This window comes from Mesorhizobium sp. NZP2077, assembly GCF_013170805.1.
GTDB lineage: Bacteria > Pseudomonadota > Alphaproteobacteria > Rhizobiales > Rhizobiaceae > Mesorhizobium.
In genome coordinates this window covers 1-457,068 of record NZ_CP051293.1, presented here as the reverse complement: position 1 = coordinate 457,068, position 457,068 = coordinate 1, and the positions used below count along the sequence as shown (strand labels likewise).

Annotated in this window: 406 protein-coding genes, 2 tRNA genes, 1 other RNA gene, 4 pseudogenes and 1 riboswitch (1 of these 414 only partly in view); of the genes and pseudogenes, 185 read left to right on the top strand and 228 right to left on the bottom strand. The window is 63.2% G+C overall.

Features of this window, described 5'->3' with window-relative positions:
- A protein-coding gene (locus tag HGP13_RS02050) for a M48 family metallopeptidase (RefSeq protein WP_172220810.1) crosses the window boundary here: on the top strand, nt 1-664 show its 3' portion. 95 nt of this gene lie to the left of the window's left edge; only the last 664 of its 759 coding nucleotides appear in the window; the start codon falls outside the window, past its left edge; the stop codon is at nt 662-664.
- Here the strand turns inward: HGP13_RS02050 and HGP13_RS02045 are convergent, their stop codons facing one another.
- Nucleotides 665-883: a hypothetical protein gene (locus tag HGP13_RS02045; protein ID WP_172220807.1), complete on the bottom strand. Its 219-nt coding sequence runs from the start codon at nt 881-883 to the stop codon at nt 665-667.
- A 112-nt stretch (nt 884-995) separates the two neighbouring features.
- On the opposite strand from HGP13_RS02045, the gene HGP13_RS02040 reads away from it, so the two are divergent.
- The 4 genes from HGP13_RS02040 (at nt 996) to accD (ending at nt 4,811) form a co-directional block, all read left to right on the top strand.
- On the top strand, nt 996-1,655 hold the full coding sequence (locus HGP13_RS02040) for a phosphoribosylanthranilate isomerase (protein WP_172220804.1): 660 nt from the start codon (nt 996-998) through the stop codon (nt 1,653-1,655).
- 29 nt (nt 1,656-1,684) lie between these two features.
- Nucleotides 1,685-2,935: a tryptophan synthase subunit beta gene (gene trpB, locus HGP13_RS02035; protein ID WP_172220801.1), complete on the top strand. Its 1,251-nt coding sequence runs from the start codon at nt 1,685-1,687 to the stop codon at nt 2,933-2,935.
- Between the two features lie 61 nt (nt 2,936-2,996).
- The gene (gene trpA, locus HGP13_RS02030) at nt 2,997-3,836 is read left to right on the top strand and encodes a tryptophan synthase subunit alpha (RefSeq protein WP_172220798.1); all 840 of its coding nucleotides are present in this window, start codon (nt 2,997-2,999) and stop codon (nt 3,834-3,836) included.
- 48 nt (nt 3,837-3,884) lie between these two features.
- Complete coding sequence (gene accD / locus HGP13_RS02025; RefSeq protein WP_172220795.1) at nt 3,885-4,811, top strand: acetyl-CoA carboxylase, carboxyltransferase subunit beta; 927 nt, start codon at nt 3,885-3,887, stop codon at nt 4,809-4,811.
- Nucleotides 4,812-4,843: 32 nt separating this feature from the next.
- Here accD and HGP13_RS02020 read toward each other — a convergent pair whose 3' ends face one another.
- Nucleotides 4,844-5,005, bottom strand: a complete 162-nt coding sequence (locus HGP13_RS02020; RefSeq protein WP_172220792.1) for a hypothetical protein — start codon at nt 5,003-5,005, stop codon at nt 4,844-4,846.
- Nucleotides 5,006-5,021: 16 nt separating this feature from the next.
- Here HGP13_RS02020 and HGP13_RS02015 point away from each other — a divergent pair, with 16 nt between their 5' ends.
- Nucleotides 5,022-6,347: a folylpolyglutamate synthase/dihydrofolate synthase family protein gene (locus HGP13_RS02015; protein WP_172220789.1), complete on the top strand. Its 1,326-nt coding sequence runs from the start codon at nt 5,022-5,024 to the stop codon at nt 6,345-6,347.
- A 28-nt stretch (nt 6,348-6,375) separates the two neighbouring features.
- On the top strand, nt 6,376-6,795 hold the full coding sequence (locus HGP13_RS02010) for a VOC family protein (protein ID WP_172220786.1): 420 nt from the start codon (nt 6,376-6,378) through the stop codon (nt 6,793-6,795).
- An 11-nt stretch (nt 6,796-6,806) separates the two neighbouring features.
- On the opposite strand, the gene HGP13_RS02005 is transcribed toward HGP13_RS02010, so the two are convergent.
- From HGP13_RS02005 to HGP13_RS01935, 15 genes are all read right to left on the bottom strand, one after another.
- Complete coding sequence (locus tag HGP13_RS02005; RefSeq protein ID WP_172220783.1) at nt 6,807-7,220, bottom strand: type II toxin-antitoxin system VapC family toxin; 414 nt, start codon at nt 7,218-7,220, stop codon at nt 6,807-6,809.
- Nucleotides 7,217-7,465, bottom strand: coding sequence for a type II toxin-antitoxin system VapB family antitoxin (locus HGP13_RS02000; RefSeq protein ID WP_172220780.1), 249 nt, complete (start codon nt 7,463-7,465; stop codon nt 7,217-7,219). The genes HGP13_RS02005 and HGP13_RS02000 overlap by 4 nt, the downstream gene beginning before the upstream one ends.
- 125 nt (nt 7,466-7,590) lie before the next feature.
- Complete coding sequence (locus tag HGP13_RS01995; protein WP_027032576.1) at nt 7,591-7,872, bottom strand: cupin domain-containing protein; 282 nt, start codon at nt 7,870-7,872, stop codon at nt 7,591-7,593.
- Nucleotides 7,873-8,007: 135 nt separating this feature from the next.
- Entirely contained in the window at nt 8,008-8,334 is a 327-nt protein-coding gene (trxA, locus tag HGP13_RS01990) for a thioredoxin (RefSeq protein WP_172220777.1), read from the bottom strand.
- 75 nt (nt 8,335-8,409) lie between these two features.
- Entirely contained in the window at nt 8,410-11,922 is a 3,513-nt protein-coding gene (gene addA / locus HGP13_RS01985; RefSeq protein WP_172220774.1) for a double-strand break repair helicase AddA, read from the bottom strand.
- Nucleotides 11,919-15,053 carry a double-strand break repair protein AddB gene (addB, locus tag HGP13_RS01980; protein ID WP_172220771.1) on the bottom strand — a complete coding sequence of 1,045 codons (3,135 nt, stop codon included), beginning with the start codon at nt 15,051-15,053 and terminating at the stop codon, nt 11,919-11,921. The genes addA and addB overlap by 4 nt, the downstream gene beginning before the upstream one ends.
- Nucleotides 15,050-15,778 (bottom strand): nucleotidyltransferase family protein, encoded by a 729-nt coding sequence (locus HGP13_RS01975; protein WP_172220768.1) that lies wholly within the window; start codon nt 15,776-15,778, stop codon nt 15,050-15,052. The genes addB and HGP13_RS01975 overlap by 4 nt, the downstream gene beginning before the upstream one ends.
- Nucleotides 15,775-17,286, bottom strand: a complete 1,512-nt coding sequence (gene tsaE, locus HGP13_RS01970; RefSeq protein WP_172220765.1) for a tRNA (adenosine(37)-N6)-threonylcarbamoyltransferase complex ATPase subunit type 1 TsaE — start codon at nt 17,284-17,286, stop codon at nt 15,775-15,777. Before tsaE ends, HGP13_RS01975 begins: the two co-directional genes overlap by 4 nt.
- Nucleotides 17,287-17,294: 8 nt before the next feature.
- Nucleotides 17,295-19,850 (bottom strand): PAS domain-containing sensor histidine kinase, encoded by a 2,556-nt coding sequence (locus HGP13_RS01965; RefSeq protein WP_172220762.1) that lies wholly within the window; start codon nt 19,848-19,850, stop codon nt 17,295-17,297.
- A 198-nt stretch (nt 19,851-20,048) separates the two neighbouring features.
- Nucleotides 20,049-21,449, bottom strand: a complete 1,401-nt coding sequence (gene ahcY, locus HGP13_RS01960; RefSeq protein ID WP_027040652.1) for an adenosylhomocysteinase — start codon at nt 21,447-21,449, stop codon at nt 20,049-20,051.
- 182 nt (nt 21,450-21,631) lie between these two features.
- Nucleotides 21,632-21,943, bottom strand: coding sequence for an HPr family phosphocarrier protein (locus tag HGP13_RS01955; protein WP_172220759.1), 312 nt, complete (start codon nt 21,941-21,943; stop codon nt 21,632-21,634).
- Nucleotides 21,940-22,341, bottom strand: a complete 402-nt coding sequence (locus tag HGP13_RS01950) for a PTS sugar transporter subunit IIA (protein ID WP_027032585.1) — start codon at nt 22,339-22,341, stop codon at nt 21,940-21,942. The genes HGP13_RS01955 and HGP13_RS01950 overlap by 4 nt, the downstream gene beginning before the upstream one ends.
- A gap of 164 nt (nt 22,342-22,505) precedes the next feature.
- Nucleotides 22,506-22,967: an HPr kinase/phosphorylase gene (locus tag HGP13_RS01945; protein ID WP_172220756.1), complete on the bottom strand. Its 462-nt coding sequence runs from the start codon at nt 22,965-22,967 to the stop codon at nt 22,506-22,508.
- Nucleotides 22,968-22,973: 6 nt separating this feature from the next.
- Complete coding sequence (locus HGP13_RS01940) at nt 22,974-24,758, bottom strand: sensor histidine kinase (protein WP_172220753.1); 1,785 nt, start codon at nt 24,756-24,758, stop codon at nt 22,974-22,976.
- 84 nt (nt 24,759-24,842) lie between these two features.
- Nucleotides 24,843-25,544, bottom strand: a complete 702-nt coding sequence (locus HGP13_RS01935; RefSeq protein ID WP_010912942.1) for a response regulator transcription factor — start codon at nt 25,542-25,544, stop codon at nt 24,843-24,845.
- Between the two features lie 343 nt (nt 25,545-25,887).
- Between HGP13_RS01935 and HGP13_RS01930 the strand changes: the two genes are divergently transcribed.
- Together HGP13_RS01930 and arfB are read left to right on the top strand one after the other, a co-directional pair.
- A complete protein-coding gene (locus HGP13_RS01930; protein ID WP_172220750.1) occupies nt 25,888-27,498 on the top strand; it encodes a phosphoenolpyruvate carboxykinase in 1,611 nt (536 codons plus the stop codon).
- An 81-nt stretch (nt 27,499-27,579) separates the two neighbouring features.
- Entirely contained in the window at nt 27,580-28,017 is a 438-nt protein-coding gene (gene arfB / locus HGP13_RS01925) for an alternative ribosome rescue aminoacyl-tRNA hydrolase ArfB (RefSeq protein WP_172220747.1), read from the top strand.
- A gap of 81 nt (nt 28,018-28,098) precedes the next feature.
- Here arfB and HGP13_RS01920 read toward each other — a convergent pair.
- A pseudogene (locus HGP13_RS01920) lies at nt 28,099-30,247 on the bottom strand (TonB-dependent siderophore receptor).
- 291 nt (nt 30,248-30,538) lie between these two features.
- Between HGP13_RS01920 and HGP13_RS01915 the strand changes: the two are divergent.
- Nucleotides 30,539-31,156, top strand: a complete 618-nt coding sequence (locus HGP13_RS01915; RefSeq protein ID WP_172220744.1) for an alpha-ketoglutarate-dependent dioxygenase AlkB — start codon at nt 30,539-30,541, stop codon at nt 31,154-31,156.
- On the opposite strand, the gene HGP13_RS01910 is transcribed toward HGP13_RS01915, so the two are convergent.
- The 10 genes from HGP13_RS01910 to HGP13_RS01865 form a co-directional block, all read right to left on the bottom strand.
- Complete coding sequence (locus HGP13_RS01910) at nt 31,119-32,681, bottom strand: hypothetical protein (RefSeq protein WP_172220741.1); 1,563 nt, start codon at nt 32,679-32,681, stop codon at nt 31,119-31,121. The two genes, HGP13_RS01915 and HGP13_RS01910, sit on opposite strands and share 38 nt — an antisense overlap.
- A gap of 486 nt (nt 32,682-33,167) precedes the next feature.
- Nucleotides 33,168-33,931, bottom strand: a protein-coding gene (locus tag HGP13_RS01905; RefSeq protein WP_172220738.1) for an IS5 family transposase whose coding sequence is annotated in 2 segments (ribosomal slippage) — nt 33,168-33,592 and nt 33,592-33,931 — 765 coding nt in all. Because the reading frame shifts where the segments join, the coding sequence is not laid out codon by codon here.
- A gap of 51 nt (nt 33,932-33,982) precedes the next feature.
- On the bottom strand, nt 33,983-35,464 hold the full coding sequence (locus tag HGP13_RS01900) for a nucleotidyltransferase family protein (RefSeq protein WP_172220733.1): 1,482 nt from the start codon (nt 35,462-35,464) through the stop codon (nt 33,983-33,985).
- Nucleotides 35,464-36,141 (bottom strand): glycosyltransferase family A protein, encoded by a 678-nt coding sequence (locus HGP13_RS01895; protein WP_172220731.1) that lies wholly within the window; start codon nt 36,139-36,141, stop codon nt 35,464-35,466. The genes HGP13_RS01900 and HGP13_RS01895 overlap by 1 nt, the downstream gene beginning before the upstream one ends.
- Nucleotides 36,141-36,893 (bottom strand): glycosyltransferase, encoded by a 753-nt coding sequence (locus HGP13_RS01890; RefSeq protein WP_172220729.1) that lies wholly within the window; start codon nt 36,891-36,893, stop codon nt 36,141-36,143. Before HGP13_RS01890 ends, HGP13_RS01895 begins: the two co-directional genes overlap by 1 nt.
- Nucleotides 36,894-36,926: 33 nt before the next feature.
- Nucleotides 36,927-37,661 (bottom strand): glycosyltransferase family A protein, encoded by a 735-nt coding sequence (locus tag HGP13_RS01885; protein ID WP_246707258.1) that lies wholly within the window; start codon nt 37,659-37,661, stop codon nt 36,927-36,929.
- Between the two features lie 14 nt (nt 37,662-37,675).
- The gene (locus tag HGP13_RS01880) at nt 37,676-38,719 is read right to left on the bottom strand and encodes a serine kinase (protein ID WP_172220725.1); all 1,044 of its coding nucleotides are present in this window, start codon (nt 38,717-38,719) and stop codon (nt 37,676-37,678) included.
- 34 nt (nt 38,720-38,753) lie between these two features.
- Nucleotides 38,754-39,233: a PqqD family protein gene (locus HGP13_RS01875; protein WP_246707257.1), complete on the bottom strand. Its 480-nt coding sequence runs from the start codon at nt 39,231-39,233 to the stop codon at nt 38,754-38,756.
- Nucleotides 39,234-39,330: 97 nt separating this feature from the next.
- Nucleotides 39,331-40,431 carry a hybrid-cluster NAD(P)-dependent oxidoreductase gene (locus HGP13_RS01870; RefSeq protein WP_172220723.1) on the bottom strand — a complete coding sequence of 367 codons (1,101 nt, stop codon included), beginning with the start codon at nt 40,429-40,431 and terminating at the stop codon, nt 39,331-39,333.
- 20 nt (nt 40,432-40,451) lie between these two features.
- Nucleotides 40,452-41,699 carry an aromatic ring-hydroxylating dioxygenase subunit alpha gene (locus HGP13_RS01865; protein ID WP_172220721.1) on the bottom strand — a complete coding sequence of 416 codons (1,248 nt, stop codon included), beginning with the start codon at nt 41,697-41,699 and terminating at the stop codon, nt 40,452-40,454.
- Between the two features lie 207 nt (nt 41,700-41,906).
- Nucleotides 41,907-42,108: riboswitch (cobalamin riboswitch) on the bottom strand.
- A 98-nt stretch (nt 42,109-42,206) separates the two neighbouring features.
- On the opposite strand from HGP13_RS01865, the pseudogene HGP13_RS01860 reads away from it, so the two are divergent.
- Nucleotides 42,207-42,444, top strand: a pseudogene (locus HGP13_RS01860) (DUF680 domain-containing protein).
- Nucleotides 42,445-42,531: 87 nt separating this feature from the next.
- On the opposite strand, the gene ugpC reads toward HGP13_RS01860, so the two are convergent.
- The 5 genes from ugpC to HGP13_RS01835 all read right to left on the bottom strand — a co-directional run bounded on the left by ugpC (nt 42,532) and on the right by HGP13_RS01835 (nt 49,100).
- Nucleotides 42,532-43,644, bottom strand: a complete 1,113-nt coding sequence (ugpC, locus tag HGP13_RS01855; RefSeq protein WP_172220719.1) for a sn-glycerol-3-phosphate ABC transporter ATP-binding protein UgpC — start codon at nt 43,642-43,644, stop codon at nt 42,532-42,534.
- Nucleotides 43,645-43,675: 31 nt separating this feature from the next.
- Nucleotides 43,676-45,340, bottom strand: a complete 1,665-nt coding sequence (locus tag HGP13_RS01850; protein ID WP_172220716.1) for an alpha-glucosidase family protein — start codon at nt 45,338-45,340, stop codon at nt 43,676-43,678.
- A gap of 4 nt (nt 45,341-45,344) precedes the next feature.
- The gene (locus HGP13_RS01845) at nt 45,345-46,499 is read right to left on the bottom strand and encodes a carbohydrate ABC transporter permease (protein WP_172220713.1); all 1,155 of its coding nucleotides are present in this window, start codon (nt 46,497-46,499) and stop codon (nt 45,345-45,347) included.
- A 1-nt stretch (nt 46,500) separates the two neighbouring features.
- Nucleotides 46,501-47,514: a sugar ABC transporter permease gene (locus tag HGP13_RS01840; RefSeq protein ID WP_172220708.1), complete on the bottom strand. Its 1,014-nt coding sequence runs from the start codon at nt 47,512-47,514 to the stop codon at nt 46,501-46,503.
- 230 nt (nt 47,515-47,744) lie between these two features.
- Nucleotides 47,745-49,100: an ABC transporter substrate-binding protein gene (locus HGP13_RS01835; RefSeq protein ID WP_172220704.1), complete on the bottom strand. Its 1,356-nt coding sequence runs from the start codon at nt 49,098-49,100 to the stop codon at nt 47,745-47,747.
- A gap of 365 nt (nt 49,101-49,465) precedes the next feature.
- On the opposite strand from HGP13_RS01835, the gene HGP13_RS01830 reads away from it, so the two are divergent.
- Nucleotides 49,466-50,488, top strand: a complete 1,023-nt coding sequence (locus HGP13_RS01830) for a substrate-binding domain-containing protein (RefSeq protein WP_172220701.1) — start codon at nt 49,466-49,468, stop codon at nt 50,486-50,488.
- Between the two features lie 108 nt (nt 50,489-50,596).
- Nucleotides 50,597-51,247, top strand: a complete 651-nt coding sequence (locus HGP13_RS01825; RefSeq protein ID WP_172220698.1) for a hypothetical protein — start codon at nt 50,597-50,599, stop codon at nt 51,245-51,247.
- A gap of 5 nt (nt 51,248-51,252) precedes the next feature.
- Here the strand turns inward: HGP13_RS01825 and HGP13_RS01820 are convergent, their stop codons facing one another.
- From HGP13_RS01820 to puuE, 14 genes are all read right to left on the bottom strand, one after another.
- Nucleotides 51,253-52,698, bottom strand: coding sequence for a S8 family serine peptidase (locus tag HGP13_RS01820; RefSeq protein ID WP_172220695.1), 1,446 nt, complete (start codon nt 52,696-52,698; stop codon nt 51,253-51,255).
- Entirely contained in the window at nt 52,688-53,356 is a 669-nt protein-coding gene (locus tag HGP13_RS01815; RefSeq protein WP_172234587.1) for an anti-sigma factor, read from the bottom strand. Before HGP13_RS01815 ends, HGP13_RS01820 begins: the two co-directional genes overlap by 11 nt.
- Before the next feature lie 14 nt (nt 53,357-53,370).
- Nucleotides 53,371-53,937, bottom strand: a complete 567-nt coding sequence (locus HGP13_RS01810; protein ID WP_172220692.1) for a sigma-70 family RNA polymerase sigma factor — start codon at nt 53,935-53,937, stop codon at nt 53,371-53,373.
- Between the two features lie 121 nt (nt 53,938-54,058).
- Entirely contained in the window at nt 54,059-54,898 is an 840-nt protein-coding gene (locus tag HGP13_RS01805) for an alkaline phosphatase family protein (protein WP_172220689.1), read from the bottom strand.
- Between the two features lie 97 nt (nt 54,899-54,995).
- A complete protein-coding gene (locus HGP13_RS01800) occupies nt 54,996-56,585 on the bottom strand; it encodes an ABC transporter substrate-binding protein (protein WP_172220686.1) in 1,590 nt (529 codons plus the stop codon).
- A 110-nt stretch (nt 56,586-56,695) separates the two neighbouring features.
- The gene (locus HGP13_RS01795; RefSeq protein ID WP_172220683.1) at nt 56,696-58,351 is read right to left on the bottom strand and encodes an ABC transporter ATP-binding protein; all 1,656 of its coding nucleotides are present in this window, start codon (nt 58,349-58,351) and stop codon (nt 56,696-56,698) included.
- Nucleotides 58,351-59,175, bottom strand: a complete 825-nt coding sequence (locus HGP13_RS01790; protein WP_172220680.1) for an ABC transporter permease — start codon at nt 59,173-59,175, stop codon at nt 58,351-58,353. Before HGP13_RS01790 ends, HGP13_RS01795 begins: the two co-directional genes overlap by 1 nt.
- Before the next feature lie 9 nt (nt 59,176-59,184).
- A complete protein-coding gene (locus tag HGP13_RS01785; RefSeq protein ID WP_172220677.1) occupies nt 59,185-60,144 on the bottom strand; it encodes an ABC transporter permease in 960 nt (319 codons plus the stop codon).
- Between the two features lie 15 nt (nt 60,145-60,159).
- Entirely contained in the window at nt 60,160-61,746 is a 1,587-nt protein-coding gene (locus tag HGP13_RS01780) for an ABC transporter substrate-binding protein (RefSeq protein ID WP_172220674.1), read from the bottom strand.
- A 152-nt stretch (nt 61,747-61,898) separates the two neighbouring features.
- Entirely contained in the window at nt 61,899-63,884 is a 1,986-nt protein-coding gene (locus HGP13_RS01775) for a CocE/NonD family hydrolase (RefSeq protein WP_172220671.1), read from the bottom strand.
- A 97-nt stretch (nt 63,885-63,981) separates the two neighbouring features.
- On the bottom strand, nt 63,982-64,575 hold the full coding sequence (locus tag HGP13_RS01770; protein ID WP_172220668.1) for a nucleoside deaminase: 594 nt from the start codon (nt 64,573-64,575) through the stop codon (nt 63,982-63,984).
- Nucleotides 64,572-65,078 carry an ureidoglycolate lyase gene (locus HGP13_RS01765; RefSeq protein WP_172220665.1) on the bottom strand — a complete coding sequence of 169 codons (507 nt, stop codon included), beginning with the start codon at nt 65,076-65,078 and terminating at the stop codon, nt 64,572-64,574. Before HGP13_RS01765 ends, HGP13_RS01770 begins: the two co-directional genes overlap by 4 nt.
- On the bottom strand, nt 65,075-65,938 hold the full coding sequence (locus HGP13_RS01760) for a bifunctional allantoicase/(S)-ureidoglycine aminohydrolase (protein ID WP_172220663.1): 864 nt from the start codon (nt 65,936-65,938) through the stop codon (nt 65,075-65,077). The genes HGP13_RS01765 and HGP13_RS01760 overlap by 4 nt, the downstream gene beginning before the upstream one ends.
- Before the next feature lie 10 nt (nt 65,939-65,948).
- Nucleotides 65,949-67,367, bottom strand: coding sequence for an allantoinase PuuE (gene puuE, locus HGP13_RS01755; protein WP_172220660.1), 1,419 nt, complete (start codon nt 67,365-67,367; stop codon nt 65,949-65,951).
- 201 nt (nt 67,368-67,568) lie between these two features.
- Between puuE and uraH the strand changes: the two genes are divergently transcribed.
- From uraH to HGP13_RS01730, 5 genes are all read left to right on the top strand, one after another.
- Entirely contained in the window at nt 67,569-67,943 is a 375-nt protein-coding gene (uraH, locus tag HGP13_RS01750; RefSeq protein ID WP_172220657.1) for a hydroxyisourate hydrolase, read from the top strand.
- Between the two features lie 3 nt (nt 67,944-67,946).
- Complete coding sequence (xdhA, locus tag HGP13_RS01745; RefSeq protein ID WP_172220654.1) at nt 67,947-69,428, top strand: xanthine dehydrogenase small subunit; 1,482 nt, start codon at nt 67,947-67,949, stop codon at nt 69,426-69,428.
- Complete coding sequence (xdhB, locus tag HGP13_RS01740; RefSeq protein WP_172234586.1) at nt 69,428-71,791, top strand: xanthine dehydrogenase molybdopterin binding subunit; 2,364 nt, start codon at nt 69,428-69,430, stop codon at nt 71,789-71,791. The genes xdhA and xdhB overlap by 1 nt, the downstream gene beginning before the upstream one ends.
- Before the next feature lie 61 nt (nt 71,792-71,852).
- Nucleotides 71,853-72,944, top strand: coding sequence for a xanthine dehydrogenase accessory protein XdhC (gene xdhC, locus HGP13_RS01735; protein WP_172220651.1), 1,092 nt, complete (start codon nt 71,853-71,855; stop codon nt 72,942-72,944).
- 92 nt (nt 72,945-73,036) lie between these two features.
- Nucleotides 73,037-73,873 (top strand): PhzF family phenazine biosynthesis protein, encoded by an 837-nt coding sequence (locus tag HGP13_RS01730; RefSeq protein ID WP_172220648.1) that lies wholly within the window; start codon nt 73,037-73,039, stop codon nt 73,871-73,873.
- A gap of 12 nt (nt 73,874-73,885) precedes the next feature.
- On the opposite strand, the gene HGP13_RS01725 is transcribed toward HGP13_RS01730, so the two are convergent.
- The 3 genes from HGP13_RS01725 to HGP13_RS01715 form a co-directional block, all read right to left on the bottom strand.
- Complete coding sequence (locus HGP13_RS01725) at nt 73,886-75,133, bottom strand: LLM class flavin-dependent oxidoreductase (RefSeq protein WP_172220645.1); 1,248 nt, start codon at nt 75,131-75,133, stop codon at nt 73,886-73,888.
- Nucleotides 75,130-76,140 (bottom strand): LLM class flavin-dependent oxidoreductase, encoded by a 1,011-nt coding sequence (locus tag HGP13_RS01720; protein ID WP_172220642.1) that lies wholly within the window; start codon nt 76,138-76,140, stop codon nt 75,130-75,132. The genes HGP13_RS01725 and HGP13_RS01720 overlap by 4 nt, the downstream gene beginning before the upstream one ends.
- Nucleotides 76,141-76,258: 118 nt before the next feature.
- On the bottom strand, nt 76,259-77,179 hold the full coding sequence (locus tag HGP13_RS01715; RefSeq protein WP_172220639.1) for a LysR family transcriptional regulator: 921 nt from the start codon (nt 77,177-77,179) through the stop codon (nt 76,259-76,261).
- Between the two features lie 162 nt (nt 77,180-77,341).
- Here HGP13_RS01715 and HGP13_RS01710 point away from each other — a divergent pair, with 162 nt between their 5' ends.
- The 4 genes from HGP13_RS01710 to HGP13_RS01695 all read left to right on the top strand — a co-directional run bounded on the left by HGP13_RS01710 (nt 77,342) and on the right by HGP13_RS01695 (nt 81,717).
- Nucleotides 77,342-78,559, top strand: coding sequence for a urate hydroxylase PuuD (locus tag HGP13_RS01710; RefSeq protein ID WP_172220636.1), 1,218 nt, complete (start codon nt 77,342-77,344; stop codon nt 78,557-78,559).
- 1 nt (nt 78,560) lies between these two features.
- The gene (gene guaD, locus HGP13_RS01705) at nt 78,561-79,874 is read left to right on the top strand and encodes a guanine deaminase (protein WP_172220634.1); all 1,314 of its coding nucleotides are present in this window, start codon (nt 78,561-78,563) and stop codon (nt 79,872-79,874) included.
- Nucleotides 79,875-79,951: 77 nt separating this feature from the next.
- A complete protein-coding gene (locus HGP13_RS01700; protein WP_172220631.1) occupies nt 79,952-80,455 on the top strand; it encodes a heme-degrading domain-containing protein in 504 nt (167 codons plus the stop codon).
- Nucleotides 80,452-81,717 (top strand): glycerate kinase, encoded by a 1,266-nt coding sequence (locus HGP13_RS01695; RefSeq protein WP_172220628.1) that lies wholly within the window; start codon nt 80,452-80,454, stop codon nt 81,715-81,717. Before HGP13_RS01700 ends, HGP13_RS01695 begins: the two co-directional genes overlap by 4 nt.
- Nucleotides 81,718-81,768: 51 nt before the next feature.
- Here the strand turns inward: HGP13_RS01695 and HGP13_RS01690 are convergent, their stop codons facing one another.
- From HGP13_RS01690 to HGP13_RS01675, 4 genes are all read right to left on the bottom strand, one after another.
- On the bottom strand, nt 81,769-83,235 hold the full coding sequence (locus HGP13_RS01690; protein WP_172220625.1) for a UdgX family uracil-DNA binding protein: 1,467 nt from the start codon (nt 83,233-83,235) through the stop codon (nt 81,769-81,771).
- A gap of 2 nt (nt 83,236-83,237) precedes the next feature.
- Nucleotides 83,238-84,473 carry a putative DNA modification/repair radical SAM protein gene (locus HGP13_RS01685; RefSeq protein ID WP_172220622.1) on the bottom strand — a complete coding sequence of 412 codons (1,236 nt, stop codon included), beginning with the start codon at nt 84,471-84,473 and terminating at the stop codon, nt 83,238-83,240.
- Between the two features lie 86 nt (nt 84,474-84,559).
- Nucleotides 84,560-85,960, bottom strand: a complete 1,401-nt coding sequence (locus HGP13_RS01680; RefSeq protein ID WP_172220619.1) for a glutamine synthetase family protein — start codon at nt 85,958-85,960, stop codon at nt 84,560-84,562.
- A gap of 11 nt (nt 85,961-85,971) precedes the next feature.
- Entirely contained in the window at nt 85,972-87,351 is a 1,380-nt protein-coding gene (locus HGP13_RS01675) for an aspartate aminotransferase family protein (RefSeq protein WP_172220616.1), read from the bottom strand.
- 157 nt (nt 87,352-87,508) lie between these two features.
- On the opposite strand from HGP13_RS01675, the gene HGP13_RS01670 reads away from it, so the two are divergent.
- On the top strand, nt 87,509-87,961 hold the full coding sequence (locus HGP13_RS01670) for a hypothetical protein (protein ID WP_172220613.1): 453 nt from the start codon (nt 87,509-87,511) through the stop codon (nt 87,959-87,961).
- A gap of 35 nt (nt 87,962-87,996) precedes the next feature.
- On the opposite strand, the gene HGP13_RS01665 is transcribed toward HGP13_RS01670, so the two are convergent.
- The 4 genes from HGP13_RS01665 to HGP13_RS01650 all read right to left on the bottom strand — a co-directional run bounded on the left by HGP13_RS01665 (nt 87,997) and on the right by HGP13_RS01650 (nt 91,317).
- The gene (locus HGP13_RS01665; RefSeq protein ID WP_172220611.1) at nt 87,997-88,815 is read right to left on the bottom strand and encodes a hypothetical protein; all 819 of its coding nucleotides are present in this window, start codon (nt 88,813-88,815) and stop codon (nt 87,997-87,999) included.
- Nucleotides 88,816-88,940: 125 nt separating this feature from the next.
- Nucleotides 88,941-89,915, bottom strand: a complete 975-nt coding sequence (locus HGP13_RS01660) for a WD40 repeat domain-containing protein (RefSeq protein ID WP_172220609.1) — start codon at nt 89,913-89,915, stop codon at nt 88,941-88,943.
- On the bottom strand, nt 89,893-90,267 hold the full coding sequence (gene imm45 / locus HGP13_RS01655; protein WP_172220607.1) for an Imm45 family immunity protein: 375 nt from the start codon (nt 90,265-90,267) through the stop codon (nt 89,893-89,895). Before imm45 ends, HGP13_RS01660 begins: the two co-directional genes overlap by 23 nt.
- 9 nt (nt 90,268-90,276) lie before the next feature.
- Nucleotides 90,277-91,317, bottom strand: a complete 1,041-nt coding sequence (locus HGP13_RS01650) for a GTP-binding protein (protein WP_172220605.1) — start codon at nt 91,315-91,317, stop codon at nt 90,277-90,279.
- A 423-nt stretch (nt 91,318-91,740) separates the two neighbouring features.
- On the opposite strand from HGP13_RS01650, the gene HGP13_RS01645 reads away from it, so the two are divergent.
- The gene (locus HGP13_RS01645) at nt 91,741-92,211 is read left to right on the top strand and encodes a MarR family winged helix-turn-helix transcriptional regulator (protein WP_032925820.1); all 471 of its coding nucleotides are present in this window, start codon (nt 91,741-91,743) and stop codon (nt 92,209-92,211) included.
- A gap of 9 nt (nt 92,212-92,220) precedes the next feature.
- Here HGP13_RS01645 and HGP13_RS01640 read toward each other — a convergent pair whose 3' ends face one another.
- Nucleotides 92,221-93,093 (bottom strand): AraC family transcriptional regulator, encoded by an 873-nt coding sequence (locus HGP13_RS01640; protein WP_172220603.1) that lies wholly within the window; start codon nt 93,091-93,093, stop codon nt 92,221-92,223.
- 52 nt (nt 93,094-93,145) lie between these two features.
- Here HGP13_RS01640 and HGP13_RS01635 point away from each other — a divergent pair, with 52 nt between their 5' ends.
- On the top strand, nt 93,146-93,553 hold the full coding sequence (locus HGP13_RS01635) for a DUF2000 family protein (protein WP_172234585.1): 408 nt from the start codon (nt 93,146-93,148) through the stop codon (nt 93,551-93,553).
- A gap of 3 nt (nt 93,554-93,556) precedes the next feature.
- Here HGP13_RS01635 and HGP13_RS01630 read toward each other — a convergent pair whose 3' ends face one another.
- Nucleotides 93,557-94,795, bottom strand: a complete 1,239-nt coding sequence (locus HGP13_RS01630; protein WP_172220601.1) for a multidrug effflux MFS transporter — start codon at nt 94,793-94,795, stop codon at nt 93,557-93,559.
- 493 nt (nt 94,796-95,288) lie between these two features.
- Between HGP13_RS01630 and HGP13_RS01625 the strand changes: the two genes are divergently transcribed.
- The 4 genes from HGP13_RS01625 to HGP13_RS01610 all read left to right on the top strand — a co-directional run bounded on the left by HGP13_RS01625 (nt 95,289) and on the right by HGP13_RS01610 (nt 98,728).
- Nucleotides 95,289-96,173 (top strand): DMT family transporter, encoded by an 885-nt coding sequence (locus tag HGP13_RS01625; RefSeq protein ID WP_172220599.1) that lies wholly within the window; start codon nt 95,289-95,291, stop codon nt 96,171-96,173.
- Between the two features lie 78 nt (nt 96,174-96,251).
- Nucleotides 96,252-97,274 (top strand): LacI family DNA-binding transcriptional regulator, encoded by a 1,023-nt coding sequence (locus tag HGP13_RS01620; protein WP_081850252.1) that lies wholly within the window; start codon nt 96,252-96,254, stop codon nt 97,272-97,274.
- Complete coding sequence (locus HGP13_RS01615; protein WP_172220596.1) at nt 97,271-98,254, top strand: 2-hydroxyacid dehydrogenase; 984 nt, start codon at nt 97,271-97,273, stop codon at nt 98,252-98,254. Before HGP13_RS01620 ends, HGP13_RS01615 begins: the two co-directional genes overlap by 4 nt.
- An 84-nt stretch (nt 98,255-98,338) precedes the next feature.
- Nucleotides 98,339-98,728: a hypothetical protein gene (locus HGP13_RS01610; RefSeq protein ID WP_172220593.1), complete on the top strand. Its 390-nt coding sequence runs from the start codon at nt 98,339-98,341 to the stop codon at nt 98,726-98,728.
- Between the two features lie 7 nt (nt 98,729-98,735).
- Here the strand turns inward: HGP13_RS01610 and HGP13_RS01605 are convergent, their stop codons facing one another.
- A complete protein-coding gene (locus HGP13_RS01605; protein WP_172220590.1) occupies nt 98,736-99,509 on the bottom strand; it encodes a gamma-glutamyl-gamma-aminobutyrate hydrolase family protein in 774 nt (257 codons plus the stop codon).
- Between the two features lie 264 nt (nt 99,510-99,773).
- Between HGP13_RS01605 and HGP13_RS01600 the strand changes: the two genes are divergently transcribed.
- Nucleotides 99,774-100,883 carry a TRAP transporter substrate-binding protein gene (locus tag HGP13_RS01600; protein WP_172220587.1) on the top strand — a complete coding sequence of 370 codons (1,110 nt, stop codon included), beginning with the start codon at nt 99,774-99,776 and terminating at the stop codon, nt 100,881-100,883.
- 106 nt (nt 100,884-100,989) lie between these two features.
- On the opposite strand, the gene HGP13_RS01595 is transcribed toward HGP13_RS01600, so the two are convergent.
- The 4 genes from HGP13_RS01595 to HGP13_RS01580 form a co-directional block, all read right to left on the bottom strand.
- Nucleotides 100,990-102,018, bottom strand: a complete 1,029-nt coding sequence (locus HGP13_RS01595; protein ID WP_172220584.1) for a zinc-dependent alcohol dehydrogenase family protein — start codon at nt 102,016-102,018, stop codon at nt 100,990-100,992.
- Between the two features lie 13 nt (nt 102,019-102,031).
- Nucleotides 102,032-103,825: a TRAP transporter large permease subunit gene (locus tag HGP13_RS01590; RefSeq protein WP_172220581.1), complete on the bottom strand. Its 1,794-nt coding sequence runs from the start codon at nt 103,823-103,825 to the stop codon at nt 102,032-102,034.
- Nucleotides 103,822-104,406 (bottom strand): TRAP transporter small permease subunit, encoded by a 585-nt coding sequence (locus HGP13_RS01585; RefSeq protein ID WP_172220578.1) that lies wholly within the window; start codon nt 104,404-104,406, stop codon nt 103,822-103,824. The genes HGP13_RS01590 and HGP13_RS01585 overlap by 4 nt, the downstream gene beginning before the upstream one ends.
- A 183-nt stretch (nt 104,407-104,589) precedes the next feature.
- Complete coding sequence (locus tag HGP13_RS01580; protein WP_172220575.1) at nt 104,590-105,495, bottom strand: branched-chain amino acid ABC transporter permease; 906 nt, start codon at nt 105,493-105,495, stop codon at nt 104,590-104,592.
- A gap of 151 nt (nt 105,496-105,646) precedes the next feature.
- On the opposite strand from HGP13_RS01580, the gene HGP13_RS01575 reads away from it, so the two are divergent.
- From HGP13_RS01575 to HGP13_RS01550, 6 genes are all read left to right on the top strand, one after another.
- Nucleotides 105,647-106,258 (top strand): CGNR zinc finger domain-containing protein, encoded by a 612-nt coding sequence (locus HGP13_RS01575; RefSeq protein ID WP_172220572.1) that lies wholly within the window; start codon nt 105,647-105,649, stop codon nt 106,256-106,258.
- A complete protein-coding gene (locus HGP13_RS01570; protein WP_172220569.1) occupies nt 106,251-106,790 on the top strand; it encodes a hypothetical protein in 540 nt (179 codons plus the stop codon). Before HGP13_RS01575 ends, HGP13_RS01570 begins: the two co-directional genes overlap by 8 nt.
- 209 nt (nt 106,791-106,999) lie before the next feature.
- Nucleotides 107,000-110,479, top strand: coding sequence for an indolepyruvate ferredoxin oxidoreductase family protein (locus HGP13_RS01565; protein WP_172220565.1), 3,480 nt, complete (start codon nt 107,000-107,002; stop codon nt 110,477-110,479).
- A 136-nt stretch (nt 110,480-110,615) separates the two neighbouring features.
- A complete protein-coding gene (locus HGP13_RS01560) occupies nt 110,616-112,931 on the top strand; it encodes an EAL domain-containing protein (protein ID WP_172220562.1) in 2,316 nt (771 codons plus the stop codon).
- A 326-nt stretch (nt 112,932-113,257) separates the two neighbouring features.
- Entirely contained in the window at nt 113,258-114,025 is a 768-nt protein-coding gene (locus HGP13_RS01555; RefSeq protein WP_246707256.1) for an acyl-homoserine-lactone synthase, read from the top strand.
- Nucleotides 114,026-114,139: 114 nt separating this feature from the next.
- Nucleotides 114,140-114,289, top strand: a complete 150-nt coding sequence (locus tag HGP13_RS01550; protein ID WP_080680904.1) for a DUF3096 domain-containing protein — start codon at nt 114,140-114,142, stop codon at nt 114,287-114,289.
- 8 nt (nt 114,290-114,297) lie between these two features.
- On the opposite strand, the gene HGP13_RS01545 is transcribed toward HGP13_RS01550, so the two are convergent.
- The gene (locus HGP13_RS01545; RefSeq protein WP_172220559.1) at nt 114,298-115,113 is read right to left on the bottom strand and encodes an alpha/beta hydrolase; all 816 of its coding nucleotides are present in this window, start codon (nt 115,111-115,113) and stop codon (nt 114,298-114,300) included.
- Between the two features lie 254 nt (nt 115,114-115,367).
- Here HGP13_RS01545 and HGP13_RS01540 point away from each other — a divergent pair, with 254 nt between their 5' ends.
- From HGP13_RS01540 to HGP13_RS01525, 4 genes are all read left to right on the top strand, one after another.
- A complete protein-coding gene (locus tag HGP13_RS01540; protein WP_172220556.1) occupies nt 115,368-115,592 on the top strand; it encodes an aa3-type cytochrome c oxidase subunit IV in 225 nt (74 codons plus the stop codon).
- Between the two features lie 86 nt (nt 115,593-115,678).
- Nucleotides 115,679-116,953, top strand: coding sequence for a Re/Si-specific NAD(P)(+) transhydrogenase subunit alpha (locus HGP13_RS01535; RefSeq protein WP_172220553.1), 1,275 nt, complete (start codon nt 115,679-115,681; stop codon nt 116,951-116,953).
- The gene (locus HGP13_RS01530) at nt 116,950-117,378 is read left to right on the top strand and encodes a proton-translocating transhydrogenase family protein (RefSeq protein WP_172220550.1); all 429 of its coding nucleotides are present in this window, start codon (nt 116,950-116,952) and stop codon (nt 117,376-117,378) included. Before HGP13_RS01535 ends, HGP13_RS01530 begins: the two co-directional genes overlap by 4 nt.
- Nucleotides 117,379-117,384: 6 nt before the next feature.
- Nucleotides 117,385-118,791 carry an NAD(P)(+) transhydrogenase (Re/Si-specific) subunit beta gene (locus HGP13_RS01525; RefSeq protein WP_172220546.1) on the top strand — a complete coding sequence of 469 codons (1,407 nt, stop codon included), beginning with the start codon at nt 117,385-117,387 and terminating at the stop codon, nt 118,789-118,791.
- An 85-nt stretch (nt 118,792-118,876) separates the two neighbouring features.
- On the opposite strand, the gene HGP13_RS01520 is transcribed toward HGP13_RS01525, so the two are convergent.
- The 5 genes from HGP13_RS01520 to HGP13_RS01500 all read right to left on the bottom strand — a co-directional run bounded on the left by HGP13_RS01520 (nt 118,877) and on the right by HGP13_RS01500 (nt 128,692).
- Nucleotides 118,877-119,794 carry a hypothetical protein gene (locus HGP13_RS01520; protein ID WP_172220543.1) on the bottom strand — a complete coding sequence of 306 codons (918 nt, stop codon included), beginning with the start codon at nt 119,792-119,794 and terminating at the stop codon, nt 118,877-118,879.
- Between the two features lie 234 nt (nt 119,795-120,028).
- Complete coding sequence (gene gyrB / locus HGP13_RS01515) at nt 120,029-122,500, bottom strand: DNA topoisomerase (ATP-hydrolyzing) subunit B (protein ID WP_172220540.1); 2,472 nt, start codon at nt 122,498-122,500, stop codon at nt 120,029-120,031.
- Between the two features lie 145 nt (nt 122,501-122,645).
- Nucleotides 122,646-125,276 (bottom strand): caspase family protein, encoded by a 2,631-nt coding sequence (locus tag HGP13_RS01510; protein ID WP_246707255.1) that lies wholly within the window; start codon nt 125,274-125,276, stop codon nt 122,646-122,648.
- A 123-nt stretch (nt 125,277-125,399) separates the two neighbouring features.
- A complete protein-coding gene (locus HGP13_RS01505) occupies nt 125,400-128,033 on the bottom strand; it encodes a caspase family protein (RefSeq protein ID WP_246707254.1) in 2,634 nt (877 codons plus the stop codon).
- An 89-nt stretch (nt 128,034-128,122) separates the two neighbouring features.
- Nucleotides 128,123-128,692, bottom strand: coding sequence for an NADPH-dependent FMN reductase (locus HGP13_RS01500; protein WP_172220537.1), 570 nt, complete (start codon nt 128,690-128,692; stop codon nt 128,123-128,125).
- A gap of 210 nt (nt 128,693-128,902) precedes the next feature.
- Between HGP13_RS01500 and HGP13_RS01495 the strand changes: the two genes are divergently transcribed.
- A complete protein-coding gene (locus tag HGP13_RS01495; protein WP_172220534.1) occupies nt 128,903-130,270 on the top strand; it encodes a cytochrome P450 in 1,368 nt (455 codons plus the stop codon).
- A gap of 55 nt (nt 130,271-130,325) precedes the next feature.
- Here HGP13_RS01495 and HGP13_RS01490 read toward each other — a convergent pair whose 3' ends face one another.
- The 3 genes and pseudogenes from HGP13_RS01490 to HGP13_RS01480 form a co-directional block, all read right to left on the bottom strand.
- Nucleotides 130,326-131,303, bottom strand: coding sequence for a complex I NDUFA9 subunit family protein (locus HGP13_RS01490; RefSeq protein ID WP_172220531.1), 978 nt, complete (start codon nt 131,301-131,303; stop codon nt 130,326-130,328).
- A 111-nt stretch (nt 131,304-131,414) separates the two neighbouring features.
- Nucleotides 131,415-131,867, bottom strand: a complete 453-nt coding sequence (locus tag HGP13_RS01485; protein ID WP_172220528.1) for a DoxX family protein — start codon at nt 131,865-131,867, stop codon at nt 131,415-131,417.
- Between the two features lie 385 nt (nt 131,868-132,252).
- Nucleotides 132,253-133,208 (bottom strand): annotated as a pseudogene (locus HGP13_RS01480) (GlxA family transcriptional regulator).
- 88 nt (nt 133,209-133,296) lie between these two features.
- Here HGP13_RS01480 and HGP13_RS01475 point away from each other — a divergent pair.
- Nucleotides 133,297-134,442: a DJ-1/PfpI family protein gene (locus HGP13_RS01475; protein WP_172220525.1), complete on the top strand. Its 1,146-nt coding sequence runs from the start codon at nt 133,297-133,299 to the stop codon at nt 134,440-134,442.
- A gap of 51 nt (nt 134,443-134,493) precedes the next feature.
- Here the strand turns inward: HGP13_RS01475 and HGP13_RS01470 are convergent, their stop codons facing one another.
- The 5 genes from HGP13_RS01470 to HGP13_RS01450 form a co-directional block, all read right to left on the bottom strand.
- On the bottom strand, nt 134,494-135,495 hold the full coding sequence (locus HGP13_RS01470; RefSeq protein ID WP_172234581.1) for an Ldh family oxidoreductase: 1,002 nt from the start codon (nt 135,493-135,495) through the stop codon (nt 134,494-134,496).
- A 168-nt stretch (nt 135,496-135,663) separates the two neighbouring features.
- On the bottom strand, nt 135,664-136,473 hold the full coding sequence (locus HGP13_RS01465; protein ID WP_172220522.1) for an ABC transporter permease: 810 nt from the start codon (nt 136,471-136,473) through the stop codon (nt 135,664-135,666).
- Nucleotides 136,473-137,186 carry an ABC transporter permease subunit gene (locus HGP13_RS01460; RefSeq protein WP_210266368.1) on the bottom strand — a complete coding sequence of 238 codons (714 nt, stop codon included), beginning with the start codon at nt 137,184-137,186 and terminating at the stop codon, nt 136,473-136,475. Before HGP13_RS01460 ends, HGP13_RS01465 begins: the two co-directional genes overlap by 1 nt.
- A 160-nt stretch (nt 137,187-137,346) precedes the next feature.
- A complete protein-coding gene (locus tag HGP13_RS01455) occupies nt 137,347-138,147 on the bottom strand; it encodes a transporter substrate-binding domain-containing protein (RefSeq protein WP_172220516.1) in 801 nt (266 codons plus the stop codon).
- A gap of 55 nt (nt 138,148-138,202) precedes the next feature.
- Entirely contained in the window at nt 138,203-139,015 is an 813-nt protein-coding gene (locus tag HGP13_RS01450) for an ABC transporter ATP-binding protein (RefSeq protein ID WP_172234580.1), read from the bottom strand.
- Nucleotides 139,016-139,234: 219 nt separating this feature from the next.
- On the opposite strand from HGP13_RS01450, the gene HGP13_RS01445 reads away from it, so the two are divergent.
- The 3 genes from HGP13_RS01445 to HGP13_RS01435 all read left to right on the top strand — a co-directional run bounded on the left by HGP13_RS01445 (nt 139,235) and on the right by HGP13_RS01435 (nt 142,642).
- Nucleotides 139,235-140,083 (top strand): arginine deiminase family protein, encoded by an 849-nt coding sequence (locus tag HGP13_RS01445; protein WP_172220513.1) that lies wholly within the window; start codon nt 139,235-139,237, stop codon nt 140,081-140,083.
- Nucleotides 140,080-141,696 (top strand): 5-guanidino-2-oxopentanoate decarboxylase, encoded by a 1,617-nt coding sequence (locus HGP13_RS01440; protein WP_246707253.1) that lies wholly within the window; start codon nt 140,080-140,082, stop codon nt 141,694-141,696. Before HGP13_RS01445 ends, HGP13_RS01440 begins: the two co-directional genes overlap by 4 nt.
- Before the next feature lie 238 nt (nt 141,697-141,934).
- Nucleotides 141,935-142,642, top strand: a complete 708-nt coding sequence (locus HGP13_RS01435) for an SDR family NAD(P)-dependent oxidoreductase (RefSeq protein WP_172220510.1) — start codon at nt 141,935-141,937, stop codon at nt 142,640-142,642.
- A 94-nt stretch (nt 142,643-142,736) separates the two neighbouring features.
- Here HGP13_RS01435 and rpsA read toward each other — a convergent pair whose 3' ends face one another.
- The 4 genes from rpsA to aroA form a co-directional block, all read right to left on the bottom strand.
- On the bottom strand, nt 142,737-144,434 hold the full coding sequence (rpsA, locus tag HGP13_RS01430; RefSeq protein ID WP_027040545.1) for a 30S ribosomal protein S1: 1,698 nt from the start codon (nt 144,432-144,434) through the stop codon (nt 142,737-142,739).
- Between the two features lie 206 nt (nt 144,435-144,640).
- The gene (gene cmk, locus HGP13_RS01425) at nt 144,641-145,291 is read right to left on the bottom strand and encodes a (d)CMP kinase (protein WP_172220507.1); all 651 of its coding nucleotides are present in this window, start codon (nt 145,289-145,291) and stop codon (nt 144,641-144,643) included.
- A gap of 65 nt (nt 145,292-145,356) precedes the next feature.
- On the bottom strand, nt 145,357-145,719 hold the full coding sequence (locus tag HGP13_RS01420; protein ID WP_172220504.1) for a hypothetical protein: 363 nt from the start codon (nt 145,717-145,719) through the stop codon (nt 145,357-145,359).
- An 86-nt stretch (nt 145,720-145,805) separates the two neighbouring features.
- Entirely contained in the window at nt 145,806-147,164 is a 1,359-nt protein-coding gene (gene aroA, locus HGP13_RS01415) for a 3-phosphoshikimate 1-carboxyvinyltransferase (RefSeq protein ID WP_172220501.1), read from the bottom strand.
- 207 nt (nt 147,165-147,371) lie between these two features.
- Between aroA and HGP13_RS01410 the strand changes: the two genes are divergently transcribed.
- Together HGP13_RS01410 and HGP13_RS01405 are read left to right on the top strand one after the other, a co-directional pair.
- Complete coding sequence (locus HGP13_RS01410; protein WP_172220498.1) at nt 147,372-147,758, top strand: TIGR02300 family protein; 387 nt, start codon at nt 147,372-147,374, stop codon at nt 147,756-147,758.
- A gap of 172 nt (nt 147,759-147,930) precedes the next feature.
- Nucleotides 147,931-148,006 (top strand) — tRNA-Ala (locus tag HGP13_RS01405).
- Nucleotides 148,007-148,100: 94 nt separating this feature from the next.
- Here HGP13_RS01405 and HGP13_RS01400 read toward each other — a convergent pair.
- Nucleotides 148,101-148,862, bottom strand: a complete 762-nt coding sequence (locus HGP13_RS01400) for an SDR family oxidoreductase (protein WP_172220495.1) — start codon at nt 148,860-148,862, stop codon at nt 148,101-148,103.
- Nucleotides 148,863-148,963: 101 nt separating this feature from the next.
- Here HGP13_RS01400 and HGP13_RS01395 point away from each other — a divergent pair, with 101 nt between their 5' ends.
- Together HGP13_RS01395 and HGP13_RS01390 are read left to right on the top strand one after the other, a co-directional pair.
- On the top strand, nt 148,964-150,247 hold the full coding sequence (locus HGP13_RS01395; protein WP_172220492.1) for an aspartate aminotransferase family protein: 1,284 nt from the start codon (nt 148,964-148,966) through the stop codon (nt 150,245-150,247).
- 117 nt (nt 150,248-150,364) lie between these two features.
- A complete protein-coding gene (locus HGP13_RS01390) occupies nt 150,365-151,375 on the top strand; it encodes a phosphotransferase enzyme family protein (RefSeq protein ID WP_172220489.1) in 1,011 nt (336 codons plus the stop codon).
- 37 nt (nt 151,376-151,412) lie between these two features.
- On the opposite strand, the gene fabG is transcribed toward HGP13_RS01390, so the two are convergent.
- From fabG to HGP13_RS01360, 6 genes are all read right to left on the bottom strand, one after another.
- Nucleotides 151,413-152,177 (bottom strand): 3-oxoacyl-ACP reductase FabG, encoded by a 765-nt coding sequence (gene fabG, locus HGP13_RS01385; RefSeq protein ID WP_172220486.1) that lies wholly within the window; start codon nt 152,175-152,177, stop codon nt 151,413-151,415.
- A gap of 82 nt (nt 152,178-152,259) precedes the next feature.
- On the bottom strand, nt 152,260-153,786 hold the full coding sequence (locus HGP13_RS01380) for an APC family permease (protein WP_172220483.1): 1,527 nt from the start codon (nt 153,784-153,786) through the stop codon (nt 152,260-152,262).
- Nucleotides 153,787-153,883: 97 nt separating this feature from the next.
- Nucleotides 153,884-154,582 (bottom strand): cysteine hydrolase family protein, encoded by a 699-nt coding sequence (locus HGP13_RS01375; protein ID WP_172220481.1) that lies wholly within the window; start codon nt 154,580-154,582, stop codon nt 153,884-153,886.
- A gap of 9 nt (nt 154,583-154,591) precedes the next feature.
- On the bottom strand, nt 154,592-155,011 hold the full coding sequence (locus HGP13_RS01370) for a diol dehydratase small subunit (RefSeq protein WP_172220479.1): 420 nt from the start codon (nt 155,009-155,011) through the stop codon (nt 154,592-154,594).
- Nucleotides 155,008-157,278, bottom strand: a complete 2,271-nt coding sequence (locus HGP13_RS01365; RefSeq protein WP_172220477.1) for a propanediol/glycerol family dehydratase large subunit — start codon at nt 157,276-157,278, stop codon at nt 155,008-155,010. Before HGP13_RS01365 ends, HGP13_RS01370 begins: the two co-directional genes overlap by 4 nt.
- 173 nt (nt 157,279-157,451) lie before the next feature.
- Nucleotides 157,452-158,126, bottom strand: coding sequence for a GntR family transcriptional regulator (locus HGP13_RS01360; protein WP_172220475.1), 675 nt, complete (start codon nt 158,124-158,126; stop codon nt 157,452-157,454).
- A 328-nt stretch (nt 158,127-158,454) separates the two neighbouring features.
- Between HGP13_RS01360 and ssuD the strand changes: the two genes are divergently transcribed.
- The 11 genes from ssuD to HGP13_RS01305 all read left to right on the top strand — a co-directional run bounded on the left by ssuD (nt 158,455) and on the right by HGP13_RS01305 (nt 170,123).
- Nucleotides 158,455-159,627, top strand: coding sequence for an FMNH2-dependent alkanesulfonate monooxygenase (gene ssuD, locus HGP13_RS01355; protein WP_172220473.1), 1,173 nt, complete (start codon nt 158,455-158,457; stop codon nt 159,625-159,627).
- On the top strand, nt 159,624-161,054 hold the full coding sequence (locus tag HGP13_RS01350; RefSeq protein WP_172220471.1) for an FAD/NAD(P)-binding protein: 1,431 nt from the start codon (nt 159,624-159,626) through the stop codon (nt 161,052-161,054). Before ssuD ends, HGP13_RS01350 begins: the two co-directional genes overlap by 4 nt.
- A 166-nt stretch (nt 161,055-161,220) precedes the next feature.
- On the top strand, nt 161,221-162,321 hold the full coding sequence (sfnG, locus tag HGP13_RS01345) for a dimethylsulfone monooxygenase SfnG (protein WP_172220469.1): 1,101 nt from the start codon (nt 161,221-161,223) through the stop codon (nt 162,319-162,321).
- A 122-nt stretch (nt 162,322-162,443) separates the two neighbouring features.
- The gene (locus tag HGP13_RS01340) at nt 162,444-163,394 is read left to right on the top strand and encodes an ABC transporter ATP-binding protein (protein ID WP_172220467.1); all 951 of its coding nucleotides are present in this window, start codon (nt 162,444-162,446) and stop codon (nt 163,392-163,394) included.
- A complete protein-coding gene (locus HGP13_RS01335; RefSeq protein WP_172220465.1) occupies nt 163,391-164,290 on the top strand; it encodes a branched-chain amino acid ABC transporter permease in 900 nt (299 codons plus the stop codon). Before HGP13_RS01340 ends, HGP13_RS01335 begins: the two co-directional genes overlap by 4 nt.
- A 3-nt stretch (nt 164,291-164,293) precedes the next feature.
- The gene (locus tag HGP13_RS01330; protein ID WP_172220463.1) at nt 164,294-165,334 is read left to right on the top strand and encodes a branched-chain amino acid ABC transporter permease; all 1,041 of its coding nucleotides are present in this window, start codon (nt 164,294-164,296) and stop codon (nt 165,332-165,334) included.
- Between the two features lie 70 nt (nt 165,335-165,404).
- Nucleotides 165,405-166,742: an ABC transporter substrate-binding protein gene (locus HGP13_RS01325; protein ID WP_172220460.1), complete on the top strand. Its 1,338-nt coding sequence runs from the start codon at nt 165,405-165,407 to the stop codon at nt 166,740-166,742.
- Between the two features lie 78 nt (nt 166,743-166,820).
- On the top strand, nt 166,821-167,627 hold the full coding sequence (locus tag HGP13_RS01320; RefSeq protein WP_172220457.1) for an ABC transporter ATP-binding protein: 807 nt from the start codon (nt 166,821-166,823) through the stop codon (nt 167,625-167,627).
- Nucleotides 167,628-167,651: 24 nt separating this feature from the next.
- Nucleotides 167,652-168,899 carry an SfnB family sulfur acquisition oxidoreductase gene (locus HGP13_RS01315; protein ID WP_172220454.1) on the top strand — a complete coding sequence of 416 codons (1,248 nt, stop codon included), beginning with the start codon at nt 167,652-167,654 and terminating at the stop codon, nt 168,897-168,899.
- 61 nt (nt 168,900-168,960) lie between these two features.
- Nucleotides 168,961-169,521 (top strand): FMN reductase, encoded by a 561-nt coding sequence (gene msuE / locus HGP13_RS01310; protein WP_172220451.1) that lies wholly within the window; start codon nt 168,961-168,963, stop codon nt 169,519-169,521.
- Between the two features lie 116 nt (nt 169,522-169,637).
- A complete protein-coding gene (locus HGP13_RS01305) occupies nt 169,638-170,123 on the top strand; it encodes a hypothetical protein (protein ID WP_172220448.1) in 486 nt (161 codons plus the stop codon).
- A 231-nt stretch (nt 170,124-170,354) separates the two neighbouring features.
- Here HGP13_RS01305 and HGP13_RS01300 read toward each other — a convergent pair whose 3' ends face one another.
- Nucleotides 170,355-171,014 carry a TetR/AcrR family transcriptional regulator gene (locus tag HGP13_RS01300; protein WP_172234578.1) on the bottom strand — a complete coding sequence of 220 codons (660 nt, stop codon included), beginning with the start codon at nt 171,012-171,014 and terminating at the stop codon, nt 170,355-170,357.
- Nucleotides 171,015-171,288: 274 nt separating this feature from the next.
- Here HGP13_RS01300 and HGP13_RS01295 point away from each other — a divergent pair, with 274 nt between their 5' ends.
- The gene (locus HGP13_RS01295) at nt 171,289-172,728 is read left to right on the top strand and encodes an aldehyde dehydrogenase family protein (protein WP_172220445.1); all 1,440 of its coding nucleotides are present in this window, start codon (nt 171,289-171,291) and stop codon (nt 172,726-172,728) included.
- A 54-nt stretch (nt 172,729-172,782) separates the two neighbouring features.
- Nucleotides 172,783-173,358, top strand: a complete 576-nt coding sequence (locus HGP13_RS01290; RefSeq protein ID WP_172220442.1) for a DUF1349 domain-containing protein — start codon at nt 172,783-172,785, stop codon at nt 173,356-173,358.
- A 69-nt stretch (nt 173,359-173,427) separates the two neighbouring features.
- On the opposite strand, the gene HGP13_RS01285 is transcribed toward HGP13_RS01290, so the two are convergent.
- The 6 genes from HGP13_RS01285 to HGP13_RS01260 form a co-directional block, all read right to left on the bottom strand.
- Nucleotides 173,428-175,002 (bottom strand): glycosyltransferase, encoded by a 1,575-nt coding sequence (locus tag HGP13_RS01285; RefSeq protein ID WP_172220439.1) that lies wholly within the window; start codon nt 175,000-175,002, stop codon nt 173,428-173,430.
- The gene (locus HGP13_RS01280) at nt 174,999-176,189 is read right to left on the bottom strand and encodes a glycosyltransferase family 4 protein (RefSeq protein WP_246707252.1); all 1,191 of its coding nucleotides are present in this window, start codon (nt 176,187-176,189) and stop codon (nt 174,999-175,001) included. The genes HGP13_RS01285 and HGP13_RS01280 overlap by 4 nt, the downstream gene beginning before the upstream one ends.
- Before the next feature lie 160 nt (nt 176,190-176,349).
- Nucleotides 176,350-177,873: a mercuric reductase gene (locus HGP13_RS01275; protein ID WP_172220433.1), complete on the bottom strand. Its 1,524-nt coding sequence runs from the start codon at nt 177,871-177,873 to the stop codon at nt 176,350-176,352.
- Nucleotides 177,863-179,212: a glucoamylase family protein gene (locus HGP13_RS01270; RefSeq protein WP_172220430.1), complete on the bottom strand. Its 1,350-nt coding sequence runs from the start codon at nt 179,210-179,212 to the stop codon at nt 177,863-177,865. The genes HGP13_RS01275 and HGP13_RS01270 overlap by 11 nt, the downstream gene beginning before the upstream one ends.
- 236 nt (nt 179,213-179,448) lie before the next feature.
- On the bottom strand, nt 179,449-180,198 hold the full coding sequence (locus tag HGP13_RS01265; RefSeq protein ID WP_172220427.1) for an SDR family NAD(P)-dependent oxidoreductase: 750 nt from the start codon (nt 180,196-180,198) through the stop codon (nt 179,449-179,451).
- Nucleotides 180,199-180,304: 106 nt separating this feature from the next.
- Nucleotides 180,305-181,075, bottom strand: a complete 771-nt coding sequence (locus HGP13_RS01260) for a LuxR C-terminal-related transcriptional regulator (RefSeq protein WP_172220424.1) — start codon at nt 181,073-181,075, stop codon at nt 180,305-180,307.
- A gap of 142 nt (nt 181,076-181,217) precedes the next feature.
- On the opposite strand from HGP13_RS01260, the gene HGP13_RS01255 reads away from it, so the two are divergent.
- The 5 genes from HGP13_RS01255 (at nt 181,218) to HGP13_RS01235 (ending at nt 188,607) form a co-directional block, all read left to right on the top strand.
- Complete coding sequence (locus HGP13_RS01255; protein WP_172234577.1) at nt 181,218-183,347, top strand: hydantoinase/oxoprolinase family protein; 2,130 nt, start codon at nt 181,218-181,220, stop codon at nt 183,345-183,347.
- Nucleotides 183,348-183,360: 13 nt separating this feature from the next.
- Nucleotides 183,361-185,565, top strand: a complete 2,205-nt coding sequence (locus HGP13_RS01250; RefSeq protein ID WP_172220421.1) for a hydantoinase B/oxoprolinase family protein — start codon at nt 183,361-183,363, stop codon at nt 185,563-185,565.
- Complete coding sequence (locus tag HGP13_RS01245; RefSeq protein ID WP_172220418.1) at nt 185,562-186,047, top strand: acetone carboxylase subunit gamma; 486 nt, start codon at nt 185,562-185,564, stop codon at nt 186,045-186,047. Before HGP13_RS01250 ends, HGP13_RS01245 begins: the two co-directional genes overlap by 4 nt.
- 98 nt (nt 186,048-186,145) lie before the next feature.
- Nucleotides 186,146-186,973 (top strand): SDR family NAD(P)-dependent oxidoreductase, encoded by an 828-nt coding sequence (locus HGP13_RS01240; RefSeq protein ID WP_172220414.1) that lies wholly within the window; start codon nt 186,146-186,148, stop codon nt 186,971-186,973.
- Between the two features lie 326 nt (nt 186,974-187,299).
- Entirely contained in the window at nt 187,300-188,607 is a 1,308-nt protein-coding gene (locus HGP13_RS01235; RefSeq protein WP_172220410.1) for an O-antigen ligase, read from the top strand.
- A gap of 10 nt (nt 188,608-188,617) precedes the next feature.
- On the opposite strand, the gene HGP13_RS01230 is transcribed toward HGP13_RS01235, so the two are convergent.
- The 3 genes from HGP13_RS01230 to HGP13_RS01220 form a co-directional block, all read right to left on the bottom strand.
- Nucleotides 188,618-189,175 (bottom strand): acyltransferase, encoded by a 558-nt coding sequence (locus HGP13_RS01230; RefSeq protein ID WP_172220407.1) that lies wholly within the window; start codon nt 189,173-189,175, stop codon nt 188,618-188,620.
- A 153-nt stretch (nt 189,176-189,328) separates the two neighbouring features.
- Complete coding sequence (locus HGP13_RS01225; protein WP_172220404.1) at nt 189,329-190,588, bottom strand: polysaccharide biosynthesis/export family protein; 1,260 nt, start codon at nt 190,586-190,588, stop codon at nt 189,329-189,331.
- Nucleotides 190,589-190,665: 77 nt separating this feature from the next.
- Nucleotides 190,666-191,343 carry a sugar transferase gene (locus tag HGP13_RS01220; RefSeq protein WP_172220400.1) on the bottom strand — a complete coding sequence of 226 codons (678 nt, stop codon included), beginning with the start codon at nt 191,341-191,343 and terminating at the stop codon, nt 190,666-190,668.
- A 599-nt stretch (nt 191,344-191,942) separates the two neighbouring features.
- Here HGP13_RS01220 and HGP13_RS01215 point away from each other — a divergent pair.
- Nucleotides 191,943-192,218: an exopolysaccharide production repressor exox gene (locus tag HGP13_RS01215; protein WP_172220395.1), complete on the top strand. Its 276-nt coding sequence runs from the start codon at nt 191,943-191,945 to the stop codon at nt 192,216-192,218.
- Nucleotides 192,219-192,243: 25 nt separating this feature from the next.
- Here HGP13_RS01215 and HGP13_RS01210 read toward each other — a convergent pair whose 3' ends face one another.
- The 6 genes from HGP13_RS01210 to HGP13_RS01185 form a co-directional block, all read right to left on the bottom strand.
- Nucleotides 192,244-194,088, bottom strand: coding sequence for an ABC transporter ATP-binding protein (locus tag HGP13_RS01210; protein ID WP_172220392.1), 1,845 nt, complete (start codon nt 194,086-194,088; stop codon nt 192,244-192,246).
- Nucleotides 194,089-194,191: 103 nt separating this feature from the next.
- Nucleotides 194,192-195,094, bottom strand: a complete 903-nt coding sequence (locus HGP13_RS01205; RefSeq protein ID WP_246707251.1) for a serine kinase — start codon at nt 195,092-195,094, stop codon at nt 194,192-194,194.
- An 80-nt stretch (nt 195,095-195,174) separates the two neighbouring features.
- A complete protein-coding gene (locus tag HGP13_RS01200; RefSeq protein WP_172220389.1) occupies nt 195,175-197,100 on the bottom strand; it encodes a lasso peptide isopeptide bond-forming cyclase in 1,926 nt (641 codons plus the stop codon).
- Complete coding sequence (locus HGP13_RS01195) at nt 197,097-197,471, bottom strand: lasso peptide biosynthesis B2 protein (protein WP_246707250.1); 375 nt, start codon at nt 197,469-197,471, stop codon at nt 197,097-197,099. The genes HGP13_RS01200 and HGP13_RS01195 overlap by 4 nt, the downstream gene beginning before the upstream one ends.
- Nucleotides 197,472-197,598: 127 nt before the next feature.
- A complete protein-coding gene (locus tag HGP13_RS01190) occupies nt 197,599-197,898 on the bottom strand; it encodes a PqqD family protein (protein WP_172220383.1) in 300 nt (99 codons plus the stop codon).
- A gap of 130 nt (nt 197,899-198,028) precedes the next feature.
- On the bottom strand, nt 198,029-198,181 hold the full coding sequence (locus HGP13_RS01185; RefSeq protein WP_172220380.1) for a lasso peptide: 153 nt from the start codon (nt 198,179-198,181) through the stop codon (nt 198,029-198,031).
- A gap of 517 nt (nt 198,182-198,698) precedes the next feature.
- Here HGP13_RS01185 and HGP13_RS01180 point away from each other — a divergent pair.
- The 5 genes from HGP13_RS01180 (at nt 198,699) to HGP13_RS01160 (ending at nt 204,008) form a co-directional block, all read left to right on the top strand.
- Nucleotides 198,699-199,829: a nucleotidyltransferase family protein gene (locus HGP13_RS01180; protein WP_172220377.1), complete on the top strand. Its 1,131-nt coding sequence runs from the start codon at nt 198,699-198,701 to the stop codon at nt 199,827-199,829.
- Nucleotides 199,830-199,894: 65 nt separating this feature from the next.
- A complete protein-coding gene (locus tag HGP13_RS01175; protein WP_172220374.1) occupies nt 199,895-200,917 on the top strand; it encodes a glycosyltransferase family 2 protein in 1,023 nt (340 codons plus the stop codon).
- Nucleotides 200,918-201,204: 287 nt separating this feature from the next.
- Entirely contained in the window at nt 201,205-201,606 is a 402-nt protein-coding gene (locus HGP13_RS01170; RefSeq protein WP_172220371.1) for a hypothetical protein, read from the top strand.
- A 139-nt stretch (nt 201,607-201,745) separates the two neighbouring features.
- A complete protein-coding gene (locus HGP13_RS01165) occupies nt 201,746-202,627 on the top strand; it encodes a family 16 glycosylhydrolase (protein WP_172220368.1) in 882 nt (293 codons plus the stop codon).
- Between the two features lie 49 nt (nt 202,628-202,676).
- Entirely contained in the window at nt 202,677-204,008 is a 1,332-nt protein-coding gene (locus tag HGP13_RS01160) for a UDP-glucose/GDP-mannose dehydrogenase family protein (RefSeq protein ID WP_172220365.1), read from the top strand.
- Between the two features lie 85 nt (nt 204,009-204,093).
- Here the strand turns inward: HGP13_RS01160 and HGP13_RS01155 are convergent, their stop codons facing one another.
- Genes HGP13_RS01155 through HGP13_RS01140 form a run of 4 tightly spaced genes read right to left on the bottom strand, consistent with a single transcriptional unit; the run spans nt 204,094 to nt 208,377 of the window.
- On the bottom strand, nt 204,094-204,915 hold the full coding sequence (locus HGP13_RS01155) for a galactosyl transferase (RefSeq protein ID WP_172220362.1): 822 nt from the start codon (nt 204,913-204,915) through the stop codon (nt 204,094-204,096).
- A gap of 34 nt (nt 204,916-204,949) precedes the next feature.
- Nucleotides 204,950-205,978 (bottom strand): glycosyltransferase family 2 protein, encoded by a 1,029-nt coding sequence (locus tag HGP13_RS01150; protein ID WP_172220359.1) that lies wholly within the window; start codon nt 205,976-205,978, stop codon nt 204,950-204,952.
- Nucleotides 205,979-205,994: 16 nt separating this feature from the next.
- Nucleotides 205,995-206,888 carry a polysaccharide pyruvyl transferase family protein gene (locus HGP13_RS01145; protein ID WP_172220356.1) on the bottom strand — a complete coding sequence of 298 codons (894 nt, stop codon included), beginning with the start codon at nt 206,886-206,888 and terminating at the stop codon, nt 205,995-205,997.
- Nucleotides 206,889-206,892: 4 nt separating this feature from the next.
- Nucleotides 206,893-208,377 carry a lipopolysaccharide biosynthesis protein gene (locus HGP13_RS01140; RefSeq protein WP_210266339.1) on the bottom strand — a complete coding sequence of 495 codons (1,485 nt, stop codon included), beginning with the start codon at nt 208,375-208,377 and terminating at the stop codon, nt 206,893-206,895.
- A 393-nt stretch (nt 208,378-208,770) separates the two neighbouring features.
- Here HGP13_RS01140 and HGP13_RS01135 point away from each other — a divergent pair, with 393 nt between their 5' ends.
- From HGP13_RS01135 to HGP13_RS01110, 6 genes are all read left to right on the top strand, one after another.
- Nucleotides 208,771-209,943 (top strand): glycosyl transferase family 1, encoded by a 1,173-nt coding sequence (locus HGP13_RS01135; protein WP_172220353.1) that lies wholly within the window; start codon nt 208,771-208,773, stop codon nt 209,941-209,943.
- 15 nt (nt 209,944-209,958) lie between these two features.
- Nucleotides 209,959-210,948, top strand: a complete 990-nt coding sequence (locus tag HGP13_RS01130) for a glycosyltransferase family 2 protein (protein WP_172220350.1) — start codon at nt 209,959-209,961, stop codon at nt 210,946-210,948.
- On the top strand, nt 210,948-211,898 hold the full coding sequence (locus HGP13_RS01125; protein ID WP_172220347.1) for a glycosyltransferase family 2 protein: 951 nt from the start codon (nt 210,948-210,950) through the stop codon (nt 211,896-211,898). Before HGP13_RS01130 ends, HGP13_RS01125 begins: the two co-directional genes overlap by 1 nt.
- Nucleotides 211,888-212,856, top strand: a complete 969-nt coding sequence (locus HGP13_RS01120; RefSeq protein WP_172220344.1) for a glycosyltransferase family 2 protein — start codon at nt 211,888-211,890, stop codon at nt 212,854-212,856. Before HGP13_RS01125 ends, HGP13_RS01120 begins: the two co-directional genes overlap by 11 nt.
- A gap of 74 nt (nt 212,857-212,930) precedes the next feature.
- On the top strand, nt 212,931-213,827 hold the full coding sequence (locus HGP13_RS01115; protein ID WP_172220341.1) for a UTP--glucose-1-phosphate uridylyltransferase: 897 nt from the start codon (nt 212,931-212,933) through the stop codon (nt 213,825-213,827).
- A 137-nt stretch (nt 213,828-213,964) separates the two neighbouring features.
- Nucleotides 213,965-216,352 (top strand): polysaccharide biosynthesis tyrosine autokinase, encoded by a 2,388-nt coding sequence (locus tag HGP13_RS01110; protein WP_172220338.1) that lies wholly within the window; start codon nt 213,965-213,967, stop codon nt 216,350-216,352.
- A 58-nt stretch (nt 216,353-216,410) separates the two neighbouring features.
- Here HGP13_RS01110 and HGP13_RS37715 read toward each other — a convergent pair whose 3' ends face one another.
- The 4 genes from HGP13_RS37715 to HGP13_RS01100 form a co-directional block, all read right to left on the bottom strand.
- The gene (locus HGP13_RS37715) at nt 216,411-216,620 is read right to left on the bottom strand and encodes a hypothetical protein (RefSeq protein WP_246707249.1); all 210 of its coding nucleotides are present in this window, start codon (nt 216,618-216,620) and stop codon (nt 216,411-216,413) included.
- On the bottom strand, nt 216,617-217,132 hold the full coding sequence (locus HGP13_RS37710; RefSeq protein ID WP_246707248.1) for a hypothetical protein: 516 nt from the start codon (nt 217,130-217,132) through the stop codon (nt 216,617-216,619). The genes HGP13_RS37715 and HGP13_RS37710 overlap by 4 nt, the downstream gene beginning before the upstream one ends.
- A 116-nt stretch (nt 217,133-217,248) precedes the next feature.
- Entirely contained in the window at nt 217,249-217,497 is a 249-nt protein-coding gene (locus HGP13_RS37705) for an acyltransferase family protein (RefSeq protein WP_246707247.1), read from the bottom strand.
- Nucleotides 217,498-217,621: 124 nt separating this feature from the next.
- Entirely contained in the window at nt 217,622-219,529 is a 1,908-nt protein-coding gene (locus HGP13_RS01100) for a propionyl-CoA synthetase (RefSeq protein ID WP_172220335.1), read from the bottom strand.
- A gap of 31 nt (nt 219,530-219,560) precedes the next feature.
- Here HGP13_RS01100 and HGP13_RS01095 point away from each other — a divergent pair, with 31 nt between their 5' ends.
- The 4 genes from HGP13_RS01095 to HGP13_RS01080 all read left to right on the top strand — a co-directional run bounded on the left by HGP13_RS01095 (nt 219,561) and on the right by HGP13_RS01080 (nt 222,189).
- Nucleotides 219,561-220,013: a DUF2259 domain-containing protein gene (locus tag HGP13_RS01095; RefSeq protein ID WP_246707246.1), complete on the top strand. Its 453-nt coding sequence runs from the start codon at nt 219,561-219,563 to the stop codon at nt 220,011-220,013.
- A 457-nt stretch (nt 220,014-220,470) separates the two neighbouring features.
- The gene (locus HGP13_RS01090) at nt 220,471-220,755 is read left to right on the top strand and encodes a PqqD family protein (RefSeq protein ID WP_172220332.1); all 285 of its coding nucleotides are present in this window, start codon (nt 220,471-220,473) and stop codon (nt 220,753-220,755) included.
- Nucleotides 220,756-220,774: 19 nt separating this feature from the next.
- Nucleotides 220,775-221,209 carry a lasso peptide biosynthesis B2 protein gene (locus HGP13_RS01085; protein ID WP_172220329.1) on the top strand — a complete coding sequence of 145 codons (435 nt, stop codon included), beginning with the start codon at nt 220,775-220,777 and terminating at the stop codon, nt 221,207-221,209.
- The gene (locus HGP13_RS01080) at nt 221,206-222,189 is read left to right on the top strand and encodes a serine kinase (protein WP_172220326.1); all 984 of its coding nucleotides are present in this window, start codon (nt 221,206-221,208) and stop codon (nt 222,187-222,189) included. Before HGP13_RS01085 ends, HGP13_RS01080 begins: the two co-directional genes overlap by 4 nt.
- An 84-nt stretch (nt 222,190-222,273) precedes the next feature.
- Here the strand turns inward: HGP13_RS01080 and HGP13_RS01075 are convergent, their stop codons facing one another.
- The 15 genes from HGP13_RS01075 to HGP13_RS01005 form a co-directional block, all read right to left on the bottom strand.
- Nucleotides 222,274-223,302: a nucleotidyltransferase family protein gene (locus tag HGP13_RS01075; RefSeq protein WP_172220323.1), complete on the bottom strand. Its 1,029-nt coding sequence runs from the start codon at nt 223,300-223,302 to the stop codon at nt 222,274-222,276.
- Nucleotides 223,303-223,419: 117 nt separating this feature from the next.
- Nucleotides 223,420-224,406 (bottom strand): dihydroxyacetone kinase subunit DhaK, encoded by a 987-nt coding sequence (gene dhaK / locus HGP13_RS01070; RefSeq protein ID WP_172220320.1) that lies wholly within the window; start codon nt 224,404-224,406, stop codon nt 223,420-223,422.
- Between the two features lie 32 nt (nt 224,407-224,438).
- On the bottom strand, nt 224,439-224,864 hold the full coding sequence (locus tag HGP13_RS01065; protein WP_172220318.1) for a hypothetical protein: 426 nt from the start codon (nt 224,862-224,864) through the stop codon (nt 224,439-224,441).
- Nucleotides 224,865-224,871: 7 nt separating this feature from the next.
- Nucleotides 224,872-226,446 (bottom strand): phosphoenolpyruvate--protein phosphotransferase, encoded by a 1,575-nt coding sequence (gene ptsP, locus HGP13_RS01060; RefSeq protein ID WP_172220316.1) that lies wholly within the window; start codon nt 226,444-226,446, stop codon nt 224,872-224,874.
- A gap of 41 nt (nt 226,447-226,487) precedes the next feature.
- A complete protein-coding gene (locus tag HGP13_RS01055; RefSeq protein ID WP_172220314.1) occupies nt 226,488-226,790 on the bottom strand; it encodes an HPr family phosphocarrier protein in 303 nt (100 codons plus the stop codon).
- 18 nt (nt 226,791-226,808) lie between these two features.
- Nucleotides 226,809-227,198: a dihydroxyacetone kinase phosphoryl donor subunit DhaM gene (dhaM, locus tag HGP13_RS01050; RefSeq protein ID WP_172220312.1), complete on the bottom strand. Its 390-nt coding sequence runs from the start codon at nt 227,196-227,198 to the stop codon at nt 226,809-226,811.
- Entirely contained in the window at nt 227,195-227,797 is a 603-nt protein-coding gene (dhaL, locus tag HGP13_RS01045; protein WP_172234575.1) for a dihydroxyacetone kinase subunit DhaL, read from the bottom strand. Before dhaL ends, dhaM begins: the two co-directional genes overlap by 4 nt.
- A gap of 72 nt (nt 227,798-227,869) precedes the next feature.
- Entirely contained in the window at nt 227,870-229,513 is a 1,644-nt protein-coding gene (locus HGP13_RS01040; protein ID WP_172220310.1) for a dihydroxyacetone kinase subunit DhaK, read from the bottom strand.
- A gap of 72 nt (nt 229,514-229,585) precedes the next feature.
- Entirely contained in the window at nt 229,586-230,599 is a 1,014-nt protein-coding gene (locus HGP13_RS01035; RefSeq protein ID WP_172220308.1) for an ABC transporter ATP-binding protein, read from the bottom strand.
- Nucleotides 230,592-231,704, bottom strand: coding sequence for an ABC transporter ATP-binding protein (locus HGP13_RS01030; RefSeq protein WP_172220306.1), 1,113 nt, complete (start codon nt 231,702-231,704; stop codon nt 230,592-230,594). The genes HGP13_RS01035 and HGP13_RS01030 overlap by 8 nt, the downstream gene beginning before the upstream one ends.
- 2 nt (nt 231,705-231,706) lie before the next feature.
- Nucleotides 231,707-231,913 carry a hypothetical protein gene (locus HGP13_RS01025; RefSeq protein WP_172220303.1) on the bottom strand — a complete coding sequence of 69 codons (207 nt, stop codon included), beginning with the start codon at nt 231,911-231,913 and terminating at the stop codon, nt 231,707-231,709.
- Nucleotides 231,910-232,860: a carbohydrate ABC transporter permease gene (locus tag HGP13_RS01020; RefSeq protein WP_096453068.1), complete on the bottom strand. Its 951-nt coding sequence runs from the start codon at nt 232,858-232,860 to the stop codon at nt 231,910-231,912. The genes HGP13_RS01025 and HGP13_RS01020 overlap by 4 nt, the downstream gene beginning before the upstream one ends.
- The gene (locus tag HGP13_RS01015; protein WP_172234574.1) at nt 232,857-233,804 is read right to left on the bottom strand and encodes a sugar ABC transporter permease; all 948 of its coding nucleotides are present in this window, start codon (nt 233,802-233,804) and stop codon (nt 232,857-232,859) included. Before HGP13_RS01015 ends, HGP13_RS01020 begins: the two co-directional genes overlap by 4 nt.
- Before the next feature lie 127 nt (nt 233,805-233,931).
- Nucleotides 233,932-235,263: an ABC transporter substrate-binding protein gene (locus HGP13_RS01010; RefSeq protein ID WP_172220300.1), complete on the bottom strand. Its 1,332-nt coding sequence runs from the start codon at nt 235,261-235,263 to the stop codon at nt 233,932-233,934.
- Nucleotides 235,264-235,496: 233 nt separating this feature from the next.
- On the bottom strand, nt 235,497-236,195 hold the full coding sequence (locus HGP13_RS01005; protein ID WP_172220297.1) for a PIG-L deacetylase family protein: 699 nt from the start codon (nt 236,193-236,195) through the stop codon (nt 235,497-235,499).
- 24 nt (nt 236,196-236,219) lie between these two features.
- Here HGP13_RS01005 and HGP13_RS01000 point away from each other — a divergent pair, with 24 nt between their 5' ends.
- The 5 genes from HGP13_RS01000 (at nt 236,220) to nhaA (ending at nt 242,823) form a co-directional block, all read left to right on the top strand.
- A complete protein-coding gene (locus tag HGP13_RS01000) occupies nt 236,220-237,110 on the top strand; it encodes a DMT family transporter (RefSeq protein ID WP_172220294.1) in 891 nt (296 codons plus the stop codon).
- 47 nt (nt 237,111-237,157) lie between these two features.
- Nucleotides 237,158-239,620 (top strand): ATP-dependent helicase HrpB, encoded by a 2,463-nt coding sequence (hrpB, locus tag HGP13_RS00995; RefSeq protein ID WP_172220291.1) that lies wholly within the window; start codon nt 237,158-237,160, stop codon nt 239,618-239,620.
- 26 nt (nt 239,621-239,646) lie between these two features.
- Nucleotides 239,647-240,978 (top strand): ActS/PrrB/RegB family redox-sensitive histidine kinase, encoded by a 1,332-nt coding sequence (locus HGP13_RS00990; protein ID WP_172220288.1) that lies wholly within the window; start codon nt 239,647-239,649, stop codon nt 240,976-240,978.
- Nucleotides 240,979-241,042: 64 nt separating this feature from the next.
- The gene (locus tag HGP13_RS00985) at nt 241,043-241,606 is read left to right on the top strand and encodes an ActR/PrrA/RegA family redox response regulator transcription factor (RefSeq protein WP_010913121.1); all 564 of its coding nucleotides are present in this window, start codon (nt 241,043-241,045) and stop codon (nt 241,604-241,606) included.
- Nucleotides 241,607-241,626: 20 nt separating this feature from the next.
- A complete protein-coding gene (gene nhaA, locus HGP13_RS00980; protein ID WP_172220285.1) occupies nt 241,627-242,823 on the top strand; it encodes a Na+/H+ antiporter NhaA in 1,197 nt (398 codons plus the stop codon).
- Between the two features lie 24 nt (nt 242,824-242,847).
- Here the strand turns inward: nhaA and HGP13_RS00975 are convergent, their stop codons facing one another.
- The gene (locus HGP13_RS00975) at nt 242,848-243,348 is read right to left on the bottom strand and encodes an MmcB family DNA repair protein (RefSeq protein ID WP_172220282.1); all 501 of its coding nucleotides are present in this window, start codon (nt 243,346-243,348) and stop codon (nt 242,848-242,850) included.
- A 998-nt stretch (nt 243,349-244,346) separates the two neighbouring features.
- Nucleotides 244,347-244,760, bottom strand: a complete 414-nt coding sequence (gene cueR, locus HGP13_RS00970; protein WP_172220279.1) for a Cu(I)-responsive transcriptional regulator — start codon at nt 244,758-244,760, stop codon at nt 244,347-244,349.
- A gap of 226 nt (nt 244,761-244,986) precedes the next feature.
- Between cueR and HGP13_RS00965 the strand changes: the two genes are divergently transcribed.
- Nucleotides 244,987-245,604, top strand: a complete 618-nt coding sequence (locus HGP13_RS00965; RefSeq protein WP_172220276.1) for a L,D-transpeptidase — start codon at nt 244,987-244,989, stop codon at nt 245,602-245,604.
- A gap of 176 nt (nt 245,605-245,780) precedes the next feature.
- On the opposite strand, the gene HGP13_RS00960 is transcribed toward HGP13_RS00965, so the two are convergent.
- The 7 genes from HGP13_RS00960 to HGP13_RS00930 form a co-directional block, all read right to left on the bottom strand.
- The gene (locus tag HGP13_RS00960) at nt 245,781-246,350 is read right to left on the bottom strand and encodes a NifU family protein (protein ID WP_172220273.1); all 570 of its coding nucleotides are present in this window, start codon (nt 246,348-246,350) and stop codon (nt 245,781-245,783) included.
- 146 nt (nt 246,351-246,496) lie between these two features.
- Nucleotides 246,497-246,988: a universal stress protein gene (locus tag HGP13_RS00955; protein WP_010913128.1), complete on the bottom strand. Its 492-nt coding sequence runs from the start codon at nt 246,986-246,988 to the stop codon at nt 246,497-246,499.
- Between the two features lie 104 nt (nt 246,989-247,092).
- The gene (gene trpS / locus HGP13_RS00950) at nt 247,093-248,160 is read right to left on the bottom strand and encodes a tryptophan--tRNA ligase (protein WP_172220271.1); all 1,068 of its coding nucleotides are present in this window, start codon (nt 248,158-248,160) and stop codon (nt 247,093-247,095) included.
- A 170-nt stretch (nt 248,161-248,330) separates the two neighbouring features.
- Nucleotides 248,331-249,929 carry a murein biosynthesis integral membrane protein MurJ gene (gene murJ / locus HGP13_RS00945; protein ID WP_172220269.1) on the bottom strand — a complete coding sequence of 533 codons (1,599 nt, stop codon included), beginning with the start codon at nt 249,927-249,929 and terminating at the stop codon, nt 248,331-248,333.
- Between the two features lie 148 nt (nt 249,930-250,077).
- Nucleotides 250,078-252,879 (bottom strand): [protein-PII] uridylyltransferase, encoded by a 2,802-nt coding sequence (locus tag HGP13_RS00940; RefSeq protein ID WP_172220267.1) that lies wholly within the window; start codon nt 252,877-252,879, stop codon nt 250,078-250,080.
- A gap of 90 nt (nt 252,880-252,969) precedes the next feature.
- On the bottom strand, nt 252,970-253,767 hold the full coding sequence (locus tag HGP13_RS00935; protein ID WP_172220265.1) for a glycosyltransferase family 25 protein: 798 nt from the start codon (nt 253,765-253,767) through the stop codon (nt 252,970-252,972).
- 394 nt (nt 253,768-254,161) lie between these two features.
- Complete coding sequence (locus HGP13_RS00930) at nt 254,162-254,965, bottom strand: glycosyltransferase family 25 protein (protein WP_172220263.1); 804 nt, start codon at nt 254,963-254,965, stop codon at nt 254,162-254,164.
- A gap of 188 nt (nt 254,966-255,153) precedes the next feature.
- On the opposite strand from HGP13_RS00930, the gene HGP13_RS00925 reads away from it, so the two are divergent.
- The 3 genes from HGP13_RS00925 (at nt 255,154) to HGP13_RS00915 (ending at nt 259,049) form a co-directional block, all read left to right on the top strand.
- Entirely contained in the window at nt 255,154-257,667 is a 2,514-nt protein-coding gene (locus HGP13_RS00925) for a heavy metal translocating P-type ATPase (protein WP_172220261.1), read from the top strand.
- Between the two features lie 59 nt (nt 257,668-257,726).
- Nucleotides 257,727-258,116: a DUF305 domain-containing protein gene (locus HGP13_RS00920; RefSeq protein ID WP_172220259.1), complete on the top strand. Its 390-nt coding sequence runs from the start codon at nt 257,727-257,729 to the stop codon at nt 258,114-258,116.
- Nucleotides 258,117-258,203: 87 nt separating this feature from the next.
- Complete coding sequence (locus tag HGP13_RS00915) at nt 258,204-259,049, top strand: aldo/keto reductase (RefSeq protein ID WP_172220256.1); 846 nt, start codon at nt 258,204-258,206, stop codon at nt 259,047-259,049.
- Here the strand turns inward: HGP13_RS00915 and mutS are convergent, their stop codons facing one another.
- Nucleotides 259,050-261,737, bottom strand: coding sequence for a DNA mismatch repair protein MutS (mutS, locus tag HGP13_RS00910; RefSeq protein WP_246707420.1), 2,688 nt, complete (start codon nt 261,735-261,737; stop codon nt 259,050-259,052).
- Nucleotides 261,738-261,933: 196 nt separating this feature from the next.
- Between mutS and HGP13_RS00905 the strand changes: the two genes are divergently transcribed.
- The 3 genes from HGP13_RS00905 (at nt 261,934) to HGP13_RS00895 (ending at nt 266,801) form a co-directional block, all read left to right on the top strand.
- Nucleotides 261,934-263,121, top strand: coding sequence for a glycosyltransferase (locus tag HGP13_RS00905; protein ID WP_172220250.1), 1,188 nt, complete (start codon nt 261,934-261,936; stop codon nt 263,119-263,121).
- Nucleotides 263,122-263,258: 137 nt separating this feature from the next.
- Entirely contained in the window at nt 263,259-265,538 is a 2,280-nt protein-coding gene (locus tag HGP13_RS00900) for an NADP-dependent malic enzyme (protein ID WP_172220247.1), read from the top strand.
- A gap of 177 nt (nt 265,539-265,715) precedes the next feature.
- Entirely contained in the window at nt 265,716-266,801 is a 1,086-nt protein-coding gene (locus HGP13_RS00895; RefSeq protein WP_172220243.1) for a sensor domain-containing diguanylate cyclase, read from the top strand.
- A 47-nt stretch (nt 266,802-266,848) separates the two neighbouring features.
- On the opposite strand, the pseudogene HGP13_RS00890 reads toward HGP13_RS00895, so the two are convergent.
- Nucleotides 266,849-267,101 (bottom strand): annotated as a pseudogene (locus HGP13_RS00890) (hypothetical protein); the annotation flags it as partial.
- Between the two features lie 161 nt (nt 267,102-267,262).
- Nucleotides 267,263-268,255, bottom strand: a complete 993-nt coding sequence (locus HGP13_RS00885; RefSeq protein ID WP_172220240.1) for an adenosine kinase — start codon at nt 268,253-268,255, stop codon at nt 267,263-267,265.
- 264 nt (nt 268,256-268,519) lie between these two features.
- On the opposite strand from HGP13_RS00885, the gene HGP13_RS00880 reads away from it, so the two are divergent.
- On the top strand, nt 268,520-269,428 hold the full coding sequence (locus tag HGP13_RS00880; RefSeq protein WP_172220237.1) for an EamA family transporter: 909 nt from the start codon (nt 268,520-268,522) through the stop codon (nt 269,426-269,428).
- Between the two features lie 84 nt (nt 269,429-269,512).
- A complete protein-coding gene (locus HGP13_RS00875) occupies nt 269,513-270,211 on the top strand; it encodes a sulfate transporter family protein (protein ID WP_172220234.1) in 699 nt (232 codons plus the stop codon).
- Between the two features lie 80 nt (nt 270,212-270,291).
- Here HGP13_RS00875 and HGP13_RS00870 read toward each other — a convergent pair whose 3' ends face one another.
- The 5 genes from HGP13_RS00870 to HGP13_RS00850 form a co-directional block, all read right to left on the bottom strand.
- Nucleotides 270,292-271,095, bottom strand: coding sequence for an oxaloacetate decarboxylase (locus HGP13_RS00870; protein ID WP_172220231.1), 804 nt, complete (start codon nt 271,093-271,095; stop codon nt 270,292-270,294).
- 74 nt (nt 271,096-271,169) lie between these two features.
- Nucleotides 271,170-272,021, bottom strand: a complete 852-nt coding sequence (locus tag HGP13_RS00865; RefSeq protein WP_172220228.1) for a hypothetical protein — start codon at nt 272,019-272,021, stop codon at nt 271,170-271,172.
- Nucleotides 272,022-272,104: 83 nt separating this feature from the next.
- On the bottom strand, nt 272,105-272,764 hold the full coding sequence (locus tag HGP13_RS00860) for an HAD family phosphatase (protein WP_172220225.1): 660 nt from the start codon (nt 272,762-272,764) through the stop codon (nt 272,105-272,107).
- On the bottom strand, nt 272,764-273,249 hold the full coding sequence (gene dut / locus HGP13_RS00855; RefSeq protein WP_123168781.1) for a dUTP diphosphatase: 486 nt from the start codon (nt 273,247-273,249) through the stop codon (nt 272,764-272,766). Before dut ends, HGP13_RS00860 begins: the two co-directional genes overlap by 1 nt.
- 78 nt (nt 273,250-273,327) lie before the next feature.
- Nucleotides 273,328-273,798, bottom strand: a complete 471-nt coding sequence (locus HGP13_RS00850; RefSeq protein ID WP_172220222.1) for an Lrp/AsnC family transcriptional regulator — start codon at nt 273,796-273,798, stop codon at nt 273,328-273,330.
- Between the two features lie 113 nt (nt 273,799-273,911).
- Between HGP13_RS00850 and HGP13_RS00845 the strand changes: the two genes are divergently transcribed.
- The 3 genes from HGP13_RS00845 to HGP13_RS00835 all read left to right on the top strand — a co-directional run bounded on the left by HGP13_RS00845 (nt 273,912) and on the right by HGP13_RS00835 (nt 276,510).
- On the top strand, nt 273,912-274,160 hold the full coding sequence (locus tag HGP13_RS00845) for a DUF6356 family protein (protein ID WP_172220219.1): 249 nt from the start codon (nt 273,912-273,914) through the stop codon (nt 274,158-274,160).
- Nucleotides 274,161-274,175: 15 nt separating this feature from the next.
- Nucleotides 274,176-274,976, top strand: coding sequence for a class II glutamine amidotransferase (locus tag HGP13_RS00840; RefSeq protein WP_172220216.1), 801 nt, complete (start codon nt 274,176-274,178; stop codon nt 274,974-274,976).
- Between the two features lie 160 nt (nt 274,977-275,136).
- Complete coding sequence (locus HGP13_RS00835) at nt 275,137-276,510, top strand: amidase (protein ID WP_172220213.1); 1,374 nt, start codon at nt 275,137-275,139, stop codon at nt 276,508-276,510.
- On the opposite strand, the gene HGP13_RS00830 is transcribed toward HGP13_RS00835, so the two are convergent.
- Complete coding sequence (locus HGP13_RS00830) at nt 276,504-277,577, bottom strand: FAD-binding oxidoreductase (RefSeq protein WP_172220210.1); 1,074 nt, start codon at nt 277,575-277,577, stop codon at nt 276,504-276,506. The two genes, HGP13_RS00835 and HGP13_RS00830, sit on opposite strands and share 7 nt — an antisense overlap.
- A 195-nt stretch (nt 277,578-277,772) precedes the next feature.
- Between HGP13_RS00830 and HGP13_RS00825 the strand changes: the two genes are divergently transcribed.
- Nucleotides 277,773-279,365, top strand: coding sequence for a peptide chain release factor 3 (locus tag HGP13_RS00825; protein ID WP_172220207.1), 1,593 nt, complete (start codon nt 277,773-277,775; stop codon nt 279,363-279,365).
- Between the two features lie 323 nt (nt 279,366-279,688).
- On the opposite strand, the gene HGP13_RS00820 is transcribed toward HGP13_RS00825, so the two are convergent.
- On the bottom strand, nt 279,689-280,159 hold the full coding sequence (locus HGP13_RS00820; RefSeq protein WP_172220204.1) for a VOC family protein: 471 nt from the start codon (nt 280,157-280,159) through the stop codon (nt 279,689-279,691).
- Nucleotides 280,160-280,432: 273 nt separating this feature from the next.
- Here HGP13_RS00820 and ilvD point away from each other — a divergent pair, with 273 nt between their 5' ends.
- On the top strand, nt 280,433-282,277 hold the full coding sequence (gene ilvD / locus HGP13_RS00815; protein WP_172220201.1) for a dihydroxy-acid dehydratase: 1,845 nt from the start codon (nt 280,433-280,435) through the stop codon (nt 282,275-282,277).
- A gap of 115 nt (nt 282,278-282,392) precedes the next feature.
- Here ilvD and HGP13_RS00810 read toward each other — a convergent pair whose 3' ends face one another.
- A complete protein-coding gene (locus HGP13_RS00810; protein WP_172234573.1) occupies nt 282,393-284,147 on the bottom strand; it encodes an ABC transporter ATP-binding protein in 1,755 nt (584 codons plus the stop codon).
- Nucleotides 284,148-284,352: 205 nt separating this feature from the next.
- On the opposite strand from HGP13_RS00810, the gene HGP13_RS00805 reads away from it, so the two are divergent.
- Nucleotides 284,353-285,633, top strand: a complete 1,281-nt coding sequence (locus HGP13_RS00805) for an amidohydrolase family protein (protein WP_172220198.1) — start codon at nt 284,353-284,355, stop codon at nt 285,631-285,633.
- Between the two features lie 158 nt (nt 285,634-285,791).
- Complete coding sequence (locus HGP13_RS00800) at nt 285,792-286,715, top strand: DMT family transporter (RefSeq protein ID WP_172220195.1); 924 nt, start codon at nt 285,792-285,794, stop codon at nt 286,713-286,715.
- On the opposite strand, the gene HGP13_RS00795 is transcribed toward HGP13_RS00800, so the two are convergent.
- Entirely contained in the window at nt 286,712-287,614 is a 903-nt protein-coding gene (locus HGP13_RS00795) for a phosphotransferase family protein (RefSeq protein WP_172220193.1), read from the bottom strand. The genes HGP13_RS00800 and HGP13_RS00795 overlap by 4 nt on opposite strands.
- Nucleotides 287,615-287,717: 103 nt before the next feature.
- Between HGP13_RS00795 and HGP13_RS00790 the strand changes: the two genes are divergently transcribed.
- Nucleotides 287,718-288,350, top strand: a complete 633-nt coding sequence (locus HGP13_RS00790) for a class I SAM-dependent methyltransferase (RefSeq protein ID WP_172220191.1) — start codon at nt 287,718-287,720, stop codon at nt 288,348-288,350.
- Here the strand turns inward: HGP13_RS00790 and HGP13_RS00785 are convergent.
- On the bottom strand, nt 288,347-290,800 hold the full coding sequence (locus HGP13_RS00785; protein WP_172220189.1) for an FAD-dependent oxidoreductase: 2,454 nt from the start codon (nt 290,798-290,800) through the stop codon (nt 288,347-288,349). The genes HGP13_RS00790 and HGP13_RS00785 overlap by 4 nt on opposite strands.
- Nucleotides 290,797-291,684, bottom strand: a complete 888-nt coding sequence (locus HGP13_RS00780) for a phosphotransferase family protein (RefSeq protein ID WP_172220187.1) — start codon at nt 291,682-291,684, stop codon at nt 290,797-290,799. The genes HGP13_RS00785 and HGP13_RS00780 overlap by 4 nt, the downstream gene beginning before the upstream one ends.
- A 424-nt stretch (nt 291,685-292,108) precedes the next feature.
- On the opposite strand from HGP13_RS00780, the gene HGP13_RS00775 reads away from it, so the two are divergent.
- Nucleotides 292,109-292,885: a DeoR/GlpR family DNA-binding transcription regulator gene (locus tag HGP13_RS00775; protein ID WP_172220185.1), complete on the top strand. Its 777-nt coding sequence runs from the start codon at nt 292,109-292,111 to the stop codon at nt 292,883-292,885.
- A 26-nt stretch (nt 292,886-292,911) separates the two neighbouring features.
- Here the strand turns inward: HGP13_RS00775 and HGP13_RS00770 are convergent, their stop codons facing one another.
- Nucleotides 292,912-294,273 carry a HAMP domain-containing sensor histidine kinase gene (locus HGP13_RS00770; protein WP_172220183.1) on the bottom strand — a complete coding sequence of 454 codons (1,362 nt, stop codon included), beginning with the start codon at nt 294,271-294,273 and terminating at the stop codon, nt 292,912-292,914.
- Between the two features lie 10 nt (nt 294,274-294,283).
- The gene (locus HGP13_RS00765) at nt 294,284-294,958 is read right to left on the bottom strand and encodes a response regulator transcription factor (protein ID WP_172220181.1); all 675 of its coding nucleotides are present in this window, start codon (nt 294,956-294,958) and stop codon (nt 294,284-294,286) included.
- Between the two features lie 393 nt (nt 294,959-295,351).
- Between HGP13_RS00765 and HGP13_RS00760 the strand changes: the two genes are divergently transcribed.
- The 8 genes from HGP13_RS00760 (at nt 295,352) to HGP13_RS00725 (ending at nt 303,251) form a co-directional block, all read left to right on the top strand.
- Nucleotides 295,352-295,852: a methyltransferase domain-containing protein gene (locus HGP13_RS00760; protein WP_246707245.1), complete on the top strand. Its 501-nt coding sequence runs from the start codon at nt 295,352-295,354 to the stop codon at nt 295,850-295,852.
- Nucleotides 295,849-296,466: a DedA family protein gene (locus HGP13_RS00755; RefSeq protein ID WP_172220176.1), complete on the top strand. Its 618-nt coding sequence runs from the start codon at nt 295,849-295,851 to the stop codon at nt 296,464-296,466. Before HGP13_RS00760 ends, HGP13_RS00755 begins: the two co-directional genes overlap by 4 nt.
- Before the next feature lie 75 nt (nt 296,467-296,541).
- Nucleotides 296,542-297,453 carry a LysR substrate-binding domain-containing protein gene (locus HGP13_RS00750; protein WP_172220174.1) on the top strand — a complete coding sequence of 304 codons (912 nt, stop codon included), beginning with the start codon at nt 296,542-296,544 and terminating at the stop codon, nt 297,451-297,453.
- A 218-nt stretch (nt 297,454-297,671) separates the two neighbouring features.
- Nucleotides 297,672-298,826: an ABC transporter substrate-binding protein gene (locus HGP13_RS00745; RefSeq protein WP_172234572.1), complete on the top strand. Its 1,155-nt coding sequence runs from the start codon at nt 297,672-297,674 to the stop codon at nt 298,824-298,826.
- Between the two features lie 209 nt (nt 298,827-299,035).
- Nucleotides 299,036-300,034: an ABC transporter ATP-binding protein gene (locus tag HGP13_RS00740; RefSeq protein ID WP_172220172.1), complete on the top strand. Its 999-nt coding sequence runs from the start codon at nt 299,036-299,038 to the stop codon at nt 300,032-300,034.
- Nucleotides 300,035-300,048: 14 nt separating this feature from the next.
- The gene (locus HGP13_RS00735) at nt 300,049-300,999 is read left to right on the top strand and encodes an ABC transporter permease (RefSeq protein ID WP_210266367.1); all 951 of its coding nucleotides are present in this window, start codon (nt 300,049-300,051) and stop codon (nt 300,997-300,999) included.
- Nucleotides 300,989-301,804, top strand: coding sequence for an ABC transporter permease (locus HGP13_RS00730; RefSeq protein WP_172220168.1), 816 nt, complete (start codon nt 300,989-300,991; stop codon nt 301,802-301,804). Before HGP13_RS00735 ends, HGP13_RS00730 begins: the two co-directional genes overlap by 11 nt.
- 19 nt (nt 301,805-301,823) lie before the next feature.
- Nucleotides 301,824-303,251, top strand: a complete 1,428-nt coding sequence (locus tag HGP13_RS00725) for a gamma-aminobutyraldehyde dehydrogenase (protein WP_172220166.1) — start codon at nt 301,824-301,826, stop codon at nt 303,249-303,251.
- A 164-nt stretch (nt 303,252-303,415) separates the two neighbouring features.
- Here HGP13_RS00725 and HGP13_RS00720 read toward each other — a convergent pair whose 3' ends face one another.
- The 10 genes from HGP13_RS00720 to HGP13_RS00675 form a co-directional block, all read right to left on the bottom strand.
- On the bottom strand, nt 303,416-303,730 hold the full coding sequence (locus tag HGP13_RS00720) for a hypothetical protein (RefSeq protein WP_172220164.1): 315 nt from the start codon (nt 303,728-303,730) through the stop codon (nt 303,416-303,418).
- A 38-nt stretch (nt 303,731-303,768) separates the two neighbouring features.
- Nucleotides 303,769-304,131 carry a nuclear transport factor 2 family protein gene (locus tag HGP13_RS00715; RefSeq protein ID WP_027043650.1) on the bottom strand — a complete coding sequence of 121 codons (363 nt, stop codon included), beginning with the start codon at nt 304,129-304,131 and terminating at the stop codon, nt 303,769-303,771.
- An 84-nt stretch (nt 304,132-304,215) separates the two neighbouring features.
- Nucleotides 304,216-304,695 carry a carboxymuconolactone decarboxylase family protein gene (locus HGP13_RS00710; protein WP_172220162.1) on the bottom strand — a complete coding sequence of 160 codons (480 nt, stop codon included), beginning with the start codon at nt 304,693-304,695 and terminating at the stop codon, nt 304,216-304,218.
- A gap of 110 nt (nt 304,696-304,805) precedes the next feature.
- Nucleotides 304,806-306,359 carry an alpha/beta fold hydrolase gene (locus HGP13_RS00705; RefSeq protein WP_172220160.1) on the bottom strand — a complete coding sequence of 518 codons (1,554 nt, stop codon included), beginning with the start codon at nt 306,357-306,359 and terminating at the stop codon, nt 304,806-304,808.
- A 109-nt stretch (nt 306,360-306,468) separates the two neighbouring features.
- Nucleotides 306,469-306,780, bottom strand: coding sequence for a formate dehydrogenase subunit delta (locus HGP13_RS00700; protein ID WP_172220158.1), 312 nt, complete (start codon nt 306,778-306,780; stop codon nt 306,469-306,471).
- The gene (gene fdhD, locus HGP13_RS00695) at nt 306,770-307,600 is read right to left on the bottom strand and encodes a formate dehydrogenase accessory sulfurtransferase FdhD (RefSeq protein ID WP_172220154.1); all 831 of its coding nucleotides are present in this window, start codon (nt 307,598-307,600) and stop codon (nt 306,770-306,772) included. The genes HGP13_RS00700 and fdhD overlap by 11 nt, the downstream gene beginning before the upstream one ends.
- Before the next feature lie 2 nt (nt 307,601-307,602).
- Nucleotides 307,603-310,515 carry a formate dehydrogenase subunit alpha gene (gene fdhF, locus HGP13_RS00690; RefSeq protein WP_172220151.1) on the bottom strand — a complete coding sequence of 971 codons (2,913 nt, stop codon included), beginning with the start codon at nt 310,513-310,515 and terminating at the stop codon, nt 307,603-307,605.
- Nucleotides 310,516-310,525: 10 nt separating this feature from the next.
- Nucleotides 310,526-312,082: an NADH-quinone oxidoreductase subunit NuoF gene (locus tag HGP13_RS00685; protein WP_172220148.1), complete on the bottom strand. Its 1,557-nt coding sequence runs from the start codon at nt 312,080-312,082 to the stop codon at nt 310,526-310,528.
- On the bottom strand, nt 312,079-312,558 hold the full coding sequence (locus tag HGP13_RS00680) for a formate dehydrogenase subunit gamma (RefSeq protein WP_172220145.1): 480 nt from the start codon (nt 312,556-312,558) through the stop codon (nt 312,079-312,081). Before HGP13_RS00680 ends, HGP13_RS00685 begins: the two co-directional genes overlap by 4 nt.
- A 135-nt stretch (nt 312,559-312,693) precedes the next feature.
- Entirely contained in the window at nt 312,694-313,593 is a 900-nt protein-coding gene (locus tag HGP13_RS00675; RefSeq protein WP_172220142.1) for a LysR family transcriptional regulator, read from the bottom strand.
- 172 nt (nt 313,594-313,765) lie between these two features.
- Between HGP13_RS00675 and HGP13_RS00670 the strand changes: the two genes are divergently transcribed.
- Both HGP13_RS00670 and HGP13_RS00665 read left to right on the top strand, forming a co-directional pair.
- Nucleotides 313,766-315,016 carry a sensor domain-containing diguanylate cyclase gene (locus HGP13_RS00670; RefSeq protein ID WP_172234571.1) on the top strand — a complete coding sequence of 417 codons (1,251 nt, stop codon included), beginning with the start codon at nt 313,766-313,768 and terminating at the stop codon, nt 315,014-315,016.
- A gap of 97 nt (nt 315,017-315,113) precedes the next feature.
- Nucleotides 315,114-316,289, top strand: coding sequence for an Mrp/NBP35 family ATP-binding protein (locus HGP13_RS00665; RefSeq protein WP_172220139.1), 1,176 nt, complete (start codon nt 315,114-315,116; stop codon nt 316,287-316,289).
- Between the two features lie 18 nt (nt 316,290-316,307).
- On the opposite strand, the gene HGP13_RS00660 is transcribed toward HGP13_RS00665, so the two are convergent.
- Complete coding sequence (locus HGP13_RS00660) at nt 316,308-316,757, bottom strand: carbon monoxide dehydrogenase subunit G (RefSeq protein WP_172220136.1); 450 nt, start codon at nt 316,755-316,757, stop codon at nt 316,308-316,310.
- Between the two features lie 148 nt (nt 316,758-316,905).
- On the opposite strand from HGP13_RS00660, the gene HGP13_RS00655 reads away from it, so the two are divergent.
- The 4 genes from HGP13_RS00655 (at nt 316,906) to HGP13_RS00640 (ending at nt 321,605) form a co-directional block, all read left to right on the top strand.
- Nucleotides 316,906-318,711, top strand: coding sequence for an IlvD/Edd family dehydratase (locus tag HGP13_RS00655; RefSeq protein ID WP_172220133.1), 1,806 nt, complete (start codon nt 316,906-316,908; stop codon nt 318,709-318,711).
- 222 nt (nt 318,712-318,933) lie between these two features.
- Nucleotides 318,934-319,752: a chromate resistance protein ChrB domain-containing protein gene (locus HGP13_RS00650; RefSeq protein WP_172220130.1), complete on the top strand. Its 819-nt coding sequence runs from the start codon at nt 318,934-318,936 to the stop codon at nt 319,750-319,752.
- On the top strand, nt 319,749-321,140 hold the full coding sequence (gene chrA, locus HGP13_RS00645; protein ID WP_172220127.1) for a chromate transporter: 1,392 nt from the start codon (nt 319,749-319,751) through the stop codon (nt 321,138-321,140). The genes HGP13_RS00650 and chrA overlap by 4 nt, the downstream gene beginning before the upstream one ends.
- Nucleotides 321,141-321,206: 66 nt before the next feature.
- Nucleotides 321,207-321,605, top strand: a complete 399-nt coding sequence (locus tag HGP13_RS00640) for a hypothetical protein (protein WP_172220124.1) — start codon at nt 321,207-321,209, stop codon at nt 321,603-321,605.
- A 12-nt stretch (nt 321,606-321,617) separates the two neighbouring features.
- Here the strand turns inward: HGP13_RS00640 and HGP13_RS00635 are convergent, their stop codons facing one another.
- Both HGP13_RS00635 and HGP13_RS00630 read right to left on the bottom strand, forming a co-directional pair.
- A complete protein-coding gene (locus HGP13_RS00635) occupies nt 321,618-323,207 on the bottom strand; it encodes a trimethylamine methyltransferase family protein (RefSeq protein WP_172220121.1) in 1,590 nt (529 codons plus the stop codon).
- A gap of 192 nt (nt 323,208-323,399) precedes the next feature.
- Nucleotides 323,400-324,893, bottom strand: coding sequence for a PLP-dependent aminotransferase family protein (locus HGP13_RS00630; protein WP_172220119.1), 1,494 nt, complete (start codon nt 324,891-324,893; stop codon nt 323,400-323,402).
- A 302-nt stretch (nt 324,894-325,195) separates the two neighbouring features.
- On the opposite strand from HGP13_RS00630, the gene pgi reads away from it, so the two are divergent.
- Together pgi and HGP13_RS00620 are read left to right on the top strand one after the other, a co-directional pair.
- A complete protein-coding gene (pgi, locus tag HGP13_RS00625; RefSeq protein ID WP_172220116.1) occupies nt 325,196-326,839 on the top strand; it encodes a glucose-6-phosphate isomerase in 1,644 nt (547 codons plus the stop codon).
- A gap of 5 nt (nt 326,840-326,844) precedes the next feature.
- Nucleotides 326,845-327,567: an HAD family hydrolase gene (locus tag HGP13_RS00620; protein ID WP_172220112.1), complete on the top strand. Its 723-nt coding sequence runs from the start codon at nt 326,845-326,847 to the stop codon at nt 327,565-327,567.
- Here the strand turns inward: HGP13_RS00620 and HGP13_RS00615 are convergent.
- A complete protein-coding gene (locus HGP13_RS00615; RefSeq protein WP_172234570.1) occupies nt 327,564-328,202 on the bottom strand; it encodes a methyltransferase in 639 nt (212 codons plus the stop codon). The two genes, HGP13_RS00620 and HGP13_RS00615, sit on opposite strands and share 4 nt — an antisense overlap.
- A gap of 71 nt (nt 328,203-328,273) precedes the next feature.
- Nucleotides 328,274-330,265: a long-chain fatty acid--CoA ligase gene (locus HGP13_RS00610; protein WP_172220109.1), complete on the bottom strand. Its 1,992-nt coding sequence runs from the start codon at nt 330,263-330,265 to the stop codon at nt 328,274-328,276.
- A gap of 469 nt (nt 330,266-330,734) precedes the next feature.
- On the opposite strand from HGP13_RS00610, the gene HGP13_RS00605 reads away from it, so the two are divergent.
- The 5 genes from HGP13_RS00605 to HGP13_RS00585 are packed head-to-tail and all read left to right on the top strand — an operon-like array spanning nt 330,735 to nt 335,989.
- The gene (locus tag HGP13_RS00605; protein WP_172220106.1) at nt 330,735-332,333 is read left to right on the top strand and encodes an ABC transporter substrate-binding protein; all 1,599 of its coding nucleotides are present in this window, start codon (nt 330,735-330,737) and stop codon (nt 332,331-332,333) included.
- Between the two features lie 59 nt (nt 332,334-332,392).
- Nucleotides 332,393-333,400, top strand: coding sequence for an ABC transporter permease subunit (locus HGP13_RS00600; protein ID WP_172220103.1), 1,008 nt, complete (start codon nt 332,393-332,395; stop codon nt 333,398-333,400).
- 26 nt (nt 333,401-333,426) lie between these two features.
- Nucleotides 333,427-334,311, top strand: a complete 885-nt coding sequence (locus tag HGP13_RS00595) for an ABC transporter permease subunit (protein ID WP_246707419.1) — start codon at nt 333,427-333,429, stop codon at nt 334,309-334,311.
- Nucleotides 334,311-335,162 carry an ABC transporter ATP-binding protein gene (locus tag HGP13_RS00590; protein WP_172220095.1) on the top strand — a complete coding sequence of 284 codons (852 nt, stop codon included), beginning with the start codon at nt 334,311-334,313 and terminating at the stop codon, nt 335,160-335,162. Before HGP13_RS00595 ends, HGP13_RS00590 begins: the two co-directional genes overlap by 1 nt.
- Nucleotides 335,159-335,989, top strand: a complete 831-nt coding sequence (locus HGP13_RS00585) for a dipeptide ABC transporter ATP-binding protein (protein WP_172220091.1) — start codon at nt 335,159-335,161, stop codon at nt 335,987-335,989. The genes HGP13_RS00590 and HGP13_RS00585 overlap by 4 nt, the downstream gene beginning before the upstream one ends.
- Before the next feature lie 93 nt (nt 335,990-336,082).
- On the opposite strand, the gene HGP13_RS00580 is transcribed toward HGP13_RS00585, so the two are convergent.
- The 6 genes from HGP13_RS00580 to HGP13_RS00560 form a co-directional block, all read right to left on the bottom strand.
- The gene (locus HGP13_RS00580; protein ID WP_172220088.1) at nt 336,083-336,559 is read right to left on the bottom strand and encodes a GNAT family N-acetyltransferase; all 477 of its coding nucleotides are present in this window, start codon (nt 336,557-336,559) and stop codon (nt 336,083-336,085) included.
- 1 nt (nt 336,560) lies between these two features.
- Nucleotides 336,561-337,850, bottom strand: a complete 1,290-nt coding sequence (locus tag HGP13_RS00575) for a cysteine desulfurase-like protein (RefSeq protein WP_172220085.1) — start codon at nt 337,848-337,850, stop codon at nt 336,561-336,563.
- Between the two features lie 48 nt (nt 337,851-337,898).
- Nucleotides 337,899-338,573, bottom strand: a complete 675-nt coding sequence (locus HGP13_RS00570; protein WP_172220082.1) for an amino acid ABC transporter permease — start codon at nt 338,571-338,573, stop codon at nt 337,899-337,901.
- A 169-nt stretch (nt 338,574-338,742) separates the two neighbouring features.
- A complete protein-coding gene (locus HGP13_RS00565; RefSeq protein ID WP_172220079.1) occupies nt 338,743-339,540 on the bottom strand; it encodes an ABC transporter substrate-binding protein in 798 nt (265 codons plus the stop codon).
- Nucleotides 339,541-339,630: 90 nt separating this feature from the next.
- Nucleotides 339,631-339,756, bottom strand: a complete 126-nt coding sequence (locus HGP13_RS38495; RefSeq protein WP_281410986.1) for a hypothetical protein — start codon at nt 339,754-339,756, stop codon at nt 339,631-339,633.
- A gap of 178 nt (nt 339,757-339,934) precedes the next feature.
- Nucleotides 339,935-340,696, bottom strand: a complete 762-nt coding sequence (locus HGP13_RS00560) for an HpcH/HpaI aldolase/citrate lyase family protein (protein WP_172220076.1) — start codon at nt 340,694-340,696, stop codon at nt 339,935-339,937.
- A gap of 120 nt (nt 340,697-340,816) precedes the next feature.
- On the opposite strand from HGP13_RS00560, the gene HGP13_RS00555 reads away from it, so the two are divergent.
- Entirely contained in the window at nt 340,817-341,908 is a 1,092-nt protein-coding gene (locus HGP13_RS00555) for an LLM class flavin-dependent oxidoreductase (RefSeq protein ID WP_172220073.1), read from the top strand.
- 42 nt (nt 341,909-341,950) lie between these two features.
- Here the strand turns inward: HGP13_RS00555 and HGP13_RS00550 are convergent, their stop codons facing one another.
- From HGP13_RS00550 to HGP13_RS00490, 13 genes are all read right to left on the bottom strand, one after another.
- Nucleotides 341,951-342,364 (bottom strand): RidA family protein, encoded by a 414-nt coding sequence (locus tag HGP13_RS00550; RefSeq protein ID WP_172220070.1) that lies wholly within the window; start codon nt 342,362-342,364, stop codon nt 341,951-341,953.
- 65 nt (nt 342,365-342,429) lie between these two features.
- A complete protein-coding gene (locus HGP13_RS00545; RefSeq protein ID WP_172220067.1) occupies nt 342,430-343,578 on the bottom strand; it encodes an acyl-CoA dehydrogenase family protein in 1,149 nt (382 codons plus the stop codon).
- Nucleotides 343,578-344,390: an enoyl-CoA hydratase family protein gene (locus HGP13_RS00540; RefSeq protein ID WP_172220064.1), complete on the bottom strand. Its 813-nt coding sequence runs from the start codon at nt 344,388-344,390 to the stop codon at nt 343,578-343,580. Before HGP13_RS00540 ends, HGP13_RS00545 begins: the two co-directional genes overlap by 1 nt.
- Nucleotides 344,387-344,857: a MarR family transcriptional regulator gene (locus tag HGP13_RS00535; protein ID WP_027043615.1), complete on the bottom strand. Its 471-nt coding sequence runs from the start codon at nt 344,855-344,857 to the stop codon at nt 344,387-344,389. The genes HGP13_RS00540 and HGP13_RS00535 overlap by 4 nt, the downstream gene beginning before the upstream one ends.
- On the bottom strand, nt 344,851-345,624 hold the full coding sequence (locus HGP13_RS00530) for an SDR family NAD(P)-dependent oxidoreductase (RefSeq protein WP_172220061.1): 774 nt from the start codon (nt 345,622-345,624) through the stop codon (nt 344,851-344,853). Before HGP13_RS00530 ends, HGP13_RS00535 begins: the two co-directional genes overlap by 7 nt.
- Nucleotides 345,621-347,915, bottom strand: coding sequence for a bifunctional salicylyl-CoA 5-hydroxylase/oxidoreductase (locus HGP13_RS00525; RefSeq protein WP_172220058.1), 2,295 nt, complete (start codon nt 347,913-347,915; stop codon nt 345,621-345,623). Before HGP13_RS00525 ends, HGP13_RS00530 begins: the two co-directional genes overlap by 4 nt.
- Nucleotides 347,916-348,057: 142 nt before the next feature.
- Nucleotides 348,058-348,657, bottom strand: coding sequence for a VOC family protein (locus HGP13_RS00520; RefSeq protein ID WP_172220055.1), 600 nt, complete (start codon nt 348,655-348,657; stop codon nt 348,058-348,060).
- A gap of 77 nt (nt 348,658-348,734) precedes the next feature.
- Nucleotides 348,735-349,571, bottom strand: a complete 837-nt coding sequence (locus tag HGP13_RS00515; protein WP_172220052.1) for an ATP-binding cassette domain-containing protein — start codon at nt 349,569-349,571, stop codon at nt 348,735-348,737.
- Nucleotides 349,564-350,442, bottom strand: coding sequence for an ABC transporter ATP-binding protein (locus HGP13_RS00510; protein ID WP_172220049.1), 879 nt, complete (start codon nt 350,440-350,442; stop codon nt 349,564-349,566). The genes HGP13_RS00515 and HGP13_RS00510 overlap by 8 nt, the downstream gene beginning before the upstream one ends.
- Nucleotides 350,439-351,308, bottom strand: coding sequence for an ABC transporter permease (locus tag HGP13_RS00505; protein WP_172220046.1), 870 nt, complete (start codon nt 351,306-351,308; stop codon nt 350,439-350,441). Before HGP13_RS00505 ends, HGP13_RS00510 begins: the two co-directional genes overlap by 4 nt.
- Nucleotides 351,274-352,281, bottom strand: coding sequence for an ABC transporter permease (locus HGP13_RS00500; protein ID WP_172220043.1), 1,008 nt, complete (start codon nt 352,279-352,281; stop codon nt 351,274-351,276). Before HGP13_RS00500 ends, HGP13_RS00505 begins: the two co-directional genes overlap by 35 nt.
- Nucleotides 352,282-352,371: 90 nt before the next feature.
- A complete protein-coding gene (locus HGP13_RS00495) occupies nt 352,372-353,901 on the bottom strand; it encodes an ABC transporter substrate-binding protein (RefSeq protein ID WP_172220040.1) in 1,530 nt (509 codons plus the stop codon).
- A gap of 113 nt (nt 353,902-354,014) precedes the next feature.
- Nucleotides 354,015-355,589: an NAD(P)/FAD-dependent oxidoreductase gene (locus HGP13_RS00490; protein WP_172220037.1), complete on the bottom strand. Its 1,575-nt coding sequence runs from the start codon at nt 355,587-355,589 to the stop codon at nt 354,015-354,017.
- A gap of 119 nt (nt 355,590-355,708) precedes the next feature.
- Here HGP13_RS00490 and HGP13_RS00485 point away from each other — a divergent pair, with 119 nt between their 5' ends.
- The 6 genes from HGP13_RS00485 to HGP13_RS00460 all read left to right on the top strand — a co-directional run bounded on the left by HGP13_RS00485 (nt 355,709) and on the right by HGP13_RS00460 (nt 366,086).
- Nucleotides 355,709-356,500 (top strand): cyclase family protein, encoded by a 792-nt coding sequence (locus tag HGP13_RS00485; protein ID WP_172220034.1) that lies wholly within the window; start codon nt 355,709-355,711, stop codon nt 356,498-356,500.
- Between the two features lie 62 nt (nt 356,501-356,562).
- A complete protein-coding gene (locus HGP13_RS00480; protein ID WP_172220031.1) occupies nt 356,563-358,134 on the top strand; it encodes an NAD(P)/FAD-dependent oxidoreductase in 1,572 nt (523 codons plus the stop codon).
- Nucleotides 358,134-358,616 carry a MarR family transcriptional regulator gene (locus HGP13_RS00475; protein ID WP_172220028.1) on the top strand — a complete coding sequence of 161 codons (483 nt, stop codon included), beginning with the start codon at nt 358,134-358,136 and terminating at the stop codon, nt 358,614-358,616. Before HGP13_RS00480 ends, HGP13_RS00475 begins: the two co-directional genes overlap by 1 nt.
- A gap of 60 nt (nt 358,617-358,676) precedes the next feature.
- Nucleotides 358,677-360,830 carry an indolepyruvate ferredoxin oxidoreductase subunit alpha gene (locus tag HGP13_RS00470; protein ID WP_172220025.1) on the top strand — a complete coding sequence of 718 codons (2,154 nt, stop codon included), beginning with the start codon at nt 358,677-358,679 and terminating at the stop codon, nt 360,828-360,830.
- Nucleotides 360,823-362,394 carry an indolepyruvate oxidoreductase subunit beta family protein gene (locus HGP13_RS00465; RefSeq protein WP_172220022.1) on the top strand — a complete coding sequence of 524 codons (1,572 nt, stop codon included), beginning with the start codon at nt 360,823-360,825 and terminating at the stop codon, nt 362,392-362,394. Before HGP13_RS00470 ends, HGP13_RS00465 begins: the two co-directional genes overlap by 8 nt.
- A 284-nt stretch (nt 362,395-362,678) precedes the next feature.
- Complete coding sequence (locus HGP13_RS00460) at nt 362,679-366,086, top strand: acyl-[ACP]--phospholipid O-acyltransferase (RefSeq protein ID WP_172220019.1); 3,408 nt, start codon at nt 362,679-362,681, stop codon at nt 366,084-366,086.
- A 476-nt stretch (nt 366,087-366,562) separates the two neighbouring features.
- On the opposite strand, the gene HGP13_RS00455 is transcribed toward HGP13_RS00460, so the two are convergent.
- The 10 genes from HGP13_RS00455 to HGP13_RS00410 all read right to left on the bottom strand — a co-directional run bounded on the left by HGP13_RS00455 (nt 366,563) and on the right by HGP13_RS00410 (nt 373,631).
- On the bottom strand, nt 366,563-367,795 hold the full coding sequence (locus tag HGP13_RS00455) for a DUF1501 domain-containing protein (protein WP_172220016.1): 1,233 nt from the start codon (nt 367,793-367,795) through the stop codon (nt 366,563-366,565).
- Nucleotides 367,796-367,841: 46 nt separating this feature from the next.
- Nucleotides 367,842-369,353, bottom strand: a complete 1,512-nt coding sequence (locus tag HGP13_RS00450; RefSeq protein WP_172220013.1) for a DUF1800 family protein — start codon at nt 369,351-369,353, stop codon at nt 367,842-367,844.
- Nucleotides 369,354-369,466: 113 nt separating this feature from the next.
- Nucleotides 369,467-369,745 (bottom strand): hypothetical protein, encoded by a 279-nt coding sequence (locus HGP13_RS00445; RefSeq protein WP_172220010.1) that lies wholly within the window; start codon nt 369,743-369,745, stop codon nt 369,467-369,469.
- Between the two features lie 110 nt (nt 369,746-369,855).
- The gene (locus HGP13_RS00440) at nt 369,856-370,311 is read right to left on the bottom strand and encodes a periplasmic heavy metal sensor (RefSeq protein ID WP_172220007.1); all 456 of its coding nucleotides are present in this window, start codon (nt 370,309-370,311) and stop codon (nt 369,856-369,858) included.
- Entirely contained in the window at nt 370,308-370,754 is a 447-nt protein-coding gene (locus HGP13_RS00435) for a hypothetical protein (RefSeq protein ID WP_246707244.1), read from the bottom strand. The genes HGP13_RS00440 and HGP13_RS00435 overlap by 4 nt, the downstream gene beginning before the upstream one ends.
- 113 nt (nt 370,755-370,867) lie before the next feature.
- Nucleotides 370,868-371,404 carry an RNA polymerase sigma factor gene (locus HGP13_RS00430; RefSeq protein ID WP_172220001.1) on the bottom strand — a complete coding sequence of 179 codons (537 nt, stop codon included), beginning with the start codon at nt 371,402-371,404 and terminating at the stop codon, nt 370,868-370,870.
- Between the two features lie 45 nt (nt 371,405-371,449).
- A complete protein-coding gene (locus HGP13_RS00425) occupies nt 371,450-371,893 on the bottom strand; it encodes an EF-hand domain-containing protein (protein WP_172219998.1) in 444 nt (147 codons plus the stop codon).
- 215 nt (nt 371,894-372,108) lie between these two features.
- Nucleotides 372,109-372,297, bottom strand: coding sequence for a YodC family protein (locus HGP13_RS00420; RefSeq protein WP_019863018.1), 189 nt, complete (start codon nt 372,295-372,297; stop codon nt 372,109-372,111).
- A gap of 100 nt (nt 372,298-372,397) precedes the next feature.
- On the bottom strand, nt 372,398-373,468 hold the full coding sequence (locus HGP13_RS00415) for a YihY/virulence factor BrkB family protein (RefSeq protein WP_172219995.1): 1,071 nt from the start codon (nt 373,466-373,468) through the stop codon (nt 372,398-372,400).
- 10 nt (nt 373,469-373,478) lie between these two features.
- Nucleotides 373,479-373,631 (bottom strand): hypothetical protein, encoded by a 153-nt coding sequence (locus HGP13_RS00410; protein WP_172219992.1) that lies wholly within the window; start codon nt 373,629-373,631, stop codon nt 373,479-373,481.
- Nucleotides 373,632-373,828: 197 nt separating this feature from the next.
- Here HGP13_RS00410 and HGP13_RS00405 point away from each other — a divergent pair, with 197 nt between their 5' ends.
- Nucleotides 373,829-374,149, top strand: coding sequence for a DUF768 domain-containing protein (locus HGP13_RS00405; RefSeq protein ID WP_172219989.1), 321 nt, complete (start codon nt 373,829-373,831; stop codon nt 374,147-374,149).
- Nucleotides 374,150-374,270: 121 nt separating this feature from the next.
- Here HGP13_RS00405 and HGP13_RS00400 read toward each other — a convergent pair.
- Nucleotides 374,271-374,346: transfer RNA gene (locus HGP13_RS00400), tRNA-Thr, on the bottom strand.
- 288 nt (nt 374,347-374,634) lie between these two features.
- Between HGP13_RS00400 and HGP13_RS00395 the strand changes: the two genes are divergently transcribed.
- A complete protein-coding gene (locus HGP13_RS00395; RefSeq protein WP_172219985.1) occupies nt 374,635-375,777 on the top strand; it encodes a hypothetical protein in 1,143 nt (380 codons plus the stop codon).
- Between the two features lie 16 nt (nt 375,778-375,793).
- Here HGP13_RS00395 and HGP13_RS00390 read toward each other — a convergent pair whose 3' ends face one another.
- Complete coding sequence (locus HGP13_RS00390; protein WP_172219982.1) at nt 375,794-377,395, bottom strand: cisplatin damage response ATP-dependent DNA ligase; 1,602 nt, start codon at nt 377,393-377,395, stop codon at nt 375,794-375,796.
- A gap of 4 nt (nt 377,396-377,399) precedes the next feature.
- Entirely contained in the window at nt 377,400-378,407 is a 1,008-nt protein-coding gene (locus tag HGP13_RS00385) for a ligase-associated DNA damage response exonuclease (protein WP_172219980.1), read from the bottom strand.
- A 105-nt stretch (nt 378,408-378,512) separates the two neighbouring features.
- On the opposite strand from HGP13_RS00385, the gene HGP13_RS00380 reads away from it, so the two are divergent.
- From HGP13_RS00380 to HGP13_RS00370, 3 genes are all read left to right on the top strand, one after another.
- Nucleotides 378,513-379,430: a methyltransferase domain-containing protein gene (locus HGP13_RS00380; RefSeq protein ID WP_172219977.1), complete on the top strand. Its 918-nt coding sequence runs from the start codon at nt 378,513-378,515 to the stop codon at nt 379,428-379,430.
- A 217-nt stretch (nt 379,431-379,647) separates the two neighbouring features.
- Nucleotides 379,648-379,947, top strand: coding sequence for a hypothetical protein (locus HGP13_RS00375; protein WP_246707243.1), 300 nt, complete (start codon nt 379,648-379,650; stop codon nt 379,945-379,947).
- A 69-nt stretch (nt 379,948-380,016) separates the two neighbouring features.
- On the top strand, nt 380,017-380,544 hold the full coding sequence (locus tag HGP13_RS00370; protein ID WP_172219972.1) for an AAA family ATPase: 528 nt from the start codon (nt 380,017-380,019) through the stop codon (nt 380,542-380,544).
- A gap of 13 nt (nt 380,545-380,557) precedes the next feature.
- Here HGP13_RS00370 and HGP13_RS00365 read toward each other — a convergent pair whose 3' ends face one another.
- The 7 genes from HGP13_RS00365 to HGP13_RS00335 all read right to left on the bottom strand — a co-directional run bounded on the left by HGP13_RS00365 (nt 380,558) and on the right by HGP13_RS00335 (nt 390,119).
- Nucleotides 380,558-381,499 carry a glyoxylate/hydroxypyruvate reductase A gene (locus HGP13_RS00365; RefSeq protein WP_172219969.1) on the bottom strand — a complete coding sequence of 314 codons (942 nt, stop codon included), beginning with the start codon at nt 381,497-381,499 and terminating at the stop codon, nt 380,558-380,560.
- A 126-nt stretch (nt 381,500-381,625) separates the two neighbouring features.
- Complete coding sequence (locus HGP13_RS00360; RefSeq protein ID WP_172219966.1) at nt 381,626-383,254, bottom strand: ABC transporter ATP-binding protein; 1,629 nt, start codon at nt 383,252-383,254, stop codon at nt 381,626-381,628.
- Nucleotides 383,251-384,390 carry an ABC transporter permease gene (locus HGP13_RS00355; RefSeq protein WP_172219963.1) on the bottom strand — a complete coding sequence of 380 codons (1,140 nt, stop codon included), beginning with the start codon at nt 384,388-384,390 and terminating at the stop codon, nt 383,251-383,253. The genes HGP13_RS00360 and HGP13_RS00355 overlap by 4 nt, the downstream gene beginning before the upstream one ends.
- Nucleotides 384,390-385,487, bottom strand: a complete 1,098-nt coding sequence (locus HGP13_RS00350) for a microcin C ABC transporter permease YejB (protein WP_172219960.1) — start codon at nt 385,485-385,487, stop codon at nt 384,390-384,392. Before HGP13_RS00350 ends, HGP13_RS00355 begins: the two co-directional genes overlap by 1 nt.
- A 30-nt stretch (nt 385,488-385,517) precedes the next feature.
- Nucleotides 385,518-387,395: an extracellular solute-binding protein gene (locus HGP13_RS00345; RefSeq protein WP_246707418.1), complete on the bottom strand. Its 1,878-nt coding sequence runs from the start codon at nt 387,393-387,395 to the stop codon at nt 385,518-385,520.
- Nucleotides 387,395-389,272: an extracellular solute-binding protein gene (locus HGP13_RS00340; RefSeq protein ID WP_172219957.1), complete on the bottom strand. Its 1,878-nt coding sequence runs from the start codon at nt 389,270-389,272 to the stop codon at nt 387,395-387,397. Before HGP13_RS00340 ends, HGP13_RS00345 begins: the two co-directional genes overlap by 1 nt.
- Nucleotides 389,273-389,438: 166 nt before the next feature.
- Entirely contained in the window at nt 389,439-390,119 is a 681-nt protein-coding gene (locus tag HGP13_RS00335; protein WP_172219954.1) for a cytochrome c family protein, read from the bottom strand.
- 194 nt (nt 390,120-390,313) lie between these two features.
- Here HGP13_RS00335 and HGP13_RS00330 point away from each other — a divergent pair, with 194 nt between their 5' ends.
- Together HGP13_RS00330 and HGP13_RS00325 are read left to right on the top strand one after the other, a co-directional pair.
- On the top strand, nt 390,314-391,042 hold the full coding sequence (locus tag HGP13_RS00330) for a 3-deoxy-manno-octulosonate cytidylyltransferase (protein ID WP_172219951.1): 729 nt from the start codon (nt 390,314-390,316) through the stop codon (nt 391,040-391,042).
- A gap of 35 nt (nt 391,043-391,077) precedes the next feature.
- A complete protein-coding gene (locus HGP13_RS00325; RefSeq protein WP_172219948.1) occupies nt 391,078-391,941 on the top strand; it encodes a prephenate dehydratase in 864 nt (287 codons plus the stop codon).
- 56 nt (nt 391,942-391,997) lie between these two features.
- Here HGP13_RS00325 and HGP13_RS00320 read toward each other — a convergent pair whose 3' ends face one another.
- The 3 genes from HGP13_RS00320 to HGP13_RS00310 all read right to left on the bottom strand — a co-directional run bounded on the left by HGP13_RS00320 (nt 391,998) and on the right by HGP13_RS00310 (nt 393,767).
- Nucleotides 391,998-392,303 carry a Dabb family protein gene (locus HGP13_RS00320; protein WP_172219945.1) on the bottom strand — a complete coding sequence of 102 codons (306 nt, stop codon included), beginning with the start codon at nt 392,301-392,303 and terminating at the stop codon, nt 391,998-392,000.
- 28 nt (nt 392,304-392,331) lie between these two features.
- Entirely contained in the window at nt 392,332-393,276 is a 945-nt protein-coding gene (gene nudC, locus HGP13_RS00315) for an NAD(+) diphosphatase (RefSeq protein ID WP_172219942.1), read from the bottom strand.
- A 71-nt stretch (nt 393,277-393,347) separates the two neighbouring features.
- Entirely contained in the window at nt 393,348-393,767 is a 420-nt protein-coding gene (locus HGP13_RS00310; RefSeq protein ID WP_027052531.1) for an HIT family protein, read from the bottom strand.
- Nucleotides 393,768-393,922: 155 nt separating this feature from the next.
- Between HGP13_RS00310 and ffs the strand changes: the two genes are divergently transcribed.
- From ffs to HGP13_RS00250, 12 genes are all read left to right on the top strand, one after another.
- An RNA gene (ffs, locus tag HGP13_RS00305) (signal recognition particle sRNA small type) lies at nt 393,923-394,019 on the top strand.
- 104 nt (nt 394,020-394,123) lie between these two features.
- Entirely contained in the window at nt 394,124-395,947 is a 1,824-nt protein-coding gene (locus tag HGP13_RS00300; RefSeq protein WP_172219939.1) for a DNA polymerase III subunit gamma/tau, read from the top strand.
- 42 nt (nt 395,948-395,989) lie between these two features.
- On the top strand, nt 395,990-396,313 hold the full coding sequence (locus tag HGP13_RS00295) for a YbaB/EbfC family nucleoid-associated protein (RefSeq protein ID WP_172219936.1): 324 nt from the start codon (nt 395,990-395,992) through the stop codon (nt 396,311-396,313).
- 20 nt (nt 396,314-396,333) lie between these two features.
- The gene (locus tag HGP13_RS00290) at nt 396,334-396,741 is read left to right on the top strand and encodes a hypothetical protein (protein ID WP_172219933.1); all 408 of its coding nucleotides are present in this window, start codon (nt 396,334-396,336) and stop codon (nt 396,739-396,741) included.
- Between the two features lie 229 nt (nt 396,742-396,970).
- Nucleotides 396,971-397,954: a cell wall hydrolase gene (locus HGP13_RS00285; protein WP_172219930.1), complete on the top strand. Its 984-nt coding sequence runs from the start codon at nt 396,971-396,973 to the stop codon at nt 397,952-397,954.
- 89 nt (nt 397,955-398,043) lie between these two features.
- A complete protein-coding gene (gene recR, locus HGP13_RS00280) occupies nt 398,044-398,649 on the top strand; it encodes a recombination mediator RecR (protein WP_172219927.1) in 606 nt (201 codons plus the stop codon).
- 25 nt (nt 398,650-398,674) lie between these two features.
- Entirely contained in the window at nt 398,675-399,919 is a 1,245-nt protein-coding gene (locus HGP13_RS00275; RefSeq protein ID WP_172219924.1) for a lytic murein transglycosylase, read from the top strand.
- A gap of 359 nt (nt 399,920-400,278) precedes the next feature.
- Nucleotides 400,279-401,922, top strand: a complete 1,644-nt coding sequence (locus HGP13_RS00270) for an ABC transporter substrate-binding protein (protein ID WP_172219921.1) — start codon at nt 400,279-400,281, stop codon at nt 401,920-401,922.
- 18 nt (nt 401,923-401,940) lie between these two features.
- A complete protein-coding gene (locus tag HGP13_RS00265) occupies nt 401,941-403,002 on the top strand; it encodes an ABC transporter permease (protein WP_027043565.1) in 1,062 nt (353 codons plus the stop codon).
- Nucleotides 402,999-403,919, top strand: coding sequence for a nickel transporter permease (gene nikC / locus HGP13_RS00260; RefSeq protein ID WP_172219916.1), 921 nt, complete (start codon nt 402,999-403,001; stop codon nt 403,917-403,919). Before HGP13_RS00265 ends, nikC begins: the two co-directional genes overlap by 4 nt.
- Before the next feature lie 10 nt (nt 403,920-403,929).
- Nucleotides 403,930-404,775, top strand: a complete 846-nt coding sequence (locus tag HGP13_RS00255; protein WP_172219913.1) for an ABC transporter ATP-binding protein — start codon at nt 403,930-403,932, stop codon at nt 404,773-404,775.
- Entirely contained in the window at nt 404,772-405,521 is a 750-nt protein-coding gene (locus HGP13_RS00250; protein ID WP_172219910.1) for an ABC transporter ATP-binding protein, read from the top strand. The genes HGP13_RS00255 and HGP13_RS00250 overlap by 4 nt, the downstream gene beginning before the upstream one ends.
- 6 nt (nt 405,522-405,527) lie before the next feature.
- Here HGP13_RS00250 and HGP13_RS00245 read toward each other — a convergent pair whose 3' ends face one another.
- From HGP13_RS00245 to HGP13_RS00235, 3 genes are read right to left on the bottom strand one after another with little or no spacing between them, the layout of a single operon-like run.
- Nucleotides 405,528-408,629: an efflux RND transporter permease subunit gene (locus HGP13_RS00245; RefSeq protein ID WP_172219907.1), complete on the bottom strand. Its 3,102-nt coding sequence runs from the start codon at nt 408,627-408,629 to the stop codon at nt 405,528-405,530.
- The gene (locus HGP13_RS00240; RefSeq protein ID WP_172219904.1) at nt 408,626-409,705 is read right to left on the bottom strand and encodes an efflux RND transporter periplasmic adaptor subunit; all 1,080 of its coding nucleotides are present in this window, start codon (nt 409,703-409,705) and stop codon (nt 408,626-408,628) included. The genes HGP13_RS00245 and HGP13_RS00240 overlap by 4 nt, the downstream gene beginning before the upstream one ends.
- Nucleotides 409,702-410,835: an efflux RND transporter periplasmic adaptor subunit gene (locus tag HGP13_RS00235; protein ID WP_172219900.1), complete on the bottom strand. Its 1,134-nt coding sequence runs from the start codon at nt 410,833-410,835 to the stop codon at nt 409,702-409,704. The genes HGP13_RS00240 and HGP13_RS00235 overlap by 4 nt, the downstream gene beginning before the upstream one ends.
- Before the next feature lie 232 nt (nt 410,836-411,067).
- Between HGP13_RS00235 and HGP13_RS00230 the strand changes: the two genes are divergently transcribed.
- Complete coding sequence (locus HGP13_RS00230) at nt 411,068-412,345, top strand: 4-aminobutyrate--2-oxoglutarate transaminase (protein WP_172219897.1); 1,278 nt, start codon at nt 411,068-411,070, stop codon at nt 412,343-412,345.
- Nucleotides 412,346-412,432: 87 nt separating this feature from the next.
- Here the strand turns inward: HGP13_RS00230 and HGP13_RS00225 are convergent, their stop codons facing one another.
- The 3 genes from HGP13_RS00225 to HGP13_RS00215 form a co-directional block, all read right to left on the bottom strand.
- Nucleotides 412,433-412,663, bottom strand: a complete 231-nt coding sequence (locus HGP13_RS00225) for a type II toxin-antitoxin system ParD family antitoxin (RefSeq protein ID WP_172219894.1) — start codon at nt 412,661-412,663, stop codon at nt 412,433-412,435.
- Nucleotides 412,664-412,700: 37 nt separating this feature from the next.
- On the bottom strand, nt 412,701-413,954 hold the full coding sequence (locus HGP13_RS00220) for an FAD-dependent oxidoreductase (protein ID WP_172219891.1): 1,254 nt from the start codon (nt 413,952-413,954) through the stop codon (nt 412,701-412,703).
- Between the two features lie 175 nt (nt 413,955-414,129).
- The gene (locus HGP13_RS00215) at nt 414,130-414,321 is read right to left on the bottom strand and encodes a hypothetical protein (RefSeq protein ID WP_172219888.1); all 192 of its coding nucleotides are present in this window, start codon (nt 414,319-414,321) and stop codon (nt 414,130-414,132) included.
- A gap of 67 nt (nt 414,322-414,388) precedes the next feature.
- Between HGP13_RS00215 and HGP13_RS00210 the strand changes: the two genes are divergently transcribed.
- The 18 genes from HGP13_RS00210 (at nt 414,389) to HGP13_RS00125 (ending at nt 431,597) form a co-directional block, all read left to right on the top strand.
- On the top strand, nt 414,389-415,678 hold the full coding sequence (locus HGP13_RS00210) for an imelysin family protein (protein ID WP_172219885.1): 1,290 nt from the start codon (nt 414,389-414,391) through the stop codon (nt 415,676-415,678).
- 64 nt (nt 415,679-415,742) lie between these two features.
- The gene (locus tag HGP13_RS00205) at nt 415,743-416,054 is read left to right on the top strand and encodes a (2Fe-2S)-binding protein (RefSeq protein WP_172219882.1); all 312 of its coding nucleotides are present in this window, start codon (nt 415,743-415,745) and stop codon (nt 416,052-416,054) included.
- On the top strand, nt 416,020-416,505 hold the full coding sequence (gene bfr / locus HGP13_RS00200; RefSeq protein WP_172219879.1) for a bacterioferritin: 486 nt from the start codon (nt 416,020-416,022) through the stop codon (nt 416,503-416,505). The genes HGP13_RS00205 and bfr overlap by 35 nt, the downstream gene beginning before the upstream one ends.
- Before the next feature lie 12 nt (nt 416,506-416,517).
- Nucleotides 416,518-418,119, top strand: a complete 1,602-nt coding sequence (locus HGP13_RS00195; protein WP_172219876.1) for a di-heme oxidoredictase family protein — start codon at nt 416,518-416,520, stop codon at nt 418,117-418,119.
- The gene (locus HGP13_RS00190; RefSeq protein ID WP_172219873.1) at nt 418,119-419,198 is read left to right on the top strand and encodes an imelysin family protein; all 1,080 of its coding nucleotides are present in this window, start codon (nt 418,119-418,121) and stop codon (nt 419,196-419,198) included. Before HGP13_RS00195 ends, HGP13_RS00190 begins: the two co-directional genes overlap by 1 nt.
- A 2-nt stretch (nt 419,199-419,200) precedes the next feature.
- A complete protein-coding gene (locus HGP13_RS00185) occupies nt 419,201-420,304 on the top strand; it encodes a DUF1513 domain-containing protein (protein WP_172219870.1) in 1,104 nt (367 codons plus the stop codon).
- Between the two features lie 95 nt (nt 420,305-420,399).
- Nucleotides 420,400-421,077 carry a tRNA (adenosine(37)-N6)-threonylcarbamoyltransferase complex dimerization subunit type 1 TsaB gene (tsaB, locus tag HGP13_RS00180; protein WP_172219867.1) on the top strand — a complete coding sequence of 226 codons (678 nt, stop codon included), beginning with the start codon at nt 420,400-420,402 and terminating at the stop codon, nt 421,075-421,077.
- Entirely contained in the window at nt 421,077-421,571 is a 495-nt protein-coding gene (gene rimI / locus HGP13_RS00175) for a ribosomal protein S18-alanine N-acetyltransferase (RefSeq protein ID WP_172219864.1), read from the top strand. Before tsaB ends, rimI begins: the two co-directional genes overlap by 1 nt.
- A gap of 129 nt (nt 421,572-421,700) precedes the next feature.
- On the top strand, nt 421,701-422,501 hold the full coding sequence (locus HGP13_RS00170; RefSeq protein WP_172219861.1) for a lysophospholipid acyltransferase family protein: 801 nt from the start codon (nt 421,701-421,703) through the stop codon (nt 422,499-422,501).
- Nucleotides 422,502-422,575: 74 nt separating this feature from the next.
- Entirely contained in the window at nt 422,576-423,985 is a 1,410-nt protein-coding gene (gene miaB, locus HGP13_RS00165) for a tRNA (N6-isopentenyl adenosine(37)-C2)-methylthiotransferase MiaB (RefSeq protein ID WP_172219859.1), read from the top strand.
- 83 nt (nt 423,986-424,068) lie between these two features.
- Nucleotides 424,069-425,061 carry a PhoH family protein gene (locus HGP13_RS00160; protein WP_023766987.1) on the top strand — a complete coding sequence of 331 codons (993 nt, stop codon included), beginning with the start codon at nt 424,069-424,071 and terminating at the stop codon, nt 425,059-425,061.
- 18 nt (nt 425,062-425,079) lie between these two features.
- A complete protein-coding gene (gene ybeY / locus HGP13_RS00155; RefSeq protein WP_172219853.1) occupies nt 425,080-425,580 on the top strand; it encodes an rRNA maturation RNase YbeY in 501 nt (166 codons plus the stop codon).
- A 27-nt stretch (nt 425,581-425,607) separates the two neighbouring features.
- Entirely contained in the window at nt 425,608-426,702 is a 1,095-nt protein-coding gene (locus HGP13_RS00150; protein ID WP_172219850.1) for a hemolysin family protein, read from the top strand.
- 16 nt (nt 426,703-426,718) lie between these two features.
- Nucleotides 426,719-427,189: a VOC family protein gene (locus HGP13_RS00145; RefSeq protein ID WP_172219847.1), complete on the top strand. Its 471-nt coding sequence runs from the start codon at nt 426,719-426,721 to the stop codon at nt 427,187-427,189.
- Between the two features lie 99 nt (nt 427,190-427,288).
- Entirely contained in the window at nt 427,289-428,878 is a 1,590-nt protein-coding gene (gene lnt / locus HGP13_RS00140; RefSeq protein WP_172219844.1) for an apolipoprotein N-acyltransferase, read from the top strand.
- 139 nt (nt 428,879-429,017) lie between these two features.
- The gene (locus tag HGP13_RS00135; RefSeq protein ID WP_027032979.1) at nt 429,018-429,437 is read left to right on the top strand and encodes a helix-turn-helix transcriptional regulator; all 420 of its coding nucleotides are present in this window, start codon (nt 429,018-429,020) and stop codon (nt 429,435-429,437) included.
- A 168-nt stretch (nt 429,438-429,605) separates the two neighbouring features.
- Nucleotides 429,606-430,871, top strand: a complete 1,266-nt coding sequence (gene metK / locus HGP13_RS00130; RefSeq protein WP_172219841.1) for a methionine adenosyltransferase — start codon at nt 429,606-429,608, stop codon at nt 430,869-430,871.
- A 24-nt stretch (nt 430,872-430,895) separates the two neighbouring features.
- Entirely contained in the window at nt 430,896-431,597 is a 702-nt protein-coding gene (locus HGP13_RS00125) for a tRNA (guanosine(46)-N(7))-methyltransferase TrmB (RefSeq protein WP_172219838.1), read from the top strand.
- A gap of 29 nt (nt 431,598-431,626) precedes the next feature.
- Here the strand turns inward: HGP13_RS00125 and HGP13_RS00120 are convergent, their stop codons facing one another.
- The gene (locus HGP13_RS00120) at nt 431,627-431,791 is read right to left on the bottom strand and encodes a hypothetical protein (RefSeq protein WP_172219835.1); all 165 of its coding nucleotides are present in this window, start codon (nt 431,789-431,791) and stop codon (nt 431,627-431,629) included.
- A gap of 290 nt (nt 431,792-432,081) precedes the next feature.
- Between HGP13_RS00120 and rimP the strand changes: the two genes are divergently transcribed.
- The 10 genes from rimP (at nt 432,082) to HGP13_RS00070 (ending at nt 444,454) form a co-directional block, all read left to right on the top strand.
- Complete coding sequence (gene rimP / locus HGP13_RS00115; RefSeq protein ID WP_172219832.1) at nt 432,082-432,729, top strand: ribosome maturation factor RimP; 648 nt, start codon at nt 432,082-432,084, stop codon at nt 432,727-432,729.
- Nucleotides 432,730-432,778: 49 nt separating this feature from the next.
- Nucleotides 432,779-434,374, top strand: coding sequence for a transcription termination factor NusA (gene nusA, locus HGP13_RS00110; protein ID WP_172219829.1), 1,596 nt, complete (start codon nt 432,779-432,781; stop codon nt 434,372-434,374).
- 38 nt (nt 434,375-434,412) lie between these two features.
- Nucleotides 434,413-435,063 carry an RNA-binding protein gene (locus tag HGP13_RS00105; protein WP_027043540.1) on the top strand — a complete coding sequence of 217 codons (651 nt, stop codon included), beginning with the start codon at nt 434,413-434,415 and terminating at the stop codon, nt 435,061-435,063.
- The gene (gene infB, locus HGP13_RS00100) at nt 435,060-437,639 is read left to right on the top strand and encodes a translation initiation factor IF-2 (protein WP_172219826.1); all 2,580 of its coding nucleotides are present in this window, start codon (nt 435,060-435,062) and stop codon (nt 437,637-437,639) included. The genes HGP13_RS00105 and infB overlap by 4 nt, the downstream gene beginning before the upstream one ends.
- A gap of 173 nt (nt 437,640-437,812) precedes the next feature.
- On the top strand, nt 437,813-438,250 hold the full coding sequence (gene rbfA / locus HGP13_RS00095; RefSeq protein ID WP_172219823.1) for a 30S ribosome-binding factor RbfA: 438 nt from the start codon (nt 437,813-437,815) through the stop codon (nt 438,248-438,250).
- Nucleotides 438,250-439,227: a tRNA pseudouridine(55) synthase TruB gene (truB, locus tag HGP13_RS00090; RefSeq protein ID WP_172219820.1), complete on the top strand. Its 978-nt coding sequence runs from the start codon at nt 438,250-438,252 to the stop codon at nt 439,225-439,227. The genes rbfA and truB overlap by 1 nt, the downstream gene beginning before the upstream one ends.
- 44 nt (nt 439,228-439,271) lie before the next feature.
- Nucleotides 439,272-440,366: a magnesium/cobalt transporter CorA gene (corA, locus tag HGP13_RS00085; protein ID WP_172219817.1), complete on the top strand. Its 1,095-nt coding sequence runs from the start codon at nt 439,272-439,274 to the stop codon at nt 440,364-440,366.
- A 77-nt stretch (nt 440,367-440,443) separates the two neighbouring features.
- A complete protein-coding gene (rpsO, locus tag HGP13_RS00080) occupies nt 440,444-440,818 on the top strand; it encodes a 30S ribosomal protein S15 (protein ID WP_272481095.1) in 375 nt (124 codons plus the stop codon).
- A gap of 408 nt (nt 440,819-441,226) precedes the next feature.
- Nucleotides 441,227-443,374: a polyribonucleotide nucleotidyltransferase gene (gene pnp, locus HGP13_RS00075; protein WP_172219814.1), complete on the top strand. Its 2,148-nt coding sequence runs from the start codon at nt 441,227-441,229 to the stop codon at nt 443,372-443,374.
- Between the two features lie 69 nt (nt 443,375-443,443).
- Entirely contained in the window at nt 443,444-444,454 is a 1,011-nt protein-coding gene (locus HGP13_RS00070; RefSeq protein WP_172219811.1) for a class I SAM-dependent methyltransferase, read from the top strand.
- A gap of 17 nt (nt 444,455-444,471) precedes the next feature.
- On the opposite strand, the gene HGP13_RS00065 is transcribed toward HGP13_RS00070, so the two are convergent.
- From HGP13_RS00065 to fabA, 4 genes are all read right to left on the bottom strand, one after another.
- Nucleotides 444,472-446,016 carry a bifunctional diguanylate cyclase/phosphodiesterase gene (locus HGP13_RS00065; RefSeq protein WP_172219808.1) on the bottom strand — a complete coding sequence of 515 codons (1,545 nt, stop codon included), beginning with the start codon at nt 446,014-446,016 and terminating at the stop codon, nt 444,472-444,474.
- A 164-nt stretch (nt 446,017-446,180) separates the two neighbouring features.
- Nucleotides 446,181-446,984, bottom strand: a complete 804-nt coding sequence (fabI, locus tag HGP13_RS00060; protein ID WP_172219805.1) for an enoyl-ACP reductase FabI — start codon at nt 446,982-446,984, stop codon at nt 446,181-446,183.
- A gap of 32 nt (nt 446,985-447,016) precedes the next feature.
- On the bottom strand, nt 447,017-448,237 hold the full coding sequence (gene fabB / locus HGP13_RS00055; RefSeq protein ID WP_172219802.1) for a beta-ketoacyl-ACP synthase I: 1,221 nt from the start codon (nt 448,235-448,237) through the stop codon (nt 447,017-447,019).
- Nucleotides 448,238-448,286: 49 nt separating this feature from the next.
- Entirely contained in the window at nt 448,287-448,802 is a 516-nt protein-coding gene (gene fabA / locus HGP13_RS00050) for a 3-hydroxyacyl-[acyl-carrier-protein] dehydratase FabA (RefSeq protein WP_172219799.1), read from the bottom strand.
- A 242-nt stretch (nt 448,803-449,044) separates the two neighbouring features.
- Between fabA and irrA the strand changes: the two genes are divergently transcribed.
- Nucleotides 449,045-449,494 carry an iron response transcriptional regulator IrrA gene (irrA, locus tag HGP13_RS00045; RefSeq protein ID WP_172219796.1) on the top strand — a complete coding sequence of 150 codons (450 nt, stop codon included), beginning with the start codon at nt 449,045-449,047 and terminating at the stop codon, nt 449,492-449,494.
- A 10-nt stretch (nt 449,495-449,504) separates the two neighbouring features.
- The gene (locus tag HGP13_RS00040) at nt 449,505-449,885 is read left to right on the top strand and encodes a DUF4260 domain-containing protein (protein WP_172219793.1); all 381 of its coding nucleotides are present in this window, start codon (nt 449,505-449,507) and stop codon (nt 449,883-449,885) included.
- Here the strand turns inward: HGP13_RS00040 and HGP13_RS00035 are convergent.
- The gene (locus HGP13_RS00035; protein ID WP_172219791.1) at nt 449,875-450,432 is read right to left on the bottom strand and encodes an SH3 domain-containing protein; all 558 of its coding nucleotides are present in this window, start codon (nt 450,430-450,432) and stop codon (nt 449,875-449,877) included. The two genes, HGP13_RS00040 and HGP13_RS00035, sit on opposite strands and share 11 nt — an antisense overlap.
- Nucleotides 450,433-450,580: 148 nt before the next feature.
- On the opposite strand from HGP13_RS00035, the gene HGP13_RS00030 reads away from it, so the two are divergent.
- Complete coding sequence (locus tag HGP13_RS00030) at nt 450,581-451,582, top strand: D-glycerate dehydrogenase (RefSeq protein WP_140706222.1); 1,002 nt, start codon at nt 450,581-450,583, stop codon at nt 451,580-451,582.
- 27 nt (nt 451,583-451,609) lie between these two features.
- On the opposite strand, the gene HGP13_RS00025 is transcribed toward HGP13_RS00030, so the two are convergent.
- The 5 genes from HGP13_RS00025 to dnaA form a co-directional block, all read right to left on the bottom strand.
- Nucleotides 451,610-452,086, bottom strand: a complete 477-nt coding sequence (locus HGP13_RS00025; RefSeq protein ID WP_172219790.1) for a GNAT family N-acetyltransferase — start codon at nt 452,084-452,086, stop codon at nt 451,610-451,612.
- A 14-nt stretch (nt 452,087-452,100) separates the two neighbouring features.
- Nucleotides 452,101-452,853 carry a molybdopterin-synthase adenylyltransferase MoeB gene (locus HGP13_RS00020; RefSeq protein ID WP_172219787.1) on the bottom strand — a complete coding sequence of 251 codons (753 nt, stop codon included), beginning with the start codon at nt 452,851-452,853 and terminating at the stop codon, nt 452,101-452,103.
- Between the two features lie 31 nt (nt 452,854-452,884).
- Nucleotides 452,885-454,024 carry a DNA replication/repair protein RecF gene (gene recF, locus HGP13_RS00015; RefSeq protein ID WP_172219785.1) on the bottom strand — a complete coding sequence of 380 codons (1,140 nt, stop codon included), beginning with the start codon at nt 454,022-454,024 and terminating at the stop codon, nt 452,885-452,887.
- Nucleotides 454,025-454,099: 75 nt separating this feature from the next.
- Nucleotides 454,100-455,218, bottom strand: coding sequence for a DNA polymerase III subunit beta (gene dnaN, locus HGP13_RS00010; protein WP_172219783.1), 1,119 nt, complete (start codon nt 455,216-455,218; stop codon nt 454,100-454,102).
- Nucleotides 455,219-455,523: 305 nt separating this feature from the next.
- Nucleotides 455,524-457,068: a chromosomal replication initiator protein DnaA gene (gene dnaA, locus HGP13_RS00005; protein ID WP_172219779.1), complete on the bottom strand. Its 1,545-nt coding sequence runs from the start codon at nt 457,066-457,068 to the stop codon at nt 455,524-455,526.

Below are 457,068 nucleotides of genomic sequence, written 5' to 3'. Positions count from 1 at the left end.
GATCGTCGAGAGCGCCCGGGCGCGGCGCCTGACGCTACGCATCGATTCCGGCGGCCAGGGCCTGCGCATCACCGTGCCGCCGGGCTTGCGCCGCGGCGAGGTGGACAGGTTCCTCGACCGCCACCAGGACTGGCTGGAACAACGCCTCGCCAAGGTGCCGACCCGGCCCCAGGTGCGGCCGGGCATCAAGATCCCGGTGCGCGGTGTGCCGCACCGCATCGTCCACGAACCGTCAAAGCGCGGCACCGTCACCCTTTCGCGCGACGAGCGCGGACCGCTGCTGATCGTGCATGGCGACCGGATCCATCTGCCGCGCCGCATCGCCGATTTCCTCAAGCGCGAGGCCAAGAAGGAGATCGAGAAGCTGGTGATCAAACACACCGAGGCGCTCGGCAAGCGGGCCAAGGCGATCCGCTACAAGGACACCTCCAGCCGCTGGGGCTCCTGCACCTCGGAGGGCAATCTATCCTTCTCCTGGCGCATCATGATGGCGCCTCAGCCGGTGATAAACTACCTCGTCGCGCATGAAGTGGCGCATCTCAAGGAGATGAACCACGGCCCGAAATTCTGGAAATTGTGCGAAAAACTCTGCCCCGACACCGACCGTTGCAAGGACTGGCTGAAGCGCAACGGCGGCGCGTTGCAGGCGATTGTGTTCGAGTAGTCAATCATCATTTGCCGCATTAAGCTCATCCGGCCGAAGCCCCTCATCGCCATGATACGGCCAAGGCAAAAAATTGCCGTCGAAATCATCGCTGCCGAAATAATCCAGCGCGCGGTGCGCTTCGGCGCCGTTGAAGGCGGCCTTGTCCATCAGGTGGGCGATGACCTCGCGCGCCTGGGCGATCTTCTGCTTGAGTTCGGCAATGGTTCTGTCGGCCATGATCTTTCTCCCGCCTGGCAAGCTGTCCATCCATAGGTAGCGCCTTTGGTCGTGCTGGCAAACAGCATGCTTTTTCTCGACTCTTGGCGCGTTTCATGCCAATTCCCGCGCCATGGCGCTCGATATAAAAATCTGTGGCTTGAAGACCGACCAGGCAATGGCCGCGGCACTGGCCGGCGGCGCCAGCCATGTCGGCTTTATTTTCTTTGCCAAGAGCCCACGCTTCGTCGAGCCGGTGGAAGCCGGGCGTCTGCGCGAAGCGGCGCGCGGCAAGGCCTTGGCGGTCGCCGTCACGGTCGACGCCAGCGACGCCTTCCTCGATGAGATCGTCGAAAAGATGCAGCCCGACATGCTGCAACTCCACGGCTCGGAAACGCCCGAGCGGGTGGCCGAACTGAAAGCCCGCTATGGACTGCCGGTGATGAAGGCGCTGCCGCTCAGCGAGGTCGCCGATCTCGACCGTATCAAGCCATTCATCGGCGTCGCCGACCGGCTCCTGTTCGACGCCAAGCCGCCAAAGGGCTCCGTATTGCCAGGCGGCAATGGCGTCGCCTTCGACTGGCGCATCCTTGCCGGCCTTGACGCCGGCGTCGATTACATGCTTTCCGGTGGGCTCAACGCCGCCAACATCGGCGATGCCCTTCGGCTTGCCAATCCGCCCGGAATAGACATTTCCTCGGGCGTGGAAAGAGCCCCGGGCGTCAAGGATCCGGCGCTGATCGAACAGTTTTTCCGGGCCGTCCGGGCCGCGCGCGACGACCGCGCCGCCTGAATATTTCTTTCGAAACAGGAGATCGGCGAATGAACAAGCCGGCGACACCCAATTCCTTCCGCACCGGACCCGACGAGCAGGGCATGTTCGGCATTTTTGGCGGCCGGTTCGTCGCCGAAACGCTGATGCCGTTGATCCTCGATCTCGAGCGGAACTGGAACGAGGTCAAGAACGATCCGGATTTCAGGGCTGAGCTGACCGATCTTTCGACCCACTATGCCGGTCGGCCGTCCAAGCTCTATTTCGCCGAAGGCCTGACCAAGCATCTTCGTGAGGTTTCCTCGGCGAAGGGCCTCGGCGGCGGCGCAAAAGTCTATTTCAAGCGAGAGGACCTGAATCACACCGGTTCGCACAAGATCAACAACTGCCTTGGCCAGATCCTACTCGCCAAGCGCATGGGCAAGAAGCGCATCATCGCCGAGACCGGCGCCGGCCAGCATGGCGTGGCATCCGCCACCGTCGCCGCCCGCTTCGGTTTTCCCTGCGTCGTCTATATGGGCGCCACCGACGTTGCCCGCCAAAGCCCGAACGTCTTCCGCATGAAGCTGCTCGGCGCCGAAGTGCGGCCGGTCACAGCGGGCCACGGCACGCTCAAGGATGCCATGAACGAGGCATTGCGCGACTGGGTGACCAATGTCGAGGACACCTATTATTTGATCGGCACCGCCGCCGGCCCGCACCCCTATCCGGAGCTGGTGCGCGACTTCCAGTCGGTCATCGGCACCGAGGCGCGCGCGCAGATCCTAGAACAGGAAGGCCGGCTGCCCGACACCATCATCGCCGCTGTCGGCGGCGGCTCGAATGCCATCGGCCTGTTCCACCCCTTCCTTGACGACAAGGAGGTCAAGATCATAGGCATCGAGGCCGGCGGGCGCGGTCTTGACGGCATCGAGCATTGCGCCTCGATGAACGCCGGCGCGCCGGGCGTGCTGCACGGCAACCGCACCTACCTGCTGCAGAATGCCGACGGCCAGATCATGGACGGCCATTCGATCTCGGCCGGTCTCGACTATCCCGGCGTCGGCCCGGAGCATTCCTGGCTGCGCGATTCCGGCCGCGTCGAATATGTGCCGATCCTCGACGACGAGGCGCTGGAGGCTTTCAAGCTGACGACGCGCGTCGAGGGCATCATCCCGGCGCTGGAATCCGCGCACGCCATCGCGCATGCGGTGAAGATCGTCCCTGAAATGGACAAGGACCAGATCGTCATCGTCAACCTGTCGGGTCGTGGCGACAAGGACGTGCACACGGTGGCCTCGATGCTGGGCATGGAGATCTAGGCCCTTTGGACAGTTTCGATTGGGAGTTGATTATGAGCAACATTCGTCCAAAGGGCCAGACATGACCACCCGCATCGACCGCCGCATGGCGAAGCTCAAGACCGAAGGCCGCCCGGCGCTCGTCACCTATTTCATGGGCGGCGACCCCGACTATGACACCTCGCTGTCGATCATGAAGGCGCTGCCCCCGGCCGGCGCCGACATCATCGAACTCGGCATGCCGTTCTCCGACCCGATGGCTGACGGCCCTGCGATCCAGGCCGCCGGCCTGCGCGCGTTGAAAGGCGGCCAGACGCTGGTCAAGACGCTGAAGATGGCGGCCGAATTCCGGACCAGTGACGATGAAACCCCGATCGTGCTGATGGGCTATTACAACCCGATCTACATCTACGGCGTCGACCGCTTTCTCAAGGACGCCATTGCCAGCGGCATCGATGGCCTGATCGTCGTCGACCTGCCGCCGGAAATGGACGAGGAACTCTGCATTCCGGCGCTGAAGGCCGGCATCAACTTCATTCGCCTGGCGACGCCGACCACCGACGACAAGCGACTGCCCAAGGTGCTGCAGAACACGTCGGGCTTTGTCTACTACGTGTCGATGACCGGCATCACCGGCTCGGCACTGGCTGACACCGGCAAGGTGGCGGCGGCGGTGAAGCGCATCAAGGGCCACACCGACCTGCCGGTCTGCGTCGGCTTCGGCGTCAAGACCGCCGAGCAGGCGCGTGTCATCGGCGCCAATGCCGATGGCGTCGTCGTCGGCACCGCGATCGTCAATGCGGTCGCCAATGTGCTGGGGCCGAAGGGCGAAAAGACCGCCGACCCGGCCGAGGCCGTGGCCACGCTGGTCAGTGGCCTGGCGCAAGGCGTGCGTTCGGCCCGCCTTGCTGCCGCCGAATAGTCTTCCTACGTCTTTACCCAACTCTTCGTCAGGACAGGAGCCGAAGCGATGAACTGGATCACCAATTACGTTCGCCCGAAGATCAATTCGATGCTCGGCCGGCGCACCGACATGCCCGAGAATCTCTGGATCAAGGATCCTGAGACCGGCGAGATGGTGTTCCACAAGGATCTGGAATCCAACCAGTTCGTCATCCCGTCTTCGGGCCATCACATGAAAATCTCGGCCAAGGAGCGGCTGAAATTCTTCTTCGACGACGGCAAGTACGAGCAGCTCGACAACCCCAAGGTGGTTCAGGATCCGCTGAAATTCCGCGATGAGAAGCGCTATGTCGACCGGCTGAAGGACGCCAAGGCGAAGACCGGCCTCGAAGACGCCATCATCAACGCGCTGGGCACCGTCGAGGGCCTGCCGGTGGTGGTGACGGTGCAGGATTTCGCCTTCATGGGCGGCTCGCTCGGCATGGCCGCGGGTGACGCCATCGTCCACGGTTTCGAAGTCGCCTTGCAGCGCAAGCGGCCGCTGATCCTGTTTGCCGCCTCCGGTGGCGCCCGCATGCAGGAAGGTATTTTGTCCCTCATGCAACTGCCGCGCACCACGGTCGGCGTCGACCGGCTGAAGGAAGCCGGCCTTCCCTACATCGTCGTGCTGACCAACCCGACCACCGGCGGCGTTACTGCCTCCTACGCCATGCTGGGCGACGTGCACATCGCCGAGCCCGGCGCGCTGATCGGTTTTGCCGGGCCGCGCGTCATCGAACAGACCATCCGCGAAAAGCTGCCGGACGGCTTCCAGCGCTCCGAATATCTGATGGAGCACGGCATGGTCGACATGGTGGTCTCGCGGCTTGAGCTGCGCGAAACGATCGCACGGCTGTTGAAGATGCTGCTCAAGATGCCGGTCGAGCAAAAGCCGCTGGAGCCGGAAATCCTGCCGCCGGCGGTGATCGCCGCCGAAGCCCGGCCGCAGGCCTGACGCGGCACCATGCATGTCGCCCAAAAGTGACCTCAGTTTTGGGAAAACGGCATGCATAAAACAAAGATCCAAAGCGCGTCGCATGCGACGTGCTCGTGCGCCGCGAACAGCGATTGCGCTATGTCCATGGCACGCTGTAGCTTTTTCGAATCGCCGTGGCCCTTCTTGAAACTGATTCCGGTTTTCAGGGTCATGCGTTAGGATTCCGCCATGACGACGCTCGAAGCCGACCGCGAAATAGAAGCCCTGATGGCGCTTCATCCGAAGGGTTTCGACCTTTCGCTCGACCGCATCACGCGGCTTCTGGAGCGGCTCGGCAATCCACAGGACTTGCTGCCGCCTGTCATCCACATCGCCGGCACCAATGGCAAGGGCTCCTGCGCCGCCTTTTCGCGCGCCCTGCTCGAAGCCTCCGGCCACCTTGTCCACCTGCACACCTCGCCGCATCTGGTGAACTGGCATGAGCGCTACCGGCTGGCGGCCGAGGGCGGCGGCAGGCTGGTCGACGACAAGGTGTTCGCCGAGGCCATCGCTCGCGTCGCCAAGGCCAATGGCGGTCAGAAGATCACCGTCTTCGAGATACTCACCGCGGTCACATTCATTCTGTTTTCCGAACATCCGGCCGCGGCCGCGATCATCGAGGTCGGCCTCGGTGGTCGTCTCGACGCCACCAATGTCATCGCGCGGCCTGCGGTGTCGGTGATCATGCCGGTCTCGCTCGACCACGAAGCCTATCTCGGCGACCGCGTCGAACTGATCGCCGTCGAAAAGGCCGGCATCATGAAGCGCGGCTGTCCAGTGGTGATCGGCGCCCAGGAAAGCGAGACGGCGCTGCAGGCGCTGATCGAAACCGCCGAGCGGCTGGAGTGCCCGACCTTCGTCTACGGCCAGGATTTCGTCGCCTTCGAGGAAAACGGCCGCATGGTCTACCAGGACGAGGACGGCTTGATGGACCTGCCGCCGCCGCGCCTGCCCGGACGCCACCAGTTCGCTAATGCCGCTGCGGCGATCGCCGCCGTCAAGGCTGCCGGCTTCGAGATCAGCCATCGCGCCGCCGAGAAGGCAATGACCAATGTCGCCTGGCCCGGTCGCATGCAGAAGCTGTCACAAGGCAGGCTGGTGGAGCTGGCGCCGAAGGGCGCCGACATCTGGCTCGACGGTGGCCACAACCCGGGCGCCGGCGTGGTCATTGCGGAGGCGTTGGCCGAGCAGGAGGAGAAGAACCCGCGTCCGCTGTTTCTCATCTCCGGCATGATCAACACCAAGGACCAGACCGGCTATTTCCGCGCCTTCAAGGGCCTCGCCCGGCATGTCTACACGGTGCCGGTGAGCATGAGCGAGGCCGGAGTGCCGAACGACGAACTGGCGATCCGCGCCACGGAGGCCGGGCTAACGGCCGAACCGGTGAGTTCCGTCGCCAGCGCGCTGATGCTGCTGCGCGACACCTGGGACGGTCCGCCGCCGCGCATCCTGATCAGCGGATCGCTCTATTTCGCCGGTGCGGTGCTGGCCGAGAACGGCACGCCGCCGACCTGAGGTGCGTGACGGCCAACAGGAGCCTGTGATGATCAAGGTAAGGCAGCTCGCCCATGTCTGCATTTTCGCGCATGATCTGGAAGCGACGCGAAGCTTCTACCGTCACGTGCTCGGGCTGGACACACGGTTCAATTTTCTGCGCGATGACAGGATTTTTGGCTTCTACCTCGATTGTGGCGGCCGCAGCCATGTCGAGGTGTTCCAGAAGGACGCCACCACCTACAGCGAACTCAACCAGATCAACCATTTCTGCCTGGAAGTCGAAGACATCGACGCCGCGATCGCCCATATAAAGTCAAAGGGCATCGACGTGACCGCAAAGAAGCACGCCTGCGACGACACCTTTCAGGCCTGGATCCGCGATCCCAATGGCGTGAAGATCGAGTTGTTCGAACACACCGCAAAAAGCGCGCAGTTCAGCGGCGGGGACCGGATCGCCGACTGGTGACTAGACATGCTTCAGAAATCCCATGGTGAGATTAGGTCCAGGCTGGTGGTGCCAAAGTCGTTGAGATTGCGGGTTGCCAGCCGGCCTCCATTCACGCGCGCTATCGCAGCAATCATGCCATCGGGAGCCGACATGCCGCGACCTTGGCGTGTCGCGGCCCCCATGATCTCGCCGTAAGCCAACGCGGCCTCTTCCGTCAGTCCGAAAATCCGGCCGGCAAATCGATGGCGCCATCGGGAAAGTCCCTGTTCCAGCCGATCGGCACGCTCATCAGGTCGTATCTTTTGAATACCGAAGGCGATTTCAGCGATCGTCACTGTGGGAAGGGCCAATTCGGCGTCATTACGGACAAGCCATGCCAGCACCCCCGAGTTTGGCGCCTTCTTCAAAGACTCCGAAATCACGTTGGTATCGACGAAAATCAAAGCTCAACTCCTGGATGAACCTCGCGACCTTCGCGAATAACTTTCTCCAGATCGATGTCGACGCCACTGCTTGCGGTCAGGCTGGCATAGAAGGTGGAAGCGGGTTCGCGCCCAGCTTCACGAATCTCGTAGGATTCAAGCGCGCGTTCGACCACGTCGGCTATCGAACGGTTTTCACGACGAGCAAGCCTGTGAGCCAGGTCGCGTGCCTTTGCGCTGCGGACTGAGAGCTGTGGTTCGGCCATTTCAAACTCCCCTTGTTGGAAGAAATATAGGCCGATCCGCACCTGCCATCAAGATGGCAGATGATGGCGCGCCATCAATTGCTCGCTCGATCGACGGATGGATTTCTAGAGCGATTAGCGACCGGTTACTTCAGCTCGATCTCGATAAAAGCATATTCGCCCTCATTGGCGCTGATGACGTCGTGTTCGACGCCCTCCTTGCGGAAATAGGGCGCGCCTTTCTTCATCTCGGCGAAGGTTTCGCCGTCCTTGGTCACCAGCTTCAGCTTGCCGTCCATCAGCGGCACCACGACATAGTCGTGACCATGGCGATGCCAGCCAGTGTTTTCGCCCGGCTGGAAGCGGTATTCGGTGACGATGACGCGCTCATTGTCGATGAAGACGGTGGCCTTGGCAGATCCGGTCATGTCGTTCTCCCTGTTTCTGCTTCCCAGCAGAGGACATGGCGTGCCCTGATGTGAGGGCCAGAGCGGGTTAGCCATGACGCCAACAAAAAGCCCGGCACGAGGCCGGGCTTGATATCAAGAAACTTTGGATAGGGATCAGGCGAGGCTGCCGTTGATCCAGTGCGACAGCGCGGTCTTGGGCGCAGCACCAACCTTCATGTCGGCCACTTCGCCGCCCTTGAAGATCATCAGCGTCGGGATCGAACGCACACCGAACTGGGCGGCAAGCTCGGGATTCTCGTCGATGTTGAGCTTGGCGATCTTGACCTTGGCACCGAGCTCGGTGGCAATGTCCTCAAGCGCCGGCGCGATCATCTTGCACGGGCCGCACCATTCAGCCCAGAAATCAACCACGACCGGTACGTTGGCGTTGAGCACGTCGGCCTGGAAATTGTTCTTGTCGACCTTGACGGTGGCACCCATGCGGAAATCCTTTCGAGAGTTCTTTGTTCCACCAAATGTGGTGGTTATCTAGCCCTTCTTCAAGCAGGTCTTGTGTCACGCTCCTGTGAGTCGGGCAAGGGCGTCATCCATGGCCCCGGCCGGCAGTTCGATCAGCCGTGGCGCTTCGGTGAACAGCAGGGCCGCCTTGACCTCGCGCCCGGGATAAAGCGGCTGCAAGAGGGCGCGATAGAGTGCCAGCTGCAGCAGATAGGCCGATGGAACCTCGGCCAGCGAGGCGGGCGCCGGCCGGTTGGTCTTGTAGTCGACGATCGACACCGCATCCGCTGTCACCGCCAGCCGGTCGATCTTGCCCGAAATCGAGCGTATTTTGCCCCTCACCTCCAGGCTGCCCATGATCGCCACCTCGGCGCGCGACGATGGCGCGAACAGTTGGCCGAGACGCGAGTCGGCAAGGATGGCGCTGACCGATGCGAGAGCCCTTGCCCGCTCTGACGCGGACCAATCTGCGCCGACCCGCGCCAGGTAGCGCTCAGCCGCGCCTTGGCGCCCATCCTCGGCAATGCCAGGCAACATCTGCAGCAATTTGTGCAAGGCGAGCCCGCGCAGCACTGCAAAGCCAGGCTCGGCGTCAGCGTCCAGCACCGGCGAAGCCTTGTCGACCACGGCTTCCTTGCCTTCGTCGATCAGCGCCGAGGCGCCGGAGGGCGACAGCGGCCGCGGCAGATCCTCGAAGGGCGGCAAGGGGCGGAACAGGGTCGCCGGCAACGGGCCGAAAGCGTCGGCCTGCCGCGCCTGTTCGTCGGCGCTCGGCGCGACGGGCGGCAGCTTGGTGAAGTGGAAACGATGCACCGGCTCGCCGCCGGAAGGATGCGGACGCTGTTCGCTCTCGGGCGCACCGATCAGCGCGCGGCTGACGATCGAATGCCAGGTGCCGGCATTCGGCGCCCGCTTGCCATGATAGCCGCAGACGATCAGCCGGTCCTCGGCGCGGGTCATGCCGACATAGAGCAGCCGGCGGTATTCGTCGTCGGCAAGCTCCCGTGCCCGTGCCGCCGCGGCCTTCGAAAATCCGTTGGCGACATCGCTGGCAGAACGCCAGAGATAGCCCTTGCCGTCAAAGTTCCGGCCCGAGCCGTCGAAGGGCATCAGGCGCGGCAGATGCTGGTCGCTGAATGGAGCAGAGCCGCCATCGACCAGGAACACCACCGGCGCCTCCAGCCCTTTGGCCGCGTGCACGGTCATGACGCGGACCTCGTCGCGCGTCTGGTCCATCTCGCGCTTGATCTCGGGGCCCGCATTTTCCAGCGTCGACAGAAATGCTTCCAGCCCGGGCAGGCCGGTCCGCTCCTCGGCAAGGCAGAAGCTCAGGAATTCGTCGAGAATATCGCCGGCTTCAGGCCCGAGCCGCCCGATCATTTTTCTGCGCAGGCCATCGCGTGCCAGCAGGCCGGCATAGAATTCGAACACCGGCTTAAAGGCGGCCTCATCGGCCCAGATGTCGAGTTGACCGACGATCGCCGCGAGGGCTGCGCTTTCACCGGCCTGCTGGCGCAGCGACGCGGCCAGCGACACGCCGGGTGGCCTTTGCGCTGCGAGCGTGAACAGAGCCTCCTCCGGCAAGTCGAAGATCGGGCTGCGCAGGACGGCGGCGAGCGACAGATCGTCCTGCGGCTGGATCAGGAGATGGCCGAGTGCGATCAGGTCCTTGACGGCGATGTGGCCAGGCAGGCTCAGCCGGTCGGCGCCGGCGACCGGAATGTCGCGGCGCTTGAGCGCCCGGGTCAGTGCATGGACAAAACTGTCGCGCTTTCGCACCAGCACCAGCACGTCGCCTGGCCGCAGCCGCTTGCCACGGCCTTCGATGATTTCGCCCTTGCCGATCCAGCCGGCGATGGTCGCCGCCACATTCTCGGCAACGCGCACCGCCGGTGCGTGAGCATGGTCAATGGCTTGCGTCCAGTCGTCGGGCTCGTCGACGATATCGGCGCCGATCGATGGCCACACCTCGACATAGCCCGGCGCATCGGTGCGGATCGCCTTGTGGCTCAGCGGATCGGGATCATGGCTGATGCCGCGCCGCACGATCGGATCGGCAAAGACGCGATCGACGGCGGCGAGCACGTCGTCGGTCGAGCGGAACGACCAGGTCAGCTTGAGGTCGGCGAAGGACGCCTCGGCATCCCGCACTCTGCCGGCGAACAGCAGCCGGCTGTCGGCGAAGGAATCCGGGGCCGCACCTTGGAAGGAATAGATCGACTGCTTCTCGTCGCCCACGGCAAACACCGTGCGGTGAACGCGGTCGCGTGCACCGAAGCCGGCGAAAAATTCCTCCGCAAGACGCTTCACCACCTCCCATTGATCCGGGCTGGTGTCCTGCGCCTCGTCGAGTAGGATATGATCGATGCCCTGGTCGAGCTTGTATTGCACCCAGGGGCCGGCATCGGGCCGCGCCAGAAGGTTGACCGTGCGGGTGATCAAATCGTTGAAGTCGAGAAAGCCGCGGCTGCGTTTCAGCACATCGTAGCGGGCGATCAGCCAGTCGGCGATGGTCAGTGCCGCGCGCGTGCCTTCCAGCATCCGAAACAGCGCCAGCCGGTCGACGGTCTCGATGATGGCATTGGCGGCGGAGCGGTAGCGTTCAGCCAGATCCGGCAAGCGGTCGGTCAACGCTTTCTTGAAGGCCTTTGACGGATCGTAGGGATCGCCATCGGTCTTGAGGAAGGCTCTGGCGAGCAGTTGCAGTCGGCGAACGGGATCGCCCTCGGCGAAAGCCTGGCGCGCATAAGGCAGGATGTTGTTCAGCACCGATCTGGCGTCGGTGGATTCCGCGGCCTGGGCAAAGCCGGCGAAATCGTCGGGCAGGAAGCCTGGCAGTGGCCACACCGATGCCGCCAGCCCTTCAGCGGTCTGGCCGGGGTGGAAATGGAATTCATCGAACAAAGGCTGGAAGCCATCAACCCCGACCGCATCGAGGAACTGGCGCAGCCCGTCGCGCTTGCGCACGATCTCGCCAAGCAAGGCATCGAGACCGGCCTCGCCGCCACATTCCAGCACAGTGGCGAAGGCGTCGGCCAGATCCGCGTTGCCGGCAGCCGTACCGGAGATCATCTCGCGGCGCGCGGCGGCAAACAGCGATGCCTCCATCTGGCCGTCGAGCATCTCGAAATGGGCCGGGATGTTGGCCTCCAGCGGAAACTGGTGGAGCACGGATTCGCAGAAGGCGTGGATGGTCTGGATCTTCAGCCCGCCGGGCGTTTCCAGCGCCTCGGCGAACAGGCGCCGCGCCCGGCGCATGGTGTCACGGTCGGGCCGGCGTCCCTCCAAAGCCTCCACCTTTGCCGAAAGGTCAGCGTCACCGAGCACCGTCCAGTCCGACAGCGTCGAAAACACCCTGTTCGACATGTTGGCGGCGGCGGCGCGCGTATAAGTGAGGCACAGGATTTTCGACGGGTCGGTGCCGTTGAGCAGCAGCCGGATGACGCGCTGGGCCAGCACATGGGTCTTGCCGGAACCGGCATTGGCCGACACCCAGGCGGAATTCTGAGGATCGGCGGCGCGGGCCTGGCTGTTGGCGGTATCGCTCGGGATGGGATAGGCCTTCTTCATGCCTCCCCTCCCTCGTCACCGGCGTCGCCGCCGGCGGACCATTCGAGCACGCGGGCGAGATGGTCGTAGTCGCCATCGGTCTCACCTTCGCGAAATGGCAGCGCGCGCGACAGATAGCCGGTCGCCGGATCAGCATAGTGGATTAAAAGCTTTTCCAGCCGCGCCCAGGCTTCTTCGGCAAGATCGGCGGCGGTCCTTGGCTGGCGGTTGTGTTCGAGGATGGACTCTTCGAACACTTCGCCATTCGGCTTCAACCTGATGAAGGCCAGTTGCGACGGTTCGCGCGCGCCCAAATCCTTGAAGGCACCGCGCCTCAGCAGGGCGCCTTCCAGCGCCAGTTGCGGCGCCAGCAGCGTGTGTGCCTGCGCCTTGGATGGCGAGGAGCCGGTCTTGTAGTCCAGTATGTCGGCCATCCCGCCGGCCAGCAGATCGACGCGGTCGGCATAACCGGACAGCGTGACGCCCGACTGTCCGACGACGGTCTTCCCCGCCCTCTCCTCGGCATGCCGTTGGACCACCGCATCGGCGCGCGTGCGCTCCCATTCGATGATGTTGGCGGCGAGTTTTTCGAAACGTGGCCACCACACCGCCTCGACATCGACCGGAAGGGCTGCCTCGGCAAAACAGGCGCGGCCAGCGGCAATGAGGCTGGTCAGCGCGTCCGGCGCGCGCGGGTCGGCCACGCGTGAGGAGAACAGGTGAAGAATGGCGTGGAACAGCGTGCCGCGCTCGGCGGCACCGGGATCGCGGATCACCGGATCGAGCGCCATCAGCCCAAGGATGCGTCTTGCGTAGACGGCGTAGGGATCACGGCGCAGGGTCTCGATCTCGGTGACCGAAAAATGCGTTGGGCGCACCGCCAATGGCGGCTTCGGCTGCGGCCTTGGCGCGAAATCCTGCTTTGGACCGGTATCGAGGGCGCGCGCCCAGGCGAGCAGCTCGTCGCCGCGCCGGCGCAGGATTGCCGACTGGTCGTTGCCGATGAAGGTGAGCAGGCGTTGCAGCCAGCGTGACGGCACGGCGGGTGCATCGCCGGAACGCGCCGAGCGGGCCAGCACCACATGTCTCGCGCCCATGGCCATCTGGAAATCATGCGCGGCAAGGCCGATGCGCCGCTCCGGCGGTTCGAGGTCGATGCCGGTCTTCATCAGCCGCGACATGAAGCGGTCGCTCTCCGGCTTGCGCGGCCAGACACCTTCGTTGAGGCCGCCGATGACCAGCGTGTCGACATCCTGCAGCCGCGCTTCCAGCGCACCCCAGATGGCGATGTTCCTGTCGGTGCCTTGCGCCGGCTTGACCGACTCGGGCGCGATCAGCGCGTCCATCACGTCAGGCCATTCGCTGGCCGCAAACGACAGCGAAGCAGATGCCGCGACCAGCCCGCGCAGCAGTTCGGCAAGCTTTTCGCCGGGGTCACCGGCATAGAGCTCGCCCAGGCCGCCATCGGCGGAACGGCCGAGATTTTCCAGAGTCTCTACGCTGGCTTTGACCAGCGCGGCAAGGTCAGCTTCTGCCTGGCTGCGGAAAGCCGTCAGCGGTGCCAGGGCCTGCGTCAGACGCTCGAGCAGGTTCCGAGCATCTTCGATGGCACGCACGGTCAGCCGGGAAAGCCAGAAGGGCGGCCGGCTGTCGCCGCCCAGGCCGGTCAGACGAGTTTCGAACAGTTCCGGAAGCGAAACGATGTCGGGGCGGCCGGTGCCGCCGCGCAGTGCCACCAGTTCGACCAGTCCGGCCGCGTTGCGCACAGTGGCGCGTTCGAGGCCGAGGCCGAGCAGCGGATGCTTGAGCAATGACAACAGGCCGACCGGGTCGCCCGGCCGGAACACTGCCTCGAGCGCCAAGCGGAGCAGGCTAGCTGCCGGGCTATTGGCGAGCGGCGTGCCGCCGGAATCGTCGGCAACGACGCCGAAGCGCTGGAGTTCGACGCAGACGCGCCGCGCCAGCGCGCGGTCGCCGGTAACGAGAGCCGCCCTTTGTCCGGGCTGTTCGACGGCCTGCTTCAGCGCGACGGCGATGGCGACGGCCTCATCGCGTTCGCTGGCCGCCTCGAGCAGCGTGACGTCGGCGAAGGCGCCGGCAATATCGGTCGGCGAAAACCCGTTGCGCGTCTCGGCCCACAATTCGGTGGTCTCGGCCGGCCGCAGCGCTTCGCCGACAAGAGCGGCGCGTAGCGCCAGCCGCGGTTCTGCCACGCCGATCTCCTCGACATCCGAGCGCAGCACGCCGATCTTGCCGATCAGCCTGGCCAGGCCATATTGCGGGTGGCCAAGCACCGCCGGCCGCGCGCCGGGTGCGACGAGCGCCTGGAAGGACCCTTCGTCCAGCGTCCGGTCGAGCCCGGGCAGCACGATGGCGCCGGCAGGCAAGCAGGCGATCGCGGCAAGCAGTTCAGCCGTGGCGGGGATCGAACCGGTCGATCCCGCGGCGATGACCGGTCCGGCTGGCGGGTTGCGGCGTAGTCGCGCCGCCTCGGCGCGGATCAGCGCGCTGCGATGCGCGGCCGGATTGGAGCGGTCGCTCTCTACAAGGAATTTCGGCCAGGCATCGGTGACGATACCGAGGAATTCGAGCGTCACTTGCCACCATCCGGCAAGGCTGCCGGTCACCAGGTCCTTGAGCTTCGCCCAGTCCGTGCCTTCCGTCTCGATCTCGTCCATCAGACCGGCGAGGTCGCGCGCCAGCCAGATCGCGTCGGCGGTGGAGGCGGGGATGACGATCTCTTCCGCGAAAAGCTTCACCACATGTTCCGGCAGCCGGCGTTTCCAGGCGCGCACCAGCGGCGTCAGCAGCAACAGCCGTTCGGTCGCCGAGATCGGCGGTGCAAGGTCGATTGCTGCCGCCGGTTCGGCGTCGAACAGGGCTTCGTCCTCGTCGAACTCGCCGAGCGGACGGATAACCGGCAGGATCGCCGAACCGCCGCCGCCGCGTGCTCTCAGACTGTCGACGAAGACACCGCGCAAGGCGCGCGCGGCGCGGCGCGTCGGCACATAGATGGTGACATCGGCCAGAGCGAGCGGGTCGCCGTCGAGATGAAATCCGGGAATCAGGCGGCCGGCAAGCAGCGCCTCGGCCAGCGTCGGCAGAAACGGCGCTCCGGGGGGAATGGAAAAAACGCGGCTGGAGCCGCTCATTGCGACTCGGTTAGCGCGCCGGCGACGGCTTCTTCCGCCAGCGGGATGGCATCGGGCGTACCGACGGTGATCCAGTGGCCGTGCATCGGCATGCCGAACAGCCGGCCCGCGGCAATGGCTTTATCGAAATAGGCGTTGAGCGAATGCGGTTCGGCCGGTGCGTCCTTGAACAGGCGCGGATGGATGATCGCCGCACCGGCATAGATCAGCCCAGCCGGATCGCCTTTCGATCGCCGCAAGGCGCCGTCCGGCGCCACCAGGAAATCGGTTGAGCCGCAGTGTCCGGTCGCCTGATGGAGATCAGCCAGCATCAGCAGAATATCCATTTTCGCGGCGTCCCATGCAAGGGCGAGGCGGCCGAGATTGAGCGGACCGTGGTCGATCCAGAAGGTGTCGGCGTTGAGGATATAGAAGGGCTGCTCGCCCAGTTCCGGCAGCGCCTTGACGATGCCGCCGGCGGAATCGAGCAGCCGGTCGCTCTCATCGGAAATGACGATCTTCGGTGCCCGACGCGCCGCGACATGGGCTGTTATCTGTTCAGGCAGATAGTGAACGTTCACCACGGCCTTGGCGACGCCGGCGGCGGCGAGGCTGTCGAGCCCCCAGTCAAGCAACGTCTTGCCGGCGATCCTGACCAGCGGCTTGGGAATAGTGTCGGTGATCGGCCGCATGCGCTTGCCAAGCCCGGCGGCGAGTACGATGGCAGTGTCCGGTCCTGCTATCACAGCGTTCGTTCCTCAAGCAGCCCGTGCGCATGATAGAAGTCCCGCAGGCTGGCGAGCGCCGGGTGGGACAGCGCCCGGCGCAGATAGTCGCGGATGCGCGGCAGGTGCTTCAGATAATAAGGTTTGCCGTCGCGTTTTTCGAGCCGCACGAAAATGCCGAGGATCTTGGAATTGCGCTGTGCGGCCATGATTGCATAGGATTCCAGGAAGCTCGCTTCGTCAAAGGCTCCTGCTGCATGGCGCGCCGCGACATAGGCGTCGAGCGTCCGCTTTTCGATTTCGGGCGGTAGGGTGACGCGGGCATCCATGGCGAGCGAAGCCACGTCATAGGCTGAAGGTCCGATCAGCGCATCCTGGAAGTCGACGATGCCCAGCCGGTCATGCTCAGCGCGATCCTCGCGCCAGATGATGTTGGGCGAATGGAAGTCGCGTAGCATCAGCGTGTATTCGCTGCCTTGCAGCCGGTCGAAAAGTACGTTCCATTCCCTGGCGTAGCCAGTGCGCAGATCGTCGCTGGCCGGGCTGCCCGATATCGCCGGCACATACCAGTCGACCAAAAGGTCGGCTTCGATCATCATCGCATCGCGGTCGAAGGGCGGCACCTCGTGGAAGCTGCCGGGTCCGGCTTGCAGGCGCTGCGGCCAGGTCTGGCCGTGCATCATGGCCAGCAGCTCGGCGGCCGCGGCGTAGCGCTCGGCCAGCGGTTCGCCGTCCTTGCCGAGAAACCCTTCGGAACCGAGATGTTCAAGCAGCAGGAAGCCCTGGTCCTGGTCCTCGGCGTGGATTTCGGGGACACTGACACCACCAGCCATCAAGGCCCGGTCGATGGCGACGAAGGCGGAGACCGACTGGGCGGTGTGGGCGATCACCGCATAGGGTTTGCCGTCGCGCACGGGCGGGCCGAGCACCAGCCGCGGCGAGTTCATCAGCACACGCGGCTCCTGGGCGGCGAGCGTGACGATCTCATAGGAGCGGGCCGAGGCGTCGCCGATGAAATGTCGCCGCCGCGCTTCGTCCCAGCCGGCATCTTCCAGGAAGCCGCGCATGGCCAGCGACCGCGCCGCGCGGTCGAAGGCGGCCCCTTGCCCCGACAGCCGCGCCAGCCGGCCTTCGCCATGCTGGAGAAGCTCGATCGATAGCGTTGTCTTCGGCAAATAGCCTTCGGCCCGCTCGGGCCATTCGACCAGGGCAGCCCCTTGCGTCAGCGCTTCGTCGAAGCCGAGCTCGTCGAACTCGCTTGCCGAGGACAAGCGGTAGAGATCGAAATGATGGACCGGGATGCGCGTGTCGTAGCTCTGCACCAAAGTGAAGGTCGGGCTCGGCACGTCGAGGCTGGTGTCGTCCGCCAGCGTCCTGATCAGCGCCCGTGCGAGAGTGGACTTGCCTGCGCCGAGATCGCCCTTGAGCGCCAGCACGTCGCCGGCACGCAATGCCAGCGCCAGATCTTCGCCCAATCGCGCTGTCTGTGTCTCATCGGTGAGCAACCGCTCCAGCACTAGGCCCGTCATCGAGCGCGCTACTCGGCCGCGGCGCGGATGCCCGGCATGTCGGGGAAGGTGCAGATGACGGTCGTGCCCTTGTCCTTGCCGGTTTCGATGCGAACGTGGCCGCCATGCAGTTCGACAAAGCTCTTGACGATCGACAGGCCGAGGCCGGCGCCGCGCCGGCGGCCGCCATTGGTACGCGGTTCGAAGCGACGGAACACTGAATCCAGAACATCCGGCGGCATGCCGGGACCGTCGTCATGAACCGAGAATTCCACCCCGTCCGCCAGATGGCGGCAGGCGAGACGGATGGTGCTGGCCTCCGGCGCGTAGTTGGCGGCGTTGCTGAGCAGATTGTAGAGGATCTGGCGGATGCGGATTTCGTCGCCGTGGAACGTCTTCGGCGCGGCAGCGGCATCGACCTCAAGCCGGATCGAATGCTCCTGCAGCCGATCGGCAACGAGTTCCGCAGCCGCCGCGATGGTACGGTCGACATGCACCTCGGAAATGTCGAGCTGCATAATGCCGGCGTCGACGGTCGCCAGGTCGAGTATGTCGTTGACGATGGTGAGCAGGACCGAGGACGACGAGCTGACATGCTCGACATACTCGCGCTGCTTTTGGTTCAGCGGTCCGGTCGTCGGCACGGAAAGCAGTTCGGTGAAGCCGATGATGTTGGTCAGCGGCGAGCGTAGCTCATAGGACACGTGCTGGACGAAGTCGTTCTTGAGCTGGTCTGATTTTTCCAGCGCCTCGTTCTTGTCCTTCAGCGCGCGTTCGACATTCACGCTGTCGGTGACGTCGACGAAGGTCATCATCACTTGCCCGTTGGGCAGCGGAATCACGGCGTAGCGCAGCACGATGCCGTTGTTGAGCTCGGTCTGGCCATGGCGTTCGCGGCGCTCGTCGTCGAACCCGGTGATGGCGGCAACGAAGCCAGGCCAGGGGCTGTCGACCGCCTGCCGGTCGCTAAGATCACGGATCGTCGAGACGTGCACATTGGGCTTGGCGGCGTCGCCACTCAATCCCCACAGCGTGGCAAAGGCCGGGTTCGACAGGCGGAGCCGGCCATCGGGCCCGAACACCGCCACGCCTTCGGCGAGGTTGTCGAGCGTCTCGCCCTGGACCCTCACCGCTGTGCGATAGCGGCTTTCCAGGTCCATCTTCTCGGTTAGATTCTCGAACACCCAGGTGACGCCACCCTTGGGCTGCGGGTTGGCGACGACGCGGATGGTCTTGCCGTCAGGCAGATGCCACCAATGTTCCTGCGATTCGACCGCGCGATAGGCGCCGAGCAGGCCTTCCTTCCAGCGGCGCCATTCGGGCTGCTCGGCGATCTTGCCTTCGCTGCGCAGCCGGTCGAGCAAAAGCGCGTTGTCAGGCGCGCTGTGCAGGAAGCCGATGTCCAGGCCCCACAGTTTCTGGAAGGCCTGGTTGAAGAAGCGCAGCTTCTCGTCGGTGTCGAAAATAGCGACGGCGGTGTTGAGCTGGTCGAGCGTGTCGGCGTGGCTGCGCACCGTCCGCTCATATTCGCCGCGAATGGTCTCGATGGCGCTGGTGTCGCAGGCAAGGCCGGCCGAACCGTCGGCGCTGGCGAAGTCGGTCACCGCGAACACCCGGCGGTCGCCTTCGATCACCGTGGAGAGCGACTGTTCGAAAACCGGATGCAGTTTGTGCTGAGCGCCGATCGCCTCGCGTGCCTGGCCGCCGAGGAATTCCTTGGCGTCGCGGACGGCGGCTTCGGCGCTTTCGGCTTCGACAGCGTCGGCATAGGCGCGGTTGACCCATTTCAGGCGTCCGTGCTCGTCGCGCAGCCATGCCGGCATCTTCAGCGCTTCGAGCAGGCCGATCATCGTGTCATGGTCGGCGGCCAGCCTCTGGTTGTCGATCTTCAGCCGGGCCTGGCTGCGCTGCGTTTCGGAAAGCGAGACAAACCGCACCAGTATATGCGCGGCGCTCTTGCGGCCATGCACTTCGAGCGGAGCGCCGGCCTGCGATTCGATGACCAGGTCGAAAGGCCTCGCCTTTTCGCGCAAGCCCGCGATGGCATGTTCGAGCGCTGCCGCCGAGCGCGGCATCAGCCAGCGGCCGAAGGCGAGGAACGCCGCCCGCTCCTCCGGCGCGCCGCTTTCGACCGGCAATGTGCCGATGAGTTCTGGCTTCTTGTTTTCCGAGGCCCAGACGACCACACGCTGGTCGCGCAGATTGAGCAGTGCTTCCGAACGGCGCAGCGCCGCGTTGACGTCGGCGACACGGCTTCTCAGCTCGACATTCTCAGCCGAGGTGCGGGCTCGCTCGCGGATGAGAACGATGGCCGACAGCAATGCCGCGCCGGTCACGCCGACGAACACGGCAAGCTGCATGACTTCGACCGTGTTGATCGACAGCCCTGCGGTGGTCACAGCGGCGTTCTCGGCATGCGCCACGGCGCCAGCCAAGGGAGCGGCCAGCGCGGAGCTGGCCAGGAACAAGCCCGCTCGGGCACGCCATGAAAGGCGCCCGCCCTGGGTGGCCGGGTTTACGGTCCCCGAATCGTCATGGCCGCCGGAAACGGCCGATCCCGCTCCGTGCGGGTTTTGCCCCGGCATGTCTTGGTCCTCTCCGCCGCCTGAATGCAAGACCGCCCTGATACGCGCCTCTCTGATCCCCTCTCGGGCCGGAAGCGTCGCGAATCACCTGACAATAAACCCTCGCCGAATCGCCGTGAAGGCGATTGCGCGCAAAAATAAAGCCGGGCGAAAAGTCAATCGCCCGGCGTCAATATATAGTAGTAAATGTAGCTTTGGTTAATAGCGGTAGTGTTCCGGCTTGAACGGCCCCTGCGGCGTGACGCCAATATAGGCGGCCTGCTCACCCGACAATTCGGTCAGGCGGGCGCCGAGTTTGTCGAGGTGCAGGCGCGCGACCTTCTCGTCGAGATGCTTGGGCAGGACATAGACCTGGTTCTGGTACTGCTCGCCCTTGCTGAACAGCTCGATTTGGGCCAGCACCTGGTTGGTGAAGGATGCCGACATGACGAAGCTCGGGTGGCCGGTGGCGTTGCCGAGATTGAGCAGCCGGCCTTCCGACAGCAGGATCATCCGCTTGCCGTCCGGGAAGGTGATCATGTCGACCTGCGGCTTGACGTTGGTCCATTTCAGATTGCGCAGCGACGCGACCTGGATCTCGTTGTCGAAGTGGCCGATGTTGCCGACGATCACCATGTCCTTCATCGACCGCATATGGTCGAGGGTGACGACATCCTTGTTGCCGGTGGTGGTGATGACGATGTCGGCGGTCGGAGCCGCATCTTCCAGCGTGACGACTTCAAAGCCGTCCATCGCCGCCTGCAGGGCGCAGATCGGGTCGACCTCGGTGACCTTGACGCGGGCGCCGGCGCCCTTGAGCGAAGCCGACGAGCCCTTGCCGACGTCGCCATAACCGCAGACGACCGCGACCTTGCCGGCCATCATCGTGTCGGTGCCGCGACGGATGCCGTCGACCAGCGATTCCTTGCAGCCATATTTGTTGTCGAATTTCGACTTGGTGACCGAGTCGTTGACGTTGATGGCGGGGAAGGGCAGCAGGCCCTTCTTCTGCAGCTGGTAGAGCCGGTTGACGCCGGTCGTCGTCTCTTCGGTGACGCCGCGGATGGCAGCCTTCTGCTTGGTAAAGAAGCCGGGCGAAGCCTTCAGGCGCTTCTTGACCTGGGCATAGAAATATTCCTCTTCCTCGCTCTGCGGGTTGGACAGCACGTCCTCGCCGGCCTCGGCGCGGGCGCCGATCAGGATGTACATGGTGGCGTCGCCGCCATCGTCGAGGATCATGTTGGAGAGGCCGCCATCGGTCCACTGGAAGATCCGGTCGGTGTAGTCCCAGTACTGTTCGAGGCTCTCGCCCTTGACGGCGAAGACCGGAATGCCGGCCTCGGCGATCGCCGCCGCCGCATGGTCCTGCGTCGAGAAGATGTTGCAGGAGGCCCAGCGGATATCGGCGCCGAGCGCCTTCAGCGTCTCGATCAGCACCGCCGTCTGGATGGTCATGTGCAGCGAGCCGGTGATGCGCGCGCCCTTCAGCGGCTTCTTGGCGCCGAATTCCTCGCGGCAGGCCATCAGGCCCGGCATTTCGGTTTCGGCGATATCCAGCTCCTTGCGGCCCCAGCCGGCAAGCGAGATGTCGGCGACCACATAATCCTTGCTACCCGTCATGGCAGTGCTCCCTGCGATTTTGATGTGCTTGCGAATTGGTTGCGGATGCGCCCGCGCCGGTCGGCGCGTCGAAGGGCGCGAATTGCCGGCCTGACTAGCAGATCGGCATCGAGACGACAATGGGATATAAAGAAATCTTTATCCCTGCATGTCTCTCGGGCATGCTTGGGCGGTATGCGAGATCAGCATTCCTCGCCGAAGCGGGAGGCGACAAGTTGCTCCAGCGCGTCCATGACCTCGAGCGCCTCCGGCCCGCTGGCGGTAACGCGGATCGAGTAACCCGGGCTGGCGGCAAGCATCATCAGGCCCATGATCGATGTGCCGCCGACCTTGACACCGTCCTTCTCGACATGCACCGCGGCGTCGAAGCCGCTGGCGAGCTGGACGAATTTGGCCGAGGCGCGTGCATGCAGGCCGCGCTGGTTGACGATCGGAAACTCCCGGGTGATCTGATCTTTGGCGATCTGGTCTTTTCCCGGGGATAGCGCGTTCATTTGCTGCTCAGAAGCTGGCTGGCGACATTGATGTATTTGCGGCCGGCGGCCTGCGCCTCGTCGAGCGCGGCCGCCATGTTGTCGCCCTTGCGGATCGACGACAGCTTGATCAGCATCGGCAGGTTCATGCCGGCGATCACCTCGGTGCGGCCGGATTCCATGACCGAAATGGCGAGGTTCGACGGCGTGCCGCCGAACATGTCGGTCAGCACGATGACGCCCGTTCCGGTATCAACACGGGCGACGGCGTCGACGATGTCGCGGCGACGCTGTTCCATATCGTCGTCGGCACCGATCGCCACGGTTTCGAAATTGTCTTGTGGCCCGACGACATGTTCGACGGCATGTCGGAACTCGGTGGCCAGTTGACCGTGCGTTACAAGCACGAGTCCGATCATTCTTTGGTGGCTCCCGTCATCGCCGCTTCACAGGCGCATTTTATGCTCGCCAGCCATTCCAGGCGGCGGGAGCGCTATCTTGTCGACGCACGGCCCGTTGACAAGCCCAAAATTGCGCCGGCCCATGCCATTTTGACGCATTGCAGCAAAAAACCCCGTGCGGATCATAGAAAAGGCATCATCGACAGCCGCGCCATCATGGCGGGCAGGGCCGCCTGGACATTGCGCTCGGCCAGATCGATCCGCGGCACCGCGCAGCCGAGGATCTCGTCGCTGGCGTCCTCCTGGAAGCGTGCGATTTCGCCGGCTGGCAGCAGGCGCAGATGCAGGTCGACGACGCAGGCCGGTTCGAATGGCAGCTTGCGTGGCCCGAGCCCCGGCACCTCGGCGAGACCTTGTATGGTGGCCGGTGCGCGACACACCAGCCGCCCCGCATGCGCCTCGACGAAAAGCTGATCGTCGCCAACCAGCCGCGCGAACAATCCGCGCTGGCGGCAATGGTCGATGAGCGCCAGCGCCAGCGTCGTCTTGCCCGAACCGGACGCCCCGCTGACCAGAATGCCGTGCTCACCGATCAGGACCGCTGTTGCGTGAATGTTTTCAGGCCGCACGGCCGCACCTAACATTCAAGATCATGCTTCGGCGGGCAGCGTCACGACGAAGCGCGCGCCCTTGATCTCGCCCGGTTTGGTGCCGGGGATGTTCTCGGCGGTCAGCGTGCCGCCATGGGCCTCGACGATCTGCCTGGAGATCGACAGGCCAAGGCCCGAATTCTGGCCGAACGCCTCGCCGGCCGGCCGGTCGGTGTAGAAGCGTTCGAAGATGCGGTCGATGTTGTCGGCGCGGATACCGGGACCATTGTCGTCGACGGTGAGGATGTTGAACTTGCCGGCGCGGGCGAGCGACAGGCTGATATGGCCATGGTCCTCGGGAACGAAGGAGCGCGCATTCTCGATCAAATTGGTGACGACCTGGCCGATGCGTAGGTCGTGGCCGGCGACGAAATAGCCTTTGACGCCTTGCGGCAGCTTGGCGACCTTGAGTTCGATCTCGACCGCTTTCTTGTTCCGCGTGGCTTCACGCGAAACCGCGACCAGATCGGTAATGAATTTCTTCAGGTCCACCGTCCCAGCATCCTCACGCGCGAGTTCGGCGTCGAGACGGGAGGCGTCGGAGATGTCGGTGATCAGCCGGTCGAGCCGCCGGACGTCATGCTGGATGATGTCCATCAGCCGGCTGCGCGAATTGTCGTTCTTGGCCAGCGGCAAGGTTTCCACGGCGCTGCGCAGGGACGTCAGCGGGTTCTTCAACTCATGCGACACATCGGCGGCGAAGCTTTCGATCGCCTCGATGCGCGCATAGAGCGCGTTGGTCATGTCGCGCACGGCGACCGACAGATTGCCGATCTCGTCCTGGCGGTCGGAAAAGTCAGGGATTTCCTCGCGGCTCTTGACACCGCGCCTGACCCGCACCGCCGCCGCCGACAGCCGGCGCAGCGGATTGGCGATGGTCGAGGCCAAAAGCATCGACAGGATGGCGGTGACAAGTGCCGCAATGCCGAACACGCGCAGGATCGCCTTGCGCTCGGCGGCGACGATCTTGTCGATGTCGCCGCCTTCGGTCGACAGCATCAACACGCCAAGGACGGCACGGAAGCGCTGGATCGGCACCGCCACTGAAACGATCTGCTCGCCCTGTTCCGAGACGCGCACGATGGTCGACGGGCTGCCGGTCAGCGCCTTGACCACTTCCGGGAAGGCCGCACCATTGCCGCCCGGCTGCTCGTGATAGACCGGCAGGTCCGTGTTGCGGAAGAAATCGAAGATGAATTTCTGGACGCGCTCGACAAGGTCGGGCTGTTCCTCCTCGACCGGCGGCAGGTCGTAGCGCAAGATCTGGCCGCGCGAATAGAGGTGGCGCGAATCGAGCAGCAGATTGGCGTCGCGATCATAGATGCGGGCCCGCGTCCGGGTCGGCGAGATCAGCCGCCGCAACACCGGCGCGACACGCTCGGGATTGATCGGAAAGTCGAGATTGTCGAGCTGGTCCGAGCCAGGCCCAAGGCTTTCGCCGGCCTGCAGCTCGAGCAGCTTTTCCGGGTCGATGCTGATCGAGTCGGTCTCGACCGTCGCCGATGCCGCGATCGCGCCGGCGATGATCTCGCCCTGCGTCATCAGGCTTTCGACGCGGGCATCGATCAGCCCGTCGCGGAAGGTGTTGAGGTAGAGGATACCGGTGACCAGGACAGCCAGGCCGGCAAGGTTGAGGAACAGGATGCGCCGCGTGAGGCTGGAAAAGATGTGGTGGCCGAGGAAACGGCGCATCGGCACCGTGATTTTCGACACGAAGGACGGCATGATACGCGACGGCCGCCTGGCGGCGCCCGTCGGTCTTGTTCGCTGTGCTTCCACTGCCATCGAATAGCAGCTCCCGCCTAGTCCGTGGTTTGACGCATGTCGCGGCCCCAAACTCGGGACCGCTTATGGGCGACATACATCAAATTACGCTTCGCGGAACCGATATCCGACTCCGTAAAGGGTTTCGATCATCTCGAAGTCGTCGTCGACAGCCTTGAACTTCTTGCGCAGTCGCTTGATGTGGCTGTCGATCGTGCGGTCATCGACATAGACCTGCTCATCATAAGCCGAATCCATCAGCGCATCACGGCTTTTTACGACACCGGGGCGCTGCGCCAGCGAATGCAGGATCAGGAATTCGGTGACGGTGAGCGTCACCGGTTCGCCTTTCCAGGTGCAGGTATGGCGTTCCTGGTCCATGACCAACTGGCCGCGCTCGAGCGAGCGGGCCTGCTGGCTGGGCGCCTTTGCCGCGGCCTCGCGGGCACTGGCACGGCGCAGCACGGCGCGCACCCGCTCGACCAGCAGGCGTTGTGAGAAGGGTTTGCGGATGAAATCGTCGGCGCCCATCTTGAGGCCGAACAATTCATCGATCTCGTCGTCCTTGGAAGTCAGGAAGATCACCGGCAGGTCGGACTTCTGGCGCATCCGGCGCAAGAGTTCCATGCCGTCCATGCGCGGCATCTTGATGTCGAGGATGGCAAGATTCGGCGGACGCGCCGCCAGGCCTTCCAGCGCGGACGCACCATCCGTGTAGGTCTCGACGCGATATCCCTCGGATTCGAGGGCGATCGACACCGACGTCAGAATGTTGCGGTCGTCATCGACAAGCGCGATTGTTGCCATTTCAAGCGGCTCCCTCATGAGCTGTCCCTTCTTTCGTAGAGAAGGGGCTTTTGCAGGACAAATTAGGTACAAAATGTGGCATAGGCCTTGTCCGCTGTCACGCGCGGGGTGCCGCCGGCCACAATTCAACCTCGACATGGATTGGACGAACGAACATCGCCAATCCTTTGGGCAACCGTGAAACTTTTCGCATATATAAACGATTTAAACAACTTTCAAAATATTTAAATCGATTAATGATTTGATATCATTTGGCTTTTCTGGTTTTGACCATCTCAGCCCGCGTAGCGGGCGTGCCGGAAAGACGCCGGCAAAGATGCGGAAAATCGAAGAAGGGACACCAATGTCGGAAGTCGGCAAACGCAATCCTGCTTGCCCGATCGATCGTATCGGCCTGAAAACCACCGGTATGGTGCGCTACAATTTCGGTGCGGCCGCCCTTTACGAGGACTCGATCCGGCGCGGCGAGGCCCGACTGACCGCACATGGCGCGCTGGTCGCCGAGACTGGCCAGCACACCGGCCGCTCGCCCAAGGACAAATTCGTCGTCCGCGACGCAGGCACCGAGGCTGAAGTCTGGTGGGACAACAACAAGGCGATCTCGCCGGCCCAGTTCGAAACGCTGCTTGCCGATTTCCTCGCCCACGCCGCGGACAAGGATCTCTATGTTCAGGATCTGGTCGGCGGCGCCGATGCCGAGCTGAAGCTGCCGACGCGCGTCATCACCGAATTTGCCTGGCACTCCCTGTTCATCCGCAACCTGCTCATTCGTCCGGACAAAGCCGAGCTCGAGCAATTCGTGCCTGAGATGACGATCATCGACCTGCCATCCTTCCGCGCCGATCCCGACCGCCATGGCAGCCGTACCGAAACGGTGATCGCCGTCGATCTCACCCGCAAGATCGTGCTGATCGGTGGCACCTCCTATGCCGGCGAGATGAAGAAGTCGGTGTTTACCATGCTCAACTATCTGCTGCCGCAGAAGGGCGTGATGCCGATGCATTGCTCGGCCAATGAGGGGCCGGCCGGTGACGCCGCCGTCTTCTTCGGCCTGTCGGGCACTGGCAAGACGACGCTGTCGGCCGATCCGTCGCGAACGCTGATCGGCGACGACGAGCATGGCTGGGGTCCACACGGCATCTTCAATTTCGAAGGCGGCTGCTACGCCAAGACGATCAAGCTGTCGGCCGAAGCCGAACCGGAGATCTTCGCCACCACGCAGCGTTTCGGCACGGTGCTGGAAAATGTCGTGCTCGACGCGGGCGGCGTGCCGGACTTCAATGACGGCCGCCTCACCGAAAACACCCGCTGCGCCTACCCGCTCGACTTCATCCCCAATGCCTCGAAGACCGGGCGCGCCAATCACCCGAAGAACATCATCATGCTGACCGCCGATGCCTTCGGCGTGATGCCGCCGATCGCGCGGCTGACCGCGGCGCAGGCGATGTACCATTTCCTTTCCGGCTATACCGCCAAGGTGGCCGGAACAGAGAAGGGCGTCACCGAGCCCGAGGCGACGTTCTCGACCTGTTTCGGCGCCCCGTTCATGCCGCGCCATCCGTCGGAATACGGCAATCTGCTGCGCGAACTCATCGCCAGCCATGGCGCCGATTGCTGGCTGGTCAACACCGGCTGGACCGGCGGCGCCTACGGCACCGGCAAGCGCATGCCGATCAAGGCGACGCGCGCTTTGCTAGCCGCCGCACTCGACGGCTCGCTGAAGACAGGCGAATTCCGCACCGATCCCAATTTCGGCTTCAAGGTGCCGGTGGCCGTGCCTGGCGTCGACAGCGCCATTCTCGATCCGCGCTCGACCTGGGCCGACAAGCCTGCCTATGACCGGCAAGCTGCAAGACTGGTCGGCATGTTCGCCGTCAACTTCGAGAAATTCGAGCCGCATGTCGATGCAACCGTCATGGGTGCGGCGCCCCGTATGCAGGAAGCGGCGGAGTAACCACCACGCTGCTCAGCACCATTGAAGGCCCGGTTTCGATCGGGCCTTTTCTTTTTCACGCTGCCGCGCCATGACTGCGGCATGCCGATCGACGACAACATCATCATCGCGGACGAAGCCGTGATCCACCCGGGCGACCTCCACGAGGATTTCATCCGCTCGTCGGGTCCCGGCGGCCAGAACGTCAACAAGGTGGCGACCGCCGTGCAGTTGCGTTTCGACGCGGCCAACGCGGCCGGCCTGTCGGAACGCGTGCGTGCGCGCACGATCAAGCTTGCCGGCCAGCGAGCCACCAAGGACGGCGTCATCGTCATCGAGGCCGGGCGCTTCCGCACCCAGGAGCAGAACCGGGCGGATGCCCGGGCGAGGCTCACGGCGCTGGTCGCCAAGGCCGCCGAGCCGCCACCGCCGCCGCGCAAGAAGACGCGGCCGACGAAAGGCGCGGTGGAGCGGCGGCTGAAGAGCAAGGCGGGCCGCGGGACCATCAAGAAGCTGCGCGGCCGGGTGGATAACGATTAAGCGTCACATCAGGCGCGTGCTCGACCGACCGTGTCTGAAAAGAACGTTTGCGCGTCCAGGAGACGCGCAAACACAGCAAGCCTACCAACTGCGCTTCAGCGAAGCCGTGATGTTGCGGCCCTGGCCCAAATAGCAATAGCCGCTGTTGCACACGACAGGGCGTTCATCGGCGATGTTGCGGACGGCGAAGCGGCGGAAACACCTTCATAATTCTTGTCGATGGCGCCGAAATCATAGGAGGCCGAGGCGTCGAGATAGACGGCAGCATCATTCTCAGCGGTGTTGGTGGTGTCGGTGTAGGTGGCGCTCTGCACCCTTACACCCGCGCCGACCGATAGGCCCGGAACGGCACCGCCCTCGTCGAACTTGTAGTTGACCCAGAGGCTCGCGACATGCGCGGGCGTGACGGCAGCAATCTTGCCGACCTCCGCGGCCGCGCCGTCAGTGATCTCGGCATGGTTATAATTGTAGGCCGCGATCACATCCAGCCCGTCCGTGATGGCCGCGCGCGCCTCGAGTTCAATGCCATTGCTGGTGACCTCGCCCAGTGCACGGTAGGTGCCCTCGTTGGCATTGACGACGACAGGCTTGTTCTTCTCGACGAGATGATAGCCGACCGCCGACAGCAAGATGTCGCTTCCCGGCGGCTGATATTTGACCCCCAGCTCGAACTGCTCGCCCTTTGTCGGCTGAAGGATGTCGCCTGACACGGATCGGTTCGTGACCGGCTCGAACGAGGTCGCATAGCTGGCGAAGGGCGCTACGCCATTGTCGAACAGATAGAGTGCGCCGGCCTGCACGCTGAAGGCGTTCTTGTTCAAGCCGTCGGAAACGCCGCCACCGTAGTCGCGCGTCTGCTCGACCCATGTCTGGCGGCCGCCGAGCGTGAAACGCCATTTGTCCAGTTCAGCCTGATCCAGCGCGTAGACTCTGTCTGGCGCAGATCCGCATCGGAAGTCGTGACATTGTAGTCCGGCGTCGGGCCAGAAACAGCGTAGGTCGGATTGGCGATGTCGAAATCATAGGCAGGATTGACGGGACCCGCCCCATAGCCGAAGGACGAGGTCAGGTTCGTATAGTCGAGGCCGAGAAGCAAAGTGTGGGCGAGCGCACCGGTGTCGAACTTGGCTTCGATCTGGTTGTCGACCTGGAATACGTTTATTTCGTCCCGGATCGAATTCGCATAGCGATGTGCGACCGTGCCCGTCCAACTGGCGACCGCGAGATAACGCGACCGCAGATCGAGGTGGGAATATCGAACGTTCTGGCGCACCGTGATGCCGTCGCCGAAATCGTGCTCGAATTTATAGCCGATCTGCTGCTGCCGGATCTTCTGGTCGTCGTAGTCCGGATCGCTTGAGCGCAAAGCGTGGACTTTTCCCGACGGATTGGTGATCGCGGCGACACTGGTATCCGTCTCGTCGGCCTGCGCCAGCCCGTAGATGGTGAAGGAGGTCGCGGCATCCGGATTCCAGGTCAGCGACGGCTGCAGGAAATAGCGGTCGTCGGCGATGTCGAAATTGGTGTCGCCGTTCCGCGCCAGGCCGCCGATCCGGTAGAGGAACTCGTCGCTGCCTTTGGTGACGGGGCCACCGAAATCGAAGGCCGCCTGCGCCCTGTCCTTCGTGCCGTAGAGCAATTGGACTTCGCGGATCCTGTCCTCGGTAGGCAGCTTGGGCACCTTGTTGACGATGCCGGCCGGCGTTCCCGCACCGTAAAGCACCGACACCGGTCCCTTGATCACCTCGACCCGTTCGAGCGAATAGGGGTCGGTGCGGAACGTGCCGTAGTTGATGTAGGGCTGGCGCAGGCCGTCCTTGTAGTCGCCGAGCGTGGTGGCATCATAGCCCCTGATGTAGATCTGGTCGAAGCGCGGATCGAAGCCGTACGCGCCGGTGCTGACGCCCGCCGAATGGCGCACCGCCTCGATAATGTCCTGCGCGCCGCGCTCTTCGAGTTCCTTGCGCGTCACCACCGAGACGGAGCGCGGCGTTTCGATGAGCGGCGTATCCGTCTTGGTCGCGCCGGAGCTGCGCTTGGCGGCCACTGTCTTGTCGTCATCCCTGGAATTGACCCGGCCGCCCTTGCCGCTGACGGTGATCGGCTCGAGCGTGCCATCTTGTGGCTGGGTGGCGGCTTGCTGCGCAAGTGCTGGATGAGTACCGAGCAGCGTCACAAGGCATGTCGTGGCGAGCAATCCCCGGCACCAAACCCGACCACCGCTGACCATGTTGGACCCCTCATGAAACGTCACGTCGCTATGCCTCGCTCTTTGCCATTCGCCGCCGGCGACCTCTCTCTCGCGCCGGCATCCAAATTGTTGCGTCAAACGCTCAAGTTAAAAACTTGACCATGAAATTCATGTTTGTCCGTCAACTACCGTTCGCGGTGCCGGGGCGTGAATTCACCACCCATCTCCAGATCGGCAAACCGCACTGAGATCGGCGACAGCTTTCGGGTCGCCGTTTTCCTTTGATGGTGGCATGTTGCGGGCTCGAACCATCTTGAGGTGCGCCATTCCATGCTCGTCCTGTCCAACGGCGTCCGCCACATGCCGGCCTACCTCTCCCGCTCTGTCCAGGAGGCGCTGGTCGAGGCGGTAAGGGGCATTGTCCAGCAGGCGCCGCTGTTCGTGCCGGCCATGCCGCGGACCGGCAAGGAGATGAGTGTGCGCATGACCAATTGCGGCCCGCTCGGCTGGGTCACCGACAAGGAACGAGGCTATCGCTACCAGCCAACGCATCCGCTGACGGGAGAACCATGGCCGCCGATCCCGGAGGGTCTGCTCGATTTGTGGCGGCAGGTGTCGGGCTATCCGAATCCGCCGCAGGCCTGCCTGATCAACTTCTACACGGCCGACGCGAAGATGGGCCTGCACCAGGACCGCGACGAGGGCGACTTCTCGGCACCTGTCGTCTCCGTCTCACTGGGCGACGATTGCCTGTTCAGGGTCGGCCAGACGACGCGCGAGGGCGCCACCAGGTCGTTCAGGCTGAAAAGCGGCGACGTCGTCGTGCTCGGCGGCGAGGGCCGCCTCGCCTTCCACGGCGTCGACCGTATTTACCCGTCGACCTCGGCGCTGCTGAAGAGCGGCGGCAGGATCAATCTGACGCTGCGGCGGGTGACGAAAGCTGAGTGAGCGAGCTAGAGCGCCGTGCATAGACTTCAATGTAGTCCCCGCTGGCGATTTCCTCATAGTCTTCCATCAGGGTTTGGAAATCCGCATTCCGACGCATCCACACAATCCAGATTGGCTGAAAGTCCGCCGTGAGCGACCACGCTGACTTTTTCTTGTCCATCCGGTCCATCAGGATGATATCGGGCCTGTTGTCGCGGATCAGGGAATTGACGTAGCGCGTATAATTATCGAGGTCCTGCCGCGCGATGCGCTCATCTTCGCCTTGATAGGTACCCCGCATAAGACCCCAAAGCGCGTAGGTGCCAATCCAATCATGGGCATAGGCCGACAGCCAGCGACCATTGGTCATCCTTGTCAGCGGATTGCCGACGGAAAGGTCGGAGCTGACCTGAACGATCGACGGCGAGGCGTAACGGCTCTTGATGGCGTCGACCAGGCTTTTCTCGGGCAGTTGATAGAACTGGTGGTGCGTCACCGAAAGGGCGACGACCACAGCCAGCGCGGCTGCTGCATGGAGCTTGACGCTGGCGAGTTCGGAGGCGGCCTCCGCGTTTGCGAGGCCAAGCGCCACTCGCCATCGTGATGCCACCGCCAGCAGCATCGCGAACACCAGCGTGGTCTGGAAGGGATACTGGTGATTGGGCCAGTATTTTCCAAGGTACACCATGGAGACAAACAGGCCGCCGGCGCTCACCATCGCCAGCGCGATGTCGTCTCGCCAGACAGATTTGCGCATCTGGAAAACCGCGAAAACGACAAAGATCGCAAAAGTCGGCAATGCGACGAAAATGTTTACGTTGGCTCGCAGGCTGACATAGTAGCGCATCAACACTTGCAGGAAGGTGCCGAGAAACGCGGGAAACCAAATATACACGCTGACGAGGTAGGCAGTGCAAACCGTGAAGATGACGACGTTTTCAGCCGTCAGGCACGCCATCAGCGAGCGTTTGCGCCAAGCGATAAAGAGGTACGGCAGTACGATACCGGTTGCCCAATGTGGCTTGACCAGGAGCAGCACGCTCCCAGCCAGGCCAACCGCCACGGCAAGGCCAAGCGGAACCGGCGTGCCGGCGCGGTTGTCAATCCGCCACATCATCAGGAACAGCATCGGCATGAACAACATCGTACCGATATGTTCGCGCTGGCCGAAAACATTCCCAGGCATGATCAGAAGCAAAACCGCCAGCGCCGGATAGATCCATTGCGTCTTCAGATCGGCAAAGATTCCGCCTCGCTCGATGACCACGGCCGACAGCGCGATCGAAACGAAGAAGACCAGATAGATGAAGCACTCGATTGCCGATTCCGGCGAGATGCCGAGCCTGTGGGACAGCCATACCGGCCCAATATAGAGGGCAACGGAGAAAGGCGGATTGGTTTCCAGGATGTCGACATAGAGCTTCTGACCATCAAGGACTTTTTCGCAGATAACGATGAGCCAGCTGACGTCGGTATTGTCGCCGGCCGTCCACGGCATGAAAAAGGAGAGCACCACCACGGCCGCAACAAGCCAGACCGGCGACACGCTTCCAATAGAAGACGCAAAGCCGGTCGCGGTACCGACGTTTCGTACATTTCCCATGCTCATCGGACCGCTCCAACAAAGATCACTTTTACGCAGAACGACGAAGTCATGGGCGGGAGCACGGCTGCGCCTGCCTCTGCGGCAGTGCTGACATCGATCACCGGCTGCTCCCCGAAAGCCACTTCTACTGATGTCGAAAACTAGCCGGGATTGCCTAAAGTGCAGTTAATCACGCCATTCCTGTCTGCGTGGTTCAGCGGATGCTCGTCGGCACTGCGTCAAGATCTCAGTCCGTCTTCGAAAAGATTGCGACGGGCTGGGCGATACTCGAAGCAGGGCAGCACCGCGAAGGCTCCGTTTCTTTGCAAGCGGCGTCCACCGGGGTGATGGCGATGCGCATCCCGCCGGCCATTTTCCCAAACCGGGATTTCTCCGGACAGCCACATGATGGATCGGCCCTGCTTTGGGCTTCGGCTTCAGCTAGGGTCAGGACTCATTGATCCAGAAGATGAAGGCTGCAGCGAAGGCGATCGCCGACAGGAAAGTGTGAGCACATCGGTCGTACCTGGTGTGGATGCGTCGCCAGTCTTTGAGGCGTGCGAACATGTTCTCGATCCTGTGGCGTTGTCGGTATAGGACAGGATCGTAGCTGTGCTGAATACGATGCTTGGCATGGGGCGGGATGCATGGCGTGATACCGCGCTCGACGAGCGCCTGACGGAAGGCCGCTGAACTGTAGGCCCGATCGGCCAGCAGGGCGTTGGCGGCGGGCAAATCCTCGATCACTGCCGCAGCAGTCTTGTGATCATTGGCCTGCCCTTCGCTCAGATGCAGCAGCCGCGGGCGTCCCTTGCCGTCACAGACCACTTGCAGCTTGGTGGTCAGTCCACCTCGGCTGCGTCCGATACATCGGGATAGAGCCCCTTTTTAAGGAGGCTGGCGGCAGTGCGATGCGCTTTGAGATGGGTGGCATCGATCATCAGATTGTCCGTTTCGCCGCCCTGCGCGGCCAGTTCCGCCAGGATGCGATTGAACACACCCAGCCGACTCCAGCGGATGAAGCGGTTGTAGATGGTCTTGTGCGGACCGTAGTCAGAAGGGACATCTCGCCAGCGAAGGCCATTGCGGATCACGAACAGGATGCCGCTCAGCACCCGGCGGTCATCTACACGCGGCACACCATGCGACAAAGGAAAATAGGGCTCGATCCGGCGCATCTGCTCCGGGGTCAACATCAGCAAATCACTCAAGGCGGCACCTCCTGCCACCTTGAATCACCCAACAGAAATCAATTCAACAAATTAATAGGTCCTGACCCTAATTGGCGAGAATGTCGCCGAGATCAGATGGAACGGCAGTGCGCCATAGGCGGCCACCGTCGCATCATCGTCCCATTGGCGAAATTGCCGGGAGGGTCGCGCCTCCAGCGTGACGGAATACCTTTGCCCGTCAAGCGTCACCTTGCCGCGAAAATGCAGCACCCGTTCGCCGCCGGACCGGCTGATGGCCATGGCGCGCAGGCGCGCAATATGGTCGTCGTCGGCATTGATCTCCATTTCGATGCGGCGGCGGACCGGTGGAACACTGATCCTGACCATGATGTCCAGCATCATCTCCCCCGCCGTCCGCGGACAAGGTATGGCCTGCGAGAACACGGGTGGCTGCGCCGTTTCCGACGGCGCGCTGCGGGCTCTTCTGCCACGCCAGGCCTTGGCTGCGGGTTCCTGCCGCATTCGGCCGCTCTTGCGCCTCAGCCGCAACTGCTTGGCGAGGCCGCGTGACAGCCAGACCAGCCTGCCGAAATCGGTCCGCGGCTTGGCCTGCAGCACCGCCGACCAGCGTGACAAGCCGGTACGGTCGGCCATGTCAAGCACACGCGACAGCACTCCGCTCGGCACCGCCACGCCTATTTCAAGCGCCAGGTAGGAGAGCGCCACCGCCACGGCGACGGCAAGGCCGCGCCTGGCGACAACATTGAGGAAAACATCCCAGTCGACATCGCCGCCGCGCATAGCCACCGCGCAATCGACCAGCCAGTCGCTGTGCGTGTGGGCGTCGAGCCCGCCATGAGCGATGGCAAGCGCGATGCGGTCGGCGGGCGACGGCACCAGCACGCCGACGCCGCTGAATTCGGCGGGATCAGCTCGTTGCCAGATGGCCAGGTCGTCTTCCTCGCTGCGCTGCGAACCGTCATAGCCGAGCTGGTGCAGGTCGATGTCGCCAAGATTGCCCTTGAAGAAATTCATCGAGCGCAGCGACGCCAGTCTCGTCCGCAGATATTGCGGGCTGACGCCGGAGGCGATCTGCCAGTCGCCGTCGCGCAGCACGTCGAAGGCCGTTTGCATGTCCTGCGGCCGCACCAATATGTCGATGTCGTGCGCCACCCGGCCACGCTGTGCCGAGGCGTTCAAGGCGATGCGGCTGGCGCCCTTGATCAGCATCACCTGGCATCCGGCATCGGTCATCGTCTTCAGCGCCGGTTCGGCTTCGCGCATCGCCATGCGCGATTTGGTCCACAACATCTTCTGCAGGCCGACGAGGCGCGGATAAGCCGAATGGCCGGCGAGCTTCCTGCCGAACCTGTCGGAGATCGCGGCCAGCAGCCGGTGCTCGCGGAACGAGACGTGGTCGATATCATTCTCGTCCAGCCAGCGGCCTGCGCAAGCGGCGGCGGCGTCCTCGTCGGGAAGAAGCGCGGCCTTAAGCAACCGGTCGAGCCCACCCGTCGGCCATGACCAGCCATAGTCCGGGAAGCGGCGGGTGACGCGGCGAATATCAGCCATCAGCCCGGGCCGGCCTTGTTGCGCGCCCGCCGCAGCATGGCCAGCCGCGCCACTTCGAGATAGCCGCGGTCGCGGGCCGCATCACGGCCGTAGGACAGGCTGCCTGGCCGGATGCGGCGCAGCGCCAGCACCTCGTCCAGCATGTCGAGGGCAAGGCCCGCCTCGCGCGCCCGGGCGATCCAGTCGATCATTTCGCCCCGGCCGCCCGGCGGATCGACGATGGGTCCAACCGTCCCAGCGACCTCGCGGCGGATCATCATGGTGGTCCGCGACCAGCCGGGCACGGCCTTCGCCTCGGGCGCGTCGGGCCGGTCGTTGCGGAAATTCCGCCAGCGACAGAAAACCCCAGCTGTCGCGGGACATCTGTCGAGATGCGCGAGCTGTTTCTCGATCTTGTCCGGCAGCCAAAGGTCGTCCGCATCGAGCGTCGCGATGAGCGGCGTCGACAGCGCGGCGATGCCCCTGGTCGTGGCGCTGCCAGGCCCGGCATTTGCCTGGCGCAGCAGCTGCACCGGCAGGTCCGTTCCGCCGATCGCTGAAGACAGATCGTCGGTTGAACCATCGTCGACGATCACCACCAGTTCAGGCCGCACCGTCTGCGCCGCGACCGATAGCAGCGTCTCGGCGATGGTGCCGCTGGCGTTGAAGGCCGGGATGACGACGCCGTATCCGCTCATCACATGAACTGCCAGTCTTCGAGATCCTTGAGTTCGAAGATGCCTTCGATCCGCCGCAGGGTCGGGTCTGCCTTGCGGCGGATCATCGACTTGTAAATGGCGCGCATGAATTCACGGGACTGGACGTCGGTTTGTCGGGTCATGTTGCCGGGATGGCGTCTGTAGTAGAGGGCCACGGTCTCCGGCGTGACATATCTTGGTCCGCTTTCGAAGGTGCGCAACAGGTAGTCGGTGTCCTCCGCCTGATGGAAGGCTTCATCGAATACACCGACACGCTCGACAAGCCGGCGCGTGAAGATCGCTGCCGACAAATGGATGCCGCGAACCGTGATGCTGCGGCTGTCAGCGGCGGGCTCCAGGCGCTCGTCATCGATCTTGTCGACCAGCATCATCCTTGAATAGGTGAGATCCAGATCTGGGTCGTTGCGGAAGAGCTCGATATCGGTCGCAAAGCGCCCGACCGGCGAAATGTCGTCCGAATCGAGAAAGGAGACAAGGTCGGTCTCCGGCTCGAGCAGTCCGAGCCCGGTGTTGCGCGTCCGGGTTACGCCCATATTGGGTTGTTGCACCAGGCGGATGCAGGGGCTCTGCACCATCATCGAGCGCACCGCTTCCGCCGATCCATCGGTCGAGCCATCATCGATGACGATGATGTCGAGGTCGGCGGCGTCGCGCTGCCTGAGCAGCGAACGCAGGGCCGGGCCGACAAGGGCCTCACGATTGTGGACGGGCATGATCACGCTCAGCCTCATCGGTTGCTCCACGACCGTTTCAAATCTGCGGCATCACATCTGCCAATCGTTGAGTGGGCTCTTCAGCTCGAAGATACCGGGAACCTCACGCAGCGAAGGGTCGGCCTTGCGCCGTCGCATCGACTTGTGGATTGCGCGCAGATGGTTGCGGACCCTGCCGCTGTGCTCCCGGGTGACATTCCCGGCGTGGCGCCGATAATAGATCGCGACGGTGTCCAGCAATTCGTAGTTCGGACCCGTTTCGAAAACCCGCAGCAGATAGTCGGTGTCCTCGGACTGCTCGAACTCCTCGTCGAATTGGCCCGTGCGCTCGACAAGACTCCTGCGGAACAGGGCGGTGCTCAGCGAAATTCCCCGAAGGGTCACGGTGCGGCTGTCGACCGCGGGCTCCAGTCTCTCATCGTCAATCCGGTCAGCCAATGTCATCAGCGAATAGGTTAACTCCAAGCCGGGACTCGCGCCGAAACGCGCAAGATCGGTTTTGAAGCGCCCCGCCAGTGAGATGTCGTCCGAATCCAGGAACGAAACGAATTCGGCGTCGGCGGGCAGCTGTCTCAACCCGGCATTACGTGTCCTGGCGACGCCCATATTCTCTTGCCGGAACAGGCGGATGCAGGGGCTCTCGACCATCATCGAACGCACCGCCTCCGCCGAACCGTCGGTCGAGCCGTCGTCGACGACGATGATGTCGAGATCGGCGGCATCGCGCTGCCGCAGCAGGGAGCGCAAGGCCGGAACGACATAGCGTTCGCGGTTGTAGACGGGCATGATGACGCTCAACTTCACGAAGCAACCCGTGTTAGAAAATCCGCAACAGTGCCGGCAATCTCCTCGGGATGCGTTCCCAGGGACAGACGGTAGCTTGGCAGCAGGCGGGTGAGATCGCCGAAGAAGCGGAAGCCGCTTTCACGTTCCCCCGGCATCTGCATGATGCCCGACGGTGCCAGTGCTATCATGGCGTCTCGACGCGACACCGGCACGATCGAACTCGTCTCGCCACCGCCGATATGTGGCACCACCAGCGCAATGATGTCCAGTGCTGCCGGCACCGGCCGTGGCGCGATGTCGGCAATGTGAAAAATGTGCTTGCCCTGCCAGTTCAAGGGGCTCTCGATCCTCAGCCGCTGCTTCAGGCCCAGCCGCGCGAAACCTTGCGGGTCCTGCTTCAGCGTGGAAAACAGCGGCCGCGCGGTCACGCCGCCGCCGAGATCGATCAGTACATAGTCATCGCCGACGCTGTCCAGCCCGTTGAGCAGACCGGCGGCGACGGTGCCGGATTTGCCGGCGCCGCCCGCACCGGCCAACAGCACGCCCTTGCCATTGGAACCCAGCGTGCCGGCATGGGTCAGCCGCATGCCGCGCGCTGCATAGTCCCAGTGCAGGAAGGCCCGCAGCGGAGCTGCCGGCTCCCAGGGCGGAAAGGCATCGGCCGAGGCCATCAACTGCACACCAACGCGGCGATGCGGATCATAGACCTGCCAGAAATCCAGATCGTGAAAATAGTGGCCACGCAGCCCGGCTTCGGCGAGCCGTTCGGCAAAGCCGTATTCGGTGAAATGCGCGTCGCTCCAACGCGCCGGCTCAGGGATGCCCTCGATTCCAGGGTGAGTGATGAAGATGCGGCACGCCGACGGTTCCGCATCATCATGCGCGGCCTCCACGAAGGCGTGGCCAAGCGCATCGGCAAGCACTCCGGGACCGACATGCGCGGTCAGCTCCAGGCGGGGCAGGCGGACCGTCCGCGTGGCCGGATAAAGTGTGGCTTCAGCGGCGGTGATGAGATACCGGGCGTAATCCGGCAAGGTTTCGAGCGTGACGCGCGGCATCCTGCGCCCTTCTATCCCCTACACAAGCGGCTCGTCAGGATGCCTGCCTGACCGCTGGCCAGCCGAGGGGTTCCTCGACCTCGTGGATGGGATCCACGATGATCAGGTCGGCGAGGTCGTCGTGAATGCTCACCTTGAGCGGTTCGATCGTGGCGGCAAGCTCGGCAGCCGAATCGCCTGGCAGCGGTTGCGCCGCCGCTTCCGAGCGCACCAGCAACCCTAGTTCAAGCAATTGCGAGATGAAATGTTCGAGTTCAGCCGCGCCGAGTGTCGAACCGCCGGCGGGGAGCCCGGCCAGGGCCAGGGCATCGACCCCGGAAGAGAGCGCCTGCCAGACCCTGCTGCCGGAATCGGAGAAGCCGAAATACTTGCCGTTCGCAAGGTTGAGCACCACGGCCTCGCCATCGAAGGATTCGAAGACGATGTCCCTGCTCGCAACCGCATAGGCGTTGCCATCACGCATCGTTGTTGCCCCGCTTTGCAAATCCCGCCCCCCCAGCAGGATCGCTTCCACCGACAACGCCTGTAAACGCTCGGTTCTTCGTTGGCAAGGCAAGCGTTGCCGGCAAATCGCCGGCCATTTTTGGGGAATCAGCTGGAGTGCGAACCGTTCAGGCTTCGATTTCGAGTGCCGACAACGGCTTCGAGCAACAGGCGAGGATGAACCCGTCGTCGATCTCGTGATCGAGGATGCCGCCATTGTGGCTCATCTCGACGGCGCCGGAGACTTTCTTCACTTTGCAGGTCCCGCACAGGCCGAACTCGCAGGCCGCCGGGATCCGCACGCCCGAAGAGCGCGCGGTCTGCAGCACGGTCTGGCCGGCGACGCACTCGGCGTCGACGTCCGAAAGCGCGAAGCGGATCGGTGTTTTGGCTTCGATCGGAACGGCAGCACCGTCGTCAGCCGGCAATGCGAACGGCGCCGGGATTTCCTCCACCGCGGGCGCGGCAAAGCTTTCCTGGTGGTATTTCGTCATGTCGAAGCCGGCGGCGTCCAGCATGCCGCGCACGGCGCGCATGAAGGGGTCCGGACCGCAGCAGAAGATCTCGCGTTCACGGAAATCGGGCGCCAGCAGCGGCAGCCGGATGGCGTCGATGCGGCCCATATGGCCGTACCAGCCCTCGCGGCTTGACCGCTCCTCGATCATGAAGCCGAGCGACAGGCCCGGCATATGGCCGCCGAGCAGTTCGAGCTCCTTGCGGAAGATGATCTCTTCGGCCCGCCGCGCGCAGTTGACGAAGCCGACATCGGTCCATGGCGCGCAGTCATTCAGCCAGCGCAGCATCGACATCATCGGCGTCACGCCGGAGCCGGCCGAGATGAACAGATATTTGGCCGCCGGATGGCTGTGCAGCGAAAAATCGCCATTCGGCCCATAGGCCTTGACGTGCGAGCCGGGCTTCAGGTGATCGAACATCCAGCGCGTGCCGATGCTGCCGGCCTGCGCCTTCACCGTCACCGCGATCGAGAACGGCCGCGACGGCGAGGACGACAGCGTGTAGGTGCGCATCAGCGGCCCGTCCGGTGTCGGCAGTTCCAGCGTCACGAACTGGCCCGGCTTGTAGCGGAACCAGGTCTGGTTGTCGGAGCGGAAGGTGAAGGTCTTGACGTAAGGCGCCTCGTCGCTGACGCCGATCACTTCCAGTACCTGCAGCCTGTCGTTCCAGGGCGCCATCTGGTCGAGATGGCGATAGAGGCCAAGATCAGTCATCGCGTTCATCCCTCAACCTCTCAGGCGACACTGCGCAGCGCCGGCTTGCCATCGTCGGCGAGGCGCGGACCGATGAAGCGGGCGTACCAGTCGACGAACTGGATCACGCCACCCTCATGCAGCTCCGAATAGGGGCCTGGTTCATAGGCCGGCGACAGGATGCCGAAGGCGTTTTCCTCGACGATGCGGCGATCCTGGTCGTTGGTCTCGGTCCAGACATGGGTGAGTTCGGCAAGATCGTAATCGACGCCATCGACCGCATCCTTGTGGACCAGCCATTTGGTCGTCACCGCGGTTTCGGTCGCACTGATCGGCAGCACGCGGAAGGTGACGGCATGGTCGATCAGGATATGGTTCCAAGTCGTCGGGTAGTGATAGTGCATCAAGGTGCCGATGCGGTCGGCCGAGACTGTGTCGGACAGGTTCTTCTTCACCGCCCGCTTGCCGGTCATTGTGTAGCTGACCGCCTCGCGCAGCAGCGGCGCGCGGGTGGCGCGGTATTGTCCGGCCGGGTCGATGCGGAACTTGCTCGGCAGGCCGGCCGCCTCGCACTTCGCCCAGTGCGCCAGCATCTCCGGATCGCTGTCGGCGCCTTGCACGCCGGTCACCGTCGGGGCTTCCGGGAAGGTCTTGCACAACTCCGGGTGATTGCCGGCGCAATGGTAGCACTCGCGGTTGTTTTCCCAGACGAGCTTCCAGTTGCCTTTCTCGACGATCGTGCTCTCGAAGGCGATCTTTGCTTCGCTGAGCCGGTGCGGCTTGAGGTAGGGCTCGATCATCGCCCGCATCGGTGCGAAGTCGGCGGGCTCCTTGGCCAGGCATATGAAGATGTAGCCGGCCACGCTTTCGCAGGCGACCGGCTTCAGGCCGAACTGGCTCTTGTCGAAACCGTCGGCCATCTGGCGGGCAAACAGCAGGCGTCCGTCCAGCTCATAGGTCCACTGGTGGTAAGGACAGACCAGCTTGGCGGCCATGCCCTTGTCGGTGTTGCAGACGCGGCTGCCGCGATGGCGGCAGGAATTGTGGAAGGCGTTGATCTTGCCCTGCTGATCGCGCACCAGCACGACCGGATAATCGCCGATCTGTACGGTGATGAAGCTGCCGGGCTTGGGCAGTTCGCAATCATGGCCGATGAACAGCCAGTCGCGATACCAGATCAGCTCCATGTCCAGTTTGAAGAAATCGGGATCCGTGTAGAACGGCTGCTCGAGCGAGAATCCGTCCCTGCGGCTGTTCAAGAGCTTCAGCATGTCGTCGCGCGTATCCATGTCCTGTCCTCTTCGTTCGCCGCATCGGCCCGAAATCGATCTCGGAAAGCACGATGCGCAAATTCAAAGCCTTGGAGCGCACTTGTGCGTCCAAGTGGACGCACGTCGCTCCAATGACTGATTATGGTGGTGATTGAGGAAGGACCGTACGCAGGCCGGCGAAAGCCGGCATGCGCGATCCGCCTCTTGACCGCCCACCGCGATCAGTCGAGTCTAGAAATCTCGGGCTGGTTTCCGGGCTCTGGAGTGTCCTTGCGGACGATCGCGACACCTTCCCAGGCTTTCGCCCAGTGGTCTCCCGTTGCGACTTGAACTCCACCACCGTTGCGGGGGCAGCGCCGGATTCTGACCGGCTTCCCAATTCTCCGCTCCATCGTCACGAAGCGGCACCTGAGATGACATCATCTAATCACGACAGCGCTTGCGACATCGGCATGAAAGCGACATCGCATCCATGTGGCGCGACACGCATGCGCAACGCTCGGATCAAGGTCAACGGTCACGAGAATCGTTTCGGTGACGGCTGTACCGGCGATCAAAATCGATCCGGAACGTAGAGCCTTCGCAGGCGGCGACAACTATGGCGTCAATGGCGCCAACCAGCCTACCGCGACTCCGGTTGGCAATTCGCGGCACGGCTTCGATCCGTGAAAGCGGCTCGCCGGTCTACAAGCTGCTCAATTCGTCGGGCGACGTGCAGAAGTCCGCCCCTCAGGGCAGCGGCCGGAACCTCTTCGGCCGTTAACAGCCGAAGCTGATGTTCCGAAAAAGAGAGCGGCGGGCCCGGCCCGCCGCTTTTTTGTGTCGCCTTCAGCCAGCAGGACCGGCGGCCTCAGGCTGCTTTTGCTTCCGGCTTTTGAAGCGCGAAGGAATGTCCGTCCGCATCGAAGATATGCAGGTCCTCGGCATTGGCGCTCAGCCGCAGCGTCGAGCCGCGCTTGACCTCGACATTGCCCGGCAGCTTCGTCACCAGCGGCAGGTCGGCGCGGCCGATGTCGACATAGACCAGCTGAACCTCGCCGAGCTGCTCGACATAATCGACTGTTCCCTCGAACAGATAATCCGCGCCTGTGGCGATGATTAGATCCTCCGGTCGCACGCCGAAGCTTACCGCCGCCCCCTTCGCCGAGGCAGGTGTCGTAATCGGCACCGTAGCCTTGCGCCCCCCGACATGGCTGACGACGGTCGGGTTGCCTGATTTGTCGATGGTCGCCGGCAGGATGTTCATGGCCGGTGAGCCGATGAATTGGGCGACGAACAGATTGCCCGGCTTCTTGTAGAGATCCATCGGCGTACCGACTTGCTCGATATGGCCGTCCTTCAACACCACGATGCGGTCGGCCAGCGTCATCGCCTCGACCTGGTCGTGGGTGACGTAGATCATGGTCGTGTTGGGCATCGATTCCTTGAGCTTGGCGATCTCGATACGCGTGGCGACGCGCAGCGCGGCATCAAGGTTAGACAGTGGCTCGTCGAACAGGAACACTTTCGGATTGCGCACGATGGCGCGGCCGATGGCGACGCGCTGGCGCTGCCCGCCCGACATCGCCTTGGGCAGCCGGTCGAGATATTTGGTCAGCTGCAGGATCTCCGCCGCCTGGCGCACGCGCCGGTCGATCTCGGCCTTGTTCTCCTTGCCGATCTTCATCGAGAACGCCATGTTGTCGTAGACGGTCATGTGCGGATAGAGCGCGTAGGACTGGAACACCATGGCGATGCCCCGCTTGGACGGCGGCACGTCATTGACCACTTCGCCGTCGATCTTCAACTCGCCCGACGTGATTTCCTCGAGCCCGGCGATGGAGCGCAGCAAGGTCGACTTGCCGCAGCCCGACGGACCGACGAAGACGATGAACTCGCCCGATTTGATATCGAGGTCGATGCCATGGAGAATGTTGAGATTGCCGTAGGACTTCTTCACTTGTCTCAGATTGACATCGGCCATTGGTTTCCTCCCAGTGATTTCCTCAAAGATTTCAGTCGATACGTCCGAACCAGGCGCCGTAGCCGCCAAGCTCGATCGAACCGGGGCTCGTCTGCCCGGAAAACCCGTGTCCCGGCAAAGGTTGCAGGGGTCGGCTGCCAAGGTCAACCGTGGCCGGCTTGGCGCCGAGGTTGAAGACACAGACGATCTGCTCATTGCCCGCCCGGCGCGTGAAGGCGACGGTGTCGCCCTCGCTTTCGATGAAGGTGATGTCGCCCTTGGCCAGTGCCGGATGGGCGCGGCGGAAGGTGAGGAAGCGCCGATAGTGCTCGAGCAGCGAAGCCTGGTCGCCTTGCTGGACATTGACCGCTTGCGCCAGATGCTTGGCCGGCACCGGCAACCAGGGCTTTGCCTGGGAGAAGCCGCCATTCTTGGCGCTACCATCCCACACCATGGGCGTGCGGCAGCCATCGCGGCCCTTGAATTCCGGCCAGAAACGGATGCCATACGGATCCTGCAAATCCTCGAAGCGTAATTCAGCTTCGCCGAGCCCGAGCTCTTCGCCCTGGTAGAGGCAGACAGAGCCGCGCAGCGACATAAGCAATGCCGAGATGACCTTGAGATAGGCGATCGGGTCAGCTTCGCTGGCGGCCCAGCGCGAGGCCGGGCGCATCACGTCATGGTTGGAAAAAGCCCAGCACGACCAGCCGTCGCTGGCGACCTTTCCGAAGGCTTCCAGCACCGAGCGGACCTTTTCGGCGCTGATCTTTTCCGGCGCCAGGAAGTCGAAGGAATAGCACATGTGCACGCGCTTGCCGCCAGCGGTATAGGCCGCCACGACCTCCAGCCCGCGCTGCGAATCGCCGACCTCGCCGACAGCGGCGGTCGCCGGATATTCGTCGAGCAGGGCGCGGAAGCGTTCGAGGAAGCCGACGTTTTCCGGCCGGCTCTTGTCGTAGATATGGTCCTGATAATTGTAGGGATTGACCGCTGGCGCGGTCTGGTCGTTGCGCTCTTCCGGCGGCAGCGGCGGATTGCTCTCCAGGCCCTGGCTGTGGAAGTAGAAATTGATCGTGTCGAGGCGGAAACCGTCGACGCCGCGTTCCAGCCAGAAGCGGGTGACGTCGAGCAGCGCGTCCTGGACCTCGCGGTTGTGGAAGTTGAGGTCCGGTTGCTCGGCCAGGAAATTGTGCAGATAATATTGCTGGCGGCTGGTGTCCCACTGCCAAGCCGAGCCACCGAAGATCGACAGCCAGTTGTTGGGCGGCGTGCCGTCGGGCCTTGCGTCCGCCCACACATACCAGTCTGCCTTCGGATTGATGCGGCTCGATCGGCTTTCCTTGAACCAGGGATGGCTGTCGGCGGTGTGCGACAGCACTTCGTCGATCATCACCTTGAGACCCAGCCGGTGCGCCTCCGCCGTCAGCGCGTCGAAATCGGCCAGCGTGCCGAACATCGGGTCGACGTCGCAATAGTCCGAGACGTCGTAGCCGAAATCCTTCATCGGCGACTTGAAGAACGGCGAGATCCAGATGGCATCTGCGCCAAGCGAGGCGATGTAGGGCAGCCGCCCGATGATGCCCTTGAGGTCGCCGATGCCGTCGCCGTTCGAATCCTGATAGCTGCGCGGATAGATCTGGTAGATCACCGCACCTCGCCACCAGTCGCGGTCGACGGCGAGGTCAGGCTTCGAACGGGCCTTCAAAGCGGATTGCATTGTTTCAGCCTCCTTTCACCGAGCCGGCAAGCAGCCCGCGGACGAAATAGCGTTGCAGCGAGAAGAACACGATTAGCGGCACGATGATGGTCACGAAGGCCGATGTCGTCAGGATCTCCCAATCGCCGCCGCGTGATCCAAGCAGTGCGTTGAGCTTGGCCGTGAGCACGATCTGGTCTGCTTCCGTACCAAGGAACACCATCGCCACCAAGAGATCGTTCCATACCCACAGGAACTGGAAGATGGCAAACGACGCCAGCACCGGGAATGACAGCGGCAGTACGATCTTGACGAAGATCTCGAAATCGCTGGCGCCGTCGATGCGCGCCGATTCCATGATTTCGCGTGGCAGTCCGGCGATGTAGCTCCTGAGCAGGTAGATGGCGAAGGGCAAGCCGAAGCCGGTATGGGCCAGCCAGATGCCGAGATAGGTTTTCGATGGTACGCCGAAGAAAGTGCCGACGCCGTTGTAGAGTTTCAACAGCGGGATCAGCGACATCTGCAGCGGCACCACCAGGAGGCCGATGATGACCGCGATCAGCAGCGCCCGGCCGGGAAAACGCATCCAGGCCAGTGCGTAGGCGGCAAAGGCCGCGATCAGGATCGGGATGACGGTCGCCGGAATGGTGACCGTCAGCGAGTTCATGAACGAGCGCCCGATGCCTTCCGAAAGCAGCACGGTCTTGTAGTTATCGGTGGTGAATTTCGGCGGCGCCGACGAGGCGTAGTAAACGCGCTGGCCACGATCGCCTTCGAACGCCTTGGGCGAGACCATGACGAAGCTGCCATCGGCATTGACCTGCAGGGTCACGCCGTCGCCGAGATCGGCCGGACTGCCGACCGGATACTGTGTCGGGGCCGCCGCCTTGACGCCGAAGGCGCTGATCGCACGCTTGGCACCGTCGCCGAAGATGTTGCCCTCGAGGACGAATTTGCCGTCCTTCTGGGTCTGCGCCGAGGCGGGCGGCAGGCGGCCGGCTTCCGTCTGGCTGGAACTGGAGAACGAGTTCCACCAGCCCGAGGCGATGATCTGGTCCTTGTCGCGCAGCGAGGAGACTAGGATGCCGAGCGTCGGGATGGTCCAGATCGTAACAAAGATCAGCACCGCGATGTGGACGCCGAAGCGGCTGGCGAAGGACTTTCCGGTGGCGACGGCCATCTCAATGCCCTCCCGTTTCTTTGTTCGCCTGGCGGATGTTCCAGACCATGATCGGGATGACCGCGATCATGATGATGATGGCGATGGTGGCGCCGCGGCCGAAATCACCGCCGCCACGGAACATCCAGTCGAACATTAGGTTGGCCAGCACCTGGCTGTTCCACTGGCCGTTGGTCATGGTCAGCACGATGTCGAACACTTTGAGCACCAGAATGGTGATCGTGGTCCAGACGACGGCGATGGTGCCCCAGATCTGCGGCACCATGATCTTCCAGAATATCTGGAACGGGTTGGCGCCGTCGATCACGGCGGCTTCCAGCGTCTCTTCGGGAATGCCGCGCAGCGCCGAGGACAGGATGACCATGGCAAATCCGGTCTGGATCCAGATCAGGATGACCATCAGGAAGAAATTGTTCCAGAACGGCAGCGATATCCAGACCTGCGGCTGGCCGCCGAAATGCTGGATGATGGCATTGAGGATGCCGATCTGCACCTGCCCCTCGCCGCGGTACTCGTAGATAAATTTCCAGATCACGCTGGCGCCGACAAACGAGATCGCCAGTGGCAGGAAGATCAGGCTCTTGGCGATCGTGCCCCACCAGATCTTGTCGGTGAGCACGGCAATGATCAGGCCAAGGAAGGTGCAGGCGGCGGGCACGACAGCCAGCCACAGCACATTGTTGAGGATCGAGTTGCGGAAGTCGCGATCGCCGAAGGCCCATTGATAATTGGCAAGGCCGACGAAATTGATGCCGCCGCGGTCGAGGAAGGAGAGCCGCAGCGTTTCGATCACGGGATAGATCAGATAAATCGTCAGGATGATCATCGCCGGACCGACGAACAGCCATGGCCGCACCAGGCCCTGCCGGCGCAGATTGTCGATCGCAGCAGTGCCGGAAACGCCACGCGACGGGAATATCAGGTCGACCAGCTTGTTGGCGCCCCAGAAATAGGCGACGCAGCCGCCAACACCAACGATGATGACAAATATGGCCGAGAGAATCTGAGACGCCATGCATTCCTCCCCCTGCGCACGATCCGGCAAGGTTTGTATCCTTGGGGATCAGGCGCCGATTCAGTTGTTTGAAGCGCGATCGGCCGCAAAATGTCTCGCGTACGGATTGCGCTTCATGTCGATGCGCTCATGACAAAACGGCGGCGGCGTGGGCCGCCGTCGGGTCCGGGCCGTCAAGGTCCGGATCCAGTACGAAGATAAAGCGCTCGGCGACCGAGCCGATCTATTGCTTACTTGATCCCGTCCCAGCTCTTCTGGATGTCTGTGGCGACATCCTGGGCGGACTTGCCGCCGACCAGATCGATCATCCCGGTCCAGAACGAGCCGGCGCCGATCTTGCCCGGCATCAGGTCGGAACCGTCGAAGCGCACGGTCGTCGCTCCAACCAGGATCTCGCCCTGCTTCTTCAGTGCTTCGCTGCCATAGGCGTCCTTGTTGGCTCCCTTGAAGGGGGTGACGAAGCTCTTCTGCGCCATCCACAATTCATGCGCGAGCGGCATCTGCAGGAACTTGATGAATTGGCGCGATGGCTTGGAATCCTTGGTGATCATCACCAGCGTTCCGGCCACTTCCAGCGGCGTGCCGAGTTCCGGCTTGGAGGCGTAGGCCGGGTAGGGGAAGAAGTCCGCGTCTTGCCCAAGCTTTACGCCCTCCGGAAAGAAGGAGGGAATGAACGATGCCTGATGGTGCATGTAGCACTTCGGCGGCACCGAGAAGAGGCCCTTCGGGCTGTCACGGAAGTCGGTCGCGGCCACCGCCTTGGCGCCGCCATCCACCATCTTGTCGTCGGTGGCGATCTTGCCGAAAATGTCGATGGCATTGACCACTGCCGGATCGGTGAAGGGAATCTCGTTCTTGACCCATTTGTCGTAAACCTCGGGCGGCTGCGTGCGCAGCATGATGTCTTCGACCCAGTCGGTCGCCGGCCAGCCGGTGGCGCCGCCGGAGCCAAGCCCGATGCACCAGGGCTTGCCGCCATCGGCGATGATCTTCTTTTCGAGCTCGGCAAGTTCCTCCTGGGTCTTGGGGACCTTGTAGCCGGCCTCTTCGAAATTATCGGGCGAGTACCAGACCAGCCCTTTCACGTCGATCTTGTAGGGAAGCGCATAGAATCCTGGCTTGCCGTCCTTGCCTGCGAAGGTGCCGAGCTTGGCCCAGGAGTCGCCGGCCGCGTAGTTCTCCTTGACCCATGCGGCGACGTCGTCGCCCAGCGGGGTCAGAACGCCCTTGGAAGCAAGATCCTGGATGAGCCCCGGCTGCGGCAGGATGGCGATGTTCGGCGGGCTGCCCGCCTGGGTGTCGATGACGATCTGCTGCTCGTAGTTTTCAGACGAGGAATATTTCACCTCCGCCCCGGTCGCCTCGGAGAAATAGTCGAGCACCGAACGGACAAGCGTCTCATCCTCGCCGCGCCACGGCCCGAAGATGGTCAGGGTCTCGCCCTTGAGATCGACTTTCTTGAGGTCTTCGTAATTTGCCCAGTTGAAGCGCTTGTCTTCACCCGGCTTGAACTTCAGTTCGGCATGCGCGGGCGCGTTCAGGGCGAACGTGGCAAACGCTGCACCCAGCAAAAGCATTTTCTTCATCGGTATTCCCTCCCAGTGGGTCACATACACCGGACGGAACCTCCATTCCGCCCGCCGACGCTGCAGGACTGTGACTCAGTCGCAAGGGAACCGCAACCTTTCGAAGAGTCTTCCAAAGCGCTTTGGCTTTCCAGATCACGCCATTGATTCACTCGGGAGTCAAGAGGGGACAGTGGCTAATCGGTTTAAGCGTGAGCGTTTGTAGGCAAAAAAGTGCGCCGCAATATGCTTTTATGGCGGCGCAGCAGTAATTTCTGTTTCAAACTTGCGCAAACCGCGCTTATGCTTGGTACTGGTATGACCACGCCCTTGTGGCGCTTGGGTCGATTCAATTTAAAAGCGCTTTGAGGGAATGGAGATCTTTTGTGAACCTCAAGCAGCTCGCGCATATGCTGGCGCTTTCGCAGACGACGGTAAGCCGGGCGTTGAACGGCTATCCGGAGGTCAACGAGGAAACGCGCCGGCGCGTCATCGACGCCGCCAAGCGCCATGGCTATCGCCCCAATCCGAGCGCGCGGCGGCTGGCGACCGGCAAATCCGGCATGATCGGCTATGTCCTGCCGACGGGCGCGGCCGTCGACATCGATCCGCATTTCGTCGAGTTCCTGTCCGGCCTGGGCGATTATGCCCGCTCGCACGAGCTTGACCTTGTGCTGTCCCCGGCCGATGCCGACGACCAGGAGACGACCTACCGGCGCATCGTCGCCAACCGGCAGGTCGACGCCGTCTATATCTCTTCGCCGATGCCGCAGGACAGTCGGGTGGCGCTGGTCAGCACGCTCGGCATTCCCTTCCTCGTCCATGGCCGCAGCGAAGGTCTCGGTTTCGACTATCCCTATCTCGACATCGACAATGAGGGCGCCTTCCACGAGGCGGCGCGGCTGCTGGTCCAGCTCGGCCACCGGCGGGTGGCGCTGATCAATGGCGACGACCGCGAGACCTTCGCCATCCATCGCGAGCGCGGCGTACGCCGGGCACTCGCGGCAAGCGGGCTGACCCTGGGCGAGCGCCATGTCTGCTCCGTGGTCATGACCGAGGAGAACGGCTATCGCGCCACCAGGCGTCTGCTGGAGGCTGGCGACGCGCCGACGGCGATCGCCTGCTCCAGCCTGATCATGGCGCTGGGCGTGGTGCGCGCCGTGCGCGACCTCGGCCTCACCATTCCAGGCGACGTCTCGCTGATCGCCCACGACGACGTTTTTCCCTGGCTGAAGCCGGAGAATTTTTCAGTGCCGCTGTCGACGACGCGCTCATCGATCCGTCTCGCCGGCGCCCGCGTCGCCGAACGGCTGGCGGCGCGGATATCGGGGCTGGAAGATGGTGCGCGAGGTGAGGTCTGGCCGGTGGACCTGGTGGTGCGTGGATCAGTGGCCGGCGCGCCTACGTAGGGACAACATCCAATTACGGTGAATACCGGGCTCGGTCCGAAGCGGGCTTTCCCAGCCAATCGCAGGCCCATTAACGCCACATTAGCCCGCTTGTTCGAACATGGGCCGATGAACACCAATCAGCCCGGCGCCGCTTTCGGCCGCCGCGGGCGCGATAACGCCGCGGTCAGCCTGGTTCACCGTGCCCCGAGACCGGCGCTCCCTGTTGGCCGTATCGTGTTTCTGCTTGGCTTAACGGGCCTTTTGCTGACTGCCGCCGGTGCAATCTTCTGGACGCTGCCAGGGATCGGAAAGGCAAATGCGGAAGCCGCGCGGACAGAACAGAAAGTGGTCGAAATCATCAACCAGCCGATCACCCATCTGCCCCGCTCCGGGTCATTCACGGTGTTTTCACCAGGCTGGTTCCATCCGGGCGCCACAAAACCGGACTTCCACAATGTCGACATCCGGACCACGCAGGAACTCACCTATGAGGGCTATGTCACTTCAGACTTGAACCCCACCGAAATGTTCATCGGACGCGAACTCGAATTCAACGCGATGACCAAATATTTCTACACCGACCGAACGCTGCCCAAAAAACGGTTGTCCGACACCGAAATGGTCGAGGTCAACGGTCTCTACCGCGTCATCGGCCATGATAAGCAGGCGGTGTTGATGCGATGGCTTGTTGTATCAGGGCTGGCTGTCGTCGGATTTTGTCTTGCATCCGCGTTGTTTCTGCAAATCAGCCGAACCCGGCAACTCCTGGTTGTATAAAAGACCTACTCTTTCGCCGCCTCCGCCGCCTTGAGGTCCAGCAGTCCATAGCCGAAATCATTGTCGCGCCCCTTAGGCCCCAAATCCTTCGCCGTCGCCGAAAGCGCTTTCTCGATATCGTCGGCGGTGCGGCCGGGCGAAGCATGGATGAGGTTGGCGATAGCGCCGCTGACGATCGCCGCGGCGAAAGACGTGCCGGTAACGACGTCCGAGCCGGCGCCGCTCGGTGCCACCATCTCGACGCCGGGCGCCGAGATGAAGACATAGGCGCCGCGATTGGCCTGCGGCATCAGCCCGTCCTTGGCGTCGGTGGCGGTCACCGCGATCACGCCGTCGAAGGCAGCCGGATAGCCGTAAGGCGCCTTAGGCCCGTTATTGCCGGCGGCGGCGACCAGTACGATGCCGAGCGCACGGGCATTGCGGCAGGCGGCGCCGAGCAGATCGTTCTTCGGTCCGACGAAGCTCATATTGATGATGCTGACATTCTGCTCCGCCGCCCAGTCGAGTGCCGACAGGATGACATCCATGGTCGACTTGCCGCCTTCGAAGGCGCGGGCGTGGTAGATCCTGGCGCCCGGCGCCATCCCCTCCAGTGCGCCGACGCCGGCGATCAGCCCGTCGACCGAAGTGCCATGGTCGCGCTTTTCAATCGGCACGTCGGGCATGGCGTCGAATTGCGCGGCGATGACGCCGGCCAGTGCCGGATTGCTGTCGTCGATGCCCGTATCGATGACGGCGACACGGACGTTTTCGCCGCTGGCCTGTTTGGCGTCGAGCGTTATGTGGTCGAAGGCATAGTTGACGATGCCGGCGGCCTGCTGCAGCGAATAGATATGGTTCGCTTCGCGCCGTTGCGTGCGGCCATCGGCGGCAAGCTGCGCAAGCACGATGCCGACGGGGCGGCCGTCGGGAATGCCGAAGCGCACCAAGGTGGTGCCGAGCAGGCGGGACTGGCGCTGCGAGCGCACTTCGAGGCCGAAGGAGGCGGCGATCTGCTGCACGGCGCCGGCATCGCCGTCGACGGTCACCAGCACCTCGTCGGGCACGAAATCGCCAGTCACGGCTCGCGGCGGCTGGACTGCGATGAGATCGGTCGGCGAAATGATCGGGCCGCCGGCCGGTGGGCCGGCCTGGTTGTTGCCGGGCGGCGTCGCCGGTTCCGGTCGTGGTGTCGGCGCCGGTGCTGGGGGCGCGACCGGGTTGGGAAACAGGTCGACGATCAGGGCGGGAAGAAAGACGGCGCCGGCCTGGGCAGGCCCCGCACCGCCGGCATTGTCGCCGGCGCCGTTGCCGTCCTTGGCGCAGTTGGCGCCGGCAGCGTTGGTGCCGTTGCGGCAGTCGATTTTCGTCTGGTCGCCATTGGCGGCCTTGCTCTGCGCCGACGCAGGCACGGCGATTGTCATCGCCACTGCCAGGATCGCTGCAAATCGAAGGGCCGCCTCAGCCGCCATCAACCGGTTTCCTTCCCTCGATCACAGTCTCCGCGAAAGGCTGGGCGGCAATAAGGCCGAGTTCCTTCGTATAGTCGGCCGCGTTGGTGGCGGGGATGGCAAGCCGGAAGATGCCGTCGGCGGTTGGTCCGCCGATGACCTTCAGCCCGTTGCTGCCGAGGAATGCAGAAATATCCGACATCTTCGCATCCGGCTTGAATTTGACCAGTGCGAACGGCAGTTTCGCCAGATCGTCTTCCGCTCCGGCGATCTCGAAATCCTTGCCCTTGCTGCCGGGCTGCACCAGGGACTGCACCGCAATCAGCGCCAGCAGGACCGCCGCCGCTGCCCAGGCGACGCCGACCGGCACCGCCATGAAGCGGCCCCAGGCCTGCGCCAGCCAGGATGAGCCTGCCGGCTTGCGTGCCGGTCCAGCCTCGGCGTCGAACGCCCTAGCGAAGCGGCTGAGCGCATCGGCGGGCGGGCGGACTGCTTCATTGGCGGCCGATGTGCCGGAGAATTCGGCCTCGGCCTCGCCAAGGGCTGCCATTGCCGCCGGATCGGTCGCCAGCCATTCCTCGACGGCTTCGAGATCGGAGCCTTCTAGCGAGCCGTTCAGATAGAACGGCAGCAGCGTTTCCATTTCGTCGCGGCGCGACATCTTTTCAGCGGCGCTCATATCTTCAGGATTACTCATGGCCACCCCCTGTCGTAACCGGCGGCCTTGAGGGCCTCGCCGAGTTTCTTGCGGGCGTAGAACATCCGGGTCTTGACGGTCGCGACCGGGATGCCGAGCACCTCGCCGATCTCGGTCACCGACTGTCCGTGATAATAAGCAAGGTCGATCACCGTGCGGTGCTCTTCGGGCAAGGCGTCAATGAAGCGGCGCAAGGCGGCGGCCTTGTCCTCTTTCATCGTGACGACCTCCGGCGTGTCGGCGCCGTCGGGCACCGCGGCGGCGGCCTCGTCGTCGATCCAGTCTTCCTTTTTCTTGCGCAGCAGCGACAGCGCCTTGAACCGGGCGATGCCGAGCAGCCACGTCGAGACTTCGGAGCGTCCCTCGAACCCAGGCGCCTGTCGCCACAGTTCAAGGAAAACTTCGTTCGCGATATCGTCAGCCATCATTTCCGATCCCGTCTGGCGAACCACGAAGCGGTAGACCCGCGCGTGGTGACGCATGAACAGGAGCCGAACGGCGGCACGGTCGCCCTTCGCGACCCGGTCGACAAGCGCGCGATCGGTCTCCGTCGCTGCCGTCATGGCCGGTCGAGCCGCCTGGCTCCTGTCTGCTCTGTCGCTGATCGGTCCAAAAAGGTTCATCCTCCGCCAAGGAATTTGCGGAGGCTAACCGAAGTAAGGGGCGGTTGCCAGAGCCGCCAACTCACCCCAAGAACGGCTTCGCCCTCATCGTCGCCGGCACCGGCACACCCAGCCGGCTCAACACCGTTGGCGCCAGCTGCAACTGGTCGAGCAGCGTGTCGGCCTGCGGCCCTTGGCCCTGTCCGAAATAATACAGCGCGAAATCCTGCATCTCGTCGTCGTGGCCGCCATGGTGGCCGCGGTCGGTCTGGCCGTGATCGGCGGTGACCATGACCTCGTAGCCGGCCGCGATCCAGCCCGGAAGGAAGGCAGCAAGCATGCCGTCCATCGCATAGACGGCATGGTCCATCTCGTGGCAGTCGTGGCCGAAGCGGTGGCCCATCGAGTCCAGCGTGCAGGTGTGCAGAATGCCGTAGTCGATGCCATGGCGTTTGGTCAGCATGGTCAGCGTCGCGAACAGATCGACATCGCTCGGCGTCATCTGGTTGCGCGCGTTGTAGCCGGTCATGGTGTGGAAGCGGCCATGCGTGATCGGCCCGCCAGGCTCGTCATATTCCATGTCCTCGACCAGGTCGAACGGGTAGGAGCGGAAGAATTCCGACCAGTAGGAGTGGGTGACCGCGCCAGTCTTGCCGCCCGCCTTGCTAACTTCGGAGAAGATGTCGGGCTGCCCGACGCGGAAGCGGTTCTCGTTGGAGAGGATCCCGTGTACCTGCGGCGACACGCCTGTGTGGATGGACGCATAGCAGCAGGCCGAGGTCGACGGCAGCACCGATCGCATCTTCCAGACCTTCGCCTCACCCGATTGCACCCAGCCTTCGAGATTGCCCATCAACCGGCGCCAGTTCCGATAGGGAACGCCATCGAGGATGATCAGCAGAAGTTTGGATTTGAGCGCCATGGGCTGCTCCACAAGGTTTGGCAGTTGAAACGGGAACGCCGCATGCCGTTTCGGGCACACGGCGTTCTTACACGTGAATCACACAGGCAGGAGTCGACTAAGCGTTGAGCCAGCACTCGGCCAGCGCGTAGCCATCCATCATTTCGCCGATCGGGCTCTTGGCAAAGCCGCCGATCTTGTTGGTGGCGGCTGCGTCGATGAACTGGTTGAAGAACGGCACGATCAGGCCGCCTTCGTCGCGCATCAGTACCGCCATGTCGTGGTAGACCGCCTTGCGCTTGGCCTGGTCGAGTTCGCCGCGCGCCGCAAGCAGCATCTTGTCGAATTCCGGCCGCTTGAAGCGCGTGTCGTTCCAGTCGGCGGTCGAGACGTAGCCGGTGGAATACATCTGGTCCTGCGTGGCGCGACCACCCCAGTAGGAGAGCGAGAAGGGCTTTTTGTTCCAGACTTCCGACCAGTAGCCGTCGCCCGGTTCGCGCTTGATCTCGATCTTGATGCCGGCCTTGGCGCAGGACTGCTGATAGAGCTGGGCGGCGTCGACGGCGCCGGGGAAGGCAACGTCGGAGGTGCGCAGCAGGATGGAGCCGCTGTGGCCCGACTTCTTGTAGAGAGCCGCCGCCCTGTCCGGATCGAATTTGCGCTGCTCGATGTCGGTCGAAAACAGCGGGTAGGCTTCGTTGATCGGGAAGTCGTTGCCGACCGAGCCATAGCCGCGCAGGATCTTCTCCAGCATCTCCTCGCGGTCCATGGCGAGTTTCAGCGCCATGCGCAGGTCGTTGCTGTCGAAGGGTGCCGTGTCGCAGAACATGTTGAACGGGTAATAGCCCTTGCCCGACACGTTCTCGATCGTGACGCCGGGAATGCGCTTGACCAGGTCGACCACCTTGGGCTCGACGCGGTTGATCATGTGCACCTGGCCGCCTTGAAGTGCTGCCAACCGCGCCGTCGCGTCATTGATGACGACGATCTCGATCTGGTCGGCATGGCCCATTTTGTCGCCCTGCCAGTAATTGGCGAAGCGCTCGCCGCCATGGCGCACGCCGGGCTGGTTGACGGTCACCTTGTAGGGGCCGGCGCTGATGCCGGCATTCGGATTGTCCTTGCCGCCATTCGGCTGGATGACGAGGTGGTAGTCGGCCATCAGATAGGCGAAGTCGGCGTCTGCGTCGCCGAGCGTGACCACCACTTCCTTGCCGCTCGGCTTGATCGTCTTGATGTTCTTCAGCACGCCCAGCGCACCCGACTTCGACTTCTCGTCGGCGTGGCGCTCGAGCGTGCCGGCGATATCTTCCACGGTCACGGTCTTGCCATTGTGGAATTCGATGCCGTCGCGCACCTTGATGGTCCAGGTCTTGGCATCGGCCGAGGCGCCGATCTCCTGCGCGATCAGGTTCTCGACGCCACCTTCCGGCGTCAGCCGGACGAGATATTCGCCCCACTGTTTGGCGAAGCTGTAAGTGACCTGGCTGAGGTTCAGCGCCGGATCGAGGCTGTTGGTCGATTCACCGCCCTGCAGGCCGGCCTTGATGATGCCGCCCTTGACCGGCGTCTGTGCGAAGGCTTTCCCGGCCAGCGTCGTTGCCAGCGCCGCCGACACACCCAGTGCCGCGGTGCGGCCAAGGAAGTCGCGACGCGATATCCGGCCCTGGCCGGCGAGATCAGCGAGACGGTCGAGTTCAGTCTTCATGTCCTAACCCCTTGTTGTAAACAACGTCACGAGCACCGCCCGTCCGGAAGGACGTGTGGCGCTCTAGTGTTGCATACGGATGACGATGGTCGCTCTGAGCCAGACGCTGACTAATTCCCCGCGCTGGCCATGCGCCGGCCCTTGATCGCCTTCTCCAGCCAGCCGATCTCCATCTCCGGGACCGATGACAAGAGAAGGTCGGTGTAGTCATCGAAGGGAGGCGTCAGCACCTTGCTTTTCGCGCCATAGCGCACCACCTCGCCGCGGTACATCACCGCGATCGAATCGGCGATCGATTTCACCGTCGCCAGATCGTGGGTGATGAACAGATAGGCGACATTCTCCTCCTTCTGCAGCTCAAGCAGCAGCTTCAGGATACCGTGCGCCACCAAGGGGTCGAGCGCCGAGGTCACCTCGTCGCAAATGATCAGCTTGGGTTTTGCCGCGAGCGAGCGGGCGATGCAGACGCGCTGTTTCTGGCCGCCCGAAAGCTCAGCCGGATAGCGGTCGGAAAAGCCCTTGCCCATCTCGATCTTGTCGAGCAGTTCGGCGACGCGTTTGTCGCGCTCCTTGCCGCGTATGCCGAAATAGAATTCGAGCGGCCGGCCGATGATGGTGCCGACGGTCTGGCGTGGGTTCATCGCTACGTCGGCCATCTGGTAGATCATCTGCAACTGGCGCAGGTCTTCTTTCGGCCGGTCGGCAAGCTTGTTGGCCAGTGGCCGGCCGTCAAAGGTGACTGTGCCTTGTTCCGGCGGCAGCAAACCTGTGATGGCGCGCGCCAGCGTCGACTTGCCTGAGCCGGACTCGCCGACGACGGCCAGCGTCTGACCCGGAAAAATGTCGACCGAGACGTTCTTCAGCACCTTGACGTGGCTGCGGCCATAGGCGGCGGTGACGTTCTTGACCGACAGGAACGGCGTCGTGCCGGGCTTTTGCTCGGCATGTTCGATCTCGTGCACCGACACCAGCGCGTTGGTGTACTCCTGGCGCGGTTCCTTGATGATCTGGCGGGTGCCGCCCCATTCGACCAGCCGGCCGTGGCGCAGCACCATGATCTCGTCCGAGACCTGGGCGACAACGGCAAGGTCGTGCGTGATGTAGAGCGCCGCCACATGGGTGTCGCGGATGGCGTCCTTGATCGCCGCAAGCACGTCGATCTGCGTCGTCACGTCGAGCGCCGTCGTCGGTTCGTCGAACACGATCAGGTCCGGTTCGGAGCACAGCGCCATCGCCGTCATCACGCGCTGCAGCTGGCCACCCGAGACCTGGTGCGGGAAGCGTTCGCCGATGGTCTCGGGGTTTGGCAGGCTGAGCTTCTTGAACAGCGCGACGGCGCGCTTCTCGGCCTCGGCCTGTGACGCCGTGCCGTGCAGCAACGTGGCTTCAACCACCTGATCCATCAGCCTGTGCGCCGGGTTGAAGGCGGCGGCTGCCGATTGCGCGACATAGCAGACCTCGCGGCCGCGCAGCTTGCGAAAGCCTTCCTTGCCGCCCTTGAGGATGTCGCGGCCGTTGAGGATCACTTCGCCGCCCGTGATGCGCACACCGCCGCGTCCATAACCCATCGACGACAGGCCGATGGTCGACTTGCCGGCGCCGGATTCGCCGATCAGGCCGAGGACTTTTCCCTTCTCGAGCGTCAGCGAGACGTCGTGCACCAGCACGATGTTCTTTGGCGCCTCGCCGGGCGGGTAGACGGTAGCCTCGATGCGCAGATTGCGGATGTCGAGCAGCACGCCGGGTTTCGCTTTGGTGTCAGCCATCACCCGCGCCCTCCCTTGAGGCTTGTCGTACGGTTGAGCACCCAGTCGGCGACCAGATTGACCGAAATCGCCAGCATGGCGATTGCCGCCGCCGGGATGAGTGCTGCGCCTATACCGAAGACGATGCCATCCTTGTTTTCCTTGACCATGCCGCCCCAGTCGGCATCCGGCGGCTGCACGCCAAGGCCGAGGAAGGACAGTGTCGACAGGAACAGCACCGCATAGATGAAGCGCAGGCCGAGTTCGGAAACCAGCGGCGACAGCGCGTTGGGCAGGATCTCGCGGAAGATGATCCAGGCGCTGCCTTCGCCACGCAGCTTGGCGGCTTCGACATAGTCCATGACATTGATGTCGACGGCCACCGCTCGCGACAGGCGATAGACGCGTGTCGAATCGAGAATGCCCATCACCAGGATCAGTGTCACCAAATTGGTCGGCAGCACGGACAACACGACGAGGCCCATGATCAGCGTCGGGATCGACATCAAAAGGTCGACGAGGCGCGATAGCAGCGTGTCGAACCAGCCACCGAACACCGCCGCCGAGAAGCCGAGGATGGCGCCGAGCGAGAACGACAGCGCGGTGGCGAGCACCGCGATAAACAGCGTGATACGAGCGCCAAAGATCATGCGCGACAGCAGATCGCGGCCAAGGTTGTCGGTGCCCAGCCAGTGCGCCGCCGACATCGGCTCCCAGACGTCGCCGACAATTTCGCCATTGTCGTGCGGCGCGATCCAGGGCGCGAAGATCGCCGCCAGGACGAACAGGGTGGTCAGGATGATGCCGATCAGCGCGGGGATGGGGATACGTTTGATATCGACCATATCCGCCCCCTATTTCGGGTGTCTGAGACGCGGATTGGCGATGATCGCCGCTATGTCCGCAATGATGTTCAGGCTGATATAGACGGCGGCGAAGATCAGGCCGACGGCCTGCACCACCGGCACGTCGCGCTTGGTGACGTGGTCGACGAGATATTGCCCCATGCCGGGATAGACGAAGATCACCTCGACCACGACGACGCCGACGATCAGATAGGCGAGGTTGAGCATGACGACGTTGATGATCGGCGCGATGGCATTGGGGAAGGCGTGCTTGCGGATGACGTTGAACGCCGACAGGCCTTTCAGTTCCGCCGTCTCGACATAGGCCGACTGCATGACATTGAGGATCGCCGCGCGCGTCATGCGCATCATGTGGGCGAGCACCACCAGCGTCAGCGCCGTCGCGGGTAGCGCGATCGCTTGCATGCGCTCACCGAAGGGCATGCCGTCATAGACAGTCGAGATGCCGGGAAAGATCTGCCACTTCACGGCGAAGAAATAGACCAGCACATAGCCGATGAAGAATTCCGGGAAGGAGGTCGAGGCGAGCGCCAGTCCGGAAATCAGCTTGTCGACCCAGCCATTGCGGTATCGCACCGCGATCAGGCCGAGGATGATCGCCAGCGGCACGGCGACGATCGCCGCCCAGAAGGCGAGGAACAGTGTGTTCCACAGCCGTCCCTTGATCGAGGTAGCGATATCCTGCCCACTCGACATGGCCGTGCCGAGGTCGCCGGTCAGTACACCGCCGAGCCAATGGAAATACCTGACATAGGCGGGAGCGTTCAACCCGAGCTGCTCGCGCAGATTGGCGAGCGATTCCGGTGTCGCCGACTGTCCGAGAATGGCTTGTGCGACGTCGCCGGGCAGGATCTGGGTGCCGGCGAAGATCAGGACCGAGACGGCCAGCAAGAGGACGATGCCCAGCGCGATGCGCTGGGCAATTAGCTTCAAGATGGGCGAGGACATATCCGCAAAGCCGGCTCAGGCCTGCAGCCAGCACTTTGCCAGGGCGTAGCCGTTCATCAGCTCCTGATGCGGATCGTCGACCCAGCCATCGACCTTGGCGCCGGTGGCGTCGATGAACTGGTTGAACATCGGCAGGATCAGGCCGCCTTCGTCGCGCACCATGACCGCCATGTCGTGGTACATCGCCTTGCGCTTGGCCTCGTCGAGCTCGGCGCGCGCCGCCAGCACCATCTTGTCGAAGTCGGGGCGCTTGAAGCGCGTGTCGTTCCAGTCCGCTGTCGACAGATAGGCGGTCGAATACATCTGGTCCTGCGTCGAGCGGCCGCCCCAGTAGGAGGCGCAGAAGGGCTGCTTGTTCCAGACTTCCGACCAGTAGCCGTCGCCCGGCTCGCGCTTGATCTCCAGCTTGATGCCGGCCTTGGCCGCGCTCTGCTGGTAGAGTTGCGCGGCGTCGACCGCGCCCGGGAAGGCAACATCCGACGTGCGCAGCAGTACCGTGCCGTCATGGCCAGACTTCTTGTAGTGGAACTTGGCCTTGTCCGGATCGAACTTGCGCTGCTCGATTTCGGTGAACAGCGGGTAAGATGCGTTGATCGGAAAGTCATTGCCGAGCGAGCCGTAGCCGCGCAGCACCTTGTTCAGCATCTCCTCGCGGTCGATCGACAGCTTCAGCGCCATCCTGAGGTCGTTGTTGTCGAACGGCGCCGTGTTGCAATGCATGATGAACACGTAATGGCCCGGACCGGCATGGTTGCGGATGGTGACGCCCGGCACGCGCTTGATCAGGTCGACGATCTTCGGCTCGACGCGGTTGATCATGTTGACCTGGCCGCCCTGCAGGGCCGCCGTGCGCGCCGTGGCGTCATTGATGACGATGATCTCGATCTGGTCGGCATGGCCCATCTTGTCGCCCTGCCAGTAGTTGGCAAAGCGTTCGCCGCCATGGCGCACGCCCGGCTCGTTGGTGGCGATCTTGTACGGGCCGGCGCTTATGCCCGCGTCGGGCTTGTCCTTGCCGCCATTGGGCTGGACGATCAGGTGATAGTCGCTGAGCAGGTAAGGCAGGTCGGCATTGGCTTCCTTCAGCGTCAGCACGACTTCCTTGCCGTTGACCTTGATGGTCTCGATGCCCTTCATGTAGCCGAGCGCGCCGGACTTCGACTTCTCGTCCGAATGGCGCTCGAGTGTGGCGGCGACGTCATCGGCGGTCACAGTCTTGCCGTTGTGGAACTCGACGCCGTCGCGGATCTTCAGCGTCCAGACCTTGGCATCCTTGGACGAACCGATCTCTTCGGCGATGCGGTTCTCGAGCTTGCCCTCCGGCGACAGCTCGACGATCATTTCACCCCACATCTTGCCGAAGGCGAATGGCACCTGCGTCATCATCAGCGCCGGATCGAGGCTGTTGGTGGACTCACCGCCGACCAGGCCGGCCTTTAATGTGCCGCCCTTGACCGGGCCTGCCGCCCGTGCCGCGCTTGAAAGCAGCGAGTTGGCGAAGGGTGCGGCGATGCCGAGCGCTGCCGCGCGGCCGAGAAAATCACGACGGCTCAGTTTGCCTGCTGCGACACGCCGGCTAAGGAATTCGAGTTCGTTTGACATTATGAGTTCCTCACTCTGTTGGTTCGACTCTGCGGTCGATTTCTTTGTTAATTCTCCCTGAATAATGAGGGTAAGCTAACGCGGTAAGCAAGACCGAATGCGACATGCCGTGGCGTAAATCGTACGTCGCATTTGGACCAAGGCTTCAGCGCTCAAACGAGCGCGCGTGGAATCTTTTCCTCGAAATTGCGCTCGAAGACGATTTTTTCACCCTCATAGGCTTCGATTCTGGCGCTGACGATGAAGTTTTGCGCGTCCGATCGCATCTCGGCCCACGTCTCGGTGCGCACCGACCATCCTTTTCGCGACAGTGTCTGCGTCCAGTGTGTTTTTCCCGAAGCTGACAGTGGATTGTCAGGATGGATCGTCCATGTCTCGCGAGCGATGCTGCCATTGACCAGGCCGTGGTCGAGATCGCGTACCTCGCCGAAATCATCAGATATGGAAAGCGTGACCATTCCCGTCTTTTCGTCGCGATCGACATGGCGTTCGGAATTGGCGGCACGGATCGTTTCGGTCGCCCAGGGCGCAGCGCCTTCCGGCTCGGCGAACGTCACTTCGTCGCCTGTCGCCAGCGGGCGCAGCGGCAAGGCCAGCTTCGCAGCCGACAAGGTGAGTTTCACCGGTTCCGGCGATGGCCAGATGGCAGGCCAGTAGGCGTTCGATACGGCGATGCGCAGGCGGTGGCCAGCAGGCACGCGATAGGCGCATTGGTCGAGCACGACACGTGCGGAGACGGTTTCGCCCGGCACCAAGGCTTGCGGGAATTCATGCGAGTCGCGGTGCGTCAGGTTGAGCACGCCATAGGAGATCAGCTCGGAAGCGCCGTCGGGATGCACGTCGCAGAGCCGTACCGCGATGTTGGCCTGCGGGCGATCGGAAGAGAACGTGACCTGAACGTCCGGCGCGCCGAGAATGTCGATCGCCTCGGCGAGTTCAGGCTGGTCAACACACATCGACAGCGCATCGTCGGGACGCTGGTCGCCGGGCAGTTCCGGGCCGAAGGTGAACGGGAAATACTCGCCGCCGGCAAGGCCGCAGGTCTGCGGCGAGGCGACGATTGCAAGTCTGCTCCCCTTGGGAAGCAGATCGATCGTCTGGACCGTGATGGCGGGCGACGGCCATTGTTGCTCCGCCACCCAACGGCCCGGCCGCTCCGGATGCCAACGGGCCGGGCGTACGCTGTCCATCACATAGGCGCGGTAGGCGGGATCGTCCTCGACGCCGGTCTCCGCGCCCTTCAGCCAATGGTCCCACCAGCGCAGCGCCTCCTGCAGGAAGCCGATGGCCGGTTGAGGCCCGGCATAATGCGGATATTTGTGGATCCAGGGGCCAACGATGCCCTTCACCGGCGCTTCGATGTTGGTGACGAGATGCGAGATCGTGTTGCGGTAGCCGTCATGCCAGCCGCCGATCGACAGAACGGCGGCTTTGACTGCGGAAAAATCCTCGCAGATCGAACCGCGTTTCCAGTAGGCGTCGCGGTGCTGGTTGCTGAGCCAGAGCGGCAAAAGGAAGGACTGGTTCTCCAATCGGGTCAGCCACAGATCACGCCAGCGGTTGTCGCCCGCGATCAGCGGATCCGGCGGCCGCGACGAATAGGACAGCATCGTCGAGGCCCAGCCAAAATTCTCGATCAGCAGGCAGCCGCCCTTGTAGTGGATGTCGTCGGCATAGCGGTCGACGGTCGAGCACAGGCTGATCACCGCCTTCAGCGCCGGCGGCTCTCTGGCCGCCACCTGCAGGCAATTGAAGCCGCCCCAGGAGATGCCCATCATGCCGACATTGCCATTGCACCAGGGTTGGCTGGCCGCCCAGGCAATGACGTCACAGGCGTCCTGCAATTCCTGCTCGGAATATTCGTCGTCCATCAGCCCTTCGGAATCGCCATTGCCGCGCATGTCGACGCGGATCGAGGCGTAGCCGTGCCCGGCGAAATAGGGATGGGTCAGCTGATCGCGAAAGATGGTGCCGTCGCGCTTGCGGTAGGGCAGGTGCTCCAGGATGACAGGCACCGGATCGTCGCCGGCATCTTCCGGCATCCACACCCGCGCCGACAGCCGGCAGCCATCCGGCATGACGATGCCCATATCGGGGAATTCGACGACCTTGCGGGGAAATTCGGTGACGGTTTTCATGGGTGCGCATAACGCCCGGTGGCGCCGCAACTTTCAATCGCCATTCGCGACTGGCGCAGCGAATTATGCGACCTGTGCCGCAGCCTGCTTCACACCCTCAGTTCAGCGGAATGTCGTTTTCGTCCTTGCTTGCCTGGTAGGCGCCTGACAGCTCGTCGTAACGGGCCGAGATCTTGCCGATACGCGTCTCCAGCCGCTGGCGTTCGACCTCGGGTAGCGCCCGTACCAGCCTGCGGATGGAAAAGCTTTTCCAATAGGCGTTCTCGGCATTGTAGCCGCCGGGATCGAGGGTGAAGACCTCTTTCAGGATTTTCAGATCGTGCGGGATCGCAAAACTGTCGCGCGAATCCTCATGGCTGAACAGGTAATAGAAATTGTCGAAGCCGGTCCAGGTGATCGCCGACAGGCAGAGCGAGCAGGGCTCGTGCGTGGCGATGAAGATGGCGTCCTTGGTGTCGACACGCTCGGCCCTGGGCATCTCGTAGAAACGCTTCAGGCAGTGCACTTCGCCATGCCAGAGCGGGTTTTCGATCTCGTTGTTGGTTTCGGCCAGCACCAGCGAGCGGTCGTCCTTCCTCAGGATCGCCGCCCCGAACAGTTTGTTGCCGTGGGAGACACCCTCGGCCGTCTTCGGCACAATGTCGTGCTCGATGACGTCGAGCAGGCGGTCGATCAGCGAAATGTCGGTCATGAAGGAATCCCGTCGGGAAGGTGGATCTCGTAGGCGTGCGAGAAATGGAATTCTTCGAGGTTGGAGCCGTCGCCGCCACGGTCGACGATCAGGAAATCCTGAGCCTCGCCGAGCGGCGTCAGCACGCCGTGCCAGAGATTGCGGGAATAGTTGATGCCTTGTCCGGGCGCGGTGATGAACGCATGCGGCTCGCCCGGCCCCTCCTTGCCGTCATGGCAGACGACGACCAGGAACGGCCGCGGCGACAGCGGGATGAAAGCCTGGCTGCCGAAAGGGTGGCGCTCGACCATGGTCAGCTTTAGCGGCAACTCGTAAGGTGTGCCGCGCACCATCGAGATCAGCACACGGGCGTTCGGCCCTGCGGCCTCGGCGGTGGCGAGGGAGTGGTAGCGTTCGGCGCGCCCACCATTGATCGGGTAGTGGGTGTCGCCGCCCATGTCGATCACATCGCCGAATGCGGCAAAGTTCTCGCGGGTCAGCGGCCGCGCGACGATGCGGGTCACGGCGCCCGCCTTGCAATGCCGGCACTGCCAAGCTTGGCGTGGCGGTTGACGTCCTTGTAGAGCAGATAGCGGAATTTTCCGGGACCTCCGGCATAGCAGGCCTGCGGGCAGAAGGCGCGCAGCCACATATAGTCGCCGGCCTCGACCTCGACCCAGTCCTGGTTGAGGCGATAGACCCCCTTGCCTTCCAGCACATAGAGCCCGTGTTCCATGACATGGGTTTCGGCGAAAGGAATGACGGCGCCGGGCTCGAGCGTGACGATGGTCATGTGCATGTCGTGGCGCAGATCGGCCGGATCGACGAACCGCGTTGTCGCCCAGCGGCCCTCGGTGCCGGGCATCGGCGTCGGCGCGATCTCCTGCTCGTTGGTGAAGAAGGCTTCCGGCGTGTCGAGACCGTCGACCGCCTCGTAAGCCTTGCGAATCCAATGGAAGCGGACTGCGGCCTTGCTTTCGTTGCGAACGGTCCAGCCGCTGGACGGCGGCAGAAAGGCAAAGCCGCCCGGCCGCAAGACATGCTTCTTGCCGGCGAGCAGAACTGTCAGTTCGCCCTCGACCACGAACAGGGCGCCCTCGGCGCCAGCGTCGGGCTCCGGCCGCTCGCTGCCGCCGCCGGGCGCGACCTCGACGATATATTGCGAGAATGTCTCGGCAAAACCGGACAGCGGCCGCGACAGGATCCAGACACGGGTCTTGTCCCAGAACGGCAAGGCGCTGGTGACGATGTCCTGCATCACGCCCCTGGGGATGATGGCATAGGCCTCAGTGAAGACGGCGCGGCCTGTCAGCAGCTCTGTCTGTCCGGAATGGCCGCCATGCGGGGCATAATAGGTTCGCTCGGGCATCGTGATCGTATCCATGGGTTCAAACCTATTGCGGCAGCATATCCCTGAGGCGGAGCAGCGCGATGCGCTCGACCTGTTTGCAGGCGGTATCGAGTTCGACGCCGCGACCGTTGCCGATGCGCACCTCGAACTCCGCCAGGATTTCCTCCTTGGTCTTGCCCTTCACCGCGATGATGAAGGGGAAGCCGAAGGTGGTGACGTAGGCGGCGTTGAGCTTGGAGAACAGTTCGCGTTCCTTGTCGGTCAGCGCGTCGAGGCCGGCAGAGGCCTGTTCTCGGGTGGATTCCGCCGTCAGCCGTCTGGCCTTGGCCAGCTTTCCGGCGAGGTCGGGATGGGCGTTGAGCACACCGAGCCGCTCGGTCTCGCTGGCGGCGCGGAAAATGCGGCAAAGCGCATTGTGCAGGCCGCCTGCGGTGTCGTGTGCCGGACCGAGTTCCAGCTCGTAGGCTCGCTCGGCGATCCAAGGCGAATGTTCGAACACGCCGCCAAATGTGTGGACGAAGGTCTCGAATTCCATTTTCGACGGGCGCAGCGCCGCCGGCTTGTAGGGATGGTTCTCCTGCCAATGCCTGGCGATATCGATGCGCCGTGCCAGCCAGACCTTGTCGTGCGATTTGACATAGTCAACGAACCGCTTCAGCGCCGCCACCCGGCCGGGACGACCGACAAGCCGGCAATGCAGGCCGATATTCATCATGCGCGGCCGCCCGGCCTTGCCCTCGGCATAGAGGGTGTCGAAACTGTCCTTCAGATAGGCGAAGAACTGATCGCCCGAATTGAAGCCCTGCGGCGTGGCGAAGCGCATGTCGTTGGCGTCGAGCGTGTAGGGAATGATGAGCTGCGTGCCGCCACTGTGCTCGAACCAGTAGGGCAGTTCGTCGTCATAGGTGTCCGACACGTAGTCGAAGCCGCCTTCTTCGGCGACCAGACGCACCGTGTTGACGGATGTGCGCCCCGTATACCAGCCGGTCGGGCGCTGGCCGGTCACCTCGTAATGCAGCTTGATCGCTGCTTCGAGGTCACGGCGTTCATCTTCCGGGGCATGGTCGCGGTAATCGATCCACCGCAGCCCGTGCGAGGCGATTTCCCAACCGGCGTCCTGCATGGCCGTGACCTGGTCGGGTGAACGTGCCAGTGCTGAGGCGACGCCGTAGCAGGTCACCGGCACCTCGGCCTCGGTGAACAGGCGTAGCAGCCGCCAGAAGCCGGCCCGCGCGCCATATTCGTAGATCGATTCCATGTTCCAGTGGCGCTGGCCCACCCAGGGTGCCGCGCCGACGATTTCCGAGAGAAAGGCTTCCGAAGCCTTGTCGCCATGAAGGACGCAGTTCTCGCCGCCCTCTTCGTAATTGACGACGAACTGCACGGCGACATGCGCACCGCCAGGCCATTTCGGGTCCGGCGGGTTGGCTCCATAGCCGCGCATGTCTCTGATGTAACGCATTGTCCCTCCGGCCGGGCATCGCCCGAACTATGATCAGGATATCGAAAGGGTGCTTCTCGCATTCCCCCGAAAATTTTTGAAAGTGTTTTTGTCGCACTCCGCTCGACCGGGACTTATGCATCGCCTTTAATTGGCGCACAATTCATCACTAGTGTTCGATTGTACCAGCCAGTTCGTTCATACTGGAAAGGGAGGCGGCCAATGGCAGAAACGTCGAAAGCCGATGGCGGGCGCCTGACGACCCACGTGCTGGACACGGCGACCGGCAAGCCGGCGGCTGGATTGTCGATCGCGCTTTATCACCTTGAGGGCGACGCCCGGAAACATCTGAAGACCGTTGTCACCAATGCCGACGGCCGTTGCGACGCACCACTCCTCGCCGGAGCGGAATTCCGTACCGGCGAATACGAGCTGGTGTTCGCGGCCGGCGATTATTTGCGCGGCCAGGGCACAAAACTGCCCGAGCCGGCCTTCCTCGACAGTGTGCCGATCCGCTTCGGCATGGCGGAGGCGGTGCACTATCATGTACCATTGCTGATCTCGCCCTACGGCTATTCGACCTACAGGGGGAGCTGAGGCATGGCCAAGATTTCCGTCCGCAACGAGATCCGCTTCATCCTCAATGGCAGGGATGTCGTGTTGTCGTCGGTGGCACCCGACGCGACCTTGCTCGACTGGCTGCGGCTCGACCGGTCGCTGCGCGGTACCAAGGAAGGCTGCGCCGAGGGTGATTGCGGCGCCTGCACCGTGCTGGTCGGCAAGCTATCGGCCGGCGGACTGGTCTATGAAAGCGTCAATGCCTGCATCCGCTTCGTCGGCTCGCTCGACGGCACTCATGTCGTGACGGTCGAGCATCTGCGCGGCGAGCCCGGCCAGTTGCACCCTGTGCAGCAGGCGATGGTCGATTTCCACGGCTCGCAATGCGGCTTCTGCACGCCGGGCTTCGTCATGTCGCTCTATGGCCTGTGGATGAAGTCGCCGGACCCATCGAACGCGGCGATCGAAAAGGCCTTGCAAGGCAATCTCTGCCGCTGCACCGGCTACGAGGCGATCATGCGCGCCGCGCACGCCATCTCCAGCTACGGCAAGGTGGCGAAGGATCCGCTGGCGGTGGAGCGCAAGGCGATCACGGCGAGGCTCGAAGCCTTGCGGGACGGCGCGCGGGTCGAGATCGGTTCAGCCAAGGCGCGGCTCATCGTGCCGGCCAATGTCGACGATTTCGCCACCATACTGGACAACGAACCCGGCGCCACCATCGTTGCCGGTTCGACCGACGTCGGCCTGTGGGTGACCAAGCACATGCGCGATATCTCGCCGGTGGTCTTCATCGGCAATCTCGACGGGCTGTGCACCATCTCGGAAGACAAGGGCGTCATCTCGATCGGCGCCGGCGTCACCTACACCGAAGCCTTCTCGACGCTCGCCAAGCGTATCCCGGCGCTGGGGCCGTTGTTCGACCGCATCGGCGGTGAACAGGTGCGCAACATGGGCACCATCGGCGGCAACATCGCCAATGGCTCGCCGATCGGCGACACGCCACCACCCTTGATCGCACTCGGCGCGCGCCTGACGTTGCGCAAGGGCAAGAAGCGGCGCACGATCCCGCTGGAAACCTTCTTCATCGCCTATGGCAAGCAGGACCGGCAGCCCGGCGAGTTCGTCGAGGCCGTGCACGTCACTGTCCCGGCCAAGGGCACGAAATTTGCCGTCTACAAAATTACAAAGCGCCGCGACGAGGACATCACCGCCGCCCTCGGCGCCTTCTTCCTGGCGCTGGCCAAGGACGGCACGGTCGCCGATATGCGCATCGCTTATGGCGGCATGGCGGCGACGCCGAAACGAGCGTTTTCTGTCGAAAAGGCGCTGCTCGGCAAACCCTGGACCGAAGAGACGGTCGACACGGCGATGGCCGAATACGCCAGGGATTTCACCCCGCTCACCGACATGCGGGCGTCAGCAGAATACCGGGCTCTGGCGGCGAAAAACCTGTTGCTGCGCTTCTTCGTCGAGACCACCGGCACCAGGGCGCCCTTCCAGGTGTCCCGCAACGAGGCGGCATGATGAACAAGCACGCCACATCAAATCTCAAGGCGGAGAAGATCGTCGGCGGCGTCGCCACCGATCAGCGCCACGACTCGGCCCACAAGCATGTCAGCGGCACCGCCGTCTATATCGACGACATGCCGGAACCGGCAGGCACGCTGCATGTCGGGCTCGGCCTGTCGAAGGTGGCGCATGGCACGCTGAAGAGTGTCGACCTCTCGGCCGTGCGGGCAGCTCCCGGCGTCGTTGATGTGCTGACCTATGCCGACGTGCCCGGCGAAAACGACGTCTCGCCCAGCAACATGCATGACGACCCGGTGCTGGCGGAAGGCAAGGTGCAGTTCTTCGGCCAGCCGATCTTCGCGGTGATAGGCGAGACGCGCGAGGCGGCTCGGCGGGCTGCGCGCCTGGCCAGGATCGAATATGATGAGCTTCCCGCGATCCTCGGCATCTGGCCGCTGGACCCGATCAAGGACAGGCTGGTTACCACCCCGTTGACCTTGCGGCGCGGCGACCCGGCTGCCGCGATCGCCGCGGCGCCCCGTCGGGTGAAGGGGCGGATGAAGCTCGGCGGGCAGGACCACTTCTACCTCGAGGGCCAGGTATCGTTGGCCGTGCCGGGCGAAGACGACGAGGTCACGGTCTATTGCTCGACCCAGGGGCCGAGCGAGACCCAGCATCTCGTTTCCCATGTGCTCGGCGTGCCGAGCCATGCGGTGACGGTCGAAGTCCGCCGCATGGGCGGCGGCTTCGGCGGCAAGGAAACACAGGCCAACCAGTGCGCGGCAATCGCCGCGATCGCGGCCAAGAAGCACAAACGGGCCGTGAAGGTCAGGCTCGACCGCGACGAGGATATGACCGCCACCGGCAAGCGGCACGATTTCGCCATCGATTATGAGGTCGGCTTCGACAATGAGGGCAATATCCTCGGCGTCGACTTCATGTTCGCACTCAATGCCGGCTTCTCGGCCGACCTGTCCGGTCCGGTCGGCGACCGTGCGCTGTTCCATTGCGACAACGCCTATTTCTATCCGAACGTCCACGCCAAGTCGGCGCCGCTTTACACCAACACCGTTTCCAACACGGCCTTCCGGGGCTTCGGCGGCCCCCAAGGCATGATCGGCGCCGAGCGCGTCATCGACGAGGTCGCCTTCGCCGTCGGCAAGGACCCGCTCGAAATCCGCAAGTTGAATTTCTACGACCCGATGGAGGCGATCGGCGCGCGCTGCGTCACGCCCTATCACCAGAAGGTCGAGGACAACATCATCCAGCGCATCGTCGCCGAGCTCGAGGAAAGCGCCAACTATGCGCGGCGTCGGCGTGAGATACGGGCTTTCAACGCCAACAGCCGCTTCATCAAGCGCGGCCTGGCGCTGACGCCGGTCAAGTTCGGCATTTCCTTCACCAAAACCGAGTCCAACCAGGCCGGCGCACTGGTGCATGTCTATGCCGATGGTTCCGTGCACATGAACCATGGCGGCACCGAAATGGGGCAGGGCCTGCACCTAAAGGTGGCGCAGGTCGTGGCGGAGGAATTCCAGATCGATCTCGATCGGGTGAAAATCACCGCCACCACCACCGCCAAGGTGCCGAACACGGCACCGACGGCGGCATCCTCCGGCGCTGACCTCAACGGCATGGCGGCGCAGAATGCCGCCCGCCAGATCCGCCAGCGGTTGACCGATTTCGCCGCCGAAAAATACCAGGTTCCGGTCGATCAGGTGGTGTTCCTGCCCAATCGCGTCCGCGTCGGCAACCAGGAGGTCAGCTTCAACGATCTGGTCAAGCAGGCCTATATCGGGCGCGTCCAACTTTCGGCCGCCGGTTTCTACAAGACGCCGAAAATCCATTGGGACCGCGGCAAGGGCCAGGGCCACGCCTTCTACTATTACGCCTATGGCGCGGCCTGCTCGGAAGTGTCTGTCGACACGCTAACCGGCGAATATGTCATCGAGCGCACCGATATCCTGCACGATTGCGGCCGATCGTTGAACCGCGCGATCGACATTGGTCAGGTCGAGGGCGGCTTCATACAGGGCATGGGCTGGCTGACGACGGAGGAACTGTGGTGGGACGGCAAGGGCCGGCTGCGCACCCATGCGCCGTCGACCTACAAGATCCCGCTGGCGTCCGACCGGCCGAAGATTTTCAACGTGGCGCTGACCGACTGGTCGCAGGCCTACGAGCCGACCATCCACCGCTCCAAGGCGGTCGGCGAGCCGCCGCTGCCGCACGGCATGTCGGTGCTGCACGCGCTGTCGGATGCGGTGGCCAGTGTCGCTGACCACAAGATCTGCCCGCGCCTCGATGCGCCGGCGACGCCAGAACGCGTGCTGATGGCGATCGAGAGGCTGAAGAGAGAGGTCAAGGCAGGCGCCTGAAACGCGCAGAACGTGCAATCCAGGCCGAAAAAGCCTATATTTCCCAATAGGGAAGCTAAAGATGAACTCGAAAGTGCAAAGCCTGAAAGCCTTTCTCGCCAGCGCCGGCCGGGTCTCCTTGGTCGAGGTGGCCGGCACCAAGGGCTCGACGCCTCGCGAGAAGGGCGCGCTCATGCTCGTCTCGCAAGCGGCGATCTTTGGCACGATCGGCGGCGGCCAGCTCGAGTACATGGCGATCGACAAGGCCCGGCAGATGCTTTTCTCCCCCCTCGAGGGGGGAGAGGAGCGGTCGGCCGAAGGCCGAGAAAAAGCCAACGATTTGGCTTTTTCAGCGACGAGCGCCCGTAGCCATGGCGAAGGGCAATCCGCAAAGCGGCCAGAGGGGATCCTCTCAGGAGGCACCGCAATGACGTCGAGCACTGCCGCGAGGACCCCACCCGGCGGCTTCGCCGCCACCCTCCCCCCAAGGGGGAGGGGAACCCGCATCGAGGTCGATCAAGTCTGCGCCACACTCGACGTGCCGCTCGGACCGGAGATCGGCCAATGCTGCGGCGGGCGCGTCGAAGTCTTGATCCGCTTGGTCGATGCCGCGATTGCAGCCGAACTGGTTGCCGCGGCGGCAGCTGAAGAGGCGCACCTGCCGCATGTCTATATCTTCGGCGGCGGCCATGTCGGACAGGCGCTGGCGTCAACGATTGCGCTCCTGCCGGTGCACTGCGTCGTCATAGAGACACGGGCCGAGGCACTGGAAGGCATGCCGGCAACTGTCGAGACGCGGCTGACGCCAATGCCGGAAGCCGAGATTCGCAAAGCGCCCCCCGGCACGGCTTTCGCCATCCTCACCCACGACCATGCGCTGGATTTCCTGATCGTCGCCGAAGCGCTGAAACGTGACGACGCGGCCTATGTCGGCATGATCGGCTCGAAGACCAAGAAAGCCACCTTCAGGAGCTGGTTCCTGAAATCAGGGGACGGCACGGAAACGGAATTTGCCCGTCTCGTCTCGCCGATCGGCGGCGATGCCGTCAAGGACAAGCGGCCTCCCGTCATCGCCGCACTTGCGGCCGCCGAGATTATGACGGCGTTGGTTGTTTACGCCGCTGCCTCGGGTGCCGACCATCAGGTTTCGCGTGACAAGGTTATGGTCGGTTAGCCAAAGGCGAACATCGGCTTCTTCGTTTTCCAATCGCAGGAAAGATGCATTTGCGGTACCCACCCCCGCGTTGCTGCATGAGGTGAGGAAACATGAACGTTCTGAAAATCGCGGCCTTTTCGGATGGCAACACCGGCGGCAACCCTGCCGGGGTACTGATCGGCGATGTCTTGCCCGATGCCGCCGAAATGCAGCGTTTGGCGGCGAAGGTCGGGTTCTCGGAAACCGCCTTTGCCGCACCGGATGGTGACAACTGGCGGGTGCGCTATTTCTCGCCGGAATCCGAAGTTCCTTTCTGCGGTCACGCCACCATCGCCTTGGGAGCCGCTCTTGTCCGGCAGTTCGGCGATGGAGTTTTCCCGCTGACCCTCAACCAGGCCAGCATCACCGTCGAAGGGTTCCGCGACGGTGCGACCATTGCCGCCGCCTTGCAGTCGCCGCCGACACGCAGCAGGCCGGCACCGCCGGTGCTGATCGCCGAGGCGCTGGCGCTGTTCGGCTATGCCGCGACCGATCTCGATCCAACCATTGCGCCGGCGCTGATCCATGGCGGCGCTGACCACCTTGTGCTGGCCCTGAAGTCGCGCGAAGCACTGGCCGCCATGCATTACGAGCTGAAAGCCGGGCAAGTGCTGATGCGGCGCGAAGGGCTGGTGACGATCCTGCTCGCTTATGCCGAAACGCCGCGGCTGTTCCACACGCGCAATCCCTTTGCCTCCGGCGGCGTCTATGAGGATCCGGCGACGGGGGCGTCGACGGCTGCCTTTGCCGGCTACCTCCGCGACATCGGCTGGCCGCATGGCGGCGCGATCGATGTCGTGCAAGGTGAAGACATGGGTATGCGTTCGCGCCTGCACGCCGACATTGCGCCCGAGATCGGCAGCTCGATCAGGGTCTCAGGCACAGCCCGGATGATGGAGGAAGCATAGGAGCTGCCGGCGTCAAGCCGGCCGTTTCAAGCCGAGATGATCGCGCAGCGTGCGGCCTTCATAATCGCGGCGGAAGAGCCCGCGCCGCTGCAGTTCCGGCACGACTAGCGTGGCAAAGGCGTCGAGTTCGCCGGGGAAATAGGACGGCATGACGTTGAAGCCGTCGGCCGCACCGCCTTCGAACCGTGATTGCAATTCGTCGGCGACCTGCGCCGGCGTGCCCACGATGCGCCAATGGCCGCGCGCGCCGGCGAAATGGCGGGCAAGCTGGCGGATGGAAAGGCCGTCGCGGCGCGATTGCTCGACGACCAGTGCCTGCCGGCTTTTCATGCCCTCGCTCTCCGGTAGTTCGGGCAGCGGCCCGTCGATCGGATAGCGCCAGAGATCGGAGATGCTGAGATAGCTGGACAGCAGCGCCACGCCGACATCGTCGGGGATCAGCGCCTGCAACTCCTCATGCTTCTCGCGGGCCTCAGTCTCGGTTTCCGCCACCACGGGTGAAACGCCGGGCATGATTTTGATGTCGTCAGGCTCACGTCCATAGGCGGCCAGGCGCCCTTTGAGATCGTCGTAAAAGGCCTTCGCTTCCTCAAAGGTTTGCGCCGCCGTAAAGACCACGTCTGCGGTGCGGGCGGCAAGGTCGCGGCCGACATCCGAGGCACCGGCCTGAACCATGACTGGCGCGCCTTGTGGCGATCGCGGCAGGTCGAGCGGGTCACGAACCGAAAAACTCTGGCCGTCATGGCCGGACGACTTGCCGTGCCAAAGACCGGTGACCACCTCGGCGAATTCGCGCGCCCGCTCGTAGCGGTCGGCATGGAGCTTGAGCCCGGTCGACCCGAAATTGGCGGCCTCGATCGGGCTGGCTGATGTCACCAGGTTCCAGCCGGCCCGGCCGCCGCTCAGATGGTCGAGCGACAGGAAAGTCCGCGCCAGCCCGTAAGGCTCGTTGTAACTTGTCGAGGCTGTCGAAACGAGGCCGATACGGCTGGTTTGGACCGCCAGCGCCGAAAGCAGGCTGATCGGCTCGAAGCCGATCGAGCGCGACGTCTGGCTGGCGATGCCGACATTGGCTTCGCGCAGGCCGGCCGCGTCCTCGCAGAAGATCATGTCGAACTTGGCCGCCTCCGCCGTGCGCGCCAGTTGGATGTAATGGTCGATGTCGATGCCGGCGGTCACATGCACCTTAGGGTGGCGCCAGGCGGCGATGTGATGGCCGGTCGCCCAAAGGAAGGCGCCGAGCTTCATCTGCGCGGTCATTGTTCACCTCCGCCGACAAGGCCAAGATGCGAGCGCAGCGTAGTCCCGCGATAATTCTCTCGAAACAAGCCACGCCGCCGCAGCTCCGGCACGACAAGATCGGCGAACTCGTCGATCACCGGAAGCTGTGCTGGCAGCTGGATGTTGAACCCGTCGCAGCTTTTCGCGTGGAATTGTTCTTCCAGCCTGTCGGCGGCGGCGGTCAGCCTACCATCGGCGGCAAGCGAGATGTTCGTCAGCACCTTCACGCTGTCCGGATCGCGCCCGCAGGCAGCGATGCGGCGCTTCAGATTGTCATAGCGTAAGTTCGCGCCTTCGATCGGTCCGCTCTCCAGCAAAATGACATCGGCGGCGCGAGCTGCAATGTCCAAGTCGGGTTCCGACAGACCCGATAAGACAAGCACCGGCGTGTCCTGCGGCGAGCGCGCGACGTTCAGCGGGCCGCGCACGGAAAAGAATTCGCCCTTGTGGTCGAGCAGGTGCATCTTTTCAGGGTCGTGGAAGCGGCCGCCGCTCTTGTCGAACAGCAGCGCGTCCCTATCCCAGCCCCGCCACAGGCCTTGAACGATGCCGATATACTCCTCGCTGCGGCGGCGAAAGTCGTCCGCGGAAAACCCCTCTGGTCGGCTGAAATTGGCAGCCTCGCGTGGCACCTGTGCCATCGTCGCATTCCAGCCGGCACGCCCATGGCTGATGATATCGAGCGAAGCGACACGACGTCCCAGATTGTAGGGCTGATGGGCCATGGTCGAGGCTGCGGCTACAAGGCCGATCCCGTTGGTCACCGTCGCCAGCGCGGCCAGCAGAGTCGTCGATTCAAAGGGCATGGGCTTGTTCGCGGATTCGCCACCGGACGTTGGCGCGGCATCGGCAAGCAGCACCATGTCCAATTTGGCCGCCTCGGCCCTTTGCACGAAGCTGGCCAGGCGATTGAATTCCAGCCCCGTCCCGGGTGAGGTGTCAGGAACCGGCGAGACGGCTAGATGCATTGTGGCGCCGTTGTCCATGAATGGTTCCTGCAAGACGACATGCCGAACTATGTTCGCCACATCAGGGGATGGCAACCACTGGCGCTGGGCCAACCGTCACTCACGTGCCGGCCAGCCCTCACTTTCCGGTCAGCCGTCACTTGCCGGCCAGAAGATCCTTGATCAGCCGCTGGCAGCGCTCGGCCATGAAGTCGAGCAGCAACCGCACCTTGGGGTCCTGCAGCTTCTTGTGCGGATAGACGGCGGCGAACTGCACCGGCGTCGGCGGCGTACTGGCCAGGATCACCTTGAGCCGCTGGTCGCGGATGAACGGCTCGACCTCGAAGCGCGGCTTGTTGATGATGCCGCGCCCGGACAACGCCCAGCCGGTCAGCACGTCGCCATCGTCGGTGTCGTAAGGCCCGTGCACTTCGAATTTCTGCGGCCCGGCCGGGGTCTGCAGCGTCCACACGTATTCGCGCGCGCCGGAATAGCGCAGCATCAGGCAGTCATGCTTCTTGCCGATCAGTTCCTGCGGCTCCATCGGTTCGCCGCGCGCCTCGAGATATTTCGGCGCCGCCACCAGCACGCGCTCGCATTCCATGATGCCGCGCATCCTGAGACTGGAATCCTCGATGATGCCGAGCTTGAAGGCGACGTCGATGCCTTCCTTCATGATATCGATATTGTGGTCCGAGAGCCTGAGCCTCACCTCGATGTCAGGATATTTGTCGTGGAAATCGGGAATGCCCGAAGCCACCAGCCGACGGCCGAGGCCGAGCGGTGCGGTCACTTTGATAGTGCCGCGCGGCTGACCGGATAATGCCGAGACCGCGGCTTCCGCTTCGGTGATCGCCTCCAGCACCTGCTTGGCGCCGGAGTAGAAAACTGTGCCATGTTCGGTCGGCATCAACTGTCTGGTCGTGCGATTGAACAGCCGCACACCCAGATGTTTTTCAAGTTCCTTGATGCGATTGGAGGCGACCGCCGGCGAAATGCGCATGTCGCGGCCGGCCGCCGACAGATTGCCGAGTTCGACGACGCGGACGAAGACGGCGATGTTGTCGAGATAGGCCATGCGGTTCCGTGGCTTTCCCAGGGCCGCCTTCGGGCGGCTCCCATCCTGCTGCGTGGGACCATCCTAGTATTTTCCATTTTTTTTTGAAAGTCATCGTACACCTCCCCTCTTTCCGTTTGCGCGCGACACCGTAAAGTCGCGTGATCGGCAGGGACGACTTCAATGATGGATTTCGCGATTTTCTGGGACTGGCTGAGCTTCGCCGTGCGCTGGCTGCACGTCGTCACCGGCATCGCCTGGATCGGCTCGTCCTTCTATTTCGTCGCGCTCGATCTCGGCCTGCGCCAGCGTCCCGGCATGCCGGTCGGCGCCTTCGGCGAGGAATGGCAGGTGCATGGCGGCGGCTTTTATCACATCCAGAAGTATCTGGTGGCGCCGGCTGAGATGCCCGAGCATCTGACCTGGTTCAAATGGGAATCCTACGCCACCTGGCTGTCCGGCTTCGCCATGCTGTGCGTCGTCTACTATGCCGGGGCCGACCTGTTCCTGATCGATCCCAATGTGCTGCCGATGTCGGTGCCGGTCGGCGTCCTTTTGTCGATGGCCACGATTGGCGTCGGCTGGGTGGTCTATGATCTGCTGTGCCGCTCACCGCTTGGCAAAAGCGACACCGGCCTGATGCTGGTGCTCTATGGCGTGCTGGTGTTCATCGCCTGGGGGCTGACCCATCTGTTCACCGGCCGCGCCGCCTTCCTGCATCTGGGCGCCATCACCGCCACGATCATGTCGGCCAATGTCTTCATGGTCATCATCCCCAACCAGAAGATCGTCGTTGCCGACCTCATCGCCGGCCGCAAGCCCGACCCGAAATACGGCAAGATCGCCAAGCAGCGCTCGCTTCACAACAATTATCTGACGCTGCCGGTGCTGTTCCTGATGCTGTCGAACCACTATCCACTGGCATTTGGGACAGAGTTCAACTGGGTTATCGCCTCGCTGGTGTTCATCATCGGTGTGCTGATCCGGCACTATTTCAACACCGTGCACAAGCGTGCCGGCAACCCGCACTGGACCTGGCTTGGCGCCCTAGTCCTGTTCATCATCATCATCTGGCTGTCGACCGTGCCGAAGGTGCTGACCGGCGAGCCCAAGGCGTCCGCCTCGGCGGACATCTATATCGCCTCCGCCCATTTCCCGGCCGTGCGTGACACCGTGCTCGGCCGCTGCTCGATGTGCCACACGGCAGAACCGGTCTATGAGGGCATCTACCACGCACCCAAGGGGGTGATGCTGGACAGCGACGCGGCAATAGCCAACCACGCCCGCGAGATCTATCTGCAGGCCGGCCGCAGCCACGCCATGCCGCCCGCCAATGTCAGCCAAATCACCGACAAAGAGCGGGCGCTGCTGGTGGCCTGGTTTGAAGGCGCAGGGAAATAGCATGACCTCGACACTTCTGCGCGGCCGCACGCTGTCCTTTGTGCGCTGGCCGCAAACCATCGACGACCATTCGGCCTGGCGTTACGAGGAGGATGGCGGCCTGCTGATCAGCGACGGCAGGATCGTTGCATCAGGCGCTTATAGCGATGTCGAGAAGCAGGCCGGCGAGGGGACAAAAAAGATCGATCACCGGCCGCACCTGCTGCTGCCGGGCTTCATCGACACCCATGTGCATTTCCCGCAGATGCAGATCATTGCATCCTACGGCGCCGAACTGCTCGACTGGCTGAACACCTACACCTTCCCGGAAGAGACGAAATTCTCTAATGCCCAGCATGGCCGCCGCATTGCGCGGCTGTTTCTCGACGAGATGGTCCGCCACGGCACGACGACGGTCGTCGCCTACTGCTCGGTGCACAAGGCATCGGCGGAAGCCTTCTTCGCCGAATCGCATGATCGCAACATGCTCAACATCGCCGGCAAGGTGATGATGGACCGCAATGCGCCCGAAGGCGTGCTCGACACGCCGCAATCCGGCTATGACGATACGAAGGCGCTGATCGCGGAGTGGCACGGCAAGGGCCGCCAGCACTACGCCATCACGCCGCGCTTCGCCATCACCTCGTCGCCGGAGCAGATGGAGATGGCCGGCGCTCTCTGTCGCGAACATCCCGATCTGCACATGCAGACGCATCTTTCGGAAAACCACGCCGAGATCGCCTTCACGCAACAGCTTTACCCCTGGTCGCGCGACTATACTGACGTCTACGAACATTACGGGCTGCTGGGCAAAAAGAGCCTGTTTGGGCACTGCATCCATCTCAGCGAGCGCGAGGCGGATGCACTCTCGGACAGCGGCTCGGTGGTGGTGTTCTGCCCGACCTCGAACCTGTTCCTCGGTTCCGGCCTGTTCGACTATCAGCGCTTTCGCCGCCGCGACAAGCCCCTGCGCATCGCCGCTGCCACGGACGTCGGCGGCGGCACCAACTATTCGATGCTGCGCACCATGGACGAAGGCTACAAGGTGATCGCGCTGAACGGCGAGAAACTCAACCCGTTCCAGTCCTTCTGGCAGATCACGCGCGGCAATGCCGAGGCGCTCTCGGTGGCCGACAAGATCGGCACGCTGGAGCAAGGCACCGACGCCGACATCGTCGTGCTCGACGCCAGGGCGACGCCGGCGATGCGGCTTAGGATGGAAACGGCGCAGACGCTGGCGCAGGAATTGTTTCTCCTGCAAACGCTGGGCGACGATCGCGCGGTGCGCGAGGTCTATGTCGCGGGGCGGGCCGCCAAGACGGATATGGCGAATTAGAGCGCCAGCTGCGTTCATTGCTTGACCCGGCGGCAGCCATCGGTCAAAGCGTGCGGCGAAGTTGACAGGGGAACGACATGGCCGTTGCTGACGACATCGCTCTGATCAAGAGACAGGAAGAAACTCTTGTCTTTCCCGCCTTCGATGAGGCCGTTGCCTTCAAGATCGGTTCCGCCATCCGCGATCGCGCATTGGCCGAAAACCTCCCCGTCATCGTCGACATCAGGCTGTGGGACCGGCCGCTGTTTTACGCCGCCATGCCGGGTTCGAACGCTTCCAATCCTGACTGGGCGCGGCGCAAGATCAATGTCGTCAGGCGGTTTCTCAGAAGCACCTATCGCATGGTGCTGGAACAGCAGCGCCCCGACCGCACTTTCAAGATCGGCGAAGGCCTCGACATCTCGGACTATGTGCTCGCCGGCGGCGGCTTCCCGGTGACGGTCAAAGGCGCCGGCGTCATTGGCGTGATCGCCGTTTCCGGCCTGCCGGAACGTGAGGATCATGGCGTGGTGGTCGATGCGCTCTGCGATCATCTCAGCATCGACAAGCGTGGGCTGGCGCTGTCGTCGGAAGCCGAATGACCGTGCTCGACCCGAAGGCTTTCCTCATCTCCATCTTCGACGCCGCCGTGGCCGCCGCCGATCCGCAGCGGACCATCAGCGATCATCTCCCGGCGAAGCCGAAGGGCCGCACCATCGTCATCGGTGCGGGCAAGGGCTCGGCGCAGATGGCGGCGGCGTTCGAGAAGGTCTGGGACGGTCCGATCGAAGGACTTGTTGTCACCCGCTACGGCTATGGCGCCAAATGCGAGCGCATCGAGATCATCGAGGCCGCGCACCCTGTGCCGGACTCCGCTGGTCTTGAAGCCTCGCGTCGTCTGCTCGCCAAGGTTCAGGGTCTCACCGAGGACGATCTGGTCGTGGCGCTGATCTCCGGTGGCGGCTCGGCGCTGCTGCCGTCGCCCGATCTAGGCCTGACCTTGGCCGACGAGATCGCCGTCAACGAGGCGCTGCTCGCCTCCGGCGCGCCGATCGCGGCCATGAACACCATTCGCAAGCACGTTTCCACCATCAAGGGCGGAAGGCTGGCCGCCGCCGCCTGGCCGGCCAAGGTCGTGTCGCTGGTTGTCTCCGACATTCCCGGCGACAACCCGGCCCTTGTCGCCTCCGGTCCGACGGTCCCCGATACCGGCAGCCGCGAAGACGCGCTGGCCTCCATTGCCGCGTATGGCATGAAACTGCCGGCTTCGGTGATGGCTCACATCAATTCGCCGGCCGCCGCTGCGCCAGATCCCGGCGATCAGCGCTTTTCGCGCAATGAGGTGCACCTGATCGCCTCGGCGGGCGTGTCGCTGGAAGCAGCAGCCGTCGAGGCGAAACGGCAGGGGATCGAAGCTGTCATCCTCTCCGATGCCATTGAAGGCGAAGCGCGCGAGGTTGGCGGCGTCCATGCCGCAATCGCGCGCGAAGTGGCGAACCGCAACCGACCATTTTCGAAGCCGGTGCTGATCCTGTCCGGCGGCGAAACAACCGTGACCTTGCGCGCCAAAGGCAAAGGCGGACGCAATTCGGAATTCCTGCTTGCCTTCGCCATCGGCATCAACGGCGTGGAGGGCATCCACGCGCTTGCCGCCGACACCGACGGCATCGATGGCTCGGAAAACAATGCCGGGGCCTTCGCCGATGGCTCGACCGTCTCGCGCATGCGCGCTGCCGCCATTGACGCCAAGGCGATGCTGGCGGGCAACAATGCCTGGACGGCGTTTAATGCGGTGGCCGATCTGTTCGTGCCGGGACCTACCGGCACGAATGTGAATGATCTCAGGGCGATCCTGATCCGGTAGAGCGCGCCGCATCGCCTGTCTGCACAAGCGTCGCGTCGACCTACAGCCAGATCAAGCTACCATCAGCCGCTTCACCTGGTTCATATCCTGCAAAAACCGCTCGCGTTCGGCTTCCTTGTCCGCAGGCTCATGGATGCGCAGGATAAAGGAGGGATGGATGGTGATGAAGACGCGCAGGCCGTCCTTGCGCTCGATCACCTGGCCACGCATCTTCGTCACGGCAATAGCCTTGCCCAGCAGCGACAATGCTGCCGTAGCGCCGAGCGCCACCGCAAGGTCTGGCTTGATCAACTCGAACTCCCGATCGATCCACCAGCGGCAGGCCTGGATCTCGCCGGCATTCGGCTTGGAATGGATACGGCGCTTGCCGCGCGGCTCGAACTTGAAGTGCTTGACCGCATTGGTGACGTAGACTTTTTGCCGGTCCACACCTGCGTCATCGAGGATGGCGTCGAACACTTTGCCCGCCGGGCCGACGAAAGGTTTGCCGGCGAGATCCTCCTGATCGCCCGGCTGTTCGCCGACGAAAATCACCTTGGCGTTGTCAGGCCCTTCCCCGAAAACGGTCTGCGTTGCGTCGCGCCAAAGCGGGCAGCGGCGGCAGCCTTTTGCCGCCTCGCGTAACTCGGAAATGGTGCTGGCATCACCATCCTGCGGCGTTTCGACTGGTTGCTTCGGCCAATGCCTGGCCTGGACCTTCGCATGGTGCGGCGCGGGTGTCGTCGGCATCTTCGCAATCATGGCTACAGCGGCCTTGTCCGCTCCTGCGATCAACCCTGGAATGAGCGAGGCCTCCGGAAGGTTCCGCCAATATTTCTTCGGCATCTCCTTTTGCATGACCTTCACCTTCAGCCGTGCCGGGTTGAAGATGTTCTCGAAATAGGTGCGCCACAGTGCCTCGGTGTCGTCCTGATCGGGTGCATCGCCCTTGGCGGAGCCCGGCCCGATCGCCAGCCTTTCGCCATCCCAGTCGGCGGAGGCGTAAGGCGTCAGGATGGTCCAGCGCATGCCGGTGAAGCGCCTGACGAAGAAATCGGCGTTGCGCTCGACGATGAAATGATCGGGTTCGAACCAGGCGACATAGCGCTCCTCGTCGCCGTCGCCGATCTTCCGGAAACGGACGAAGGCATGCATCTTGTGGCTGTCGCGCCGCACCGCTTTTTCCATCGCCTCGAGCCGTCTGGTATCGGGATCCGATGCGATCGCCAGCAGCTTGGGCTCGGTGCGCAATCGCCACAGCAACCGGTAGAGAAAGGCGAATCGGCTGGGGTCGGAATGGCAGAAGGCGGTTTCAGCGTGCTCGATAAAGTCGCGCGGCACCACGAGTTGCGCCCCCACAGGCACAGCTGGCAAATCGCCAGGCGGTTGGTCGGAGCCGGCCGCGACATGCCAGCTGACGTCCCCGGGCTTGATCTCGTTCAACGCCAGCCGCCGTGCCGCGTCACGCCAGCCTGAAAAGTCGGTCTCGCTTTCGAGCCGAACACTGTATCGGGCAAGATCTAGTTCAGCCGGCTGCATGGTTAAAACAATGACAGCTGTTCGCAGGAGCGCACGATCTTGTCGCGCAAGCCCTGCTTGTCGGTGAGCGCCCCCGGCGACCAACCCTCGGCGATGATGAAGGGCCTCAGCTTGGCGATCGACTGGCAAATCCGCCCGACATCTTCGAGCCGCATGCGCCGGTGGCGGCGTGTCTCGAGGATTTTCGCCACCACCTTGGTGCCGAGACCGGGCACGCGCAGCAGGGATTCGCGGTCGGCGCGGTTGATGTCGACGGGAAACTGTCCCCTGTTGCGCAGCGCCCAGGCCAGCTTGGGGTCGATGGCGAGGTCGAGCATGCCATCGCTGCTGCCGGCCAGTATTTCCGGCTGCGAAAATCCATAAAACCGCATCAACCAGTCCGCCTGATAAAGCCGGTGTTCGCGCATCAGCGGCGGCTTCTGCAGCGGCAGCGACGACGAGGAATCGGGGATCGGGCTGAAGGCCGAATAGTAGACGCGCCGCAGATGATAGCTGCCATAGAGGCGGGCGCTCGTGTGCAATATTCCGTCGTCGGAGGTCTTGTCGGCGCCGACGATCATCTGGGTCGACTGGCCGCCGGGTGCAAAGCGTTCGCGTTTTTTGGTCCTCAGCGTCGGCTCGGCCTTTTCTTCCATCGTCTGGCGCAGCCTGGCCATGGAAAGGCGGATCGTCTCCGGCTTCTTTTCCGGCGCCAGCTTCTTCACGCCCTCATCGGTCGGCAGCTCGACGTTGATCGACAGCCGGTCGGCGTAGAGACCGGCCTTCTCGACCAGTTCCGCCGAACTTTCCGGGATGGTTTTGAGATGAATATAACCGGAGAACTTTTCTTCCAGCCGCAGCCGGCGCGCCACTTCGACCATCTCGCCCATGGTCTCATCAGGCGAGCGGATGACGCCCGAGGACAGGAACAGGCCTTCGATGTAGTTGCGGCGGTAGAAATCCATGGTCAGCTTCACCACCTCGTCGACGCTGAAGCGGGCACGCTTCACATTCGAGGACGAGCGGTTGATGCAATAGCTGCAATCGTAGATGCAGAAATTGGTGAGCAGGATTTTCAGGAGCGAAATGCAGCGGCCGTCCGGAGCGTAGGAATGGCAGATGCCCATGCCTTCAGTGGAACCGATGCCGCCGGATTTCAGCGAATCCTTTTTCGCCGAGCCTGACGAGGCGCAGGAAGCGTCATATTTGGCGGCGTCGGACAGGATTGCAAGCTTTTCACGGACGGTGAGAACACTCATTTGTTCATGATATGTTCTGTACGGCTGCCGCGCTACCTCATTTGAGGCAGGCGGCGAAAAAGTGATCGCCGCCCATCACAAGGTCGTCAAACCTCGTGCAAATAGAGATGGTAATCCAGCTCGCTGACCGTGCGTGCCACGCGCAGATATTCGGACTGTTTGATCGCCACGAAGGTGCGGTGCAGGTCCTCGCCGAGTGCGCCTTTCAGGAAGCTGGATGCCTTGGCCGCCTCGATCGCCGCGCGCCAATCGGCCGGCATCGTCGTACGCGTGACGGCAGCCTCATAGCCGTTGCCGGTCGTTTCGGGGCCAGGATCGAGCCCCTCGTCGAGCCCTTTTATGATGCCGGCGAGCACCGTTGCGGCGATCAGATAGGGATTGGCGTCGACGCCGGACGGCCGATGCTCGATGCGCCGGTTCTTGGCGTCGCCGGCTGGCACGCGCAGCGCCACCGAACGGTTGTTGACGCCCCAGGTCGGCGCCACCGGCGCGTAGGATTGCGAGACGAAACGCCGCCAGGAATTGGCGTGCGGCGCAAACACCAGCATCGATTCCGCCATCGTCTGGATCAGCCCGCCGAGCCCTTGCAGCAGCGGCAGTGACCAGCTTTCGCCGCCGGCTTCGGCAAAGACGTTGCGGCCCGCTCTGTCCTGCAGCGAGACGTGGAAATGCATGCCCGAGCCGGCATATTTCTCGATCGGCTTGGCCATGAAGCAGGCAGTCACGCTGTGGCGGCGCGCCTGTGCCCGCACCAGCCGCTTCAGCATGACGAGATCGTCGGCCGCCCGCATCACATCCTTGCGGTAGTTCAGCGTCAGCTCGTACTGGCCAGGCGCATATTCTGATATCACCGTCTCGGCCGGGATACCTTGCGCCTTGGCCGCGGCGTAGATGTCGGAAAACAGCGGCTCCATGCCGTGCAGATGGTCGACGGAATAGACTTCGGTCTTGCCCGAGACACGGCCGTCAAGCACTGCGCGTGCCGGCTGCACCTTGCCCTCGGTATCGCGCTCATTGGCCAGCAGGAAAAATTCCAGTTCGAAGGCGCCGGCCGGGTAAAGTCCCTTGGCCGCGAGGATATCGACCTGCCGGGCCAGCGCCAGCCGCGGGTCCGACGACATGGGCTGGCCATCGAGATGGTACATTGCCATCAGCACCTGGCCGCGCGGCGGGCTGGTGCCGTAGAGCGGCACCAGCGTGCCGGGGATCGGCCATGCCCTGAGATCGCCGTCGCCGGTCGTCCAGATCAGCCCGGTCTCGTGCACATCCTCGCCAGTGATGTCGAGGCCGAGGATCGAGATCGGCATATGCCGGCCGCCCTCGAAAATGCTTTTCAGCTCATGCCGGCGCACGATCTTGCCACGACCGACGCCATTGGCGTCGGTCAGCACGATATCGAAGGCTTCGATCTCGGGATGGGCGTCGAGAAAGGCTTTCGCTTCGGTGGGCGAGGACCCCGAAGGTGAGGTCACGATGGCATTGTCCATGGCCGCTTGTCTCATGCCGCAAGCTTTGCCGCAACCGCGGCGAAGGCGCTGATCAGCCGGTTGACCTGGGCACCTGACGTCGCCGGCGAGATCAGCATCATATTGTGGAAGGGCGCAATCAGCACGCCGCGATTGACCAGCGCGACATGGATGGCCGCCTCCAACTCTGGCGCATGCGCGCCTTCTGCCTCTGCACCGTTGCGCAGCGGGCCGGGTGCGCAGATGAACTCGACGCGGGCGCCGACGCGGGCGACATGCCAGGGCAGGCGGTAGCGATCGATCACGCCGGTCAGCCCGGCATCCAAACGCCGCGCCAGATGGTCCATCCGGTCGTAGTTCTCCGCCGTCATCACCTCTTCCAGCGTGGCGCGCATGGTGGCGAATTGCAGCGGGTTGGCCGACAGCGTCGTGCCCATCCCGGAGTAGCCGGGCTCCTTGGTCCTGTTGTAGTCGGCATAGCGCGAGGCGACCTCATCGCTCATGCCCCACACGCTTGCCGGCACGCCGCCGGCGATCGGCTTGCCCAGCACGAAGAAGTCCGGGTCGAGCCCGTATTTCCTCGTGTAGCCACCTGGGCCGGTCGAGATCGTATGCGTCTCGTCGATCAGGAGCAGCGTGCCGGCTTCGCGGGTCAGCCGGCGCAGCGCATCATGGAAGCCCGGATCGGCCAGCACCATGCAGGAATTGGTCAGCACCGGTTCCGCGATGACGCAGGCCACATCCTTGTCCTTGAGCGCAGCCTCCAGCGCGGTCACATCGTTGAATTCGATGACCTTGGCCGTGCGGGTCAGGTCACGGAACTCGCCCGCCAGTCCCGGCCGGTTGACGGGCTTGCCGTCGATCAGCCGCACCATCGTCTCGTCGACAGAGCCGTGATAGCAGCCGTTGAAGACCAGGATTTTTTCGCGCCCGGTGACGGCGCGGGCGACGCGCAGCGCAAAGCGGTTGGCGTCGGTCGCCGTCGTCGCGATCTGCCAGAACGGCAGGCCGAAGCGCTGCTGCAGCAACGGGCCGATGGCAAGCGCGTCTTCCGAAGGCAGCATATAGGTCAGGCCGCGTCCGGCCTGGCGGCGGATCGCGCGCGCCACCGGCGGCGGCGAATGGCCGAACATCGAGCCGGTGTCGCCAAGGCAGAAATCGTCGAGCCGGTTGCCGTCGATGTCGGTGATCGCAGCACCCCTGGCGCTGTCGACCAGGATCGGAAACGGCGTCGGCCAGTCATTCATCCAGTGCATCGGCACGCCGCCGAAGAAGCCGGGCAGGCCATTGCCGACCTTGGCCTGCGATTTAGGCCGTGCTGCGCGGAAGGCCGCTCCTTCGGTCTCGCGCAATTGCGCGATGCGGTCACGGCTGATGCCGCCGATGGTCTTTGGACTGTCGCTGCTGTGCATGGAAACCCCTCTCGTGCGTACCTCTTAGCCAATCCATGTCCGCAACCGCAATTGGCCGCGCGTCCGCCCTGCATTGGCTCAGCCTTTGGCAGCGTCGCTTGACCGTGCTGCCGAAGTCGGCGCCAATATCCGCGGGAATTGAGGTGGGGAGACAAAAATGCGGACGATCATCTGCGGGACGATGCTGCTCCTGTCGGCCGGCTCGGCTGCTGCCACTGGCGGCATCTGGTGCTCCGTCGATGACGCGGCGGTGAAATTCCAGGTCGACGCCGGCGTCACCACTGGCCTTGGCAGTCCGACCTTCAACTTTCGCGGCGACGCCGAAATCAAGGCGAGGCCGGTCGACGATCAACTGCGAAAGACGACATTCGAGAATTACAACCTCACCCAGTATTGGCTCGACGCCAAGGAATTGCGCTTGAACATCTATCACGAACAGGAGGTGGCCAAGAGGTTCAGCTCAGTCGAGCTGACGATCCTGACCAAGGCCAGTGACGAAGGCGTCTATGATGGAGAGTATAAACTTGCCGTTTATGACAGCACGGCCGACAAGGATAGCGACGGCAAGACCGCCGAACTGACCGGCAAAGTGTCTTGCGGCGCCGAATAGGCCCTCGCCGAGCCACGTCTCACAATCGGTGCGAACTATTTCGAGCGGTTTCCCGAGATCACGGACGGGTCAACGAGGTTGATCTTCTCGCCGGGCGGAAAGCCGAACACCCGTTCGAAGTGCTTGGGCCCAAGCAGCAGCGCTGCCTGGTCGATCAGGTGTTGGTTGCGGGCGTTGATCGTATCGGCGCTGGGTGGCGCGAAGCCGGGGAGGCGTTGTGCCGTGAAATTCTGCACCTCGCCTTTCAATGACAAGAGCCTGGCCAGAAGTTCCGGCTCTTCGTCGGCAAGCATGGCCCTGGCGTGATCTTCAAAATCGTCGGGCAAACCCTGCATTCTGGTCACTCCACCTGCTCCGCCGGCCGCCGAGACGCTTGCTCCCGTGCAACTCAGTATCTTGCTGGCCCAGGCCGTGTGCCGCAGCCCATATGTCCCATATAGGAAGCTGCTGGCCCCATAGCCACGCGCCGTCCTGACCGTCAGCCGCGTACCCGTGGTCGCGTAGAGGACCTGATTGGCAAGCTGATGGCAAACACCATCGATGCCGTAGATCAGGATAGTCCCCTGGGCGGCGGGCACCGAAGCGGAATCCGCATTCGGCTGGACGAGGCATCGCGCCAGCGCGAGATGACCGGCTTGCTTGCCGAGAGAGCCTGCCGGGTTACCCGGAACTCCGCCGGTCGCATGATAGCTTCCCCAGCAAAACCAGTAGTCCTGGCCGGCAGCGGCGACAGCCCCGGCGTTAGCATATTGATGCAGCTGGTTGTCGTAGCTGGTGACCCAGGTGTGATCGAGCGGCGATCCGCTGACGAATGCTGGAGTTGCCCAAGCATAGAGCATCACCGTGCTTGGCAAGGTTGCCTCCCATCTCTGGAACCGTCTGCGGTCTCGAGGATGCGCCCATCAAGGGCACTGCGCAAGCGTGGAGCCGGTCAACTGGCCACCGGGGCGCTGCTGGAAAGCGGAGATCGCGCGATGCGTCAGGCGGTGATGTCGATGACGCCGCAGTCGCCGGCGGCACTGCCAAAGGCGATGCGGCGTTCTTCCTTGTCCCACATCATGGATGTGATGGCGCCTTTGCCCGGGCGCCGCAACAGCACTTCCTTGGCGTCGGAGAAACGCACAGCCATCACCATGCCGTCGTCATAGCCGACGGCGACGACATCCTGGCTCGGGTGGCACGCCACCGCTGTCACCATGGCATTGCCACGTGTGCCGAGTTCCAGCGGCGCCTTGCCCATCGGCCCGTCCTTGCCCGAAAACGGCCAGACGATCGCTGCTGGCGCGCCGGAACTGGCCAGCCATTTGCCCTTGACGCTCCACGACAGGCTTTTGACCTTGCCGGGATAGCCGGTCATGCGCATGTGCTTGCCGTCCGCGAGCTTCCAGCCATGCAAGGCGTTTTCCTGCATGGTGGTGACGAGGAAGGCGCCGTCGGGTGAGAAGGTGATGCCGGTATGGGCGCCGGCCCATTCGAGCTCCACGGGCTTGCCTTCGGCGGCCGGGAAATGCAGCGTCGCACCATTGTAGCGGGCAACGCCGAAACGCATGCCCTTGGGCGAGAACGCCAGGCCTTCGACCGAGCGCGGATGCGCAAATTCGCGGATCTTGCCGTCGGCGAAGCGCACGAAGGCGGTCTTGCCCGTGGTGTAGGCGATGGCGCCCTGCGGCCCAGCGGTAACGCTGGTGATCCATTTCTTGCCGGCTGTCGCCAGTTCCCTGGCCTCGCCGCCGGCCTTCAAGGCGAACACCTTGCCGTCATCGCCGCCAGTGATCAGCCGGTTATTGGCTACATCATGGAAGGCCGCGAGCAGCCCGTCATTGGCCTGCACCGTCTTGTGGCCATTGTCGAGCCGATGGACGGCACCGTCAGCCAGCGCGAAATGCGGCACGTCGCCGAGGAAGACGGCGGCGACGCAATGGCCTTCAAGATCAAGCGGGGCGACGGTCGGCATGGCGGGTCTCAACAGTCATTCGTTCGTTCCAGCGCAGGATGACGGTGTCCTCGATCGGAACCGGGCCGCCTTGATAGGTGAAGACGAACCATTTGTCCCAGTTTTCGATCAGCCAGGCTTTCGAAAGGCCAGGTTTTTTCTCGAACCGGCTTTCCTTGGGCAGCACCGCGAAAACCAGACCCGCCTTATAGCCAGATGTCACCATCAGACCGAGCCCGGCCTCCACTTCGCGGGGATCGAAGATCAGAAGATCGACCGGGCCGGAGGCCGGCCCGAGATCATAATTGTCGGAAAGTCGGATGACGTCGCCGATGATCAGAAAATCATCGGCGAGATCGAGCAGACGCGGCATCGATTGCGGTCAAGCCGCCTGGCAGGCGTCGAAACTCTTCTTCAGCCGCTCGGCATCCAACTCGCGGCCGATGAACACCAGCCGGCTCTCATGTTTCTCGCCATCCTTCCAGGCGCGCTGGTGGTCGCCTTCGATGATCATGTGCACGCCCTGGATGACATAGCGCTCGTCATCGCCCTTCAAGGCAATGATGCCCTTCAGCCGCAGGATGTTGGGGCCTTCCATCTGGGTGATCTTCTCGATCCACGGGAAGAATTTCTTCGGGTCCATCTCGCCGCCGCGCAGCGACACCGACTGCACCGTCACATCATGGATGTCGGAAGGATGCGCATGATGGTGATGATCATGCCCGTCATGGTCGTGATGATCGTGGTCATGATGATCGTGATCGTCATGCGCCTCGAGGAAATGCGGATCGTTTTCCAGCGCCCGCGACAGGTCGAAGGCGCCGCGGTCGAGCACTTCCGACAAGGCAACACCGGCACGCGTCGTGCGGTGGATCCTGGCCGCTGGATTGATGGCGCGGATCGTCGCCTCGACCTTGGCGAGCTCTTCTGGGGTGACGAGATCGGTCTTGTTGAGCACGACGACGTCGGCGAAGGCGATCTGGTCCTCGGCTTCCTTGGAATCCTTGAGCCTGAGCGGCAGGTGCTTGGCGTCGACCAGCGCCACAACCGCATCGAGCCTGGTCTTGGAGCGCACGTCGTCGTCCATGAAGAAGGTCTGCGCCACCGGCACCGGATCGGCGAGACCTGTGGTTTCGACCACGATGGCGTCGAAGCGGCCGGGCCGGCGCATCAGGCCTTCGACGACGCGGATCAGGTCGCCACGCACCGTGCAGCAGACGCAGCCATTGTTCATCTCGTAGATTTCCTCGTCGGATTCCACGATCAGGTCGTTGTCGATGCCGATTTCGCCGAACTCATTGACGATGACCGCGTAACGCTTGCCGTGATTCTCCGACAGGATACGGTTGAGCAGCGTCGTCTTGCCGGCGCCGAGATAGCCGGTGAGAACGGTTACGGGGATCTGCGTCTGTGCGTCGCTCATGGTTGCCTCGAAAATGACCGGGCCTTGAAAATCCAGGCCGCGAAAAGGGATTGTCGGCTCCATATAGGATGTGTGCCGGGCTTTTGCACGAGGCAAACCAATGGTCCAAAGCGGCCGGTTTGGCTTGTCTTGTGGTTATTGTCGGCGGGAAGGGTCGCCTCTTCGGCGACGAGACTATAAAGAGAGTGTGTTGTCCGGATCTGCCGATCGTCAGACCGCGCCTGCGTCGCGGCCGCTATGAATCCGGTGCTCCCGAAACTCGTTTGTCATCTAACTGAAATAAACATCTGGCATCACCACGGCGGACACCGCAATGCTTGCCGGCAAAGCTGTTTGGAACGCCGGAATCTTTTCGATCGTCGATTGCCAACCGGCCGGCTGCGTCTATGCTGCACGCACCGGTACGGCCGAAGAGGGATCACCATGGCCAAGGCGGACAAGACTGCAACAATGAGCCGGCTGCATTCGGCGGCCAGGCTGGCAAGAACCGCGCTGGCGGCCAGGCTTCTGGCGCACGGCTTCTATGCTGGCCAGGACCAGATCATGCTGGCGCTCGACCGCGAGGACGGCCAGACGCCGGGCAACCTTGCCGGTCGCCTCGGCGTGCGCCCGCCGACCATCACCAAGACCATCAATCGGCTGCAGGCGCAGGGTTTTCTGGAAAAGCGCGCCTCCGAGTCCGATGCCCGCCAGGCGCACATCTTCCTCACCGAGACCGGCCGTGACACCATCCGCGCCATCGAGAAGTCGGTGAAGAAGACCGAAAAGCAGGCGCTGAAGGGCCTCGACAAGAAAGACCAGAAGGCGCTTTTCAAGCTGCTCGCCCGCATCGAGGCCAACCTCTCCAACGAGGAACTGGCGCTGATCGACGACGACGCCGAGTCGGACGACTGATTGCAACGATCAGGCCGCTGCCGGGGCCGAGTCCCGGATCAGCGACGACCAGCGTCCCGGCGTCATGCCGAACGCCTTCTTGAATTGCCTGTTGAAATGGCTCTGGTCGGTGAAGCCCGCTTCGACCGCGATCTGCGCCAGCGGTTCGCCGGCCGTGATCATCCGCCGCGCACGCTGAAGCCGGCGCATCACCAGGAAACGATGCGGGCTGGTCGAGAACGCGGCGCGAAAATGTCGTGACAAGGCATAGCGGTCGAGCCCAGTGATGGCTTCCAGTTCGCCGGAGCGCACAGGACGCGTTGCGTTCTCTGTCAGATAGTCCCGCGCCAGCGCCGCCGCCCGCCATGCCGTCCTGGCCATCGGCTTTGCCGGCTGGCCGGCATGCTGCGTCAGGCTCTGTATCAGCTGCGCCAGGAAGTCGTCGACGAACAGTTCGTCGAGTTCATGCTGCAGCGGCCCTAGCGCTGAAAGCAGCGTGGTGCAGAAAGCGTCGTCCCTCACCACGGCATCCCTGACAAAGGGCAGCGATGCGCCGCCAAGGCAGTCCAGCATCAGCGAGGGTTCGAGATAGAGCATCCTGTAGCGCAAACCGTCCTCGGTGCCGGCGCCGCCATCATGCAATTCATCGGGATGCAGCACGATGATCTGGCCGGGCAGGCTTAGCCGCGTCGCGCCGCGATAGCGAAAGGTCTGCACGCCCTGCAGCGTCACCCCGATCGCATAGGTATCGTGGCGATGCAGATCGAAGGCGCTGCCGTGGAAGCGCGCCTCGATACGCTCCATACCCGCGGGGTCGGGAGCCGAGATGATGCAGTTTTCCGCCGCGTCTGCGCACAAACGTCCAAGACCCTCGAAGGCCTGGCTGCCTAGATAGTGCGACATCGTCTCCTTCAGCCCCGACATCGGGGCACAACCTCGAATGGTCCATTTTCTCATGTTCGATACGAAATTTGCAATCGTCCTGCGGGAAGATCTGCCCGTCTGGCAGAAGCTCAACGTCACCGCCTTCCTGACCAGCGGCATCGTCGCGCGGTTTCCCGACATCATCGGCGAGCCCTATCGCGACCGATCAGGCAATCTCTACAATCCGCTGTCGATCCAGCCGGTCATCGTACTCTCGGCCGACCAGGCGACGCTCGCCACGATCCACCGGCGCGCGCTGGAACGCGACGTGACGACTTCGCTCTATGTCGAGGAGATGTTCTCGACCGGCATCGATGCCGCCAACCGGGCCGTCTTCGCCGAGTTCGCGCCCGAAGACGCCAAGGTGGTCGGCATCGCGCTGCGCACTGACAAGAAGCTCGTCGACAAGATCACCAAGGGCGCCCGCATGCATCCATAGGGATCAATCGGCTGTATGTTGCCGGTCGAGAAAGGCGGCATACAGCGCCGCCAACAATGCCAGTGCCGCCGATATCAGCATCGTGACGAACAGCGCAGGGATCGAATCTGCCAGGAACAGGCCGGCGATGGAGGCTATGAGAGCCCCACCACCGATCCGCATTGCGGCGGACAGTCCTGCGGCCGTGCCAACCAGATCCGGTCGCACCGACAAGGCGCCGCTGTTGGCGGCAGGCATGGTCAATCCATTACCGATGCCGATGAACAGGCAAGGTCCAAAGAAGGCCAGGACGTGAGTGATGCCAAAGCTTGACAGGACCAGACCGGCCGACAGGCCGGCGCAGGTTAGGAGGCGCGCAAAAACAAGTATGGCGCCGAGCGAGGTCTTCGAGGCGTAACGCCCGGCCAGATAGCTGCCGAGAATGAAGCCGGTGGGGACCAGTCCCATGTAAAGGCCGAGCTTTGCGCTTGATCCATCGAGCGCGTCACCGACGACCAACGGGGCGCCGCCCAGAAAGACATAAAGCACGCCCATCGAGGCGGCCATGCACAGTGTGTAGGCCCAAAACCGCGCCGAACTCAGGAGCAGCCTGTAGGAGTGAGCGTAATTCCTGTGTGACCTCGACACCGGGGTTCTTTTGATCTCGCGCATCGATAGGGCGAGGGCGGCTGTACCAAGGATCGCGAAGACAACGAAGCTTGACCGCCATCCGAACAGTTCGTCCAGTGACCCGCCAAACAGAGGACCGACCATGGGCGCGAGCGCCCACCCCATGGCGAGATAGCCAAATTTGCTGGCGGTTTCGCGCTCATCCGATGTCTCCTTGATGATGACCAGAGCGACGGAATAGCAGGGGCCAATGCACGCCTGCATCGCGCGAAACACAAGGAAGATGCCGATATTGGGCGCCAAAGCGCTGCCAATGGACGCAATGATGAAGGTCGAGAGAGATATCAGGACGACCGGCCTGCGCCCAAATCGGTCCGATAGTGCGCCTCCGATGGCCTCGATGACAGCGGTGATGATCGCAAAGCCGGCAACCGACAGATTGACCAATGCGAAATCGGCTTGGAACGTTGCGGCAATGTTCGGCAGCGACGGCAAAATCATGTTCACCGGCAACACGGCAAGAGCCGAAAGCAGGATAAGGGTGATCAGTCGGGGTGGAGCAGCGGGTTCAGAGACTATCGCTCTCCGTGATATGTCTGTGCCCGGACTCCGGATGGGGGTATCGCTCGCCATGATCTCGCTCGCCTTGTCGGTGGGATTGAAGTGAGGGTTCTGACGGGGCGGCGGCACAAATTCCGGGCATAAAAAAGGCCCCGTCAGGAGCCTGCTTACCGCGCATGGGTGCTTCCGCCGGATGGTTACACCATCCTGCCCATGCGCTCCCTTACGACGATCAAAGTTTTTGCGATCATGGCGTCAGAGCTAGGCGGAAAGCCGCATGTCGTCAAGGCAGCATGCTTTCGACGTCGATCGACAACAGAGACAGTGCGTGTAGCCTGTCCCCACGCTCGGCCCGAGCGGGGGAGCGGTTTGGGCCACCACATGCTAGACGGACGGGGGCTGGCTAAGCCTGCCGACGCGTCTTGTTGTGCCAGGCGCTTTTGGCTTGCCGGCAAGCGACAATTCCCGCAAAGGTGGGGTTCAGCCCAGCTCTTCCCCCGGCCTGCAAGTGAATGCTTCCCAAAAATATCTAGAAAGCGCGACGCCGCCCGTGGCGATCTTGTGCATGCTTTCCACCTATGTCTGCTTCACCTTCCTCGACACCTCAAGCAAATATCTTGTCCTTGCCGGCGTTTCCGCGCTGATCGTCGCCTGGGTGCGCTTTGCCGTGCATGTCGTGCTCGTTGGTACGCTGCTGCGCGGCTGGCGCCAACCGATGCGATTTCGTCCGGTCAACCTGCCGGCGCATGTGCTGCGCGGCCTGTGCCTGTTCGGCTCGACCATGTGCAACATTCTGGCCCTGCGCTCCCTGCAACTGGCCGAGACGACATCGATCTATTTCTTCGGGCCGATGGTGATCACTGCGCTTGCCGGCCCGCTGCTCGGCGAATGGGCCGGTTGGCGGCGTTGGCTGGCCATTCTGGCTGCTTTCGCTGGGGTTCTGATCATCACAAGGCCAGGTGTCGGCGTTTTCGGCATCGGCCATCTCTTCGCGCTCGGCTCGATGCTGTCGAACAGCTTCTATGTCATCATGACGCGCCGCATGTCGGCGACCGAGACCTCGGAAAGCCTGATCCTGTTTTCGGCGCTGGCGCCGGCGGTGCTGCTTTTGCCCATGCTGCCGTTTTCCTTCTCGCTGCCGCATGATGGCTGGCACTGGTTCGTGCTGCTCATGCTCGGCGTCTTCGGCGGTGTCGGACACTGGCTGCTGGTCCAGGCCTACCGGCTGGCGACGACCACGGCATTGGCGCCCTATCCCTATTCGCAGATGGTGTGGATGATCATTTCCGGCTTGATCGTCTTCAACCAGTTCCCCGACCGCTGGACGCTGGTCGGCGCCGCCATCATCGTTGCCAGTGGCCTCTATATCGTCCATCGCGAGCACCGTCTTCGGCTGCAGAGCCGCGCGGCCTCCGATGTCGAGGCTGAGGCGCTGGCAAAAAAACTTTGATTTGCCCCCGATCGGTGGCATAACGCCGCCTTTAAACAGTTTAGGTCGGAATTCAGGTCGTTCGGGGAGCGCAAAGCGCTGGCACAAAAAATCAAGCTTTCGACGATCGCCGATGCACTCGGCGTGTCCACGGCCACCGTGTCGCTGGCGCTGCGCGACAGCCCGCTGGTTGCGGGCTCGACGCGCGACCGCATCAAGGAACATGCGCGCGCCATCGGCTACATCTACAACCGCCGTGCCGCCAGCCTGCGCACCTCGCGCTCGGGCATTGTCGGCGTTGTCGTCCACGACATCATGAACCCGTTCTTCGCCGAGATACTGCGTTCGATCGAGAGCGAGCTCGACCGCAGCCGTCAGACCTTCATCCTGTCCAACCACTACGATCAGCTCGAAAAGCAGCGCACCTTCATCGATACGCTGCTGCAGCTCGGCGCCGACGGCGTCATCATGTCGCCGGCCATCGGCACTCCGGCTTCCGACATCCTGATGGCCGAGGAGAACGGCCTGCCGGCAGTGCTGATCGCCCGCACCGTCGAGGGCGCCGACGTGCCGGTGTTTCGTGGCGACGATTCTTATGGAACAGGCCTTGCCACCAACCATCTGATCTCGCTTGGCCACAAGCGCATCGCCATGATCGGCGGCACCGACCAGACCTCGACCGGCCGTGACCGCTATCAGGGCTATGTCAACGCCATGGAGGCGGCCGGGCTGGAGGTCAGGCCGTCCTGGCGCATCGCCGGCCCGCGCACCAAGCAGGCGGGCTTCGAGGCCGCCGGGCAGTTCCTGGCGCTGAAGGACAAGCCGACCGCCGCCTGCTGCTGGAACGATCTCGTCGCCATCGGCCTGATGAATGGTATTGCGCGCGCCGGCCTGGTACCGGGCATCGACATCTCCGTCACCGGCTATGACGATCTCGAGGAGGCGGCGATCGCCACGCCGGCGCTGACCACCGTCTGGAACGGCCAGCGCGAGGTTGGCCGCCGCGCTGCCAGCGCGCTGCTCGACAAGCTCAACGGGCAGACGGTGCGGCCCTCGCAGGAACTGATCAAGCCGGAACTGCATGTGCGCCAGTCGACCGGCAAGCCGGTGGAGCGTGCATGACCAAGGCCGAACAGCTGCAAGCCGTCGCCATTCTGGTGCCGGCGGACTTCAGCGACCATGCCGTCAGGCGTATCGACCGGACCTTCAACCAGGTCAGGATCGAACGCGCCGATCCGGTGCTGGTCACCGACGAGATGCGCCGCACGGTGCGCGGCATTGCCTCCTTTGCCGGCATCAGCGCCGCGATGATGGATGCCTTGCCCAATCTCGAACTCATCGCCTCCTTCGGCGTCGGTTATGACTCTGTCGATGTCGGCCATGCGGCAGCGAAGAACATCATGGTCACCAACACGCCCGACGTGCTGACCGAGGAGGTCGCCGACACCGCGATCGGGCTGCTGATCAACACGATCCGTGACCTGCCACGTGCGGAAAACTGGCTGCGCGACGGCAGCTGGCTGCGCAAGGGCAACTATTCGCTGAGCCGGCTGACCTTGCGCGCGCGCCGTGTCGGGATTTTCGGCATGGGTCGTATCGGGCAAGCCATTGCCCGGCGGCTTGAGGCGTTCGGCCTGTCGGTCGCCTACCACAACCGGCGCCGTGTTGAAGGCCTTTCCTATCAATACCACCCGACGCTGAAGGGCCTTGCCGAAGCGGTCGATACGCTGATTTCGGTGGCGCCTGGTGGGGCTTCGACGCAGAAGGCGGTCAATGCCGAGATCCTGTCGGCGCTTGGCGCCAACGGCGTCTTCGTCAATATCGGCCGCGGCAGCACGGTCGATGAGGCAGCACTGGCGGCGGCGCTTGCCGACGGCACCATCGCCGCCGCGGGGCTCGATGTCTTCGCCGACGAACCGAACGTGCCCAGGGCGTTGCTCGATGCGCCCAACACGTCGCTGTTGCCGCATGTCGGCTCGGCTTCGGAGCATACACGCCGGGCCATGGCTGATCTCTGCGTCGACAATCTGGTGTCATGGTTCACAGACCGCCGACCCCTGACACCGGTGCCGGAGACGGTGCATGTGAAAGCGCCCGGCTGAGTGGCATGTTGCCACATTTATTAACGTCAGCTTAACCCTTTGAAATCATTCTTCATCCTGCCCCGCTTGCATGGATGAAGAACGATGAAAGTGCTTTCCGCATTGGTCACCGCCGCCGCCCTGTTTGGCGGCGTTCAGCTGTTTCATGACGGCAATGGGGAAAGCGTCGCCAATGAAGCCGCGCCGTCCAACACCTACAGGCTGGTCGCCAATGGCGATGAGGCAGCCTGCGCGGTCAGCCGCGGGGCCGAAATTTCGGATGGCTTATCCCAGCTTACCGTCGCTCCGACATGCCGTCGTCTGCTGGCTGGCATAGAACGGGCAAAGTTTTGGCGTGAACAGAATGACGGCACCGTCGCCTTCAGCGCCAACGGCGTCGATCCGATTGTCACCTTCAGCGTTGCCGACGGAGATGGCTACGAGTCTTACGCCCCGGCCACACCCTTGCTGTCATTGGCGAGCGATCAGGACTGACGACTGACTATTCCGCGGCAGCCCGCGAGCCAGCCTTTGCCACCGCATGCAGGCGCACCGCATCGCCGAAGGCGCGGAAAATCTTGGCCGAGTTGCTGTCCGATTTGACCCAGTATTCCGGATGCCACTGGACGCCGACGGCAAAGGCGCGGGCTCCCTTGACCGAAACCGCTTCGACCGTGCCGTCAGCAGCAACGGCCTCGATCTCGAGCTTCGAGCCCAGCCGGTCGATCGCCTGGCGATGCAAGGAATTGACCTTGATGTCACCGGCGCCGAACACGCCGGCAAGGCAACTGCCCGCTTTGATCGAAATGGTCTGGTGGATGGCGAAGCGTTCGTCCTGTTTGTCGCTCACCGGTGCGCGGTGGTCCAGCGAACCCTCGCGCTCCTGAATCTCGGTGCCCAGCGTGCCGCCGAGCGCGACGTTCAGCTCCTGGATGCCACGGCAGATGGCGAGCAGCGGCACGCCGCGCTCGATCGCCCGGCGAATCAGCGGCAGCGTGGTGGCGTCACGCGCCGGGTCGTAAGGACCGTTGGCTTCGCTGGCATCACCACCATAGAGCGAGGGATGCACGTTGGATTTCGAGCCGGTGACCATGACGCCGTCGACAGAAGACAAAAGTTCGTCGAAGTCGAGCCTGTCGCCGAACGATGGCACCAAAAGCGGGAACACGCCAGCGCCGGTAATCGCTGCTTGCAGATATTGCTGCGGGGCGGCATGCCAGGTGTAGTTGTCGAACTGACGGGTGTCGGTCGATACGGCGACGAGCGGTTGGTGCATTTTGGGTCTGGTTTCCATCGGGCAAGGGATGTTCTGCCTTCAAAATAGGCGATCCGGACGTCTTTTTCCATGCCAAGTTTCAGCGTGTCGCATAGTCCACGAAATCCCTTGTTAGACTATAGTTGCAGGGTCGCATGGCTTGGTTACCAAATCTGGCCGCCGTGCTGGACTAGACCTCTTGCCCGTGTATTGTTTGGGCCAACCGATGCGGGAAGCCGAGGATTTCCCGAAAATCGGTCTGTTGATCCAAAAGGGAGGAATTGCATGGATCGTCGTTCATTCATTCGCAAGGCCGGCGTGACCGGTGTCGGTGCCGCCGCCGCAGCGGCAACGCTCGCCGCTCCGGCAATCGCCCAGTCCAACCCCAAGGTGACATGGCGGCTGGCGTCGTCCTTCCCTAAATCGCTCGACACCATCTATGGCGGCGCCGAAGTGTTCTCCAAGATGCTGTCGGAAGCCACCGACGGCAATTTCCAGGTCCAGGTCTTTGCCGCCGGCGAACTCGTGCCCGGCCTGCAGGCCGCGGACGCCACCACGGCCGGCACGGTCGAGGCCTGCCATACGGTGGCATATTATTACTGGGGCAAGGACCCGACATGGGCGCTCGGCGCGGCGGTTCCCTTTTCGCTCAACGCGCGCGGCATGAATGCCTGGCATTACCATGGCGGCGGCATTGATCTGTTCAACGAGTTTCTTGCCACACAGGGCCTTTTCGGCCTGCCGGGCGGCAACACCGGCGTGCAGATGGGCGGCTGGTTCCGCAAGGAGATCAATACGGTCGCCGATCTCTCGGGCCTCAAGATGCGCATTGGCGGCTTTGCCGGCAAGGTGGTGCAGAAGCTCGGCGTCGTGCCGCAGCAGATCGCCGGCGGCGACATCTATCCGGCGCTGGAAAAAGGCACGATCGACGCCGCCGAATGGGTTGGCCCCTATGACGACGAGAAGCTCGGCTTTTACAAGGTCGCGCCCTATTACTACTATCCCGGCTGGTGGGAAGGTGGCCCGACCGTCCATTTGATGTTCAACAAGGCGAAATACGAAGAGCTTTCGCCGGCTTACAAATCGCTGCTGCGCACCGCCGCGCAGGCTGCCGATGCCGACATGCTGCAGAAATACGATTATGTGAATCCCGCGGCGGTGAAGCGCCTGGTCGCCGGCGGCGCCAAACTGCGTCCGTTCAGCCAGGACATCATGGCCGCCTGCTTCGAGAAGGCCAACGAGGTCTATGCCGAGATGGAGGCCTCCAACGCGCCGTTCAAGAAGATCTGGGAATCGATCAAGGGCTTCCGCAAGGAGCACTATCTCTGGGCACAGGTGGCCGAGTACAATTACGACACCTTCATGATGGTGCAGCAGCGCAACGGCAAGCTGTAGAACTGGTTGAAGAGGGTTCGCGCCGGCTAACAACCGAAGTCTGCACGGCCCCTCATCCGCCTGCCGACACCTTCGAATAGTGACGGGGAGAAGGGAACTGCCATCCTCAACCCCGTCCTGGAACCACCAGCACCTTGACCTCGCCGGGCGTCGGCGGATTGGCGATGACATCAGCCGCCTCTTCGAGTGGCACCTGCCTGGAGATCAGCCGGTCGATCTCGATCGCGCCCGACGCGATAAGCTCGGCGGCGCGGCGATGCGTGTAGGGATTGAGGAACGAGCCAACCACCTTCAATTCCCTAAACAACAGGTCGAAGGGCTCGAATTCTGCCTTCACGCCTTGCGGTGTCACGCCGACGATAACGACTGTGCCGCCGGCCCTTGCCAGCTGCATCGACTGCTCGACAGTCGCGCGCACGCCGGCGCATTCGAACACCACGTCGGCGCCGCCCGGCATCAAGCCTGCCGGTCCGGCGATGGCGTCGATGACATCGGCGGCGGTGGGATCGACCGTCACGGTAGCGCCGAGCGCTTCTGCAAGCGTGCGCCGCGAAGCCTGCCTGGTCGACAGGATGATGGCGGTGGCGCCGGCCAGCCGCGCCAGCTGTACGGTGAGCAGGCCGATTACGCCGCCGCCAAGCACGACCACCGAACTGCCCGGCCTGATCTCGGCCAGATCCACGCCATGCAGGCAGCAGCCAAGCGGCTCGCAGAATGCACCATGCGTCGGCGGTAGATCGGCGGGCAGGATGAAGGCCTGCTTGTGCGGCAGAGCGACATAGTCCGCAAAACCGCCATCGCGATGGATGCCGATGGCATTGAGATTGCGGCAGAGATTGACCCGGCCGGCATGGCAATGCGGACATCGCCCGCAGGCGATGTTGGGATCGCCGGTGACACGGTCGCCGACGGCAAAGCCGGAGACGGCGTTGCCGATCGCCTCGATGATGCCCGAAAACTCATGCCCGGGCGTCACTGGCGGTCGGCAGGGGAATTCACCATGGAAAAGGTGGCGGTCGGTGCCGCAGACGCCGCAGGCCTCGATCCGGACCAGAATCTCGTCCGGGCCGGGGACAGGTTTGTCAACCTCGCGCAGCGCGATGCTGCCCACCGCCTCCAGCCGCACTGCTTTCATGGCATTGCCCCCATCAGTTGAAGCTCGGCGGCTGCGACAGGTCCGGTGTCGGTGTCGCCGGCTTGGCCGGCGGCGCATCCCCGAAACTCGGCGGTTGCGACAGGTCCGGCGTGCCGGGCGCTGCCGGTGCGGCACCGCCATTGGCAGGAGCTGTGCCACCAACCGGCGGAGTGCCGAGCGGCGACAGGCCGGGCACTTCCGGCACCTTGTAGTCGATCGTGCCCGGATCGATCACTGTGCCCTTATAGCGCATCACCATTTGCGGGAATGTGATGGTCAGTCCGATCATCACCACCTGGATCAGGACGAAAGGCACCGCGCCCCAATAGATCTGCCCGGTCGTCACAGGCGCGATCTGCTTGCCCGTAAGGCGGTCGAGATAGGGCACGCGGGCGGCGACCGAGCGCAGGTAGAACAGCGCGAAGCCGAAGGGTGGATGCATGAAGCTGGTCTGCATGTTGACGCCGAGCAGCACGCCGAACCAGATCAGGTCGATGCCGAGCTTGTCGGCCGCCGGCGCCAGCAGCGGCACGATGATGAAGGCCAGTTCGAAGAAGTCGAGGAAGAAGGCCAGGAAGAAGACGAGGATGTTGACGCCGATCAGGAAGCCGACTTCGCCGCCCGGCAGCGAGGTCAAAAGGTGCTCGACCCAGATCTGGCCGTTGACGCCGTAGAAGGTGAGCGAGAACACCCGCGCGCCGATCAGGATGAACAGCACGAAGGACGACAGCCGTGTCGTCGAGGCCAGTGCCTGCTTGATCACGTCCAGCGACAGCCGGCCCTTTGCCGCGGCCATTGCCAGTGCGCCGACCGCGCCCATGGCGCCGCCTTCCGTTGGCGTGGCGATGCCGAGGAAGATGGTGCCCAGCACCAGGAAGATCAGCGCCAGCGGCGGGATCAGCACGATCACCACCTGCTGCGCCAGCCGCGACATCATGTTGATATTCAGCCTCCTGTCGGCAATCGCGACGACATAGATCAGGATCACGCCGACGCAGGCGCCGAGAATGTCCGCATTGTCGCCATGCGCCGGTGCCAGGTAGCGGTACGCGGCATAGGAAATGGCCACCGACACCACCAGCGCCACCAGCAGCGAAATCACACCATGGCCGAGCGTGCGCGCTTCGAGCGGCAGCGCCGGCACCATTTTGGGCCGGAAGATCGAGACGATGAGAATGTAAAACGCATAGAGCCCGGTCAGGACCAGGCCGGGGATCAGCGCGCCGGCATACATGTCGCCGACCGAGCGGCCGAGCTGGTCGGCGAGCACGATCAGCACCAGCGAAGGCGGGATGATCTGGGCGAGCGTACCCGAGGCGGCGATGACGCCGGACGCCAGCCGGCGGTCATACCCATAGCGCAGCATGATCGGCAGCGAGATCAATCCCATGGCGATGACCGATGCCGCCACCACGCCGGTGGTAGCGGCCAGCAATGCGCCGACGAAGATCACGGCATAGGCGAGGCCGCCACGGATCGGCCCGAACAGCTGGCCGATCGTGTCGAGCAGGTCCTCGGCCATGCCCGATCGTTCGAGCACGATGCCCATGAAGGTGAAGAACGGAATGGCCAGCAGCGTGTCGTTCGACATCACCCGGCTGCCGTAGAAATTGTCCGGAAGCGCATAGAGCAGCGGCCATGCGAGGTTGATCGCACCGCCCGAATAGGGCGTCAAAAGCACGCCGATAAAGAAGAACATCAATCCGTTCGCGGCCAGAGAGAAGGCGACGGGATAGCCGATCAGCATGAACAGGATCAGCGAGGCGAACATGATCGGCGCCATGTTCTGGGCAATGAATTCCATCACGAGCGCACCTCGTCGGCGAGCGCCTTGGCTTCGAGTTCAGCCTGTTCGTGCACGGAAATGAAGGGGTTGGGATCGTCCATGACGCCCCGCATGATGGCGATCTTCTTGATGATCTCGGAAATGCCCTGCAGTGCCAGAAGGAAAAACCCGACCAGCAGGATGGCCTTGGCCGGCCAGACGATCAGCCCGCCGGAATTGTTGGACATCTCGCCACTGCGGATCGACAGCGACACATAGGGGACGAAATAGATGACCATCAGCGTCACGAACGGCATCAGGAACAGAATGTGGCCGAGAAGGTCGATCCAATGCTGCACGCGACGTGAAAACATACCGTAGACGATGTCGATGCGGATATGCTCGTTCTGCTTCAGCGTGTAGGCGGCCGCCAGCATGAAGGCGGCGCCGAACAGGTACCATTGCAGCTCCAGCCACGCATTCGACGAAATATCGAAGATCTTGCGGATGATGGCATTGGCGGCGCTCACCAGGATCGCCAGCAGGATCAGCCAGGATACCGATTTGCCGATGAATTCGTTGAGGCGGTCGATACCCCGCGACAGAGCGAGCGGCCCTTCCATGCAGTCCTCCCTTGTACCGGAGGCGCGCCGGCTCCCCCTGCCGTCACGCCGCTTGGTCCAACGGTATGCCGCGCGTGGACTGACGGGTCAACAAGGATGGGAGCAACAAAACAGCATCAAATAAAAGCGGAGGCCGGAGACTGGCGGTCTGCCCCGGCGTCATGCAACCAAAGTCTGAGGGGTTCAGACGACCTTGCCGGTGTCGCGGCCGGCGCCGATCAGGATCAGCATGGCCACCAGGAACAGGTACATCCAGGCATCGCGCCATTCGACCGGGAAATAGCCGGCCCACAGTGATTCGGCCATGCCGAAGGCGGCCGCGCCCAGGGCCGCCCGTGGTGGCGAGAGATAGCCGCCGACCGCCGTCACGAACAGAATCTTCAGACCGTAGACGAGGCCGGAACCAAAGCTGACATTGCCATAGTAGAGGCTGGCCATGACACCGGCCAGGGCGGCGCAGAAGCCACCGAGCAGCACGGCATGCCGGAACACGCGGCGTACATCGACGCCGCACAGCGCCGCGGCTCGAGGGTCGTCGGAGACAGCGCGCCAGGATCGGCCGAAGTTCGAGCGGGCAAACCCCCGGGTGGCGAGTGCGATTGCCGCCAGCACCACCGCGCAGTCCAGCACCTGGATCAGTGTCAGCGTCGCTTTGAAGCCGGCGCCTTCAGCGAAGACGATGGGCTGGGCAAGCATTGGCGGCAGCCACAGATCATGGGTATCGGCGGCGATGCGGCTTGATTCCGACAGGACGATCAGGATGCCCAGCGTCGTCACCACGATGGCATTGGGCGTACGGTCGGCCAACGGTTCGAAGACGCTGCGCGACAGGACGTGGCTGATCAGCGCGGCATAGAGCAATGCCGCGACGACGCCGAACAGCACCGATGCCAACAGCGTCAGCCACAGCACCTGGTAGCCGAAGGCGACGCTCAGGATCATGACCTGGCCGCAGAAGGCGAACAGCGCGCCATAGGCGAGGTTGGTGCGGTGCAGGATGCCGTTGGTCAGCACGTAGCCGAAGGCGAGCAACGCATAGAGCGCGCCCGAATGCAGCCCGTTCAGCACCTGCTGGAAGAAGTAGAGCATGCAAAACCCCAGGAGCATGTCGATCAAAACAGCGCGGCGGCTTTGGGACAACGACATGCGCAAGACAAAGGCTGCGGTGACCGCGCCCATGTGAAGGTTTGCATTGCTGAATCTAACTTGTCAAATGCGATTTATCGGTTAGATTTCTGGCATGACGGTATCCTGGATCCCACACCGCTTCACCGGCGGCATGCTTGCGCTCGACACGGCCAACACCGTCGTGCTGCGCGGCGATCCGGAGAAAACATTCGACCGCTTCGATGATCCGGCCGAGATTGCCTGCTTCGCCGATGCGGCCAGCGGCTTTCGCGCCGCCGAGCTTGGCGACAGGCGGCTGGCGGTATCCTCGCCCACGGCGATCGCGCCCGTCGTGCTGTCGATCCGCGAGACGACCGACCGGCTGTTTCGCGGCGCGGTATCGAAAGGTGCGGTCGCCACCGCTGACCTGCCTGAGTTCCTGCGCGCCTGCGCCGAGGGCCTGGCCGGCAGCCGGACCGAGATCGGTGCGGCGGGAAGGCCGTTCGGGAACCCTGCGACCCCGATCGCCTTTGAGGCGGCGCTGGCGGTTTCGGCCCTGTCGCTGCTGCGCGACGATACCGTCGCAAGGCTCAGGATCTGTCCCAACTGCACTTGGCTGTTCGTCGACAGGAGCCGCAATTCCAGCCGCCTTTGGTGCGACATGGCGGTGTGCGGCAACCGTCAGAAGGCAAGTCGTCACTATCGCCGCCGCCGCTTGGCGGCCAATGAGGTCAAAGATGCTTAAGAGGTTTTCCCGTTCGATCGTTGTCGGCGCGGCATTGATTGCTGCCGCTGCGCTCGGCGCCTGCCGCGACACCGGCAAGGAAAGCGAAGGCAGGCTGTTCGAAATCTCCGGCAAGATATTCGTCTTCAACTACCGTCTCGCCAGGGCAACCTATGTCGTGACATTGCGGCCCCTGCAGCCGATGGGCGAGGGCCAGGTCGCGGTCGCCAGCTTCCAGGATCCCGCCGGCGGCGCGCCGCTGGTGGTCGAGCAGAAGGTCTGGCCGAAGCTCGACAAGGTGACCCTGGAAAGCCCGGCGCTCACCTGCGTCGTCAAGAACAAGCCTTATGCGATCGCCATCAGCATCAAGGGCTCCGACGGTGCGGTCCTGCAGAAGATCGACACCACATTGATGTCGACGGAGGATCAGTCGGTGCTGCCCGACCGGCCGCTGGTCATCGACCAACTCTATACGGCTAACCCCGACCTGGTCGGCCATCCCGACGGCAAGCTGCCGGATGAGCCGAAGCCGGATTGCTCGAAAGCCATCTAGGCGCAGCGGCAACTGTTGAAATTTTCGTGCGTCGGGCAACGTCCGCGGGTCGGTTTCGTAGCGGTTCGGGATGGCTGCGGACTGTTCGTTTCGCGTTGCCTGGCGCCTGCGATTTTGTTTGACCTGCCTTGCAAGGGGAGAAAGGATGCGTCATCCGACTCCGAGGTTGGCTGCCTGCCCCCGCGCGGCCTCCGCAGAGGAAATGCCTGATGACGCTGCATGATGTCGCGCTCGACGACAAGTTCGACCTCGGAAAGGAGCGCATCTTCCTGTCCGGCGCGCAGGCGGTCATCCGCATGCTCCTGATGCAGCGCGAGCGCGACCGCCGTGCCGGGCTGAACACGGCCGGTTTCGTCTCCGGCTATCGCGGCTCGCCGCTCGGCGGCCTCGACATGCAGCTGTGGAAGGCGAAGAAGCAGCTCGCCGGAGCCGACATCGTCTTCCAGCCCGGCCTCAACGAGGAGCTTGCCGCCACTGCCTGCTGGGGGTCGCAGCAGACGGAACTGCTGGGCGAGGGCACCCATGACGGTGTCTTTTCGGTCTGGTACGGCAAGGGGCCGGGCGTCGATCGTTCAGGCGATGTGTTCCGCCACGCCAATCTCGCCGGCTCGTCCAAGCATGGCGGTGTGCTCGCGCTGATGGGTGACGACCATATGGCCGAATCCTCGACCAACGCACATGCCACCGAATTCCTGTTCGTCGACACCATGGTGCCGATCCTCAATCCGGCCGGCGTCCAGGAGATCATCGACTACGGCCTCTACGGCTTTGCCATGTCGCGTTTCGCCGGCACCTGGGCGGCGATCAAATGCGTCAAGGACAACATCGAATCGACGGCCTCGGTCGATGCCTCGCTCGAACGGCTCAACATCGTCGTGCCAGAGTTCGACATGCCGCCGGGCGGCCTCAACATCCGCCACGAGATCGACATGCTGGGCCAGGAGGAGCGGCTGCATGAGCACAAGCGCGCCGCAGCCTCCGCCTTCATCCATGCCAACGGGCTGAACCATATTGTCTATTCCGGCGGCCGCAGCCCGAAGCTCGGCATCATCACCCTGGGCAAGAGCTACCTCGATGTCCGCCAGGCGCTGGAGGATATCGGCATCGACGAGGCCGCCGCCAACCGCATCGGCGTGCGGCTGTTCAAGGTCGGCTGCCCCTGGCCGCTCGACCTGCATCACATCGCCGACTTTGCCCGCGGCCTCGACACCATCGTCGTCGTCGAGGAGAAACGCTCGCTGATCGAGGTGCAGTTGCGCGAAAGCCTCTACGGCACCGCCACGCAGCCGGTCATCCTCGGCAAGAAGGACGAGCGCGGCGACTGGCTATTCCCCGCCAAGGGCGCGCTCGACCCCAACGAGATCGCCATTGCCCTTGGCGAGAGGATCGTCAAAACCATCGGTCCGTCAGAGGAGATTTCGGCGCGGGTGGGCAAGCTGCGCCAGTTTCAGGCGATGCTGGCGGATGCCACCGACATCGGTTCGCGCACGCCCTTCTTCTGTTCCGGCTGCCCGCACAATTCCTCGACCAAGGTGCCGGATGGCTCGATCGCCGCCGCCGGCATCGGCTGCCATTTCATGGCGCTTTGGATGGACCGCAACACGCTGAGCTTCACCGCCATGGGCGGCGAGGGCGCGCAATGGGTCGGCCAGGCGCCGTTCTCGAAGCGCGGCCACATCTTCCAGAATCTGGGTGACGGCACCTACAACCATTCCGGTACGCTGGCGATCCGCTTCGCCCTGTCGAGCGATGCCAACATCACCTACAAGATCCTCTACAACGATGCCGTGGCGATGACCGGCGGCCAGCCGCATGAGGGCGGCCTGACGGTGGACATGATCGCCAGGCAGGTGCGCGCCGAGGGTGTGGACCGCATCGCCATCGTCACCGACGAACCGGGCAAATATGCCGGCAAGGCCGAATTCCCGTCCGGCGCCACCATCCACCACCGCGACGACCTCGATCTCGTCCAGCGCGAGCTGCGCGACGTCAAGGGCGTATCGGTCCTGCTCTACGACCAGACCTGTGCCGCCGAAAAACGCCGGCGCCGCAAGCGCGGCACCTTTCCCGATCCCGACAAGCGCGTCTTCATCAACGAACTGGTCTGCGAAGGCTGCGGCGATTGCGGCGTGCAGTCGAACTGCGTCTCCATCCAGCCGGTCGAGACCGAATTCGGCCGCAAGCGCAAGATCGACCAGTCGAGCTGCAACAAGGATTTCTCCTGCGTCAACGGCTTCTGCCCGTCCTTCGTTACCGTGCACGGCGCCAAGATCCGCAAGGCTGAACGTCTGGCCGGCAAGACCGATCCGCTCGATGGCGTGCCGACGCCTGCCGAATTCCCGCTGGGCACTGAGGGTTGGGCGGCGATCATCGACGGTGTCGGCGGCACCGGCGTCGTCACCGTCGGCGCCGTGCTCGGCATGGCGGCCCATCTCGAGGACAAGGGCTGCGGCATGATCGACATGGCCGGCCTTGCCCAGAAGGGCGGCTCAGTGTTCACCCATGTCCGCATTGCCCGCACGCCGGACGACATCCATGCCATCCGTGTTTCGGCGGGGAAGGCCGATCTCGTGCTTGGCTGCGATCTCGTCGTCTCGGGCGCCAAGAAGGTGCTGACGGCGGTGCGCGAGGGCCACACCATCTTCCTCGCCAACACCGCCGAGATCATGCCCGGCGAGTTTGCCCGCTCAGCGGATTTCTCGTTGCCGATCGAACGCCTGAAGAAAGCGATCCGCACCGCCGCCGGCGACGACAAGGCGCATTTCTTCGACGCCACCCGCACCGCCACCGCGCTGTTCGGCAATTCGCTCGGCGCCAACATGTTCATGCTCGGCTTTGCGTTCCAGCATGGCGGTCTGCCGTTGTCGGCGGAAGCCGTTGAAAAAGCTATCGAATTGAACGGCGAAGCGGTGGCGATGAACATCGCCGCCTTCCGTTGGGGCCGCCGTGCGGCGCACCAGCCGGATTTCGTGCGCGGCCTCGTCGCCCAGCCGGGCAAGGCGGGACAAACCGCCCCGGTCGCGCAGACGCTGGACGAGATCATTGCCCGCCGTGTCGCCTTCCTGACCGCCTATCAGAACGCCGCCTACGGCAAGCGCTATGCCGACAGGCTGGCGCTGCTGCGCGCCGCGGAAGCGAAGGCCGTGCCCGGCTCGACCGCCGTGACCGAGGCGGCGGCCAGGAGCCTGTTCAAGCTGATGGCGATCAAGGATGAATACGAGGTGGCGCGGCTCTACACCGACGGCTCCTTCGCCGCCGAGCTTGGAAAGCAGTTCCAGAGCTACGAGAAACTCGAATTCCATCTCGCGCCGCCGATCATGGGACGTCGCGGCAATGACGGAAGCCCGAGGAAATCGAGCTTCGGACCCTGGATGATGAAGGGTTTTCGCCTGCTGGCAGCGCTGAAAGGCCTGCGCGGCAGCGCTTTCGACCTGTTCGGCTACACCGCCGAACGGCGCATGGAACGGCAGCTTTTGGCACAATATGAAGGCGATCTTGAGCTCGTCACCCAGTCGCTGGCACCGGGTAAGGCTGATGCGGCGGTCGCGCTCGTCTCGGTCCCCGCGCTCATCCGTGGTTATGGCCATGTCCGGCAGGCCAGTGCTGAAAAGGCCGCGGGCGAGCGCTCCCGGTTGCTCCAGCGCCTCGCAAACGCACCTGCGGGATCGGCACTTCAGGCCGCCGAGTGAAGGCCTTGTTTACCTGAAGCTCGATTTCCCGGCCGGTCCTGCCTTTGCGCGCCGTCGGCAACCGAGCCGAAACCACCATTCTAAGCCTTTCTTAAGGCGGATGTGGGATGACGAGGCCTAGCGTTGGGCCGACGACATGGGCAGAACAAAGACCGAAAACATCCCGGCGGATGTTTACATCCAGTTTGTGCGGTCGTTGTTCGACAACGCCCACATGCTGGTGATTGGCGGCATCTGCTACTGGATCCTCGGATTCATGATCTACTTCCGCACGCACAATCCATTGTTCCTGGCTTTCTCTTTTTCCCTGCTGTCCATCAGCCTTTTCCGCTACTTCGGCATTCGTGACTTCCGAAAGGCCGGCGGTGTAATATCCAATGTCCAGGAGGCCCAGCGCTGGGAGCGCAATTACATCCTCAAGGGCAGCCTGCAGGGCCTCGGCTTGGGCGCGCTGTGCTTCATATCGATCTATGTCTATCCCGATCCCTTTGCCGAACTGGCCGCGACGTCGCTGGCCATCGCAACCTTGGTGACGGTTGTTGGCCGGAACTACGGGTCTCCGCTCATGGTGCGGATTTTTTCCGTGACCTTCATTGGTCCGGCGGCACTTGCACTCCTGCTGCGCATGGATCTCCCTTCGGTCGTTCTGGGCTTGATGATCATCCCGTTGACGTTCATCACCATCAACAGCGCCGACCACGTCCGCGACGTGCTTTTCTCGGCGGTCATCGGCCACAAGGAAGCGAGGAAGTTGGCGCACAGGTTCGATCGCGCCCTCAACACCATGTCGCACGGCCTTGTCATGCTCGGCCCCAACGGCCGCGTGGCGGTCGCCAATGCCGAAGCTGCCCATCTGATGTCGCTCAAGTCCGGGGATGCGCTGCTCGGGCGATCGATCCACGGTCTTTTGATGCGTGGTGTCGCCGGCGGCATGCTGGCGCCGAAGGATTGCCGCTATATCGAGGCCCAGCTGACACGCGCCCTGCGCGAGGGTCGCGACCGCAAGGTGCTGGTTTCCCTCGCCAACGGTCAGCACTATGAATTCTCGGCGCGTGAAGGCAGCCAGGAACTGGGGGTCATCACCTTCGAGGACGTGACGGCGCGTGTCGAGGCGGAAGACAAGATCCGCTTCATGGCGCGCTACGACAATCTCACCGGCCTGCCCAATCGCGCCTATTTCCACGAATTGGTCGGCGAGGCGATGGCGTCAGGAGACCGCGACCGTCTCTGCGGCCTGGCCGTGCTCGACCTCGATGATTTCAAGAGCGTCAACGACACGCTCGGGCATCCGATCGGCGACGGGTTGATCTACGCGGTTGCCGAGCGTCTTGCCGGCGTTGCGGGGCAAGGCATCACTGTCAGCCGTTTCGGCGGCGACGAATTCATGGTCTTCTTCGACCGCATCGAGGATGAAAGCCATCTGACCACGCAGATCGACGAGATATTTGCCGCATTGCAGGGCGAGGTGGACGTCGCCGGCCATGGGCTGCGCATCCAGGCCAGCGGCGGCGCCGTGCTGTCACGGGTCAGGGACAGCGATGTCGACGCCATGATCGTCAAGGCGGATCTGGCGCTTTACAAGGCCAAGGAGCTTGGCAAGAACGGCTGGCGGCTGTTCGAGGCGGCAATGGACGCGGCGTTCCGCAACCGCCAGCTGATGAAGGCGGATCTGCGCAGCGCGGTGGAAAGCAAGAGCCTGCGGGTCGTTTATCAGCCTATCGTGTCGATGAGCACCATGCGCATCGCCAGCTGCGAGGCGCTGTGCCGTTGGGATCATCCCGATCTCGGACCGATCTCACCAAGCATCTTCATTCCGCTCGCCGAGGAAATGGGCATCATTTCCGAGATCAGCACCTTCGTGTTGCAGGCAGCCTGCACCGAATGCTCAAAATGGCCGGATCAGACCAGCGTCTCGGTCAACCTCTCGGCCAAGGACTTCCGCAGCCGCGACGTCATCCAGAAGGTTCGCGATGCACTGGCGAGTTCCGGTCTTGCCGCCGGCCGGCTGGAGATCGAGGTCACTGAAACCGCGCTGCTCGACGACAAGTCGCTGACGCGGCAGTACATCGAGGAGTTGAAGCAGATTGGCGTTCGCATCGCGCTTGACGATTTCGGCACCGGTTATTCGAGCCTGAGCTACCTGCACAAGCTGCCGCTCGACAAGATCAAGATCGACCGCTCGTTCCTGATCGATGTCACCCAGAACCCCCGGTCGTTGGAACTGCTCAAGGGCATCGTCAACCTGTCGCGGCCACTGGGACTTTCCGTGACCGTCGAAGGCGTCGAGACCTTCGAGCAGCTCAAGATCCTGGCCTTGCAGGTCAAACCCGACCTCGTGCAAGGCTTCCTGTTCGGCGCCGCGCTCAGCGCGTCGGGTATCGAGACAATGTCGAATGCCACCTGGCCATTCGCCGCTGACCTGCGCCTCGCCAGCAAGCGGACAGCCACGTAGCGCCGTGAAGTTCGCCTGATTCCTGGCGTCTTCCGTCTCAAGTGCAGCCCTTGAAAGCGGACTTATGCGCATTTTAGTCAGGACATCGTCCCGCCGCGATCTTGCTTTTGCGCAATGCCGGCTCGCGCGCCGGCCTGTCGATGCAGGTGCGATGTTCCGGAGGCCATGATCCCATCCTTCTCCGGTGCATTGTTCATTAGGACATTCTCAGGTAAGCGCTCAACCGTTAAGGTTAACATAAGGTAAATCAACAACCTCTAAGTTTCTACTTGTGTCTCATTTTGACTCGAATAGCCTATCCGTAGGCGGAATTTCGAGGACAGATAATGGATGCTGCAAGGCCTGCAAGGGATGCGTCTGGCGTGGTCAGGGCAGCGGGGGATTCGGTACTCAACCGATCGATGATGCAACTGCTGGAGCATGTCGATTATCGCCTCATTACGGGGGGCGAGGATTTGGAGGCGATTTACCGGCTTCGCTACAAATCCTATCTGCGCTCAGGCATGTGCGGTCCAATCGCCAGCGGGATGTTCGAGGATCGCTGGGACAATCTACCCAATTCCTACCGGTTCGGTGTCTATTTCTACGGCGAATTGGTCAGCACGATCCGCTTCCACTACATTTCCGCAGAGCACCCGAATTCGCCCTCCGTCGATGCCTATCCGGAAATATTGCTCGAGCGGCTTGCCCGCGGCGAAACCTTTATCGACGGAACCCGGTTTGCAACCGATCCCGACAGCGCGCCGGCGCCCGGAGTGCTGCCGTTCCTGACACTCAGGCTTGCCATGGTGGCCTCGCTCTATTTTGGCCAGAACTCGGTGTTGACGCCGGTCAAGGTCGAGCACTCCAATTTTTATTCACGTTATTTCAATGCCGTGCAGAGGACCGAGGCCAAGGAATTTCCGGGCGTTCTTACCCGGATCGCCCTGTTCGAAATCCCTGCCGGCGAAAATATGCGCCGGACACTCGAACGGTTCCCGTTCTTCAGGTCGACGCCGACGGAGCAGCGGCTGATGTTCAGCAATCCGGCCATCAACCGGCTGACACCCTTGTCCATCGTGCCGACAGCGAAATATTATCGCGCCGCCGCGTAGGCGCCCCTATTTTTGCAAGGCGTCTGGAGCCTTCCGGCCGGATCCGCGTTCTGATGATTGCGGTGCGTTCGCTCCGCGTCCTCATTTCGGCGGATCTGCCAAAAGGAACCCGACATGCATATTTCCCAGCTCGCGCTGACGCCGCTTATCTCGCTGATTGCCGGTGTGCTGATCCTCGTCATGCCACGACTGCTGAACTATATCGTCGCGCTCTATCTGATCGTCGTTGGTCTGCTCGGACTTTTCCCGCATCTTGCCGGCTGAGGAAACTCTCAGCCTACGAAAAAGCGCAGCGCGGCGGCGACGATCGCCTCCGGCGCGTCTTCCTGCATCAGATGGCCGGAGCCCGGGATGAGCGTCAGGCCGCAATTCGGCAGCATGGCCACGAGCTTTTGGCCGCTTTGCGGCGGTATCCAGCGGTCTTCCTCTCCCCACAGCAGCGCGACGGGGCAGCGGAATTTGCCGTAGAGCGGTTCAACCTCGTCGGTGAAAAGCCGATCCATCTGTGCGATCTGCCGGTAGAAAGCCGGCTGGCCAACAGGCCCGGTCCATGGCGCGACATAGGGTTCCAGATCGCTGTCGGACAAAGATCTGGCCGCGGCGCCTGAAATGTAGGCTTTCAGGATTGCAACCTGTATGTAGTCCGGCATGCCGGCGAAGGCGGCCTCATGCTGACGGACATGCTGGACAAAGGGCGAGCCCCACGGCCGCACCGCCACAGGATCGATCAGCAGCAGCCTGTCATAGTCGCAACTGTCGATCAGATGCGCGCGCAATGCCGTGGCGCCGCCGAAATCATGGGCGATGATCTTGGGCCGGTCGAGTTTCCAAAAGGCCAGCATCGCCGCCAGCGCCTTGTTCTGGATGCCCAGCGAAACGTCTTGGCCTTCCCGTTTGCCGGATCGCCCATATCCGGGAAGGTCGTAGAAATACAGCGTATGGTCGCGCGCCAGTTCCGGTGCGACGCGATGCCAGACATACGAGGAGAACGGCGTACCGTGCACGAGCACGATCGGCGGGCCTGAGCCGGCGGTTCCCCACGCGATAGTCGTGCCGTTCCAGTCAAATGTCTGTGTGGGTGTGATCATGTCGCTTCACCAACCGGCTGTTCGTCTGGCGACAATAATCCCCCGCGATGTCGTCCAGAACCGCCAAATTCTGACAGCAGCTTCAACGGAACTCATGCGGGACCGCCGGTGATCGCACCGCCAACAGGCTGGAGGTCGGCGGCAGTTTCAATTTTCCCTTGAGGCAGTTGTCGGCCCAATGCGGCAATAGCGCCATTGCTCTCGGCCCGGCTTTTAGGTATGTGCCTGAAAGATGTCTTCGAAGGGGTATTCCTATGGCTGATCACTCGCCGACCGGTCCTGTCGAACTGGGCGCGAAGATGGACTATGCCGAACATGACCGCACCTATGCGGGCTTTCTCGCGCTGGCCAAATACGGATCGCTTTTCTGCGGCGCGTTGCTCATCGCGATGGCTTTCGGCTTCTTTGCGGCCGGTTTCTTCTCGGCGCTTATCCTGTTCGTCCTGATACTGGCCGTCGGCGCCTTCATTCTGCGATAGACCTTCCAAAGCCCGTTGCCATTGACGTCGCCGGATATTCCGGCCGACACTTTGCGCAAACAGGTTCCAGCCGAAAGGATCATGCGGTGGGACAGTCGGTTTTCATCCCTCGTGAGCTTGATGCGAACGAGCCGCGCGTCGCGGCCTCGCCCGATACGGTCAAGCGGCTGGCGGGGCTGGGCCTCGACGTGATTGTCGAAACCGGCGCCGGCACGAGGTCGCGTATTCCCGACGAAGAGTTTGCCAAGGCTGGCGCTGCCATCGGCAAGGCTTCCGATGTCGGCAAGGCCGATGTCGTGCTGAAGGTTCGCCGGCCAACGGAAGCCGAGTTGAAGAGCTACAAATCCGGCGCGGCGGTGATCGCCATCATGGATCCCTACGGCAACGATGTCGCAGTAGCGGCTCTGGCCAAGGCCGGTGTCACCGCCTTCTCGATGGAATTCATGCCGCGCATCACCCGCGCGCAATCCATGGATGTGCTGTCCAGCCAGGCCAACCTTGCCGGCTATCAGGCGGTGATCGACGGCGCTTCGGAATATGATCGCGCCTTGCCGATGATGATGACGGCGGCCGGCACGGTGCCGGCAGCGAAGGTCTTCATCATGGGTGTCGGCGTTGCCGGCCTCCAGGCGATCGCCACGGCGCGCCGCCTAGGCGCGGTCGTTACCGCCACCGACGTGCGCCCCGCCGCAAAGGAACAGGTCGCCTCGCTTGGCGCGAAATTCCTCGCCGTCGAGGACGACGAGTTCAAGGCCGCAGAAACCGCCGGCGGCTACGCCAAGGAAATGTCGAAGGAATACCAGGCCAAGCAGGCGGCACTGACCGCCGAGCACATCGCCAAGCAGGACATCGTCATCACCACGGCGCTGATCCCCGGCCGGCCGGCGCCCAGGCTGGTGTCGGCGGCCATGGTCGCCTCGATGAAGCCGGGCTCGGTGCTCATCGATCTGGCAGTCGAGCGCGGCGGCAATGTCGAGGGCGCGGTGCCGGGTCAGGTCGTCACCACGGCCAACAACGTCAAGATCGTCGGCCATCTCAACGTGCCCGGCCGCGTCGCCGCATCCGCCTCGCTGCTCTACGCCAGGAACCTGTTCGCTTTCCTCGAGACGCTGGTCGACAAGACGACCAAGACGCTCGCCATCAACCGCGACGACGACCTGGTCAAGGCGACGATGCTGACCGACGGCGGCAAGGTCGTTCATCCGGCCTTCGCCAAGGCCGACCAGCAGCCTCATGTCGAACCGGCCGCGATACCGGCCACGACGATGGTTGCCGACGCCTCGGTTGAACCCAAGAAAGCCGCGCCCAGGAAAACTGCCGCATCCAAGTCGTCCTCGTCCAAGCCGAAAGGGACCGCGTGATGGATCAGACCCTGCAGAAAGCCCTCGACCAGCTCGACCAGGCAAGCGCTGCCGTCAGGCTGGCGGTGCAGAATCTGGCCAATGCTCCAGGCGGTGCCGATGCGGCGGGTGATGCCGCGCACGCACTCTCCGGCGGCGCCATCGATCCCTTCGTCTTCCGCTTCGCCATCTTCATCCTGGCAATCTTCGTCGGCTACTACGTCGTCTGGTCGGTGACGCCGGCACTGCACACGCCGTTGATGGCGGTCACCAACGCCATTTCCTCGGTCATCGTCGTCGGTGCGCTGCTTGCCGTCGGCATCGCGGCTTCCGGCGTTGCCGCAGGCTTCGGCTTCGTCGCGCTGATGCTGGTCTCGGTCAACATTTTCGGCGGCTTTCTGGTCACCCAGCGCATGCTGGCGATGTACAAGAAGAAGGACAAGTAGAGCGCCATGAACGCCAACTTCGCGTCCTTCCTCTATCTGGTCTCCGGCGTCCTGTTCATCATGGCGCTGCGTGGCCTGTCGCATCCGACCACCAGCCGCCAGGGCAATATGTACGGCATGATCGGCATGGGTATCGCCATCGCTACCACGCTGGCGCTGGCGATTCCGTTTGTCCCGTCGGCCGGCCGCTACGGGCTGATCGTGCTTGGCCTCGCCATTGGCGGTAGCGTCGGCGCCGTCACCGCGCGCCGCATCGCCATGACCTCGATGCCGCAGCTGGTTGCTGCCTTCCACAGCCTCGTCGGCCTTGCCGCCGTCATGGTGGCTGCTGCGGCCATCTACGCGCCGGAAAGTTTTAGCATCGGCACGGCGGGCAACATCCATGCCCAGGCGCTGATCGAGATGAGCCTCGGCGTCGCCATCGGCGCCATCACCTTCACCGGTTCGGTCATCGCCTTCCTCAAGCTCGACGGCCGCATGTCCGGCAAGCCGATCATGATCGGCGGCCGCCACTTCATCAACGCCGCGCTTGGCGTCGCACTGATCGTGCTGATCGTGCTGCTGGTCGGCACGGAATCGAAGCTTGTTTTCTGGCTGATCGTCGCCGCCTCGCTGGTGCTCGGCATCCTCTTGATCATCCCGATCGGCGGCGCCGACATGCCGGTCGTCGTCTCGATGCTCAACTCCTATTCCGGCTGGGCGGCGGCAGCGCTCGGCTTCACGCTCGGCAATCTGGCACTGATCATCACCGGCGCGCTGGTGGGCTCGTCCGGCGCGATCCTGTCCTACATTATGTGCAAAGGCATGAACCGCAGCTTCATCTCGGTCATCCTCGGCGGCTTCGGCGGCGAGACCGCGGCTGCGGCCGACGATGGCATCGAGCGCACTGTCAAGCAGGGCTCGGCGGATGACGCCGCCTATCTGATGATGAACGCGCAAAAGGTCATCATCGTGCCGGGCTACGGCATGGCGGTCGCCCAGGCACAGCATGCGCTGCGCGAAATGGCTGACAAGCTCAAGGCCAACGGTGTCGACGTCAAATACGCCATCCACCCGGTCGCCGGCCGTATGCCGGGCCACATGAACGTGCTGCTGGCCGAAGCCAATGTGCCTTATGACGAGGTGTTCGAGCTCGAGGACATCAACTCCGAATTCGCCCAGGCCGACGTCGCCTATGTCATCGGCGCCAACGATGTCACCAACCCTTCGGCCCGCGACGACAAGTCGTCGCCGATCTATGGCATGCCGATCCTCGACGTCGACAAGGCCCGCACCTGCCTGTTCGTCAAGCGCTCGCTCGGCTCCGGCTATGCCGGCATCGACAACACGCTGTTCTACAAGGACGGCACCATGATGCTGCTCGGCGATGCCAAGAAGATGACCGAGGAAATCGTCAAGGCCATGGATCACTGATCCAGCTGATAGTCTCGATATCCGAATAGCAAAGAGCCCGGTTTCGAAGCCGGGCTCTTTCAATTCTGGGGAACTGTCTGCCCGTTTAGCGGCTGGTCAGGAAAACCGCTTCCTCTTCGTCGCGCTGCCTGCCGCCGAGAGCGGCCGCGGCACTGGCGATGAAGGCGCCGATGACCAGCGACAAGGCGCCAAGCAGGGCAAAGGTCGCACTGCCCTTCCTGGCTGTATCGGCGGCCTGCTTGGCCTTGACCTTGGCGTCCTCGACCTTGGCAACCAGGGCATCGACACGCGCCTTGGCGTCCGCCTCGGAAAGGCCGGTGCGGGCGGCAACCAGTTGCGAGAGATAGGTCTTGTCGTCGGCCGAAATCTCGCCCGCGGCGGCACTGGCGATCAAGACTCGTGAGGCCTGACCAACCGCGGCGGCGTTACCGTCCGGACCAGCCGCCCCGAGCTTGCTCGGATCGGCGGGACGGAACAGCGAATCCACCAGATAGGAGGTTGCGTTGTCGGTCGATGCGCCGCCGGCATCGGCGGACGCGCCGGCCGATGCACCCATGGCAGCGCCCGACGCTACGGTGGAGACCGCCTGCACGCCTGTACCAAGCGCTGCGGAAAGTGCTGAACCGAGGACGCCGACGACGAGCAGTGTAGCCAGCGCCCAGGCAAGGAAGCCATGAGCGGTGTCACGGAAATACACCTCGTCAGTGTGGATGCCGACCCATTTGGTGCGCAGGCGTCCGGCAAGGTAGCCGCCGACGCCGGAGGACAGCCATTGCACGATGATCAGCCAGATGGCGGTCGACACTGCGAAGGTGGTGATCGACGCGCCGGACCCCGACCACGGTGAAACCATGCTGAGCCCAAGCCCTGAGCCAAGCAGCATGAGGATAAAGGTCAAGGTCGAAGCCGCGAAGGCCCCGGCGATGATCGGCCCCCAGCTGACGGCTGTGGCGGAGGATTCTTCCGAAGCGGACAGGTCGATAGCCGACACGGTGGACTGCATCGACGCCCCCTACCGTACGAACAGCATGATGAGAATGATGATCGGAATCGGAATACCGAGCAACCAGAGCAAAATGCCACGTCCCATGAAAAGCCTCCTGTGAGAAATTGTGATCGATGTTGTCACAATGTCGTCGGAGGCCTTCCGTTCCGGCGGGGCATAAAATGATTTTATTGGCACAGAAGGAAAACTTGGCGCGCCGCGGCGCGTCAACGTCAGGGATCGATATCGAGATCAAATATCGAGATTGGCCACCGACAGCGCATTGTCCTGGATGAATTCGCGCCGCGGCTCAACCTCGTCGCCCATCAGCCGCGAGAACAGGCTGTCGGCATCGGTCGCATCGTTGACCTTGACCTGCAGCAGCGAGCGCACATTCGGGTCGAGCGTGGTTTCCCAGAGCTGTTCGGCATTCATCTCGCCGAGACCCTTGTAGCGCTGCATGGTCAGGCCCTTGCGGCCGGTCGCAAAGACGGCGTTGAGCAGCGCCAGCGGGCCCGAGACGACTTCGGACACGTCCTTGCGGCGCAGCACCGGCGGCGTCCCGTAGACCTCGCTGAGGCGCTGTGCGTAGCGGTCGAGCTGGCGGGCGTCGGCCGAATTGATCAGTCCCATGTCGAGATGGGCGTATTCCTTGACGCTGCGCACGGTGCGCTCGAAGATATAGCCGCCACTGCCGTCATTCGAGGTCGACATGCGGCCGGTCCAGCCGCGCTCGGTGTCCTCGGCGATGATGTCGAGCCGTTGCGCAATCCGCTCCGCCATGGCGTTGGCGCCGCCAAGATCGTTGAAGACGTCGGGGTTGAGCCCACCGGCGATCGCGGCTTGTTCGACCACGCCTCTGTTGTAGCGCGTGTGCAGGCCGTTGATGAGCTGGCGCACAGCCAGCGCGTCTTCGACGGCACCGCGCAGATCCTGTCCGATCCGCACTTCCCCCGAGCCCAGCGTAAGCGAGGCTTCCTCCAGCCCGGAATCGATCAGGAACTCTTCGAAGGCGCTTTCATTCTTGATGTATTGCGAGCTCTTGCCACGCGTCACTTTGTAGAGCGGCGGCTGGGCGATGTAGAGATGGCCGCGCTCGATCAGCTCCGGCATCTGCCGGAAGAAGAAGGTGAGCAGCAGGGTTCTGATGTGGGCGCCGTCGACGTCGGCGTCGGTCATCAGGATGATCTTGTGGTAGCGCAGCTTGTCTGCGTTGAACTCGTCCTTGCCGATCGAGGTGCCGAGCGCGGTGATCAGCGTGCCGATCATGTCGGAGCCGAGCATGCGGTCGAAGCGCGCCCGCTCGACATTGAGGATCTTGCCGCGCAAGGGAAGGATCGCCTGGTTCTGTCGCGAACGGCCGCCCTTGGCCGAGCCACCGGCCGAGTCGCCCTCGACGATGAAGATTTCGGATTTCGCCGGATCGCGTTCCTGGCAGTCGGCCAGCTTGCCAGGCAGGGAGGTGACGCCGAGCGAACTCTTGCGGGTGATGTCGCGCGCCTTGCGCGCCGCTTCACGCGCCGCCGCGGCCTGGATCACCTTGTCGATGACCACCTTGCCTTCGGTCGGATGCTCTTCCAGCCAGGTGCCGAGCGCCTCGTTGACCAGCCCCTCGACCACCGGACGCACTTCCGAGGAAACCAGCTTGTCCTTGGTCTGCGAGGAGAACTTCGGGTCAGGAACCTTGACCGACAGCACCGCCGTCAGCCCTTCGCGGCAATCGTCGCCGATCAGCGAGACTTTTTCCTTCTTGGTCAGGCCCGAGGACTCGCCATAGCCGGTGATCTGGCGCGTCAGCGCGCCACGGAAACCGGCCAGATGGGTGCCGCCATCGCGCTGCGGGATGTTGTTGGTGAAGGCCAGCACGTTCTCGTGGTAACTGTCGTTCCACCACATCGCCACTTCGACGGTGATGCCGTCGCGCTCCGCCTTGATGGCGATCGGTTTCTCGATCAGCGGTTTCTTGACCCGGTCGAGATATTTGACGAACTCTTCGAGGCCGCCATCATAGTGCAGCTCATGCCGCACGATGTCGGCGTGGCGGGCGTCGGTGAGAATGATGCGGACGCCGGAATTGAGGAAGGCGAGCTCGCGCAGCCGGTGCTCCAGCGTGCCGAAGTCGAACTCGACCATGGTGAAGGTCTCGGACGACGGAAAGAACGTGATCTGGCTGCCGCTGCGGCCCTCATAGGTGCCTGGCTGCTTGTCCTGTTCGTAGCTGCCCGTAGCCTTCAACGGCGCATCGGCATTGCCGTGCGTGAAGCTCATCTCGAAGATCTGGCCGTTGCGGCGGATCTTCAGCTTCAGCCATGCCGAAAGGGCGTTGACCACCGAGACGCCGACGCCATGCAGACCGCCCGACACCTTGTAGGAGTTCTGGTCGAATTTGCCGCCGGCATGCAGCTGCGTCATGATCACTTCCGCCGCCGAAATGCCTTCGCCGGTATGGATATCGGTCGGAATGCCACGGCCATTGTCGATCACCGTCACCGAACCATCGGGGTTGAGCGTCACCGTGACGAGGTCGGCGTGACCGGCCAAGGCCTCGTCGATGGCGTTGTCGACCACCTCATAGACCATGTGGTGCAGGCCCGAACCGTCGTCGGTGTCGCCGATATACATGCCGGGGCGTTTGCGGACAGCGTCCAACCCCTTCAAAACCTTGATGGAATCGGCGCCGTATTCGGCTTCTGCGCCGTTTGAGTTCTCGGTCTGGTCGCTCATGAAAACCTGTTGTCTAGATGCCGCTTTTACAACGCGAAAAATCGGCCCCGAATCGCGCGTCTGATATCGACTAGATATAGGCGCTAAAGGCGGTTTTTCCAAGGTTTACGGGCATTTCCGGCCCAAATCCCGGGCCGGCAGCCGGCTATTTTTTTTGGGCGTTGAATTTGGCGAGAAGGCCGCGCAAATATTTGATCGTGGATTTGTCTCTGGGCGCCAGCCGGCCGGTGCGGTCGAGCTCAAGCGTCAGGTTCAGCGCCTGGGTCAGCGCGGCCTTCGGATCTTTCGCCACATACGCATAGTTGATGTAGGCCTGCACCAGATCGAATTGCCAGATCGCATTGTTGGGATCGGACTGGGCCAGTTTCTGGCGGATTTCGAGGCTGGCTTCGAAAGCCTTCTTGGAGCCCTCGAAATGGCGCTGCTTGGTCTCCAGCATGCCGATTTCCGACAGAGTGATAGAGAGGTCGCGTTGCCAGTCGGAATTGCCTGGGTCGAGCTTCGCCAGACGGTCGGCAATGACAAGACTGTCCTGGTAGTTTTGCAATGCATCGCCGACATTGCCCTGGGCATCAAGCACACCGGCAACCTTTTCAAGACAGACCGACAGGTCGCGCTGCCAGTCGGTGTTGCCGGGGTCATCAGCGGCAAGGTCACGCGCGACAGTCAGCGCCTGCTGATAGGAAGCCAGTGCTGCCGGCCAGTTCTCCTGGTCGTTGAGCGCGTTGCCGGTCTTGGCGTAACTGATCGACAGGTCGCGCTTCAAGTCGGTATCGTTAGGGTCACGGCGCACCAGGTCTTCGGCGATCGCCTGGCTCTTGGTGTAGGCCCCGAGCGCACCGGCGGCGTCGCCGCGCTCGCGCAGCACGTCACCGATCCTCTCCTGGCTGACAGCGACAGCGCGCTGACGCTCGGGGGCATCGGGTCTGTCATCGGCCAGCACCAGCCGAATTCTCAGGCTCTCTTCAAAGGCCGCCTGGGCGCTGTCCAACTGGCCGGCGGTCCGGGCAAGGTCGCCGATTTCGTCATAGGTTATGGTCAGGTCGCGCAGCAGATCGGCGCTGTTCGGCTCGGCATCGGCCAACTGCTGCTTGATCGACAGGCTTTGCTGATAGGCCTTGGCCCCCGCGCCCAGATTGCCTTGCGTCGCCAGCACGTTGCCGATCTTGTCATTGGCCATGGCAAGGTCGCCGAGCCAGCCTTTCTTGTCCGGCACGCTTGCGGTCAGATCCTGCAGCATATCCCTGGCCGCCTCATAGTTTTCCAGCGAGGTCGGCAGGTCACCTTGCGCCATCTCAGTGTTGGCGAGCTTGATATGGCTGATGGCGAGATCGCGCTTGACGCTGGGATCGGTTTCCTGACGCGAACGCTGCTCGAGGTTGGCCACGAGCGCGGTAAAGGCGCGGCCGGCCGCCTCGACATTGCCCGCCGTCGTATATAGAATACCGAGTTCCTCCAGCGTGCGGCTCTGGCGGTCGGCCTGTTCCAGGTTGAGCGAGGTCTGCCCGGCCTCGCCATACAGCGCCAGCACCGATTCATAGTCACTGATGGCCGTGGCGTAGTCGAGGTCGGCGCGCGCCGCACCGCCGGAGAGGAAGCGCGTCGCGGCCTCGGACAGGGTGCGGCTGACGAAATTGACCTTCAGCGCCTGACGCGAAACATTGTCGATGTCGGCGGCCTTGGCGAGAAGGGCGCGGGCGCCATCGAAGGCGCCGAGCGAAAGCTGCTCCTCGGCCTGCCGGCGCAGCTCCGTCACCTGCGGGTCGTCGGAGGCAAGCGTCTTCATTTCGCTGCGTACCTTGACGAAGGCGTCGGCCGCCTCGCGCAGCCGGGCGTTCAGGCTGTCCGCCGACAAATGGCTGGTGTCGGTGCCGATCAGCGCGCCATAAAGGGGCGCCAGCGGCATGTCGGCATCGCTGGCGATCTGCTCGACCTCGCCGCGCATTTCCGGCGTCACATCGGCCATGGCCAGCAGCAGCCGTTCGCGCTCCGGCAGCTGTTCCTTGGCGGCAGCGGCGAAGAACAGTTTTGGCAGGCCGCTTTCGACATAAGGCAGCTGCTTGCCGCGGGAAAGGTCATAAACCTCCTGCTGCACCAAGGTCAGCACCGAGCGGATTTCCAGCCCGTCCGTGCCGAGATATTTGGTCAGCGCCGTCGTGAACGGCGAATTCTCGCCGGTTCCGTCGGCAGCCGTCTCGCCGGGTGCGGCCGAGAAAGCAAATAGGATGTTTTCCGCTCGCCCGACGCGGCCAAGGCCTGGCTTGACCTTGTCGGCGACATCCTTGGTCAGCGCGGTCACGCCGCGACCGTCGCCGCTGCTTGCCGAGAACGGGTCGCTGCGGCAGGCGTCGAGCACGATCAGCCCGACCTTGGCGGTGGCGGCCACGGCAGCGCGCACTTCCTCCAGTGGCAGGCTGGTCTTGTCCAGTTGATCAAGTGAGGAGGCGTCGGCGTCGACCGGCAGCAACCGGTTGTCGCCGGAGATTTCGACGCCATGGCCGGAGAAGTAGACCAGCGCCACATCGGCACCCTTGGCGTCGTCGCGAAAATCGTCGAGGGCGCGCCGCATGCGCCTGAGATCACGGTTGGTTTCAAGCACGACTTCGAAGCCGAGCTTCTTCAGCGCCGCTTCCATAGCCTCGCCGTCATGGATGGGATTGGCCAGTGGCCGAACCATCCGGTAGTCGTCTTCTACCATGACCAATGCCACGCGCCGCTCCGCCACCGCTGTGGCGGTAGCCGACAAGAACAGCAGCAAGGCAAACAGCAAGCGCAAGTCGAACCGCCCCCGGCTCAGTCACCTGCCGACCATTCCACCTCTTTATGGCGCGAGCAAGCCAGGCCGAAAGCCGGCTTTTTCAGGCAGCGTTACCCGCCAGGGTTTCCGGTGCCAGCTTCGTTATTTGGCTGGCGCATCCAGCAGCTTGAGCCGTCTGCGCAATTCATCTGGAATCCAGGCGTCCGTGGGCGAGAGGATGCCGGCCTGCTGCATGTCGGACGCAATCTTGAGGGCCGTCGTCAAATTGGAACGGACATCAAGGCCCATCTCGGCCATTTTGAAATGGTCGATGATCATATCGCGCAGCCACATCGAATTGTCCGGATCGATGGCAGAGAAGCGTGCGGAGATGTCGAGCGACTGCTGGAAAAATTGGGCAGCGAGATCCTTGTTGCCCGATCTTGCCAGGAGATCGCCGATCTTGCCGCAATTGATCGCCAGATCGCGTTGCCAGAGGCTGTTGCTGGCGTCGTTTCCGGTGAGGGCTAGAGATGCATTGAGTGCCGATTTGTAGGCGGACAGAGCTGCTTCCGGCTCGCCATTCGCCAGATGCGCGTCGCCCAGCTTGCTGTAGTTGATTTCGAGATCGCGCAGCCACCGCGTGTTGCTCTGGTCGGTGGCGACCAGCGTTTCCCAGATATGGTTGGCCTCGTTGAATGCGGCGAGAGCCTCTGCATTTGCCTGCAGATTGAGCTGCGCGTCGCCGATGCTGTCATGCAGGATCGCGAGATCGCGCTGGCCTTCGAGATTTTCGGGATCGGCGCTGGCAAGGGCCGAACTCACGGCCAGGCCGGCCTGATAGGAAACGATCGCCTCCTTGTATTCGCCCAATATCTGCAAACTGTCGCCGATCTTGGTGTAGGAGACGCACAGGTCGCGTTGCCAGGTAAGATTGGTGGGATCCAGCTCCGTCAACTTCCGCCATATGGCAAAGCCCGAACTGAAGGCGTCGAGCGCCCGGCTGTAGTCGCCCTCAATGATGAGCACGTCACCGATCGTATCGTGGGCCACACCGAGCCGGCGCTGCCAGACGATGTTGTCGGGTTCGAGTCCGGCAACCCGTTTGGAAATCTCCAGCGCCTTCTGGTAGTAGGGCATCGCGTCCTTGAGATTGCCTTGTGAGCGCATGACATAGCCGATCCGGTCGTAACTAAACGAGAGATCGCTCTGCCATTCGAGCTCGGCCGGAGCCGCGGCAGCCACCTTCTCGGCGATATCAGCCGATGCCTGGTAGTCGGCAAGGCCATCGCCGAGCTTGCCCTGGGCAACGGCGGTATCGCCCATCTTGTCCAGACTGAGCGAAACATCCCGCTGCCAGACAACATTCGTCGGATCGATGCCGGCACGCTTTGTCGATCTTTCGTTCCATTCCTTGTAGGCCTTGGCGGCTTCATCCAGCCTGCCCAGCGTCGTATAGACATCGCCAAGCCGGGCCAGCGTGATGAGCTGCTGCAGCCGATCGTCAGCCGGAATGTCTTCGCCATTAACCTCGCGATAGAGCGCTGTCGCCTTCTCATAGCCATCCGCGGCCAGCTGGTATCTGAGCAGGGCGCTTGCCGCGCCGCCTTCCAGCGAATGGGTTGCCGCTTCCGAAAGCGTGCGTTCCACATAATTGGCCTTGAGCCGCTGGCGCGAATCCTTGTCTATTCCCGCTGCCTCAGCGAGCTTGGCGCGAGCGGCATCGAAAGCACCGAGCGAGAGCTGCCGTTCCGCTTCCTGCCGCAGCTGCGTCACCTCCGGGTCACCCGAGGCCAGCGTGGTCATTTCCCGCTGCACCTTGACGAAGGCATCGGCGGCTTCCCTGAGCTTGGCGGAGCGCTGCTCGGGACCGAGCGAGCCAAGATCCTTCGACAGCAGCGCGCCATAGAGCGGCGCCAGCGGCATGTCGGCATCGCTGGCGATCTGCTCGACCTCGCCGCGCATTTCCGGCGTCACATCGGCCATGGCCAGCAGCAGCCGTTCGCGCTCCGGCAGCTGTTCCTTGGCGGCAGCGGCGAAGAACAGTTTTGGCAGGCCGCTTTCGACATAAGGCAGCTGCTTGCCGCGGGAAAGGTCATAAACCTCCTGCTGCACCAAGGTCAGCACCGAGCGGATTTCCAGCCCGTCCGTGCCGAGATATTTGGTCAGCGCCGTCGTGAACGGCGAATTCTCGCCGGTTCCGTCGGCAGCCGTCTCGCCGGGTGCGGCCGAGAAAGCAAATAGGATGTTTTCCGCTCGCCCGACGCGGCCAAGGCCTGGCTTGACCTTGTCGGCGACATCCTTGGTCAGCGCGGTCACGCCGCGACCGTCGCCGCTGCTTGCCGAGAACGGGTCGCTGCGGCAGGCGTCGAGCACGATCAGCCCGACCTTGGCGGTGGCGGCCACGGCAGCGCGCACTTCCTCCAGTGGCAGGCTGGTCTTGTCCAGTTGATCAAGTGAGGAGGCGTCGGCGTCGACCGGCAGCAACCGGTTGTCGCCGGAGATTTCGACGCCATGGCCGGAGAAGTAGACCAGCGCCACATCGGCACCCTTGGCGTCGTCGCGAAAATCGTCGAGGGCGCGCCGCATGCGCCTGAGATCACGGTTGGTTTCAAGCACGACTTCGAAGCCGAGCTTCTTCAGCGCCGCTTCCATAGCCTCGCCGTCATGGATGGGATTGGCCAGTGGCCGAACCATCCGGTAGTCGTCTTCTGCCATGACCAATGCCACGCGCCGCTCCGCCACCGCTGTGGCGGTAGCCGACAAGAACAGCAGCAAGGCAAACAGCAAACGCACGTCGAACCGCCCCCCGGCTCAGTCGTTTGCTGACCATTCCACCTCTTTATGGCGCGAGCAAGCCGGGGAGTCGGCTAAAACCGGCTCCCTCAGGCAGTGCGCATCGGCTTCAGCGCCTGGCTCCAGCGCAACAGTTCGTCCAGCATCGTCTTGGCGCCACCGGTCACTTGGTCGCTGGCGCTGAAGGCGCCATTCTCGTCGAGCAGTTTCTGGTACATCGGCAGTGCGACGCCTTCCGAGATCGGCATGACACCCACCGAGGTCAGCAGCGGCTTCAGCGCCTGCGCCGCGCGCAGGCCGCCGGAGACGCCGCCATAGCTGAAAATGGCGGCCGGCTTGTACTTCCATTCGCGCGCGAGGTAGTCGATCGCGTTGACGATCGCGGGTGCTACGAAATAATTATACTCCGGCGCGACGAAGACGAAGGCGTCGGCGGCATCGATCGCCTTCGACCAGGCCTTGGTATGATCGTTCTGGTAGTTGCCAAGCCTCGGATGATGCGGCTCGTCGAGCACCGGCAGGTGGAACGCGGCGATGTCGGTCAGCACCGGCTCGAATTTTCCATGCTCGCGCGCGAAAGTCGCCAGCCACTCGGCAAAAACCGGGCCGGCGCGGCCGGGCCGCGTGCTGCCGATGATGATGTTCAACTGGTGCTTCAAGGCAGGCTCCTTTGTCAGGCGGTATCTGTTGGTGACTGTCACTACGGCAGAGCATCCCGGCGGGCAAGGCGGGTCACCTGGCGGAGCGGTCACGATCGGATGAACAGACTGTCTGTCTTCGCGTCCTGCTAGCGTGGTTCGGTCTGCCGTTCGGTCACATGGACGTCCGGGGTGCCAGCCACTACATTGATGGGAGCAGCGGAGCACTTCATGGACATTCAGCCCGCCCCCTTTGTTCCCCCCGCACCGAAGCCGCGCACGACGCCGCCTTCGACGCTGGAGATGATCCGGATCGTCTACCGCAATCCGCTCGAATTGTGGGGCGAGCATACCTATAACGAGCCCTGGATTTCTGCGAATGGCGTTGGTGGCCATCTGATCGTCGCCAACGATCCCGGCCTCATCCGCCATGTGCTCGTCGACAACGCCAAGAACTACAAGATGGCGACGGTGCGCCAGAAGATCCTGCGCCCGATCCTGCGCGATGGCTTGCTGACCGCCGAGGGCGAGGTCTGGAAGCGCTCCCGCAAGGCGATGGCGCCGGTGTTCACGCCGCGCCACATCTTCGGCTTCGCCCAGCCGATGTTGAAACGCGCGAAGGAGTTCGTCACCCGCTATGAAGAGGGCGGCATATCCGACATCGCCCATGACATGACATTGCTCACCTACGACATCCTCGCCGAGACACTGTTCTCTGGCGAGATCGCTGGCGAGCCGGGCAGTTTTGCCAATGAAATCGACCGCCTGTTCGAAACCATGGGCCGTGTCGATCCGCTCGACCTGTTGCGCGCGCCCGACTGGCTGCCGCGGCTCACCCGCATCCGCGGCCGCAAGACCATGGCCTATTTCCGCAAGATCGTGACCGATACGGTCAAGATGCGCGAAGAGAGGGTCAGGCGTGACCCCGATGGTGTGCCACAGGATTTCCTGACGCTGCTGCTCAAGGCCGAGGGTCCGGAGGGGCTGACACGAGCGGAAGTCGAGGACAACATCATCACCTTCATCGGCGCCGGCCATGAGACCACCGCGCGGGCGCTGGGCTGGACGCTCTATTGCCTCGCCGAATCGCCATGGGAGCGCAACCGGGTCGAGCAAGAGATCGACCAGGTGCTGGCGCGCGAATCCGATCCGACGAAGTGGCTTGATGCCATGCCGCTGATGCGCGCCGCCTTCGACGAGGCGCTCAGGCTCTATCCGCCGGCGCCGTCGATCAACCGCGAACCGATCGAGCCGGAGATGTGGAAGGATCTCTATATCCCCAAGCACGCGGCCGTGCTGGTGATGCCCTGGGTCGTGCATCGCCACAGGAAGCTATGGGACAGGCCCGATGCCTTCCTGCCCGAGCGCTTCCACCCGGGAAATCGCGAAAAAATCGACCGCTTCCAGTATCTGCCGTTCGGTGCGGGTCCGCGCGTCTGCATCGGGGCGAGTTTCGCCATGCAGGAAGCGATCATCGCGCTCGCCATCCTGTTGTCGCGCTTCCGCTTCGACACGACCGCTGACACGAAGCCCTGGCCGGTGCAGAAACTGACCACACAGCCGCAAGGCGGGTTGCCGATGCAGGTCACGCCCCGCTAGGCGTGCCGGTATTCAGGTGATGCCGGCCTGACCTGGACCTCAACGCGCCCGGGGCTTATGCTGCGGGCTTGCGCTGCTGGAACTGGCCGGCGGCGCGGAAGCGCCAGAGGTAGCTGGGCAGGATCGTCGCGATCGATTGCGGCTGGATGCCAAGCCCGGCGAGTGTCCGGTTGGCCTTGGTGGCGGCTTCCGAGACGATGTTGTGCTCGCGCAGCTGCATCACCTGGTCCTTGGTCAGTAGCGGATTGGGCAACAGGCCGAGGATCGAGGCCTGGATGTTGGCCACCCACCACGGCACCGGAACCAGCAGGCGCTTGCGCTCGATGACAGTGAGCAGCTCTTGCATGCACTCCTTGAAGGTGAGCACGTTGGGGCCGCCAAGCTCGTAGATCTGGCCGCCACCGATCTTGCCGTCGACCGAGCGCGCCACCGCTTCGGCAACGTCGCCGACATAGACCGGCTGGAACTTGGTCTGGCCGCCGCCGATCAGCGGCAGCACAGGCGAATAGCGCGCCATGTTGGCGAAGCGGTTGAAGAAGCCGTCCTCTGGGCCGAAATTGATCGACGGCCGGAAAATCACCGCGTCGGCGATCGTCTCCAGCACGGCCTTCTCGCCAAGCGCCTTGGTGCGCGCGTAGTCCGATTCGGAGTCCGCATCGGCGCCAAGTGCTGAAATGTGGGTGAGCCCGGCACCGACCGAGCGTGCGGCCTCGGCAACGGCGCGCGAACCAAACTCGTGAACGGTGTTGAATTTCTGCCGGCCGGTCTCATGCAGGATGGCAACAAGGTTGACGACATGGTCGGCGCCTTGCACGGCACGGTCGACCGACCAGCGCACGCGCACATTGGCCTGCACCGGCTGGATCTGGCCGACATTGCCGAGCGGCTGCAAATGGCCGGCAAGATCGGGCCGCCGGCAGGCGACCCGGATGCGGTAGCCGCGCTTCGCCAGCGCACGCACGACATGGCGGCCGACAAAGCCCGACCCGCCAAAGACGACGACGAGCTTTGGGGTCTGCAGGATTTCGGTCATGGCTGGCTCCGGCGCACATTCCAGATGGCTTGGCTGAAGCCGTTTCATAGTCGGTTTTGCGCCAAAGGCAAAGGGTGACGCGTGGTCGCTGCCACCCCTCTCGAAAGCTTGTTAGAATGCCTTGCCGATGCGGGCGTCGACCGAGTGCCGGTTGCCGCCGCGAATGACGAAGAAGAGCAGGATCGCCGCCCACAAAAGCGACTTTTCGGCCCCTGAAAAACCCTGGCCCATCGTCACCCAGTGGAACCAGACCGTCACCAGCAGCACGAACAGGCCGGCAAAAGCGGCCGGGCGCGTCAAAAACCCGATGGCGATCAGGATGCCGCCGAAAAACTCAGTGCAGGCCAGAAGCAGCGACCAGAAGGCGCCGGGATAGAAGCCGAGGCCTTCGACCATCTCGGCGGCGCCGAAAGGATTGGTGATCTTCTGCGAGCCATGGACGGTGAGCAACGCGCCGGCCACGACGCGCAGCACAGTTTCGCCGGCATCGTGCAGCGACGAACACAGGCGGCCAAGCGCCGGAATGATCAGTCTGCCGCGGGAAGCGTCGGTGGTTACGGACATCGTAGCTCCTGTTGTTGTGATGACCCCTCGCAAACGCCCGATGGCTCCCATCAAGTCAAGTTAACAAAAGTTAACTATCATTATCATGTTTATTGCGTTCACAGGACGAAACGCAGAAAACCCCGCCGAAGCGGGGTTTTCCGGGTGAGGTTCATGCCGAAACCAGGGTCCAACGAGACGGCCTGACCTGAGACGGTATCAGCGTGGCGTGAGACGCCCGCCCCAGCCCTGGACGCATCCGACAGAAGACACCGACCGGGCAAACCCGACCCGGACAGATATTCGTCGTCGTGACGCGCGGGAAGGTTCACCGAGGCGCGGAAAAAATCGCACCGCTGGACCATTGGTTCTGGATGCTGGGTCGAGGTGATTGCGTTGGACGAACTCACCGGCCATCGTAGCGGAAAACGGCACCCGCGCGTCTGAGTGCCTGCGGTGGCTGGCCGAAGCTTCTCAGGAAAGCCCGGCGCATGCGCCCGGCGTCACCGAAGCCGCAGTCCTCCGCGATGCGATCTAGCGGCGCGTTGCTGGTCTCCACCGCAATCCGCGCGGTCTCCAGGCGAAGCCGTTCAACGGCCTTGGCCGGCGTGGTGCCGGTCTCTGCCAGGAAGGCGCGCGCAAAATGCCGCGGGCTCATGGCGGCGCGATCGGCAAGGCGCTCCACGGTCAATGGTTGCGCCAGCGCGGTGCGCATCCATTCGATCAGCTCGACAAAGCGGCCGGTCCGTCCGCCGAGTTCGACAAGCGCGGAGAATTGCGACTGGCCTCCCGGGCGGCGTTGATGAACGACAAGCTGCTGTGCAACCCGACGCGCTACGGTCGGACCAAGATCATCTTCGATGAGTGCCAGCGCCAGGTCGATGCCGGCCGAAATTCCAGCCGAGGTCCAAGTGCTGCCGTCCCTGATGAAGATGCGCTCCGCATAGACTTTCACCTTCGGATAGCGGCGCGCGAAGTCGTGCGTGCTCCACCAATGGGTTGTGGCTCGCCTACCATCGAGAAGTCCCGCCTCTGCCAGCAGATACGCGCCTGTGCACACGCTCGCCGTTCGCCGCACGCCCGCACGCTGGAGCCAGGTGACGATCTCCTGCGCCGCAGCCATCGAGCGAATGATTTCGCCGCCGGAGATGATTGCCGTGTCCAGCTGCTCATCCATCAACAAGGACCGGGCTGTAAGCCGCATGCCGGACGAACTCTCATCTCGCCGCCACCGGGCGCCAGCATTTCGAGCGTGTAGCTTCCGGGGCTGAAATGTTCCGCCAGCTCAAAGACCGCCGCCGGGCCAGCCGCATCCAACAATTGGAAGCCGGGGTGGATGATGATTCCGACATTACGGCTCATGGCAGTTTTTGCCCGATATACGTCATTTCAGACAAGCCTTAGTGGAGCTAGGTTGATGGTCAAGCGCCTTAATCCGGAGGACTGAGCCATGAATTTGCGTATCATGCTGTGGAGTGGTCTGGGCGTCGTGCTGATCCTCCTCGCGGTGGGTGGCGCATGGCTGCTGTCGCTGCCGGCGGGAGCCCTGGCCGCCGCTCAGCCGGCAATCGATGCCAAGGAGGCTGAGGCAACGCTCGCGGCATTGAAGCCGCCGAAGCGCCAGCGCCCCTTGATCGCGATCATCGGCATCAATGACGGCACCGAAACCACCGATTATCTCATGCCTTACGGCATCTTGCGGCGCGCCGATGTCGCCGATGTCGTAGCGCTCGCAACGCTGCCTGGACCGATGAAATTGCATCCGGCTTTGCAGATTGAGCCCGATGCGACGACGGCAGCGTTCGACGCCGGGCACCCCGACGGCGCCGACTACGTCATCGTTCCGGCCATGATGCGCGACGATGACGCCGGCGTGCTGAAATGGATCAGAGGCCAGGCGACCAAGGGCGCTACGGTGATCGGCATCTGCGCCGGTGCCAAGGTGGTCGGCGCCAGCGGGCTGCTGGACGGCAAGCGGGCGACGACACATTGGTATTCCCTCAGCGAGCTCAGCGAAGAACATCCGACGATCCGCTATGTCGCCGACCGCCGCTTCGTCGTCGATCGGGGTGTTGCAACGACCACCGGGATCACCGCCTCGATGCCGATGATGCTGACCCTGATCGAGGCTATTGCCGGCCGGGACAAGGCCGAAGCCGTCAGTCGCGATCTGGGCTTGGCACAATGGGATGCGCGACATGACAGCAGCGCCTTCAAGTTCACCCGCTCCTTCGCACTGACGGCGATCGGCAACACGCTCGCTTTCCTCGATCACGAACAGCTCGGTATCCGGCTGACACCAGGCATGGATGAAGTGTCGCTGGCACTGGTCGCCGACGCCTGGTCCCGCACCTATCGCTCCGGTGCGGTCACATTCGCGGGCAGGGAAGGCTCAGTCGTCAGCGGCGACGGGCTCCGTATCTTGCCCGATCAGATCGCCACCGACTGGCCGGCGCAGCGGCTGGTGCCGGTCATGGTCGACCCGCGGCCGGCGAAGGCGCTGGACCAGGCTCTTCAAGATATTTCAGCTCGCTATGGTACGCGCACCACCGATTTCGTGGCCATGCAGCTCGAATATCCGCGGACTGGCCGGTGAACGGCACTGTCGCAAAGGCACAGCACCGCCCGGATGTTCGTTCGCTGGATTTCAGGCGGAATAGCGCTCGGCGAATTCGGAAATACGCTGCACCACAGCCTTGGGCGCGGTGATGCCGCGTGCCTGCGCCTTCTCGGCGGCTTCCGCCCGAGCCCGGCCCGGCACATGCACGCCATAGCGGCGGCGCAAACGGTCGAGCTGGTCCTTCATCCGCTGTTCGAAATCCGGATCGAGCAGCTTGGGCTCGACGGCAAGGACAAACAGGCCGGTTCCGGGGCTCTCGGGGCCGCCGCTGAACCATGGCGCGTCGAGCGACCAGTTGGCGCCCGACAGGCCGGCCGCCAGCACTTCGACCATCAGTGCGATGTTGGCGCCGCGCTGGCCGCCAAAGGCAAGCATGGCGCCTTTCATGGCGGCGGCCGGATCGGTGGTCGGGTTGCCGCTGGCGTCCAGCGCCCAGCCCTCGGGGATTTTCTTGCCGTCCTCGGCCGCCTTGCGGATGTTGACGAAGGCGGTGGCGCTCGACGACTGATCGATGACCAGCGGCGCGCCATCGGCGGCGGGGGCCGCGAACGACATCGGGTTGGTGCAATAGACCGGCTTGACCGAGCCCGAGCCGGCAAGAACGGCCGGACCGTTGGTGGCGGCGAACGATACCAGCCCCTGTGCCGCCAGCCTTCCGGTGAAATAGCCGAGCGCGCCGCACGTATAGGCGTTCTTCTGCGAGAAGATGGCGACGCCAAACAGCTTTGCCGCCTTGGCAAGGTCGTCGATCGTCCGGTCGAAGCCGGTATGCGCCAAGCCGCCGCGTGCGTCGGATAGATAGACGGCCAGCGCCGGCCTTGTGATCACCGGATCGGCATTGCCGTCGATGCGCCTGGCCTCCAGGGCTTCGAGATAATCGATGAAATGCGACAGCCCGACGGTCGAAAGCCCTTCCGCCTCGGCTGCTATGATCGAGGCGGTCAGCGATTGCGCCGCTTCCTCATTGGCGCCGGCGCCGAGTGCCGCCATCCGGCACAGTCCTCTTGCCTGGTCGAGACTGAGTTGCATCATGGCCGTCCTGCGATTGCTGTAATTTGGTTGGTTGGGTCTAACAGCACATGAGGCGGCGTTTGTGTTGAAAATCGTCCGCGACTGCAAGAAAAACGGCGCACACGTCCGCCGTTGCAAGTCCGCGGTACGAGGCCTGGCGGCTCCTGGGTAATTCCAGGCAAAGCTCTAGCCGATCTTGTTCGGGATCCGCGCCTCGATCCTGCTGAAGGCGAAGACCAGGATACCGGTGATCGTCATGTAGATCAGCGCCAGCAGCAGCAGGGGTTCATAGGTGAGGTAGGTGTCCTGCCGCACCTTGCCCGCGACGGCGAAGATGTCGATGACGCTGATCGTCGCCACCAGCGGTGTCGATTTCAGCTGCAGCACCGTCTCGCCGGTCAGCGTCGGCAGCGCCCTGTAGAAGGCTTGCGGCAGCCATATGCGCCGGAAGATTTTCCAGCGGCTCATGCCAAAGGCGCGCGCTGCCTCCAGCTGTCCCTTTGGCACGCCGGCAAAGGCACCGCGCATCACCTCGCCCTCGTAACCGGCGAAGGACAAGGTCAATGCCAGTACACCGTAGGGCCAGGCTTGCCGCAGATACGGCCACATCCAGGATTCACGGATCCACGGATATTGCGGAAACAGCGAACCCAGGCCGTAATAGAGCAGCCATAGCTGGATCAGCAGCGGCGTGCCCCGGATAACGGTGCAGAAGACCTTGGCCGGTGCGGCGAACCAGAAGGAGCCAGTGGCCTGCGCCAGCCCGAGCGGCACGGCGAGCAGGAAACCCAGCACGCAGGTGACGGCCAGGATCCATATTGAGCGCCAGATGCCGAGGAGACCCATCTCGTAATATTGCGGCAACCAGTCCCAGCGCATGAAGAATATGGCGCCCAGAACCAGCCCCAGCGCGATCAGGATCAGCACGATCCGGTGCGGCTGCAGCCACAGCGACGTTCGCGCGACGACATTGATGATGGCCGCCTCGTTGGCCATCAGCGCGCTTCCTTGAGCGAAGGCATGCCCCGCCGCGACCATGCCTCGACGCGGCCGATAAGGAAATTGGACACCAGCGACAGCAGCAGGTAGAGAACGGCTGCTGCAAAAAAGAAGGTGAAATAGGCTTTGGTGACACCCGCGGCCTGCCGCGTTGCCAGCGCCAGTTCGTAGAACCCGACGACCGCCAGCAGGGCGGTGTCCTTGGTAGCGATGAGCCAGAGATTGGCAAGGCCCGGTATGGCAAACGGCAGCATGGCCGGCAGTGTTATGCGCCGCAGCATCAGGCCCGGCGACATTCCATAGGCGCGGGCGGCTTCGATTTGCCCTTGTGGAATAGCGAGGATCGCGCCGCGTATCACCTCGGTCGAATAGGCACCCTGGACGAAGCCGAGCACGGCGATGCCGGCGGCAAGGCCACTGATGTCGACGCGCTGATAGCCCATTGCCGCCAGCGCCTGGTTGATCAGGTCGGTTCCGGCATAATAGAGCAGCAGGATCAGCACCAGTTCGGGGACGGCGCGCACGATGGTGGTGTAGACGGCCAGCAGATCGCGCACCACCGGGCCACCATAGAGCTTGCCGTAGGCGCCGCCGGTACCGATCAGGAGACCAAGGCAGGTCGCGCCGAGCGCAATTTCGATCGAATGGAGCAGCCCGAGCAACAGCGTTCCGCCCCAGCCCGGCGGATAGGGCGAGAGAAGGTCGATGATGCCGGCCGCCGAGGCCGAAAGGAATGCGTCGATCAGCTTCGCCCCCGGATTGCTGGCGTCAGCCGCTGGCCATGTTCGTCAGCGAAAGCGTGCGTGGACAGGTTCAGGCGAAACCGCACGGCGCACGAGGCGCCGCGCGGTCACAAGCCCAGGCTTCCGATCAGTTCGACTGCGCGCCGCCGCCGCCGTAAATGTCGAAATCGAAGTATTTCTTCGAGATCTCGTCATATTTGCCGTTGGACCGGATGGCCTTGATGCCGGCGTTGATCTTTGCCTTCAGGTCGGTGTCTTCCTTGCGCACGCCGGCGCCGACACCCGGTCCAAGCACCTCGTCGTCCGGAGCCACCATGCCCTTCAGGTCGCAGCAGGCCTTGCCCTGGTCGGATTTGAGGAATTCGCCAAGCGCGATGGAGTCGGCCTGCACCGCGTCGAGGCGGCCGGCCGCAAGATCGTTGTTGGCTTCGTCCTGGGTCTGGTATTCCTTGATCTCGGAAGCGGTGGCGCCGAAGTGCTTCTTGGCGTAGACGGCGTGCACGGTCGACACCTGGACGCCGATGACCTTGCCCTTGAGGTCGTCGGGCCCGGGGCCGAATTTCTGGTCCTTCGGTCCGATGATCGCCGTCGGCGTGTTGTAATACTTATCCGAGAAGTCGATCGTCTTCTCGCGTTCGGCGGTGATCGACATCGACGAGACGATGAGGTCGATCTTCTTGGTGGTCAGCGCCGGGATGATGCCGTCCCAGGCAACAGGCGTGATGACGCAGTCGAGCTTCTCCTCGGCGCACACGGCGTCGATGAACTCGATCTCCCAGCCGACCCACTTGCCCGAAGCATCCGGCGAGGTGAAGGGCGGATAGGGTTCGGCGGCGACACCGATCTTGACCGGATCGGCCTTGGCCACGCCCATGGCGGCGACGCTGAGCAGCAGCGCTGCGGCGAATGTCTTCAGAACAGTCTTCATTTCACGACTCCCAGTTTGTTGTTGGTTCCCGGTTTTCTTCCGTCCCGGCCTGTCCCTAGCCGATGTTGCGGATGAACTGCTTCAGCCTTTCGGATTTCGGCGCGCCGAAGATTTGCTCCGGCGGGCCTTCTTCCTCAACCAGCCCGTTGTAGAGATAGACGACGTGGGTCGCGACCTCGCGGGCGAACTTCATCTCGTGGGTGACCAGCACCATGGTGCGGCCCTCGCGCGCCAGGTCGCCGATCACCTTCAGCACTTCGCCGACCAGTTCGGGGTCGAGCGCCGAGGTCGGCTCGTCGAACAGCATGACGCGCGGATTGATGGCGAGCGCGCGGGCGATCGCGGCGCGCTGTTGCTGGCCGCCCGACAGATAGGCGGGATAGACGTCGCGCTTTTCGGCAAGCCCGACGCGCACCAGCAGCTTTTCGGCCTCGCTGATCGCCACCTCGCGCTTGACGCCGAGCACATGGACGGGAACCTCGATGACGTTTTCGATCAGCGTCATGTGGCTCCAGAGATTGAAGTTCTGGAACACTATGCCGAGCTTGGAGCGGATGCGCTCGATCTGCCTGCGGTCGGCGGGAATGGTGTGGCCGTGGCTATCGGCCTTCAGTTTGATCTCTTCGCCATTGACGCGGATGATGCCGCTGGTGGGGTTTTCCAGGCAGTTGATGCAGCGCAGCAGCGTCGATTTGCCTGAGCCTGAGCCGCCGATGATGGCGATCACCTCGCCGTCGCGCGCCGACAGCGACACGCCCTTCAGCACATGCAGTTGGCCGAACTTCTTGTGCAGGTTCTCGACATGGATGGCTTCGGCGGCGCCGTCCTGCGCCGTGTGTTTGTGGACGGGTGCAGCGCCGTGCGCCATCATCCCTTCGACGCTCCGCGAAGCGGTCGCGCCCATCGCTGCTGGATTGTTTTACCCATTAACCGTCACTAGACAGAGTTCCCATTCTCAAGATGGACCGTTCCGCTTGCCTCCGTCAACCATGGTTTTTGGACCATTGATCACAGCTTGCTGTAGTGGTTAGTGGCGGCAGCGATGTTTAGGGAGAATTTAGTGGGCAAAACATACGGTTCGCAGTCCATGGCAGGACCTCTCAAGCGCGTGCTGATGCGGTCTGCGTCGAGCGCCATGCGCCATGCCAAGGCGCGGGAATGGCACTATGGTCCGGGCTTCGACTCGCAAAAAGCCGCCGTCCAGCATGAGCAGCTGACGAAGCTGGTCGCCGCTTCCGGTGCCGAGATCGAATGGCTGACCGAGGCCGATGACGGATTGGCCGATTCCGTCTTCACCCACGACCCTTCGCTGATGACCGATCATGGCGCCATCATCCTGTCCATGGGCAAGGCGTTGCGCCGGCCCGAGCCTGGCCTGCATGAGGCCGCCTACATCGGCATGGGCATTCCTGTGCTCGGCCGCATCGAGCATCCCGGCCAGGTCGAAGGCGGCGACTGCGTCTGGGTCGATGCAAACACCCTTGCTGTTGGCCGTGGCGTGCGCACCAACCAGGACGGCATCCAGCAACTCGCCAACCTGCTTTCGCCCAAGGGCATTTCGGTTTTTGGCTTCGACCTGCCGCTCTGGCATGGCGAGGAGGCCTGCCTGCACCTGATGTCGGTGATCAGCCCGCTCGCTGACGATCTGGCTTTGGTCTATTCGCCGCTGCTGCCCGCCGCCTTCTATCAGCTGCTGCGTGCGCGCGGCATCAAGCTGGTCGAGGGCGATGCCGAGGAATTCGCTGCCTCCAACGGACTGAGCCTCAACGTGCTGCCGACCGCGCCCCATCAGGTGATCGCCGTCGCAGGCTTTCCCAAGACTACGGCTGCCATGGAGGCGGCCGGCTGCAGGGTCTCCACTTTCGAGGCCGACGCATTGTGTATCGCCTGCGAGGGCGGCCCGACCTGCCTGACGCGCCCGGTGCTGCGCCAATGATGACCACTGTGACGACCCTTGGGACAACTTCTGGGCCGACCATTGGCGAAGCCCTCATCACGCTGCTCGAAGCCCATGGCGTCGACACTGTCTTCGGCATTCCGGGTGTGCACACGGTCGAGCTCTACCGTGGCCTCGCGCGCTCGAAAATCCGCCATGTCACGCCTCGCCACGAACAGGGCGCCGGCTTCATGGCCGACGGCTATGCCCGCGCCAGCGGTAGGCCCGGCGTCGCCTTCGTCATCACCGGACCGGGGCTCACCAACACCATCACTGCCATGGGCCAGGCGCGCGCCGATTCGGTGCCGATGCTGGTCATCTCGGGCGTCAACGCCATGCCGACGCTTGGCAAGGGGCTGGGCTTCCTGCATGAGCTGCCGGATCAGCGCGGCATGATGGAAAAGGTGGCGCTGTTGTCGCAGCGCGTCACCAAGGCCAGCGAATTGCCTGGCGCATTGGCACAGGCCTTCGCCCTGTTTTCATCGTCGCGGCCCGGCCCGGTGCATATCGAGATCCCGACCGATGTCATGGTCAAGCCGGCTGACGGTATCGCGGCGCTGCTGAGCAACGCGGCACCGCCAGCGCCGGACGGCGCGGCAATTGCAAGTGCTGCCAAACTCATCGCCATTGCCCGCCGGCCGCTGATCCTGGCCGGCGGCGGCGCCAAGCGCGCCGAAGCGCCCTTGCGGCGCCTGGCCGAAAAATTGGGAGCGCCGGTCGTCGAGACCACCAATGCGCGCGGCCTGCTGCACTGCCACCCGCTCTGTGTGCCGGCAAGCCCAAGCCTGAAGGCGGTTCGCGCGCTGATGGCGGACGCCGATCTGGTGATTGCCGCCGGCACCGAATTCGGCCCGACCGACTATGACGGCTATGGCGATGGCGGTTTCGTGCTGCCCTCCAATCTGATCCGCATCGACATCGGCGCCGACCAGCTCGCGCGCCGCCCGGTGACGGTTGGCATCCAGGCCGATTGCGCCGAGGCAATCGAAGCCTTGCTCGCCACCATCGGCTCCGCTCACGTGGCCGCGCCAGAGGGCGAGGCACGCGCCGCCGCGACGCGAAGCGCGGCCCTTGCCGAACTGAGCCCGGCCTATCTGGCGCAAGTGCATGCCGTGGAAATGATCCGCGACACGCTGCCGGGCGCGATCATCGTCGGCGACTCGACGCAGCCGATCTACGCCGCGAACCTCTACTATGATCACGACCGGCCGGCCGGCTGGTTCAACGCCGCCACCGGCTTTGGCGCGCTTGGCTACGGCCCGCCGGCGGCGATCGGCGCCGCCCTTGCCATGCCCGACGTGCCGGTCGTCTGCCTGACCGGCGATGGCGGCTTCCAGTTCACATTGCCGGAGCTGGGTGTCGCGCTTGATTCCGACGCGCCGGTTATTTTCGTGGTCTGGAACAACAGGGGCTATCGCGAGATCGAAACCTCGATGCTCGATGTTGGCGTCGAACCCGTCGGCGTCTCGCCGGCGCCGCCGGATTTCTGCAAGCTCGCCGAAGCCTATGGCATATCAGCCGAACGATTGGCCGATATCGGCGCCTTGCCGCAGGCGCTGAAACGCGCTCGGGCAACCGGATTGCCGTGCGTTATCGAAATCACGGTCGATTGAAGCCTTCAGGTCGGCGTTGATTCTCCAACCTGCATCGAACCTTTCGCCGGCTCGGCTGTTGTACCGCAACAGCCGGATGGCTGACGGCATTGCCGTCATATGCGTCCTGACGCATGCAAAGACGCGACGGCTGCCATGTCGAGATATCAGTTGAGTGATCGCCCGAAAGGCGCGACGCTTCGCGTCGGCGCGGCAAACAAGCGACATAATCATAAAAATACGACAGGAGCGGTCCAGGATGACGGAAACACTTCAAGGCAGGCATATCGTTGTGACCGGTGGAACCGGCGCGCTCGGCGGTGCGGTGGTTGGCCGGCTGCTGGAGCAGGGCGCGATCTGCCACGTGCCGAACGCGCATGCCGCCGCACCCCAGCATTTTCCCTTCGCTGAGCATGAGAGCGTCAAGCTGGCGCACAATGTCGACCTGTCGGACTCCGCTAAGGTTGAAGCCTTCTACGCCCAGGTTCCTGCCTTGTGGGGATCGATCCATCTCGCCGGCGGTTTCGCCATGGCGCCGGTGGAAAAGATCGAATCGGCGTCCTTCGCCGAGATGATGGACACCAATGCCCGCACCACCTTCCTGTGCAGCCGCGCGGCGATCCGCTCGATGCTGGCGTCGGCCACATCAGGCCGCATCGTCAACGTCACCGCGCGCGCCGGGCTCGACCCCAGGCGCGGCGCCGGCATGGTCGCCTACGCGGCCAGCAAGGCGGCGGTGGCGGCGATGACGGTGGCGATGGCCGAAGAACTCAAGGCCAAGGGCATCCTGGTCAATGCCGTGGCCCCGTCGACGCTCGACACGCCGGCAAACCGTGCCGACATGCCTGATGCCGATTTCACCAAATGGGTCAGCCTCGAAGCGGCGGCCGAAGCCATCGCCTATCTCGCCTCGCCAGCCAACCAGGCGATGAGCGGAACGCTGGTGCCGCTCTACGGCCGGGCCTGAGCTATAGGCACAATTCTTCAGTTTCAGAACTGAGGCCAAAGAAAAACCCCGCCGGATCGCTCCGGCGGGGTTTTGTTTAGAGCTTTGCGAGGACTTAGCTGCCCTGCTTCTTCAGCGCGGCACCCAGGATGTCGCCCAGCGAAGCGCCGGAGTCGGTCGAGCCGTACTGGGCGACCGCTTCCTTCTCTTCAGCGATTTCCAGCGCCTTGATCGAGACCTGCAGCTTGCGGGTCTTCTTGTCGAAGGCGATGACGCGGGCATCGACCTTCTGGCCGACGGTGAAGCGCTCGGGGCGCTGCTCGTCGCGGTCACGGCTGAGGTCGGAGCGCTTAATGAAGGTCTCGATCCCGCTGTCGACCAGCCGCACTTCCAGACCGCCATCCTTGACGCCGATGACTTCACAGGTGACGACGGCGTTCTTGCGCAGTTCGCCGCTGTTGGCTGCTTCGCCGACCGTATCCTTGGCCAGCTGCTTGATGCCGAGCGAGATGCGCTCCTTCTCGATGTCGACGTCGAGCACCTGCGCCTTGACCATGTCGCCGCGATTGTACTCTTCGATGACCTGCTCGCCCGGACGGGTCCAGTCGAGGTCGGAGAGGTGCACCATGCCGTCCACGTCGCCTTCCAGGCCGATGAACAGGCCGAACTCGGTCTTGTTCTTGACCTCGCCCTCGACCTGGCTGCCGACCGGATGGCTGCGCGCGAATGCTTCCCACGGGTTTTCCAGCGTCTGCTTGAGGCCGAGCGAGATGCGGCGCTTGGCCGGATCGACCTCGAGCACCACCACGTCGACTTCCTGCGTCGTCGACAGGATCTTGCCGGGATGCACGTTCTTCTTGGTCCACGACATTTCCGAAACGTGGATGAGGCCTTCGATGCCCGGCTCCAGCTCGACGAACGCGCCGTAGTCGGTGATGTTGGTGACAGTACCCTTGATCTTCTTGCCGATCGGGAACTTGGTGCCGATCTCCGACCACGGATCGCTCTCGAGCTGCTTCATGCCGAGCGAGATGCGGTGGGTTTCCTGGTTGATGCGGATGATCTGCACCTTGACCGTCTGACCGATGTTAAGGATTTCGGTCGGATGGTTGACGCGGCGCCATGCCATGTCGGTGACATGCAGCAGGCCGTCGATGCCGCCGAGGTCGACGAACGCACCGTAATCGGTGATGTTCTTGACGACGCCTTCGACAACCTGGCCTTCTTCGAGGTTCTGCACGATTTCCGAACGCTGTTCGGCGCGGCTCTCCTCGAGCACGGTGCGGCGCGAGACCACGATGTTGCCGCGGCGGCGATCCATCTTGAGGATCTCGAAGGGCTGCGGGTTGTGCATTAACGGGGAGACGTCGCGGATCGGGCGGATATCGACCTGGCTGCGCGGCAGGAAGGCCACGGCGCCGTCGAGGTCGACGGTGAAGCCGCCCTTGACCTGGTTGAAGATGACGCCTTCGACGCGCTCACCCTTGGTGAACTTCTCTTCGAGACGGACCCAGCTCTCTTCGCGGCGGGCCTTTTCACGGGAAAGCATCGCTTCGCCAAGCGCGTTTTCGATACGCTCGACATAGACTTCGACGGTGTCACCGACCTTGAGGGTGGTGTCCTTGCCCTTGACGCCGAATTCCTTCAGCGGCACGCGGCCTTCGACCTTGAGGCCGACGTCGATGATGGCCATGTCTTTTTCAATGGCGGTGATGATGCCCTTGACGACCTGGCCTTCGCCGGAATGGCCGGCGGTAAAAGATTCTTCGAGCAGGCTCGCGAAATCATCGCGAGTGGGATTTGCAGCTGACATATTTTCTCCTGGAGTGCCCCGCATCTCGAGCGGGACGGGCGCCGTGGGTTAGCGTTGCGTTGGCCTGCCGGCTTTCCGGGCTTAAAAAGCCCTGGGCCGCTTTTAAGCGGCAATTCCGGCGCATGAAGAATGCTGGCAGGCTGGTTCGTGCCCGATATGGGTATTTTCTGCGCATCCGGCAACGGAAACACGGGAGAAAACCCGGATCAGGCCTTGTTTCTCCTGGCCAGCGCGTCGTCGATGATCGCCATGGCCGCGAGAAACGCGGCTTCTATAGCCATTTCGCTGGTATCAAGCAAGTGCGCGTCGGCGGCCGGCTTCAAGGGCGAGTCGGCGCGGCCCATGTCGCGCTCGTCCCGGCGCGCGATATCGGCGAGGATTTCAGCAAAGTTGGCGGTGCCGCCGATGCTTTCGATTTCGGCCAGCCGGCGCTGCGCCCGCACTTCGGCGCTGGCCGTCACATAGAGCTTGATGTCGGCATCGGGGCACACGACAGTGCCGATGTCACGCCCGTCCAGCACGGCGCCCGGCGGTGTTTTGGCAAAATCGCGCTGCTTTTCGACGAGGATGCGCCGCACGGTCGGGTAAACCGCGACCTTTGAGGCCGCTTCGCCGATGGCATGCGCCGACAGCACCGCCCTGTCGAGCGTAGCCATATCGACCTGGCGCGCCGCGGTCTCGGCCGCCGAGACATTGTCGAGCGGCAATGCGTGCCGGATGAGAGCATAGGCGACCGCGCGGTAGGTGAGGCCAGTGTCGAGCAGGTTGAGGCGATAGTGATCTGCGAGGCGGCGGGCGAGCGTACCTTTGCCGGCACCGGCGGGGCCGTCGATGGCGATGGTGAAGGTCGAAGTCATGGACGACAAAAAGCCGAGAACCGGCCTCAATGCAATATGCCACTATGGGGTTTGACGAAGCCCCCTCAACGCGAAACTGGCCGCGCAAATGTCCTAAGCAGGTAGAATACCCAACCCAGTACATGGCCGAAGAAATATACACTGAGGATCGCATAGCCACCCATTGCGAAAAATAACGCCTTTGGTGGCATGTCGATTTTGATAAGTTCGAGCACCCAACCGAAGTGCAGGCCGTATGTGCACCCTATCGGGCCGCAAGAAGAACCCATGCTCGCAATGGTAAGCCCGACCCAAGATGCCCCGATCAAACCGAAGCGTATGAGTGAATAGTTCCGCTCGTTGATCAACTTGGCCACGGATATGGCCTTCGCGATGATCAAAACGACAGCTGCGACGACCGCAAGCAAAATCGAGGCAAGAATACTCATGGCTCTCCCCAATGTTCGTACGACCTTGAAGGGCCGACCTTAAAGAACAATTGAGTTCGTAGCCAAATTTGACGGCAATTCCAGGTTCACGAGATCTCCGCGCCCAACCCCTTCATCAGCCCCATGAACTCTGGAAAGCTCGTCGCGATCATGGCAGCGTCATCGATGGTGACAGGCTTTTCCGTCGCCAAACCCATCACCAGAAAACTCATGGCGATGCGGTGATCGAGATGGGTATGCACGGTCGTATCCATGCCGTTCGAATGGCCACCAAGGCCCTTGCCGCCGGGCTTGCCGCGTACGGCGAGCGACGCCTCGCCCTCGGTGCAGTCGACGCCGTTGAGCTTCAGCCCGTTGGCAACGGCCGACAGCCGGTCGGATTCCTTCACCCGCAGCTCTTCCAGCCCCTGCATCAGCGTCTCGCCCTCGGCAAAACTGGCGGCAACAGCCAGCACCGGATATTCGTCGATCATCGACGGCGCCCGCTCGGGCGGCACGGTGACGCCCTTCAACTCGGAATAGCGTACGCGCAGATCGGCGACATCCTCACCGCCGGCGTCGCGTGGGTTCAAAATGTCGATCTGGCCGCCCATTTCCTGCAGCGTTAGAAGCAAGCCGGTACGCGTGGGGTTCATCAGCACGTTTTCGATCACAATGTCGGAACCCGGCACGATCAGTGCGGCGACCAGCGGGAAGCCGGCCGAGGATGGGTCGCCGGGCACGGCGATCGTCTGGCCGGTGAGCTTGCCCTGGCCCTCGATGAAGATGTGGCGCACGCCGCGTTCGTCGGTCTCGACCGACAGATTGGCGCCAAATCCCTTGAGCATCTTTTCGGTGTGGTCACGCGTCATCACCGGTTCGATGACCGTGGTGATGCCCGGCGTGTTGAGGCCGGCGAGCAGCACCGCCGACTTCACCTGCGCCGAGGCCATCGGCACGCGGTAGGTGATCGGGGCGGCGTGCTTTGGTCCATGCAGCGTGATCGGCATGCGGTCGCCCGGTGTGGCTTTCAGCACCTGCACGCCCATCTGCCGCAAGGGTTCGAGCACGCGGCCCATCGGCCGGCCCGACAGCGAAGCGTCGCCGATGAAGGTGGTTTCCATGTCGTAGGTGCCGACCAGGCCCATGGTCAGCCGCGAGCCGGTGCCGGCATTGCCGAAGTCGAGCGGAGCTTCGGGTTGCAAGAGCGCGCCATTGCCGGTGCCGCGGATCACCCACTCGGCGCTGTGCTTTTCTATATGCGCGCCCATGGCCTTCATGGCGGCAGCCGTGCGCATGACGTCCTCGCCTTCGAGCAGGCCGGTGACGCGGGTTTCGCCGGAGGCGAGACCGCCGAACATCATGGAACGGTGCGAGATCGACTTGTCGCCCGGCACGCGGGCCGTTCCGGAAAGGGCGGATGATTTGCGGGCTGTGGCCGGCTTGGCAGCGGCGGCGTGAGACATGGAATTTCCCTGGACGGAATGCCGGCGTGCCGGCGCTTTTCATTTGTTGCGGCGGTCTCGTATCACGGCGGGGTGAAATGGTCATCCCCTATGGTCATCACTTGCCGCGAGGCCTTTCAGGACTTGGTTTTGTGACGCCGGCTTTTCGCTTTGACAGCGCTGCAAACTGTGGTTAAGGGGACCACTCTTTTATTGACGAGGCTTGCCGTGGCAAAAAATGAACTTGGCACAAAGCGTGTCGACCCTGAGACGGGCCGAAAATTCTACGACCTGAACAAGGACCCGATCGTCTCGCCCTACACCGGCAAGACCTATCCGCGTTCCTATTTCGAGGAAGGCAAGATCGCCGCCCTCGAAGAGGAAGAGGAAGTGGCCGAGAAGGAAGTGGACGCCGAGGAAGAGGAAGGCGTTGAGGTCGTCTCGCTCGAAGAGGCCGACGAGGACGTCAAGGGCGACGACCTGCCGGATCTCGGCGATGACGAGGACGTCGACCTCGGCGACGACGAGGATGACACTTTCCTTGCCGACGAAGAGGAAGAAGACGACGACGTTGCCGACATGATCGGCGTCGGCGACGACGACGACGAGGTCTGATCGGCCTTTCGCGAAAGGCGTTTGCCGGCTTTCGCAACGTTGGAATAAAAAGCCGGTGTTCAGGCTTGATATTGACGATAGGCGGGGTTAGAAGCCGCCTGCACTAACGGCGCGGTGTTCCAACCCGCGCTGATCTCTTCGCCGGAAACGGCGCCGGCTGACTGCCGGAAGTGGGGCCATAGCTCAGTTGGGAGAGCGCTTGAATGGCATTCAAGAGGTCGTCGGTTCGATCCCGATTGGCTCCACCAAGCAGTCCTTCGCAAACTTGATCGTTGCTGCTCGTGTTGACGAGTAACCCGGAGCGCATTTCGATAAAGTGGTTTCCGTGAAACGACGAACGCGCTAGACCACCGTCTCTCCGCCATCGACCACCAATATCTGGCCCGTCATGTACGAGGACCGGTCGGAGACCAGAAAGAGCACGGACTCGGCGATTTCCTCGACGCTTGCCCAGCGGCCGAGCGGCACCCTCTCGCGGATATAGGCTTCGATGGCTTCCCTGCCTCCCATCTGGGTGATGAAAGGGCCATTGAAGGGCGTATCCACCCAACCTGGGCAAAGCGCGTTGACGCGAATGCCGAAGCGGCCGTAGTCGCCCGCCATCTGCCTGGTCATCGCGATCACCGCGTGCTTGGTCGTCGTATAGGCGATCATCTCGCGGTCGTAGAGCACGCCGGAGCTCGATGACGTGTTGAGGATGACCCCGCGGCCTGCCTCTTTCATGAACGGCAAGACGATGCGGGCGCCGAGGAAGTGAGCCCGCACATTGAGCGTCCAGGACGTGTCGAAGCCTTTGACGCTCACACCCAGCACGTCACCCTCGACCTGTACACCGGCATGATTGTGCAGGATGTCGATCCGGCCTTGTGTGTCGATGAAATCGCGGAAACCGGCTTCAAGTGCCTGATCGTCGGTCAAGTCGAACACAAGCGCCTTTGCTCGGCCACCGGCGGCAACAATCTGGTCGACGGTCGCGTTCGCGCCGTCGGCGCTGCGGTCCGCCACGCCGACGACCGCGCCCTCGCGCGCGATGATCAACGCTGCCGCCCTGCCGATGCCCGATCCCGCCCCGGTGACGATCGCGGTCCTGTCCTTCAGGATCATGCCTCTCCACCCTTTCTCCTCGCCTCGTAATCCTGCATCATCCGGCGGGCGGCTATGCCAGCCTTGTTGCGCGCCGATCAACCTTTGGGGAAAAGACAGGCATGTACGAGTTCGGCCCCTTCAAATTCGAGTCGAAGCAGGATTTTTTCGACAAGGCAATCCGTTTCTGGAATCCCGACAAGACCAGGTTCTGGCAGAAGGCGGGGATCGATCTGGTGATCGGCAGGCGGGAGGGCTACTTCCTCTACGACATGTCGGGACGCCGCCTGATCGACCTCCATCTCAATGGCGGCACCTACAATCTCGGTCACCGTAACCCGGAGCTGGTCGAGACACTGAAGAGCGCGCTCGACTATTTCGACATCGGCAATCACTGGTTCCCTTCCGTAGCGCGAACGGCGCTGGCCGAATCCCTCGTCAATGTCTCGCCGGGAATGAAATACGCGATCTTCGCGCCGGGCGGCGCGGAGGCAGTCGACATCGCCATCAAGAGCGCCCGCTATGCCACCAAGCGGCGCAAGATCGTATCGATCATCAAGGGCTATCACGGACATTCGGGCCTCGCGGTGGCGACCGGCGACGATCGCTTCACCAAGATCTTTCTTTCCGACCAGCCGGAGACGTTCATCCAGGTTCCGTTCAACGATATCGACGCCATGGAGCAGGCGCTGAAGGGCGACGACGTCGCGGCGCTGATCATGGAGACGATCCCCGCCACTTACGGCTTCCCGATGCCGAAGGACGGTTATCTCAGCGCCTGCAAGTCGCTGTGCGAAAAACATGGCGCGATGTACATCGCCGACGAGGTCCAGACCGGCCTGATGCGGACCGGCAGCATGTGGGGCTGGCAGGCCTATGGCGTCCAGCCGGACATCATGGTGACGGCAAAGGGCCTGTCCGGCGGGCTCTATCCGATCAGCGCGACGCTGGTGAACGACAAGGCCGGCGGCTGGCTCAACGAGGACGGGGCGGCCCACATCTCGACCACTGGCGGGGCCGAACTCGGCTGCGTCGTTGCTCACAAGGTCATCGAGATGCTGCAGCGGCCTGAACTGGTGGCCAATGTCGGCACCGTGAGCGCGTTCATGACACAGGCCATGCGTGAAATGCAGGCTCGTCACGGCGATATCTTCACCGGGGTGCGGCAGAAAGGCGTGATCCTTGGCCTGGAGTTCAGCAATCATCCGGAAGGTGCCGTCTTCGTATCGCGAGCACTTTATGAGCAGGGCGTCTGGGCGATCTTCTCGTCGCTCGACAAGCGGGTGCTGCAGTGGAAGCCCGGGGTGCTTCTGGATCACGAAACCTGCCAGGAGATAATGGATCGCTTCGATGCGGCAATGCCGCGTGCGCGAGAGTTGCTGCATCAGGCAGGCAAGGCGAGTTGACATGGTGCAAACCTGGTTGAAACTGCCAGGCGTCCGGTTCGAGTTGGAGGCTGGACTTGCCAGGATCGCACCGGTTCTGGCAGGCGACAACGGCGCAAGGATTGGACAGGACTGACAGTGACGGATTTCGACGCGCTCACCCACGACCAGCAACTCGGCATCCTGCAGGAGACGGCGGAGGCGGCCATCGCCAACTACGATCTGCCGGCGGACGTTTCCGTCGCGATGATCAACCTGTCGGAGAACGCGACCTACAGGATCGCGGCTCCCGACGGCCGGCGCTGGGCGCTTCGCATCCATCGCGACGGCTACCATTCAAGGACGGCCATCCAATCTGAACTGGCCTGGCTGACCGATCTGCGCCAGACCGGGATCGTCCCCACACCGGTGCCGGTGGCGGGCAAGGATGGCGAGCAGATCCAGTGTATCGGCCATGCCAGATTGGCGCGACCGCGCAATGTCGTGTTGTCGCAATGGGAGGCCGGTGCGGAGCCGGGCATCGGCGAGGCGCTGGCCGAACCTTTCGAGGTGCTGGGCGAGGTCACCGCCCGCATGCACATCCATGCCCGGCAGTGGAAGCGCCCTTCCTGGTTCAGCCGCCATGTGTGGGATTTCGAGACGAGCCTCGGCGAGGAAAGCCCCCATTGGGGGCGCTGGCGCGACGGCATGGGCGTCGATGGCGAGAAAGCTGAACTCTTCGGCCGCACAGCGGAGCTGATCGGCCGCAGGCTCGCCGCCTTCGGCAAGGGCCATGACCGCTTCGGCCTCATCCACTGCGATCTGCGGCTCGCCAACCTTTTGATCGACGGCAAGACGGTGAAGGTCATCGACTTCGACGACTGCGGCTTCGGCTGGTTTATGTATGACGCGGCGACGCCCATCTCTTTCTACGAGCACGAGCCGCAGGCAGCCGATCTCATCCAGTCGTGGACGACCGGCTATCGCCGCGTGCTCGATCTGCCGAGGGCGGACGAGGACGAGATCCCGACCTTCGTGATGCTGCGCCGTCTGCTCCTGGTCGCGTGGATCGGCTCGCACGCGGAGACGGACCTCGCCAAGTCGATGGGCCTGCCCTACACCGAGGGAACGGTCGGACTGTGCGAGGCCTATCTGAGCAAGTTTTCCTAGTCTTGCCTGGCCGCCGCTCGAGGCCAATGCGCTATCATCACGCCAGGGCCTCCAGGCTCTCCGGCAGGATCTGGCCGCCGTCGACGATGATCGTCTGCCCCGTCACGTAGCCGGCTTCCTTCGATGCGAAGTAGAGCGCGGCGTGGCCGATGTCCTCCACGGTTCCGAGCCGCTTCAGCGGGATCGAGGCGGCCATGGTCTTCTGGTAGTCCTCGCCCAGGCCGGCAAGGCCCTCGGTGATGATGTTGCCCGGCATGACGGCGTTGACGGTGATGCCGTATTTCGCCAACTCGATACAGGCGGTGCGCATGAAGCCGAGTTGCCCGGCCTTGGTGGCGCCGTAGTGCGACCAGCCGGGAAAACCGGTGACCGGACCGGTGATCGACGACGTCAACACGATGCGGCCCTGGTCGGATGTCTTCAGATACGGCACCGCCGCCTTGACCGCGTGGAAGGTGCCCTTGAGGTTGGTGTCGACAACCTCGTCCCATTGTTGCGAGGTCATGTCCTCGAGCCGTGCCTGCGGGAAGATTCCGGCATTGGCGCACAACACGTCGATGCCACCGTTTCTCGCGGCTGCCGCCGCAAACGCAGCCTCCATACTGGGGAGCGAAGTGACGTCGCCAACCACGCCAAAGGCGCCGTGGCCAATCTCGGTGGCGGCGGCCTCGGCCTGGTCGAGATGGCGCGCGAGGACGGCGACCTTGGCGCCCGAGAGCGCGAACACCCGCGCTATGCCCTTGCCGATGCCTTTCGATCCGCCGGTAACGACGACGGACCGACCCTTCAAGGACTGGGTCATGATCTGAAGCTCCAAAATGAGACGGGGACAGAGTGATACCCCGTCCCCGTTGCCGAAAAGGATGCCAGGGTGATGTGCGCCCTTAGCCTTCGTTCACCATGTGACCGATGTTCTGGTACGCTTGGGGGTTGGCGGACTTCAACACGAAGCCCCAGATCAGGCCGACGACAAGGATCGCAAGCCCGACATAGGGGATGCTCCTGGCGAAGCCATTGGTGCCGCCAAGCGTCGCGAGATTGGCCACCAGCGTGTAGACGAGGACCAACTGGACAACCAGCGAGATCAACGGTGCGATGACCGTCGTCAGCATGCTGCCGCCGCCGTTCTTCTTGAACCACATGTAGATCGCCAGCGAGACGACGGCCTGCAGCACCAGCAGCAGTCCCGTGCCAAGCACCGCAAACAGCGTGTAGACGCCAAGCCAGGCCTGTCCCGACGGATCGTCGAAGCCGTAGGCCAGACCGTAGAGCAGCACCCAAATCGCCGCCAGCACCGACTGCAGGGCCGAGGCCTTGTGAGGGCTCTTGTGGTGGTCATGCGTCTCCGCGATCACCTGCGGCAGGACGCCCTCGCGCGCCAGCGAGTACAAATAGCGGGAAGCGGTGTTGTGGAAGGCCATGCCGCAGGCAAAGGAACTGGTCAGGATGAGCAGCGACATCAGCTGGTAGCCCCAGCCGCCGACAAAATTCTGAACCGGCGTCAGGAAGAAATTCACTCCGTCGGAGAATGCCTTGGCCACCATGTCGGCGTCGGTCGGATAGGCTGCCACCGCGCACCAACTGACGAAGGTATAGAACAGGCCAAGCCCGATCACCGAAATCAGCAGCGATTGCGGAATGATACGCTTAGGATCGCGGGATTCCTCGGCATAGTTCGGCGCCATCTCGAAGCCGACCCACGACCAGAACGCCATGAAGATGCCGACAGCCGCGGCGCCCGCGGGTATGGCCACGGTTCCGACTGTCTGCTCGGCGACAGGCGTGAACACCTTGAGCATATTCAGCGAGTCACCGGAAAAATTCGTCCCGCCATGGGCGAAGAGCACGCCCAGCGAGAAGATCACCAGCATGATCACTTCAAGGATGAGAGCTATCCCGAGCAGCCGCGCCGACAGCTTCACGTCGCGGTAGGCAAGTCCGGCGATGACCACGATCATGGCGAGCGCAAGCACGACCCACGGCACATTGATGCCCAAATGCTGGGAAATCCACAAATTGCCGAAAAATGCGAACAACCCGGTGAGCGAGGCCTCGAACAGCGAGTAGCAGGCGAGCGAGCCTATGCCCGCCGACATGCCGACCTCACGGCCGAGCCCCTGGCTGATGAAGGAGTAGAAGCCGCCGACGGACGAGACGCGCGATGCCATCGCGGCATAGCCGATCGAGAAGATGGTCAGCACGATCGTCGCCATCAGAAAGGCGGCCGGCGTATATTTGCCGATGCCGTAGCCTGCCGCGAACGGAACATTGCCCAGCATTGCCGACATAGGCGCGGCGCCGGTGACGGCCAGAAAGAGCACACCCGCCAGCCCCACGGCCTTCGAGTGCAAAAGGTTGATGCTATTACTCTTCGAGACGTCGATCGTCCCGCGTGCAGTATCTATGGCCATGAAGCCCCTCCATTCGTGACAGCTATCTGTCGTTCCCCGCACATGCGGCCGATGTGTCCCGGCCTGCGCGTGCTGCCATGACACTACGGAGGTAACGTCATTTTGCCAAGGCCATGATTTTGCATAGCTCGCCGCTCGACATGACGTGGCAATAGATCATGTTGATGATTTCGAGCTCCTTGCGATGAAGCTCGTCGGTCGCCGCCGCGCAGCAATCCTCGAGTACGATGACCGCATAGCTCTCATCCGCCAGGCTGCGCACCGTCGAGGACACGCACTGGTCCGTGAAGATGCCGCAACAGATGACATTCCTGATGCCGAGATTGTGAAGGATGAGGCGCAGATTCGTCCCAGTCAGCGCGGAATCGGTGGTCTTGGTCACCACGATCTCATCGCCGGCGGGCTGAAGTTCGGCAACGATCTGCGACGGCGCGTCGTTCTTCGGCAGCAGCAAATTGTTCCAGCCCGGCATTTTCTGGGACAGCGAGCGGTCGCGCCCATCCTTGGTGTGGCAGGCGATGCGGGCAAAAAGGCATTCGATGCCATTTTGCCGTGCCAACTCCAGCAGTCTTGCCGTGTTCGGTATGACCGTGCCGTGCATGCGCTCGTGGAACGGCGTCCACAGATCGTAACGCTGCTGTTCCTGCGGCGAAAGCGACGCGCGATCCGGTCGTTCCAGATACGTGTTCTGAACGTCGATGACCAGGACGGCGGTTTGCGCCGGCACCAGCACCGGATCATCCGGCTCGGGCGCACCGAGATAGTAGAGCGAACGGAATCCGGTTTTCCAGCTCATGCGGTCCTTTCAGAAGCGGAAGGTGAAAAGGCCGCGCGCCGCATAGGTCTCGGCGGCTTCTTCAATGAAACGGGCGATGCGTTCGGCCTGGTAGGTATCGCGCATCGTGGCGGCGGCCTCGAGCAATTCTTCCCTGGACTTGGCGCGGCCGGGACGCAGCAGTTCGTAGACCTGCATGATGAAATCCTGCGGCACCTCGACCAGCTCCGCCCCGCGCTCGAAGTTGAGCGCCAGCGTCGGCCGGCCGACATCGCGCGCCACGTCAGCCTGGGCCTGCAGCGCTTGCGGCGTGATGCGAAGGTCTTCCATCGTCACCTCGCCGGCAAGCACCGCATCCAGCGTGATCTCCGGAAGCGCCTTGCCGTGCTTGCCGGTCACGGCGCCAGGCTGGGTTTCGGCGAGCGGATAGTCGGCGCGCGTATGGGTCACGATTTCGCTCCCGTCAGGGTGATATCGACCTCTTCGGGAGCCGCACCGGCCTCGGTCAGTCCGGTTTCGATGGCGTAGATGAGGGCGACGCGGGCGTGGTAGCGGGACCCCATGGCCTCGCCGCGCTGCGGCACCACGATCGGCTCCGGCATTTCGCCCAGCGCGTAGGCCGCCGCATTGGCGCCCAGCGCACGATAGTGCTCCAGTCTGGTGATCGGCGCATTGGAAAACAGTTCGAGATTGTTGTGCGGCTGGCGGTCGCGCTGATGGATGACGGCCGTGCCCTTGGCCTGGATGCCGATGCCGATGCCGCTACCGGCAAGCCGGGCGGCGGACAGGCCGAGGAAGGAAGTATCGGCCGTATGGCGAAAGCGAACGACGCGCGCCTTGAGCCCGCGGGCGCGGATTGCATCGATCATGGCGCCGAGGACCTCGGAAAGTCGATGTCCGGCGGTCGTCCGGTAAAGCTTCAGCCCGAAGGCCGGGCTTATGCCGATGACCACATCGTCCTTCGCCGATCCGTTGGCGGCGGGCCCAAGATTGCGGTAGCGGATGTGCTTGGCCTCGTCCTTCTCGTGCAGGGCTTCCGAGCGCAGCACTTCCTTCTGATCAAGCACGTCGCGGATGTCGTTGAGTTGCAGGCGCCGTTCTTCGGAGACGCGATAGCCCGAGCCGGGGCCGAGATAGTCGTTCGGGTCGTTGACCGCACTGACGATGCGCCCGTTGCGGATCATGGCCGAGGTCTGGAGATAGTCGCCGGAAAGGCGCAGCTTCACCACGTTCAGCAGGTTCTCGGCCTCTTCGCGGAACCCGCGGTTGGCCAGCGCCTTGACCACATCGATCACGGTGATGCCGCGCTCCTTGATGGCCTCGCTGATGAAGGACACGTCGCGCGGCATCAGGCTGCGTGTATCGTCGGAACCGGAGGCATAGACCACGCTGGTCTTCATATCCTCGGTCGGCGTCGACAGGCCGAGTTCCTCGAACACGGCGGCAATCGCCTCCACCGCGCGCTCGCGCAACTCGATCGCGCGTGACTCGGGCAGTGGTGTCAGCCCGCCATCGGCCTCGAAATCGCGCTGCAGCACCAGATAGTCTTCCAGCTCCTCGCCATTGATCAGCGACGGGTTGAACGAGTTGTCGTATTTCAGGATCGATCCCATTCCGGAGCAGATCAGGTCCGAGCCTGCGATCAGGTATGGAAGGATCTTGGCGCCGACGCGAATCTCCGATTCGGTGGAGCGCGCGTCATTGCCCGATGCGCATTCGAGATCGAGCCAGACGGCGATGAGGTTCTCGGCCATCAGCTCGCGAACGCCACCGGGGATCGTGGCGGTCAAAGGCGCCCCGTCGATGCCGCCATTTTGCGTACCCTGCACACCCATGCCGCGCTGCAGGCAGAGGCAACGCGCCTCGAGGTAAAGCAGCGATTTGGCTTCATGGAAGCCCATCAGCAGCTCGGAGCCGGCGCCCGAGGTGCAGCGCATCTTGACGCCGCGCGAGGCATAGGCGGCGGCGAGAAATGCCTTGGACCACGGGGTGTCGTCGCCATCGGTGAACGATTTTTCGGTGCCGTAGACGGAAACGGTCTCGGCGTAGGAGGTGAAGCCGGCCATGGCGATGCGCAGCTCCTCGGCCTCCTCGCTGGAGCATTGGAACAGCGTTCCCCAGCGGCCGACGGCGCCGCCCACCGCGCACGCCACCGCGTTGGACCAGGCGTTGCGCGACACGCGCATCGTCGTCTCGATCTCGTCGAAGCCGAAGGCGACCGCGGTCGCGGCATCGGCGGCGAGCTGCAGCGGGTCGTCCTTGGCATTGGTGACATGCGCCTGGTTGCCCGGCGTCTTGCGGGCTCGCATCTTCGAATAGGCGAAGGCGATCTCCAGTGCGTTGAGCTGCGACACCACCTCGGCGAGTTTCGCCGGCGTCATGCCATGCGCAAGCCGCACCAGCTTTTCGCGAGGCACGTTCATGTCGACCAGCCAGCGCGCGACGGTCGCCGAGTCCAGCGCCATTGCTTCAAGCGCCACCTCCGGATCGATGTGATGGCGGGCAATGAAGCGATCGATCATGTCGTAGTCGTGTTCGAGCACCCCATCGAGGGACACGACGCGCCCGCCCTTGATGCCGATGCCGGGTTTGGGATCGGCCGGGCTGGAGAAGGCGGAGAAGCCGTTGGCAGGGTCTTCCGCCGCGAACTTGTCCAGCCGCAACGGCCGCTCGTCCCAGTCGGCGAAGCGCTTCCAGCGGTTCAGTTTCGGCGTCATGCGTGCGATCCTCGACCCGGCCGAAAGACTAGTGAATGCCCACTCGTCACACAATGGCCCGGATCGACCGTCGCCAAATGAGCCTGCAAGCATTCGATCGAAAAATCGCCCCGGCATGGCTTGCCCAACTGAAGCGCGTCGTTTCGAAGCTCCATTCTCTGCATATACTGCTGTCAGCCGAGAAGCTCGGCGGCGACTTCGAGCGTGTTGCGGAACGACGTTTCGAGATGGTGCTCCATCGCCTGCGCGGCGCCCTCGGCGTCGTTGCGCCTCAGCGCATCGAGAATGGCCCCGTGCTGCTCGATCGTTTGTTCGCCATAGCCGGGCTTCGGGATGGCGAGGGTGCGGCCCCGATCCATCTGCGCTTTGGAGATGTCGACGGCGCGCCAGATTCCCGGCAGGCCGCAGATCTCGGCGATGGTGCGGTGGAAGACGTCATCGAGCTGGATCGCGGTGGCATATCTGCCGCGCAATATGGCGAGCCGGTGCGCCGCCATGTTGTCCTCCAGACGTTCGCCGGCTGATGGCGTGAATTTGACGGCCGCGCGCCTCGCACTTTCCATCTCCAAGGCGCGGCGGATGACGTAGGCTTCTTCCAGGTCGACGCGGTTGATCGGGGCGACATAGGTGCCGGTCTGCGCCAGGATCATGACGAGGCCCTCGTCGCTGATGCGCTTGACCGCTTCGCGCACCGGTGTGCGCGAGACGCCGAGGGCTTCGGCGATGGCCAGCTCGTTGATGACTTCCCCCGGCTTCATCTGGCCGACGACAATCAGATTGCGGATCTTGTGATAGATCTGATCGCGCAGCGGCAGCGCCCGATTGAGCGTCGAAGGATCCAGGTCCATGGCAAATCCACGTCTTCGTTCACCAGAAGGGGTCAGATTATATTGGAATGCCGCGTGTTCGATAGGCCGGCTCAACGAGGCGGAAGCGCGCTTGATCTTGCGCGTTTCGGGATCCCCTAGAGTGACTGTTGGGGGGCCGCTTCGGCGATCCTGCGGAGAGAATTTCCAATTTTAGCGGTGGATTTGGAATAAACTAACTCTACAGAGTTGATAGAATAAGCAAAGTGCGCTGGCGATCTGGTTTTCCCGTACAGGACTCCGCCATGCCCGCTCGTTTGCGCCCGCTTACAACGCCGTCAGGCCGCCGCCGAATTGCGGGAGGCCAGCCATGACCAGGGACGTTCCCGACCGCATCAAGGTTCTCTGGTTCCTGCCGACGCATGGCGACAGCCGGTATCTCGGCACTACCCAAGGCGGCAGGGCTGTCGACCTGCCGTATCTGACACAGGTGGCCAAGGCCGCAGATACGCTGGGCTACTACGGTGTCCTGCTGCCGACCGGCCGCGCCTGCGAGGATTCCTGGGTGATCGCCTCCGCGCTCGCTCCGCTGACCGAGCGGCTGCGCTTCCTCGTCGCCGTGCGGCCGGGCCTGCAATCGCCGACGCTCGCCGCGCGCATGACCGCGACGCTCGACCGCATCTCCAATGGCCGCCTGCTGATCAATGTCGTCACCGGCGGCGATCCGCTGGAGAACAAGGGCGACGGCATTTTCCTGTCGCATGCCGAGCGCTACGAGGTGACACAGGAATTCCTGCAGATCTACAAGCGCGTGCTGAGCGGCGAGACGGTCGAGCACCAGGGCGAGCATTTCCACATCGAGGACGGCAGGCTGCTGTTCCCGCCGGTGCAGAGGCCGTATCCGCCGCTCTATTTCGGCGGCTCGTCCGATGTCGGATCGGTGGTGGCGGCGCAGGAGATCGACAAATACCTGACTTGGGGCGAACCGCCCGCCGACGTCGAGCGCAAGCTGGACGCCGTGCGTGAACTGGCTGAGAAGGCCGGCCGAAAACTCTCCTTCGGCATTCGCCTGCATGTCATCGCGCGCGAAACGACCGAACAGGCCTGGGCGGCCGCCGACAGTCTGATCAGCCGGCTCGATGACGCGACGATCGCCTCGGCGCAGAAAGTCTTTGCCCGCATGGATTCGGTCGGCCAGGCGCGCATGAGCGCGCTGCATGGCGGCAGCCGTGACAAGCTCGAGATCGCACCCAATCTCTGGGCCGGTGTCGGCCTGGTGCGCGGCGGCGCTGGGACGGCTCTCGTCGGCGACCCCGACACGGTCGCGGAGCGCATCGACGAATACCGCCGCCTCGGCATCGACACCTTCATCCTGTCCGGCTACCCGCATCTGGAAGAAGCCTATCGTTTCGGTGAACTGGTGCTGCCGAAACTGCCGACCGATCATCCTGTCAAAGCCGCAGGCACGTCGGTCAACACCGGACCGTTCGGCGAGACCATCGCCGGCGATCACCGGCCGAAGTCGCTCGCCAGCGCCTCGTGAACGCGCTGCCTCCGGCCCGCCGCTTGCGCGTCGCCATCATCGGCGGCGGCTTTTCCGGTGCGGCGGTGGCCTGGCATCTGGTGCAGGCGTATCAGCCGGGGCGCCTGGTGGTTTCGGTGATCGAGCCTCGCGCCGCGATTGGCGGCGGCCTGGCCTATTCCAGCGACGAGCCGTCGCACCGGGTGAATGTCCCGGCCGTCAGAATGAGCATGGCGCCCGACGACCCGCAGCATTTTGCCCGCTGGTTGGCCGGCAGCGGAGAACTCGACCATGACACGGACGCGCTCTGGAAGAACGGCGACGCCTATCCGCGCCGCCGCGTGTTCGGCCGCTATGTCGCCGAGCATCTCGCTCCTTATCTTGCTTCAGGCATGGTTCGTCATGTGAAGGGCGCCGCCACAGGTGTGATGCGCGAAGGTGATGGCCTTAGCTGGACCGTGCAGACATCCGCCGGGCCTGCCGCCGCCGACATCGTCATCCTCGCCGCGACGCATCCTGCGCCCGCAATCCCGGCAGCACTTGCCTCCTTGGCTGAAGCACCTGGTTTCATCGCTGATCCCTACGGCACCTCGGCATTAGCCGGAATCGGTCCGGACGCCTCGGTGCTGATCGTCGGCTCCGGGCTGACCTCGGCCGACATGGTGGCCGAGCTTGCTCGCCGCGGCCATCGCGGCCGCATCCTGGCGCTGTCGCGCCGCGGGCTGCGCTCGCGCGGTCATCCCGATGTCAGAGGCGAACCGTTTGGCGATTTTGCCTCGGCGCCGGCCACATCGGCGCTTGGCTTGCTGAAGAACATCCGCGCCACGCTTGCCGCGGCGCGGGCCGCCAGCGTCAACTGGCAGTCGGTTTTCGACCAACTGCGCCTGCAGGGGCCGGTGCTGTGGGCCGCCCTTGCACCGCCGGAGCGGGCAAGGCTGGTCCGCCAGCTGCGCGTGTTCTGGGATGTCCATCGCTTCAGGATCGCACCGCAAATTGCTTCCGTACTCGAACGCCGCCAGAGCGCCGGAACGTTCGACACCATTGCCGCCAGGCTTGTCGCGTCGAATGATGAGGGCGACAGCCTCGCGGTCAGCTTTCAACGGCGCGGCCAGACACGGATCGAGACGGCCCGCTTCGATGCCGTTATCAACACGACAGGACCGGCTCATGGTCAGGCACTACAGCTTAATCCGGCGCTACGCTCCCTGGCTGAAGCCGGGCTGATCAAGGTCGACGCCTACGGGCTGGGCATCGCGACCACACTTGATAGCCGTGCTATCGGCCGGGATGGCAAGGCGGTCACCAGGCTCTTCGTTGCCGGTCCGCTGGCGCGGGGCACCTTTGGCGAACTCATGGGCCTGCCGGAGGTCGCCCGCCATGCTCAGATGGTCGCGGGAGAGATTACAAGGCTGGCCGAGAGGCTCCCGTCCGCTGAGATCGCGCGCTGACAAGCCGAAGGCGGCCCGGCCGGGCAAAATTGGTATTTCCGTCCCAAGAGGGCCTCAAAAATGGAAAATCCTACTTTGTATATATAATCAGTAGACATAATAAATATTGGCGAAATCCGGCTGCGACCGGACCGATCAACGACACGGCCTGAATGGGAGACATTTCATGGCACATGCAGAGACCGACGCGGTCAAGTTCGCCTACTGGGTGCCGAATGTTTCGGGCGGCCTGGTGATTTCCAACATCGAGCAGCGCACCAACCATTCGGCCGAATACAACCGCAAGCTGGCGCAGATCGCTGAGAAGGCCGGGTTCGACTACGCGCTGAGCCAGATCCGTTTCACCGCCGGCTACGGCGCCGACGAGCAGCATGAATCGGTGGCCTTCAGCCATGATCTGCTGGCGGCCACCACGACGCTCAAGGTCATCGCGGCGATCTTGCCAGGCCCTTGGAATCCGGCGCTGGCGGCCAAGCAGCTCGCCACCATCAGCTATCTGACCAATGGCCGCGTCGCCATCAACCTCGTCTCCGGCTGGTTCCGTGGCGAGTTCCACGCCATCGGCGAGCACTGGCTCGACCATGACGAGCGTTATCGCCGTTCGGAGGAATTCATCCGTGCGCTGCGCGGAATCTGGACGGAAGAGAGCTTCACCTTCCGCGGCGATTTCTACCGATTCAACGAGTACTCTTTGAAGCCGAAGCCGCCGCAGCTGCCCGAAATCTTCCAGGGCGGTTCTTCGCGCGCCGCACGTGACATGGCATCGCGCGTTTCGGACTGGTACTTCACCAACGGCAACACGCCGGCCGAGATCGCCAAGCAGGTCGACGACCTCAAGGCCAAGGCCAAGGCCAACCACCATTCCGTCAAGGTCGGCGTCAATGCCTTCGCCATCGTTCGCGAGACCGAGGAAGAGGCCAAGGCGGTGCTCGCCGAAATCATCGGCAAGGCCAACCCCGAGGCCGTCAACGCTTTCGGCCACGAGGTCAAGAACGCCGGCAAGGCTTCGCCCGAAGGCGAGGGCAACTGGGCGAAATCCACCTTCGAGGATCTGGTCCAGTACAATGACGGGTTCCGCTCCAACCTGATCGGCACGCCAAGGCAGGTCGCCGAGCGCATCGTCGATCTGAAGCGCGCCGGCGCCGATCTCATCCTGCTCGGCTTCCTGCACTTTCAGGAAGAGGTCGAATATTTCGGCAAGCGCGTCATCCCGCTCGTTCGCGAGCTGGAGGATGCCGAACAGGCAGCTTCACTGGCAGCGGAATAGCCATCCCGCACGCTGGCCGGGAAGTCTCCGGCCAGCACACGAATGAAGATACCCGGCGCGCTCGAAGGATCGAGCCGCAACGAGGATTTGTGCGCCTGCTGAAGCAATCGAGGACGATTGGAATGCCGTTGGCCAGCTATGCCCTTGGAATGATGGAGGCCTCGGTTTATGCGCCGGAGGTTTTTGCGCGTGGCTTGCCGTCAGTATTGCGCCGTGAGCAGCAATCCGAAGGCAACACCGAACCCACGGGGGCCGAGCCCACGGGTTCTGTCACGGCCGCCGCCGCTCCGCTGCTCTCGCTGCAAGGTATAGGCCTGTCGTTTGGCGGCGTCGTCGCACTGGCCGATATCGACCTGTCGGTGCACCCTGGCGAAATCCGCGCCATCATCGGCCCGAACGGCGCCGGCAAGAGTTCGCTGATCAACGTCATCAGCGGCGTCTACCGGCCGGATCGCGGCCATGTCCAACTCGACGGCGTTAGCTATGTCCAGGTGCCGACACAGCGGTTGGCGCATCTCGGCGTCGCCAGGACCTTTCAGAACCTGGCTCTGTTCAAGGGCCTCAGCGTTCTCGACAATGTCGCGTCCGGCCTCGCCTACAAGGTCCGCTCCAATTTCGCCGGCCAGGTGCTCGGCATTGGCCGCTCGCGTGGCGAGCAACGTGATTCACGCAGCCGAGCCAACCAGATCCTCGAATTCCTTGATCTCGCCACTGTCCGCGATCGTCTCGCCGGCACGTTGCCCTATGGGCTGCAGAAGCGGGTCGAACTGGCCCGCGCTCTGGTCGCCGAGCCTCGCTTGCTTCTGCTCGACGAACCGATGGCCGGCATGACCGCAAGCGAGAAGAACGAGATGGCTGACTTCGTGCGTGCCGCGCGCGACCGTTTCGCCACCACCGTCGTGTTGATCGAGCACGATGTCGGCGTCGTCATGGGCCTGTCCGACCGCATCGCCGTTCTCGACTATGGCCGCAAGATCGCCGACGCCACACCAGACGAAGTCCGCAACGATCAGCGCGTCATCGATGCCTATCTCGGCGTCGCCTCCGACAATGAGGACGGGGCAGGCATATGATCGCCGATTTCGACTACCAGTTCTTCATCGAAGTGCTCGTCGGCGGCCTGCTCTCCGGCGTCATGTACTCGCTGGTCGCGATCGGTTTCGTGCTGATCTACAAGACCTCGGGCGTGCTCAATTTCGCGCAGGGCGCGATGCTGCTGTTCGCCGCACTCACCTTCGTCAGCCTCGTCGAGCGCGGCATTCCGTTCGCGCTGGCGCTGGTGATCACCTTCGCCATCATGGTGGCGATGGGTGTCGCCATCGAGCGCGCGGTGCTCAGGCCGCTCACCAACAAGCCGCCGATCACTTTGTTCATGGCGACGCTCGGCCTCTCCTACATCATCGAGGGCGCCGCCCAATTGATCTGGGGCACGCAGGTTCACGGCCTCGACCTCGGCATCGAGGACGTGCCGCTCGAAGTCGGCGGCGTGCTGATCAGCCAGTTCGACATTTTTGCCGCGGTGGTGGCCGCCGGCATGGTTCTGCTGTTGTCGCTGTTCTTCCGTTACACCCGCATCGGCCTCTCCTTCCGCGCCGTTGCTGACGATCAGTTCGCAGCACTCGCGGTTGGGCTGCGGCTGCCGCTGATCTGGGGTACTGTCTGGGCCGCGGCCGGTCTCGTCGCGCTTGTCGCGGGGCTGCTCTGGGGCGCTCGCCTCGGCGTGCAGTTCTCGCTCTCCCTGGTGGTGCTCAAGGCGCTGCCGGTGCTGGTGCTCGGCGGCTTCGATTCCATCCTTGGCGCCATCGTCGGCGGGCTCTTGATCGGCGCTAGTGAGAAGCTCGCGGAGGTCTATATCGGCGACTATTTCGGCGGCGGCATCGAGAGCTGGTTCGCCTATGTCGTAGCCCTTGTCTTCCTCTTGATCCGTCCCTCCGGCCTGTTTGGCCAGAAGCTCGTGGAAAGGGTCTGAGCCATGGCAGCGATCACAAGCGATTTCTCCACGGCGCCAGCCCTGCCGAAATGGATCGTGCCCGTTCTGCTGCTCGCCATCGCCTATGGCGTCGTGCCGCTGATCGGCTCAAGCTATCTGTTCGAGGCCATCCTGCTGCCGTTCCTGGCGCTCAGCCTTGCCGGCGTGGGCTTGAACATCCTCACAGGCTATGCCGGCCAGGTTTCGCTGGGCAGCGCCGCCTTCATGGCGGCAGGCGCCTTCGCCGCCTACAATTTCAACTTGCGCGTCGATGGCCTGCCGCTGATCGGCAGCATCTTTCTCGCCGGCATTGTCGCCGCCGCGATCGGCATCGTCTTCGGCCTGCCCAGCCTGCGGTTGAAGGGTTTCTATCTCGCCGTCTCGACGCTTGCCGCGCAGTTCTTCGTGCAATGGACGCTGACCAAGTTCAGCTGGTTTTCCAACGACTCGGCGTCCGGCGTCATCGACGCGCCGAAGCTGTCGATTTCAGGCTTCGCGTTCGACGGCGCCGTCGGCCGCTATCTCTTTGCGCTCACCATCGTCAGCATCCTCACCTTCCTGGCCTATCGGCTGGTGTCGTCGCAGACCGGGCGCAACTTCATCGCCATCTGCGACAATGAAACCGCTGCCCGCATCATCGGCATTCCGGTGCTGAAGACCAAGCTTCTGGCCTTCGCCATCTCCTCCTTCATCATCGGTGTCGCCGGCGTCATCTGGGCCTTCGCCTATCTGCGAACCGTCGAGCCGGCCGGCTTTGATCTCGACCGCTCGTTCCAGATCCTGTTCATCATCATCATCGGCGGCCTCGCTTCGATCCGTGGCGCCTTCTTCGGCGCCGCTCTGATCGTTGTCTTCCCGCTCGCTCTGTCTCGCCTCGGCGGCTTCCTGCTCGGCGATGTCTTCGACTCGGGCGTGCTCGACATGAGCCAGCGCATCGTGCTCGGCGCCCTCATCATCCTGTTTCTGATCCTGGAACCCGATGGGCTGGTTGCCCTGTGGGACAGGGTCCGAAGACGGCTCCTGTTCGCCTGGCAGTCGACCTGAGCCCCGCATTCGCATTTGAAAATGAACCAGAGGCCGAACCAAGACGGCCCATACCGGGAGTACCCTGACAATGACCTTCCTCAGCACCATCAAGGCGGCGGCGCTGTCCGCGGCGATGATTGTGTCGGTGGCCTTGCCCGCCGCCCACGCCGATGAACAATATTTCCCGCTGCAGAGCTATCGCGTCGGCCCCTATGCGGCCGGCGGCACCGGCTTCTTTGGCGGCTTCATCGACTACCTCAACCTCATCAACATCCGCGACGGCGGCGTCAATGGCGTCAAGCTGACCTGGGATGAGTGCGAGACCCAATACGAGGTCGAGCGCGGCGTCGAATGCTACGAGCGGCAGAAGAGCCATGCCGCCGCTGCTGCCTGGAACCCGCTCTCGGTCGGCATCGCCTATGCCATGATCGACCGCATCACCGCCGACAAGGTGCCGCTGATCACCGTCAACCACGGCCGCACCGATTCCACCGACGGACGCGTTTTCCCTTACGTTTTCCCACTGCTGCTCAACCCCTACAGCGAGACCTCGGGCATCGTGAATTACATCGCCTCGAAGGAAGGCGGCATCGACAAGCTGAAGGGCAAGAAGATCGTCGTGCTTTATCACGGCTCGCCCTATGGCAAGGAGACCATCCCGATCTATGAATTGCTGGCGCAGAAATACGGCTTCACCGTGCAGCAGATCGAAGTGCCGCATCCCGGCAACGAGCAGCAGTCGCAGTGGTTGACCATCCGCAGCGCCAAGCCGGATTTCGTCGTCCTGCGCGGCTGGGGCGTGATGAACCCGGTGGCGCTGAAGACGGCGGTCAAGGTCGGCTATCCCGTCGACCACATCGTCGGCAATGTCTGGTCGAATTCGGAAGAGGATGTCATCCCCGCCGGCGACGCCGCCAAGGGCTACACCGCCATCACCACACAGGCTTCCGGCAACTCCTATCCGGTGGTGCAGGAGATCGTGAAGACCGTCTACGGCGCTGGCAAGGGCAACCTTGAAGACAAGTCGCGCATCGGCTCGGTCTACCACAATCTCGGCATCGTCAACGGCATCCTCAATGTCGAGGCGATCCGTGTCGCGCAGGAGAAGTTCGGCCATCGCACGCTGACCGGCGACGAAGTCCGTTGGGGCTTCGAACATCTCAACCTCGATCCGGCCAAGGTCGAGGCGCTCGGCGCCAAGGACCTGTTCCACTCGATCAATGTCAGCTGGGACAATCACGAGGGCGAGGGCTACGTGACCTTCCAGCAGTGGGACGGCAAGAAGTGGAATGTCGTCTCCGACTGGATCGCGCCGGACTGGGCGCTGCTGCGGCCGATCATCGAGAAGTCTGCAGAGGCCTATGCCGCCGAGAAGGGCATCAAGCTGCGCACCGCCGATGATGCCAACGCCGTGACCACCAACTGACCAGCCGATGCCGGGCGCCACGGAGAGGTTTCCGTGGTGCCCGGCCTCCAGGGTTTCTCGGACCGCGGAGGAAGAGCCATGCCGGACAATGACGTCATCCTTGCGGTGGACAGGGTCCACGCCACCTACAACCACGCCATCACGGCGCTGCATGGCGTCTCCTTCGAGATCCGGCGCGGCGAGATCCTGGCGCTGCTTGGCGCCAACGGCGCCGGCAAGACCACCACGCTGAAGGCCGTCTCCAACCTGCTGCCGGCCGAGCGCGGCCAGGTCAATGCCGGCACCATCCACTATGATGGCTCGGATGTCTCGCGCCGCAAGCCGGGCGACCTCGTGCGCACCGGCCTGGTTCCGGTGCTGGAAGGCCGCCACTGCTTCAAGAGCCTCACCGTCGAGGAAAACCTGATCGCCGGTGGCATCGGCCGCAGCGGCCGCCGTACCCAGATCAACACGGATCTCGAACGTATCTACGGCTATTTCCCCCGCCTCAGGGAAAAGCGCCGGACATTGTCAGGCCTGACCTCCGGCGGCGAACAGCAGATGACCGCAATCGGCCGGGCGCTGATGTCGCGGCCGCGCCTGCTGGTCCTCGATGAGCCGTCGATGGGGCTTGCCCCGCTGATTGTCCAGGACATCTTTCAGACACTGAGAAAACTCAACCGCGAGACCGGCCTGTCCATCCTGGTCGCCGAGCAGAATTCCGCTGTCGCTCTGCGCTATGCCGACCACGCCACGGTGCTCGAAAACGGCGTCTCCGTTCTCTCCGGCGCGGCTGCGGATCTTCGCCAGCGCGAGGACGTGCGTGCCTTCTATCTCGGTCAATCGACCACCGGCCAACAGCCATCGCGAGCTGCCAAACCAGCCCATCTCCATGCCGTTGCCTGAAACCAGATATCAAGGAGCAGTGAAATGACCGTCTCGACCGTCAAGACAGACCACGCCTCCGCCGCCGTGCCACCGGTCGCAAGGCCGTCGGTGCCGGCACACATCATCAAGGACGACGCCGAGGCGATCGCGGTCGCCCGTGCGCTCGCCGCCGAATTCGTCAAGGACTCCTCCAAGCGCGATCGCGAGCGCATCTGGCCGGTTGCCGAACTCGACGCCTTTTCGCAAAGCGGCCTGTGGTCGATCAATGTGCCGAAGGCCTTCGGCGGACCGGAAGTGTCCTACGTCACGCTGGCCAAGGTGATCGAGATCATCTCGGCAGCGGATTCCTCCATCGGCCAGATCGCCCAGAACCATCTCGGCGTCATCGCCGCGATCCACACCGTGTCGGATGCGGAACAGCAGAAACTGCTGTTCGCCGAAGCGCTGAAGGGCACGCGGTTCGGCAATGCCTTTTCCGAGTTCGGATCCAAGCGCGCCGCCGATTTCGAGACCCGCTTCACCGATGCCGGCGACCATGTCGTCGTCAATGGCCGGAAATTCTATTCTTCCGGCGCGCTGCTTGCCCATCTGGTGCCGATCGTGGCGCTCGATGACGAAGGCCGTGCCTGGTATGCGATCGCCGACCGTGGCGCGCCGGGCCTCACCGTCATCGACGACTGGTCGAGCTTCGGCCAGCGCACGACTTTGTCCGGCACCGTCATCATCGACAACGTCAAGGTGCCGAAGACGCATCTGGTGCCCGGCTACAAGGGCTATGACAAACCGACCGCCGACGGCGCCATCTTCCAGATCATCCAGGTGGCGGTCGACACCGGCATTGCGCAGGCGGCGATCGACGAGACGGTTCACTTCGTCAGGACCAGAAGCCGCGCCTGGATCGACAGCGGCGTCGACAATGCCTGGGACGATCCCTACACCATCCAGGCGGTCGGCGACCTGACGCTGCGCCTGCACGCCGCGCAGGCGCTGCTCGAAAAGGCCGGCCGCGCCATTGACACGGCAGTGGCCAAGCCGACGGCGGAGACGGTGGCGCATGCGCAGATCGTCACTGCCGAGGCGAAAATCCTGTCAACCGAGATTGCGATCGCCGCGACCAACAAGCTGTTTGAACTGGCCGGCACGCGCTCAACTCTGGCCGAGCACAATCTCGACAGGCATTGGCGCAATGCCCGCACCCACACGCTGCACGATCCGGTACGCTGGAAGTACTCGATCCTCGGCAAATATTTCCTCAACGGCGAAAATCCGCCGCTGCACGCCTGGAGCTGATTTCCCGTCGCCGGGCCGGTGGCCCGCCACTTCAAACTCGACATCCAAGAGGCCCACTGCCATGTCAAACCCAACAGTCGTCGGCTTTTCCGGCAATATCACCCGGCCGTCAAAGACGCGCGCTTTCGTCGAACTGGTCACCAGGGATATCGCCGCCCGCCACGGCCAGTCGGCTGTTACCTACGACATCGAGGATGTCGGCCCGTCGCTAGGCACGGCAAGGTGGGCGCGAGACCTCGACAGCCAGGCGCAACCGATCCTGGCCCAGATACTCGCCACTGATGTGCTAGTGGTCGGCTCGCCGACCTACAAGGGCAGCTATACCGGACTGTTCAAGCACTTCTTCGACCTGATCGATCCGGCGGCACTGCGGGGCAAGCCCATCCTTTTGACCGCGACCGGCGGCGGCGAGCGTCATGCCCTGATCGTCGAGCACCAGCTGCGGCCACTGTTCGGCTTCTTCGAGGCCTTTACGCTGCCGACCGCCGTCTACGCCACCGACAAGGATTTCACCGACGGCGTATTGCGCTCCGAGGCCATCCTTAAGCGCGCGGCGCAGGCGGTGGACGAGGTCGGCTTCGTGCTGGCCAACCGCTCGTCGAGCAGGGTCGCCGCGGAGTAGCAGCCCGACAGCGGATTTCGCCGATCGAAATCCGCCGGGGCAACACCTCGCTTACGTGCAATTTACGACCGCCCCGCTACAAAGTTCCTGTCTGATTCGCCCGGGACAGGAACACCATGAGCAAAGCCCTCACGACCTTCGCACTCGTCGCCGTGCTAACCGCCTTGCTCATGGCGCTGAGCCTTGCGGTGGCCCGGCACGGCTATCCCTATGGCGCGATCGGTGCCAGGCGCCTCGACGGCATCGCCGATGCCGGAACCTTCATCCCGTTGGCTGCCGTCTTCTTCTTCAGCGCACTGCTGATGATGATCCTGCCGATCAGGGCGGCCAGCATTGTGCTGACCCATGCCGCCGACGCGATCTTCTGGACGGTGATCGTGCTGTTTGCCACCATTGTCGGCGGCCTTCTCGCCCGATGGGCCTTCGGTCAGGGCAATGCGTTGCTCGCGTTGCTGAACTGGCGGTTCCTGTTTGCCGTGGCGGTGGTCGGCTGCCACTTCGTCATGAACGAATTGCGCCGCAACGTGCTGTTGCGCAGCCTGTTCTTCGTGATCTTCGCCGCCGCGACGCTGGCTTGCCTGTTCTGGTCGTTCGCGCTCTAGAAAAGAGCGGAATATTCGTCCGCCTGCGCTGGCTTGGATCGAGCGTTGTTCCACGTGCGATAAGAGCATCGAGCGCGGGGCCTTCGACGTCGAACACCTGCAGCCCGGCTCTCCGTCAGGTCATGACGGCGCTCGCGGAGTCGGCCCGCAGGCTGGGCGTGCTGGTCAAGGGCTGGGCGCCCTACCTATGTCGTCAGGAGAGCTGTCGGGACGGGCCGGCCGATGGCGCGTCTACTGTTTGCCGGAAAGCGTCTTCTCGACATAGCGGGCGAAGTCCTCGACATCTTCTGCCGGAGGCTCCTGGCCGGTGAAGCTGCGCAGATACGAGGCGACCTGAGCCAGGCGGGTGCTCATCGGCTCGTTGAGCTCGAGCGAGTAATAGCCGATCTGCATGAAATAGAGCACGCGCGCCCGCACGAACGCATCTTCTTCCTCATAGCCATGACGTATGTACATGTCGCGTATGGCATTGACGCGCTCCTCGTCGGCCTCGTCGAGTGCGCGCCGGATTGCGGGCGAGCGGCGGGCCCAGGCCCTGATCGCGAAGTCCAGCCGGGGATCGAACAGCCTCTCGTCGACCCAGCATTCGAAAATACTCATCACCCCGCGGATGACGGTCGCGGAAGGTCGCGAGGCGCGCTCGACGATGAACCTGGTGTTGGTCTGCCGCCAATAGTCCAGCAACTGGTCGAGCAGATCCTGGCGGCTCTTGAAATACCAGTAGAAGCTGGAACGCGAGACGTCGAGCTGCTGGCCAAGCGTCAGCACGCGGACGCGTTCGACACCATCCGAGATCAATGTTTCAAGCGCCAGCTTCAGCCAGTCTTCACGAGTGGCCTTGATGTTGCCGGTGGCGCCGGCACGCTGAATCGTCGTTTCGAGTGCTGCCATCATCACGACGCATGACACGCCACATCAGGCAAATCAAGGCTATGGACATATCTGTCTAGGGCAATTCGTTTGGGCCTGGCGGGCGTCTCGCGGAAATTAGCCGGGTTGCTATCGATGGGGCGCTGACGCCGCCGCACGATCGGCGGAGCGGCAGGCCTGGGGATTTTTGTCGCGGCTATTCGGTCAGTGCGTGCTTTCCCGCAAGGCATTTGTCTGGCAAATACCAATTCAGACAGATGCCGCCGCGCGGCCAACCAGCAGGAAAGACCAGGACATGGCGCAGTTTCGAAAGAACCTCATCGATGGCGAGTGGGTCGGCGATGCCGGGTCCCGCAACATCAACCCCTCGGACACCGGCGACGTCGTCGGCGAATACGCCTCGGCGGGTGTCGAACAGGCCAAGCAGGCCATCGCGGCGGCCAAGGCGGCGTTTCCGGCATGGTCACGCTCCGGTCCGCTGGCGCGCCACGCGGTGCTGAAGAAGGCGTCCGACGAGATCATGGCGCGCAAGGACGAAATCGGCCGCAATCTGGCGCGTGAGGAAGGCAAGACGCTGGCCGAGGGCATCGGCGAAACCATTCGCGCCGCTCAGATATTCGATTTCTTTGCCGGCGAAACATTGCGTCTGACCGGAGAGATGGTGCCAAGCGTGCGGCCGGGTGTCGGCGTCGAGATCACGCGCGAGGCGGTCGGCGTCGTCGGTATCATCACGCCGTGGAATTTCCCCATCGCCATCCCGGCCTGGAAAATCGCTCCGGCGCTGGCCCACGGCAACACCATCGTCTTCAAGCCGGCCGAACTCGTCCCCGAAAGCGCCTGGTCGATCGTCGACATCCTGCATCGCGCCGGCCTGCCCAAGGGCGTGCTCAATCTGGTCATGGGCAAGGGTTCGGTGGTCGGCCAGGCGATGCTCGACAGTCCCGACGTCAACGCCATTACCTTCACCGGCTCGGTCGGCACCGGCAAGCGGGTCGCGGCAGCAAGTGTGGAGCACATGCGCAAGTTCCAGCTTGAAATGGGCGGCAAGAACCCGCTGGTCGTGCTCGACGACGCCGATCTCGCGGTCGCCGTCGATTGCGCGCTCAACGGTGCTTTCTTCTCGACCGGCCAACGCTGCACGGCCTCTTCCAGGCTGATCGTCACCGAAGGTATCCATGACCGTTTCGTCGATGCCCTGAAGGACCGCATGGGCAAGCTGGTGATCGGCGACGCGCTCGACGCGCAGACCCAGATCGGCCCGGTCGTCGACGCGACACAGCTGCAGCAGGACGAGGACTATATCGCCATCGGCGTCAGGGAAGGCGCCACGCTTGCCTTCGGCGGCGAACGGCTCGACCGCAAGACGCCGGGCTTCTACCTCAGCCCGGCGCTGCTAACCGAGGCCACCAATGCCATGCGCAGTTCGCGCGAGGAGATTTTTGGCCCTGTCGCCAGCGTCATCCGCGTCAAGGACTATGACCAGGCGCTTGCCATCGCCAACGAAACGCCCTTCGGGCTGACCTCGGGCATCTGCACATCGAGCCTGAAGCACGCCACCCATTTCAAGCGCAATTCGGAGGCCGGCATGGTCATGGTCAACCTGCCGACGGCGGGCGTCGACTTCCACGTGCCCTTCGGCGGCCGCAAAGGCTCGAGCTTTGGCCCGCGCGAACAGGGCCGTTATGCCGCGGAGTTCTACACCACCGTCAAGACCGCCTATACATTTGCAGGCTGATCGGGCGCCGGCTCATCGGCCGGCGAGCTTTCACCGTGGAAACGGCACGGGGCAATGGCATTGCAGGAGCTGACCTGGCTTAACCCGCCGCCGCATCACGCCATCGACGGCGATGCCGTTCGTGTACGCACCGGCAAGGAGACCGATTTCTGGCGCGAGACCTTCTACGGCTTCTGGCGTGACAACGGCCACTTCCTGCGTCGGCCGGTTGAGGGCGACTTCAGCGCTGAAGTCACGGTCAAGGGCGATTACAAGGTGCTCTATGACCAGGCCGGGCTGATGATCCGGCTGAGCGAAACGCATTGGATCAAGGCCGGCATCGAATACACCGACGGCCTTGCCTATGTCTCCGTCGTCGTCACCAACGACACATCGGACTGGTCGCTGGTTGCCATTCATGCCGATCCGAACGGCGTCAGGATCCGCCTGACCCGCCATGGCGAGGCGATCCGCGTCCAGTATCTCGATGCTTCGGACGGCCATTGGAAGCCGGTGCGGCTTGCCTATTTCCCGGTCTCGAAGACGGTCGATGTCGGCATGATGTGCTGCTCGCCGCAGCGCGAGGGTTTCGAGGTCGCATTCTCCGGATTTTCGGTCGGGCCGCCGATTTCGCGGGAGTTGCACGACTGACGGCTGGCGACATCGCGGCCACAGGTGTGTCCGGAGCCGCTGCGGCTGGAGCTTCGGCAGGCAGCCGTTTCACCAGGGGACGTGTAGGATCTCCAGCTTCGGCAAACCGACCGGCCGGATGCCGAGATCGTTGGCGAGCAGGCCAAAGGCTTCGGTCTCGATCAGGTCGCGATAGGGAAGTTCGGGGAAGCGAAGGCCGCCGCGATGCAGAGCGGCATCGACCAGAAGCATGGTCCCGCCGACCGCATCAAGGCCGATGATATCGAGATGCCTGACATCGCTGAGATGATACCGGTGTGGCGTTTGCGCCCGAGGCTGGTGAAGACCTCCGCGTATGTCGCGATAGTAGCGATAATCCTTGATCTGTCGTCTGATCACGAAGCTGTTGAAGTCGAAGCTGCCGCCGCCGGCGATCTTCACGCAGTTGGGCACCGCGATGCGATGTCCAGTGGCGATCAGTCGGTTGAGGGCATCGGCGGGAAAGCGCCAGACATCGATATCGATCCATAGCGCCCAGTCGTCGTCTTCCTTCAACCCGTGATCGATCAGGTAATTGCGCACCTTGGCAATCGCACCGCGCCTTACGCGTTGCATGCGAGGCTTTGCCCGTTTTGCCCTGTCGAGCCGGGTTCCAACCTGCTTCTGCAGCAGGATAATGTCGCGATATTTGCCGGCTAACTGCTTTGTAGAGGCCCGCAGCCGGTCCCAGCTTCCATCCAGGCTGTCGCCTTCGCAGAAGACGAGCTTGATCCTGTCCTTGGGATAATCGAGCCCATCCAGCGCATCGAGAAAGGGTTGGATGAGGTCGGCGGCGTCGCGAAGCGGCACCAGAACGGCGATGTTCTGGCCTGAAGGCGGCGGTGCCGCCAGGACCGCCTTGTCGACACTGGCTTTCGCAACGGCCTCATCCAGAAACGCGCCGCGCGTCAGCTGGTACCGGAGCCGATAGGCTCGGTTGCGCAGTTTGGTTGTCCATTTCGGCGGTGGCTCCGGAGTCCACCATGTGCCGGCCCAGTGATGGATCGAAAGTGCCGGCGTGCCGTCGTCGGCCTCACGCTCCGTGCTGCCGGCCGATGTCACCAGCGTGAACAGGCTGGAAGGATGAATGGCGAAGGCCGCCTGATCGCTGTAACCGCGCTGTGCGGAGGTCAAAAGGCAAGGACCGGTCGCGTCGAGCACATCCTTGGCGCCGGCGAGCCCCGGCATCATGGACAGGAGATGCAGCCAGAATGGATGGCGAGGCGGGCTCGCCATTGTCCCGTTGAACAGCAGATAGGGCAGGCCCCGGAAATCCGCCTGGACGGCCGCATGCGACGCCGGCTCCTTGCACAGCACGACACGGGTCTCGTCCATGATCGGATCGAAGGCGGCGACGCATTCGCAGTCGATGTCGGCATAGACCCCGCCAAAATGATGCAGGAGCATATAGCGGGCCGCGTCCGACCGCTGCACGCCATTCGTGTAGCTGCAGAACATCGGCAGGAAGTCCGGGTAATGCTCGGCCACGAATTCGAGCAGCATCCTGTCGCTCCAGAACATCATCATCCAGTGCGGATTATGCCGCTTCCAGCTGTCGGCATAGGTCTGGAAGCGTGCGGGAATGGTGTCGGTTTTCCAAGACTGGTGCAGGATTGCTGGAATCATCCGGCGGCACCGTTCAGTCCAAGCCCGTCACGAACGGCGTCGCGGATCGCTTGCGGGCTGAACCTTGCCCACACCGCCTGATGCGCGCGAAGCCGTTGCCGCGCCCTGCGTTCGGGATCGAGGCAGAGTCCGATGGCCATCTCGGCAAGCGTGTCGTCGGAGGGAGACAGCAGCACCTCGTCATTTTCGACCAGGTCCAGGCCTTCGGCCGCGACCGGCGTGGCGATCACCGGCACGCCCGCGGCCATTGCTTCCAGGATCTTGATGCGTGTGCCGCCGCCCGCCGTCAGCGGGACGATGGTCAGATGCGCGCTCGACAAGAACGGCGCCACATCCACGGGGTCTTCGATGAGCTCCACACCGGGCAATCCAGCCAATGCCCGCACCTCCGGTGTCGGGGTGCGTCCCGCCACGACGAGCCTGGCATCCGGCAGGGCGTTGCGGATACGGGGCAATATGACACTGGTCAATCGCTGCATGGCATCGACGTTTGGCGGATAGGCGAGATGGCCGATGAACACGATCACCGGAAAGCCGTTGCCGGTCGACGGCTCAGCGGGCAGGGGACCATCCCCGGCTTGCGGAATTCCGTTCGGAACGACGTCGATCGGGATCTTGTGCCGGGAAAGCGTCATCAGCTTCTGGCGATCCAGGTTCGAGCAGACCCAGACCCTGTCGACAAGGGACAGTGCCTTCCTCTCGAGGAACCTGACGCCGAATGCCGCCGCGGTTCGCTTGGCACTGAGACGCCTGATCTGCCCGGCCAGGTCGGACTCGACATTGTGCATGTCGAGAATGAGCTGCTCAGCCAGCGGCCGCAGGGGCCGCAGCAGCTTGAACAGGCTGACGCTCTCGACAATGATGGTGTCCGGCCGGAATTCACGGGCGAGTGCCTCGAGCCGCGTCAGGGCGGAACGCGGTATGCGGTTCTCCGCCCTTGAGCGCCACCAGCCGATCGAGGCCGTGCGGGGCTCTCCCGTGATCGACAGGCCCTCGACGCGGATTGACGGACCGGGAGCATTCGCTGCTATCTTCGGCTTCACCGAAACCAGGCAGACCGGTCCGAACCTGGCAGCCGCTTCGGCGTTGCGGAAGTTTCTCAGATCCGAACCCGAAGCCGGCGGAAAGGCCGGGTCGTGCGACACGACCAGCGTGCGCTTCTCGGCCGCGTGCGCGGGAGCGGACACTGGCGGCGTTGTGCCAGGCAGGGGGCCTAATTCAGATGGCATTTCAGAACGATTCCGTGACCACAAGCATCGGCGCCACCTTGTTTAGCTGAACAAGGCTTTCGTCAAGCACTGTCTATTTTGAATACTTCCGCCCTGAGCCCTTGGCGGGCCGCGAAGCTCATCGCCTGGACCACGCCAGCCAGCGTGCCGCCAGGCGCCTGCGCAAGGAGGTGAAGCGGGTTCGCCTGTAGGCGTCGCCCGCCATCTTGATGCCTTGCGCCTGCGTCGGGAAGGGATGGATGACATCGGCCAGAGCGTGCAATCCCATGCCCGACCGGATAGCGAGCGTCACCGCATTGATCATCTCGCCGGCATGGCTGGCGACGACCGTCGCCCCGAGGATACGGTCGGATCCCTCCCGGACATGGATCTTGACGAACCCTTCCTCCTCGCCGTCCATCACGGCACGGGCGACATCATGCATCAGCACCGTATAGGTCTTGACCGGAATGCCGTTCTGCCGCGCCTCGATCGGATAGAGCCCGACATGGGCAATCTCCGGATCGGTATAGGTGCACCAGGGAACGACGAGTTCGCTGAGCCTTTCGCGCCCGCGAAACAGCGCATTGCGCACGACAATGCGCGCCGTCGCTTCGGCGGTACGGGTGAACTTGTATTCCAGGCACACGTCGCCCGCCGCGTAGATGTGTGGATTGGTGGTTCTCAGGTGATCGTCCACCTTGATGCCGTCGGCGTCATACGCCACCCCGGCGTCTTCCAGGCGGAGGCCATCGACATTGGGCGAACGGCCGACGCCGGTGATGATCTCGTCGACGGAAATCGTCGTCGTGTCGCCGTCCCGCATCAGGTCTGCGAGCTTCTTGCCGCCCTCTATCCGCACCGCCACCACCTCGGTGTTGAGGCGCACCTCGACCCCCTCGCGCGCCAGAGCGTCCGAAAGGATCTGCGCGGCGTCGCGTTCCTCGCCGGGCAGGAACATCGGATCGTTCTGCGCCAGGATGACTTTCGCGCCGAGCAGGCAGAAGGCCTGCGCCGTCTCGCAGCCAAGCGGCCCGCCGCCGATGACGAGTAGCCGCTCAGGGCATTTTGTGAGGTTGAACATGCTCTCATTGTCGAGATAGCCGGCCTCGGCAAGTCCTGGAATCTCAGGCCCACTCGGATGCGCGCCGGTCGCGACCACGGCCTTCTTGAAATGCAGCGTCTTGCCGGCGACCTCAACCGTATCCGGTCCGCCAAAGCGGGCTTCGCCGAAAAAGAGGTCGATGCCTTCCGAAGCGATGGCCGTGGCCGAATCGGCGCGGCTGAGCCGCTGGCGGATCTGCCGCATCCGCACCATGGCCCGCTCGAAGTCGACACGAAGGCGCTCCGGCGTGTCGCCGCCGAAATTCTCGGCGTCGCGCATGTCGGCATAGAGCCTGGCCGTGCGGATGATCGACTTCGACGGGACGCCGCCGACATTGACACAGGCACCGCCGATCAGCCCGCGCTCGATCAACGCGACCTTGGCGCCAAGGCTTGCGGCGTCACGCGCCGCGGTCAGCCCGGCCGGCCCGGCGCCGATGACGACGAGATTGTAGGGACCATCGGGGGTCGGGTTCTTCCAGCGCGGCGGATGCGCGGCCCGGATCAGCTCGACGTCATTGCGGTCGACGGGGAAGGCCTTTGTCCGTTCACGCGGCATCATAGGCCCCTGATGCGGAACCTGCCGGCTCGGATAGCCAGCCGCCGGTGAAGCCCGCTTTGCCCAGGCCGCGGCGGATGTGAGGATTGGATCGCATCAGCTGCCAGATCAGGCGCGAGCGGTGGTTCTCGATCATCATCACCACGATGCCCTGGTCCAGCCCGTAATGGCCTTCCGACACCCAGCCATTACGGCCGAATTTTCGCCGGTTGGCCAAGGTCGGATTGAAGCCGCTCGGCAGCCGGAAATTGTCGATAACCTCCGGATAACGCTCACCGAGATGGCGCATGGCGGCGAGGCAGATGTCAGGCGCGAAAGGCAGCGACGCCGGATAGGACCATGGCGCGATGGTGCCGTCATCCGGCCCGAAGGGCGCGCCGCGCGCCGCATAGCCGGAAAACCGGTGCCTCCGTCGCTCGACGCTGGCACGGAAGCCGCCCGGCCCGTCTCCCGCCGAAAGGCCCCAAAGGTTCTCGCCATAGCCGTCGAACCCATAGGGGTTGTGGCGGGCATAGTCGCGCTGCAGGTAGGTCGAGCGGCGGCTGTTTTCGAAATAGTCCGAATTCTTTTCGCGCATGAAGGCGTCGCGGATGCCGGCGAAATCGATCCAGGCATGCGAGAACTGGTGCATGAACAACGGCCCGCCATAGAGCACGTCATGGCCGTAGATGTTTTCCCACTGATAGGTCGCCGTCCAGGCTTCATAACTGTCGTCGGAGGTCGGGCGCTCGGGCGAGGCCATCGACAGCACGTAAAGGATGGTCGCTTCGTTGTAGCCTTCCCAGCCATAGTGCAGAAAACCGCTCTTCGGCTTCCAGCCTTGCCGCAAGGTCGGCGTGCTGCCTTGCGCCCATCGCCAGTCGACGCGCCGATAGAGCGCTTCGGCCAGTTGCCGGATTTCGGCTTCCTTCCCGTCCTCGCCGGAGAAATAGGCGGCGGCCACCAGTATGCCGGCCATCAGCAAGGCGGTGTCCACCATCGACAGTTCGCACCGCCAGACACGCAGGCCGGTGCGCATATCCAGGAAATGGTAGTAGAAACCCTTGTGGCCGGTGACGTCGTCACCACTGCCTTGCGGGCTGGCCGAGAAGAAACGCAGCGCCGCAAGGGTCAGTTCCACCGCGGCGGCGCGCGTCATCCAGCCGCGCTCGACGCCGATCGGATAACAGGACAGCGCGAAACCGACGACGGCGATGCTGGCCGGCGAATTCGGCCGCGACGTATCGGCGACCAGGCCGTTGTCGGGGTTCACAGTCTCGAGGAAATAATCGAAGGCCGCGCGCTGATAGCGGTCCAGAAGCTCGTCGTCGGACAGCGCGGCAAGATCTGCTTCAGGCAAGCGATGCAAACTCCAGCCTGTCGGTCATAGCGTCCGTCGATCGCGCGGTGCCGGTATCGCGGCCATGGACCATCGGCCGTGCCAAACTGTCTCGTCGTGTCATGGCTTTCCCGCAAATCCTGTTATGTCACCGCCCATTCAGACGTCAGCCACTATAAGCCTGTCCAGTTCCGATCGTTGCCTCGTCACGCGGAATTGTAGTCGCATACTCCAATGGGGGGATGCCTCGACCGGGCTCAATAGGTAGCGCGGCCGCCAGAAACGTCGAAGACGGCGGCGGTGGTGAACGAGCATTCTTCCGAGGCGATCCAGCAGATCAGCGCCGCCACCTCTTCGACCTCGCCGAAGCGCGCCATCGGTATCTTAGACAGCATGAAGTCAATGTGCTCCTGGCTCATCTGCTTGAAGATCGCGGTGCGCACGGCCGCCGGGGTCACGCAATTCACCGTCACCTTAGTCTTGGCCAGTTCCTTGCCGAGCGACTTGGTCAGGCCGATCACCGCCGCCTTCGACGTGCTGTAGGCGGAAGCATTGGGATTGCCTTCCTTGCCGGCGATCGAGGCGATGTTGACGATGCGGCCATAGTTGCGCTCGAGCATGTGCGGCACCAGCGCCTTGTTGCAGTAGAAAACGCCATTGATGTTGATGTCGATGACCTTCTGCCAATCCTCGGTCGAATAGGCCCATGTCGTCATGTTCGGCCCGGTGATCGCCGCGCTGGTGACCAGGATATCGACGCCGCCAAGGGCTTCGATTGTCCGTGCCGCGGCGCCTTCAACGCCGGCGGCATCGGCGACGTCGATGGCAACACCATGCAGGCCAGGGACGATAGTCTTGGCCTGTTCGATCTGGACCGGATCACGGTCCCAGACGCTGACACGCCCGCCTTCCTCGACGATCCTCTGCGCAACCGCCAGGCCGATGCCCGAAGCGCCGCCGGTGATGACCGCTGTCCGTTCGGCAAAGCGTCCCGCGAAGTTCGGCATATGGTCGTCCTCCCAATCGGTGGCGAATGTGAAGTCAACGGCAACCAAGTTCAAGGTTCGATTGGTGTCGCCGAACGGGATATTGGTAGGCCAGCAGGGGTGGCAGCTATCGGTGCTGAAAAAACTGCAGGAACAGCTCCCGCTCGGTGGTGATGTCGAGCTTTTCATAGATGCGTCGTCGATGGTTCTTGACGGTGCCGACGGTGATGCCGAGGCGCTCGGCGATGTTCGCCGTCGGATGGCCAGCGAGGATCAGTTGCACAAGTTCGCGCTCGCGCAGTGACAGTTCCGGCCACAGGCTTATCGGGATGGTCGGCTCTTGCCGCGGCGAGGCGCCGGGGCTGGTCGGTGCCGACGTGCGGAAGAACTCGCGTCCACGCGCTTTGATGTCGAGCGCGTGCAGCGCCTCGAACACCGGCAGCCGCTCGTCCAGCAGGGCGATCTCGCTGTCCTTGAATGAAGCGGTCGAGCGATCGAGGAAGATGCCCAGGCACCAGTCGCCGCCATCGGCCAGCATGATGCCGACCTCGTCGCAGATCTCCGACTGCGCCAGGAAGCCGGCTATATACTGGCCGCGCTTGGCTTCATCGTCGGCGAGCCGTTTCAGCGGCATGATGCCCAACCGGCGTTCGCGCCGCCACGAGGCATAGAACGGGTCGAAGACATAGTAGTTGTCGAGATAGAGCCGGACCATCTCGTCCGAAAAGCGCCGGTGCTTGACGAATTCCGGTGTCTGCGTCGCCGAATAGCGCGTCACGGTGACGAGGTCGTGCTCGATATCAGCGCCAATCAGGTCGATCAGGCAATCGACATGCCTGTCCGTGCCGGTGGCGGCGATCGCCTTGGCGAGCGGCGCCCAGAGATTGCCCATGCGCATGCCCTCTTCTCGGCGATCCCGGCCTGACCGTCATTGTGTCTTTAGGCATATGGCGCAAGGCCGCCCCTCGAATCTAGCCTCGCGTCATCCTAGACCCAATCTCGAGGCGACCGTGACCCAACCCAACCTCACCGCCCCCATCATCGGCAACCCAATCGTCATCGGTATCGACGCCGGCGGCACCATGACCGACACGATCCTTGTCGATCAGGACGGCCACTTCAAGATCGGCAAGTCGGCAACCACGCCGAAGAACGAAGCCGAAGGTTTCCTGGCCTCGGCCGAGGAGGCGGCGGACGCCTGGGGTATCTCGCTGGAGGCCCTCTTTTCCGGCGTCAACGTCGTGCTCTATTCCGGCACCGGCATGCTCAACACGCTGTTGTCGCGCACCGGCCGCCGGCTCGGCCTGATCACCACCAAAGGCCTGGAGGACATGATCCTGATGGGCCGCGGCCTGCAGGCCTGGGCCGACTATTCCTATGCCGACCGGCTTCATGCGGTCACCCATCACCATCCCGATCCGCTGGTGCCGCGCCGCCGCACCCATGGCGTCACCGAGCGCATCGACCAGTTCGGCGACATCGTGCTGCCGCTCTATGAGCATGAGGTCGCTGCCGCAGCCAAGAAGCTGATCGGCGACAAGGTCGAGGCAATCTGCATCATGACGATCTTCTCGCACGTCAATCCCGTGCACGAAAAGCGCATTGCCGAGATCTGCCGCGAGGAGATTGCAAAGGCCGGCGCCGACATCCTCGTCTACACCAGCCATGAGGTCCGCCCGGTCATCCGCGAACAGTCGCGGCTGAACTCGGTGCTGATCGAGGCCTATGCCACCTCGCGCGGCCGCAAGCAGCTCAAGGGCATCGAGGATGTCTCGAAGAAATACGGCTTCAAATATGGCGTGCAGACGCTGCTCTCCTTCGGCGGACTGACCTCGATCAACCATCCGCGCCTGCATGAAACCATGATCTCCGGCCCGATCGGCGGCATCCTTGGCGCGGCCTATGTCGGCAAGCTGATCGGCAACGATTCGCTGATCTGCTCGGACATGGGCGGAACTTCCTTCGACATGGGCGTCATCTCGCGCGGCCAGACGCGGATCGAGAACGAGCCGCTGATGGATCGCTTCAAGCTCAACGTACCGACACTGCATCTCGACACGATCGGCGCTGGTGCCGGCATGATCCTCAAGGTCGACCCGCTGACCAAGAAGGTCTCGCTCGGGCCGGAAAGCGCCGGCTCGGATCCCGGCCCGATCTGCTTCGACAAGGGCGGCACGGAACCCACCATCGCCGATTGCGACGCCATCCTCGGTCGCCTCAACCCGTATTATTTCCTCGGCGGCAAGGTTGTGCTGCAGGTCGAGAAGGCGCGCAAGGCGTTCGAGAAAAAGTGCTCCAGCATCCTTGGCGTCGGCGTCGAGGAGGCCGCCGAAGGCATGATCGACATGCTGGAGGCCGACGCCAACAACGCGCTGCGCCGCGTCATTTCGGGCCAGGGCATCCACCCCTCGGAATTCACATTGCTTTCCTATGGTGGCTCCGGCCCGCTGCATCTGGCCGGCTGCTCCAGGGGCATCGGCTTCAAGGACATCATCACCTTCCAGTTCGCCGCCGCTTTCTCGGCCTTCGGCTGCACCACCGCCGATTTCATGCGCCGCCACTCGGTGTCGACGCAGCACGACATCGGCGCTCGAGCAAGCGATGACGAACTGCTCGCCTTCGGCAACAAGGTCACCACAGTCTGGAACGACCTGACCAAAGCAGCGGTCGACGAGATGATCACCGACGGCCATATCAGAGACAAGATCAAGACCGTGCCGTTCCTGATGATGCGCTACACCGGCCAGCTCGAGGACGTCGAAGTCATGGCGCCGCTTGCGGAGGTCAATTCGGCCGACGACATGCGCAGGGTTATCGATGAATTCGAGGCGGTCTACGCCAAGGTCAACCACCGCGTCTCGCGCTATGGTGAAGCCGGCTTCACCATCACCGAGCTTGGCCTCATCGCCACCGCCGACAAGGTCAAGCCGGTGCTGCTCAAGCGGCCGCTCGGCAAGTCGGACCCGGCAGCCGCCCACAAGGGCGTGCGCGAGGCCTATATCGGCGGCCGCTGGCACAAGGCCAATCTCTACGAGATGGATCTCCTGCAGCCCGGCCATGAAGTGATCGGTCCGGCCATCATCGAACATCCCGCCACCACGCTCGTCGTTCATCCGCAGGACCGTGTCCATGTCGATGAATGGACGCTGCTGCACTACACCCACGCTTGAGAGGGCGATCGCCATGTTGGACAAACCTGCCTCGGCCCTGCGCCTTCGAGAAAGACTGCTCGATTCCGAGCGGCTGATGGAAGAGACCGGCTGCTATGACGGCATCACCGAACTCACGCTGCGCAACCAGGACCCGCTGAAATTCGAGACGTTGCATACCAAGCTGCGCGCCTACTGCGTCTCGGCCCGCGAAATGGCGCGTCGCATCTCGGCTTCGCCGGGGGTGCGCGAGGTCGGTGAAATGGTGGTCGCCATCTATACGCCCGAGGGCGACGCCATCGCGCTGTCCAACGGCATCATGGTGCACGTCCATACGATGAGCCGCTTCATCAAATGGATGATCAAGAACAACTACGAAGAAAACCCGAAGATCCGCGAAGGCGATATCTTCGCCAACAACGATGCCTTCATCGGCACCGTGCAGGTGCCTGACGTCATGGACGTGGTGCCGATCTTCCATGAAGGCACGTTGGTCGGCTGGGCCGGCGCTGTCTGCCACGAGCTGGAAGCCGGCGGCATCACGCCTGGCGGCGACGTCTGCCTGGCGCAGGAGCGCTTCACTGAAGGGCTTTTCGTCTGCGCCGAGAAGATCGGCGAGAACGACGAGATCCGCCGCGACTACGTCATTCGTTGCGAGCGCAATCTGCGCATGCCGATCTACTGGGTGCTCGACGAGAAGGCCAAGGTCGCCTCCTGCATGGACATGCGCGAAAGCGTCAAGCAGCTGATCTCGGAGATCGGCCTCGATTACTGGATGAAGGTGTCGAAGGAGTTCATCGAGGAGGGCCGTCGCGCCCAGCTCGCCCGCACCCGCCAGCTCACCGTGCCCGGCATCTATCGCGGCCACACCTTCTATGGCCACGTGACGGCGGGCAAACCCGGCTTCCAGCTGCTCGGCGATCCGGACTGGCTCTACAACATCCCGATCGAGATGGAGATCACCACCGACGGCAAGATCACCATGGACTTCGAGGGCACGCAGCCCTGGGGCTACCATTCGATGAACTGCACGCCGGCCGGCATGGATGGCGGCATGTTCGTCACCTTGACCCAGCACATGAATTTCGAAGGGCTGGTCAATGACGGCGCCTGGATGGCGACCGAGCTGAAACTGCCGCACGGCACCTGGACCAATCCCGACAACGAGATGGTGGCGACCGCCACCTCATGGGCGCTGCTGCTGCCGGCCTATGGCGTGTTCCAGCGGCTGTTGTCGCGCGGCTTCGTCGCGCGCGGTTTCGTCGAAGAGGCCTTCGTCGGCCAGGTCAACAGCCCGATGATCGAGATGGGCGGCGAGAGCCAGTACGGCACGCCATTCGGCATGGCGCATTTCGAATGCGCCGCCGCCGGCTCCGGCGCGCTGGCCATCGCCGACGGTCTCGACACCGCCTATGTCGGCTGGAACCCGGAATCCGACATGGGCAACATCGAGGTCTGGGAACAGTCGATGCCGATGGTCTATATCGGCCGCTCTATCGTTCCCAATTCGGGCGGCGCCGGCAAATATCGCGGCGGCTGTTCTTTCGTCTCTACCTGGCTGACCAACAAGACCTCGCATCTGCGGCTCCACACTTCGGAGCACTCTTCCAGAGTGTTCGACAATGGCGGCATGTGCGGCGGCTATCCCGCGCCGACCTGCCAGAAGCATCGCGCCGTGCGCAACTCCAACATCCACGAACTGGCGGCCAAGGGCCAACCGCTGGCACACGCGCCCGGCATCGACCCGCACGTCTCCGACTACGAGAAGAACATCGGCGGCGACCATGTCGTGGTCGAGGGCCCTTACATCACCGCGCCGCACAAGTCGGGCGACATCTTCAGCCATTCCTACAATGGCGGCGGCGGCTACGGTGACGTGCTGGAGCGCGATCCGATCAAGACAGCCTGGGACGTCGAGAACGGCTACCTCACCCGCGAAGCGGCGATCCAGATTTTCGGCATCGTTCTGAAGGACGACGCCGACGGCTATCCGGTTGCCGACATCGACGCCACGGTCGAACGCCGGGCCGCCATGCGCAAGGAGCGGCTGGCAAAGGCAATTCCCGTTTCAGACTGGATCGCCGCCGAGCGTGGCCGCGTCGAGAAGGCCGACTTCGCCCCCGAGGTGAAGAAAATGTACGCCAGCGCGATCAAGCTTTCCTCGCGTTTCACCAGGGATTTCAGCGATTTCTGGAACGTCGACGCCAAATCGATCTTCATCCCGGGAGCAAAGCCATGACCTCGTACAGCAAGGAAGTCCTTGCCGATCTGGCCGCCGGCCAGCTGCCCTGGCCGCAGACAAAGCGCATCATGAGCGCCTACAAGGACGATGACCGTTTCTTCAAGATGATCGCCGTCTACCAGGACCGCGTCGCCTGGAAGGACCCGATCCTGTTGCCGGTCTCGGATCATCTCTTCATCTGCCAGAGCGGCGATGAGCGGATCACCCGCTGCGAATGCGGCCATTCCTTCGGCGACTACCGCAAGAACTGGAAGCTCAAAGCCGCGATCATCGTGCGCAACACCGAGCAAGCGTTGCGCGAGATCTATCCGAACAGCGACATTCCCGACCCGCGGTGGATGGAGATACGCGAGTTCATCTGCCCGAAATGCGGCACCATGCACGAGGTGGAAGCGGCAGCCCCGGGCTACCCGATCGTGCATGATTTCGAACCCGACCTCGAAGGTTTCTACCGCGACTGGCTGGGCAAGCCACTTTAGGGAACTGATGTTGTGAACCGCGTCGCGGGCAAGGTAGCGTTCTTTGCCGGCACCAGCCTATGAATAGCGTGTCGGACGTTTCATCGGAGACTGGCCACATGACAAATCTTTCCGGCCGCAGCGCGATCGTCACCGGCGGGTTTTCCGGCATGGGCTTTGCTATTGCCACGGCCCTGGCGCAGGCCGGCGCCAATGTCGCCGTCGGCTCCTACATTGCCCCCGCCGGCACTGACAGGTCCGACGCCGCCTACTATCCCGGCGCCGACGAGATCGAGCGCGTGCGCGTGGCCCTGTCGGCCCATGGAACCAGGGTTCACGCCGCTCATCTCGATGTTCGCGACAGTGAGGTCACCAACCTTTTCGCCACCGAAGCCGAGGCGGCCATCGGTCCGGCCGACATACTGGTCAACGCCGCCGGCACCACCGCCGAGCAGCCGGTCTGCGGCCATTCCGATGCGCTTTGGGACAAGATCGTCGATACCAATCTCACAGGCGCCTTCCGAGCCACCCGTGCCGTGCTGCCCGCCATGATCGAGCGTGGCTGGGGCCGCATCGTCAACATCGGCTCCACCGCTGCCACCGTCGGCTGGAAGGATAACCCGGCCTATTGCGCTTCCAAGGCCGGCCTTCTCGGCCTGACCCGCTGCGTGGCCCTGGAAGGGGCCGCACACGGCGTCACCTGCGTCATGATCAGCCCGACCTGGGTCGAGACCGAACTGATGCGCCGCAATGTCGCGCAGGTCGTCGAGCGCGAGGGCAAGGGGCGGACGGCAGAAGAAGCGATGGCTGCGATTGCCAAGGGCAACCCGCAGCAGCGCATGCTGCAGCCGCAGGAGATAGCCGCTCTGGCGGTATTCCTATGCTCGGATCTGGCCAAGGGCATCACCATGGAAAACATACAGATCACCGGCGGAGCCCTGTGGTAGCGTTCCCGTAGCCTGATCCGGGCGGGCGTTCTGGGTGGGCTACCGGCTGATCTCTCCCCGTTCGCTAAAGCAATCCCACGAAAAGTGTGAACGGTTTCCCCACAGGAATTGCGTTAAAACAAGGAGTTAGAGCGGTTCGTCGTTTCCGTGAAACTGTGGGCTGCTCTGATGTAAGACAAGGTGACCGGATTTGCCATTGAGCATGCGGTGCGATAGGTTATATTGCACTGCACAATGGAGATGCCGTTTATTGCACGCCCCTGTTTGCGGATATGCCGGCTCGCGCATCGCTCACCGGCCCTGGGTCAAGTCGGCAGGACTCTGAGATGAAAATTCCAAAGTCCCTACTCGTCGATCCCGAGAAGAACTCGGTCTATGGCGCCTTTGCCGTTGCGGTGTCGATCTGGGCGTTCTCCTATTCCGTCATTTTCGGCCAAGTGCTGATCCTGGCTTACTATGCCGTCTGGCTTCCGCTCATCCTGCTCGACTACCGGCGCTTCCTGCGGCAGCTCTCCAGCTCCTGGCTGCCGCTACTGTTCGCGGCCTATGTCTGCTTCTCCGTCTTCTGGTCGCAGGCACCCGGCGTCACCGCCAGAACGGCGGTGCAGTACCTTTCCCACATTGCCTGTGCCTATGTAGCGGCGCGCACCGTCAGCGTGCGGACTCTGACGCTGGGCGCGCTGATCGGCATATTCGTCGTCATGCTCTACTCGCTCAAGGTAGGAGCCTATTCCGAGGACGTTCTCGACGGCAGCTATAATTTCGTCGGCGCTTTCGCCTCCAAGAACCAGATCGGTTTTGTCGCCTCGCTGGGTATCTATTTCAGCGTCGCATACCTTGCCTTTTATCGGCGCGGTCGGCTGAGCCTGATCTTGGCTTTGCCCGTCGTGATCTTGTCGGCGTATCTTCTGGCGCTCTCCCATTCCGCCACGTCGATGGCCTCGATACCTGCGGTGTTGGCGCTGGTGGCCCTTCTCGCCATCACCAAGCTGCTGCCGAGACGCTATCGCCGGGTCATTTTCGTCGTTGGCGCGGGCCTGCTGGTCGTGGCGGTCTTTGTCGCCCTTAATCTCGGTCTGATGGATTTTGTTCTCGGCATCTTCGGCAAGGATTCGACGCTGACGGGGCGGACTTATCTCTGGGACCAGGGCTGGAGCACCGCGCAGCGGTCACCGATCCTTGGTGTCGGCTATGCAGCCTACTGGGTGCAGGGCTTTGCCGAAGCCGAGCGGCTGTGGAACGAATTCTACATCACCTCGCGCACGGGCTTTCATTTCCATAACACCTATATCGAAGCCCTCGTCGAACTTGGCTTCGTTGGCGCGGTGATGATTTCGCTGATTATACTGCGCACGCTGGTCGGTCACGTCACCGCGGTGATCTTCAGGACATGGCAGATCGAGCCGGTGATCCTTGCAGGCATGATGGTGCTGTTGGTGATCCGGTCATTCGTCGAGGTCGATATCCTCAATCCCTACATCATGGGCTCGTTCTTGCTATATTACAGTCACTTCAGGCTGGCGCGCGTGCCTGTTACCCGCACGCGATGGGCGCGGGCCGGCTTCGTGGAGTCCGGTGGCGCGGAGAAGTCGGGATTGCCCGGCGGTTTCGACCAAGGCGCGTTGCGGCCTTGAGCGATAAGGATCAGGTACGGATGTAATCCGGGGATGCCACGACCTCGCGCAAGATCCGGGCAGGATTTCCTGCCACTAGGCTTCGCGCAGGAACGCTCTTGGTGACGACCGATCCGGCGCCAATGACGCTGTGGTCCCCAAGTTCGACACCGGGTAGAATGATGGAATTTCGACCGATCCATACATTGTCGCCGATGAGGACGGCTTTGGTCTTGACGCCCGAGCCTTCGTCGATCTCGTGATAGTTCGAATCCTGGATGACGACGCAATCGCCAATAAGACAGTTTTTCCCGATGCTCACGCGGAGCGCGGCATCGATCATGACGCCGCTGTTGATGAACGATCTCGAACCGATAGCCAGCTTGCCTTTGCCCGACACATGAAACCAAGAACGCGATCCGAAACCGCGAAATGAGACACGCGAGCCAATTTCTATTCCGCCTTTTCCGGCGATGTGAGGCGGCATTCCCAACACGGAAACCCGATCGGCAATCTTTATGCCTCTCACCCTCCAGACGAGCGTGAAGATCGAACCCTTCAAATATCTTCGAATGCGGTAGACGTTCACGACGCATCTCTTCGTTCGCCCGCGGCGGTCACACCGGCAGGATTATCAGCGAGGGTAATACGTGGTCTTCGATGGTCAGTGGGCTTGCGCCCCCCGCGAGAACTGTCTTCTTTCAAAACGCCTGCAACCGCTCGATGCTCTTTGTCGAAATCCCTACTGGCTGGCCAGCGGCGCCAGCTTGACCTTGATCACATCGCCGGGCAGCACCGGCGTCTCTTCCTTGGCGGCGATTTCGCTGGTCTTGCCCTCGACATTTCGCACCAGCGCGTAGAGAAGGGTGGGTTGCTGGTCGCCGGTGATGGCGGCCGTCGTCGCGGGATCGCTGGCCTGGGCGATCAGGCCCTTCTGCATATTCACCTTCAGCGCGGCCTCGTTCAGGTCAGCTTCGGTCTGCTGGCGGTCGGCGGCGAGGGTCGAGCTCAACGTGTTCTGGGCATCGATGGCGTCCTGCGTCGCTTTGCTGATCGCCTGCTTGGCGGTGAGGATGGCCGTCTCGTAGTCCAGAATCTTGCCCTGCAGGTCGGTGACGGACTGCTGCGAATCCAACAGCCGCGAATTGGCGACCAGGCCCTTCTGCGCCAGCGGACCGATGCTGGCGAGCTGCTGCTGCGCCAGGTCGACCTGCTTCTGCTGATTGACGATCTTCTTCTGCAGCGATTCGATTTCGGCCTGCAGGACACCCTTAAGATCGTCGAGCGCCTCGAGCTTCAGCTTCAGCGCCTTCTGGTCTGCCGTTAGGATCGTCATCTCGTCGGCTACGATGGTCGGCAGCCTCGGGTCGCCCTCGGCCTCCTTCGGCGCCTCGAAGCTCGCCTTGCCGGCCAGATCGGCATCGATGCGGGCGCGCCTAACGAGCAGCCGCACGCGCTGGTCGTCGGAGATATCGAAATTGCCCTTGGCCGTGACCAGGTCCTTGCCGAGCTGAGGCCCGTAGTCGGCGCTGCGCCTGATGCCGCCGGCGACGCTGATTGCTTTCAGCACCGTCAGATCGGGCACATAGGGAAACTGGCCGGGATTCTGCACTTCGCCCGAAATGTAGAACGGCCGGAATTGCGCCATTTCGACCGATGCTTCGGGCTTGTCCGACAAAGCGAGCTTGCGCTGTAGCGCCTCGCCGATCGCCGCCGCGACTTCGGCTGTGGTCTTGCCGGCCGCTGGCAACTCGCCGACGAAAGGCACCGACAGCGTTCCGCCCGGGCCGACCGTGTATTGGCCATTGACCGCTGTCCAGTCCCTGAACGTGCCTTCGACGGTCTGCCATTCGGCGATCCGGATGGTGAGCTTGTCCTGCGAGCCGAGATGGTATTCATCGGCCGTTGCGAGCTGGGGAAGAAAAGCAAGCGACACCGCAAGGCATGTGGCCATGAGCCGAGAGCGGCCGGAAAAGCGGCCACTGCCAAAGGCTTCGAACATGTCTGTTTTCAACTGAACGTTCCGATCCGTGTTAGCCCCATCGCCCGATGAGCTTGCCGCCGGATGCCGGCGGCCGGTCAGTAAGAGCCGCGTGACATCCAGACGGCCGGCACTGTCTTGATGATGATGCGCACGTCGCCGAAGAGCGACCAGTTCTCGACATAGTGGCGGTCGAAGGCGACGCGGCTGTCGTAGGAGACGTCGTTGCGGCCGCTGACCTGCCACAGGCCGGTCAGGCCGGGCCGCGACTTCAGATAGTAGACGGCGGCGCTGCCGTAGATTTCCAGCTCATCGCGCACCACCGGGCGAGGCCCGACAAGGCTCATATCGCCCTGCAGGATGTTGATGATCTGCGGCAGTTCGTCGAGGCTGAGCTTCCGCAACACCGCGCCGACACGGGTGACGCGCGGATCGTTCTTCAGCTTGCGGGTCGCTATCCATTCCGCGTTGGCGTCCGGATTGGTGGCGAGATAGGCGGCCAGCACCTTGTCGCCGTCCGGAACCATGGTGCGGAATTTCAGGCACGGAAAAATCCGTCCGCCGCGACCGATTCTCCGATGACCGTAGAAAATCGATCCACCGTCGGAAAACTTGACCAGCAACGCTATCATGACGAACAGCGGGCTGAGAGCGATCAGACCAGCCAGTGAACCGGCAATGTCGAAGCTGCGCTTGATGAGGCCGCCGATCGGCGGCGGAAAGTCGGTGTCAGGCTGCGAAAAGTCCGCCGTGGCCGACTTGGCAATATCCCTCATGCGGAAACTCCATGCGTTGAACGAATGGTTCACCACACGATACCAAAAAAATGTTGCAGCGCAACACACAATTTCCCGGCCCGTTGAAATAGTCGCGTCATGAATTGACTAAATTATAAGCTAGCGATGCACATTTTTCGGGATGTTTAGCACATTTGTGACAATAAATGGGCAAGTGGAAAAAAATAAGGATCTTTTTGGGGCGATTTTTGGGCAAGCCGTTCTCGGTGGTCCGGAATGGTACGTCTTAGTGCTTTAGAAAGGCGCGAAGTTCGCGAATATTAACATAAATACTACTTAATATTGCAGATTGTACTGAAAAAACATAGCCGCTTCAGGTTGAGTGAATTGTGGTAGTGTGCATTGCAGCATGGCAGAGTCAATCGCGTAGGCTCGTTCAAAAATATGTGCGGTTGCCCTTGCCGCCCTCTACTCGCCTTAATAGAATTGCAAATTATACCTGTCAGAGTGGCGACAGGTTGAAAGGCCGGAAGCAACCGGTCGATAGCGGGCATCCTAACAAGCCCGCGTAACAAGGGACGGCGCTCGGGTGGGGCTATCGTTGGATATAACCCGAGCCGGTTTATGGGCAGTTGGGTATGTCACTTCCAAAATTCATCGTCGGGATGGTTTTCGCTCTTGCGATCGTCGTCGCCTGGTCTTGGCTTGGCGGCGCTTCGCTCGGCACGACGCTGCTGCGCGTCATCATCTGTGCCATGGTCATCCAGGCCGGCTATTTCGTCCTCGTCTACGCCATGATCGCCAGGAGTGTGCCGACGCCGGCCGATAGGCTACGCGAAGCCGAGAGAAAGCTAAGCTCGCCCGATGTGACCGAAGGTGAGAAGCTGGGCAGCGCCCGGCGTAGCCTGCATTAGGTCTCGCCCTCGGCGGATTTGACCTTCACGCCACATTGGCGGGTTCGGTTTCCGACTGTTCCCCCGACAGCATCCTGGACAGCCGGCTCCCCGGCTTCGCCTTCAATCGCTGATACTGCCCAACTTCCACGACACGGCCGTCTTCCATCGCCACCACCCAGTCGGCGAAGGCGATCATCGACGGCCGGTGCGCGATGGTCAGGATGGTCATCGCGCCGCGCAACCCGTCGATCGACCTGGCGATCAGCGACTGGTTCTGCCAGTCGAGCGCGCTGGTCGCTTCGTCGAGGATGAGCAGCGACGGCTTGCGCAGCAGCGCACGCGCCAGCGCGATGCGCTGACGCTCGCCGCCAGAGAGGCGCACGCCGCGGTCGCCGACGATCGTGTCGAGCCGCTGGTCGAGCCGCTCGACGAACTCGCCCGCATGCGCGGCGCGCAGCGCGGTCCACAACTCGTCGTCGCTGGCCCGCGGTGCTGCCAGTCGCAGGTTCGCCGCGATCGTGTCATGCAGCAGGAACACGTCCTGCGGCACATAGGCCACCTGATCGCGCCAGCGCCGGCGATTGCTGGCATCGATTTCGACGCCGTCGACGAGGATCTTGCCGATGGTCGGTTCGAGCAGACCGAGTAGCATGTCAGCGATCGTGCTCTTGCCCGATCCCGATGGGCCGATCAGGGCGGTGACCTTGCCGGCGGGCAGGCCGAACGTGATGCCGCTCACCACCGCCTTTTCGGCGGCATCTCCATAGGCGAAAGAGACGCCCCGAATGTTCAGGCCCGTATCGAGAGATAGCTTGCCGGCGTCCTCGAATTCGGCATGGCCAGGTTCGCGCTCGGCATCGAACCGCGCCTGCAGGCTGCGCATCGATGCATAGGCCGGCAGGTTGATCAGAACCTGCTGCGATTGCGCCTGCAACTCCATGAAACGCGGCGCGATGCGCATGAAGACAAGGAGCAGGACAACGATTTCAGCCAGTGACAGGTTGAAGCGGACCAGCGCCACGTGGATGAACAGGCTGAGGCCGATGACGCTCGCCACCTGGAACAGCGCGGTGCCGATCGTGCTGTTGCGCACATAATCGATATTGTCGACTTTCATCCTTTCGAGGATCGACCGAAGCTGCGCGAAATAGGAGGCCTCGACGTTCAGGCTCTTTGCAACCTTGATGCCGCTCAGAAATTCCGCAACCGTCCGGTACTGGTCCTGGCGATTGGTCGTCAACAGCTGTCCGAACGCGGCAGCACGCGCTCGGAACGGCCGAAGCACCAGGAACATGACGATGCCGATCGCAATCGCGATGGATGTCATTGCCGGCGAGATGAAGAGCGAGACCACGAGATAGCCCGCCAACAGCACGGATGTCTGGACCATCATCAGCAATGAGAACGCCGTGGCCTGCACGCGGTCAATGTCGCCCGTCAGGGCATGGTCGAGGTCGGAGCTTCGTATACGGGTGAAAATACCCCAGCGGGCCTTTCCGATGCTCTCGAACAGGTCGATGCGCAGGCGGTTGATGAAATCGTAGAGAAGCCTGGCCATGTAGAGCGACTTGAAGCGGTTGAAGGCCGCCTGCAGCGTGACAAGGCCGACAAGGCCGACAAGCACGGTCGCAAGTTGCACCGTGCCGTCAGGCGACATCCAGCGCGTGATGTCGCTGTCTGGGAGCCTGATCGCATAGTTCTGGTCGGATCGGCCAACGAGCTGCATCACGGGAACCAGAAGCAGGATCGAGATGCCTTCGGTCAGACTTCCCAGGATGAGGAAAATCAACGCTGCCCACGTTCTATGGCCGCCGATCCGAGCCATGGCAGCGCCAAATCCAGCGATTTGTCGAAACAGTATCAGATGAAATGGGGATCTATTTGCCATGATTTTGCTCGGTAAGGGCGTAAGAGCCCGCCCTCATGTCCTGGGGTCGCGTTGTGATAATGTGAAGCTACACATTTTGCTTTCCGAAAATCGCGTCCGTCTTTCAATCCAATGCGTTGTCGAAGCTCAAATCCGCCTCGATCAGATCCACGGCCTCGCCTAGCCTGTCGAGGCCTGTCGGCACTTCGAGCCGGCATACACCTACATGGGCGGCCAGTTGCGCGCATTGACGAAGATGGGTCGCCGCGAAATCACTTGGCAGGGCGGACCGGCCGAAGCGCGTCACGTACGAGAATTTGATGATCGCTGGCAGCGAGGCGACGCTCGGCAAAGGCAGAATCGCTGCTCGTGCGCCCCGTTCGAGAATATATATCCGGGTCACCGGAACCATGTCGCTGGAAAATGCTCCACGGAGACGATGCTGCGTTTTGTCGATTGCCGGATGCACCAGCGGCCGTACCTCCGCCTCTTTGAGCGAGATCGCCGCGGCCGCGTCCGAGGCCAGCTTAAGCTGTGGAAAGCCCGGCACGATCATCGGATCGAGGGGTTTGGATACATCAAGCGCAACCACGTCATCGGTCAGCAAGTCATGCCCGGCGCGGATCATGGCTCCCGCGGTCGTTGATTTGCCGGCGCCCTTGTCGCCCATGAAAATCGCGCTTTTGCCGCCAACCGCAATAGCGCTGGCATGCAAGACGAGTAGCCCGCGTTGGTGCAGCAGGAGCGCCAGGACCGGCCCCAGCAGGGGAAAGGCGATCAAGGCGTCGTCGACGCCAGGCGCCGGATCGACATCGATCCTGCTGGCATCGCTTATCAGGAACGCCCCTACCGTCTGCCACGTCAAATACTGTCGGTGCGCCTCGAAATGGAAGGCGGCTGCGGCATCGGCAGAGTGTTGCGGCAGGGGGCCAACGTTTATCATTATATCGGCGACCGCCGGCGCCATCGCCATTGGCTCCAACTCGGGTAGCAGCACCTCCGAACCGAACGTCAGGCCATAGGCCATGTAAAAGTGCCTCGGCCGTTGGTGCGCCGAGCCGGTGCGATCCTGGTTGGACTTTACGGCAAGCGTCGGGTTGACTGACATCACGCTGGACTCTCGCGCCGTTCGATCTGCCTTAGCCACAGGGACAGCGCTGCCGAACGCCAGACATATTGAATGTCGGGCAGCGTCGCCTGGTCCGGAAGCCTTGAAATCCGGTCATATGCCGCCGTTACCTCGGGCAGGTTTATGTAGGACTCGATCAGACCGGCGTCCGAGACGAGTACCCTGTTCAGCAGGTCGCGGTGATTACGCAACATCCCGCTTACCAGGTTGGATTTGAAATCGATCTTGTCGCTCCGCCACTGAACCGCCGGAGGCAGGATGCCCTCCATGGCCCGGCGCAGTACGTAGCGGCCGAAACCGTTATGTAATTTTTGCTCTCCAGGCAAAGCCAGGCAGAACTCGACAAGCGGTTTGTCCCAGAACGGATAGCGCGGCTCGACGCCGAAATTCGCTGCAGCCTTATCCAGAACCTCGAAGGCGTGCGGCACCAGTCCATTCGACAGGATCCAGCGGTGGGTCAGGGTTTCGCTGGATCTCGCCGCAGGCGGCATTTGTCCGCTTCTGTGAAATCTGGCGACGATATCGGTTCGACTGGCAAGGTCTGGGTTGACCAAGCCAAGCCAGCTAGGGCGCTGCTCGGCCCTGGCAGGCCGTTGCCAGAGCCTGTTCAAGGCACGATTGGCCATTTGCCTGAGTTTGGCGATACGCCAGGCCGGGCCATAAACGGTCAGGAATGTAAAATAGATGCCCAGCATCCCGTCGCCATGGAGGCTTGAGGCCGCACGCATCTCCCGCCACAAATCCAGCCATCTGTGGGCGATTGCAAGCTCGTGGAGATACCCATAGCCCTGCGACACGACCTCGTCGCCGCCATGGCCGTCGAGAAGGACTTTTGTGCCCCTTGCGCTGGCGGCGGTGTAAAGGTTGCGCGTGAGCGAGAGCCCTGGCGCCAGGAACGGCCCTTCCTGCTCTTCCAGGATGCGCTCGAACTCGGCGAAAGGGGCGTAGTCATCGACAGCAATCATTGAGCCATCGACCATGTTATGTTTTAGCACTTCGTCGATGAACGGCCGTTCGTCCGACGGCGATCCTTTCTGGAAAACCAATGAGAAGGTCGGCAGCTTCGGCTTTCGCCCGGCGGCATTTTGCAGGCCTGCCACGCAGGCGATCGATGAGGAATCGAGGCCACCGCTCAACATGGCGCCGACCGCGGACGTTCCCCGCATCCTGTTCTTGACGGATTGCTCGAAGAGATGGCCGAACTCCTCGGCGGCATTGGCTCGCATCGGCCGTGATGACGGCTCGATCTGCCAGTAGCGGCGCAACGCAACCTGATGCGTCGTCGCGCTCAAGCTGTGGGCGGCCGGCAGGCGGAAGATATCGGTGTAGGGCGTTGACTGGGGATCATCCGGGAGCCCGGCGAGAAACCCGGCGATCTGATGTTCGCTTATGATCGCACCAGACCCGCCAATGGCGAGAATGGGCTTGATCTCCGACGCAAAGACGAAACGCCGCGCGGTCGAATGATAGTAGAAGGGTTTGACTCCGAAGTGATCGCGCGCGCAAAAAAGCGTTTTCCGTTCGTCGTCCCATATCGCGAAGGCGAAATCGCCTTGCAGATAAACCGGACAGGTTTCGCCCCAACGCAGATAAGCCCGCATCAGCAGCACCGCATCGGCAACCGACCGGTCCCTGATGCCCAGCCTGGCCATCAGCTCGTCGCGGTTGTCCAGCCGGCAATCGGCGGTGATGGCGAGCTTGCCGCCGGCCATCGTCAGCGGCCCGGGACCGGCTTCGTCCGTGGTGTTGAGCCAGGCGTGGCCGAGGGCAACGCCCGCGTCCGCCCACCACGCGTTTCCGTCGGGGCCACGATGGCGCATGCGCGCCAGCATCTGCTGAATGTCTGCCGCAGCAACCGCCGGCGCCGTTTCCCCGCGCAGCAGGATTCCGGCCACGCCGCTCATCGGCCGCCGTGGTCGAGCAGATGCGTGAAGCCGTCGACCGATCCGCCAAGAACGATATGGTTGTCGCTGACGAGCCAGGCATGGGCTTTCAATCGCTCGCCCGTGCCGCGTTCGATGCCGATGCGGATTTTCGATTCATTGCCTTGGCGGGCGAGAATGTATTGGCCCGAAAGCGCCTGGGTCAGGCAACTGGCGCGCGGAACGAACCGTGCCGCCGCGGCAACACCCCACGCGATACGCCGCAAATCGCCCATGCTGGCGCACTGGCTTGCGTCGAGCCTCGTCACCACGCTTCGGATGCGGCTGTAGGAGAAAAGCGTCAGCCCCAGCCGAACCGCCATGACCACCATCAGGCAATAGCCGAGAAACATTAATTCGGGGCCGCTCAGGGAAAAAATCCTGGCGACACCCCGCCGGCCTGGCCGGTGTTTCGTCGGCCTCGTCCTCTTCTCCATCGCCGGTTCTTGACTCAAGGCCGTGACCCTGTGCGGAACCGGCTTAGACAAGTGCTCCATGATGCAGCCTCGCAAGCCCGTTTTCCGCCAGGCCTTTCAGCAATGCGTCGACATCCGCCTTGCAGCGCTCAGGGTCGACATTGTAGCGCGCAAGCACGGCGCCTCGGATATCCTCGATCAGCTTCGGTTCCTGGATCAGCCCCCAGATGAACGCTCCAACGTCGTTCAGGCTGTAGTAGATGTTCGATTTGAGATTGAGCAGCGCCAAGCCATTGCCGAATTCGCAAGTCACGGCATCCCTGGTCGCACTGACCTTGTCGCAATCAGATGGGTTCCAGCTCATCCCAAAACCTTGTTCACATGTGCACTCCGGCGTTTCCGCTTTCCGGAGCGGGCCGGAGATATTGAAACCCCCGACCCTTTTATGGCTGCCTCTTGAGTTCCGACTGCCACGTCAGAAAAACCGGAACGTCTCAAGAGAATGTGAGCTGACCCTTAGGTGTGTGGATCGGGAACACGCCGTCAAGCGCAGTGTCGCCGCCGGTGCCCTGCGTGATGGTCTCGATCGAGCCATGGACCGTCAGGCTCGGCGCCTCGTATTCTTGCTTTTCAGTCTTGTTTTCCATTTTACTCTCCAATGAGGACTGTAAACGGCTTGTCGAGTGCCGACAGCACTTTCATGCTGCACCGCAATAGCTGCATGGCAACATTTATGAGTCAAGTCTGATTTACCTCTGGTTAATCAATTACGGGTTGCGGACGTCACGATGCCTGTGCGCAATGCCCAAAGTTCCACCTCTTTGCACCTGAAAACAAGTGCGATCAGGCGCTGTGGCTGATGATTCTTTAAGCAGTTGATTTTGCTTGCATAAAAAGTTCATAGAGGTGATGCTTTTTTAGGCATCGCTAAAGAGATGGATTTTTGTTAGCCGATCCGTGTTGAAGTTCGGCTGAAACGACTCGATAAGGCCGGAATTCCAATCGTACATTCCGTGGTCTTCAGAAACGTAGGCAAACGCCCTGGTTGCAAAATTTCGCACTGCGAAAGGAAAGACTTTACGACGCCGAGGTTTTTGAGGATGCTTTGCTTCGCACTTGCAGCATACGCGTTGCACAAACCGCATTTTGGAGACCATGCGCTCTATGGCCTTGCCGGAAAGTTCCTATGAACGACTGCGCGCCGCCGACTGCGCCGACGAGATTGCCTATGTACAGGCCTGTCTGCGGTTGTATTTCTCAGGAACGGCCGCTTCGGCCGGCGAGGTGCCGACGCCGAGCCTTTCCGCCGCCGTAGTCGCCGACGTCGCCAGGTTGAACAAGGTCGCCAATTTCGTTCTGAAGGCACTGTCGCGTGCCCCGGCGAATGAAAGGCCGGTCGAATTGTTCCAGTGGCTCGACACCTATCGCCGGCGAACGGTTTCGATGAACGCCGCGTGCCTCATGGATTCGATGGAGATTCACCAAGCGCTGCGCGACAGGCAATTCGATTTCGTCTTTCTCAAAGGCCCGTTCCAACAGCATCTGCTTTACGACGACCATTTCATGAAGCCTTCAGGCGATGTCGACATCCTGGTTTCCTCTGCCGGGTTCTCAAAAGCGCGCGATGCGCTGCGCTCGATCGGCTACGAGGTCGCTGGCAAGTCGCGCTCGGTCTGGTGGGTAAGGTTCCTTGGCGAACAGCACATGATCCGCGGCAACGGGCCGAAATCGTCCACGGTCGACCTTCACTATCGCCTGCAGCAGCCCGGCTCGCCCAGTCCGCGCGATGCCGACGGCTTCCTGCGGCGCAAACGGCTGGTCGAGATCACCGGCACCGAAGTGCCGTTCACGTCGGTCGCCGACACGCTGATGCTGTCCTGCATCAGCGTCGCCAAGGCGCTGTTCAACCGCGAACCCTGCGCCGGCTATGTCTGCGACATCAGGGCGAGTGCCAACCGTCTCGACGAGACCGATCAGCAGCGTGTGCTCGATGCGGCGGTGAGCCAGGGCCTGGACGATACGCTACTGCTCGGCCTGCGCGCCGCCGATGTGCTGCTGGGTGGCACCGGCACGCTTTTGTCGGAGCGGGCCAAGCCGATCCTGTCGCGCATCGGCAATGAGGATCTGCTCAACATGGTCATCGCGCCATGGTTGTCGTCTTTGCGATGGCCACAGCGGCGAACGGTGTTGTGGGAATTGTGCGGTCGGGCTCCCGTCCGCTACCTGGCAGAAGCCGGCTGGGCAGCCTCGGCGGACATCAGCCGCCGCATCTTCGAGCGGCCGGCCAGTCCATGATGGCGGCGGCGTCGCAATACGTACAGGGCGAGGGCGTATCGGAACCTGTGCAAGAGGCAAAAACCATGTCGATGACGAAATCCGAGGTCTGCGTGATCATCGCGGCCAAAAATGCGGGGCGCACGATCGCGGTCGCCATCGCATCCGCGTTGCGCGAACCTGAGGTGACCGAGGTCGTCGTCGTCGACGACGGCTCCACCGACGATACGGCCGCGATCGCCCGCTCCGCCGACGATGGCAGTGCCCGGCTAAAGGTCATGCGCCTCGACGTCAATCGCGGCCCGTCCTTCGCCCGCAATGCCGCGATCGCCGGCTCGAAAGCGCCGTTCATCAGCATTCTGGACGCTGACGATTTTTTCCTCGAGGGCCGGTTCGGCAACCTGTTTGCCGCCGCCGACTGGGATTTCGCGGCCGACAACATCATGCTCATCAGGGATGATGCGACGAGTGACGTAACGAAAATCGTCGCCCCGGATTTCGCCGCCGAGCCGGAATTCCTCGACTTCGAGCGCTTCGTCGAAGGCAACATCTCCAGGCGTCGCGTGCAGAGAGGCGAGCTTGGCTTCCTGAAGCCGGTGATTAGTCGCGCCTTCCTCGACCGGCACCGATTGCGCTACGATGAGAGCCTGCGGCTGGGCGAGGACTACGAACTCTATGCCCGCGCGGTGGCTCACGGGGCACGGTTCAAGGTCATCCGCTCCTGCGGCTACGGCGCCATCGTGCGCGCCGATTCGCTCAGCGGTCGTCACAAGACGCAGGATTTGAAGCGGCTCGCCGATGCCGATCTGGCGCTGCTGGCGATCGACAGCCTGCCGGAAGGCTCCAAGGCGGTGCTGCGGCGGCACGAGCGGCATGTGCGCGACAAATACCGGCTGCGCAATTTCCTCGACGTGAAGGCCGAGCGCGGCCTGGCTTCGGCCGCGGCCTATGCCTTCGCAAGCCAATCCAACCTTGTCCCCATCGTCCAGGGCGTGGCGTCCGACAAGCTCGAGGCGCTGTTTCGGCGCGTTGGCCTTGTCTCCGGGCAAAAGCATGTGCCGCCGCTGCGTTTCCTAATGGCCGGGACCAGCGCGGGCAAGGAGCGGTAAGGCGCGGGAAATGCCCCGTTTTGGCCGCAGACTGCACGCTCGCCTGCAAGCATTTCCACCGGATTTATGAGTTTACGAATTGGGTGGTTGCCTCCCGGCTCCGGGAATGGCAGTCTATGTTGCGTTGCAGCAAATTGAATGACCAACCGAACTGGCCCCCGATCGGATTGGTCCGAAGTCTCTCCCACCGGTGGAGTTGGACGATGCGGTACGAGTTTTTCAACCCCGCCTGCGGGGATTGGCCAGGTTCCCGGCATGCAAGCCGGCGATGACAGGAATTTAAGCCCATGGCCTCGATATTCGGCTTCAGATCAAGGGATCCTGCCCGCGACCGGCAGGCCGACATAGCGCGCCTCGACCGGCTGGCGAAACTGTTCGAACAGATCGCAGCCGAGATCGAGGCCGAGAGAACCGGCCTGGAGAGCCGCTACCGCAAGACGGCGACAAACGCGGCCTTTCTCGTCGAAGCGATGGAAAACGGATCCACCACTGATCGCCGGTCATCCGAAGTCAGCGCGCTGACGCAGTCGATCCTGAATTGCGAGCGCCGCATCGCGGCGCTGTCGCGCCAGAACGGCATGATGAGGGCCCTCCGTCATTCGCTGGATACGGTCTTCGACGAGAATGGCGCGTCCGATTCGGCCGCTGCGGTTGATTTCGCCAGGCCTACGGGCGCCGGCCGGGCGTGACCGTGAAGGCGCGCTGCAAGGATGCAAGGCAGGAGAGGGATTTCGGGAGGGTCAAAGAGGAGGCCAAGGTTGGCCCGTTTGGAAGCGGTTCAAACGTCGACTTTGGGTTGGGGACGCACAGCACAAAGGTGAGTTTGGTATGAATTCGAATCCGAAAACCACGTCCACGACAGCAATTGATGCACCGCCCTTCGCGCACCGGACCCGGCAAGCCGGCCTGCGGCGATTGGGTTTGATCGGTGCGCTATTGCTGGCCGCTCTTGGCAGCCTCTCGGCTGTCCCTGCTCATGCACAGGATATCCAGTCCGATCCCTCTTTCGTCGATGATTTCCAGAGCTTCGATCGGTCGCGCTGGTATGTGTCCGATGGCTGGAACAATGGCAGCCATCAGAATTGCACCTGGTCGAAGGGGCTGGTCGCGCTTTCCGACGGGGTGCTGTCGCTTGGCTTCGAAAAGCAGAAGCTGAAGGATCGCGAGTTCGCTTGTGGCGAGATCCAGACCAAGCAGCGCTTCGGCTACGGCACCTATGAGGCGCGGCTGAAGACCGACACCGGTTCAGGCCTCAACGCAGCGTTCTTTTCCTATATCGGCCCATCCGACAAGCAGCCCTGGGACGAGATCGACTTCGAGATTCTGACCAAGGACACCTCCAAGGTGCAGGTCAACGCCTATATCGACGGCAAGGGCAAGAACGAGAAGCTCGTCGAGGTGCCGGGCGGCACCGACAAGGCCTTCAACGATTACGCCTTCGTCTGGGAGAAGGACAGTTTGCGCTGGTACGTGAACGGCCAACTGGTAAACACCATCACCGATCCGGCAAAGCTGCCCAGCCATGCGCAGAAGATATTCTTCAGCCTTTGGGGCAGTGATACCCTGAAGGGCTGGATGGGTGCGTTCGCCGATCCGGGCCGCAAGCTTTCGCTGCAGATCGAGCGCGTTGCCTTCACCGCACTCGGCAAGCCGTGCCAGTTTCCCGAATCGCTCGTATGCAGCGTAAAAGAGTTGGGAAAGACCAATTGAACCGGCCGGACCCAAAACGGTTCGCGGCCATGGATGGGAATGAGACCGAATGAACTTGACGGTGTTTGGAATTGGCTATGTCGGCCTTGTGCAGGCGGCTGTGCTTGCTGAGGTTGGCCACCAGGTTGTTTGTGTCGACATCGACGCAAACAAGGTGGAGCGGCTCAACCAGGGCTTCATACCGATCTTCGAACCAGGCCTCGAAAGCATCGTCAGGGAGAATCACGCCGCCGGCCGCATCAAGTTCACCACCGATGCCGCCGCCGCCGTCCGGCACGGTGAAATCCAGATGATCGCGGTCGGCACGCCGCCCGGCGAGGACGGTTCGGCCGACCTCAAATATGTGCTGGCGGTCGCCGAGACCATCGGCCGCGAGATGGATAGCGCCAAGATCGTCGTCGGTAAATCGACCGTGCCGGTCGGAACCTGTGAGAAGGTGAAAGCCAGGATCGCCGAGACGCTGAAGAAGCGAGGGCGCGAGGATTTGGGCTTCGACGTCGCCTCCAATCCCGAATTCCTCAAGGAAGGCTCGGCCGTCGCCGACTGCATGAAGCCGGACCGCATCATCGTCGGCACCGACAGCGAAGAGACCGAGGCGGTGATGCGCGAGCTCTATGCGCCCTTCAACCGCAACCACGAGAAGATAATCGTGATGGACGTGCGCAGCGCCGAATTCACGAAATACGCCGCCAACTGCATGCTGGCGACCAAGATCAGCTTTATGAACGAGATGGCCAATCTGGCTGAACAGCTCGGCGCCGATATCGAGGAGGTGCGCAAGGGCATCGGCAGCGACCCGCGCATCGGCTACCACTTCATCTATCCGGGCCTCGGCTATGGCGGCTCGTGCTTTCCCAAGGACGTCCGCGCCCTGATCAAGACGGCCGAGGGCGTCAAGTTCGACGCCAAGCTGCTGCGTGCCGTCGAGGAGCGCAACAACGACCAGAAATCCGTGCTGTTCGACAAGGTGAACCGCTACTTCAAGGGCAGTCTCAAGGGCAAGACCTTTGCGCTCTGGGGCCTGGCCTTCAAGCCTAACACCGACGACATGCGCGAAGCGCCGGCGCGTGTCCTGATGGAGGCGCTCTGGAACGCCGGTGCCAATGTGCAGGCCTATGATCCCGAGGCGATGCAGGAATGCCAGGCCATCTATGGCCTGCGCGACGACCTGCTTCTGTGCGGCACCAAGGAAGCGGCCTTGCGCGGCGCCGATGCGCTGCTCATCGCCACCGAATGGAAGAGTTTTCGAGCCCCATCCTTTGATGCGCTGAAAGACGCGCTGACCACGCCGGTGATCTTCGACGGCCGCAACCTCTACGACCCCAAGGTCGTGGCACGCCACGGCATAGAATATCACTCGATCGGCAGAATGGCGGCGTGACGCAACAACATGAAATTTTCACCGCTGCGGTAGTCAAATTAGGCAGACTTGGTGGCGAGACATAATCAAAGCAGTGCTCAAGCTTTCAGGGGATCGAAAATTCCCGCCGCCTGGATGCTGTCATCCATCTAAACCGCGTAGCCCTTCTGACATACTCAATGGGGCGATGCCGAAGCATCCATCGAGGCAGCATTTCAGATAGCAACTTTCGCGAACCGCTTGTCGTGCCCTGATGTCCGACCCGATATACTGCGCCTGGGTACGGCAGGGACTCTAGCGCTTGGCCTCGTGCCTCTAAATCCTTTGTGATAAATTTGTGGCTGCCGAGATTCCTTCGAACTATAAGTTCGGGAACTTGGCTCAGGTCATCGGGCAGCCCGAACAAATCCGCGCGTATGATGAGCGATGTCCCACAAAACTCAAAAAAATCATGATAGATATATGTCAGACGCGAGCCGCTGTATACATATCCGGTGCTGAAGTACCACCCGTTTGCGGCCTTTTTGTCAGCGACATGAGCGGCCAGACGATTGCTGATGAAGTCGTCGTAGTCGACTATCATGACATAGCTGGACGGCTTCAATTCTTTGAACCCTTCCAGTATTCTACGTCCCTTGTCGGATCGGACGGCCTCGAAGAAGGCTTCCGGATCGACATCTCGGGATGGCAAGAATTTAGGTGGAAAATTCACGCGACGAACCGTAAATCCTGGAGGTGTTTCAGGTAGATCGGCACAGTCGTTCGCAATGATCACCGCGCGCCAATTCGGTGCAGTTTGTGCGGAAATCGATTTGATAGTTTCGCTAAGATTCTTCTTAACGACCTCCCAATCAACAACCGTAGTAGGATGTCGGACGGGAATTATGAAGTCGATAATCTGAGGCTGGTCAGGGGGCGCCAGTGTCATGAAAAAATCCAAAATTTCTCGAAGTTATATTCGATTACCAACTGCGTCTTTTGTCGAGACCACTTATTGCTGAAATAATGAAATTAAGAGGCATCAACAAAACGATATAAATTGATTTATGAAGTATCGTTTTTGTGACGGAAATATTAGGAAATTTTCCTTTAAAGAATAATCTAAAAAATAGATACGAATATGTGCGTGAGAATATGCGTATATTATCATTATTTATAGACTGACCCGCCGCGTTCAATGGGAATTTCGACCTGATCTTTAAATAAAATAGCACCAAGTAACCATATCGATCGACCGAGCTTTTCAAATTCCAATCAAAGGCGCTATAGTAAATATTAACGCCCTTCCCGCAATAGACGTTGCTGTCAAAAGAGATTACTGCGCATGAAGATGATGCAAGAGATAGCCAGAAAAGATGATCCTCTCCGGCATTTCTGAGCTCGGTGTCAAACCGCAGCCCGGAATGATTTGGAAAACGAAAGACAACTGTCGAAGTCTGGCTAAGATATTCTTTCAGCAATCCCAAAAAGAGGTCATCAGGATCGACTATAAAAACAGAATCCCTGTCATCAAGTTGGCGTAAATAGGTTTCTCTAGAATTTTTCCAAGCCGTGGTGACATCAAGATCATCAAACCAACTTTGTTTTGTATCAAATCGAGTATGATCACAAAAGTAAAAGTCAAATTCATCGCCTAGAGAAATAAGAGCTTGGCTTAAGTGGCACGGTAACCATTCGTCATCAGAATCTAGAAACGCAACAAAATCAAAGTGGGCCGGATCTATATTGTCAAGTGCGCAGTTGCGCGCTCCGCCTGGTCCGGTATTTTGCTGCTTCAAGATGACAAGCTGGTGGGGAGCCGGTATATCGAATGCCTCAACCTCTTCACTGACGGGAACCGGAGAACCGTCGTCCACCAAAAAGACTGTCATGGCAATCGTCGGCATAAGCGTTTGTGCTGCCACAGATCGCAGGGCTCTTTGTAAAACCCCCCTTTCTCTTTGAAAGAACGGGATAATTACAGCTACATTTACTGAGCTATTTGGATCCATGTGTGTCACCTTGCATTTAACGCGCCGTCAGCTGCCGTCGCCGGACAAAGCTATCCAGCGCTGATTGAGCTTGCTCAGTCACCCTAAGAATTGCGCCGTCAGCGCTCAGTTGAGGTGTGGTACGAGCAAGCCGGTGCAGGGATGCTGCCGCGATGTGTATCAAGGTGAAATTTGCAGGGCGCGCAAGCGACCCGCCCAACAGTCTGCTTGCATAACCCTTTCCCTGCCCTCCAGTCGCTAAGGACCAGACTTCGCGAGCACTTGAAGGAAATAGTTTTTCGGGACGGAGAGTGAGTCCGAGAGACTCGGCCCAATCGTACCATTTGAATCTGTGTTGTTTATGGATGGGGCGAACGGCGACCCAAGGGGTTCGGAGTGCATCCGCCACGATAGCGCCGTGCATTGCCTCCGTGATCAAAATACCCGTCCGTGTGATTTCAGACAGGATCGTTTCGACGGAGGCAGTTGGGTCTATCAAATGAACGCCTGCAAGCCGGCAGACTTCGCGCCATAATCCCCGGTCCAGGCTTTCATAGTGCGGCATGAAAGAGATGGCTATGTCTTTAGCTGGGGCCGGAATTGGTAGTGCGCGAAGAAGGATTGCACTGTCCGTAATCGCGCTCTTCTCCGGAACAGACAAAACTTGCGCAGTTCGCGGACCGCGAACGAAAACAATCTCCCATGATCCATCATGAACATCTGGGGGAGGCGAGTATCCCCCGTATCCGGAGCCGACCACGATTTTGCGTGGGGCTTTTGGATGATAGTCCCACAGAATTGATCCTATTCCAACAAAGAGTTCACCTTCGTCATCATCAAGAAAGCCGGAAGGGAGGAGTTGCCTCCACATGTAGGCGTTGAGTTCATCACCAAAATTTGGAACAGGGCTCTGAAAATAGGTTAGTTTCACAACGTCAACTCCGGCCCCTGCTCTTGATAAGTGAGAAAACATATCGGAGCCGGCTATGAGACATGGAAGCAAGGGCTGCGGAGTACACCAGTCCTGCGACGATCACCTCTCCTGCAGCCCGGATACTGAACGAAGCGTCCCCAAGGTAGCGATTCACCAATATAACTGAGATCAGCATCAGCGCCACAGCGCATGTCGGTGAGACGAATTGTCGGAGATAAGTTGTCGCAGGTATATCAAGAGTTTTAACTGTCATCGCCACTGAGACAGGCCATATCGCAAAAGTCTTGATAGCGATTGCAGAGACGACTGCCAGAATACCGTAGCGGTAGAACACTATGACGAGAAGAATATTCAGCATCTGCGCCACCAATTGGTAGCAGAACCACCAATCGGTTTTGCCTTGGCTATTGATGAGAGAGCTTTGCAGAACGCCAATGCAACTTAAAAGTCCGATGGAACAAAACACCTGTATCGGCGCAATTGCCTCAGACCAATGCGATCCGAATATCAAAGGTATCGCATCACCGGCGATGGCCGCAAGGCCGACAAAAGCCGGAAATGAGACCGAAGCAGAGGCAAAAGTACCAAGCAGGAATGCGTCCTTGAGCTTGTCGCGTTCATTCTGAAGTGACGATAGCAAGGTGTGCGATACTGCGCCGAGTGCCCCTGCTATCACATCGTTCAGTATGGAAAAAACGCGCTTCGCAAAGTTGAAAACGCCTAGGGGCGCCGGCCCGACAAGGGCGCCAATTATAATCTGATCGAAACTCATAAGCTGGAGAAAGCGGTTTCCTGAAGCGAAAAGGCCGTAACGTCCAACGTCCAGAAGCGACTTCGCCCTGATTTCGATTCCAGGTCGCCATCCTGCGCTCCAAAACGCCGCAACGCATGAAACGATCGACAGGCAGAGCTGCGAGACCGCCAGAGCCCACAAGCCATAGCCCATAACCAACATACAAACGCAGACAACGCCAGACAGGCTCGCAGCCAAGGTGGTTCTCATGGCGATCAGCCCGAACGACATCGTTCTCGATATCAACGCATTCGGAACGGCCGCACCCAAATCGAATAGAACACGAGAGCCGAGAAGAGGCAGGAGGCCAACGATGCCAGGCTGATCAACGAATCTCGCTATTGGCCCAGAAAATATAATGATCAATGCATACAGAATGGCCGCAGACACCATGCAGAGCCAAAAGACTGAATCTAAGTGGCTCTTGTCTAACGACGAGCGCTGAACAAGCGCTTCCCCGAACGCGCCGGGTGCAAACGCACTGGCCAACGCAGCTAAGCTTCCTGCCAGAGCTACAAGACCAAAGTCGGTAGGCATCAGATAGCGAGAGCTGATTATGAAAACAATGCTGCTGGATAATGTAGGCACGACTGCGTTTATCGTGGACCAGAACACCCCTCGCATAGCTGCAACTGAACGCCGCGACGAGAGATGTGCGTAAGTTTTTCCATCTATATTAATAGCGGTTTTCATTTCTTGATCTCTCGGAAATCAATGCCCGCGAAACGGCTCCATTTCTCGCCGATTATGAATAAGGCTTCCATGTAGCCGCGAGCGCGCCCGCCTGACGACAACAGCAACCGCCATGGTAGGGGCTGCGCGATTGTGCTCTCGATAGCCCTAGCCCTAACACGACTCCAAACCAGGAGGCCGTATGGCGGATAGACTGAACTGGCTTCCAAATTCAGGATTCCTGATTTTTGCGCATATCCCCGCCCGGAAATCTGCGCCCGCCGCCCAACTCAGGATACGGCAATAATTTTGCAGTGCAACAGAAAATGTCCATCGCCGCGCCAAAAATGTTGCGATGCAGCAAGAGCTGTACTAGCATCCCTGTGGGTGGGGTCAAACAGCGGTCGAGTTTTCATGCTGCATGTCTTGTACCTGGTGCACGATGTTTCCGATCCGGCGGTTCGCCGGCGGATCACAATGCTCAGGACGGGCGGCGCCCGGGTTACCCTGGCGGGCTTCCGCCGTACCGAAACCCCGATTGCCGACATAGAAGGATTGCGCCCGATCGACCTTGGCGCGACGCGAGACGGCCGATTCGCCCAGCGCCTGGTGGCCGTGGCGACAGCCGCGATTTCAATCGGTTCAAAGCTTGCGAACACGCCGCGGCCCGATCTCATCGTCGCGCGCAATCTGGAAATGCTGGCGCTGGCCCGCCGCGCCAAATCGACCTTCGGCGCCACGGTGCCGATCGTCTATGAATGCCTCGACATCCACCGCCTGGTGCTCCGCGACGATATTCTCGGCAAGGCGCTGCGCGCCACCGAGCGCCATCTGGCGCGCGACGTGAAGCTGCTGGTGACCAGTTCGCCCGCCTTCATCGCCAATTATTTCAAGCCGTTCCGCCAGGTCGCCGCTCCCGTCGAGCTGGTCGAGAACAAATATTTCGAGGCGGCAGCGATCTTGCCCGCCGAACGCGAGGCCGTGGAAGGGCCTGCCGCTCCGCCATGGCGGATCGGCTGGTTCGGAGCGCTGCGCTGCCGCCGCTCGCTCGAACTGCTGGCCGATTTCACGCGCCGCATGGATGGACGTTTCGAAGTCGTGCTGCGCGGCCGTCCGGCGCTCTCCGAATTCCCGGATTTCCATGCCTTCGTCGATGCCGAGCCTCACCTGTCGTTTCGCGGGCCGTACCGCAATCCGGAGGACATGGCGGCGATCTACCAGGACGTCCATTTTTCCTGGGCGATCGATTTCTTCGAAGAGGGGCAGAATTCGGAATGGCTGCTGCCCAACCGCCTCTATGAAGGCTGCCGCTTCGGGGCGGTGCCGATCTCGATGTGCCACACGGAGACCGGACGGTTCCTCAGCCAACAGGACATCGGCGTCCTGTTGCCGCAGGCTTCATCGGACGCGCTCGAAACAGCACTCGGCAAGATGGAGGAGCACCGCTACGGCAGGCTGAAGGCGCGCGTGTTTGCCCGCAATCCGAGGACCTGGAGCTACGATCGCAGTGATTGCAGGGCGCTGGTCGAAAAACTGCACCGCCTGACCACCGTGCGCGAACCCCTCGCGACTGAAGCCCTGGCATAGGATGAACATCGCCCGATGACGCAAACGCTTCCCTCCAGCCTGATCGTGGTCCCCTGCCTGAACGAGGCAGCCCATATCGGTGCGCTGCTTGATCAGCTGCGGCCCTCCGCCGAAAGGCTTGGCGCCCGGATCATCGTCGCCGATGGCGGCAGCACCGATGGCACGCTGGCCATTGTCGAGCAGATCGCCGCGAAGGATGAGCGCGTCATCCTGCTGCACAACAAGCGGCGCATCCAGAGTGCGGCGATCAATCTCGCCGTCGGCACGTTTGGCGAAGGCGCGCAGTATCTGATCCGTATCGACGCCCATGGCGGCTATCCCGACGATTATTGCGATCGGCTGATCGAGGAAGCACTGGCCACATCAGCGGATTCGGTCGTGGTTTCGATGCTGACCAGCGGCAGCGGTGCTGTGCAGAAATCGGTCGCGGCGGCGCAGAATTCAAAACTCGGCACCGGCGGCTCCAAGCATCGTCACCTCTCCGCCGGAGAATGGGTCGACCACGGCCATCACGCACTGATGCGGATATCGGCCTTCGGCGCAGTCGGCGGCTATGACGAAACCTTCAGCCACAACGAGGATGCCGAGCTCGACTACCGGCTGCGGCAGGCCGGCTACAAGATCTGGATGAGTGGCAAGACGCAGATGGTCTACTATCCGCGCGCCTCGCTCAAAGGTCTCTATTTCCAGTATCTCGGCTATGGCCGCGGCCGCGCCAAGAATGTGCTGAAGCACCGCGTCATCCCGAAAGTCCGGCAGATGGTGCCACTGGCGGTCTTCCCGGTGGTTCTTCTGGCGGCCTTCTCCTTCGTGCAGTGGATCGCGGCGGTGCCGCTGCTGATCTGGGCAGCGGTATGCCTGTGCTACGGCCTGGTGACGGCCATCCGCCAGCGCAATGCCGACATTGCGTTGGCTGGCGTCTCGGCCATGGTCATGCATTTCGGCTGGTCTGTCGGCTTCTGGCTGCAGCTTCTCGGCCTCTGCGCGCGACGCGGGGTGGCGTGATGGTGGTTCAGGCCAAGAACCGCAGCATCGATATCGGCGTCTGCACGTTCCGGCGTCCGGAACTGGCGGATACGCTGCGCTCGCTTGCCGCCATGGAGATGCCTACAGGGTTCGATATCGGCGTCATTGTCGCCGACAATGACGACACGCCAAGCGCGCAGGCCCTGGTGACGGCACTGTCGCAGGAATTGAAATTGCCGGTCCGCTACCGGCATGCCCCGGCGCGCAACATCTCGGTCGCCCGCAACGCTTGCCTTGACACCAGCGCGGCGGATTTCCTCGCCTTCATCGATGATGATGAGACTGCCTCTCCCCGTTGGCTGGCCGAGCTAGTAGCGACGGCCGAGGACAGTGGCGCAACAGCCGTGCTCGGCCCGGTGCGGGCGCTTTACCGCCCGGATGCGCCCGACTGGATGCGCCGCGGCGATTTCCATTCGACCTTGCCGGTCTGGGTGCACGGCGAGATCCGCACCGGCTACACCTGCAACGTCCTGCTGCGCATGGGATCGGACAGCCTGCGCGGTCGTCGCTTCAGCCTGGCGCGTGGCCAGACCGGTGGCGAAGACACCGAGTTCTTCGATCAGATGGTCAAGGCCGGCGGCCGCATCGCGTTTTCTCAAGAGGCCTGGGTGGACGAGGTGGTGCCGCGCTCAAGGGCCGCGTTCGACTGGCTCGGCCGCCGTCGCTTCCGCGTCGGTCAGACGCATGGCCACCTTCTCGGCAGCAATGCGCGCGGCATCGGGCTGATCAAGCATGTCGGCCTGGCCTCCGCAAAGGCAGCCTTTTGTTTCGCCGCGGCACTTCCCGTCGTCGCCAGCCCGGTGCGCAGGAACCGCAGCGTGCTGCGCGGCATCATGCATGTCGGCGTCGTCAGCGGCCTTGTCGGCATCCGCGAGATACGCCTCTACGGCCAATCCTCGCCTGGGGAAGGAGGCACGCGTGCAGCCTGACGTTTCCCCAACCCCCGATGTTTCCTTCGTCATTGCCGCCTACAATGCCGAGGCAACACTCGACCGGGCGATCACCAGCGCCATCGCGCAGAAGGATGTCAGCGTCGAAATTATCGTCGTCGATGACCAGTCCCGCGATGCCACGCTCGATGTGGCGCGGGCCTATCCCGGGGACGTCGTGCGCGTCGTCGCCCTGGCCAAGAATCGTGGTCCGGGCGGTGCCAGGAATGCCGGGCTCGACGTCGCCCGCGGCAGGTGGATCGCGGTTCTCGATTCCGACGACGCCGTCTTTCCCGGCCGTCTCGCCGCCATGATCAACCGTGCCGAAAAAGCCGATGCCCAGATCGCCGTCGACAATCTCCAGGTCGTCCGCGAGGACCGTGTTGTCGAGGATGCGATGTTCCCGCGGCAGTATCTGGAAGGCCTGCGCGAGATAACGCTCGCCACCTACATCGCCGGCAACATCGTCTTCGAATCGAAGTTCAACCTCGGCTACCTCAAGCCGATCTTTCAGCGCCGGTTCCTGGACGAGAACCGGCTTCGCTATGACGAGAAACTGAGGATCGGCGAGGACTACATCCTGTTTGCCGAGGCTCTGGCCAAAGGCGGCCGATGCGTGGTCGAGCCCGAGATCGGCTATGCCTACCATATCCGCAGCGGCTCCATCTCGCGTGTGCTCGAGCTTCACCATGTCGAAGCGATGCGCAAGGCGGATGCTGCATTCGCACAAACTCATCAAATGGACGAGGCGGCCCAGGCGGCTTTCGCCCGGCGCGGCCGCAGCCTGCGCAAGGCAGCCTCCTTCCTGGCGATGGTTCAGCACATCAAGGCGCGGTCCCCGCTCAAGGCGATCCGGACGGCGCTCAGCGACCCGGCGGCGGTCAGGCATATGGGGATGCCGATCGCCGTGCGGTTGCGACGAGTAGCGGCACAGTTTGCCGTGGGGGTGGGGAGGTGAAGATGCAGGCACATGGAGGGATTTTTCGTGGCCTGTGAAGGAACTGCAGTCGATCTCCTCAGAAGGAATTTGCGATGAAGAAAATCAGGAAGGCCGTGATACCGGTAGCGGGGCTTGGAACACGGTTCCTGCCGGCGACCAAGTCGATGCCGAAGGAAATGCTTCCCGTCGTCGACAGGCCTGTCGTGCAATATGCGGTGGACGAGGCCTTCGCGGCCGGCATCGAGCACATCGTGTTCGTGACCGGCCGCAACAAGGCGGTCATCGAGGACTATTTCGACCTGCATCCGGAATTGATCGGAACCCTGGAGCAGACCGGCAAGAAGACCCAGCTGGAGGCGCTCGAAAGCATGCTGCCGGTGGCCGGTGCCACCTCCTTCATCCGCCAGCAGTCGCCGCAGGGCCTCGGCCACGCCGTCTGGTGCGCCCGCGAGGTCATCGGCAACGAGCCCTTCGCCCTGCTTTTGCCTGACATGGTGTCCTTCGGCGGGCGAGGATGCCTCGCCGAAACCGTCGACCTTTATGAACGCACCGGCGGCAACGTCATCGCCGTGGAGCGCTGCGATCCGAGCGAGACCAACAAATACGGCATCGTTGGCCGTGGCGCCGATATCGGCGGTGGTTTCGAGGTCACGGCCATGGTCGAAAAGCCGGCCCCGGCCAACGCGCCGTCGAACTTCTACATCAACGGCCGCTACATCCTGCAGCCGGAGATCTTCGCGCTGCTGGGCAATCAGCAGCGTGGCGCCGGCAACGAGATCCAGCTGACCGATGCCATGGTCCGCCTGTCGAAGGGCCAGCCGTTCTTCGCCCAGCCTTTCCTGGGCCGCATGTTCGATTGCGGGTCCAAGGAAGGCTTCATCCAGGCCAACATCGCCTTTGCGCTGGCGCGCAACGACATGAAGGGCCCGATTTTCGAGATGCTTCAGGAGTTCGTCCGGTCGCATGAACGTCAGGAAGAAGCCGCATAATGCCCATCTTTCGGGAGTATTGCCGGATGGCTGGCGGCGCGGGGCCGAGGGGCCCGCGCCGTCTGGCATGAAGCTTGCGTTGCCTTTGGCGATGCTCCCGATCTTCAAGGCGCCTGTAAGCTAGAATTGGACCGACGATGAATTATGCCAACTTTCCTCTCGACAAGAGGATGCCATTGCCGAATTCGGACGCAGGAAACGGCGAAGACTTCATCGATATCGAGCGGCTGCTTGGCATGGCTGCGCGGCAAGCCAAGGTGGTTGCCGTGTGCGCTGCCATCGGTCTTTTCCTGGGCATGCTCTATCTACAGACAACGCCGCCCAAATATGTGTCGATCTCGAGCGTGCTCATCGACGAGGGGCTGAACAAGATCGTCGATGACATTTCGGCGGCGTCGACGACGATGCAAACCGATTCCGCCATTCTGAGCCAGATCGAGATCCTGACATCGACGCGGCTCGCCGCCGTGGTCGTCGACAAGCTGAAGCTCAGCCAGAACGATGCCTTCATGAACCCGCCCCAGTCGGCGCTGGCCAAGGGCGTCGGTTTCATCCGTGGGCTGATCCAGCTTGTCCGCCCCAGCCCCACCATTCCCGGAGTTGGCGACATCAGCAAGCTCGACCCTGCAACCCGTGATGCACTTATCGCGACCTCGAGCCGCGACTACGCAATCCTCAAGCTGCAGAACGAGGTGAGGGCGGAGCGTGTTGGGCGAAGCTACGTCATCGCGCTCGGCTATCAGTCGACCGACCCGGCATTGTCGGCGGCGATCACCAAGGCCTATGCCGAGGCCTACCTGGCCGACCAGCTCGATGCCAGCTTCGACGCCACCGAGCGCGCGGCGGTCTGGCTCCAGGGCCGCTTGACGGAACTGCGCGAGAGCTCGCAGCAGGCATCGCTCGCGGTCGAGAAATTCAGGGCCGAACACGGCCTCTCCGCAAACAGCGATGGCCAGCTGATGAGCGACAAGCAGCTTGCCGATCTGAATGCCCAACTCATCGTGGCGCAGGCCGACACGGCACGCGCCAGTGCGCGTTACCAGCAATATAAGGCTATTATCAACAGCGGCTCCGACAACGCTTTCAATGACGCCGCAATATCGGCTGATCAGCCCAGCAGTTCGGTCATCGCGGCGCTGAAGACCCGTTATCTGACGGTTGCCAAGCGGCTGCAGGACGTCGAGGCCAATTTCGGCCCGCAGCATCCGCAGGCGCTGGCGCTGGCCAAGGAGAAGGCCGACATTTCGACGCAGATTTTCGGCGAACTGAAGCAACTCACCGAAAGCTATCGCAACGAGTATGAGGTGGCGCTCGCGCGCGAGACCGCGCTCAAGGCCAATGTCGCTGCCGCACAGGGCAAGAGTTCCATCGACAACCAGTCGCAGGTCCAGTTGCGCGACCTAGACCAGAAGGCGACGGCGCTCACCACGCTCTATCAGACGTTCCTCGGCCGCTACGAGGAAGCCGCGCAGCAGCAATCTTTCCCGGTAGGCAAGATCCGCATCATCTCGGATGCTTCGATGCCGCAGGCAGCTTCGAGCCCGCGCACGATGGTGGTGCTTGGGCTGTCGCTCGTGCTCGGTGTGCTGATGGGCGCCGGCTTCGGCGGCCTCAACGAATTCAACGAGCGGTTCTTCCGGACCGGCGAGGAGGTGCGCGACCGCGTCGGCCTCAAATTCCTCGGCTACCTGCCGACCATCGGCAGCAGACCCGCCAAGGATGACAAGCAAGCTGAGGCTCAGCCGGATGCCAAGACCGCCAGGTCGCCGGCCGCCATTGAAAGGCGCGCACGCATGCGGGTGAGCATCGACGCTCCGGCGTCGATGTTCTCCGAAACGCTGCGCAGCGCCAAGATCGCCTTCGATGTCGTGATGGAAGGCCAAGGCAGCCGCGTCGTCGGCGTCATCTCGGTGCTTCCCGGCGAAGGCAAGTCGACGGTCGCGGCCAATCTCGCCGGGCTGCTTGCGGCCAACGGCGCCAAGACGCTGCTCATCGATGGTGACTTGCGCAATCCCGGCCTCAGCCGCAGCCTCGGCATGGAGGCCGAGCAAGGCCTGATGGAAGCCGTGGTCAACGGCCAGACCTGGCAATCCGTCGGCAAGATCGACCGGCAGACCAAGCTCGCCATCATCCCCGCCGTGCTGCGCGGCAACTTCTCGCACACCAGCGAGCTCTTGTCCTCGGCCGGAATGCGGCGTTTCATCGAAAACGCCAAGGAGACGTTCGAATACATCGTCGTCGATCTGCCGCCGCTCGGACCGGTGGTCGATGCCAAGGCCTTCGCGCCACTGGTCGACGGCTTCGTGCTGGTCACCGAATGGGGCCGCACGCCGCGCGCCATGGTGCGGTCGATGCTGGAATCCGAACCCTATGTCGCCAACAAGATCGTCGGCGCGGTGCTGAACAAGGTCGACCTGAAGAAGCTCGCCAAATACGGATCGTTCGGCGCGTCGGAGAAATTCTTCGACAAATATTCGAGCTACTATCTCGACAAGTCGGAAGTGCGCACCAAGGCAGCGGTCTGATTGATCCCGCCGTTTCTGGTGAGGCCAGCCGCGTCATCGCGGCTGGCGATGGCATTGGCTAAGCGGCCTTGAGCCGGTAGCGGAAAATCGTGTGGTCGAGCAGCAGCCGGATGCGCGGTTCGGCCTCGATGGCAACCAGCCAGCTTGCCGCGATCATGGTCGCGCCGACTGCTACCATCGACAGGAGATAAGGCACTCCGGCGCGGACCATCGCCCCGAGCATTGCCGCGCCGACGACGTCGTGGATCAGGTAGAGCGGATATGTCATCGGCCGATCCGGCGCCAGCCGCTCCAGCTGAGGTCGAGCCGCAGCGACCATGCCATCAAGGCAATCGCGACGAGGAAGATCAGGATTGGCGGCGCATAGGGCATCACTGCATTGACCTTGATGCTATGGACCTCGACGGAACTGGCGATCTGCAGCAGGCCGCCACCAAGGAACAGCAGGCAGAAAGCAAGGCGCGAGGGCGTCAGCGCCTTGAACTGCATCAGCCACAGCAGCACGCCGACCGCGACGAAGCAGCCATGATGCACCAGCGCAAGCCGCAGCCAGCCCGTCTCGGCAAAGTCGGCCCAGCCGAGCGGATAGTACAGGCACCAGAACAGCGTGCTGACAAGGCCGATGGCGATGGCGACCCCCTCCATCAGATGGAAGCGGCCAAGCTGCAGCAGGGCCCAGACGATGGCGTAGAAGGCGATCTCGATGCGGAGGGTCCAGTAGACGCTGTCCACCCACGGACCATATGGCGCGAACAGGCTGGTGCGGACAAGCCGGACCACCGCATAGGTCGGCCAGCTCAGGCCGTCAGCAGCAACAGCACGGCGGTGATGGGCGCGCAGATCCAGACCGCCGGCGCCAGCCGTTTGACCCTGGTCTCGAAAAACCGCAGCGGGGTCTACTTTTCGGCGCTGAAGGCAATGACGAAACCGCTGATAACGAAGAAGATTTCAACGCCGACCCAGCCCGACCCGACCCAGGCGCCTATATCAGGTTGCGGGGGAACACCGCCCGTGGCCTGCGCCGAGATGCCATCGGGATAGGCCCACACCCAGAAGCCATAGTGGTAGACCATGACCAGCACGGCGGCGAGAAACCGCAGGATGTCGACGCCGCCAAACGTAATTTCTGCTGAGCCATACCGCACCGCCGGATGGCCCCCCGTCAGACACTGTAGGGTGGCTTGCTCCATTGCACAATAAAAGTATTGCTTACCGATCAGGATAAGCTCTTCGGCAGGGAAAGCTGCGCGGATCGCTCCCGCGTCGGCCTCAAATCCCGATCCCGCGCTCCTTCATCGCAGCGGTGATCTCGTCGAGGATGGCCAGGTCGTCGATGGTCGCCGGCATCGTCCACGCCTCCTTGTCGGCGATCTTCTGCATGGTGCCGCGCAGGATCTTTCCCGACCGCGTCTTGGGCAGGCGCTTGATCGTCACCACGGTCTTGAAGGCGGCGACCGGGCCGATGCGCTCGCGCACCAGCGCGACGACCTCCTTCTCGATGGCGCCGCCGTCACGCGCGACACCGGCGTTCAGCACCACGAAGCCAAGCGGAATTTGCCCTTTCATCGCATCGGCGATGCCGACCACAGCGCATTCGGCGACATCGGGATGGGCGGCCAGCACCTCTTCCATGGCGCCGGTCGAGAGCCGGTGGCCGGCGACATTGATGATGTCGTCGGTGCGGGCCATCACATAGAGATAGCCGTCCTCGTCGATCATGCCGGCATCGGCCGTCTTGTAGAAGCCGGGGAACTCGTCGAGATAGGCTTGGCGGAAGCGCTGGTCGGCGTTCCATAGCGTCGGCAGGCAGCCTGCCGGCAGCGGCAATTTCACCACCACATTGCCCAGTATCCCGCGCGGCACTTCGTGGCCGGCGTCATCAAGCACGCGGATGTCGTAGCCGGGCATCGGTACGCCGGGTGAACCGTATTTCACCGGCAACAGGCCGAGCCCGGCCGGGTTGATGGTCATCGGCGAGCCGGTCTCGGTCTGCCACCAATGGTCGACCACCGGCACGTTGAGCTTCTGCTCCGCCCATTTGATGGTTTCCGGGTCGGCGCGCTCGCCGGCGAGGAACAGCGTGCGGAATTTCGACAGATCGTATCTGGGGAGGAACTCGCCCTTGGGGTCCTGCCCCTTGATCGCCCGGAACGCCGTCGGCGCGGTGAACAGCGCGACGACGCCATGGTCCGAGATGACCCGCCAGTAGGTGCCGGCGTCCGGCGTGCCGATCGGCTTGCCTTCGAACAGGATACTGGTGCAGCCATGCAGCAGCGGTCCGTAGACGATGTAGGAATGGCCGACCACCCAGCCGACATCGGACGCCGCCCAGAACACCTCGCCCGGCTTGACGCCGAACTCGTTCTCCATCGTCCATTTCAGCGCGACCATGTGACCGCCATTGTCGCGCACGATGCCCTTGGGTTGGCCGGTCGTGCCTGAGGTGTAGATGATGTAGAGCGGATCGGTGGCGAGCACCGGCACACAGTCGACATTGGCGCCGGCTGCCCGCTCGCGCGCAACGGCGTCGGCATAGTCGATGTCGAAATGATCTTTCAGGTCGCATCGCAGCTGGTCGCGCTGCAGGATCAGGCAGGCATCCGGCTTGTGGCGCGACATCTCGATCGCTCGGTCGAGCAGCGGCTTGTAGGCAACGATCCGGCCCGGCTCCAGGCCGCAGGAGGCCGAGATGATCAGCTTCGGCTTGGCGTCGTCGATGCGGGTGGCCAATTCATGCGAGGCAAAGCCGCCGAAGACCACGGAATGCACCGCGCCGATGCGGGCGCAGGCGAGCATGGCGATGGCCGCCTCCGCCACCATCGGCATGTAGATGATGACGCGGTCGCCCTTTGCGACGCCCCGGTTCTTCAGCACCGAGGTCAGCGCCACCACCTCGCGCTTCAGCTCGGCATAGGTGAATTTTTTCACCGTTCCGGTGATGGCGCTGTCGTAAATCAGCGCGATCTGGTCGGCGCGTCCGCCCGCGACATGCCGGTCGATGGCGTTGTAGCAGGTGTTGCAGGTCGCGCCTGTGAACCAGCGACCGTAGACGCCGGCAGCGGCATCGAACACCTTGTCCCAAGGCGAATACCAGTCGATGGCGCCGGCAGCATTCGCCCAGAATTGTTCCGGGTCGCGTGTCCAGCCGTCATAGACCTCGTGATAGCGTGAAGCCATCCGTAACCTCCCCAGGAACCATTTGCCGTCTTTGCCAACAGCCTATGCTGTTTTTTCCGGCGCTGTCTTCCCTGATTTTCGTCTGAACCGGTCCCGGCTCTATGATGAAACCGAGGTTTCAACCATCCAACTTGACGAGATCCTGGCCAACAGCACGACCGATTGTTCGGCGAGCTTCGAAGAAACACCACAAGGTGACAAGACACTTCAGGGGGACAAAGCCCTTCAGGGGGACAAGACAGGCAAGGCGCTCGGCTTCCGGCTGACACTGCAGGGACAGGACGGCAAGCCGTTCAAGACCCTACATGAGGACATGGCCGTGCCGGGCTCGAGGAACTGCCCGACCTCCTACAGCCTGTCGGAATCCTACGAATTCGCACCTTCCGGCAAACCGGCGGTGATTGTCGTGCTGGTGCAGCGCTTCAGCCAGGGCTTTGAAGGGCGCGACCGCCGCTTCCTTGCCGTGACCGGGCAGCCTCGGTGAGAGGCCGACCGGTAGCCGTCTAACGAACGGTATTCATTGGACAAATTCGATTGTACTAGATCGGCAGGGCCACAAGCATGAGGCCTACGCCGCCGAAGATCAAAATGGCTGCCGCCAGGGCTTTTCGATGACGTTCGAAAGTCGTCGGAGCCCGCTCCCAGTTGTAACGCATACGCTATCTCCCCAAAACCCCAGGAGTCCTTACCTTACTTAGGGGAAGAAATGCAACGGCCCTGCCGGCCAGTTCACCTGCTTGTCATCTAGCGTTGACGACTATTTCTGGGACGATTTCGGACTCAAGCAGGCACTTGAATGCGACTTCTCAATTGGGCAAACACCCTGCGAAGATGCAAAGCCGAACGAGCCGAGACGCCATCTCCCGGCCGGCCGATAGACAGCGCCCCACCACCGCGCTATCTCATTTCGGGGTTCTTGCATGGCTTGTTGGGGGTACGGGATGGAAATTGCCTCTGGAACGGTTTTGCGGTTGGCGGACGACGCCTCGGTCCAGCATGTCGGGGACGGTGCCGTCGTGCTTCTGGCGCGTAGCGGCCAGCTCTACACCTGCAACAGCACGACCGAAGCCTTTCTCGACAAGGTGGATGGTGCGCGCAGCCTCGACCAGATCGTCGGCCTGCTTTGTGCGGAGTTCGAGGTCGACAAGGATACGCTCGACGAGGACATGGCGGCATTGGCCGTCGATCTGGTCTCGGAAGGTATCCTCGCGGCCCCAGGTGCTTGATGGCTGAGGGTCGCGGCTGATGGCTGACGGTCCGCTCCTGCGTGCCCTGTTTCGCTGCCATCTCTGGGCAAGCGCGCGGTTGATGCCCGCCCTCATTGCCGGGCGGAGCTTCGAAGACGTGCTGAAATGGGCTCCGCTCGCCTCCTCGACGCCCTATCGCGGCCTGCCGGCCAGCTACATCGTCGCCCGCGTCAACCGCATCGTGCGCCATCCCTGGCTGATGCGCGACCGCAGGTGCCTAAGGGAAGGTCTGCTCGGCCATCGATTCCTGCGCCTCGCCGGCTTCGATCCGGAACTGCGTTTCGGCGTCGATCCGAAGTCGCTGCAGACGCCACGCGTCTCGGCGCATTGCTGGGTCTGCCTCGAAGGCAGGCCGGTGGTCAGTGACAGCCTTCCCGGCATGGTCGAGATCTATCGCCACCATGCAGATGTCTCAAAGGTGCGCACCGCTTGACCAGGCCTTCGGTGTGCTATGACCTCAACGGCCAGGTCCTCGGCATATCGGCCGAGCGACCCGAGCTGTGGCAAGAGTTCGACAGGATGCTGGGCATTTTGCGCATTGAAGATGCTGTCGAGCCGGGGTTTCGCCTCGATATCGCGGAGACGGAAATCCTGGACGAAACACCCGATGGATCGCTCGTCTTCGACGGCGAGATACCAGAGGACGGCTACTGCCGGATGATCGTCGACAGCAGCACGATCCACCTCATTTTTCCCGAACGCCAGACCGTTGCCATCAATGACGTGGAGGGCTGGGGTCAACTGAGGGTTCGCCCTGGCAGCAAAGCCGCCTGGACGCCATCGATGCTTGTGCTGGACGCGGCGCTCGACGCCGGCGGCCAGCATATGCTGCACACAGCTGGTCTGACGTTGCCGGATGACGACACAGTCGTGCTGATCCATGCGCCAAGCGGCACCGGCAAGAGCACGACATCGCTAGCGCTTGCGACGCAAGGTTTCGGCCTCTGTTCCGATGATGCCATGATCCTGGACGTCGGCTCGGACCGACCCATGGCCTGGGGACTGCCGCGCCACGCCAAGATCCACGAGAACACCGCGCGGATGATTCCCGAGGTGGCGCCATGCCTTGGCCCGTCATGGGACCGCAACGGCGAACAGGCCGTCTCGCTGGAACGGTTGAGCGAAATTATACGCATCGAAAGCCCCGTTGCCCGGCCGGTAGCCGCGCTCCTGCACCTGGCGCGTTCCGACAGGGAGACGCGGCTCGTGCCCATGGCCCGGACCGACGCGATGGTGGCTCTGGCGATGGACAATGTCCGCACTGGCATGACCGGCCTGCTGCCGTCGCAGAAGCGTCGGCTGGCGACGATAGGCAGACTGGTGTCGTCGGTGCCGACTTTCACGCTGGAGGTGGGCGCACGCCCTGCCGACGCGGCAGCGCTGATCATCGCCACACTGGGGAAGCAAGACTGAAGACTTGCTCACGCCGTGTTTGGCTTCATTGTTAGGCGCAATTTCCAAGGGAAAGCGCTACGCGCTTTTCCCGGGAAAACCGTTTCACGCTTTTCCTGAAATTGCTCTGGCCTTGGCCAGCCGCTGGATCCAGCGGAACGCATCTCGGCGCAGGCGCGAGCCGATTTTTTTCCTCGAATTCACCCTGAGCAGCGTGTTCGTCGTGATCAGCCGCTTGGCCAGCCGTATCGAGAGGTCGGGCTTGATCCGTCCGGCGAGTTCAAGTGCTCGGCGCTCACCGAACAACTGGCCGGTCACATTGAGCACGATCGCCAGTTCGAGCTCGATGCCGGTCATGTGGGCGGCATCGAGCAGGCGGGTTTCCGATTCGCCCGATTGCAGCGCCCGCACCCCTTGCAGCACGTCGATGCAAAGCTGCAGGCGATGGAATTTGTGGCCGCCGGCGGCGTGCACGATGGCAATCGTCAAAAGCGCTGCCGGCGTGTCCGTTGCCTCGCCGTCGATAATGCCCAGTTCGCGGAAACCCAGCGACAGGCGCCTGCGCATGCCGGTGTCATGCACCAGGTCGCCATGCAGTTCGACCAGCAGGCTGGAATTCTCCTTTTCCAGCCATTTGAATTCCTGCAACTGGGAGGATTCGGCCTCGTCGCTGCCGAGCTCGAAGCCGCATGCCGCGATCACCTGGTTTGCCCGCGCAAGGTTGGCGGGTTCGACGAGGATGTCGATGTCGGTGAACGGCCTGTCGGACACGTTGCGGTAGAGCTTGCGCGCGAAGACCGGCCCCTTGACGATCCGCGCCGGAATGCTTGCTGCCGCCATCCCCTTCATGATGCGGTCGCCGTGATATTGCAGCAGCATCGATTGGCCGGTGGCGATCGTCGCCTTGTCGCGCAAATCGTCCAGTTTCTCCCGCAAGCCGGCGTCCGGCGGCAGCCGCGCGTCGCCGCGCTCCTGCAATTTCCGCAGCATGATCGGCAGGACGCCGTGGAATTCGGCATTGTCGAGCAGCGCCGACAGAGCCTTTGCCGACACATCGTCCTCGACTGCCGCGGCCACCGGATCGGCAAAGCGCAGCAGCAATCTTTCTTCAGCAAAGGTGAGGGATGGCAGCATCAACCGGACAAATGTTGCGTTAATTGTCCAGAATGGTTGCAGAAAAGCGCGGGCGAAGCCAGCGCAACAGTCGTTTTTGCGCAAACGGAAAACCGCTGCCCACTTTTCCTGGAATTGCTACATGCCCCAGCGCAATGCCGCCGTGTGGACAGGCGCGTCCCACCAGCCGATCATCTCGTCATCGAGCATGGTCAGCGTGATCGAGCAGCCAGCCATGTCGAGCGAAGTGACATAGCTGCCGACCAGCGAGCGGGCTATCGTCACGTCGCGCCTCTCGAAAATCTTTCGCGCGCTGTTGTACATCAGATAGAGCTCCATCAGCGGCGTGCCGCCGAAGCCGTTGACGAACAGCAGAGCCGGGCCTTTCGCTTTGTCGCCGAGATCGCCCAGGATCGAGGCGCAGATTTCCTCGGCGATCGCGTCAGCGCTCTTTAACCTGTCGCGGCGGCGGCCGGGTTCGCCATGGATGCCGACGCCGAATTCCATCTCGCCATCGCCGATGTCGAAGGTCGGCTTGCCGGCGGCTGGCACAGTGCCACTGGTCAGTGCCACGCCCATCGAGCGGGTGACGGCATTGACGCGCTCGCCCAGCACCTTCAACGGCTTCAGCGCCAGGCCATGCTCGGCCGCCGCGCCGACGATCTTTTCCACCACCATCGTGCCGGCGACGCCACGCCGGCCGGTCGTATAGGATGAATTCTCGACGGCGACGTCGTCATTGGTCACTACCTGCAGGATGCCTTCCGACATTTCCGCCGCCATGTCGAAGTTCATCACATCGCCCTCGTAATTCTTGACGATGAACAGGCAGCCGGCGCCGGTGTCGACGGCCTGCGCCGCCGCCAGCATCTGGTCCGGCGTCGGCGAGGTGAACACCTGGCCGGGGCAGGCGGCGTCCAGCATGCCGTGGCCGACAAAGCCGCCATGCAGCGGCTCATGGCCGGATCCGCCGCCGGAGATCAGCGCTACCTTGCCCGGCCGCAAGGTCTTGCGGCGCATGAATTTGTGCTCGTCGCCAAGCGTCAATATGTCGGCATGGGCGGCGACGAAACCGTCGAGGCTCTCGGTCAGCACCGTGTCCACCGCGTTCATAAATTTCTTCATGGCGTCCTCCCAAACAGCCCGGCAAGAAATGGTCAGCCGCCACCCTTGCCGGCGATGCTGGTGATCTTCTGGATGAATTCGTTGATCGCCCGGTCGAGCGCCGCGTTCTGCTTGTCGTCGCCGAAATCGGGCACGACAAGCGACACGTGCCGCGTCCTGCGCATGCCGGCAGCAATAGACATTTTTCCCGGATGCGCCTGATGGTAGGCGGCGAGGAACTGATCCCGCTCGGCCGGGCTGAAATGGCAGACGGAAAAGATCGAAGGCAGATGCTTTGACGGGATAGGGATCGTATAGGCCGGGCTCGAGATCTGCGTGACAAAACTGCGGTGCTTGCCAAGCGCGTCGGCAAGGCGCTGCCGCATGCCGGACGGGCGCTGGTCGATGACCTGCGACAGGATCGTCTTGTAGGCGCGGATCGCCTCTTCGGAACCGGGTTCGGGTTTGATATCGACCATGCCAGCCCTAGACCGAAACATCGGAAATGGCCGCCTTGGCCATGGCCAGTTGTGCCGGCGCGACGGAAAGATCGCGCAAGCCGGCCTCGAGCAGCGCCGGTATCGAGACGGGATCGCCACCGGCATCGCCGCACAGACTGACGGGAATGCCGTTCTCCTGCCCAAAGGCCGTGACCGAGCCGAGCAGCCGCAGCACCGCAGGATGACGGACCGAATTGAGGTGCGCCACCGCTGCGTTGTCGCGCGCGGCCGCCATCACATATTGCGTCAAATCGTTGGAGCCGATCGAGAAGAAGGCGACGCCGGCGAACGCCTCCGGCGCAATCGCCACCGACGGTACCTCGACCATGATGCCCAGTGGCGGCATCTTATGCGCGACACCGCGCGCCACAAGCGCCATCTGCTCCTCCGCAAACAATGCGGTTGAGCGTTCATACTCCTCGGCCATTGCGATCATCGGAAACATGACCCTGAGATTGCCGTGTGGCGCGGCGCGCAGCAATGCCCTGATCTGCACGCGAAAAATGTCGAGCCGGGCCAGCGACAGCCTGATCCCGCGCAGGCCGAGGAACGGATTGCCTTCCTCGACGGTGAAGCCCGGCACCGGTTTGTCGCCGCCGGCGTCGACGGTACGGATCGTCACCGGTTTTTCCCCGGCCCATTCCAGCACCTTGCGATAGGCGCGATACTGCGTCTCCTCATCCGGCAAGGACTTTCCGAACAGGAATTCGGTGCGCATCAGGCCGACACCGTCGCAGGTCGTGATGTCGATGCCGTCGACATCCGACGGGTCGGCGATGTTGACCTGCACACGCACCGCCGTTCCGGACTTGGTCACCGCCGGGCGCGCCAGGAAAGTTCGCGCCTTGCCCTGGCGGGCCGCGAAGGAAGACGACGACTGCCGGAACGAGCCGATCTCTGCTGGCGAGGGCGCCAGCACGATACTGCCATGCTCGGCGTCGAGCAGTGCGACTCCTGCGAGATCGGCAAGCGGTTCGCGCAGCCCCACCACCATCGGCACGCCGCGCGAGCGCGCAAGCATGGCGACATGGCTGGCCGTGCTGCCCGCCTTCAGGGCGATGCCGCCGCCGCTGCTCCAGTCGGTGTCGAGAAATTGCGTCGGCGCGATGTCCTCGCCGCAGAGGATGGCACCGGCAGGCGCTGTGCTGCCGCCGTCCTCGGTCAGGGCGCGCAGCACCTGGTCTCTGATATCGCGCAAATCCGTGGCGCGGGCGCGGAAATAGTCCTGGTCCGAGGCCTCGTAGCCGGCGATCTCGGCATCGAGTGCCTCGCGCCAGGCCACGTCGGCGGTCTTTCCGGAAGCGATCGAGGCGAAGGCCGGGCCGCTCAGCGCGTCGTCCTCCAGCATGGCGATGTGGAATTCGAGGATACCGGCGGCATCGCTGTCGGCGGTTTCTACCATTGCCGAAAGCCGGTTCACGGCCTTGCCGATCGCGGCTTGCAGCGATGTCTTCTCTTCGGCTGCGGTGGCCTTGCCTGCATAGACGGCCGACGGCCGGTCGAGGTCGAACAGCGGCCCCTCGGCATAGCCGGCCGAGGCCGGGACACCCTCAATCCGCATGGTCCGCATTCCTTGCGGACCGGCGAAGCCGTGCGCCAGCGTCAAGCCGACCGGGCATGACCGGCGTCCTCGTCGAAATCGCGCTGCACCAGATCGATCAGCGCGCTGACCGCGTCCTCGGCGCCGTCGCCGCTGGCCCTGATGTGCAGCACCGTGCCCTTCGGCGCCTTGGCCGCCATCACCTTGACGATGCTCTTGGCGTCGAACCATGGCCCGTTGGCGGCAAGCGCGATTTCCACGTCGGCGACAAACGTCTTGGCCAGCTTGGTGAACTTCACCGAAGGACGCGCATGCAGGCCCACATCGTGGGTGATCAGGACGGTCGCTTCGGCGGCTGCGGACATTTTAGAAATCCCGTTCACTCACGACGGCGACAATTCGTGCGCCGTCGCCACCACTTCCTTCAGCGAGGCGCCGCCTGATGCCTCGGTCGCGGCCATCACCGCGCCCTCGACGATTGGCGCGTTGCAGACGATGATCTTCTGCGCACGCGGCTCGCCGATCATCTCCACCGCCATTTCAGAGTTCGTCTCGGCGCCGCCGAGATCGACAAGGATGGCGACACCGGCTTCCGACCAGGCCTTGTCGATGGCGCCCATGATCGCTTCGACATTGGTGCCGAGCCCGCCATGGCCGTTTCCGCCGCACCATGCAAGCGGCACTTCGTCGCCCACCATCTGGCGTACCATGTCGGCCGTGCCCTCCGCGACCAGCGGCGAATGCGACACGATCACGATCCCGACATTGCTCATGCGCTTTCCCCGATCGCTTGCCCCACCGTGCGCACCAGCAGCGCGGTCGAGCGCGCGCCGGCATCCATATGGCCGATCGAGCGCTCGCCAAGGAACGAGGCGCGGCCGCGCAGCGCCTTCATCGGCACGGTCGCTTCGGCGGCGGCGTCGGCGATGTCGGCGATGTCAGCCACCGTCTTGCCGCCAGCGAGCGCGTCGTGCACCGGCTGCAGCACATCGAGCATTGTCTTCTGGCCGATCTGCGACTTGCCCCGCGCGGCCACCGCTTCGATCGCCTTGCCGAAGGCCGCCGTCAAATTGGCGCGATCGGGGTCCGCCGCAATCTCCTTGCCCAGCGCCATGAACAGCGTGCCAAACAGCGGGCCGGAAGCGCCGCCCACCGTCATCACCAGCTTGGTGCCGATGCCTTTGAGGGCGTCGGGCAGCGGTTTGGCGGCGAACGCATCGGCCTCGGCCCGCACGGCTTCGAAGCCGCGCTTCATGTTCAGCCCATGGTCGCCGTCGCCGATCGCCTGGTCGAGCGCAGTCAATTCCTCGGCGTGAGCGGCAATCGTATCGGCGGCCACCGTGATCAACCTGGCAAGGTTCAACGCCACCATATCGCCCAAATCCCCGGTTTCCAGTCTGCCGGCAGTAGCGAAAGAACGGTCATTCGACAACTGGTGCATGCGTCAGGCCGACACGAGCAGCGTGGCGGCGGCCGCGAACACCTCGGCCACCGCATGAGCGCCGGGGTCGACGACGCCTTGCAATTTGGCGCCGACATAAGCAGACCGTCCGGCCCTTGCCTTCTCCATGGCGGCCGTTGCCTCGGCGCCGCGCCGGGCGGCCGCCGCGGCTTCTTCCAGCCCGTTGGCGTCGAGCGCTTTCAGGGCTGGCTCCAGCGCATCGACCATCGTGCGATCGCCAATTTTTGCACCGCCATAGAAAGTCATCCGCTCGAGCCCGGCGAGCAGCGCCTTGGCCACGCTGGCGCCGCCGTCCAGGGCTTGGGCGGCGGCCGTGAAGAAGATCGACAGCAGCACCCCGCTGGAGCCGCCCATCGAGGCGCTCAGTGTGTCGCCGATTGCCCCAAGCGTCGCCCCAGGGTTCGCCAACGGCAGCGCATCGAGCCGCTCAACGATGCTGCGGGCGCCGGTCGCAACCGTCGAGCCGGTGTCGCCGTCGCCCGCCTTGGCGTCGAGCCCGTTCAACGTCGCTTCGAGCGAGATTAGTCTTTCGCAGACCGTGATGATCAGACGCCTGGCTCCGGCATCGTGGCTGGCCTTGTGCGCAGTACTTTGCCTGGCTGCTTTCGCCATCGGCACGATGGCAGGCGCCGCGACCAGCTTTGCCGGCATCCAGGCGTGCGGGCCGACCGGTGCCAGCAAGGCGGCCTCACGCGCCGCATCCAGCCGGATCAGCGACAGCGAGAAGCCGTTCATGTTGAGCGCCGTCATCAGCGGTCCGGGGCCGATCGTCAGCTTGACGGTCTTGGCCAGAGGCGAGGCCAGCACTGCATTGGCGACCACAGACATTTCAAGCGGTGGCACTGACCCGAGATTGTTGATCAGCAAGGCATAGCTTGCTTTCGGATCGAGCCCTGCCGCGAGGCGGTCCGCCATGATCGCGACCAGCCTGTCGACGCTTTGCAAGGCAATCCGCTCGACGCCGGGCTCGCCATGAATGCCAAGGCCAAGCTCACCATCATTTTCGCCGAACCTGTCCTCATGCGGCTGGCCGGGGATGGAGCAGGACGACAGCGACATGCCGAGCGAAACGATGTCCTTCGCGGCCCCCCGCGCCGCCACTGCGATGTCTGCCAGATCATGGCCGGTCTCCGACAGATGCCCCGCGATCTTGTGCACGAACAAGGTACCGGCGACGCCGCGCGGCTGGGTGATGTCGGGCAGCGCGATATCATCGGCGACGATCACCATCTCGACGCGAAACCCTTCGGCACGCGCCTTCTCGGCCGCCAGGCCGAAATTAAGGCGGTCGCCCGTATAATTCTTGACGATCAGCAGGCAGCCGGCCGGGCCGGTGACCGCGCGAATGGCCGCCAGCACTGCTTCGACACTCGGCGAGGCAAAGATTTCGCCCGAGACAGCCGCCGTCAGCATGCCCTTGCCGACAAAGCCGGCATGCGATGGCTCGTGCCCGGCACCACCGCCGGAGACGACGCTGACCTTCGTCTTGTCCCAGTCGGCGCGCAGCACGACCTTGATCTCGGGATAGCCGTCGAGGCGCGCGAGGTCGCCCGAGCCAATGGTGCGCAACAGGCCGTCCAGCGCCTCGGTGACGATCGTTTCCCGGCGGTTGAAAAAGTGCTTCATCGAATTCGTCCCGTATTCGCGATCGTCAATCAAAAAGCGGTGTTGCCCCTTGGTGGGAGCGCCGAAAACCATTCACATCAGTCGTTGTCCGTCGGCGCCGAAATAGAGCGGCGAGCGGTAGCGGATCACCACTTTGTCGCCTTGCGCCAGATCCGTGTCAGGGTCGGTCAGCGTCACCAGTTTCTTCGGCCCGACCGTCACATGCAGGTGGTTCTGGTCGCCGAGATGCTCGACCCAGTCGACGACACCGTCGGCGTGGCCATTCCTAGCCTTTTCGATAGCCAGATGTTCGGTGCGCGCGCCGATCGTCTTGGTGCCGGCCGGTGCGCCGCCATCGGGCAGCAGGCCGGTCGGCAGAAGATTGATCGCCGGCTGGCCGAGCCTTGCCGCGACATGCAGGTTTGCCGGCTCCGAATAGATCGTTCGCGGCGAGCCGATTTGCACCAGCACGCCGTCGGCGAGGATGCCGATGCGGTCGGCCATGGTCATCGCCTCGATCTGATCGTGCGTGACGTAGAGCATGGTGGCGCCAATTTCGGACTGGATGCGTTTCAGCTCGAGCCGCAGATCCGCGCGCAGCTTGGCGTCGAGCGACGACAGCGGCTCGTCCATCAGGTAGATGGCCGGCTTGCGCACCAGGGCGCGGCCGATGGCGACGCGTTGCATTTCGCCGCCCGACAATTTGGTCGAACGGTTGGCGAGCTTGTGATGGATGCGCACCATCTTCGCCACCTCCTCGACACGCCGGCGGATCTGGTCTTCCGGGATTTTCCGCGCCGGTGAGCGCAACGGGAAGGCAAGATTGTCGAACACCGACAGATGCGGATAGAGCGAATATTGCTGGAACACGAAAGCAGTGTCGCGCTCGGCCGGCGACAGCGTCGTGGCATTGTGGCCGCCGATTTCGATGGTGCCACTGTCTGGCCGTTCCAGCCCGGCGATCAGCCGCAGCGTCGTTGTCTTGCCAGCGCCGGTCGGCCCGAGCAGCACGACGAACTCGCCGTCCGCAATATGCAGGTCGAGACCGTTGACGGCGACATGCTCGCCATAGCTCTTGGTCACGTTCTTGATGTGCACGTCAGCCATGCTGCGCTCTCCCCTGAGAGGCGGTATCGTGGACGGCGGTTCTCACCGCGCGGCCGGACTCCTTGTCGAACAGCGACAGCCGCGCGCTGTTCAATGCCAGGCCGACATGGTCGCCGGCATTGAGCCTGATTTCGGCCGGGACCCGCGCCTTGATGATGCCGTCCGCCGTCTCGACCGCGACGATCTGCGTGGTGCCGAGATATTCGGTGCCGTAGATGGCGCCACGCAGCTTCGAGGCGTCGTCGAAGCGGATATGTTCGGGCCGGATGCCGAGTGCCATGTCGGCCGGCGCAATATCCTCGCGCACCTCCGGCACCGCGACTTTCGCGCCCTGGACGACAATCTCCTTCGCGCCCTTGGTGAGCCCGCCGCCGAAGCCCAGAAAATTCATCGGCGGCGAGCCGATGAAGTCAGCGACGAACATGGTTGCCGGACGGTCATAGATCTCACGCGGCGTGCCGAACTGTTCGATGACACCGTGGTTCATGACAGCGATCTTGTCGGCCATCGACATCGCTTCCATCTGGTCATGCGTGACATAGACCGTGGTGGCGTGGATGCGGTTGTGCAACTCGCGCAGTTCGTGGACCATCAAATCGCGGAATTCGGTATCGAGCGTGCCGAGCGGCTCGTCCATCAGGAAGCACTTTGGCCGCCGCACGATGGCGCGGCCGAGCGCCACGCGCTGGCGGTCGCCGCCGGCAAGGCCGGAGACGGATTTATTGAGCAGATGGTCGATGCGCAGGAGTTTCGCTGTCTCTTCGACGCGTTGGCGGATTTCGGCAGAGGGCATGCCTTGCGCCAACAGCGGAAAGCCAATGTTCTTGCGCACATTCATGTGCGGATAGAGCGCGAACAGCTGGAAGACGAAGGCGATGTCGCGCTCGCGTGCCCGCAGCATGGTGACGTCGTCGCCGCCGAGCAGGATCTCGCCACCCGTCGGCAGTTCGAGCCCGGCGATCACGCGCAAGGTCGTGGTCTTGCCGCAGCCCGACGGGCCGAGCATGACGAAGAACTCGCCATCCTCGACTACGAAGTTGGAATCCTGCACGGCGACGAAATCGCCGAAGGCCTTTCTCAGATGCTGGACGCGGATTTCGGCCATGATTATTCCGGGAATTTCGAGACGATGATGAACATCACGGTGCCGGCAAGCATGGTGATGAAGGAATAGGTGTAGAGCGCCAGCGCGAAGGGCTGGAACAGCATCAGGAAGCCGATGGCGATCAGCGCCGTCGCGATGTTTTCCATCAGGCCGCGCCTGGCCCAGACCGGCCAGCGCGATTTGCGTTTCACGGGCTTGGTCATGGTCATTTGCGCACCGCGCCGAAGGTGATGCCGCGCAGCAATTGCTTGCGAAGCAGGATGGTGAAAACCAGGATCGGCACCAGGAAGATCGTCGTGCCGGCCGCCACCGCCGGCCAGTCCTGGCCGCCTTCGCCGATGATGGTCGGGATGAAGGGCGGCGCGGTCTGCGCCGTGCCAGAGGTGAGCAGCGCGGCAAAGGCATATTCGTTCCAGGCGAAGATCAGGCAGAAGATCGCCGTTGCGGCAATGCCGGTGGTCGCTTGCGGCAGCACGGTGCGCCAGAACGCCTGCAGCCGCGTATAGCCGTCGATCATCGCCGCCTCTTCATATTCGCGCGGGATCTCGTCGATGAAGCCTTTCAGCAGCCACACCGCCAGCGACACGTTGACCGCCGTGTAGAGCAGGATCATGCCGAGCGCTGTGTCTGACAGGCCAAGCTCGCGATACATCAGGTAGATGGGAATGGCGACCGCGATCGGCGGCATGAAGCGCGTCGACAGGATAAAGAACAGAAGGTCGTCGGCCAGCGGCACCTTGAAGCGCGAGAAACCATAAGCCGACAGCGTGCCGAGGAAGACGGCGCAGAAGGTCGAGCCGAAGGCGATGATCAGCGAGTTGACGAAGCGCGGCAGGAAGTTGGACGGTCCGGCGATCACCATGTTGCGCTTGCGCGTGGTCTCGTCGCAGAAGCCGGTCGCCGGGCCTAGCGAGTTGATATATTCCGGCGTCTGCCGCGTCCGCGTCGTGAACAGGTTGCAATAGCCTTCCAGGCTCGGCTGGAACAGCAGCTTCGGCGGATAGGCGATCGAATCCGGCGGCGTCTTGAAGCTGGTGGCGAAGATCCACAACAGCGGCACGATCGAGATCAGCGCATAGGCGATGATGATCGCACCGGCGATGCGCTTAGAGTTGGCCGAAGGGGCAACGACCGAGTGGGCTGTGGTCAGGCTCATCTCTGCTTCACCTTGTTGAGCGCCTTGACATAGATGTTGGCGAGGCCGAACACCGCGACGAACAGGATGATGGCGAAGGCCGAGGAATAGCCGGTGCGCCAGCTCTCGAACGCCTGCCGTTTCAGCGTGATCGAGGCGACCTCGGTGGTCGATCCCGGGCCGCCGCCGGTGAGCAGGTTGACCATGTCGAACATCTTGAAGTTCTCGATGCCGCGAAACAGCACCGCCAGCATGATGAAAGGCAGCGCCATCGGCAGCGTGATCGACCAGAACTGCCGCCAGTTGGAGGCGCGGTCGACTTCGGCCGCCTCATAGATGTATTCGGGGATCGAACGCAGTCCGGCCAAGCAGATCAGCATCACGTAGGGCGTCCACATCCAGGTATCGACGATGATGATCGACCACGGCGCCAGCGACACGTTGGAGAGCATCTGGATGCTTGTCGGTGGAATGCCGCTGACGAACGAAATGACATAAGAGAACAGGCCGATCTGTGGCTCGTAGAGGAAACGCCAGAAATTGCCGACCACTGCCGGCGACAGCATCATCGGCACCAGGATCAGCGTCGTCCAGAAGGCGTGGCCGCGGAACTTCCTGTCGATCAGCCAGGCCAGCGTGAAGCCGATCAGCGTCTGCAACAGGATGGTCCAGAACACGAAATGCGCCGTCGTCTGCATGGCGATCCAGACATCCTGGTCGCCGAGGATGCGTTGGTAGTTGGCAAATCCGAGGTTCTTCACCACCTCGTTCGGCCGATTGGCCCGGTAATTGGTGAAGGAGAGATAGATCGCCCAGAACAGCGGGAAGATGTTGATGGCCAGCAGCAACAGGATCGTCGGCGAGATGAACAGCCAGGCGAGGCCCCTGTCGCTGACGCCCCGGACTTTGCGGGCCAACTGTTCCGGGGTCGCCCGGGCAACGTTCTCCGCAGTCCGATTGAGCATGGTAAGTCCTGCTTCGGTCACTTGGGTCGTCTCTGTCATGGAATTTATCTGAACTGCGTCCCGTGCCAAGGGCGGCACGGGACGCTTGGGCCTAGCTCGGGAGGAGCCGGGTTACATTTTGGCCCAGTTACATCTTGCCATCGTCCTGGAAGACCTGGGTCCAGTCCTTGACCAGGCCGTCGAGCGCATCCTTGGCGGAGCCCTGGCCGGCGACGACATAGTCGTGGAAGCGCTTCTGCGAGGCCTGCAGCAGCGGGGCGTAGCTGGGCTCGGCCCAGAAGTCCTTCACGATGGCCATCGAGTCGAGGAAGGCCTGTGCGTAGGGCTGGCTGGCTGGGAACTTGGCATCATTCACCACCGCGTTCAGGCAGGAATAGCCGCCGAGCGACCACCATTTGGCCTGCACGTCCTTGTTTGCGAACCACTTGATGTATTTCAGCGCCGATTCGTGCTTGTCGGAATAGGAAACCACAGAGATGCCCTGACCGCCGAGCTGCGCGAACTGGGCGCCGCCGGGACCCTTGGGATTGACGAAGTAGCCGATCTTGTCGCCGCCGACATTCTCGTCTTTCTGCAGGCCCGGCCAGGTGAAGGCGAAGTTCATGTGCATCGCCACCTGACCGGATTTGAAGGCATCGACGCCTTCACCCATGTAGCTGTTCGATGCGCCCGGAGGGGTGCAGCAATCATAGAGCGCCTTGTAGAACTCCAAGCCTTTGACTGAGTCGGCCGAATTGACGAAGCCTTCCATCTCGTAGGGCTTCTTCGGGTTCTCATACTGGAAGCCGTAGCTGTAGAGCACGTCCATGGCGCCCATGGTGATGCCTTCCGAGCCACGCTCGGTGTAGATCGAGGCGCCATAGACGGTCTTGCCGTCGATCTGCCGCTTCTGGAAGAATTCGGCGATCTGCTTCAACTGGTCGAAGGTGGTCGGCGGGCCGAGATCCCAGCCATACTTCGCCTTGAATTCCTTCTGCAGCTCCGGCTTGGAGAACCAGTCCTTGCGATAGGTCCAGCCGACGACGTCGCCCATGGCCGGCAGAGCCCAGTAGTTGGGCGTGTTCTTCGGCCATTCCGAATAGCCGACCACGGTCGCCGGCACGAAATCGTCCATGCTGATCTTCTCCTTGTCGAAGAAGTCGTTCAGCTTGACGTAGTGGCCGTTCTCGGCCGCGCCGCCGATCCACTGGCTGTCGCCGATGATCAGGTCGCACAATTTGCCGTGCGAGTTCAGCTCGTTGAGGAAACGATCGGCATAGTTGGTCCACGGCACGAATTCGAACTTCATACCGATGCCGGTCTGTTTGGTGAAGTCCTTGGACAGTTCGACAAGTGCGTTTGCTGGATCCCACGCGGCCCAGCATAGTGTCAGATCTTCAGCGTGCGCGGCGTTTGATACGGCTGTCGACGCAACCATCGCCGAGGCCAGTCCCAACGCCAGTTTCAAGCTCGATTTCATGCCTTCCTCCCATTTGCGAAACGCGCCCGGATGACGGTTTCAAGAGCCCTTAACCTCTCTCCTCAGAGGCCCAAACATGGCGGCGCCGGAGCGCGGCAGATGTTTAGTAATTTGTTTAGTGATGCAATTTTTACTAAACAAGGCAAGCGAATTCGTTGCTGCGTCGCAACATGACGAAACGAGTGATTGAAATCGTTGCGAAATGACCGCTGGATGGTCTCTCCGGCAGCCGCTCAGTCGGCCTCACCGATGACGCTCGTCTGTGGTGTCACCGGTCGAACCGGCGGCGCGGGCGGCAGCAAGACGCGTATGTCGGCGAAGGGAAATGTTGGCTCAAAGCGAAAAGCCTCGGCCAGAGACCCGGGGACAGCGTTGCATTGACCGGCGCGAAATTCGTTCTGGATGCGCGCCCTGTCGACATATTGCTCCGGCCGCTGCGAGCGGTGCGCGCGGATCGCCTGCGTCTTGATATCCCGGTAGGCGGAAACATCGACATAGTGCGTCGGCGAGAATCCGGTACCGCCCATCGTGTCGGCATGCAGCACCGGAACCGCGAACGAGGCCGCAATGCGCACGCCGTCCGACAGCGCGCGATGATCGGCGTGATAGTCGTTGGGCGCATGCGTGATGACCAGATCCGGTCCGGTCTCGCGGATCAGCGTTTTCAGCGCGCCGATCAGCGCGGCATCGGCGACCAGTTCGCCGTCGTGAAAGTCGAGGAAGCGTGGCGCAGCTCCTAGCAGCGCGGCCGCGGCCATTGCTTCCTCGCGACGGACACGGGCGAGAACCGTGGCATCACTCTTGCCGCCCCTGGCACCATCCGTGGCCACGGCAAAAGTGAGTTCTGCGCCTTGCGCCACATAGGCCGCCATCGTACCGAACATGAAGATCTCGATGTCGTCCGGATGCGCACCGAGCGCCAATATTTTCAACCACTCTCCCCCGGAAATGAAAACGTGACGAACGGAATTCTGCTCGCCCTGATCGCCTATGCAAGCTATTCGGGCAGCGATGCCGTTATCAAGAGCCTGGGCGGACAGTTCACCGTCTTCGAGATCGGCTTTTTCGGCACCCTGTTTGCCGGTTTTTTCCTGTTCTTCACCCGCCCGGCGGGTGAGCGTTGGCGGGATTTCTGGCGCATGAAGCGGCCATGGGCCGTCCAGGCGCGCGCCTGGGCCGGCATCGCTTCCGGTGTGCTCAGCGTCTATGCCTTCACGCACATTCCTTTGGCCGAAGTCTATGCCCTGATCTTCCTCGCGCCCTTGCTGGTTACCATCCTGTCCACCGTCATCCTGAAGGAAAAGGTCGGTCCCTGGCGGTGGCTGGCCGTATTTGCCGGCTTTGCCGGGGTGATGTTGGTGGTGCGGCCGGGTTTTCGTGAATTGAACCTCGGCCATTTGGCCGCCTTCGTGACCGCGTTCCTCGCCGCCACCAGCGTCATCCTGTTGCGGTCGCTCGCGCAACAGGAAAAGCGCACATCGATGCTCGGCGTGCTTGTCGGTTACGGCCTAGTGTTCAACGGGGTCGGCGCCGCCGCCACCTCATTCACCTTGCCGAATGCCATGCAGCTCGTCTGGCTGGCCATGGCGGGCGCCTTCACCGCTGGCGGACAATTCATGCAACTGCTCGCCGCCAAATACGCTCCCGCCAACCGCATCGCGCCGACGCATTATTCGCAGATCGTCTGGGCGGTGATCCTCGGCGCGCTGTTCTTCAAGGAGTACCCCGACTGGCTGTCGCTGGTCGGCCTCGCGATCGTCGGTGGGGCCGGCCTGCTGACCATGGTGCGTGAGGAGGTGCGGCTCGGCACCGTGCGCTGGAACCCGTTTGCGCGGACCAGACTTTGAGCCGGCGCCGGTTGCACCGTGGCCGTGACCGCTGATATGCGGACGCGATGACGACAGGATCCCTGCCGGAGCTTCCGGTATCCGCCGTGCTGCCGGCGCTGGGCGCAGCGCTCGGCGCCGGCAACAGCGCGGTGCTGGTGGCGCCGCCCGGCGCCGGCAAGACGACGCTGGTGCCGCTGGCGCTGCTCGGTGCGCCGTGGCTGGGTGCGGGCAAGATCGTCCTGCTCGAGCCGCGCCGGCTCGCCGCCCGCGCCGCCGCACGCCGCATGGCGCAATTGCTGGATGAGGAGCCGGGCGCCACGGTCGGCTATGCCATGCGCATGGAAAACCGCACTTCGGCGAAAACCAGAATATTGGTCGTCACCGAAGGCGTGCTGGCGCGCATGATCCTCGATGATCCCGAACTGCCCGGGGTTTCGGCGGTCATTTTCGACGAGTTCCACGAGCGCTCGCTCGACGGCGATTTCGGCCTGGCGCTGGCGCTCGACGTGCAGGGCGCATTGCGGCCGGATCTGCGCCTGCTGGTGATGTCGGCGACACTCGACGGCGCCCGTGTCGCGAAACTCCTGTCGGGTGCGCCGGTGATCGAGAGCGAGGGCCGCGCCTTCCCCGTAGATGTCCGTTACGACGAACGGCCAGCCGGTGTTCCGATCGAGGACGCCATGGCCAAGGCGATCCGCGCCGCCCTTGCCGACGAGAGCGGCAGCGTGCTCGCCTTCCTGCCCGGCCAACGCGAGATCGAGCGCACCGCCGAGCGGCTGGCTGGCAAGGTTGGCGCCGACACCGACATCGTCCCGCTCTATGGCCAGCTTGACGGCAAGGCGCAGGACGCCGCGATCAAACCGGCGCCGGCGGGCCGCCGCAAGGTGGTGCTGGCGACCTCGATTGCCGAGACCTCCATCACCATCGACGGAGTACGCGTCGTCATCGATTCCGGCCTTTCGCGCCTGCCGCGCTACGAGCCGGCAAGCGGCCTGACGCGGCTGGAAACCGTGCGGGTCAGCAGGGCCTCGGCCGACCAGCGTTCCGGCCGCGCCGGACGCACGCAAGCCGGCGTCGCCATCCGGCTGTGGCGCGCCGAGCAGACATCGGCACTTCCCGCCTTCACGCCGCCGGAAATCCTCGAAGCGGACCTCTCCGGCCTGCTGCTCGACTGCGCCGCCTTCGGCGTCGCCAACCCGACGGCGCTCGCCTTCCTCGATCCGCCGCCAGCCCCGGCACTCAACGAGGCAAGGGTGCTGCTGCGCGCGCTCCATGCCATCGACGAGGCCGGGCGTTTGACGGAAGCAGGCGCTTCGATGCGCAAGCTCGCTCTGCCCGTGCGGCTGGCGCATATGGTCGCCGAGGCCGCCAAGAGCGGCCATGCCGGCGAGGCGGCCATGCTGGCCGTACTGCTCGCCGAACGTGGCCTCGGCGGCGACGGCGCCGATCTCGAACGGCGGCTGATGCGCTTTCGCGGCGAAAGATCGCCGCGCGCCACCGCCGCGCGCCAACTCGCGGAGCGACTGGCGAGGCAGGTCGGGGGTACAAAAAACAGCGAAGCTGTACCTGCCGGTCCTTTGCTTATACATGCTTGGCCGGATCGCGTCGCCAAGGCGCGTGGCGAGCGCGGGCGCTTCGTGTTGGCCAATGGCTCCGGCGCTATGCTCGATGCCGCCGACCCGCTGGCTGGCGAGCCGTTCCTGGTTGTCGCCGACCTGCAGGGCAAGGCGCAGAATGCCCGCATAGCGGCAGCGGCGGCGATCGGCGAGGACGACATCCGCGCCACCCTGGCCGACCGGATCGAAACACGCCGGCAAACGAACTTTGACCGCGAGCGCCGCGCCGTGCGCGTGCGCGAAACCGTTCGTCTCGGCGCCATCACGCTCGCAGAACGCATGCTGCCGGCTCCTTCAGGCGCCGCGGCCGACCGCGCCATCCTTGACGCCTTGCGCGAGCATGGGCTGTCGCTGCTGAGCTGGAGCAAGGAGGCCGAGACGCTGCGCCAGCGGCTCTCCTGGCTGCATCGCGGCCTCGGCGCACCCTGGCCAGATATGTCGGATGAAGCGCTGATTGAGCGCCTTGACGACTGGCTGCTACCCTTCCTGTCGGGTGCGGCTTCTTTTGCAGCCATCGGTCCCGGCATTGTCTCGGCCGGCCTGGCCTCGCTCGTGCCGCACGACCTGCAGCGCAAGGTCGACACGCTTGCGCCAACCCATTTCAACGCCCCGTCGGGCAGCCATGTGCCGATCCGCTATGACAGCGAATGGCCGGTGCTGGCGGTTCGCGTGCAGGAGCTGTTCGGGCTTGACCGCCACCCCTCGATTGCCAATGGCACGGTGCCGCTGACACTCGAACTGTTGTCGCCGGCACACAGGCCGATCCAGACCACGCGCGACCTGCCCGGCTTCTGGCGCGGCTCCTGGGCCGATGTGCGCGCCGACATGCGTGGCCGCTATCCCAAGCATGTCTGGCCGGAAAACCCGCTGCTCGCCGCCGCCACCGCCCGCGCCAAGCCGCGCGGGACCTAGCCTTGGGCGCCTTACGCCTGTAATCCATGGCCATGATTAACGTTTTGCGTTCGCCCGATTTCCAGCAGAGCCAGAGACTGCGCCTGAACACGCTGATCCGGCTGCGCTGGCTGGCCATTGTCGGCCAGAGCGTAACGGTGCTCGTCGTCGCCTATGGTCTGAAATTCCCGTTGCCGGTGAGCCTGTGCTTCGCCCTGATCGCCTGTTCGGCCTGGATGAACCTGTTCCTGGCCTTTCGCTTTCCGGCCGCGCACCGGCTCACCCCGTTCGCCGCCTTCGGCATCCTGATCTTCGACAGCCTGCAACTCGCCGGCCTGCTCTACATGACAGGCGGCCTGACCAATCCGTTCTCGCTGCTGATGACCGTGCCTGTCGTTATTTCGGCGACCTCGCTGCCCCTGCGCCTGACAGCTCTCCTTGGCGGATTGGTGATGATAGCGGCAACCTTGCTGGTTTTCATCCATCTGCCGTTGCCCTGGTATGAAGGCGCGCCGCTGGCCATGCCTTTCATCTATGTCGCCGGCATGTGGATGGCGGTGCTCTCCTCGATCGCCTTCACCGCCATGTACGCCTTCCGGGTGGCCGCCGAAGCGCGTCTTCTGGCCAATGCGCTTGCCGCCACCGAACTGGTGCTGCAGCGCGAACAGCACCTTTCGGCGCTCGACGGCCTGGCGGCGGCGGCGGCGCATGAGCTTGGCACGCCGCTCGCCACCATCACGCTCGTCGCCAAGGAAATGGAAAAGGCGCTCGGCAGCGACCCGAAATACGGCGAAGACGTGAAGCTGCTGCGCTCGCAAAGCGAGCGTTGCCGCGAAATCCTCAAACGTCTGACCAGCCTGTCGTCCGAGGGCGAGGCGCATCTTTCCCGCCTGCCGCTGACCTCGCTGGTCGAGGAGGTCACCGCGCCGCATCGCGACTTCGGCATCTCCATCAAGCTTCGCCCGGGCGAGCGCACCGGGCCCGAGCCGGTCGGGCGCCGCAATCCGGGGGTCATCTACGGCCTTGGCAATCTGGTCGAAAACGCCGTCGATTTCGCCCGCAAGAGCGTCACCGTGCGCTGGAGCTGGGACGAGGCCGCCGTCACCTTTTCGATCATCGACGACGGCCCCGGCTTTCCGCCCGAGATCATCGACCGTATCGGCGAGCCCTATATGTCGACGCGCCAGGGCAATGAAGCCGGCGGCGGCCTGGGGCTCGGCCTGTTCATTGCCAAGACGCTGCTCGAACGCTCGGGCGCCACACTCGATTTCCGCAATTCGAGCGGCCTGGGCGAGGGCGCCGTGGTACAGATTTCGTGGCCGAGAACGGTGTTCCTGAACCCGGAAACGGCCCCGGCCACCATGTTTGACATTGCGTAAATTGGACAATAGCGGCGCAAAACTATATCTGCGTAAAATTAAGGCAGCAGGAATTTCTAAGACGATGACAGGCGATGAAAATATTGGCGCAATGGTTGAAGGCGAGGACACCTCGCTTTTGATCGTCGATGACGACAAGCCGTTCCTCACCCGGCTAGCCCGCGCCATGGAAACCAGGGGCTTCGTGGTCGAGACCGCCGAGAGCGTCGAGGAGGCCGTGGGCAAGGCGCGCGCCAATCCGCCGGCCTACGCCGTGGTCGATATGCGGCTCGGCGATGGCAACGGCCTCGATGTCGTCGCCGCCATCCGCGAGAAGCGCGAGGATTCCCGCACCATCATCCTGACCGGCTACGGCAACATCGCCACCGCGGTGACCGCAGTGAAGCTTGGCGCCGTCGACTATCTGTCGAAGCCCGCCGATGCCGACGACATCTTTGCTGCCCTCACCCGCACCTCGGGCGAGCGCGCCGCGCCGCCGGAAAATCCGATGTCGGCCGACCGCGTGCGCTGGGAACACATCCAGCGCGTCTACGAAATGTGCGAGCGTAACGTCTCCGAAACCGCTCGCCGGCTCAACATGCACCGCCGCACGCTGCAGCGGATCCTGGCCAAGCGCGCGCCACGCTGAGACTGAGCAGCGGAGGCGACATGCAGGATCTGAAACAGCGGCCGGTTTCCGTCTTCCGCGAATTTCTCGACGGCGAGGCGGCTGGCGGCATTATCCTGATGGTGGCGGCGGCGCTTGCGCTGATCGTCGCCAATTCGCCGCTCGCGGAAACCTATTTCTCCGTTCTCCATGCCTATCTCGGCCCGCTCAGTGTTTCGCATTGGGTCAATGACGGGCTGATGGCGGTGTTCTTCCTGCTCGTCGGGCTGGAGATCAAGCGCGAGATGCTGGACGGCCAGCTGTCGACCTGGCCGCGCCGCGTGCTGCCCGGCATCGCGGCGGCCGGCGGCATGGTGGTTCCGGCACTGGTCTATGTCGCCATCAACCGCAACAACGGGCCAGCCCTGTCCGGCTGGGCGATCCCGACCGCGACCGACATCGCCTTCGCGCTTGGCGTTCTGTCGCTGCTAGGCAGCCGCGTGCCGGCCTCGCTGAAAGTCTTCCTGACCGCGCTTGCCATCATCGATGACCTCGGCGCCGTCATCATCATCGCCATCTTCTACACCAGCGGCCTGTCGCTGGCCTATCTCGGCGCCGCCTTCGCCGTCATTGCCGTGCTTATCGTGCTCAACCGCATTCGGGTGATGACGCTGGTGCCTTATCTCGTGCTCGGCGCCGTATTGTGGGTGCTGGTGCTGAAATCGGGCGTCCATGCCACGCTTGCTGGTGTCGCGCTGGCGCTTACCATTCCGCTCGAACGCTCCGCCGGGATCGGCCACGATCTCGACCACTCGCCGCTGCACCGGCTCGAGCATGGCCTGCACAAGATCGTGCCGTTTTTCGTCATTCCGATCTTCGGCTTCGCCAATGCCGGCGTTTCGCTCGCCGGCCTCAGTTTTGGCGCGCTGATCGAGCCGTTGACGCTAGGTGTCGCCGCCGGCCTCGTGGTCGGCAAGCTGGTCGGCGTGTTCGGCTCCTCCGCGCTTGCAATCCGGCTCGGCCTGGCCGATCTGCCGGCCCATGCCGGCTGGTCGCACATGGTCGGTATCTCGCTGCTCTGCGGCATCGGCTTCACCATGAGCCTGTTCATCGGCCTGCTCGCTTTCGCCGGCGATGTAGCCCTGCAGGACGCGGTCAAGGTCGGCATCCTTGCCGGCTCCTTCATCGCCGCCATACTCGGCGCTGCCGTGCTGCTGATGGCGCCGGCCGCGGGTGGAGTGGAGGAAGAGACGGAGTAGGGGCGAGGACCCAGGTTCTGCGAACTACTCGCTCTCCCCTTCCAGCGCCGGCACCGACACACCGGCCAGTTCGGCCGCCAGCAGCCGCGAGGCACCGGCCCGGGCAATGCGCAGCATCAGCGCCTTGCGCGTGGCCGCCGCCATGCGATGCTCCGGCGCGTCGCGCAGGATCTCGGCGCCGTAGCCGTCGGACAGGATGAAGCCGCACTCTTCCGGGAAGATTTCCGCCGGCACGCCGGGATGGGTGGCAAAGAAGAAGCGGTCGGAGTGCAGCCGGTAGTCGGGCCATTTGCGGTCGACCCGGAAATCCTCGATCGAGGATTTGATCTCGATGATCCAGATGTCGCCCTGCCGGGTCAGCGCCACGAGGTCGGCGCGGCGGCCGGTGGCCAGCGACAGTTCAGGCAACACATGCGCGCCCATTTGCATCAGCAGCCGCTGCACGCCGCGCCGCACCAGCATGGCGCGTTCGGACTGGCGACCGTCGATGAGGGGATTGATTGCGATGGGAGAAATGATCGGCATGGCAGCCACCATGCCAGATTTTGTTCACGGTTTGAACCCCTTTGCGATAGGCGATTCTATGGTTGACAAACCTACGACCGAATGGACGCCAGGGAAGCAGAAGGAGGAAGTCGAGTCTATCCAGTAGAATACCACAGGACCGGCCCTACGGCCGGGGATCAGCGCGAGTCACCCTGGCGAACTCTTTGTTTTTCGAGGAACCGCTTGGCGTGTTCCCCCCACTCCGCAGCCGTTGTTTTGTGCTCTCGAACGTATGTTTCGAAGGCCTTGCGCAGAGCATCAAGGTCTAAAGCCCAAAGCCGCTCGCCCTTATCGTCGTTCAACATTGCGTCACCCAAGCCCCTTGAATTGACGGTATGCCCTTCAAATCAAGCCTTCAAGAACCGATCCAGACTTCTTTTGGGTGTATCGGGCCTCTCAAATATACAATCGCCTTCGATAGGTGACCGATTGGAGACCGTAGGAACTGCTAGCCAGTAGCAATGAAGTCGACTCATCCCCATGGAGCAGCGCTAGGGCAGGTGCTGCCCTCACAACTGAGCAGTCCGTGGACGGGACTTCAGTCTTAATTGAGCTATTCCTAATATGTATATAGCTTGGTCGTGCGGGAGACGATCCCAAAAGCCTGACCCGCAACGACCCGGCACGACCCCATGTCCCCCCGACTGAGCGTGCCGGGTCGTTCCTATCGGGGGACTGACAGGCGGCGCATTCAGGGCGCGATCGCTCACGCGCCAGCGGTTTGTCAAATGTGCAAAGCGGGCCGGCCTGAAGCTGCCTTCCGTGATCGCGCATATGGCGGGCGAAATGGCCGGCACAGCTTGGCTTTGGGTTTATAGGGGGCTGCACCGGCCATTGCGGGTGTGGGCTTTGGGTGTGATTGTCCCCGCGTCGATCAAACTATATTTATATTAGCAATAGCGCAAATAAGACTGAAGTCCCTTGTTCCACCAGACCTGGCCGGACTTCCTCAAGGTTTTGACTTCCGCCAGCCCTTGCTATGAAACGGCCCTTTCGCCAGACGGCGCAGCCCCTGCCATGTCATCCAGGATCGGGCAGTCCGGCCTGTTGTCGCCATGGCAGGCATGGATCAGTTTCTGCAGGGTCGTGCGCATCGACTGCAACTCGCGCACCTTCTCCTCGATCGCCGTGACATGGGCGGCGGCGATCTCGCGCACGTCGTGGCTGGCGCGGCCGCGATCCTGGTATAGCGCCATCAGCTGGCGGCAATCGTCGATGGAAAAGCCGAGGTTGCGCGCGCGGCGCAGGAAGGCCAGCCGATGAATGTCGTCGCCGGAATAATCGCGGTAGCCGTTGGCGGCGCGTGCCGGCGCGATCAGGCCGATCTCCTCATAGTAACGGATGGTCTTGGCCGGCAGGCCTGAACGGTGGGCGGCGTCGCCGACATTCATGCTGATCCTCGATTCCAGGTAACCGTTTGATGTCGCCCCCATTGAATTTACTTCACAATCCGGTGAGGGCTGTTGCCGAAATGCCATAGTGATACGCTTACCAGCAGGTAAGTTCCCGCATATAGGCATCGTGCGCTTGGCAAGCAAAGCAAATGCCAGCATGAATGATGGCAAGAAGGCGGCCGACTCGTGCCGCTGACCTTTGGGCGGGGCTCCGGATCATCTCATGCGCATGAAGTCGCTTGCAATAATTGCCGCATTGGCGCTATCCACTGCCATCGCCGGTTGCAGCACCATTGGCGGGCAGATCTTCTCCAACGACTACGGCGCGGTGACCGATGCTGGCTACCAACTGCCACGCATTCCGATCGAAAAAGTGCCGAGGCAGTTCCACCGGCAGGAAGTCAATTACGACACTAAGGAAAAGCCCGGCACCATTATCGTCGATACGCAAAACAAGTTCCTCTACTTCGTCGAGGGCGACGGCTTGGCCATCCGCTACGGCATCGGTGTCGGCCGCGAGGGCTTCGAGTGGCATGGTACCGCCCATATCGCGCTGAAGCGCGAATGGCCGACCTGGACGCCGCCCCGTGAAATGATCAGGCGCCAGCCGGAACTGGAGAAGTTCGCCGATGGCATGGAGCCGGGCCTGAAGAACCCGCTCGGCGCGCGCGCCATGTACCTGTTCAACAAGGGTGGCGACATGGGTTACCGGCTGCACGGCAGCCCGGAATGGAATTCGATCGGCAAGGCGATGTCGTCTGGCTGTATCCGGCTGATGAACCAGGACATCATCGATCTCTATGACCGCGCCTCGGTCGGCGCCAAGGTCATCGTGATGTAAGGACCACGATCCCTTGCGGGATCATGGTCAGACACGTTTCGTACGCGGACCGTCTAGGCAACAACGGACGTCCCAAACAGAAAACCGGGCAATTCGGCCCGGTTTTTTGTTGTTCTACGGATGGGATGTTTCAGGCCGCGCCCACATACCGACAGGCCGGGCTAGGCGCGGAAGATTCAGGAAACCTGTTCGACCTGCTGCACTTCGGGCACGAAATGCCGGAGCAGGTTCTGGATGCCGTGTTTCAGCGTTGCCGTCGATGACGGGCAACCGGCGCAGGCGCCCTTCATGTGCAGGAACACGGTGCCGTTCTCGAAGCCGCGGAAAGTGATGTCGCCGCCATCCTGGGCCACCGCCGGGCGCACGCGGGTGTCGAGCAATTCCTTGATGGTGATGACGAGTTCCTCGTCCGCCTTGTCGTAGAATTCGCCTGTCTGGCTGGTCTCGGCGGCCGGGCCGGCCTTGGCCATGACCGGCGCGCCGGACATGAAGTGCTCCATGATGGCGCCGAGGATCGCCGGCTTCAAGTGCTGCCAGTCGGGGCCGTCCTTGGTCACGGTGATGAAATCATACCCGAAGAAAACGCCGGTAACGCCCGGGATTTCGAACAGCCGGCCGGCCAGCGGCGAGGCCGTTGCCGCACTGTCCGCATCACGGAAATCGGCGGTGCCTTCGAGCAGCACTTCCTTGCCGGGCAGGAATTTCAGCGTCGCAGGATTGGGCGTCGATTCGGTCTGGATGAACATGGCCGTCTCCGTGCCCGTTTCGGGCAGATAGTTTGGAATAGTTCTAAATAGGCTCTATCGGCTGGACATTCAAGCGAAACGCGTCGCGCGAACGGCTCTCTGGCGGAATGATTTTGCTGGCTGGGGAACAGAATCCCTGGCGGGCTTCAGGCGAGGCTGTCGATCTCCTCGTCCGACAGATTCTGCGGCACTACTGTGACCGGAATGGGGAAGGCGGCGCCCTTGCCGGCCACGGCGCCGACCAGCGGTCCGGGGCCTTCCTTGCCGGCACCGGCCGCCAGCACCAGAATGGCGATGTCCTGGTCTTCCTCGATCAGCTTGTGGATCTCTTCCGTCGGCTTGCCTTCGCGCACCACCATCTCCGGCTCGATGCCGAGCTTCTGGCGCACCTTGTTGGCGTAGCCGTCGAGGGCCGCGCGCGCCGTGGCGTTCGCCTCTTCGCGCATGATCTTCTCGACGCCCAGCCAGTGCTGAAAATCGTCCGGCACGATGACATAGAGCAGCACCAGCGTACCGCTGGTGCTCTGCGCTCGCTTCGAGGCGTAGGCGACGGCGCGCTCGCACTCGGGCGTATCGTCGATGATCGTCAGGAATTTCCTGCGATGACCGGCTTCGCGGCTGAGGCGTTTGGAGACCATGTCTATCTACCTGGTGTCATTTCGGCCGCAATCTGCCACCGCGGCAGACCGGCGGCAAGCCGCCGGCCTTATGCCAGTATGGTGCGCTGCACTGACGATACGGATCAGCCCTGCAGCAGCCCGATGATGTCACGCACGGTCTTCATCGTCGTTTCTGCGAGCACGCCGGCGCGTTCGCCGCCGTCCCTGAGCACCGCGTCGACATAGACGCGGTCGCCTTCGATGCGGCGCATCTCGCCGGCGATCGGCGCCAGTTTCTCCACCGCAAGGTCGGCCAGCGCCGGCTTGAACACCGAAAACTGCTGGCCGCCGAACTCCTTCAGCACGTCGGCCTTCGACATCTCGGCCAGCCCGGCATAGATGCCGACCAGGTTTTCCGCCTCCGGCCGGCTTTCCAGCCCGTCGACTTCACCAGGCAAGGCTTCCGGATCGGTCTTGGCCTTGCGGATCTTCTTCGAGATGGTGTCGGCATCGTCGGTGAGATTGATGCGCGACAGGTCCGACGGGTCCGACTTCGACATCTTCTTCGACCCGTCGCGCAGGCTCATGATGCGCGCCGCCGGGCCGCCAATGACCGGTTCGGTGATCGGGAAGAAGCCGTTCACCGTCTCCTCGCCGACCTGCATCTCGACGCCGACGCCAAGGCGGGCGATGCGGCCCGAAAAATCATTGTTGAATTTCTGCGCGATGTCGCGGGTCAGCTCCAGATGCTGCTTCTGGTCCTCGCCCACCGGAACATGCGTTGCGCGATAGAGCAGGATGTCGGCAGCCATCAGCGAGGGATAGGCGAGCAGGCCCAGCGAGGCATTTTCGCGGTCCTTGCCGGCCTTGTCCTTGAACTGCGTCATCTTGTTCATCCAGCCGATGCGCGCGACGCAATTGAAGATCCAGGCGAGCTCGGCATGCTGCATCACCCGCGACTGGTTGAAGACGATGTGCTTCTTCGGGTCGATGCCGGACGCGAGGAACGCCGCGGTGATCGAGCGCGTCTGGTCGGCAAGGTCGTCATGAACCAGCTGCGCGGTCAGCGAATGCAGGTCGACGACGCAATAGATGCAGTCAGAGGTGTCCTGCAGGGCGACGAACTTCTTGATGGCGCCGAGATAATTGCCAAGATGCAGATTGCCGGTCGGCTGAACGCCGGAGAAGACAAGGGGCTTGAAGGCGGACATGGGTTCCTCATGGCTTGTGGAGGGCCGTATAAGCATGATTCCAAAAAGGTGCAGACTTTTTCGAGCCAATCATGCGGCTGGAAACCGCGCGCGGCGAAAGTCTTGCGACGGCGCGCTTATGGACGAAGACGCCGCCGCGATCAAGATGGAGCTATAGGTCGATTGGGGCTCTAGTCGTCGATGCCGGTCTTTGCGGCCGGCGGCACTCCCTTGCGCCCGACATTGCGCCGGATCATGCCGAAATCGGCGCCGCCAGTGGCAAAGGCGGTGATGAAGTAGAGCGCAGCGCCGCCGGCGACGAGGCCAAGCACCGTCGTTGCCTTGATGACCAGCGGCGAGCCCGGCCCGAGCCTTGCGGCGAAATAGTGCTCGGCGAAATACAGCGCCACCGCCATCACCGCGGCCGACAGCACCAGCCGGGGAATGCGTTTCAGGAGCGGCACATCGCGGCCCCAATGGCCGCGCCGGATCAAGACGGCAAGCAGCATCAGCGCGTTGACCCAGCCGGCCACGGCTGAGGCGACGGCAATGCCGGGTGCGCCCATCCTGGGAAACAGCGTCAGCGCGGTGGCGACGTTCACCGCCACCGAGATGGCGGCGAAAATCATCGGCGTGCGGGTGTCCTCGCGGGCGAAATAGCCGGGGGTAAAGGCCTTGATCAGCACGAAGGCCGGCAGGCCGAGACCGAAGATCGCCAGGATCGCCGCCACCGTCGGGGTCGAATGGTTGGCGGCGAACGCGCCGCGCTCATAGACCAGCCGCACGATCGGCTCCGCCATCACCCAGAGCGCTGCCGCCGCCGGCAAGGTCATGAACAAGGTGAACTCGACCGAGCGGTTCTGCAGATTGGCCGCCTCGATGAGATTGCCTGATTTTAGCGCCCGCGACAGCTCCGGCAACAGCACGATCGCCACCGCCACGCCGACGACACCGAGCGGCAACTGATAGACGCGGTCGGCATAGGCGAGGGAGGACACCGCGCTGTCTTGCGCCGACGCGATCGCCGTGCCGATCAGCTGGTTGATCTGGGTGATGCCGCCGGTGATCGCCGCCGGCAACGCCAGGATCAGCAGGCGCTTGACGTTCGGCGTCATCTTCGGGCGGCGGAAACCGATCGAGATGCCGGCATTGCGAACCGCCACCCAGACGATGGCAAGTTGCACGAGGCCCGCCGCCAGCACGCCCCAGGACAGGCTGAAGCCGACAGCACGGGCATCCAGCCCATGGTACCAGGCATAGCCCAGCACGCTGATCAGGATGATGTTGAGGAACGCCGGCGCGATGGCAGCCGCGAAATAACGGCGCAGCGAATTCAGCATGCCCGCCATCATGGCGGCAAGCGACATGCAGATCAGATACGGGAACATGATCGTCGCCAGTGCGACGGTCGTCTCGAACTTGCCCGGCGTGTCGGCAAAGCCCGGCGCCACCAGGTAGCGCACGATCAGCGGCATCGCCAGTTCCATGACGATGGTCAGCGCCAGAAGCGCCGAAAACAGCACGCCGAACACTTCCTCGGAGAAGCGTTTGGCGCCGTCGGTGCCGTGCGTTTCGATCTCCTTGGCAAACAGCGGCACGAAGGCTGCGTTGAAGGCGCCTTCGGCGAACAGCCGGCGAAAGGTGTTGGGAAACTGGAAGGCGGCGTTGAAGGCGTCGGCCACCGGTCCGGTGCCGAGTGCTGCCGCCATCAGCATCTCGCGGCCAAAACCGAGCGCGCGGCTCATCAGCGTGCCGGAAGCGACGGTGGCGAATTTCTTGACGAGGCTCATGCGTTCGAAGACTGCCTTGGAGCAATTCCAGGAAAAGTGTGAAGCGGTTTTCCGCCTGGAATTGCGTTGAAACGAAGACTTAGAGCTGTTCGCCGTTTCCGTGAAACGGTGAACAGCTCTAGGGATTGGGACAAAGTGAGGATGGCAGTCACTCGGCGGCTGCCTTGGCCTTGCCGCCGCGTTCCGGCGCGATGCCTTCGAGCGCCGCCATCAGCCGGTTGCGGATGGTGGCGGTGCGGGCCGGGCTGTCGATCTTCTGGCCGGTGAGGTCGGTGACATAGAAGGTGTCGATGACCTTTTCGCCGAAAGTGGTGATGTGTGCCGATGCAATGTCGAGTGACAGGTCGGACAGCGTGCCGGTGATCTCCGACAGCAGGCCCGGGCGGTCGAGCCCTTCGACTTCGATGACCGAAAACCGGTTCGACAGCGTGTTGCGGATCTCGGCGCGTGGCGGGATCTTGAACACCTTCGATCCGCGCCTTGGCTTGGTGCGCTTCTCGATCATATCCGGCAGCCAGCTCTTGCCCGACAGCACGTCCTCGATCAGCCGGCCGACGCGCTCGGCGCGCCGGCGCTCGTCCTCGTCGCGGTCGAATTCCCGTGAGATCAGGATCGTGTCCAGGGCGCGGCCATCCGAGGTGGTGAAGATCTGGGCGTCGACAATGTTGCCACCGGCCCCGGCGCATGCCCCGGCAATGACCGAGAGAAGACGGGGATGGTCCTGCGCCAAAACGGTAATTTCGGTCACCGCCTCGAACTGGTGGGTCTTGACCATGGTGGCGAGCTTGTTGCCGGACGCGTCCGCCTCGCGGATGAATTCGGCATGGCGGATCTGGTCCGGCAGGTCCACGGCCAGCAGGTAGTTCTCGTAGTGCAGCCCGACATAGCGCTTGCGGGCCTTGTCGGGCCAGTCACCGAGCGCCTCGGCCAGACGCTCGCGCGCTGCCGCCGTGCGCTGCGCGCGCGACACTTCCGAGAAGCCGCCGGTAAGCAGCAGTTCGGTCTCGTAATAGAGCGTGCGCAGCAACTGGCCCTTCCAGCCGTTCCACACGCCCGGTCCAACGCCCCTGATGTCGCAGACGGTGAGGATCAGGAGCATCTTCAGCCGCTCGACCGATTGCACGACCGACGCGAAATCCTCGATCGTCTTGCGGTCGTTTAGATCGCGCGTCTGCGCCGTCATCGACATCACGAGGTGGTTCTCGACCAGCCAGGCGACCGTTTCAGTATCCGCCGGCGACAGCCCCATATGCGGGCAGATGCGGCGCGCGATGCGGGCGCCGGCCTCGGAATGATCTTCCGGCCTCCCCTTGGCGATGTCGTGCAGCAGCACGGCGACATAAAGCGCCTCGCGGCTCTTCTTCAGGCCCGGCATCAGCGAATGCGCCAGCGGATGCACTTTCTCGCCGTCGCCGCGCTCGATCTCGGCCAGCACGCCGATGCAGCGGATCAGGTGCTCGTCGACCGTATAATGGTGATACATCGAGAACTGCATCATGGCGACGATCTTGCCGAAATCGGGGATCAGCCGGCCCAGCAACCCGGCCTCGTTCATGCGTCGCAAATTGAGTTCGGCGTTGCGGTCCGAGGTCAATATGTCGAGGAACAGCCGGTTGGCTTCCTCGTCGCGACGCAGCGACTTGTTGACCAGGCCGAGCGAGCGCGTCAGCAGCTTCAGCGCATCGGGATGGAATTCCAGCCCATGCTTGTCGGCGAACCAGAACAGCCTGAGCAGATTGACCGGATCGCGCTCGAACACCTGGTCGTCGGCGATGTTGATGCGGTGGTTGTCGACAATGAAATCGGAAGTGCCGGCGAGCTTGCGCTTGCGGCGCTGGAAGGTGAGGAAGATGCGGTTGAAGCCCGGCACATGCTTGGCCTGCTCTTCCTCGAGCGCGGCACAGAAGATGCGGGTCAGGTCGCCGACATCCTTGGCGACGAGGAAGTAGTGCTTCATGAAGCGTTCGACCGCCGACAGGCCGGGATGGGTGGTGTAACCCAGCCGCTCGGCGATCTCGCGCTGGATGTCGAAATGCAGCCGCTCCTCGGCCTTGCCAGTGAGGAAATGCATATGGCAGCGCACTGCCCACAGGAAGTCCTCGGCCTTGTGGAACTCGCGGTACTCGGCCTCGGTAAAGACGCCTTTTTCGACCAGTTCCTCGCCGGTGCGCACCCGGTAGAAATACTTGCCGATCCAGAACAGCGTCTGCAGGTCGCGCAGGCCGCCCTTGCCATCCTTGACGTTCGGCTCGACCAGATAGCGGCTCTCGCCGGCCTTGGCGTGTCGCTCGTCGCGTTCGGCGAGCTTGGCCTGGACATATTCCGGGCCGGTCGTGCGCACCACCTCGTGGTCGAAGCGCAGCATCAGCTCGTCATAGAGCTTGCGTTCGCCCCACAGGAAGCGCGCTTCCAGGATCGAGGTGCGGATGGTGATGTCGGTGCGTGACAGCCGCAGGCACTCATCGATGTTGCGGGTGGCGTGGCCAACCTTCAAGCCCAGGTCCCACAGCATGTAGAGCATGTATTCGACTGTCTGCTCGCCCCACGGCGTCTGCTTGTAGGGCAAGAGGAACAGCAGATCGATGTCGGATCCCGGCGCCAGCGTCCCGCGGCCATAGCCGCCGACCGCGACGACGGCCATGCGTTCGGCCGACGAACGGTTCTTCACCCGGTAGACATGGGTCGCCGCGAAATCGTAGAGCGCCCGGATCAGTTCATCCATGAGATGAGACAGCCGCTCGGCACAGGCATTGCCGCCGCCATCTTCCCTCAGCATGGCCTCGGCGATCTTTCGGCCTTCGGCAAGCCGGGCCTTGAGAAGCTGGAGAACGCCGGCACGGGCGGCCGCTCCGGAACCGTCGCCGGCGGTGGCCGTCGTCAGCGCGGTCATCTCGCGGCGCAAGGCTTCGCCGTCGATCAGTTCATCGAGCTTCAGGGAGATTTTCGCCATAGGTACCGGTTGGCCTTGCCATTTGGGCGGCGTCTATAGCGCGTTTTCGCAGCGCTGGGTATGGGGCCTGCCGGTGGTCCGGCAAGCGGCCTACTCCGTTGCCTCGACCGGATCGAGGGGAACGACAATCCGTTGCCGGAATCTGCAGAAATCGGCGATCCACCTCACGGTTCGCCTGGCCTCTCTGCTGATTCTCACGGCAGTCGGCTTCCTCTGCCTTGTCATAAGCCCGTTTATGGTCCGCGCGGAGTCGCGTTCCTGGTCAAGCAGGCTTGGCAGCCTTTCGCCGACGAACTGGTCCTGCGCGCAGAGCGCGGGAACAAGTTGGTAGACAGTCCTGCCGGCCGACATGATGGGGTCGAAGATGAGATCGTCGACGGCTATGTTGATCTGCGCCGTTGCCTCCAGAAAGGCGCGTGCCATTTGCCGCGAGAGCAGGTAACCGCCGGCCCCCGGATGGCCCTTGCAGAGCCGGACCATGGAAAAACCGTGTCCGGCCGAGGTCCTTCGCCTCTGGATTACGGTTCTGGAGAAGAACGTCTCGAGCTTCACGACATCGGCGTCGGCCGGCACCCAACTCGTATCGCCCAGCAACGCTCCGGCCTTGCTTGAGAAGACCATGTCGTCCTCGAACACGGCGCCGTACGGGGCGTCGTCCTGGGCAATGATCGTCCAACAGGCGCGATGACTATGCAGGCAGGCGACTTCGCTGCCGGAGAGCGGCCGGATGGCGTGTATTGCGTGCTGCGGCTGCAGCACCAGCTCGGGATGTTCCTTGGCATCGATCCCCGCGATACGCTCGAATCCGATGCCGATACGGCCGAACTCCGATACCATGTGGGCAAGCCGCTCGGGAGATCGATCGAGGTTGATAACCAGACGCTTCATTTTTACGAGCTATTCTGTTCAAATTTTTTTGTACAAGATCTTTGCTTCCACTGGAGTCGGCAGGAGCCGACAAGCAGCGTAGGAGCCTTCTAGCACAGGTGATGTGATGGTTGTTGCTCTTTTCTGGAGTGGATATTACACCACTGCCAGAAAGCCAAGCTTTTAAACAGGACTATCTTCCCAGGATTACCGGGAGATGACATGTTGCGGCTGGCCGGTGGAATTATCTATTCAGGTCACTGGCGGCAAGGCGGAATTCCCTCGGAGCCCAAGATTTTCCTCGACGAGGGCAAGCAGTTGCCGACGGTGGGTGTCGGATAAGCTGGCTTTTCACCGATGTCTATGCGCGTTGTGGCCGAGCCGGATATCAGGCCCCCGGCGGCCGCAAACAAATCTATCGTTCTGCTTCGGGTGGATCAAAGGGGACAACCGTGTACCGGCGTAGTCTGCAGTGGTCGACAATCCACTCGGCGATGCGCCTGGTTTCCACCCTCATCTTTTCGCGGAGGGGCTTTCGGCGTTTCTTGGTCAGACCGCTCGCGACCCATTCGGCTTCGCGTTCCTCGTAAAGCAGGCTTGGCAGTCTGTTGCCCATGAACTGGTCCTGCGCGCAGAGCGCGGGAACAAGCTGGTAGATCGTCTTTTCACCTGACGTCGGGAACGCCGGGTTGAAGAGAATGTCATCGGCGGCCGCGTTGGCCCGCGCAGTGGCATCCAGCAGATCGCGTGCCATCTGCCTGGAGAGGATGTAGCCGCCGGTCCCCATATGGCTCCTGCGGAGCCTGAACACGGAAAAGCCGTGGCCGACAGCGGTCCTCTTCCTCTGGATCATGGTTTTGCTGAAGAATGTCTCGAGCTTGACGACATCGGCATCGGCCGGAATCCAGCCGCCGTCGGCAAGCAGGGCGCCGGCATTCGCGGAGAACACGATGTCGTCCTCGAAGACAGCGCCATAGGGCGCGTCGTCTTGCGCGATGATGGCCCAGCAGGCGCGATGGCTGTGCATGCAGGCGATCTCGCTGTGGGACAGGCGCCGTATGGCGTATATCGCATGCTGCGGCTGCAGCATCAGATCCCCATTCTCGCGGGCGTCGATTGCGGTGATTCGCTCGAAAGCGATACCGATGCGGACAAACTCCGCCGTGACATGGGCGAGCCGGTCGGACGACCGATCAAGATTGATGACCAGACACTTCATATCTCGACGGGATCGGCATCACGTTGGAGGGGATTACATTACATACGCTGCGCTACGCAATCTGGGCTTTTTCGGGGCGAACCGCCCGGGCCGGACTCGGAATCGCGAAAAATCGCAACAGGCCTTGACCTTCCAGTTACTGGAAGCACTACCTCCGCACAAGGCAGAGGCTCAAAGGCATTTTTTATATGACGCACTCGGATCATGATCACCACGGCGACCACCCCGGCGCCCATGGCGGCTGCTGTGCGGCGAAAGGCACGGCCGTGGATGCGGTTTTGCGCGACCCGGTCTGCGGTATGACCGTGGATCCGGCCGCCGGCAAGGCGACATCGGAGCATGGCGGCCGCCTCTATCATTTCTGCAGTGAAGGTTGCCGCACGAAATTCCAGGCTGCGCCGGACCAATATCTGGCGGCCACCGACCCTGTCTGTGGCATGAGCGTCGACCGCGCCACCGCCAGGCACTTTGTCCGCCATGAAGGCCGGGGCTTCTATTTCTGTTCCGCCGGTTGCAAGGCGAAATTCGAGGCGGCACCGCAAACCTATCTCGGCGACAGGCCGGCGCCGGTGCCGGCGCCCAAGGGCACGCAATACACGTGCCCGATGCATCCCGAGATCATCCGTGACAAGCCTGGCTCCTGCCCGATCTGCGGCATGGCGCTGGAGCCGATGGGTGTACCATCAGGTGATGAAGGGCCAAATCCCGAACTGGTCGACTTCACCAGGCGGTTCTGGGTCAGCGCTGCATTGTCGATCCCGCTTCTGATCATCGCCATGGCGCCCATGGTCGGCCTGTCGTTCGAAGGCTGGGTTGATGATCGCACGAAGGTCTGGATCGAACTGGCCCTGGCAAGTCCGGTGGTGCTGTGGGCTGCCTTTCCGTTTTTTCATCGCGGCTGGGAGTCGGTCGTCAACCGCAGCCCCAACATGTGGACGCTGATTTCGCTCGGCGTCGGTGCGGCCTATCTCTACAGCGTCGTCGCCACGCTCTTCCCGGACATCTTCCCGGATCAATTGCGCAGCCATGGCGGTGCGGTGCCGGTCTATTTCGAGGCTGCGGCCGTCATTGTCGCGCTGGTCTTCCTCGGCCAGGTGCTGGAATTGCGCGCCCGCGAAAAGACCGGGTCGGCGATCCGTGCTCTGCTCGATCTGGCGCCCAAGACCGCGCGGCGTATCGGCGAAGACGGTTCGGAGACTGATGTGCCGCTGGACAGCGTCAAGGCCGGCGATCGCCTGCGCATCCGGCCCGGCGATGCCCTCCCGGTCGACGGCACGGTCCTCGAAGGCCGCTCCTCAATCGACGAATCGATGATCACCGGTGAGCCGCTGCCGGTCGAAAAGGCCGAGGGCGACACCCTCACCGGCGGCACGCTGAATAAGAACGGTTCGCTGATCATGCGCGCCGAGCGGATCGGCGCCGAGACCACGCTTGCGCGCATCGTCGAACTCGTCGCCAAGGCACAGCGTTCGCGCGCCCCGATCCAGGGATTGGCCGACCGCGTTTCCTTCTACTTTGTCCCGGCCGTCGTTCTTGTCGCCGTCGTGGCGTTCATCGCCTGGGCGGTCTTCGGCCCCGAGCCCAGCCTGATCTTCGCCGTCGTCTCGGCCGTCTCGGTGCTGATCATCGCCTGTCCCTGCGCGCTCGGCCTCGCTACGCCGATGTCGATCATGACCGCCACCGGGCGCGGGGCGCATGCCGGCGTGCTGATCAAGGAAGCCGCCGCGCTCGAACGCTTTGCCTCGGTCGACACGCTGATCGTCGACAAGACCGGCACGCTGACCGAGGGCCGGCCGAAACTGACGGATGTTGTCGCCGCAAACGGCTTTTCCGAAGACGAATTGCTGGGCCTTGCCGCGAGCCTGGAGAAGGGCTCGGAGCATCCGCTGGCCGAGGCCATCGTCGAAGGCGCCGCGGCGCGCGGTCTAACCGTCACCGATGCCGGCGCCTTCGAGGCGATCACCGGCAAGGGCGTCTCCGGCACGGTGTCGGGCAAGACTGTCGCACTCGGCAACGCCGCGATGATGCGCGATCTCGGCGTTGACGTTTCCGCCGCCTCAGCCAGTGCCGAAGCTCTGCAGGGCGATGGCAAGACCGCGATGTTCATCGCCGTCGGAGGCAGACTGGCCGGCATCGTCGCCGTCGCCGATCCCATCAAGACGACCACTGCCGAGGCGATCCGGGCGCTTCATGACAGCGGCTTGCGGATCATCATGGCGACCGGCGACAATGAGCGCACGGCAAATGCAATCGCCAGAAGCCTAGGCATAGACGAGGTCCGCGCCGGTCTGTTGCCGGAACAGAAGGCTGCCCTGGTCGAGGAGTTGCGCGGCCAGGGCGCCGGTGTCGCCATGGCCGGCGACGGCGTCAACGACGCGCCGGCCTTGGCCAGCGCCGATGTCGGCATCGCCATGGGCACCGGCGCCGATGTCGCGGTCGAAAGCGCCGGCATCACTTTGGTCAAGGGCGACCTCAACGGCATCGTCCGGGCCCGTAAGCTCGCCCAGGCGACGATCGGCAACATCCGCCAGAACCTGTTCTTCGCCTTCCTCTACAATTTGCTTGGCGTGCCGGTCGCCGCCGGCGTGCTCTATCCGCTCACGGGCATGCTCTTGTCGCCGATGCTGGCGGCGGCGGCGATGAGCCTGTCCTCTGTATCGGTGATCGCCAACGCATTGCGGCTGCAGACGTTGAAACTCTGATCCAAACCCCCAAATACGACACCCCAAAAATACGAAACCCAAGCAACAGGAGACCGTGAATGACCTTGGCCAAGAAACTCGTGCTTTTGCTGATGGCGGCCGGAATGCTGCTCGCCGTTTTCCTCGAAAGCGTTCCGGCGCAGAGCGAAGAAATGAAACATGACAAGGCCGGCATGGCGATGGGTGCGCAAAGCCCTGCCACCGTTGGCTACAAGAAGGCGATGGACAAGATGCACAAGGGCATGATGGTCAAGTACACCGGCAATGCCGACGTCGATTTCGTCCGCGGCATGATCCCGCACCATCAGGGCGCCATCGATATGGCCAAGGTCGAGCTAGCCAATGGCAAGGACCCGGAAATTCGCAAGCTCGCCGAAGGCGTCATCGCCGCGCAGGAAGCCGAGATCAAGCAGATGCAGGATTGGCTCGCCGCCCATCCGGTGAAGTGAGCCTCTATGCGACGATGAATTGGGCGAGAACATCGCTGGATTTCTCGCCCGTCCTGTGATGCGATCCGGCCTCCAATGGAGCCTGCCATGTCATCGACCATTAGAACCACCACGCTGCCCTCCGGCGAAGCCATTGCTGTTCTAGGCCAGGGCACGTGGAAGATGGGCGAGGATTCCCGCCGCCGTGCCGATGAGGTCAGCGCGCTCAAGCTTGGCCTCGACCTTGGCATCACGCTGATCGACACCGCCGAGATGTATGCCAGCGGCGGCGCCGAGGAGGTGGTGGCCGAAGCCATCGCCGGGCGCCGCGACGAGACCTTCCTGGTTTCAAAAGTTCTGCCGTCCAACGCTTCGCGCGCGGGTGTGCAGCGCGCCTGCGAGAACAGTCTGAAGCGCCTGCGCACCGACCGTATCGACCTTTATCTCCTGCATTGGCCGGGCAGCGTGCCGTTGGCGGAGACTGTCGAGGCCTTCGAGGCGCTTAGGAAGGCCGGCAAGATCCGCCATTGGGGCGTCAGCAATTTCGACACCGAGGAGATGGAGGACTTGGTCAGCGTGGCCAATGGCGGCAACGTCCAGACCAACCAGGTGCTTTACAATCTGGTCCGGCGCGGCCTCGAGTTCGACCTCGCCCACTGGAGCCGGCAGCGCGGCATCCCCCTGATGGCCTATTCGCCAGTCGAGCAGGGCGCCCTGGCACGCAACGCCAGGCTCGACGCCGTCGCCGCTCGCCACAATGCCACCCCTGCACAAATCGCCTTGGCCTGGGTGATGCAGCAGGAGGGTGTTATCGCCATTCCCAAGGCCAGCAGCCAGGAGCATGTGCGTCAGAATTTTGCCGCGCTGGACATCAAGTTTACGCCGCAGGACATCGCCGATCTCGACCGTGCCTTCCCGCCGCCGACCCGCAAGCGCGGCCTGGAGATGATCTGATTATTTCCCAGCCAATCCCTTCAGCCGGTACAGCGCTTCCAGCGCTTCCCGTGGCGTCATTTCGTCGGGATTGATGTCGCCCAGCGCAGCACCCAGCGCGTCGTTCTTCACCGGCTTCGTCATTTCCCGCTTCACCAGCACGGAAAACAGCGGCAAATCGTCGACCAGCCGATTGGTCTTGCCGGAAACCTCGCCTTCCTCCAGCTGGTGCAGCACCTGCTTGGCCCGGTCGACCACCGCTTCCGGCAGACCGGCGAGCCGCGCCACCTGCACGCCATAGGAGCGGTCGGCCGCACCCTTGCCGACCTCGTGCAGGAAGACGACGACGTTTTCCCATTCCTTGACCCGCATGGTGACGTTGTGGAGCCGTGCCAGCTTGCCGGCGAGCGAGGTCATCTCGTGGAAATGGGTGGCGAAGATCGCCCGGCAGCGGTTCTTCTCATGCAGATATTCCACCGCCGCCCAGGCGATCGACAGGCCGTCGAAGGTGGCGGTGCCGCGGCCGATCTCGTCGAGGATCACCAGCGCCCTTTCGCCGGCCTGGTTGAGGATCGCCGCCGTCTCGACCATCTCGACCATGAAGGTCGAGCGGCCGCGCGCCAGATCGTCGGAAGCGCCGACGCGCGAGAACAGCCGGTCGACGACGCCGATATGGGCCGATGTCGCCGGCACGAAGGAACCGGTCTGGGCCAGGATGGCGATCAAAGCATTCTGGCGCAGGAACGTCGATTTACCGCCCATGTTGGGGCCGGTCAGCAGCCAGATCGCGCCGTTCTTGGCATTCCCCTCCGGCGAGAGGTCGCAATCATTGGCGACGAACGGGCCTTCGCCGGAGCGGCGCAGCGCCTGCTCGACCACCGGATGCCTGCCGCCGGAAATCTCGAAGGCGAGGCTCAAATCCACCACCGGCCGGCACCAGGCCTCGCTTTCCGAAAGCAGCGCCAGCGCCGCCGACACGTCGATCACGGCGAGCGCGTCGGCGCCGGCGCGGATTTTTTCCGCCTCGCCGACGGCTTCCGCCGTCAGCGCATCGAAGGCCGCCAGTTCGATACTCAATGCCCGGTCGGCGGCATTGGCGATCTTGGTCTCGAGTTCGGCAAGCTCGGTCGTGGTGAAGCGCATGGCGTTGGCCATGGTCTGGCGGTGGATGAAGCGCGCCTTGGCGCCATCGCTGCCGGTCATGATCGCATGGTGGTTGGCGGTCACCTCGATATAATAGCCGAGCACATTGTTGTGCCGGATCTTCAGCGAACGGATGCCGGTCTCCTCGATCAGCGAGCGCTCCAGCCCGGCGATCACTTTTCGCGATTCGTCGCGCAGCGCCCGCATCTCGTCGAGCTCCGGGTGGTAGCCGCCACGTACGAAGCCGCCGTCGCGCTTCAACAGCGGCGGTTCCTCGCCGAGCGCCTGCGTCAGATGCCGGGCAAGCGCCTGGGGTAGCGCCTGGATATCGGCCATTGCACCGGACAATTCCTGGGGCAGGGCGGTAGCGGCGAAGATGTCGGCGATCGCGCCGGCCGCCTCGAAGCCGGCGCGCAGCGCGCCGAGGTCGCGCGGGCCGCCGCGGTTGAGCGCCAGCCGCGACAAAGCCCGCGGCATGTCGGCGACGCTCTTCAGGCTCGTCTGCACTGCCTGGCAAAGCCGCGTTTCGGAGCGGAAGAACGACACCGAATCGAGGCGGGCGCCGATCGCCGCCGGGTCGGTCAGCGGCGCCATCAGCCGGTCGGCGAGCAGCCTTGCGCCGCCGCCGGTCACCGTGCGGTCGATCGCCTTGAACAGCGAGCCCTCGCGGCTGCCCGACAGCGTGCGCAAGAGTTCGAGATTGCCGCGCGTTGCCGGATCGATGAACAGGGTCGAGCCCTGCTCCTCGCGCTCCGGCCGCGACAGTGGCGGGCGCTCGGCCTTTTGCGTCTTCTCGACATAGGCGATGGCGCCCGAGATCGCCGACAGTTCGGCGCGCGAGAACGTGCCGAAACTGTCCGGCGTCGCCACATCGAAGAAACGCGCAATGCGCCCCGTGGCCGAGGCCGAATCGAACAGCGACGGCGGCTGCGGATTAGCGACGCGGCCGAGCACGTCGAACACCGGCTTCAGCTCCGGATCATGGAACACCGGCTCGGCGACGATCAGCTCGCGCGGATCGACACGGAAGATGTCGGCGAGCAACCGGTCGGCGGTGGTCTCGGCAACGCGGAAGGCGCCGGTCGAAATATCGATCCAGGCAATCGCGAAGGAATGGTCGGCCCCGCCCTTCACCCGCCCCAGCGCCATCAGGAAACTCGATTCCGACGGCGCCAGCAATTTGTCCTCGGTGATGGTGCCCGGCGTCACCAGCCGCACGACATCGCGGCGCACCACCGATTTTCCGCCGCGCTTCTTGGCTTCGGCCGGGTCTTCGATCTGCTCGCACACCGCGACGCGGAATCCCTGGCCGATCAGCTTCTGCAGATAGTCGTCGGCCGCATGCACCGGCACGCCGCACATCGGGATGTCGTGGCCCTGGTGCTTGCCGCGCTTGGTCAAGACGATGCCCAGCGCCCGGCTAGCCTTTTCGGCATCGTCGAAGAATAGCTCGTAGAAGTCGCCCATGCGGTAGAACAGCAGCGAATCCGGGTTCGCCGCCTTGATCTCGATGAACTGCTCCATCATCGGTGTGACGGCGGCCGAAGCGGTGGGCAATGGCGTCATCGGCTCGGGGGCGTCCGGCTCGTTTGGAATGTGCATGTTCATGCCGACACGCTAGCAGATGTGATGGCAGGGTTTAATGCCGGCGCCTCGAAAAGCAGGGGACGACCGCAATGCTCCGGCATGGTCTGGCCGCATCGCAGGCATTGCAACAAGGGGATGGCGGACCTAATCATCCCTGCTGACAGGGCAGGGCTCGATGGACAGGTTTGGCCAAACGGAATTCGAGGAGATGATCGGCGCCGCCCGTTCGCCTTCCGAGCGACGGGGCATCGCTTCACGCGCAGCCAAGCTTCTTGGCAAGGCCCGGCTTTCGGCCGCCAAGCGGATACCCTTCCTGCTTCCGGTTCAGGGCCCCTTGCGGGATCTCGATGGCGGCATGGTCGTGTCGATCTATGCGGTCAGCCACGATCCGTTGATACTCTACACGCCGATCGGTGGCGCGCGCCCGCTCTCCACCGTCGCCGCCATCGGCCGGCGCCTGGCCAAGCGGCGCGCGACCTTGCTGCTGTCGCCGAACTGGACATTGGAGCGGCCGCACGTGGTCAGCAGGATGGGCGCGGATCTCGCCTGGTATCGCCAGCGATTTCCGCTTCACGAGCTGATTTTCCTCTGCAACACCGAGGAAGAGCGCCGCCTCGTCGCCGCGGCCGGCGGCACCGCGATCGTCTCTAACCACAATCTCATGGTCTCGGAGGAGATGTTCCGCCCGCTGCCGGATGTGCCCGTTGTGTTCGATGCCGTCTACAATGGCCGCATCTCGCACACCAAACGGCATTATCTCGCGTTGGACATTGAAAGACTGGTCCACATCACCTTTTCGATCGGCGAGGTAGCACCAGCCGGTGCCCGCGCCTTTATCCGCCGCCTGCAGGTGCAATCGCCGCTGCACCACATCGCCAACCCGATCGTCGACGGCATGACCGCCAAGCTGACCACGCCTGAAGTCAATCGCGTCTACAACCAGGCCGCCGTCGGCCTTTGCCTGTCGGCCGAGGAAGGGGCGATGTATTCCTCCATGGAGTATCTGCTCGCCGGCCTGCCGATCGTCAGCACGCCAAGCCTTGGCGGCCGGGACGTCTTTTTCGACCCGGACTATTGCATGATCGTCGAGCCGGAACCGGCCGCCATCAGGCGCGCGGTCGAGCGGCTCCGCGACCGCGCCATCCCGCGCGAGGAAATACGCGGCCGCACGCTGGAAAAAGTGCGAGCCGGACGGCTGGAGCTGACGGCCTATCTGTCGGCACTGAAGCGGCGCCTGGGCAGCAGCGACCCGCCGTTCTCTCAATGGCCGTTTCAGGGTGCCGGAACCCTGATGCGCTGGGCGACGCTGCGCCAGCATGCCCGTGAGATCGCGCCATTCAAACCGCCGCTGCATAGGGTCTGACCGGCCTTGTTCGCTTTGAAGCAGCTTTGCTCAGCTTGGCGGTTTACACGAGCCTGCGCGTGGTCTTAATTCGGAAGCACACAGGCACCCGCTTTCCAAGGAGGTGCTGCACCACCGGCGAGGAAATCAAAAGCATCATGGCCAGGAAAACCGAGAACAGCGGTCCGTCCGTCAGCGCGCAGGAAGCGCTCGAATTCCATGCCATGGGGCGGCCCGGCAAGCTGGAGGTCGTCGCCACCAAGCCGATGGCCACCCAGCGCGACCTGAGCCTCGCCTATTCGCCGGGCGTCGCAGTGCCTGTTCTTGCCATCGCCGACGACCCCAGCCGCGCCTTCGACTACACGACGCGCGGCAACATGGTCGCCGTCATTTCCAACGGCACCGCCATCCTCGGTCTCGGCAATCTCGGTGCGCTGGCCTCGAAGCCGGTGATGGAAGGCAAGGCGGTGCTATTCAAGCGCTTCGCCGATGTCGATTCCATCGACCTCGAGGTCGACACCGAAGACGCCGACGAGTTCATCAACTGCGTGCGCTTCCTCGGGCCGTCTTTCGGCGGCATTAACCTCGAGGACATCAAGGCGCCGGAATGCTTCATCATCGAGCAGCGGCTGCGCGAACTGATGGACATCCCGGTTTTTCACGACGACCAGCACGGCACCGCCATCATCTCGGCCGCCGGCCTGATCAACGCGCTGGAGATCACCGGCCGCGACATGAAGACCACGAAAATGGTCTGCAACGGCGCCGGTGCCGCCGGCATCGCCTGCATCGAACTGATGAAGGCGATGGGTTTTGCCCCGGAAAACATCACTTTGTGCGACACCAAGGGCGTCGTGTTCCAAGGCCGCACCGAAGGCATGAACCAATGGAAGTCGGCGCATGCGGTCAAAACCGAGGCGCGTTCGCTGGCGGAAGCGCTCGACGGCGCCGATGTCTTCCTCGGCCTCTCGGCCAAGGGCGCGCTGACCACCGCCATGGTGCAGTCGATGGCCAAGAACCCGATCATCTTCGCCATGGCCAATCCCGACCCGGAAATCACGCCGGAGGAGGTGGCCGAAATCCGCACCGATGCCATCATGGCGACCGGCCGTTCGGACTATCCGAACCAGGTCAACAACGTGCTCGGCTTCCCCTACATCTTCCGCGGCGCGCTGGATGTCAGGGCAACCACCATCAATGACGACATGAAGATCGCCGCGGCCCGTGCGCTCGCCGACCTGGCACGCAAGGACGTGCCCGACGATGTCGCCGCCGCCTATCAGGGCAACCGGCCGAAATTCGGCCCCAACTACATCATCCCGGTGCCGTTCGACCCGCGCCTGATTTCGGCCATTCCGCTGGCAGTGGCCAAGGCGGCGATGGAGTCGGGCGTCGCCCGCAAGCCGATCCTCGACCTCGACCGCTACGCACAGGAACTCTCCGCCCGCCGCGATCCGATCGCCTCGACGCTGCAGCGCATCTACGACCGCGTGCGCCGCCAGCCCAAGCGCATCGTCTTCGCCGAGGGCGAGGAGGAGCAGGTGATGCGCGCCGCCGTCTCCTATGTGAACCAAAAGCTCGGCACCGCCATCCTGCTCGGCCGCGATGACGTCATCAAGGAAAACGCCAAGCACGCCGGCATCGATCTGAACAAACAAGGCATCGAGATCATCAATGCCCGTCTGTCGCGCCGCAACGGCATCTACACCGACTATCTCTACGAGCGCATGCAGCGCAAAGGCTTCCTGTTCCGCGACTGCCAGCGCCTGATCAACAACGACCGCAACCACTTCGCCGCCTGCATGGTGGCGCTGGGCGACGCCGATGGCATCGTCACCGGCGTGACCCGCAACTATTCCACCGCGCTCGACGATATCAGGCGCGTCATCGACGCCAAGCCGGGTCACCGTGTCATCGGCGTCTCGATCGTGCTCGCGCGGGGCAAGACCGTGCTCGTCGCCGACACCGCCGTGCATGACATGCCCAACGCCGAGCAGATCGCCGACATTGCCGAGGAAGCAGCAGGCTTCGCCCGCCGCATGGGCTACGAGCCGAGGCTCGCCATGCTCGCCTATTCCACCTTCGGCCATCCGCAGGGCGAGCGCTCGGAGCGCGTCCAGGAAGCCGTGCGCATCCTAGACAAGCGCCGAGTCGATTTCGAATATGACGGCGAAATGGCCGCCGACGTCGCGCTCAACGCGCGGGCCATGTCGCAGTATCCGTTCATCAGGCTGACCGGCCCGGCCAATGTGCTGATCATGCCGGCGTTCCACTCGGCCTCGATCTCGACCAAGATGCTGCAGGAACTCGGCGGCTCGACGGTCATCGGCCCGCTGCTGGTCGGCCTGAACAAGCCGGTCCAGATCGTGTCGTTGAATGCCAAGGACAGCGATATCGTGAATATGGCGGCGATCGCGGCTTATACGGCGGGGACTTGACGGGCGGTCCTGGAGGACGGAAGCCAACGATCTAGCACTTCGAACGCGGCGGCGGCCAAGACGCCGTCGCACCCCACCCATAACATATTGATAAGATTCACCTGATATAGGGAAGCTCTTGCCGCATGCCGTAACGGCATCCACGGCGCGCTCAGACCGCCAAATGGGGGTGCGGCCATGAAGCATGACGGAGTTTCTGTATCCGTGGTCCGCGAGCGAGCCCACCACGACGAGCGATTGGATGCTTTGCTCAGCATCACCGGGCGCATGGACGGTTATCTCTACCGTTGCCGCAACGACGCGTCCTACACCATGCTCTACATCAGCGACGGCATTTTCACCGTCAGCGGTTATCGGCCGAGCGATTTCATCCACAACGCGGTGCGTGACTATGTCTCGGCCATCCACCCGGATGACTTGCCCTCGGTCTATGCCGCCGTCGACGCCGCGCTCGAGGCGCGCTGCAACTGGAACGTCGACTACCGCATCGTCCCGCGGGTCGGCGACCCGCTCTGGGTTCGCGAGATCGGCGGCGGTGTCTGGGACGAGGCCGGCGAACTCGAATTCCTGGAAGGCTTCGTCGTCGACATCAGCGACCGCAAGGTCGTCGAGGACCTCAACGCCCAGCTGCTTCTGGACCTGAAGACCGCCAACGAGGAACTGTCAGCGCAAAAGCGCGAGATCGAGGTGGCCAAGCAGCAGAGCGACCATTCGGCCAACCACGATGCCTTGACCGGCCTGCCCAACCGGCGCGCCTTCCACAACGAGCTCAAATCGGTGGTCGCTCGCTGCGGCGCCACCGGCGAGGCGGCCGGGCTTCTGTTCATCGACCTCGACCGGTTCAAGGAAGTCAATGACACGCTCGGCCACGAGGCCGGCGATGCGCTGCTGCAGCGCGTGTCGAGCCAGCTTCGCTCGATCCTGCGCAGCGCCGATTTCGTCGCCCGGCTTGGCGGTGACGAGTTCGCCTTCCTGTTCTCGGCTGACACCGATCTGGCACAGCAGAAGGCCGTGCGTGTCGCCGAACGCATCCTGGAAAGGTTGCGGATCAAGGTCCCCGCGCCCAATGGCGCCATCCAGGTCGGCTGCACCGTTGGCGTGGCCATGTATCCGGCGGAAGCCGGCGATTGCGAAGCGCTGATCGCGCTCGCCGACCGGCTGATGTACATCGGCAAGAAGAGCGGCCGCAACCGGCTGGTCACCGCCAGCGAAATGACGCCGCAACAGCCGTCGTCCGGGCCAAGTCTTCGCAAGACCGCGTAAAGCTATCGGCGCGAATTTGTCGACTCCGATACCCGACCGCGCCGGCTTCAGCCCGGCGCGAACACCCTTGCCGCTTCCACAACGTCCTCGATCTGGTCCTGCCGCAGCAGGTCGATCGGGATGCGGCCGTCGAGCTGCGCGGCGGGCCGCGTCAGCCACAGCCAGGCGAGCCTCGGATTGCCGATCGCTAATGCCGGCCACCGGCCTGCCATCGACGAATTGCGCCAGTGGAAAGACGTGTTTGCGCCCGCCCTTGCGCAAGGCGATGACGTCGCCACGCCTTTGCCAGCGGTGCAAGGTCCAGCCATGAAGCCAGGAAGTAAACATTGGAAATGCCGGCGGGACAGCGCCCCCCCCTCTGGCCTGCCGGCGTTCGTCGTTCGGAAAGCCAAGCAGTTGGCTTTCCGCCCGCTTTGCGGGCCACTCCTCAACCCCCACGAGAGGGAGATCGTCAGTTGCCTCTACAGCAACCCGGCCAGTTCCGCCTCGCGGCGCAGATTCTGCCTTGGCCTTGGGCCGATCTGCTGGATCACCAGCCCGGCGGCCAGCGAGCCAAGGTCGCCGCAGGTCTTGAGGTCGCGGCCTTGCGTGTAGCCATGCAGGAAACCGGCGGCGTAGAGGTCGCCGGCGCCGGTCGTGTCGACCAGTTCCCGGATCGCAGTCGCCTGGATGACCACGGTCTCGTCGCCGCGCACAATGACCGAGCCTTTTTCCGAGCGGGTCACGGCGGCTATTCTGCAGTCCTTGCGGATCTTGGCCAGCGCCTCGTCGAAGGACGATGTCTGGTAGAGCGACTTGATCTCGTGGCTGTTGGCAAAGACAATGTCGACCGTGCCGGAGCGCATCAGGCCGAGGAATTCGTCGCGGTAGCGGTCGACGCAGAACGAATCCGACAGCGTCATCGAAACCTCGCGGCCTGCCGCATGGGCTAGCCTGGCCGTCTGCCGGATCGCTTCCTTGGCGCGTGGCGGATCCCACAGATAGCCTTCGAAATAGGTGACCTTGGCGCCCGATGCCTTGTCGGCCTCGACGTCCTCCGGGCCGAGCTCGACACAGGCGCCGAGATAGGTGTTCATCGAGCGTTCGCCGTCGGGCGTGACGAAAATCATCGAGCGCGCCGTCGGCGGCTCGCCCGTGAGCGGCTTGGTGTCGAAGGCAACGCCCTGCGCGTGGATGTCGTGCGCATAGATTTCGCCCAGCGCATCGTTGGAAACCTTGCCGAAGAAGGCGGCGCGTCCGCCGAAAGAGGCGACGCCGGCCGCCGTGTTGCCAGCACTGCCGCCGGAGGCTTCGATCGCCGGACCCATGCGGCTGTAGAGCAGTTCGGCGCGCTGCGTGTCGATGAGGTTCATCGCGCCCTTGATGATGCCGTTGGTCTCGAGGAAGTCCTCCTCGCACTGGGCTATGATGTCGACAATGGCATTGCCGATGCAAAGCACGTCATAGTCCGGCATCAATGTCTCCACCAAAAACCTAGAGCAATTCCAGGAAAAGTGCTTAGCGGTTTTCCGTCCGGAATTGCGTACAAAGAGAGAGCCGGCTTCTTGCCACGCCCGCGCGGGTCTACAGCATGAGCCCGAAAATTGGCAACCGATTTTCTGTCGTCGCCGGTGTGATGGCAACAGCCAGGCGCTACGACAATTCGACCGTGGACGAAGCATTTCTTCGCGGCGTTGCCTAAAACACACTCGATCACACCCGAAGGCAGCGAGCCCCCCATGTCCGCAAAGAGCGATACGACAACCGACCTGGCATTGCTCGGCGTGTTGGCTGTGCTGTGGGGCGCCTCTTACACCTTTATCAAGATCGGCGTCGAAACGATCCCGCCGGTCACCTTCATCGCCGCGCGCACCTTGATCGCCGGCGGCATCCTGTTCGCCATCATCCGCTGGCGCGGGCTCGCCATGCCGCGCGACATGGCCACGTGGCGCCGCTTCGCCTTCCAGGCCTGCCTCAACAGCGTCATACCGTTCACGCTGATCGCCGCGGCCGAGCGCTCGGTCGATGCCGGCCTCGCCACCATCCTCAATGCAACCTCACCGATCTTCACCTTCCTCTTTACCGCGCTCATCACCCGCCATGAGCCGGTGACGGTGCGCAAACTGATCGGTGTCGGCGCCGGCATAGCCGGCATCTGCCTCATCGTCGGCACCGAGGCGCTGGGTGGTCTCGGTCACGAATTGTGGGCGCAGGTCGCCATCGTCGTCGCAACGATCTGCTATGCGGGTGCCGCGATCTTCGGCCGCGGCTTCAAGGGTCTCGATCCGATGCTGCCGGCGGCAGGCTCGATGCTCTGCGGCGCGGTCATGCTTGTGCCGCTCAGCCTGGTGGTCGACCAGCCCTGGAGGCTTACGCCGTCGACGGCGTCGATCCTGGCTCTGATCTGCCTGTCGGTGTTCTCGACCGCGCTCGCCTTCGTCATCTATTTCCGCCTCATCCACACGCTGGGTTCTGTCGGCACGACGTCGCAAGCCTATCTGCGCGTGCCGATCGGCGTCGGCATCGGTGCGGTCTTCCTCGGTGAAAGCCTGGGGCCAACGGCATGGCTGGGCATGGGTTTTGTCGTGGTCGGGGTCGCGGCCATGACGATCCCGGTAAGAAAGCCAGCTTTCGCTCGGTCGCCATAGGCGCTTGTGCTCGCGACCCGCGCTGCCTATCTCGGGAGCGTTCCGCCTTTCCGGCGGTGTCTGCTGACCTGGGGTTGAAGCACGGTGATTTTCGACGCTGCCCGCACTGCGGCTCTCGAGCTGCTCTCGCCGCCGTTTCGTGCCGTGTTCATCAAGACGCTGGGCCTCACCGTGCTGGCGCTGGTCGCCTTGTGGTTCGGCCTGACCAGCCTTGTCGAGTGGCTGGCCCTGCCATGGCTCCAGACCTTGTTGCCCGGCATACCGTCCTGGGCCGGCTGGCTGGGCGGCATCATCGCGGCGATAGCGCTTGCCTTCGGCACGGCGCTGCTCGTCGCGCCGGTTACGGCGGTGATCGCCGGCCTGTTCCTCGACGATGTCGCCGAAGTGGTCGAGCGCACCGACTATCCAAGCGACCCGCCCGGCCGTGCCATGCCGGCGCTGCGCTCGCTGCTGCTGGCGATTAAATTCCTCGGCGTCGTTATTCTGGGCAACATCGTGGCGCTCATGCTTCTGCTGGTGCCGGGCATCAACATCGCCGCCTTCTTCATCGTCAACGGCTATCTGCTCGGCCGCGAATTCTTCGAATTCGCCGCCATGCGCTTTCGCCCGGAGGACGAAGCCAGGGCCTTGCGCCGGCAGTATGCCGGCACGGTCTTTCTCGCCGGGCTGGTCATCGCGGCCTTCCTTGCCGTGCCGCTGCTCAATTTGGTGACGCCGCTCTTCGCTGCCGCCATGATGGTGCATCTGCACAAGTCGGTTTCGGCGCGGGAAAGCCGCCGATGATTCTTGTGTCGCGTAATTCCCTAGGGAAAGCGCTGCGCGCTTTCCCGGGAAAACCGCGTCACACTTTTCCTGGAATTGCTCTAACCCGGGGATTTGCCGAACAGCGCCTGCAACTTGCCGAACGGCATGGCGGCGCGGGTGAAACCGAATGTGCCGTCCTGCTGGATTTCTCGCGCCGCCGTCTCCAGCATGCCGTAGGCGAAGTTGGTCAGCCACGGCCCGAGCGAAATGCGCTTCACACCAGCCATCGAAAGATCGGCGATGGTGAAGCCTGGTTTCGCCATGACGTTGACCGGCTTGCCGACCGCCGAACAGATCGCGCGCACCATCTCGACGTCGCCGATGCCCGGCGCATAGAGCACGTCGGCGCCGGCCTTCTCGAAGGCCTGCAGCCGCTTGATGGTGTCGTCGAGGTCGGACTTGCCCCAGAGAAAATTCTCGGCCCGCGCCGTGAAGACGAAATCGCGCTTGAGTGCGCGCGCCGCTTCAACCGCCGCCGCGACACGCTCGACGGCGTGTGCGAAATCATAGATCGGCTTGTCGGGATCGCCGGTGTGGTCCTCGATCGAGCAGCCGGCAAGGCCGGCCGCCTCCGCCGCGAAGATGGTTTCGGCGGCCTGCTCGGCGCTGTCGCCCTTGCCTTTCTCGAGATCGGCCGAGACCGGCAGGTCGGTCGCCGCCGTCACCTCGCGGCAATGGTGGATCATCTGCTCGAAGGTCACGGCGCCGTCCGGCAGGCCGCGCGAAAAGGCAAAGCCGGCGCTGGTCGTCGCCAGCGCCTTGAAACCGAAGGAACCGAGCAGCTTGGTCGTGCCCGGATCCCAGGGATTGGGCATGACGAAGGTCGAGGCATGCAGGTCGCGAAAGATCTTGCCCTTGTCCATGAATGCTCCCCATCACGAATACTGGGGCGGATGCTATCGCGCTGTCTGCGGTCGGGCAAACGAATGCGCTTGGTTCAGAAGCGTTTCTCGTTCTCTGCTGCCAATTTCTCGAACGCGTCGGAATCCGCCACGTAGTGTGCCGCCGTTTTGTCCCAGCGGTAGGTCACGGAAATGTCGTTGGACGCAGCCTGTGGGGGCGGTTCATCACAATCCTCTTCGTTCGGCTCGGTCTTGTCGGTTATGGTGGCCTTGATCGCCGCATAGGGTTGGCCGTCGTCCAGCGACTGGAAAGCCAGGTTCTGCGAGCGTTTGTAGGAACAGACATTTTCGTCGAGCGTGTAGATGATGTCGATCAGTTCGAAACGGTCGCTACGCACCAGAATGACCGGTGTCGACAGATAACCCTGGTTCGAATTGAAATGCGTGCTGGAGATCATCAGCGCATCGTCACCTGCGCCCAGGGAGAGTTTGCCGGGGCTGCGAAAGAAGGTGAAACGGTCGGTCGCCACATTGACCGCATCCAGCAGTTTCGGTTTGCCGGTAAGATCGTAAAGCGCCAGCACGGCATAGCCCTCGGCGCTGTCTGGTGACTCGCCGAGATCGACCAGCATGGCCAACCGGTCCTTGCCACCGGCCTTCATGGCAAGCACGCTGGCGCTGAAAACGCTCGATGCTTGCGGCGGCGAGGTGTCATTGTCGGGACCGGCGATGTGCCGCATCGCGATCGGCGAGGAGCCGACAAAATAATCGTCCTTCGCCGTCAAATCCGGGATGAACATCCGGACAAGATCGGCATAGGTGGTGTCCGCGTGGCCCACGATGGGTTTGCCGAGGTCCGGGTTGGCGGCGTCTTCGGCGCCAGCCGTGCCCCACAGCAATGGCAGCAGCAGGCAGGCACAGGCGAGGCGATGCAAAAATCCTGACATGCTGATGTCGTCCCCGGCCGCAAGCACGCGCAAAGCTAGCATAGCTTGTAGAACCGTACAGCTCGCCCTTCAAACCCGGGCAATCAGTGGATTGGCACCAGCCCCGCCAGTTCGCGCATGTCGTCGAACAGGATGCCGCCGGCCTCGATCAGGCCATCGCGGTCGGAATAGGGGTCGCCATGATAGGAAAACACCCGCATGCCGGCGGCTATGCCGGCCTGTGTGCCGGCGACACTGTCTTCGATGACGATGCAATCGGCGGGCGCGAACCCCATGGTCTTGGCCGCATGCAGGAACAGGTCCGGGAACGGCTTGCCGCGCCCGACCATGGTCGAGGAAAACATCGCATCTTCGAACAGCGGCAACAGTCCGGTATGGCCAAGCGTGATGTGCATCTTCGACACCCTGGCCGAAGTGGCCACGCAATAGGTGATGCCGGCCGCGCGGACCGCCTCGATGAACTCCCGCACATAGGGGATCGCCTCGACTCCATGGGAAAACAGGTCCGGCAGGCCGGCATTCCAGCGATCGACAAAATCGGCGCCGAGCCGGACCTCGGTCGTCTCCTCGATTTCCTTCTGCACCGAGAGCATGCTGCGGCCGGAGAAATTCTTGCGGCAATATTCGAAGCTGGTCGGATAGCCGGCAGCCGTCAGCCATTCGGCAAGGCGCCGGTTGGCGAGGTTCTCCGTGTCGACCAGAATGCCGTCGCAGTCGAATATGACTAACTTCGGAACATGCATCAGGCGGTGCCGGTCGATCCGAACCCGCCGGAGCCGCGTGCCGTGCCGCCGGCCAGCGACCGCTCTTCGACGGCCGCCTGCGTGACAACAGCGAAGACGATCTGGGCGATACGCATGCCGCGCGTCACGGCAAAATCCTCGTCGCCGAGATTGATCAACAGCACCTTCACCTCGCCGCGATAGTCGCTGTCGACCGTGCCGGGCGAATTGAGGACGGTGAGGCCATGCTTGAAAGCAAGGCCGGAGCGTGGCCGCACCTGGCCTTCCATGCCTTCGGGTATTTCCAGGATCAGCCCAGTCGGCACCAAAGCGCGTTTGCCAGGCAGGATCAGCAGCGGCCTGTCGTCGGGCACCGCCGCGCGCAGATCCATGCCGGCGGCGCCGGTGCTTTCATAGGCGGGGAGGGGTAGTCCTTCGGCGTGCGGCAATCTGACGAAGCCGACAGTCGGACCGATGACGGAGGAGTTTTGGAGGGCTGCGCGCATAAAATCGATCCTATCGGCGCGATTGCCGATTCGGTCAATTCGCCCGCACCGCTATCAACGGCTTTCTTTCAGGCATCACTATGACCTGGCCAACGGAACAACCGTCGTCTCCTTGATCTCTTCCATCACGAAGGAGGCGGACACGTCGGACAGGGCCACCTTGGCGATCAGCCGCTGGTAGAGCCGGTCATAGGCCTTCACGTCGGCAACGCGGGCGCGCAAGACATAGTCGAGGTCGCCGGACATGCGGTAGACGCCGGTGATCTCGGGAAAGCCGGTCACCGCCGCCCGGAATTTCTGCAGCCAGTCCGGATCATGGTTCGACGTGCGGATCAGGATGAACACCGAGAGGCCAAGCCCGAGCTTTTCGGCATCGACCAGCGCGACGCGGCCGGTGATGACGCCATCCTCCTCCAGCCGCTTGACGCGCCGCCAGCAGGCGTTGCGCGACAGGGCCACCCGTTCCGACAGCAGGTCGACCGACAGCGTGCCGTCGCGTTGCAATTCGGCAAGCAGTTTTCGGTCTATTTCGTCGATGTCCAGCGCCATATTGGGATGCTTGTCTCATCAAATGGCAAAAGACAAGGATATTTTGAGACCGATGAATCGGCGAAGCGTGTCAGGATACTCATATCGGAACGCAAGCGCTGAAGGGGACCTCAATGTCGCTCGCAAGGATTTTCACCTCTCATCCGGCCAAGGTTGGCGAAACCTATTTCGGCCATATGGGTTTTGCCGCCTGGTTTTCCTCGCGTTTGCTGATGGCGGCGGGCGCCGCGCTCATTCACGCTTTCTTGCCATTTCTGTTTGAGACTACCGCCAGCCGAATCGTCCGCGAGCTTTACGAGCGGACACACAACAGAGGCACGCACGCGACCAGGGAGCCGGCGGCTCTTCCGGATCGCGCCTAGAGGACGACAGCAGCGATGTGCCGATGGGCGGCCTATCTCGGTGAAGCGGTCTTTCTCGAAGACATTCTGACCGCGCCCTGTCACTCGCTGATCGCCCAGAGCCATTGCGCCCAGGAAGCGAAGTCGCCGACCAATGGCGACGGTTTCGGCCTCGCCTGGTATGGCGACCGGCCGGAACCCGGTCTCTATCGCGATATCCTGCCGGCCTGGTCTGATCCCAATCTGAAGAGCCTGTGCCGGCAGATCAAATCCGGCCTGTTCCTCGCCCATGTGCGGGCCTCCACCGGCGGCGCCACCAGCCGCATGAACTGCCATCCCTTCATCTCCGGTCGCTGGTCGTTCATGCACAACGGCCAGATCGGCGGCTTCGAGAAGATCCGCCGCGCGCTGGAGAATTCATTGTCCGACGCCGTCTTCGACCAGCGCGAAGGCACCACCGATTCCGAACTGTTTTTTCTGCTGATGATCGACGAAGGATTGGCCGACGACCCGCAGGGCGCGGTGTCGCGCGCCACCAGCCGCGTGCTCGAAGCCTCGCGCCGCGCCGGCCTCGAACCGGCGCTGAAACTCACCGCCGCCTTTTCGGACGGGCAGGCGCTGCACGCGGTGCGCTATGCCACCGATGCGCATGCGCCGACGCTCTACACTTCCTCCTTACGCAAGGGCGGCGGCCGCTGCATCGTCTCCGAACCCTTCGATCGCGAGGGCGGCGACTGGCAAGCGATCCCACCATCGAGCTTCGTCACCATGACCCTGGATGGGATCGCCATTCGCCCGTTCGCTCCCGCCGCGGCGAAGTTGGCGCTGGTCGGGTAAATCCTTCTCTAAGTCGGAACCGCCGAGGCACAGCGCCGCCCTTGACGGACGTGAGCAATTTCAATCAAGCGCTATTCAATACCGAATGCTCAACTACTCTTGAAGCAGCACCGCTGTCCGCCATTTTCCAGGCAAGCGCGGCCAAGCCGGAGTATTTGCCATGGAGCTCGTCTTTTCCTCGACAACTGATCTCGCCGCCGCCATCGCCCGCCGCAAAATCTCCGCCGTCGAAGCACTCGACGCCCATCTGTCGCAGATCGATGCGCACAACGAGGAGATCAACGCCGTCATCTCGCTCGACAGGGAAGGCGCGTACGAACGCGCCAAAAAGGCAGACGCGACACTCGCACGCGGCGACGCGCCCGGACCGCTGCACGGCGTTCCCTTCACGCTGAAGGATACGCACGAGACGGCAGGCATGAAAACCACGGTCGGTTTCCCGCCCTTCGCCGATAACATCGCACAGCAGGACAGCACGGTCGTTGCCAGGCTGAAAGCGGCTGGCGGTGTGCTGATGGCCAAGACCAATGTCGCGATGATGCTGTCCGATTGGCAGTCGGACAACCCGCTTTTCGGCCATACCAGCAATCCCTGGAACCTCCAGCGCACCGCCGGCGGTTCCAGCGGCGGCGCCGCAGCGGCGGTCGCGGCCGGGATGACGCCGTTCGATGTCGGCACCGACATGCAGGATTCGATCCGCCTGCCAGCCGCCTTCTGCGGTGTCTATGGGTTGAAGCCGACGGAGCATCGTATCTCGCTGGCCGGCGCCTTCCCCGATCCGGGCAGCGCTGCGCGCAGCGTGCGGCTGATGTCCTGCCTCGGACCGCTGGCGCGCAGCGTCGACGATCTGGCGTTGATCTACCAGATCATCGCCGGTCCGGACGGGTGCGACACCGATCTCGCACCGATGCCGGTCGAGGCCAAGCCGAAGCTCGACCTGAAGGCACTGCGGATCGCCTTCGCTCCGTCCTTCCCCGGTTTCTCTGTGGCGGGCGAGATCAGTGCAGCGGTCGAAAATCTCGCAAGGCAGTTGCAAGGCGCTGGCGCCATCATTGAGGAAGCGAACCTGCCCAAGCTCGATCTGCACAACGATCTTGAGCAAGGCGGCGCGCTGATCGGTATGATGATGGAGGCCGCGCGGCCCGAGCCGCCGGAGCGGCCGACGGCAGTCTCGCGCTGGTTCGAGGCGCTCGCCCGCCGCGACAGCTCCATTCTCGGCTGGGACCGGTTTTTCGATAATTGTGATGCGCTGCTCTGCCCGGTCGCCATGACCACGGCCTTCCCGCATTGCGCGCCGGGCACGCCGATCATGGTCGACGGGAAGGACCAAAGCTACTGGATGCTGCCGGCCCATGGCGCCGTCTTCAACTACAGCGGCCATCCAGCACTTTCGATGCCGTGCGTAGAAGATCGCGACGGCTTGCCGATCGGGCTGCAACTGGTCGGCAAACGCTGGTCGGAATCGCGGCTGCTTGCTATTGCGGCGGCGATCGAGCCGTTCACCGGCTGCTTTCGCCGCCCGCCGGGCTATTGAGCGAAGCGCGACAACCCATAGGGTGAAAGCAACGGATCGCGCTCGCCGTCAAGAATTTCCCGTGTGGCGAACAGGCCGACGGCCGGCGCCAGCGTGATGCCGGAATGCATGACCGCTATATAGAGGCCGTCCATGCCTTCGGCGCGGCCGATGATCGGAAAACCGTCGATCGGATTGGGGCGGTAGCCGATGGTGTGGAAATCGAGTTCCAGCCCCTCTGCGCCAAGCAATGCCGCCTTCGTGACCGCGAACAGCGCGCGGGCGGTCGCTTCGGCGTCCATACCTGGATCGCCGCCGGCGAAATCCGAGCCGGCGATGATGCGGCCTTCGGCGGTCTGGCGCATGTGCAGCCTCTCGGCGTGCACCAGCCCATTGAGCAGCTTTTTGTATGGCCGCGAATGGACGATCAGACCCGGCGGCGTCTCGATCGGCAGCTTGATGCCGGCCGTCGCGGCAATGGCCGGGGCGCCGACGCCAGCTGCGATCACCACCTCATCGGCGGCGATCAGCCCATGCGAGGTATCCACGCCGGTAACGCTGCCATTGGTGATTGCCAGCGCCGAGACGGTGCTGGCAATCAGCCGCACGCCATGTCGTTCGGCATCCGCCAGCAGGGTCTTGGCCGCCGCAACCGGCTCGGCCACGCCTTCGTCGGCGACATAAACAGCGAATTCGGGAGGCTCGACGAGGCTGGGCTCGATGTGCGCCGCCCGCTCGCGGCCGACGCGTTCGATGCCGTAGCCCCATGAAGAGTGTTCCGCCGCGTAGGCTTCGAGCCTGTCGGCCGGCAGATCCCAGCATAGTCCGCCGCACCAGGCGAGTGGCAGTCCTGGCAGCTCATCCGCCAGCCGTCTCCACTCGACCATGGCGCGGCTGCGCAGCCGGAAATAGATCTCGGGGTTACCCCAGCTGGCGTTGATCCAGGCGAAGGAATTGGGCGTTGCGACGCCACCAGGCGTGCTATCGGCTATGACCGTCACCTGCGCGCCGGCCTTGGTCAGATGCCAGGCAATGGACGCGCCGATGATGCCGGCACCGATGACGATCACTTGTTTCGCCGCAGCCATGGTCGCTCCTCTGTTTCGTGATCCAAGGGATTTCCATCCAAGTGGCATTCCTATGGCCGCTTGCCAATGTCGAAATGCGCGCAGGCTTGACGGATGGATAGAGACGGCATCCGGCGGCGTCCGCGCCGCCGGAGCGGTCGACAGCCCGGCACTACGCTGCTAGAAGCCCGGCCTGTCACACGGAAATCCCAGAGAATGCCCGAAACAATACCAGAGGAAGTGGCGCGCCGCCGCACTTTCGCGATCATTGCGCACCCTGACGCCGGCAAGACGACGCTCACCGAAAAGCTGCTGCTGTTCGGCGGCGCCATCCAGCTTGCCGGCGAGGTCAAGGCAAAGAAAGACAAGATCCAGACCCGCTCCGACTGGATGAAGATCGAGCGCGAGCGCGGCATTTCGGTCGTCACCTCGGTGATGACCTTCGAATATGAAGACAATGTCTTCAACCTGCTCGACACGCCCGGCCACGAGGATTTCGCCGACGACACCTATCGCACGCTGTCGGCGGTCGACTCGGCCGTCATGGTCATCGACGCCGCCAAGGGCATCGAGCCACGCACGCTGAAACTGTTCGAAGTCTGCCGGCTGCGCGACATCCCGATCATCACCTTCGTCAACAAGATGGACCGCGAAAGCCGCGACCCGTTCGAGATCCTCGACGAGATCGAGCAGAAGCTGGCGCTGGACACCGCCCCGATCACCTGGCCGATCGGTCGCGGCAAGACGTTCTCCGGCACCTATCATTTGGCGCTGAACGCCGTGCGCAAGGGCGACGACGAGAAGGAGCGCACGCCGGTCAACGGTGCCGATTCCAACCGCGTCGCCGGCCTGCTGCCGGAAAACGAGCGCGAGGCCTTCATCGAGGAACTGGAGCTGGCGCGCGAAGCGTGCAGACCCCTTGATATAGAAGCCTTCCGCGAGGGCCATCTGACGCCGGTCTATTTCGGCTCGGCGCTGCGCAATTATGGCGTGCGCGACCTGATCGAGGCGCTCGGCGCCTTCGGCCCGCCGCCGCGCGCGCAGGAGGCCGACACCCGCAAGGTCGAGGCGACGGAGGACAAGATGACGTCCTTCGTCTTCAAGATCCAGGCAAACATGGACCCCAACCACCGCGACCGCATCGCATTCGTGCGCGTCTGCTCGGGTAAGCTCGAGCGCGGCATGAAGGCCAAGCTGGTGCGTACCGGCAAGCCGATGAGCCTGTCGGCGCCGCAATTCTTCTTCGCCCGCACCCGCGTCACCGCTGACGAGGCCTTTGCTGGCGACGTCGTCGGCATCCCCAACCACGGCACGCTGCGCATCGGCGACACGCTAACGGAGGGCGAGGAGATCCTTTTCAGGGGCGTGCCGAACTTCGCCCCGGAAATCCTGCGGCGTGTGCGCCTCGGCGACGCGATGAAGGCGAAGAAACTCAAGGAAGCGCTGCACCAGATGGCCGAGGAAGGCGTCGTGCAACTGTTCTCGCCGGAGGATGGCTCACCGGCCATTGTCGGCGTCGTCGGCGCGCTGCAGCTCGACGTGTTGAAAGAGCGGCTGAACTTCGAATACACGCTGCCGGTCGAATTCGAGATGTCGCGCTTTTCCGTCTGCCGTTGGATTTCGGCCGACGACAAGGCCGAGACGCTTCGCTTCATCGAGGCGCATCGCGGCGACATTGCCAGGGATCTCGACAACGACCCGGTATTCCTGGCCCAGCACGCCTTCTCGCTGAATTACGAGGCCGAGCGCTGGAAAGCGATCCGCTTCGCCACGATCAAGGACTATCAGGTCCGCGACAAGGCGGCGTAGGCGCCATCTTTCCCTGGCAATCGACGCCGCCGAAGCACGATAAGGCCAAGCCATCAAATGATCGTTCTTAAAGTTGTTGCAATCATATTGCCGATATTGGGGCTGGTTGTTTTCTCTCTCGCAAACTTGAGACACATCAGCGTCTGTTTGTATTCATCATAGCCGTCGTTTTGAGCCTCGCAGTCGGCTTCGTGCTCTATCTATTTTTCGTCCTGATGCTTTTCGACGGCCATCCACAATGAACTGGCTTTGGGTTGTCCGATTCATCTAGTATAATCGACCTTTCCTTCCCCCTGGAGGGAGAAGGAAAGGTCGCACGGTACTCACCCTCTGGCCGCCTCTTCGATCTTGGCGATGTCGATCTTGCTCATCTGCATCATCGCTGACATCACCCGGCCGGCCTTGGCCCGGTCCGGATCCAGAAGCAGGCGCGGCAATTGCTCCGGCACGACCTGCCAGGAGACGCCGAACTTGTCCTTCAGCCAGCTGCATTGCGACGGTTCGCCGCCGCCTTCGATGAGTTTGTCCCAGAAATAATTCACCTCTTCCTGCGTCTTGCAGTCGATCGACTGTGATATCGCCTCGCTGAACTTGAATTGCGGTCCGCCGTTGAGCGCCTGGAACTGCACGCCGTCGAGTTCGAACGTGGTCACCAGCGCCTTGCCTTCATCGGCGTGGCCTTCAGGCCAACGCATCACGCTCAGCACCTTCGAATTCTTGAAGATGGACACGTAGAAATTCATCGCCTCTTCGGCCTGGTCGTTGAACCACAGGCAGGTGGTGATCTTTTGCATGTCGTGCTCCTCCGTTTGCTCTTGCTGTTGCGGTGAAACGGCTGACTCCGAGAATGGTGCCATTTCCGTGCCGTCTGCCCAAGGACGGCCGTGCGGCACGCGATCCGACAGCTGCATGCAATTTTTTCGGATGCTCTCGCTTTTTCGGGAAAATCTGGCGCATTGCAAAAATGTGGCCAGACCATACTTGCGAGTCTATAACGCCTGCGGTCCGAATTCAGCGCCGCCGCGCCGCCCATCGAGCGCAGCCAGCCAGTCAGCTAAGGAAAAGTCATGCCTGCCTATCGCTCCCGCACCACCACCCATGGCCGCAACATGGCCGGCGCCCGCGGCCTGTGGCGCGCCACAGGCATGAAGGATAGTGATTTCGGCAAGCCGATCATTGCCGTGGTCAATTCCTTCACTCAGTTCGTGCCGGGCCATGTGCATCTGAAGGACCTTGGCCAGCTGGTCGCGCGCGAGATCGAAAAGGCCGGCGGCGTCGCCAAGGAATTCAACACCATCGCCGTCGACGACGGCATCGCCATGGGCCATGACGGCATGCTCTATTCGCTGCCGTCGCGCGAGCTGATCGCCGATTCCGTCGAATACATGGTCAATGCGCATTGCGCCGACGCCATGGTCTGCATCTCCAATTGCGACAAGATCACGCCTGGCATGCTGATGGCCTCGTTGCGCCTCAACATCCCGACCGTCTTCGTCTCCGGCGGGCCGATGGAGGCCGGCAAGGTGGTGCTGGCCGGCAAGACGCAGGCGCTCGACCTGGTCGACGCCATGGTCGCGGCCGCCGACGACAAGATCTCCGACGAGGACGTCAAGGTCATCGAGCGCTCCGCCTGCCCGACCTGCGGCTCCTGCTCGGGCATGTTCACCGCCAATTCGATGAATTGCCTGACCGAGGCGCTCGGCCTGTCGTTGCCGGGCAACGGCTCGACGCTGGCCACTCATGCCGACCGCAAGCGGCTGTTCGTTGAAGCCGGCCATCTCATCGTCGATCTCGCTCAGCGCTACTATGAGCAGGATGACGAGACGGCGCTGCCGCGCAGCATTGCCTCGAAAGGCGCCTTCGAGAACGCCATGACGCTCGACATCGCCATGGGCGGATCGACCAACACGGTGCTGCACATCCTGGCCGCCGCCCACGAGGGCGAAGTCGACTTCACCATGGAGGACATTGACCGGCTGTCGCGGCGGGTTCCGGTGCTCTGCAAGGTGGCACCGGCCAAGTCGGACGTGCACATGGAAGACGTCCATCGCGCCGGCGGCATCATGGCCATCCTCGGCCAACTCGACAATGCCGGGCTGCTCAACCGCGACCTGCCGACGGTGCATACGGCGAGCCTCGGCGAGGCGCTTGATCATTGGGATATTTCCCGCACGACGAGCCAGAATGTCCGCGATTTCTTCCTCGCCGCCCCCGGCGGCGTGCCGACGCAGGTCGCATTCAGCCAGGACCGCCGCTGGGACGATCTCGACCTTGACCGTGAGAAAGGTGTCATCCGCTCGGCGGAGACGCCGTTCTCCAAAGATGGCGGCCTTGCCGTGCTGAAAGGCAATCTGGCGGTCGACGGCTGCATCGTGAAGACGGCCGGCGTCGACGAGTCGATCCTGAAGTTCACCGGCCCCGCCCGCGTGTTCGAAAGCCAGGACGCCTCGGTCAAGGCGATCCTCTCCAACGAGATCAAGGCCGGCGATGTCGTCGTCATCCGCTATGAAGGCCCGCGCGGCGGCCCCGGCATGCAGGAAATGCTCTATCCGACCAGCTATTTGAAGTCGAAAGGCCTGGGCAAAGCCTGCGCGCTGGTCACCGACGGCCGCTTTTCCGGCGGCACGTCGGGCCTGTCGATCGGTCATGCGTCGCCGGAAGCCGCCGAAGGCGGCACGATCGGGCTGGTGCAGGAGGGCGATACGATCGAGATCGACATCCCCAACCGTACCATCCGCCTCGCCGTCAGCGACCAGGAGCTTGCCAGCCGCCGGGCCGTGATGGACGCCAAGGGGGCCTTGGCCTGGAAGCCCGAGGAAAAACGCAAACGCAAGGTGACGACTGCACTGCGTGCCTACGCCGCCTTCGCCACCAGCGCCGACAAGGGCGCGGTACGGCACGTGCCGGAGTAGCGCAGCGCGGCCTTATACCCCCCCTTGTGGGAGGTCGGATCCAAGGTCCGGGGTGCGGCGCCGACCCCCCGCTGCTTCGCAGCGACCCTCCCCACAAGGGGGAGGGTAAGCCGCCTCACGGCATCAACTGGTACTCATAAAGCTTCTGGTAAAGCCCGCCCTGCTTGAGCAGCGCACGATGGGCTCCGCTCTCCACCACCTTGCCGCCCTCCAGCACCACGATCGTGTCGGCCTGGTGCACGGTCGACAGGCGGTGGGCGATGACAATGGTCGTGCGGCCTTCGGTCAACTGCTGCAGCGCGTCGCGGAACAGCGCTTCGGATTCGGCGTCGAGCGCGCTGGTGGCTTCGTCGAGCAGCAGGATTTCGGCGTCGCGCAGCATGGCGCGCGCGATCGAGATGCGCTGGCGCTGGCCGCCCGACAGCAGGCCGCCATTCTCGCCGACATCGGTGTCATAGCCTTTCGCTTGCGCGATGATGAAGTCATGCGCGTTGGCGGCCTTGGCGGCGGCAATCACCTCTTCGTCGGTCGCGCCCTCTCGCCCGAGCCGGATGTTGTGCATGATGGTGCCGGCAAACAGGAACGTATCCTGGCTGACATAGGCGATCTTTTCCCTGAGCGAGGCGAGTGTCGCATGCGAAATGTCCTGACCGTCGAGCAGCACCTTGCCGCTCTTCGGATCATACATGCGCATGATCAGGTTCAGGATCGTTGACTTGCCGCCGCCGGAAGGCCCGACCAGCGCCGTCATCTTGCCGGGCGCAAGGGTCAGGTCGAACCCTTCGAGCACCGGCGGACCGTCCTGATAGGCGAAGCTGACGGCATCGAACCGGATTTCGCCGGGCCCGGCCCGAAGCGATCTCGCATCGGGCGTCTCCGCCAGCGTCAGCGGCGTGTCGGCGAGCTGGAACATCATGCGCACGCCGACAATGCCGCTTTCCAATGAGATCCGGACGCGCGCCAGGCGCTTTGCCGGCTCATAGGCGAGCAGCAGCGCTGCGATGAAGGCCATGATGTTGCCCGGCATCTGGCCGCCCTGCAGGACAAGGAAACCGCTGACCATGACTGCGCCGGCGATCGCCAGGCCGGCCAGCGTCTCCATCACCGGGCTTGTCACCGCTTCCAGCGCAGCGATGTTGTTGGCCCGGTCCTCGACATCAGCCACCGCTTTGTACATGCGCTTGCGCATCAGGCCTTCGAGGTTGAAGGATTTCACCACGCGCACGCCGATCGCGGTTTCCTGCATCACCTGAATGATCTGGCCGACCGAGCGGAATTCCATCGCGGCGAACTTGCGCACACGCTTCAGGATCCGGTTGACGCCATAGATGGCCAGCGGCCCGACGACGAAGCAGATCAGCGACAGCGCCGGCTGTTGCCAGACCATGACACCAATCAGGGCAAGCAGGGTCACCAGGTCGCGAACATAGGAGGTGACGATTAGGTCGAGCACGTTGCGTGCCGCCTGCGCATTGTTGGTCATGCGGGTGATCAGGTCGGATGACGAGGTCAAATGGTAAAATTCGATGCCTTGCGCCAGGATGCGGTCGTAGATCTTGCGCTGACGGTCGGCGATGATGGCGTTGCCGACCCTGCTCATGAAGTAGGCTTGGATGAAATTGGCGAGGCCCTTGAGGATGAATATCCCGGCGACCGCCAGGGCAATCATGTTGACGCGGTCGATCCGCCTGTCGATCACGAATTCATTGGTGATTTCGCGCAGGATCCAGGCGCTGGCAGCTGTCGTGCCGGCCACCACCAGCATTGACAGGATGGCGGCGCCATATCCGAACTTATGCTGCCCAAAGGACTCTTTGACCAGCCGCACGATAAGGCGCTGGTTTTCCATCGAGCGTTCGTCGCGTTTCAGGAACGTCAAGTTCAAGTTCACACGGGGCTTCCATGGTTTGCGAATGTGGCCTTGAGTCCGAAGCCGATCGCTGCGTGGACGAAAGGCGGCTTATAGAGCGAGTTACCGCCGGAGGGAACCTTCGCGGCCGCCTAAAGAAACGGCTGCGGCAAGCTGTCTTTTGCGCCACCATGGCTGGGTGATTCTGGAAATGGGATGACGACAGATGGATTTCGACCTTATCGTTCGTGGCGGCACGCTGCCTGATGGCGGAATTGCCGACATCGGCATCAGCGGCGAGACGATCACGGCGATCGAGCCCAAACTGCAGGCGTCCGCGCGGACCGAGGTCGATGCCCGCGGCAATTTGGTCTCGCCGCCCTTTGTCGACCCGCATTTCCACATGGATGCGACGCTGTCCTATGGCATTCCGCGCATCAACGCCTCGGGCACGCTGCTCGAAGGCATTGCGCTATGGGGTGAACTGAAGCCGCTTTTGACGCGTGAGGCGGTGCGCGACCGCGCGCTGGCCTATTGCGACTGGGCGGTGTCGATGGGCCTGCTGGCCATCCGCACCCATGTCGACGTCTGCGATGACCGTTTGCTGGCGGTCGAGGCCCTGCTCGACGTCAAGAAGATGATCGCCCCCTATATCGACCTGCAACTGGTCGCCTTCCCGCAGGACGGCTTCTACCGCTCGCCGAAGGCGCGTCAAAACACCATTCGCGCGCTGGATATGGGCGTCGACATCGTCGGCGGCATTCCGCATTTCGAGCGCACCATGGCCGATGGCACGCGTTCGGTGACCGAGCTTTGCGAGATCGCGGCAAAACGCGGCCTGATGGTCGACCTGCATTGCGACGAGACCGACGACCCGCTGTCTCGCCACATCGAGCAACTGGCCTATGAAACGCAGCGCCTGGGGCTGCAAGGCAGGGCGGCCGGCTCGCATCTCACCTCGATGCATTCCATGGACAATTACTATGTATCGAAGCTGCTGCCGCTGATCGCCGAGGCCGGCGTCTCCGCCATCCCCAACCCGCTGATAAACATCATGCTGCAAGGCCGCCACGACACTTTTCCGAAGCGGCGTGGCATGACCCGGGTCAAGGAGATGCAGGCGCTGGGCATCCGTGTCGGCTGGGGCCAGGATTGCGTGCTCGATCCCTGGTATTCGCTGGGCACCGCCGACATGCTCGACGTCGCCTTCATGGGCCTGCACGTCGCCCAGATGTCGAGCCCGGCCGACATGGCGCGCTGCTTCGACATGGTCACCAACGTCAATGCAGCCATCATGGGGTTGGATCATCTGGGCCTGGCTGTCGGCAAGCGCGCCAGCCTTGTCATCCTCGACGCCGGCAATCCGATCGAGGCTCTGCGCCTGCGCGCCGAGCGCATTTGCGTCATCGCCAGGGGCAAGGTGGTGGCGGAACGGACGAGGCAGGATACCAGGCTTTCCCTGCCGGGCAGGCCGGCGCAGGTGAACCGCAGGCACATAACAACCTAGATACAGCCGATTCCCGGCGCTGGCCTTGCCGATTTCGGGATTTCGCCTCGTCAAAGCAGCCGCTTCGGTCTAGGACGCGGCTTGGAGCAATTCCAGGAAAAGTGTGAAACGGTTTTCCGTCCGGAATTACTCTAACTGAGGGAGGAATCGGGATCGGCATGACGCAACCCGTGACGCAGAATTCCACAATCAGGAACGTGCTTCTGGCCGGCATCCTTCTGATGCTGGCCGGCGATTTCCTCTTTGCGCTGAACGATGCGATGGGCAAATGGCTGGTCGCCAGCTTCTCCGTCGGCCAGGTCGTGCTGATCCGCTCGATTGGCGCCTTTATCGTGCTCGGCCCGATGATCGCTAACCAGGGCGCTAGCAAACTGTTCCAGATGGAGCGCCCGGGGCTACAGATCCTGCGTGTGGTGGCGACGACGCTGGACACCGCTTTGTTCTACGCAGCCGTCGTGTATCTGCCGCTCGCCGATGTGATGAGCTTCTACATGGCCGGCCCGATCTATGTGGCGGCGCTGTCGCATTTCCTGCTTGGCGAAAAGGTCGGCTGGCGTCGCTGGGTGGCGATCCTGCTCGGCTTCAGCGGCGTGGTGATCATGCTGAAGCCCTCATCGGCCGCGTTCTCGCTGTCGTCGAGCTTCGCGCTCGTCGGCAGCCTCGCCTTTGCCTTCGCCATCATCCTCAACCGGCGGCTGCGCGGCACCAGCGATACCAATCTGGTGACATGGCAGACCATCGGCACGCTGGTGGTCGGCGGCGTGATGACCCTCGGCGCATGGCGCACGCCGTCTGCACTCGATCTCAGTGCCATGCTGCTGCTCGGCATCGTCTCCTGCAGCGCGCATCTGATGATCACGCGGGCGCTCAAGCTGGCGCCGGCCTCGACACTGGCGCCGCTGCACTACACGCTGCTGCTATGGGCCGTGGTGTTCGGACTGGTGTTCTTCGGCGACGTTCCCAGTCCGCGCATCCTGATCGGCTCAGGCATTATCGTCCTGGCCGGCCTGTTCATCTTCCACCGTCAAAAGGTGGTCGACACCACGGTGCCGCCCGAAAACGTGCCGAAGGGCGTGAATTAGCCCTGACGCACGGCCGCCAGATACCTTGAAAACTCCGGCGTCTCCATCAGCGCCTTGCAGCGGGCAAAACGGCCGTCGGCATAGGCGCGGAAATCATCGACGGGATTGTTGTTGGCGAGCTGGATCAGTCCCCATAGCGTCCACAACAGGTCGCACATTGCCTTGTAGATGACGACCCGGCCGCGCTCCGCCGGCCTCGCCTCGGCGCCGAAATAGGCACGCATCAGCTCCTCGTCCTGGTCCGCACGGAACTTGCCCTCCACGCTGAGGTCACCGAGATCCCAGAGCGGGTCGTTCATCCCCGAATATTCCCAGTCGACGATCCACATCCGCTCGCCTGTATCGAGAAAGTTCTCGCACAGCGGGTCGCAATGGCAGGCAACGAGGGGGAGCGGATGGGTGGCCAGCGCCGAGCGCACGCTGCCGGCCTCGCGCATCACGTCGTGATAGCCGGCGGGCAGGGTAACGTCCTTGGTCGACAGCACCTTGAGATAGTCGTCGATCATCGCGAACAGTTCGAAGCGGAATGGGAACACCGCACCGGAATTGTGCAGCTTGCGGAAGGCTTCGCCCGCACGGGCCGGACTGCCCGGCCGCTCCCTGAATTTCTCCGGCGACATCGTCACGGCGCCGGCGATGAAGCGCGTCACCATCACGCCGGTGCCGGCATCGGCATGCAGCACTTCCGGGCTGACGCCGGCTTTGGCCGCTTCGCGCGCGGCCACCGTTTCATTGGCGCGGTTGATGTATTCCTCGGTGCCTTTGCCTGGAATGCGCAGGCAGAGATCGCCGGCCTTGAAGACGAGGTTGGTGAGGCCGCCGAGCCGGTCCAGTGGCCCGGTGTAGCCGGCCAGAATCGGAATGGCGGCCAGTTTTGCCCGCGCCTCGTCTGTCACCATACCCGCGCCCCCACGCCGTTATTTCTCGCCGCAACGGTTCCACAATTTTCGCCATTTGGCTATCATCGGATCGAAGGCAACTCGATCAGGCGACAAAGCAGCGATGACGGACGGTAAACACCTGGGCGCGCTCAGCGCGGCCTACGCAGCCAAGCGCCCGGAAGAGGTGGCTGCCCTCTATGATCGCTGGTCGCAGACCTACGATGCCGATATGTCGGCCGCCGGTTATCGTCATCCGACGATCTGCCTTGCTCTGCTGACCCGCCATTTGCCCCGGGGTGCGGCGCCGTTGCTCGATGCCGGCGCCGGCACCGGGCTCATCGGCGAATGGCTTGATATTGCCGGCTACCCGCAAGTCGAGGCGCTGGACATCTCGCAAGGCATGCTGGATCAGGCTGCCCGCAAGGGCGTCTATTCCGCGCTGCATTGCCTGGCGATGGGTGGGCCATTGCCCTTTGCCGACGATGCCTATGCCGGAATCGTTTCGGCCGGCGTCTTCACCTCAGGCCATGTCGGCGTCGAAGGGCTGGACGAGCTGATCCGCATCTGCCGCCCGGGCGGGGTAATCGTGCTGACGGTCAAGAACACGCTGTGGGATCAAGGCTTTGCTGCCCGCATCGCCGAACTCGAGGCGCAAGGTCTTGTTACCCGCGCCGAGGAAACGCGTCCCTACGTCTCCATGCCGGGCGAGGCCGATACCGTGCCCAGCCGTGGTCTCGCCCTGCGGGTGAACTAGGCCTTTACCCTCGCCGCTGCCGGATCGTACATTGGCTCGAGATGGATTTTGGCCGGTGTCCGCTCCATCGCGACCACCAGCTCATAGTCGCCCGTAGCGAGAAAATCGTCGCTCACCCCATCGGCGTTGCGCACGTAGCCGTAGCCGATGTTCCTGCCCAGCGTGTAGCCATAGCCGCCGCTGGTGAGATAACCGACCGGCTCGCCATTGCGCAGGATGGTCTCCCGGCCAAGCAGCACGATTTCGGGACTATCGACCGTGAAGCCGGCAAAGCGCTTCTTTAATGGCGCGCCACCAACCTTCTCGAGCGCGCGCCGTCCGACGAAATCGGTGTTCTTGCGCAGCTTGACCGCCCAGCCGAGCCCGGCCTCCTGCGGTGTGTCGTTGGGCGTGATGTCGGAGCCCCAGGCGCGATAGCCCTTTTCCAGCCGCAGCGATTCCAGCGCGCGGTAGCCTACCGGGCGGATGCCGTGCATCTTGCCGGCCGCCATCAGCGCGTCGAAGACTTCGCCTGTCGCCGCGATCGGCACGTGCAGTTCCCAGCCGAGCTCGCCGACATAGGTGACTCGCAGCGCCCGAATTGTATAGCCGGCGATGGTGATCTCGCGGACATGGCCGAACGGGAAGCCGGCATTCGACACATCGGCCTCGGTCACATCAGAAAGCACGTCGCGGGCGCGCGGTCCCATGAGCGACAGCGTGCCGAAATCCTCGGTGACGTCGGTCAGCCCGGCATCGAGGCCTTCGCCGATATGGTCGCTGATCCATGAGGCATCATGCGTGCGGAAACCGGTGCCGGTGACGATGTAGAATTTGTCCTCGGCCAGCCGCGCCACGGTCAGGTCGGCCTCGATGCCGCCGCGTGTGTTGAGAAGCTGGGTGTAGGTCAGCCGGCCGACCGGCTTGCTGACGTCGTTGGCGCAGATCCAGTCCAGCGCCCTGGCCGCGTCGGACCCGATCAATTCATATTTGGCGAAGGACGACTGGTCGAAGATGCCGACATGCTCGCGCACATGCCGGTGCTCGTCGCCGACCGCCGCGAACCAGGTCTGCCGTCCCATGGAATAGATGTCGTGCGGCTCGACGCGTTTGGGCGCGAACCAGTTCGGCCGTTCCCAGCCGAGCTTGGAGCCAAACACGGCGCGCTGCTGTTTCAGCCTGTCGTAAAGCGGCGAGACGATGCGCGGCCGGCCTGAGGCATACTCCTCGTGCGGGAAACCGATCGTGTAGTGCTTGCCATAGGCCTCCAGCGTGCGTTCGCGCACCCATTGCCGGTCGCGGTGCAGGTTGGAAAAGCGCCTGATGTCGACCACCCACAGGTCGAGCGGCGCCTCGCCATCGACCACCCACTGCGCCAGAACCCAACCGGCGCCGCCGCCCGACGCGATGCCAAAGGCGTTGAAGCCGGCGCCGACGAACATGTTCACGCATTCGGGTGCTGTGCCGAGAATGAAATTGCCGTCCGGCGTGAAGCTTTCCGGCCCGTTGATCATCTGCTTGACGCCGACGGTCTCCAGTGCCGGCACGCGCGCGATCGCCTGGCTCATATGCTGCTCGAAATGGTCGTAATCGTCGTCGAACAGCCGGAATTCCCAGTCGTTGGGCACGTCGCCGCCGGGGAGATCGGTCGTCCACGCCTGCGGATTGGGCTCGTAGCCGCCCATCACCAACCCGCCGACTTCTTCCTTGAAGTAGGTGCGCCGGTCGGGGTCGCGCAGCGTCGGCGCATCGGTCGCCAGGCCATCGATCTTCTCGGTGATGATGTATTGGTGCTTCACCGGCTGCAGCGGCACGTTGATGCCTGCCATGGCGCCGACCTGCCGCGCCCATTGTCCGGCGCAGTTCACCACCTTGTCGCAGGCGATGTCGCCTTGATTGGTTTTCACCGCCATGATGCGGCCATCCCTCATTTCGAAGCCGGTGACGCGGACGTCCTCGAACAGCCTGGCGCCATGCATGCGTGCGCCCTTGGCCAATGACTGGGTGATGTCGGAGGGGCTCGCCTGGCCGTCGGTCGGCAGCCAGGAGGCGCCGACGAGGTCGCCCGTCTCCATCAGCGGCCACATCGCCTTGACCTCGGCCGGGGACAAAAGATGCATGTCCATGCCGAAGCTTTTCGCCGTCGTGGCCAGCCTCTTGTACTCGGTCCAGCGGTCGGCATTGGTGGCGAGCCGCAGGCAGCCGGTCATCTTCCAGCCGGTGGCGAGGCCGGTCTCGGCCTCCAGCCCCTTGTAGAGGTCGACGGAGTATTTGAGCACGCGGGTGATCGAGGCAGACGAGCGCAACTGGCCGACCAGGCCGGCGGCGTGCCAGGTCGAGCCCGAGGTCAGGTTGCCCTGTTCCAGCAGCACGACGTCGGCCTTGTGGTCGCGCGCCAGATGATAGGCCGTCGAGCAGCCGATGATGCCGCCGCCGATGACGACGATCGCGGCCTGGCTGGGCAAGGTCATGATTTCAGGATCCCGTATTTTGTCCGGTAGTTTTCCAGCGCCGCGTCCAGCCGCACCAGGTTTTCCTCGGTGTAGGCGACGTAGTCGATGCCGGGCGCGTCGAGATAGAGTTCCGACACCATGCTCCACATCGCCTCGCGCAGCAGCGAGGCGCATTGCATGGCAGCGTGCGAGCGGCGGATCGCCTCGTCCGGCTCCTTCATGAAATAGGCGGTCAGGAAGGCGAAGGATTCCGCGTCGCTCATGCCGGCGTTCGAGGCGACACCGGCGAGGTCGAACATCGCCGTGTTGAAGCCGGCATATTCGAAATCGATCAGCCACAGCCTGCTGCCGTCGTCGAGGATATTAGCCGGCAAAAGATCATTGTGGCCAAAGACGATCGGCAGCAGTTTCTGCGCCCGCTCCAGTTCGTCGGCCAGCATCAGCAGCCGCGGCAAGTCGCTGCGCTTGCGGCTGCCGCCTTCTTCAAGCGTGCGTGCGTAGTCGCGGATGACGTGGAACACCCAGAACATGAAGCCGGCGCCGGAAATATGGTTGGGCATCTCTCGATGGAAGCCGCGCATCAGCGCGGCGACGCGGCCAAGATTGGCGCGCACATCCTCGGCCAGATACGTCCTGGCGCCGAGAAACGCCGTCACCATGATGCCCGGTTCGGCATAATGCACAGCCGGCGCGAAACCGGCGGCGTGGGCCGCCCGCGCGGTCATCACCTCACGCTCACGGAAGACATGGTGGAATGGATAGTCCTGGCCGAAGCGCACGACATGCCGCCCGGCAGCGTCACTGACGACATAATTGGCGTTGCTCAGGCCGCCGGGAAGGGGGGCGATCTCGATGGCGCCGGTCCAGCAGGGCAGGGCGCGGATGCGATCTTCGGCAATCACGGAATCATCCCTGGTTTGCTGGCCTGGTTTGCTGGGCTTCGACAAGGCGCCATGGACAGCGCAGCGACGGCGGGGAGAAGCGCAAAAATCTCGTCGGTGCGGGACGCCAGGACTGGTATCCCGCACCGCACCGACGAGCCCCTTGGCCAGGTTTCTGATCCCGGCATCCGCCCCCGCGGATCTCTAGATTCCTTGTGACAGGCACGTTCAAGACTGCCTGGTCAGTGAGTTGCGGCTCTGCCATCGCCCTCCCGTTTGCAGCTCCGAACCCCTGTTGATGCCTGGATTTCACGCCAGGGTTGCTCGGTTGTCAACAAAAACATGTGACTTTTTTTGGGTGTTTTGCCCGAAAGAAAGGTCAATCCCTTTAAAAGCACTCGAATTACCTTAGAACCGGTCAAAATCCTAAGTTCGGGAAAACCAAATGGCCCATTCCAAACGCCACGGCGAAATCCTGCGGCTGCTGCAGGAAGAGGGAACTGTCACCATTGCCAGTCTGGCCGACCGGTTGGGTGTTTCGCTGGAAACCGTGCGCCGCGACGTCAAGCCGCTCACCAGCGATGGCTCGGTGCTGAAGATGCACGGCGCCATCGGCCTGCCGTCGATGATCGGCGAGGCGCCGTTTGAACGGCGCATGCGCGAGAATGCCGATGCCAAGCGCGTCATTGCCCGCATGGTCGCAGCCACCATCCGCGACGGCGAATCGGTCATGATGGACACCGGCACCACGACCTCGTTCCTGGCGCGGGAACTGCTCGGTCACCGGCGCCTGACGGTCGTCACAAATTCGTCTGACATCGCCCGCACGCTGGCCACCATCAACGGCAACAAGGTCTATATGGCCGGCGGCGAACTGCGCAGCGATTCAGGCGCTGCCTTCGGAACCTCGGCCATCGAGTTCGTCAGCCGCTTCTCGGTCAGCCACGCCATCATCTCCACCGGCGCCGTCGATGCGGTGACCGGTGTCATGGACTATGATTTGGAAGAGGCAGAGTTCGCCCGCATGGTGCTGTCGCGCGGCCAGCGCTCGCTCGTCATCACCGACCACACCAAATTCGGCCGCCAGGGCCTGGTCCAGGTCTGCGGCTTCGACGGCTTTTCCGAACTCGCCACCGACCGCTCGCCGCCGCATGAGATCGCCGCCGCCCTGGCGCAAGCCGGTGCGCGGCTCAGCATCGCCGGCGGCGAAGCCGGATTCTGAGCCGAACACCATCGGTGGGTGAATTCCTATGCGGACAGGGCGCGAAAACTCATCCTGAAGCAGGCGCCGCTCGGTTTGCCGTCGAAAATCTCGATGCGCCCGCCATGCAGTTGCATGATTTCCTGCACCAGGTTGAGGCCGAGCCCGGCGCCATGATCCTGAGGACGCAGCCGATAGAAGGGCTCGAAGATGCGTTCGCGCTCGCCCAGTGGCACGCCGTCGCCTTCGTCCCGCACCTCGATGACGGCTGGCGTTGTGACACCCACGGTGATCTTGCCCGCGCGGCCGCCATGCTCGATGGCGTTCTGGACGATGTTGGTCACGGCACGTTCGATCGCGGTGCGGTCGCCGCTGGCGAAAACCGTTTCCCGTTCCGGCTCGAACGACATCTCGTACCCGGCCGAGAAGGCCATCGGCGCGAGGTCGACAATGACGCCGCGCGCGATCGCCACCAGGTTGACCGTCTCGAAGGATGCGGTTTGCCGGTCGAGACGTTGCAGGTCGAGCAGCTGGTCGGTCAGCGTTGAAAGCCGTGCTGCATCCTGCAGCAGCCGTGCCCGCTCGGGTGTTGCCGGCAGCGAGGCCAGGCGCGTGTTGAGGATGGCCACCGGTGTCCTCAACTCATGGGCGGCGTCGGTCAGGAAACGCTTGTGGCGTTCATAGCCTTTGTCGAGTCGCGCAAGGGCGGCATTCACCGCCTTCACCAGCGGCGTGACTTCCTTTGGCACGTCCTTCAGCGGCAGCTGTACACCGCGCTGGTCGATGTCGATGCGTTCGGCCTCGGCGGCCGCATGGCCAAGGCCCGACAGCGCGCCGCGCACCACCCAGGGCGTCGCAAACAGCGTGGCCAGCGCCATCAGTCCGGCGAGCGGCAATATGCCCTGCAGGAAGAATTGCGGCGCCTGTCCGAGCAGACGCAGCAGCGAAAGCCCGCCCTTGGTGCCGGAGAAGATCTGTACGTTGCCGGCCGCGGTGTCGGTCCAGCGGATTTTCCCCTCCGGCGGCGCGCTTTGCCCGATTGTATGGTCGATACGCGCATCACTGATGGTGTCCAGCAGCCCGACAAAGGGCTGGAAGATGGCCGGCACCGTGCCCTCCTGCAGCCGCTGCCCCTGCTTGTCGCGGATGATGAACCAGAGATCGGGGACATCGGATCGCAGCTTCGTCAGATCCGAGGTCTCCCGCAGGGCAAGCTTGCCGCCCGCGTCACGCGCCACCGCATCCGCCAGCACGTCCATCGTGCCGTCTTCGTAGTCGTGTGGAATGAGGCCGGTAGCCAGCAACGCACCGAGAATGCCGACAATGATCAGCGTCAGCATCGCGCATTGCAGCAAGGCGATGCGCAGCACCAGGCTCCATTTGAGCGAACGCGGGCGCCTGATACTCATGGCTCGAGGCTCATGTCGTCTCACGCAGGAGATAGCCGACGCCGCGAATGCCGTTGATCGTCACCCCGGCATCGGCGTCGGTGAGCTTGCGGCGCAGGCGCGAGACATGGGTGTCGAGCGCGTTGGACTGGATTTCGTCGTCGAGGCCGAACACCGCTTCCATCAAGGCCTCGCGCTGCACCATGCGGCCGGTGCGCCGCATCAGCGCCTCCAGCACCAGGAGTTCGCGCCGTGGCAGGCTGAGCGGCTCGCCGCGGATTGCAGTCTCGCGATGCCCGACATCGAGCACCAGATCGCCGGCACGAATGAATTGCGACTGCATCGGCGCCGGCCGCCTGAGCAAAGCGCGCAAGCGGGCCAGCAATTCTTCGAAGGCGAACGGCTTGGCCAGATAGTCGTCCGCGCCCATGTCCAGCCCATCGACCTTGTCAGACGTTTCGCCCTTCGCCGTCAGCACCAGAACGGGCGTCGTGTTCTTCGCCGAGCGCAATCTCGGCACAAGCGACAGCCCGTCGCCGTCCGGCAACTGGCGGTCAAGCAGGATGGCGTCGTAGCTGTCGACGGCAACGAAGCCCTCGGCCTCCAGCAATGTGCCGGCGTGGTCGACCACCATGTCGTGACGTTTCAGCGCTGCACGCAGCGCCGAGACCATTTCGGGTTCGTCCTCGACCAGCAAGATACGCATCCACCATCTCCCGGGTAATCACATCGGGTCGGGCGCTACCGCGCCAACATTGCGTAGACATGGCAAAGCCGAATGCACCGAGGCCGGCAAGTTCTTTCTTTGCGCCCGCGATGTTGCGCAATGTCTATGCAATCCAGTGACGGCAAACAGCGCCGGTCGGCAGGAACCGCCCATGCCGGCGTCAAGGCGTCGGGCCCGGATATGCAGCAACAGGTTCGGGTCCGACGCCGAAACGAAATCAGAACGCCACACCAAACTGGTTGGCATGCTGTCGTCCGCAATTGAGGTTTGGTTATGTCTGCAAATGACGCTCTGTCTTTTCTCATGGCCTGGACCATGGCACCGTTCAGGGTCGGGTCCGTCACGCCATCCAGTTCCAGCCTGGCGGCCTTGATGACGCGCGACATCGGTCCCGAGACTGGCCCCGTGCTGGAGCTCGGTCCCGGAACCGGTCCGTTCACACGGGCGCTGCTTTCGCGCGGGGTGAGGGAAGAGGATCTGACTTTGATCGAATCCGATCCGGATTTTGCGGCACTGCTCATGCGGCGCTTTCCCGCCGCTCGTATTTTCGAAATGGATGCCGTCGGTCTGCAACATCTGTCGCTGTTCCAGAGTCCGGTCGTCGGTGCTGCCGTCAGCGGGTTGCCCTTCCGTCTGATTTCGCCGCGCAAGACGCTCGCCATTCTCGAAGGCGTTTTCGCAAACCTTCGCCCGGGCGGGGCGCTCTATCAGTTCACGCTCGGCCGACGCTGCCCGTTCGACCAGTCGCTGCTCGACCGGCTCGATCTCGAGGTCACGCGGGTCGGCCATACCTTTCGCAATTTTCCGCCGGCAACGGTATACCGCGTCGCCAGGATCAAGACGCTGGGAATCTATGATTGGCGCTTCGCATGACAGGTCCTTTGTCGGTCATTCTCGGCTTCGGCCTGTTCGGCGTCTTCTGCCTTGCCTTCACCGAGAAGATTCTGCCGGTGCCGCCCTCGCATGTGCTGTTGCTGTTCCTGGGCATGACGGCTGCGCCGGATGTGTCCACACTGGCGATCCTGCTGACGGTGACGACGCTTGCCTCCTTTTCCGGCTGCCTTGTCTGGTATGGGGTCGGCCGCCGGATCGGATTTGACCGTGCCGACAGGCTGATCGAACGTGCCGGCAGATATGTCTTCCTGCGCCCTGCAACCTATCGCAAGCTTGGCCAGGCCTACCGGCGCAATCATGTCTTTGTGTCCCTGCTGGCGCAGTTCATCCCGACCGTGCGAAATTACCTGCCGATCGCGGCCGGCGCGCTTTGCCTGCCCGCTCTGCCCTTCGCGGCCGCGACGCTGCTCGGCGCTACGCTGTGGAACTTGGGCTTTCTCGTAACCGGCTATCTCCTGCACGGCAGTGGCCAGGGTACCTTCACGGTGGGCTTCCGCATCATTGTCATCGTGGTGGCGCTGGAGACGGCCTTTATGCTGGCACTACGCTATGGTCCCGCATGCCGGCGGCGCATCAGGCTTATGCTCGGCTGAGCGCCAGCTCTCCAGTCATGGGATAAGCTCCGCCATCGGCTTTCCTTCGCTTGTCCGCCGGTGTTTAGTCCGGCCATGGCTTTCACCATCCGCCAGTTGCAGTTCTTCATCGCCGTCGCCGAGCAAGGCACGGTGTCGGGCGCGGCGCAGAACCTTTCCATTTCGCAATCGTCGGTCACCGAAGCCATCAAGGAACTCGAAAGCGATCTCGGCGTCGAGCTGTTCGAGCGCCATCCGCGTGGCCTCAACATCACCCACAAGGGCCATCAGTTCCTGCGCCACGCGACCAAGATCCTCGCCGATGTCTCCGACGCCCGCCGCTCTTTTTCCGGAGAACAGGCAGTGGCGGGCGGGCGGCTGCAGCTCGGCGTTACGTCTTTGGTCGCCGGCTATGTCCTGTCGGATCTGCTCGCCCGCTACCGCCGCGCCTATCCGGGCGTCGAGGTCTCGGCCATCGAGGACAATGGCGATTATCTCGAACATCTCCTGATCGGCGGCAAGCTCGACATCGCCGTCATGGTCACCTCGAACCTGCGCGACCGCACCGCGCTGCAGTCGGAAATCCTCGAGGTCTCGGCCTACCGCCTGTGGCTGCCGCTCGGCCATTCGCTCGCCGGCGCCGACATCATAAGTATTGGCGACATTGCCGGCGAGCCGCTGATCATGCTGACCGTCGACGAGATCGAGGAGAACACGGGAAAACTGCTGACGGCGATCGGCGCCAAGCCGCATGTCGCCTTCCGCACCCGCTCGGTCGAGGCGGTGCGCAGCCTGGTCGCCACCGGTGCCGGCGTGGCGCTTTTGCCCGACCTCGTCTACCGGCCCTGGTCGCTGGAAGGCGACCGCATCGAATCGCGCGATATTTCGGGCTCCTTGCCGGTGGTGCAGGTCGGCATGGTCTGGCGTCGCGGCTCCGGCCTGCCGCAAGCGGCGCGCGATTTCATCGGCCTTGCCCAGTCGCAGCGGACGGTCCGCCAGCGCCCCTGATTGAAGGGTGTCAATCTATCGGGAAAACCGATATCGCCTTTCTGATAAATGAATTTGCGAAACCGGAATTTTCCAAGCACCTTCCGTTTCAGGGGCCAAAGCCGCCACAAGAGCGACATCAAGTCCACAGGACGAACCGGCAGTTTTACAGTCCGCGCGTGATCTTGGCGAAAACCGGAGCGGTTTCGGGGATCATGCGCCAAAATGGGAGATCGATGATGAATTCATTCCTGAAGTCATGCACTGCGCTGACGGTCGCGCTGACCTTCTCGGGTCAGGCCGTCGCCCAGGTCAAGGAACTCGGCAAGGGCGAAGGCCAGGTCAACATCGTTGCCTGGCCTGGCTATATCGAGCGCGGCGAGACCGACAAGGGCTATGACTGGGTCACTGCCTTCGAGAAGGACAGCGGCTGCAAGGTCAACGTCAAGACCGCCAACACCTCGGACGAGATGGTCTCGCTGATGAACGAGGGCGGCTTCGACCTTGTCACGGCTTCGGGCGATGCCTCGCTGCGCCTGGTTGCCGGCAAGCGCGTGCAGCCGATCAACACCGATCTCATTCCGAGCTGGAAGGCGGTCGACGATCGCCTCAAGGACGCGCCCTGGTTCACCGTCGACAAGGTCCATTACGGCGTCCCCTATCAGTGGGGCCCCAACATCCTGATGTATAATACCGAAGTGTTCAAGGAAGCGCCGAAGAGCTGGAACGTCGTCTTCGAAGAGATGAAGCTGCCGGACGGCAAGTCCAACAAGGGCCGCGTCCAGGCCTATGACGGGCCGATCCATATCGCGGACGCCGCCAACTATCTGATGTTCCACAAGCCGGAACTCGGTATCAAGGACCCCTACGAGCTGAACGAGGACCAGTACAAGGCAGCACTCGACCTGCTGCGCGTCCAGCGCACCCTGGTCGGCCGTTACTGGCATGACGCCGCCATCCAGGTCGATGATTTCCAGAATGAAGGCGTCGTCGCCTCCGGTTCGTGGCCGTATCAGGTCAACACGCTGGTTGCCGCCAAGAAGCCGGTTGCCTCGACCGTGCCGGAAGAAGGCGTCACCGGCTGGGCCGACACCACCATGATGGAAGCCGACGCGGCGCATCCGAATTGCGCCTATATGTGGCTCGAACATTCGCTGTCACCCAAGGTGCAGGGCGATGTCTCGGCCTGGTTCGGCTCGCTCCCCGTGGTGCCCGCCGCCTGCAAGGGCAATGAACTGCTCGGCGAGGAAGGCTGCAAGACCAACGGCTACGACAACTTCGACAAGATCAAGTTCTGGAAAACGCCGGTCTCGAAATGCGTCACCCAGAAAGACCAGTGCGTGCCGTACTACCGCTGGGTGTCGGACTATATCGGCGTCATCGGCGGACGGTAACGCCATTACCTCCCCCCGCGGGGAGGGTCGACGCGTAGCGTCGGGGTGGGGCCTGTCCGCTAGGTCCGCGCCATCACCTCCACCCGCGGCTTCGCCGCGACCTCCCCCATCGAGGAGGAGGTGAAGTGGCGCGTGAATTTGCCATCCAAGCCATGATTTGCAGGCGAAGATGGTTCAATAGAACCGAACCGACAACAGACTGACAGCCCATGACCTCTGCCGTCTCCTTCCAGAAAGTCTCGCGCCATTTCGGCAGCGTTCGCGCTGTCGACGCGGTCGATCTCGACGTTGCGCCGGGCGAGTTCTTCGCCATGCTCGGGCCGTCCGGTTCCGGCAAGACGACATGCCTGCGCCTGATCGCCGGCTTCGAGCAGCCGACGGCGGGATCGATCTCGATCTTCGGCGAACGCGCCGAGGGCGTGCCGCCCTATCGCCGCAACGTCAACACGGTGTTCCAGGACTATGCGCTGTTCCCGCATCTCAATGTGCTGGACAACGTCGCCTACGGGCTGATGGTCAAGGGCGTCGGCAAGGCCGAGCGGCACAAGGCAGCGGAAGAGGCGCTGTCGCTGGTGCGGCTGCCAGGCTACGGCGCCCGTCGCCCCGGCCAGCTTTCCGGTGGCCAGCGCCAGCGCGTCGCGCTCGCCCGCGCGCTGGTCAACCAGCCAAAGGTGCTGCTGCTCGACGAACCCCTCGGCGCGCTCGACCTCAAGCTGCGTGAGAACATGCAGGAAGAGCTGAAATCGCTGCAGAAGGCGCTCGGCGTCACCTTCGTCTTCGTCACCCACGACCAGGGCGAAGCGCTGTCGATGGCCGACCGCGTCGCCGTCTTCAACGACGGCAGGATCATGCAGATCGGCACGCCGGAGGACATCTATCAGCGGCCGAAGACGCGTTTCGTCGCCGATTTCGTCGGTTCCTCCAACGTGCTGCCGCCGGACTTCGTCCAGCGCTATTCCGGCCAGCATCGCTGGGGCAGCTTGCGCCCCGAATCCATTCGAGTCGGCCGCGCCGCAAGCGGCGAAGGCGTCGCCGCCCGCCTCGTCTCGACCAATTATCTCGGCGCCACCACCAGGCTGGCGCTCGATGCCGACGGGCTCAAGCTGCACGCCATCGTGCCGGCCGGCACGACCCTGCCGGCGGAAGGCGAGGCGGTGGTGCTGACCTTCAACCGCGAGCACCTGCATCTGATGGACGAGCCGGCATGAGCCTCGACGCCACCATGCCGCGCGCCACGGCCCCCGCCATCCTGCCCGGCAGCGGCGGCATGCGTGGTGCGCTGTCGGACCTGTTCTGGCGCCGGCCGCAACTCCTGCTCCTGCTCATGCTTTTGCCGCCGGTGCTGTGGCTCGGCATCGTCTATATCGGCTCGCTGTTCGCGCTCCTGGCGCAGAGCTTTTTCTCCATCGACGAGTATTCCGGCCTCATCAACCGCCAGTTCACGCTGAAGACCTATGGCGACCTGTTGCAAGCCGCCAATCTCGACATCATCCTGCGCACGGTGACGATGGCGGCTCTGGTCACGCTGGCCTCGGCCATCGTCGCCTTCCCCATCGCCTACTATGCGGCGCGCTATGCGCGCGGCCGCTGGAAGGCGCTGTTCTATCTCGGCGTCATGCTGCCGCTGTGGTCGAGCTATCTGGTCAAGATCTATGCCTGGAAGCTGATCCTGGCCAAGGAAGGCATTTTGACCTGGCTGCTCGCCAAGCTGCATTTGCTGTGGCTGCTTGATGCCTGGTTGTCGCTGCCGGTCGTCGGCGGCAACTCGCTGTCGGTGTCGTTCACCGGCACCTTCATCGTCTTCGTCTATGTCTGGCTGCCGTTCATGATCCTGCCGGTGCAGGCAGCCCTCGAGCGCGTGCCCGGCAATCTGGTCGAGGCTTCCTCCGATCTCGGCGCATCGCCCGGCCAGACCTTCCGCAATGTGCTGTTTCCACTGGCGTTGCCCGGTATCGTCGCCGGCTCGATCTTCACCTTCTCGCTGACATTGGGCGACTACATCATCCCGCAGATCATCGGGACGTCGCGGCTGTTCATCGGTCAGGCCGTCTATTCGCAGCAGGGCACCGCCGGCAATATCCCGCTCGCCGCCGCCTTCACCGTCGTGCCCATCGTCATCATGGGTTTCTACCTCTGGGGTGCCAAGCGCATGGGGGCCTTCGATGCGCTCTGATCGTGGCCAGTCCGCGCCTCTTTCGCTGAAGATCGCCGCCGCTTGCGGCCTGCTGTTCCTGCATCTGCCGATCCTGCTGATCTTCGTCTACGCCTTCACGACGGAGGAGAAGAGCTTCGTCTGGCCGCCGCCTGGGCTGACCACGCAGTGGTTCGCCGTCACCTGGAACCGGCCCGATGTCTGGGAAGCGCTGTCGCTGTCGGTGCGCGTTGCCGCCATCTCGACGGCGATTGCGCTGATCCTCGGCACACTCTGTTCAGCGGCGGTGTCGCGGACAAAGTTCTTCGGCCGTGAAACCATCTCGCTGCTGGTCATCCTGCCGATCGCGCTGCCCGGCATCATCACCGGCATCGCGCTGCGCTCGGCTTTTTCGCTGGCCGAGATCCCGTTCTCGTTCTGGACGATCGTGCTCGGCCACGCCACCTTCTGCGTCGTCGTCGTCTACAACAATGCGGTGGCCCGCTTCCGCCGCACGTCGGGTTCGATGATCGAGGCCTCTATGGATCTCGGTGCCGACGGCTTCCAGACCTTCCGGCATGTCGTGCTGCCCAACATTGCCACCGCACTGCTGGCCGGCGGCATGCTGGCCTTTGCCCTTTCGTTCGACGAAGTCATCGTCACCACCTTCACCGCCGGCCAGCAGCAGACGGTGCCGATCTGGATGCTGGAGGAACTGATCCGTCCGCGCCAACGTCCGGTCACCAATGTCGTGGCCATGGTCGTCGTGCTGGTGACGCTGCTGCCGATCCTGTTTGCCTATTACCTGACCCGCGACGGTGACCAGATCGCCGGTTCGGGCAAATGATCTCAAGGGAGAGACTTCCATGGACACCCAGATGCTGATCGGCTCGAAATTCGAGAAGGGCACAGAAGCCGAAGAGCCGATCCTCAATCCGAAGACCGGGGCGACCATTCTCAACCTGCCCGAGGCCAACCAGGCACAGATTGAGGCGGCGGTGCTGGCTGCCGAACAAGCGTTCGTCTTATGGTCGCGCACGACTCCGGCGCAGCGCTCCGGCTACCTCTTGAAGATCGCCGACCGCATCGAAGCCGAAGCGAAAGAGTTCGCGGCACTCGAAGCGCTGAACTGCGGCAAGCCGATCAATGCCGTGCTCAATGACGAGATCCCGGCGATCGTCGACTGCTACCGCTTCTTCGCCGGCGCCGTCCGCTCGATGCCGGGCGTCGTCGCCGGCGAATATCTGCCTGGCCATACTTCGATGGTGCGGCGCGACCCGATCGGCATCGTCGCTTCGATCGCGCCGTGGAACTATCCACTGATGATGATGGCCTGGAAACTGGCGCCGGCAATCGCCGGCGGCAACACCGTCGTCTTCAAGCCGTCGGAGCAGACGCCGCTGACAGCGCTGAAGCTTGCAAAGATTCTTGCCGATATCCTGCCGGAAGGTGTGGTCAATGTCGTGCTCGGCCGCGGCGACAGCGTCGGCAACACGCTGATCAACCACCCCAAGGTCAACATGATCTCGATCACCGGTGACGTCGCCACCGGCAAGAAGGTGCTGCAGGCCGCTGCCAAATCGGTCAAGCGCACGCATCTCGAACTCGGCGGCAAGGCGCCGGTCATCGTCTTCGACGACGCCGATCTCGGTGCCGTCGTCAACGGCTTGCGCGCCTTCGGCTACTACAATGCCGGCCAGGACTGCACCGCGGCCTGCCGCATCTATGCCGGCAAGAAGATCTACGACAAGCTTGTCGCCGATCTCTCCTCCGCCGTCTCGACCATCAAGTACAACCAGCCGGACGACACCGAAAACGAGATCGGCCCGCTGATCTCGCGCCGTCAGCGCGACCGCGTCTCGAGCTTTGTCGAGCGCGCCGCAGAACTGAAGCATATCGAGATCACCACCGGCGGCAAGCCGGGCGTGGGGTCCGGCTTCTACTACCAGCCGACCGTCGTCGCGGGTGCGCTGCAGGAGGACGAGATCGTGCGCCGCGAAGTCTTCGGCCCGGTCGTCTCGATCACCCGCTTCACCGAAGTCGACGAGGCGGTGAACTGGGCCAATGACAGCGACTACGGCCTGGCGTCATCGGTGTGGACCAAGGACGTGTCGCGCGCCATGGCGACGGCGGCCCGCCTGCAATATGGCTGCACCTGGATCAACACCCACTTCATGCTGACCAACGAGATGCCGCATGGCGGGCTAAAGCAGTCCGGCTATGGCAAGGACATGTCGCTCTACGCGCTGGAGGATTATACCGCCGTGCGGCATGTGATGGTTGCGCATGGGTGAGAAGCGGTCCGCGCAGCGGATGAAAAGCCCCCAAATGGGCTGTTCGAGCGACGAACGCCCGGAGCCATAGCGAAGGGCCGGGTGTGGCCATTTTCGCTTCTCCCCCGTGAACGGCAGAGCCATCGCCCGTATGCGATAGCCCTGCCGTTCACGGGGAAAGACCGCTACTCGACGATGCGATAGATGTTCCACAGGCTGGTGCCTGACACGACATAGGGCTCGATCTCCTTGCCCCATTTGGCGTGCGCGTCGATCTTGCCGATCTTTGCGAAGAACGACTCCAACTGGGCCAGGCTCTCGACCTGGTGATGCGACTCGACCGTCGCTTCCCGGGCGCCGATCGATCCCGTCATGATCTGGAACTTCAGATCGGCGAGGCCGACCTGCGAGCCGATCTCGCGTTCCCATTTCTTCAGCAGCTCGAGCACGGTCTGCTTGTGCCCGAATTTGGCGTCGATCTGCCATCTGGCGCTGAACATCTTTTTTCCCTCCGAGATTGCGGCGAGCCGCGGTTGATCTACTCGTCCCAGGCCTGCACGACGGTCTGCCGCGCGATACGCCCGTTCTTCAGCTCCAGCATTGCCGCGGCGAACACTTTCGTGCCGTCCGGATAGGCGCAGGCCTGGGTGAAGGCGAGGCTGTCGCCGTCGGCAATCGTGGTGTCGACCTTGTGGGTCATCGCCCGGCTGCAAATGTCGTCCCAGAAGGTGGCGATCGCCGCGCGCCCGCGGACTTCGCGCGGTTTGCTCGGCGGGTTGTTGCGGTCGATCACCCGCACCACCGCGTCGTCGGCGTAGAAGCTCGACAGCATCTTGCCGTCGCGGCCCTCGATCGCCTTCTTGATCGCCGCGCCATCCACGACTTGAGTCTTGGTCAACATTTTATCCTCCATGTGCCCGTCTTCACGATCGGGCCGTTGATGTTCGGTAGGCGATGCCCGGTGTTTGCCGCCAGGCAGGAATCTTCACTGCGACTTCGCCTTGACGGCCGCGAACACGTCGTCGGTCTGCTTCTTGAAAGTGGCGAGATCGACCTGGCTGCCGTTGAGCATCGTCGACCAGTGGCGCACGATCGCCGCCATCGCGATCGTCTCCTTGATCTCCTCGTCGCTGGCGCCATTGAGCTTGGCCGCCTCGGTGTGGAAGTAGATGCAATATTGGCAGGGGATCTGTGAGGCGACCGCAAGGCCCATCAGCTCCTTGGTCTTCCCGTCCAGAGCGGTTTTCGGATTGAGCTGGACGCCCTTGATTTCGGCCCAGGCGCCGGCGATCGCGACATCGGGCAAGGTCTTGAACATGTCCGGCACCGAGCCGAGCGTTGCCTGAATGTCCTTGTAGGCGGCCGTTGCCGAGGCATCCTCGGCCTTTGCGGGAGTGATCGTGAACAGCGCGCCAATGCTCGCCGCGATCACCAGTGATCTGACATTCCGCTTTGACTTGAGCATTTCATCCTCCGTTCGCAGCGCCTTCAAAGGCGACATCCGCCTGCCCTGCATGGGGAGAATTGATAGCGCCTGCGTCGGCATGGCCGCTTCGCCCGGACGGGCCATGGCTCTCATGGCCCGTCCGGGCCAGTGTGCCGGACCGAGAATGCGGCTGCCGCCGCTCGCGACGGCAGGTCGAGCTTGAGCAATATGTTGGCGACGTGGCGCTTGACCGTGTGCTCGCTCAGCCTGAGTTCGGCGGCAATCGCAGCATTGCTCTTGCCGTCGGCAATCAGGCTCACCACCTCGCTTTCCCTCGCCGTCAGCACGGCCGGTTCGGTCGCTTTGGTCCTGGCGCGGCAGTCGGGCTCCAGATGCTGTTCCGACATTGCCCGCACCAGTGCCATCGGCTCATCGAGATCGTCCAGCGTGACCCGGCTGGCGTCTTCGAAATGAAGGCCCGAGCCGGTTGCCAGATCCGCGACCAGCCGCGACGCGAGAATGTCGCCTCGGCTGGCGTGCGCAGCAAGCTGCATCGTCACGCGCGCCGTCAGCCCCACCGGCGGCCCGCGCAGTTCAATCTCGCCGACATGCGCGCCCTGCGCGCTGGCCACGCCGAGCCCTTTCGCCGCTTCGCGCAGTGCCGCCGCACAGCGTATGGCGCGCGCCGGGCCATCGAAGCGCGAAATCATCATCTCACCCTGCGTGCCCAGCGCGCGGCCGCCATGGCGCCCGACCAGCAACCGCCAGGTTTCCTGGAAGCGCTCGCTGCGTTCGCTCCACATGCGGTCGCCCATCCGCGTCGTATCGTAGATGCGCGTCACCAGAAGGGCCGCCAGCACGCGGTCCGCTTCGGCGACGGCGCGCTCGCCGGTCAGAAACTCCTCGATCAGGTCGGCGACCCGGTCGACGTCGCCGGTCCAGATCGGATGGTCGCGCCCGGGAATCTCGACCAGCCGCGCATTCGGGATTTTCCTGGCCAGGAAGCGGCTGGCGTCGGGATCGACCCGCGCATCGTTGCGGCGATGGATGAGCAGCGTCGGCGCGCTGATCGCCGCCAGCACGCCACGCACGTCAATTTCCGCGTTCATCCGCGCCAGCGCCGCTGCTGCCGTCGGGCTCGCCGACAGGCGTTCGAAACGCGCCCACCACTGGGTAAAATGCGGGTCGTCGACCCGGCCCGGCGCGAAATTGGGCAAGGTGGCGCCCGTGCCCCAGGCCGTGTCGGCCTTGGCGATGAAGGCGTTGAGGCGTTCCGGCGGCATCACCCATTTGTGGAAATGCGCATAGCCGCCATAGAGCGCCAGCGCCCGCGTCCGCTCGGGATAGGTGGCGGCGAACAGCATTGCCATAGGCGCGCCTTCGGACGCGCCAAGCAAGGCAGCCCGGCCGCTGCCGGTGGCGTCCATCACCGCGCGCACATCGTCCATACGCGTTTCAAGACTGGGCAGGTTGTGCGCATCGACACGGTCGGAAAGGCCGGTGCCGCGTTTGTCGAACAGGATCAGCCGCGAGAACGCCGACAGCCGCTTCAAGAGCCTGGAGTAGCCCTCGTCTTCCCAGTGCAGGTCGAGATTGGAAATGAAGCCCGGCACGAAGACGAGATCGAACGATCCCTGGCCGACCACCTGATAGGCGATCCGCACATCGCCACTGAGGGCATATCGGGTCTCGATCGGCCTCACGAGTTTTCCGCCCGGCCTGACGACTTCTGGTCGCTAATCATAGCAGAGCCGCCACGGCTGCGGCAGCTTAAACTTTAGCAGAACGAAATGTAGTCCGACGCCGCCCGGGTTACTTTTGCGAGGCGGCGACGTCGGCTGGAGAGGCGTTCAGCCCGAGCTTGAGATCGGCTTCCGCCGGCGTGATTGGCCGCTTGATCCTGGCCGCGGCTATCACGACGAGTTCGTCAAAACTTTTGTCGCCGCTGTCCAGCATCTCGAAGAACTGCCGCCGCATCCTCGGCTCCCAGAACTTGTTGATATGCTCGGCGACGCCCGCAACACCTTCCTCGCGTGGCCTGGAATGAAAAAAGGCCGCGATCTGGTTGGCCATGCGCACCAGCTTTTCCCTGGTGCTGGTGATGTGGCCTTCGTCATGCGACATGCTGGGTAACTCCCAAGACCACCCGGTCGGGGTGGGTGAAAACATCGAAATCATCGCCGCGCACCAGCGCCACCAGCGTCATGCCGGCTTCTTGCGCGGTGCGGATGGCAAGGGCCGTCGGAGCCGAGACGGCGATAATGAAGGCCGCGCCGATAGAGGCGGTCTTCTGCACCATCTCGACCGACACGCGTGACGTCACCACGACTGCGCCCGACGCACCATCAATGCCGGCTTTGGCCAACGCGCCGGCCAGCTTGTCGAGCGCATTGTGGCGGCCGACATCCTCGCGCACCATGACGACGCCCTTGCCGGGGATGTAGAAGCCCGCGGCATGCACCGCGCCGGTTTCGCTATGCAGCGGCTGCACCTTCGACAAAAGCTTGACAGAGCGGACGATGTCATCGGCATCAAGCGTAAGCTTTGACGCACCAACCGCATCGACGGAACGCATTGCTTCCTCGATGGATTCAATGCCACAGAGCCCGCAACCGACCGGGCCGGCCAGCCTCCGCCGCCGCGCCTCAAAGCGCGTGTTGGCCTGGTCCTTCAGCCGGATCTGGATGTCGATGCCGGCGCCATGGTCCTCGACCTCGATGGCCTCGATTTCCTGCGGGTGAGCAATGATGCCTTCGGTCAGCGAGAAGCCGAGCGCGAAATCCTCGAAATCGGCCGGGCTCGCCATCATCACCGCATGCGTCGTGCCGGCGAAAGAGAACGCCACCGGCGTCTCCTCCGGCACCATACGGTTGGCCGCAGCCGCGCCGCCGGCGCGGTGCGCCAGCCGCGATATCTGCGTCGTGGCTTTGCGGCGCGCGGCCAAGATTACTCCGCCGCTTCCAGAGAGGCGATGCGGCGGCTGTTCTTGGCCTGCTCATCGTACTCGCGCTGCCATTCCGACGGCCCGTTGGAGGCCCCAACCTGCACAGCCGTCACCTTGTACTCCGGACAGTTGGTCGCCCAGTCGGAGAAGTCGGTGGTGATGACGTTGGCCTGCGTGTCGGGATGGTGGAACGTCGTGTAGACCACGCCCGGCGACACCCGGTCGGTGATCAGCGCGCGCAGCGTCGTCTCGCCAGAGCGGCTGGTCAGCCGGACCCAGTCGCCATCGCGCAGACCGCGGTTCTCGGCATCGTGTGGATGGATCTCCAGCCGGTCCTCGCTGTGCCACATGACGTTGTCGGTACGCCTGGTCTGCGCGCCGACATTGTACTGGCTGAGGATGCGGCCGGTTGTGAGCAGCAGCGGGAAGCGTGGCCCGGTCTTCTCGTCGGTGGCGACATATTCCGTGCGGATGAACTTGCCCTTGCCGCGCACGAAACCATCCACATGCATGATCGGGGTGCCGAGCGGCGCCTTTTCATTGCAGGGCCATTGCACGGATCCGACACGATCGAGCAACTCGAAGGAGACGCCGGCGAAGCTCGGCGTCGTCCTGGCGACCTCGTCCATGATCTCTGAGGGATGCTGATAGTTCCAGTCGAGCCCCACCGCGCGGGCAAGCTCCTGCGTCGCCTCCCAATCGGCGTAGCGCGCCTTGGGCTCCAGAACCTTACGCACCATGTTGATACGGCGCTCGGCGTTGGTGAAAGTGCCGTCCTTCTCCAGGAAGGTGGAGCCCGGCAGGAACACATGCGCGTAGTTCGCCGTCTCGTTGAGGAAGAGGTCGTGCACGACGACGCATTCCATCGCGGCGAGGCCAGCGGCGACATGTTTGGTGTCGGGATCGGACTGAAGAATGTCCTCGCCCTGGATGTAAATGCCCTTGAAAGTGCCGTCGACGGCGGCATCGAGCATGTTGGGAATGCGTAAGCCGGGTTCGTCGTCCAGCTTCACGCCCCACAGGCTCTCATAGATGTCGCGCACGGCTTCGCCGGAGATGTGGCGATAGCCGGGCAGTTCGTGCGGGAAAGAGCCCATGTCGCACGAGCCTTGCACGTTGTTCTGGCCGCGCAGAGGGTTCACGCCGACGCCTGGCCGGCCGATGTTGCCGGTGGCCATGGCGAGGTTGGCGATCGCCATCACCGTGGTTGAACCCTGGCTGTGTTCCGTCACTCCGAGGCCATAATAGATCGCGCCGTTGCCGCCGGTGGCGTACATCCGCGCCGCGCCGCGGATCAACTCGGGATCGACGCCGGACAACTTGCCGACGGTTTCGGGGCTGTTTTCCGGCAAGGCGACGAAAGAGGCCCAGTCCTGGAACTCCGCCCATTCGCAGCGTTCGCGGATGAAGGCTTCGTTGAAAAGACCTTCGGTGACGATGACATGCGCCAGCGCCGTCAGCACCGCCACATTGGTGCCCGGCTTCAGCGGCAGGTGATAGTCCGCTTCGATATGCGCCGACTTGACCATCTCGGTGCGACGCGGATCGAGCACGATCAGCTTGGCGCCCTGGCGCAGCCGCTTCTTCAGCCGCGAGGCGAACACCGGATGGGCGGAAGCGGGATTGGCGCCGATGATGACGGCGACGTCGGTGTAATCGACTGAGTCGAAATCCTGCGTGCCGGCCGAGGTGCCATAGGTCTGGCCGAGGCCATAGCCGGTCGGCGAATGGCAGACGCGTGCGCAGGTATCGACATTGTTGTTGCGGAAGCCTTGCCGCACCAGTTTCTGGACGAGATAGGTCTCCTCGTTCGTGCAGCGCGAAGAGGTGATGCCGCCGATCGAGGTGCGGCCATACTGATACTGGATACGACGGAATTCCTTGGCCGTATGGGCGATCGCCTCCTCCCAGCTCACCTCGCGCCAGGGATCGCTGATCTGTTCCCGGATCATCGGCGACAGGATGCGGTCCTTGTGTGTGGCGTAGCCATACGCGAAACGGCCCTTCACGCAGGAATGGCCGTGGTTCGCCTTGCCGTCCTTATAGGGCATCATGCGAATGACCTCGTCGTCCTTCACTTCGGCCTTGAACGAACAGCCGACGCCGCAATAGGCGCAAGTGGTGACGGCCGAGCGCTCCGGCATGCCCTTCTCGAGCACCGATTTCTCACGCAGCGCGTCGGTCGGGCAGGCCTGTACGCAGGCGCCGCAGGACACGCATTCGGAGGCGATGAAGTCCTCGTGCATGCCGGCGACCATGCGTGATTCGAAACCGCGGCCCTCGATGGTCAGTGCGAAGGTGCCTTGCACCTCTTCGCAGGCCCGCACGCAGCGCGAGCAGACGATGCACTGCGCCGGATCGTAGGTGAAATAGGGATTGGATTCGTCGCGGGCGATGTAGTCGACCGCCAGCGAGCCATGGCCGGGCGCGACGCCATCTTCCTGCTTGACGTGGTTGCGGCCCTCGACGCCGTAGCGGTTTTCGGTCAGGCCAACCGACTTGGCCACCGTGTCGAATTCGCTCGCGCCGGTGCCGGCCTTCTCGTTCCAGCCGGTCGGATGGTCGGAGACGTAAAGCTCCATGACGCCGCGGCGGATAGCGTCGAGCCGGTCGGACTGCGTGCGCACCACCATGCCTTCGCCGACTGGCGTCGTGCACGAGGCAGGCGTGCCGCCGCGCCCTTCGATCTCGACCAGGCAAACGCGGCACGAGCCGAAAGAATCCAGCATGTCTGTGGCGCAGAGTTTTGGGATCTCGACCCCGCCTTCCATCGCCGCACGCATGATCGACGTGCCTTCCGGCACGCTGATGCTGCGGCCGTCGACGACCAGTGTGACCTGCTTTTGCGCCCGCGATTCCGGGGTTCCGTAGTCGATCTCTTCGACGAGCGATGGGAAGTCGGCCTTGATGTTCATCTGCCAGCTCCTATTCAGCAGCGACGCGCGCGGGCGCGGGCTTGAAATCTTCAGGGAAATGCGTGATCGAACTCATCACCGGGTAGGGCGTGAAGCCGCCCAGCGCGCACAGCGATCCGAACTTCATCGTGTTGCAGAGGTCGGTGACCAGAGCGAGGTTCTTTTCTGGTTCGATGCCGGCGGCAAGCCTGTCGATGGTCTCGATGCCACGTGTCGAGCCGATGCGGCAGGGCGTGCACTTGCCGCAGCTTTCGATGGCGCAGAATTCCATGGCAAAGCGCGCCTGCTTCAGCATGTCGGCGGTGTCGTCGAACACGGTGATGCCGGCATGGCCGATCAGCCCGTCACGCTTGGCGAATTCTTCGTAGTCGAACGGCGTGTCGAACAGTCCGCGGGGAAAATAGGCGCCTAAGGGACCGCCGACCTGCACCGCCTTGACCGGACGTCCCGTCGCCGTCCCGCCGCCGATGTCGTCGACGATTTCGCCGAGCGTCAGGCCGAAAGCGGTCTCGAACAGGCCGCCATTCCTGACATTGCCGGCGATCTGGATCGGGATCGTGCCGCGCGAACGGCCCATGCCGAAATCCTTGTAGAAGGCGGCGCCCTTGTCCATGATGATGGGCACCGAGGCCAGGCTGATGACGTTGTTGATCACTGTCGGCTTGCCGAACAGGCCCTGGATTGCCGGCAGCGGCGGCTTGGCGCGCACCACGCCGCGCTTGCCTTCCAAGCTGTTCAAAAGCGACGTTTCCTCGCCGCAGACATAGGCGCCGGCGCCGACGCGGATTTCAATGTCGAAGGCATTGGGCGAACCCAGCACATTGACGCCGAGCACGCCGGCCTTGCGGGCGATTTCGACGGCCTTGTTCATTGTTGCCACCGCGTGCGGATATTCCGAGCGGATATAGACGAAACCCTTGGTCGCGCCGGTGGCGATGCCGGCGATCGCCATGCCTTCGATCAGCACGAAGGGATCGCCTTCCATGATCATCCGGTCGGCGAAAGTCGCGCTGTCGCCCTCATCGGCGTTGCAGACGATGTATTTGCGCTCGGACGTCGTATCCAGCACGGTCTTCCATTTGATGCCGGTCGGGAAGCCGGCGCCACCGCGGCCGCGCAGGCCTGACTCGGTAACTTGCTTGACGATATCAGCCGGCGCCATGGCGACCGCGTTCTGCAGACCCTTCAACCCGCCGAGCGCCTTGTAGGCGTCCAGCGACAGCGGGTCGTTGATGCCGCAGCGGGCAAAAGTCAGCCGCGTCTGCTTGGCCAGGAAGGGGATCTTGTCCGGCGAACCAAGCCAGCGCTTGTGGTGGCCACCGGTGAGGAAGCCACTGTCGAACAGGCTTTTCACGTCGGAAGGCTTGACCGGTCCGTAGGCGACACGGCCATTGGCGGTCGCCACTTCGACCATCGGCTCGAGGAAATAGGCGCCGCGCGACCCGTTGCGCACGATCTTGGCCTCGATGCCGCGCTCGGCGAGTTCCGCGCGAACAGCCTTGGCGACCTTTTCGGCACCGAGCGCCAGCGCGCCGGAATCGCCGGGAATGTAGATGCGGGGGATCATGAGCGCACCTCGGTAAGGATCTCGTCGATCTTGTCGTCATCGAGCCGGCCGATCACCTCACCGTCCAGCATCGCCGACGGCGAACAGGCGCAAAGCCCGAGGCAATAGACCGGCTCGAGTGTAACCGATCCGTCGCGGGTGGTCTCGTGGAAGCCGATGCCCAGCAGTTGCTTGATCTTGGCGGCGACGGCATCCGAACCCATCGACTGACAGGCTTCCGCCTGGCAGAGCTTGAGGACATGCCGTCCGGCCGGCCGGACACGGAAATCGTGATAGAAGGTGACGACGCCGTGCACCTCGGCCTTGGAGAGGTTCAGCCCGTCGGCGATCACCGGCAGTGCTGCCTGCGGCACATGGCCGAATTCTTCCTGGATCTCGTGCAGGATGGGCAGCAGCGGGCCTTCGAGGCCTTTTAGCTCTTGGATAATCGCCGCCGTGCGAGATGCGATCTCGGTACTTGCAGGCTGCATCGTCATGCAGCGCCCTCCCTGGTCGGTAGCGTTCTAGCGCTAAGTCGTTACAAAAACAGAGGAAACCCGCGAAATCAATAAAGCTGATCCGTCGCTTGATAGAAATCTTCTATCAATCACGATCAGCCGCCTTTCTCTAACCTAGCGATGGGTGCGGAAATCGTCTGCCAGCGCCATTGCCTCGTCCAGCAGCGCCTGCACCAGCGGCGTGTGCGGCTCGCGCGGCGTGGCCACCAGCCCGACCGTATGGCTGGCATCGGGCTCGACGATCGGGATGGCTCGGATCGGCTCCGAAAAGCCGAATGTTTCCGCGAGGTTGAGCGGCATGATCGACGACCATTTGCCGGTGCGGATGTGCGAGAACAGCACGATCATCGAGTTGGACTCGAGCGTCGGCCGCACCTGCACGCCGGCCTCGGCCAGATGCTGGTCGATGAGGCGGCGGTTCTGCATGTCAGGCGTCAAAAGGCAGAGCGGCAACTGACTGATCTCGGCCCATGTCACTTTGTCGCGGTCGGAATAGGGGTTCCCGACCGCCGTGATCAGCTGATAGCGCTCATCATAGAGCGGCACGCTGGTCACCCGCCCAAGCGGTTCGTTGTCGAGATAGGTGATGCCGGCGTCGATGTCGAAATTGCCGAGCAGCGACAGCACTTCGATCGAGGTGCGCGACAGCACCGAGAAGGTGACGCCCGGATGCTTTTCGCGAAACGGCGTCGTCAGCCGCGCCACCATGGCCAGCGCCGTTGGAATGGCGGCAATGCGGATGCGCCCGGAAAGACCGTGGCGCGCCGCGCGCATCTCCTCGCGCATGGTCCTCGTGTCGCCAACGATGCGGCGCGCCCAGACCAGCACCTGCTTGCCCTCCGGCGTCAGCCCCTGGAAACGCGACCCGCGATTGACCAGCATGACGCCGAGCTGACCCTCCAACTGCTTGATGCCGGCCGAAAGGGTCGGCTGGGTGACGCCACACGCTTCCGCCGCCCGGCCGAAATGCTCTTCCTTGGCCAGCGCGATGAAGAATTCGAGTTTGTCGATCATGCCGCGAGCCCTTTTCGCGTAGCTGCAACATCCTGCCGCTCAGCGCTCGTTAATCATCGTGGATGAGGCAGCCGATAGTGGCAACAGCCAATAACCAATTGATAATATTTGGCTTGCCATCATGGTCGATGCGGGTATCGCGGCAGGGGGCGCCGAAGACAGGTTGGTTCGCATGCTCCAGGAGCATCCGCCGGAAATACAAGCGCCTTCCGCTGCCGATCTGCGGGAGGCGGCGCGCCTTCGGGCTGTCGAGCGCTTCGATATTCTGGACACGCCGCGCGAAGCGTCGTTCGACCGCATTACGCGATTGATCAAGACTGTCTTCGATGTCCCGATCGCCATCGTCTCGGTCATTGACGGGCACCGCCAATGGTACAAGGCCTGCGAGGGCCTGGTGACAAATGAAGTCGCACGCAAGGACACATTCTGCCAGTACACGATCCTTCAGGACGAGCCCCTGATCGTCGCCGACGCGACGAAGGATCCACGTTTCGCCGGCAATCCCCTCGTCACGAACGATCCGCATATCCGCTTCTACGCAGGCGTCCCCTTGTGCAGCCGTGACGGCCACAACATCGGCAGTGTCTGTGCGATCGGTTATGCGCCGAGGGAATTCGGCGAGCGCGACATCGCAATCCTCCAGGATTTCGCCGACCTTGCCATGGATGAGCTGGAGCTGCGCCAGCATGCCTCCAGCGATGCGCTGACAGGGGTACTGTCGCGGCGGGCATTCGTCGATCAGGGCGGCAGGGCCTTCGCGCTGGCGCAGCGGCAGCGCTTCGACTTCTCCTGTATTGTCTTCGATGTCGACCATTTCAAATCGGTCAACGACAATTTCGGCCATGCCGCGGGCGACAAGGTTCTGGCTGGTGTGGCCGGGCAATGCAGCGCCACCTTGCGGGACGTCGACATATTCGGACGCATCGGTGGTGAGGAATTCGCGGTGCTTCTCTACGCCGGCCGCAACGGCGCGCTTGAATCCGCCGAGCGGCTGCGCGGCACCATCGAGGCCATGCGGCTCGCGCACTGCGCGGATGAAATACCGGTCACGGCAAGCCTTGGTGTCGCCGCGTTCGATCCCGCGACCAGCAGCCTGCAGGAGCTGATCGAACGCGCTGATGCGGCCATGTATCGCTCGAAACACGCCGGCCGCAACCGGACCACGGCGTGGAATCCCCCCGTGGGCGATCAGGCGCGGCCGCGGCGCAGGGTGCTGAAAGCCGGCCAGATCGTCTTCAACGCCCGCATGTCGACCATCGACTGCACGGTTCGCAGCCTCGGCGAGGACGGCGCCACCATCGACGTTTCGAACATCGCCGGCATTCCCGGCCAGTTTTTGCTCGCCATCAGGGCGGATCGGTTCGAGGCGAAATGCCGGGTCGTCGCCCAGGCCGAACGGCGTCTGGAACTCGCTTTCGATTGAACCAGCATCGTTCGATCTGCTCACCGCCGCTTGGTGTTGGCGATGAACTGCATTATCTCAGGCCAGCCGCCGAGCCACTGTCTGAGGAAATGCCGTCATGTCCGTCACCAAGGAAATCGTCACCGAGCGCCTGAAGACGGTCAACGGGCCGGACTTCACCGGCAACATCGTCGACCTCGGCATGGTTTCCGAGATTTTTATCGCCGATTCGAAAGTGTTCTTCTCGATCACCGTTCCAGCTGCCCGCGCGCAGGAGATGGAACCGCTGCGTGCCGCTGCCGAGCGCGTGGTGAAAGCCATTCCCGGCGTTGCCGGCGCGGTCGTCGCGCTGACTGCCGAGAAGAAAGGCGGTGGCATGGAGGCGCCGGTTCCATCGCGGCCTGCGCCCAGGCCAGCACCGCCGGCTCCGCCAGCTGCGCCGCGCACCACTCCGCACGCGCCGGCATCCCAGAGTTCAGGCAAGCGCGGCGTGCCCGGCATCGAGGCGATCATCGCGGTTGCCTCGGGCAAGGGCGGCGTCGGCAAGTCGACCACCGCCGTCAACATTGCGCTTGGCCTTGCCGCCAATGGTCTGCGCGTCGGCGTGCTCGATGCCGACATCTACGGCCCGTCCATGCCGAAACTGCTCAATATCCATGGCCGGCCGCAGACGGTCGACGGCAAGATCCTGAAACCGATGGAGAATTACGGCCTCAAGGTGATGTCGATGGGCTTCCTCGTCGACGAGGAAACGCCGATGATCTGGCGCGGGCCGATGGTGATGTCGGCACTGACTCAGATGCTGCGCGAGGTCGAATGGGGCCGGCTCGACGTCCTCGTCGTCGACATGCCGCCCGGCACCGGCGACGCCCAGCTGACCATGGCGCAGCAGGTGCCGCTCGCCGGCGCCGTCATTGTCTCGACGCCGCAGGACCTGGCGCTGATCGATGCCCGCAAGGGCCTCAATATGTTCAAGAAGGTCGACGTGCCGCTGCTCGGCATCGTCGAGAACATGAGCTATTTCATCGCGCCGGACACCGGCAAGCGCTACGACATTTTCGGCCATGGCGGCGCGCGGCGCGAGGCCGAACGCCTCGGCGTCACCTTCCTCGGCGAGGTGCCGCTCGAAATGGGCATCCGCGAAAGCTCGGATGCCGGTGAGCCGGTTGTTGTCTCGAAGCCCGACAGCACCACGGCGAAAACCTATCGCGACATCGCCGCCAAGGTCTGGGACAGGGTCAATGAAGAACGCGGCGCGGCCGAAGCGGCGGTGCCGAGCATCGTCTTCGAGTGATTTCTGCCCTTCGTGGGCTCAGCCGCCGACTTTCTCGCCAAAACTCGAGAAGAACTGCCCCGCCAGTTTTTTCGAGGTCGATTCGATCAGCCGGCTGCCGAGCTGGGCGATCTTGCCGCCGACATCGGCCTTGGCCGCATATTTCAACACAGTGGCGTCCGGCCCGTCCTCGGTCAGCGTCACGTCGGCGCCGCCTTTGGCGAAGCCTGCAATGCCGCCCTTGCCTTCGCCCTGGATGGTATAGGAATGCGGCGGCTTGAGGTTCTTCAGCGTCACTTCGCCGTTGAAGGTCGCCTTGATCGGCCCGATCTTCAACACCACCGTCGCGGTCATTTCGGTCGGCGACTTCATCTCGAGGCTCTGGCAGCCGGGAATGGTTGCCTTCAAAACCTCGGGATCGTTCAGCGCTTCCCACACTTTTTGCAGGGGTGCGGCAATGCGCTCCTCGCCTTCGATCACCAAAGCCATGAAAACCTCCCAGACAAGACTGCCCGAAGGCCTAACGCACCGCTGGGGGCGTGTCTATCGCACCAAAGTCCCGATTCAGAACGCGCGTGCCCCTTGCTTGCGTTGACGCGTTGTCATATCGATTTGTCATACAAATACGGAGACCGTGATGGCCGGCGCCCCCACCAAGAAGAAAAAATTTCGCTCGCAGGAGTGGTTCGACAACCCCGACAATCCGGGCATGACAGCGCTTTATCTGGAGCGCTACCTGAATTACGGGCTGACGCGCGCCGAGCTGATGTCGGGCAAGCCGCTGATCGGTATCGCCCAGACCGGCTCGGATCTGTCTCCTTGCAACCGGCACCATATCGAGCTCGCCAAGCGCGTGCGCGAGGGCATCGTCTCGATGGGCGGCATCCCTTTCGAATTCCCCTGCCATCCGATCCAGGAGACCGGCAAGCGCCCGACCGCCGCCCTTGACCGCAACCTCGCCTATCTCAGCCTGGTCGAGGTGCTCTTCGGCTATCCGCTCGACGGCGTCGTGCTGACCATCGGCTGTGACAAGACGACGCCGGCCCTGCTTATGGCGGCGGCCACCGTCAACATTCCGGCCATCGCGCTGTCGGTCGGCCCGATGCTCAATGGCTGGCACAAGGGCAAGCGGACCGGGTCGGGCACCATCGTCTGGGAATCGCGCCAGCGCCTGTCGGCCGGCGAAATCGGCTATGACGAATTCATGGACATCGTCGCGTCCTCGGCGCCGTCCACCGGCTACTGCAACACCATGGGCACCGCCACCACGATGAATTCGCTGGCCGAGGCGCTCGGCATGCAGTTGCCCGGCTCAGCCGCCATCCCCGCGCCCTACCGCGAGCGCGGCCAGATCGCCTACGAGACCGGCAAGCGCATCGTCGACATGGTGCATGAGGACCTGAAACCGTCTGACATCATGACGCGCAAGGCCTTCGAGAACGCCATCGTCGTCAATTCGGCGATCGGCGGCTCCACCAATGCGCCAATCCACCTCAACGCTATTGCCCGCCATCTCGGCGTGCCGCTCGACAATGACGACTGGCAGGCCATTGGCCTCAAGGTGCCGCTCATCGTCAATTTGCAGCCGTCGGGCGAATATCTTGGCGAAGACTACCATCATGCCGGCGGCGTACCCGCCGTGGTTGCCGAGCTGATGAAGGCGGGACTGCTGCCTTATCCCGAGGCCATGACTGTCAACGGCAAGTCGATCGGCGACAATTGCAAGGGTGTCGCCAACGAGAATAGCGATGTCATCCGCACCGTTGCCGAGCCGTTGAAGGCCAATGCCGGCTTCATCAACTTCAAGGGCAATCTGTTCGATTCGGCGATCATGAAGATGAGCGGTATCTCGCAGGAGTTCCGCGAGCGCTATCTGTCCAACCCGAAGGACCCGGAAGCCTTCGAAGGCAACGCCATGGTCTTCGACGGGCCGGAGGATTACCACGCCCGCATCGACGATCCGGCGCAAGGCATCGACGAGCACACGATCTTATTCATGCGCGGTGCCGGCCCGGTCGGCTACCCCGGCGGTGCAGAGGTCGTCAACATGCAGCCGCCGGCCTACCTCATCAAGAAGGGCATCCACGCGCTGGCCTGCATCGGCGATGGTCGCCAGTCGGGCACCTCGGGCTCGCCATCGATCCTCAACGCCTCGCCGGAGGCGGCAATAGGCGGCGGTTTGGCACTGCTCAAGACAGGCGACCGCGTCCGCATCGATCTCAGGAAGGGCACCGCCAACATCCTGGTCAGCGACGACGAGATCGCCAAGCGGCGCGCGGCGCTGCAGGGCAATGGCGGCTATCACTATCCCAAGCACCAGACGCCATGGCAGGAAATCCAGCGCGGCATGGTCGACCAGTTCGACCAGGGAATGGTGCTGAAGCCGGCGGTGAAATACCAGGACGTCGCCCACACCAGCGGCGTCCCCAGGGACAATCATTGATTGCTCTCGGGGACATCATCTGATTGCTCCGGGGACAATATCTGTGCGCAAGTACTTACTTTGAAGACAAAGGGCGGCGTGATCCGGATCACGCCGCCGTTTGCCATCCTTGACAAGCGCGCCCAACAAATCCACTGTCCCGACAAGGGGTGCATCGCGACGACCCCGTGAGGCGTCAGCCCAACGTTCGCGTCCAAGCTTCTCTATCAGGAGGTGGACGCCATGCCGTCAACAACCGCTATCACCGTATCGCAACTATCCCGCCTCATTGGGCTGCCGGACATGCCCGTGATCATCGACGTCCGTATCGATGAGGATTTCGACGCCGATCCGCGCCTGCTGCCGGCCTCGATCAGGCGCGACTTCAAAACCGTTTCGACCTGGGCGTCCGAATTTGCTGGCAGGCAAGTCTCGGTCGTCTGTCAGAGAGGTCAAAAACTCTCGCAAGGCGTGGCCGCATGGTTTCGGCACGAGGGAATTTCCGCTGAATCCCTCGAAGGCGGCTTCGAAGCCTGGCGCGACGCAAATGGGCTTTTGGTCCGCACGGAAAACTTGCCGCCGCGCGATGAAAAAGGCCGTACCGTGTGGGTGACGCGGTCCCGCCCGAAGGTCGACCGCATCGCTTGCCCCTGGCTAATCCGGCGTTTCGTCGATCCGCACGCGGTCTTCCTGTTTGTCGAGGCGGCCGAGGTGGCTGCCGTGGCCGACCGTTTCAAGGCCGTACCGTTCGACATCGACACTGTGTTCTGGAGCCATCGCGGCGAACGCTGCACCTTCGACATCATGATCGAGGAGTTCGGGCTGCAATCCACAGCGCTCGATCGCCTTGCCGTGATTGTGCGCGCCGCCGATACTGCAAGCCTCGACCTCGTTCCCCAGGCCGCCGGCTTTCTGGCTGCCTCGCTTGGCCTGTCGCGGATGTTTCGCGACGATCTGGAACAGTTGGAAGCAGGCATGCTGCTCTACGATGCCTTCTTCCGCTGGTGTCGCGACGCCACCGAGGAAACGCACAACTGGCCGAGCGCAGGTAAACCGTCATGAGCGCAGTTGTGCCTGCACACAGGTCGGGCAACGTCGGGGCGCCGGCTGTGCCGACCTTCACCGAAGCCGCGAAAGTCTGGGCGAAGATCGGATTGCTCTCCTTCGGCGGGCCGGCCGGGCAGATCGCCCTGATGCACAGGGAATTGGTCGAGGAGCGGCGGTGGATCGGTGAACAGCGTTTCCTGCATGCGCTGAACTACTGCATGCTGCTGCCTGGCCCGGAGGCCCAGCAACTCGCCATCTATATCGGCTGGCTGCTGCACAAGACACTCGGCGGCTTAGTCGCCGGCATCCTCTTCGTCGTGCCCGGCGCGCTCGTCATGCTGATCTTGAGCAGCCTCTACGTGCTCTATGGCGACATGCCGCTCGTCGAGGCGCTTTTCCTTGGGGTGAAGGCGGCGGTGCTTGCCATCGTCATCGAGGCGGTGATCCGCATCGGACGCCGCGCTCTGAAAAACCGGGCCATGGTGTCGATCGCGGTTGCGGCGTTCATCGCCATCTATGCGTTGAATGTGCCGTTTCCGCTCATCATCCTGCTCGCCGGCCTGACAGGATGGCAGGGGGACCGCGTTGCTCCCGGCCTGTTTTCCGGGTCCGCGCATGGCAAGGGCGATGTTGTCGACATCAAGGGAGCGGTCGACCTGATGTTCGAGCGCGGCGAACTGACCCACGTCGTGCCGACGAAATGGCATGCGCCGCGCACTGTCGCGATCTGGCTGCCGATCTGGCTCGGGCCTGTTCTGCTCATCTGGTGGTTCACCGGCTCTGCCAGTGTGTGGACCGAGATAGGCAGGTTCTTCAGTCTGATGGCGGTCGTCACCTTCGGCGGCGCCTACGCGGTGCTGGCCTATGTCGCGCAGGCAGCCGTGCAGTCCTTCGGCTGGCTCGCCCCCGGTGAAATGGTCGATGGTCTCGGGCTTGCCGAGACCACGCCCGGTCCGCTCATCCTGGTGTTGCAGTTTGTCGGCTTCATCGCCGCGTTCCGCCACTCCGGCTCAGTGAACCCGTTGCTTGCCGGATCGCTTGGAGCGCTGCTGACCTTGTGGGTGACGTTCACGCCGTGCTTCTTCTGGATATTCCTCGGCGCGCCCTATATCGAGGCCCTGCGCGGCAACAGGGCCTTGTCGGCCGCGCTCGGCGCAATCACCGCAGCCGTTGTCGGCGTCATCATGAATCTCGCTTTGTGGTTTGCCTTGCACGTCGTTTTCCGTGAGGTGCACGCAATGAGCCTCGGCATGACCATCCCGGTGTTTTCGTCGATCGACTGGCGCGCGGCGCTGCTTTCCTGTGCCGCGATGATCGCCATCCTGAAGCTCAAGATCGGCATGCTGCCGACGCTCGCCGGATCAGCCCTTGCCGGTGTCTTGCTGCTGGCGGTAGGTGGCTAGATATTCGCATGCCTTTGTATTCCGCTTGCCTACCACTTAAGTGGTTGAAAAACGGATTGGACCATCATGGCGCAACGACGCTCTTCCCTCGGTTTTCTCGGCATGTTCGGACGCTCGGGTGATCTCAGGCAGCTCGACGACGCCCTTCGCGGCGCCGACCTGCATCCTGCCCTCGTGCCGGAGGGGGTAAAACTCACCATCGTCAATCTGATGAAGGATCACTGGCCCGACGAGCCGCCCAGCCAGGCCTATCCGGACGTGGCGCGGCTGTTCAGCTATTGCATTGCCGGACCGGAAACCTTCGAACGCTCCCACGGTTTGCAGCAGCGGCAGGACGTGGAGCGCCGTATCGAGGCCGCGGTTGAGGCCGGCGACAGTTTCGATGCGCAAATCGTGCTGATGGCGCTACACGCCAAGCTGATCAATGCCGAGGTCGTCGAGCACTACGGACTGGGCGCGGACTGACGAGAATCGGACCTACCCGCCCATATTGGCGCGCGGCAGCTTGATCATGTCGCCGAAGCGCATGCGCAGTTTGTCGTCGAGCAGCTTCGGCACATGGCGCGGGAAACGCTCGGCAAGGACGCGCTTTTTCTCGATGATCGCGCGCTGCAATATGTCGGGCCGGCCCTTCTCGTTCCATTCCTTTGGCGAAAAGCGGTCGCCGACGGCCGGGTAGAAATATTCGGTCTGCATCAGCCTGAGCGTCTGCTCGTTGCCGAGATAGTGGCCCGGGCCATTCAGGCAGACCTCTGCGATGGTGTCGATCGACAGCGATTCATCTGACACTTCGATGCCGCGCACGCAACGCAGGCAATGGCCGAGCATGTCGTTGTCGATAATCAGGCTTTCCAGGCAAAAGCCGAGCAGCGAGGCATGCATGCCGGCCGATTCATAGACGAGGTTGAGCCCGGCAAGGCCCGCCATCACGTCGGTGATGCCTTTTTCGTAGCCGGACTGGATGTCGGGCAGTTTCGAATCCGTCATGCCGGCGGCCGAGCCGCCCGGCAGGTCGTAGAACTGCGCCATCTGCGCGCAGGCCGCAGTCAGCACCGCCTGCTCTGCCGAGCCGCCCGACATGGCGCCGGTCCGCAGATCCGACACGAACGGCCAGGTGCCGAAGATCGCGGGATGTCCCGGCTTGATGGCATTGACATAGACCAGACCGGCCAGCACTTCGGCCACGGCCTGCACCACAGCGCCGGCAATCGCCGCCGGAGCGGTCGCGCCGGCCTGGCCGGCCGACAGCAGCAGGATCGGGATGCCGCCCTCGACGCAGGCCTCGAGCACGCCGCAGGCGTCCTCTGCGAATTTCATCGGCGGCACGACGAAGCAGTTCGAGTTCGACACGAACGGCCGGGCGCGGAAATTCTCCTCGCCGCCGGCGATGGCATAGAGCATTTCGAGCGCCGGCTGCACGTTCTCGCGCACCGTGAACGAGGTGCCGACATGCTTGGACGTGCCCATCACGCAGGCATAGAGCGTGTTGAAGTCCATTTCGAGCGGATCGGGAATGTCGCGTGGCACCATCGGCCGCTGAAAGAAATGGATGTTGTCGAGGCCTTCGACGAGGCGGGCCGCGTCATAGATGTCCTGTAGCAGCGATTCGCGGTATTCGCGCTTCTCGACATCGACCAGATGCACGGCGGCCCCGGCCGTGCCGTAGTGCACGCGCTTGCCCTGGATCAACATGTCGTGTTTCGGGTCCTGGCCGTGCAGGGTGAAATTGCGTGCCGCCTTCTTGATCGTGTCGAGCACCAGTGCGCGCGGGAAACGGATGCGGCCGTCATCGCCATAGGTGGCGCCGGCCTTGGTCAGCGCCTCGATGCAGGAGGGGATGGCATTGGCGAAGCCGACGGTCTCCAGCAACGTCAGCACCGCCTCGTGGATGCGTTCCTGGTCGTTGTGCTTCAGCGGTCCGTAGCTGCCGCCCTCGAGGCCGGCGCGTACCGGCTTGATGTCGTCGGCCAGGGGCGCTGCCCGCATGGCGCGGCGCGCTTCGCGTCCTCCGGAGCGACGCGAGCGCTGATCCGCCGCCGCATCGTGCTTTTCAAGAACCACTGACATGGAGACACTCCACCTTTTCTCGGAAACAGGGCGGCGGTTGGTCCACCATCGGCTGCTTCTTCCCCTTTGTGGCACGACTATGCCGCCAGCATTGGCACAGCCTATGGGCCAGCCTGTCCGGTTGCATGTGCCAGAGCAAAAGGAGCCGGAGCCGTATCTGTGCGGCCCCGGTCAAAGGATCGGATGAGTGGATCAGGCGGCGGCGGGCCTGCGTCCGGCGGCCGTGGCCAATTCGCGGATGCCGGGCTCGATGTGCTGCAGCGCGATCGAGGAAATGCCCAACCGCATGAAACGCGAAGGCTTTTCGGTGCGGTCGAAGAAGCGGTCCCCCGGCTCGATGATCACGCTGCGCGAGGCGGCGGCCTCGGCCAGACCGCGCGAATCGGTGCCGCGTGGCCCCTCGAGCCAGAGCGACGTGCCGCCGGCCGAGTCGGTCGAGCGCCATTCCGGCAGGAAGGCGGAAATCGCATGGACCAGACGCTTGCGCCGCTCGTCGAAGGCGCTCGATAGACGCCGCACCAGCGCTTCGTGATGGCCGAGCGACAGGAACAGTGCGACGGCGCGCTGGTTGTTGGCCGGCGGATGACGCAGCATGAAGCGGCGCAGCGCCCTGAGCTCGGAGATTAGTCCAGCCGAGGCGACGATGTAGCCAAGCCGCAGGCCGGGAGCCAGCGTCTTCGACATCGAGCCGACATAGACGACGCGGCCGGAACGATCGAGGCTTTTCAATGCCTGCTGCGGTGCCTCGTCAAGAAGCTGGCTGTCATAGCCGTCCTCGATGATGATCTGGTTGTGCCGGTTGGCGCGCGCCAGCAAATCCTGCCGCCGCTCCGCCGACAAGGGCACCATGGTCGGGCAATGATGGCTCGGCGTGACGAAGACGAAGCCGGAATCATTGGGGATAGAAGAGGTTACGATGCCGGATTGGTCGACCGGCACCGGCTGGATCTCGGCGCCCGCAAGCCGGAAAATGCTGCGCGCATCGGGATAACCGGGATCTTCCATCGCCACCTTGGAACCCTTGGTCATCAGCAGCGTCGCCAGCATATAGAGCGCGTTCTGGGCGCCAAGCGTGACGATGATCTCGTCGGGATTGGCGAAAATGCCGCGCCGCGGCAACAGCCGCGCCTGGATCTGCTCGATCAACAGCGGATCGTCGCGGTCGACCATGTCGGACGCCCAGTTGCGGATTTCAAGCACGGCCAGCGCCATGCGGTTGCACTCGCGCCACTCGGCGGTCGGGAACAGCGCCGGGTCGAACTGGCCGTAGACGAAGGGATAGGACGACTTGATCCAGTTCTCGTGCTTGGCCGGCGGCGGCATATCGCTGGCGGCGATCTGCCGGCGTGCCTTCCAGTCGATCTCGTTGGCCTGGTCGGGCGCCTTCTGGTGCGGCTTGGCCGGTGTCGCCAGCACGTCGGGATTGACGAAATGGCCGCGCCGCTCGCGCGCCACCAGAAAACCCTGGTCGACGAGCTGCTGGAAGGCCAGCACCACGGTGCCGCGTGCCACGCCGAGTTTTTCGGCCAGGATCCGGCAGGAGGGAAGTGGCATCGAAGCGGCGATCTGACGGTCGAGAATGGCGGCCACGATGGCTTGGCGGATCTGCGCCTGCAGGGTCTGGCCGGATTCAGCCGAAATCCGGAACAGGCCGGACCATATCGCCGTGTCGTTTCTCTGTGGCATGGAAGATGTTCCTCGATGGCCAGCTTTTTTCGCTTGGCTGGACCAGTCGAATGTAACGGTGGCACAAGGGGTTGCGCCAATCAATTTTTCTGATCTTTGGGATTTATGCCAGTGATCCTTCCGGCCGAAATCGGGCGCTGCAACCGCCCGGAGCGACACATTGTGTCATCGCATCGTGATGCGATGCGGCATCGCCGCGTATTGACCGCACGGAGTTCGGCTCAATAGTTGTGCCGCGACGACACGCGCCGGAAACATCCGGTCTGATATGGTGCATCCAAAACGCCAGGAGCTACCCGCCAGTGGATAAGTCAGCCTTCCAGAAACAGCTTGCCGCCTTGCGCGACCATCGCGCCGCGGCACCGGCCAGCATGCGCCAGGCCTTCGCCGCCGATCCGCAGCGGTTCCAGGCATTCTCCGCCACCGACGACAATTTGTTGCTCGATTGGTCGAAATGCGCCGTCGACGCGACCACCATGGACTTGCTGGAAAAGCTGGCTGGCGCCGCCGATCTCGAGGGCCGCCGCGCCGCCATGTTCGCCGGCAAGAAGATCAACATCACCGAAGACCGCGCCGTGCTGCACACGGCGCTGCGCAACCTCTCAGGCAAGGGTGTCACGGTCGATGGCCAGGACGTCAAGGCGGATGTCCTTTCCGTGCTCGACGCGATGGGCGCCTTTGCCGATGCCATCCGCTCCGGCAAGGCGCCAGGTGCCACCGGCAAGAAGATCACCGACATCGTCAACATCGGCATCGGCGGTTCCGACCTCGGCCCGGCCATGGCGACGCTGGCGCTCGCCCCCTATCATGACGGGCCGCGCGCGCACTATGTCTCCAACATCGACGGCGCCCATATCCATGACACGCTGAAGGGCCTGTCCGCCGAAACCACACTGTTCATCATCGCCTCCAAGACCTTCACAACGGTCGAGACGATGACCAACGCACAGACGGCGCGCGACTGGGTGCAAAAGGCGCTCGGCAAGCAGGCAGTCGGCAAGCATTTCGCCGCCGTCTCGACGGCGCTCGACCTGGTGGCCAAGTTCGGCATCGAATCCGATCGCGTCTTCGGCTTCTGGGACTGGGTCGGCGGCCGCTATTCGGTCTGGGGCGCGATCGGCCTTCCCGTCATGATCGCCGTCGGTCCAAGGAATTTTCGAGCCTTCCTCGATGGCGCGCACGAAATGGACGAGCATTTCCGCGCCGCGCCGATCGCCAAGAACCTGCCGGCGCTGCTCGGGCTGGTCGGCTGGTGGCATCGCGTTATCTGCGGCTATCCGGCCCGCGCGGTTATCCCCTATGACCAGCGCCTGTCCCGGCTGCCGGCCTATCTGCAGCAGCTCGATATGGAATCGAACGGCAAGGGCGTCACGCTCGACGGCACGCCGGTGACGACGCCGACAGGGCCGCTGGTCTGGGGCGAGCCCGGCACCAATGGCCAGCACGCCTTCTTCCAGCTCCTGCACCAGGGCACCGACTTCATCCCGGTCGAATTCCTTGCCGCGGCCGTCGGCCACGAGCCGGAGCTCAAGCACCAGCATGATCTGCTGCTCTCCAATTGCCTGGCGCAATCGGAAGCGTTGATGAAGGGCCGCACGCTGGACGAGGCGCGCGCGCAGATGCTGGCCAAGGGCATGAAGCCGGCCGATGTCGACAAAATAGCGCCGCATCGTGTCTTCTCCGGCAACCGGCCTTCGGTGACCATCCTCTACCGCAAGCTCGACCCGCGCACCTTCGGCCGGTTGATCGCGCTCTATGAGCACCGCGTCTTCGTCGAGGGGACGCTGTTCAACATCAATTCCTTCGACCAGTGGGGCGTCGAGTTGGGCAAGGAACTGGCGACGGGCCTGTTGCCTGTCGTCGAGGGCAAGGAAAGTGCCGCCAAGCGTGACGCATCGACGGCTGGCCTTGTGGGATACATCCACCAATTGCGTGGTTCGGAGTGAAAAGTTTGGCAGATATCAAGGGCATACTGTTCGACAAGGACGGGACACTTGTCGACTTCAACGCGACCTGGCTCGGCGTCGCCGACTTCATGGCCATGGATGCCTCCGACGGCGATCGCTGGAAGGCCGACAGGCTGCTCGCGGCGGCGGGCTTCGATTTCGCCAACCGGCGCTTCAAGCCCGATTCGATCTTTGCCTCCGGCACCAACATGGACGTCGTCGAGCTGTGGTTCCCGCGTCTGTCCGACGAAGATCAGATGCTGGCCGTCGCTCGCTTCAACGAGATCACCTCGGTGCAGGGCTCGACGATGGCGGTGGCGCTGCCGGGCATCGTCGACACGCTGGCGACACTGCACAAAAGATCCTACCGGCTGGGCGTCGCCACCAATGATTCCACCAGCGGCGCGGAAAAGACCTTGGTCACGCTCGGCGTTGCCCAATTGTTCGACGCCGCCTATGGTTACGACGCGGTGGCCAATCCCAAACCCGCGCCCGACACCATCCAGGCCTTTTGCGACCTCACGGGCCTGAGAGCGGCGGAGATCGCCATGGTCGGCGACAACCGCCACGACCTCGAAATGGCGCGCGCCGGCGGCTGTGGTCTGGCGATCGGTGTGCTCTCCGGCACCGGCACGCGCGAATCGCTAGCCGAGATCGCCGACGTCATCCTGGATTCGGTTGCCGACCTGCCCGACTTCCTGTCGGCGCGGGTCAGGGAGACGGTCTAACCGCCAGGTTCGGTCTCGAAGCGAAAGACGCCGCTCGGCCTTGGGGTTGCGTCTTTCGCGTCGCCGAAATCCGGCACCGTGTATTCGGCAAGCAGGCGCAATCGCGAGCGCGGCAGATAGGCTCGGCCCGGATCGCCGACCAGCACCCCGATGCCGGCGGCGAGGCAGCGGTCGAGAAAAGGCATGACGCGCTCAGTGACGTCCTGCCCGTAGAAGACATCGCCGGCAAGCACGAGGTCGACCGCCGGCGGCGGACCTTTCGTGATGTCGTCTCCGAAAACGGTTATTGAGACGCCGTTCGCCGCCGCATTGAGACCGATCGCGGCAACGCCATTGCGATCAATCTCGGCGGCAATCACCTCGCGCGCCCCGGCATTCGCGGCGGCAATCCCGACAATGCCGGAGCCCGCGCCGAGATCGAGCACGCGGCAGCCTGCCACGCTCACTGGTTGGTCGAGGATGTAGCGCGCGAGCACCGTGCCGCCGGCCCAGGCATAGGCCCAGTAGGGCGACTGCGGTTCGGGCGTGTCCTCGTCGGCATCATCTTCAGGGTCGACGAGGCGCCGCAACCCGCTGCCCGGATGGGCCGTGTAAAACTGGATTTCGGGAAGCCCGGGCACCGGAACAAGGCGCATGTTCGCCTTGATGAATTCCGCCGGGTCGAGGCGCGAGTCCCGATTGAGCGCATTGTCTTCAGCAGCATCCACTATTCGCGCAGCGCCCGCCGCAGGATCTTGCCGACCGGCGTCTTCGGCAGCTCGGTCCTGAACTCGATATATTTTGGCCGCTTGTAGCCGGTCAGGTTCTCGCGGCAGAAAGCGGTGATGGCTTCAGCGGTCAGGGCCGGGTCCTTTTTGACGATGAACAGCTTCGGTACTTCACCGGAATGCTCGTCCGGCACGCCGATCGCCGCGACTTCGAGCACGCCCGGATGCATCGCCACGACCTCTTCGAGTTCGTTCGGATAGACGTTGAAACCCGAGACCAGGATCATGTCCTTCTTGCGGTCGACGATCTTGGTGTAGCCACGCTCATCCATGAAGCCCATATCACCGGACTTGAAGTAGCCGTCCTTGGTCATCACCTTGGCGGTCTCGTCAGGCCGGTTCCAGTAGCCCGCCATCACCTGCGGTCCCCTGATGCAGATTTCGCCGACCTCGCCGAGCGGCAAATTGTTGCCGTCGTCGTCGCGGATGGCGATTTCCGTCGAGGGCAGCGGCAGGCCGATCGTGCCGGTGAAGTCGCCGGAACTGAACTTGTTGGCGGTGGCCACCGGCGAGGTTTCCGACAGGCCATAGCCTTCAGTGACAGGGCAACCGGTCAACGCCTTCCAGCGGTCGGCGACACCCTTTTGCACCGCCATGCCGCCGCCCAGTGTCAGCACCAGCGGCTTGAAGTCGAGCTTGCGGAAGTCCTCATTGTTGAGCAGCGCGTTGAACAGCGTGTTGAGGCCCGGAAAGACATGGGTCGGATATTTTGCCAGTTCCTTGACGAAGCCGGGGATATCGCGCGGGTTGGGAATGAGCACGTTGCGGGCGCCTTGCTGCATGCCCATCAATGCGTTCACCGTCAGCGCGAAGATGTGATAGAGCGGCAGCGCGCAGATGAAGTTCGGGTGCGCCGGTTTCGGCTTGATCGTATAGGCGTCTTCCATCCACTGCGCGTTCTGCACGACATTGGAGAGCACGTTGCTGTGCAGCAGCGTGGCGCCCTTCGACACGCCTGTGGTGCCGCCGGTATATTGCAGGAAGGCGACATCGTCGGCTGCAACCTTGACCGGCTTGAAGCCAAGGCCGGCGCCGGCCTTCACCGCCACGTTGAACTTGACATGCCCGGGCAGCGACCATGCCGGCACCATCTTCTTGACGCGGCGCACGACGAAGTTGACGATCGTGCCCTTGAGGCCGCCGAGCATGTCGCCCATGGCCGCCACCACGACATGCTTGACCGCGGTTCTGGCGATTACCGCCTGCAAGGTGTTGGCGAAGTTTTCCAGAATGACGATGGCTTGTGCGCCGGAATCCTTGAGCTGGTGCTCCAGCTCGCGCGGCGTGTACAGCGGATTGATGTTCACCACGACATAGCCGGCGCGCAGGATGCCCATCATCGCCACCGGATATTGCAGAACGTTAGGCATCATCAGGGCGACGCGCGCACCCTTTTGCAGTCCCTTCGATTGCAGATAAGCACCGAAGGCCGCCGACAACTGCTCGACATCGGCGTAGCTGATGGACTTGTCCATGCAGGTGAAGGCCGGCTGGGCGGAAAATTGCTTGCAGGCGCCGACCAGGAAATCGCCGATCGAACTGTAGGGCAACACACCGATTTCGGCCGGCACATTTTTCGGATAGCTCTTGAGCCATGGCTTTTCGGGCAGGCCGGCGGCAAGTTCCGTGAGTGCCTTCGGCAGCCGCTTGGTCGCCTCGACAGACTTCGCGGCGGGCGCGGCTTTCGCCGCATGGTCTTTCGCTGCCGCGTTTTTTTTTGTCGCTACTGCCTTCGGCGGCACTGCTTTCGTCGCGGCGGCCTTTGGCGAAGCGGCTTTGGCCACCGTTTTTACGGGGGTGGATTTCGCTGCCGGTTTCGCCTTCGCGGGTGCGGCCTTGGCGGCGGGCTTCGCTTGCACGTCGGCGCCTGCGGCTGGTTTCGAGACTGCCTTGGCCGACGCTTTCACCGGCGCCTTAGATGCTTTTGCCACCCGTTCCTCCCTAGCAATTCTTGTTCGCCCGTCTCTGGGTCGCCTGTGCCGCGCCCGCCTCTAAATGACAGAGACGTCCTCCGCTGCCGCCAGCATATCCATCTATGTATTGCCTCTATCGGCGGCGGTGCAAGTCTTGCCCTTGCGGCAAGGCGCCGAAAGATTTGCCGTCGAAAATCTTTCCCGCCGGCGACACTTGGAACCGGTCTCTTCCGCATTCGTGGCCGGATGAAGACGGGACGCGGCATTGATGTCGCCAAATGCCAGATCAATAAAAAAATGCGGTCGTTAATAATATTGTGAATGGAAAAAACTGCTAATTTTTTCTGCCATTTAGCAAAATCGCGGATTTTTTTCCTGCTTCCCGAGGGGTAAGCAAACGGGGTGTTCCAAAGCCGTAGAAACGGTGCTTATATGCGCGCTTCGCGAGCCTGATAGAGGGGCTTGGAAGAACATCAGGGAGTGCTCAATGAAAAAGAAACTCGCTTTTGCGGCCGCGTTGCTGGCCGCAAGCGTCCTCGGTGGCATGGCCAATGCAAAGACGCTTGTCTATTGCTCGGAAGCGTCGCCTGCCAATTTTGATCCGGGTACCACGACCGGCGGCAACGATTTCGATGCCTCGTCGCGTACCGTCTATTCGCGTCTGGTCGAGTTCAAGCATGGCGGCACCGAGGTCGAGCCCGGCCTCGCCGACAAGTGGGAAATTTCCGACGACGGCCTGGTCTACACTTTCCACCTGCATCCGGGCGTGAAGTTCCAGACCACCGACTATTTCAAGCCGACGCGCGACCTCAACGCCGACGACGTCGTCTTCTCCTTCGACCGCCAGTTCAACAAGGCGAATCCCTGGAACGGCGACAAGTATCTGCCCAACCTGACCTGGGACTACTACACCGGCATGGACATGCCGAAATACGTCGCCAAGTGGGAAAAGGTCGACGACCTGACCGTCAAGTTGACGCTGACCGAGCCGAACGCTCCGATGCTGGCCAATCTCGGCATGGACTTCGCCTCGATCGTGTCGAAGGAATATGCCGACCAGCTGGCGAAAGACGGCAAGATGGCCGATTTCTCGACCAAGCCGATCGGCACTGGTCCGTTCCAGTTCGTCGACTACCAGCTGGATTCGGTCATCCGCTATGCGGCCAACCCCGACTACTTCAAGGGCAAGGAGAAGATCGACGATCTCGTCTTCGCCATCACGCCCGACGCGACCGCCCGCATCCAGAAGGTGCTTGCCGGCGAATGCGACATCGCGCCATATCCGAATCCGGCCGACATCGGCACGATCAAGGCCAACAAGGACGTGACCCTGATGGATCAGGCCGGCCTGAACATCGGCTACATGAGCTACAACACCACCATCCCGCCGCTCGACAAGCCTGAAGTGCGCCATGCGCTCAACCAGGCGATCGATCGGGAAGCGCTGATCAAGTCGCTGTTCCAGGATGCTGGCGCCACGCCTGCCGAAAACCTGATCCCGCCGACCATGTGGTCGTGGAACAAGGATGTGAAGTCCGATGCCTATGATCCGGATGCAGCCAAGAAGGTGCTGGCCGCTGCCGGGCTGACGGAAATCCAGCTCTGGGCTTCCGATCGCGTTCGTCCTTACAACCCGAACTTCCAGCGCGCCGCCGAACTGATCCAGGCCGACTGGGCCAAGGTTGGCGTCAAGGCCGAGATCGTCAACTACGAGTGGACCAAGTATCGCTCGGAGGGCAAGAAGAAGGATCGTCCCGGCGCGTTCCAGATTGGCTGGACCGGCGACAATGGCGATCCGGACAACTTCTTCGCCACTCTGTTCGCCTGCTCCGCCATCGGCGTCTCGAACTACTCCAGCTGGTGCGACAAGGACTTCGAAGACCTGATCCAGAAGGCCAAGAAGACCAGCGACCAGGCCGAGCGCTCCAAGCTCTACGGAGAGGCGCAGGTCGTCTTCCAGAAGCAGGCTCCGGCCTTCCTGCTGGCGCATAGCCAAGTCTACGCAGTCGTGCGCAAGAATGTCAGCGGTTTCATGATGGACCCGCTCGGCATTCACCGCTTCGACGGCGTTGACAAGGCTGAATAAGACTATAGAGCGGGGGGGGGGGGGGGGGGGGCAATGAAGCCCCCCCCCCCCCCTACATCATGCTCAAATATATCCTCCACCGAATTGCACTTTTGATCCCGACGCTTGTCGGCATCACGATCTGCGCCTTCGCCTTCGTCAGGCTGCTGCCCGGCGATCCTATCCTTGCCATGGCCGGCGAACACGGCGTGGCGCCGGCGCGCTACGAAGAGCTCAAGGAGCAGTTCGGCTACAACCTGCCGATCTGGCAGCAATATGCTCGCTATGTCGGTGAGGTCGTGACCGGCGATTTCGGCGTCTCGATTTCGTCCAAACGCCCGGTGATCGAAGAGTTCAAGACGCTCTTCCCGGCGACGCTGGAACTGTCATTCTTCGCCATGATTTTCGCCATGGTGCTCGGCATTCCGGCCGGCATCTTTGCGGCGATCAAGCGCGGCTCGTGGTTCGACCAGTCGCTGATGGGCACGGCGCTCGTCGGCTACTCCATGCCGATCTTCTGGTGGGGCCTGCTGCTGATCATCTTTTTCTCCGGCTATCTCGGCTGGACGCCGGTTAACGGCCGCATCGACCTGCAGTACTTCTTCAAGCCGATAACCGGCTTCATGACCATCGACACATTGCTCTACGGCAAATGGGATGCATTTCGCTCGGTATTGCGCCATCTGGTGCTGCCGACAATTGTGCTCGGCACCATTCCGCTGGCTGTGATAGCGCGCCAGACGCGCTCCGCCATGCTCGAAGTGCTGGGCGAGGACTACGTGCGGACTGCCCGAGCCAAAGGGCTTTCGTCGGCTCGAGTCATCGGCGTGCATGCTCTGCGCAATGCGCTCATCCCGGTGGTCACCACCATCGGCCTGCAGGTTAGCACGCTGCTCGCCGGCGCCATCCTTACCGAAACGATCTTCTCCTGGCCGGGCATCGGCAGGTGGATGGTCGAATCCATATCCAAGCGCGACTATGTTGTCGTGCAGTCTGGCCTGCTCTTGATCGCCCTTATCGTCATGGCGGTGAACCTGATCGTCGATGTACTCTATGCCGTTATCAACCCACGCATAAGGGCGGCGTGATGAGCCAGTCGACCGAAATCGCCCCGATGGCCGCCGGCAACCCGGATCGCCTCACCGGTCTCAGGACCTTCTGGTTTTATTTCTCGGTGAACCGCGGCGCCGTCATAGGCCTGTTCGTCTTCATCCTGCTGGTCCTGGCGGCGCTGTTTGCGCCGCTGCTGGCTCCCTATGCACCCGACATCCAGGACAAGACCGCATTCCTGCGGCCTCCGGCCTGGCAGGACGGCGGCTCGACACAATATCTGCTCGGCACCGATCCGGTCGGTCGCGACATCCTCTCGCGCCTGCTCTACGGCGCGCGCTTCTCGCTGCTGATCGGCGCGGTCGTGGTCACGCTGGCGCTCACCGGCGGCATTACGCTCGGCCTGCTGGCCGGCTATTTCCGAGGCTGGGTCGACGTGGCGATCATGCGCGTCATGGACCTCATCCTGGCGTTCCCGTCGCTGCTCCTGGCGCTGGTGATGGTCACCATCCTCGGCCCTGGCCTGTTCAATGCGATGCTGGCCATCGCGCTCGTCCTGCAGCCGCATTTCGCGCGGCTGGTGCGCGCGGCCGTCATGGCGGAGAAAAGCCGCGAATATGTCGTGGCAGCGAAGGTCGCCGGCGCCAGCCATGTCAGGCTGATGCTTCGCACCATCCTGCCCAATTGCCTGGCGCCGCTGATCGTCCAGGGCACGCTGTCATTCTCCAACGCCATTCTCGAAGCGGCAGCGCTCGGGTTCCTCGGCCTTGGCGCCCAGCCGCCGACGCCCGAATGGGGAACCATGCTCGCCTCGGCGCGCGAATTCATCCTGCGCGCCTGGTGGGTCGTCACCTTCCCCGGCCTTGCCATCCTGATCACTGTGCTCGCCATCAACCTTGTCGGCGACGGCCTGCGCGACGCGCTCGATCCGAAACTGAGAAGGTCGTGATGGCGCTGCTCGACATCCAGAACCTCGTCGTCGAATTCCAGACCGCGTCCGGTCCGTTCCGGGCGGTCGATGGCGTTTCGCTGCATGTCGACGAGCGCGAAGTGCTGGCGATCGTCGGCGAATCCGGTTCCGGCAAATCGGTCTCCATGCTGGCGGTGATGGGCCTTTTGCCCTGGACGGCAAAGGTCACTGCTGATCGCATGAGCTTCAATGGCCGCGATCTCCTGAAGCTGAGCCCTGCTGAACGGCGCAAGATCGTCGGCAAGGACATGTCGATGATCTTCCAGGAGCCGATGGCCAGCCTCAATCCGTGCTTCACCGTCGGCTTCCAGATCGAAGAGGTGCTGCGCTTCCATATGGGCATGGACGGTGCGCAACGCCGGGCGCGAGCCATCGAACTGCTGACGCAGGTCGGCATTCCCGAGCCGGCGGAACGGCTGAACTCGTTCCCGCACCAGATGTCGGGCGGCCAGTGCCAGCGCGTCATGATCGCAATCGCCATTGCCTGCAATCCGAAGCTTTTGATCGCCGACGAGCCGACGACCGCGCTCGACGTCACCATCCAGAAGCAAATCCTCGACCTGCTGGTCTCGCTGCAGGCCAAATACGGCATGGGCCTGATCATGATCACCCACAATATGGGCGTGGTGGCGGAGACCGCCGACCGCGTCATCGTCCAGTACAAGGGCCGCAAGATGGAAGAGGCCGACGTGCTGTCGCTGTTTGAATCGCCGAAGAGCAATTACACGCGCGCGCTTTTGTCGGCGCTGCCGGAGAACGCCGTCGGCGACCGGCTGCCGACCGTCTCCGACATGCTGTTCGAGCCGGCGCCTTCGGGGGCCAGCGCATGACCAAGGTCGTCGAAGGCAAGAATATCGTGCGCGACTATCATGTCGGCGGTGGGCTGTTTCGCGCGCAGCGTACAGTGCATGCGGTCAAGGGAGTTTCCTTTAGCGTCGACAAGGGCAAGACGCTGGCCATCGTCGGTGAGAGCGGTTGCGGCAAGTCGACGCTTGCCCGCATCATCACGCTGATCGATCCCGCGACGTCAGGTGAACTGTTCATCGGCGGCAACAAGGTCGACATCGCCAAGGACGGGTTGAGCAAGGAGATGCGCCGCAAGGTGCAGATCGTCTTCCAGAACCCTTACGGGTCGCTCAATCCGCGCCAGAAGATCGGTGACGTGCTGGGTGAACCGCTGCTCATCAACACCGGCAAGCCGGCCGAGGAACGGCGCGACCTGGCCATGAAGATGCTGAAGAAGGTCGGCCTCGGCCCCGAGCACTACAACCGCTACCCACATATGTTCTCGGGCGGCCAGCGCCAGCGCATCGCCATCGCCCGCGCGCTGATGCTCAATCCGAGCCTGCTGGTGCTCGACGAGCCGGTCTCGGCGCTCGACCTGTCGGTGCAGGCACAGGTGCTCAACCTGCTCGCCGACCTGCAGGACGAATTTCAGCTGACCTACGTCTTCATCAGCCACGATCTGTCCGTGGTGCGCTACATCGCCGACGATGTGATGGTGATGTATTTCGGCGAGGCGGTCGAATACGGCTCGCGCGAGGAGGTCTTTTCAGACCCCAAGCACAGCTACACCAGGACATTGTTTGCCGCGACGCCGCGCGCCGACGTTGCTTCGATCAAGGCGCGGCTGGCCAAGAAGAAGGCGGCGGCCTGACCCGGACGTCCCTGCCATCTGGCGAGTGCAGGCGAGAGCAATTCCAGGAAAAGTGTGAGCGGTTCTCCGCCTGGAATAGCGTCAAACAAAGAGTTAGACGGGCGCTTCAGGCATCAGCGTCTTTGCGAGCAGGACATTGGCGTGGCCGCGCGGAAAGTCCTCGAGTTGCACCAGCCGCTGAAATCCATGCTTTTCATAGAAGTCCGGCGCCTGGAAGGTGAAGGACGCGAGATGGATGACATGGCACCCGCGCAGCCGAGCCTCCTGTTCTGCGGCTGCAAGGAGGCGCGAGCCAAGGCCTTTGCCGCGCTCGCTGTCGGCGATCCATAGCGTCTTGATTTCGCATACGCCCGCCCAACTGTGTCCGTGCAGGCCTGCGTAGATCGTCCCGTCATTCCTCTTCAGGAAGATCGACAAATAGCGGCCGTCATCGACGCCGGTCGCAGCGACGTTGAAGCCGTAAAGGCCATCTTCCAGGGCGACAATGTCTTCTGGCGTGGGTTCGCTGAGGACAACAAGAGATGTCGCCCCGTTAGCGCCCTCATCATCGGTGTCGCCAAGACCAGTCATGTCACGACAGCTTGGCGATAATCGCCCGCAGCGCCTCGCCGAAGCGATGGATTTCCTCGACCGTGTTGTAATGCACCAGCGAGGCGCGGATGGCGCCGCTGTCCATCGACAGGTTGAGGCGCTTCATCAGTCGTGGCGCGTACATGTGGCCGTCGCGGATGCCGATCTGCATCTCGGCCATCTCCTCGACGATGCGCTGCGGCGAGAGCTTGCCGATGTTGAAGCAGAAGGTCGGCACGCGCTCGTTGATGCGGGCCTCGTCGGCAACGCCATAGATGGTCGCCCCGCAACCTTTCAGCACGCCAAGCATCTCGCGCGCCAAAAGCAGCTCATAGTCGCGGATGGCGCCCATGCCGGCGACGATGTTTTCGCGCCGCGAGCGGTTGTTGGAGGGGGCGAGATTGCGGCCGATCAGTTCCAGATACTGCACGGCGGCATCCATGCCGGAGACGTTCTCGTAGATAAAGGTGCCGGCCTCGACCTTGTAGGGCGGCTCGTCGGGGATGAAGTCTTCCCGAAAAGTCGGCAGCCGCTTGAGCGTTTCGAAGCGGCCCCACAGAAAACCCATATGCGGCGAGAAATTCTTGTAGCCGGAGCAGACAAGATAGTCGCAGTCCCAGGCCTGCACGTCGATCAGCCCGTGCGGTCCGTAATGCACGCAGTCGAGGAACACTTCGGCGCCGGCCGCATGCGCGATCTCGGCCACCGAGGCGACATCGACGATCGAGCCGATCGAATGTGCCGTCACCGTGCAGGCGACGAGGCGGGTGCGGTCGGAAACCAGTGGGCGCAGATCGTCGACATGCAGATTGCCGTCCTCGCGCATGCGCCACCACTTGAATTTGGCGCCGGCGGATTCCAGCGCCAGCCATGTCGCGATGTTGGCGTCGTGGTCCATGTCGGTGATGACGATCTCGTCGCGCCCCCCATCCGTGTCTTTGGCGAGCATCTGGCCGATACCGAGGCTGACCAGGCGGATGAAGGAGGTGGCGTTCATGCCGAAGCAGATTTCCGCCGGGCTGTAGGCGTTGATCAGCAGCGCCACGCTCGTCCGGGCATCGGCGACAGACTGGTCGACAGTGACGCTGCGGCCATAGCGGCCGCCGCGCTGCACATTGTGCGAAACCAGATGGTTGGTCACCGCGTCGAGCACGCTCTGCGGGATCTGCGCGCCGGCGGCATTGTCCAAGAAGATAAAATCGCCGGCCCGCTGCAGGGCGGGAAACATGGCGCGGATGGTGTCGACGGGGAACCCTGAGGCGTTCGCATTGTCGGTTTGGTGCTTGTTCACGGGGTAGGCTCCTACAAGGGACTTGGGCGAGTGGATCAGTTGGCGAGGTCAGCGCGTCTTCTCGGTCTTGAAGCGGTCTTCAAGCAGGCTGACGAGGCGGACCATCGGCCAGAGGAAGATGAGGTAGACCAGCGCTGCGCCGATCAGCGGCGAGGGGTTGGCGTAAAGCGACTGCGCGTTGGTCGCCTCCTTCAAGAGTTCCGGCAACGCCACGGTAGAGGCGAGCGAGGTGTCCTTGAACATCGAGACGCAGTTGCTGGTCATCGGCGGGATGACCACGCGGATCGCCTGCGGCAGCACCACCTTGCGCAAGGTCAAAAGGAACGGCAGGCCGAGCGCCTGCGACGCCTCGAACTGGCCTTTCGGGATGCTCTCTATGCCGGAGCGGAACACTTCCGCCGAATACGCCGACATGATGAAGGCAAACGCGGTCACTGCGGACGCCCAGGACGACAGGCGGATGCCGAGGAAAGGCAGCGCGTAGTAGATCAGGATCAGCACCACCAGCACCGGCAGGGCGCGAAAAATGTCGGTGTAGCCGACCGCCAGCCAGCGCAGCGGCTTCGGCGCGTAGAGCCGCACCAGGCTGATCCCCAGACCGACGGGGATACCGATGCCGATGCTCAAAATGCCGAGCAGCAGCGTGTTCAGGAAACCGCGCAGCAGCGCCGGCAGGCTGGACATGATGACATCGGGATTGAAGAAGGTGTCGATCAGCGACATGGGAGCGTTCCCGAACTGTTTTGTGTCCCGCGACGCCAGAGCAACGGGTGCTCCAGTTAAACCAAACGACCTCGCCTACGGTGAGGCGGTCTGTGCGGCAGCAGGTGCTGGAGCGTGAAATGAATCGTGCCGGCCTGGAGAAGCCGGCACGATTTCAGTGCATCGCCACTCAGGCCTTCGGCAGCGGCATTTCCTTCACCGTCGAGGAATCGGCGGGCGCGTCGCTGCCGAACCACTTCTTGTGGATCGCGGCCAGCGTGCCGTCCTTCTTCATCGCGGTCAGCGCGTCGTTGAGCTTGCCGAGCAGCGGATGGTCCTTGGTCATCATCAGGCCGTACTGTTCACCGGTCTTGATGCGCTGCTTGACCTTCAAATCCTTCATCTTCGTGAACGAGTATTCCATGCCCGGAATGTCGCTGACGGCGGCATCGACGCGGCCGGCGCTGAGGTCGAGCAGCAGGTTCTGCTGCGTGTCATAGCCCTTCACGTCGCTGAAGCCGTCGGCTTCCTGATGCGCTTTGACCCAGGTCTCGCCGGTCGAGCCGGACAGCACGCCGACGATCTTGCCCTTGAGGTCGGCCTCGGTGTTAACAGCGCTGTCGGTCTTGGTGGCGATGCCCATGTCGGAATCATAATAGGGCTGGGTGAAGGACTGCGACTTCAGCCGCTCCGCCGTGATGGTGATCGACGAGATGGCAACGTCGATGCGCTTCGACGTGGTGGCGGCGAACAGCGCCTGGAAGCCGAGATCGGCGATATCGGTGGTCATGCCGATGCGCTTGGCCGCCTCATTGACGATGTCGACTTCAAAGCCTTCGAAAGTGCCGCTCTCGTTCTTGTATTCGAAGGGCGGATTGGTCGGGTAGGCGCCGACATTGAGCACATCGGCGGCTTGAGCCGTGGCAGGGCCGGCGGCGATACCGATGGCTGCGGCAAGAAGCATGAGATTACGGCGGTTGAGCTTCATTGGAGTTCCCTCTGGGGTATTCCCTCTGGTTGTTGATCGGACGGGGCTGGCCCCGCACGGTTTCTTGCCGTCCCACCTCCCAGCGGGGCGTCAATTCATGGGCGCTACGACGTGCGCGGTGGCAATGTTTTCGGTGTGCAGGTCGCGGATCTTGGCGCGTACGCCATCGAAAGCATAGCGCGCGCTGGACGACGACTGGGGCAGCATGAACGTCAAGGACTCCTCCCACCCGAACACAACGATGGACTGGCCGGCAACCCCTCCGGCACGGCAACTGCCATCGATTTTGAATGCTTATCCAAAGTGGGACGCTTTTCAAGGCGAAAGTTTTAAGCTTAAAAAGCTTGGCCGGCCTGTTGCTCCTGCGATACGCTTTTTGCCTGGCCAGGGCCGCCTATGCCAATTCGTCGCGCGCGGCGGCAGAGTTGGCCGCGGCGCCGGCGCCCAGAAACATCGTGTCGCTGGCCAGCACGAAGAAACTCGCGCCGATCGCTGCCCAACGGCTGACAGTCTGTGGGCTGGCGCAAAATATGCCGGCTGCCTTGTCGTGTGCGATCGTCGCGCTGATGATTGTCCGGATCGCCGCATTGAGCTTGCCGGCGCCTTGCGGTCCGATAGCATCGATCGACACCGAAAGGTCGCCGGGGCCGACGAAGATCACGTCGACGCCGTCGACGGCCGCGATCGCGTCGATGTTGGCGAGCCCCTCCGACGTTTCGACCTGGACCGCGACGACCGTTCTGTCGTTGGCGCCGGCAAGATATTCGGGAATGCGATAGCCGTAGCCGGCGGCCCGACCGGGTCCGATGCCGCGCTCGCCCACCGGCGGATAGCGCGAGGCTTTGACGGCCATCGCCGCCTGTGCGGCGGTCGAGACGCGCGGCACCAGCACGCCTTGCGCGCCGCTGTCCAAAGCCGCCTGGATCGCTTCGGGCGCATGGCCGGGAACGCGCACCATCGCCGGCACGCGATGCACGTCGGCCGCGCGCACCATGGCCTCGATCACGTCGCGCGAAATCTGCGCATGCTCCCAGTCGATGCAGAGGAAATCGAGCCCGGCCTGCGCCATCACTTCGACCGCGACGGGATGCGGTATGGCAGCAAAGGAACCGACGAGGTTGGCCTTGCCGACGCATTTCTGACGGAATTCGCTCATGCCGATCCCTTTCTCACTCCGCCGAATTCATATCGGCAAACGATCGCAAGGCGAAGCTATTTCATGCTTGAAATATTTTCGCGGAACCGTAGCGTGCGATCTTCGCCGGGAGGTCGCGACATGAACAAACCACATCCCTTGCACGGCTCCAACAAACTGAAGCTCGGCGTCTTTTCGACCAACGCCGATGGCGGGCTGGCCATCACCGATGTGCCGGAACGCTGGACGGCAAGCTGGCAGGACAATCTGACGGCGGCGCAAATCGCCGACCGCGCCGGGCTGGAATTCATGCTGCCGATTGCCCGCTGGCGTGGCTTTGGCGGCCGCAACAAGGTGCGCGAATGGTCGTTCGAAACCTTCACCTGGGCGGCGGCGCTTGCCGTGGCCACCGAACAGATCGGCCTGTTCATGACCGTGCACGTGCCGTTGGTGCATCCGCTCTACGCCGCCAAGGCGCTGGCGACGGTCGACCACATCAGCCAGGCCCGCGCCGGCCTCAACATCGTCTGCGGCTGGAACCCGAAGGAATTTGCCATGTTCGGCACGCCGCTGGTCGAGAAGGGGTATGACCAGGCGGCCGAATGGATCGAAATCCTGGAAAAGCTCTATGCTTCGGCCGAACCTCTCGACTATGAAGGCACCTATTATCGCCTCAAGGAAGCCGTCAGCCGGCCGGCCGGCCTGCAGGTTCCGCGTCCGGTGACCATGAACGCCGCGTTCGGCGGACCGGGCCGCGATTTCGCCGCCGCCTGCTGCGATTATCTGTTCACGACCTTTTCCGAGATGAGCGATGCCGGCAAGCATGTCGCCGATATCAGCGAGCGCGCCGACAAGGTCGGCCGGGATGTCGGCGTCTACACCGTGGCGCATGTCGTCTGTCGCCCGACCATGGAAGAGGCGCAGGCTTACTACGCGCGCTATGCCGTCGATATGGCCGACCATGATGCGGTCGATGCCCATATGGCCGGCAAGAAGGAATTCTCGCAGTCGCACGACCCGCACGCCTATGACCGCTACCGGCAGCGCTTCGCCGGTGGCGCCGGCACCTATCCCCTGATCGGTACGCCGGAAACAATCGCCGCCGACATGGCTGCCATTGCCGGGCATGGCTATCAGGGCATTGCGCTATCTTTCGTCAACTACACGCAGGAACTGCCCTATTTCTGCGATCACGTGCTGCCGATTTTGAGGCAGGCGGGCCTTCGCGCATAGATTATTCCGGGAACGACGAATTCTTTATTCCGGACGAACGAGTTAGTCCGGACGAACTCGTTCGTCTGGAATGACGGCGGTGGCCTGAATCTCCACCTTGGCACGGTCCTCGACCAGCGCCACCACCTGCATGGCGGCCATTGCCGGAAAATGCCGGCCGATCACTTCGCGATAGGCCTCGCCGATCCCCCTGAGATTGGCGAGGTACTCGGCCTTGTCGGTGAAATACCAGGTCATCGAGGTGATGTGCTGCGGCTCAGCACCTGCCTCTGCCAGCACCGCCACGATGTTCTCGAGCGTCTGACGGACCTGGCCGACGAAGTCGTCTGTCTCGAACTGGCACTGCCCGTTCCAGCCGACCTGTCCGCCGACAAAGATGAGCCGCCCCTGCGCCGCGACGCCATTGGCGTAGCCGACCGGCTTGGCCCAGCCTTCCGGCTGCAAAATCTCGTGCATTTCTAGCCTCCCGGTATTCCCAAAAACCAAAGTCTCAAAATCGAATGCCTGCCAATTTCTTGCCGTCAAGCCGCGCCCATCACTTGCCGCGCGATGACCACCTTCTGCACGTCGGAAGCGCCCTCATAGATGCGCAGCGCGCGGATCTCGCGATACAGGCTCTCGACGATATGGCCTTTGCGGACGCCGTCGCCGCCATGCAGTTGCACGGCCTTGTCGATCACCTCTTGCGCCTTGTCTGTGGCAAACAGCTTGGCCATCGCCGCCTCGCGGGTGACGCGAGCGGCACCCATGTCCTTGGTCCAGGCGGCGCGGTAGACCAGAAGGGCGGCCGCATCGACGTCGAGCGCCATGTCGGCGATATGGCCTTGCACCATCTGCAGTTCCGCCATCGGCGCGCCGAACAGCTTGCGTTCGGCCACTCTGCTGATGCTTTCGTCGAGCGCGCGGCGGGCAAAGCCGAGCGCTGCTGCACCGACCGTCGAGCGGAACACGTCGAGCACCGACATGGCGATACGAAAACCGTCGCCGGGCTTGCCGATCAGTGCAGCGGCAGGCAGGCGGACCTGGTCGAAGGAAAGCCGCGCCAGCGGATGCGGCGCGATCACTTCGAGGCGTTCGGCGATGCCAAGGCCCTTGACGTCACCCGGCACGACAAAGGCGGAAAGCCCCTTGGCACCCGGCGCCTCGCCGGTGCGGGCAAAGACGACATAGAGATCGGCGATTCCGCCATTGGAGATCCAGGTCTTCTCGCCTGAAAGGACATAGCTGTCGCCGTCACAGGTCGCCGTCATCTCCGTGTTGGCGACATCCGAGCCGGAGCGTGGTTCCGACAAGGCAAAGGCCGAGATCGCCTTGCCGGCACGCGTCTTCGCCAGCCATTGCTGCTGCTCCGGCGTGCCGAACAGGCTGAGCGCGCCGGTGCCCAGCCCCTGCATGGCGAAGGCGAAATCGGCGAGCCCGTCGTGGCGGGCAAGCGTCTCGCGGGTGATGCACAGCGTGCGGACGTCGAGCGGTCCTGGACTGTCGGTGTCGAGTGCCGTCGGCTTCAGCCAGCCGTCGCGGCCGAGCTTCGCCACCAGCTCACGGCAAGCGGCATCGACATCATTGTGATCGACCGGCAGGTTCTTCGCGCACCATGCTTCCAGGCGTCCGGCCAGTTCGCGATGACGGTCCTCGAAGAACGGCCAGTTGAGGAAACTCTTGTCAGCCATCAATTGCCCTCGAACACCGGCTTTTCCTTGGCCACGAACGCCTTGTAGGCGCGCTCGAAGTCGCGCGTCTGCATGCAGATCGCTTGCGCCTGGGCTTCCGCCTCGATCGCCTGGTCGAGGCCCATCGACCATTCCTGGTTGAGTTGCGTCTTGGTGATGCCGTGCGCAAAGGTCGGGCCGGAGACGATCCGCGCCGCCATGTCGAGCGCGTCGGCCTCGAGCGCTGTGGCATCGACCAGCCGGTTGTAGAACCCCCAGCGTTCGCCTTCGGCAGCCGTTATTGTGCGGCCGGTGTAGAGCAGTTCGGCGGCGCGGCCCTGGCCGATGATGCGCGGCAGGATCGCGCAGGCGCCCATGTCACAGCCGGCGAGACCGACGCGGGTGAACAGGAACGCGGTCTTGGCCTCCGGCGTGGCGATGCGGATGTCGGAGCTCATGGCGATGATGGCGCCGGCGCCGACCGCGACACCATCGACCGCCGCGATGATCGGCTTGCCGCAATTCAGCATCGCCTTGACGAAATCGCCGGTCATGCGGGTGAAGGCCAAGAGCTGCTTCATGTCCATCTTGACCAACGGGCCGATGATGTCGTGGACATCGCCGCCGGAGCAGAAATTGCCGCCATTGGACAGGAACACCACGGCGTCGACATCGTCGGCATAGACGAGGTCGCGGAACGTATCTCGCAACTCGGCATAGCTGTCGAAGGTCAGCGGGTTCTTGCGCTCCGGCCGGTCGAGCCGAACCTTGGCGATCCTGCCTTCGACTTCCCACAGGAAGTGCTTCGGCTTGAGGTTGGCCATCCCGGTCATTCGCGTCCCTCCCAGTTGCTGCGGAACGAGGTCAGCATGCCGGTCAGCCGGCGGGCATCCTCCTCGCTGACCTTGCCTAGCAATTCGCCGATCCAGCCCTCATGGGCGGCAGCGATGGTGGCAAAGGACTTGGTGCCCTCATCCGTCAGCCGCACCATGGACGTGCGGCGGTCGCCATTGCGGCGGGCGCGGGCGACCAGCCCTTCCGAAACCAGCCGGTCCACAATGCCGGTGACGTTGCCATTGGAGACCAGCAGGAAGCGCGACAGGTCGCTCATCAGCATGCCTTCCGGCACACGGTAGAGGGCCGCCATCACGTCGAAGCGTGGCAGCGTCGTGTCGAATTCTTTCTTCAGGCGCTCGCGCAGTTCGGCCTCGATCGTGCGCGAGGCGCGCAGCAGCCTGATCCACAGGCGCAGCCGGTCCTTGCCGGGTCCTGACGGCGCGGGCAGGGGGCCGGCTACCATGTTTCGCCTCCTGAGATCGAGATTGCCTGTCCGGTGATCGACGCTGCCGCATCGCCGCACAGCCACAGCACGGCGGCGGCAACTTCCTGCGGCTGGATGAAGCGGCCCTGCGGGTTGGTCGAGGCGAGGCTTTTTCGCGCCTCTCCGGCCGAGCGGCCTGTCTTTTCGATAATGCGCTGGATGGACTCCTCCAGCATGCCGGTCTCGACGAAGCCCGGGCAGACAGCGTTGACGGTGACGCCGGATTTCGCCGTCTCGGCGGCAAGTGCCCGCATCAGGCCGACGACGCCGTGCTTGGCCGCGACGTAAGGCGCGACATAGGCGTAGCCCTTCAGCCCTGCCGTCGAGGCGATGAACACGATCCGGCCCGCCTTGCGCGCGGTCATGCCAGCCAGCGCCGGCTTCACCGTCAGGAAGGCGCCGGTCAAATTGACGTCGAGCGTCCGCTGCCAGTCGGCAAGCGTGGTCTTGTGCGCCGGCGTGCTGCCGGCCATGCCGGCATTGGCGACGACGATATCGAAGGGCCCGCGCACGGCTTCCGCCGTTTCGTAAAGCGCGGCCATCGCCGTCTCGTTGGTAACATCGGCGGCGATGCCAAAAATGCGGTCGCTTTCGCCGGCCACCTTGGCGAGCTCAGCCGCGCGGCGACCACAGACGGTGACGTTTATGCCGGCGCCAGCCAATGTCAACGCGATGGCCCGGCCAACACCGGAGCCGCCGCCGGTGACCAGCGCATGCTTGCCGGCGATCGCTGTTGCCGCCGTCATACTTTCAGCCCTGCGGTCGCATCACGCTCGGCTAGCCGGTAGAGCTGGTCGCGCCCGGGCAGATAGGGATCCGGCCATTTGACACCGCGGTCGCCGAGCGTCACCGCCGCATGCAGCGTCCAGTAGGGGTCGGCGAGATGCGGCCGTGCCAGCGCCACCAGATCGGCGCGGCCGGCCATCAGGATCGAATTGACATGGTCCGGCTCATAGATGTTGCCGACCGCCATCGTCGCTATGCCGACCTCGTTGCGGATGCGGTCGGAAAACGGCGTCTGGAACATGCGGCCATAGACAGGCTTTGCCAGCGCCGATGTCTGGCCGGCCGAGACGTCGCAGATGTCGACGCCGGCTTCATGCAGCAGCCGCGCGATCTCCACCGCGTCGGCCGGTGTGACGCCTTCGATACCGACCCAGTCATTGGCCGAAATGCGCATCGAGATCGGCTTCTGAGCCGGCCAGGCGGCGCGCACCGCGCGGAAGATTTCCAAGGGATAGCGCATGCGATTGTCAAGCGAGCCGCCATAGTCATCCGTGCGTCGGTTGGTGACAGGCGTAATGAAGGACGACAGGAGATAGCCATGCGCGGCATGGATCTCGAGCATGTCGAAGCCACAACGGTCGGCCATTTCGGCAGAGGCCACGAACTGGTCGCGCACCAGATCCATGTCGGCGCGGTCCATTGCCTTTGGCACCTGATTCTGCGGCGACCACGCAACCGCCGATGCCGCCATGATGGGCCAGTTGCCGGACGCGAGCGGCACGTCCGTGCCTTCCCAGCCAAGCCGGGTCGAACCCTTGGCGCCGGAATGGCCGATCTGGGCGCAGATCTTGGCCTCGGTCTCGGCATGGACGAAGTCGACCAGCCGCTTCCACGCCACCTCGTGTTCGAGCGCGTAGAAGCCCGGACACCCCGGCGTGATGCGCCCTTCGGGGCTGACGCAGGTCATCTCGATATAGATGAGCCCGGCGCCGCCCTTGGCCCGCTCGGCATAATGGGTGAAATGCCAGTCGGTCGGGCAGCCGTTGACCGCCTTGTACTGCGCCATCGGTGAAACGACGACGCGGTTGTTGAGCCTGAGGTCACGCAGCTTGAACGGCGCGAACATTGGCGCCCGGCGCAGCCTGTTGCCGCCCGCACCCGCCTGGCGCTGGAACCACTCTTCGGCACCACCTAGCCATTCGGCATCGCGCAGCCGCAGATTCTCGTGGCTGATGCGCTGCGAACGGGTCAGCAGCGAATAGTTGAACTGCACCGGATCGAGGCCGAGATAACGCTCGACCTCCTCGAACCATTCCAGCGAATTGCGCGCCGCCGACTGCAGCTTCAACACCTCGGTGCGGCGCGCATCCTCATATCTACGGAAGGCTGCTTCGAGGTCCGGCTCGGTTTCGACATACTCGGCCAGCGCCACCGCACTTTCGAGTGCCAGTTTGGTGCCGGAGCCGATCGAGAAATGCGCCGATGCCGCCGCGTCGCCCATCAGCGCCAAATTCTTGTACGACCAGCGTTCGCACAGCACGCGCGGGAAATTGATCCAGGCCGAACCCCTGATATGGTTTGCGTTGGTCATCAGCGCATGGCCGCCGAGATGCTTGGCAAAGATACTCTCGCAGACGGCGATGGACTCCTGCTGCGTCATCGCGCCGAAGCCGAAGGCAGCCCAGGTCTGTTCGCTGCATTCGACGATGAAGGTCGCGGTCTCGCTGTCGAACTGGTAGGCGTGCGCCCACACCCAGCCATGCTCGGTCTTCTCGAAGATGAAGGTGAAGGCATCGTCAAATTTCTGGTTGGTGCCCAGCCAGACGAACTTGCACTTGCGGGTGTCGATGTCGGGCTTGAAGACATCGACGAAGGTGTTGCGCGCCCTGGAGTTCAGGCCGTCGGCGGCGACAACCAGGTCATGCGTCTCCATGTAAGGCTTGGGGTCGGCGATGTCGGTCTCGAACATCAGCTTGACACCGAGTTCGCGGGCACGGCGCTGCAGCAGGACGAGCAGCCGCTTGCGGCCGATGCCGCAGAAGCCGTGGCCCGACGAGACCGTGCGCACGCCGTTATGGATGACTGCAATGTCGTCCCAGTAAGCGAAATGCTTCTTGATCCAGACAGCGCTGACCGGATCATTCTTGGCGAGATTATCGAGCGTCTCGGCCGACAGCACGACGCCCCAGCCGAACGTGTCGTCGGCGCGGTTGCGTTCGAACACCGTCACATCGTGCGCGGCGTCCCTGAGCTTCATCGAAATGGCAAAGTAGAGGCCGGCTGGTCCGCCGCCGAGAACCGCAACCTTCATGTCTGCGATCTCCTCTTCGCTTGCTGTCTCGTGAGTATCGCGCCGGCGGCAAGATATTTCAAGCTTAAAGTTTTATGTCGAAATCATTATGCGAGCATTGGGCAGCGCGCTTGCGTGTCGTCCCGCAAGCGCGCGCCCGATGTCACTTCTCCGGGTTCTTTGGGCTCCACAGCACCGTCTCGGCACCCTTCTCATAGGCCATGCCGTCGGGATAGCTGATCGCCTCCAGTTGCAGTCCCCAGGGCGCCTGGAAATAGAGAATGGTCTGGCCCGCGGCGGGGCCTTCCTTGACCGGCAAAGGCCCCATCCTTGTCTTGACGCCCTTGCCGTCGAGATAGGCTTTGGCAGCGGCGACGTCGTCGACATAGAAGGCGATATGGAAGCCGCCAATGTCGCTGTTCTTCGGCGTCAAATCCTTCTGGTCGGGCGCTGTGTATTTGAACAGCTCGATGTTCGATCCATAGCCGCAACGCACCATGGTGACCTGCTCGATGACAGCCTTGGGATCGACGCCCAGAAGATCCTGCATGAAGGTGCCCTTGTCGTCGGCGAACGGTCCGAACGACATCGCCTTCTTGCAGCCGACCACCTCTGTGAAGAAGTCGACCGCCTGCTTCATGTCGGGAACGGTGATGCCGGTGTGATCGTGGCCGCGCATGCCGGGGATCGAATCGGCCGAGGCCATGCCGACACTGCCAAGGACAGCGGCGGCGAGCGTTGCATTGCGAAGTATCGTCTTCATGTCAGTCCTCTCCATTGGCGGGACCTGGGTCTTTGCGGTCGCATGTCCGAAACCCGCTTTTCGGCATGCGTATGCATTCATGTCGGCGGCTTGGCGGCGGAAGGCATATCCAGCCAGCCGGCGTCGATTTCAGGCAGTGGAATGGCGGCGATCAGATCGCGTGTGTAGGCCTCTCTGGGATTGTCGAACAAAGCGTCGGTAGCACTGGCCTCGACGATCACGCCTTCGCGCATGACGATCACTTGCTGGCACAGCCGCCGGATCACCGACAGATCATGGCTGATGAAGGCGACAGTCAGGCCCATCTCCGCCGCGAGCTTCTCCAGCAGGGTGAGGATCTGCGCTTGCGTCGACACATCGAGACCGGAGACGATCTCGTCGGCCAGCACGAATTTCGGCGACAGTGCCAGCGCGCGTGCAATGCCGACACGCTGGCGCTGGCCGCCCGAAAGTTCGTGGCGGTAGCGGCTGGCAAAACTCTGCGGCAGGCCGACGCGCTGCAGCGCCTCTGCGACGCGTGTCTTCAAATTGTCGCCAAGGCCGTTCTGCTTGAGTGGCGCTGCGATGATGCTGGCAATGGTGCGACGCGGGTTGAGCGACGACATCGGATCCTGGAAGATCATCTGCAGATTGCGGCGCAAGGGCCGCAGCTCCGCCTCCGGCAGATGGGTGATATCTAGGCCGTCGAAGGTGACGCTGCCGGCGCTGGGCTCCAGCAGCCGCACGAGGGCGCGGCCGAGCGTCGATTTTCCCGACCCTGACTCGCCGACGATGCCGGTCACCGACCCCTTCGGCAGGTCGAAATCCAGGCCTTTCAGGATTTCGGCCAATGGCGCGCGACCGATCAGCGGCTTGCGCGTCATGTCGGGCAGTGCGACCTTCAGCCCGCGCACGGAAAACAGCGGCTCAGCCATGCGGTCGCCTCCAGGCCTGGTCGGCGGAAGCGATCTCAGCGGCAAGTCCGGCCAGCACCGTCTCATCCACCGGCTTCAGCGAAGCGAACGGGTCGGTGTAGCGCGGTGTGGCGGCCATCAGTGCTCGCGTGTAGGGGTGCTGCGGTGCGGCGAATAGAGCAGCCGTGTCGGCCTCTTCCACCACCTTGCCGGCATAGAGCACAGACACCTTCTGGCTGATCTTGGCGACGACGCCGAGGTCATGGGTGACGAACAGGATCGCCGTGCCGTGCTCGCGCTGCAGCGCGGCGATCAGGCGCAGGATCTGTTTCTGCACGGTGACGTCGAGCGCCGTCGTTGGCTCGTCGGCGACGATCAGCCGGGGCTCGGCGGCGAAGGCGGCGGCAATCAGCACGCGCTGGCGCATGCCGCCGGAAAGCTCGTGCGGATAGCTTTTCAGCACGCGATCGGGGTCGCGGATCTGCACCTCGTCCAGCAATTGCCGGATGCGCTTGTCCGCCTTCTCGCCGCTCCAGCCGAGGATGCGCACCAGCCGGTCGGTCATCTGCGGGCCGATGCGGCGCGACGGGTTGAGCGCGGTCAGCGGATCCTGCGGGATCAGCGCCGTGCGGGCGCCGATCAGCGTGCGTCGTGCCTTGGGCTCCAGCTTGCCGAGGTCCTCGCCCTCGAGCTTCATATCGCCTTCGACGATGCGTACGCTCGTCGGCAGCACGCCGAGCACCGCCTTGCCGATCATCGTCTTGCCGGCGCCGCTCTCGCCGACCAGCGCGCGCACCTCGCCGGGCTGCACGGCAAGCGAGACCGAACGCAGCACGCGCTGGCCGTTCGGCAGCACGGCGCTCAGATTGGCGATGTCGAGGCAAGCGCTCATCGCAGCACCGGATCGAAACGGGCCTTCAGTGCCTCGCCGAACTGGCTGAACGACAGCACGGTCAGGATCAGCGTGATCAACGGAAACACCAGCACCCACCAGGCCTGGTGGATCGAAAGCCGGCCCTCGGCGATGATGCTGCCCCAGGTCGGATCGTCCGTCGAGATCGACAGATTGACGAAGGACAGGATCGCTTCGACGATGACGGCGATGCCCATCTCCAAGGACAACAGCGCCACGATCGACGGCACCACATTGGGCAGCACTTCGCGCAGCATGATGCCGATGCGGCCATAGCCGGCGATGCGGGCGTTCTCGACATAGTCCATGCGCGACTGCCCCATCGCCTCGGCGCGGATCACGCGGCAAAAGCGCGTCCAGTCGATGATCGCAATTGCAAGGATGACGGAGCTGAGGCCGGTGCCGAGCACCGCGACCAGAAGGATGGCGAACAGCACCGGCGGAAATGCCATCCAGACATCGACGATGCGCGAGATGATGCGGTCGGCCCAGCCGCCGAAATAACCGGCGATCAAACCCAGCGTCGAGCCGACCAGGCAGGCAGCGATGGCCGCGGCGAAAGCGACGATGAAAGCGATACGGCCGCCGAAGATGAGCCGGGACAAGAGATCGCGGCCGAGACTGTCGGTGCCGAGCCAATAGCCGGGCTCGGCGCCATCGAGCCAGAACGGCGGCAGCCGCTCCAGCATCAAATCCTGCGCCAGCGGATCCTGTGGCGCGACCAGCGGCGCGAAGATCGCCGCCAGCAGCGCCAGCAGCAGCCAGCCGCCGGCGAGCCACAGCCGGGGGCTCAATCCACGTCTTGGGGCTCTATCCATGGCGCAGCCTCGGATTGAGCAGCGCATACATCATGTCGACGGTGAGGTTGATCAGCACGAACAGCAGCGCGAAAACCAGCACGATGCCTTGGATCAGCGGCAGGTCGCGGTTGATGACGGCGTCGATCGCCATGTTGCCGAGGCCTTCGTAGGAAAACAGCCGCTCGACGATGACCGTGCCGCCGATGAGGAAGGTGAACTGCACGCCGACCAGGGTCAGCGTCGGCAAAGCGGCGTTCTTCAGCGCCTCGCGCAGGATGACCTGCGTCTCCGAAAACCCCTTCACCCGCGCCAGCACGACATAGTCGAGGTCCAGCACCTCCTTCAGCGACTGTTTCAGCAGCTGCGAGATGATCGCCGCCAGCGGCAACGCCAGCGCCACCGCCGGCATCAGCATATGCTTCAGCAGGTCCCAGGTCAGGTCGAGGCGCAGGCGTAAAATGCTCTCGAACAGGTAGAACTGGGTAACAAAAGGCAGGTCGAGCTGCGGCGACACGCGGCCGGAAATGTCGAAGATCGGCACCAGCACGCCGAACAGCAGGATCAGCACCAGGCCCCACAGGAAATCCGGAATGGAAAGGGTGGCACCACTGGCGATGTCGATGCCGGCCTCGGCCGCCGTGCCACGCTCACGCGCACCGATTATCGCCGTCGTGCCGCCGAGCCCCACCGCCATGACCAGCGCGACGACGGCCAGTTCCAGCGTCGCCGGCAGCCGGTTGAAGACCAGGCCGAGCACCTCTTGCCTAAGCGAGATCGAGGTGCCGAAATCGCCCCTGACGACGCCGGACAGCCAGATGAAGAATTGTTGCACGATCGTCTTGTCGAGCCCGTAGAGCGCCCGCAGCCGGGCAATGTCGGCCTCCGTCGCGCCGGGCGGCAGCATCATGGCGATCGGATCGCCAGGCGCGACGCGGATCACGACGAACACGACGACGGCCACGCCGAACAGCGTGATCAGCATCGTCAGAAGACGGATCAGGAATCGTTGCAGAAGCATGTAAATCTTTGCGGGAGCCCGTGGGCTCGTATGCCCGATGGAAAATGCGCGCCGTCATTGACGACGGCGCGCGGCAATTCCAGGCCGATATCAGGCCGGGGTCATCAGGGCCGGCAGCAGCGCACCGGAAATGTGCTGGACCACGTTGACGCCCTTGGCGTGCACGATCGGCTGCGCATACTGCATCAGCGGCAGCACATAGGCCTGCTCGGCGATGTATTTGTCGACCGCCTTCCAGCCGGTAATGCGCTTGGCCTCGTCCTTCTCGCCCCACAGCGGGTTGATCATGTCGATCAGGTCCTGGCTGTCCCACACCGAATGCGGGCTTGGGCCATACATGGCAAAGCCGGTCGAGGTGGTCGGGTCGCCGATGGCATTGCCCCAGTTGTAGAAGGCGGCCGGCGCCAGCTTGTCGGCGGCGCGCAACTCGTAATGCTTGGCGATCTCGTAGACCTCGATCGTCGCCTCGATGCCGACCTTGCGCCACATGCCGACGATCGCCTGGATCATCTCGTAGTCCTTGGGCTTGAAGCCCTTGGTCGTCTGGATGGTGAACTTGACCGGCTTTTCCGGCGAATAGCCGGAGGCGGCCAGCAATTCCTTGGCCTTCTCCGGATTGTGCTCGACCTTGATCGACGCATCGTAGGCCGTGTATTCCGGCGTCTCCAGCGTGTCGATGGGCTGGCCGTAGCCGCGCAGCAGGCGGTCGACGAGCAGCTTCTTGTCGATCGACATCACCGCTGCCTGGCGGACGTTCTTGTCCAGCATCGCCTCGATGTCGTTGAAGAAGATCATGCCGATGTCGGAGACGTTCTTGCACGAGCCGGCCAGACCGTCCTTGGCGATCAGCCGGTCATATTCTTCGTAGGGGATTTCGAGCGTCACCTGCGAGGAACCGGACTCGATTTCGGCGACACGGCTCGCCGCGTCGGTTACGAACTTGATCGTCACATTCTCGAATGCCGGCTTGCCGCCCCAATAGTTCGGATTGGCCTTCAGCCGCAGGAAGGCATTGCGCTCGAATTTTTCCACCATGTAAGGGCCGGTGCCGATCGGCGCCTTCTCGAAACCTTCGGCGCCGACCTTCTCGTAATAGGCCTTCGGCAGGATGTAGCCGGTCAGGAACGACATCCACTTGAAATAGACCGGGTCGAACTGCACCACGTCGCCGGTGATCTTGTTGCCGTCGATCTTGAAATTGTTGACGTTCTTCCAGACGAACTGGATCGGGTTGCCGGTCTTTTCGTCGCCCGCCCGCTGCAGCGACCAGACGACGTCCTCGGGCGTGAAGGGCGAGCCATCATGCCATTTCACGCCTTCGCGCACCGTCATCGTCACCTTGGTGCGGTCATCGTTCCAGCCCCATTCGGTGAGCAGGCCGGGTGCGAAGGACAGGTCCGGCTTCTGCGGGATGAATTGGTCGAACACCGACTGGTAAAGGCCCTGGATAGTCGGGTTGACGGCGGAGGGTCCGGTGGTCGGATCCCAGGACGGCAGGTTGACATTGTAGGCGATGGTCAGTTCGCCTGCGGCCGCCTTGGCGATCTGTGGCAAGCCCACGGCGGCTACGCCGAGTGCCGCGGCACTGTATCCCAGCAATTCGCGTCTGTTGATTGTCATGGTCGTTCCCCTTGTTGGTTTTCTGTTTTCGTCGCGCGGCAATGTCACTTCATTGGTTCAGGCTTGGTGGCAGCAGCGCCATGCCCCTCGTCGCCTCTATGCAATCGTCGGTCCTACCTCCCGCCAAGCTGTTGCGCGAGCATGAAGCCGGAGGCCGCACCGGTGCCGGCGCCCGGCCATGTCGCGGCGCCCGTGAGATGCAGATTCGCGAGCGGCGTGTTCCAGCCGGCAAAACCACGCGCCGGACGGAACAAAAAATTCTGCGCCAGATGATGGCTGCCGCAGACCTGGTCGCCGCCGACGAGGTTCGGGTTCTCGCGCTCGAGATCAATGGGTGAGAACACCGCCCGGCCGAGGATTTTCGCGCGCAAGCCCGGCGCATAGGTCTCGATGATGTCGAGTATGCGCTCGGCGTAGCGGTCCTTGACCTGGTCCCAATGCGCGGGCGCGATCTTGCCTGCGGCATCGCCCAGGATTTCGGCAGGCAGCATGCGCACCTGCACCCACAGCACATGCTTGCCTTCAGGCGCGCGCGACGGATCGATCGCTGTAGGCTGGCCGACGACCAGAACCGGCTCGTGCGGCAGCATGCCTGCCATCGCCTGCTGATAGGTGCGCGACATCGCATCGAGCGACGGCGACAGGTGGACATAGGCAAACTGCCGCAACTCTGCTCCGGCGCGCCAGTCCGGCAAATCGTCGAGCGCCAGATGGATCATCATCGTGCCCGGCGCGTAGCGGAATTTTTGCATCGCCGTATCGAAGCCGGCATTGCCGGAACCGTTGGGCAGCAGTTTACCAGTCAGCGCCTTGGGTGCGACGCCGGCGACGACCGCCTTGGTCGCTGTGTGCGTCTCGCCGGATGCAAGCCGCACGCCGGTCGCCTTGCCAGCGGAAATCATGATCTCGGCCACCTCGGCGCCGGTGACGATCTTGCCGCCGGCAGCCGTCACCATGCCCGATAAAGCGTGGATCATGGTGTCGGCGCCGCCCTTGCCCAGCACCATGCCAAAGCTCTGGTTGGCCATCGATTCCAGATAGGGGAACACGGCGCCGCCGGCGATATCGGGCGCGAAATCGAGATGCATGCCCCAGGTGGCGAGCGTCGCGCGCACATGCGACGACTCGAAGTTTTCCTCAAGCCAGGCGCGCGGTGAGGAAAGCAGCAGCCGGCCGGTGCCTAGTGCGCCGGACATGCCCTTCTTGCGCCACAGGTTCCAGGCGGTGCCGGCAAGCGCACGAGCGCTCATCGGCGAACCCAGCAGCCGGAACAGATGCTCGGCCTCCGCCGGGAAGGCGGTAACCAGCTTGCGCCATGTCGCGGCATCGGCTGCGGAGAAAGCGGCCATGCGCGCCGCCGTCCTTTCCAGATCGTTGCTGACGCCGAACCAGCGTCCATCCGGAAAGGCGCTGGCAAAACAGTCGGCGACCGGCGCGAACTCCAGCCCCTGTGCTTTCAATTCATTTGCATATTTCCGGTGGAAGGCAGAGCCGGCAAACAGGCTCAGATTCATCGCGCCGAAATCGTGACGGAAGCCTGGAAGGGTGAATTCGCGGGTCTGGACGGCGCCGCCGATTGTTGCACTGCGCTCAAAAATCCCGGTTTTCCAGCCTTTGAGCGCCAGATGCGCGGCGCATGCCAGACTGTTGTGGCCCGCCCCGACAAAGATGGCGTCGAACTCGCTCACGCCCCGTTCCTATTTCCTTTATGCTTAAAGATAATTGCAGATGCATATGTTTTCGTCTAGTAGGATATTAAGGGCCGAGACGAGCCTTGATCATCACCGAAAAGAGGGAACAGAAGACAATGGACACCCAAAAACTCCTCGGCGAAGTCGCCGGCCAGCTGCTGTCAGGCGCCATCAAGGTGGTGGACCTCTCGGCGCAACTCGGTCCCGATACGCCGCTGATCAAGCTGCCGCCGGAGCTTGCCGTCGACACGCCGAAGGTCGAGATCCACAACATCTCCCGCTATGACAAGAACGGTCCGTGGTGGGCGTGGAACTGGCTGAAGCTCGGCGAGCATTCGGGCACGCATTTCGATGCGCCGCAGCACTGGATCAGCGGCAAGGACTATCCGGACGGCGCCACCGACACCATTCCGGCGCAGAATTTCGTTGGCCCGGTCAATGTCATCGACTGCTCGAAGGAAGCCGCCGCCGACCATGATTTCCTGCTCACCGTCGACCACATCAAGGCGTGGGAAGCCAAGCATGGCGCCATCAATGCCGGCGAATGGGTGGTGATGCGCACCGACTGGTACAAGCGCAACGGCTCGGAAGCCGAGTTCCTCAACGCCAACGACACCGGTCCGCACACGCCCGGCCCGACGGCGGAAGCCATCCAGTTCCTGATCAGCAAGGATATCAAGGGCTGGGGCTCGGAGACGATCGGCACCGATGCCGGCAAGGCCGGCGGCATGGAGCCGCCATTCCCGGCGCACACGCTGATGCACAAGGCCAACCGCTATGGGCTGGCCAGCCTTTGCAACCTCGACCAGCTGCCGCCGAAAGGCGCCATCCTGATCGCGGCACCGCTCAAGATCGAACACGGCACCGGCAGCCCGATCCGCGCCCTGGCGCTGGTGTCGGGAAAATAGAGCGAGGTGGGTCTTCGGGAGAAGATCATGCGCGCAGGCCCGACGGTCGAAAGCTACTGTCAATGAAAGCCCCCGATCACATCATCGTCGGCAGCGGCATCAACGCGCTGGTCTGCGCGGCGATGCTTGGCGGCAAGGGCGCCAATGTGCTCGTGCTGGAGCGCAACGACCGCATCGGCGGCTGCATGCGCACCGAGGAGATCACCGCGCCCGGTTTCATCCACGACGTGATGGCGACGACCTTCGTGCTGTTCATCACCTCGCCGGCCTTTGCGGCATTGGGCGGCGATCTTGCCCGACACGGGCTGGAGTTCTGCCACACCGGCACGCCGACCGGCGTGCTGAGGCCGGATGGCAGTCATGCCGTGCTGAGCACCGATCGCGCCGCCAATATCGCCGCCCTCAACGCGATCGCCGCCGGCGATGGCGATAGGCACGCGGACGATGTCGGCGGCATCGAGCGCAATGCCGGCCTGCTGTTCGGCCTGCTCGGCGGCAGCCTGTGGTCTTATCCGACGGCGAAGCTGCTGGCCGGCGATGCCTGGCGGCGTGGTCCGCGCGGCCTTGCCGCCTTTCTCGGCGAAGCGCTGGTGCCGGCGCGCAGCTGGTTGGAAAGCACCTACCAGTCCGAAACCATCCAGGCCCTGTGGGCGCCCTGGGTGCTGCATGCCGGGCTTGGGCCGGAAGATGCATTCTCCGGCCAGATCGCCAAGGTGATCGCCTTCGCGCTCGAAGCCGCCGGCGCCCCGGTCGTCAAGGGCGGGGCAAAGAACCTGTTGTCGGCCTTCGAGGCATTGATCACCGAGCGCGGCGGCGTCATCTCCACCGGAGCGGACGTTGCCTCCATCATCCTGGCTGGTGGTCGCGCCACCGGCGTGCGGCTGGCCTCCGGCGAAACGGTCCATGCGAAGAAGAGCGTCATCTGCTCGGTCACGCCGACGCAGCTTTATGGCCGGCTGCTCGGTGGCGAGGCGCCCAGGGACAATGTCGAGGCGACGCGGACATACCGCTACGGAAAAGGCAACTTCCAGATCCACTACGCCCTCGACAGGCCGCTGGTGTGGCGTGGTGAAGGACTGGATAAGGTGGCGCTGCTGCACCTGACGCCAGGCCTGGATGGTGTGTCGAAGGCCTGCAACGAGGCGGTGCGCGGCTTGCTGCCGGAGATGCCGACCATCTGCGTCGGCCAGCCGCACGCGCTCGACCCGTCGCGCTGCCCGCAAGGCAAGGCGATCCTGTGGCTGCAACTGCCCGAGGCGCCCCGCCATATCAAGGGCGATGCCGCCGGCAAGCTTGAGGCGCCCGCTGACGGACAATGGACCGACGCATTGCGCGAAGCCTATGCCGATCGTGCGGAAGCCATCCTCGCCAGCCATATCGACGGCTTCAAGGATAGCGTGATTGCGCGGCGTGCCTATTCGCCGGCCGATCTCGAAGCGATGAACATCAATCTGGTCGGCGGCGATCCCTATGGCGGCTCCTCGACCATCGACCAGGCGTTCCTGTGGCGGCCGTTCAAGACCAGCCGCAACCACCAGACCGGCATCAAGAACCTCTACCATATCGGCGCCTCGACCCATCCCGGCGCCGGTCTCGGCGGCGGCTCAGGCTTTCTCCTGGCCGGGAGGCTGTGATGGAGCAGAAGGTCGGAGAACAACGCCAGCGCATTTCGACACTCGGCCAGATCGGCCTGCAGCAATTCGCGCCCTATCTGATGAACCGCATCATGGGCCGCTACAACGCCACCTTGCGCGACGATTTCCGCAAACAGGGCCTGACCATTCCGCAGGTGCGCACGCTGGCGGTGCTTTCGGTTGCCGACGGCGTCACCGTCAACGATCTCTCAGTCTACACTGTCATCGAGCAGTCGACCTTGAGCCGCACGCTCGACACGCTGGAGGGGCAAGGCTTCGTGCGGCGCGAGCAGGGCGTCACCGACAGCCGCATCCGCCACGTCTTCCTGACCGACGACGGTCGCGCCGAGTTCACCCGCGCCTGGCCGGCCATGCATGACGCGTTCGAGGCGATGTTCGACGATATCGACGACGCCGAATATGCAGCACTGATCGCTACGCTTCTGAAGATGCTGAAGAACATTCGCAAGCACGACATCTAGACCTACGCGCCGCCGATGCCTGGCGATAACGGGCCGGGCGGTAAGGGAAGGATTGAAAAAATGGCCGAACGGTCTTTTGCCAAGGAAGTCGAAAAACTGAGGCTCGGCGCCGGCGAGGAGTTTGCCGGTGAAGGCATCCTCGCCATCACCAAGGCGCTGCTGCAATGCGGCGTCGGCTATGTCGGCGGTTATCAGGGTGCGCCGATCAGCCATCTGATGGACGTGCTGGCCGACGCGCAGGATATTCTGGGCGAGCTTGGCGTGCATTTCGAGGCCAGCGCCTCGGAAGCCACCGCCACCGCCATGCTTGCCGCCTCGGTGCATTATCCCATTCGTGGTGCGGCGACCTTCAAGTCGACCGTCGGCACCAATGTCGCATCCGATGCGCTTGCCAACCTTGCCTCCGGCGGCGTCACCGGCGGCGCGCTGATCATCGTCGGCGAGGATTACGGCGAGGGCTCCTCGATCATGCAGGAGCGCAGCCACGCCTTCGCCATGAAGAGCCAGGTCTGGCTGCTCGACCCGCGCCCGAACCTGCCGTCGATCGTCAAGGCGGTGGAGGACGGCTTCGAACTGTCCGAGATTTCAAACACCCCGGTCATGCTGCAGGTGCGCATCCGCTGCTGCCACGTCCACGGCCATTTCATCGCCAAGGACAACAAGCGGCCGCCGATGACGGTCGCCGACGCGCTCGACGCACCGCGCCGCGACACCGGCCGCATCGTGCTGCCGCCCGCCTCCTTCCTGCACGAGAAAGAAAAGGTGCAGAAACGCTGGCCGGCGGCGGTGGACTTCATCGCCAAGAACAAGATCAACGAATTCTTCGGCTCGGACCACGGCTCGGTCGGCATCGTCATGCAGGGTGGCATGTACAATTCGGTCATCCGCGCGCTGCAGCGTCTCGGCCTTGCCGACACTTACGGCGAGACGGATGTGCCGCTCTACGTGCTCAACGCCGTCTATCCCCTGATCGACGACGAATTCCTGTCCTTCTGCGAGGGCAAGCAGGCGGTGCTGGTCGTCGAGGAAGGCCAGCCCAATTACATCGAGCAGGCCTTCGCCGCGATGCTGCACAAGGCCGGGCGCGGCACCAGGCTGGTCGGCAAGGAATATCTGCCGATGGCCGGCGAGTATACCGGCCAGGTCATGCTCGACGGCATCGGCACCTTCCTGCGCGCCGAGGCGCCGCACCTGTTGCCGGGCGAAGTGCGCGCGCCCAACAAGGTAGGGGACGGCGTCGACACCGCGGACCTGATCAATGTCGTGCCCGGTCGCCCGCCGGGCTTCTGCATCGGCTGCCCGGAGCGGCCGATCTTTGCCGCGACGAAACTGGTCGAGCAAGAGCTCGGCAAGCACCACATCGCTTCCGACATCGGCTGCCATTTGTTCTCGATCATGCCGCCTTTCGAACTCGGCGCCACCACCATGGGCTACGGTCTCGGGCCGGCCTCGGCCTCGGCGTTCAATTCGCCCGACGCCAAGCGCCGCTCGATCTCCTTCGTCGGCGATGGCGGTTTCTGGCACAACGGCCTGACCTCCTCGATCGGCAATGCGGTGTTCAACAAGAACGACGGCGTCATCGTCATCGTCGACAATTTCTACTCCGCCGCCACGGGTGGGCAGGACATCCTGTCATCGCGCGCCGGCAACAAGACCAAGTCGACAAAGCATCCGATCACCGAGGCGGTGAAAGGCATGGGCGTCAAATGGCTGCGCCATGTCGACCGCACCTATGACGTGACCAAGATGCAGGACACGTTGCGCGAGGCGCTGACGACGGAAGAGAAGGGCCCGAAGGTCATCGTCGCCTCGTCCGAATGCATGCTCAACCGGCAGCGCCGCGAAAAGCCTCTGGTCGACAAGGCGATCAAGGGCGGCGAGCGTGTGGTGAAGCCGAAATTCGGCGTCGACGAGGACATCTGCACCGGCGACCATGCCTGCATGCGGCTGTCCGGCTGCCCGTCGCTGTCGGTGAAATCGCTCGACGATCCGCTGCGCGACGATCCGGTGGCGAGCATCGACCAGAGCTGCGTCGGCTGCGGCAATTGCGGCGAGGTCGCCGATGCGGCGGTGCTGTGCCCATCCTTCTACCGCGCCGATGTCGTGCACAACCCAAGCCGCTGGGACCGCTTTCTGGAAAACGCACGCCGCGCCACCATCGGCCTGTTGCAACGCCGCCGCGAAAGCCGGCGCCTGACTTTCGCCGATGCTTGACGCTGTCCCGCCATTCCGCGCTCGCCCCGGCGCCCATGACGACGAGCGCGTCATCAAGCTCGCCGTGCTGGCCGTCGGCGGCCAGGGCGGCGGCGTGCTGGCCGACTGGATCACCGATGTCGCAGAGCGCAACGGCTACGTCGCGCAATCGACGTCGGTCGCCGGCGTGGCGCAACGCACCGGCGCCACGATCTATTATATCGAGATGGCCCGCGACACCGGCCGGCTGCCGGTCTTTGCGCTGTCACCGTCGCAAGGCGACGTCGATATATTGATCGCCGCCGAATTGATGGAAGCCGGCCGCGCCATCATCCGTGGTTTCGTCACGCCGGAGCGCACGACGCTGATCGCCTCCTCGCACCGCATTGCAGCCGTGTCGGAAAAGATAGAGCCGGGCGACGGTCGCGCCTCGTCCTCCAAGGTGCATGCGACGGCGGAAGCGGCATCCAAACGCTTCATCGCTTTCGACATGGAAAAGATCGCCGCCGACAACGGTTCGATGATTTCGGCCAGCCTGCTTGGCGCGCTGGCTGGGTCCGACGCGCTGCCGTTCACACGCGAAAGCTACGAGCAGGCGATCGGTGCCGGAGGGCGCGGCGTGAAGGCCAGCCTTGCCGCCTTCAGCGCTGCCTACCACCGCGCACGCGGCACGGCGATGCCGGCGCCAAAGCCGGCAGAGCCGGCCATTGTCGAATCCACCCTGGGGGCAGGGCGTGTGACCGGCCCGCAAAACCTGTTGCAAGGCTGGCAGGCGCTGGCCGCCCGCATCGACCTGATGCCCGTAGCCGTGCGCGACATGGCGCTGCGGGGCCTGAGAAAGGTCGTCGACTATCAGGACATCGCCTATGGGCGCGAATACCTCGACCGGCTGAACAAGGCCGTCGCGCTGGATGGCGTCGACCATGCCCATGCGCTGTCCATCGCCGCCGCCAAGCATCTCGCCAATGCCCTGTGCTATGACGACATGATCCGCGTCGCCGATCTGAAGACGCGCTCGACGCGTGACAAACGCGTGCGGAACGAGGTCGGCGTCAAGGACGGCTCGATCCTGCAGGTGACGGAATATTTCCATCCGCGCATCGAGGAGTTTTGCGGCACGCTGCCGGCGGGGCTGGGCAGCTATATCGAGAACCGCCCGAAACTCGCCGCCTTGCTCGACCGTCGCATCAACCACGGTCGGCGTATCCGCACCGACAGCTTCGCCGGCTTCGCTGCCCTCTGGTTTATCGGCGGCCTGCGCCGCTGGCGCCGGAGCCTGCTGCGCCACAAGGTCGAGATGACCCATCTCGATCGCTGGTACGCACTGGCGCTCGGCCATGTGCCGTCGGACTACGCGCTCGCCGTCGAAATCCTCAACTGCCACCGGCTGATCAAGGGCTACAGCGACACCCATGTTCGCGCCCAGTCGAAATTCGACCGCGTGCTTTCGGCGCTTCCCATGCTGAAGGGTCGCGACGATGCCGCCGACTGGATCCGCCGCCTGCGCGAGGCGGCGCTGAAGGATGAGAAGGGCGACATGCTCGACGGCGCGCTGAAGACCGTGGCGACGCTGGGACCAGGTTAGACACCCGGCAACTGAGGCGCCCTGACCCTGACATACGTCACCGGCCGCCGGCCCTTTTTCGGCTTCGGTGAACGCTGTTCATTTTCTGCTTGAACAATGTTCAAAACTTGATAGAGTGCGATTGTGAACGATGTTCATTTCTGGCAGACCGAAAGTCCGTGGATGGGCATCAAGCACAGTAAGGAAGTTTAATCAGCTCGCTGATATCACTGAGATTGAAACACCGCCTCCAACCCGCAGAGCCTCCGGCGCATCGTCGCAGGTCCTGCAAAATGGAAATCGCCATGAACACGCATCTGATGTTGTCCCGGCGCTTTGCGCCTCTGTTCTGGACGCAGTTCCTGTCCGCTTTCAACGACAATTTCCTCAAGAACACGCTGGTGTTCCTGATCCTCTTCACGCTGGCCGCCGGTCAGGCGGCTTCGCTGGTCACTTTGGCGGGGGCCGTCTTCATGGCCCCCTTTCTGCTGCTGTCGGCTCTTGGCGGCGAGATCGCCGACCGCTTCGATAAGGCCCTGATCGCCCGCCGGCTCAAATTCGCCGAGATCGCCGCGGCGGCAGTCTCCGTCGTCGGCATCGCGCTGTCGTCAATCCCGGTGCTGATGACGGCGCTGCTGATGTTCGGCGTCATCTCGGCGCTGTTCGGACCGATCAAATACGGTATCTTGCCCGACCATCTCGAGCGCAAGGAACTCCCCAAGGCCAACGCCTGGATCGAGTCGGCGACGTTTGCCGCCATCCTCGGAGGCACCATCGCCGGCGGCGTCGTTTCCGCCGATGGCATCGGAGTCACGGTCTTCGGGCCAATCATGATGGCCTTGGCCATCGGCTGCTGGTTCGTCAGCCGCTACATCCCGTCCACCGGTTCGGCGGCACCCGACCTTGTCATCGACAAGAACATCTTCCGTTCGACCTGGCGCCAGGTCTCAGAATTGCGCACCGACACGCGCATCTGGCGCGCCGGACTGATGACGTCGTGGTTCTGGCTGATCGGCGCCATCGTGCTGTCGATCCTGCCGACCTTGATCAAGGATTCGCTCGGCGGCAACGAGATCGCCGTCACCGTCTATCTCGCGGTGTTCGCCGTCTCCATCGCGATCGGCTCCGCCATTGCCGCATGGATGTCGCAGGGACGCATCGTGCTTCTGCCGGCACCGGTCGGCACGGCGCTGCTGGCGCTGTTCGGCCTGCATCTGGCCTGGACCATCTGGAGCATGCAGCCTTCGCCCAAGGCGGAGACCCTTGGCCTGTTCTTCGCCGGGCCAAACACGATCCGTGTCGCGATCGACCTCGCCTGCATGGCCATCGCCAGCGCCTTCCTCGTGGTGCCGACCTTCGCTGCGGTACAGGCATGGTCGCCCGAAGCGCGCCGCGCCCGTGTCGTCGCTGCCGTCAGCATCGTCAACGCCGGCTTCATGACCGTCGGCGGCATTCTCGTCGCCGTGATCCAGACGAAAGTCTCGACCGGCGGCATTCTGTTCGGCCTCGCCGTGGCCAACGCCGTTGCTGCCTGGCTGATGTTGAAATTCCTGCCGACCAACGCGTTCCGCGACTTCGTCTCCATCCTGTTCCGCGCCTTCCTTCGCCTGGAGGTCGAGGGCATGGAGAACCTCAAGGCGGCCGGCAAGGCGCCGATCCTGGCACTCAACCATGTCAGCTTCCTCGACGGTCCGCTGGCGCTGACGCTGACCGACGAGGAGCCGGTCTTCGCCATCGATTACACCATCGCCCAGGCCTGGTGGATGAAGCCGTTCATGAAGCTTGCCCGCGCTCTGCCGCTCAACCCGGCCAAGCCGATGTCGACCCGCACGCTGATCAAGGTGGTGCAGGGCGGCGATCCTCTGGTGATCTTCCCCGAAGGCCGCATCACCGTCACCGGCGGATTGATGAAGGTCTATGACGGCGCCGCCATGGTCGCCGACAAGACGGGTTCGATGGTTGTGCCGATCCGCATCGATGGGCTGGAGAAAAGCCCGTTCTCCCGGCTGACGTCGCAGCATGTGCGCCGCCGCCTGTTCCCGAAGGTCAAGGTGACCATTCTGGAGCCGGTCAAGCTCGAAGTGCCGCAGGAGCTGAAGGGCCGCCAGCGTCGCGCCGCGGCGGGTGCGGCCCTCTATCAGGTGATGTCGGATCTCGTCTTCCGCACCCAGGACATCGACAAGACGGTGCTGGAAAAGATCATCCTGACGGCGAATGAACGCGGCATGAAACGGCTCGCCGTGCAGGATCCGGTCACCGGCTCACTGAGTTATGGCAAGCTGCTGACGGCGGCCGCAGTGCTTGGCGAGAAATTCCAGAACCTTTACGCCGATCAGCAGACGCTCGGCATCATGCTGCCCAACGCCAACGGCTCTTGCGCGACGCTGCTTGGCGTCATGTCGGCGGGCAAGGTGCCGGCGATGATCAACTTCACCGCTGGTGCGGCCAACATCCTGTCCGCCTGCAAGGCGGCCCAAGTCCGGACTGTGCTCACGTCTCGTGCGTTCGTCGAGCAGGCAAAGCTCGGCGCGGTGGTCGAGGAAGTCGGCCGCTCGGTTGACATCGTCTGGCTCGACGATCTGCGCAAAACCATCGGTCTCAAGGACAAGTTGCTCGGCCTGCTGCGCAAGTCGACGCCGCGTGCGCCGCGCAAGTCCACCGACCCGGCGGTGATCCTGTTCACCTCGGGCTCGGAAGGCACGCCGAAGGGCGTGGTCCTTACGCACCGCAACATCCTGGCCAATGCCGCGCAGGCGGCTTCGCGCATCGACTTCCACTCGGGCGACAAGGTGTTCAATGTCTTGCCGATCTTCCATTCCTTTGGCTTGACGGCTGGCTCGGTGCTGCCGCTGATTTCGGGTGTGCCGGTCTATTTCTACCCATCACCGCTGCACTACCGCCTCGTCCCGGAACTGATCTACGCATCCAACGCGACCATCATCTTCGGCACCGATACGTTCCTCAGCGGCTATGCGCGCACCGCGCACCCATACGACTTCCGCTCGATACGTTATTGCTTTGCCGGCGCGGAACCGGTCAAGGCGTCGACGCGCATGACCTATATGGAAAAGTTCGGCGTGCGCATCCTGGAAGGCTATGGCGTCACCGAGACCGCGCCGGTGATCTCCATCAACACGCCGATGTACAATCGTTCCGGCAGTGTCGGCAAAATCATGCCCGGCATGGAGTATCGTCTCGATCCGGTGCCCGGTGTCGACGAAGGCGGACGGCTGCATGTCCGCGGGCCCAACGTGATGGCGGGCTATCTGCGCGCCGAGAAGCCGGGCGTGCTCGAAGTGCTGCCGGATGGCTGGCATGACACTGGCGACGTTGTCTCGGTCGACGAGGGCGGCTTCATCACCATTCGCGGCCGCGCCAAGCGTTTCGCCAAGGTCGGTGGCGAGATGATTTCGCTCGCCGCCGTCGAGGCGCTGGCTGGCGAATTGTGGAAAGGATTGTTGTCGGCGGTTGCTTCCGTACCCGATGCGCGCAAGGGCGAGAAGCTCATTCTCATCACCGAGGCTCCCGGCGCCACACGCGCTGAGTTCCTGAGCTTTGCCAAGGCGAATGGCGCCATGGACCTGATGGTGCCTGCCGAAGTGCGTGTCGTCCAGAAAGTGCCGGTGCTTGGCTCCGGCAAACTCGACTTCTCCGGCGTGACCAAACTGGTACGGGGCGAGGACGCGCCGGTCGCCAAGGTCGAGGCCGCCTGATCAAGGCGACGACGAGACGACGCCGCGCTGAACTGTGGCGTCGTCGCTCGGCGAGCGCTTTGTCGCTGACGAACATGTGATCGGACCGCTCACGCGGCTTCAGCCGGCTCAGTGCTATGCTGTTCCCGGGAATGTGAACCATGGAGGACACGATCATGCTCACCAGATACATTCTGCCAATCGCAGTCGCAGCAGGCACGTTGATGCTGTCGAGCATCGGCTCGCAGGCGCTGCCCGTAGCAAAGCCCAACGCCGCTCCGTTGCAGGCCGAAAGCGTCGGCTGGAGATGCGGCCGTGGCTGGCACATGAACCGGTGGAGGCGTTGCGTGCCCAACCATCGTCGCGTGATAATAGTCGGGCCGGGACATTGGCGGCGCCATCACCACTGGTGATCACGGATCGACGCGGCGCCGCCTCCGAAGCGGTGTGGGCGTTTCCGCTAGAGGTGGCGTCCCCTGTGACGCCATATCAATTTCTCATACGACGAGATCCCGCATCGGCTTCACCGCCGCGGACTCCGGAAACACCTTGTCGCCGAGCACTGAGGCCGAGAGTCCGAACTGGTCGGCGAGCAGGCCCTTCAGCACCGCCCTGACATCGCTGGTCGGGGCGAGGTCGCGCTGTTGGTAAAGCTGGGCCGGCTTCAATCCCGGCCAGTCGGCAATGACGCGGCCGCCTTTGATCGCGCCGCCGGCGAGTAGCACCACCGTGCCGGTGCCGTGATCGGTGCCGACCGTGCCGTTGATCTGCGCCGTGCGCCCGAATTCGGTGATGGCGACGATCGCCGTGTCCTTCCAGCGCTCGCCGAGCCCCTTTTCGAACTCCTCGAAGGCGCCGTCGAGGCCGCCGAGCAGCGTAGCGATCCGGCCTGTCGCGCCGCCTTCGTTGACATGCGTGTCCCAGCCGTCGAAGGCGAGTGCCGCAACGCGCGGCCCATCATCGGCCGCGATCAGCTTGGCGGCGCCTTGCGCGGCCTGCCGCATGCCGGCGGCGCTGTCGAGGCCGCCCTTCGACTTCATCACCTTGGCGCCCATCTGGTCGTCGAGCGCCATGCGGTCGGCATCGAGGCCCTTTTGCAAGGCCACCGCCAGCACCGGGTCGCGATGCTGGTAGAGATCGAGAACCCGTGCCGCGAGGTCGCCGGCCGGCGCCGGCAGGGATTGCGGCGCCCAGCCAAGCACAGGGGCAGCACCTCGGATCACCAGCGGCGTCGACGGTCCGACAGCCAGCCCGCCAAGCGTCGCCACGCGATCACCTGCCGGCAGGCTCTCCAGCGCCCGGTTGAGCCATCCGGTGGCGACATGGCCCGGGCCTGCGAAACCGCTTTCCAGCACATCCTGACCGTCGAAATGCGAGCGTTCGCGATAGCCCGTCGCGGCCGCATGCACCACCGCCGCCTGGTTTGCCTTGAACAGCCGCGCAAATACCGGCATCGCCGGATTGACCGCGAAGAAACCATCGAGCGGCAGCGCCGCGTGCGGCCCGGCGAGCGAGAGAGCGATGTCGCCATGCAGGCCGGCATAGTCGGGGTCGCCGACCGGACCGACCGCTGACAGGCCGTCGAGCGCGCCCCGCAGGACGATGACGATCAGCCGCGGATCGCGATTGTCGGCGGCGCGGGCAAAGCGGGGCAAATAGGCCCAGGCAAACAGCGCGCCGCCGCTCGTCAGCACGGCGCGGCGGGAGGGGGTTTCACACAGCAGGCTCATGACTTGGTCTCCATGGGAGTTGTCGGCGCCGGACCTATGGCTCGCGCTATCGTCGCTGGAATTCGGGCGCCATCAGCAGCAGCGCCAGGCCTTGCTGCTTGGACTCGGCGCGGGCGACCGCTTGCCGCGTCTCCGGCGACGCGGAAGGGCCGATGACAGCGTCGAGCATGTCGTTGGGATTGCCGATATCCTTGACCTGGCGGGCCGCCTGCCAGGCGATGTCGAGGCGGATCTTCATGCCTTCCGCGGATGCCCAGCTGTCCGCCTGGTCGGAAAAGCCGTTCGGTCCCGGCGGCTGCCAGAGCGGCTCGCCGAGTGCGTTGAGCCAGTTGAGCGACTGGCCGGGATCGTTCGCCGGACTGGGGCCGGCCGCCCGGCGGATGGCGGCGATGTAGTCGAAGGGCGAGCGCATCTTGGCTAGGGGTGTCGACCAAGCTTCCGGCATGTCGATGAGGGTCGATGCCAGTGCCCGGAGATTGCCGTCGCTCTTGGCGAAAACCTTGGCCAGACGCGCGACCGCCGCCGGCGGCGGCTGATCCGCTATGAAATGGCGGGCGAGCTGGGTAGCGATATGCTGCGCCGTCGCCGGATGGCTGGCGATGTCGTTGAGTGCCGCCTCGGCCTGGCCCATGCCGCCGGCCGGATAGGTCTTGCCCAGCAGCACCGCATCGCCCGGCTCATGGGCATTGGCGTTGAAGACGGAACTGCCGGGTTCGCCCAGCCGCCCTTCGCGCCCGGCCATCGTCCAGCCGGTCAGGATGCGCGCGAAGCTGGTGACATCGGCCTGGCTATAGCCGCTGCCGACGCCCAGCGTGTGCAGTTCCATGATCTCGCGGGCAAGGTTCTCGTTGAGGCCGCGCTGGCGGTTCTTGCCGGCGCGGGAGTCCGGACCGATCGACTGCTGGTTGTCGAGATAGAACAGCATCGCCGGATGCCGCTCGACCGCCATCAGCATGTCGGCGAAACGGCCAAGCACGAAGGGCCGGATGGCTTCCCGTTCGAAGGCACCGGCGCTCGCGCGCACGATGTTGTCCTTCGCCACGGAGACGCAGAAATGGTTCGACCAGAAGTAGACGAGACGTTCGACAAAGCCAGCCTCGGCCCGCAGCGCCTTGTCGAAGCGCGCCTGGGCTTCGGCGCGAAACAGCGCGGCCTCGATTGGCGGCGCGGGCTTTGCCGGGGCTGTGGGCGGCGGCACGGCTTGGGCAGGCGTAGTCGGGACCGGCGTGGCCTTTGCAGGTATATTCTGGGCAGTCATGCTCTGGGTGCTCGCCGTTGCCGGCTGCGCCGTGGCGGCGGCCATATGCTCGCGGTCGAGCTTGCGCTGGAGATTTGCCGCCATGCTGGCTTGGATGGCCGGCGTGCTGCCCGGCAGGCTGGCATAGGCCGGATCGTCAAGCGAGATCAGGGCGATGTCGGGCTGCCGCAGTTCTGCCTTCAGATAGCCGCGCGGGTCGTGGGCCACCCTGTCGCGGTCGCCGGGCCTCGCGCCGAGGCCGAAGCGGTTGAAAGCGACGAGGGCTGGATCTGGCAGGGAACTCGAGGTCGGGATAGCCAAGTCAGCTCTCCATTGCTTGGGCTTCCTGCGCGCGGTGCCGGAAGCCCGTTCGAGCCGTTTCGTGCCTGTTCAACTAGGTCGTGGGGCCGGCGCTGCGGCCGGCCCGGGCGGTCCTACCAGCGATGCCAGCGGTGCCAGTGGTGGTGCGGGTGCCAGACGTAGAAGGCGGGACCAGGCCCGTAGTAATGGCGGGGGTAGACCACCACGCGGTTGGGGACGCAGCGACCCCAGGGATTGGGATGCCAGCCGGGGCCGCAACCCCAGGCGACGTGCTCGACCAGCGCCGGGGTGGCAAGCGGCGCCAGCGGCATCGCCGAGGATGCCGCAACCGTCGCCGCCGTTCCGGTCACCGCAAGAGCGGCGGTGATCGCGTATTTTGTCAGATAGTTCATGACCATGCTCCGAAGTTGTCCGAGGTCGAAAACCTGTCGGCGCCAAATGGTCCGGCAGGTCCTGCCCTTCATCTCGTTAAACGGGTGCCGTCGGCATTTTCCGTCGGCCGTCACGGCGATTTTTTTGGCGTGGCGGATGGCTGTGTCCCGCTGCGTCTTGCGAGGCCTTCCGCCAACACGCTGCGATCCTCGGCGGAACCCGCCGCCGCGAACTCGATGATGCGCTGCTCCAGACGCGTGCGCACGGTGACGTCGGCATTGCGGGCCCGCTCCAGCGCCGCCGACAGCGCTGCCGTGTCGAGGATAGGCTGCCGCAGCAAATCCGCCGCTTCGCGCCTGGCCTGCTGGCCGTCGAGGATGATGTCGCGCGACTCGCGGCGGACTTCGCGCAGCGCCTTGCGGAACAGCGTGCGCTGCTGGTCGGGAAGCCGTCCGCCGGCCGCTTCCAGCGAATAGCCCTGGGCCGGCTTGCCGCTTCTTATCCAGACGACCCCGCCGGCAAGCGCACCGGCCAGGAAGACGTTCGCCACCACCGATGCGATGAGGAGGTTACGGCCGGTGCTCATAGGTCTTCCTCGATCGTCTCCGGCCCGGCATCGCCGAACGCCGTCGCATTGGCATCGAGCACATAACGGTCGGGCTGAACCTCGGGCGTGGCGACGGTCACCAGCGCCAATCCGGCGATGGCGCCGGCGAGTCCAATGCCGGCAAGCCCAAGCCCCAGCCACCAGAACCGCTGGCGCCGGCGCCTGACGATGTGCCGGTCGGCGGTCCGCATGATCTTGTCATGCAGCGCCTTGCCGGGGTGCGGGACGCTGTAGCTGTCAAGCCGGGCGTCAAGCGTGCCGGCCTTTCGCGAAATGGCTTGTCCCGTCTCGCTTGGAGCAAAGGCGGAGGCGGCTTCGCGCTCCGCTTGCGGCCAGCGCCGTAGATCGCCGCCATAGGCCTCGGCGAGCGCCGCGAAGCGTCTGGCGTCCATTGCCGGATCGTCCTCGATGTCTTCAGCCATTGATCTTCCCCTTGCCCTTTGGTGCCGCGTGCCCACGCGGGTTGGAAACGATGCAGCCCCGCCGGACGCCCGCAAGGCGCGGTGACTGTGCGCCATTCATGGTCGCGCCTTTCTCAGTCATGGACGCCATCCCTCGCCAAAATAATATGCAAGGCTCGCCGGCCGCGCGAGAGCAGGCTCTCCAGCGCATCGACGCTGATCTCCAGTGTCGCGGCCGCCTCTATGTTGGACATCTCCTGATAATAGACCAGGATGATCGCCTCGCGCTGGCGTGGCGCGATTGCCTGCAAGGCCTGCTCGATCCCCTGTGGCTCTTCGCGTGCATCGGGAAGCGGAGCAGGGTCTGTCATGTCCGGCAGATCGTCGGTCACCACCTCGCGGCGCCGGCGCAGCCGATCGTAGCAAAGATTGAGCGTCACCCGGTGGATCCAGCTGTCGAAGCGTGCATTGCCGCGCCGCCAGCTCGAGGCATGGCGCCAGATGCGCAGGAAGGTTTCCTGCGCGACGTCCTCGGCCTCCGCCGCGTCGCCCAGCATGCGCACGGCAAGCGAAAGGATGCGCGGCAATTTGCGCGCGACGAGCGCCTGCACCGCCGCGGGATCGCCGGCGCCGACCCGACGAACCAGCTCCTCGTCCGGATCGGGGCTCATCGGCTGGCGCACTCCCGATATTCATCACGCGTCATGGCCTCTTGGTCATTGCTCCGGCTTGGCAGCGGATTTGTGGCTTGGCATCTCGTCGGCGCTCAGAATGCCGTCGCCATTCTTGTCCAGCCTGGCAAAGCGCTTGGCGAAGAACGCATCGAGCTCGGCGCGATCGATGAAGCCGTCATGGTCGGAATCGATGCGCGCGAAGGATTTGGCCGCGTCGCCCTTGGCGTTGCGCTTGGCCTGGAGGGCCTCCCACTCCAGCAGGCTGATCTTGCCGTCACCATCCGTATCGGCGGCCATGATCGCCTTCTCCCGCCGCTTCTGGAACTTGGCCAGCGTGATGTCGGACTTGGCCTTTGGCGCGGCGGGGGCGACGGCTGGCGGCGTGGCACCAGGAGGCGTGGCGGCCGGGGGCTGCGTCGCCGTCTGGGCGAGAGCCGCAACGGTCAGCAGGCTCAAGGCAGCGGCAAGGATCGAACGGCGTATCATGCTTCGGCTTCTCCGGTTCGCGCGTCGGCCGCGGCCCATGCCGTGGTCACGCTTCAACCGTTAAACGCCGGGACGGGGGAAATCCGTCGGTCGCCTGTGCCGATCATCGGATTCGGCGATGTCGCCTCGGTGCTGGTTCCAGGAGCAGCGGCCATGATACCGCATCCGGCGCCATTGGAATTCACGCCGGCCGGGCCCTGGCGAACGGGCAGCCGCTAGGCCGATGGGTCGGCGGCCACCAGTTGGTCTGGTTTGAAGCCCGCATGTTGCGGGATCCAAACATCGCCCTCGCGGTTGAACCAGTGGCAGAGATACATGCCGGAAGCAGCGCCGTCGCTGACCGTCATCTTCGGCCCTCCCGACTTCAGCTTGACGACGTCTCCGGTCTTGAAAGTGTTGGGCATTTTGGACCTCCCATGCTGAGGCCCACGAGTTTCCCACCAAAGCTGAGTCTCGACAATGGCGGATATGGGTCGTCGGCGTCGCGATCCATCATGCCAGGTATCAATCCGCAATCTTGCCCAACGTGTCGGCGACGACGGCGCCGCGCTTGCCCATTGGGCGAGCCGGCCCCGTGGTGGAGTCGATGGCGGTCTGATGCTCCATCTCCGCATTGATGGCGGCACCGGCGATGAGGATGATGACCGAAATCCACGTCCACATCATCAAGCCGACAACCGCGCCCAGCGACCCGTATGTGGCGTTGTAATTGGCAAAATGCTGCAGGTAGAACGAGAACAGCCAGGATGCCGCAATCCACGCCACTGTTGCAATCAAGGCGCCCCAACTCAACCAGCGCCATTTAGCATGTTCGCGGCTCGGCCCGAAGCGATAGAGCAGGGAAATGCCGGTCAGCATGGCGCCGACCAGGATCGGCCACCGAGACACTGCAACGAGCGTTTCTGTCCAGGCATCAAGATAGAAATACCGCAGCAGTGCCGGAACCACGCCCACGGTGAGCAGCAGCACTATACCGATCAGCAGCGCTCCGACCGTAAACAGGATCGACATCGCGTTGAGCATGAGGAAGCTGCGTTTCTCGCGCTCTTCATAGGCGATGTTCATCGCATCGAAGAGTGCTTTCATGCCGCTGTTGGAGCTCCACAGCGCTATGCCAAGGCCAATGAAGAAACCGGTGCCGAGTGCGCCCGGCTTCTGACTGGCCAGTGCTTGCAACTGGCCGCGAATGAGGTCCAACCCGCCCGATGGCAGCAATCCGCCGAGATAGGCGACATGGTCGGCAACCGCAACCGGATCGGCGACAAAGCCGTAAATGGAAATGAACGCGGCCAGCGCCGGAAACAGTGCCAGCAACAAATAGAAGGTGGCGCCGGCCGCGACGAGCAGAACCCGGTCCTTGTTGAATTCTTCCCACAGCCGCCAGAAAATATCCTTCCAGCCGAGAGCAGGTATCTGTGAGGGCCAGGCCGCGTCGCGCCCTCGATCACCCCTCTCCGCCCTCAGCGTCGCCTTGCTATCCTGCGTCGTTGACGCGGCACGACTGGCCGCTGCTTCGTCGATCAACGAGGATTGCTTGCCGGCTGGCTGCGGGCTCTGCTTTGCTTTCGAACCCACGCGGCGCTCCTTACTCAGCGCCGCGTTCGATCAGGATGCCTGCGGCGTCGGCCAGAGCGGCAAAGGCCTCCCTCGCCACCCCCTGTGCGGAGGCGATTCGCTGGATTTCGGCTTCATCACTCAGACGCAGTTTGACTGAAGTGCCGAATACCTTGTCCTTCATGGCCCGCCTCCTTTGCCCGGATCGATATCCGAAGCGCGTATAGCAACGCGAGCGGAGGACTACCTGTTCCCACGATACAGGGCCGATAGCCGTGGGTTGAGGCAATCCACGTCCCAAACAATGTTTTTCGTCAACCCGATGCATCTTTCGGCAAGCTGTGGGCGTTGGAAGCAAGTCCATTGTGAGGTGTGAGTCCCATGAAGGCGTTGACGAAGCATGATCTGAAAACCGAGGCGGACCTTTCCGAAGACGCCGACCTCATCGTCAACCGGGCTGGCCACTTCGTGGAGGATTGGATCGAGGAGCACGTCGTCGAACAATCGACCCATGTCTCCGCTGGGGTCGACGTGGCGCAGGAACTGGCCAGCCAGTGCATCGCCGATGCGCAGGACGAAGGCATCGCCGCCGAAGACATTCAAGATGAGGTCGGCGACCTCAGGGAATACATTGCCGAGGCTATCACCGAGGAGACTGGATCACTGGATTCGGCCAATCTGAAGAAGAGCAGCGCCGTGTGACCAGGGCAGAAATTCCCCAACCGGCAACATCGCCAGAGCGTCGCAGTGCGAGACGCGTACCGATACGGCGCTCGGAGGGCACAAAGCCTTATGCCAGAGACTGTCGAGAATGTGGGAAAAATGGTGCCGCTTAGGTGACTCGAACACCTGACCCCATCATTACGAATGATGTGCTCTACCAACTGAGCTAAAGCGGCCCGGGAGGCCAAGGCCTCCAAGATGGGCTGGGTGATAGACTCAACCGGCCGCGAATTCAAGATGCGACTTGCCAAATCATGCATGAGCGCCCGCGACCACCGAAACCAGGGGTTAGCGCCCCCGTTTGTGCGATAATCGCCGGCACATGCCGATTTTGTTTGCCGGAACATCGCCGAGATGGACTTTGGACTGCCCGTCGAGGCAGAATGCGTAGCCCGCCCGTTGATTGATTGGTCGCCTACGGCTAACCATCACGGAAGTTTGGGCAATTTGCAGAGGGATCCCGCTTGGACGCGATCGAAAAAGCGATCCGGAACGCCTTGGAAAAGGGCAATGCCGAGGACCGCGCGTTCCGCGAGAGGGTCTATCGGTCGGCTTTTGCCGCGCTCGACCGGGCGCTCCAGGCCAATCCCGGGGTGACCGTGGAAGTCGCCATCAAGCGCCGCAAGGCGATCCAGGAGAAGATCACCGAAATCGAATCCGAGTTCCTGCCGGCGGTGCCGAATGTTGGCCTGGAGGTCGACGCACCGGCCGGTGAGCCCGCGGCCACTGCGGCGCCCGCGATCGAGATCGGCGACAAGACGCCATCGCCCGCCGTCACCGTCGACGTCGCGCCGCCCGCATCCGATGCGCCGCGCTCGCGCGTGCTGCCGGTCGTTCCCGACATCATGCCGGACGCGACGCTGCCCGGCGCGCCGGCCATCGACATGTCGGTTCCCGCCTCGTCCGGCGCCGCAACGGAAGTGGCGCCCGATCGCGACGAGCAGCGCATTCGCGGACGCCGCCTGCCGTTGACCGCCATCTTCTTGACCGTGACCCTGCTTGCGGCGGTCGGCATCGGCGTGTTCTTCGCCATCCAGACCGGCGTGTTCAAGACGGCGGCGCAACTCGATACGGCGCCGCCGGAGGCGCCGCCAACCGTCGAAGGCGACGATTTCACGCCGGCCGATGGCGCCAACGCACCGGCCAAGCCCGGTGCCGCGGACCAGTCGCGCAACTGGATCAATGTGTTTTCGCCGACCGACCCGACGCATGTCGCCGCCCCGTCGGACGCCAAGGCCGAGGTGATGAAGGACGACAGCGGTCCGTTCCTGCGCATCCAGTCCGGCGCTTCCGGTTCGGCGGTCGCCTTCGATGTCGGGCAGGGCGTGCTGGAGAAACTCGCCGGCAAGCATGCCGTGTTCGATATCATCGCACGTGCCGAGGACGGCAAGGACACGCAGATATCCGTCGACTGCAATTTCGGCGAACTCGGCGATTGCGGCCGCAAGCGCTACGCGGTCGGCCAGCAACGCAACGAATATCTGTTCGACGTGCAGTTCCCCGACAAGCATCCTGGCTCGGCCGGAACCATCGCCGTCAATTCCGATTTCGACAAACAGGGCAAGGCGGTCAATATCTACGAGATCCGAGTCTCGATCGAGCCGTAAGGATGTCGGCTAGAACTTAGCGGTCGAGCAGGGCCTGCAACGTCTCGATGCGATCGGCTTCGTTGGCCGGCTTGTCCCAGCGCAGCCGTGAAATGCGGGGAAAGCGCATGGCGACGCCGGATTTATGCCGGGTCGAACGGTTGAGTCCCTCGAAGGCGACTTCCAGCACCAGCCCATTGTCGCGATCCGCCCGCACCGAACGCACTGGCCCAAAACGCTCGACTGTGTTGTCCCTGACATATTTGTCGATCTGCTTCAGCTCCTCGTCGGTGAATCCGAAATAGGCCTTGCCGACCGGCACCAGTTCCTCTTCGCCCTCGGCTCCGGACCAGACGCCGAACGTGTAGTCGGAGTAAAAACTCGAGCGCTTGCCATGGCCGCGCTGGGCATACATCAGCACGGTGTCCACCGTGTGCGGATCGCGCTTCCATTTGAACCACGGGCCTTTCGGCCGGCCGGCGACATAGGGCGAATCCCAGCGCTTCAACATCACGCCTTCGATGATCGGATGCGGCGGCGCGCGGCGCAGGTGTTCGAGCACCTGCCAGTCCGCGAAGTCGACGAAGGGCGACAGGTCGAAACGGCCGGGGTCGAGCGTTTTCACGAAGGCTTCGAGGCGGCCACGCCGTTCGCGGAACGATAATGCGCGAAGATCTTCGTCGCCGACCTGAAGCAAGTCGTAGCAGCGCATGAAGGCCGGGTATTGCTGCTGCATCTTCGGCGTCACCGTTTTTCGGTTCAGCCGCTGCTGCAGGTCCGAGAAGGTTCCTGTCGCCTCTCGCGGGTCGCCGACAAGCAATTCGCCATCGAGCGTCGCGGAAAAATCCATCGCGTCGGCGAGGTCGGGAAAGGCGCCGGAGACATCGTCGCCGGTGCGCGAATAAAGCCGGCGGATGCCGCCTTCCGCCACCGCCTGGACGCGGATGCCGTCCCATTTCCATTCAGCGGCGTAGTCCGCAGGGTCAAGCTTTTCGAGATCGCCGTCACCGACCGGGTTCGACAGCATCACCGGGCGGAACAGCGCCAGCGCCGTGTTCTTCGGTTTGTCGGCCTTGCCTTCCAGCCAAGAGAACAGCGCCGTGTAAGGTGGCGACAGGCCGTGCCAAAGCTCCTCGATCTCGGCGACATCGACCTTGCCGAAATCCGCCAGCGCCTGTTTGGCCAGCCGCGCCGAGACGCCGATGCGCAGGCCGCCGGTGACCAGCTTGATTATGGCAAAGCGCGCCGAGATGCCGGCGCTGTCGAGCAAGCCGGCCAGAACCTTGGGTCCGTCGGAGCGGCTTGCCGCCTGCAGTTTTGCCACGACCTCGCCAAGCGTCGGCTCCCGGTTGGGGATCTTGCCAGGCGTCTGTGGCCAGACCAGCGACACCGTCTCGGCGAGATCGCCGACATAGTCGTAGGAATAGCCGAACAGCACCGGGTCCATGCGCTCGGTGACCAGCGTGCGCAGCATCGCCGGCTTGACCGCCGCTATATTCAGATCGCCGGTGATGGCGGCCAGCGCCAGCCCGCGATCCGGATCCTCGACGCTGCGGAAATAGTCGACCAGCAGCGTCAGCTTGCCGTTGCGCGACGGCGTCAGCACCAGCCGGTCGAGGAGTTCGGCGAAGCGGTTCATGCCCTCAATCGCCCTCGTCCTCATAGCCCACCAGATGCAGTGGCTTTGCGGCGATGCCTTCCAGCTCGCACCAGCGCACCAGCGCTTCCTCGCGGCCATGCGTCACCCAGATTTCCTCGGCGCCGGTCTCCTTTATGGTGGCGATCAGTTCGTCCCAGTCGGCATGGTCCGAGATGATCAGCGGCAGCTCGACGCCGCCTTGCTTGGCGCGCTGGCGGATGCGCATCCAGCCCGACGCGAAGCACGAGATCGGGTCTGGAAAGCGCCGCGCCCAGCGATCGGCGAAGGCCGATGGCGGGCCGACCACGATGGCGCCGGCAAAGTCCCCCTTGCCGCCTTCCACTGTCGCCGGTTCGAGTGTCCCCAGATCGATGCCCTGGCTCTGATAGTATTCGCTGAGCCGGGTCAACGCGCCATGGATGTAGAGCGGCTTGTCGTAGCCGGCGTCGCGCAACAGCCGCATCACCCGCTGCGCCTTGCCCAGCGCATAGGCGCCGACCAGATGCGAGCGCTCGGGAAACTGCGCCGCCGATTTCAGCAGGCGGGCGATCTCTTCGGTGTCAGGTGGATGACGGAAGACCGGCAGGCCGAACGTCGCCTCGGTGATGAACACGTCGCAGCGGATCGGCTCGAACGGCGCGCAGGTCGCATCTCTGCGCCTTTTATAGTCGCCTGAGGCGACGATGCACATGCCCTGATGCTCGACCGATATCTGCGCCGAGCCCAGCACGTGGCCGGCCGGATGGAAGCTGACGCTGACGCCGTTGACGGCAATCGTTTCGCCGAGCCGAGCCGCTTGGGTCGTTCCGGCAAAATCCTCGCCATAGCGCAGACCCATAATGTCGAGCGTCTGCTGCGTCGCCAGCACCGAGCGGTGGCCTGAACGCGCATGGTCGGAATGGCCGTGCGTGATCAGAGCCCGGTTCACCGGCCGCACCGGGTCGATGAAGAAGTCGCCCGGCGGGCAATAAAGGCCCTCGGGCCGGGGATGAAGCAGGTCGCTGGCGCGCATGACCCCCAAGATAGGATATAATTCCGCCACGGGAAGTCTGTTGCCACGGACTGCTGACTCCAGCATACAGCACCATCGGCCTCATGCGCCGATAGGACCCATGACATGAAACCGCTTCAGGCCTCGTCCGGCGACTTGAACGCCGATCGCCGCGCCGACTATGCCGAGATGATGCATGCGGATGGCGACCATGCGGCGGCGGCGGAATTGCTGCTCGGGGCACTCGAATTGACGCCGCAATGGTCGATGGGCTGGTTTCGTCTCGGCGAAATGCAGCTGGCGGCGGGTGCATCGGATCTGGCCGCGCAGGCATGGACGGTGTCGCTGCAACTCGATCCGACGGATCGTCAGGGCGCTGGGCTGAACCTGCAATTGATAGGCAAGGCGCCGGCGTCCGACGCACTTCCCAGCGCTTTCGTCGAGACACTGTTCGACCACTACGCCGAGAGCTTCGATGAATCACTGGTCGACAGGCTGGGTTACCGGCTGCCTGAGCTGCTGGATCAGGCCATTCGAACGGCAGGGCCGGGTCGCTTCCCGCTGGCGCTCGATCTCGGCTGCGGCACCGGCCTGATGGGGCAGAGACTGCGGCCCATTGCCGACCGGCTGGAGGGCTATGACATTTCGACCGGAATGCTGAAACGTGCGCGGGCCAAGGGCGTCTACGATTTCCTGGGCAAGGCCGATCTGCGGAATTTTTCCTATGCCGGCCCGAAAGCCGAGCTGGTGACAGTGGCCGACGTCTTCATCTATGTCGGCGCGCTCGGCGACATACTGAAGACGATCGCCGGCTTGCTGGCCGGGGATGGCCTGTTCGCCTTTTCCGTAGAGAGGTTGAGCGGCAGTGGCGATTTCGTGTTGCTGCCATCGCGCCGCTACGCGCACTCTGAAACCTATGTGCGCGAAATCCTGGCCGCCAACGGATTTTCGACCCTGTCCTTGGAAACAACCGTGATCCGGCAGGATCGTCGGGAACCGGTCGACGGCTTGGTCGTTATGGCCGGGAAAATCCACGGGGCCTGAAGCGTTCACAATCGGGCCAATGCGGCGATCCTTCCCAACCCCAAAAGGGTGACCGCTCCACTTGTCTCTGTGAAGCCTCTGCTGCGAAAAAGCCCGAATCGCGTGCGCGGGTAACAAGGGGGCGCGCGCGGAATATCAGGAGGGAGCATATTCGATGCGCTGGAACATGATGATCTTGGCATCTTGCCTGGCAACAGCCGGCTGCGTCGGTAATTCGATGTCCGAACGGCAGGACGCCAACATCGAGTCCTCCCTGCAATACGACACCGTGCCATGCGATCAGTTGCTGGCGCAGCGCGATGGCTTGGCGCAGCAGAACAACCTTCCAGTGACCGCGAAGCCGACCTTCTACAATCCCGCAATGGGTTTCGGCCCGTTCACCCCCGATATGCGCTCCAAGGCCCAGCGCGATAGCGACAAGGCGGCAGGCGACATCGATGCCATGAACCGGTCGATCGAGCGGCGCGACTGCGGCAAGCCGGACAATCAGAAGAAGAAGTTCGCTCTGCCCGCTTGAAGTACGAAACAGCTATTGGTCGGACTTTGTCGCGGACAGCAGGCCGCGTCCTCCTAAGGGTACGATCGGATGAAACTCTCGGACCTTGGTGACCGCATCTGCATTCTGGGGCCGTCCAACAGCGGCAAGTCGACCCTGGCCGACGCGATTGCCCGCAAGCGTGGCCTGGAGCCCATTCACCTCGATCTGCTTCATCATCTGCCCAACACCGACTGGGAGCCGCGCCCAAAGGCCGAATTCATTGCCTTGCATGACGCCGCGATCGCCGGCGAACGCTGGGTGATGGACGGAAATTACTCGGTCGGCATGCCGCAACGCTTTCAGCGGGCGACGGGATTGATCCTGCTGGATATCTCGACGCCGGCTAGTCTGCTGCGCTATTTCAGGCGAACCCTGTTCGAGAAGGAGAGGCGCGGCGCCTTGGCGGGCGGACGCGACAGCGTCAAATGGGACATGATCCACCATATTGCCGTGACCACGCCGAAAAACCGCCGGAGATACCACGCAATGTTCGAAGAGCTCGACCTGCCAAAGCTGCGGCTGTCTTCGCTGCGGGCGATCAAGGCGTGCTTTCGGGAGTGGAACCTAGCCAGATGAGGACGGTGTCCGGCTAATATCCCGCCTTGCGGTCCACCAGATTGTCGAGCTTTTCACCGCGCTCGAAGGCGTCCATCTGGCGCAGCATGGCCGGCACGAGGTGTATCGGATCGGAGGTCGCCGCGGCATGCGGCGTCACGAACACTTTCGGGTGGTTCCACAGCGGGCTGGTCTTCGGCAGCGGTTCGACCTCGAACACGTCGAGGCTCGCCTCCTTCAGCGTGCCGTCATCCAGCGCTCGCACTATGTCGGCGTCCTTCTGCAGGCGGCCGCGTCCGGCGTTGATCAGCACTGAGCCGCCGAGGCCGTTGCGCTTGCGCAATTCCTTCAGCACGCCGTAATTGATGATGCCTTGCGTGTCCGGCGTCAGCGGCAACAGCACGACAAGGATATCGGTCGCCTTGAGGAAGGGAATCAAACCGGCCTCGCCGGAATAGGTCGCGACCCCTTTCATCGGCCGGTCGTTGCGTGACCAGCCATTGACTGCGAAGCCGAGCGACAGCAGCACCGAGGCCGCGGCGCGGCCGAGATTGCCGAGCCCCATAATGCCCACGGAAATGTCGCCGGCCGGCCTCTGCGGCGGCTCGTGCCAGGTCTTCTTGGGCTGTTGCTGCCGGTAGAGCAGGCCCTGGCGATGGTGATCGAGCACCCGCCAGACGACATATTCGGTCATGTACTGGGTGAGGTTGTCGGCGACGACCCTGACGATCGGCACGTCGGGCAGGCCCGGGTCGGCGAAGATATGGTCGACGCCGGCGCCGATCGAGAAGATGGCGCGCAGATTGGGCAGCGACGACAACAGGTTCGGCTTCTGCTTCCACACCACCGCATAGGTGATCGACGGATCCTTGGCGCCGTCCGGCTCTAGCACCACCTCGCGCTCGGCCGACAACAGGTCGCGCCAGCGCTGCGGATGAAAGCCGGTGACGGCAAGCAGGATACGGCCTTTTTCCATCGCGGTTCGTCCAGTCCCTCTTCACGCTAGAGCGGTTCATCGGTTCACGCCGAACCGCTCCATCTGTTTGTCTTGGCGCAATTCCGGCCGGAAAACCGTTTCACACTTTTCCTGAAATTGCTCTAGTCACTCGCTGACGATGCCGACCGGCGCCGTCTCTATCTTGAAGGCGGCCGAGATCAGTGCCCGAGTATAGTCCGTTTGCGGATTTTCAAAAATCTGCTGGGCAGGGCCGGCTTCGACGATCTGGCCGTTGCGCATGACGATGACGTCGTTGGCAAGCGCCCGGATGACCTTGAGATCGTGGCTGATGAAGAGATAGGCGAGGTCGTACTTGGCCTGCAGGTTGCGCAAGAGGTCGACGACCTGTGCCTGCACGCTCATATCGAGCGCTGATGTCGGCTCGTCCAGCATGACGAAGCGCGGGTTGAGCACCATGGCGCGCGCAATGGCGACGCGCTGGCGCTGGCCGCCGGAAAACTCGTGCGGGTATCGGTTGCGGGTCTCCGGATCGAGGCCGACCTCCTTCAGCACGGCGGCCACCTTGTCGTCGCGCTCATCGGGCGACAGCTTCGGCTCGTGGATCTTCAGCCCTTCCTCGATGATCTCGGCAATCGACATGCGCGGACTGAGCGAGCCGAACGGATCCTGGAAGACGATCTGCAATTCCCGCCTGAGCGGCCGCATGGCGTTGAAGGTGAGCTGGTTGATGTCGCGGCCGTTGAACTGGATGCTTCCGGTCGATGAGATCATCCGCGCCAGCGCCAGGCCGAGCGTCGTCTTGCCGGAGCCGGATTCGCCGACCACACCCAGCGTCTGGCCGGCGCGCACGGTGACATCGATGCCGTCGACCGCCTTCACATGATCGACGGTGGTTCGGAAAAACCCCTTCTTGATCGGGAACCAGACCTTGATGTCCTTGCCGGTCATGACAGGCTTGGCCGCATCGTTGGCGGCCGGCGGCTTGCCCTTTGGTTCGGCCGCCAGCAGATGTTTCGTATAGGCGTGCTGCGGGTTGGCGAAGATGTCCTTGGTCGGCCCGGTCTCGACGATCTTGCCCTTGGTCATCACGCAGACCCGGTCGGCGATCTTGCGCACGATGCCGAGATCATGGGTGATGAACAGCATCGACATGCCCTTGCGGCTTTTCAAGCCCGCCAGCAGTTCGAGGATCTGCGCCTGCACGGTAACGTCGAGCGCCGTCGTCGGCTCGTCGGCGATCAGCAGTTCCGGTTCGTTGGCCAGCGCCATGGCGATCATCACGCGCTGGCGCTGACCGCCGGAGAGCTGGTGCGGGTAAGCGTCGAGACGTTTTTCCGGCTCGCGGATACCCACTTCCTTGAGCAAGGCCAGCGTGCGGGCCTTGGCCGGGCGGTCGGCCATGCCCTGATGCAGCTTCAGGATCTCGACAATCTGGTGCTCGATCGTGTGCAGCGGATTGAGCGAGGTCATCGGCTCCTGGAAGATCATGGTGATCTTGTTGCCGCGCACCTGCCGCAACTGCTTCTCGTTCATGGCCAGCAGGTCGGCGCCCTGGAACAGGATCTTTCCCGAAGGGTGGCTCGCCGTCGGATAAGGCAGCAGCTTCAGCACTGACAAGGCCGAAACCGATTTGCCGGAGCCGGACTCTCCGACCAGCGCTACGGTCTCGCCCTTGGCGAGGTCGAAGGAAATGTAGTCGACCGCCATCGACTGGTTGCCGCCTTGCGTGAAGGCGACGCTGAGATCGCGGACGGAGAGCAGAATTTCGCTCATCTGAATGCCTTGCGCGGATCGAAGGCATCGCGCGCGGCCTCACCGATGAACACCAGCAAGGACAGCATCAGTGAGACGACGATGAAGCCGGAGATACCGAGCCATGGCGCGTTCAGGTTGCTCTGCGCCTGCTTCATGAGTTCGCCTAGCGACGGCGAGCCCGGAGGCAGGCCGAAGCCGAGATAGTCGAGCGAGGTCAGCGTCGAGATCGAACCACTGGTCAGGAACGGCAGGAAGGTGAGCGTCGCCACCATGGCGTTGGGCAACAGATGCCGGAACATGATCGTGCGGTTGGGCACGCCGAGCGCGCGCGCCGCGTTGACATATTCGAAATTGCGGGCGCGCAGGAACTCGGCCCGCACCACGCCGACCAACGCCACCCAGGAGAAGATCAGCATCAGGCCAAGCAGGATGAAGAAGCCGGGCGGCAGGATTGCGGAGACGATGAGCAGCAGATAGAGCACCGGGATCGCTGACCATATCTCGATGACGCGCTGAAACAGAAGATCGGTCCAGCCGCCGAAATAGCCCTGCATGGCGCCCGCGGCGACGCCGATCAGCGACGAGCCGGCAGTCAGGATCAGGCCAAACAGCACCGAGATCCTGAAACCGTAGATAAGCCGCGCCAGCACGTCGCGCGCCTGGTCGTCGGTTCCCAGCCAGTTCCAGTTGCCGACAATGCAGTCGGGATCGGCGGCCTTCTGCGGATACTGGCTGCAGCGCTTGTCCGCATCATATTGCCACGACGGCTTTGCAGGAGCGGCATCGGGGATCGCATTGTTGACGGTGCGATAGGAGTAGCGGATCGGCGGCCAGATCATCCAACCATTGGCGTTGATCTCGTCCCGGATGACCGGGTCGCGATAATCGGTGACGGCATAGAAGCCGCCGAACTTCTCCTCGGGGTAGGCGACCAGCACCGGAAACAGGATCTCGCCCTTGTAGGAGACGAGGATCGGCTTGTCGTTGGCGATCCATTCGGAAAACAGCGACAGACCGAACAAGACAAGGAAGATCCACAGCGACCAGTAGCCGCGCCGGTTGGCCTTGAAATTGTGCCAGCGCCGGCGGTTCAGCGGCGACAGCCAGGGCCGTCTGAGGCGTGTCGGCGTGTTCTCCACAACGGCTTCGGACATCAGATGTCTCTCCGCTCGAAATCGATGCGCGGATCGACCCAGGTGTACATCAGGTCGGACAGCAAGCCGACGAACAGCCCAAGCAGCGAGAAGATGTAGAGATTGGCGAACACGACTGGATAATCGCGCGCTATCACCGACTTGAAACCGAGCAGGCCAAGACCGTCGAGCGAAAAGATGTTCTCGATCAGCAGCGAGCCGGTGAAGAAGGCCGAGATGAAGGCGCCGGGAAAGCCGGCGATGACGATCAGCATAGCGTTGCGGAAGACATGGCCGTAGAGCACCTTGCGCTCCGACAGGCCCTTGGCGCGCGCTGTCACCACGTACTGTTTGCGAATCTCTTCCAGGAAGGAGTTCTTGGTGAGCAGCGTCGTCGTGGCGAAGGCCGACAGCACCAGCGCCGTCAGCGGCAAGGTCATGTGCCAGATATAGTCGGCGATCCTGTTCGGCCAGGACAACTGGTCCCAATTGTCCGAAACGATGCCGCGCAACGGGAACCAGTCCCAGAACGAGCCGCCGGCAAAAAGCACCATCAGCAGGATGCCGAACAGGAAGCCCGGGATGGCATAGCCGATGATGACGACGCCGCTGGTCCACATGTCGAACGCCGAGCCGTCCTTGACCGCCTTGCGGATGCCGAGGGGGATCGAGATCAGATAGGACAGGATGGTGATCCATATGCCGAGCGAGATCGACACCGGCATCTTTTCGAGGATCAGGTCGAGCACCGATATGTCGCGGAAATAGCTGTCGCCGAAATCGAACCTTATATAGTTCCACAGCATCATGCCGAAGCGTTCGAGCGGGGGCTTATCGAAGCCGAACTGCTTTTCCAGCTTCTTGATGAACTCGGGATCAAGACCCTGGGCACCGCGGTATTTCGAACTGATATCGCCGGCCACATCGAAATTGCCACCGGTGCCGGCGTCGCCACCACCGCCGCCGAGGCGATCGGTGCCGCCCTGGTTGGTCAGGCTGGCAATCACCTGCTCGACCGGACCGCCAGGCGCGAACTGAATCACGGCGAAGGATATCGCCATGATGCCGAACAGTGTCGGGATCATCAGCAGGATGCGTCGCAGAATATAGGCGCCCATCAGGCTGCCGGCCCCGCGTTAACGGTCATGTCAGGCTTTGCCAATTTTTGCCGCCTTGCCCTTGTCGACCCACCACAGCGCTTCGACCGGAAAGCCGAAATCGGGTTTCTGCTCGGGAAAGCCGAACATGTCCCAATAGGCGCTTCGGTGATTCGCCAGGAACCAACTTGGAATCCAATCGCGCCGCGCGCGCAAGACCCGGTCGAGAGCGCGCATGGCAATTGTCAGGCTTTCGCGGTCCTTGGCGGCGCCAACGGTGTCGATCAGCGTGTCGATGGCCGGATTCGATATGCCCGGCAGGTTGCGCGAGCCGGATATTGTGGCGGTTCGCGAGTGGAAGAAGGTTTCGAGGTCGTCTCGGGTTGGCGTCGCCGGAAATGAGAACGCAACCGAGACGAGATCGTAGTCGAACGAATTCTGCCGCAACTGATATTGCGCGGCGTCGACCAGCCGGATCGATGCGTCGATGCCGATTGCCTTCATGTTTTCGACCCAAGGCGAATAGACCTGCTCGAAGGTTTCGTCGTCGACGAGAATCTCGGCCGACAGCCGGCCGCCCTTATCGTTGACGACGAAATCGCCGGACCGCTTCCAGCCGGTCTCGGCCAGCAGCTTGGCTGCCTTGCCGAGCAGTTGGCGATCGCGGCCGGAGCCGTTCGAGACCGCCTGGGTCACCGCTTCGCCTAACGCCTCGGGAGGAATCTGGTCACGCAGCGGCTCGAGCAGCGCCAGTTCCTCCGGCGACGGTGTGCCCTCGGCGCGAAAATCGGATTGCTCAAAGCAGGATTGCGAGCGCTCATAGGAGCCGTAAAAGAAATTGCGCCGCGTCCATTCGAAGTCGAAGCAGAGCCCGATCGCTTGCCGCACGCGCGGGTCGCGGAACTGCTCGCGCCGCTGATTGACGGCGGTGGCCTGCATGGAAGGAACCGTTTCGGCTGGGAATTCGTGCTTCACCACCTTGCCGGCATTGAAAGCGGGGAAGTCGTAGCCCGTCGCCCAGACACGCGACACGAATTCCTCCTTGTAGAGGATTTCTCCCTTCTTGAACGCTTCGAAGGCAACGTTGCGGTCCTGGTAGAACTCGACACGAATGCGCTGAAAATTGTTCTGGCCGCGATTGATCGGCAGGTCGTTGCCCCAATAGTCGGCCACACGCTCATATTCGATCCAGGCTCCTGCCGACCAGCGACCGACCTTGTAGGCGCTTGACCCAAGCGGCGGGTTCATCTGCGAGGAATCGAACGGGTTGGTCGTATAGAAAGCCTTCGACAGGATCGGGAACGCAACGACGTTGAGGATGGTGCGGGTTGTCTGCTTGCCGGAGAAGGCAAGCTTCAACGTGTGAGTATCGATGGCGATCGCGTCGTCCAGATGCGTCAGCGGCAGCAAATAGTCCGGATGGCCCTTGTCCTTCAACAGCTTGAAGGTGAAGGCGGCGTCCTCGGCCGTCAGCGGCGTGCCATCATGGAAATGGGCCTGCGGACGCAGCGAGAAGGTAAAACCGTTGCGGTCGTCCGAAATCGTCACACCGTCGGCGATGAGCCCGTAGACGGCGTCAGGCTCGTCGAGCGCTCTCACCATTAGCGAATCGAAGCACATCTCCATGCGCTGCGGCGAATCGCCTTTGGGAACGAACGAATTCAGCGTGTTGAAGGTCAGCGGCGTCTGGTTGGCGCCCCAGTTGCGCGGCAGGAAGTTGAAGGTGCCACCTTGCGGTGCATCGACATTGACATAGTCGAAATGCGTGAAGTCCGGTTTGTACTTAAGGTCGCCAAAGGCCGACAGCCCGTACAGTTTCACGCCGGTCGGGCTGGCGGCGAAAGCCTTGCCCGGCAGCAGCGCCGCGGCGGTTGCCGCAGCGCCGAGCGCCAGGAAGTCGCGACGAGGAAGCATCGGCTGCTGCCCCATCAATCGCCACTCCTGTATTTGGCCGCGAGCGCCTTTTCCTTCTCGGTGTCGATCCACCACGAATCGATATCGGCGCCGCGGTAGCTTGGCTGCTTGTCCGGAATCCCGAACTTGTTCCAGTAGGCGAGCCACACCACCGCACGGTAGTATTGCGGCACGACATAATAGTTCCACAGCAACACCCGGTCGAGCGCATGGGTGACGGCCACGAGATCGTCGCGGTCGGTGGCGAAGATGATGCGGTCGACAAGGGCGTCGACGACCGGATCCTTGATGCCGGAATAGTTGCGCGATCCCGGTGTGTCAGCTGCCTTCGAACTCCAGAAATCGCGTTGCTCGTTGCCGGGCGATTCCGATTGCTGCAGCACGTTGGTGATGACGTCGTAATCGAAATTATTGACGCGGTTGATGTATTGGCTCTGGTCGATGATGCGCAGCGTTGCATCGACGCCGATTTTGCGCAGATTGGCGATGTAGGTGCCGGAAAGGACCTGGTCCGTTTCACTCGAGCCGATGATCTCGAACTTGAACGGCTCGCCGGTCTTGGCGTTGACCATCTTGCCGCCCTTGATCACCCAGCCGGCCTTGGCGAACAGGTCGACCGCCTGCCTCAGGTATTTGCGCTCGGCTTGCGGCGTGTCATAGACCGCCAGCTTGAACTCTTGCGTGAAAAGCTCGGGCGGCAGCTTGTCGCGGTATTTTTCCAGGATTTCCAGTTCCTTGCCTTGCGGCAGGCCGCTCGATGCCAGCTCCGTGCCCTGGAAGTAACTGCTGGTGCGGGTGTTGAAGCCGAAGAACAGCGTCCGGTTCATCGTCTCGAAATCGTACGCATAGGTCAGTGCCTCGCGTACCAGGCGATCCTTGAACAGCGGCCGCCTCTGGTTGAGCATGAAGGCCTGCATCGGCTCCGGCGAGGTCGTCTTGAATTCCTGCTTGATCACGTCGCCAGCCTTGATCGCCGGGAAATCATAAAAGGTCGCCCACTTCTTCGAGCTGTTTTCCGGCTTGATATCGTCGAGCCCGCCCTTCTTGAAGGCTTGCCAGGCGGCATTGTCGTCAAGAATGTAGGTGAAGCGCTGGGTGTCGAAATTCTCGCGCCCGATCTTCACCGCCAGCTTGGCGCCCCAATAATCGGGCACGCGCTGCCAGACGATCTCCGAGCCCGGCTTGAAGCTGGCAATCTTGTAGGCTGCCGAGCCAAGCGGCGGCTCCAGCGTCCCCTTGGTGATGTCGCGTTTCTTGCCGTTGGCGTCGGTGCCTTCCCACCAATGCTTGGGCAGAACGACGAGGTCGCCAAGGATCTTGGGCAGTTCGCGATTGCCCTTTTGGCTGAAATGGAATTCGACCTCGCGGTCGGAAATCGCCACCGCCTCGGTGACGTTCTCGAAATAGCGGCTGTACATCGGGCTGTTCGCCTTCAGCGCCTGGAACGACCAGATCACGTCGTCGACGGTGATCGGCTGCCCGTCATGCCACTTCGCGCGCGGGTCCAGCCGGTAGGTTGCCGAGGAATAGTCGGCCGGATATTTGTAGGCGTCGGCGATCAGCGGATGGCTGACGCTGCCTTCGTCGGTCGCCTGGTCCATAAGCGTGTCGTAGAGCAGGCCGCCGCCGAACGGCAGGAAGCCGGCGGCCGGCGCTCCTTGCACGATGTAGGGATTGAAGCTGTCGAATGTCCCCTGGACGACGGAGTTGTAATTGCCGCCCTTCGGTGCGTTCGGGTTGACGTAGTCGTAGTGCTGGAAAGTGTCGCCGTATTTGGAGTCGCCGATCAGCGATGAGGTGGTGCGCCACTCGTCAGCCCGGGTCGTCTGCAACCCCGCTACCAGCAGGGCCGCCGACAGCAGCGACTTGAGAAGCGTTCGGCCAACCGTCATGCACTATCCTCTTCGCGATGCGTGCCAGATCATCCAGAAGGGCAATCTAGATGATTTGGCGCGCATGAAAACCGCCATGCGCCGGCTTTGTCGCCGCATATGCGTTTTTCCTAACAGAAAAGCCGGGCAGAACCCGGCTTTTTCAAGGTCATCGAGACGCTATTGGTTATTTGGCCGGTGCGGCCGGAGCTGGTGCGGCAGGAGCCGCAGGCTTAGCGGGCGCTGCACCGTCTGCCGGCTTTGCCGGGGCGGCTGCATCGGCCGGCTTGGAGGGCGCGCTGGCGTCAGCGGCGGCGCCAGGCGTAGGCAGCGGCTTGGGATTGTCCGACAGCGTGCGCAGATAGGCGATCACGTTGGCGCGGTCTTCGTCCTTGGGCAGGCCGGCGAAGCCCATCGCCGTGCCCTTTACGAATTTCTTCGGCGAGGTGATGAAGTGGTTGATGTTGTCGTAAGTCCACTTCTCGGTGCCGCCCTTGGAAAATTCCTTCATGCCTGCCGAATAGGCGAAGCCTTCATGCTCGCCGACGGGGCGGTCGACGAGATCCCACAAATCGGGGCCGACCTTGTTGGGGCCGCCCTTTTCGCCGGAATGGCAGGCCTGGCACTTCTTGAAGACGGCGGCGCCCGCCTCGACATTGGCGGTCTGCAGCAGAACGGCGATCGGCTTGGCTTCGGCGGCGGGCGCGGCCGGTCCGCCTTCGGCGGGCTCCGTGACTTCGATGGCGAAGCCGGGCTTTTCCGGGGCCGGAGAGGCAAACAGCGCGTCCGATACCAGGCCGACCGAGAAAACGACGAAAACGGTTCCGAGCAATCCGGCGAGCAGTTTGTTGACTTCGTTGGAATCCATACGCCCCTTGCTCCCTTTTCCGGCGGACCGAACCGTCCACTCCGTCCGTCGGTATCGAGACCTGCCCTCCAGAGCCGGTCAAATCGGGCGGAAACTAGGTCTTTTGCTGCGGCGTTGCAACACCTATAAGGGCGCTGCCAGTGAGACCTTTTGCCACTTTTCCTTGTCCTCTTTTCGAACGTCTTGCCATAGCGATGTCCACTCTGATCCTGATCCCGGCCCGCATGGCCTCCACCCGCCTGCCGGGCAAGCCGCTGGCCGACATATCAGGCGCGCCGATGATCGTTCATGTCGCGCGCCGCGCGGCGGAAGCCGGCCTCGGCCGCGTGGTGGTGGCGACCGACACGCAAAGCGTCGCCGAAGCGGTGCGCGCGCATGGGTTCGAGGCGGTGATGACGCGCATCGACCACGAGTCGGGTTCCGATCGCATCCACGAGGCGCTGCTCGCGCTCGATCCCGGCGGCAAGGTCGAAACGATCGTCAATGTCCAGGGCGACCTGCCGACCATCGATCCCGGCATCATTGCCGCCTCGCTCAGGCCGTTCGAGGACGCAGCCGTGGATATCGCCACGCTCGGCGTCGAGATCGTCCGCGAGGAGGAAAGGACCAATTCCAACGTCGTCAAGATCGTTGGTTCGCCGCTATCGGCGACGCGGCTGCGAGCCCTCTATTTCACCCGCGCCACAGCACCTTGGGGCGAGGGGCCGCTCTATCACCATGTCGGCCTCTATGCCTATCGCCGCTCGGCACTCGAGCGCTTCGTCGCGTTGAAGCCGTCGCCGCTCGAACGCCGCGAGCGGCTGGAGCAGTTGCGGGCGCTGGAAGCCGGTATGCGCATCGACGCCGAGATCGTCCAGTCGCTGCCTCTCGGCGTCGACACGCCGGAAGACCTTGAGCGCGCCCGAACCATCCTTTCAAACTGAGAAACCCCTTCGACCCCTTGAATCGAGACCCGGCCATGCCTGAAAAGACCAACAGAATATCCTTCCAGGGCGAGCCGGGCGCCAATTCCGACACCGCCAGCCGCAACATGTTCCCGTCGATGGAGCCGTTGCCGTGCCCGACCTTCGAGGATGCCTTCAACGCGGTCGAGACCAACAAGGCCGACCTCGCCATGATCCCGATCGAGAACACCATCGCCGGGCGCGTCGCCGACATCCATCATCTGCTGCCGGAATCGAAGCTCCACATTGTCGGCGAGTATTTCCTGCCGATCCACTTCCAGCTGATGGTCCTGCCGGGCGTCAAACGCGAGGAGATCAAGACCGTCCACAGTCACATCCATGCGCTGGGGCAGTGCCGCAAATACATCCGCAAGAATGGCTGGAAGCCGGTGATTGCCGGCGACACAGCGGGCTCTGCGAAGCTGGTGTCGGGGCTCAAGGACCGCACCATGGCCTCGCTCGCCCCGGCGCTCGCCGCCGAGCTCTACGGGCTCGACATCATCGAGAGGAATGTCGAGGACACCGATAGCAACGTCACCCGCTTCGTCGTCCTGACCAAGGACAAGCGATTGGCCGAACGGCCCTCGGCTGACATCAAGATGATGACGACCTTCATGTTCCGCGTCCGCAACGTGCCGGCCGCGCTCTACAAGGCCATGGGCGGCTTCGCCACCAACGGCATCAACATGACCAAGCTGGAGAGCTACCAGCTCGGCGCCTTCACGGCGACGTTGTTCTATGCCGACATCGAGGGTCATCCTGATGACCCGCTGGTCAAGCTGGCGCTGGAGGAACTGCGCTTCTTCTCCCGCGAGGTGCGGATTCTCGGCGTCTATCCGGCCAGCGAGTCGCGCGAGCAGTGGAAGGTCGCGGATTAGTTCCTATTGAGCATGAGCTCTTCCGAAAACCGGTTTCCACATTTCGGGATCATGCTCTAAACCACCGAGCCCAGCGGCACGTAATCGATCTCGAGAAATTTCTCGACCTCCGGCACCCAGCGGTCACGCACGAAGGCGACATGGTCCGGATGGTCGTTGTATCTGGTGTAGGCGGCCTGGTCGGCGAACTCCATCGAGAAGCCGAACTGATAGTCGTTCTTGGGGCTGATCTGCCGCAATTGCTCGAAATGCGTGACGCCCTTGATCGCGGTGAGGATCTTCTTGGCGTCGACGAGGAACCGCTTTTCGTCGAGCGAGTGCGGCGGGTGCTTCAGCGTGAAGACGACGGTGTGACGGATCATTTGTCTCTCCTGCAATGACTTTCAGTATCTATTCGCTGTCGACCCAGGCGCGGATGAGGTGGTGTGCGATCGCCCCTTTCGGCGGCGTGACGAGATCGTCGGGATGCTCCCGCGCCAGCATCAGCCGCACCTCGTCGCGGCCAAACCAACGGCAGTCTTCCAGTTCGTTGAGGTCGGCCTGGATGTCTTCATTGAGCGGTTCGCCGAAGCAGCCGATCATCAGCGAGTAGGGGAACGGCCAGGGCTGGCTGGCATGGTAGACGACGCGGCCAAGCCTGATTCCGGCTTCTTCCAGCGTTTCGCGGCGTACCGCCGCCTCGATTGTCTCACCCGGCTCGATGAAGCCGGCAAGTGCGGAATACATGCCCGGCGCGAAATGCCGACCGCGCCCGAGAACGCATTTTTCCCGGGTCGCCGTCAGCATGATCGCCACCGGGTCGGTGCGCGGAAAATGCTCGGTGCCGCAATTCGGGCAGTGCCGCTTGTAGCCGCCGGCCCGCATCTGCGATTCGGTGCCGCATTTGCTGCAGAAAGGATGGCTGGCATGCCAGGCAAGCAGGGCGGCCCCTTGCGCCATCGCGCCGGCCGCCACTTCGTCGATCAGCCCTTGCATGTAAACCGACCGGTAGTCGATCGCCTTGACGCTCTCGGGCAGCTGTTCGGCGTCGATACCGACTGGCATCGCCAGCACAGGCCCCTGTTCGGAAAAGCCAAGCAGGATACCCCCGGCGAAGGAAGGGTTGAAGGGCTCGCTCTCGCTGGCGCCGAACCAGGGGTCGAGGCCGCCGCCCCCGTGGAGCTTCAGGTGCAACCGGCCGCCATTCATCAACAGCAGCCGCGTCGTCGGATCGGCCAGCGCCTTCTCGACCGAATCGTCGGCGCGGTTCTCGGATTGCCGGTCGATCGTGTTGCCGGCAAAGCCGACAAACTGGCTCGGCTCGCGCAGGGGCGCGTCAAACAGGCGGAAGCTCATGCGGACTCTGATGCTCTGGGATGGACATGTCTGGGGATGAACATGTTTTTAGGATGGATACCGGCGAAGGCTTATAGCGCTGCCCTTATCGTTTCGGCAAACCGGCGCAGGTCGGAACGCTGATAGGGTTCGCGCAGGCCGTGTCCCCACACCGGGCCGGGCCAGCCGGGATCGCCTTCGGACCGGGCGATGATATGGATATGCAATTGGCGCACGATGTTGCCGAGCGCGCCGGTGTTGATCTTGGTGCAGCCGCTGACTTTCTTCAGCGCCTGCGCCACCATATTGGTCTCGAAGGTCAGCATCGCCTGGTCGAGCGGCGTCATGTCGTGGATTTCTTCCGCGCCCGGCCGCTGCGGCACCAAAAGCAGCCATGGCCAGCGACGATCGTTCATCACCCGCAATTCGCACAGCCCAAGCCACATCAGCTGCTCGCTGTCCGCCTCCAGCCGGGCATCCAGCGTGAATCCGGCCTTCAGGCCCGGCAGCATCGGCGTTTCCCTTGCTTTTCTTGGTTTCCTCAAACTCATGAACGCTAGAGCGCTGGCACGGGGGCTGCAAGCGAATCATTGTTCCACTCACGGTTTGGTGCAGCAAATTGCCTGCGCACTTGCATTTCGTCGCGCAATTGCCGATATGGATAGCGGGAGGTTGGTGGTGGACGATCCACTCGCCAACCGGGTCAGGTCCGGAAGGAAGCAGCCCTAACGAGCCCGGAACGGGTCATTGTTCCAGCCTCCCACCTCATCGGCCCTCCTCGCGACATTGACGACGCATTGCAGCGCGGGCGAGACTATGCGCAGGAATCGGCGCCTTTGGGCGCGGCCTTTTGGAGCTTAACGGGCGAATGAGCGAAGCCGGAAATTCGGGGCCGAAAAGCCTGGAGAATGGAAAGGCTGCCGCCTATCGCGTGCTGGCGCGCAAATACCGCCCGTCGAATTTTTCCGAGCTCGTCGGCCAGGAGCCGATGGTGCGCACCCTCACCAATGCCTTTGCCACCGGCCGCATTGCCCAAGCCTGGATGCTGACCGGCGTGCGCGGTGTCGGCAAGACCACCACGGCGCGCATCCTGGCGCGGGCGTTGAACTACAAGACACCAACCGTGGACCAGCCTTCGGTCGACCTCGCCGTGCTCGGCGAGCATTGCCAGGCGATCATGGAAGGCCGCCATGTCGACGTTATCGAGATGGACGCCGCCTCGCACACCGGCATCGACGACATCAGGGACATCATCGAGCGCGTGCGCTACGCGCCGGTCTCGGCCCGCTACAAGGTCTACATCATCGACGAAGTGCACATGCTGTCGACACAGGCCTTCAACGGCCTGCTGAAAACGCTGGAGGAACCACCTCCGCACGTCAAATTCATCTTCGCCACCACTGAAATCCGCAAGGTTCCGATCACCGTCCTGTCGCGCTGCCAGCGTTTTGACCTCAGACGCATCGATGCCGGCGCGCTGGTCGCGCATCTCTCCTCGATCGCCGGCAAGGAGGGCATTTCGGTCGACGACGACGCGCTGGCGATGATTGCGCGCGCGGCGGAAGGCTCCGCTCGCGATTCGCTCTCCATCCTCGACCAGGCGATCGCGCACGGCGCCGGCTCCGTCAGCGCCGAGGCGGTTAGGGCCATGCTGGGCCTGGCCGACCGTGCCCGCATCGTCGATCTGTTCGAACATGTGATGAAGGGCGATGTGGCGGCAGCGCTCGCCGAATTCCGCACGCAATACGACACCGGCGCCGATCCGGCCGCCGTACTCACCGATCTTGCCGAGTTCAACCATCTCGTCACCCGGCTGCGTTTCGTGCCGACCGCCATGGACGACGCTTCGCTGTCGCAGGACGAGCGCGAGCGCGGCGCCGATTTCGCCAGGGCGCTGTCGGTCAGGGTGCTGTCGCGGACCTGGCAGATGCTGCTCAAAGGCATCCCTGAAGTGCAGTCCTCCAACCGGCCCGTCAGTGCCGCCGAAATGGTGCTGATCCGGCTGGCGCATGCCGCCGACCTGCCGACGCTGGATGAAGCGTTGCGGTCGCTTGAGGGCACCGGACCGGCACAAAATGGCGCATCGCGCCCGAATGGCGCGCCTGCGGGTTCCGGCAACGGCAATGGCGGTGGGGCCAGCGCGGTGGCGCAGACGCGTATGCCATCCGGGTCCGGCGGCGCGCAGACCATGCGGCTGGTCGAGGCCACGCCGGCGCCGGTCGCCTTCGTCGCGCCGCCCGCGCCGGTGTCCGAGCCGCAGCAGGTGCCGGTCAGGTCGCTGGCCGATATCGTTGCGCTTGCCGACGCGCACCGCGACATCGCCTTCAAGGTGCTGGTCAAGCGCTGCATCCGTCCCGTACGCTTCGAGCCCGGCCGCATCGATGTCAGCCTGACCGACGATGCGCCGAAGCTGCTGCTCAACGATCTGACGACGAAACTGCGCGCCTGGACCGGCCGCAACTGGCTGGTGTCGCTGTCGAAAGAAGAGGGCGGCCAGACGCTGGCCGAAATGGAATCGACCAAGCGCGAAAACGCCTTCCTCGATGCCAAGAGCGATCCGACGGTTGCCGCCATCCTGGCGCGCTTTCCCGGGGCCAAGATCATCGACGTGCGCATCCCCGACGCGCCGGAGGCGGACACGGCCGAGGCAGAAGTGCCGGTCGAGCCGCCGGCGGATGACGACGAGACCTAACAAACCAAGAACCCTGACAAACCAAGAACCAAGGATCGGACCATGAAAGATCTTCTCGGCCTGATGGGCAAGGCGAAGGAAATGCAGGCCAAGTTCCAGGCCATGCAGGACGAGATCGCCACGTTGGAAGCGTCCGGCCAGGCCGGCGGCGGTCTGGTCAATGTGACGCTGACTGGAAAATTCGAGATGAAGTCCCTGAAGATCGACCCGTCTTTGTTCAAGGAGGACGATGTCGAGATCCTCGAGGATCTGATTCTCGCCGCCCACAATGACGCCAAGGCCAAGGTCGAGCAGATCATGCAGGAAAAGACCAAGGCACTGACATCAGGCCTGCCCATCCCGCCGGGAATGAAACTGCCCTTCTAACCTTCAGCGGCGATGCGCCCATGACCGAAGAGCCGTCGGAAAGACTGATCGAGCAGCGTATCCGCAACCGGATCTACGAGATTTTGGAAATCCTCGCCGATAGCGATGCCGGCGTCGATATTGTCGGCATCAAGGGCTATTTCTACCTGTTCGAGGATTTCGTGCACCGCCCGTCGATTGAGGCCGGCACGTCGGCGCTTTCGAAGGAGGAGCGCGCGGTCGTGCTGGAAATCGCCGAATTCCTCGAGGCGGCCTCCGAAGCAAATCCCGATTTCACCAAGGCCGAGTTCATTGACAGCGACTGGCCGGGAAAGATCGCGCCGGCTGCCAGGGACGCGCGGGCTTTGTTCCTCAGGCGCGGCCTCTTTTCGGAGAAGGTCGAGGAGTTTGAGCCTGGTCAGCCGGCCGCGATTGCGGCCGGGCGGTAGCGATTGCCTGCAAAACGGGACGCGGTTTTGCCAGCCGCAATTGCGGCGAAACCAAGAGAGAACGGTCATTGCCTTTGTGAAATGACGGCTCGATCTATCTGGAAAGCTTCGAAATTGTGCCTTTTAGGCAACAGCGCATGGTTAATAACGTTTTGGCCATCATTTTGCCTGAAAGTGTCTCATTCTTGCCGCAGCCTGGGGGCGGGCATCGAAGTGAGAGGGTAACCTGTTGATAGTTACGCGATGGAAGGCGCCGCTGTTGCTCGGCGTCATCACGTCTCCCCTGTTTCTGGCCGCCTGCAGCCAGACCACTTCGCATGGCATGTCCGTTGCAAGCCTGACCGATGCCATCACGCCGAGTTTCCTGAGCCGGCCCTTCAGCCACACGCCAAAGGACAGGGAGTGCCTGGAAAGGGCGATGTTCTTCGAATCCAACCGCTCGAGCCGCGATGGCATGATCGCCGTCGGCACGGTGGTGATGAACCGCTTGCGCTCCGGCAACCACGGCAGCACCATCTGTGACGTGGTGGGTGAACCCGGGCAGTTCGCGCCGGGCGTCATGACCAGGCCGATGAATTCGCGCGCAATGCCCGATGTCGAGGAAGCGGCCGACGCCGTGCTCAAGGGCGAGCGCAAGGCCAAGCTGAAGAACACCATGTATTTCCACACCGCTGGCCTGCATTTCCCGTACAAGAACATGCACTACACCATGGTCGCCGGCGGCAATGCCTTCTACGAGAAGCGCGGCCGCAACTGGCAGCCGCTGCCCGACGAGCCAATGGTTGCCTCGGCGGCGCCCGAAATGGTCAAGCCGGCCGCGTCGGTGACCATGGTTGCCTCGGCGGAGCCGGTGCGTCCGGCCAAAACCTCCCGCGCCGCTCCGGCACAACAGGTCTTTATGACCGCCTCTGTGGAACCGGCCCGTCAGCCCAAGACGAAGATCGCTCCCGCCCAGCAGACCTATGTGTCCGCGGCCGCGGCGCCCACGGCAAAGTCGGCGCGCGTGACCGTGAAGCAGACGATGGTCGCCATGCAGGAGCCGATGGAAGAACCGGATGCCGCCCGCTTTGGCGGCACAGTGAACACCCGCATCATCAGTTCGGTTCAGGGCGAGCCGCAAGAGGCATCGATGGGCTTCCAGTCGACGCCTGAGAACACCGACGCCATTGGCGCGATGATCGTCAGCCAGGGGCGGCCGCTCGAAGCCAACTGATCCGTTCCCATGATCCGCTATGGCAGCATGGTGGATCGTGCTGGATGGCAACTGTTCCAAAGCGCTCTGAAAAATCCTAGATCAGAGCGATGTCCAAGCGAATCGCCGGTCCCGAGATCGAACGCCTGATCCAGCTGCTGGCCAAAGTGCCGGGGCTCGGGCCCCGTTCGGCCAGGCGCGCCGCCCTGCACCTGATCAAGAAGAAGGAGCAACTCCTGTCGCCGCTCGCCGCCGCCATGGGCGAGGCCGCCGACAAGGTGCGCATCTGCACGACCTGCGGCAATGTCGATACATCCGACCCCTGCATGATCTGCACCGACCCGCGCCGCGACGCTGCCACCCTTATCGTCGTCGAGGACGTCGCCGATCTCTGGGCGCTGGAGCGGGCGGCGGCGATGAACGTGCGCTACCATGTGCTCGGCGGCACTTTGTCGCCGCTCGACGGCATCGGCCCCGACCAGCTCAACATCCGCTCGCTGATCGACCGCGTCGCCGGCGGCGAGGTCAAGGAGATCATCATCGCCGTCAACGCCACGGTCGAAGGCCAGACCACCGCGCATTACCTCACCGACCAGCTGTCCGGCTTCGACATCAAGGTGACAAGGCTGGCGCACGGCGTGCCGGTCGGCGGTGAGCTCGACTATCTCGACGAGGGCACGCTCGCTGCGGCGCTGCGCTCGCGGACGGCGTTTTGACGCAATTGGCGGGATGTTTGCTGAAATGACTGCATTCCTTCGCACGATCACCTTTGCCTTTGTCGCGACGCTTCTCACCGTCTTCGCGGGCTCCGCCTCCGCTGCCAAGATCGACGACCAGTTCCGCGCCTGGCTGCAGAACGACCTCTGGCCGCAAGCCAAGGCGAATGGGATCTCCAAACAGACTTTCGATGCCGCCTTCAACGGCATCAAGCCCAACCTGAAGCTCCCCGACCTTGTCATGCCCGGCGAAAAACCGAAGACGCCGCAGAAGCAGCATCAGGCCGAGTTCGGCTCGCCCGGCGCCTATTTCGCCGAGAAGACGGTTCGTGCGGTGACATCAGGCGGGCGCGTGCGCGAAACCACCAACGCAAAGACGCTGGCAGCGATCGAAAAACGCTATGGCGTGCCCGGCGAGATCGTTCTGGCGATCTGGGGCCGCGAGACCGGCTTCGGCGCGGCGAAGATGCCCTACGATGCCTTCGAGGTTCTCGGCACAAAGGCGTTCATGTCGACCAAGAAGGATTTCTTCCGTACTGAGCTGCTTGCCGCGCTGGAAATCGTCCAACGCGGACTGGCGCCGGTCGGCGCGATGAAATCGTCCTGGGCCGGTGCGCTCGGCCAGCCGCAATTCATGCCGACCTCGTTCCTCAAGCACGCAGTGGATTTCGACGGCGACGGTCGCGTCGACATCTGGAACTCGACGCCTGACGTGCTCGCCTCGATCGCCAATTATCTCGTCCACTATGGCTGGGTGAGGGGCCGCGGCTGGGGGTTCGAGGTGACCGTGCCCGACAGCGTCTCATGCTCGCTGGAAGGCCCCGATCAAGGCAAGAAGATATCTGAGTGGGCTGACATGGGTATCAAGCGCGTCGGCGGAAAAGCATTTCCGGCGAGTGAGCTGAAGGCGGAGGGCTTCCTGCTCATGCCTGCCGGCCGCAGTGGTCCGGCTTTCATCGCCACGCCCAATTTCTACGTGCTGAAGGAATACAACACCAGCGACCTCTACGCGCTGTTCATCGGCCATGGCGCCGACCGCATTGCGCATGGCGATCAGAATTTTTCCGGCAGCTGGGGCCCGGTCGGCGATCTCCACCGTTCCGACATTGCCGCCCTGCAACGGGCGCTTGAAGCCAAGGGCTATGATGTCGGCAGCGCCGACGGCCTGCCCGGCTTCAAGACCCGCCGCTCGATCGGCAAATGGCAGGCCAAGAACGGCCAGGCCGCGACCTGTTTTCCCGACGCCGGCCTGGTCGCAGCACTGAAATAGCGCCGAAATCAAAGCAATTCCAGGAAAAGTGTGAACGGTTTTCCGTCAGGAATTGCGTCAAAACAAAGAGATAGAGAGGTTCGCCGTTTCCGCGAAACGGTGAGCCTCTAGCAGATTTTTCTCGATAGGCAGCCCCGATTGGCTGGCCTATGCGTCGACACGCCGCCCGTCTTTCTGGCCCAATGAGCCGTCGCATAAATGCTCGTTGCCCGCCACGAGGCCCCCGAATATGGTGTTGACCAACTGGACAAAAACCACGACGGTAAGAGGACGGAGGGCCGTCTTCAGGCCCGAAAAGAATTCCGCAACCCTGAGCTGGGAACTCAGGTCAACAAACAACAAAACAGGGAACAATCACCATGATGATGGAAAAGTTTGCTCTACGCTCCCGCATCCTGCTTGCGGGTGCCGCCATGTCCGCGCTGCTTCTGGCCGGAGCGCCGGCCGGTGCGGTCACGCCCGCCGACACGCTGGTCGAAGGCTTCGCGATCGACGACATCATCTCAATGGATCCGGGCGAGGCGTTCGAGCTGTCGACCGCCGAAGTCACCGGCAACACCTATGATCTGCTTGTCCGCCTCGACCTCAGCGACACCTCCAAGGTCAAGCCGGATCTCGCCGCGAGCTGGACCGTTTCTGACGACGGCCTGACCTATACATTCAAGCTCAAGCCGGGCCTCAAATTCGCCTCGGGCAACCCGATCACCGCGGCTGATGTCGCCTATTCGTTCGAGCGCGCCGTCAAGCTGGACAAGAGCCCGGCCTTCATCATCGATCAGTTCGGCATCAGCGGCGACAACGTCACCGAAAAGGCCAAGGCCGTCGACGACGCCACCTTCCAGTTCACCGTCGACAAAGCCTATGCGCCGAGCTTCGTGCTGAACTGCCTCTCGGCAACGGTCGCCTCGGTGGTTGACGCCAAGCTAGTCAAGGAACATGTCGCCGCGGTGACGCCGAGCGCCGACTACAAATGGGACAATGATTTTGGCAATGCCTGGCTGAAGACCGGCTATGCCGGTTCCGGCGCCTACAAGCTGCGTGAATGGCGCGCCAACGAAGCCGTGGTCATGGAGCGCAACGACAATTATTACGGCGAGAAGGCCAAACTCGCGCGCGTCATCTATCGCAATATGAAGGAAAGCTCGGCCCAGCGCCTGGCGCTCGAAGCCGGCGACATCGACGTTGCCCGCAACCTCGAGCCGAACGATCTCGACGCCATTGCCAAGAAGGCGGATCTTACCACCACCAGCGCGCCGAAGGGCACGGTCTACTACATCAGCCTCAACCAGAAGAATCCGAATCTGGCCAAACCCGAGGTGCGCCAGGCCTTCAAATATCTGGTCGACTACGACGCGCTGAGCACGACCATCCTCAAGGGCATTGGCGAGATCCATCAGTCCTTCCTGCCCAAGGGCGACCTCGGCGCCGTGGACGACAATCCGTTCAAGCTGGATGTCGCCAAGGCCAAGGAATTGCTGGCCAAGGCCGGCCTGCCGGACGGCTTCAGCGTCACCATGGATGTACGCACCGGCCAGCCGACCACCGGCATGGCTGAATCGATCCAGCAGACATTGGGTCAGGCCGGCATCAAGCTGGAGATCATCCCCGGCGACGGCAAGCAGACGCTGACCAAATACCGCGCCCGCAACCACGACATCTACATCGGCAATTGGGGCCAGGATTATTTCGATCCGAACTCCAACGCCCAGACCTTCGCTTCGAACCCGGACAATTCGGATGCCGGCAAGTCGCACACGCTCGCCTGGCGCAACTCGTGGGATATTCCGGACCTGACCAAGGAAACGGAAGCGGCCCTGCTGGAGAAGGATTCTGGCAAACGTGCCGACATGTACAAGGATCTGCAGAAGAAGATCCTCGACACCAGCCCCTTCGTCATCATTCACCAGCAGCTGGAAGTGGCTGGCCTGCGCAAGAACCTCAAGGGCTTTGCGCTCGGCCCGAGCTTCGACAGCAACTTCGTCGGGCCGGTCTCGAAGGAATAACGCCTACGGACGCGCCGCATGAGCGCGGTTGAAAACGAGAGCGGGCGCGGTAGCGCCCGCGCCGTCGCCCTTGCATCGGCGATCGGCCGCTTCCTGGTCATCGCGGTCACGACCTATCTTGGTCTGCTCGCGGTCACCTTCTTCATTGGCCGGGTCATCCCGATCGATCCGGTGCTGGCGGTGCTCGGTGATCGCGCGCCTCTCAATGTCGTCGAGCGCACGCGCCGCGAGATGGGCCTCGACCTGCCGCTGATCGAGCAGTTCTACATCTACGTAAAAAATGCCCTGAGCGGCGATTTCGGCACCTCGGTGCTGACCACCAATCCGGTCATGAGCGATATCCGCCGCGCGCTTCCGGCAACGACGGAACTGGCGACGCTGGGGACACTGATCGGCGCGCTGTTTGGCGTACCGCTCGGCGTGCTCGCCGCGGTCAAGCGCGGCAGCCTCATCGATCAGGTCGTGCGTGTCATCGGCCTGATCGGCTATTCCGTGCCCATCTTCTGGCTCGGCCTCCTGGGCTTGGTACTATTCTATGCCAAGCTGCAATGGGTGGCTTTCCCGGCACGGCTCGACGTCGTCTACGAATACACCTTCACGCCGATTACCGGCTTCTACCTTCTCGATTCGGCGATGCAGGGGCAGTGGGATGTCTTTTACGACGCCTTCCGGCACATCATCCTGCCGGCCTCGCTGCTCGGCTATTTCTCGCTCGCCTATATCAGCCGCATGACGCGCTCGTTCATGCTCAACGAACTGACGCAGGAATACATCGTCGCGGCGCGTGCCAAGGGCCTGTCTGAAACCCGCATCATCTGGGGCCACGCGCTGCGCAACGCCGCGGTGCCGATGGTCACGGTGATCGCGCTGTCCTATGCCGGTCTGCTCGAAGGCTCGGTGCTGACCGAGACCGTCTTCTCCTGGCCGGGCATCGGCCTCTACATCACCAACTCGCTGCAGAACGCCGACATGAACGCCGTGCTCGGCGGCACCATCGTCATCGGCTCGGTGTTCATCGGCATCAATCTCCTGTCCGACCTGCTTTACCGCGTGCTCGATCCAAGGACGAAATCCGCATGAGCGCCGAGGCGATCCAGAGCCGTCGCGACTGGCTGCTCAGCGAGCGGCCGGCCTCGCGCATGCAGGCCAGGCTCGGCCGCGCCTATGTCGCGTGGCGGCGTTTTTCCGCCAACCGGCTGGCTTTTGTCGGCCTGCTCATCATCATCGCCCTGCTGGTCATCGCCGCCCTTGCCGGCGTGCTGGCGCCCTATTCGCCGACATTCGGCGATCTCAAGAATTCGCGGCTGCTGGCGCCGAGCGCCGAGCACTGGTTCGGCACCGACGACCTCGGCCGCGATATCCTATCGCGCATCCTCTACGGCTCGCGCTGGACGCTCTATGTGGTCATTCTTGTCGCCATCATCGCCGCACCCATCGGTCTTGTGGTCGGCACCGTCGCCGGCTATGCCGGTGGCTGGACCGATGCCATTCTGATGCGCATCACCGACATCTTCCTCGCCTTCCCCAAGCTCATTTTGGCACTGGCATTCGTCGCAGCGCTGGGTCCGGGTATCGAGAACGCTGTGCTCGCCATCGCCATCACCTCCTGGCCGCCTTATGCGCGAATTGCCCGCGCCGAAACACTGACGGTGCGCAATTCCGATTACATCAAAGCCGTGCAATTGATGGGCGCCTCGCCCTTCCGCATCGTGCTGCGGCACATCATGCCGCTCTGCATCTCCTCGCTGATCGTCAGGGTGACGCTCGACATGGCCGGCATCATCCTGACCGCCGCCGGCCTCGGCTTCCTCGGCCTCGGCGCGCAGCCGCCGCTGCCCGAATGGGGCACGATGATCGCGTCGGGCCGCCGCTTCGTGCTCGACCAGTGGTGGGTGGCCGGCGCGCCGGGCTTCGCCATCCTGATCGTCAGCCTCGGCTTCAACCTGCTTGGCGACGGCCTGCGCGATGCGCTCGATCCCCGGAGTGGTGACCAATGAGTGGTGACCAATGAGCAGGGAGACGAAGACACTTCTCGACGTCGACGATCTGCGCGTCACCTTCCCGACCCGCACCGGGCTGATCGAGGCGGTGCGCGGAGTTTCCTTCTCGCTTGGCCGCGAACGCCTCGGCATCGTTGGCGAGTCCGGCTCGGGCAAGTCGCAGACCGGCCGCGCCATCATGGGCCTGACGCCACCGCAGGCCAGGATATCGGCCAACAAACTGGCCTTCGACGGCATCGACCTGCTCGGCATCTCGCCACGCGAACGCCGTGCGCTGCGGGGCAACCGCATCGCCATGATCCTGCAGGATCCGAAATATTCGCTCGACCCGGTGATGAGCATCGGCCGCCAGATCGTCGAAACGCTGCGCACGCATGAGAAAGTCTCCAAGGCGGAGGCGCGCGAGCGCGCGCTGGCCATGCTGGAAGCGGTGCAGATACGCGATCCCAAGCGCGTCTACGACCTGCACCCGCACGAAGTGTCCGGCGGCATGGGCCAGCGCGCCATGATCGCCATGATGCTGATCGCCGGGCCGGAGATGATGATCGCCGACGAACCGACGTCGGCGCTCGACGTCACCGTGCAGCTCGATGTGCTAGGCATCCTCGATAAATTGGTCAGCGATCGTGGCATGGGGCTGATCTTCATTTCGCACGATCTGCGCCTGGTCTCGTCCTTCTGCGACCGTGTCATCGTCATGTATGCCGGCAAGGTGGTCGAGCAGCTCAAGGCCTCCGAACTCCGCCAGGCCCAGCACCCTTACACGCGCGGCCTGCTCAACTGCATGCCCAGGATCGGCTTCGAACGCCATCCGCTGCCGGTGCTCGACCGCAAGCCGGAGTGGGCGGCATGACAGCTGCGATCACCGTCAACGGGCTGGAAGTGATCTTCGACCGCTTTCTTGCGCTGAAAGGCGTCAGCCTCGAAGTCAGGTCAGGCGAATCCTTCGGCCTTGTCGGCGAATCCGGGTCCGGCAAATCGACGCTGCTCAGGGCCATCGCCGGCCTTGCGCCGGTCGCCTCGGGCAGCATCACCGTCAATGGCAAGAAGCTTGGCGCGCGCCGCGACAAGGCTTTCTACCGCGAGGTGCAGATGGTCTTCCAGGACCCGTATGGCTCACTGCATCCGCGCCAGACCGTCGACCGCCTGCTGCAGGAGCCACTTGCCATCCATGGTTTTGCCGACGGTGAAAAGCGCATCCAGCAAGCACTCGACGAGGTTGGCCTCGGCAACGGTTTCCGCTTCCGTTACTCGCATCAGCTGTCGGGCGGCCAGCGCCAGCGGGTCGCCATTGCCCGCGCGTTGATCCTCGAACCGTCGATCCTGCTGCTCGACGAGCCGACCTCGGCGCTCGATGCCTCGGTGCAGGCCGAAGTGCTCAACCTGCTCGAAGAGGTTCGCCGGCGGCGCAAGCTGACCTTCCTGATGGTCAGCCACGACCTCGCCATCGTCACCCATATGTGCGAGCGGCTGATGGTGATGCAGGGCGGCGAGGCGGTGGAGAATCTGACGGCTGCCCAACTTGTCGCGCACCGCGTGACCGAGGATTATACGCGCAATCTGCTCAGGGCCAGCGAGGGGTTCGTCCGCACGGGGTAAGGGATTTCAGGCTGCCCCACCTTCCTGCACCGTTTCCCCGTGTGCGCCTTCGCTATCTTGCACCGGTTTCGGCTCCTTGATCCGGAACCACGTCACATAAAGCGCCGGCAGGAACAGCAGCGTGATCGCTGTACCGGCGATGATGCCGCCCATCATGGCATAGGCCATCGGCCCCCAGAACACCTCGCGCGCGATTGGGATCAGCGCGAGACTAGCCGCCGCCGCCGTCAGCGCGATCGGCCTCATGCGGTGTTCGGTTGCCTCGATGACCGCAGCCCATCGGTCCTTGCCCTCCCGGACAAGGTCTTCGATCTGCACGATCAGGATGACCGAGTTGCGGATCAGGATGCCGATCAGCGCCAGCACGCCGAGGATGGCGACGAAGCCGAGCGGCGCGCCGCTCGGCACCAGGGCCGCCACCACGCCGATCAGTCCGAGCGGTGCCACAGCAACCACCAGGAACAGGCGCTGGAAGCTTTGCAGCTGGATCATCAGGATGGTCGCCATGACGAACAGCATCAGCGGCACCACGGCGGCGATCGGTCCCTGGCTTTTGGCGCTTTCCTCGACCGAGCCGGCAGTCTGGACGGAATAGCCGGGCGGCAGCTTGGCGATGAAGGCGTCGACTGATGGCTTCAACTCGTTGACGACCGTGGCCGGCAGCACGTCGCCTACCAGGCCGGCGCGCACGGTGATCGTCGGAATGCGGTTGCGCCGCCACACAGTCGGCTGTTCGAGGTCGTAGCGGAAGTTGGCGACCGCCGCGAGCGGGATCGCCTCGCCGGTGCTGGTCGGCAGCTGCAAGTTCTGCAGCGTGTCGATCGAACCGCGTTCGGCCTCGCGCGAGCGGGCGATGACGTTGATCAGATAGGTGGCGTCGCGCACCTGGGTGATGGTGGCGCCGCCAACCGTGCTGTTCAGCGCACTGGCGATGTCGGAGGAGGTGATGCCGAGTTGCCGCGCCTTGTCCTGCAGCACGTCGACCTTGAGCACGCGCTGCGGCTCGTTCCAGTCGAAAGTCGGCGCCGCCAGCTTTGGATTGGCCGAGATCAGGCCGGCGACTTGCTGCGCCAGCTCCCGCACCGTCTGAATGTCGGGGCCGCCGACACGGTACTGCACGGGACGGCCGACCGGCGGCCCGAGTTCGAGCGGCTTGACGAAGGCGTCGGTGCCGACGAACTCCTCGCGCAACAATTTCTCCAGCACCGGCTTGATCCGGTTACGGGCCTCTATGCTCTTGGTGACGATCACCGTCTGGCCGAAATAGGGATTGGCAGGCTGCACGTCGAAGGCGAGCAAGAAGCGAACCGCGCCCTGGCCAATATAGGACGAGTAATGGTCGATGTCTGGGTTGCCGGCCAGCGCCCGCCCTTCGAAACGCTCGATCTGGTCGCGCGTCTCGGTGATCGACGAGTTCTGCGGCAGGTTCCAGTCAACGATCAGCTCCGGACGGTCGGAAGGCGGAAAGAACTGCTGCTGGACGAGGCCGAAGCCGGCTATCGAGCCGGCAAACAACAGCACGGTGGCGATGATGGTCAGCCAGTGATGTCGCACGGAGCCCAGGAGGACGCGCCGGAACAGGCTGGTGAAGCGGCTGGGTTTGTCGTGATGCTGTTGCTTCATCGTCGCCGGCAGGATGGTGACGCCGAGCAGCGGCGCAAACAGCACCGCCACGATCCATGACACCAGAAGCGAGACCGCGATGACGACGAACAGCGTGAAGGTGTATTCGCCGGCGGCGCTGTTGTTGAGGCCGATTGGGATGAAGCCGGCGACCGTCACCAGCGTGCCGGTCAGCATCGGGAAGGCGGTCGATGTGTAGACATAGGTCGCCGCCTTGCGCAGATTGTCGCCGACCTCCAGCCGCGCCACCATCATCTCGACCGCGATCATCGCGTCGTCCACCAGCAGGCCGAGCGCGATGATCAGGGCGCCGAGCGAAATGCGCTGCAGCGAGATGCCGAGATAGGCCATGACCGTGAAGGTGATGGCCAGAACCAGCGGGATCGACAGCGCCACGACGAAGCCGGCGCGCATGCCGAGGCTGATGAAGGACACCGCGAGCACGATGGCGACCGCCTCGGCCAGCGCCCGGGTGAAGCCCGAAACCGCTTCCTCGACGATGACAGGCTGGTCGGCGACCAGATGCACGCCGACGCCGATCGGCAGGTCGCTCAGCACCTCTTTCATTTCCTTTTCCAGCGCCGCGCCGAATTCGAGCAGATTGGCGTTGGGCTTCATGCCGATGGCGAGCCCGATCGCATCCTGGCCGTTGAAGCGGAACAGCGACGTCGGCGGATCCGCATAGCCGCGCCGGATCGTCGCCACGTCGCTCAGCCGGAAGAAGCGATCGTTAACCCGCAGATTGATGCCGCGCAGGCTCTCCTCCGAGGTGAACTGGCCACCGACGCGGACGCTGACACGCTCGGGCCCGGATTCGACGACACCCGACGGCGTGATGGCGTTCTGTGCCTGCAGGCTAGCCACGATCGCCTGCTGGTTAAGGCCAAGGGCTGCGATCTGACGGGTCGAGAATTCGAGATAGATGGCTTCGTCCTGGGCGCCGACGAGATCGACCTTGCCGGCGTTCGGCACGGCCAGGATCCTGGTCCTGACATCCTCGACATAGTCGCGCAGCTGGCGCGGCGTCAGCCCGTCCGAGGTGAAGGCGTAGATATTGCCGTAGACATCGCCGAAGCGGTCGTTGAAAAACGGCCCCTGCACGCCCTGCGGAAACTGCGCCTGGATGTCGTTGACCATGTTGCGCACCTGGGTCCAGTTCGGCACGACATCGCGCGCCTTGGTGGTGTCCTTCAGGTTGACGAAGATGACGGTCTTGCCCGCGGTGGTGACCGAGCGGGTGAAGTCGAGACTGTCGAGTTCCTCAAGCTTCTTTTCGATGCGGTCGGTGACCTGCCGTACCGTCTCGTTGACCGAAGCGCCCGGCCAGTTGGCCTGGATAACCATGGTCTTGATGGTGAAGTTCGGATCTTCCTCGCGGCCGAGATTGAGATAGGCAAAGACACCGGCAACGACGAAGACCAGCATGAAGTACCAGACCAGCGAGCGGTGGTTGAGCGCCCAGTCGGAGAGGTTGAACCCCTTCATATCGCCCCTCCTTGCGGGATATTGACCTTCTGGCCCTCCACCAGGCTGTGGACGCCCGCGGTAACGACGCGCATCCCTGCCTCAAGCCCTTCGGCGACAGTGAAGCTGGCAGCGCCCTTCGAAGCGATCTTGATGTCGCGCGTCGAGACGCTCGACGTCTGCTCATCGACGATCCAGACCTTGTCGCCGCCATTCTTCTCGAGCAGTGCCGACAGCGGTAGTTCGATGGTCGGTGCAACCGTGGCCACGCGAGTTGCCGTCACCGTCGAACCCAGCCGAAACGCCTGCGGCGGTTCGGTCAACGTTAGCCGGACGCGGCGGGTCCGCGTTGACCCTTCGGCCTGCGGCGCGATCTCGCGCAATTTGGCCTCGGTGTGGATCGTTGGCAGCGATTGCAGGATGATGTCGAATGGCGTGCCGGCCGCAAGGTCGCCGGTCAACTGGTCGGGAATGTCGACGACCGCGTCGCGAAGGTCCGAGCGGGCCACGGTGACGACGGTCTGGCCGGGTGAAACCGTCTGGCCAACTTCGGCACCGACTGCTGTGACCACACCGTCAAAATCCGAAAACAATCTGGCATATCCCAGCTGCTCCTGCGATTTGGCAAGTGCGGCCTTGGCCTTTTCGACCCCGGCTTCGGCCGCCTTCCTGGCTTGCTGGGCGGCATCGAAGACTGCCTGCGAGGTGTTGGCGGCGGCCAGCAGCTGGCGCTGCCGCTCCTCGCTGGCGGCGGCATTGGCGAATTGCGCCTCGGCGTTGGAGAGTTCCGCCCTGGCCGCCTGGACGGCAAGTTCCAGCGCCGTCGGGTCGAGCGCGGCGATCGTCGTGCCCTTGCTGATGATGTCGCCGACCTTGACGTCGCGCGAGACGACCCGGCCGAGCAGGCGGAAGGCGAGGTCGGCGCTGACCTGCGGCTCGACCGAGCCGGCAAAGCCATAGGTTTGCGTGGTGCGCGGCTCGATGACCACCGACAGTACGGGCCGGATGATCTCTGGTGGCTTTTCCTCGGACTTCGAGCAGGCGGCGAGCACGCCAAGCGCGAACAGGCCAAGCATAAGGTAAAGCAGGCTTCTCATTGGCCCGCTCCCGATATCTCGACCGTTTGCCCGGGACTGAGCAATTGCCCGCCTGCGGTCACGACGCTCTGGCCTTCGTTCAGCCCGCTGGAGATGACGACCGTGCCCGAATTGAAGGCCAGCACCTCGACCGGCGTCACCGTCACTGCCTTGGTCGACGGATCGACGACCCAGACCGCCGGTTTGCCGGCACTGGACGTCAGCGCCTGCCAGGGCAACAGGATCGCCTTCGCCGGCTTGGCGCTGACCGAGCCAATGACGGCCGCCCCCAGCGGCATGCCGGCCGGTGTATCGGGAATGCCGATCTTGACCCGGATCGAACCGGAGGCCTGGTCGACCGCCGGCGAGATTTCGCGCACCTCGCCTGTTGCCCGGACCTGCGGGTCGGACAACAGCGTGATCGTCACTGCTGGCGACGGCGGCGTCTTGGCGACCAGCGTCTCCTGGACGTTGAACACGGCGTCGCGGTCGCCGTCCTCGGCGACGGTGAAGACGGTTTGTGCCGCCTGCACCACCTGGCCGGTTTCGACCTGGCGGGCAGTGATGACGCCGGGGGCGCCGGCCTTGAGCTCGGTGAAGGACAGGTTTTGCTGGGCATTGGCGAATGCGCTCTGCGCGGCGTCGACACTGCCTTGTGCCACCTTCAGCGCCTGGTCGGCGGCGTCATAGTCGCGCCTGGTGGTGAAGCCCTGGGCAAGCAGCGTTTTCTGCCGCTCGAAGGCGGCGGAGGACTGGGTCAGTTGCGCTTGTGCCGCGTCAAGATCGGCCTGTGCCGACCGCAAATCGGATTGCTGCTCCTGCGGATCGATGCGGGCAAGCACCGTGCCCTGGTCGACATGCTGGCCGACATCGACAAGGCGCTCGGCGACGCGGCCGCCGACCCGGAACGACAGATTGTTCAGCGTGCGTGCCGCGATCACCCCGGTCAGCGAGGTTCTCGGCGCATAGTCGGCCATCGCCACCGTTTCGGTGCGCACCATGATCGGCAGTTTCTTGTCCGCCGCCTCCTGCTTTTGGCAGCCGGCCAGCAGCAATACAGCCGTGCAGACGCACACTGCCGAGGGAAAAGACAAAAGGTTGGAGGTTTTGACGGATGGCGGCGAGACGGACGATGTCGCGTTCCTGCTCATGGGCTCCCCCAGCCGCGGGTCGCTCGCTGATCGCGATACCGCGCGGATATCTTGAGGATAATCGATCTCCGGAAAAAGGGAACCGGTCTCGTACGCGTATCGGACGACTGGTTAAGGGGGAACCGGGATCAGGCCCAATCGCCAGCCGATGGTGCCGACTTGAGGAAAACGTGAAATAAGGTCAGAAGACATCTGATCAACAAGAACGGGCGCCGGCCCGATGAGGGATATCATGAAGAATTCAGCCATTTCCGAACGCAAGAACCAGTCGATCTCGCGCGGCGTCGGCATGACCACGCAGATTTATGCCGACCGGGCTGAGAATTCTGAAATCTGGGATGTCGAAGGGCGCCGCTACATCGACTTCTCATCGGGCATCGCCGTCGTCAACACCGGCCACCGCCATCCGAGGGTAATCGAGGCGGTCAAGGCGCAGCTCGATCGCTTCACCCACACCTGCCACCAGGTCGTGCCCTATGAGAGCTATGTGCGACTGGCCGAACGGCTGAACGCCATGCTGCCCGGCAAGTTCGAGAAGAAGACCATCTTCGTCACCACCGGCGCCGAGGCGGTCGAGAACGCTATCAAGATCGCCCGCAACGCCACTGGCCGCCAGGCCGTCATCGCCTTCGCCGGCGGCTTCCACGGCCGCACCTTCATGGGCATGGCGCTGACCGGCAAGGTCGTGCCCTACAAGGTCGGTTTCGGCGCCATGCCGGGCGACGTCTACCACGCGCCGTTCCCGGTGCCGCTGCACGGTGTGTCGGTGGCAGACTCGCTCGCCGCGCTCGACCGGCTGTTCAAGGCCGATGTCGATCCGGCCCGCGTCGCCGCCATCATCATTGAGCCGGTACAGGGCGAGGGCGGCTTCTACGACGCGCCGCGCGAATTCCTGACGGCACTGCGCAAGCTCTGCGACCAGCACGGCATGCTGCTCATCGCCGATGAGGTGCAGACCGGCTTTGCCCGCACCGGCAAGATGTTCGCCATGGACCACCATGAAGTCGCCGCCGACATCACCACCATGGCCAAGAGCCTGGCCGGCGGCTTCCCGCTGGCGGCGGTCACCGGCCGCGCCGAGATCATGGATGCGCCCGGCCCCGGCGGGCTAGGCGGCACCTATGGCGGCAGCCCGATCGGCGTCGCCGCGGCGCACGCGGTACTCGACGTGATCGAGGACGAAAAGCTCTGCCACCGCGCCAACACGCTGGGTGCACGGCTGAAGCAGCGCCTGCAGTCGATCCGTGACGACGTGCCCGAGATTGTCGACATCCGTGGTCTCGGCTTCATGAACGCGGTCGAATTCAACGACGTCAAGAAGGGCCTGCCGTCGGCCGAGATCGCCAACGCCATCCGGCTGAAGGCGCTCGACAAGGGCCTGATCCTGCTGACCTGCGGCGTTTACGGCAACGTTATCCGCTTCCTGGCGCCGATCACCATCCAGGACGAGATCATGAACGAAGCGCTCGACATCCTGGAATGCTCGATCCGCGAAGTATGCGCCGCCTGAAAGGGCGGCGCCAATTTCTCCTGACGGCCGACGCCGAAGCCGGTGTACGTGCCGTCGGGAGTTCGACCCTGTATGGACAGCGCTTGACTATTGGCCCTGTGCTCGTTTTAGCAGCGCGGTAAAAAAGTCATCGTCAACGGGAGCGCCCGGCGCGGATGATGCACCTTCGAGGAGCAAACCGCGCAGAAGTTGACGATCCTGATCGTGGCGGATCAAATCACGCACATACTCGCTGCTTGTGCCATAGCCGCGATCCATCACTTGGCGATCGACAAACTGCTTCAAGCCATCGGCAAGTGAGATCTTTGTGACGCTCATTCAGGCATCTTGCTGCGCATGGCAAAAATTGGCAAGCCTACGCACTGGCCTTGGCTGGCTCCATGGTCTGAAACTCGGCAAGTGCTGCCTTTAGCCCTTCGGGACCCATGGCCACCGTTTCCGGCGTCGGCGAGAAGCCGGCGCCCAGCATCTTGCGGCCGAGCATGTGGTCGCCCGGACGATTGACCGACTCGATACCGAGCAGCCGGTCGCCGGCATAGTGGTAGATTGAGAACTTGTTGTCGGGCAGGTCGCCCAGCACGACATGGCTGTTGCCGCCCGCTGTCAGCCCGACCATTTGCAGCTTCATGTCGCCAACGTCGGACCAGAACCATGGCACCGCCGAATAGGCGTCGGCATGGCCGGTGATGGTGCGCGCCGCGAGCCGCGCCTGGTCGGTGGCGTTCTGCACCGATTCCAGCCGCACATCGCCGCCGGTGAACCAGTGCCGGTAGGAGGCAGCGTCACCGATGGCGAGGATATCGGGCGCGGAACTGCGCATCTGGTGATCGACGCGGATGCCGTTGGCGATGGTGAGGCCGGCGTCCTGAGCCAGTTCCACATTGGGCACGGCGCCGATGCCGACGATGACCATGCGTGCCGGCAACCTTTCGCCCGTCGAGGTGATCGTGGCGATGACATGGCCATTTTCGCCTTCGAGTTTCGCGATGCTGGTGCCAGTCAGGATGCGCACGCCGGTCGCTTCCAGCCTTTGCCGGACATGGCTCGCCACCACCGGCGCCACGGCGCGGCCGAGCAGCCGGTCGACCGCTTCCACCACTGTCACCGTGCGGCCGGCCGCGCGCAGCGTCGCGGCGATCTCCAGCCCGATGAAGCCGCCGCCGAGGATGACGACGTCTTCGCTCTGCGCGCTCAGCTCCCGGATCCGTCGCGCATCGGCCAACGAGCGCAGCGACAAAACACCGGATAGGTCCGAGCCGGGCAGCGGCAGGAGGCGTGGGCGCGAGCCTGTCGCCAGGATCAGGTGGTCGAAGGCAAGCGTACCGCCGCCGGCGATGTCGAGGCGTCGTCCGCCGATATCGATGCGGTCAATCCGGATGCCCGGCCGGTAGTCGATGGCGTTGCTGGTATAAAACGCCTCGCCACGCAAGGGTTGCGGTTTGGCCTCGGCATCCTTGATGAAAGTCTTCGACAGCGGTGGCTTGTGGTAGGGCAGTTCGTTCTCGTCACTGACGAGGACTACCGGCCTATCATAGCCGTCCTCGCGCAGACTGGCGGCCGCCTGCACGCCCGCATGACCCGCACCGACAATGACCACGCCGTTCTTCATCGCGTCCCAAATCCTGATTCGATCCTAGGATCTCTCGCCAGGTGGCAATTGTCTGGCACCGCCGCAAGAGAGCGTTTGCGGGTCGCACCCGGGATGACGGCTGTCAATCGTACAGTTCGGCAGCGAGGTCGGTGCAGCAACGGTGTAAAGTTGAGTGCGGTAGTTTAGAATAGTTCTAAACTGTTGTTTCGATTGGCTTTTCTTGTCGATTTTCATTGACTTCCACAGGCGTCGAAGCTTTATGGAAGCCTGCGCATTGGCGCATCCCTTTGATGTCTGGGCCTTGAACCCGTTCGATTGGAGGCATTTTGGTGTCTTTTTTCCCTGAACCGCGCGATGGCGCGGCAAGTCCTGGCGCATTTGGCATCGATGTGCCCTGGCGCCGGTTGCCGTGCGCGCCATTCATAGAATTCCCGAGAAACTGGAGAGCGATAATGACAGCACGATACGGCGGCAGGCTTGCGGCGATTGGTGCCACTGCGCTGCTGACGGCTGCGGTGTTTGTGCTGCCTGCCAAGGCGGAAACCGATGCGAAGGCGGTCATCAAGACCTATGCCGATATCGGGCTCGCCAAATACGAGGATTCGCTGACCACGGCGCAGGCCCTCGACAAGGCGGTCGATGCGCTGCTGGCCAACCCTTCGGCGGAAACGCTCAATGCCGCTCGCGACGCCTGGAAGGCATCGCGCGTGCCCTACCAGCAGACCGAGGTCTACCGCTTCGGCAACAAGATCGTCGACGACTGGGAAGGCAAGGTGAATTCCTGGCCGCTGGACGAAGGCCTGATCGACTATGTCGCCAAGAGCTACGGCACCGAGTCGGATGCGAATTCGCTCTATACGGCCAATGTGATCGCCAACAAGGAAATCGAGATCAACGGCAAGAAGGTCGATGCCTCGAAGCTTTCGCCGGAATTCCTCTCCGGCACGCTGCAGGAGGCCGGCGGCATCGAGGCCAATGTCGCCACCGGCTATCATGCTATCGAATTCCTGCTCTGGGGCCAGGATCTGCACGGCACCGGCCCGGGCGCCGGCGAGCGCCCCTACACCGACTACGACCTGAAGAACTGCACCGGCGGCAATTGCGATCGCCGTGCCGAATATCTGAAGTCGGCCAGCACGCTTCTGGTTTCCAACCTGCAGGAAATGGTCGGCAGCTGGAAGGAAGGCGGCGCGGCGCGCAAGAACCTGGTCGATGGCGAGCCGAACACGGCGATCTCGGTCATCTTCACCGGTATGGGCTCGCTGTCCTACGGCGAACTGGCCGGCGAGCGCATGAAGCTCGGCCTGTTGCTGCACGATCCGGAAGAGGAGCATGACTGCTTCTCGGACAACACCTACAATTCGCATCTCTATGACGCCCTCGGCATCCGCGCTGCCTACCTCGCCAGCTATAACAGGCTCGACGGCACCGTGGTTTCTGGACCTTCGGTGCATGACATGGTCAAGGCGGCCGATCCGGCGATCGACAAGGAACTGTCCGATAAGCTTGATGTCACCGTCGCCAAGATGGACGCGATCAAGGCGCGGGCACTGGCCGGCGAGGCCTATGACCAGCAGATCGCCGAGGGCAACACGGCAGGTAATGCCACCGTGCAGGCGGCGATCGACGCGCTGATCGACCAGACCAAATCGATCGAACGCGCCGTTGGCTCGCTGAAACTCAACGCCATCGCCTTCGAAGGCTCCGACAGCCTCGACGCACCCGACAAGGTGTTCAAGTAAGCGCCGTCAGGGTAAATACCAGCCAACCGGCGCGGGAGGCGCCGTCAGCCATCCGAGCAACGTAATGCTGATCTGCCATTGCAATATCATCACCGAGAAGGAGATCGAGCAGACGATTGTCGGCCTGCTGGACCAGGATCCCTGGCAACTCATCGTCCCGGCCAAGGTCTATCACGCCATGCAGAAGCGTGGCCGCTGTTGCGGCTGTTTCCCAAATGTGGTCGAAACGATCATTCGGGTCACCGAGAACTACCACGCCCGCTCGGAGGCAAGCGGCGTGGATGTCGTTTCACATCTGGATCGCGTCAGAGGCCTGCGCATCCAATTCGGGAGCAGAGCCCATGAAAGGCGAAAGTCAGATCATCGAGCGGCTTAACGAGGCTCTTTTCTTGGAGCTTGGGGCCGTCAATCAATATTGGCTGCATTTCCGTCTGCTGGAGGATTGGGGATACACGAAGCTGGCCAAGAAGGAGCGGGCCGAATCGATCGAGGAGATGCATCACGCCGACAAGCTCATCGCCCGCATCATCTTCCTTGAAGGCCATCCGAACCTGCAGTCCGTGGCGCCGCTGCGCATCGGTCAGAACGTCAAGGAAGTGCTCGAATCCGACCTTGCCGGCGAGTATGACGCGCGTACGGCCTACAAGCGTTCGCGCGAAATCTGCCACGAGGTGGGCGACTACGTGACCATGAAACTGTTCGAGGATCTGCTGGCTGACGAGGAAGGTCACATCGACTTCCTTGAGACGCAGCTCGACCTGCTCGCCTCGATCGGCGAGGAGAAGTACGGCCAGCTCAACGCCGACGCGGCCAACGAGGCGGAGTAAAGGCATGCTGGAATGCGGCGCCTGCTAGAATTCCTGCGCCGCTTGCGGCGGGCCGCCGGCTCGCCTCTTCTCCTGAAAAGACCAGCCGGACCGGCTCGTCGGCGCTGCACCATTCTTGCGTTGGCGCTGACATCGTCCGCGATTGCCGGCGAGCTTCAGCCGGCGGGGCTAGCCACCACGCGCAGCGACCTCAATGCCAGGGATCAGGCGCGCGTCATCGCCGTTACCAGGCCGACCACGGATTTCTCAAAACCCGAGCCGTTCGAGCTGATGCAAGGTGGCGCCGGCACCTCGCAGAAGGTCGTTGACCGAGACGCCTTCTCGCAATCCTCGGCCAACATCTCTTTCGAGGACGAGGGCACTTTCAAGCTCGGCAACGCTTTGTTCCGCAAGAACTGGGTCTCGTCGCCATCCTCGACGCAGGCCTCGGATGGGCTTGGGCCCCTGTTCAACGAGCGCGCCTGCCAGAACTGCCATCTGAAGGACGGCCGCGGCCGCCCACCGCAAGGCGATACCGGGACCACCTCGATGTTCCTGCGGCTGGCGCGAGATGCCAGCAACGCCGAGGAGAAAGCAGCCCTTGCCAGCCACCAGCTGCTCAATTTTCCCGACCCGGTCTATGGCACGCAGTTGCAGGAACTTGCGGTGCCTGGCCTGCGTGGCGAAGGCCGTATGCGTGTCGACTACCAAGAGCGTAAAGTGGAACTGACGGACGGCACGGTGGTTTCCCTGCGCAAACCCGGCTACTCCGTCACCGATCTTGCCTATGGGCCGCTTGATCGGCACACCACGCTGTCGCCGCGCCTGACGCCGCCGATGATCGGCCTTGGCCTGATCGAGCAGATCGCGCCGGCTGACATTCTGGCCAATGCCGATCCGGACGATCGAAACGGCGATGGCATTTCCGGCAGGCCGAACATCGTGCGTGACGGCCTGAGCGGGGACCTGACGCTTGGCCGTTTCGGCTGGAAGGCGCAGACCGCATCGATCCGCCAGCAGGCGGCGGACGCCTTTGCCGGCGACATCGGCATCTCGACGCCGGAAGAACCAAAACACTGGGGCGACTGCGCCGCCGCCGAAGCAAGATGTCTCGCCATGCCAAATGGCGTGCAGGCTCGGCTCGGATCGGTCGAGGCACCGCCGCCAGTGATGGACCTCGTCACCTTTTATTCGCAGAACCTCGCCGTGCCGGCACGCCGCGATCTCGCTGCGCCTGATGTGCTCGCCGGCAAGAAGGTCTTCTATGAAATCGGCTGCGTATCCTGCCACACGCCGAAATTCGTCACCCGCCGCGACGCGCCCAACAAGGCGCAGGCCTTCCAGCTGATCTGGCCCTACTCCGACTTCCTGCTGCACGACATGGGTTCCGACCTGGCAGACGGCCAGGCTGCGGGCGAGGCGACGGGAAGCGAATGGCGCACCCCGCCGCTGTGGGGTGTTGGCCTCACCGAGACCGTCAACGGCAACTCTTTCTTCCTGCACGACGGACGCGCGCGCAGCCTGACCGAAGCGATCCTGTGGCATGGTGGTGAGGCGCAAAAGGCGCGCGACCGCTTTGCCGCCGCCCGCGCGGCCGAGCGCGATGCGCTGCTCAAATTGCTGGAGTCACTCTAATGCTGAAGCGTTCCGCACTGGTTCTCGTTCTGCCGCTGGTTCTGCTGGGCGCTTTCCCGGCATCGGCGGCGGTGAAAGCCTCCGACATCATCCAGCGGGCGATCGACGGCTTTGTCAGGCTGGCCTATGCCGATCTGCACCAGCGTGCCGAAACCCTGACGAAGGCGATGCACAAGCTCTGCGAAGCGCCTTCGCAAGGGGAACTCGACGCGGCGCGGGCTGCATTTTCGGCCACGGTCTACGCCTGGTCATCGGCCGAGATTATCGGGCTTGGACCGATCAAGGAGAACAATCGTCTGGAGCGCATGCTGTTCTGGCCGGATCGCAAGAGCATCGGCCTGAAACAGGTGCAGGCGGCGCTGGCGGACAAGGACCCGACCGCCACCGATCCAGCACAGCTGGCCGGCAAGAGCGTTGCCATGCAAGGGCTCGGCGCGCTGGAATTCGTGCTCTACGGCGATGGCGCCGACGCACTGGCGGGCAAGGATGATCCCTATCGCTGCGTCTATGCCGCGGCGGTTGCCGGCAACATCGAAACCATGGCCGGCGAAGTCAGCGCAGCTTGGAACAAGCCGGATGGTTTTGCCGCACTCTGGGCCAATCCGGGGCCGCAGAACGTCCTCTACCGCGACGGTAACGAAGCGGTCACCGAACTGGTGGGTGTCTTCATCAACGAGCTGGAGATGGTAAGGGATGTCCGCCTGAAAGGCTTTCTCGGCGGCAAGCCCGAGGCGGACAAGCCGAAGCAGGCGATCTACTGGCGTTCGCAAAACACCACCAATTCGCTGGCGGGAAATCTCGCCGGCATCGATGCGCTGTTCCAGGCATCCAAGCTTGGCGATGCCTTGCCTGAAGATGCGCGCTGGATGGCGGAATCGATCCATATCCAGCTGGCCAACGGCGTCGCCACCGCGAAGTCCATCCAGGGCCCGATCGACAAGGCACTCGCCGACCCGGCGCTGCGCGAAAAACTCGAACATTTCGCGCTGATCACCTCCAGCCTGTCGACCCTGATCGGCACCAGGCTGACCGCCGAATTCGGCTTGACCGCCGGGTTCTCCTCGCTGGATGGTGACTAATCTTGAAGACGCCTCTCATCGATCGCCGGGATTTCCTCAGAGCCGCAGGCATCGGCTTTGCCGCCACAATCGCGCCTTCTGCCTGGGCAAAGACGCTTGCGGCGGATGCCGTCTTCGCCACCGCCTTCGTCAAGCGCGACGGCAGTTTTGGCGCTGCCGTTCTGTCCGAGGCCGGCAAGCTGCTGCATGCGATCGACCTGCCCGATCGCGGCCATGATGTCACTTTCGATCCCATCTCGAAGCGTTCGGTGGTCTTCGCCCGCCAGCCCGGAACCTTCGCCGTCGTGTTTGATCACACCTGGCGCGACGCCCCGCTGACCATCGCCAGCGTCACCGGCCGGCATTTCTTTGGCCACGGTGTGTTCTCACCCGACGGCGCGCTGCTCTATGCGACCGAGAACGATTTCGACAACGCCGCCGGCGTCGTCGGCGTCTATGATGCGCGGGCTAAATTCAGCCGCATCGGCGAATTCCCGACCTACGGCATGGGGCCGCACGAGCTCCTGCTCATGGGCGACGGCAGGACGATCGCGGTTGCAAATGGCGGCATCGAGACCCATCCGGACTACGGCCGCGCCGAGCTCAACATCGCGACCATGAAACCGTCCTATGTGCTCATCGATCGCGTCTCTGGCGACTTGATCGAAAAGCATGAATTGCCGGCTTCCCTGCACCAGCTGTCGATCCGCCATATGGACACCGACCCGTCGGGCACCGTCTGGTTCGGCTGCCAGTATCGGGGGCCGGGCACCGATCGTCCGCTGCTGGTCGGCCGCGCCGCGCGCGGCAAGGAGTTGCAGCTTCTCGACATGCCGCAGGACGTATTGTCCAGCTTTCGCAACTATATCGGTTCGGTCGCTGCCAATCCGACGGCCGGCACCGTCGCCGTCTCGTCGCCGGAAGGCAATTCGCTTGTGGTGATCGACGCGGCCAGTGGCCGGGTCGTCTCGTCCAGCGCGCTGGTCGAGGTCTGCGGCCTGGCACCAGACGGATCGGGCTTCATGGCCACCACGGGCGCCGGCGAGATCATCGAGGGCAGCGGCGCGACACGGGTAGAACCGGACTATGTCTGGGACAACCACATGCTGCGCATCGAACAGGTCTGATAGCGCGCTGGGAAGCGAAGCCGCTTAACAAATTATGCTTGCGGTGGCGCGCCTTGGCGGGCACAGGGAGGTGTTTCTCGGAACCGGTCGCCTTCATGAAAGTGCTTGCCATCGACTGTGCCGCCAGCCTCTGCGCCGCCTGCGTCTACGACGCGGCGGCTGGGCTGGAGCTTGGCCGCTCGGTGCTCGATCTCGGCAAGGGCCATGCCGAGCATCTGATGGCCGTCATCGCCGAGGCGCTGAAGGCGGGCGAAACCGACTATGCCGGCCTTGGCGCCATTGCCGTCTCTGTCGGTCCCGGTTCCTTCACCGGCCTGCGCGTCGGCGTGTCGACCGCGCGTGGTCTGGCGCTGGCGTTGAAAATTCCGGCGATCGGCGTGACAACGCTCGAAGCACTCGCGGCGGAAGCGGCAGCGGCTTTTTCCGGCCGTGCAGTCCTGGCGGCGCTCGATGCCGGGCGTGAGGAGATCCATGCCGCGCTTTACGACAAAGCGTTAGTTTTGACTTACGGACCAGCGGTGACGACATTGCCGGAAGCCACTGCCTTGGCGATGGAGAACTCTGTGGTGCTGGCCGGCACGGCGGCAGTGCAGATCGCGGCCTTGACCGGGCGTGGTTTCGATATCGGGCCTCAGACGGCGACCGCCGACATTTTCACATATGCACGTCTGGCCGCCGCCAAGGGCGAGGGCGAAAGGCCGAAACCACTGTATTTGCGCGGCGCGGATGCCAAGCCGCAAGCCGGATTTATTCTTTCAAGGCAAGAGAAATAATGCGCATACCTTTTCTCCAATCGCGGCGCCGGGATTATGCGCTCGAGCCGCTCAGGATCACCGACAGCCCTGCGGTCTCGGTGCTGCATCGCGAGGACTTTGTCCGCCCGTGGACCGATGGCGAATTCGCCGCCCTGCTCGAGCAGGACACCGTGTTCGGTTACGCCGCGCGTGAAACCGGGCAGGGCGCCAAGCCGCCGGTCGGCTTCGTGCTGGCCCGGCTGGCCGCCGGCGAGGGCGAAATCCTGACCGTCGCGGTGGCGCGATCCCATCGCCGCCAGGGACTGGGTTGGCAGTTGATGGATGCGGTGCTGCGCGAACTGCATGTGCAGCGCGCCGAAGCGCTGTTCCTCGAGGTCGACGAGACCAATGTCGCCGCGATCGCCCTCTACCGTCGACTGGGCTTCCGCGAAGTCGGCAAGCGTCCGGATTACTACAAGTCGCCCGACCGCGGTCCGACCGGCGCGCTTGTCATGCGCCGCGATCTTCGCTAGCCAGACGCCGCATGACCCCGAAAATCGGTCCGATTTTCGGAAAGGATCATGCGCCAAAATTAAAGCGTTACAGCGTCCTTTGCGCGTCCAAGAGGACGCGCGGCGCTGTAATGATAAGGCCAGGACAGTATGATCGGAAAAATCAGGATCTTCCTGGCCCTGGGCCTTGTCGTCGCCGGTTCGCTGGTCCTGGTGCCATTGCAGATACTGTCGATGAAGACCAGCTGGTGGCCGGAAACGGTCATTCTCAAGATCTGGCACAGGCTGATCCTCAGGGCGCTCGGCATGCGCGTCCATGTCAACGGGGCACTGTCCGACAAACGGCCCTTGCTGGTTGCCGCAAACCACATCTCCTGGACCGACATCATGGTGCTGGGCTCTTTTGCCGATGTGAAATTCATCGCCAGGGCCGATATGGAAGGCTGGCCGCTGATCGGCATGCTGTCGAAACTGCAGCGTACCGTCTTCATCGAGCGCGAACGCAAACGTTCCTCGGGCGACCAGGCGAGCGAGATCGCCAGCCGCATGGCCAAGGGCGATGCCATGGTGCTGTTTGCCGAGGGCTCGACCGGTGACGGCAACGCCGTCCTGCCGTTCAAAAGCACGCTGTTCGGCGCCGCCTCGATGGCGATTTCGGAGGGTGCGGCCGAGCAGGTGTTCATCCAGCCGGTGGCGATCGCCTATACGCGCCTGCACGGCGTGCCGCTCGGCCGCCGCCATCGGCCGATCTCGGCCTGGATCGGCGACGAGGATTTGATGCCGCATCTCAAGGTGCTAATGGCGGAAGGCGCGCTCGACGTCGAGGTGCATTTTGGAGAGCCGATCGCCTTTGCCAAGGGCTCGAACCGCAAGGAAACGGCCAGGCTGATGGAAAGCCAGGTGCGCGAGATGATGCGGGCGGCACTCGCCGATCCGCGTCCGAGCCGCTAGCCCCGGCACAGGCCTGCAGGCGCATACCGAGAATCGTCTGTTTTTTGTCACGGAAAGGCGTTAGAAGCCGCCGGATGGACTTGAACACGATTGAAAGCGACGACATCGCCACCGTGGCCGGCAAGCCGGGTGCGCGCGCCGCGGCAGCGAAAAAGGTCTTCATCAAGACCTATGGCTGCCAGATGAACGTCTATGATTCACAGCGCATGGGCGATGCGCTGGCCGCCGACGGCTATACCGCGACCGACGCCATCGACGAGGCCGATCTGGTGCTGCTCAACACCTGCCACATCAGGGAGAAGGCGGCGGAAAAGGTCTATTCCGAGCTCGGCCGCATCCGCGACATGAAGGCGGAGCGCGCTATTGCTGGTCGCGAACTGCTGATCGGCGTCGCCGGCTGCGTGGCGCAGGCCGAGGGTGCGGAGATCATCCGGCGTTCACCGGCCGTCGATCTGGTCATCGGGCCGCAGACCTATCACCGTCTGCCCGACGTGCTGGCGAGAGTCCGCAACGGCGAAAAGATCGTCGAGACCGACTACGCCATAGAAGACAAGTTCGAGCATCTGCCACAGCCGAAGCGCGCCGAGGTCATCAAGCGCGGCGTCACCGCCTTCCTCACCGTGCAGGAAGGCTGCGACAAGTTCTGCACCTTCTGCGTCGTGCCCTATACCAGGGGGTCGGAAGTATCGCGGCCGGTGGCGCAGATCGTCGCCGAGGCCGAACGCCTGGCCGATGCCGGCGTGCGCGAGGTGACGCTGCTTGGCCAGAACGTCAATGCCTGGCATGGCCAGGGCGAGAATGGCGAGGAATGGGGCCTTGGCCGCCTGTTGTTCAGGCTGGCCGAAATCCCCGGACTGGCGCGTCTGCGCTACACCACCAGCCACCCGCGCGACATGGACGACGAACTGATCGCTGCCCACCGCGACCTGCCGTCGCTGATGCCTTATCTGCATCTGCCGGTGCAATCGGGGTCCGACCGCATCCTCAAAGCGATGAATCGACGGCATACGGCCAGCGATTATCTGGCGCTGCTCGACCGCATCCGCACTGCCCGGCCGGATATCGCGCTGTCCGGCGATTTCATCGTCGGCTTCCCCGGCGAGACGGAGGCCGATTTCGAAGCGACCATGGAGCTGGTGCGCCAGGTGAACTACGCCTCGGCCTTTTCGTTCAAATATTCGCCGCGCCCCGGCACGCCGGGCGCCGAGATGGCCGACCACGTGCCGGAAACGGTCAAGGACGAGCGCCTGCAGCGCCTGCAGGCGCTGCTGTTGAAACAGCAGCAGGATTTCGGCTTGAGCCTTGTCGGCAGCACCATCGACACGCTGATCGAGAAGCCTGGTCGGCAGGCCGGACAGAAGGTCGGCCGCTCACCTTGGCTGCAGCCGGTTATTGTTGATGAAAAGGCCGGCGAAATCGGTGACATTATCCAGGTGCGAATCACGAAGACGGGCTACAACAGCCTGTTCGCCGAATTGGCCTGATGGTCTCGGCAGATGAGGAGAGACGGTTGAGCGCAGCAGAGCTGAAGAACCTGCCCCCGGTACCGGCATCTGGGGCTTCTGACATGGCGCACATCGTTCTGACTTTCGACAACAACAAGCTTGCCAGCGCCCTTTACGGTCAGTTCGACGAGAACCTCGCCCGGCTCGAGCAGAAGCTCGGGGTCGATATCCGCTCGCGCGGCAACCAGCTGACCATCAAGGGGTCCGCTTCTGCCGCCGAACAGGCGCGCCGCGCCTTGGACAATCTCTACGGGATTCTGCAGAAGGGCGTCGATATCGGCCAGTCCGACGTCGATGGCGCCGTGCGCATGGCGGTCGCCGCCGACGATCAGCTGACGCTGCCGACGCTGGAACGCAAGGGCAAGGTCTCCGCTGCCCAGATAGCCACCCGCAAGAAGACCATCTATGCCCGTTCGCTCAACCAGGACGCCTATATGCGGGCGCTGGAACGGTCGGAACTGGTGTTCGGTATCGGTCCGGCCGGTACCGGCAAGACCTATCTGGCGGTGGCGCATGCAGCGATGCTGCTTGAACGCGGTATGGTCGAACGCATCATCCTGTCGCGGCCGGCTGTCGAGGCCGGTGAACGGCTGGGCTTCCTTCCTGGCGACATGAAGGAAAAGGTCGATCCGTATCTGCGGCCGCTCTATGACGCGCTCTACGACATGATGCCGGCCGACAAGGTCGAGCGCGCCATTGCCGCCGAAGTCATCGAAATCGCGCCGCTCGCCTTCATGCGTGGCCGCACGCTGGCGCATGCCGCCGTCATCCTCGACGAGGCGCAGAACACCACGCCGATGCAAATGAAGATGTTTCTCACCCGTCTCGGCGAGAACTCGCGCATGATCGTCACCGGCGATCCGACTCAGATCGACCTTCCTCCGAGCACCAAATCAGGCCTGGTCGAAGCCTTACGTGTCCTCGACGGCGTGGCCGGCGCGGTCACCGTGCGCTTCAACGATATCGACGTCGTTCGCCATCCGCTGGTGGCGGAAATCGTCAGGGCCTATGACCGCGACGCCAAACTGGCCCGCGGCCTAGGCGCCGAGAATTGATCTTGACGATGCGGCTTCATGCCTGAGGACAAAATATCCGGCGACGGGAATCTTCCCGTCGACATCGATATATCGGTCGAAGCGGGCGACTGGCCCGATGAGGCCAGCCTGACGCGGCTGGTCGACCGCGCCGTTGACGCTGCTTTCGCCGAGACCGGTGTCACCGGCCGTTCCGAACTCAGCATCGTTTTTTCCGACGACGCCCATATCCGGACCCTTAATGCCGACTGGCGCGGCAAGGACAAACCCACCAACGTCTTGTCTTTTCCGGCTTTTCCGTTTGCACGAGGCGGCCCACTGCCGCCGATGCTGGGCGATATCGTGCTCGCGGCCGAGACGGTTTCACGCGAAGCCGCACTGGAAGACAAGCCGGTGCAGAACCATATCACCCATCTCGTCATCCACGGTCTGCTGCATTTGCTGGGCCATGATCACGAGACCGACGCCGAGGCCGAGGAGATGGAAGCCATCGAACGCGCAGCCCTTGCAAGGCTTGCCATTCCCGATCCCTACGCGTAACTACATCTGACAATTGACCGGACGACGATGAACGACAAACCAGAAACTGCCGCCCGCCCCGACGCCGGCAGTACGCCCAAGGCTTCCGATACGTCGGAAGAGGGATCAAGTCCGAGTACCGTTACCCCTGCTGTTGCCAACACCGGCAACGCTGCCAGCGAGCATTCGCCCGCCGGACCCTCCTTGTTCGAACGCGTTTTGGGCCTGTTCAGGCAACGCAACGGCACCAGCCTGCGTGAAGAAATCGCCGGCGCGCTGGCCGAGACGGCGAGCGACGCCGAATCCTTCTCGCCTGGCGAGCGCGCCATGCTCAACAACATCCTGCGGCTGCGCGAAGTGCGCGTCGAGGACGTCATGGTGCCGCGCGCCGACATCGAGGCGGTCGAGATCACCACGACGCTCGGCGACCTCCTGGGCACCTTCGAGCAATCCGGCCATTCCCGCATGCCGGTCTATTCCGAGACGCTCGACGATCCGCGCGGCATGGTCCATATCCGCGACGTGCTGGCCCACATCACCAAGCTTGCGCGCGTCAAGAAGGGCCGCACGACCAGAAAGACCCCCGTCGCCACGCAACTGGATCTCGCCCAGGTCGACCTAGCCCGCACCATCGGCGAGCTCAATCTGATCCGCCAGGTTCTGTTCGTGCCGCCATCGATGCTTGCTTCCGACCTGATGGGCCGCATGCAGACGACGCGCACGCAGATGGCGCTGGTCATCGATGAATATGGCGGTACGGATGGGCTTGTCTCGCTCGAGGACATTGTCGAGATGGTCGTCGGCGACATCGAGGACGAGCATGACGATGACGAGCCGATGATCACCCAGGCCGGTGACGGCGTCTTCATCGTCGACGGCAAGGCCGAGATCGACGAGGTCGCCAAGATGATCGGCGAGGATTTCGCCGCCGGCGAACATGGCGAATATGTCGACACCATTGGCGGCATGATCTTCAACACGCTTGGCCGTGTGCCGGCACGCGGTGAGGTGGTGCAGGCTATTCCGGGCTTCGAGTTCCACGTGCTCGATGCCGATCCGCGCCGCGTCAAGCGCGTGCGCATCGTCCAGAGCCAGAAAAGCGAGCGCCGCCGGCGCGCCACGGTCCGCACCGAACAGGCGTGAGTTTTCCGCTGGCCCGATGACGATCGACGACCCTTTCAAGCACGCGAGTCTGGGGTCTGGGGTCTTCTACAGGGATCCCCGTGCGGCGCTGGCGTGGCTGGAAGCTGCTTTCGGCTTCGAGCGCAGCATGGTGGTCAGCGATGCCGACGGAAAGCTGGTCCATGCCGAGATGCGGTTTGGCGATTGCTATCTCATCGTCGATTCCGAATGGAGTGAGTATGTCGCCAGCCCGGCTTCGGTCTCGGGCAAGAACACGCAGTCTGTGTATGTCAGGCTCAAGGACGCCCTGGATGCGCATTGCGAACAGTCGCGAGCGGCGGGCGCTGACATAATCCAGGAGCCGGCGGACCAGTTCTACGGCGAACGCCAGTACCGGGCCCGCGATCCCGAACGCCATGTCTGGACATTCACCCAGCCCATCCGTTCCGTCCCCCGCGAAGAGGCAGAACGCTTGAGTGGCCTGCGCATCGAGGGCTGGCATAGGTAGAGCGGCGGTGGGGACGTGGCGGCTGACAGGTCGGCGTTTGGAGCGCAGGCCGGGGGCTGATAAATCTTGCGTCCTGATTCGCGCGACTCGGAAGTATGCATGGAGCGCCTTGCCGGCCGGATAATTCTGCTTTGGGGTTGGCGGCGCGCGCTCGTGGCGTTTCTTGCTGGCGCCCTGGCGGTGCTTGGCCAGGCGCCCTACGATTTCTTCGCCGCCTGTTTCATCTCGTTTCCGCTGCTGGTCTGGCTGCTCGACGGCGCCACAGGCGAGGCCTCCGGCAGCCTGTTCCGGCGCCTGCGGCCGGCCTTCGCCGTCGGCTGGTGGTTCGGTTTCGGCTATTTTCTCGCTGGTCTCTGGTGGATCGGCTCGGCGCTGCTGGTCGAGGCCGACGACTTTGCCTGGGCGCTGCCCTTCGCCGTGATCGGCATTCCCTTCGCGCTCGCCTTCTTCTACGGCTTCGCAACCATGGTCGCCCGGCTGCTGTGGAGCAGCGATATCGGCCGCATCGCCGCCCTTGCCTTCGGCTTCGGGCTGACCGAGTGGCTGCGCGGTTTCCTGTTCACCGGCTTTCCCTGGAATGCCATCGGCTACGCGGCGATGCCGGTGCCTCTTCTCATGCAGAGCGTGTCGGTGGCCGGCATGATCGGCATGAACGTGCTTGCCGTGTTCCTTTTTTCATTGCCGGCGCTGCTGGCGGCACGCCGGCACCTTCGCCTGGGCGCCGCACTTTTCGTCGCGCTTGCATCAGCCCATGTCGGGTTCGGCTATGTCAGGCTCACCGCCCCTGAAAGGCCTGCGGAGCGCAGCCTGGACGTCCGCATCGTCCAGCCTGCCGTCGACCTCAGTGAAAAATGGGACGCCTCGGTGCGCGACCGCATCTTCGCCACTTTGCTCGGCCTGTCCGCCAAGGCGCCGGACCCCGGTCACGGCAAGCCACAACTAATTGTCTGGCCGGAAACCTCGGTGCCGTTCCTATTCACCGAGCGCCCGGACGCGTTGACGGCGCTGGGCGACATGCTGGCCGACGGCCAGATGCTGATCGCCGGCGTTGTTCGCGAGGAAGGCGGCTCGGCTGCCGCCGACAGCCGCTATTACAACTCCGTGGTGGCGATCAACGACAAGGGCGAAATCGCTGACGCCGTCGATAAGGTCCATCTGGTGCCGTTCGGCGAGTACCTGCCTTTCGCTGACCTGTTCAACCGTTTCGGCATCGCACAGCTTGTCGCCGGTCCGGTGACGTTCGCAGCCGGCAACGAGCGCCATGCCCTCACGCTGCCGCGCGGCATCCGCGCCCTGCCATTTATCTGTTATGAGGTGATCTTTCCCGATCTTGTGGCAGTTGACGCTACGTCAGCGCAGCTTATTGTGAACGTTACCAATGATGCCTGGTTCGGGGACACGCCGGGACCGTATCAGCATTTCAGGCAGGCCCAGATTCGTGCGGTGGAGAACGGATTGCCCTTGCTGCGTGCTGCCAACAACGGCATCTCGGCCGTCGTCGATCCACACGGACGCATCGTGGATGCGTTGGCGATTAACGCGCGCGGAGCCATCGATGTGAAGGTGCCGATTGCCGGACAGACGGTCGTTTCCTCGGGCCAGCGGCGCATTAACGGAATGCTGATCATGTTGCTGTTTGCGCTCGTGGGGGCGCTGTTGAACGTAAGGCAAAGGCTACGGGTGAATTGACAGTCGACACATTAGAAACTCATACTGTATCGCCTGAAAATTTCTCGAAGCCGGTGGATCGTACTGTTGGGGCAGTCGCCTCCGGCCTTTTTTGGGTGGGCAAAAAATCACAAAGCCGAAAAAATTCGGCGAGGAAAAAATGACAGAAGAAAACAAGAAGAAACCGAATCCCATCGACATCCACGTTGGAAGTCGCGTCCGGCTTCGCCGCAATATGCTCGGAATGAGCCAGGAAAAGCTGGGCGAGAATCTCGGCATCACATTTCAACAGATCCAGAAATATGAAAAGGGCACCAACCGCGTCGGCGCCAGCCGTCTGCAGGCGATAGCCTCCATACTCGGCGTGCCCGTCGCCTTCTTCTTCGAGGATGCGCCTGGCCAGGAAGCGGTGGCCGGCCGTGGCTTTTCGGAGGATGCGTCGATGGCTTTCGCCGTTGAGTTCTGCGGCAGTCCCGAAGGCCTTCAGCTCAACCGGGCCTTCGTCAAGATCGCCGACGTCAAGGTGCGTCGCAGGATCATCGACTTGGTGAAGTCGCTCGCCGCGGACGATCTCGACTGACCCTCAATGCGCCTCGAACCGGCGGCATTGGCCGCCGGTGGCACAAGATTTCGACATCGACAGTCGTGCCAGAATGGCGGCAACGCTTGACGAGCGGCGCTTTGCCCCGCTAACACGTGGCGCGCCAAAATCGGCAGCCTGCCGATCGTTTTTCAAGAGGGGACACCCGTGACGCGGCAGAACTACTTCTTTACCTCGGAATCCGTTGCCGAGGGCCATCCCGACAAAGTCTGTGACCGGATCTCCGACGAGATTGTCGATCTGGTCTACCGCGAAGCCAAGAAGACCGGCATGGACCCATGGAAAGTCCGTGTCGCCTGCGAGACCTTGGCGACCACCAACCGGGTCGTCATCGCCGGGGAAGTGCGTGTCCCCGAGACGCTGCTGAAGAAGGACAAGGCTGGCAATATCCTCAAGGATGCGGCCGGACATTCGATCATCAACCCAGCCAAGTTCAAGTCGGTCGCCCGCAAGGCGATTCGCGAGATCGGCTATGAGCAGGCGGGCTTCCACTGGAAGACGGCCAAGATCGAGGTCCTCCTGCACGGCCAGTCGCCAGACATCGGCCAGGGTGTCGACAACGCCGCCGACCGTCAGGGCGAGGAAGGTGCCGGCGACCAGGGCATTATGTTCGGCTACGCCTGCCGCGAGACGCCAGACCTGATGCCAGCGCCCATCTATTACAGCCACAAGATCCTCGAACTTCTGGCCGCCGCCCGCCACGAAAACAATGGCGAGGCCGGCAAGCTCGGACCGGACGCCAAGAGCCAGGTCACTGTCCGCTATATCGACGGCAAGGCTGCCGAGGCAACGCAGATCGTGCTGTCGACCCAGCATCTCGACGCGACCTGGGATTCGAAGAAGGTGCGCAAGGTCGTGGAACCCTACATCCGCGAGGCACTGGGCGACCTCAAGATTGCCGACGATTGCATGTGGTACATCAATCCGACCGGCAAGTTCGTCATCGGCGGCCCGGACGGCGATGCCGGACTGACCGGCCGCAAGATCATCGTCGACACCTATGGTGGCGCGGCACCGCATGGCGGCGGCGCATTCTCCGGCAAGGACACCACCAAGGTCGACCGTTCGGCGGCCTATGCGGCGCGCTATCTGGCCAAGAATGTCGTGGCGGCGAAGCTTGCCGACCGCTGCACCATCCAGCTTTCCTACGCCATCGGCGTCGCCCAGCCTCTGTCGGTCTATGTCGACCTGCACGGCACCGGCAAGGTCGACGAGGCAAAGCTCGAGGATGCGTTGCGAAAGGTGATGGACCTGTCACCGTCAGGCATCCGCCGCCATCTCGACCTCAACAAGCCGATCTACGCCAAGACGTCATCTTACGGCCATTTCGGCCGCAAGGCTGGCCGTGACGGGTCTTTCTCCTGGGAAAAGACCGATCTCGCCAAGGCGCTCAAGGATGCCGTCGCGGCCTGAGCGCCACGACGGACCTGCGACCACATGAGCCCGCAAGACAGGCCAAGCCGTGCGACCGAAGCTTTTTTCGGTCGCCGGCGCGGCAAGCCCGTTCGCCCGCAGCAGGCAGCGGCTCTGGAAAGCGGGCTTGGCGCCTACCGGCTGGATCTGACGGCCGAAGCGCCGTCGGATCTGCGCACTCTGTTTGAGACAGATGTTTCGGCCGTGCGACTCGAGATCGGCTTTGGCGGCGGCGAGCATCTTCTGCACCGGGCGATCGAGGCGCCGACGACAGGCTTCATCGGCGTCGAGCCCTTCGTCAACGGCATGGCCAAGATGATGATGGCGGTGCGGGCAAGGCCGCTGGCCAATCTCAGGGTCCACGACGACGATGCCACCCGGCTGCTCGACTGGCTGCCGCCGGCCTCGCTCGACGGCATCGACCTTCTTTATCCCGATCCCTGGCCGAAGAAGAAGCACTGGAAGCGGCGTTTCGTCAGCCCGGTCAATCTCGACCGTTTCGCGCGCGTCTTGAAATCGGGTTCAAAATTCCGCTTCGCGTCCGATATCGACACCTATGTAAACTGGACCTTGCTGCATTGCCGGGCGCATGGCGCCTTCGCATGGCAGGCCGCCGAAGCGGCGGACTGGCACCGCCCTTACGATGGCTGGCCGGGCACGCGTTACGAGGCGAAGGCCGTTCGCGAGGGCCGGCGGCCCGCCTATATGACCTTTGTCAGGACATAGGCGCCAACACGGCGCCTTCCACCGGACTTTCAGAAACGGCCGATTCTGTTGAAAATTGCCGGATCCATGCCGAGCGTGCGCAAATCGTCGGAGCGCGGCTTACGGCCGGCTTCCATGGCACGCGGCGCGGTGACCGCGCTACCGAATGTGGTGAAGAGATTGCCCAACGCGGAAAATAGTCTGCGGTTGCCCATGATCTTGTCCTTTCGCACGCCACCGTGTGCCCGTTCAATTCGTGTCGTGGCTAACAAATAAGAGCGCTATGCCGGCTCTCACAGGGGGATTGCCGCATGGCGGCCATGCGCCTGGAGCAATGCTGATGCTGTCAGGGCTTTTGCCGGCCCGCCACGGCGGGCTTGAAACACGGGCCGTGTTCGTTTATATCAGCCTCAAATTCTTGGTCGGTATGACGAAGAGTGGGTCCACCCGGTCCCGCTCTTTTTTATTACCTGCCGATAGGTTCGAAACGAACGACAGGTAGTTGATGACTGCAACGGCAAGCGAAGGTGACGACCGCATCATCCGCGAAAGCGGCATCGATGCGCGCATTGCGTTGATCGTCCAACCGGTGCTGCGCGGCATCGGCTTTCGCCTTGTGCGCGTGCATCTGTCCGGCCAGAACGGGCTGACGCTGCAGATCATGGCCGAGCGTGAGGACGGCACCATGACCGTCGAGGATTGCGAAGAGGTCAGCCGCGCGGTGTCGCCGGCGCTCGACGTCGATGATCCGATCGAAAAGGCCTATCATCTCGAGGTCTCTTCGCCCGGTATCGACCGGCCGCTGGTCCGCAAATCGGATTTCGTCACCTGGACCGGTCATCTGGTGAAGATGGAAACATCGGTCGTCGTCGCTGATCGCAAGCGCTTCAAGGGCAAGATCGCCGAGGCGAGTGAGAACGATGTGCTGATCGAGCGCGACAAGGCGGCCTATGGCGAGGAGCCGACAGTGCGCGTCCCCTATGACGCCATCGCCGAAACCCGGCTGATCCTGACCGACGACCTCATCCGCGATGCGTTGTCGAAGGACAACAGGGCGCGCAAGGAAGCCAAGAAACGTCGCGGCGAGCCGGACGACGACGTGCCCGAGGGTACGGGAGCGGACGCCACGGAAGAACACGAACAGGAAAGTTGATTGAGCTGCCGGGCGTAAAAGTCCGGCAAACAGGCTCGGGAGAAAAAACATGGTTGTAAGCGCCAATAGACTTGAACTGCTGCAGATTGCCGACGCGGTCGCGCGTGAAAAGTCGATCGACAAGTCGATCGTCATCGCCGCCATGGCCGATGCGATCCAGAAGGCGGCGCGCTCGCGTTATGGCCAGGAAACCAACATCCGCGCCGACATCAACCCGAACACCGGCGAGATGAAGCTGCAGCGGCTGATGGAAGTGGTCGAAAAGGTCGACGACTACGCCACGCAGATCGCCATTTCCTCGGCCCGCGAGCGCAATCCCGACGCCCAGCTCGGCGACTTCATCGCCGAACAGCTGCCGCCGATGGATTTCGGCCGCATCGCCGCCCAGTCGGCCAAGCAGGTCATCGTGCAGAAGGTGCGCGAGGCCGAGCGTGACCGCCAGTACGACGAATACAAGGACCGCATCGGCGAAATCGTCAACGGCACCGTCAAGCGCGTCGAATATGGCAACGTCATCGTCGATCTCGGCCGTGGCGAGGCGATCATCCGCCGCGACGAGCTGATTCCGCGTGAGAACTACAAATATGGCGACCGCGTCCGCGCCTATGTCTACGACGTGCGCCGCGAGCAGCGCGGCCCGCAGATCTTCCTGTCGCGCACCCATCCGCAGTTCATGGCCAAGCTCTTCACCATGGAAGTGCCGGAGATTTATGACGGCATCATCGAGATCAAGTCGGTCGCCCGCGACCCGGGCTCGCGCGCCAAGATCGCCGTCATCTCGCGCGACAGTTCGATCGATCCGGTTGGCGCCTGCGTCGGCATGCGCGGCAGCCGCGTCCAGGCCGTCGTCGGCGAATTGCAGGGCGAGAAGATCGACATCATTCCGTGGTCGCCTTCGGCCGCCTCGTTCATCGTCAATGCGCTGCAGCCGGCGGAAGTCGCCAAGGTCGTGCTCGACGAGGACGCCGAGCGCATCGAAGTCGTGGTTCCCGACGATCAGCTGTCGCTGGCCATCGGCCGCCGCGGCCAGAACGTGCGTCTCGCCTCGCAGCTCACCGGCTGGGACATCGACATCCTGACCGAGGCCGAGGAATCCGAACGCCGCCAGAAGGAATTCGTCGAGCGCTCGGCGCTGTTCATGGAAGCCCTCGATGTCGACGAGATGGTCGGCCAGGTGCTGGCCTCCGAAGGCTTCACCAGCGTCGAGGAAGTCGCCTATGTCGACTCCGGCGAGATCGCTTCGATCGACGGCTTCGACGAAGACACCGCTTCGGAAATACAGACCCGCGCTCGCGAGTATCTGGAGAAGATCGAGGCCGAGCACGACGACAAGCGCAAGGCACTGGGCGTCACGGACGAATTGCGCGAGATCCCCGGCATCACCACCGCCATGATGGTGACGCTCGGCGAGGACGGCGTGAAGACCATCGAGGATTTCGCCGGCTATGCCGCCGACGACCTGACCGGCTGGAAGGAACGCAAGGACGGCGAGACCAAGGTATTCCCGGGCGTGCTCGCCAATCACGGCGTGTCGCGCGCCGATGCCGAGCAGATGGTTCTCAATGCCCGCCTCAGGGCCGGCTGGATCACCGAAGACGAGCTTGCAGCCGAAGAAGTGTCGGCTGACGAAGCCGTTGGTGCGTGAGGTGAAACCGCATCGCACAGAACCCGCCCCTGGACGAGATGAACGATCGCACCTGCATCGTTACACGCAAACAGGCCGAACCGGATGAATTGATCCGGTTCGTCGTCGGCCCGGATTCGGCCGTCGTTCCTGATCTCAAGAGAAATCTGCCCGGCCGTGGTTGCTGGGTGAGCGCCGACCGCCTACATATTGACAAGGCGGCGGCCAAGAACCTCTTTGCCCGCGCCTTCAAGGCACAGGTGGTTGTGCCGCCGGATCTTGGCGGCATGGTCGATGGGCTGCTTTCCAGATCCGCTCTGGGCATGCTTGGTCTCGCCCGCAAGGCAGGCGCAATTTCTCTTGGTGCTACCAAGGTAGAGAGTGCGGTGCGCGGCGGGCTGGCGCTTTTCGTGCTCCACGCAACCGAAGCGTCCGACGACGGCGTGCGCAAGATCAGCCAGGCGCGACGGGCGACCGTCCATCTCGGCGGCCCTTCCATCCTTGCCTACAAACTTTTCTCCGAGGCCGAGTTGAGCTTGGCATTGGGGGGCACAAATGTGATACATGCTGCCGTCCTCGCGGGAGACGCGGGTAAGGCGGTCCAGAAGCGCATGGTTGCGCTCGACCGATATCGGGGCGGTACCCCGGACGATCTGGCAATGCTTGCGGCCGTTGCTGACGAAGATGAGCCCGCAGAGGATATGGAATGAGCGATACGAAATCGGGCGACGACAATACGCTGAGTGTGACGCCGAAGAAGACCTTGACGCTGAAGCGCCCCGGCATGGAGCAGGGCACTGTGCGTCAGAACTTCTCGCACGGCCGCACCAAGCAGGTCGTCGTCGAAACCAAGAAGCGCAAATTTTCGATGCCCGGCGACAAGCCGGAGCCGGTCGCCGCTCCCGTCTTCACACCGAAGCCGGTGGTTGTGGCCGCGCCTGTCGTACAGGAAGCGCCAAAGGCGCCACCACCTCCTCCTCCGCCGCCACGAGCCCCGGTCGAACGCGGCGGTATGGTGCTGAACGAGCTGTCGCGCAGCGAGATGGAAGCCCGCCGCAGGGCGCTTGAGGGCTCGAAGGTCCGCGAGGTCGAAGACCGTCAGCGCGCCGCCGAAGATGCCAAGCGCCGCGCCGATGACGAAGAGCGCCGCAAGCGCGAACGCGAGGACTCCGCGCGCCGCCAGGCGGAGGAAGAGGCACGGCTGCAGACCGAGGCCGAATCCCGCCGCCGCGCCGAGGAAGAGGCGCGCCGCCGCGCGCCGCAAGCCGCTGAATTGGCAACCGCCGATGACGAGGAAGAGGTCAAGCCGAAGCGGGCTGTAGCCGGTGCGCCAGTGCGCCGTCTGGTCACGCCCGAAGTAGCGCGTCCGGCCAAGCCGACCAAGAGCGAGGAAGACCGCCGCCGTGGCAAGCTGACGCTGAATTCCGCGCTATCCGACGAGGATGCGCGGGCCCGTTCGCTGTCGTCGATGCGTCGTCGCCAGGAAAAATTCAAACGCGCGATGCACAATGAGCCGCGCGAGAAAGTCATGCGCGAAGTGATCCTGCCGGAGACCATCACCATCCAGGAACTGGCCCAGCGCATGTCCGAGCGTGCGGTCGATCTGGTGAAGTACTTCATGAAGCAGGGCCAGATCCTGAAGCCGGGCGACGTCATCGACGCCGACACGGCCGAGCTGGTCGCCACCGAATTCGGTCATACGGTCCGCCGCGTTGCCGAGTCCGACATCGAGGAAGGCCTGTTCAACATCGCCGACAATAGCGAGGACCTGGTGTCGCGTCCGCCGGTCGTGACCATCATGGGCCACGTTGACCATGGCAAGACCTCGCTGCTCGACGCTATCCGCAATGCCAACGTCGTCTCCGGTGAAGCCGGCGGCATCACCCAGCATATCGGTGCCTATCAGGTCGAGAAGAATGGTCACAAGATCACCTTCATCGACACGCCCGGCCACGCCGCCTTCACGGCGATGCGCGCCCGCGGCGCCCAGGCCACCGACATCGCCATCCTGGTGGTGGCGGCCGATGACAGCGTCATGCCGCAGACGATCGAATCAATCAGCCATGCCAAGGCGGCCGGCGTTCCGATCATCGTGGCGATCAACAAGATCGACAAGCATGACGCGGATCCGCAGAAAGTTCGCTCCGAACTGCTGCGCCATGAGGTTTTCGTCGAATCGATGGGTGGTGAAGTGCTGGACGTCGAAGTATCGGCGACCAAGGGCACCAATCTCGACAAGCTGCTCGAGGCGATCCTGCTGCAGGCCGAAATCCTCGACCTGAAGGCCAATCCGGACCGTACCGCCGAGGGCGTCGTCATCGAGGCGCAGCTCGACAAGGGCCGTGGCCCCGTTGCCACCGTGCTGGTGCAGACCGGCACCTTGATGCCCGGCGACATCCTTGTTGCCGGCAACGAATGGGGCCGCGTGCGCGCGCTGGTCAACGATCGCGGCGAACAGATCAAGGAAGCGCCGCCGGCAATGCCGGTCGAGGTGCTCGGCCTTCAGGGAACCCCGCAGGCCGGTGACCGCTTTGCCGTGGTCAACAACGAGGCCCGCGCCCGCGAGATCACCGAATATCGCCAGCGTCTGGCACGCGAGAAGGCGGTGGCCAAGCATGCCGGCCAGCGCGGCTCGCTCGAACAGATGATGTCGCAGCTGCAGACGAGCGGACTGAAGGAATTCCCGCTGGTCATCAAGGGCGACGTGCAGGGTTCGATCGAAGCCATCAACGCTGCGTTGGACAAGCTCGGCACCGACGAGGTGCGTGCACGTATCGTCCATGCCGGCGCCGGCGCCATCACCGAAAGCGATGTGTCCCTGGCGGAAACGTCGGGTGCGGCGATCATCGGCTTCAACGTCCGTGCCAACGTGCAGGCACGTGCCGCGGCCGCAGCCGCGGGCATCGAGATCCGCTATTACTCGATCATCTACAACCTCGTGGATGATGTGAAGGCGGCTCTGTCGGGCCTGCTGTCGCCGGAGCGTCGCGAAACCTTCATCGGCAATGCCGAGATCCTCGAGATCTTCGACATCACCAAGGTCGGCAAGATCGCCGGCTGCCGTGTCACCGAAGGCAAGGTCGAACGCGGCGCGGGCGTGCGTCTGATCCGCGACAACGTCGTCATCCACGAAGGCACGCTGAAGACGCTGAAGCGCTTCAAGGACGAGGTTTCGGAAGTCCCCGGCGGCCAGGAGTGCGGCATGGCCTTCCAGAACTACGAGGACATGCGCGTCGGCGACGTCATTGAGTGCTTCCGCGTCGAGATGGTGACCCGGACGCTCTGAGTTCGCGTGACTTGTCCATGCCAGGCGGTGGTCGAATGACCGCCGCCTGGAGTTTATTGTGAAATAGCGCATCGTGCTTTTCGAAACCGAATTCGATTTCGGCCCGGTGCGCTGACATGTGAGACATGCGGCACGGTCCTATCCCGCGCCTCACGCTTTCAGGATTGAGAAAAATGCCCCGTCCAACCACATCCAGCCCGTCCCAGCGTATGCTGCGCGTTGCCGAACAGGTGCGCCATGCGCTCTCCGAAACCTTGCAGCGCGGCGAGATCATCGATCCGCTGATCGAGAATACCGTGGTTTCGGTCTCTGAAGTGCGCATGTCGCCCGACCTCAGGGTCGCAACCGCCTTCGTCTCGCCGCTTGGTGCCAAGGATGCCGATGCGGTAATCGAGGCGCTCAACAAGCATGCGAAATTCGTCCGTGGCCGTGTCTCCGGCGCACTGCGGCAGATGAAGTTCATGCCGGAGTTCCGCTTCAAGCTCGACACCTCCTTCGACAATTTCGCCAGGATCAACGATCTCCTGAAGTCGCCCGAGGTGGCGCGTGATCTGGGTCCCGACGACCAGAACAACGACGACAAGGCCAAAGACATCAAGGACGACGAATAATGGGGCGTCGAGGCAAGAAAAAGGGCCGGCCGATCTCGGGCTGGGTGGTGCTGGACAAGCCGGTCGGCATGGGCTCGACCGAGGCCGTCTCCAAGATCAAATGGCTGTTCCAGGCGGAAAAGGCCGGCCATGCCGGTACGCTCGATCCGCTGGCGTCAGGCATGCTGCCGATCGCGCTCGGCGAAGCCACCAAGACCGTGCCTTATGTGCAGGACGGCGCCAAGATCTACCGCTTCACCGTTGCCTGGGGGCAGGAGCGCTCCACCGACGATCTTGAAGGGCCGGTGACGAAGAGTTCCGACCTGCGTCCGGCGGAAGCCGAGATCAAGGCGCTGCTGGCGAAATACACCGGCGTCATCATGCAGACGCCGCCGCAATTCTCGGCCATCAAGATCGCGGGCGAACGCGCCTATGATCTCGCCCGCGAAGGCGAGACGGTCGACATTCCCGCGCGCGAGATCGAGATCGGGCGTCTGGACATCATCGAGCATCACGCCGACGACACCGTTTTCGAGGTTGAATGCGGCAAGGGCACCTATGTGCGCTCGCTGGCCCGCGACATGGGCCGCGACCTCGGCTGCTTCGGCCATATTTCCAACCTGCGCCGGGTCGAGGTCGAGCCGTTCACGCCGGAGGATTTCGTCACCATCGCCGAACTCGAGGCGGCTCGCTTCGGCGCCCAAGGTGAGGACAAGCCTCAGTCTGCCGACGATGCCGATGCAATTGAAGTGCCGGTAGACTTCGGCGCGATCGACGCGCTTCTTGTCGATACCTCAGCGGCTCTCGACTGCCTGCCGCAGATCGCCATCAGCGATGATGCGGCGACAAAGATCCGGCTTGGCAATCCGGTCATCATTCGTGGCCGCGATGCGCCGGTCGAGGCGGAAGAAGCCTGCGCGACGGCACGCGGCAAGCTGGTTGCCATCGGCGCGATCGAACAAGGCATGTTCAAGCCCAAGCGGGTCTTTGCCGGGTGACAGCCCTCGGCTAACTTCACGTCGACTCTACGCTCGAGGGACACATGGCAAAGGCCGAGGCGGTGAAGAAGCGGGCGCCGGTGAAAACGCGGCGGCCGCCGGTCGGCGCTTCGCCGGGCACGCTGATCGCCGATCCTGCGGCGCGCCGCTCCGAGCTCAGGCTGACGCTGATCTCACCGGAAAAATTCGAGACCATCGACAATGCCAGCATCGATGACCTCAACACCCATTGCGACAGCTGGCCGGTCGTCTGGCTGGATTGCACGGGCCTCGCCAACATCCAGTTGATCGAGGAGATCGGACGGATCTTCAGCCTGCACCCGCTGGCGCTGGAAGATGTCGTCAACACCGGCCAGCGGCCGAAAGTCGATTTCTTCGAAGACCATGCCTTCGTCGTCATGCGTATGATCGACGACGTTAAGGGGCATCGCTATGAGCAGATCGCGGTGTTCTTCGGCAAGAATTTCGTCGTCACCTTCCAGGAGCGCGAAGGCGATCCCTTCGATCCCGTGCGCAAGCGCATTGCCGCCTCGCTGCCCAACCGGTTGCGTTCGCGCGGTGCCGACTATCTGGCCTACGCGCTGATCGACGCCATCGTCGACAGCTATTTTCCGCCAATCGAGACGGCGAGCGACATGGTCGACGGCATTGAGGACCAGATGCTGAACACGACGCACAAGCATCAAATGCGGCAGCTGCACGAATTGCGGCGCGACGCCAATGTGCTGAAAGGCGTGCTGTGGCCAATGCGCGACGCGCTGGCGACGCTGATCCGCAACGACGTGCCCTATGTGAAGGCCGAGACCAAGATCTTCTTCAACGACACGCTCGACCATGCCCTGCGGCTGATCGAGCTGGTCGAGAACCAGCGCGACATGCTGACCGGCCTGATCGAAATGCATCTGTCGCTGAGCCAGGCGCGCACCAACGACGTCATCTCCTACCTGACCATCGTCTCGGTGATCTTCATGCCGCTCACCTTCCTGGTTGGTGTATGGGGCATGAATTTCGACCCCGAGAGTTCGCCGTGGAATATGCCGGAACTGAAGTCCTATTATGGCTATCCGGCTTCGCTGCTGTTCATGCTGGCCGTTGCTGTCGGGCTGATCGTCTTCTTCAAGCGGAAGAAGTGGCTTTAAAAGCGGAAAATTTGCCGTTTTGGCGTGAAAAGCCGGCTTGGTGAATTGGGCTGGTGTTTTGCCGGGAATTGCACTATATGCGCCGCAGCATAGCGCCACGACGCTTTGCTTGCACCGGCCCCTGCTGGACGACATCCCGGCTGAGGGCGACCCGTTTCCTCAAACAGATAAGGAAAAACACGATGTCGATTACTGCCGAGCGCAAACAGGAATTGATGGGTGAATTCGCAACCGCCAAGGGCGATACCGGGTCTCCGGAAGTCCAGGTGGCCATCCTTTCCGAGCGCATCAAGAACCTGACCGACCATTTCAAGGACCACAAGAAGGATAACCATTCCCGCCGTGGTCTGCTCGCTCTCGTGTCCCAGCGCCGCAGCCTGCTTGATTATCTCAAGCGCAAGGACGACGCGCGCTATCAGACACTGATCGAGAAGCTCGGTCTGCGTCGTTGACGAATTGACCGGCGGGCTCCCACAGGGAGTCCGCCGGTCGCGCATTCGAGCCCCGGACCGATCCGATCTCGAATGCAGGACTGGAGCGCCGCGCACCCCTCCGGATGCCGGACGGACGCTCCAACAGGTGAATTTGCGCATGACGCGTTCCGTAAGCCGTGGGTTTCGGGGTCATGCGCAGGCCAGTCGATCGATTGGCCATATCCGGCTTAGAGCGTGCAGAGGGCCACTCTAAGCCACCCATGGACGGTCATGGGGCAGGATTGCAGGACGCTCGTATGGCCATAGTGCCGATGAAACCCGAGCCTCCCGTTGTCTTGCCCGTGGCTGCCCGAGAAAGGAAGCCAGAGGAAAGGGCACCCGCGCACGCTGAAACGGCGCGGTCCTTCCTCATATAAAGGACAAGATATGTTCAATCAGCACAAAGTGGAAATCGAATGGGGCGGTCGCCCGCTCATCCTCGAAACCGGCAAGATCGCGCGTCAGGCTGACGGCGCTGTGCTCGCCACCTACGGCGAGACCAAGGTTCTGGCCACCGTCGTTTCGATGAAGGAGCCCAAGCCCGGCCTCGATTTCTTTCCGCTGACCGTCAACTACCAGGAAAAAACCTATGCCGCCGGCAAGATCCCGGGCGGCTATTTCAAGCGCGAAGGCCGTCCGAGCGAAAAGGAAACGCTGGTTTCCCGTCTCATCGACCGCCCGATCCGTCCGCTCTTCGCCGCTGGCTACAAGAACGACACCCAGATCGTCGTCACCGTCGTCCAGCACGATCTCGAGAACGATCCTGACATCCTGTCGATCGTCGCCACGTCGGCCGCTTTGACCCTGTCGGGCGTTCCCTTCATGGGCCCGATCGGCGGCGCACGCGTCGGCTACATCAATGGCGAATACGTGCTCAACCCGCATGTCGACGAGATGCAGGAATCCAAGCTCGACCTCGTCGTCGCCGGCACCGCCGACGCCGTGCTGATGGTCGAGTCCGAAGCCAAGGAACTTGGCGAAGAGCTGATGCTCGGCGCCGTCATGTTCGGCCACAGGGGCTTCCAGCCGGTGATCGACGCCATCATCAAGCTGGCCGAAGTTGCCGCCAAGGAGCCGCGCGACTTCACCGCGCCGGACTATTCCGCGCTTGAAGCCGAGATGCTGAAGATCGTCGGCGACGAGCTCAGCGCTGCCTACAAGAACGTCGACAAGCAGAAGCGCTACGCCGCCGTCGACGCTGTCAAGGCGAAGGTCAAGGCCGCGTTTGCTCCGGCCGAAGGTGAAGACGCCAAGTACACCTCCGAACAGATTGGCTCCGTGTTCAAGGAACTGCAGGCCAAGGTCGTGCGCTGGAACATCCTCGACACCGGCTCGCGCATCGATGGTCGCGACCTGAGCACGGTTCGCAAGATCGTCTCCGAAGTCGGCGTTCTGCCGCGCACCCATGGTTCGGCGCTGTTCACCCGCGGCGAGACCCAGGCGCTGGTCGTTGCCACACTCGGTACCGGCGAGGACGAGCAGTATGTCGATTCGCTGACCGGCATGTACAAGGAGAAGTTCCTCCTTCACTACAACTTCCCTCCCTACTCCGTCGGTGAGACCGGCCGCATGGGTTCGCCGGGCCGCCGCGAAATCGGCCATGGCAAGCTCGCCTGGCGCGCTATCCGTCCGATGCTGCCGAGCGCTGACCAGTTCCCCTACACGCTGCGGGTCGTCTCGGAGATCACCGAGTCCAACGGTTCGTCGTCGATGGCTACCGTCTGCGGCACCTCGCTGGCGCTGATGGATGCCGGCGTGCCGCTGGCGAAGCCCGTTGCCGGTATCGCCATGGGCCTGATCAAGGAAGGCGAGCGCTTCGCCGTGCTCTCCGACATCCTTGGCGACGAGGATCACCTCGGCGACATGGACTTCAAGGTCGCCGGCACCGAAGGTGGCATCACCTCGCTGCAGATGGACATCAAGATCGATGGCATCACCGAAGAGATCATGAAGATCGCGCTTGGCCAGGCCAAGGACGGTCGTCTCCATATCCTCGGTGAAATGGCGCATGCCCTGACCGGCGCCCGCCCCGAACTCGGTGAGTTCGCACCGCGCATCGAGGTCATGCACATCCCGACCGACAAGATCCGCGACGTCATCGGTTCGGGCGGCAAGGTCATCCGCGAGATCGTCGAGAAGACCGGCGCCAAGATCAACATCGAAGACGACGGCACGGTCAAGATCGCTTCGTCGAACGCCAAGGAGATCGAGGCGGCCAAGAAGTGGATACACACCATCGTTGCCGAGCCGGAAGTCGGCGAAATCTACGAAGGCACGGTCGTCAAGACCGCCGACTTCGGCGCCTTCGTCAACTTCTTCGGTCCGCGTGACGGCCTCGTCCACATCTCGCAGCTCGCCAACGACCGGGTCGCCAAGACCTCCGACGTCGTCAAGGAAGGCGACAAGGTCTGGGTCAAGCTGATGGGCTTCGACGAGCGCGGCAAGGTCCGCCTGTCGATGAAGGTCGTCGACCAGGCCACCGGCAAGGAACTCGCTCGCGACAAGAAGACCGAAGGCGAAGAAAACGCCGCCTGAGCGGTCTGACAGGAAATCGGAGCGGGCGCGGCTTAGGTCGCGCCCGTTCTCGTTTGGAAGGTAGAGGGAATGTCCGCTGAGGCGCTGAAGACGCTTTTCCATCCGTTCGAGGCCGAGGCTCTTGCCTTGCCGCGAAAGGGCGAGCGCATCCTTTTCCTCGGCGCCGAGCCAGGCTTTCGCCTGCCGGAAGGCTTCGAGGCCGAGCTCCACCTCGTGCAAGGCTTCCGGCCGTACTTTCGCGCGCTGCAGGCATCTGGTCCCGCCGTCACCCCGCAAGCGGAAGGCAGCGGCTTTGATATGGCGCTTGTGTTTGCCGGCCGTCATCGTGGCCAGAACGAACTGCGCATCGCTGACGCCCTCGAGCGCGTGGCGCCAGGCGGGCTGGTTGTCATTGCCGGCGGCAAGGACGATGGCATTGCCAGTCTGCGCAAGCGCGTCGACGAGCTTGTGCCGCTCGACGGTCATATGCCGAAATATCACGGCATCGCCTTCTGGCTGCGCCGCCCGGTGGACATGCATGCTGCCGCGGCACTTCGCGCCGCCAATCCCGGGCAACTGGTCGATGGCCGGTTCCACACCGCACCCGGCATGTTCTCCTTCGATCGCGTCGATACAGGGTCGAAACTGCTGGTCGACAACCTGCCCAAAGACCTGCGCGGCAACATCGCCGATTTCTGCGCCGGCTGGGGTTATGTGGCGGCCGAGGTCGCAGCACGCTCACCTGGGATGACGGGACTCGATCTCTACGAGGCGGATTTCGACGCGTTGGAGGCGGCCAAGGGCAACCTCGCCAACACCGTGGCGCAAGGCTTCGTCTGGACGGATCTGCTCGCCGAGCCGGTCGAGCACCGCTACGACGTCATCGCCATGAACCCGCCCTTCCACCGCAGCCGTGCGGCGGAGCCGGAGATCGGCGCCGGCATGATCCGCGCGGCAGCCAAGGCGTTGAAGCCCGGTGGCAGGCTGTTCATGGTCGCCAACCGCCAGCTTCCCTACGAGCCCGTGCTGTCGGCCGCCTTTGCCAGCCACGCGGAACTCGTCCGCGACGGTATGTTCAAGGTGTTTTCTGCGCGGCGCTGAAACGATGCGTATCGCGCTCAGTGCAGATTGGCGACGCGCCGGACCTCGTCGGTGGCATATCCGTCGCCAGCGCTGAACTTGAGCGGCGCCGGACGGCCGAACAGGTACCCCTGCACCACCTCGCAGCCGGCGGCGCGCAGCAAAGTCGCCTGGTTCTCGGTCTCGACGCCTTCGGCAATGATGCTGACGCCGAGTGCACGCGAAAGCCCGACAATAGTCGACACGACGGCGCCGGAGCTGGAATCGGTATCGATGCGGCTGACGAAGGAGCGGTCGATCTTCAGCTTGCCGAACGAGAAATCGATCAGGTAGCTCAGATTGGAATAGCCGGTGCCGAAATCGTCGACGGCAACGGAGATGCCCATGTCAGCAAGCTCTTTCAGGATAGCGGCCGCGCGGTCGCGGTCCTGCATCATCGCCGTCTCGGTGACTTCCAGCTCCAGCCGCGACGGCTTGATGCCGGTGGCCCGCATTGTGTCACGCACGATGCCGACGAAATCCTTGGTCATGAACTGAACCGGCGAGATGTTGACGGCGACGAAACAGTCTTCCGGCAAATGGCGGGCATCGCTGCAGGCCTTGCGCAGAACCCATTCGCCGATCGGGTTGATCATCCCGGTCTCCTCGGCGATCTGGATGAACTCCATGGGCGGGATCATGCCGCGTTCGGGATGGTTCCAGCGGATCAGCGCCTCGTAGCCGACGATACGGCCGGTCGGCAGGTCGAGTTGCGGCTGATAGTGCAGGTCGAAGTCGCCGCGTTCGAAAGCGGTGTGCAGTTCGGATTCGACCCATTGGCGATAATCGGCGACACGCCCCATCTCGCTGTCGAACACCGACCAGTTGCCGACGCCGCTGGCGCGCGCATTCTGCAGCGCCAGGTTGGAGCGGCGCAGGAGAAGGACTGGATCGACGCCATCCTTGGGCATGGCCACGATACCGACCGACAGACCCACCGATTGCTGATGGCTGCTGAGTTCATAGGGCTCCATCATCTCGTCGATGAGCCTTTCGACCATGCTTTCCAGCGTTCCCTGGATCTGATGATCCGGGAGCAGCACGGCGAACTCGCCGGCGCCGATGCGCCCTATCAGGGCGCGTGCGGGCACGCAGCCCTGCAGCCGCTTGGTGAAGGCGCGGATCAGCTCATCACCATGGCTGTAGCCGATCGCGTCGTTGATGTGCTTGAAACGGTCGATGTCGATGTCGATCAGGAACATCGGTTCCCCGGTTCGGCTCGTCGCGCACGCCGCCTCGGCGATCTTGCCGACCATCGCCGGACGCGCCAGCAGCCCGGTCAGCTTGTCGAAATGGGTTTCGTTGAAGACGAAATCCGCCGATTCATCGACGCCGGCGAAGAAGGACATTGCCGCCACCGACGCCGCCAGCGCGCAAAGCGCAGCCATGATGGCGACCATCATGTCCGCTGATATGCCGGCAAAACCACTGCCGAGGCCAAGCTTCAAACCCCAGATGCCAAGGATGAAACTGCCAATGCCCGAGCTCGCTATCGTGAGCAGTCGGAACACCGGTGTTCGCTTCGGGTTGCTGACGGCAGACATTCAAAGGTCCCCAGATTGCCGGTCTCTATAGCGGAAATCCTCTTAAAATGAGTTTCCGCGAATGTATCCAATTTTACTGGAGAAGATTATTTTTTTACTGGAAATGGGCCATTTCCCCGAAACGGTTTCCCAAAGCGTGTCGCCTTGATCCGTTTCAGGGCTGGTTAACCACCCGTCTGCTTCAACTCATCGAGCGTCGGCATCGAGACGATGTGATAGCCGGAATCGACATAGTGGATTTCGCCGGTGACGCCGGAGGCGAGGTCGGACAGCAAGTAGAGCGCCGAGCCGCCGACCTCGTCGATGGTCACGGTACGGCGCAGCGGCGAGTTGCGCTGCTGGTAGGAGAACATGTGGCGGGCGTCCGAAATGCCGGCGCCGGCCAGTGTGCGCACCGGGCCTGCCGAGATGCCGTTCACCCGGATGCCGCGCGGACCGTAGTCGTTGGCAAGGTAGCGCACGCTGGCCTCGAGGCCGGCCTTGGCGACGCCCATGACATTGTAGTTCGGCATGACGCGGACCGAACCGGCATAGGTCAGCGTGATCATCGAGCCGCCTTGCGTCATCAGGGCGGCGGCATTGCGGGCCACTTCGGTGAAGGAGTAGCAGGAGATCACCATGGTGCGGACGAAATTTTCCCGGCTGGTGTCGGCGTAAAGGCCCTTCAATTCATTCTTGTCGGAAAAGCCGATGGCATGGACGACGAAGTCCAGTCCGCCCCAGGCGTTGCCCAGCGTCTCGAACGTGGCGGCGACCGAAGCGCTGTCCTCGACATCGCAGGGCACGACCAGCGAGGCGCCGAGCTTGTCGGCGAGCGGCTTGACCCGGCGGCCGAAGGCCTCGCCCTGGTAGGTGAAGGCGAGCTCCGCCCCATGTTCGGACAATTTCTGGGCGATGCCCCAGGCGATCGAATGATCGTTGGCGACACCCATGACAAGCCCGCGCTTGCCCTTCATCAGTCCGTCCATGGCTGGCAATCCTTTTAGAAAAAACGCAGGCCTTATGCGGAATAGCGCTGGAAAACGAGCGTTGCGTTGGTGCCACCGAAACCGAAGGAATTTGACAGGACGGTGTCGATCTTGGCGTTGTCGATGCGCTTGCGCACGATCGGCATGCCCTCGAATTCGGGGTCGAGGGTCTCGATATGGGCGCTTTCGCCGATGAAGCCGCCTTGCATCATCAGGATGGAATAGATCGATTCCTGCACGCCGGCCGCGCCCAGCGAATGGCCGGTCAGCGATTTGGTCGAGGTGATGAACGGCATCTTTTCGCCGAACACCTCGCGGATGGCGCCCATTTCCTTGGAGTCTCCCACCGGCGTCGAGGTGCCGTGGGTGTTGATGTAATCGACCGGCGTGGAAACCGTGGCCAGCGCCTGGCGCATGCAGCGGACCGCGCCTTCGCCGGAAGGTGCCACCATGTCGTGGCCGTCAGAGGTTGCGCCGTAGCCGACGATCTCGGCATAGATCTTGGCGCCGCGCGCCTTGGCGTGTTCAAGTTCCTCCAGGATGAGCACACCCGCGCCGCCGGCGATGACGAAGCCGTCGCGATTGGTGTCATAGGCGCGCGATGCGGCGGAAGCCCGGTCGTTGAACTTCGACGACATGGCGCCCATGGCGTCGAACAGGTCCGACATCGTCCAGTCGAGATCCTCGTGGCCGCCGGCAAACATGACATCCTGCTTGCCCCACTGGATGAGCTCATAGGCGTTGCCGATGCAATGCGCCGAGGTCGAGCAGGCCGACGAGATCGAATAGTTGACGCCGTGGATCTTGAACCATGTGGCCAACGTTGCCGACGCGGTCGACGACATCGCCTTCGGCACGGCAAAGGGGCCGATACGCTTGGGGCTGCCGTTCTTCAGCGTCGTTTCGGCCGCCTCGACGATGGTGCGGGTGGAAGGGCCACCCGAGCCCATGACGATGCCGGTGCGCTCATTGGTGATGTCGCTTTCGCCGAGGCCCGCATCGGCGATCGCCTGATCCATGGCAACGTGGTTCCAGGCAGCACCCCGGCTCAGGAAGCGCATCGCGCGGCGATCGATCATGGCGGACGGGTCGAGCGTCGGAGCGCCCCAGACCTGGCAACGGAAGCCGTGCTCGGCGAAGGAATCGGAAAAGCTGATGCCGGATCTGGCGTCATGCAGCGAGGTCTGCACCTCGTTGGCATTGTTGCCGATCGACGACACGATGCCGAGGCCTGTGACTACGACACGTCTCATTCGCAACTCCTTCCAGGGATGCTGGCCAGTGGGTCGGCCAGGACTGCGGTCAAGCGACCGCCGACTGCTTGGACAGACCGACCTTCAGGTCCGTCGCCGCATATATGGGCTCGCCATCCGCCTTCATCCAGCCATCGGCGATGCCCAGAACCAGCCGGCCGCGCATCACGCGCTTGAAATCCACGCCATACTCGACCTTCTTGACCGATGGTGTGACCATGCCCTTGAACTTGACCTCACCGGTCGACAACGCCATTCCCTTGCCGGGTTCGCCGAGCCAGCCGAGGTAGAAGCCGGTCAACTGCCACAAGGCGTCCAGACCGAGGCATCCTGGCATGATCGGATTGCCGATGAAATGGCAGGCAAAGAACCACAGGTCCGGCTTGATGTCGAACTCCGCGCGGATGAACCCCTTGTCGAAGGCGCCGCCGGTCTCGCTGATCTCGGTGATGCGGTCGAACATCAGCATGGGCGGGTAGGGCAGTTGGGCATTGCCCTCTCCGAACAGCTCGCCGCTGGCGCAGGCCAGCAATTCTTCGTAGTCGTAGCTGGATTTACCCGCCATCAATCTCGTCCCCATATCGTCCGGGCGGTAGCGCGCCCTTGTTGTTGGTGTCCTAACACAATCTGTTTCAGGCCGGAAACCGGCGTTTGCGCTTAACCCGCCAGTCTGCCCGGGTCAATGCGCGCTATTGATCGCATTCGGACGACAGAATATATGTCAACAGGGGTCCGGTTTCGGCAGACATTCATTTTTTTGCCATTCTGGGCGTGTCTTGAAGCGGGACTGTGAGCTTGGAAGACCAGATGGACCGGGGCTGCCGGAAGGAAAATGTCGCTGTGGACAAGCGGGTACGTGGAGCCGGCTTGAGGCCGACACGGCAGCGCATCGCGCTTGCCGACCTGCTTTTTGCCAAAGGCGACCGCCATTTGTCGGCCGAGGAACTGCACGAGGAGGCGCTGGCCGCCGGCGTGCCGGTGTCGCTGGCCACAGTCTACAACGCGCTCCACCAGTTCACCCAGGCGGGGCTGCTGCGCATCCTCGCCGTCGAGGGTGCCAAGACCTATTTCGATACCAACACCTCCGACCACCACCATTTCTACATCGAAGGTGAAAACCGGATTTTCGACATCGCCAATGGCCCGGTGACGGTCACCAACCTGCCGGAGCCGCCCGAGGGCATGGAAATCGCCAATGTCGACATCGTTGTGAGGCTGAGGCTGAAGCGCCAGGAACGACCGGCGGAACCAGAATAATCGGCCAGAAATGAAACCCCTCGACCTGATAGTCAGGCTCGAATGGGCTGCTGTGGCGGTGGCCGCTGTTGTCTTCTACGCTTGGTCAGGCGTTGCCTGGTGGCTCTTCGCGGTGCTCATCCTGGCGCCGGACCTGTCGATGTTTGGCTACCTCGGCGGGCCGCGCATCGGTGCTATCGCCTACAATGCCCTGCACATCCTGATACCACCGGTGCTGCTGCTGCTCGTCGGGTACCTGTCCGGCCATGCGGTGGCAATCGCCGTCGCGCTGATCTGGATCGCCCACATCGCCATCGACCGTGCGCTGGGCTACGGCCTGAAGCTGTCAAGCGGTTTTCAGGAAACCCACCTCGGCCGAATCGGGCACAAGCGCAATCACCTCAGTCCTTGACCCGCTCGCCGGGATAGGCGCCCCAGACCGCCGCCTGGGCGAGCCAGCCGGTGTGGCCGTCGAGCGTCATTTCGCACCACTGGCCGTCGCAGGACTTGATCGTGCCCATGACGCCCGGCTCGACGATCGCCACCACGCTGGCATCCTTGTCGGGGCTTCTGAGCATATTGATCTGGGCGCCTTTGCCGCGCTGCCATGGCGCGATGATCGCGGTGCGCCGTCCCGACAGCAGCGACTGGTTGATCCAGCCTTCCGAGCCGTCGGCATCGCGCACGCGGCGCCAGGTGTCGAATTCCTGGATGATTTCCATCGGCAGGCCGGCCTTCATATACATCCAGTCGACCGAGTAATTGGCGCCCGGGCCGACGCGCGAGTTGACGCGGCCGGATTTCAGGCTGACGAATCGCGGCAATGGCAGACCGCTCGGCCCAAGCGTGATGCTTTGGGCGGGCGCGGCCGCACTCTGCGCCGCGGCCAGCGGGGAATAGAGGAGAGCGCCGAGAAATGCTGCGCTGAGGGTCAGGCGAAGCGACGCGAAACCAGACACTTTCGTTCCTTTCGGCGCTTGCCTCTCGGCCTCGGCGCCCCTTTTTCTTTGTCTTCGGCGGCACCGCTTGTTACATGGGTAAATCGGCTACCGCGACCGGCTTTCAGTTTCGCCGGTCTTGGTTAAAGAGGTCTCAACGAGGGAAACAATGGCAGGCAAAAAGAAGCCTCTCGTGGTCATCACGCGAAAGCTGCCCGACCCAGTCGAGACCCGCATGCGCGAGCTGTTCGACGCCAGGCTGAATGTCGAGGATCGGCCGATGACACAGCCGGAGCTGGTCGCCGCGGTCAAGGAAGCCGACGTGCTGGTGCCGACGGTGACCGACCAGATCGACGCCGCGCTGATCGCCCAGGCCGGCGACAACCTCAAGCTGATTGCCAATTTCGGCAACGGCGTCGACAAGATCGACGTAGCGGCGGCGGCCAAGAGGGGCATCACCGTCACCAACACGCCCAATGTGCTGACCGAAGACACCGCCGACATGACCATGGCGCTGATGCTGGCGGTGCCGCGCCGGCTGGCGGAAGGCGCCAATGTGCTCACCGGCGACAAGAAATGGGCCGGCTGGTCGCCGACCTGGATGCTTGGCCGGCGCATCTGGGGCAAGCGGCTGGGCATTGTCGGCATGGGCCGCATCGGCACCGCCGTTGCCAGACGGGCCAAGGCCTTTGGCCTTTCCATCCACTACCACAACCGCCATCGCGTACTGCCGGCGGTCGAGGACGGGCTGGAGGCGACCTATTGGGAGAGCCTAGACCAGATGCTGGCCCGCATGGACATCATCTCGGTCAATTGTCCGTCGACGCCTGCGACCTTCCATCTCTTGTCGGCGCGGCGGCTGGCGCTGCTGCAGCCCACGGCCTATATCGTCAACACCGCGCGTGGCGACATCATCGACGAGGAAGCGCTAGTCAAGCTGATCCAGGACGGCAAGATCGCCGGCGCCGGCCTCGATGTCTACGAGCATGAACCGGCACTCAATGCCAAGCTGCTCAAGCTCGCCGCCAGGAACAAGGTCGTGCTTTTGCCGCATATGGGTTCGGCGACGCTTGAGGGCCGCATCGACATGGGCGAGAAGGTCATTATCAACATCCGGGCATTCGTTGACGGTCACCGTCCCCCGGATCGTGTGCTGCCGCTCAGAACCTGACGACCTCGCTTAAATGTAAGCAAAAGCTTACGAAATGACCTTGCGCATGGTGATCGAGGTCGGCCTGGCGTGGCCCTCATGCACCGTCCGCGCGGTTTCGTGAAAGCCAAGCCGGGCAAAGGCGGCATGATTGGCGGTGAGCTCGATGCGCGTCTGCAGCTCCAACGCCGCCTTGCCGTGGTCGAGCGCGAGGCCTTCGACCGCCCGCATCAGCCGCCGGCCGATGCCTTGCCCCTGGCGGTCTGGGGCGACGGCGAGCTTGCCGACATAAAGATCGTCAGCCCTTTCAAGAGCAAAGACGCAGCCGACGATCCTGTCGCCGTCGAGGGCGACGAACCCCGTCTCCCGCCCGGCCTTGTCGCGCAGTCCATCGACGGTGAGCAGATGGGCAGAGGATGGCGGGTCGATGACACCGTCCATGAACGCGAAAGCACTCATGATCAGGGCAAGCACCTCGTCCCAGCGGCCGAAACCGGCCGGGATGCGGTCGATGGAGAAGGGCATGGTCCGCTCCAAGATCAGCGCCTGGCGTAGCGGATCGTTTCGAAGCGCGCGGAGAGCGCATCGTAGAGCAGCAGCCGGCCGATCAGCGGCTCGCCGATACCGGTGATCAGCTTGATCGCCTCCATTGCCTGCAGCGTGCCGACGACGCCGGTCAGCGCGCCAAGCACGCCGGCCTCGGCGCAGGATGGCACCAGGCCAGGCGGTGGGGCTTCGGGAAAGAGATCGCGATAGCCAGGGTTCGGCTTGCCATCCTTGCCGTTCTCGAACGGCTTCAGCACCGTCACCGAGCCGTCGAAGCGGCCGACGGCGGCATGCACCAGCGGTTTGCGCTCGTTCGCACAGGCGTCAGCCACCGTATAACGGGTCTCGAAATTGTCGGAACCGTCGACGACAATATCATAGCGGGCAACGAGGGCAGAGGCGTTGTCCGAGCTCAGCCGCAGTGCGTGCGTCTCGACCGCCGTATTGGGATTGATGCGGGTGATTGCCGCCTTGGCGCTGAGGGTTTTCAGCATGCCGACCGTATCGGTGCCGTGGATGACCTGGCGTTGCAAATTGGAGAGCGACACGGTGTCGTCGTCGACGATGCCAAGCGTGCCGACGCCGGCCGCCGCAAGATATTCGAGCACCGGCGCGCCCAGTCCGCCGGCGCCGATCACCAGGACCCGCGCTTGCTTGAGCTTCTGCTGACCCGCGCCGCCGACCTCGGGCAGCACGATGTGGCGTTCATAGCGTTCGATTTCGTCAGCGGTGAGCGCAGTGATCATATCAGGACCATATAGCGGCTGAAAAACCTTGTCAGGCGTCTTCGGTTGGCCCAACCGTGCCGTGGTCGACGGTCAGGAACTGCGCACGCCCCTTGAGGCTGGAAAACAGCGCGGCATCGGTTCCCGTCATGAAGGCCTGGCAGTTCAATTCCTCAAGGATCGAAAACAGCGCCGCGCGTCGTCCGCCGTCGAGATGGGCGGCGATCTCGTCGAGCAGCAAGATCGGCGTCATGCCGGACATCTCACCGGTCAGCCGGGCATGCGACAGGACGATGCCGACCAGCAATGCCTTCTGCTCTCCGGTCGAGCAGAGTTCGGCCGGCATTGCCTTGGGCCGGTGCCTCACCAGGAGGTCGGAACGGTGCGGGCCTTCGAGCGTTCGTCCCGCGGCCCGATCGCGATCGCGGCCACCGGCAAGCGCCCGGCGGAACCGCTCCTCGACATCGACCGCAGGCGCGGTGGAAACCTCGGTTTCCAGATCGCCGGAAATGCTGATATCGGCCTGCGGGAACGGTCCCGTGTCGGGCAACCTGTCGATCATGGCGGCGAGCAGGCGCACCAATTCGGCGCGCGCTGCCGCAATGGCGACGCCGGTTTCGGCCATCTGTGTCTCGATTGCCTCGAACCAGCTGATATCCCGCGAACCTTCGGTAAGCAGACGATTACGGCCGCGCATCGCTTTTTCGTAGTCGAGCGCGCGCTGACCGTGGCCAGGGTCGATCGCCAGCACCAGCCGGTCGAGAAAGCGCCGGCGATCCGCGGCCGGTCCGGTGAACAGCGCATCCATGGTCGGCGTCAGCCACACCACGCGCAGCCACTCCAGCATGTCTTCGGCCGATCGGGCCGTCGCGCCGTTGATGCGAACTCGCCTGCCACCTTCACCTTCGCCGATCGAAATGCCCGTGCCGATCTCGATCTGGCCGTCGGGTCCGTCGAGCCGGGCGTGCAGCGCAAAGCCGCCGTCGCCGCCCTCGCGTGCGACATCGGCGTAAGGCACACGGCGCAGGCCGCGCCCAGGCGTCAGAAAGGAAATTGCTTCGAGGAGGTTGGTCTTGCCGGCACCATTGTCGCCGGAAAACACCACGGCGCCCGGTGCGAGATCGATCGTCAGCGTCGCATAATTGCGGAAATTAGTAAGTGTAAGCTTACTTATATGGGTTTGTGCCGGCAACCGCTATCCGCCTGTAGAAGTCGCCATTGTTTCCACCCCGGTCCCCGCAGAGCCGGATCGATGATGCAGCGCTGGCTACACCCGCATCGGCATCAGCACGTAAAGCGCGGTCTCGTCGGCCATGTCGTGGATCAGCGTCGGCGAACCGGCATCGGCCAGCATGAATTTGGCTTCCGTGCCTGTCAGCTGAGCGGCAACGTCGAGCAGATATTTGGCGTTGAAGCCGATTTCGATCGGGTCGGAAGAATAGTCGGCCGCCAGTTCCTCGGTGGCGCTGCCCGAATCCGGGTTGTTGACCGCAAGCGTCACCTGGCCTTCGCTGATCGAAAGTTTCACGGCACGGCCGCGTTCGGAGGAAATGGTCGAGACGCGATCGACCGCTGCGGCAAAGCTCTGGCGGTCGAGGATCAGCTTCTTGTCGTTGCCGGTCGGAATGACCCGCTGATAATCGGGGAAGGTGCCGTCGATCAGCTTCGAGGTCAGGACCACGCTGCCGATGGTGAAGCGGATCTTGGTGTCCGACAGCTCGGTGGTCACGGCAACATCCGGATCGTCGACCAGCTTCTGCAGCTCGCTCACCGTCTTGCGCGGAATGATGATGCCCGGCATGCCCTCGGAACCCGCCGGCGCGTCGATTTCGGCGCGCGCCAGGCGGTGACCGTCGGTGGCCACCGAGCGCAGCTTCAGCTTGCCACCGACCTCATGCGTGTGCAGGTAGATGCCGTTGAGATAGTAGCGCGTCTCCTCGGTGGAAATGGCGAACTGCGTCTTTTCGATCAGACCCTTCAGAGCGACCGAGTCGAGCCGGAAGATATGCGAGAAGGATCCGGCAGAAAGCTCGGGGAAATCGGATTGCGGCAGGCACTGCAGGCGAAAGCTAGAGCGGCCCGACGTCACCGTCATGGCGTTGCCGTCCTCATCGGTCTTCAGCATCACCTCGGCGCCGTCCGCGAGCTTGCGCACGATATCGTAGAGCAGATGCGCGGGAACCGTCGTCGCCCCGCCGCGCTCCACCTTGGCGGGCGTCGCTTCCGTCACTTCCAGGTCGAGATCGGTCGCCTTCATTTCGAGGCTGGCGCCCTCGGCGCTGAGCAGCACGTTGGACAGGATCGGTATCGTGTTGCGCCGTTCGACCACACGGTGGACGTGGTTGAGCGACTTCAGGAGATTTGACCGTTCCAGGATAACACGCATGACGAAACAGGCTCGCTTGAAAGGATGAGCGGGTCTCCGGCTGGCGGCGCCCCGCGAAAGGTCTGAACAGGCTCAGAATCTGCGTAAACTGACAGGAAAAAGCCAGCAAACGCAAGCCCGCGCCACCGGTTCCAGCCAGCTGCGCGGGCTTTCTGGGGATAAAGGCCGAGAAGACCGCCAGCCTATGCGCTGAATCAGGAATCCAGATCATCGCCGGCCGATGCCGCGAGCCCATTTCAGGGGCGCGGCCGGGCAGGCAAGCCATTGAATTCCAGTGTGGTTCTGGCTTGCCTGTGCCGGACCGGTCAGGCCTGGTCGTTGATCAGCCGTCGCAGCAGCTCGAGTTCCTGTGCCAGCGTGTTGTCGTTGCCGGAAAGGTCCTCGATCTTGCGCACGGCGTGCAGCACCGTGGTGTGATCGCGGCCGCCGAAGCGGCGCCCGATTTCAGGCAGGGAGCGCGGGGTCATCACCTTGGACAGGTACATCGCTACCTGCCGTGGCTTGACGATTGTGCGGGTACGCCGGTTGGACAGCAATTCGGTCTTCGACACGTTGTAGTGGCGCGCCACGATGCGCTGTATATCCTCGATGCGGACCCGCTTCGGCTCGCCGGTGCGATAGATGTGGCCGAGGATCTCGTCGATGCGATCGATGGTGATCTGCGGCTCGAACGACTGGCGAAACAGCAGCTGATTGAACGCGCCCTCAAGTTCGCGTCCGCTGCCGGTCACGGTGCGGGCGACGTGGTTGAGGATTTCGTCGGAAATATCCAGCGATGCGTCGTCGACCCTGGCCGTGGCCAGGCGCAGTTTGAGCATGCCGAGGCGCATGGCGAAATCGGGCGCCGACATTTCGAGCGCGACGCCGCCATTGAGGCGCGAGCGGACACGCGGCTCGAGCGATTCCAGCTCGGACGGCGGCCGATCGGCGGCGACGACGACCTGCTTGGCGCTGTCGAGCAGCATGTTGATCAAATGGCAGAATTCGTGCTGGATCGACTTGCCCTGCAGGAACTGCATGTCGTCGATGATCAAGAGGTCGATGTCGCGCAACTGCTCCTTGAGCGTCAGCGCGTTGTTGTCGCGGATCGCGGTGGCGAAGCGCCACATGAAATATTCCGCGGTGAGATAGACGACGCGGGATTTGGGGTTCTGCTTCAGCGATTCCGCCGCAATGGCCTGCAGCAGGTGGGTCTTGCCGAGCCCGACGGTCGCGTGCAGGAAAAGCGGGTTGAAACGCACGGCGCTCGACTGCGATTCCGCCACGGCCTTTGCGGCGGCGAAGGCCACCCGGTTCGACGGGCCTTCGATGAAGGAGCCGAACGTGTAGCGGGGATCAAGCGGGGATCCCAGCACGTTGTGGCGGAACTCGGTCTCGACCGCAGCACCTGGGCGCGGCACGGGAGGCCGTTCCACCCTGCCGGGGCTCACAGTACCGGCGGCCAGCGCCGTCTGCGTCTGTCGTGTCATCTTGCGTGCCGGCGCCAGCTCCGGTTCGGCATGGCTGCGCCCCTGGCGGGTGGCCGTGCGCACCACGATCTCGATCTTGAGGAGATCGGCATCCTCCTGCTTCCACAGTTCGGAGATGAGGTCGAGATAGTGGCCGTTGATCCACGAGCGCAGGAACGCGGTGGGCACCGAGATGCGGACAATGCCCCTGGACGCCTCCGCGACCTTCATGCGGCCGAACCAGCTCGAATAGACTTCAGCCCCCAGACGCGCCTTCAACTGCGTCTTGACCCGGTCGAACTTCTGTTCCGCGTCGCTGGAGACCGCCATCTCGTTTGCTCCGATCAAAGTTCCAGGAAATGGGAGGTCGCCCGTAAGCTCCCTTTCGATGCCGCTCTGCAT

Excerpts from the sequence above, each read along its gene's own strand:
- HGP13_RS01420 (WP_172220504.1), bottom strand. The coding sequence starts at position 145,719 with ATGAGTATTCTTGCCTCGATTTTGCTTGCGGTCGTCGCAGCTGTCGTT.
- HGP13_RS01840 (WP_172220708.1), bottom strand. The coding sequence starts at position 47,514 with ATGGCGTCTCAGATTCTCTCGGCCATATTTGTCATCATCGTTGGTGTT.
- HGP13_RS00335 (WP_172219954.1), bottom strand. The coding sequence starts at position 390,119 with ATGGATTCCAACGAAGTCAACAAACTGCTCGCCGGATTGCTCGGAACC.
- dnaN (WP_172219783.1), bottom strand. The coding sequence starts at position 455,218 with ATGCGTGTTATCCTGGAACGGTCAAATCTCCTGAAGTCGCTCAACCAC.
- HGP13_RS01320 (WP_172220457.1), top strand. The coding sequence starts at position 166,821 with ATGCCGGACAATGACGTCATCCTTGCGGTGGACAGGGTCCACGCCACC.
- HGP13_RS01205 (WP_246707251.1), bottom strand. The coding sequence starts at position 195,094 with ATGGCCTATGGCCTGACGTTCGGTTCGGAGGTGCTGCTACCCGAGTTG.
- HGP13_RS00480 (WP_172220031.1), top strand. The coding sequence starts at position 356,563 with ATGAAAGCCCCCGATCACATCATCGTCGGCAGCGGCATCAACGCGCTG.
- HGP13_RS01030 (WP_172220306.1), bottom strand. The coding sequence starts at position 231,704 with ATGGCCGAAATCCGCGTCCAGCATCTGAGAAAGGCCTTCGGCGATTTC.
- HGP13_RS00295 (WP_172219936.1), top strand. The coding sequence starts at position 395,990 with ATGAAAGATCTTCTCGGCCTGATGGGCAAGGCGAAGGAAATGCAGGCC.
- HGP13_RS00515 (WP_172220052.1), bottom strand. The coding sequence starts at position 349,571 with ATGGCTGAGCCGCTGTTTTCCGTGCGCGGGCTGAAGGTCGCACTGCCC.
- HGP13_RS01950 (WP_027032585.1), bottom strand. The coding sequence starts at position 22,341 with ATGATCGGACTCGTGCTTGTAACGCACGGTCAACTGGCCACCGAGTTC.
- HGP13_RS00240 (WP_172219904.1), bottom strand. The coding sequence starts at position 409,705 with ATGAGAAGCCTGCTTTACCTTATGCTTGGCCTGTTCGCGCTTGGCGTG.
- HGP13_RS01450 (WP_172234580.1), bottom strand. The coding sequence starts at position 139,015 with ATGGCGCACGGCGCTGCACCCGTCCACAAACACACGGCGCAGGACGGC.
- sfnG (WP_172220469.1), top strand. The coding sequence starts at position 161,221 with ATGGCACATGCAGAGACCGACGCGGTCAAGTTCGCCTACTGGGTGCCG.
- HGP13_RS01165 (WP_172220368.1), top strand. The coding sequence starts at position 201,746 with ATGAATTCGAATCCGAAAACCACGTCCACGACAGCAATTGATGCACCG.
- HGP13_RS01690 (WP_172220625.1), bottom strand. The coding sequence starts at position 83,235 with ATGCAGCCGGCTGAACTAGATCTTGCCCGATACAGTGTTCGGCTCGAA.
- nikC (WP_172219916.1), top strand. The coding sequence starts at position 402,999 with ATGAGCGCCGAGGCGATCCAGAGCCGTCGCGACTGGCTGCTCAGCGAG.
- HGP13_RS01295 (WP_172220445.1), top strand. The coding sequence starts at position 171,289 with ATGGCGCAGTTTCGAAAGAACCTCATCGATGGCGAGTGGGTCGGCGAT.
- HGP13_RS00590 (WP_172220095.1), top strand. The coding sequence starts at position 334,311 with ATGGCGCTGCTCGACATCCAGAACCTCGTCGTCGAATTCCAGACCGCG.
- HGP13_RS01010 (WP_172220300.1), bottom strand. The coding sequence starts at position 235,263 with ATGAAATCGAGCTTGAAACTGGCGTTGGGACTGGCCTCGGCGATGGTT.
- HGP13_RS01720 (WP_172220642.1), bottom strand. The coding sequence starts at position 76,140 with ATGGACAACGGCGCCACAATGCATCTAGCCGTCTCGCCGGTTCCTGAC.
- HGP13_RS01955 (WP_172220759.1), bottom strand. The coding sequence starts at position 21,943 with ATGAACGCGCTATCCCCGGGAAAAGACCAGATCGCCAAAGATCAGATC.
- HGP13_RS01100 (WP_172220335.1), bottom strand. The coding sequence starts at position 219,529 with ATGGCTTCACGCTATCACGAGGTCTATGACGGCTGGACACGCGACCCG.
- HGP13_RS01305 (WP_172220448.1), top strand. The coding sequence starts at position 169,638 with ATGAGCAAAGCCCTCACGACCTTCGCACTCGTCGCCGTGCTAACCGCC.
- HGP13_RS00795 (WP_172220193.1), bottom strand. The coding sequence starts at position 287,614 with ATGGTGACAGACGAGGCGCGGGCAAAACTGGCCGCCATTCCGATTCTG.
- HGP13_RS01640 (WP_172220603.1), bottom strand. The coding sequence starts at position 93,093 with ATGTCGCACTATCTAGGCAGCCAGGCCTTCGAGGGTCTTGGACGTTTG.
- HGP13_RS01610 (WP_172220593.1), top strand. The coding sequence starts at position 98,339 with ATGAAAGTGCTTTCCGCATTGGTCACCGCCGCCGCCCTGTTTGGCGGC.
- HGP13_RS00585 (WP_172220091.1), top strand. The coding sequence starts at position 335,159 with ATGACCAAGGTCGTCGAAGGCAAGAATATCGTGCGCGACTATCATGTC.
- HGP13_RS01335 (WP_172220465.1), top strand. The coding sequence starts at position 163,391 with ATGATCGCCGATTTCGACTACCAGTTCTTCATCGAAGTGCTCGTCGGC.
- HGP13_RS00900 (WP_172220247.1), top strand. The coding sequence starts at position 263,259 with ATGGCCAGGAAAACCGAGAACAGCGGTCCGTCCGTCAGCGCGCAGGAA.
- HGP13_RS00310 (WP_027052531.1), bottom strand. The coding sequence starts at position 393,767 with ATGCTGCCGGGCCTGAAGGCCGGATTCACGCTGGATGCCCGGCTGGAG.
- HGP13_RS01825 (WP_172220698.1), top strand. The coding sequence starts at position 50,597 with ATGAACACCAATCAGCCCGGCGCCGCTTTCGGCCGCCGCGGGCGCGAT.
- HGP13_RS00470 (WP_172220025.1), top strand. The coding sequence starts at position 358,677 with ATGGCCGAACGGTCTTTTGCCAAGGAAGTCGAAAAACTGAGGCTCGGC.
- addA (WP_172220774.1), bottom strand. The coding sequence starts at position 11,922 with ATGAAGAAGGCCTATCCCATCCCGAGCGATACCGCCAACAGCCAGGCC.
- HGP13_RS00190 (WP_172219873.1), top strand. The coding sequence starts at position 418,119 with ATGCTGAAGCGTTCCGCACTGGTTCTCGTTCTGCCGCTGGTTCTGCTG.
- HGP13_RS00700 (WP_172220158.1), bottom strand. The coding sequence starts at position 306,780 with ATGTCGCATGACGAAGGCCACATCACCAGCACCAGGGAAAAGCTGGTG.
- HGP13_RS01325 (WP_172220460.1), top strand. The coding sequence starts at position 165,405 with ATGACCTTCCTCAGCACCATCAAGGCGGCGGCGCTGTCCGCGGCGATG.
- HGP13_RS00410 (WP_172219992.1), bottom strand. The coding sequence starts at position 373,631 with ATGAAGGACAAGGTATTCGGCACTTCAGTCAAACTGCGTCTGAGTGAT.
- HGP13_RS00375 (WP_246707243.1), top strand. The coding sequence starts at position 379,648 with ATGTCCGAACGGCAGGACGCCAACATCGAGTCCTCCCTGCAATACGAC.
- HGP13_RS01330 (WP_172220463.1), top strand. The coding sequence starts at position 164,294 with ATGGCAGCGATCACAAGCGATTTCTCCACGGCGCCAGCCCTGCCGAAA.
- HGP13_RS01605 (WP_172220590.1), bottom strand. The coding sequence starts at position 99,509 with ATGCACCAACCGCTCGTCGCCGTATCGACCGACACCCGTCAGTTCGAC.
- truB (WP_172219820.1), top strand. The coding sequence starts at position 438,250 with ATGGGGCGTCGAGGCAAGAAAAAGGGCCGGCCGATCTCGGGCTGGGTG.
- HGP13_RS00865 (WP_172220228.1), bottom strand. The coding sequence starts at position 272,021 with ATGTCAGGATTTTTGCATCGCCTCGCCTGTGCCTGCCTGCTGCTGCCA.
- HGP13_RS01995 (WP_027032576.1), bottom strand. The coding sequence starts at position 7,872 with ATGACCGGATCTGCCAAGGCCACCGTCTTCATCGACAATGAGCGCGTC.
- tsaE (WP_172220765.1), bottom strand. The coding sequence starts at position 17,286 with ATGACGGGCCTAGTGCTGGAGCGGTTGCTCACCGATGAGACACAGACA.
- HGP13_RS01675 (WP_172220616.1), bottom strand. The coding sequence starts at position 87,351 with ATGCACAGCAGCGACAGTCCAAAGACCATCGGCGGCATCAGCCGTGAC.
- dhaL (WP_172234575.1), bottom strand. The coding sequence starts at position 227,797 with ATGGTGGCGTTGAACCTTGCCAGGTTGATCACGGTGGCCGCCGATACG.
- HGP13_RS01615 (WP_172220596.1), top strand. The coding sequence starts at position 97,271 with ATGACCAAGGCCGAACAGCTGCAAGCCGTCGCCATTCTGGTGCCGGCG.
- HGP13_RS00835 (WP_172220213.1), top strand. The coding sequence starts at position 275,137 with ATGGAGCTCGTCTTTTCCTCGACAACTGATCTCGCCGCCGCCATCGCC.
- HGP13_RS00925 (WP_172220261.1), top strand. The coding sequence starts at position 255,154 with ATGACGCACTCGGATCATGATCACCACGGCGACCACCCCGGCGCCCAT.
- HGP13_RS00760 (WP_246707245.1), top strand. The coding sequence starts at position 295,352 with ATGACGCGCGACATCGGTCCCGAGACTGGCCCCGTGCTGGAGCTCGGT.
- HGP13_RS01175 (WP_172220374.1), top strand. The coding sequence starts at position 199,895 with ATGTCGATGACGAAATCCGAGGTCTGCGTGATCATCGCGGCCAAAAAT.
- HGP13_RS01850 (WP_172220716.1), bottom strand. The coding sequence starts at position 45,340 with ATGCAATCCGCTTTGAAGGCCCGTTCGAAGCCTGACCTCGCCGTCGAC.
- HGP13_RS00850 (WP_172220222.1), bottom strand. The coding sequence starts at position 273,798 with ATGGCGCTGGACATCGACGAAATAGACCGAAAACTGCTTGCCGAATTG.
- HGP13_RS01015 (WP_172234574.1), bottom strand. The coding sequence starts at position 233,804 with ATGCTCAATCGGACTGCGGAGAACGTTGCCCGGGCGACCCCGGAACAG.
- HGP13_RS01770 (WP_172220668.1), bottom strand. The coding sequence starts at position 64,575 with ATGACCGACATTTCGCTGATCGACCGCCTGCTCGACGTCATCGAGCAC.
- bfr (WP_172219879.1), top strand. The coding sequence starts at position 416,020 with ATGAAAGGCGAAAGTCAGATCATCGAGCGGCTTAACGAGGCTCTTTTC.
- xdhC (WP_172220651.1), top strand. The coding sequence starts at position 71,853 with ATGAACTCGAAAGTGCAAAGCCTGAAAGCCTTTCTCGCCAGCGCCGGC.
- HGP13_RS01485 (WP_172220528.1), bottom strand. The coding sequence starts at position 131,867 with ATGTCCGTAACCACCGACGCTTCCCGCGGCAGACTGATCATTCCGGCG.
- uraH (WP_172220657.1), top strand. The coding sequence starts at position 67,569 with ATGGCAGAAACGTCGAAAGCCGATGGCGGGCGCCTGACGACCCACGTG.
- HGP13_RS00930 (WP_172220263.1), bottom strand. The coding sequence starts at position 254,965 with ATGAAGTGTCTGGTCATCAATCTTGATCGGTCGTCCGACCGGCTCGCC.
- HGP13_RS00560 (WP_172220076.1), bottom strand. The coding sequence starts at position 340,696 with ATGAGCGAATTCCGTCAGAAATGCGTCGGCAAGGCCAACCTCGTCGGT.
- HGP13_RS00350 (WP_172219960.1), bottom strand. The coding sequence starts at position 385,487 with ATGGGCGCCTATATTCTGCGACGCATCCTGCTGATGATCCCGACACTG.
- HGP13_RS01135 (WP_172220353.1), top strand. The coding sequence starts at position 208,771 with ATGCTGCATGTCTTGTACCTGGTGCACGATGTTTCCGATCCGGCGGTT.
- HGP13_RS00955 (WP_010913128.1), bottom strand. The coding sequence starts at position 246,988 with ATGGTCTCCAAACGCCTCAGCCGCGAAGCCGGTCATCGCAGGAAATTC.
- HGP13_RS01625 (WP_172220599.1), top strand. The coding sequence starts at position 95,289 with ATGCTTTCCACCTATGTCTGCTTCACCTTCCTCGACACCTCAAGCAAA.
- trpA (WP_172220798.1), top strand. The coding sequence starts at position 2,997 with ATGACCACCCGCATCGACCGCCGCATGGCGAAGCTCAAGACCGAAGGC.
- HGP13_RS01125 (WP_172220347.1), top strand. The coding sequence starts at position 210,948 with ATGGTGGTTCAGGCCAAGAACCGCAGCATCGATATCGGCGTCTGCACG.
- HGP13_RS00345 (WP_246707418.1), bottom strand. The coding sequence starts at position 387,395 with ATGGGGCAGCAGCCGATGCTTCCTCGTCGCGACTTCCTGGCGCTCGGC.
- HGP13_RS01915 (WP_172220744.1), top strand. The coding sequence starts at position 30,539 with ATGCTCGTCCTGTCCAACGGCGTCCGCCACATGCCGGCCTACCTCTCC.
- gyrB (WP_172220540.1), bottom strand. The coding sequence starts at position 122,500 with ATGAGCGACCAGACCGAGAACTCAAACGGCGCAGAAGCCGAATACGGC.
- HGP13_RS00360 (WP_172219966.1), bottom strand. The coding sequence starts at position 383,254 with ATGAGCGAAATTCTGCTCTCCGTCCGCGATCTCAGCGTCGCCTTCACG.
- HGP13_RS00330 (WP_172219951.1), top strand. The coding sequence starts at position 390,314 with ATGTCCACTCTGATCCTGATCCCGGCCCGCATGGCCTCCACCCGCCTG.
- HGP13_RS01580 (WP_172220575.1), bottom strand. The coding sequence starts at position 105,495 with ATGCTCTACTTCTTCCAGCAGGTGCTGAACGGGCTGCATTCGGGCGCG.
- HGP13_RS00420 (WP_019863018.1), bottom strand. The coding sequence starts at position 372,297 with ATGCCCAACACTTTCAAGACCGGAGACGTCGTCAAGCTGAAGTCGGGA.
- HGP13_RS00475 (WP_172220028.1), top strand. The coding sequence starts at position 358,134 with ATGGAGCAGAAGGTCGGAGAACAACGCCAGCGCATTTCGACACTCGGC.
- xdhA (WP_172220654.1), top strand. The coding sequence starts at position 67,947 with ATGGCCAAGATTTCCGTCCGCAACGAGATCCGCTTCATCCTCAATGGC.
- xdhB (WP_172234586.1), top strand. The coding sequence starts at position 69,428 with ATGAACAAGCACGCCACATCAAATCTCAAGGCGGAGAAGATCGTCGGC.
- HGP13_RS00630 (WP_172220119.1), bottom strand. The coding sequence starts at position 324,893 with ATGCCACAGAGAAACGACACGGCGATATGGTCCGGCCTGTTCCGGATT.
- HGP13_RS01445 (WP_172220513.1), top strand. The coding sequence starts at position 139,235 with ATGGCAGGACCTCTCAAGCGCGTGCTGATGCGGTCTGCGTCGAGCGCC.
- ilvD (WP_172220201.1), top strand. The coding sequence starts at position 280,433 with ATGCCTGCCTATCGCTCCCGCACCACCACCCATGGCCGCAACATGGCC.
- HGP13_RS01700 (WP_172220631.1), top strand. The coding sequence starts at position 79,952 with ATGGCCGTTGCTGACGACATCGCTCTGATCAAGAGACAGGAAGAAACT.
- HGP13_RS00455 (WP_172220016.1), bottom strand. The coding sequence starts at position 367,795 with ATGAGCCTGCTGTGTGAAACCCCCTCCCGCCGCGCCGTGCTGACGAGC.
- HGP13_RS01380 (WP_172220483.1), bottom strand. The coding sequence starts at position 153,786 with ATGGCCATAGATACTGCACGCGGGACGATCGACGTCTCGAAGAGTAAT.
- HGP13_RS01225 (WP_172220404.1), bottom strand. The coding sequence starts at position 190,588 with ATGTTCGAAGCCTTTGGCAGTGGCCGCTTTTCCGGCCGCTCTCGGCTC.
- HGP13_RS01275 (WP_172220433.1), bottom strand. The coding sequence starts at position 177,873 with ATGCCGCGTGAACGGACAAAGGCCTTCCCCGTCGACCGCAATGACGTC.
- HGP13_RS00040 (WP_172219793.1), top strand. The coding sequence starts at position 449,505 with ATGAAACCCCTCGACCTGATAGTCAGGCTCGAATGGGCTGCTGTGGCG.
- HGP13_RS00030 (WP_140706222.1), top strand. The coding sequence starts at position 450,581 with ATGGCAGGCAAAAAGAAGCCTCTCGTGGTCATCACGCGAAAGCTGCCC.
- HGP13_RS01685 (WP_172220622.1), bottom strand. The coding sequence starts at position 84,473 with ATGAGTGTTCTCACCGTCCGTGAAAAGCTTGCAATCCTGTCCGACGCC.
- HGP13_RS00650 (WP_172220130.1), top strand. The coding sequence starts at position 318,934 with ATGCCGTCAACAACCGCTATCACCGTATCGCAACTATCCCGCCTCATT.
- HGP13_RS01900 (WP_172220733.1), bottom strand. The coding sequence starts at position 35,464 with ATGGCTGATATTCGCCGCGTCACCCGCCGCTTCCCGGACTATGGCTGG.
- HGP13_RS00640 (WP_172220124.1), top strand. The coding sequence starts at position 321,207 with ATGGCGCAACGACGCTCTTCCCTCGGTTTTCTCGGCATGTTCGGACGC.
- nudC (WP_172219942.1), bottom strand. The coding sequence starts at position 393,276 with ATGAGCTTCCGCCTGTTTGACGCGCCCCTGCGCGAGCCGAGCCAGTTT.
- HGP13_RS01885 (WP_246707258.1), bottom strand. The coding sequence starts at position 37,661 with ATGCCCGTCTACAACCGCGAACGCTATGTCGTTCCGGCCTTGCGCTCC.
- HGP13_RS01150 (WP_172220359.1), bottom strand. The coding sequence starts at position 205,978 with ATGGATCCAAATAGCTCAGTAAATGTAGCTGTAATTATCCCGTTCTTT.
- HGP13_RS01290 (WP_172220442.1), top strand. The coding sequence starts at position 172,783 with ATGGCATTGCAGGAGCTGACCTGGCTTAACCCGCCGCCGCATCACGCC.
- nusA (WP_172219829.1), top strand. The coding sequence starts at position 432,779 with ATGGTTGTAAGCGCCAATAGACTTGAACTGCTGCAGATTGCCGACGCG.
- HGP13_RS01210 (WP_172220392.1), bottom strand. The coding sequence starts at position 194,088 with ATGGCAAATAGATCCCCATTTCATCTGATACTGTTTCGACAAATCGCT.
- HGP13_RS00540 (WP_172220064.1), bottom strand. The coding sequence starts at position 344,390 with ATGACCGGGATGGCCAACCTCAAGCCGAAGCACTTCCTGTGGGAAGTC.
- HGP13_RS00520 (WP_172220055.1), bottom strand. The coding sequence starts at position 348,657 with ATGAAGACGATACTTCGCAATGCAACGCTCGCCGCCGCTGTCCTTGGC.
- HGP13_RS00800 (WP_172220195.1), top strand. The coding sequence starts at position 285,792 with ATGACGCAACCCGTGACGCAGAATTCCACAATCAGGAACGTGCTTCTG.
- HGP13_RS01815 (WP_172234587.1), bottom strand. The coding sequence starts at position 53,356 with ATGAGCGCCGCTGAAAAGATGTCGCGCCGCGACGAAATGGAAACGCTG.
- HGP13_RS01555 (WP_246707256.1), top strand. The coding sequence starts at position 113,258 with ATGGATGCTGCAAGGCCTGCAAGGGATGCGTCTGGCGTGGTCAGGGCA.
- HGP13_RS01695 (WP_172220628.1), top strand. The coding sequence starts at position 80,452 with ATGACCGTGCTCGACCCGAAGGCTTTCCTCATCTCCATCTTCGACGCC.
- HGP13_RS01845 (WP_172220713.1), bottom strand. The coding sequence starts at position 46,499 with ATGGCCGTCGCCACCGGAAAGTCCTTCGCCAGCCGCTTCGGCGTCCAC.
- HGP13_RS01215 (WP_172220395.1), top strand. The coding sequence starts at position 191,943 with ATGTCACTTCCAAAATTCATCGTCGGGATGGTTTTCGCTCTTGCGATC.
- trpS (WP_172220271.1), bottom strand. The coding sequence starts at position 248,160 with ATGTCCGCCTTCAAGCCCCTTGTCTTCTCCGGCGTTCAGCCGACCGGC.
- HGP13_RS01435 (WP_172220510.1), top strand. The coding sequence starts at position 141,935 with ATGACGGAAACACTTCAAGGCAGGCATATCGTTGTGACCGGTGGAACC.
- HGP13_RS00820 (WP_172220204.1), bottom strand. The coding sequence starts at position 280,159 with ATGCAAAAGATCACCACCTGCCTGTGGTTCAACGACCAGGCCGAAGAG.
- tsaB (WP_172219867.1), top strand. The coding sequence starts at position 420,400 with ATGAAAGTGCTTGCCATCGACTGTGCCGCCAGCCTCTGCGCCGCCTGC.
- HGP13_RS00145 (WP_172219847.1), top strand. The coding sequence starts at position 426,719 with ATGACGATCGACGACCCTTTCAAGCACGCGAGTCTGGGGTCTGGGGTC.
- rimP (WP_172219832.1), top strand. The coding sequence starts at position 432,082 with ATGACTGCAACGGCAAGCGAAGGTGACGACCGCATCATCCGCGAAAGC.
- HGP13_RS01140 (WP_210266339.1), bottom strand. The coding sequence starts at position 208,377 with ATGAAAACCGCTATTAATATAGATGGAAAAACTTACGCACATCTCTCG.
- HGP13_RS00245 (WP_172219907.1), bottom strand. The coding sequence starts at position 408,629 with ATGAAGGGGTTCAACCTCTCCGACTGGGCGCTCAACCACCGCTCGCTG.
- HGP13_RS01490 (WP_172220531.1), bottom strand. The coding sequence starts at position 131,303 with ATGACCGAAATCCTGCAGACCCCAAAGCTCGTCGTCGTCTTTGGCGGG.
- HGP13_RS01635 (WP_172234585.1), top strand. The coding sequence starts at position 93,146 with ATGTTCGATACGAAATTTGCAATCGTCCTGCGGGAAGATCTGCCCGTC.
- HGP13_RS00755 (WP_172220176.1), top strand. The coding sequence starts at position 295,849 with ATGACAGGTCCTTTGTCGGTCATTCTCGGCTTCGGCCTGTTCGGCGTC.
- HGP13_RS01200 (WP_172220389.1), bottom strand. The coding sequence starts at position 197,100 with ATGAGCGGCGTGGCCGGAATCCTGCTGCGCGGGGAAACGGCGCCGGCG.
- HGP13_RS00660 (WP_172220136.1), bottom strand. The coding sequence starts at position 316,757 with ATGGCTTTGGTGATCGAAGGCGAGGAGCGCATTGCCGCACCCCTGCAA.
- HGP13_RS00270 (WP_172219921.1), top strand. The coding sequence starts at position 400,279 with ATGATGATGGAAAAGTTTGCTCTACGCTCCCGCATCCTGCTTGCGGGT.
- HGP13_RS00370 (WP_172219972.1), top strand. The coding sequence starts at position 380,017 with ATGAAACTCTCGGACCTTGGTGACCGCATCTGCATTCTGGGGCCGTCC.
- HGP13_RS01115 (WP_172220341.1), top strand. The coding sequence starts at position 212,931 with ATGAAGAAAATCAGGAAGGCCGTGATACCGGTAGCGGGGCTTGGAACA.
- HGP13_RS00895 (WP_172220243.1), top strand. The coding sequence starts at position 265,716 with ATGAAGCATGACGGAGTTTCTGTATCCGTGGTCCGCGAGCGAGCCCAC.
- HGP13_RS00680 (WP_172220145.1), bottom strand. The coding sequence starts at position 312,558 with ATGACGATGCAGCCTGCAAGTACCGAGATCGCATCTCGCACGGCGGCG.
- HGP13_RS01835 (WP_172220704.1), bottom strand. The coding sequence starts at position 49,100 with ATGAAGAAAATGCTTTTGCTGGGTGCAGCGTTTGCCACGTTCGCCCTG.
- HGP13_RS00430 (WP_172220001.1), bottom strand. The coding sequence starts at position 371,404 with ATGAGCCCCGATCCGGACGAGGAGCTGGTTCGTCGGGTCGGCGCCGGC.
- HGP13_RS00340 (WP_172219957.1), bottom strand. The coding sequence starts at position 389,272 with ATGACGGTTGGCCGAACGCTTCTCAAGTCGCTGCTGTCGGCGGCCCTG.
- murJ (WP_172220269.1), bottom strand. The coding sequence starts at position 249,929 with ATGAGCCTCGTCAAGAAATTCGCCACCGTCGCTTCCGGCACGCTGATG.
- dnaA (WP_172219779.1), bottom strand. The coding sequence starts at position 457,068 with ATGCAGAGCGGCATCGAAAGGGAGCTTACGGGCGACCTCCCATTTCCT.
- HGP13_RS01630 (WP_172220601.1), bottom strand. The coding sequence starts at position 94,795 with ATGGCGAGCGATACCCCCATCCGGAGTCCGGGCACAGACATATCACGG.
- trpB (WP_172220801.1), top strand. The coding sequence starts at position 1,685 with ATGAACAAGCCGGCGACACCCAATTCCTTCCGCACCGGACCCGACGAG.
- HGP13_RS00750 (WP_172220174.1), top strand. The coding sequence starts at position 296,542 with ATGGCTTTCACCATCCGCCAGTTGCAGTTCTTCATCGCCGTCGCCGAG.
- HGP13_RS00790 (WP_172220191.1), top strand. The coding sequence starts at position 287,718 with ATGACGGACGGTAAACACCTGGGCGCGCTCAGCGCGGCCTACGCAGCC.
- HGP13_RS00745 (WP_172234572.1), top strand. The coding sequence starts at position 297,672 with ATGAATTCATTCCTGAAGTCATGCACTGCGCTGACGGTCGCGCTGACC.
- HGP13_RS01170 (WP_172220371.1), top strand. The coding sequence starts at position 201,205 with ATGGCCTCGATATTCGGCTTCAGATCAAGGGATCCTGCCCGCGACCGG.
- HGP13_RS01800 (WP_172220686.1), bottom strand. The coding sequence starts at position 56,585 with ATGAAGACTGAACTCGACCGTCTCGCTGATCTCGCCGGCCAGGGCCGG.
- HGP13_RS01315 (WP_172220454.1), top strand. The coding sequence starts at position 167,652 with ATGACCGTCTCGACCGTCAAGACAGACCACGCCTCCGCCGCCGTGCCA.
- HGP13_RS01220 (WP_172220400.1), bottom strand. The coding sequence starts at position 191,343 with ATGAGGGATATTGCCAAGTCGGCCACGGCGGACTTTTCGCAGCCTGAC.
- HGP13_RS00495 (WP_172220040.1), bottom strand. The coding sequence starts at position 353,901 with ATGACAATCAACAGACGCGAATTGCTGGGATACAGTGCCGCGGCACTC.
- HGP13_RS00465 (WP_172220022.1), top strand. The coding sequence starts at position 360,823 with ATGCTTGACGCTGTCCCGCCATTCCGCGCTCGCCCCGGCGCCCATGAC.
- HGP13_RS00825 (WP_172220207.1), top strand. The coding sequence starts at position 277,773 with ATGCCCGAAACAATACCAGAGGAAGTGGCGCGCCGCCGCACTTTCGCG.
- HGP13_RS00730 (WP_172220168.1), top strand. The coding sequence starts at position 300,989 with ATGCGCTCTGATCGTGGCCAGTCCGCGCCTCTTTCGCTGAAGATCGCC.
- accD (WP_172220795.1), top strand. The coding sequence starts at position 3,885 with ATGAACTGGATCACCAATTACGTTCGCCCGAAGATCAATTCGATGCTC.
- HGP13_RS01650 (WP_172220605.1), bottom strand. The coding sequence starts at position 91,317 with ATGAGCGACGCACAGACGCAGATCCCCGTAACCGTTCTCACCGGCTAT.
- fabA (WP_172219799.1), bottom strand. The coding sequence starts at position 448,802 with ATGGCGGGTAAATCCAGCTACGACTACGAAGAATTGCTGGCCTGCGCC.
- HGP13_RS01540 (WP_172220556.1), top strand. The coding sequence starts at position 115,368 with ATGGCTGATCACTCGCCGACCGGTCCTGTCGAACTGGGCGCGAAGATG.
- HGP13_RS01495 (WP_172220534.1), top strand. The coding sequence starts at position 128,903 with ATGGACATTCAGCCCGCCCCCTTTGTTCCCCCCGCACCGAAGCCGCGC.
- HGP13_RS01760 (WP_172220663.1), bottom strand. The coding sequence starts at position 65,938 with ATGGATACGATCACGATGCCCGAGCGAACCTATTATGCCCCGCATGGC.
- HGP13_RS01565 (WP_172220565.1), top strand. The coding sequence starts at position 107,000 with ATGACGCTGCATGATGTCGCGCTCGACGACAAGTTCGACCTCGGAAAG.
- HGP13_RS01645 (WP_032925820.1), top strand. The coding sequence starts at position 91,741 with ATGGCCAAGGCGGACAAGACTGCAACAATGAGCCGGCTGCATTCGGCG.
- HGP13_RS01575 (WP_172220572.1), top strand. The coding sequence starts at position 105,647 with ATGACGGTATCCTGGATCCCACACCGCTTCACCGGCGGCATGCTTGCG.
- HGP13_RS00990 (WP_172220288.1), top strand. The coding sequence starts at position 239,647 with ATGGCCATGATTAACGTTTTGCGTTCGCCCGATTTCCAGCAGAGCCAG.
- HGP13_RS00725 (WP_172220166.1), top strand. The coding sequence starts at position 301,824 with ATGGACACCCAGATGCTGATCGGCTCGAAATTCGAGAAGGGCACAGAA.
- HGP13_RS00905 (WP_172220250.1), top strand. The coding sequence starts at position 261,934 with ATGGACAGGTTTGGCCAAACGGAATTCGAGGAGATGATCGGCGCCGCC.
- HGP13_RS01725 (WP_172220645.1), bottom strand. The coding sequence starts at position 75,133 with ATGACCGCGCAGATGAAGCTCGGCGCCTTCCTTTGGGCGACCGGCCAT.
- ahcY (WP_027040652.1), bottom strand. The coding sequence starts at position 21,449 with ATGACGGGTAGCAAGGATTATGTGGTCGCCGACATCTCGCTTGCCGGC.
- HGP13_RS01365 (WP_172220477.1), bottom strand. The coding sequence starts at position 157,278 with ATGACGCCGAAACTGAACCGCTGGAAGCGCTTCGCCGACTGGGACGAG.
- HGP13_RS00125 (WP_172219838.1), top strand. The coding sequence starts at position 430,896 with ATGAGCCCGCAAGACAGGCCAAGCCGTGCGACCGAAGCTTTTTTCGGT.
- HGP13_RS01090 (WP_172220332.1), top strand. The coding sequence starts at position 220,471 with ATGGAAATTGCCTCTGGAACGGTTTTGCGGTTGGCGGACGACGCCTCG.
- fabB (WP_172219802.1), bottom strand. The coding sequence starts at position 448,237 with ATGAGACGTGTCGTAGTCACAGGCCTCGGCATCGTGTCGTCGATCGGC.
- HGP13_RS01160 (WP_172220365.1), top strand. The coding sequence starts at position 202,677 with ATGAACTTGACGGTGTTTGGAATTGGCTATGTCGGCCTTGTGCAGGCG.
- HGP13_RS01585 (WP_172220578.1), bottom strand. The coding sequence starts at position 104,406 with ATGGAAGGGCCGCTCGCTCTGTCGCGGGGTATCGACCGCCTCAACGAA.
- corA (WP_172219817.1), top strand. The coding sequence starts at position 439,272 with ATGGCAAAGGCCGAGGCGGTGAAGAAGCGGGCGCCGGTGAAAACGCGG.
- HGP13_RS00655 (WP_172220133.1), top strand. The coding sequence starts at position 316,906 with ATGGCCGGCGCCCCCACCAAGAAGAAAAAATTTCGCTCGCAGGAGTGG.
- HGP13_RS01400 (WP_172220495.1), bottom strand. The coding sequence starts at position 148,862 with ATGATCCTGAAGGACAGGACCGCGATCGTCACCGGGGCGGGATCGGGC.
- HGP13_RS00405 (WP_172219989.1), top strand. The coding sequence starts at position 373,829 with ATGAAGGCGTTGACGAAGCATGATCTGAAAACCGAGGCGGACCTTTCC.
- irrA (WP_172219796.1), top strand. The coding sequence starts at position 449,045 with ATGGACCGGGGCTGCCGGAAGGAAAATGTCGCTGTGGACAAGCGGGTA.
- HGP13_RS01025 (WP_172220303.1), bottom strand. The coding sequence starts at position 231,913 with ATGACCATGACCAAGCCCGTGAAACGCAAATCGCGCTGGCCGGTCTGG.
- HGP13_RS01455 (WP_172220516.1), bottom strand. The coding sequence starts at position 138,147 with ATGAAGACTGTTCTGAAGACATTCGCCGCAGCGCTGCTGCTCAGCGTC.
- HGP13_RS00355 (WP_172219963.1), bottom strand. The coding sequence starts at position 384,390 with ATGTCCGAAGCCGTTGTGGAGAACACGCCGACACGCCTCAGACGGCCC.
- HGP13_RS01065 (WP_172220318.1), bottom strand. The coding sequence starts at position 224,864 with ATGGTCGATATCAAACCCGAACCCGGTTCCGAAGAGGCGATCCGCGCC.
- HGP13_RS01730 (WP_172220648.1), top strand. The coding sequence starts at position 73,037 with ATGAACGTTCTGAAAATCGCGGCCTTTTCGGATGGCAACACCGGCGGC.
- HGP13_RS00635 (WP_172220121.1), bottom strand. The coding sequence starts at position 323,207 with ATGTCAGTGGTTCTTGAAAAGCACGATGCGGCGGCGGATCAGCGCTCG.
- fdhF (WP_172220151.1), bottom strand. The coding sequence starts at position 310,515 with ATGAACATCAAGGCCGACTTCCCATCGCTCGTCGAAGAGATCGACTAC.
- HGP13_RS00830 (WP_172220210.1), bottom strand. The coding sequence starts at position 277,577 with ATGGCTGCGGCGAAACAAGTGATCGTCATCGGTGCCGGCATCATCGGC.
- HGP13_RS01440 (WP_246707253.1), top strand. The coding sequence starts at position 140,080 with ATGATGACCACTGTGACGACCCTTGGGACAACTTCTGGGCCGACCATT.
- HGP13_RS01930 (WP_172220750.1), top strand. The coding sequence starts at position 25,888 with ATGTCGGAAGTCGGCAAACGCAATCCTGCTTGCCCGATCGATCGTATC.
- HGP13_RS00170 (WP_172219861.1), top strand. The coding sequence starts at position 421,701 with ATGATCGGAAAAATCAGGATCTTCCTGGCCCTGGGCCTTGTCGTCGCC.
- rpsA (WP_027040545.1), bottom strand. The coding sequence starts at position 144,434 with ATGTCAGCTGCAAATCCCACTCGCGATGATTTCGCGAGCCTGCTCGAA.
- HGP13_RS01670 (WP_172220613.1), top strand. The coding sequence starts at position 87,509 with ATGCGGACGATCATCTGCGGGACGATGCTGCTCCTGTCGGCCGGCTCG.
- arfB (WP_172220747.1), top strand. The coding sequence starts at position 27,580 with ATGCCGATCGACGACAACATCATCATCGCGGACGAAGCCGTGATCCAC.
- miaB (WP_172219859.1), top strand. The coding sequence starts at position 422,576 with ATGGACTTGAACACGATTGAAAGCGACGACATCGCCACCGTGGCCGGC.
- HGP13_RS00215 (WP_172219888.1), bottom strand. The coding sequence starts at position 414,321 with ATGCCAAATGCGCCAGGACTTGCCGCGCCATCGCGCGGTTCAGGGAAA.
- HGP13_RS02040 (WP_172220804.1), top strand. The coding sequence starts at position 996 with ATGGCGCTCGATATAAAAATCTGTGGCTTGAAGACCGACCAGGCAATG.
- HGP13_RS00935 (WP_172220265.1), bottom strand. The coding sequence starts at position 253,767 with ATGAAGCGTCTGGTTATCAACCTCGATCGATCTCCCGAGCGGCTTGCC.
- HGP13_RS00715 (WP_027043650.1), bottom strand. The coding sequence starts at position 304,131 with ATGTTGACCAAGACTCAAGTCGTGGATGGCGCGGCGATCAAGAAGGCG.
- HGP13_RS01245 (WP_172220418.1), top strand. The coding sequence starts at position 185,562 with ATGACCTCGTACAGCAAGGAAGTCCTTGCCGATCTGGCCGCCGGCCAG.
- HGP13_RS01680 (WP_172220619.1), bottom strand. The coding sequence starts at position 85,960 with ATGGACAATGCCATCGTGACCTCACCTTCGGGGTCCTCGCCCACCGAA.
- HGP13_RS02020 (WP_172220792.1), bottom strand. The coding sequence starts at position 5,005 with ATGACCCTGAAAACCGGAATCAGTTTCAAGAAGGGCCACGGCGATTCG.
- HGP13_RS00380 (WP_172219977.1), top strand. The coding sequence starts at position 378,513 with ATGAAACCGCTTCAGGCCTCGTCCGGCGACTTGAACGCCGATCGCCGC.
- HGP13_RS00770 (WP_172220183.1), bottom strand. The coding sequence starts at position 294,273 with ATGAGTATCAGGCGCCCGCGTTCGCTCAAATGGAGCCTGGTGCTGCGC.
- rpsO (WP_272481095.1), top strand. The coding sequence starts at position 440,444 with ATGCGCCGCAGCATAGCGCCACGACGCTTTGCTTGCACCGGCCCCTGC.
- HGP13_RS01240 (WP_172220414.1), top strand. The coding sequence starts at position 186,146 with ATGACAAATCTTTCCGGCCGCAGCGCGATCGTCACCGGCGGGTTTTCC.
- HGP13_RS00120 (WP_172219835.1), bottom strand. The coding sequence starts at position 431,791 with ATGGGCAACCGCAGACTATTTTCCGCGTTGGGCAATCTCTTCACCACA.
- trxA (WP_172220777.1), bottom strand. The coding sequence starts at position 8,334 with ATGGGTGCCACCGTCAAGGTCGACAAGAACAATTTCCAGGCCGACGTG.
- HGP13_RS00570 (WP_172220082.1), bottom strand. The coding sequence starts at position 338,573 with ATGTCGCTGATCGACACCTTCTTCAATCCCGATGTCATCATGTCCAGC.
- HGP13_RS01075 (WP_172220323.1), bottom strand. The coding sequence starts at position 223,302 with ATGCTGCCATCCCTCACCTTTGCTGAAGAAAGATTGCTGCTGCGCTTT.
- HGP13_RS00460 (WP_172220019.1), top strand. The coding sequence starts at position 362,679 with ATGAACACGCATCTGATGTTGTCCCGGCGCTTTGCGCCTCTGTTCTGG.
- HGP13_RS00320 (WP_172219945.1), bottom strand. The coding sequence starts at position 392,303 with ATGATCCGTCACACCGTCGTCTTCACGCTGAAGCACCCGCCGCACTCG.
- HGP13_RS37715 (WP_246707249.1), bottom strand. The coding sequence starts at position 216,620 with ATGACATATCCGCTCTACCTGATCCACGACGTCGTCGGCGCGGCAATG.
- HGP13_RS00595 (WP_246707419.1), top strand. The coding sequence starts at position 333,427 with ATGGCCGCCGGCAACCCGGATCGCCTCACCGGTCTCAGGACCTTCTGG.
- hrpB (WP_172220291.1), top strand. The coding sequence starts at position 237,158 with ATGACGACAGGATCCCTGCCGGAGCTTCCGGTATCCGCCGTGCTGCCG.
- HGP13_RS01715 (WP_172220639.1), bottom strand. The coding sequence starts at position 77,179 with ATGGCCTATCTCGACAACATCGCCGTCTTCGTCCGCGTCGTCGAACTC.
- HGP13_RS00840 (WP_172220216.1), top strand. The coding sequence starts at position 274,176 with ATGTGCCGATGGGCGGCCTATCTCGGTGAAGCGGTCTTTCTCGAAGAC.
- HGP13_RS00735 (WP_210266367.1), top strand. The coding sequence starts at position 300,049 with ATGCCGCGCGCCACGGCCCCCGCCATCCTGCCCGGCAGCGGCGGCATG.
- puuE (WP_172220660.1), bottom strand. The coding sequence starts at position 67,367 with ATGCGTTACATCAGAGACATGCGCGGCTATGGAGCCAACCCGCCGGAC.
- rbfA (WP_172219823.1), top strand. The coding sequence starts at position 437,813 with ATGCCCCGTCCAACCACATCCAGCCCGTCCCAGCGTATGCTGCGCGTT.
- HGP13_RS01870 (WP_172220723.1), bottom strand. The coding sequence starts at position 40,431 with ATGACTGATCTTGGCCTCTATCGCCATCTCGACCAGATGGCGCCCTGG.
- HGP13_RS01545 (WP_172220559.1), bottom strand. The coding sequence starts at position 115,113 with ATGATCACACCCACACAGACATTTGACTGGAACGGCACGACTATCGCG.
- HGP13_RS01865 (WP_172220721.1), bottom strand. The coding sequence starts at position 41,699 with ATGGATACGCGCGACGACATGCTGAAGCTCTTGAACAGCCGCAGGGAC.
- HGP13_RS00485 (WP_172220034.1), top strand. The coding sequence starts at position 355,709 with ATGGACACCCAAAAACTCCTCGGCGAAGTCGCCGGCCAGCTGCTGTCA.
- HGP13_RS00535 (WP_027043615.1), bottom strand. The coding sequence starts at position 344,857 with ATGGTAGCCGGCCCCCTGCCCGCGCCGTCAGGACCCGGCAAGGACCGG.
- HGP13_RS00670 (WP_172234571.1), top strand. The coding sequence starts at position 313,766 with ATGCTCCAGGAGCATCCGCCGGAAATACAAGCGCCTTCCGCTGCCGAT.
- HGP13_RS00870 (WP_172220231.1), bottom strand. The coding sequence starts at position 271,095 with ATGGACAAGGGCAAGATCTTTCGCGACCTGCATGCCTCGACCTTCGTC.
- HGP13_RS00765 (WP_172220181.1), bottom strand. The coding sequence starts at position 294,958 with ATGCGTATCTTGCTGGTCGAGGACGAACCCGAAATGGTCTCGGCGCTG.
- HGP13_RS00440 (WP_172220007.1), bottom strand. The coding sequence starts at position 370,311 with ATGAGCACCGGCCGTAACCTCCTCATCGCATCGGTGGTGGCGAACGTC.
- HGP13_RS00300 (WP_172219939.1), top strand. The coding sequence starts at position 394,124 with ATGAGCGAAGCCGGAAATTCGGGGCCGAAAAGCCTGGAGAATGGAAAG.
- infB (WP_172219826.1), top strand. The coding sequence starts at position 435,060 with ATGAGCGATACGAAATCGGGCGACGACAATACGCTGAGTGTGACGCCG.
- HGP13_RS00385 (WP_172219980.1), bottom strand. The coding sequence starts at position 378,407 with ATGCGCGCCAGCGACCTGCTTCATCCCCGGCCCGAGGGCCTTTATTGC.
- rimI (WP_172219864.1), top strand. The coding sequence starts at position 421,077 with ATGCGCATACCTTTTCTCCAATCGCGGCGCCGGGATTATGCGCTCGAG.
- HGP13_RS01395 (WP_172220492.1), top strand. The coding sequence starts at position 148,964 with ATGTACGAGTTCGGCCCCTTCAAATTCGAGTCGAAGCAGGATTTTTTC.
- HGP13_RS00860 (WP_172220225.1), bottom strand. The coding sequence starts at position 272,764 with ATGCATGTTCCGAAGTTAGTCATATTCGACTGCGACGGCATTCTGGTC.
- HGP13_RS00505 (WP_172220046.1), bottom strand. The coding sequence starts at position 351,308 with ATGCGCTGCTCAATCCGAGGCTGCGCCATGGATAGAGCCCCAAGACGT.
- HGP13_RS01560 (WP_172220562.1), top strand. The coding sequence starts at position 110,616 with ATGGGCAGAACAAAGACCGAAAACATCCCGGCGGATGTTTACATCCAG.
- dhaM (WP_172220312.1), bottom strand. The coding sequence starts at position 227,198 with ATGAGCAATGTCGGGATCGTGATCGTGTCGCATTCGCCGCTGGTCGCG.
- HGP13_RS00510 (WP_172220049.1), bottom strand. The coding sequence starts at position 350,442 with ATGAGCGCTTGCCTCGACATCGCCAATCTGAGCGCCGTGCTGCCGAAC.
- HGP13_RS00255 (WP_172219913.1), top strand. The coding sequence starts at position 403,930 with ATGAGCAGGGAGACGAAGACACTTCTCGACGTCGACGATCTGCGCGTC.
- HGP13_RS00220 (WP_172219891.1), bottom strand. The coding sequence starts at position 413,954 with ATGAAGAACGGCGTGGTCATTGTCGGTGCGGGTCATGCGGGCGTGCAG.
- HGP13_RS01710 (WP_172220636.1), top strand. The coding sequence starts at position 77,342 with ATGATGGATTTCGCGATTTTCTGGGACTGGCTGAGCTTCGCCGTGCGC.
- HGP13_RS00020 (WP_172219787.1), bottom strand. The coding sequence starts at position 452,853 with ATGATCACTGCGCTCACCGCTGACGAAATCGAACGCTATGAACGCCAC.
- HGP13_RS00530 (WP_172220061.1), bottom strand. The coding sequence starts at position 345,624 with ATGACGGCGGCAACAGCGATCGCCGGCAAGCATGCGCTGGTCACCGGC.
- HGP13_RS01185 (WP_172220380.1), bottom strand. The coding sequence starts at position 198,181 with ATGGAAAACAAGACTGAAAAGCAAGAATACGAGGCGCCGAGCCTGACG.
- HGP13_RS01805 (WP_172220689.1), bottom strand. The coding sequence starts at position 54,898 with ATGGCGCTCAAATCCAAACTTCTGCTGATCATCCTCGATGGCGTTCCC.
- HGP13_RS00675 (WP_172220142.1), bottom strand. The coding sequence starts at position 313,593 with ATGATCGACAAACTCGAATTCTTCATCGCGCTGGCCAAGGAAGAGCAT.
- HGP13_RS01550 (WP_080680904.1), top strand. The coding sequence starts at position 114,140 with ATGCATATTTCCCAGCTCGCGCTGACGCCGCTTATCTCGCTGATTGCC.
- pnp (WP_172219814.1), top strand. The coding sequence starts at position 441,227 with ATGTTCAATCAGCACAAAGTGGAAATCGAATGGGGCGGTCGCCCGCTC.
- lnt (WP_172219844.1), top strand. The coding sequence starts at position 427,289 with ATGGAGCGCCTTGCCGGCCGGATAATTCTGCTTTGGGGTTGGCGGCGC.
- HGP13_RS01180 (WP_172220377.1), top strand. The coding sequence starts at position 198,699 with ATGGCCTTGCCGGAAAGTTCCTATGAACGACTGCGCGCCGCCGACTGC.
- HGP13_RS01525 (WP_172220546.1), top strand. The coding sequence starts at position 117,385 with ATGAACGCCAACTTCGCGTCCTTCCTCTATCTGGTCTCCGGCGTCCTG.
- HGP13_RS00975 (WP_172220282.1), bottom strand. The coding sequence starts at position 243,348 with ATGCCGATCATTTCTCCCATCGCAATCAATCCCCTCATCGACGGTCGC.
- dut (WP_123168781.1), bottom strand. The coding sequence starts at position 273,249 with ATGCGCGCAGCCCTCCAAAACTCCTCCGTCATCGGTCCGACTGTCGGC.
- HGP13_RS01820 (WP_172220695.1), bottom strand. The coding sequence starts at position 52,698 with ATGGCGGCTGAGGCGGCCCTTCGATTTGCAGCGATCCTGGCAGTGGCG.
- HGP13_RS01965 (WP_172220762.1), bottom strand. The coding sequence starts at position 19,850 with ATGCCGGGGCAAAACCCGCACGGAGCGGGATCGGCCGTTTCCGGCGGC.
- HGP13_RS01250 (WP_172220421.1), top strand. The coding sequence starts at position 183,361 with ATGTTGGACAAACCTGCCTCGGCCCTGCGCCTTCGAGAAAGACTGCTC.
- fabG (WP_172220486.1), bottom strand. The coding sequence starts at position 152,177 with ATGACCCAGTCCTTGAAGGGTCGGTCCGTCGTCGTTACCGGCGGATCG.
- recR (WP_172219927.1), top strand. The coding sequence starts at position 398,044 with ATGTCCAAGCGAATCGCCGGTCCCGAGATCGAACGCCTGATCCAGCTG.
- HGP13_RS01465 (WP_172220522.1), bottom strand. The coding sequence starts at position 136,473 with ATGGCCAACGAGGCGGCCATCATCAATGTCGTCGCGCGAACGTCGCTG.
- HGP13_RS00195 (WP_172219876.1), top strand. The coding sequence starts at position 416,518 with ATGCGGCGCCTGCTAGAATTCCTGCGCCGCTTGCGGCGGGCCGCCGGC.
- HGP13_RS00210 (WP_172219885.1), top strand. The coding sequence starts at position 414,389 with ATGACAGCACGATACGGCGGCAGGCTTGCGGCGATTGGTGCCACTGCG.
- imm45 (WP_172220607.1), bottom strand. The coding sequence starts at position 90,267 with ATGCCGCGTCTGCTCGATCTCGCCGATGATTTTCTGATCATCGGCGAC.
- HGP13_RS01880 (WP_172220725.1), bottom strand. The coding sequence starts at position 38,719 with ATGCCGCGCGTCACGCTCGAAACCTTGCCGGATTACGCCCGGTATCTC.
- HGP13_RS00920 (WP_172220259.1), top strand. The coding sequence starts at position 257,727 with ATGACCTTGGCCAAGAAACTCGTGCTTTTGCTGATGGCGGCCGGAATG.
- fabI (WP_172219805.1), bottom strand. The coding sequence starts at position 446,984 with ATGGACGGACTGATGAAGGGCAAGCGCGGGCTTGTCATGGGTGTCGCC.
- HGP13_RS01285 (WP_172220439.1), bottom strand. The coding sequence starts at position 175,002 with ATGATTCCAGCAATCCTGCACCAGTCTTGGAAAACCGACACCATTCCC.
- HGP13_RS01940 (WP_172220753.1), bottom strand. The coding sequence starts at position 24,758 with ATGGCAGTGGAAGCACAGCGAACAAGACCGACGGGCGCCGCCAGGCGG.
- HGP13_RS00435 (WP_246707244.1), bottom strand. The coding sequence starts at position 370,754 with ATGGCTGAAGACATCGAGGACGATCCGGCAATGGACGCCAGACGCTTC.
- HGP13_RS00685 (WP_172220148.1), bottom strand. The coding sequence starts at position 312,082 with ATGATCCCCCGCATCTACATTCCCGGCGATTCCGGCGCGCTGGCGCTC.
- chrA (WP_172220127.1), top strand. The coding sequence starts at position 319,749 with ATGAGCGCAGTTGTGCCTGCACACAGGTCGGGCAACGTCGGGGCGCCG.
- HGP13_RS00550 (WP_172220070.1), bottom strand. The coding sequence starts at position 342,364 with ATGCACGAGATTTTGCAGCCGGAAGGCTGGGCCAAGCCGGTCGGCTAC.
- HGP13_RS01260 (WP_172220424.1), bottom strand. The coding sequence starts at position 181,075 with ATGCGCATGGGCAATCTCTGGGCGCCGCTCGCCAAGGCGATCGCCGCC.
- HGP13_RS01085 (WP_172220329.1), top strand. The coding sequence starts at position 220,775 with ATGGCTGACGGTCCGCTCCTGCGTGCCCTGTTTCGCTGCCATCTCTGG.
- HGP13_RS00205 (WP_172219882.1), top strand. The coding sequence starts at position 415,743 with ATGCTGATCTGCCATTGCAATATCATCACCGAGAAGGAGATCGAGCAG.
- HGP13_RS01780 (WP_172220674.1), bottom strand. The coding sequence starts at position 61,746 with ATGTCAAACGAACTCGAATTCCTTAGCCGGCGTGTCGCAGCAGGCAAA.
- ugpC (WP_172220719.1), bottom strand. The coding sequence starts at position 43,644 with ATGGCCGATGTCAATCTGAGACAAGTGAAGAAGTCCTACGGCAATCTC.
- HGP13_RS01945 (WP_172220756.1), bottom strand. The coding sequence starts at position 22,967 with ATGTTAGGTGCGGCCGTGCGGCCTGAAAACATTCACGCAACAGCGGTC.
- HGP13_RS01790 (WP_172220680.1), bottom strand. The coding sequence starts at position 59,175 with ATGGTCGATATCAAACGTATCCCCATCCCCGCGCTGATCGGCATCATC.
- HGP13_RS01600 (WP_172220587.1), top strand. The coding sequence starts at position 99,774 with ATGGATCGTCGTTCATTCATTCGCAAGGCCGGCGTGACCGGTGTCGGT.
- HGP13_RS00230 (WP_172219897.1), top strand. The coding sequence starts at position 411,068 with ATGAAGAATTCAGCCATTTCCGAACGCAAGAACCAGTCGATCTCGCGC.
- HGP13_RS00880 (WP_172220237.1), top strand. The coding sequence starts at position 268,520 with ATGTCCGCAAAGAGCGATACGACAACCGACCTGGCATTGCTCGGCGTG.
- HGP13_RS01155 (WP_172220362.1), bottom strand. The coding sequence starts at position 204,915 with ATGACACTGGCGCCCCCTGACCAGCCTCAGATTATCGACTTCATAATT.
- msuE (WP_172220451.1), top strand. The coding sequence starts at position 168,961 with ATGTCAAACCCAACAGTCGTCGGCTTTTCCGGCAATATCACCCGGCCG.
- HGP13_RS00555 (WP_172220073.1), top strand. The coding sequence starts at position 340,817 with ATGAACAAACCACATCCCTTGCACGGCTCCAACAAACTGAAGCTCGGC.
- HGP13_RS01340 (WP_172220467.1), top strand. The coding sequence starts at position 162,444 with ATGCCGTTGGCCAGCTATGCCCTTGGAATGATGGAGGCCTCGGTTTAT.
- cmk (WP_172220507.1), bottom strand. The coding sequence starts at position 145,291 with ATGACTTCGACCTTCACCATCGCCATCGACGGCCCCGCCGGTGCCGGC.
- HGP13_RS00710 (WP_172220162.1), bottom strand. The coding sequence starts at position 304,695 with ATGCTCAAGTCAAAGCGGAATGTCAGATCACTGGTGATCGCGGCGAGC.
- HGP13_RS01520 (WP_172220543.1), bottom strand. The coding sequence starts at position 119,794 with ATGCAGTCCACCGTGTCGGCTATCGACCTGTCCGCTTCGGAAGAATCC.
- HGP13_RS02045 (WP_172220807.1), bottom strand. The coding sequence starts at position 883 with ATGGCCGACAGAACCATTGCCGAACTCAAGCAGAAGATCGCCCAGGCG.
- HGP13_RS00365 (WP_172219969.1), bottom strand. The coding sequence starts at position 381,499 with ATGGAAAAAGGCCGTATCCTGCTTGCCGTCACCGGCTTTCATCCGCAG.
- HGP13_RS00845 (WP_172220219.1), top strand. The coding sequence starts at position 273,912 with ATGTCGCTCGCAAGGATTTTCACCTCTCATCCGGCCAAGGTTGGCGAA.
- HGP13_RS01785 (WP_172220677.1), bottom strand. The coding sequence starts at position 60,144 with ATGTCCTCGCCCATCTTGAAGCTAATTGCCCAGCGCATCGCGCTGGGC.
- HGP13_RS00325 (WP_172219948.1), top strand. The coding sequence starts at position 391,078 with ATGCCTGAAAAGACCAACAGAATATCCTTCCAGGGCGAGCCGGGCGCC.
- HGP13_RS00150 (WP_172219850.1), top strand. The coding sequence starts at position 425,608 with ATGAACGACAAACCAGAAACTGCCGCCCGCCCCGACGCCGGCAGTACG.
- HGP13_RS00290 (WP_172219933.1), top strand. The coding sequence starts at position 396,334 with ATGACCGAAGAGCCGTCGGAAAGACTGATCGAGCAGCGTATCCGCAAC.
- HGP13_RS00805 (WP_172220198.1), top strand. The coding sequence starts at position 284,353 with ATGGATTTCGACCTTATCGTTCGTGGCGGCACGCTGCCTGATGGCGGA.
- guaD (WP_172220634.1), top strand. The coding sequence starts at position 78,561 with ATGACCTCGACACTTCTGCGCGGCCGCACGCTGTCCTTTGTGCGCTGG.
- HGP13_RS01040 (WP_172220310.1), bottom strand. The coding sequence starts at position 229,513 with ATGAAGCACTTTTTCAACCGCCGGGAAACGATCGTCACCGAGGCGCTG.
- HGP13_RS00225 (WP_172219894.1), bottom strand. The coding sequence starts at position 412,663 with ATGAGCGTCACAAAGATCTCACTTGCCGATGGCTTGAAGCAGTTTGTC.
- HGP13_RS01265 (WP_172220427.1), bottom strand. The coding sequence starts at position 180,198 with ATGCCGAACTTCGCGGGACGCTTTGCCGAACGGACAGCGGTCATCACC.
- cueR (WP_172220279.1), bottom strand. The coding sequence starts at position 244,760 with ATGAATGTCGGCGACGCCGCCCACCGTTCAGGCCTGCCGGCCAAGACC.
- HGP13_RS00605 (WP_172220106.1), top strand. The coding sequence starts at position 330,735 with ATGAAAAAGAAACTCGCTTTTGCGGCCGCGTTGCTGGCCGCAAGCGTC.
- HGP13_RS01360 (WP_172220475.1), bottom strand. The coding sequence starts at position 158,126 with ATGGACCTGGATCCTTCGACGCTCAATCGGGCGCTGCCGCTGCGCGAT.
- HGP13_RS00265 (WP_027043565.1), top strand. The coding sequence starts at position 401,941 with ATGAGCGCGGTTGAAAACGAGAGCGGGCGCGGTAGCGCCCGCGCCGTC.
- HGP13_RS01130 (WP_172220350.1), top strand. The coding sequence starts at position 209,959 with ATGACGCAAACGCTTCCCTCCAGCCTGATCGTGGTCCCCTGCCTGAAC.
- HGP13_RS01595 (WP_172220584.1), bottom strand. The coding sequence starts at position 102,018 with ATGAAAGCAGTGCGGCTGGAGGCGGTGGGCAGCATCGCGCTGCGCGAG.
- HGP13_RS01775 (WP_172220671.1), bottom strand. The coding sequence starts at position 63,884 with ATGAAAACCGTCACCGAATTTCCCCGCAAGGTCGTCGAATTCCCCGAT.
- HGP13_RS00425 (WP_172219998.1), bottom strand. The coding sequence starts at position 371,893 with ATGATACGCCGTTCGATCCTTGCCGCTGCCTTGAGCCTGCTGACCGTT.
- HGP13_RS01660 (WP_172220609.1), bottom strand. The coding sequence starts at position 89,915 with ATGCCGACCGTCGCCCCGCTTGATCTTGAAGGCCATTGCGTCGCCGCC.
- HGP13_RS01110 (WP_172220338.1), top strand. The coding sequence starts at position 213,965 with ATGAATTATGCCAACTTTCCTCTCGACAAGAGGATGCCATTGCCGAAT.
- HGP13_RS01470 (WP_172234581.1), bottom strand. The coding sequence starts at position 135,495 with ATGCAACTCAGTCTCGACCAGGCAAGAGGACTGTGCCGGATGGCGGCA.
- HGP13_RS02000 (WP_172220780.1), bottom strand. The coding sequence starts at position 7,465 with ATGGCCGAACCACAGCTCTCAGTCCGCAGCGCAAAGGCACGCGACCTG.
- HGP13_RS00275 (WP_172219924.1), top strand. The coding sequence starts at position 398,675 with ATGACTGCATTCCTTCGCACGATCACCTTTGCCTTTGTCGCGACGCTT.
- HGP13_RS01890 (WP_172220729.1), bottom strand. The coding sequence starts at position 36,893 with ATGAGGCTGAGCGTGATCATGCCCGTCCACAATCGTGAGGCCCTTGTC.
- HGP13_RS00885 (WP_172220240.1), bottom strand. The coding sequence starts at position 268,255 with ATGCCGGACTATGACGTGCTTTGCATCGGCAATGCCATTGTCGACATC.
- HGP13_RS00985 (WP_010913121.1), top strand. The coding sequence starts at position 241,043 with ATGACAGGCGATGAAAATATTGGCGCAATGGTTGAAGGCGAGGACACC.
- HGP13_RS00235 (WP_172219900.1), bottom strand. The coding sequence starts at position 410,835 with ATGAGCAGGAACGCGACATCGTCCGTCTCGCCGCCATCCGTCAAAACC.
- HGP13_RS01190 (WP_172220383.1), bottom strand. The coding sequence starts at position 197,898 with ATGAGCTGGAACCCATCTGATTGCGACAAGGTCAGTGCGACCAGGGAT.
- HGP13_RS01195 (WP_246707250.1), bottom strand. The coding sequence starts at position 197,471 with ATGTTTCTCGGCTATTGCCTGATGGTGGTCATGGCGGTTCGGCTGGGG.
- dhaK (WP_172220320.1), bottom strand. The coding sequence starts at position 224,406 with ATGAAGAAATTTATGAACGCGGTGGACACGGTGCTGACCGAGAGCCTC.
- HGP13_RS00500 (WP_172220043.1), bottom strand. The coding sequence starts at position 352,281 with ATGCTTCTGCAACGATTCCTGATCCGTCTTCTGACGATGCTGATCACG.
- HGP13_RS01020 (WP_096453068.1), bottom strand. The coding sequence starts at position 232,860 with ATGAGCCTGACCACAGCCCACTCGGTCGTTGCCCCTTCGGCCAACTCT.
- mutS (WP_246707420.1), bottom strand. The coding sequence starts at position 261,737 with ATGACGCCATTGCCCACCGCTTCGGCCGCCGTCACACCGATGATGGAG.
- HGP13_RS00135 (WP_027032979.1), top strand. The coding sequence starts at position 429,018 with ATGACAGAAGAAAACAAGAAGAAACCGAATCCCATCGACATCCACGTT.
- HGP13_RS01235 (WP_172220410.1), top strand. The coding sequence starts at position 187,300 with ATGAAAATTCCAAAGTCCCTACTCGTCGATCCCGAGAAGAACTCGGTC.
- HGP13_RS01795 (WP_172220683.1), bottom strand. The coding sequence starts at position 58,351 with ATGGCTGACACCAAAGCGAAACCCGGCGTGCTGCTCGACATCCGCAAT.
- HGP13_RS01935 (WP_010912942.1), bottom strand. The coding sequence starts at position 25,544 with ATGGCAACAATCGCGCTTGTCGATGACGACCGCAACATTCTGACGTCG.
- HGP13_RS01055 (WP_172220314.1), bottom strand. The coding sequence starts at position 226,790 with ATGTCCGCAGCCGCCGAAGCGACCGTCCTGATCACCCACGATGTGGGC.
- HGP13_RS00965 (WP_172220276.1), top strand. The coding sequence starts at position 244,987 with ATGCGCATGAAGTCGCTTGCAATAATTGCCGCATTGGCGCTATCCACT.
- HGP13_RS00940 (WP_172220267.1), bottom strand. The coding sequence starts at position 252,879 with ATGGCGAAAATCTCCCTGAAGCTCGATGAACTGATCGACGGCGAAGCC.
- HGP13_RS00720 (WP_172220164.1), bottom strand. The coding sequence starts at position 303,730 with ATGTTCAGCGCCAGATGGCAGATCGACGCCAAATTCGGGCACAAGCAG.
- HGP13_RS00580 (WP_172220088.1), bottom strand. The coding sequence starts at position 336,559 with ATGACTGGTCTTGGCGACACCGATGATGAGGGCGCTAACGGGGCGACA.
- HGP13_RS00545 (WP_172220067.1), bottom strand. The coding sequence starts at position 343,578 with ATGGCTGACAAGAGTTTCCTCAACTGGCCGTTCTTCGAGGACCGTCAT.
- HGP13_RS00070 (WP_172219811.1), top strand. The coding sequence starts at position 443,444 with ATGTCCGCTGAGGCGCTGAAGACGCTTTTCCATCCGTTCGAGGCCGAG.
- aroA (WP_172220501.1), bottom strand. The coding sequence starts at position 147,164 with ATGTCTCACGCCGCCGCTGCCAAGCCGGCCACAGCCCGCAAATCATCC.
- HGP13_RS00065 (WP_172219808.1), bottom strand. The coding sequence starts at position 446,016 with ATGTCTGCCGTCAGCAACCCGAAGCGAACACCGGTGTTCCGACTGCTC.
- HGP13_RS01475 (WP_172220525.1), top strand. The coding sequence starts at position 133,297 with ATGAATTTGCGTATCATGCTGTGGAGTGGTCTGGGCGTCGTGCTGATC.
- HGP13_RS00525 (WP_172220058.1), bottom strand. The coding sequence starts at position 347,915 with ATGAAGGTTGCGGTTCTCGGCGGCGGACCAGCCGGCCTCTACTTTGCC.
- HGP13_RS01810 (WP_172220692.1), bottom strand. The coding sequence starts at position 53,937 with ATGACGGCAGCGACGGAGACCGATCGCGCGCTTGTCGACCGGGTCGCG.
- HGP13_RS00600 (WP_172220103.1), top strand. The coding sequence starts at position 332,393 with ATGCTCAAATATATCCTCCACCGAATTGCACTTTTGATCCCGACGCTT.
- HGP13_RS00025 (WP_172219790.1), bottom strand. The coding sequence starts at position 452,086 with ATGCCCTTCTCCATCGACCGCATCCCGGCCGGTTTCGGCCGCTGGGAC.
- HGP13_RS00615 (WP_172234570.1), bottom strand. The coding sequence starts at position 328,202 with ATGCGCCTTGTTCCGGTGCCCGGGCTTCCCGAAATCCAGTTTTACACG.
- HGP13_RS01300 (WP_172234578.1), bottom strand. The coding sequence starts at position 171,014 with ATGGCAGCACTCGAAACGACGATTCAGCGTGCCGGCGCCACCGGCAAC.
- HGP13_RS00390 (WP_172219982.1), bottom strand. The coding sequence starts at position 377,395 with ATGAACCGCTTCGCCGAACTCCTCGACCGGCTGGTGCTGACGCCGTCG.
- HGP13_RS01375 (WP_172220481.1), bottom strand. The coding sequence starts at position 154,582 with ATGAGCTGGAAAACCGGATTCCGTTCGCTCTACTATCTCGGTGCGCCC.
- HGP13_RS01570 (WP_172220569.1), top strand. The coding sequence starts at position 106,251 with ATGCTTAAGAGGTTTTCCCGTTCGATCGTTGTCGGCGCGGCATTGATT.
- HGP13_RS00105 (WP_027043540.1), top strand. The coding sequence starts at position 434,413 with ATGAACGATCGCACCTGCATCGTTACACGCAAACAGGCCGAACCGGAT.
- HGP13_RS01895 (WP_172220731.1), bottom strand. The coding sequence starts at position 36,141 with ATGAGCGGATACGGCGTCGTCATCCCGGCCTTCAACGCCAGCGGCACC.
- HGP13_RS00960 (WP_172220273.1), bottom strand. The coding sequence starts at position 246,350 with ATGTTCATCCAGACCGAATCGACGCCCAATCCTGCGACGCTGAAATTC.
- HGP13_RS00445 (WP_172220010.1), bottom strand. The coding sequence starts at position 369,745 with ATGAACTATCTGACAAAATACGCGATCACCGCCGCTCTTGCGGTGACC.
- HGP13_RS02010 (WP_172220786.1), top strand. The coding sequence starts at position 6,376 with ATGATCAAGGTAAGGCAGCTCGCCCATGTCTGCATTTTCGCGCATGAT.
- HGP13_RS00915 (WP_172220256.1), top strand. The coding sequence starts at position 258,204 with ATGTCATCGACCATTAGAACCACCACGCTGCCCTCCGGCGAAGCCATT.
- HGP13_RS02015 (WP_172220789.1), top strand. The coding sequence starts at position 5,022 with ATGACGACGCTCGAAGCCGACCGCGAAATAGAAGCCCTGATGGCGCTT.
- HGP13_RS00160 (WP_023766987.1), top strand. The coding sequence starts at position 424,069 with ATGGCGCACATCGTTCTGACTTTCGACAACAACAAGCTTGCCAGCGCC.
- HGP13_RS00665 (WP_172220139.1), top strand. The coding sequence starts at position 315,114 with ATGTCCGTCACCAAGGAAATCGTCACCGAGCGCCTGAAGACGGTCAAC.
- HGP13_RS00775 (WP_172220185.1), top strand. The coding sequence starts at position 292,109 with ATGGCCCATTCCAAACGCCACGGCGAAATCCTGCGGCTGCTGCAGGAA.
- addB (WP_172220771.1), bottom strand. The coding sequence starts at position 15,053 with ATGAGCGGCTCCAGCCGCGTTTTTTCCATTCCCCCCGGAGCGCCGTTT.
- HGP13_RS00250 (WP_172219910.1), top strand. The coding sequence starts at position 404,772 with ATGACAGCTGCGATCACCGTCAACGGGCTGGAAGTGATCTTCGACCGC.
- nhaA (WP_172220285.1), top strand. The coding sequence starts at position 241,627 with ATGCAGGATCTGAAACAGCGGCCGGTTTCCGTCTTCCGCGAATTTCTC.
- ybeY (WP_172219853.1), top strand. The coding sequence starts at position 425,080 with ATGCCTGAGGACAAAATATCCGGCGACGGGAATCTTCCCGTCGACATC.
- ptsP (WP_172220316.1), bottom strand. The coding sequence starts at position 226,446 with ATGCGGATTGAGGGTGTCCCGGCCTCGGCCGGCTATGCCGAGGGGCCG.
- ssuD (WP_172220473.1), top strand. The coding sequence starts at position 158,455 with ATGACCAGGGACGTTCCCGACCGCATCAAGGTTCTCTGGTTCCTGCCG.
- HGP13_RS00740 (WP_172220172.1), top strand. The coding sequence starts at position 299,036 with ATGACCTCTGCCGTCTCCTTCCAGAAAGTCTCGCGCCATTTCGGCAGC.
- HGP13_RS00785 (WP_172220189.1), bottom strand. The coding sequence starts at position 290,800 with ATGACCTTGCCCAGCCAGGCCGCGATCGTCGTCATCGGCGGCGGCATC.
- HGP13_RS00565 (WP_172220079.1), bottom strand. The coding sequence starts at position 339,540 with ATGAAGCTCAACCGCCGTAATCTCATGCTTCTTGCCGCAGCCATCGGT.
- HGP13_RS01035 (WP_172220308.1), bottom strand. The coding sequence starts at position 230,599 with ATGGCTGACGTGCACATCAAGAACGTGACCAAGAGCTATGGCGAGCAT.